The sequence below is a fragment of the Gracilibacillus marinus genome, assembly GCF_042651725.1.
In the GTDB taxonomy this organism is placed as follows: Bacteria; Bacillota; Bacilli; order Bacillales; family Amphibacillaceae; genus Gracilibacillus; species Gracilibacillus marinus.
This window is the reverse complement of the sequence record NZ_JBHSDV010000001.1, coordinates 985,156-1,446,528: the sequence shown is the minus strand read 5'-3', so window position 1 is coordinate 1,446,528 and position 461,373 is coordinate 985,156. Positions and strand designations below refer to the sequence as shown.

Below are 461,373 nucleotides of genomic sequence, written 5' to 3'. Positions count from 1 at the left end.
CCGTAAATGTCAAACTCTCCGCAACTACTTTTAATAGCAGATATAGAAAAGGACAACAATCTTTTTAAATTGTCATCCTCATCATGAGATAGATGCATACGATCTTTAAATTCTTGAATTAATTCTGGTGTGATGTTCAATCACATCACCTCCCATTACGCTCCAGTTGTAGTTGTTGTCGTTGAACTTGTTGTAGTGGTTGTTGTGCTAACATTCATGTCGATATTTAAATCGTACACTAACGCTGTTTTATTATCTTTTGGCTTACCATTCGCAAACTGCTTCATTGTATATAAACGCGCATCTTCAATTGCTAATGTTTCATCAAACTTATTGATTTTATATCCACCCGCAATAGCAGCCAAGTATGCACCTTTCACAAAAAATAGTGCTTTACCTTCCGGAATTTCTTCTGATTCCATTGGAGAAATGTTATAAGGTAGTGTTGTCACCCATTGTCCGTTTGGTGTTTGGATCGTGTTACCAATTTGAACTTTAATAGCATCAACTGGATTTACCAGCATAACAATTTTGTTAGCAACTTTACGCGCTTTATCTTTCGCATCTTTTGATAATGAAACTACAACTCCACCTAACTCTTTCGCAACCACTTCGCCTTTTTCAGATGGCGCAAAAGTTAATGAACCAGATGATACTTTATCTGTTACCGCACCTTCTTCACTAACATCTTTCATTAATCCAATTGGTTCACTTTGTACGGGTCCACGACCATTCACAAGGCCATATTCTAATCCTACAGAATAAGATTCAACTAAAACAGTACGTACATAGCGCTCCACATATTCTGGACCAAGTTCTAACATATCTTTAGGAATAACCGCGAATGCTGTGAGTTTTAACTGTTCAATTTTTTCTTCTCTAAATGCTGCAGAAATTTGACCTTTGATTTCTCCAAACAGCGCTCCCCAAGCATAAGCTTTATTCGCATCAGAATAGATATATCTAGTAATCGCACCAAGATCTTTTAATCCAATTGCTTCTAATAATGGATGCTCTGTTTTTAAATCTTCGAATACACGTTCTTGAGTTGTGACTGGTAGAATCGTATCTTCATCAAATCCACCACTCGCAATTACTTCATTGAAGAATTTACGTTCTTTAGTAGTTAACACGTTTTGACCACGCGCAGCTAAAACTTGAGCGTCATGCACTTCGTTACGAGCTTCATTTGTGATTTTTTCTGTCAAATCATTTTGCAATGCTGCAAACATTTCATTAAAAGCTGTTTCACGCTGTTCTGTTGTTGTATCTTCATTTTTGATTGCGCTCATATACTCTTCTTTCTTTACTTCAAAATTCGTCATATTGCCTTTTAATTTGATTGTCATTTGTATATTCCTCCTGTTTTTTGAATTAAAAAATGAACCCTTTTTGTTTCACCTGTATTTGTTCAGGTAAATTAGGTTCATTGTTTTGATTATTTGAATTTAGAATACTTTTTAATTCATTGATGATTTCAAGCTTTTGAGTTTCATTTAACATAGTAGATGTCATGTTACTTGCATTGCTTGGCTCGTTGTTTTCTTCTTTTGTAGTTTCATTTGCAAAACCAATCTCAACAGCTTTTTTCGCACTAAACCAAGTTTCCGCATTTACTTTTTCTCGAATTTCTTCTCGAGTAACATTTGCTTTAGTCATGTAAATGTCGATAATTCCTTCTTCTAATTCATCAAGCACATCTGCTTGTTTTCTCATATCGGTTTTTGTACCCCATACAATATTACTAGCTTCATGAATCATCAACATAGAACCAAGGCCCATATATAATTCATCTGCTGCCATTGCAATGACAGATGCTGCAGAACACGCCCAACCGTCAACATGAATAGTTACTTTTCCTTCATGTCGTTTTAAACGATTGAAAATGGATATACCATCAAATGCATCTCCACCTGGACTATTCAAATTGATAATAATGTCATTCGTACCTGCTTCCTTTATAGCTGCATCAATATCACTTGCTGAAAAACTATCATTCCACCATGATGTTCCTATTACACCGTAAATCGTAATTTCGGTAGTGCTACTTTCTTCATCATGTTCCACTTTGAAATTTTGTGGAATTTTCTTTAATTGTTCTACATAATTTTGATTCTTAAAAATTCTATAGAAGTCCATTTCATTCACTGATTCTCACCTCCTTCAAGTTCATCTAAAGTTTGATAATTTTTCGTAATAACATACTCATCCATTCGCGGATCATCAACGCGCTCATCTCCAAATTTTTCTCTAACATCATTCCTGCTCCACGCTCCACTGGCAACCATTTTGTCAGCATTGTTAGCATTATCAATTGCACTTTTTTCAGTAACACCTCTCACTTCTATTCTATCCCCTTTTAGATAATCATTTTTATCAATTAATTTTGCATTCAATTCATCAGTTATTTTCTTTATTAATGGAGCAATACAAAATTTTACGTAGGCTTTCATACTTGTTTCATATTCAGATAATTCACCGTGAATTAAGGCGTTAGGTATACCAAGAATATTAGCAACATCATCAATTAAGGATCTTTTTAATTTAGTTACCTCTTCAATTGACTGTCCTTTGTTGTCACCGTGTGCGACTTCGTTGTAATCAAAACCTTTTAACTTTGGCACAAGTGCAACTGTGTTTTTCCTAAAAGAATAGAATAGTTTATCGATGAAATTTTGTAATTTCGATTGTTGTTCAGGATCTAATTTCCCACTTGCTTCTATTCCTACAGTTCCTCTAATCTGATGATTTCTCATACTAATTTCTATCATCCTACTAAATAAATCACCATAATCCTTAAACATTCCATCCATAAACTTTGCTAGTTTTTTATTGTTATATGTGAGGTGTATTACTTCATCCATTCGAAAGCTACGTTTAAAAGTATAATCTTTCACCGTAACGTTTTGAAATACATCTGAATAAACAGCATATTCTATCCTGTCAAAATCATCCGCAATTAGTAAATCATTATTGTCAGTTAGAATAACCAGGACTTCATTTTCATCAATTAATTTATAAATAAAATCTTGCCAAAAGTCTGCAGCTGTTTGATCAGTATTTGGTCTGACATTCAAAAGATAGTGCCAATCATTTATTTGACGTTTCCCATCATTCATTATTCTGAAATCTGATTGACTTATTGTCCTACCAATAAAATTAATATTCGTTTCTAATGCCATTTGTTTTAAATAGGCTCTGTGATGTGTTTCATTGATGAGGTCTAAATCAAACAAAGATTCTAATTCACTGTTACGCTTTAATACATCATTCAACCATCCCACTTTTTATCCTCACCTCCTTAAAAATTTAACGCATCTAATGTATCGAGTGAATCATCTATGTCTACCTCATCTTCTAGATAATTGTCCGCTTGCCATAATGCATAAACAAAAGCTATAAAACCATCTGTTTTTCTTCTTACTTCATCTTTCTTTATGAAATCTTTATTTCCATCACTTTTCACTTTAACTGCAATATTGTTTGTATTCCATCTCATTAAGGGATTATCACCAAAAATAATCTTGTGTTGAGCGAATAGCATTTCTACTCTTGGTGCTAGCTTCGCGTATATAGCGCGTGGATTTCTGATATACAAAACTGTAAATCCCTCTGCCTCTAAAGCCGTTTTTACAATGTCTAGTCTAAATGTATCTCCTACAATAATGTTCAATCCATATTTCTCACGCATCTCGCAGAAATAGTTCACCATATGTTTAATATCTATTGCAGGTCCATCTAACAAAGTTAGTAGTCCTTGTTCTTCCCATTCTTCTATAGGTGGTTTTAGGTTAGCTTCCTTCACAAAATCTCGTCTTGCATATTGATGGCTATCCCAGATATAATTATCTCCATCTTTAAACAGTACCCCGCATGCCGTGAAATCTTTAATGAATGAAAAATCAATAGCTCCAATACATGTTTGATGTTGCAACTTATCATAAGGAATTGGTTTGTTTGTAGCCATGATGTCATCCCAAGATGCAATTCTTGTTGCACTATCTTCTTGTGGTAAGTTCATTCTTTTTGCCATTAACTCTGGACGCCCTGAAGGATCGTCTTCTAAATCTAAATATTCATCCATAACGGTATCGAACAATTCTTCAGCATAGGGGCTTCTTGGTTTACTGAACATAGGGTTTGCTTTTTCCCATAATTCAGGATTATCGACTTCATTTTTATCATCCATTTTACAAATAAAAACAAAGCGATTTTTACGTTTGCTTCCACCTTTTAAAACTTCTAAACATTGCTCTATGAATTTATCAAAAAAACCACCACGGACATGACCGTTGGTGGAAATAAAAATACGTCGTCTATGCTTTACCTTTCCTAGACCAGAACTTAACGTACTGATTAATTTCATGTCTTCATATATGTGCCATTCATCAACAATAATACAACCAGGACGACCACCATCTTTAGTATTTGCATTAGATGTTTTAAAAGCGAACTCAGATAGTGTCTTCTTTCCGGTAATCTTTGTTTTAGTCCATGAGAAGAAGTTCTTCATAAAGTTTTTATTTTTCTCCTTCATGTTGAACACTTCTTTAACAGATGTTTCAGCTTGGTCTTCACTGTTCGCTACAACATCTACATTGTACCCTTCAATTCCATGACCTGGACTGATAAAATAATCTGCAAGTCCCGATATTAAACCATTCTTACCATTACCACGTGCAATGACAATCACAATATCTTTAAAGAATAATTTGTCACGCTCGATATATTTTAAAAAGATAAATGCAATAATAAATTTTTGAAATAATTCTAATTTAAAATACCATTTCTCAATATAATTAATACATTTATTAATTTGGTCTTCATCAAAATATATATCATCACGAACTAAAACTTCTGCTTCAAGTTGTTTGACTAAATCAATTCTTTCTTGATTAAAAATAATCTTACCTGTTCTCCAAGCTTGAATATACTCATTAACATATCTTTGGTGAATCAATACAAATCACTGACTTCTGGTTGGTCATTATCCTTATCTTCCTCTTTTAGTTCAGGGGCGTTAATCATCTCAAATTTTATTGATTTTTCGAGAGAAATTAATGTTTTTGTGAGACTATTTAAATCTTTTATTGCTGGGTTTGCTTTCATAAATTCTTGACTACCATTTACTGTTTTGGTAAGTACACCATGCTTGTTTATCTCTGTTTGAAGTTTTCTAATTTGCTTTACAATAGCAACATACCGCTTTATTTTATCCACTTCAACCAAATCATTTGTATCTATACGTAGTAATAATTGCTTTTCTAAATCGTTAACTTTTACAACTCTACTCACAAAAAACACCCCCCTTACTTTTTATCCCCCCTAATGTGAGTGTGGATTTTTGAAATATTTTTGGACAGCAGACTCCCCCCTTACCGGTGCCCCCGATAGGAAAAATACCGAAACCTTTTAGGTGGGGGTATCTACCACCATTCATCATTCCACTTAGGTTTCCTTCTCCACAATGAATAATCAATGTATCTGCCATGCTTCTTGTTATGACAGTTAACGCATTTAGTTTCAAGATTATCTTCATCTAGTGCAAGTTCTGGATAGTCTTCTATTTCTTTAATATGATCGACAACCAACATGATTTTCTTACGCTTAGCAGACTCACTATATTCATTTGTATCAATAGTTAATCGTCCTTGTCGCTTACACTCTTGGCATTCGTGGTTGTCACGCTGCTTAATATTCTCACGTAATATCTTCCAGTGTTTGCTGTCATAGAACTTACGCTTTTGTTCTTTTGTTTTGTATTCAGCAATCAATATCACCTCACAATAAAAAGACACCTCGTCATGAGATGTCTAATTAAATAAATTCAAAACTCTTTCATATAATAATATTATAATAAATAAAACTATAGGATAAATTGCTATCAAGACGTTGACAATAATTTCTTTTATTCTGTAATTCAAAATTTCCTTTATATGTAATATTTTTCTTTTTTCGCTTGAATTGTAATAATCAATATTAAGATGGTTTTCTTTCCCTATAATCATTTTTTCATATTCTCTATGATATTGTTTTAACATATCTACATTTATTTTATTATTTATTTTGTCTCTATCCATCTTATTTAAGAGTACATCGAGTTGTTGAAAGTTACTTTCAAAATTTCCTGCTCTTTCTTTATAATTCTTTATGTTTAAAAACATAGTAAAGAATGTTAAAGATAAAGATAGTATCAACAACATTTTCGTAGAAGTTTCTTCTAATCCACCATCTTGATTTAAATACCACACTGACAATATCAATAGTATTAGCGAATAGAAATAACTAACTTTTTCAAGATAATTATGTTTTTTTCTTAGTCTTTTTGATGCCTCAATTCTTGACCCCCTTACCTTTTTAATTCTTTTAATCAGGAAAACAAATTGCTCATCTAACTCAGATTTTTTCTGTTCGTTATTGTTGTCGATTTTTTCTTGATGTTCTACTGACTCACTCACACAATCCTCTCCTTAATCATGAGATGTCTTATCTTATCTATTCAACTTGATATAATTCAACTGGCATTGCTACTTCCAGTTCATCGCCATTAATACTTTCAAACACATAGTCACTAGGATAACCATCGGAATCACTCAGTATGACATTAACGTAACTACTTCCATCACGTCTTACGAATACATTACCGCCTCTAGGGTGTTGAGATTTAATTAAGTATCTGCCTGGTTCAAGATCTTCACCAAAATAAAAATAACCTGCACCTACTTTAATAGGTTCATCTTTTAAAGTTATGATTTCTTTTTTTAATGAAGCTAAGGTTTCTTGCGCTTCTTTAACATCACTTTCTAACTGTTCACGATTGCTAGCAAGTTCTTCTAATTCTGCAAATTCTGCTTCCTCTTCTTCCATCTGCGCTATGACTCTACCAAGATCTGCCTTAGTATCAAATAATTCTTGTTTCTTAGTTTTTAATTCTGATTCTACACTTGCTAATTCTGTTTTGAATTCCTCATATTTTAAAGTCTCGCCTTCTATATCAATTGTTTCTTCATCTCCACAAGCAACTAAAAATAAAAGACTTACTAAAACAATTAGAAGTTTGTTCATTTGTCTTCCCCCTATGTACATTTACATAGGATTTTACCATATGTTGGTTGCGATTACTATATAAAAAGACACCTCTTTATGAGATGTCTTATCGCAGTTCTCGCAATGTCACATGTAAATGCTTTTCATTTGGTCGGTACATATTAAATTCACTTTTCTCAATCTTTGCAAACTTAACTGAGTTTGAACCACCAAAATCGACAGGATAACTAATTTCGTCTGATTGAAATAAAGCATAAACTTCAGCATCGGACAATTCAATTTCTTGATTGTTTATTGTAGACACAGTTTCATACTTATCCTTGAATTCGAATTTTACTAGCAATATTATTCCCTCCTTTCTGTCTACTTATTCGACAAAAAGAGAGAATTTCCTGCCTTAATTTTTAAAAACTACATATATCCATGAAATGGTACTCACTAATGAATTTTAAAGTGATAATTAAAGCTTTCTATAAAGAATAACCTAATTTAATTATATTTATTGTTTTAAATGCTAGACTTTTTTTCGATTGCTTCATCAATTAAGATCTTATACATTAATAGTTTTTTAGCTTTTCTGGTATTTCCATAATCTATATACCAAACTCCCAAAGTTATTAATACAAAACAAATTAATATTAAGACAGCAGCGATAGTCATAAATGAAGGTAAATCTAGCAAATTCATTAACTCACTTAATTTTTCTTGCGTAATCTTTTCTTCATTCAATTTTATAGTTTGATTAAAATAACTTGTCAATAAATTAGAAGTTACAGTCACTGTGCTTATAGCTAATGTTGATATTGCGGCAAAAAAAGCTAACATCATAGGAAGAAAAATAGTTGCAACATAATTTGTATCTTTGTTTATTTCAACGATTACTTTAACTCGATTGCTAATTAACTGAAGTTCTTCAGATGAATGATGATTACATATATCATTTACAATACTTAAATCGTCCTCGATAGTGTGTTTCTTGATTGGACCATATCTTTCCTCTAAATATCTTACAACATCTTTGGACTGTCTAAAATTTCTCAATATATCACCCTTTTTTAATATCGGATGAAATATTGAAATTATAAGGAAATTTGCTAATATTTTCTTTAATTATTTTCTGTAGCAAAATCCCTCTTTATGAATAAACTCGTTAAGTTGCGTAATATTAGACTACACTAAAAATTATCTGCTAATTAGAGTGCAGACAAATATTCATCCGTAAATTCATAACATAAACCGACCAAGCGATTGTTGGAACGGTTTATCAGTTTTCTATGTTATTACTATAATCCATTTTTTCAATAGATTCTATCGCACAAACTTAAGTTAAGTTAACATGAAGTGCAAAATCAATAGTTTTCATTATTTGAGCATGTTTGTTATAGATATGTCCTGGTGTATATCCTAACTCATATGCAATAAGTGTTAATGTCTTTCCTTCAACATATTTTAAATACAATATTTTATTGTCTAATCCTTTGAATCTACTAATTAATTTCTTTGCATCATATAAATCATTCATTTTATGTGCTAATTCATGTTCGACTATCTTAATCTTTTCTTCTAAATGAGCAGCCTTTGATTTTTCATTTATTTTTACATCTTGAAGATCTCCTTGAATCCATCTACTCAATTCTTTTTTGTATCTTTCTAGCTCGAATTCTAAGTAAATTATTTCTTCTTCAATTTTTTGATAATCCTTTAACCATTCATACATTATACACACCTGCCTTAGTTATGCTGTAAAAGAGCCCCACGTAAGGCAGGGCAATTAAAGTTAGTTCAATAATTCATTGTCATCAAAATTCACATCATCTGGTTCACCAGTAGGGATATCTTCTGTACTCAATTGACCTTCTACGGTTGCTGTACCATCAGGATTTACACTATATCCTACTCCTTCGTGAATCTCTTCAAATTCCTCAATGGTCATTTGTGATTGTTCTAGGAATAACACAACACTTCTTCCAGCGAATTCATAAAGCTTTAATACTTTGCCATCGCTATCGCCTTTGACATTAAATTTAAGTACTGTTTTCTTGCTATCACGTTGAATGGATTTGAATTCAGCAGGAAAGTTTTCCACTCCACTTTCTTTTACTCCTAAAGTAACAATATCGCCTGCCATGTTTACTAGTTCGTCTGAATGATCTAGCTCATCCCCTTGTACATGAAATTCTAATACTTCTTTTTTGTCGTCCTTTTGAATCTTCTTAAACAATACGTTTAATTCTACTTTTGACATAATAGTCAAACCTCCTCGAATTTATAGTTAAATTTAATCGTTGTGACGTTTTTATAACTAGGTTAGTGCTTTATAAGCACCAGTCTAAAAACCTCTCATAATGGCTTATTTTAAAGAATTTGATTATGCGATTTTTATTTTAGTTAATACTTCTAATTGATATGGATAGTTAGCTATATTTTGGTTAAGTGATCTAGCTATTTGAGCCATGATATATGCGTCTATCACGTTATCGCTTGGATGCGTAAATTCATAATGTTCTTGCACCGCATCCATAACTGCTCTTTTCTTAGCTGCACCTTTTAATCTTTTCTTATTACCTGGTTCACCTTCCCAACCAGTTACGTTTACGAATTTCTTTACAGCGTTTGGTGCGACTTCGTAATATTTAAAACCATATTTGAACAGTTCATTTCTAATCCCGTGATGAATTCCCCCAGCAAACATTGCCTTTTGAGTTGCAAATGGAAAACCTTCAATGCAAATAATGTCTTCTTTATTCATATGCAGCATAAGGTCATGTATCAAGCTAGTCATTCTTTTCGGGTCCTTATCACCAATTCCTGTAATTTCTTTCGCTTTTAACACTTGTCCATGTTCATCTAGTGCAACAAATCCTGTTTTTGTACTTGGGTCTATTCCTACATAACGCATTCTCTCACCTCAATACTTTTTATTGCCATGCTTGTACGATCTAGATTTATTCCGTTCCATCTTGGTTTCAATCGCATCTTCTAAATCAATGTTTCTACTTCCGCATAAATCGAAAATTCTAATGCAGACATCGGCTAATTCTTCTTCAAAATTTTCTTGATCACCTTTTCTATCTGCTTCGAGTGCTTCCGATACTTCACTATGAATCAATGCTAGTAATGTTCCTGTTTCTCTTGGTTCATCATGCCAACCACTTGTTTTGGCAGTTTCATATGCTTCTTTACATAGTTGATTAATAGATTTGCTCATTATGTTCACCTTCCGTTTTAATACATTTAATACGTGCTTATTTAGTCCAATTCCTCAAACTTCTGTTTCCACCCTCTGAATAAGAGTTTGAAATCATTAATACCGATGTCACGACCTTTAGCAATAAACTGTTGCACTACTTTTCCTTGTGGATGTGTGTCGTTTGGATCATGCCATAAAAATTCAACAACATCTGCATCCTGTTCAATGGACGAGGATTCTTTTAAATGCGCTAATGTCGGTTTTTTAAAGTTCTCACTATCTCGAGTCATTTGTGACAACATCATAAAACAACACTTCATTTCACGCGCAATTTGTTTTGCTGCTCCAGTAACGTTTCCGATTGCTTGCGCTCTTGTTTCGTTTTTCCCTTGTGGTATTCGCATAATCTGCAAATAATCGACAGCAATCATTGCTAAGTCACCATATTGACGTTTAAATCTTTTGGCTGTTGCTCTCACTTCATCAATCGTCACACCTGAACTATCCTGGATAAAGATAGGTAGTTCTTGCAACAAGTTATACGCTTCTTCTACTTCTGCGTATTGATTTGGATTTAGTTCCTTTTTCTTAATTCTGTTATATGGAATCCCTGTATAACCAGAAATCATACGATCTTTCACTTGATGCTCGTCCATTTCTTGTGAATAGATTAATACTGGACCTGTTAAAGCCACACCCATTGCTCGCTGTAATAACATGGCCGTTTTCCCTACACTTGGTCTACCTGCAGAAACAAATAACCAACCTCTCCAAACACCATTCGCCCATGCATCAAACTTTGGGAAATGAGTTGGAATGTACTCCACATTCTTAGTCACAAGGTGGTTAAAATATTGGTATCGTGTCTCTTTAAAACTTTTCATTTGGCCATTTTCTTTTGGACGAAGATTTGCAATCTTAGATTCTACTGCAGCATAATAATCCTCGTCCGTTTCAAAATCTTCTCTAGATATTTTTGAAATTTCTTGCCCAATATTATCTCCACGTCTACGAATAGCCTTAGAACGAACAATATTTGCATGATGTGTTACATTTTCAGTAGTTGGACACGCTTCTGATAACTGTAGTAAATATGAAACACTCAATTGATTCTGCTTTTTATGTTGCACATATAACTCTGTAACGGTCACAATGTCTATTGGCTTGTTATGTCTTTCTAGGTATCTCATCACTCTGTAAATTTCTTGATGTACAGGATTGACAAAATCTCTATCCTCTAAAAAAGAGATGTCATCTAGAACACTTGGATCTAGAAATACGGCTCCTAGCACAGATTGTTCTGCTGATGCATTTTCAATTACTCCAGTTGAAGTCATTCGGATCCCCACCATCTGTTATAAATTTCTGGAATGCTATTTCTTTATCTCTTGGGTCACTAGATTGATTCACTTTCTTGACAGGTTTTTCATTCAAATAATTTTCAAAGTTCTTTTGTGCAAATAATGTGGCTGGTCTGATATATGCTTGCATTTTATCGTCATTCAACCATTGCTCTACTTTAACGTCTATTACATTTTTGAAATCTTCTAGTGTTCTATCTTCTGCTAATCTGCCATTAATTAATTTTCTATTGGCTTGTGATTTAGGTGAAAATCGCTTACCAGTTTTTTTGTTGAGATAATCTATTATCTCGACATATATATTATTTATATCTTTTATATCCTTTATATCTTTATTAGATGTGCCATTTTTGGCACTTCTCTTGGACAAATGTGGCACTTCTCTTGACATATTTGGCACTTCTCCTTCTTTTTCAGATGTGCCATTTTTGGCACTTCTCTTTTTGGTGAATTTCTTTGAATTTCTTACTTTATAAACTTCACCATAAGGTGTTCTTGTAGTAAGGATGTATTCATACTCTTTCAATCTAGATACATTCCTTTTAACAGTGCGTTCACTTCTTCCTAGTTCATTCGCTACATCCTTTAATTTTACTGGCTTTCCACCGAGAACAATACCGATAGTTTCATTATTCTCGGTGACTTCTTTTGTTGTTTTGGATACCAACCAAAGGAATTCCCATAATGCAGGACCTATTCTTTCAATGTGGTATGGTGTTAATATCCCACTGAACACCGGAAAAAAGAAACTATCGGACATGTTTGACACCTACTTCTTTTGCAATTCTTTTTTTATAAAATCCACCATTTTTATTGAAAAAGCTTGCCGATCAATTTCTTCATTACCAACGATTTCTGTATCTAACCAATTTTTAAGCATATAATCCACTTTCTTTTCTAAAGAACAACATGCTAGTAAATTATTGATTTCGTCCTTTAAAAGCTGTACTTCTTCTTGTAATCTTTTATTTTCATGATTTAATTGAATGTTCACTTCTTTTTGTTTATTTAATTGAGCTTGCAAAGTTGTAATCGGCTGGTATGGTTGATGTCTATAACTATTTAGACTTTTCATGTAATCACCTCTAATGTGTAATGTTGACCTGACTTCCATCCTTTTTTAGCTAACATTCTCATAGTTGTCATTTCGGCTAATGCTGGCATATTATTCTTATGAGATAAGTGTGTTAGATAAATATGTTCGCCATTGCCTTTGATTAGTTTGCATAATGCATTAGCTGTTTGTTCGTTGCTAAGGTGACCAAGATCTGATAAAACTCTAGCTTTAACAATATTCGGATAATCAGACGCTTCAACCATTGCTGGAGCATGGTTACTTTCTATGATGTAAATGTTCGAATCTTGCATAGCATCCGATATTTTTTTAGTGAGTTTGCCTGTATCTAAACAAATAGAAACTTTAAAATCGCCATGTGTAACGGCATAACCTACAGGATTTTCACTGTCATGAAACGTATCAAAAGTTTGTAACTTGAAATTACCAATTCCGATTGCTCTTCCAGATTTGAAATGGAATCTATTTTCTATGTCCACATTTTTTATCAATTGCCATTCATTTTCTGCAGCAAAGACAGGTATTTTATATTTATTGGATAATGGTAAACCTTGTACATGGTCATTATGTGCATGCGTAATAAAAATAGCTTGTATGGTATTCGGTGTAATTCCGACATCCAGTAATCTTTTTTCAATCTTAGTTTTCGCAATACCTGCATCCACTAAAATGGTTTTATTACCTGCAGTAAGTGCTATGCAATTTCCTTTAGATCCCGATGCTAAAATATCCACTTTCATTTCTTCACCTTCAATTCACTGTGGCATTTCACACATATCCTCAAATGCCGATAATAATATTCTGTGTGAGGATTTAATTCATCCCCACACATTTTGCAATCTTCTAATCTTGTATAAACAATCACTTTTGGTAATTTATACGAGTAGTTCGTCATCATCTGACGTATCTTCCGTTTGCATATTAGCCATATCTAAACTCATATCTAACAAATCAATCAATCCGATTAATTGTGCTTCTGTTGCTGGATTGCTTAATTTCACATTGTTTTTCTGAATGTACTCATTAATTCCTTTATTATCCTTGATGCCTAATTCAACAAACTTTTGTTTCATTTGTTTTTTTAGCTCTGCTAATTTATCATCTTGGTTTTTGTTAGGTGATTCTTGTGATTCCGCTTTGTTTTCCACATCGTTAGGTGTGATGTCTTTACGCTCTTTTTTATAATCTGGAATTGACTCTTTTTGAGTTTCTTCTTCGGTATACATAGCACCTAGTGTATTTGGAAATGCTTCACGTAAAGCATTCACGATAGCGACTTTTCGTATCATATTCATAGGCATGTCTTTCCAAGTAGCTTGGTTTTTGCTAAATTCTTCGTAACTAACTTTAATCTCAATCGGTTTTTCTCGATCATTACGATAGACTTTGCACCAGCCACCTAATAATTGTGCTCTTTTCGGCATAATAGCACCTGTCACTTCTTTAATTTCATCATCTATTTCATACACAATACCTGCTTCAAATCCTCCGAAATCTTCATGGGATTCTGCTCGTTTCATAAATGCTTCTTTAGATACAATGATTTGAGCAGGTTGTTGACCGAATTTGATTAGATATGCTTCATTGACGAATGGATTAAGTTGTTGATATTGGCATAAATTCATAAACATAACTACTTCTTGATCTGTAACATTCCCATTACCTCTAACTAAGTAATTACGTACTGTTTCTGGTTGCAAATCAATGGATTGACCTGCAATTTCGTATGATACATTCATTAATTGATTGTTTGTCATTATTCGTTACCTCCTAGATTAATAGTTTTGGTATTACCAGTTTCCTTATGAACAACCTCTAATCGATCATCAAGATTTTTAACGATTAACCAGTTATTCGGTTTAAGGTTTTTAGCTGCTAAGATTTCTTTATGTCTGCGCGTTGGACGTTTACCATGTTTCATAATTCTTCACCCTTAAAAGTAACTAGTTTATCTATTTCAACATTAATTTCATCTAATGTTTCTTTCATTTCGGCTAAGATTAGATACTTAATTTTATTGAAGAAACGTTCTTTATTTATCCACTGGTCGTGGTAACCAAAAATCACATAATTATCACGGTACCTAGGGTCTGTTGCCTTTAAACTATAAATATCTTTTATAGTCCCATCTTCAATCCGTTTTATGTTTTCTTGTACCTTTTCTTTCGCTTCCAGTAATTTGCTAACTGTTCTTAACACCTTCTTTTGATCCATTACTTATCACCCTCAATCTTTAGTTCTTGTCCAGCAACCACCTTAGCCATAATCAATTGACCGCTTGGTTCTTTAAACTTGGTAATAGATTCACTATTATCAACAAATACTGGTGCAATAATCTTGCTTTGTTCTGACAACACTTCTCTTAATTCAAGACCTGCTCTAATAGATTCAGAGAGTGACAACTTGCTATAATCCTTGCCGTCCATTTGGATTTCAAATGTTGGTTTAATATCTCCATTCTTTTGTTCTTTAAATAATCGAACGGATAATGTTTCGAACAAAGATTGTACTTTGTCTGCTTGTAATTCTGCTTGTTTGGCATGATAATCTTTAATACTGTCCACAATAAAAATGGCTTCGTTCAATTCTTCTAATAACTCTTTCTCTTTCAATTCAGCTTCTTCAATACGTTTTTCTAGTTGTTCCACCTGCACATGTTTGTTTATTTCCATATCAATATCATTGATTTTATTTTGGATTTCCCGAACTTCCGCACGTAGATTATCATCTACTTCAACAAACGTTGTTTTTGCTAGTTTTTCTCGTAGTTCTTTGCGCTGTTGAATTAGTGGATTCACTTGCGTAGCTACTTCCTTTACTTCATCATCTAATGCGTTTTGTGCTTTATTTTTCGCTTCATCCGTTAGTTCTTGTCCACATGAGAAGCAAGTGGTTTCAATCTCACGCTCTTTCAATCTCTTATACGTCTCTTTTCCTCTATCGATTTGAGAAGTTAAGCTATCAATCTGCATGGTGATCTTTCTAATTTCATGGTTTTCATCTGCAGCATTATCTATTATTTTTTCTTTTTCATTTCGTTTCTTTTCTAATTGATTCTTTTCTGTTCGTAAAGAAGGTAGTGGAACTAACTGCTTGTATTGTTCCATTTCTTCTTTTAGAGTTTTCACTCGCTCTTGCATTCTTATATAGTCTTTATCCTTGGTGGTTTTACTATCACGATAAAGTTTATTTAGATCGTCTAAATTATGTTTTTTCATTAAGGCTGCTAACTTTTCAGATTGTGCACCTGGTAATGCTGCAAGAATCTGTTTACTACCTGGTTCAGGCACATAACTTAATAGCATTTCACGTTGTTTTTCCCAATGTTGAGTGAAAAAGTATTTTGGATTATATAGAGATAAGAAAAACTCTTTACTTTCAAATAAGTGTTTGACTACCTCATCATATTCTCCAGCCTTACCTGGCACTTCGTTAATAAAATATTTTGTTCGCCCTTTTTTCAGTTCACGGCTCAACAAAACTTCCTTTTCTGGTAACTCAATCAGTAAATCTACCTTCGTTCCATCTGATTCATATGTCACTGGTTCAGGATCTAACTTGCTTCCAAAGGTGTCTATGCCATATAATAGCCATGAAATAGCTTCGCCAATGGAGCTCTTTCCTTGATGATTGTCACCAACTATAACCGTGCGCTCGCCAAAGTTTACGGTTATCTCTTGGTGACTTTTAAAACTCTTTAGGTTCAGTTCTTTAAATTTAATTTGCAATGTAGTTCCTCCTTCAAAATTCCGATTTGGCAATTACTTTTGTTGCTCCGAAAAATTCTAGCAATTCTTTTTCGTCTGTAGAAAGTGTTTCTACAAGCCAAAATTCATCTTCATAAATGTAGATTTCATCATCGACAAATACTTCATTGCCTTTATGATCAGTACCATATAATTTAGACTCTTTAATCGGATTTCCGAATTTACGAGTATGATAAACTGCAGGATGTTCCATTTACTCCACTCTCCTTATTAACAATGGTTCAGGATAAACATAACCATCATAGTTATTCTCGTTATCTCGCCTTGTTGAGTATTTATATTGCTTGTCCAAATATCTAAACACTTCTTTACGATTATTACCTTTTGCATAAAGCTTCCCTGTGTCTTTACCAATTGCTATAATCAACCTTCTCACCTTCTTTCAAAGTGCATCTAAAAAGCTATAAATCAACCAAACTAGCAAAACAAAATACAATCCGCCATACCAAATTTTAAGCAGCATCAAAACCAATCCTTTCTTGCTAATACCTGCTTATTAGTCAAATCACGATTAGCGTTATCAACTGTCTCTTTCTCACGTTGCATACGATTTAACTCTCTTTTCAAATCAAGAAAATGTTCAAAATAAATCTCTGATTCTTTAAATTCTCCGTTTTCCAGGCAACCCATAAACAAGCGATAATATTTATGCATTTCTGCTTTATGGTGCAGTGCAATTTGTTTATCTTTTGCTGTGTAAGCATCAGTGAATGCCATTTAATCACCATCCTTAAGTACAAATCCAACGACACATTTATGAGGATTTTTCCTTGTCGCCAATCGTCTTTTAGCTGTTGGTGTATTTAACCATCTAATATAGCTGGGTAGTACATTTAACTGTTTCGCACATTCTTTTGATGTTCCAATTGCAAGCAACTCTTCACCTTTGTAGACGGCATATTCTCGCATATTACTCACGCTCCATTTCCTGCGCTTTAAATCGATAATGCAAACCAAGTGTTAAATTAAAACTAATTGCTAATACTGTAAGGACAAACCATATTTCAAATAGCATTTAGTGCTGTCTCTCTTTCTTCTAAAATAGATTGGTAATATTCGTACAAAAACGAGTTATTCTTTTGAAATTCCTTCATTGCATACGGATCACCAACAGGAATCTCACAGGCTTCTTCCACATCCGATACTAATCGGTTTAGAGATTCTAGCTTTTCTGCGTTGTTGTAACTGTAATGTTTGATGTTGTTAAATCGGTGAATAATGTCTACCATGTAGCCTATTCGCATTTTCTTCACCTCCTTAAGACGGAAATTCAATTTCCCAAATTCGATTTAAAGTTTCTTTCAAAAACTTTATTTCCAAAACTGTTTCGTTATAAATTTCAGGAACATATTCATCCCCGCTTCGAATATCATCAATATCTTCTTGCAGCATTCTTTGCCTTTCTCTTAATTCATCTTTAAGGATTGATAATTTACTTTTTGCCATTGCTTTCACCCCCAAGTCCCATTTGCATAGTACTTAAACCACTCGCCGTTTTGGTAATACACTTCTATACATCTTTCATCAGCATTAACTTTTAATTTTTTCACTTGATTTAACTGATAGTTCTTTCGTTCTTCTGTTCCGACAGCATTGATATGCTTCACATGTGTTTTTTCGAACACTCGTTGAGCTGTTGGATGTAACCTTTCATAGATATGCATTAAATTAACCCTCCAATCTTTCAAGATAACTAAGTAAAAATTGAGTTGTTTTTGCTGCAGGAAAGTACCATTTACCACCTAGCTTCACCTTAGGAAAATCAGACATGTAAAAGAATGTTCTTTGAATGTTAGACCAGCTCATACAAGTCCTTCGTACCAGTTCGTTTTTATCCCACATGACCATATCAAATTCGGCTCTATCTAACCGTTTTTGAATTTCTTCACGACATATCTCCTCTACTAGAGATTGATCGATTTTGACTTCAATCACCTAACTAACCTCCATTTCTAAATCCCTAAAATTTTACGAATATGCTTTACATGTTCCTGTGCTTTTGGACCAGTACGCTTACCATTCAAAATATCTGATAGGTACGGTTGAGATATTCCAAGCATTTCTGCTAATTCCGCATGTTTCATTTTCTTCTTGTATAGTTCATTACGAACCCTGATACTTAAATCTTGTGGCATTTTTCTCACTCCATTCTACTAAAATGTTTAATTTTGCTATTTAATTAGCTAAAACTATTGACAATAATTAAAGAAAATTATAGAATACAGACATAGCTAAATAAGACTTTAAAAAGCCTGTAATTATGCATTTATCCGTTCCCCAACGTCAAAATTCGCATTTAGATAGGTCGTATTTTTTATTGTCTTTTTCGCTAATTAAATAGCTTACCTAGAGTATATTAAAGATTTTTATAGATGTCAACATTAAATTAAAGAAATCTTTAAATAAACTGGTGTAAGTGGCTAGGATGGTTGATATGAGTGCATTTGATATAGTAAAAAAATTGTGTGAAGAACAGAAAATTTCCGTTGTAGAACTAGAAGAACGATTAAGCTTTAGTAGAAATTCATTGTATTCTTGGAAAAAGAATAAGCCTTCTTCTGATAAATTAGAAAAAGTAGCAGACTACTTCGATGTATCTACTGACTACCTACTTGGTCGTACAGATAAAAAGCGTTACTACGATTTAACAGAGAAAGACGAAAAAGATATTCAAAACGAATTGAAGAAAATTATTAATGGAGAAGAGGTGGATAGTGCATTTGCAGCATTTGACGGGAAAGTATTAGAAGAACTAAGCGAAGAAGATCGTGAGCTTTTAATAGCTTCATGGGAAAATACGTTACGCTTAACAAAAAGAATAGCTAAAGAGAAATTTACTCCGAAAAAATACAGAGATTAAAGCGCGGTGATTCCTTTATGTTTATCAGAAAAAAAGTGGAGCAATTAGTTAAGAAATACAATACCAATGACCCTTTTGAATTAGCAGATAAGTTACATATTAATATTGTCTTTGAACCATTAGGAAGCATACAGGGTTATTACAGCAGGTCTCACCGTACAAAAGTAATTCACATCAATGATACCTTGTCACCTAAGAAGCGACTATTTACTTGTTCACACGAAATGGGACATGCCATATTACATCCAAATGAGAATACATCTTTTTTAAAGTCACAAACTCTATTCTCTACAGATAAGTTAGAACAAGAAGCGAACTTATTTGCATTGGAACTCTTATTATCGAGAGAAGTTTTTCAGCCTATTACCGTTGCGGAAGCAAAAGAAGAATACGGAATACCTGAACAACTTCTCCATAAAAATTTTTACCCTTGAAGCAGAACGTATATTCTCATTTTAAGGAGGTGATGGACTTTTTTATTGCTATGTATCTACTAATTATTGAAGGGAGAAATTTAAATGGGAATCAGCTATAGAAAACGAAACGGTAAGTGGGAATATCGTATACGCTATTTAGATCCATTCACAAACGAAAAAAAAGAGAAATCCAAAATGGGATTTACAACAAAACCCGAAGCAAGATTCGAAGCACAGAAGATGGAAGAACAACTACTCAATAATTTTGATTTAGCAAGTAGCAATATATTATTAGAAGAGTATCTTTATAACTGGCTAGAAGAATATAAAAATGGTGTGGTAAGAAAAAATACTTACATATCACACAAAAGAAATATCGAGAAACAAATCTTACCCTATTTCAAAAATATTGAATTAAAAGCGATTAAACCCACGATGTATCAGAAGTTCTTAAACTCATTGTATAAGAAGAAATACAGTAAAAGAACGATTGAAATTATTCATAGCACTATGCACAATGCAATGGAAAAAGCAATACATTTAGATTTGATTAATCGCAATCCAACTATTGGTTCTGTAATCAAGGGTGTAGAAAAGGATCGTGAAGTAAAATTTATTGATTCTACAGAAATCCCTGCATTCTTAACAGCAGCCTATCGATATGGTTATATCTACTGGCTATTCTTTAGCTTTATGATTGATACGGGAATGCGTAAAGGAGAAGTGGCTGCACTTCAATGGTCTGATATCAACTTCAAAGAAAAGACTGTTCGAATAAACAAAACATTAGATTTCCAAGCTAAATCTGATGAAGAATTAATGGGAGATCCGAAAACTTTTCGCTCTAAGAGAACTATAACTTTAACAAATAATACTATCCAGCAATTAAAAGATCATTTAAAGTGGCAAAATATAAACAAACAAAATTTAAATGATATTTATCGTCATGATTTAAATTTAGTATTTTGTCGAGAGGACGGAGATATCATGCCAAAATCTAGTTTGTTTAATGCTTTTCGCCGCATATTAAAACAGGCTGATATATCAAATTTACCTATTCACTCTTTACGACATACTCACGCAGTATTACTTTTAGAATCAGGAAATGATATGAAGTTCATTCAGGAGAGATTAGGACATGGAAGTTATCAAATTACAGCTGATGTATATTCTCATATTTCTAAACGTTTAGACGAGAAATCAATGGCACGATATGAAGATTATTTTAATGAAATTAAAAAGGAAAATCCAAAAAAAGTGGGGCAAAAGTGGGGCACACAAAGAAATCATCCCTAAACTAAAAAAATAAAAAACCCTCAACACCAATAGTGTCAAGGGTTTTCGCTTATTAATACATTTGAATATATTGTTCTCTTTCCCATGGGTGGACTTGAGTACGGAACATATCCCACTCAATTTCTTTAGATTCAACAAAATGTTCAAATAAGTGTTCTCCAAGTGATTCAATGATCACTTCGTCTTTTTTCAATTCTTCTAACGCATCAGCTAAAGTAGCAGGTAAATCAACAATTCCATTTGCTTCTCTTTCTTCTTTGTCCATAATATAAATGTTGCGATCAATTGCTTTAGGTGCTTCTAATTTATTTTTAATGCCATCTAAACCTGCTGCCAATAATACAGATAATGCTAAATAAGGATTTGCTGCAGGGTCTACACTACGTACTTCTACACGTGTACTCAATCCACGAGAAGCAGGTACACGAATTAATGGACTACGATTCGAACCAGACCATGCCACATAACAAGGTGCTTCATATCCTGGTACAAGACGTTTATATGAGTTAACTGTTGGATTTGTCACAGCAGTAAATGATAATGCATGTTTGATAATACCTGCAATAAATTGATATGCTGTTTCACTTAATTGCATTGGTCCATTCTCATCTAAGAAAGTATTTGTTTTCTCTTTAAATAAAGACATATTACAGTGCATACCTGAACCGTTCACTCCAAATAGTGGCTTCGGCATAAATGTTGCATGTAAACCATGTTTACGCGCAATTGTTTTAACAACTAATTTAAATGTTTGAATATCATCCGCATGTTTAACAGCATCTGAATATTTGAAATCAATTTCATGTTGACCAGGTGCTACTTCGTGGTGTGAAGCTTCAATTTCAAAGCCCATTTCCTCTAGCTCTAAAACGATATCACGACGACAATTTTCACCTAAATCTGTTGGTGCAAGGTCAAAGTATCCACCTTTATCATTTAATTCTAAAGTCGGTTCACCTTGCTCATCTAATTTAAATAAGAAAAATTCTGGTTCTGTACCAATATTAAATGCAGTAAATCCTAGTTCTTCTGCTTTTTTCAAATTTCTTTTTAAGTTAAAACGTGGGCAACCTTCAAAAGGAGTACCATCTACATTATAAATATCACAGATAAATCGAGCTACTCTTCCTTTTTCAGATGTCCAAGGGAATACAACGAATGTGCTTAAATCAGGGTGTAATTTCATATCAGATTCTTCAATACGCACAAAACCTTCGATTGAAGAGCCATCAAATACCATTTGATTGTCTAATGCTTTATTAATTTGACTTACAGGTATTTCCACATTTTTAATTGTTCCTAATAAGTCTGTAAACTGTAATCGAATAAATTTAACATTTTCTTCAGCAATCTTCTTTTTGATTTCTTCTTTAGAAATTCCCATTTAATAAAACTCTCCTTTATTATTTAATGGAAGAATCGTGATAATTCTCCCTGTCTTAACGAAGTTTTCCCTAATCTTCCTGCATCAAACAATTCTTTTTGAAGCATTCGACGTAACTCTTTTTCAGTTAATTCTGGTGTTTCCTCTGATTCGACAGTTTTAGGCATCTCTTTCATTTGAAAGACTTGCTTAATTCCAGCTAGGTTAATTCCTTTTTCAATCAATTCCTTAACCTCTAATAATCTGTCCACATCATTAAATGAAAATAGGCGCTGATTCCCCTCAGTTCTGGAAGGATGTATCAATTGATGCTGTTCATAATAACGGATTTGTCTAGCTGTTAAACCTGTTAACTGCTTTACAATACCAATGGAAAATAAGGGCATCGAACGTCTATCCAATCCGCTCACATCTTCACCTCTTTCAAATAGAAATATGTATCAATACATACATTATAACGGCATCGCAACAAATGTGTCAAGATGTGTTAGGAAAACTAACATCATTTTTATCTTAACTTTTTATTCAACTTTTGGACTGCTTGTATAATGGCTATTTTTACATGAGCATAGGTTAATCCACCTTGAACAAATGCAGTATAAGGCGCTCGTATCGGACCATCAGCTGTTAATTCAAGACTTCCTCCCTGCATAAATGTCCCTGCGGCCATAATTACATCATCATCATAACCTGGCATTGGCGCAGGATATGGTGTTACATGTGCATTGATAGGTGAAGAAGCTTGAATCACTTGGCAAAATGCAATCATCTCCTCACGATTGTTAAATGTAACTGATTGTATTAAATCCGTACGAATCTCATTATAATTTGGTGTTGTTTGAAATCCGATGGAGTTTAAGTAATAAGATGTAAAAACAGCTCCTCTCACAGCTTCACTTACGACATGTGGAGCTAAAAATAGCCCTTGGTACATTTCTTGTAACATTCCTAAGCTTGCTCCGATTTCTTTCCCGACTCCGGGTGCTGTGAGTCGATTTGCAGCTTGTTTAATAAGTTGGGCTTTCCCTACAACATAGCCCCCTGTTCGCACAATACCACCACCAGGATTTTTTATTAGAGATCCTGCTATAATGTCTGCACCAATTTCGATTGGCTCTTTTCTTTCTACAAATTCTCCATAACAATTATCAACAAAAATAACGATATTAGGATATATTTGCTTTATTTCTGTAATTACCTGTTCCATATTATTTATTGTGATAGAAGGTCTATTATCATAACCTTTCGAACGTTGAATCGCAATCATCTTCGTCTTAGAAGTAATTTGTTCATAGACCTTTTTCATATCAATGGTGTTATTGTTCAATTCTACAAATTTAGACCGAATGCCAAAATCATGTAGTGAGCCATTATTATCATTGTTTGAAAAAATAACACTATGTAATGTATCATATGGTTTCCCAGTTATATAAAGTAGTTCATCACCTGGACGCAAAACCCCAAATAAGGCAAGGCTAATTGCATGTGTACCTGACGAAATTTGAGGGCGTACTAATGCATCTTCTGCTTTAAATATGGTTGCATAAACTGCTTCTAATTTATCTCTTCCAAAATCATCATATCCATAGCCTGTCGTAGGATTGAAATCACTATCACTTACTTGATGCTTTCTAAATGCCTCTAATACCTTATGTTGGTTGAATAATTCTATATTATCTATCGCTTTTATTTGATGCTTTATTTTACTTTCTACTTGCTCGACAATTTGTTCAAACTCCACGGTGTACTTACTCCTTTATTTCTTTCATTATTGGATGATTTTTGTTTACGAAACCTTGTACTTTGTAACTAAATGCTTCTTCCACATATTCTTCTTTTGTCACCAATGTGACGTTTTGTAATCTAGATAATAAATTTCCGTTATTTTCTTCCACGAAAATAGAATAAGGAAGCCAAATGTCTTGAATTCGTTCTTCAATACTTACTTTTATTTTATCTAAATCCTTTTCCTCAAATGCACTAACTAATAAACTTGGTTGGGAATTAGCAACAAAGTTTTCTTCGTTGATTAAATCTTTTTTGTTATAAATGGTAATTAACGGAATTTCATTAGCATCTAATTCTTCTAATAATTGTAGTACAGTCTTCTCATGATCTTCCTTATCCGGTGCATTTACATCTATTACATGTAGAATTAAATCTGCTTCTTTTACTTCTTCTAATGTAGATCGAAATGCTGCAATTAATGCTGTAGGTAAATCTTGAATAAATCCAACTGTATCTGTGATTGCAACATTTAACCCACTTTTTAGTCGCATCTTTCTAGTTAATGGATCTAGAGTTGCGAACAATTTATCTTCTTGTAAAGAATCACTACTTGTTAATTTGTTAAAAAGTGTGGACTTCCCTGCATTTGTATATCCGACAATTGCAATTTGGAATAGTTTATTTCTTTTTCGATTCAGCCGATATTGTTCTCTTTGATTCACCACAACATCTAGTCTTGCTTTTAATTCATCCATTCGTTTTTGAATATGTCGTCTATCTGTTTCTAATTTTGTTTCCCCAGGACCACGAGTACCTATCCCACCACCTAATCTAGACAAATTAGCACCTTGGCCATGTAATCTTGGTAACATATATGCATATTGAGCTAATTCTACTTGTAGCTTACCTTCTTTTGTTCTTGCTCTACTTGCAAATATATCAAGAATCAATTGACTACGATCAATAACTTTCACATCTAGAATTTCTGTTATATTTCTAATTTGACTACCTGAAAGTTCATCATTAATGATGACAACATCGATTTCATCTGTTTCACATAGTTCTTTAATTTCTTCTAATTTTCCTTCACCTACATATGTAGCACGATGTGGACTTTTTCGATTTTGGGTAATGAGATGCATTACTTCACCATCTGCTGTTTTAGTTAATGATTTTAATTCTTCTACTGAATAAACAAACCGTTCACTCATTGTTTGCTCTGTATTTACAGCAATGATTATTACTTTTTCGATATCAATCACCTTCTTTTTTTCTCATAGTATTTACTTAATCTGTTTACATATTTCATTTGTTTCCTAATAAAAATTAGCGCTATTAGATGATAATAGCGCTAACTTTCTATTCTTTATCTAAATTTACATTTTTAGCTGGAACAAATGTCGAAATGGCATGTTTGAATATTAATTGTTGTTTTCCTTCTACTTCTAGTAAAACAGTAAAATTATCAAACGCTTTTACAATTCCTCGTAATTGAAAACCATTCGTTAAAAAGATAGTTACTGGAACTCGTTCTTTTCGTAATTGATTTAAGTATTGATCTTGAATATTTACAGATTGTGACATCCTATTTCCTCCTCATTTTTTCTCTATGTTACTTATTCTATTTTTTTCTTAAGAATCCTTCTAAATCAAGTAAAATATTTTGAAAAACTTTGTCTTTTGTTTCTAAGGTAATAGCATACCATTCCACATTCATTTTATTTCTAAACCAAGTATACTGTCTTTTTGCAAAACGTCTGGAATTTCTTTTTAAAAGTTCTATCGATGTTTCTAACTTTTCTTCACCTTGTACATATGGAATCAATTCTTTGTAACCAATCCCTTTCATACTTTGACAATCTAAATAGTCTTTTTCTACCATATATTGTACTTCATTTAGTAAACCTTTAGCAATCATTTCATCTACTCTTTTGTTAATTCTATTATATAGTACAGATCTCTCCATGTCTAAACCAATTATTTTAGAGTCATATATCGAATTGGTTGACTGTATACTTTGCTCTGTCATCGTTACGCCGGTTCGGTCATATACTTCTAATGCTCTTATTACTCTTCTTTCATTATTTGGATGTATTTTTTTTGCTTGCTCTGGATCGATTTGTTGTAAGCGACCGTAAACATAATCGATTCCATGTGTATTAATATCATCAATAATTTTTTGTTCATATTGATTGTCTCTTGCTTCATTCGAAAATTGATAGTTGTATAGAACAGATTGTATATATAGACCGGTACCTCCAGCAATGATTACATTTTTGCCTCGACTATGAATATCTTCAATGCATTTTCTAACTCTACTTTGAAAATCTGCAACGGAAAAAGATTCATATGGTTCAAGGATATCTATCATATGATGCGTAATTCCATTCATCTCTTCTTTCGTTACTTTTGCAGTTCCAATATCTAATTTCTTGTATACTTGCATCGAATCTCCACTTATCACTTCACCATTAAACTTTTTCGCTATTTCAATACTTAAAGCTGTCTTTCCGACTGCTGTTGGCCCTACTATCACGATTATCTTTGGTTTCATTCTACATTCCTTTCAAGCAACATTGCGCTTTGTTGCTACATTACCCGTTTAAACATTTTTTCCATCTCGTATTTCGTAAACTTGATAATAATTGGTCTGCCGTGAGGACAAGTAAATGGTTCTTCACATGTACGTAAATCATCAAGTAAACGTTGCATGTCTTGTGTTGTTAAATAATGATTTGCTTTAATAGATTTTTTACATGACATTAAAATAGCTGTTTCTTCTCTCAACTTATGAATATTTATCTGCTGTTCTTTAATTAGTTGGTCTACAATATCTCTAATAACCTCAGATTCGCAACCTTTAGGAAACCATGTCGGATGTGCTCTGACGATATACGTATTCTGGCCAAAATTCTCAAAAAATAGACCTACAGCTTTTAAATCGCGCTGATGTTGTTCAATATATAATGATTCTTGATGAGTAAATTCAAATGTTAAAGGCACTAATAGGTTTTGTAATTCACTCTCTACGTCTCCTATTTTATCCTTATAAAATTCGTATTTAATACGTTCTTGAGCAGCATGCTGATCAACAATAAACAATCCTTCTTCATTCTGCGCAATAATATATGTGCCATGATGCTGACCAATTGGATACATTATCGGTACTCTTTCCTTAGTATCCACAATCGCATCTTCCATTGACGTTGTCTCATGTTGAAGGGCGTTTATGTTCTCTTCATTTTCAAGTGGATCATCGACTTTTTTATCATTCAAAATTTTTTCATTCTGTTCATAAGAATTTTTATCCATTTTCAACTCATTAAAAGAATTATTGGAATATTGTTCGTTTGGTTCTTCTCGGATTGGCACTTCTTCATCATTAATAATATTAAAATCCATTGTGTGTTGAACAGATTGTTCTTTTTCTTTAAAAGAAGGTTTACCAGATGGAATGAGTGTCAATTTGTGTAAACTATCTTTAATCATTTGCTCAATTGCTGTAAACAACTCTTTTTCTTTACTAAAGCGAACTTCTAATTTCGTTGGATGTACATTGACATCAATTAGAATGGGATCCATTTCAATATTTAAAATCACAATCGGTTGTTTACCAATCGGTAAGAAAGTATGGTAGCCATTTGTTATTGCCCTAGCTAATCCAACACTTCTAATTACTCTACCATTCACCACTGTTGTCATGTAATTTCTTGAAGACCGATACACTTCAGGTTTTGCAATGTATCCATGTATATTGTAATCCATCGTTTTTGTTTTTACTGAAATGAATTGTTTGGCAACAGACATACCATAGATATTCGCTGCTATTTGACGTAAATCCCCTTGTCCTGTTGTTCGAAAAATCATTTTTGAATTATGCATTAATTCAAATCGAATGTGTGGGTGAGACAATGCCATTCTATTTAATATATCTGTAATATGGCCTAATTCTGTATGAATGGTTTTTAAATATTTCAATCTAGCTGGTGTGTTAAAAAATAAATCAGATACGACAATCTCTGTTCCTTTTCTTGCATCACTTTTCTCTTCATTAATTACATTGCCGCCTTCAATGTGCAATACTGTACTTGCTTCATTCCCTGTGGATGTTTTTATTTTCAACCTACTGACAGCAGCAATACTCGCTAATGCTTCTCCTCTGAATCCTAATGTTCTCACATGGAATAAGTCATTTTCATTCTTTATTTTACTCGTAGCGTGTCGCAAAAATGCTCGCTTGATGTCATCTCGTTGTATTCCATTCCCATCATCTGTTACTTTTATCGTTTGTAAGCCCGCTTCCTCTACTTCTACTTTAATCCATGTACTATTTGCATCAACACAATTTTCTACTAATTCCTTCACAACAGATGCAGGTCTTTCTACAACCTCTCCTGCTGCAATTTTATTAGCTAAATAATCAGGTAATTGAATAATTTGCATTTAGGAACGCCCTTTCAGTCCTTTTGCTTTTTTTTGCAATGTGTAGAGATGATTCATCGCTTCCATTGGTGTCATATCTAACACATTCATGGAATATAATAACTCCACTAATTCATTTAACTGCTTTGGTGTCTGTTTGTTTTTCGGTTCTATTTCTTCACTAAAGAAGCTAATTTGTTCTTCTTTACAATTACTTGGTAATTCGTTTGTGTTGGATACTTCTTTTGATTTTAATTCAAATTCATCTAAAATGATTTTTGCTCTACTTATTAAATGACTAGGAAGTCCAGCTAATTGCGCTACATGAATACCATAACTTTCATCCGCAGCACCTTCACGTATTTGGTGTAAAAAGACGACTTTACCATCCACTTCTTCTGCTTTCACATGAATATTCTTCATGCCATGCAGTTCTTGATCTAATGTTGTTAATTCATGATAATGTGTAGAAAATAATGTTTTTGCATGAATCTGATGATGAATATATTCCATAATTGCTTGAGCTAATGCCATTCCATCATACGTACTTGTTCCACGTCCGATTTCATCTAATAAAATTAAACTATTAGAAGTAGCGTTTTGTAATGCATTATTTGCTTCTAACATTTCTACCATGAATGTACTTTGACCTGAAACAAGGTCATCAGCTGCACCAATTCGTGTAAATATTTGGTCAAATATCGCTAAAGTTGCTTCTTTTGCAGGTACAAAACACCCTACTTGTGCCATGACAATAGTTAATGCAAGCTGCCGCATATACGTACTCTTACCTGACATATTTGGTCCTGTAATTAGTAACATAAATTGTTGATTATCTAGAGCTACATCATTAGGCACAAATGTATCACCTGACATCACTTTTTCAATGACAGGGTGTCTACTTTCTTTCAGTACAGTCTGACCGTCACTAGAAAAATTTGGTCTCACATAATTATTTTCTTCACTTACAGTAGCAAAGCTTTGCAATACATCTATTTCACTTAAAATATCAGCTAAATTTTGTAACTGTGGAATGAAATTTTTGATTTCTTCTCTTAATGCGACAAAAAGTTCATATTCCAATCCAACACTCTTTTCTTCTGCTTCTAGGATTAATTCCTCTTTTTCTTTTAATTCGTTTGTAATATATCTTTCTGCATTTGCTAATGTTTGCTTTCTTTCGTATCTGTCTGTTGGAATAAGATGTAAGTTTGCTCGTGTCACTTCAATATAATATCCAAATACTTTATTAAATCCTATTTTTAATGATTTAATCCCAGTTTGTTCTTTTTCTTTTTGTTCGAGTTCTGCAATCCAACTCTTCCCATTCCTAGATATGTGCCTGTATTGATCTAAGCTTTGATTATATCCATCTTTTAGTAAGTTTCCCTCATTGATAGAGATTGGCGGATTTTCTGCAATACTACTTTCTAGTAGCTCTAATAAATCTGGTATGACGATTACTCTTTGTGCTAATTGATGAATTGCAGTATTGTCGAATATCTCAAGTCCTTCTTTAATTTGAGGAATTTGTTGTAATGATTTCTTTAATTGTAACAAATCTCTACCGTTCACATTTCCGAAAGACACTCGTCCACATAATCTCTCTAGATCATAAACTAATCTTAATGATTCTCGAATATTCTCTCTTTCCATAAACTGATTATAGAATCCTGTTACAATTTCTAATCTGTTCTCTATATGATCTCGTCTGAGTAGTGGCCTTTCTAACCATTTTTTCATTTTTCTTGCGCCCATTGCTGTAATGGTTTTATCCAATACCCACAATAAACTACCGAATTTCTCATTTCGCATCATAGAATGTGTAATTTCTAAGTTTCTTTTAGAATACATATCTAAATTCATGTATTGTTTTAATTGAATGACTTGTACTTTTTTCAAATGATTAAATGCACGTTTTTGTGTGTGGAATAAGTACATTAATAATTGTTGGCAAATAGGCAAAAGATGTGACTGATTTACATTGTCTAATAAATGATTCATATCTTCAGGGAACTTGGAATATTCCGCTGGAAGAGAAACAGTTAACTGCATGCGAATTTTTAAATCATTTATTTCAGAATCACTCAAGTTCTCATCAATAACAATTTCTCGTATTGGCCGGTTATAGACTTCACTTAATACAGCTTGCCAACTATTTTCAATCTCCATAGCGAAAATTTCACCCGTTGACATATCTGCGTATGAAAAACCATATAGACTATCTTCTAGAAGAGTAACTGCCGCAAGATAATTATTCTCTTGTTCTTTCAACATTGCACCTTCAATTACTGTGCCTGGAGTAATGACTTGTACAACTTCTCGTTTGACCACACCTTTAGCTGTTTTAGGATCTTCTACTTGCTCACATATCGCAACTTTGTATCCTTTTTCTATTAAAACTTTTATATAATTTTCAGCTGAATGATGAGGTACACCACACATTGGTATTTTCTCATCTTTTCCTGCATTCTTTTTCGTTAATGTAATTTCTAATTCTTGTGCTGCTTTTACTGCATCTTCAAAGAACATTTCATAAAAATCGCCTAAGCGAAAAAATAAAAAGCTATCTTTATATTCTGCTTTTATTTTTAAATATTGTTCAATCATTGGCGTATAACCCATTATTTATCCCCCAAAATCCTAAACTTGTCTCAAAATATTATAACATAGAACGAAATACGTGTGAAAAAGGAAAGATACATGTAATTCATTATTGATCACAAAAAAATACAGTGTGGAGATACCACACTGCTTGATTTATTCTTCATCATCATGACTGAAGAAATCAGGATCAATGGATTCTAATTCATCATCTGAAATCGAGTAGTCACAATCATCATCGTCACATACTCTACCTTTTGGATCTACTTTCACACAGATTTTTGTTTCACCAATTACTTCTACAACAAATTCTCTTTCGACATCTACTTTAATTTTGTTGCCTCTTGTCTCGATTGTGCATTCTAGGCAATTTGGCTGTTGAATCGCTTTTGCAATTACTTCACAAGCATCTCCTAAATGATGTTTGTCGCGAATGGACAATGGTATTTTGTCACAATATTCTACACGTTCTGAGACTACTTCTGTTTTTGTGTTGTCATTATAAGAATACCAAATGTTCACATCATAACTTCCATGGATTTCCACAACATCTTTCTTCACTAATTTTGCATGATAGTTATGATTAATGATCCAACAACCTAAAATACTTGTTGGACGATGAGTTGGTGTAATGATATCAGTATCTTGTGTGAATTTTCGTCCTTTTCCAATAACGGCTTTTGTAATAATTTCTCTGTATTGTTGGTCTAGAAAAGACATGGTATGTTTACCTCCCTTTCATTTCAATCCATCATATGCGAGATATTCACCTATAGTGCCTAATTCTTATATAAAAATTACTGACCATAGATTCTAATTTATCCTATGCAATCGCCTAACAATTCGTAACAATAATTATCAAAGTTACATAGATGAAAGAATCAATAGCAAGAAAACAATCATCGTTATAGAAATTAAAAAAAGGTTGATGCATACATATTGATTTTCACACAGAGACGAACTCTGTCATATGTATCGTTTCGCAACAAAAGAATGATAAGATACGAAACTACACTAATTAATAAGTATTATGTGCAAATAAGCCAGAGCGGTTGCAAAGCACATGTGAAATTTCAAAAATATATCTAGTTTCCTTCTAAATACGCAAAAAATCCAAACGATTCGAAAGTTATTGATCGAATCATTTGGATTTTTGAAATTAAAATATTCTATTATTCTTAACAAGTATGTCCTTTTACTGAACCTGTTGAACCAGACAGAATATCTCCACCTGTGGAACGAATGATTTCATTTGTAATCTCTCTAGCTAAAGTATTAGATACAAGCTGTAATAAATCATTAATTACAACTTGTGATTCTTTAAATTCTTGAACTACTGGAATTTCATCGATTTCTGCTTGCAATCGATCAATTTCTTTTTCCACTTTTCTCAAAGCTTCTTCTTTCCCGTACGCTTGGAAATTTACTGCTTGTTTCTGTAATGCTTTAATTTTTTTGATTGTAGCTTGTACTTTTGTATTTTCATTAATTTTTTCTTCTAGTTGTTTGAAACGTTCGATTTCATCGATTTCTGACATCATTTTTGCTAAATGATGTGCTTCTTCTATAATTTCAGTTCTAGTATATTTCGCCATTTACTTCACCTCAATAGCTTCCTCTATTAATTCTCCATCAAGTGTCCATGTTTTTGCATTAGTAACTTTGACTTCAACTATGTTTCCAATAATTGATTTTGGACCTTTGAAATTCACCAATTTATTTCTCTCTGTATAGCCTGACAATACATCAGGATCTTTTTTACTTTCACCTTCAACTAATACTTTTACAATTTTACCTTCATATTTTTTCATCGCTTCTCTTGATTGTTTATTAACTAACTCATTTAATCGTTGTAGTCTAGCTTTTTTTACTTCCATAGGAATATTATCTTCCCATTTTGCAGCAGGTGTGCCTTCTCTAGGTGAATAAATAAATGTGTACGCACTTTCAAATCCTACTTCTTCCATTAATGTCATCGTTTCTTCAAATTGTTCGTCCGTTTCATTAGGGAATCCAACAATAATATCTGTTGTTAATGTTGCATTTGGCATAGCTTGACGAATTTTCTTCACTAGATCTAAGTAGTCTTCTCTTGTATAACGTCTTGCCATAACTCTTAGAATGTCAGAACTACCAGATTGAACAGGTAAATGAATATGATCTAATAAATTGCCACCTTGTGCCAGCACTTCAATTAATCTATCATCGAAATCTCTAGGATGTGAAGTAGTAAAACGTATTCTAGGAATATCTATTTTACTTATTTCATTCATTAAATCACCTAAACCGTAATCTATATCTAGGTCTTTACCATATGCATTTACATTTTGACCTAGCAACGTAACTTCTTTGTAGCCTTGTGCAGCTAAATGACGAACTTCTTGAATAATATCTTCAGGTCGTCTACTTCTTTCTTTTCCTCTAGTATATGGTACGATACAGTACGTACAAAACTTATCGCAACCATACATAATATTTACCCATGCTTTAATCTTTCCATTTCTAACTTTAGGTAAATTTTCAATAATGTCTCCTTCTTTAGACCAAACTTCCACAACCATTTCTTTCCCAAACATTGCTTCATTTATCAACGTAGGTAAGCGATGAATATTATGAGTACCGAAAATTAAGTCGACAAAAGGATGCTTTTTTAAAATACGATTCACAACGGATTCTTCTTGTGACATACACCCACATACACCAATAATCAAATCAGGTTTTTCTAACTTCAATGGTTTTAAATGACCGATTTCTCCAAAAACTTTATTTTCAGCGTTTTCGCGAATGGCACATGTATTTAATAAAATGATATCCGCATCATTGGTATCTTCTGTCGATTGATAACCCATATTTGTTAGTATACCTGCCATTATTTCTGTATCATGTTCATTCATTTGACATCCATATGTACGGATTAAGAACTTCTTCCCTTTTCCAACTGCTTTCATTTCTAACGGAATATCAAAATCATAATGGATATCTACATCTTTCTTTCTTCTACTTCTTGCTTTTTTCAAATTTGGTGGTTCATATGTTGTTTGAAAATACTTTGATATTAATTCATCACTTGATAGTTTCTTTAAACGATCTAAGTTATCATTCGTATCGGATTTTACGTCCGTCGAATTTTCTCTGTTAATTTGTTGACTTTCTAATCTTTGCTTTTCATTCATTTATGAAACTCCTTTCTTACCCCTAATCAATAACAAACTACCCCATCTATTATATGGGATAATCCTACTAAATACAAAACTAAATCTTATGAACTTGGAAATTTCTCAAGAAAGTTTTGGCTGTATATTTTTTTTGTCATATTTTCTGGGTAATGTTGATTTAATTTTTTCTTTAAATTAGAAATATGATGAATCGAAGTAAGGTCTTGCACAAAGTAATCTGCCCCATCGAAATCTGAACCAATCACGATATTATTCATCGCACCTAAGTTGATGAGATGTTGTATATGCGCAATCAAATCATCTATTGTAGCTGTCTCTTTATCTATAACAAACTCTTTTACAAATGTAATACCAATTAAGCCTTTTTTGTATATAATTCGCTTGATTTGTTCGTTTGTTAGATTTCTTATGTTATTACAAATCTGTCGTGCGTTGGCGTGGGATACAATTGGATAGTCTACTAAATCAATTGCTTCTTCAAAACCATTAGTAGAACAGTGCGCTAAATCAATCCATATGTGATGCTTATTCGCAAGTTTGATCACTTCTTTTCCTAGATTTGTTAATCCTGCACCCCTATTTTCTTTGATGCCATCTACCATTAGATTTGCGTTATTCCAAGATAGTCCAATCATTCTTACTCCTAATTGAATAAGAATACGTAATTTAAAAAGGTCATTTCCAATACAATCTAACCCTTCAAGTGTTAACATTGCACCTTTTTCATTGTCTTTTAAATTCTCAATATCTGTTTTTGTTTGAATCCATTTTATATTCTGATATGGTTTGATAATTTGTTCAAAAAATATATCTACCATTTGTATTGCTACAGCAAATTTAGATTCTACTGGAACAGTAGCTGGAATAAATATTGCAAAACATTGTACATTCACATCACTTTTCATCCATTTGCAATAATTCACATCTAATAAAGGATGGTTATAAAAATCATATTGTTTTTCCCATATTTTCCATAGAGCATCACAATGGCAATCAATCATGATTTCCCCTACTTTCTATAAAATAAAAACCTGTTTGTCCAAAACAAACAGGAAGGAGTCACTATTTACTTTTATCTTGGTTCAACAATAAGCTTTATTGCTGTTCGTTCTTCATTATCAATCATAATATCCGTAAAAGCTGGAATACAAATGAGGTCATCTCCACTAGGTGCTACAAATCCACGTGCAATCGCCACTGCTTTTACAGCTTGGTTCAATGCTCCTGCACCAATTGCCTGAACTTCGGCGGAACCACGTTCACGTACTACATTTGCAAGTGCGCCTGCTACTTTATTAGGGTTTGATTTCGCTGAAACTTTTAATATATCCATCCCTGCTACCTCCTTCAATTCCTATTGTTATCCCACTTTTACTATATTCGATTCGATTGAAGATATTCCTTTTTATTCAGGTAGATTTAAATTTTAATTGATGAATAATTCGTATGAAACACCATCAGTTAAAGAAAGGGTGATCATCGTTGATTTGAATTCTTTCTATACTATTTGCTCTTCCAGTTGTTGCATCGATATCGATGATGACACCACTTAGTTGAGTCGGCCCTTCTTTAGGAACTTCAAACCTTACAGGGAGACCCGTTAAGAATTTTTTTATTACTGCTTCTCTTTCCATCCCTAAAATTCCATTGTAAGGTCCTGTCATACCAACATCGCTAATATACGCTGTCTTATTCGGAAGGATTCTTTCATCTGCTGTTTGAACATGTGTGTGTGTACCCACAACTGCACTTACTTTTCCATCAATATACCATCCAAATGCCTGTTTTTCGCTAGTAGCTTCCGCATGAAAATCTACAAAAATCATATTTGTTCTTTTTTTGGCTTGTTCAATTAACTCATCTATTTTGCGGAAAGGATCATCTACAGGTTGCATAAATGTTCTACCTAATATATTAATTACTGCTATTTCTTTTCCGTTTGATTTGATAAATACGATATCATTCCCTGGCGTACCAGGAGGTAAATTCCCTGGTCGTACTAGATACGTTGCGTTATCGATAAATTGAAATATGTCTTTTTTATCCCACGTATGGTTCCCCATCGTTACGGCATTCGTACCCCATTCTAAAAAGTTTTTGTAAATCTTCTCTGTTAATCCTTTACCACTTGCTGCATTTTCTCCGTTCACAATTGTAACATGTGGATTATATTTTCCTTTTAATTTTGGCAAATACTGTTGTACCATATCTCTTCCAGGTGAACCCACAATATCTCCGATGAATAATATTTTCATTGATTAATTCCTTTCTTCACTTCTGTAAAATTGTAAAGTTAATAAATAAAGTGACCATAATGGTCACTTTATTTAGCATATTCTACAGTTCTAGTTTCGCGAATAACCGTAACTTTAATATGTCCAGGATAATCTAGTTCACTCTCAATTCGTTTACGGATATCACGTGCAACTTTTGATGCTTCTAAATCGTCAATCTCGTCAGGTTTAACGATAATTCTAATCTCTCTACCTGCTTGAATTGCAAATGACTTTTCTACTCCATCATACGACTCAGAAATTTCTTCTAATTTTTCAAGTCTCTTAATGTAATTTTCCAATGTTTCACTTCGAGCTCCAGGTCGAGCAGCAGATAAAGCATCAGCTGCTGCAACAATAACAGAAATTACGGAAGTTGGTTCTTCATCCCCATGGTGTGAAGCTATTGCATTCACCACTACTTCATTCTCTTTATACTTGCTAGCAAGCTCTTTACCTATTTCCACATGACTTCCTTCTACTTCATGATCAATTGCTTTTCCAATATCATGAAGTAATCCAGCTCTTTTAGCCAATGTTTGATCTTCTCCGAGCTCAGCAGCTAGTAATCCAGATAAATAAGCTACTTCAGTAGAATGCTTTAATACATTTTGTCCATAACTTGTTCTGTATTTCAAACGCCCGAGAATTTTAACTAAATCTGGGTGAAGACCGTGTACTCCCACTTCAAAAGTGGTTTGCTCACCGTAATCGCGTATATATTCATCCACTTCTCGTCTTGATTTATCGACCATTTCCTCTATTCTAGCTGGGTGAATACGACCGTCTTGCACTAATTTTTCTAATGCAATTCTTGCAATTTCTCGACGGATTGGGTCGAATCCAGAAAGAATAACTGCTTCAGGTGTATCATCAATAATTAAATCAATTCCGGTTAATGTTTCAAGTGTTCGAATATTTCTACCCTCTCGACCGATAATGCGACCTTTCATCTCATCATTAGGAAGATTAACAACAGATACCGTTGTTTCAGCTACATGGTCAGCAGCACAACGTTGAAGCGCAAGTGAAAGAATATTTTTAGCCTTTTTATCTGCTTCTTCTTTTGCTCTGTTTTCAGCTTCTTTAATTATTAGTGCTGTTTCATGCGTAACTTCTTCTTCCACACGTTGTAAAATTACTTGTTTTGCTTGTTCTGTTGTATAACCAGAGATACGCTCTAGTTCTGTTTGTTGCTCGCTTAACATTTCTCCAACTTTGCTTTCCATTTCTTCAATTTGTTGTTGTTTTTCAGTTAGCGAACTTTCTTTTTTCTCTAACATTAACTCACGCTTGTCCAACGTTTGATCTTTACGATTCAAATTTTCTTCTTTCTGCATGAGACGACTTTCAAGCTTCTGAATTTCTACTCTACGTTCGCGAAGCTCTTGTTCAGCTTGTTGTCGAATTCTGTGATTTTCATCCCTTGCCTCTAGTAATGCTTCTTTTTTCGCTACTTCAGCATTTTTGTGGGCTTCTTCAACAATTTGTTTCGCCAAATCTTCTGCACTCGAAATCTTCTTCTCCGCAATTCTTTTTCGAATCGAATAACCAACAACAATACCGACAAATGCAAGCAAAATGGAGATGAGTACAACATAAATTAAGTCCATAATTTCACCTCCTCTTGCTATAAACTTGTACAAAATTTTTAAAGTCGGCATGTACAATGAATACTTTTTTTTAATGTAATGTATAACAATTTAAAAATTATACATTTTAATTTTAATCTTCCATTTACTTGATGTCAAGGATTGGAGAATCTTTCGATAGAAATCCTTAAAAAATCTGTATATATAACTAAAAAAACAGTCCAAATTTCTTTAAAATGGACTGTCTTTTTATTAAACTTATTCTTCGTCTAATTGTAATTGTTCTTCTGCTTGATTTTCTGCATTTACTTCATCTAGTCCATAATGATCTCGAATTGCTAGATGAATTTCTGAAGCGATTTCTGGATGTTCTTTCAAAAATTGTTTTGCATTCTCTCTACCTTGACCTAAGCGTTCTTCATTATATGAATACCATGCACCACTTTTTAGTACAATATCTAAATCGGCACCAATATCTAATATCTCACCTTCATGTGAAATACCTTCACCATACATAATATCAACTTCAGCTTGTTTGAAAGGTGGTGCAACTTTATTTTTTACTACTTTAATACGTGTTCTATTTCCGACCATATCATTTCCAATTTTTAATGTTTCTGCACGTCTTACCTCAAGTCGAACAGAAGAATAGAATTTAAGCGCACGACCACCTGGCGTTGTTTCAGGATTCCCAAACATAACCCCAACTTTTTCACGAATTTGGTTAATAAAGATTGCTGTTGTTTTTGATTTATTAATTGCACCAGATAATTTACGTAAGGCTTGAGACATTAATCGTGCTTGTAACCCGACATGAGAATCTCCCATTTCACCTTCAATTTCTGCTTTAGGTACTAATGCTGCTACAGAGTCAATGACAACCATATCAACAGCACCACTTCTAACAAGGGCTTCTGCGATTTCTAATGCTTGCTCCCCAGTATCTGGTTGAGATAATAGAAGTTCGTCTACATCTACGCCTAATTTTCTTGCATAAACTGGATCAAGTGCGTGTTCAGCATCAATAAATGCTGCTTGCCCACCTGCTTTTTGCGCTTCTGCAATTGCATGTAGTGATACTGTTGTTTTACCAGAAGATTCAGGACCATATATTTCAATAACACGTCCACGTGGGTATCCGCCAACTCCTAAAGCAATATCTAATGTAATAGAACCACTAGGTACAGTAGATACTCGTTGTTCTGCTTGCTCTCCTAGTTTCATTATAGAACCTTTACCGAATTGCTTTTCTATTTGTTTTAACGCCTGGTCTAAGGCTTGTTTACGATCACTCATTAATAATTCCTCCTTTAAATTCCCTAAGTAATATCTTATATTGTTTCAGAGAATTTATCAAGCAAAAAACGAATAAATGTTCCCTTTTTTTATTGCATTTATGAACAAAACTAGTAGATTATTATAAAATAAGCACATTTTCTTAAAAGATTCTAAAGAAAATGTGCTTGAAATGATTATTTTATTAATTGATATAACCTTTCCAATCCCTTTTTCACCGCTCTAGTACGAATTGTGAATCGATTTCCATTAAAAAGATGTTTAACAGTATGACAATTATCGTATTGATCACATATAGAAATAAAAACAGTTCCTACATCTTTTCCTTCAGACATCGTAGGACCTGCTACACCAGTAAAACTAATGCCGATATCTGATTGATACAATTTCTTCACTTGTTTCGCCATTAATTCAGCACATTCTGAGCTGACAGTACCATGCTTTGATATAATTAGTTCAGGAATATCCAGCACATGTTCTTTTGCCGTTGGACTATACACTGTTGCTGCACCATTTAATACATGAGATGCCTCAGGGATATCTACAATTGTACTTGAAAATAACCCCCCTGTTAAACTTTCTGCACTCGCTATTGTCAGTTGGTTTTCTTTTAATCGTTCTACAACTTTTTGAGCAATTGTTTCATCATCATATCCATATAAGTAATTCCCTACAATACTTAAAATTTCTTTTTCTGTCGTGTTAATTAATTGAGTAGCATCTTCTTTATTATCAGCAAATGCAGATAAACGAAGTGTTACTTCCCCTTCTTTTGCTAGTGGTGCTATGGTTGGATTAGTTTGATTGGAAATTAGAGTTTGAAGTTCATGCTCTAATTGCGATTCTCCAATCCCAATAAAACGTAATACTTTCGAATGAATGATGTGGTTCAAATGATATTTTTGCACAAGATGAGGAATTACAAATTCACTCATAATTGCTTTCATTTCACTTGGCACTCCTGGTGTAAATATGTATGTAGTATCATTATAATCAATCGCAATACCTGGTGCGATACCTACAGAATTTTCAAATACGATAGATCCTTCAAAAATATTTGCTTGTTTTCGATTGTTTGGTGTCATCTGTCGATTGGTTCTCTTAAAATATTCTTCAATAGATTGAATAGTCGGCTCATGCTCTATAATTGAAAGACCTGTTGTTTGTTGAAAAGCTTCTCTTGTTAAATCATCTTCAGTTGGACCTAATCCACCTGTAACAATAACAACATCTGAACGCTTTGAATTTTCGAATACTTGTGCAAGTCTCGCTAAATTGTCCCCAACTACTGTATGATAGTAAACAGAAATTCCACTATTAGCTAAATGTTTTGAAATCCATTGTGCATTTGTATTTGCAATCTGTCCTAATAATAATTCTGTTCCTACAGATATTAACTCTGCTCTAATTTGTTGACTCACTTGGAATCCTCCATCACGTGCCAATTTTTAGAAAAATACTCTATTCCAGATATTACAGTTAATAAGAGTGCTAAATACAGAAAGACTTCACCTAACGAAAATGGTAAAAATTGAAACGGGAAATCATTCAATAATAAAATAATAATAGCGAGAATTTGTAACACTGTTTTTAACTTTCCTGATTTACCTGCAGCAAGTACAATACCTTCCCCAGCTGCTACTAATCTTAATCCTGTCACAGCAAACTCTCGACTAATTATAATAATAACAATCCAAGCAGGAGCTAAATCCAAAGTAATTAATAAGATAAAAGCAGCTGATACTAGTAGTTTATCTGCCATTGGATCTAAAAATTTCCCCAAGTTGGTAACTAAGTTATACTTTCTCGCATAATAACCATCTAACCAATCTGTTGCAGACGCAATAGCAAATATAAGTACTGCAATAAATTGAGCTGTGTTTATCTCCACTTCAAGTAATGAAACAGTCCCCCAATCAAATGGATAACTTAACAATAAAATAAAGAATGGGATAAGCATAATACGTGATAATGTAATTTTATTAGGTATGTTCATTCTATTCACCTCTGTTTAATTGATAGAAACACCCCCTTTAAAGTACATGAAGGGGGCAAACATCTATTGTTTTTCTATGTTAATATACATATTTTGCGGGGTTGTTGTATTACCAATTTCTTCAGATAACTCTATTTTCTCACCATTTATAAAGAAAGTCACTGTACTTGGATTTCCAAAACGAATAAATAATTCTTCAGTTGAACTAATGTTGATTTCAGCAGGTGACTCCTCATTTGTAAATGTCTTGTACATAAATTGTTCTCCATTTACATCTTCCACTTGCATCCAATTCTGATCTGTTGTTTCAATTGTAAGAATAACTTCCGCTTCACTTGTACTTAACTGATAAGTGGATTCATTGTTTGCATATTGTTCTAATTGTATGGTTGTATTAGATTCATTTGTTGTATCTTCGTCTGACGTATCTTGTGTGTCATCTGATGCACTCTCTTGATTTTCCTCATCATTAGAAGGTTGGTCAGAATTCACTGGTGGTATTGTTACTTCGTCAGCAGAACCTTCACCACTTTCAATTGTGTTATCATTAGCGTTTGAATCATCTGGTTTATCATTATTTTGAAGGGCCCAGTAAATAACAAGAATACCAATGATTAATACAATGACAATAATAGTAGGTAAAAATGAAAAGAAACTAGGTGTTTTTGAAATTGGTTTATTCTTCTTGCTACTGCTAACTCTTGATAAAGCTACTTTCTCTTCTTTATCAAATGGTAAATCACGTTCATATTCACTCATCAAATCTTCTGCATTCAATTGCAATGCCGTTGCATATTCTTTAATAAATGCTCGAACATAAAAAGAACCTGGCATTATTTCAAATCTTTCTTCCTCAATTGCGTGTAAATAACGCGTTTGAATCTTCGTTTGTTTTTGAATATCTTGTAATGACAAATTTTTCGCTTCACGCTCTTGTTTTAATCTTTCTCCTATTCCCATATATAACACCATCCATCATCAATCTTTAAAAAATACATATATTACACGATTATATTGAAATAATTAGTAGTAATTGTAGAAATTATATTTAAAGATACTTTTTATTGCCTTAAATTAAATCACAAATGCTTGTTCTCGCGACTCTTCTACAAAATTTTAGTATAAATTATTATATATTTCAATCATATCTTAAAAATGTAGTGAAGAAAAGTGAAAACCTCTTTTCTCCATTCCTATTCCAAATGAAGAATGAAAAACGTGAACAAAAATAGTATAACATGTAAAAAACCTTAATCCACTATTAATTTAGTTGAATTAAGGTTTATTTTAAAGACAATTACAAAACAGAATTTACATCTGTCAAATGCAAAATCATACCCGCATTATTTTGATCCTTCATTTTGTACTAGTTTTACCATTATATTTGCAATCGCATGTTGCTCTTTTTCATCTGCTGCGTTCCATAAATCTCTAAGAATCTGTTCATGGTCATTCTTTGCTTGAACTTCTGTTGATAAATAATTTCCTATATCAAATGCAAGTTCAGATATCGCTTTGTTACTCATACCATTTCCTTGAGCTTCATGTAATCGGTCACCTAAGAAGTCTTTCCATGATTCGAAGTTATCTAATACAGACATAATTTAACCTCCTTTATAATAGATGCAAATATATTTTTCGTAATAAACAAAAAAATATACATCTAAATAAGGAAAATTAAATTATGACCAACCTCCATTCACACGAATAGATTCCCCTGTTATATATCGCGCTTTTTCACTTAACAAAAACATAACCGAATGAGCAATATCTTCTGTTAATCCGGGTCCTTGTAATGGTATCTCTTGTACTAATACTTCTTTTTCTTCTTGTGATAAATGATGGTTCATCTTTGTTTCAATATAACCTGGAGCAACTGCATTTACTCTAATACCACTAGGTCCAAGTTCTTTTGCTAAACTTTTTACAAATAACTCTTGGCTACCTTTTACAGACGAATATGCTACTTCACAACTTGCACCTACTTCTCCCCAAATAGATGTAACTAGAATAAGTTGGCCATTCTTCTTATGAATCATGTATGGTATCACATGCTTTGAAATTTTCCATACTGCATGCACATGTAAATGAATCATTGCATCCATTTGATGATGTGACATTTCCTGAAATAAACCGATAAATGATTTACCATTAGCAAAAATAACACGATCTATTTCTTTTGGCAATTGCTCTAATAATGTCTCGAGCCCATCATTATTACTTAAATCAGCTTTTAATAATACAATGGACTGTTCCCCATCTTTATCCATATCTAATTGGGGTTTATTTTGAAAATAATGAAGATAAAGATTATCTCCCTCTTTCATTAAGTGTTTCGTTATTTCTAGTCCTATATCTCCGCTAGCTCCAACAACTAATGTATTTCTCCTCAATGTATTCACCTTTACTATTACTTATTGTTTACATAACAAACAGATAGTTGTTTTTCATTAATCCAGTTAGACAGAAATTCTTGCATTTCTTGATATGTTAATTGTTCAAACCACTCGATACTTTCGAACAAATCAATACCAATTAATTGATAATGAGAGTATTGATTAGCTATAAATTCTAGAGAGTTAAGAGAACGTATCAAATGGCCAAGCTTTTTACGTTTTATTCTGTCAAATGTTTCTTCATCTAGTGATGCCTTATTAACAGATAGTAATATATGTTTAATCGCATTAGCTAATTCCACAGGTTTCTTTGAATTTCCACCAATAATGGAGAATCCAAATTCTTTTTCAAGATGCGTTTCACAACCGAAAGACTGATCAATTAATCCTTCCTCATACAACTGTTCGTATGCGTACCCACTTCGAGAAAAAATAGCATCCATTGCAATGTCCATTAAGTATTCCTTCTTCATGAATGCTTTAGGATCTGTTGGTATATCTACTTCCTTTACACCAACTAATGCTTTCGGCACATTTACAGGCATCATAATTTCCAATTCTTTTTCTGCTACTTCCGCTTGTTCCACCGGGAATTTTCTTGTGATTGGTTCTGGTGGTGCAAATTCTTTAGCTAATTGATTTGTTTCAATTAGTTTTATTGTTTCATCTACGTCAATATTTCCAGCAACAAACAATACCATATTACTCGGATGATAAAATGTATTGTAGCAAGTGTACAAGTCATCTTTTGTTATTTTATTAATAGAATCAACTGTACCTGCTATATCTATTTGAACTGGATGTGATTTGTACATACTTTTTATCGTTCCAAAAAAAGCTCTCCAGTCTGCTTGATCATCATACATTTTGATTTCTTGTGCGATAATTCCCTTTTCCTTCTCAACAGATTGCTCAGAAAAGTATGGCATTTGTACAAAATCGATTAAAACCTTTAAATTTTCCATTATTTTAGACGTGGCAGAAAACAAATAAGCTGTTTTTGTAAAAGATGTGAATGCATTGGCAGAAGCACCTAATTTCGAAAAATCATGAAACACGTCTCTGTCTTCTTTTTCGAATAATTTGTGTTCCAAAAAATGCGCGATCCCATCAGGAACTGTAATTAGTTTCTCTTCATTTAAAGGGACAAATGATTGATCAATTGAGCCATAATTAGTTGTAAAAATAGCATATGTTTTGGCCATTTCCTTTTTCGGTAACAAAAATACTCTTAATCCATTAGGTAATGTTTTGTTGTAGATTGTCTCATCAATTTGGTTGTAATATAGTTTCTCCATCTTATCCCTCCTCACTTGTAAGTAAATAAGTCATATTAAGGACTATCTTTTTACTTACATCTAACACATCTTGCTTCGTCACTCGCTTTACATCTGCAATTAAATCTTCTGGAGATTTGTCAGAATTAGCTAAAACACTCTGATAATGTAATTCAATCATTCCTTGTGGATTGTCCAACGTTTCTTTCAGTTGATTTATTGTCATTTCTTTCGTTTCTTCTACTTGCTCTTCTGTAAATTGTCCGCTTCTCATTTGCTCCATTTGTTCCAATATAATTTCTTTCGCTTTTTCGTATTGGTTAGGAGCAATACCGCTAAATACAAATAATAAACCTTTATGACTCTCTATTCTCGATGCAGCATAGTATGCTAAACTATGTTTTTCGCGTACATTCATAAATAACTTAGAACTTGGAAATCCTCCAAAAAGTCCGTTAAATACATGAAGTGCTGCATAATCTTGATCATTAAATGTTATATTTGTGCGAAATCCAAAATGCAATTTAGCTTGTTGTATTTGATCATGTTCAACTAAGACTTTATCTACGCTATGATGAGAGTTCGATTTTTTTGTAGCTATACTTGCTTGTTTTTTTCTGTTAATTGTCTCATCAATTAATTTTTCGATCGGCGTATTTTCAATATCACCAACAACATAGACATCTAATCGATCACTTGTAAGTAACTCTTCGTAATAATTGTATAAACTTTCTGATGTGATTGTATCTAAATCTTCCTCATAACCATGTACCCGTAGATGATACGGTTCGTCTGCACACATTTCTTCAATCATTCTTGTATTCGCCAAACTCATTTTATCTTCGTTTAACGATTCCATTTTGTTTTTAAGTGTTTGCTTTTCTCTCTCGAGTATTTTGTTATCAAATCCATTATTTTCTAACTTCGGGTTGTAAATTACATCTTTTAATAATTGAAGTGCTTCTTCAATTAAAGAACTTTTATCTTGTAAAAATTGATCATTAATGATTTCAAGGCGAAATGTTAATATGCTGTTTTCTCCTTTTTTGCTACTGTCAATATGTAAAATGGCACCATACAATTCATCTAATTTTTGACGTAGTTTTGTTGCTGTTGGATATGTAGCAGTTGCTTGTTGTAATAAATAAGGTAATAAAGCTCTATTCGTTACTACCTCTCGACATAATTCTGTCGTAAATTTAAGTGATAAATGAATGGTTTTGAACTTTTTAGTCTGTAATAAATGTAAATCATACCCATCTTTATTCATTATTTTCTCCATTTGATTACTCCTTTTTGTTTAGTGTTCGATATTAAATGAATCTTTCATCCTTTTCATACTTCATAGACTTATTTTCTATTGTATCAAATTATCATACTTATTATGCTTATAGAAAGTATTTTTAAAGATGAACTGTGCTACTTAGGTTTAAAGAAAAAAGACCCGGTTTATGCCAGATCTTCAAAAATTCAATATCCTATCATTTGTGTAATTTTTTACATTCTTTTTCTTAGTACATAAAAACTAAATACATCTGATCGAAAGAAATTAGCTGAATATAAAACAGGCTCATTATCTTTTGTATAATGCATTTGTCTTAATAAGAGTAATGCTTGATCTGGTTCACAATTAAGCATTGGTGAAATACGCTCATGATAACCAATTGGTTCAATATATGCAACTGCATAGTCTATTTCTTTTTTTGCATAAGATTTTAGTGCTTGAAAAATAGACTCTTGAGAATGTATTAATTCTAACGGCATTAATCGGTGATCAATCCGATCAATACAGTACACGACCGGATCTCCATCTGCTGTTCGAATTCTTTCCAATTGAGCAAAAGTGTCTATCTCCATAGGCTCAAATCGTTTTTTGTCTTCATCTGTCGGGGTGGTTAATTCAACAGAAATATATTGTACTCCAGGTTTTTTACCTGATTGTCTTATCATTTCTGTAACGCTACCTAACTGTTCGATCCCAGATGAAAAAATTGGTTTCACATGCACAAAAATCCCGACACCTGGACGTCTAATAATGTATCTCTCTTGTTCTAATATATAGATAGCTTCTTGAACTTCTCTTTTCGTGACACCAAACTGTTGCGCAAGCTCATATTCAGTTGGTAATTTTTCTTTTTCTTTATAATGACCGTCTTCTATTAATGACTTTATTTGTTTTAATACCGGAGTTGTTGATCCATTATTCATACCAGATAACATATTTTCCCCCAACCAATCTTATCCCATAAAAGATTATTATTAAAAATAAATATACCATTTTTAGTTATAATAATAAAGAAGTATTTATTAAATTCACTACTAATGTTCTATTTCTAATGTAGCATTTCATTTTATTCTATTGTGGATTCTTCATTCACCAAACTTTTTAGCACAGTACGTGGTTTTGATCCTTCATAAGGGCCTACTATACCTCTTTCTTCCATTGCATCAATTAATCGAGCAGCACGAGTATAACCGACTCTAAATTTCCGTTGCAACATGGAAACACTAGCACTTTGCATTTCTAACACTAATGCTACCGCATCATCGAAAAGTTCGTCATCCACTTCTTCTTTCACTTCACTCTCTTCTTCAGGTATCATTTCCTCTTGATATTGGGCCTTTTGTTGCTCGATACAGTGATCAACAACTCTTTCTACTTCTTCATCAGATAAAAAGGCACCTTGTATTCTAATTGGCTTTGACATGCCTACAGGGATAAATAACATATCCCCACGTCCAAGTAATTTTTCAGCTCCACCAGAATCTAGAATCGTGCGTGAATCTGTTTGAGACGAAACACTAAAGGCGATTCGAGAAGGAATATTAGCTTTAATCACACCTGTGATGACATCAACGGATGGTCTTTGCGTAGCGATAACTAAGTGAATACCTGCAGCACGGGCCATTTGCGCTAATCGTGTGATCGCGTCCTCCACATCATTCGATGCGACCATCATCAAATCTGCTAATTCATCTACAATCACAACAATGTATGGTAATAAAGGTTGTGGATTCTCCTTTTCTGCATTCATTTTTGTGACGTATTCATTATATCCTTCCATATTACGAGTACCAGTCTCAGAAAATAAATCATACCTACGTTCCATTTCCGCAACAATCTTTTTTAGTGCCCTTGATGCTTTTTTTGGATCTGTTACAACAGGTGATAGTAAATGAGGGATACCATTGTATACATTTAATTCTACCTTTTTCGGGTCAATCATCATCATTTTTACTTCATGCGGTTTTGCATACATAAGAATACTAGTAATAATTCCATTTATGCACACACTTTTCCCGCTACCTGTTGCTCCTGCTACTAACAAGTGAGGCATTTTGTTTAATTCTGCAACAACAGATTCTCCTGATATATCTTTACCTAATGCAAAGGATAGTTTGTTCTTCGATAATTGCTTTTTCGCCTCTAATACTTCACGTAGAGAAACCATCGCCGTTTCTTCATTTGGCACTTCAATTCCTACAGCTGATTTACCTGGAATTGGTGCTTCAATTCGAATATCCTTTGCAGCTAGTGCTAGAGCTAAATCATCATGCAAACTTACAATTTTACTAACTTTAACGCCTGCTTCAGGATAGACTTCATATTTTGTCACAGATGGTCCGACATGAACTTTCGTAACGCGTGCTTTCACTCCAAAACTATGAAATGTTTTTTCTAATTTTTTTACAACGTTTTGTATCGTCGATTTTTCTTGTTGCTTCCCTTTATGTAAAGGTGCTTCTAATATTTGAATTGGAGGTAATTGATAATCCTCATTTTCATAAGAGGTTACAGACAATTGTTGTACATCATTTTCTTGATCTTCCTCAATATCCACACTAGATAATTGGTTCTCAGATGAACTACTTGATACAATAGATGGTTCCATTGTTTTTTCCACAACATTTGGTGTACTATCAAGATGCCCTTTAACTTCGACCTCTGTTCCATATTCAATAGATGGTTCCATTGCTTCCTCTTCATTCGGAAGCTTGTCTTTCTTAGGAGATTTTTTCACTCTCTGTTTTGACTTCCCTTTTCTATTCGAAAGTAGTTGTTGAAAAATTTGCTTTGATTTAATCCCAAGTTTTTTTAATACATCACCAATTGAAATATTAAAAAATAACACAATACCAATTAAAATGATGAAAAATGCCACAATTTTTGCACCAATATCTGAGAAAAGAAAATACGATACGGCAAATAATATACTTCCAATTATTCCTCCGCCTAAATCATCTATCTTATTACTTCCTTTTATAAAATCTATATAATTAGAGAAGCTTTCTTTTACAATCGATGAGTCATTTTTTAATGCAATCGATGTTTCAAATAATTGAATATGTGACATTAATAAAACGCCTGCTAGAATAATATATGTACTTATCCATTTACGTGAGACCATATCAGGCTGTGTTCTCTTTATCATTAAATATATACCTAGGTACATTAGAATGACTGGTATAACAAAATACCAATTCCCTAGAAAGAAGCGAAAAATATTGGACAATAATAAGGAGACAGCTCCTGCCTGAATGATGGAGGCACCACTCCCAAAAATGGCTAAAAATATTAATAATAAACCTAGAAGTTCAAATCGTATATGTGTCGCTAAATTTCTCTTTTTCTTTTTTGTTTTTGTTTTTTTTCTAGCCATAATCTCACTCCTGTTACTAGCTTAATAGAATAATAATGCGTGAATCGAATTACCCCTGCCGTATTTTTGGCAAGGGTAATTATACACGTCAAATATGTTTATACTTCTATTATAACATACTTTTTTATGAGAAGAGAAGTTCGTACAGATAGTCAAAAACAACCAATCAGTTTACATAATATTATTATTGTTAATTATTGTCCCAGGATGAAAAGCGTGTTCTAAGTAATCATATGGATTTGTTGATAATAACTGGTACATTTGAAAAGAACCATCGTCTAAACGTTGCACATAGCATTGTCGATTTTTATATACAATCATTTGAAATTGTTGAAAGTCATTCGCGTTAATTGGATAAACATCGTTATAGCATAATGGCGTATATAACATGATTACATCAATTCCTTCGATTGTTTGTTCTTATCTATCATTTGATTCAATTTTTCTAAAGCACCACTGATACCGCCTACTTCATTTATTAGACCGTATTCAACTGCATCTTGGCCAATTACATTTGTTCCAATATCTCTTGTTAGATTTCCCTTTTCAAACATTAGTTCTTTAAACTTTTCTTCTTTTATATTGGAGTGACTTGTGACAAATTGAATCACTCGTTCTTGCATTTTATCAATATACTCAAATGTTTGTGGTACTCCAATAACAAGCCCTGTCAGCCTTACAGGATGTATTGTCATTGTTGCAGAAGGCGCTATAAAGGAATAATCTGTAGACACTGCAATTGGGACACCAATAGAATGACCTCCACCTAAAACAATAGACACAGTGGGCTTTGATAATGACGCAATCATTTCTGATAATGCTAACCCTGCTTCCACATCGCCACCAACAGTATTTAAAACAACTACTAATCCTTCAATTTTCGGATTTTGTTCAATTGCTACAATTTGAGGGATTAAATGTTCATACTTTGTTGTTTTATTCTGTGGTGGTAACTGAACATGCCCTTCAATTTGGCCAATTATTGACAAGACATGAATATTAGAATCCGGCGCCTGTGGTACATTTGTCTGCCCTAATTGCTGTATCTTTTCCATTAATGATGAACTTGGTGATTCTTTCTCTTCTTTATCTTGTTTATTATTTGTTTCCATTATAAAAACCCCTTTCACCTCACTATTACTAGTATGGTCAAGGGGATTTTTTTCATGCATGATTATTACAGACGGTCCATAATCTTAATTAAATATTCTTTTTCAAATGGAGTTAATGGAACCAATGGTAACCTAACATTACCAACAGCTACCCCTTTTTGGTTGAGTGCAGCTTTGACTGGGGCAGGAGAAGGTGCCATGAACAATGCTTTCATAACAGGGAGTAGCTTTCGGTGAATAGTAGCAGCTTTTTTCCATTCTCCTTGTTCAAATAAAAGCAACATCTCTTTCATTTCTTTTCCAATAATATGTGAAGAGACAGAAACAACACCATTACCACCAATTGCTTTAATAGGTAATGTTAAACTATCGTCTCCGCTATAAACAGTGAAATCTTTATCTGTCTGCTCAATAATAGAAGACACTGCATCTAAATCTCCTGAAGAGTCTTTTAATGAAACAATATTTTCTATTTGTGATAGCGCAATAATTGTATCTACACTCAAACTCACAACAGAACGAGACGGGATATTATATAGCATTATCGGTAACGATGTCTCACTAGCGATTGTTTGAAAGTGATTGAATAACCCTTCTTGATTTGGTTTATTGTAATATGGTGTCACAATAAGCACGCCATCTACACCAATTTGTTCCGCTTCCTTTGTTAGCTCAATGGAGGCTTTTGTGTTATTACTACCTGTGCCAGCAATAACTGGAATTCGTTTGTTAACCACTTTTACTACATGTTTGAATAAGTCTATTTTCTCTTTGTGAGATAGTGTTGCTGATTCACCTGTCGTTCCTGCAATTATAAGCCCATCCGAACCATTTTGAATTAAGTATTCTATTAATTCCGATGTCTTGTTTACATCTAATTGATTATTTTGATCAAATGGAGTGACCATAGCTGTTAGAATATGTCCAAAAAACATAGTATGCCAACTCCTTTCTCCATACAAGGTAATCTAAATAAGACTTTCGTTATGCATCACTATCTAATTGAAATGCAACATGTAAAGCATTAATTGCTGTTTGTAAATGCTCACTTTTCACTAATACCCAAATTGTTCGATGACTGTCTGCAGATTGAAAAATAGGTATATGTTGTTGTGATAATGTCTGCACTATTTTGGAAGTGACACCAGGTAATCCAGACATACCTGCACCTACAAGCGATATTTTAGCACAATGTTGATTTAAGATCGGTATAATATTCAAATCTTTCAGCACATGAACTGCTTTTTCTTCATATTTATTTAAAATGGTATATACGACGCTACTAGGTGAAATATTAATAAAATCAACAGAAATACCTGCTTCTGCCATTGCTTTAAATACTTCTACATGTAGATTGCTATTTTCTGATTGATCTTCTACTCTTATTTGTGTTAAATGATCCACATAAGCAATTCCTGTCACATATCTATCATTTACGCTTTCATTAGCATCTGCATGATCTTCTGTTGTAATCAATGTTCCTTCGTCAAGTTCCATTGTTGATCTAACACGTATTGGTATGTTCGCTTGCATTGCAATTTCCACTGCTCTTGGATGAATGACTTTCGCTCCTTGGTAAGCTAAATTGCATATTTCAGTATAACTAATTTTATCCAATTTTCGTGCTTTTGAAACTAAACGTGGATCTGCTGTCATAATTCCATGAACATCTGTGAAAATATCTACATATTCTGCATTCATCGCAACACCTAATGCAGTAGCAGAGGTGTCACTACCACCCCTGCCTATTGTTGTTACTTCATAGTCTTCATTTCTTCCTTGAAATCCTGTGACAACCACTACATCATGCTGATATAACAAAGACGTCATATGTTGGTTTTGTATTTGTTTAATTTGTGCATTACCAAATTCACTAGATGTAATAATTCCAGCTTGTGCTCCTGTAATAGCAATTGATTCAATATTTTGGCTCAATAGCTCATTAGAAAACACTACCGCGGATATCGTTTCACCACATGATAATAATAAATCTTTTTCTTTAGATGAGAGTCTTGTTGTATTTTCTCCGATTAATTGTAATAACGAATCAGTCGCATACGGATCAGGATATCTTCCCATTGCAGAGACAACTACAATCACTTTGTAACCATTATCAATCGCGTTTTTGACATGTTTGATTGCATGTTGACGGACATGTGTATCCCTAACAGACGTCCCACCAAATTTTTGAATCAATACTTTCATAAGGTCACCTCTATTTTTGTAACCAATTGTTCTTGATTAAAGATTCTGCAATTTGTACAGAGTTCCATGCTGCACCTTTTAGCAAATTATCTGATACAACCCATAAATGGAATCCTCTACTATTATCTAGATCTTTTCTCACTCTACCAACAAATACTTCACTTTTTCCAGATGCTGATTGTGGTGTTGGATATACTTGATTTGTAATGTCATCTTCTAAAACAATTCCGTCTGCATTACTTAATGCTTCATGAATTTGTTCAACAGATATATTATCTTCTGTTATTTCGATATACACACTTTCGGCATGTGATGTAAAGAATGGTAATCTAACACATGTTGCTGCTACATTAATATGCTCATCATGCATAATTTTTTTCGTTTCATTAATCATTTTCATTTCTTCAAATGTATAGCCATTATCTTGAAATACATCTATTTGAGGTAACGCATTAAATGCTATTGGATAATGATTTTTTTCGCCGCTTACTGGCAAAATATTTGCTTCCATTTCTTCCCCACGTAGATACGCTTCTGCTTGTGTTTGCAATTCATTTACAGCTTTTGCACCTGCACCTGATACTGCTTGATATGTTGAAACAATAACTCGAGATAATCCAAATTTAGCTTGAATTGGTTTTAATGCTGCGACCATTTGAATTGTTGAGCAGTTTGGATTTGCAATAATTCCATTATGTTTTGCAATATCCTCTTCATTCACTTCTGGTACAACTAGAGGAACATCTTTATCCATTCGGAATGCACTCGTATTATCTACTACTACAGCTCCTCTTTTTACTGCTTCATGAGCTAAAGCTTTTGAAACAGAACCTCCAGCAGAGAATAATGCAATATCAATACCCTCAAAGCTTTCAGGAGTAGCTTCTTTTACAATATGTGTTTCCCCATTAAATTCGATCTCTTTACCTGCTGATCGTTTGGATGATAAAAGATGTAATTCATTTATTGGAAAATTCTTTTTAGATAATGTTTCCAACATTTTTTCCCCTACAGCTCCAGTAGCACCAACTACTGCTACATTATAACCTTGTACTGTCATTATTTTTGTCCCCTTCCGCTATTCTATCCATTAGTGTATTTGATTATCTCTTCTATTTTATCATAGATTAATCATTACTTTAATTATTTCACCATATTTATCGTTATCTTGCAACAAGAACTGGTTGAATTTGTTTGTGTAATAGTGCATTTTCTAGTGTCTCTGGTATTAATGTCATATCAGCAACTAAAGAATTGGGTTTTTTTATTGGATCGTCTTGACCAAACGGAACAAAGTACATTAATTTTGTTGCCATTAACCGCATTAGATTCACGCCATTTAATCCAAGCCCATCATTTGTTGATACTGCAATAACTACTGGTTTCCCATTACGAATAGTTGCTTTAGAAGCCATTAGTACTGCTGAATCTGTAATGGCATTTGCTAGTCTACTCATCGAATTGCCTGTCAATGGCGCAAGTATCATACAATCTAATGGTTCTTTAGGCCCCAGTGGTTCTGCATCTACAATCGTTGCAATTGGCTCTCTTCCCGTTAGAACTCTTAAACGTTCCATATGATCATCTGCTTTTCCGAATTTTGTATCAGTATTCATAAACGTATAGGACACAACTGGAACAACTTCTGCTCCTAATTCAATTAATTTTTCGATCTGTGGAAAGACACTCGCATACGTACAATGAGAACCCGTTAAACCAAAACCTATCTTTTTTCCTTTAAAGTCCATTTTTAATAAACCTCCCATGTATTTCAGTCAATATTCTGTGCTAATGCCCAGTATATGTTTTTGAATAATGGATGTGACTGATAGGATGGGATGTTCCTAAAAATGAAAAAATGTTTTTTTAGTATGTGTAACAATATAGGAATGATATTTTTGTACCAATTAATCCATCTGAAGTCAAAAAAGATCATTTTATTCTGATGAAGAGATACAATGAACGATTGTTTTTGCTAAGATTTCCCCAGCTGTTTTTGGTGCAACAAGTCCTGGTAATCCTAAAGCATGAATTACTTCAATACCACGTTTTTTTGCATAATCAAAGTCTATTCCTCCAGGTTTTGAGGCTAAATCAATAATTAATCTGTTACTAGGTAGTTTTTCTAATACTGCTGCTGTTACCACAACTGCTGGAACTGTATTTATCAATATTTCACAATGACATATATGATCAGAAATTTTGTCTAAGTGAATCGTTTGAAAACCTTGTTCGAATGCCCTAGCAAGATCTGTTTCACTTTTAGATACGATTGTAACTTTTGCGCCTAACCCAGAAAATTTATTTGCAGTAGTTTGACCAACACGACCGAATCCGAATACAAATATGTTTGAATCATGTATCGTTATATCCGTATGTTGAATTGCTAACATTATTGCGCCTTCAGCTGTCGGAATGGAGTTATATATGGCAATATCATCTCTCTCCATTAACTCGATTAATGTTAAATCATTTTCCTTTATCCAATGATCTAACTGATCACTTGTAATACCAGTAAAAATCAAACATTTTTTTGATAAGCGCTTAAACCAATCACTTGTTAAAACCCACTCTTTATCAGAAAATACTGCTTCTACTTTCCCACCATTTTGTATTCCAGTAATAGGTAAAACGATTGCATCTAATTGCTCTGATTGCAATTCTTTTATCGAGCATTGCTTAACAGCAGTATAACTTTGTTCCACTTTATCAAATCCAACGATAACTACCTCGATCCATTCTTCATAATGAAGAGCGTGAATGAGACGTAAGTACCTTGCATCCCCACCTATAATGGCAATTTTCTTTTTAAGCATTCTTTCACCTCACATATAGCATTAAATATGTTATCTAAACTATCATATGATGTCGAATACGTTAAGTGATTGACTTATCATACTTTAGGCTTATGTTCCATAATACTTGAAATTGTTGAAAAGAGATTGAGACCAAAGAATTCATTCATTACAAAAATCCAAACGATTCGAAAGCTATTTTCCGAATCGTTTGGATTTTGTGCTTATTAGAAAGCTAACTTCTTTTGTTAATTTTTAAAATTCATTATCTGCTTTGCAACTGCACCGAGGTATTCGCACATAATTTATTTCTTAATTACAAATTAAATTGTGTCGTACCGTACTTTTATCTGAAATTATCTGTCTCAACAATAATCATATCATCACCAATTTTTTTTATTTGTCGCCAATCAATGCGTGAATATGTTTCTGTTTTTTTCAAACCAAACATTCGATATTGAGGAATAGTAAAACTTATAATCTGCCCTGTTTTTTCATCAATCTCTAAATCTGTTTGACCTAACAACCCAAGGCGTGTTCCTGTTGATAAATCTATTAATTCCTTGTTGCTTAAATCATGAAACCGCAATGGATACACCTCCATCTCATTAATTAGGTGAAGTAATAATTGCTGTTGCTATATCATCAATCGAAATTTGCTTCGTTACACCATTTAATTCTTGTAATGTAATCTGATCAATTTTTGCAATCGTATCTTCTAAAGTTGGATGATCATGTAAAATCATTTCATTTCTAGCATTACGACTCATTCGGCTATTTGTACTTTCTAAACCCAATAAATAAAACCCTTTTAACTGTTCTTTGCTTACGTGAAGTTGTGCCTCTTGAAATCCTTTTTTACTTACATCTTTTAATATCGTATAGATAGATTGAATCACATGATCTATTTCTTTAGGCGAAGTTGCTGCATATATTGTCCATAAACCTGTATCTATAAATGCATTATTATAAGAGAAAATGGTATACGCTAATCCTTTTTCTTCTCTTATTTTTTGAAAAAGCATGGAACTCATACTCCCGCCAATTAAGTTATTCATTAACATAAATGGATATTGTCGCTCATCTTTTATACCGACACCAGGTAAAGCAATACTTATGTGCGCCTGTTCAATTTCTTTATGTTTCACTAATTTATTTATAGAATAGTTAGGTTCTTTTCTAACAGAACTTGAGCATTCTCTAGATGGGATGACTTCCAATTTCTCATGAATCGAATAGAGTTGTTCTATTTCTATACTTCCAGCAATAGATACGACCATATTCGTTGCACTATAATGTTTACGATAGTAATCTAAAATGGATTCTCTAGTCAAATTTTTCACTGTCTGTTTTGTACCTAATATAGGATATGCTAAAGGGTTATCTTTATAGACTAATTCCATTAAATAATCATGAATAATATCATCTGGAGTGTCCTCCGTCATATTGATTTCTTCTAATACTACCTTTTTCTCTCTTTCGATTTCAACTGTATCAAAGCTTGATGCTACAATCATATCTATCATGATATCTAGAGCAAAATGAATATGTTGATCTAACACTTTCGCATATAAACAAGTATATTCTCTTGAAGTAAATGCATTAATTTCTCCACCAATTGAATCGAACGCTTCTGCGATGGCTTTTGGACTATATTTAGATGTACCCTTAAACAGCATATGTTCGATAAAATGAGATATTCCATTATTGGTTTTTGTTTCATCACGCGAACCTGTTTTAATCCAAATTCCTACAGTAACGGACTTTACCGTATCGATTGGTTCTACTACCACTGTTAGACCGTTCGCTAATTTTTCTTTGTGTATCAAGTAATTTCCTCCTAAAAATAAATAAAACTGATTCTATTCTTCATATTAAAGTATTTAAAAAAGAAACTGGATATCCAGCTTCTTTTTCTACTCATATTTACAATCACTCAATTTAAGCATGAAATCAATTATTGACACATTATGCTTTATCTTTTTGTTCTTGTAAGACAGCTTTTCTAGAAAGGTTGACACGTCCTTGACGATCTATTTCCTTAACTTTAACCATTATTTGATCACCAATAGATACAACATCTTCTACTTTGTTAATTCGTTCTTCTGCTAACTCAGAAATGTGTACAAGTCCTTCTTTACCTTTGAAAAGTTCTACAAATGCACCAAATTTCTCAACACGTTTGACTGTTCCTAAATACATTTGACCAACTTCTACTTCACGTACAATATCTTCAATTATTTTTTGTGCTTTTTTGTTCATTTCTGTATCTGTAGATGAAATAAAAACATTTCCATCTTGTTCAATATCTATTTTTACACCTGTTTCTTCAATAATTTTATTGATTTGTTTCCCACTTGGTCCAATTACATCACGAATCTTATCTGGATTAATTGTCATCGTAAGTATTTTAGGTGCATAATTAGATAATTCATGCTTAGGTTCATTAATTGTTTCTAGCATATGAGATAAAATATGCATACGTCCTTTTTTAGCATGTTGTAATGCTTCTTCTAAAATTTCGCGAGATAAACCATCAATTTTGATATCCATTTGTAATGCAGTTACCCCGTTTGCTGTTCCTGCAACTTTGAAATCCATATCTCCAAGAAAGTCTTCCATTCCTTGAATATCTGTTAAAATAGTATAATCTTCTCCTGATTTTACTAATCCCATTGCAATCCCTGCCACAGGAGCTTTAATTGGAACTCCCGCATCCATCATCGCTAAAGTACTTGCACAAATACTTGCTTGTGAAGTAGAACCATTTGATTCCAATACTTCAGATACTAAACGAATCGTATATGGAAATACTTTTTCATCAGGAATGACTACTTCTAATGCTCGCTCACCTAATGCACCATGTCCAATTTCGCGACGACCAGGTCCACGTATAGGTCCTGTTTCCCCAACACTAAATGAAGGAAAATTGTAATGATGCATAAAACGTTTGGACTCTTCTGCATCTAAACCATCTAAAATTTGAACGTCACCTAATGCGCCGAGTGTACAAATACTTAACGCTTGTGTCTGTCCTCTTGTAAACAAGCCAGAACCATGTGTTCTTGGTAAAACTCCAATTCTTGATGATAATGGTCGAACCTCATCAATTTGGCGTCCATCAGGTCTAATTTTTTCTTTTGTAATTAGTCGACGAACTTCTTCTTTCACAATTTTATCTAAAACATTTACTACTTGTTTCATAATGCTTGCATCTGCTTCTTGCTCTTCATACTCAGCAATAACTTTTTCTTTCACTTCATTAATTGCATCTTCACGAGCATGTTTTTCTTGTACTTGAATTGCTTCAATTAATTGCGCTTTTGCTTTACCTTCTACTTCATCAATTATGGTAGCATCTAATTCAAATAATTTAACATCCATTTTCTCTACTTCTAATGCATCTATAATTTCTTCTTGGAATGCTACTAATCGCTTGATTTCTTCATGACCGAACATAATTGCTTCTAACATTACTTCTTCAGGTACTTCGTCTGCTCCTGCTTCCACCATATTAATTGCATCTTTTGTACCAGCGACAGTTAAATCAATATCGCTTTTTTCACGCTCTTCCAGTGTCGGATTCACGATAAACTTACCATCTACTCTACCAATAACGACACCTGCTATCGGTCCACTAAATGGGATGTTGGATATACTTAGTGCAATAGAAGAGCCGATCATTGCAGCTATTTCAGATGGTAGATTTTGATCTACACTCATTACAGTACTGATTACTTGTACTTCATTTCTAAAACCATCTGGGAAAAGTGGACGGATAGGTCTATCAATTAAACGCGAAGTTAATATTGCTTTTTCACTTGGACGTCCTTCTCTTTTAATAAATCCACCTGGAATTTTACCAACAGCGTACAATCTTTCTTCGTAGTTAACTGTTAATGGGAAAAAGGGTAGGTCTTTAGGTTCTTTTGAGGCTGTTGCAGTTGCAAGTACAGCGGTATCACCATAATGTACCATACATGCTCCATTTGCTTGTTTTGCTAATTCACCAATTTCTACACGGAAAGGTTGTCCTGCAATTTCCGTAGTAAACACTTTTTTTTCAACTGTCATTCCATACTTACTCCTCTCAAAAAGCAATCATGCTTTTCTTAAACTATTCCTATTTTACCATGTCATACATGTATATGTAACTAATTCTATCATTTTATATTTAGTATAAACCAAATACAGGTTTTTATATGCATTTTTACATACAGAAAAAGCGGGAATATTCCCGCTTTTTAAGTAGTTTATCGACGTAAACCAAGTTTTTGAATTAATTCACGATAACGTTGTACGTCTTTATTACGTAGGTAGTTTAACAAGTTACGACGTTTACCTACCATTTTTAAAAGACCACGACGTGAATGATGATCTTTCTTGTGGATACGTAAGTGATTATTCAAATTGTTGATTTCCTCAGTAAGGACAGCGATTTGAACTTCTGGTGAACCCGTATCACTTTCGTGTGTTTTGAATTCATTAATAATTTCATTCTTACGTTCTTGTGTGATTGCCATCCTGCTCACCTCCTATTATACTAATTGAACACCGATCCCCTAGCAATCGTCGGAGTACTCGAATTGCCAAGCTGACGGTTCCATAGTATAGATTACATCTTTTTTTAATAAATTGCAAGTAGTTCCGTACTATAATTGAAAAAAGTTACGAATTTCTTTCTCATCTTGTTGAAGTTGTCCGACAAGCTCATCGATACCTTGAAATTTCTTCTCAGAACGAATGTATTTCTTCCAGGAAATCGTAATAAATTGACCATATATATCCTCATTAAAATCCAATATATGTACTTCAATTTTTGGTTCCAAGCGTTGATCAGAGAATGTTGGTTTATAGCCCAAATTTGCCATACCATAATATTTCTCACCATCTATTTCGACGTCCACAGCATATACACCTATCTTAGGTAAAAAATATGATTCGTGTAGTTCAATATTTGCAGTAGGATAACCAATTGTACGACCTCTTTTATCGCCATGAATCACTTCACCTTTAATTGATACATCACGAGACAATAGTCTTTCCGCTTCTTCTATGTCCCCATCTTTTAAAGCTTTTCTAATTCTAGTTGAACTGACTTTTTCTTCATGATCAGTAATTTCGCCAATCTTTGTTGTAAGTAATTTTTTGTCCGTATGTTGTAAAATATTATCCATATTACCCGAACCTTTATAACCAAATGTAAAATCAAATCCTGCAACAAGATGTGTAATATTTAGACCATGAATAAAATGATCAATAAAAGAACTTGGCGTTAATTGTGCTAACTTTGTATTAAACTTCACAACATATAACCGATCAACATCATAACCACTAATTAATTGAATTTTTTCATCTAACGGTGTCAGATATTGAATGTCCGTATTATTTTTGTTCAAAACAACGGACGGATGTGGATCAAATGTAATAACTGCAACTTGCTGATTGCTTGATTTTGCGATATCCACTGCTTCCTTAATTACTTTCTGATGTCCTTTATGTAAGCCATCAAAAAAACCAATTGCAGCAACAGTAGGAAGAATAGCTGAATCTGATAACTGATGTGGATATGACAATGAAAATACATCCATTGTGTGCACCTACTTTCTAGCGTGAATTAAGATTAAATACTCTTGCTGGTTTTATTTCTTTGTTATTATCATGAACATGATAAATTGCCAAAAGTTCCCCGTCACATTCGATACGAAAGTATTCCGTTTCAGGTAATGTTACTGGTAGAGGTAGCTTTTGGCCATTTAATACTTTAGTTCTTGTTGTTTCAGAGACATCTAACTTGTCTAAATGTGAAATACCTTTTTTAATTGGTAGTAAAAGTGTCTCTGTTGGTTGTGACATCATATCATCAAATCGTACACACTGATCAGCTATTATACCACCAGTTGCCGTGCGTTCTAAACCTGACATATGGGCAGGAAAATCTAACTTTTCGCCAAGATCTTTACACAATGTACGAATGTACGTTCCTTTAGAACACTTCACTTCAAACGTTACATGTTGTAACTTCTTATCATGATCGAAAGTTGTGTCAATAAACTCGATTCCATAAATTTCTATCATTCGTGAAGGTCTTTCTACTTCTATACCTTCTCGCGCATACTCATATAGTTTTTTTCCATCTACTTTAATTGCAGAATATAATGGTACTGTTTGAACAATTTTTCCATTAAACGTATTTAATATTTCCATTAAAGTTTTTTCTGGAATCGGAGTAGGTAGTGATTTTTGATATACAACTTCTCCAGTATGGTCTTCCGTATCTGTGCTATAACCTAAAGTCATTGTTGCAACATATGTCTTTTGCGTATCTGTAAGAAACGGGACAATTTTTGTTGCTTCTCCAATGCAAAGAGGCAAAACACCTTCTACTTCTGGATCCAATGTTCCAGTATGACCAATTTTTTTTGTTTTTAAAAGTTTACGAGCTTTCAACACACAATCGTGAGACGTCATGCCTTTTGGTTTCCATAATGGTAGTATTCCGTTCATTTTTACCTCCAAAATTTGTAGTATGTATAAGTATAAATCTTTTTAATCAAATAATCGACAGAAAACCCTTGTATGATATAACAAGGGTTTTCTGCCAAAGATCTATTACAATTCATCATCTTGATTGTTTATTTGTCGTAACAAATCTTCAATACGATTTCCACGTTCTATCGCATCATCTAAATCAAATGATAATTCTGGGGTTTTACGTAATCTTATTCTTTTTCCTATTTCGCTTCTAATAAAACCTTTTGCTTTAGCGAGTCCAATTAACGTGTCTTGACGTTTTTTATCGTCTCCTAACACAGAAATATAAATTTTCGCTTGTTGTAAATCACCAGTAACTTCTACATCTGTGATTGTCACAAACCCAACTCTTGGATCCTTTATTCTTCTTGAAATTATGTCGCCAAGCTCTTTTTTCATTTGTTCTGCTACTCTATTTGCTCTTAACTGATTCATCTACAATGTGCACCTCTTTCATCGATATAAAGGCAACAACTTTTATGATTTTTACAGAAAACTGCGATTACGATATACATTTCATCATTCAGATTGTCATCGTTCTTCTATGTGTGTAATGGTACGTTCTACTTCAACAAATGAATCGATTATAGATAAAGCTTGTTGAATGACTTTTTCATTTAATTGCTTATTATCAGAAATAGTAACGATTCCCAAACAAGTCAGTTGCCATTTATTTTGATATTCTAGCTCAGCAATAGCTATATTCAATTCTTTCTGAATACGACGTTTTAGCTTTAACAACACAGATCTTTTGTCTTTTAACGAAAAACAATCATGTATACGTAATTCTATTTCTGCATAAAGAATCATTACATTTCGACTTCTTCCATAATGAATGCCTCAATAACATCGCCTTCTTTAATGTCATTGTAATTTTTTATTGTAATACCACATTCATAATTTTGTGCTACTTCTTTTACATCATCTTTAAAACGCTTCAGTGCGTCAATTTCACCTTCATAAATGACTACACCATCTCGAATTAAGCGTACACCTGCATCTCTTGATATTTTACCATCCGTAACATAACAGCCAGCAATTGTACCAATTTTGGACACTTTAAACGTTTCACGTACTTCTACTTGTCCGATTACTTTTTCCTCAAATTCAGGATCAAGCATACCTTTCATTGCTGCCTCTACTTCTTCAATAGCTTTGTAAATAATACGGTGTAATCTTATTTCAACATTTTCAGATTCCGCAGCTTGTTTCGCATTATTGTCTGGACGTACATTAAACCCTATAACAATTGCATTAGATGCAGATGCAAGAATAATATCAGATTCTTTAATTGCACCAACTCCAGTGTGGATAATATTTACTTTTACACCTTCAACATCAATTTTCTGTAAGGAAGCTGCTAAAGCTTCTACAGACCCATGAACATCCGCTTTTAAGATTACATTGATATCCTTAATTTCGCCTTGTTTGATTCGTTCGAATAAATCCTCTAAACTAACTTTCGCTTTATCTCCACGTTTTACTTCAAGTTCTTTTTGTTGACGCATCTCACCAATTTGTCGAGCTGTTTTTTCGTCTTTAAATACAACAAATCGATCTCCAGCAAGTGGTACATCATTTAAACCTGTAATCTCTACAGGTGTGGATGGTCCAACTGATTTCACACGTTTTCCTAAATCATTTACCATTGCTCTTACACGACCAAAAGTGTTTCCAACAACAATAGGATCCCCTACTTTTAATGTTCCGTTCTGTACAAGTAAGGAAGCAACAGATCCACGACCTTTATCTAATTGCGCATCAATCACTGTACCGTTAGCTAAACGATTTGGATTTGCTTTCAATTCTTCCACTTCAGCAACTAGAAGGATCATTTCTAACAAATCATCAATACCTTCTCCTTTTAATGCAGACAATTGTACAAAGATTGTCTCTCCTCCCCAGTCCTCAGGAATCAACTCATGTTCAGTTAATTCTTGCATTACTCTGTCTGGGTTAGCTCCTTCTTTGTCAATTTTATTTACTGCAACAATGATAGGAACTTCTGCTGCTTTCGCGTGATTGATCGCTTCAATCGTTTGTGGCATTACTCCATCATCTGCTGCTACAACAAGAATAGCAATGTCTGTTACTTGAGCACCACGTGAACGCATGCTAGTAAAAGCAGCGTGTCCTGGCGTATCTAAGAAGGTAACTTTTTTACCATTTGCTTCTACTTGGTATGCACCGATATGTTGTGTAATTCCACCCGCTTCTCCTTCCGTAACTTTTGTGTTACGAATGGAATCAAGTAGAGTTGTTTTTCCGTGGTCAACGTGTCCCATTATTGTTACAACTGGTGGACGTTCTTTTAGTTTCTTTTGATCATCTTCCTCAATGTATGTGGCTAAATCTGTTTTATCTATCTCAATTTCCTGCTCTACTTCTACACCATATTCTCCACAAATTAATTCAATCGCATCTGTGTCAAGATCTTGATTCTTTGTAGCCATTACACCTAGAAACATCAATTTCTTGATTATTTCATTAGTTTCTTTGTTTAATTTTTCTGCAAGTTCACCAACATTAATTGAACCTGAATAAGTTATTTTAGTAACTTCTTTAGGCTCTTCTTTTTTTACGGGTTTATCCGCATTAAAGTTGTTAGTTTGTTTACTATTTTTATTACCTTTATTTGTTTGATTAGATGGTTTAGTATTTTGTTTTTTGGGTTCATTCTTTTTGTTGGTAGTCGTAAAAGTCGCATCTAATTTAGAAATAACATCATTAGATATTGTAGACATATGATTAGAAACAGGTTGATTTAATTCTTTCAATTTTTCAATGATGTCTTTACTTGATTTATTCACTTTTTTTGCATATTCGTACACACGTATTTTAGACATACGTTCACCCCCGATAATTGTTGGTTAGCAATTCCATTATTTTTTTTGCAAATCCACTATCATTAATGGAAACTGCCACCCTTCCGATCTTTCCTACTGCTTGTGATAATGTATCACGATCATCAATAAATATAAATGGTATATTGTAAAATGTGCATTTATCTGTTAGTTTCTTTTTCGTCTGTATACCTATATCTGAAGCAATTAATACCACTTTTGCTTTTCTAGATTGAATCTCTTTTATAATTTGTTCTTCACCAAATGTACATTTTCTTGCTCTTGTCGCAATACCTAATATATTTAAATAGTTATTAGTAGCTTTCATATCTCAGCCTTCAATTAATTGCTTTAATTCCTCATAAATTTCCTGTGGAATTTGCGTTTCTAAATGTTTATCAAGTGCATGTGTTTTTTCTGCTTTATGAATCGCGTCAATACTTTTTGAAATATATGCTCCGCGACCGTTTTTCTTACCTGTTGGATCAACGAAGATTTGACCTTCTTTCGTCTTCACAATTCTAATTAATGCTTGTTTAGGAAACATTTCTTGTGTTGCTACACATTTACGCAATGGTACTTTTCTTTGTTTAGACAAATGAATTCCTCCTTATTTAAATAAATCTTCATCCATTTCATCAAGGGAAACTTCATAGTCATTAGAATCATTATATTCTAGCGTGTCTAGTTCTTCTTCCTTGTCATCTGTCAACAAACCTTCTTCACGTGCTTCTGATTCACTTTTTATATCGATTTTCCAACCTGTTAGCTTCGCTGCAAGCCTTGCGTTTTGTCCACGTTTTCCAATAGCTAATGAAAGTTGATAATCAGGTACAATGACAGTTGTTGATTTATTCTCTTCATCAACAAGTACTTTTACAACTTTAGAAGGGCTTAATGCATTTGACACATACACAATTGGATCTTCTGACCACTCAACAATATCTATTTTTTCACCATGCAATTCATCTACAATTGTTTGAACACGTTGACCTTTTTGCCCTACACATGAGCCTACTGGATCAATTTCTTCGTCTTGTGCATATACAGAGATTTTAGATCTATCTCCAGCCTCACGAGCAACAGACTTCACTTCAACTGTACCATCATAAATCTCAGGTACTTCCATTTCAAATAATCTTTTTAATAAGCCAGGATGTGTTCTAGAAACAAATATATTAGGACCTTTACTTGAATTTTCTACTTTTGTTACATACACTTTAATACGATCATGTATATTATAATTTTCCTGTGCGATGCATTCAGATTCAGGTAATTTTGCTTCTATTTTTCCTAAATTTACATAAATGAATCTGCCATCCATACGCTGAATTGTTCCGTTCATAATATCATCTTCACGGTCAATATATTCGTTATAAATAATTCCTCTTTCTGCCTCTCTAACACGTTGCGTAACAACTTGTTTTGCAGCTTGAGCAGCGATTCTTCCAAAGTCTCTTGGTGTTACTTCAATTTCTACAATATCTCCGACATCATACATTGGACTAATTTGTTGTGCTTCATCAACAGAGATTTGTGTTTGTATATCTTCTACTTCTTCTACAATTTCTTTTTGTGCAAAAACGGCCATTTTGCCTGCTTCTTCATTTAAATCGACACGAACATTTGTTGCAGATTTAAAATTCTTCTTGTATGCGGAGATTAATGCAGCTTCTAATGCTTCAATAAGAATATCTTTATTAATTCCTTTTTCTTTTTCTAAAAAATTAATCGCATCGAACAATTCTTTGTTCACAATTCTTCCCCCTCGTATATTAAAACATTACAGCTAAATGTGCTTTAGCGATTTTCTCGTAAGGTATTTCAACTTTTTTTGTTTTTGTTTTATCTCGATATGCGATAGTAACGATTTGATTTTCTATTCCAATTAATTCGCCAGTAAATTCTTTATCACCAGCAATTGGCTCATACAATTTGACATATACATTCTTACCTACATTTTTCTCAAAATCCAATTCTTTTTTTAGCGGTCTCTCGACACCAGGTGAGGAGACTTCCAAGAAATAAGCTCCTTCAATTGGGTCTTTCTCATCTAACACCTCACTTAAGCGTTCAGAAACAATGCCACATTCTTCAATATCTACACCATTTTCTTTATCAATATATACTCGCAAAAACCAATTTGGACCTTCTTTTTCATATACGACATCGACTAATTCTAAAGAAAGTTCCTCTACAATTGGCTTGACAATTTCTTCTGTTTGTTTAGCGATATTTTGACTCATACATTCGACCTCCTTTAACAATCAAATAGTTTCATTTTTCATTTATTTATTATATTTCCCTTAAAAATTCATCCATACACATTTGTTATATACTTAGGGAATGATAAATCCCTTGCCTATATTGGCAAGGGATAGCAATAGCCCTATAAGTTAACAATGTGGCTATGAAGAAAGAGTGGGATAACCCACTCTTTTAGCACATCAAATAAAATCTTAATAAAATATAACACGTTTGGATAAAGTTTGCAAGGTTTTTGCTTTATACAATATTGGAATTTAAAATAATGATAGTTGATTTTTTTCTTCCATTCCTTCTAAACAACCATGTTGATCCAAATATTCTAATACTGTTTTAGATATTCTACTTCTTTCACGCAAATCTTCTTTAGATAAAAATTCTCCATCTTCGCGAACTTTTGCAATATTAATTGCAGCATTCGTACCAAGGCCATCTACTGCATTAAATGGTGGAATTAACGTGTCACCTTCTACCAAAAATTCAGTTGCTGAAGAACGATACAAATCTACTTTTTGAAAACGAAAACCACGTTCGTTCATTTCTAAAGACAGTTCTAGAACTGTTAGTAAATTTTTTTCTTTTGGTGTTGCATCATTTCCTTTAGCTATGATTTCTTTAATACGAGTCCTAATTGCTTCTGAACCTTTAATCATCGTATCAAGCTCAAAATCATCTGCTCTTACAGTGAAGTACGCAGCATAAAAGTATAGTGGATAATGCACTTTAAAATAAGCTATTCGTATAGCCATCAATACATATGCAGCAGCGTGTGCTTTTGGAAACATATATTTAATCTTTTTACATGAATCTATATACCATTCAGGTACATTGTTTTTAAGCATTTCTTCTATCCACTCATCTTGCAATCCTTTTCCTTTACGAACAGATTCCATAATTTTGAATGCTAATGATGCATCTAGTCCTTTGTGCATCAAATAAACCATAATATCATCACGACACCCTATTACATCGGGTAATCCACATATACCATCATTGATTAATTCTTGTGCATTTCCTAACCATACATCTGTACCATGACTTAATCCAGAAATAATAACTAATTCAGCAAACGTTTTTGGCTTCGTATCCTCTAACATTTGACGTACAAATCTTGTTCCAAATTCGGGAACTCCTAATGTTCCTGTTTTACACATGATTTGATCAGCGGTCACACCTAATACTTCAGGTCCAGAGAATATTTTCATCGTTTCTTGATCATCTGTCGGAATTGTTTGAGGGTCGATTCCACTAAGATCTTGTAACATACGGATAACGGTCGGATCATCGTGCCCTAATATATCTAATTTCAACAAATTATCATGTATGGAATGAAAATCAAAATGTGTTGTACGCCATTCCGAATTACGGTCATCTGCGGGATACTGGATTGGAGTAAAATCATATATTTCCATATAATCTGGTACTACAATAATACCACCTGGGTGTTGACCTGTTGTACGTTTGGCTCCAGTACACCCTTTAACTAATCGGTCCACCTCAGCATTTTTAATAATCATACCATTATCATTTGCATATCCTTTGACATAACCATATGCTGTCTTTTCAGCAACTGTTCCAATTGTTCCTGCACGAAAAACATTATCTTCACCAAATAATACTTTTGTATAATTATGTGCCCTTGGTTGATACTCTCCAGAGAAGTTCAAATCAATATCTGGTACTTTATCACCTTTAAAGCCTAAGAATGTTTCAAATGGTATATCTTGCCCATCTTTTTTATACATTGTTTGACAGTCTGGACATTCTTTGTCTGGTAAATCAAAACCACTCCCATATGAACCATCATTAAAGAATTCACTTTTTTTACAATTTGGACAAACATAATGTGGTGGTAATGGGTTCACTTCTGTAATCTCAGTAAATGTCGCAATAAGTGAAGATCCAACGGAACCCCTAGATCCTACTAAATAACCATCATTTAATGATTTTTTTACGAGTTTATGTGAAATTAAATAAATAACCGCAAATCCATGTCCAATTATACTTTTTAATTCTTTCTCGATACGTTGCTCAACTATTTCTGGTAATTGCTCACCGTAAATCGATTTAGCAAATGTATAGCTAAGTTCTCTAATTTCTTTATCTGCACCATCTATATTTGGTGTATACAAATCATCTTTAATTGGCTTCACTTCATCAATTTGATCTACTAGTTTATTAGGATTTGTAACAACAATTTCTTTTGCTTTTTCTGCACCAAGAAACTGAAATTCATCTATCATTTCATTAGTCGTTCTAAAATAGGTATTTGGGAGTTTCTGTCTATTCAATGGGTTCCCACTTTGAGACGCTATTAAAATTTTGCGGTATATCTGATCATTTTTCTCTAAATGATGCACATTCCCTGTTGCGACACATAATTTCCCCATTCTGTCTGCCATTTCTACTAATTTACGTAAAATATCATATAATTGTGCTTCATTCTGTACTAATTCTTTATCTAATAAATGAATATAGTTAGCAGGAGGTTGGACTTCAATATAATCATAAAATTGTGCGATTTTTTCTGCTTGCTCTTCAGATTTTTGCATCATTGTTTCAAAAACTTCACCTTTATCACATGCTGTACCAACCAATATACCCTCACGTAATTGGTGTAATTTTGATCTTGGAATACGAGGGACACGATAAAAATAATCAATATGTGCATGTGACACAAGTTTAAATAAATTTTTTAAACCAACCTCATTAACAGCGAGTAGTGTCGCGTGAAAAGGTCGTGCGCGTTGATAACTATTTCCTTCTCCCATATGTTGATTAAATTGATTGTGATTAATGATACCTTTTTCGTCAGCTAATTTAATTAATTTCCACAACAAATAACTCGTCGCTTCTGTATCATAAATCGCTCTATGATGTTGTGTTAATTCAATATCTAATTTCTTACACATTGTGTTTAGACGATGATTCTTCATATCTGGGAATAAGTATCTTGCTAGTTCCAACGTGTCAATTACTGGATTTGTCGCTTCTTCCATACCAAATTTTTTAAACCCTGTGTTAATAAACCCCATATCAAAATCAGCATTATGTGCAACAAGCGTATGGTCACCCATCCAGTCATGGAATTTTGCTAATACTTCTTCCACTTCTGGTGCGTCTTGTAACATATCATCCGTTATATGCGTCAAATTAATAATAGTTTCAGATAAAGGTTGGTGCGGGTTAGCAAATGATTCAAATTTATCTATAATTTCTCCATTTTTAATTTTTACTGCAGCTAGTTCAATTATCGTATCATAAACTGCAGATAATCCAGTTGTTTCCACATCAAATACGACATATGTTTCATCAAGTAATACTCGATCATCACTATTATAAGCAATAGGCACTCCGTCATCTACAACATTTGCTTCTACTCCATAGATAATTTTCACTCCATGCTTTTTGCCTGCTCCATATGCCTCAGGAAAAGCTTGTGCACCGGCATGGTCAGTAATTGCAATAGCTTTATGCCCCCATTTTGCCGCCTGTTCTATTAGTTTTGAAGCAGATACAACAGAATCAATTTGACTCATCAATGTATGTGCATGTAATTCTACACGTTTTTCACCATCGACACCATAATCTTCACGCATTTTTGCAGGAATTTCTTGGATATCTCTAGCCATCATCGTCAATTCATTAGAAAATGTGTCTGTTTGTATCATTCCTTTTGCTTTTAACCACATACCAGGTTTAAATTGTTTAAATTTATCTGCGTCTTGATCGCCCTTGGAGAACATTTTTATTTGAAACGAATCGGAATAATCTGTCATTTTTAATATTAATAATTGTCTTCCACTGCGGAGTTCTCTAATCTCAACATCAAACAAATACCCTTGAAAAATGACATTTTTTTCTTCTTCTATAATTTCCTTCATCTGAATTGGCTCTTCTTTAATCGGATAACCAATTTGAATAGGTCCTTCAGGTTTGTCTTGATTATTATCTTTTGCTCTCTGTTCTTGTTGCTTAAATGCTTCTAACACTTTAATCCTGTCTTCTTCTTGTTTTTGTTTCCTGAATTTAACAATTTCATCATGCTCTTCCACAACTTGTATTTCAATTTTCCGCTTATTGAAACCTATTTTGTTACAAAAATGATCAAATAATGATTGCATTTCTTGTAACAAAGCAGCTCGTTCTACTTCATTGCTTGTAGTTAACATAATCTTATTATTGTTTATTTGAGGAACTTGATTATTCAATGTACGATATTTAGGTGATTCCGCACATAATTCACTTACAAATATATGCCAATATGCAATCAACTCTTGATCTGAAATTGTCGTTTTATTTGAGTGAAATTTCCAACTCACTTTTGCAATTGATGAAAAAGCTTCAGTAAGTTTCAAAACAAATAATTGATATACTTCTGCTGGCATACATTCTTCAATTACAAAAGAAAAATGCCATGTTTGAGTTTTTCGATATACTTCTAACTTCTCTATTTTGGCATTTTGGAAGTACTTATTTTTCATGTCATCTGGTATTCCAATTTGTTGCGTTAATAAATTAAATCTTTCTTCACTCGTACTTTGCAATATGTTCACCCCTCAAGCTAAGACAAAGGATTTGTACTCAATTTAATATAAATGGTAAATCCCCTGTCGTTACATTTGGACAAGGGATTATCTTTCACATTTAATTTTCTGAAAAGAATTTCTTAATCGATGGAACAATTTCTGAAACATGTAAGTCAAATTGTTCTCCATCTTCTCTCACTTTGCATTCCACGTATCCTTCACTTGCGCGTTTTCCAACTGTTATTCGAATTGGTAGTCCAATTAAGTCACTATCAGCAAATTTTACTCCTGCTCTTTCTTTTCGATCATCAAATAACACGTCAAAATGGTTTTGTTGTAATTCTTTATAAATGCTTTCACTTAAATGCAATTGTTCTTCATCCTTCGTATTCACTGTAACTAAGTGAATATCGTATGGAGAAACTGATTTTGGCCAAATAATTCCTTTTTCATCATGAAATTGCTCTACAATAGCAGCAACTGTGCGAGATACGCCAATTCCATAGCATCCCATTGTCATTACTTCTTGCTTACCTTGCTCATTCAGATATTGTGCACCTAATTTTTCAGCATATCTTTTTCCTAATTTAAACACATGCCCTACTTCAATACCTTTAGCAAATTGTATCGTTCCTTTTCCATCTGGAGAAGGATCTCCTTCTTTAATAAATCTTAAATCTTCATATTTATCTACAGTAAAGTCCTTATTTGGATTCACATTAATGTAATGTTTACCTGTTTCATTTGCTCCACAATACCCATTCACAATACTTGTGATTGCGTTATCTGCAATGATAGGAATCTCTTTCACATTCACTGGACCTAATGAACCAATGTCAGCGCCTAATAAAGCTTTAGCTTCTTCTTCTGAGGCTAGTTCAACATGAGTAGCACCTAAACAATTTTTTAATTTAATATCGTTAATCTCATGGTCTCCGCGTGCTAAAACAAGAGCAAATTTATCTTCATCTATTTTAAATAATAATGATTTGATACCTTTATCAATGGATACATTTAAAAAGTTAGAAACTTCTTCCATCGTTTTAGCGGAAGGTGTATCCACAATTGTTCGTTCTTGTTCTTGCTCTGTGTTACGTGTGTACTCTACATTTACTGGAGCCATTTCGATATTTGCAGCAAAATCAGATGTATCAGAATATGCAATGGTATCTTCGCCGATCTCAGATAAAACCATAAATTCATGTGTATCCTTGCCGCCCATTGCACCTGAATCTGCAATGACCGCTCTAAAATTCAATCCACAACGCTTAAATATATTGGAATAAGCTAGATACATTTTATCGTATACGTCATCTAGGCTTTCATCAGTATCATGAAAAGAATACGCATCTTTCATGACAAATTCTCTACCACGCAACAAGCCAAATCTTGGTCTTTTTTCATCTCTATACTTTGTTTGAATTTGATACAATGTTAATGGTAATTTTTTATAACTTTTTACTTCGTCTCTAATGATACTTGTAATCACTTCTTCATGAGTTGCACCTAAAACAAACTCTCTGTCATGACGATCATGGAGTCTCATTAGCTCAGGACCAAAATTATACCATCTACCTGTTTCTTTCCATAAATCAGCAGGTTGTAATGCTGGCATTAACATCTCTACTGCTCCAGCTAATTCCATTTCTTCTCTGACAATTTGTTCCACCTTTTTTAATACTTTATTTCCTAACGGTAAGAAAGAATACACTCCAGACGCTGTTTGTCTAACATACCCAGCTCTCACTAATAATTTGTGGCTTGCTATTTCTGCATCTGTTGGCACTTCTTTTAATGTAGGAATTAGTGTTTGACTATGCTTCATTATTATTTCCACCTCGAAATTTCTAATTAAATATTGTATTTCATTTTATAGGAAAAGTCTCTGAATGTCATTCCATGTTACAACAATCATTAATAACATAAGTAATGCAAATCCAACAAAATGCACAATTCCTTCTTTTTGAGGATCTATTGGCTTTCCTCTTAATGCCTCAATACCAATGAACAACAACCTACCGCCATCTAATGCTGGCAATGGAACCAAGTTAACAATACCCAAATTCACACTTAATATTGCTGTCCACATCATAAAATTCAAAAATCCAGTTTGTACTACTTGATCTGTTGCGTCATATATACCTACAGGTCCTGATAGCATATCAATAGAGAATTGACCAGTTACTAACTTACCTAAATTAGTAATAATTAATGTTGACCATTTATATGTTTCTTCAAGACTATAAGGTATTGTTCGAATAAATGATTTTTCTAACGCTAACGTTACTCCAACTTGACCAAATGTTCCTTCTTCTGTTTCTACTGCTTGAGGTGTGACATCTAATTTCAGTTCTTCATTATCACGTAGAACTGTCATTTCAACAGTAGTATCTGGACTTTTCTCTACAATAGATCGAAAATCTTCCCAATCATCTATCTTACTTCCATCAATTGCAATTACTGTGTCATTAGGTTCAAAACCTGCTTCAGCAGCAGGACTATTATCTACTACTTGTCCTACTCTCACATCATCTGCTGGTACACCTTGAATAAAACCTAATATCATAAAAATAACAATAGATAATAAAAAGTTCATCATCGGTCCTGCGAATAATTGCATCGCTCTTTGTCTTTTTGTCTTTGATGCGAATTGTCTATTATATGGAGCAATCTGTGTAGCTTTTTCGTCCATGATAAAGTGCGCTTTTTCATCAACTTGAAAGGAGTGTAACATCTCTTGATCCACTTCGTATCCTTTTATTGACAAAGCATGATCTAAGTCAATATGTTCTACTTCCACTACTAAGCAATCTGGATGTTTATCTTTATTATTTACGATAATTTGATTGACTTTTCCATGTGAATCAAAAGTCAAACCAATTAGTTGTCCTGGTTTTATTTCTATAATCTCAGGATCTTCACCAGCAACTCTTACATATCCTCCCATTGGCAACAATCTTATCGTATATAATGTTTCATTTTTAATTGTCGAAAATATTTTTGGTCCGAATCCTATCGCAAATTCTCGAACTAACATTCCTGCTCTTTTAGCAAATATGTAATGACCAAATTCATGAATAAACACAAGTAAGCCAAACATCAAAATAAACGCAATGATTGTATTCAATTCAACACACCCCTTTCAAAAAACATAATTTATTATAGTACTTCAAGCACTTTCTTTCTTGTTTCTAAATCAACAGATTGAATTGTTTCTAAATCTGGGTTTGCAATGTTCTGATGATTGGATAGCATTTTCTCTACAATATCTTCTATTTGTAAAAAAGAAATTTTTTCATTTAAAAATAAATCGACTGCTATTTCATTTGCAGCGTTTAGTACTGTTGGTAATGTTCCACCAGCCTTGCCTGCTTCAAACGCTAACTTTAAACCTGGGAATCGATTATAATCCATTTGTTGAAAATGTAGTTTTCCGATTGAAACTAGATCTAACTTGTTTGCAGTAGGTAAAGATTCTCTGTTTGGATATGTTAGTGCATATTGAATTGGCACTCTCATATCAGGTGTGCCTAATTGAGCTATAATACTTGAATCAACAAATTCAACCATAGAATGTATAATACTTTCTTTATGTTGAACCACTTCAATTTGATCAAAAGAGATATTAAATAACCAATGCGCTTCAATAACTTCTAATCCTTTATTCATCATTGTTGCAGAATCAATTGTTATTTTTGCACCCATACTCCAATTGGGATGTTTAAGTGCGTCTTGTACTGTTACATTTTCTAATTCTTTTCTTGTTTTATCTCTAAAACTACCGCCAGAAGCTGTAAGAATAATCTTATTAACTTGCTTTTTTTCTTCCCCATTTAATGCTTGAAATATTGCAGAATGTTCACTATCAATTGGTAATAAGTCTACATTGTACTTTTTCGCTTCAGCCATTACTAAATGTCCTGCGGTTACTAATGTTTCTTTATTTGCTATTGCAATTTGTTTTTTATTTCTAATTGCATTCAACGTTGCGCTTAATCCAACACTACCCATTACCGCATTTACAACAATATCTACTCCATCATGCTCACAAATCGTATCTAAACTATCTGTACCATATAGAATTTGTCCATCTATTTTAGTTGCGGCATTAATTAATTTTTCTTTAGCTTCTTTGTTTTTAACAACGATCCATAATGGTTGGAATTCTTCTATTATTGGTAGTGCACGCTGTATATTCTCACCAAAAGAGATAGCAAACAATTTAAATTTGTCAGGATGTTGTTTGATCACATCAATCGTTTGTATCCCAATTGAACCTGTTGCACCTAGCAACGTTATATTTTTCATGAATCATCCGCTCCAGTTTATATAGTCTATGAAATAAAATGAATAAAATGTAATAATGGAAAGACAAATAACCAACTATCAAATCTGTCTAATATCCCGCCATGACCAGGTAATAATTTTCCTGAGTCCTTTACATTATAATGTCTTTTTATTGCAGATTCTACTAAATCGCCTATTTGTCCAAAAATAGAGGCAATGATTGTTACAACGATTACTAAAACTAATGAATCATGTACTGGAAAAAATTGATGATATATTGCAGTAACAACACATGCAATTAATATCCCACCAACAGCCCCTTCTATTGTCTTATTCGGACTAATCTGAGGCCATAATTTCTTTTTCCCAAATGCCCTACCAAAAAAGTATGCACCGGTATCAGTTGCAAGTACAACTAATATTGCATAAAACACAAATGTTAGACCATTAGTATGATCACGTGTTTCGATAAAATAATAAAATCCTAACCCTACATACATGGTTGATAAAATTAAAAATCCTGCATCTTCAAAAGTAAACTTATTTTTAACAAGAACAGTATATGCTAATAATAATATAACAAAGAACATAATTAGTTCTAATCGTTTGGCAAAAAACACACTTTCTCCTGGATATAACAATCCCCATAACAATATAACTGTTAAAATTGTTGGAATAGGATAAGATGTTGTTTTTCTCATATGTAATAGTTCTAACAAACCTATTGTTGCAATTATATACATGATAATATAAAAAGGCATATCACCTATAAAGACAAGTGGGAAAAACACTAATATTGCTACAATCGCTGTAATAATTCTAATCATCAATTTAAATCACACCTTAAATTCCGCCGTATCGACGTTTTCGTTTTTGATAGTCTTTAATTGCTGTAACAAGTTCTTCTTCATCAAAATCTGGCCAAAAAGTATCTGTAAACCATAATTCAGAATAAGCGGATTGCCATAACAAGAAGTTACTTAATCTTTGCTCTCCACTAGTGCGAATAACTAAATCAGGATCAGGTAACGTTGCAGTATATAAATGTCTTTTAAAAGAATTTTCGTCTATCTCTTCCATAGTATATACACCATCTATTACTTCTTTACAAATCCCTTTAACTGATTGAACAAGTTCATAACGACCACCATAGTTCATCGCTATATTTAATATAAGTCCACTATTAGTTGAAGTTTTGTCGATTGCATTATTAATCGCTACTTGCGTTCTTTTAGGTAAATCTTCAATCTCACCTATTGTTTGTACATTGACGTTTTGTTCGATTAATTCTGGTAAATAATATTGTAAAAAGTCAATAGGTAAATTCATCAAATAGTCTATCTCACTAGATGGTCTCTTCCAATTTTCTGTTGAGAATGCATACAATGTTAATATTTTAACATCAAAGGCATTTGCCGCTTTCACAATTCTTTTTACATTATCCATCCCTTGTTTATGTCCAGCAAATCGAGGTAATCCTTTTTTCTCAGCCCATCTTCCATTTCCGTCCATAATTATTGCAATATGCTTTGGAATATTATGATTACTTACAGTAAATCCTCTTTTTTCTTGCTTATTTTTAAAAGGAAGCTTAAACAAAGTCATTTCATATCCTCCATCACTTGTCGTACAGTCTATTTTAATCGACAAATAAGGTAAAATACCACTGCATAGCCTGCAGAATAAATATTTGCCATACAATCTTTGACAACAAAAGTGGAAAAACCCTCTTTTTAAAGAGGGTCTTATCATTTAATTACATTTTACCTTTAATTTAATCATACTTCCATTATTTCTTGTTCTTTTTCTTTAGTTAATTGATCAATTTTCTTTGTATATTCATCAGTAAGTGATTGCACATCATCTTGGTGACCTCTTAATTCATCTTCAGTAATCTCACCATTTTTTTCGTTTTTCTTTAATTGGTCATTTGCGTCACGACGAATATTTCTGATTTGTACCTTGGATTCTTCAGCATATTTGCCTACGACTTTCACTAAATCTTTTCTTCTTTCTTCAGTTAATGGCGGAATATTCAAACGAATCACATTTCCATCACTAGAAGGAGACAAACCTAAATCAGCTTTCTGAATCGCTTTTTCAATGTCACCTATTACTGTTTTGTCAAAAGGCGTAATCAAAAGTAATCTTGCTTCAGGCACTGTTATCGAAGATAGTTGATTTAATGGAGTTAATGCTCCATAGTACTCTACTTGGATACTATCCAATAAAGCTGGGTTTGCTCTACCTGCACGAACAGTAGCTAGATTTTTTGAGTATGCTTTCGTCGCTTGTAACATTTTTTCTTTCGTTTCATTTAATAATTCTTTAGACATAATTAATTCCCCCTTATAATTGTACCAATATTTTCACCAGAAACAGCTTTTTTAATATTACCTTCTTCACCTATTGAGAAAACTAATAATGGTATATTGTTATCCATACAAAGTGAGGAGGCAGTAGCGTCCATCACTCCTAATCCTTCATTTAGGATTTCTAAATACGATAATTGATCGTATTTCGTTGCATTCTTATCTAATTTAGGATCTGCAGTATACACACCGTCTACATTATTCTTTGCCATTAAAATAACATCTGCTTCTATCTCTGCGGCTCTAAGCGCAGCAGTTGTGTCTGTTGAAAAATACGGATTACCCGTACCTGCAGCAAAGATAACCACTCGCTTCTTCTCTAAATGTCTAATTGCTTTTCTACGTATATAAGGTTCTGCTACTTGTCTCATCTCAATTGATGTTTGTACTCGAGTTGGAATACCTAAATTCTCCAAACTGTCTTGAAGAGCTAGTGAGTTCATAACCGTTGCTAACATTCCCATGTAATCTGCATTGGCACGATCCATTCCCATTTCACTACCAACTTTACCACGCCAAATGTTACCACCACCAACAACAACTGCAACTTCCACACCTAATTCTACTACATCTTTCACTTGTTTTGCTACAGATTGTATAATTGCAGGCTCAATTCCAAAACCTTGCTCTCCACTTAATGCTTCACCACTTAGTTTTAAAACAATTCTTCTATAATTAGCAGTAGCCATAATAACCTCCATATATGTATATATTATAATAAAAATTAGCATTTCCTGTCTATCAAAAACTTATGGATATCTTTAATGAATGGATGTCCATATCTTCGAGCAAAGAAGTCCAATAATACGTATCTCAAACTTTCACATTTTTATTTTTGGATTTTTTCAAAGAAAAGGGACACAATGTGTCCCCTTTTCTTTGAAAATTCAATCAAAATGTTATTTTTTGTTTACTTGACTCATTACTTCTTCAGCGAAGTTATCTTCACGTTTTTCGATACCTTCTCCAACTTCATAACGAGCAAATGTTTTTACAGTTGCATTATGATTTTTCACGATTTGTTTTACTTTTTGATCTGGATCTTTTACAAAACTTTGCTCAAGTAAGCAAATTTCTTCAAAGAATTTGTTTAAACGACCTTCCACCATTTTTTCTACGATATTTGCTGGTTTTCCTTCATTTAATGCCTGAGTTTTTAATACTTCACGTTCTTTATCGATGTCTTCAGCAGAAACAGCATCACGTGATAAATATTTAGGATTAACTGCAGCGATGTGCATAGCAATATCTTTTGCGATTTGTTCTTCATTTGTACCTTCTAAAACAGTTACTACACCAATGCTTCCACCCATGTGAATGTATGCACCAAATACGTCTGCATCTGTTTTAGTGAATGTTTCAAAACGACGTAAAGATAATTTTTCGCCGATTTTTGCAATATTACTATTAATATACTCCTCTACACTTTCACCATTACCATTTAACGGTTGTTGCAGAGCTTCTTCAACTGTTGCTGGTTTTTGTGTAAGGATATGTTTTGCAAGTTGTTGCATTAGCGTTTTAAATTGATCATTTTTTGTTACGAAGTCTGTTTCACAGTTCACTTCAATTAAAACAGCAGTATTACCTTCTACTTCAACGAATGCAGATCCTTCGGCAGCAATACGATCAGCTTTTTTAGCTGCTTTCGCAATACCTTTTTCACGTAAATAATCAATTGCTTGATCGATATTCCCATCTGTTTCTTGAAGTGCTTTTTTACAATCCATCATTCCAGCACCAGTTTTTTCACGTAATTCTTTAACTAATTGAGCAGTAATAGCCATAATTATTTCCTCCTTATTATATATTGCTTAAAAAAAGGTGATAAAAGGTCCCCCTCTTATCACCAAAACCTTCTTACTCTTCTACCGTTTCCACTTCTGCAACTGTTTCTTCTGCTACTTCTGTTTCTTCCCCTTGTTTAACTTCAAGGATAGCATCTGCCATTTTAGCAGTAAGAAGTTTTACAGCACGAATCGCATCGTCATTCGCTGGAATAACATAATCGATTTCATCTGGATCACAGTTAGTATCAACAATTCCAACGATTGGAATGTGTAATTTATGAGCTTCTGCAACAGCAATACGCTCTTTTCTCGGATCGATAATAAATAAAGCATCTGGAATTTTATTCATTTCTTTAATTCCACCTAAGAATTTAACTAGTCTTTCCTTTTCTTTCAAAAGACCTACCACTTCTTTTTTAGGTAGAACTTCAAAAGTTCCATCTTCTTCCATTTTCTCGATAGCTTTCAAACGATTGATACGTTTACGGATCGTTTCAAAGTTTGTCAACGTACCTCCTAACCAACGTTGGTTAACGAAGTACATTCCTGAACGAATTGCCTCTTCTTTTACAGATTCTTGCGCTTGTTTTTTAGTACCTACAAATAAAACAGTTCCACCATTTTCAGCAACTCCTTTAATGAAGTTGTAAGCTTCTTCTACCTTTTTCACTGTTTTTTGAAGGTCGATAATGTAAATGCCGTTACGTTCTGTAAAGATGTATTTTTTCATCTTAGGGTTCCAACGACGTGTTTGGTGTCCGAAATGTACACCAGCTTCAAGTAATTGTTTCATTGAAATAACTGCCATGTTTGTTTCCTCCTAAATTGGTTTTTTTATCCTCCATTTACATCATTAGATAAAAGGACTTTATAAGCACCACTCTTATCTTTAGTAAACGTGTGTATTTAACACCATGAACAAATATATCATATTGCTAGTATCCAATCAAGCAATTTTAGTTATTTTTTTGTCGGAATTTCAATATTAGTTCGATTTCTGTCTTTCCTTTATTTAATTGTTTGGCAATTTCTTCACTTGTCAAACCTTTTTCGAATAAATATAACACTTTCGATTCTAGAGATGACTCTACTTTCTCACTATCTTTTATGTTAGACATCGGATTATACATAGTATAGCTGTCTTCTGTATTTAGTTTATTTGTTTCTACTTTTTTAGATGTAGAGGTTTCTTTAATAGTATGGTTTTGTACTTTCTCTAACTCTTCTGTGAAGCGCTCATTCTCTTCACGTAGTTCAACTAAGTATAATGCCAAAGAATTTTCCATTTGTTCAACTTGTGTGGTCATTTTCTCTTCTATATCAATTAAGTCTTTTTGCTTGTTTTTTAAATGTCGAATAAAAATAAATGTAATTATATGCAATAAAAAACTTAGTAAAAATAATATTTCAATCATTATACTTCCTTCTTCTATTTAGAATAATCAATCTGATTCCCTAAGTATGGATGATTGATTGTTTGATTTTTAGCTTTCTTTTTTTCTGTATCATTATTATTTGGGATTAAATTTTTACTATTTTCTCTGTTGTTCTTCAATTTTTCGCTTTCGCGTTGTTCATTCACTTTTTGACGTTTCTTTAATTCTTCAGCAATAGATTGTTGTGACAATTGTTCTTGTCCAACTCTTCCTTGTTGTTGCATTATATCTTGTAATTTTCCAGCATCTTGTGTTCTCGGTAAGGCCACTTGTAGTTCAATTAATTTTAAACTCATCTGTAGGTATCCTCCTATTTCAGAGATTCAATAACGATTTCTTTTTCTTTAAGAGACGCTTTAATATATTTGTATTCTCTGTTAAGAACTCTTGAGTATTTACCAAAATTTAATTCCACGTTATCATACATCGTACCATTTACAATTACATCAAGATCCTGATAGTTTCCAATGCTAATTTGTAATTCTTCTATAGCTTTTTCACATTTTTGTAAATTTTGTTCTGTTACTTCTAACATTTTTCGTTGTTTTAATAACATAATTCGCTCATTTGTCGTGAGATTATTTTTTTCTTGAAGTTGTTTTCCTAATACTAGTAGTTTATTCTTATTTATTTCATACGTAGTTAATTCTTTCTGGAACTGTTCTAGTTCTTCTCTTTTTCTTTTATTAATTCCAAGAGAAATTTCTGTTTTCGAATTAGATAAATTACCAATATGTTTGACTATTATTTTATGCCCTGCAGAACATGAACCACCTATTATACTACCATTTTCACACAAAATAGACTCTTCTGCAACGCATTGGCTATGTAGAATTGATTTGGTAACAATCAGGTTATTTCCTGCTTCTACACTGGCTTGGTTAATATAGTTAACAATTACATCCCCATCTGCTTGAATAATTGCTTTATCCATCCCAGAAATACCGTTACTAATAATGATATTTCCGCCAGCCTTAAGTTTTGCACCTTCCACAAGACCAATAATATGAATATCTCCATTTGCTTTAACAGTGTATCCTGTTGGTACATTTCCTTTAATATAAACAGAACCTATAAAATCAATATTTCCTGTTTCTAAACTTAAATCTTCGTTCCATTCATATGTATCAAACACTTGTATAAGCTTATCAGATATGGATAATTTCCCATCTATTTGTGATACAAATGTATTTTTCTTATCATCAAATCCGACATTTCGTCCTGCTTTCGTTATAACTTTCTTTCCAGGCTTTGATTTAATTTTATTACCATACACATCCAAACCAGATTTCCCTGCTGTTGGATGTATCAACATTCCAATTTCCATATCCTTATTTATTGTTGGTATCTTCTTTATATCTCTAAATGAGGTTTTTTCCTTTTCCTCCAATATTTCTTCTAGTTGAACAAACCACTCTATGTATCCATCTTTACCATTCTCATGTGGTATACCTTTTGAAACAGTTATCTTTCCAGTTTCAGTTAACTGTGTTTTCCATTGTTGCTCATCGAAACAAAATAGTCTTGTTTCTAATTTCTCTTCTTTTAAAAATGTGTGTAAATCACTACTATCCAATTCATTAATTAATGCTACATTTAAAATTTCTAGCCAAGCTTCCATCCGATCACTTGAAATCTTTAATCTTACTACCTCATTGATCATATTATCAAGCCCCGTTCAAATCTAATTTCGAAATAATTTGTTGTAACTTGTAGATCGCTTGCTTATGTATTTGAGAAATCCTCGATGTCGTTAATTGTAATACCTTTCCTATCTCAGTAAATGTCAATTCTTTGTCATAGAAAAGACTTAAAACCAATTGCTCATTTTCATTTAATTGAGTTATTGCTTTATAAATTTGATTAAATTCTTCATTATTCACAATTGTTTCTTCAGGTGTAAGTTGTTTATCATCTGGGATTGTGTAACCAACCCCTTCTTTAAACTCTCCCCCACTTCTATCTTCCATTGATAATAAATTGGAGAAGAAGCTATCTTTTATAACGTTCTCTACTTCCTCTTTCGTCAGATTTAAATGTGTTGCAATATCATCAGACGTGACTTCCCTTTGTAATGTCTGTTCTAAATACTCTTCTGCTGCATCTATTCTTTTGACTTTTTCTCTTGCTGAGCGAGGTAGCCAATCTTCTTTTCTTAGTCCATCTATTATGGCACCTTTAATTCGTATCGAAGCATATGTATCAAATTTTAAGTCTCTAGACTGGTCAAATTTTAATATAGCATCATATAAACCAACTAATGCTAAACTTCTTAAATCGTCTTTACTCACACTTTTAGGTAGATTGATAGCGATTCGTTGGACGTGGTATTGTACAAGATACATATAATTCTCTATTAATTGATTTGTTATATCTTCGCTTTTGTCATGCTGCCATTTTTCCCATAATTGCACTATTGAAACGGTATCTTTTGCCATCGAATCACCTCTATCTAAATTTGTTTCGTACCACTATTAACTGTTCTGATTTCTAACATGCTTGTATCTATATCAAATACGATTGTTCTACCTTTGTTTCCACCCACATCTTCAGATATAAGTGGGATATGATGGTGATGTAACAATACCCTAATTGCTTCAATGTTCCGCTCACCTATACGTAACATTTTATTATCTGATTTAAAACCAAACATATGTGCCCCTCCAGCCATTTTAGCTTTTAAATTAGCCTTCGACGCACCAGATGTCAATAAATTATGAAGTAATATCTCAAAAGCTGTATCAGCATATTTCATTCTGTTTTGATTATCTTTTTTTGCAACAGTAGAATCAGGTAACATAATGTGTGCTAATCCTGCTATTTTAGCCTTATTGTCATATAATACTAACCCCACACAAGATCCTAGACCCGAAGTTTTTAGTGTATTTGGATACACAGTTGTTTTCACATCTGCAATCCCAACTTTAATGATTTCAGAAGTCAGTGTCATCTGTCATATACTCCCAAAGCCTTGAATATTTTTGTAAATGATTCTGGATCTGGTAATAGAAAAAAATGTCCTTTAATCGTTTGTGTAGATTTTTCTGTATCCTCAATCATTGTATCAATTACGATAGCAAAATCGTTATCTTCAGAAATTTGCGCTAATCCTTCCATTAATATAGCAGCAGCCATATCCATTACTAATGTTGGCACTGTTGGTTGCATATTAATTGAAGTAAAATCAGATAATGCTGATAAATAGGAACCAGAAAGAATATTTCCAATCTCTGATATTGCTGAAAAAGCTAGAGGTGTATCTAATAATTCTTCATACGTGAATGATGTGTCATTTATTAATTGTTGTACAAGAGAACTTGTCTCGTCTGGTGATAGGACAAAAAACATCGTTCCTGGTGCCTCGCCTTGGATACGGAGAAACACAGTTACAATTAATGTATCTGGTCCTCCCACATATTCCATTAACTGATTGAAATCTAGAATTTTAATTGCAGGTATAGACATATCAATCTGTTTATTTAATAACGTTGATAGTGCTGTAGCGGCATTGCCTGCACCAATATTCCCTATTTCTTGTAACACATCTAAATGTGTTTGATTTAATTCACTCAAATTTGTCATTCTACTTTAAGCCTTTCTTTCATCACTTCGTAAGAATCAAATGACAGTACCTTGTCTAAATTTAATAACATAATTAATCTATCTTCTACTTTTGCCACACCTTCAATATAATCTACATCAATCGTACCAATGACTTTTGGAGCTGGTTCAATAATAGACTCATCAATATCTAACACATCATATGCTGCATCAACTATAAAGCCAATATCGTATTTTTCTAAATGTATAATAATAATTCTTGTACTCTCTGTTGGTTGAATGGCTTCCATACCAAATCGTTCGCGTAAATCTAAAATCGGCGTAACTATCCCACGTAAATTGATAACGCCTTTCACAAAAGTAGCTGTTTTAGGTACTCTTGTAATGTGTTGCATCCTTTCAATTCCACCAACCAAACTCACTGGAATTGCATATTCTTCTTTATCAAGTTCTATGATAATTGATTTCTGTGTTTTCACTTCTTCCATAATTGTACACCTCCCTAGTTTATCAATGTGTTCGTATCAATAATTAAAGCAACTTGTCCATCACCTAGAATAGTAGCACCAGAAATTCCAAACACATCTCCTAAGTAATCTCCTAATGACTTTAAGACAATTTCTTGTTGGCCTATAAATTTATTGACGATTAATCCTGCTAATTTATCACCTTTACGAATGATAACAACAGATGCGAATTCACTATCCTCTTCTGTCATTGGTACTTCGAATACATCTTTTAACGAAATTAATGGTACAACTTTCCCTCTAAAATCAATCACTTTTTTGTTATGTGCATTTAAGATTTCATTTTTATTGATGATTGCTGTTTCAATAATAGATGAAAGTGGAATGGCATATTTCTCTTTTTCTACTTCTACCAACAATACAGAAATAATGGATAAGGTTAAGGGAAGTTGAATAGAGAATAATGAACCTTCGCCTTCTTTTGATTGAATAGAGATAGATCCACCTAAAGATTCTATCGTATTTTTCACAACATCTAAGCCCACACCACGTCCAGACACATCTGAGATTTTGTCTGCGGTTGAAAATCCACTTGACATAATAAGTGCATACACTTGTTCATCTGTCATTTGGTTTGATTCTTCTGCAGTAATTACACCATTGGAAATTGCTTTGTCTATTACTTTGTGACGATTAATGCCTGCTCCATCATCACTAATTTCGATAAATACATGATTACCACTATGGTAAGCTTTTAATATAAGATCTCCTGTTTCCTCTTTTCCACCGGCTTTTCTCGTATCAGGTTTTTCAATTCCATGATCCAATGAATTTCTAATAAGGTGTACTAAAGGATCTCCTATTTCATCTATTACAGTTCGATCAAGCTCTGTCTCTGCTCCTATAATATTTAGATTCACTTTCTTCCCTAGATCTTTTGACAATTGTCTAACCATACGCGGAAATCGATTAAACACTTGTTCGACTGGAACCATACGCATATTTAAGATAATACTCTGTAAATCACCAGAAATTCTTGTCATTCTTTCTACCGTTTCTTGCAATTCTGCATTTTTTAAATTAGCAGATATTTGTTCAAGTCGTCCTCTATCAATAACTAATTCTTCAAACAAATTCATTAACCCATCTAATCGATCAATATTGACACGAATTGTTTTGTTCGAAATACTCTTACTTGCATTATTATTTGTATTATTCGTACCTTTATCTACATTATTGTTGGAATTGTCAATATCCTTTTGTATGTTCTCATTAACATCTGGTTCTTCCTCATTTATTTTACTAGTTTCTTTGTTATTTTTTTCAGAAGTAAATGCTTGTATATCAATTGATTGAATTTCTGAAATCCTCATTATACTCTCTTCAATTGTATTTTTATCCGCTTCTGTTACTAAGAGAACTGTAAACTCTAAATCGAACTTTTCATCTTCTAGTTCTTGTACGGTTGGATTTGATTTAATTACCTCACCAATTTGTTCTAAACTTTCAAAAACCATATATACTCTAGCAGCTTTAAGTAAACAATTTTCGTTTAAGCGAATCGTAATGGAAAAATTACTAAATCCTTTCTCTTGAGATTGGTCTAAAATAGCTAACTCAAATTCGTCTAAATTCACAAAATTATTATTTGCATTATTAGAAACATCTACATTTGACGTATCTTCAGTGATCTCGTTAGAATTAAACTCATTCTTCTCAATTTGTTGAAGTTTTTTTACTAGCTCTTGAACATCTCGCGCACCGTTTCCACCATTAGCTATATCTACAACCATATTTTCTAATTGATCTACAGCTTGAAATATGACATCAATAATATCTGAATTAATTTCTAGTTGGTTATTTCGGACAGCATCTAACACATTCTCCATTTTATGAGTCAGGTCAGCTAAGTCTTGAAATCCCATTGTTGCAGCCATACCTTTAAGTGTATGTGCAGAACGAAATATTTCTCCAACTGTTGCCATATTATTTGGTTCATTTTCTAGTAATAAAAGCTGATCATTTAATGATTGGATGTGTTCTTTACTTTCTTCAATAAATACTTCCAAATATTCGCTATTTTCCAAATCATTCACCCCTAGTATACTTTTTTCTTTAACACACTACTTATATCTTCCAAATTCAATACATAATCTACTAAACTAGTTTTTTCTGCAGCTTGAGGCATCCCGTATACAACACATGTTTCTTTTGATTGTGACATAATCACAGTACGTGGATGTTTTTTCTTCATTATTTCTATCCCTTTCGCACCGTCACTACCCATTCCTGTTAATACAATTGCAATGGGGTCATAGCTTTGGCTTAGATTGGCGATAGAGTTGAATAACACATCTACAGCAGGTTGATGACCATTCACTTGTCCTAATTCTTTTACACTAGCAACCAATTGGTTATTTCGTTCTATTACTTCAAACTGTTTGCCACCTTCAGCGATATACACATGGCCATTTTCTATTACATCAAAATCACTAACTTCTTTCACAACTAAATGTGAAAGTTTATTCAATCTTTCTGAAAGTGATTTTGTAAACCCTTTCGGCATATGTTGTACAATGACAATTGGTGCAGAAAAATCAGATGGTAAATGTGTAATAACTTCTTGCAAGGCTCTTGGGCCACCTGTTGAGGACCCAATTGCTACAATTCGACGAGAATTAGATTTTGCAAGACTAGGTACAGTTCTTTTCTTCATTGCGATTGGTTCTGCTGAATTTGAAACAATCATTTTCTTTTTTGGTAGTAATGTTGAAGTAGCTGCAGCTTCCACTTTACTAATAATTTCTCTTTCAATCTCTTTAATATTAAGTGAAATAGAACCAGACGGTTTTGCAATAAAATCAATTGCCCCAATCGAAATCGCCTCAATTGTTTTATCTGCACCAGCTTTCGTCAAACTAGATAGCATAACAACTGGAGTAGGGTACCGATTCATTATTTCTTTCAATGTTTCAATTCCATCCATTAATGGCATCTCAACATCTAATGTAACAACATCTGGATTCCATTCCTCAATTTTTTTCAAGGCATCTTGACCATTTCTTGCGGTCCCTATTACATCTAATACATCAGATTGATTTAATATGTCACCTATCATTTTTCTCATAAATGCTGAATCATCAACAATAAGCACAGAATATTTATTCATGGTGTTTACCCCTCTGCAAAATATTTCAATAAGTTTTTGAGGAAATTTGAACCTTTTTCTTTTCTTGGCACAATGCCTAAAAATTGATTTGTCATTTCCATTAATGCAACAGATGCATTTGATTTCGAATTAAAGGTAGTAAATGGAATTTGTTTAATTACAGCCTTACTTACTGATGAGTCATCAGGAATATATCCCAACGGTACAATCTGTGCATTTAGAAATTTTGATACTGCAACACTGAATCGATCTACAACTTGTTTTCCTTGTTTTTCATTCAAAACACGATTAACAACTAGATGCAAGGACATATTTTTATAAGACAAAATATGTTTCACCATTGCGTATCCATCTGTTAATGAGGTAGGCTCTGGAGTTGTCAGTACAATACACTCATCTGCAGCCAATATAAATTGAATAGACTCTTTCGTCACACCTGCACCCATATCGAAAATAATAAAATCAAACTGATTAAAAACTAGTTCTAATTGCTCAATGAAATAGTTAGAATTATCATTATTTACTGTGAATATTTCATTATGTGCACTACCTCCAGTAATGTAAGATAATCCTTTTGGCCCTGATTCTATAATATCATAAATTTGTATTTTTTTCTCTAACATCTGAATGATGGAATATGTAGATGTTTGACCTAGTAAAATATCGATATTTCCCATTCCTATATCCAAATCAATCAAAAGTACTTTTTTTCCCTTGTCTTGTAGTGAAATACTAAAGTTAAGTGCAAAATTCGACTTGCCCACTCCCCCTTTTCCACTTACAATAGCTATTGTTTTTGCTTCATAATTTCCATGGAGACTTTTGATACGTGATCTTAACTTCGCTGCTTGATCTTGTTCCATTTAATCACCAACTATTAACATTGCAATTTCTTCTAAAGATATTCGTTCTATATCATCAGGTACTTCCTGACCATTAGTAATATATGCAATACCCAAATTATATTTATCAGATAAATTTAAAAGCGGTCCATATATCGATGTTTCATCTTGTTTTGTAAAAATTAATTGCTTAATTGGTACATTTTTAAATTGTTGATAAATATTATCCATATCCACTGTTCTTGAAGTCAATGAGAGTACTAAATAAGAATCTACCTTTTCTTTCATATCTATAATAGTATTTAGTTCATGCACATACTTTTCATCGCGAAAATTTCTTCCTGCTGTATCCACAAAAATATAGTCATATTCTTTGAATTTATCTTTTGCTTTACGATAATCATCTAAGTTATAGGCAACTTCAATAGGTACATCTAGAATTTTTGCATATGTTTTCAATTGTTCAATTGCGGCAATTCTGAATGTGTCTGTTGTAATAAATGCTACACGTTTGTTTTGATTCAATACACAATCTGCTGCTAACTTTGCAATTGTTGTTGTTTTTCCAACACCTGTTGGACCGACAAGATGAATCACTTGGTTATCAAACGAGCCACCGAACGACCCTTTATTTGCAAGACGATGCTTGATTTCAAATTGAATTTCCTTCTTTAGTTTTTCTATGGATAGATCGCTTTCTTTCTCATTTTCATGCCGTTTCATTATTTGTTCAATTAACTCATCAGCTATTTCTTTATCTACTTCTTGATTAATCAAAACTGAAAGTAATTCTTGAAAAATAATAGGTAAATCATGTTCAGGTTTCGATGTTTGTTGTATCCAACGCTTCATTTCTCTGATTTCAGATAATACTTCGTCTTGTTTATACACATTTCTTGTATCTATATGATTTCTCGTATCTTTTTGTTTAGTCGGTTTAACAGGAGTGGGATCAATTGCTGCAACTACTTCTATTTTTTTCTTTTTAAATAGCCCTAAAAAACCGCCCTCGTACATTTCTTTAGAATTTAAAATGACCGCATCAGCACCTAATTCTTTTCGTACAAGTTGCATCACTTCTGGCATTGTATTTCCCTTATACTTTTTTACCTTCATGCTACTTTTACCACTCCGATACTTTGAATTTCTGCTGTTGGTTCAATCTCATTATAGGAAAGAACGATAACATGTGGAAAAAATCGATCTAATAATTGTTTCATATACATTCTGATTGTTGGAGAACAAAGTACAATTGGATTTTCCTCTTGTAATGACATATGTTCTACATTTTCTGATACAGATTGAATGACGCGTTGTTGTGTATCTGGGTCCATTGCTAGATAACTGCCATGTTCTGTTTGTTGAATATGTTCTGCTATTAGTTTTTCGACTTCACCAGATACTGTAATTACTTTTAATTGATTCCTTCCTTGAAGTACACTTGAAGTAATTTGTGGTGACAAAGATTGTCTTGTGTATTCTGTAAGCAAATCTGTATCTGTCGTCATTTTTGCAAAATCTGCAAGTGTTTCAAAGATTACTGGTAAATTTTTGATTGAAACATTTTCACGCAATAACTTTGCTAAAACCTTCTGTACATCTCCTACTGCTAATGGATCAGGTGTTACTTCCTCCACAAGAATCGGATAATTTTCTTTTAAATGATCAATTAATTGTTGTGTCTCTTGTCGTCCTAACAATTGATGTGCATGTCTTTTTATCATTTCAGTAATGTGTGTCGAGACAACTGATGGAGGATCTACTACTGTGTAACCATTTAATTCCGCATCATCTTTCACTTCTTCTGTTACCCACTTAGCAGGCAAACCGAATGCTGGTTCAATTGTATCGATTCCATCTAAGCCATCTTCTTCAATACCTGGGCTCATTGCTAAATAGTGATCAAGCAATAATTCACCTTTTGCTACTTCATTGCCTTTTATTTTCAGGCGATATTCATTTGGATTTAATTGAATATTGTCACGTATTCTGACAACTGGAATGACTAGTCCGAGTTCGATAGCAAGTTGTCTTCTTATCATTACAATTCGATCTAACAAATCTCCACCTTGACTTGAATCTGCTAATGGTATTAATCCATAACCAAACTCAAATTCAATCGGATCCATATTAATTAATCCTACTACATTTTCTGGTGCCTTCATTTCTTCAGATTGACTTTCATCCACTTCTTCTAATGATGGTAAATCTTCTACTTTTTGTTGTCTTGATAACATGTACCCACCAATTGCAAGTACAAGAGCAATTGGGATTGTTAACAGGTCATTAATTGGTGTGAACCCTAGCAAGAAGATCGTACCTGCTGCTACATACAGTAATGATGGGAAACGAAACAATTGTTTTGTTACATCTGAGCTTAAATTACCTTCTGAAGCGACACGTGTCACAACAATACCAGTAGCTGTCGATATTAGTAATGCAGGTATTTGACTAACTAATCCATCCCCTACAGTTAAACGCATATATGTATCGATTGCCTCATTAAATGGTAAGCCTAATTGAATCATACCAATAATTAAACCAAAAATAATATTGATTAAAACAATGATAATACCTGCAACGGCGTCACCTTTAACAAATTTACTTGCACCATCCATCGCACCATAAAAATCTGCTTCATGTTCAATCTTTTGTCTTCTATCTTTCGCTTGTTGTTCGTTAATCATTCCTGCATTTAAATCTGCATCAATACTCATTTGCTTACCTGGCATTGCATCGAGCGTAAATCTTGCAGCAACTTCTGATACACGCTCACTACCTTTAGTAATAACTAAAAATTGAATAATAACCAAAATAACAAAAACAACAAAACCTACTAATGGATTATCCCCTATTACGAATGTTCCAAAAGTTTCTACTACTCCACCTGCGTTTCCTTCAGACAAAATTGATCTCGTTGTAGATACATTTAATCCCAACCTGAAAAGAGTTAATAATAAGAGTAATGAAGGAAATACTGAAAATTGCAATGCATCAGTTGTATTCATTGAAACTAATATAACAATTAATGCTAGAGATATATTTAACAAAATCAATATACTTAAAAGCCACCCTGGTAATGGAATAACTAACATAACAATAATCAAAATAACACCAAGTAAAACGGTAAAATCTCTAGCTTTCATACTTTACAACTCCTTAAACACAACTTAAATACATTTATTTAATCTTTTTTTGAATTCGATATACATATGCAAGAATCTCTGCAACTGCTTGAAAAAACTCTTCATCTATTACATCACCAATTTCACACTTACCATACAATGCTCTTGCTAAAGGGCGATTTTCTACCATTTCAATATTGTGATGCTTTGCAATATCTTTAATTTTCAATGCGACAAAATCTACACCTTTTGCAACAACATAAGGAGCATCCGCTTTATTTTCATCATACTTTAAGGCAATGGCATAATGAGTTGGATTGGTTATAATCACATCAGCCTCAGGTACTTGACTCATCATTCGTTGCATCGCCATTTGTCTTTGTTTTTCTTTTATTTTTGATTTAATTAAAGGGTCCCCTTCTATGTTTTTATACTCGTCTTTAATATCATTTTTCGACATACGATTTTGTTTCTCAAAATCGAATTTTTGATAAGCATAATCAATCACTGAAATAATTAACAAAGCAATTGCTGCAGCTAATCCCATTTGGATCGTGATAGAACCAAAAAAAGCAAGAGAGCTATCCACACTTTTGTAGACTAACATCATAATTTGGTCAATATTTATCCATATCACTGTGAATGTAATGGCACCAACAACAATTATTTTTAATAAGGATTTGACCAATTCTACTAATGCTCTTACTGAAAATATTCTCTTCGCACCTTGGATCGGATCTATTCTGTTCAACTGCATTTTTAAAGGCTCTGCAGTGAACAAAAATCCAATTTGCATAAAATTAGATGCTAATCCTGCTACAATCGCAATGAGAAGTATCGGAGCAATTGCAATAAGTATTTCTACACCGAAATCCAGCATGACTTCAAATACTTGTTCTTCAGTCACTTCCATAAAAATATAATCTGTAAATGCCTTCTCATACATATCCATCATCGTTGTTTTCATTGTATTCCCGATGACAAGTAAGATAATAAAGACAAAAAATAACAAAATTGCTGTATTTACATCCTGGCTTTTTGCAACTTGTCCTTTTTTTCGTGCATCTTGTCTTTTTTTAGGAGTGGCTTTTTCCGTTTTTTCACCAGCAAAATACTGTAAATCTAAATGTAAGTACTTCATTAGGCACCACCTAACATTTGGATCAATAGTTGGATTGTTTCAAGCATATAATCAAATAACTTTTGAACAATACTTATATAAAAAGGAATAAACATAAATAATACTAAAAATGCAACTAATATTTTTAGTGGCAAACCTACCACAAATACATTTAATTGCGGTACTGTTCGTGCCATAACCCCTAAGGCGACATCGACTAGAAATAAACATCCTACAATGGGTATTGCTAATTGAAATGCAATCAAAAACATCTGACTAAATGTCTTTAATATAAAATCTAGATTTGTCAATTGTATAAATGAATCAATTGGTATAATCTCAAAACTATAAAACAATCCATTAATTAACAAATGGTGGCCATTAACCATTAATAAAAAAATTATTGCAATAACATAAAAGTACTGTCCAATAAGTGGACTTTGAGCACCTGTTTGAGGATCAACCACATTGGCAATTGCAAAGCCCATCTGAAAATCAATAAAACCGCCTGCAATTTGAATTGCAGATAAAATGATGTATGCAATAAGCCCAAGCATTAAACCTACTAGCGCTTCTTTCATTACTAATAAAATATAGTTTCCGTTAACGAGAACTTCTGGAGTTGGAATCGTATATAACATAATCCACGCTAAGAAAAAACCTATGCCAATCTTTAATTGATTAGGAATCGTACGATACGAAAAAATTGGTACAGTAACAAAAAAGGAAATAACCCTAACCAAAATCAAAATAAATGCTGGAAGAACATTAATATTTATAAAATCAAACATACTAGTTACCCTACGAATCGATTAATATTTTGGAATAAATTTGATGCAAATTCTACCATTACAGATAACATCCACGGACCAAAAATGACAATTCCTAATAATACTGCGACAATTTTAGGGATGAATGCGAGTGTCTGTTCTTGTATTTGAGTAGTTGCTTGAAAAATACTTACAAGAAGACCGACTACTAATGCTAAAATTAGTATTGGTCCTGTAACCATCAAAATCGTATAAATACCTTGTTCAGCTAATGATATGACAAATTCACCGCTCACAAATTCGAACTCCTTCCGTTATACATTACAATGGTAAGAAACCATCTAGTAAAGAATGTGTAATCAAATACCATCCATCAACTAATACAAATAATAATATCTTGAATGGTAATGAAATCATTACGGGAGGTAACATCATCATACCCATTGACATTAATACACTTGCAACAGCCATATCAATGACTAGAAAAGGAATAAAAATCATAAAACCCATTTGAAATGCTGTCTTAAGTTCACTTATTGCATATGCAGGAATTAATGTGGTTAATGGAATGTCATCTATTGTTTCTGGCTCTTCCATTGATGCAAAATTCATAAATAACGACAAGTCTTTTTGTCTAGTATGTTTTGCCATAAACTCTTTTAACGGACCACTTGCATTGTCATATGCTTCTTCTAATGTAATCTCTTCATTAAATAATGGTTGTAATGCTTGTTCATTCACCTCTTGAAATGTCGGTGCCATAATAAAGAAAGTCATAAATAATGCCAAACCAATCAAGATCTGATTTGGTGGCATTTGTTGTGTAGCGAGAGATGTACGAACAAAAGAGAGAACAATAATGATTCTAGTAAAACTGGTCATTAATATTAATATACTTGGAGCTAGAGAAAGAACAGTAAGTAACAATAACAGACGTACAGATGTGGACAGATTGCTCGGGTCTGTACTTGAGAATACATCAATTAAATTAATGATCATCTTTTTTACTTAATTCCTTGATTTTTGTTAGCATTTTCTGTCTACCTACTTTCATCTCTTTTAACTCTTTTTGAAACAATTGACCAAATTGTTTCTGCTCTTGACTATCTGTTTGTATGTCTTTCTTTTTTATTATATTGAATAATGAATGAAACTGATTCGTGTCCATTTCATTTTTATTCTTTAATTGTTCAATCGTTTCTTTATCTGTTATTTCAGTTAACATTTGAATAGAATCTGCAACACCTATGACAAAAAATTGATTACCAATTCGCACTGTTTGAAGAGATTTATTTGCTCCTAAATTGATACCACCATAGTTTTCTAAAATTTGATTTTGACCTACATACCTATTACGTTTTTTGACAAAATTCGCAATGATATAAATAAGAATAAGTACAATAATAAGTCCAACAGACAACTTGACTAAACTAAGAATAAATTCCAACGTACTATTAGATTTTTTCTCTTCGTTTACATCAGTATCTGTAGGTATATTTGTAGTCGGGGAATCCTCTACTTTATTCTCATTGAAAAAGTCTTCTACACTCTGTTCAGCAAAGATACTAGGACTAAAAGCTAGTCCCAGCACTATTAAAATAAATCCATTTATGACAACCTTTTTCATACCATTCATTTGTCAGTTATCCTATAACTTTAGAAATTGCCTCAATTACGCGATCTGCTTGAAATGGTTTAACAATAAAGTCTTTTGCTCCTGCTTGAATCGCATCAATAACCATCGCTTGTTGTCCCATCGCTGAACACATAATAATATTTGCATTACTATTTATTGCTTTAATATCCTTTAGTGCTGAAATGCCATCTTTTTCAGGCATTGTAATATCCATTGTTACTAAATCTGGTGTTAATTCTTTGTATTTTTCAACCGCTTCTGCACCATCTTGTGCTTCACCAACTACATCATATCCATTTTTTGTTAAAATATCTTTAATCATCATTCTCATAAATGCTGCATCATCAACTATTAATACTCTCTTTGACATTATTTATCATCCTCTCATTTATTTAAATTTTTTAGTCTCGTCTCTTTACTTACAATATCTGTTACTCTTACACCAAAATTTTCATCAATAACAACAACTTCACCTTTTGCAATTAACTTCTGATTAACTAATATATCTACTGGTTCACCTGCTAGTTTATCTAACTCTACAATCGAACCTGAAGACAATTCTAAAATTTCTTTAACAGTTCTTTTTGTTCGCCCTAACTCCACCGTAACTTTTAATGGTATATCCATCAACAAGTCTAAGTTACGTTTTTCTTCTTTTGGAAGTTGTATTTCTCCAAATGTTTCAAAATCAGCTACATGTACATCGCTATTTTGTGGTGATGATTGTCCTAGATTTCTAGGTTGTTTGGGACGTGTCACGACTGTTTCTTGACTTTCTTGAGAATACTGAGGACGTACCTCTTCTTCATTTGACAAGGATGAATCTTTGTCTGAAGGTTGACTTGTATCAGGTGACTTTGTTGGTATGTCTTCATCTACTGATGCATTTAATAATTGATCAACTAAATCTTTTGCAAAGGAGATAGGTAATAATTGCATAATCTTAGAATCTATTAATGTACCAATTTTCAATTGAAAGGATACTTTGATTAATGCATCTTCATTTGTATCAAGTGATCGATTTGTTTCCTCTTCTGTTACATCCATAATGGACGTGTATGGTGGTGATATATCCACTTTTTTATTAAATATTGTGGACATACTTGTAGCTGAAGTCCCCATCATTTGATTCATCGCTTCTTGAACTGCACTTAAATGAATCTCACTTAATTCCGTCGTAGAAACATCCCCGCTTCCACCTAACATCAAATCTGCTATAATTGCAGCGTCTTTTGACTCTAAAATAAATAAGTTCGCACCAGTAAATCCTTCTGTATATTTCACTTCGACACCTACATATGGGACAGGAAACTCTTCATGTAATTCCCCTTTTTCAATTACAGAAATTGTTGGTGTTGTGATTTCAACTTTTTGATTTAGTAAAGTAGAAAGCGTCGTAGCAGAGCTACCAAATGATATATTACCAATTTCTCCTAATGCATCTTCTTCTATTGATGTAAGATAACTTTCTGTAGATAAAGAAGTGGGTTCAACTGAATTGTCATCATCTCCACCATTTAATAATGCGTCAATTTCTTCTTGTGACAACATTCCATCATTCATCATCTACTTCCCCTCCTTGTATGTCATGGATTATTTGAACAGCAACTTGACTTTTTCTTTTTCCTGGTTGGACATGGAATTTTGGCACTCTATCAATTTCTAACACTAGTGGATCTGAAATATGTTTATTTAAAACAATTGTGTCATTCGAATCTAAGAACAGTAAATCCTCGACAGTTATGGTTGTCTCCCCTAAAATAACAGACAAATCTAATCGTGCCTTTTCAATATTTTTAGAAATAGATTCATATTCCTCTGGCTTACGTTCTTTCGTATTCTCATTCTGCATCCAATAATGTACAGATAATTTTGGAATGATTGGTTCCAGCACAACATGTGGTATACAAATGTTTATCATCCCACTACTTTCACCAATTGCGGTATCTAATGATACGACAACAACAGTCTCATTTGGTGAAACGAGTTGCAAAAATTGTGGATTCACTTCAAAATCTTCAAGAATTGGATCGATTTCTACAACAGTCCCCCATGCTTCTTGTAAATTATCTAGCGCTTTTTCAAATAATTGTGACATCAATGTTGTTTCAATATCTGTTAATGTATCTATTTTATTTACGCTCTGTCCTTTACCGCCAAGCATTCGATCTAACATAGCATAAGCAATATTAGGATTAAACTCAAAAATAATTCTACCATCTAGTGGCGCTACACTGTATACATTTAAAATTGTTTTTGTCGGTATAGAGCGAATAAATTCTTCATATGGAATTTGATCAACTGAAGCTACTGCAATATGCACATATGTACGTAACTGAGCAGAAAAATATGTTGACAACAATCTAGCAAAATTGTCATGAATTCTAGAAATACTTCTTATCTGATCCTTTGAAAAACGTAATGCACGTTTAAAATCGTACACTTTGACTTTCTTATCTTTTTCTTCTTCTTTTAATTGATTTGCATCCATTTCTCCTGATGAGATAGCTGATAGTAATGCATCTATTTCACTTTGGGATAGAACTTCATCTGGCATTTTGTCACCTCCTAATCGGAGAATTTCTTATTGAATTACCTTATTAATTATTAAGACTTCTACGATTTTACCTTCCGTCATTTTTTCATTCATCACTTCTTTAATTTGAGTTTCTAAACTTGATAAGTTATCACGGAAATCATTTACAGTTAAATTGACAGATTGTTTGATGAATTCATTCTTCACTTGGAATTCTCTTTTTGCAATTTCTTCTACTGCTTTATTACTATCTGTAATAAATTGAAATTGTACTAATGCAAAGCTTCCATCGCTTAAATCTGTTTTCATCTCTTCAGTGGTGTAAGAATATTTAACCATTTCATCAATGGTTAGTTCACCATTTGTTTCTTCCTTTGCATTCAGTAAATAATATAAAATAATTCCACCACCGATTGTTATAATAACAAGGGTGATAATTAAAATTTTAAGTAATTTAGGATTCATTCGTTTCACCTATTCCTCTTTGAAGATGGGTTAAACCGATTTGCTGATAATACTCAATCGTACGCTTAACGACTACTTCTTCATTCTCTTTCACAAAGTATTTCTTATTATTGATAAGAGTAATTGTCGTATCTGGTAATGATTCAATTTTTTCAATATATAGTGCGTTAAGTGTAAAGGAACTTCCAGTCAAATTAGTTAATGTAATCATAATTATGTAAAGAAGGCTAGGAAGTAAGTCCTAGCCTTCTCCCTCCTTTTATTAACGTTTTAAGTTTACTAGTTCTTGTAATATTTCATCAGAAGTAGTGATGATTCTCGTATTTGCCTGAAAACCACGTTGCGCTGTAATCATTTCTGTAAACTCTTCTGATAAATCTACGTTAGACATTTCTAATGCACCTGCAACTATTGATGCTGTTCCTTCTGATTCTGGTGCAAATATGAAATTCCCATTAACATCTTCCATTCGTCCAGCATTTGGAGAATCTTGAAACATATTTGCTCCTACTTTATTCAACCCACCAGGGTTAGAGAATTTAGCTACCGCGATTTGTCCAGCCACTTGCGTTTCTCCATTTTCAATATAATTCACAACGCCATTCCCTTGTATACTAAAGCTTTCTGCATTTTCAGGAATTTGAATTCTTTCTTGATCCATACCGATTAAATATTGCCCATTTGCGTTAACAATATATCCTTCGTTATCTAAGTATAGATTTCCTGCTCTGGAATATTGATAGTTGTCTTGATTTACACCTGTACCAAATACGAACATTCCATCACCTTCTAATTGAAGGTCTAATGGTCTTTGTGTAGATTGTCTGTTACCTTGTGTGTGAATATTATCGATTGTACCTAATTGAACACCTGTACCTACTTGAATCGGATTAATACCACCACGGATACCTGTTGGCGCACTAGCACCTGTAACTGGTTGACTCATCATATCTTGAAATGTTGCTCGTCCTTTTTTAAAGCCTACTGTGTTCACATTTGCAATATTATTACCAATCACATCTAGTTTTGTCTGAAATCCTCTTAAACCTGAAATACCTGCATACATTGAACGTAACATAAAACATTCATCCCTTCTTATTTGTTTAGCTATATCAATCAGTCAATAGCTTAGAGCCTCCCAAAAAGGGTCCAGCTCAATCCATTACAATCGTTCCGGTTAAATTTGTAAAAATCTTTGTTTTTGACTCTGCTCGATCCATTGCTGTTATGATTGTCCCATTATTCGCATTGACAATAAAAGCTGCGTTATCCAAAATAACTAATGATTCTTTTAATCCTTTTTGTTTTGCTTCTGTCAGTTTCGCTTCCATTTCAGCCCATCTTGACTCTGAAATATGGATGTTTCGTGATTCCATTCGTTGTTTTGCATGTTTACTTATTGTTAATGTATGTTGTTCCAAAACTTTTGAAAAATCTTGCGTAGGTGTTTGATTGTTCTTTTGAATTAGTTTTGGAATAACTGAATGATAATAAGCATGTATTTGATTATTCACTATAATCCTCCTTTCTTTAGGAAGATGTGTTATTCTTTTTCACTCGGTTGTTCAATTTTTTGAACTTCATCAGTATAAATTTCTGCATCATTTTCTAATTGTAACACTGCATATCCTTCTTTATGGGTAACAGATTGAACGATACTCGTCTCTAATTCTTTAGGTTCTGCAATTTGACCTGTTTCCTCATCAATCTTATAATAAGTTACTTGTTGTCCTATCAAATGGCTATATTGGATAACAGGTGAAATCAATTGATTGTTCACAAGGAGATTTATCGATTCTGTCATTTGCATCATTTGTTCAAGTGATGAAAAAGTCGCCATTTGGGAAATAAACTCTTTATCTTCCATTGGATTTAATGGATCTTGATTTTGTAATTGTGTCATAAGAATTTTTAAGAATTCATCCTTGCCTAATGAACTACTCGTTTCTTTTACCGTTGCTTGGTTTTTTAAATAGTAACTTGGATCAATTGTTGTCATAGTTATCACCTATACCTTCATATCCATCAATATTTCACTAAAATCTAATTCATCGTCATAATCTATTGCTTCATTTTCATAGAAATCATCATTGGATTGGTGTTCATTCTGGTTACTAGATTCTTTTTCATCATTTGAAAAGGAATCCGATTCATTTTGACTCATTACAACTTCCTGTTTTTCTATCACTACTTGTTGTGGAGAAAACATATGTCTTAATTGTTGTAAGTTACCTTCTAACATGTCTTTTGCCATTTGTGATTGTACAACCATTTTTACAACCATTTCCCCATTTACTTGTGTTAATTTAATAACAACATCACCTAAATGTTCTGGCTGCAATCTAATAAATAATTGGTTCGCTCCATTTGGACCCTTTAAAAAGTTACTTTTTTGAAATATTTGTTGAAATTGCTCAATTAATTGTTTTTGGGAAACTTGTTCTGTCGCATTCGTTTGTTGCGTATGAATAACAAATTGCTCAATTCTTGACATATTTGTCGTTGGCAACGCAGACGAAGAATTGTCAACTTTCACATCACTATATCCTTTAACTGCTGTTTCTACTTGCAACATTGCATCTTTTACCCATTTTGAAACAGTATCATATGTCAGTTGATTTTGATTTGTGTACATATTATCCTGTTTTATTTTTTGAGTATATTTATCAATTAATTCTCCCCAAAGTTTTTTTTGAGGTTCTTTTAGTGAATCAAGCAATTCTTGTGCTGATTTTTGGTCAATCTTTTGTAATTCTATCCATTCCTTCATGTTGTTCATCAACTGTTTGTAGTCATCAAAACTGAACGACCCCTTTGTAATGGATTGAAGTACATGATCAATTTTAACAAGCAGCTGTTTCATTTGTTCTTGATTAACTGACATCAATGTATTAGCTGTAAAAGAAAAATCAATGGAGGAGAAATTCACTTCTTTATTAGGGTCCTCACCCGATAATTCCAGTGTGTCTAGTATTGCATTCATATTATCTAAAGATAATTCTTCATCTAAATTGATTAATATCTCTAATAATTTACTATAACTATGGGATGTCTCTGTATCCTCATTAAGAATCTTTTGTAATTCATTCATAATTGTTAAATAATCATCAGGTAAATTTTTGTTAATCGCTGTATCTTCTAATTCTGTACTCTTATTCATAAGAGTATTTCTAATGTTATTACCTACTAAAATATCTTTAAATAACAAGTTAGTATTTGATGGATTATTTTTTGTAACTGAATTTCTAAAGGAAACATTGTTACTTGGTACTGCTAAAGCATTAAATCCGAGTTCCATTCTTTCCACCTCCTCTCTATTTTAGTTAATTTGCTAATAAACTAGTATATCGAGCAGCCACTTCTGCTTCCATTTGAGCTAATAGATTCCCTCTTGTTTCTGCATCTAATTCCTTTAATATTTCTATCGCTAACTCATCATTTAGCTCTTGCAAAATAGGTGCAGCAGATTTAGGCTTCATTGTGTCAAATGACTTTGCTAATTCTTTATAATCTGTACTATCTATTTGTTCTTCTTCTATAGCTTGATCTTCTATTTGTTTCGATAGTTGTTCCATTTCGCCTTCTAAATTTTGTATTTCTTTTTCCTTCGCTTGTAATTCTGCTTGAACTAATTCTAGTTCTTTATTCGCTGATAATAGAGCTTCGTCTTTTTCTTTTAACTCATTTGTATGTAATTCCTCTTGATCTGTCATTACCGTTTCAGAAATAAAAGGAATTTTATTTAATACGTCTTTTGTAGATTTAACTACATCTACTCCCATAAATTGCAAAATGATGAATGTGATGATTAACGCAAAAATAATTGGTACAACAATCACAATTAGCCATTGCAATATACTCGGCTTCTTCGTCTCTGATTTGGGATTGGTTTTCATTCCTTCACCTTCCCTTACTATCTGTATACTTTCGAATGGAAATTTCGTCCATAGTGCTTTGTTCCATTTTATTGATTAAGAGGTATTCTACTTGTTTTTTTCTATCAATGATCTTCTCGAATTTCTTTACTTCGATATATTTTTGAGTTAGCTCTTCTTGCAATTTATTCATACAATCTCTAGCATGATTTACTTTTTTTTGTACAGAGAGAATATTTGGTGTTAAATAATTCAAATAATTATAATAGCCTTTCATTTTATCAATACTTCCATCTATTAAACTATTTTGATAAGCTACTTCCATCGCTTCTTTCTTTTTTAACAGATGTAAGAGTTCCTCCGCGTATTTTTCGAATTCATCTACAGCCTGTCTGAACTGGATTTGTACTTCATTCTTGTCATTTTCTTTAATTTGCTTTATTTTTTCAAATTTAGTCCAATTATTCATGATGATGCACTTCCATTTAGTATGTTTTGAAGCTGTTGTATTGCTTGTTCGCGATTTGTTGACTCATCAATACCTTGTTTTAGAAAGTTCATGATCTTTGGCTGTAATTGAATAGCATTATCCACAACAGGATTGGTACCTCTTTTGTATGCCCCTATTTGGATTAATTCTTCGTTATCTTGATATGTTGCTAAAATGTTTTTTGCTTGTTGAACAATTTGTAAACTTGGTTCATCAACAATATTAACCATTACTCTACTTACAGATTGCAACACATTTATTGCTGGGAATTGTCCTTTTTCTGCTAGCTTTCTATCTAAAATAAAGTGTCCATCTAAGATACCTCTCGTTGTATCAGCAATTGGCTCATTCATATCATCACCATCTACAAGTACTGTATAAAATGCTGTAATGGTTCCATTGCTACTCGTACCTGTTCTTTCTAATAATGAAGGAAGTAATGCGAATACGGATGGTGTGTACCCTTTAGTTGTTGGTGGTTCGCCAACAGCCAATCCAATTTCTCGTTGTGCCATTGCAACACGTGTAACGGAATCCATCATTAAATTGACTTCATAACCTAAATCTCTAAAATACTCGCTAATCGCTGTAGCAGTATAAGCACCTTTTATACGCATTAATGCTGACTGATCAGATGTAGCTACAACTACAATCGATTTTTTTAATCCTTCAGACCCTAGTTCTTTTTCAATAAACTCCTTCACTTCACGTCCACGTTCGCCAATGAGTGCAATCACATTCAAATCTGCTTCACTATTACGAGCAATCATTCCCATTAAAGTACTTTTACCAACACCACTTCCAGCAAAAATACCAATCCTTTGTCCTCTTCCAACTGTTAACATCGTATCAATTGCTTTCACACCTACAGGAATAATTTCTTTAATTCTTGGTCTTGTTAGTGGGTTTGGTGGTGATTGCTCTGTTGGATAATCTTTTAACCCTTTAGGCAAATTAGATTTATCCAGTAATTCACCTGTTGAATCAATCACTTTGCCAATTAGAGACCTACCTACATTAATCGTTAATGATTTTTTGGTTGATTCCACCAAACATCCTGCAGCAATATTTTGTACAGAAGTATATGGCATAAGAAGTACTTTTTCTTCATAAAAGCCAATCACTTCTGCCATTATTTTATTATTATTTAAATTCGTGTGAATATAGCATACTTCTCCGATTCTTACTTCTGGTCCTCGTGCTTCAATTAACAGACCTACAACACGATCTACTTTTCCAAAACGTTTATATGTGTCGATTTCTTCTAATCGATTAGTCAGCATTGTTATGTCCACGATGTAGTTCCTCCACTATCTCAGTTAGACTTGTTCTTATTTCACCAAGTTGCGTATTGATTGAAGCATCTATTTTTCCAAATGGTGTGACAAAATAAACTTGTCCATTTGTTAGTGTCGTGTCAACATATAATAATAATCCTGCTTGATTGTTTGTGATTCTTGCAAGTTCATCTTTGTTTTCAAGTAATAAATCATATTGTTCATTTGAAACATATATTTTGATTGTTGGTTGTTCTTTGACTTGCTGAATAGCTTTTGAAACAAGTGATAAAAATACATCTGTTTCTTGTATCGAAGTATTTACTATTTTTTCTGCTATCGACAAAGCAAGATCTAAAATTTGTTTATCGCTGCTTTGTATTATATTGTAATAATCTTTTTGCGCGTTACTTACAATCGTATTCGCTTCATCAATAATCGCTACATATTGATTGTGACCATCTATCTTTCCCTGTTCAAATCCTTTTTCATATCCTTCTTGTTGCGCATCTTCCGTAATTTTAATCCGTTCTTCATCCCACTTTAGCCTTGCTTTTTCGATTTCTTCATTTGTTGTAAAAACTTTTTTTTCAAGCTCTTCTTCCATTTTCTTTAGTTCATTTTCTTTTGCATTCAACTGATACCACTTGTCTTCTAAAGTAGTTGTTTCTGCTTCTTTACGCTTGATTTGAAGTGGTTTAATCTGAATTTTTTTTGTAGGTAATGATTGTTTGCCTAAATTAGACAATAATATCATCTCCTCCGCCTCTAGCTATAACGATTTCACCTATTTCTTCTAACCTTCTAACTACAGAAACGATTCGTGATTGTGCTTCTTCCACATCTCTCAATCTAACTGGACCCATAAATTCCATTTCCTCTTTAAATGTTTCCGCCATTCTTGTAGACATATTACTAAATACAATATCTTTTACTTCATCACTAGCTACTTTTAGTGATAAGCGTAAATCATCATTTTCCACTTCACGAATAACACGTTGTATTGCTCTGTTATCCAATGTGACAATATCTTCAAAGACAAACATTCTTTTACGAATTTCTTCAGCTAATTCTGGGTCATCAATTTCTAAAGCATCTAAAATCGTCCGTTCTGTACTTCGGTCTACCCCATTTAAAACATCCACGACTGCCTGTATACCACCAGTTTGTGTATAATCTTGTGTAACAGTAGTAGAGAGCTTTCTTTCTAAAATTTGTTCTACCTCTGCAATAATCTCTGGTGAAGTAGAATCCATTACTGCAATACGTTTCGCTATGTCTGCTTGTAGTTCCTGCGGTAAATCTGACAATATTTGAGCAGATTGTTCTGAATCTAAATAGGACAATACCAATGCAATTGTTTGCGGATGTTCATTTTGGATAAAGTTAATGATTTGCGACGGTTCTGCTTTTCTAGCAAAGTCAAAGGGTTTAACTTGCAAAGAGGAAGTTAACCTACTTAATATATCATTCGCTTTATCTGTACCTAATGCTTTTTCTAATACAGTTTTTGCGTAGCCTATACCACCTTGAGAAATATAATCTTGCGCTAATGCAATTTCTTGAAATTCTTCTAGTATGGCCGCCTTTTGTTCATTATCTACCTTTTTCACTGAAGAAATTTCGAGTGTTAACTGCTCAATCTCTTCAGGTGTCAAAAACTTGTATACTTGTGCGGATACATCTGGACCAAGTGAGATTAATAGAATTGCTGCTTTTTGTTTACCAGTTAATGCACTTTTTTTTCTAACCAATTTCATTAACCTCCTTAGTCTTCAGAAATCCAACTTCTTAATAATTTTGCAAAATCTTCTGGTTTTTCTTGTGCATATTTCTCTAATTGTTTTCTACGTTTTGTATCATCTGAATCGTCATTCATTACCATCGCAGGTACTTCTTCAGAAATGACTGTTTCTTCCTCCACTTCTTCTTCCGTTACCTTTTTACGTTTGCGTAATAATAGTATTAATACAATGATTATCACGACTAATAATGCTAGAGCAATGTATACATATATTGGAATGGTAGTAGTAACTACATTTTCTGTCGTATTGTCTACACCATTAAACGGTTGGAACACAATAGATACGTTCTCACCTGGCACAACATTTCCATAGGACTTATCGATTGTTGTCTGAATAATGGAGTCCAAGATCGATGCGACACTTTCTTCTACTGCAACTTGTTCAGCTGGCGCCAATTGTTCAACTTCGCCATTTTCGCCAGTTCTTGTATTGTCAATAGCCACTTGAATTCCTAAATCTCTAATTTTATATGGACTTTCTACAATATCTCTCTGAATTCTATTAAATTCATTATTAACAGATTCTTTCACCATTTCATAATCGCCGACGTTACCATCTAATCCCGCTGGATAATTCGGAGTGTCGCCTTCCTCCGTACCAACAGCACCATTCTCGGGCTGTGCACCTGTAAAAGATTCTGTTATTGTTTCAATACTTACAGGTAATGTATCTGTTTCTTCATTTACAGGTTCGACTAATTGTTCGACTCGTTGTTCTTGTGTAAAGTCAATATCTGCAGTCGCGGATATTGCCACTTTATCCATTCCAATCATCATACCAAGCATTCGTTGCACTTGACGTTCAATATCTTGTTCAATATCTTGTTTTATTTGCTGTTGTGACGCATAACTTTCAGAACTTGCTAAAGTATTTTCATCATTTAAGTCAAAATACTCAAAATTTTGGTTCATAATGACGATATTATCTGTAGAAAGGTTTGGTACAGATTTAGACACTAAATGATATAGTGCATTAATTTGATTTGGTTCGAATTGGTACCCTGGCTGCGTTTGTATTACAATTGCCGCACTTGAATCCTGTTTTTGTTCACTAACAAACACAGGATCCTTTGGAATAGTCAAACTAACTTCAGCAGAATCGATTCCTTCAATTTGAGCAATTAGATTCGCTAACTCTGATTGCATTGCATCTAATTTCATTACATCAAATTCATTATCTGTCACACCCCAAGAACTATTTTCAGAGAAGAATGAGTAATCTATACTTCCACTTTTGGGAATTCCTTGTGAAGCTAAATCTACAAGTAATGATTGAGCTTGCGCTTCAGGCACTTGAATTGTTGTGCCTCCATTGATCAATTCATATTGGACACCTTTTGCATCCAATTCTGCTTTTATTTGTCCAACTTCTTGTATTGTTAAATCACTATATAATGGCACGAAATTTTTGTTGCTTGCAAATATACTTATACCAATGATTAAAATCAGAATAATACCTAGTGAACCAAATATTGTACCTTTTTGAAGTTTCGAAAGTGACTGGTACTTTTCTTTTGAAACACGTATGTACTTTTTTATTGTCTCATTCATTTTTTGCCCCCAAAACTAATTACTCAGACGTTATTAAACTTGCATTCGCATTACTTCATTGTAAGCATCTATTACTTTCTTTTGCACCTGTACACCTGTTTGTAAAAGTATACTTGCCTTTTGTGCAGTGATCATTACATCATGTAAATCATCAATTTGACCATTTGCTAATGCTGTCGTTTTTTTATCAGATTCTAACTGTGCATTATTTAATGACTCTATTGCATTTTGCAAATTAGATGCGAATTCTTTTTGTGCCTCTCCGACTGTAATATTGTTTTGAACAGTATGATTATTCATACCATTAATATGTTGGGAATTAAGGAAATGTATGTTCATTTTGTATCCTCCATAACTCTAAATTTATTTACCAATTTCTAAAGCTTTAAGCAACATCGATTTTGTTGCGTTAAGTGATGTTACATTTGCTTCATATGAACGAGTTGCACTCATTAAATCAACCATCTCTTTTAAAGGATCGACATTAGGCAATTCGACATAGCCATTTTCATTCGCATCTGGATGATTAGGGTTATATACTAATTTAAAAGGTTCGGTCTCATCCTCTACTATTTCAGACACGATTACTCCCTCACCACGAGAATTGCTATTGCGTGTTTGTCTATTAAGTACAGAAGAGAACCCTGTGTCTTTTGATTCAAATACTGTCATTTTTCTTCGGTACGGTTCGTATTCCCCATCCTCATTGATTGTCGCTCTCGTTGTATCGACATTAGCTATATTAGATGAAATGGTGTCCATTCTTAATCGTTGTGCAGTTAAGCCACTTGAACTTACATTTATTGCATTAAATATCGACATCTTTAATTACCTCCTCTAATAACAGTGTTCAAGCTATTAAATTTACCATTTATGCGATCAATTAATGCCTGGTAATAGATTTGGTTTTTTGCTAATTCTGTCATTTCTTTGTCAATATCTACATTATTTCCGTTATGGTTATATGTTGTTGTATCATTTGTCACAATACTGTATGAACTTGAATTGTTATTACCAAAAGAATTATGTTTCTCATTCGTTCTAGTTGCTTGGAATTGTCTATCTAGTTCCGTATGTAATGCATCTTTAAAAACAACCTCTTTACTTTTGTAGTTAGGTGTATCTACATTTGATATGTTATTTGCAATTGTTTGATTCTTAGTACTAGCATAGTTTAAAGAACTTTGTAATGTTTGAATGGTATTACCAAAAATCATAATTTTCTCCTCCATTTTCTAAAAACCGACAAAAAAGTAAACACTCTATCGAATATTGTAAGACAAATAATCCAAAGTGTCTATGACGAAAAGTCACTTATATGTGATTTTTGCAGTCACACGTAAAAAATGAGTCTTTTTTATCAGTTTAAAAAGTGGAAATTCGGATATATTTTAGTTATATTAACCTATTTATAACAATATAAAAAACACACTCAACTTATTTATCTATTTTCGATAAATCATGTTCGTGTGTTTTTTCTGTATTTATTAGTCTAATAATACTAATATTTCTAAATTGAAATCGACAATTTCATTTAGTTATAATTTTGTAATTCTTTTAAAAATTTATCATTTAAAATCTTAATATACGTACCTTTCATTCCAAGTGATCTCGACTCAATTACACCAGCACTTTCCAATTTACGTAACGCATTAACTATAACGGATCTAGTAATTCCTACACGATCAGCTATTTTACTGGCAACAAGTAATCCTTCTTTACCCCCAAGTTCTTTGAATATATGTGCAATTGCTTCTAATTCACTATAAGAAAGTGAACTTATTGCCATTTGTACCACAGCAGTTCGTCTAGCTTCTAGTTCAATTTCTTCTGATTTTTCATGTAATATTTCAATCCCTACAACTGTTGCACCATATTCCGCCAGAATTAAATCATCATCTTGAAAGCTTTCAGCTAAACGACTAAGAATTAAAGTACCTAATCGTTGGCCCCCTCCGATAATTGGTACGATCGTCGTTAGTCCTGATTGAAACAATTCCTTATTTTCAACAGGAAAAGCAGTATATTCACTATCAATTGTTAAATTGATTTCTGTTTCTTTAATATTAAACAGGTTTTCCGTATATTCTAATGGGAATCTTCTTTCTTCTAACATACCTTTCATTCGGTCATTCTCGATTTGTTGATTGATTGCAAATCCAAGTAACTTCCCTTTTCTACTTACAATAAAAACATTCGCTTCAATTACATCTCTTAATGTTTTGGACATTTCTGTAAAATTAACTGATTTTCCTTTTGACTTTTGTAACATCGCATTAATTGCTCTTGTTTTTTGTAATAAATTCATGTGTAACACCAGCCTTATAAAATAAATTGACTAAGATCTTTATTTTTTGCAATGGACCTTAGTTTCTCGTTCACATAGTTTTCTGTTATCGGGATACTAGCTACGCCAATCTCAGATGCTTCATAAGATAATTCCTCTAATAGTCTCTCAAGTATTGTATGAAGCCTTCTTGCTCCGATATTATCCGTTTCTTGGTTCACTTCATAAGCGATTTCTGCAATTCTCGTTATTGCATCATTATCAAAATGAATAGAGATACCTTCTGTTTCTAACAATGCTTGATATTGTTTAATTAACGCATTGGAAGGTTCCACTAATATTCGTTTAAAATCTTCTACAGTTAGTTTCTCTAATTCCACTCGAATAGGGAATCTCCCTTGTAATTCTGGAATCAAATCAGACGGTTTTGACATATGAAAGGCTCCTGCAGCAATAAATAAGATATGATCTGTTTTGACAGAACCATATTTCGTCACAATAGATGAACCTTCAATAATTGGTAAAATATCTCTTTGAACGCCTTCTCTTGAGACACCACCCGCATTGTCTTGTTTTACTGCAATTTTATCAATTTCATCTATAAAAATAATACCCATTTGTTCCGTTCGTTCTATCGCTTTTTGTGTAACCAAATCCATGTCAATTAGCTTTTGAGCCTCTTGTTGTGTTAATATCTTCCTTGCATCTCGTACTAGCATTTTTCTTTTTTTCTTTTTCTTAGGCATTAATGAACTAAATGCATCTTGCATATTCATACCCATCTGTTCCATACCTGATCCTTGCAACATATCAAACATAGAAGGTGTTTGTTCATCCACTTCTACAATTACCTCATTATCTTCTAACTCACCTAAATCTAATAATTTTTTCTTTTGAGCTCTCTTTAATCTTATTTCTTCTTTTTCTTCTGTCTCTTGATTATTTTCGTTTGCCTGTTGCTGATTATTCATAAAAAACTCAAATGGGTTTTTTGAATGATTCGACTTTTGTTTTGATGGCACGAGCAATTTTAGTATTTTATTGTTTGCTGCTTCAATTGCTTTCTCTTCAACATTTTTCATTTCCTCTTCTTTTACCATTCTAACAGATGTTTCCGTCAAATCTCGTACCATTGATTCGACATCTCTTCCAACATAACCAACTTCTGTATACTTCGTTGCTTCAATCTTTATAAATGGTGCGCCAACTAATTTGGCCATTCTTCTTGCAATTTCAGTCTTACCCACACCAGTAGGTCCAATCATCAGAATATTCTTAGGCATGATTTCATTCTTTAATTCATCAGGTAATTGCATTCTTCGGTATCTATTTCTTAAAGCAATAGCGACAGCTTTTTTTGCCTGTTGTTGTCCAACAATAAACGTATCTAGATTTGATACAATTTGTCTTGGTGTTAAATTCATTGACATTTTTGTACCTCCTATTGTTACAATTCTTCTAACACTAAATGGTTATTTGTAAATACACATATTTCCCCAGCTATTTCTAGAGAAGCTTTTGCTATTTCACTTGCTGTTAGAGAAGGTGCATTTCTTTTCAATGCTCTTCCAGCACTTAATGCGTAATTACCTCCAGAACCTATTGCTAAAATCCCGTCATCCGGTTCGATAACCTCTCCTGTCCCTGAAACTAGTAGTAATTCACTTTTATCCATAACGATTAGCATCGCTTCTAATTTACGTAAATACTTGTCATTTCGCCAATCTTTCGCTAGCTCCACTGCTGCTCTTGATAATTTACCATCATAACTCTCTAACTTTTGTTCAAAACTCTCAAATAGTTGAAACGCATCTGCAACAGATCCTGCAAATCCAGCTAATACTTGATTCTTGTAAATTCGTCTTACTTTTTTTGCCGAATGTTTCATTACAACTTGATTTCCAAATGTAACTTGGCCATCTCCACACATTGCGCTTTTACCGTTATGTTGTATCGCAAATATTGTCGTTGCATGAAATTGTTCCATCACTCAATCACTCCTTTAATTTTTGGCTCTTGGATGTGCATTTTGATACACTTTGCTCAATCTGTCTTTAGAAACGTGTGTATAGATTTGTGTTGTAGATAGTGTGGAATGCCCTAATAATTCTTGTACAACCCTTAAATCAGCACCATTATTGAGTAGATGCGTAGCAAAAGTATGTCTTAATTTATGTGGATGAAGTTTTACAGTAAGTCCAATATCTTTTGCAATTTTGTTTAAAATATATTGTACGCCTCTAGTTGTCAACGGTGCTCCTTCAGCATTTACAAAAATATAATTAGTTGATGTATTCTGTTTGTTTACCAAGTCTTTTCTTCCGTTTAATATGTATCTTGAAAGGGCATCTTTTGCAAATTCTCCAAAAGGAACATATCTCTCTTTATTCCCTTTCCCTAGCACAAGTATTGTTTGTAAATCAAAATCAATATCTTGTAATGTCAATTGTACACATTCACTTACACGAATTCCTGTTGCATACATCAATTCAATTATTGCAATATTTCTTTGTCCTAATGATGTATCCGAATCCATTGTAGATAAAATTAATTCCATCTCTTCATCATATAAAAAATGTGGAATTGGTTTATCTTGCTTAGGTAAGCTAATTTGTTTAAAAGGATTGGATTCCACCACATTTTCTCGCATTAATATTTTGTAGAATGTTCTTAGTGCCGATATATGTCTTGCTACAGATCGTTTGGACAAACCTTGTTTATATAATGTCGTCAAATAATTTCTAATAATTAAATGGTCTACTTCTTCCAACATACTAATATTTTCATTCTCCATAAAACGAATAAAATGTGTGATATCATGATAATAGATATCTATCGTATTTTTAGCTGCATTTCTTTCGATTTTTAAATAATCTAAAAATAACAACCATTCTTTGTGAAATACATTCATTATACCACTCCTAAATGCTATAAAATACTAACATAAGATAGGAATTACTTCAATTCATTTCGCAATTTTGTCAAAGTTTTCTGAATGGTCATATTATTTAAGTACTTCCCATTTATTGTCCGATATAAACAAATTTTGCACACATACAAAGAGCTTGTTACACAATTATCGTAAACAAGCTCTTTGTCTTTAACTCTCTTCTTTTTCTTTGTAATCACATGATGGGCATTGTACTTGGGCTGTTTTTTTAGATTTCTTCTCTACTAACATTGTATTACATTTTGGACACTCTCTTCCTACAGGTTTATCCCATGATAAAAAGTCACATTCCGGATAATTATCACACCCATAAAAAGTTCTTTTTTTCTTAGATTTTCTTTCCACAACATTGCCTTCTTTACATTCTGGACATTTCACACCAATTTCTTTCAAAATTGGTTTTGTATTTCTACAATCAGGAAAGTTAGAGCATGCTAAGAATTTCCCATATCTCCCCATCTTGTATACCATCTCGTGGCCACATTTTTCACAATCAATTCCTGCAGGCTCATCTTTAATTTCAACTTTCTCCATTTCTTTTTCTGCCACTTGAAGTCGTTTCTCAAAGCCTGTATAAAATTGATCAATAATCTCAATCCAATTAGTTTTCCCATCTTCTATTGCATCAAGATCTCCTTCCATCTTAACGGTGAAAGCAACATCGATAATTTCAGGGAAGAACTCTTCAATTAATGAAAGAACAATCTCTCCTAATTCTGTTGGAACAAATCTTCTATTATCAAGAGCTACATATCCTCTACGTTGAATGGTGTCTAATGTAGGAGCATATGTTGAAGGGCGTCCTATTCCTTGCTCTTCTAATGTCTTAACTAGCCTTGCTTCCGTGTATCTTGGTGGTGGCTGAGTAAAATGTTGATTCGGCTCAATTTTCTCTGATCGAATTTTTTCGCCTTCCGCAAGTTCTGGTAACCAATGATCTGCTTGCTTTTCTTGGTCATCACTACTTTCAATATACACTTTCATAAAACCTTTGAATTTAATCTTAGAACCAGTCGCTCTAAATTCAACTCCTTCATTTACTAAATGAACGGTCATTGTATCCATCACAGCCGGTGCCATTTGACTAGCCATAAAACGATCCCAAATCAACTTATATAAACGTAATTGATCTCTTGATAAGATTGCTTTTAATGACTGAGGATCACGCAATACATTCGTAGGTCTAATTGCTTCGTGTGCATCTTGTGCCCCATCATTCTTCTTCGCTTGTTTAACAGTGCCTAAATATTCTTTACCATAATTTTCTTCAATATAGTCTTTAGCTTGATTTTGTGCCGTAACAGAAATTCTCGTAGAATCTGTACGCATATACGTAATCAAACCTGTTATGCCACCTTCGCGTTTGCCTAAATCAATACCTTCATATAATTGTTGAGCAATCATCATTGTTTTACGCGCTCTAAAATTCAATTTCCGTGCAGCTTCTTACTGTAATGTGGACGTAGTAAATGGTAAAGATGGATTTCTTTTTCTTTCTTTTTTAGTCACTTTATCGATGGTAAAATCTTCACCTTTAATTTGTGACAAAATTTGGTCGACATCTTCTTTAGATTTTAATGCTTGTTTTTTTCCGTTCGTTCCATAGAAGTTGCCTTCAAATTGCTGTTTGTCTTTATTGAATGAAGAAGTAATACTCCAATATTCTTCAGGTTCAAAATTCTTAATTTCATTTTCTCTATCAATAATTAATTTTACAGCGACAGATTGTACACGTCCTGCACTTAATCCTTTTTTAACTTTTTGCCATAATAATGGGCTTATATTATATCCAACTAATCGATCAAGTACCCTTCTTGCTTGTTGCGCATCAACTAGATCCATATTAATTTTACGTGGGTGCTTAAACGATTCTTTTACTGCTTCTTTTGTTATCTCATTAAAAACAACTCGACAATCTGAATCAACATCTATGTTTAAACTATGCGCCAAGTGCCAAGCTATCGCTTCTCCTTCGCGATCCGGATCGGCCGCAAGATATACTTTATCCGCTTTTTTTGCTGCAGCTTTTAAATCTTTTAAAACAGGTCCTTTTCCTCTAATTGTAATATATTTCGGTTCAAATTGCTCTTTTACATCTACACCCATTTGACTTTTAGGTAGATCTCTTATATGTCCCATAGATGCTTTGACTTTAAATTTACGACCTAAATATCTCTCTATTGTTTTTGCTTTTGCAGGTGACTCCACAATTACTAAATATTGTGCCATAATTATACCCTCCCAAGAGGCCTACTCCCTATTTGTTCAATCTTTATATTCCATTGTGGTAAAACTGGAATTTCATACAATAAATCTTCCCTATTATGAAATACTTTCTTAGCTTTTGTCAAACATATCAAATAATATTTTACATTTCAAACCTCATTTTACATAATTTTCTCATCATTTGAGATTAGCATTTGCCATCTTTCTTTGCTACTTTCCCATTCATTTAAAATATCTACTGCACTGTAAACGAGTTTGGCACCATCTTGAATCAGTTGATGACAGCCTTCACTTGCAATGTTCATTAAGGAGCCTGGAACTGCTAATACTTCTCTACCTTGTTCTAATGCTTGTTCGACTGTTATTAATGATCCGCTTTTTTGTTTTGCTTCAATAACGAGTGTACCAAAGCTTAATCCACTTATAATACGATTTCTTTCAGGGAAATAGTATCTCTTAGGGGATTGATTTGGTGGATATTCTGAGACAATCAACCCGACTTCACTTATTCTATTGAATAGTTTTACATGTTCTTTAGGGTAGATATGATTTAAGCCACAACCTATGACAGCAATTGTTGGACTTTGTTCCATTATTGCGATCTCATGTGCTATTCCATCTATACCTAATGCTAATCCACTACAAATTAACCAATTCTCTCTTGCTAGTGGTATAAGTAATTTTTGCATGACATTTCTTGCATACTTAGATGGCTGTCTAGTACCGACTACACTTAATATTGGGTCATATTTTAGCAAAGAAGGGTTACCATGAAGATAGAGTACAAGAGGTGGATCGGGTATACATCTTAAAGAGGGTGGGTACTGTTGATGATATATTGTTATGATTGTATATGTTTGAGCATCACGATATATTTCTTTCTTAAGTGAGGTATTTTGTAGTTCATTTTTTATCCATGTCGCCTTATCTAAAGATATTTGATACTGTAAAACAAGTTCAGTAATGGACAGATGATATAACTCTTCTAAATATGGGTCTTTTTTTAACATTTTCCAAATCAACTTTCTACTTACACCTTTTATTCTATGAAGATGAATTAATCTCCAAGATGATTTATCCACAATATCACATCCTTTTGTAAATAAAAGAGATGGGGGGTTCCCATCTCTTTTACTAAAATAAAATTAATGAGTTTTACATTTATCATAAAGTTTGTTCTTTTTAAGCACTTCAATTAAAGTCTCACCCATCACTGATGGCGTTTCTGCAACTTCAATTCCACAGCTATTTAACACGTTAATTTTTTCTTCTGCAGTTCCTTTTCCACCAGAAATAATCGCACCTGCATGTCCCATTCTTTTACCTGGAGGCGCAGTACGACCACCGATAAATCCTACTACTGGTTTCGTCATATTTTGTTTTACCCATTCCGCTGCTTCTTCTTCCGCTGTCCCACCAATTTCTCCAATCATCATGACAGCTTCTGTCTCAGGGTCTTCATTAAATGCTTTTAATGTATCAATAAAGTCTGTGCCATTGACAGGGTCTCCACCAATTCCTACCGCTGTTGATTGACCAAATCCTGCTTGAGATAACTGATGAACAGCTTCATATGTTAATGTACCAGAACGTGAGACGACACCTATATGGCCTTTTTTATGAATGTAACCTGGCATGATACCTATTTTACATTCTTCAGGAGTGATAACACCAGGACAATTCGGACCTACTAATCTTGTATGTTTACCTTCCATATATCGCTTCACTTTTACCATATCCATTACAGGAATATGTTCTGTAATACAAATAACCAAATCCAATTCTGCATCTACAGCTTCAATAATTGCATCAGCCGCAAAAGGTGCTGGAACATAAATTACTGAAGCGTTTGCACCCGTCTGTAATACAGCTTCTTGAACCGTGTTAAATACAGGTACTCCTTCTACTTCCGTTCCACCCTTTTTCGGTGTTACACCCCCAACAATGTTTGTCCCATATTCTAACATTTGCTTTGTATGGAAAAGTGCCGTAGACCCTGTGATACCTTGGACTAGCACTTTCGTATTTTTATTAATAAATACACTCATCCAACTAATCCTCCTTTATCCTATTTAGCGAATTATTATGCGTTATTTACAAGTGTAACGATTTTTTGTGCACCATCTGCCATTGATTCAGCAGCAGTGATATTTAATCCGGATTTCGCTAATATTTCTTTACCTGCATCCACATTCGTACCTTCTAAACGAACCACAAGTGGAATCGTTAAACCAACTTCTTTAGTCGCTTGTACAACACCTTCTGCAATTACGTCACATTTCATAATTCCACCAAAAATGTTAACAAAAATACCTTTTACATTTTTATCAGAAAGAATGATTTTGAATGCTTCTGTAACTTTTTCAGCAGTTGCACCGCCACCAACGTCTAAAAAGTTTGCTGGATCTCCGCTATAATGTTTAATAATATCCATTGTTGCCATTGCAAGTCCTGCTCCATTGACCATACATCCTATATTTCCATCTAATGCAATATAACTTAAATCATATTTAGATGCTTCGATTTCTTTTTCATCTTCTTCATCTAAATCTCTATATGCAACAATATCTTTTTGTCTAAATAATGCATTATCATCGAAATTTAACTTCGCATCTAATGCTAAAACCTCACCATCACCTGTTGTCACAAGTGGATTGATTTCTGCTATTGAGCAATCTTTTTCGACAAAGACTTGATATAAGCCCATCATAAATTTAACCGCTTTCGATAAATATTCTGCTGGAATATTTATATGAAATGCAAGTCTTCTAGCTTGATATGGTAATAATCCAGTCACTGGATCAATCACTTCTTTAAATATCTTTTCAGGTGTACGTGCTGCTACTTCTTCGATTTCGGTACCGCCCTCTTCAGATGCCATCATCGTAACTTTGGAAGTCGCACGATCAAGTACTAATCCAATGTAATATTCTTTTTGAATATCGCAACCTTCTTCAATTAGTAAACGCTTAACTTCTTTCCCCTCTGGACCCGTTTGATGCGTTACTAATGTTTTTCCTAGAATCTCTTCTGCATATGTACGTACTTCATCAATATTTTTGGCTACTTTTACACCGCCAGCCTTCCCTCTTCCACCAGCATGAATTTGTGCCTTTACAACATTGACTTTCGTGCCTAATTCTTTCGCTATTTGAACAGCTTCATCTATAGTAAAAGCTACTTTACCGTTAGGTACACGAACGCCATATTGACGCAATATTTCTTTTCCTTGATACTCATGAATATTCATCTTTCATCCTCCCATCAATTATTCATTGCAATTTCATTGTATAAAAGAGTATAGCAATTGTCTACTTATTCATCTATTTAATCTATTGTTTTTTTAGATCACCTAACTCACAACTAGTTCGTTTAGTTGATTTTTTTGTCAATTTGATAGATATATGCAAATACTTCTGCGACAGCTTGATATAATTCCTCTGGTATCGTTTCATTAATATTTAGTTGTGATAACAACTCGACAAGTGTTGGATCTTCTTGAATGGGAACATTATTTTCCTTTGCTTTTTTTACTATATTGTCAGCAACTAAACCTTTCCCTAATGCTGTTAGTTTAGGTGCATCATCTTTATTCTGGTCAAATTTCAACGCAACTGCTTTTCTATTCGTTTTATTCTTTTCATATGTCATATTCTATAATCAATTCCTCCTATAGGATTCGTTGCATAGTTCTCGTTTATTGTATTGCTTGAAGTTTTTTGGTTAAAACTTTTCATATCTTTCCATGTTACATTACTTAGAAAATAATCGTATGCTTCAAGCTTCTCTTTTAAATCTTGTTTGTATAATGTAATATAATTTTTTACTTCTTCTGTATCATTATAAACAGTCAAGTGGACGACCCTTTTTTGAATAGACATAGCGATTATTGTCTCTTTCATTTTCGCAAGATTTAAATGAAATAATATTCTACAATAATCTGCATCAATTTGGTCTTTTCCTTCTTTCTTTTTTCCTTCAAATTGTAAACGTATGTCCTCAGTAAGTCCAAACTTATCCCCCGGAAATTGCAAATGTAGTTGAAGATTGCCTTGCTGTTGATCTAACATATTCATTTGCACACCATTTATAAGATTTACTAATCTTGTAATCTTATCGCCTAACATATCTGACTGCTGTTGTGCACCTACTAACATGGATTGCTTTAAACTGTGTTGCTCTAATTCATTTATTTTTGCTTCCATCATTGCTTCATCTTGTATTCCACTAGTTTGTATAAAATGTTGCATATACTGTAAAAACTGATTTTTAATCATTTTTGTATCATTGCCTAAGAATTGGTCATACTTCAAGAAAAACTCTCGTAAAGTGTTGATATCCCTATTACTAAGCTGTACTTGCTGTAGCTTTTGAAGTATGTCAACGATAGATTCCTTATTCGCATCAGTTGTTTGAAGTGCTTGCAATAAAAAATTATAATCCGCTTTACTTAAGACGTTTTGTAATTTTGGTAATAATTCTGTTCTTGTTAAAATCATTTGCATATCTGTTTTATTTAGTTGTAATCCATTTATTATACTATTTATCGCTTTCGTCTGAAGTGGCGTAAAGTCACCTTGCATTCCTAACACACTTAGTGCAGAATGGCTCATATTTGCAAGCACCAATTTTGTTTCTAATTGATGAATCATTGTGCTCGTATTAGAATTGTTCATAATAGAATGATTTGACTTTAATTTAGCTAACACTTCCATCAACAAATTATTCTCAATGTTAGAACCAGTGTATGTTTGTCGAATGGTTTGTAATTGCTCTACGATATTAGCATTGTTGTTCACAACATTTTTCAATAGATCCATCAATGTGGTTAAATCTTGAGTAATAGATAATCCATTTCTTGGTTTTATTAGTGTATTGGTGTCTATGTTCATTTGCTGAATTTGAGCTCTATTTAGTATCTCATTCACTGTCTTCCATTCTTCCATTATGGCATTGTTATGATTAAAATTACTTACACCTAAAAATGTCTGCAATTGATTTTGAATTTGAGTGAGCGAGGATGTTGGTAACTGCACGTGTTGAATAGATTGTAATAAACCTCGCATTTCCGCACCTAATTGCGTCTCTTTAAACAATGCTAATGCTTGATAGATTTTATCCGTCATTGGAAGTTTGTTTGCTAATATTTCTTCTATGACAGATTGCGTACTTGTATTGGAACCATATGTCTCTAGTAAATTTACAATTTGTCTTATCTGTTCGTGATTCAATGGAATGTTTTTATTAACTATCTGTGTCATAAACTCTATGTTCGACTTTGTGGAGTGCACACCTATGCGTTGTAGCATATCTTTAATGGAAGCGCCTGAATCGTCAGATATGTCAGCAATTTTTTTTAATTGGATGGTTCCTTTCGTCGATGTAACTTGAAACAGATAGTTTTTTTTCGCTTCTAGAGCTGTTTCTAATTGCGCAATTACTTGCTTGTTTCCAATTGAGATCGTAGCTGTTTGATTAAGATGTAATTCCGCAACTTTACCCTGTATCATTTGGCCAACTCTTAGAGAATCTTTACTGTTCGATGTCGCAATATGCTTATTTGATCCCACCCACACTTGTCGTGTATCCATTTCATTTTCACCTTCAATAATTTATTGATTTCAAAAAACTTTTTCGATGTATTTCTGTTATTCCATATTGTTCAATTGCATTTATGTGTTCTTTTGTTCCATACCCACTATTTTTCTTAAATTGATACATGGGATATTGATGATCTATTTCTTTCATTATTCTGTCTCTAGTTACTTTTGCTACAATACTTGCAGCAGCTATAGAAATACTTTTTTGATCTCCTTTAATAATCGATGTAGATTTATATGTTAACCCAGTTAACTCTACTGCATCAATTAATACATGATTAATTGGTAAGGATATGAGATGGATCGCTTCTCTCATTGCTTTTTTTGTTGCTTGTAATATATTTATCTCATCAATTTCTTGCGCTTCTACGATACCAACTTGAACATCTAGTGCATGGTTTACGATATAATTATAGAAAAGTTCATGTTTCGCTTTATGTATTTTTTTGGAGTCGTCTAATCCTAACAAGCAAAAGTCCTCTGGCAAAACTACAGCACATGCCACTACTGGGCCTGCTAAAGGACCGCGACCAACTTCATCTACACCTACTATAATTCTTTCATCTTTTTTCCAAAACTCCCGTTCAAATTGGCTCATTTCTATAAATTTCTCTTTCAATTGTCTTTGCTGTTCTTCTTTTTTTTCATATTCTTGAACTATTTTGTGTACACCTTTGCGTGTATCGTTTAATAATCTAAGTTTTAATTCATCTGTCATTTGATTCATTTCTAAAAATTCTTTTATTTTGCTTATTTTCCACTCATTCATAACAAAACCTCTTTTCATTAATATCGACATATATGTACAAAAATAAAGACATTCCAGTGATAGAATGTCTTTATTCTTCATTTGTAGGATGTTCAAGTGAAATTGGTCCTAATCTGCTATTCCTCAAATCTTGGACAATAATCTCTGCAGTTTTGTCAAAATTGACATGACCTCCTGCTTCTAAACAACCTCTTCTTTTTCCAATTTTTGTGAAAATACCAACTATATCTGTCAGCTCTTCTTCCACTTCATACCGTTCTTTCATAATGGATGGATAGTTAGATTGTATATATCGTAAAATAAACGTAGCTATTTCGTCCATTGGCAGCAATTGATCCTTTATTGTACCAATAGCAGCTAGTCGTAATCCAACAACTTCATCTTCAAATTTAGGCCATAATATACCTGGTGTATCTAACAATTCGAAATCTTTTTTCACTTTAATCCATTGCTGTTGTTTGGTAACCCCTGGTCTATCTCCTGTTTTAGCTATCTTCTTATTTGCTAAACGATTAATTAGAGTTGATTTACCAACATTCGGAATTCCAACAATCATCGCTCTAGCTGCTCTTGGTCGAATTCCTTTTCGCCGTAATCGTTCCATTTTTTCTTCTGCTAACATTTTAGCCGTTTGAATTACTGTTTGAATATCTTTTTTATTATTTACATCAATAGCAATGGATACAATACCCTTTGTCTCAAAGTAAGATAACCATTTAGTTGTAATCTTATTATCTGCCAAATCATTTTTCATTAATACAATCATTTTTGTTTTATTATTCAGTAATTGTTGCAATAAAGGATTTTGTGATGATAAAGGAACTCTTGCATCAACTAATTCAATCACAAAATCTACTAATTTTAACTTCTCTTGTACTTCTCTCTTCGCTTTGGCCATATGACCAGGGAACCATTGAATTGGCACAATCCATTCCTCCTTGTTAGTAGTAAATCTCTATATCATTAACTGGCCAATATGTTAAACGAGCGATACCTGTCACTTCATCTAAAGGTATAAAGCCCAAATGTCTACTATCAGTGGAGTTATTTCGATTATCCCCTAATACAAAAAGATGGTCTTCTGGTACGGTTAACTGGCCGTTTGGAATTTCTACAAGTGAAAAATCAGTTGTATATTTGTCATCTGGAGAGAGGCCACTCTTCACCTCATCTAAAAATGACTCTTCAATTGGCTTTCCATCCACATATAGTATATCATCCCTATACTCTATTGCTTCACCCGGTAGACCAATCACTCTTTTTATGTAATCTTTATTGGAAGTTGCGTGGAAAACAACAATATCAAATCGTTCTGGCTTTTCAAATGTTAATGTCAATTTATCTACAATTAGACGTTCGCCATTTTCTAATGTTGGCAACATAGATGGTCCCTCTACTATTATAGGTATAGCAATAAACATTCTTATTAGGATAAACATTAATATTGCGATAAGTAATGTTTTTATCCAATCTACCCAATCCGTCTTTCTTGTTGTCATTCCATTTCCCTCTTTCTACTCCAACAAAATACTCACTTTTTTCGCACATTCACTTATTGTTTAAAGTATTAGTCCAGATGACATACAATATGTATCTCTATATATAATAACTGTAACATATTTATTATAATATATTATAGCAAGAAGAAAAAGGAGCCTGACAATGCAAGCTCCTTTTTACATTCATTTGATTAACGAATTTCTTTAATACGAGCAGCTTTACCACGTAAGTTACGTAAGTAATATAGCTTAGCACGACGAACTTTACCACGACGAATAACTTCAATCTTATCGACACGTGGTGAATGCACAGGGAATGTACGTTCAACCCCTACACCGTAAGAAATTTTACGTACTGTAAATGTTTCACTAATTCCACCGTTTTGGCGCTTAATAACAACACCTTCAAACACCTGGATACGTTCACGGTTACCCTCGACAACCTTCACGTGTACTTTTAAAGTATCACCAGGACGGAAATCAGGTAAATCAGTGCGTAATTGTTCTTTTGTAATTTCTTCGATTAATTTTTGCATTCTTCATGCACTCCTTCCAAACCAATGCTCTTGTCTACTTTATAGAGATAGCGGAACATCGTTAATATACTCAAGCTTCTACTTAAGCACAACTATCAATATAACACATTTATATATATATATCAACTAGAACTTTCATCTTTCCAATGCTCAATCCATTTTTTTTCTTCTTCTGACAACTCATAATTTTCAAGTAAGTCTGGTCTTCTTAAAAAAGTTCGTTTTAATGATTCTTTTCTTCTCCATTGTTCAATATGTTGATGATTACCTGATACGAGAACATCTGGAACTTTCATTCCTCTATATTCAGCAGGACGTGTGTAATGGGGATGTTCTAATAATCCCGTAGAAAAAGAATCTTCTGTTGCCGAATGGTCATTTCCCAATACTCCTGGTAACAAGCGAATGACACTATCCATGATGACCATCGCACCTAATTCCCCACCTGTAAGAACATAATCTCCAATAGATATCTCATCTGTCACAAGTTCTGTACGGATTCTTTCATCATATCCTTCATAATGACCACAAATAAAGATTAAATGCTCTTCTTTTGCTAACTCTTCTGATTTTTTTTGCGTAAGTGTTTCTCCTTGTGGACACAATAAAATAATTCGAGGCTTCACATTTTCTTTTATTTCTATTGAATCTATTGCATCGAAGATTGGTTGTGGCTTTAAAACCATCCCCGCTCCCCCACCATATGGATAGTCATCCACTTTATTGTGTTTATCTTTTGTAAATTCACGGAAGTTAATGATGTTATAAGAAAATAGATGTTTATCTGCAGCTTTTTTTAAAATAGAAGAACCAAGAACACCTTCAAACATTTCCGGAAATAATGATAATATATCCACTCTCATTAATCTAATAGTCCTTCCATTGGATTGATAGTGATTGTTTTATCTTCTACACTTACTTTTTTCACCACTTGCTCAATATATGGAATAAGGTATTCTTTTCCTTCGTCTGATTTCGTTACCCAAACATCATTTGCTCCTGTTGACAATATCTCCTTAACCTTTCCTATACGTTCTCCACTTTCTGTAACAACCTCACACCCGATAATCTCATAATAGTAATATTCATGCTCAGTTAATGGTATGAGATTACTTTTTGAAACATACAAGAGTGATCCTTTATATTTTTCGACATCATTAATATTAGTCAAATTGTCAAATTGTACTAAGTCAAACTGTTTATGTAATCGATGTGATACCACTTTAACCTCTATATAATCATCTGTTCCATTTTGTTTAATATATAGGATAGATCCTATATCAAATCTTTCATCAAAATCCGTATTTCTAATAATCCTTACTTCTCCACGAATCCCATGTGTGTTTACAATTTTTCCAACTTTTAAGTATTCGTTCATGTTTACCACCTATATTATGTAATTTTTGTTACTATGCCATCTTTAACAATGATTGATTTTTTGTCGACTAGTTCATTCCAATCCATTCCAACTTCTACATCAATCATTGCTTCCACTTCGCCATCATTAATCTCACTACCGATTGGCAAAATGCTTAATTGCTCTAATTTATATTTGTACCATTTAATATGATCTTTACGATTAGACATTTCTTTTTGAAATTTTAATGCGATATCTGCTTTTTTCTTTGTAGATCGTTGTTCTAATTTCTTTTGCTCAAAAAGCAATTGCTGACACTCTTGCTCTAATTGAAATATCTTTAATTCATACTCTTCTTCAAGCTTTACTTTTGTTTGCTCTGTAACAATTTGCTTTACTGCTACTTTACGAATAATTTTCAAAGGGACCAGCCTCTCTAATTATTAGAAAAACTTTGCTTATGGACATAAAACTTTTTTTAGTCCTATTTTTCTAGTCTTATAACAAAGACAATTAAAGAATAGCAAAATACTAAAGAAAAATCCATCTTTTATCATATAAAAAAGAGAAGGTTTCCCTTCTCTTTTTACATAATGTCTAAATAAACTTTTTTATTTGACTTCATTCCCGCTGCGTAAACAACTGTTCGAATTGACTTAGCAATTCTTCCGTTTTTACCTATCACTTTACCGACATCATCAGGATGTACAGATAATTTATAAACAATTTTCGAATCTTCATTTATTTCCTTGATTTCAATTGCTTCTGGATGGTCTACTAACGGTTTAATAATTGTTTCGATTAAGGTATTCATGTCATCACACTACTTATTATTGATTTTTTGATTCGTGGAATTGTTTCATGATGCCTTCTTTTGAGAATAAATTACGTACAGTATCACTTGGTTTCGCACCTTTAGTCATCCAATCTAGTGCTTTATCTGTATCAATTTTCACTTCTACAGGATTTGCAACAGGATTATATGTTCCAACTTGCTCGATAATACGTCCGTCACGTGGAGAACGAGAATCTGCAACTACGATACGATAGAAAGGATTTCTTTTAGAACCCATACGTTTTAGGCGAATTTTTACTGCCATTATTGCCACCTCCAAATTAATGTTTCACACAAGATAGAATTGTATCAGATTTTTTTATGTCTGTAAAGTGTTTTTACATTACAACACAAAAATAATGATTAGAAAGGAAAAGGGAACTTTAAACCTTTACCTTTTTTGCCTTTTTTTCCTGATTGCATGTTTGTCATTTGTTTCATCATTTTCTTCATATCTTCAAATTGTTTTAACAATCGATTCACTTCAGATACAGACCTTCCTGCACCTTTTGCTATTCGTTTACGTCTTCCTGCATTAATAATACTAGGGTCTTGTCGCTCTTTTGCTGTCATTGATTGGATAATCGCTTCCACATGCGAAATCTGCTTTTCATCGATTTCCATGTTTTTTAAGCCCTTCATTTTGTTTGCTCCAGGAATCATACCGATTAAATCTTCCAATGGCCCCATATTTTTTACTTGACCCATTTGTTCTAAAAAGTCATCAAAAGTAAAGGATGCAGAACGCATTTTTTCTTCTAACTCTTTTGCACGCTTTTCATCAACATTCTCTTGTGCTTTTTCAATTAATGAAAGCACATCACCCATCCCTAAAATTCTGGAAGCCATTCGTTCTGGATGAAATACTTCTAATTGATCTAACTTTTCTCCCATACCCGCAAACTTAATCGGTTTATTTGTTACAGCCTTGATGGAGAGTGCTGCACCACCTCGAGTGTCCCCATCCAGTTTCGTTAATACCACACCAGATACATCGAGTTGATCATTAAAGCTTTCTGCCACATTGACAGCGTCTTGACCTGTCATCGCATCCACAACTAAAAAGATTTCATCAGGATTGACAGCTTCTTTTATTTGTACAAGTTCATCCATCAATTCGCCATCGATATGCAATCGACCAGCAGTATCAATTAAAACATAATCTAAATGTTCTTCTTTTGCTTTTTCAAGACCTTGCTTGGCTATCTCTACAGGACTAATATCCGTTCCTTGAGAATAAACAGGCATATTTAACTGTTTCCCTAATGTTTCTAATTGATCGATCGCAGCAGGACGATAAATATCAGCTGCTACTAATAATGGTTTACGGTTATACTTTTTACGTAATAAGTTCGCTAATTTACCAGTAGTTGTAGTCTTACCTGCACCCTGCAAACCTACCATCATGATAACAGTTGGGGGACGATCAGCAACTGCAATTTTACTTTCTTCTCCGCCCATTAATTGAGATAACTCATCTTTTACAATTTTGATTACTTGTTGGCCCGGCGTTAAACTCTCCATTACTTCTTGACCAACTGCACGTTCTTTCACATTTTTCACAAAATCTTTTACAACTTTAAAGTTAACATCTGCTTCTAATAATGCGAGACGAACTTCTCTCGTCATTTCTTTTACATCTTGTTCGGTAACTTTTCCTTTACCTTTTATTTTCTGTATCGTATTCTGTAGGCGGTCGGCTAAACCTTCAAATGCCATATAATACGCCTCCTATTCTATATCACTAATTTTATCCAAAATGGTTTTCAATTCACTATACTGTTCGCTATTCATCAAGCTAGTCGCTTTTTCTAGTAAGGTTTGCCTTTCTTGGAATTTCTTATATAGATTAAGCTTTTCCTCATAACCTTCCAGCATTTGTTCTGTACGTCTTATATTGTCATAAATTGCTTGTCTTGAAACATTGTACGTTTCTGAAATCTCTCCAAGAGATAAATCTTCCAAATAATACATTTCCATATAACTTCGTTGCTTTTCTGTTAACAAAGCTTGATAGAAATCATATAGAAAATTAATTCTTGTTGTTTTTTCTAGCATAAATTGTACACCTCGTTAAGTGAATTGCCTTTACAACAAGTCTAATAGCCATAATAGCATCATGTCAAGTTTGTCTATTCCTCTTCTAGCATATCAGCAAATAGTCCATAAACAAATGCTTGTGGATCAAATTTTTGCAAATCCGTTACTTTTTCTCCCAGACCTACTAATTTTACTGGAATACCAAGTTCGTTACGGATTGCTAAAACAATACCACCTTTAGCAGTACCGTCTAACTTAGTCAATACAATTCCGGTAACATCTGTTGCTTGTGCAAATGTCTTTGCTTGGCTTAGTGCATTTTGACCTGTCGTAGCATCAAGTACTAGTAATACTTCATGCGGTGCATTTGGCACTTCACGCTCAATTACTCTTTTCACCTTCTGTAATTCATTCATTAAGTTTACTTTATTCTGTAAACGACCCGCAGTATCACACAACAGAACATCTGCTTTTCTCGATTTCGCTGCTTGTATTCCATCAAAAATCACAGCAGCAGGGTCACTTCCTTCACTATGTTTAATGACATCTACATCAATTCGTTTACCCCATTCACTTAATTGTTCGATTGCTCCTGCTCTAAATGTATCACCTGCCGTTAACAAAACTTTTTTACCTTCTGATTTTAATTGATGTGCTAGTTTACCAATTGTTGTTGTTTTACCAACTCCATTTACACCAACAAAAAGCATAATTGTTAGTTCATTTTCTTTTATATTCAGCTCTTTATTTGTTTCATCATCATCTCCATTATAAATCTCAACAAGTTTTTCTGATATAACTGTTTTCACTTCACTTGTATCACTAATGTTCTGACGTTTCACTTCCATTTTTAACTCATCAATTAAATCAAGCACTGTAGATACACCTACATCTGCTGAAATTAATACTTCTTCTAAATCTTCAAAAAAATCTTCATCGACTTTTCGATACCTAGCAACTAAATCATTAATTTTCTCCGAAAAACTCTTTCTTGTTTTGGAAAGTCCTTCTTTATAATTATCTGCAACTTCTTCATTTGATTTGCTTGATTGAAATTTATCTTTTAATTTTTTTAGAAAACTCATTATATTCACTCCTACTTTTAAACTTCCAGTAATTCTTCCGTTTCTTCTAATTTCACGGATACTAAGCGGGAAACTCCAGATTCTTGCATCGTCACACCATACAAAACATCTGCTTCTTCCATTGTACCTTTACGATGTGTGATTACAATAAATTGCGTATCACTGCTATACTTTTTGAGATATGTGGCAAATCGAGTTACATTCGCCTCATCTAAAGCCGCTTCCACCTCATCCAATACACAAAACGGTACTGGTCGTATCCTTAGTATAGCAAACAATAAAGCAATCGCAGTCAATGCTCTTTCCCCACCTGATAAAAGTCCTAATTGCTGCAACTTCTTACCTGGTGGTTGTGCAATAATATCCACACCTGTTGTTAACATGTGATTCGGATCTGTTAAACATAATTCAGCTTTTCCTCCACCGAATAACTTTTGGAAGACAATACTGAACTCGTCTTTAATTTGATGGAACGTCTCACTAAATCGACTTGTCATTTCTTCATCCATTTCAGCTATAATTTCATACAACGTTCTTTTTGCTTGAACTAAATCCTCTTGTTGCTTTGTTAAAAAATCATATCGCTCTTTTATTCTTTCATATTCATCAATCGCACCTAAATTAACTGTTCCAAGCTCATCGATTGCTCGTTTGATCAATTTCACTTTTTCTTTTGCTTCTTCTAAGTCATCTGGTTGCTTAAAATCTCGTTTTGCTTTTTCAAAAGTCATCACATATTCATGTTGTAATAAATCTAGACGTTGATCTAAATCGATTTCTAGCCTATTTTTCTTAATTTCTACTTTTTGAAGTTCTTCCATTAGTACTTGTTCTTCATTATTACAGTTTTTTATTTGTATTTCTATTGTTTCAATCAATTGTTGAATGGAAAAACGCTGATCACGAGAAACTTGTAATTGTAACTTTGTTTCATCAACTTTTGATAGTACTTCTTGAATTTGACGATTCATTTCTTCAGGCGTTTGATTTGCTTTTTTTACATGTTCTAATTTAGATAACTGATCGTTTTTGTCTTCATGATTTAAGTAAAGTTCATTCAATTCATTCGTAACTTGCTCTACTTTTTCCTTTTGATTTGTCAACTTTGTATTTAACTCTGCAAATTTAATCTGCAATTCTTGATGGCTTTGTTTTAACAAAGCTTCTTTTAACTCAAATTCTTCTAGTTCTTTTGTTAGTTGCATAACCTTTTCATCAATTTGACTAATTTCCATTCCAATATGAGACAACTCTTTCTCTATTATTGTCGAACGTTGTACCAACTCATTTCTCTCTTCTTGTTGTTGTAATTTATCTTGGTCGTAAATAGATAAACGTTGATTTAAATGTTCAAGAGAGAGTTTAACTTCTTTATAGGTACTTTCTTCATTTTGATAATTTGTTAAGAGATTCGTTAAGTTTGTTTGTTTCTCATTCTGCTCTATTTTTAGCTCTTTTAATAATGTTTTTTGATTGTGTAATTGTTGTTCAAAATCCTCTATTCTTTTTTGATAAGCGATATATTTTTCATTTATATCAGACAGTTCTCTTTCACGTGTAAACAATGACTGATTTTTTCTTTGTTTTGCACCACCAGACATGGAACCACCTGGATTTACTATGTCTCCTTCTAATGTAACGATACGATAACGTCGATTTGTCATTGCCGCTAAGTTATTCGCATCTTTTAGTGTTTTTGCGATGATCACGTTACCTAATAATGCTTTCATTACTTGCTCATATTTTTTATCATATTGTGCTAAGTCCGAACCAATTCCTATAAATCCTTCTTCATTTTTAATCTGTTGAAAAAGATGTTGCGGAATGGATTTTGACTGCATTGTCGTTAAAGGTAAAAATGTAGCGCGTCCTTTATTCGTTCTTTTTAACCAGTTGATTGCTTCTCTCGCATTTTTTTCATTTTCCATCACAATGTGTTGTGCCTGTGCTCCAAGTGCCGTTTCCATTGCGTCAATATACAAATCATCGAATGTCACTAATTCAGGGATTGCACCATGAATTCCTTGTAACACATTGTTTTCTCGAGCTTTTAGAACCTCTTTTACACCAGCATAAAAACCTTGAAAGTCTTCTTTTAAGTCTTCTAACAATTCTTTCTTAGATTTTAAATTTTCAATCATTTGTAAGCCTTTATAATATTTCTGTTCCATATCTGTAACTAAATTTGTTTCAACACTTATCTTTTTTTCAATTGACGATACTTCACATTTCATTTCTTCAAGACTTACTTTCAGTTTCTCTAATTTTTCTTCGTAAGTATTCACACTTTGTTCTAATTCTTTTCGTTGTTTAAGAGAATCATCCCACTTTGTTGAGTGTAAGTCTTCTTTTCCTTTCATGCGATTCAATTGATTTTGAATAGATGTCTGTTCATTTCGTTTCGCTGCTTGTTGGTTAAGCAAATCAATGTAGTCACTCTTGTGTGACTCAATATCTTCTTCTAATGTTGATTTTTCTTTACTTAATTGCGATACAATCTTATCCAACGCTATTTTTGTATCTTTTCTTTCTGTTGTTAATTGTTTTAGTTTTTCAGATTCTACTTGCATCAGCTGTTTATACTCTTGAATTTTAGTGTCTAACTTTGATATCTCTAGCTCTAAATTATTTTTATTCTCTGAATAATGTTGAAGTCTTTCGTGGTAGATTTTTTTGTTACCTTCTAAGTGTTCGGCTGACTTTGTCCATTCCAAAAGTTTATCTTGTAATTGCTGAATCGTATCATCCGTTTGTTGTAATTTCTTTTTTTGTTCAAGTAGTTCGTTATTTTTTTCATTTGCTTGTATATTGATTCTTTCTTTTGCTTCTTTCCATTGCTCGATTTCCTTTATTGCATTTGTTAACTCCATATCAAAAAGCGTGATTTCTTTAACCAATAAACCAACTTCTACTTCTGTTAGTCTTTCTTTATGGCTTACATATTCTTTAGCAATTGACGCTTGCTCTTCTAATGGTGCAAGTTGGCCTGAAATCTCATAAATAATATCTTCTACTCTATTAAGGTTTTCTTGCGTCTCAGCAAGCTTATATTCAGCCTGTTTTTTTCTATTTTTGTATTTTAAAACACCAGCTGCTTCTTCAAAAATAATTCTTCGTTCTTCAGACTTAGAACTTAATATTTCTTCCACTTTCCCTTGGCTAATAATAGAGAACGCTTCTCTACCTAAACCAGAATCTAAGAACAAATCAGTAATATCTTTCAAGCGACAAGATTGCTTATTGATCAAAAATTCACTTTCACCTGATCTATATACCCTCCTAGTCACACTAACTTCTTTATAATCCACAGGAAGTCTTCCATCAGAATTGTTAAGAACCAGTGTAACTTCCGCCATATTTAGTGCTTTACGATTCTCACTCCCCTGAAAGATAATGTCTTCCATTTTGGAACCACGTAAAGATTTTGCTGATTGCTCACCTAAAACCCAACGAATAGCATCCGTAATATTACTCTTCCCACTACCGTTTGGTCCTACTACTGCTGTCACACCTTGTACAAAGTCTACTTTGATTCTTTCAGCAAAAGACTTGAATCCGATTGTATCAATTTGTTGTAAGTACATCTTTAAAACCCCTATATTCACATGCATTTATTTTAAATTCTCTAATAAATTCAATAATTTATGTAAAAATTGTTTCCATTTCAACTTATTTATTTTATCATAAAGAAAAGAGTGTGAGAAGAAAGAATACAAGCAATCAGAATTGGAGTTGTTAGGTTTGGATTTATCGATTAAAAATGAAGATAATTTTGAGTTTATGATTAATGAAATGGCGAAGATGTTAAACGTTGTAAATGCATCATTGTTAGACCCTAAACATTATAAACTAGAAAATTACGAAGAGATTAAGTCATTGTATGATTTATTAAAAATGAAAGGCGGCTTAACTGTTGCGGAAACAAACGCCTTTATTGAAGAGTTAAAAACACATCGCATTTCTTAACTACAAAATAATTTTGATTTGATTAAAACCCGTACATCTGGAATGTACGGGTTTCTCATCTCATGTTTATTTATGTAAATCATCTAATGCTTCTTTTGCAGCTCTTTGTTCTGCTTCTTTCTTTGTACGACCAAGTCCTTTTCCGGCAATTTTATTGTTGATAGTAACAATTGCATAGAATTCTCTATCATGGGCTGGTCCTCGTTCTTCAGCTATCTCATATTCTACTACTTTATTCTTAAATTGTTGCACCATTTCTTGTAGCTGACTTTTATAATCCATCGTATGCGAAAAAGCACCGGTAGTAATTTTTGGATACACATATTTCTTTAAAAATGCGATTACTTGCTCATATCCTTGATCTAAATATAATGCTCCAATAAAAGCTTCAAATACATCAGCAAGTAATGCAGGCCGGTTGCGACCACCCGTCATTTCTTCACCTTTCCCAAGTAATACATATTTGTTAAATTCAAGACTTCTCGCAAATTGTACCAAGGCAGGTTCACATACGATCGATGCGCGCAATTTTGTTAAGTCTCCTTCTTCCATCTCAGTAAATTCTCTATACAAATATTGAGATATTCCTAATTCTAAAACAGCATCACCTAGAAATTCTAATCTTTCATTATCAGAAAGTTTCTTTTTTCTATGCTCATTTACATAAGATGAATGTGTAAAAGCTTGTCTCAACATACTCTCATTATTAAAATGAATACCAAGCTTACTTTGTAATGCACTAAAATCAGACACTATTCTCACCTACCTACTGAATATAAAACGATTCCAATTACTTTTGTACAAGAAGCCTTACTATAGTAAGGCTTCTTGATTATTTCATTTCTAAACAGACGCTTTCGCTTTTGTATCATCCAGCTTAAGCGTCCAGAAACTAGGTGACTTCGCGAATCAACTTACAATAAGTCATCATCGATTCGCAAGCTCATCGTGATTCCTTTATCTCTGTTGTTTCACTCCAGTCACTACGTTTCTAATCGGACGCTTTCGCTTTTGTTTTAATTAACGATTGCTCTCTATGTAGTTAACAGCGTCTCCTACTGTGGCAATCTTCTCTGCATCCTCATCAGCGATTTCTAAATCGAACTCATCTTCTAATTCCATCACAAGTTCTACTACATCTAAAGAATCTGCTTCTAAATCATCTTTAAATGATGCTTCAAGAGTTACTTTTTCCTCTTCTACATCTAAATGATCAACTACGATTTGTTTTACTTTTTCGAATGTATCTGACATTGTATGTCACCCCCTTTCAAAGTATAGCAGTTTATCTTAAAACAACGCAACCAGATTTATTATATTTATGTGATGAAGAACGGATATAGTACGTAGTCTTATTAAACCTATTCTTCTCGTTACATGACCATTCCACCATCAACTTGGATGGTTTGCCCTGTAATATAATTTGATTGGTCAGATGCTAAAAATAGCGCTACATTCGCTACATCTTGAGCTTGACCTAACTTTTGAAGTGGTATCAATCCTAGCATTTGCATTTTTTGGTCTTCTGTTAATTGATCAGTCATGTCTGTCTCAATAAATCCAGGTGCAATTGCATTTACTAAGATATTACGTTGCGCTAATTCTTTAGCTGTCGTTTTTGTTAGTCCGATAACACCAGCTTTTGCTGAAACATAATTAGCTTGACCAGCATTCCCACTAATACCTACAACGGATGAAACATTTATAATTCTTCCACTTCGCTGTTTCATCATTTGACGTGTCACAGACTTCGTACAAACAAATACACCTTTTAGATTTGTGTTGATTACTGCATCAAAATCATCTTCACTCATTCGCATTAATAAATTATCACGAGTAATACCAGCATTATTCACTAAAATATCTAATTGGCCAAAAGTTCCAATTACTTCTTTTATCATGCCTTTCACTTCTGTTTCATCACTGACATTTGCTTTAATCTTTATTGCTTCTCCACCATTTGCAACAATCTCATCAACAACTGCTTGTGCCTTCTCATCATTTCCTGCATAATTAATTGCAACTTTTGCACCATTCTGTGCGTATAATTTAGCAATTGCACTACCAATTCCTCGTGATCCACCTGTTACAAGTGCTACTTTCCCTGCTAACATTCCTATTCCTCCTTTGCCCATTTTACAAATGATTGATATGATTCCACATCTCCAATTGAGAATGTCGTTGTTCTTCGATTTACTTTCTTAACCAAACCAGCTAATACTTTCCCATTACCTACTTCCACAATTGCATCCACGTCTTTTTCTAGAATCAAGTTAATCGTTTCTTCAAATCGAACTGGAGAATACAATTGTTTTACTAACAAATCTTTTATTGTTGTTTTATCTGTTACTTCACTAGCTGTAACATTTGCAATCACAGGAATTTCAGCGTCATTCCATTCTAGCTTGTCAATTTCTTCAGAAAATTCTTCTGCAGCTGGCTTCATTAAACTTGAGTGGAATGGCCCACTCACTTGTAATGGAATCACTCTTTTTGCACCTTTTTCTTTTAAGAAATCCACAGATTTTTCGATAGCTGATTTTGTTCCTGAAATAACAATTTGACCAGGACAATTTAAATTGGCAATATCAATAACTTCATCCGATTGTTGCTTGATTTCTTCTAAAGCATCCTTTAATCCTTGTAACTCCAAGCCTAAAACAGCTGCCATGCTTCCTTGTCCTTTAGGATACGCATTTTCCATTAATTGTCCACGTTTATGTACTAATTGAACACCATCTGTGTAAGAAATAGCATTTGAAGCAACTAACGCACTATACTCACCTAAACTATGACCAGCAGTTAAAAAAGGGGTAATCTGTTCTTTCTGTAATAGTGCTGTAATCGCAGCACTCATTAGCAATAAAGAAGGTTGTGCATTTTGTGTTTCCGTTAACTTCTCATTCGGTCCTTCAAACATCAATGAAGTTAAATCATATCCAACCATTTCATTTGCATGATCAAACATTTCTTTAACTAGACTGTATTTTTCGTAAAAATCTTTTCCCATTCCTACAGCTTGTGATCCCTGTCCTGGATATACAAAAGCGATTTTCTTCATAGATTACATCTCTCCTTGCTTTGGTAAATGTTGTACATCTGTTTCTATTTTTGTAATCACATCTTTGTTCACAATATGCATCGTTTGTTTGATTGCACTATATATAGCTTGTTCGTTGGAAGACCCGTGTGCTTTTACAACTGGTGCTTTTAAACCAAATAAAGCAGCACCACCATATTCAGAATAATCCAATTGACCTTTTAAATTACGTAATTCAGATTTTGCAAGCATTGCTGCAAATTTCGTTTTAGTAGAAGACATAAATTTATCTTTTAACATAGAGAATAAAGTTAAAGCTGTTCCTTCAATTGTTTTTAGAGCAACATTTCCACTAAATCCGTCTGTGACTACTACATCTGCAACACCATTCAATAAGTCTCTTGCTTCTACATTCCCAATAAAATGTATAGGAGCATTGCTCAATAATTCAAATGCTTTTTTTGTTAACTCTGTACCTTTTCCATTTTCTGTACCAACATTCAATAACCCGACTCTTGGATTTGTAATATTACGTACTTTTTCCATGTAAATAGATCCCATAATTCCATATTGCAACAAATGTTGTGGTTTTGCTTCGACATTTGCACCGACATCTAATAATAAGAATCCTTCCCCATTCGTTGTCGGTAATGTAGGACTTAATGCTGGTCGATCAATCCCTTTTATCCTGCCTACTACGAATAATCCTGCACTCATTAATGCGCCTGTATTACCTGCCGAAATACAGGCATCAGCACGACCATCTCTTACTTCATTCGCCATTAATACTAAAGAGGCATTTTTTTTTCGTCTAACCGCTTTGACTGGTTCATCTTCACTTGTTATTTGTTCATTTGTATGTAAGATAGAAATATTAGGTAAGGTTCCTTTTACATACTGTTTAATTTGTTGTTCGTCACCAATGAGGGTAATTTCTAAATCATCAAACTCTTTCACAGCCTTTATTGCACCTAAAACGATTTCTTTTGGAGCATTGTCACCGCCCATTGCGTCAATTGCTATTCTCATTTTTATTTCCCTCTTTCTCTTGGTTAGATCTAAACATTTCAAACTCACCTTTAAATACGGGTTCATTTTCAACTGTACTTGTCACTTCTACAATGGCACGATTTTTCTTTAGCACTTTCTTTAAATATGCCTTCGCAATCACTCTTTCGCCAACATTTACTTGTCTTGTAAATTTTATTGTTGCATTCGTTGTCAATGCAAGTTCATCATTAATCACTGCGACAGCTAAAGAATTTGCCTGTGCAAACAAATGATGTCCCCTCGCAATCTTATTCCGTGAAAAAACATGTTCTTCTTTAATATCTAATATAGAGATTGCACGTTTATCCAATTCTAAATCAATTATTTCTCCGATTACTTCATCGATTGGGAGTGCTTTTACTGTTTCATTCCAGTTAGATGTTGCAACAGATTTAATTCTTTCACGTAATTCAGGTATATTCAATTCCATTCGATCTAATCGTATTGTTTGAATACTGACATGAAATGATTTCGCCAATGTTTCATCTGTAATAAAGGGCTGGTCCTTAATTGTTTCTATTAATTCTTTTTGACGTTCTTTTTTTGATTTTTTCACATCTTCACCGCCTATCTAAAGCAGTAGCTTTATCCATTGATACTATATATTATTATATAAATGTATGAATTGAAGAAGTATCTAATCGACAATTTTATGACTAGGTACTAATAGTAATATATAATACCACGATGTAATTTGCAAGTGATTCTAGTTTAATATTTCTTTAGAATAATCGAAGTTTATTTTTAAATATTTCAACAGAGGTTGAAATTCTTCTTCTCGTAATCGGTGGTGAAAAATAATATCTATTGCATCATTTCTGGCAGTCTCTAGCGCTCGATAATCATGAGCTAAATCACCTAATTTAAAATCCGGAAGCCCACTTTGCTTTATACCAAAAATATCTCCAGGACCACGTAATTCTAAATCTTTTTCTGCTAATACAAAACCATCGGTAGTTTCTGTCATAATTCTCATTCGTTCTCTACCTGTGTCTCCTTTAGGATTAGCTACTAATATACAATAACTTTGTTTATCTCCTCTTCCAACCCTACCTCTTAATTGATGTAGTTGGGATAAGCCAAATCTATCTGCATCTTGTATCATCATGACAGTTGCATTAGGTACATTTACTCCAACTTCTACCACTGTTGTTGATACCAAAATTTGTGTTTCATTTTCTGTAAAAGAATGCATTACTCTTTCTTTTTCATCATTATTTAATCGGCCGTGCATCAAACCTACTTTCCATTTATCTTTATACACTTCTTGTAATTGAAAGTATAAATCTACAGCATTTTGAATATCTAACTTATCTGATTCTTCTATTAATGGACAAACTACATATGCTTGTGCACCATTCGCTAGTTCTTTATCAATGAATGAGAGTACTCTTTGCATCATATTTTCTTTAATCCAATATGTTTTTATCGCTTTACGTCCAACAGGCATTTCATCAATCTTTGAAACATCCATATCTCCAAATGCCGTAATGGACAGTGTTCTCGGAATAGGTGTTGCTGTCATAAACAAACAATCTGCAAGTATACCCTTCTCTTTCAACGTATTTCGTTGTTGTACACCAAATCGGTGTTGTTCATCAATCACAATATAGCCTAAATTTGCAAAATGCACGTCTTCTTGAATTAAAGCATGTGTACCAATTACAACATTTATGATACCTGCTTCTAAATTTTGTGCTACTTCTTTTCTCTTTTTTCCTTTCACAGACCCTGTTAATCGTTCAATAATGACATCTTCAGGTAATAATTGACGTAATGATTTTTCGTGTTGTTCTGCTAAAATTTCTGTAGGTACCATGAATGCTGTTTGTTTGCCTGCAGTGATAGCAGCATACAGACTAATAATTGCAATTGCAGTCTTACCTGAACCTACATCACCTTGAAGTAGACGATTCATTCGATACGGAGAATGTAAGTCTTCCAAAATCTCTTTCAAAGATCTTTGTTGGGCATTTGTAAGATGAAATGGCATTTTGTTTATCAACTGATTTACTTTTTCCACATTATAATTATGTTGGTTACCTTTAGTTACTTCTTTATTCTTTTTTCTTAGTAATTGCATTTTAAGTTGAAAGAGAAGAAATTCTTCATATATAAACCTTCTTTTAGCGTGCTTTAGATGTACAAAGTCAGGAGGAAAATGGATGGATTGAAAAGCTTCCTTGCGAATTGGTAATTTATAATCTTTTAAATAGTTAACTGGTAAAATCTCTTCAATTGAGTCAATCTGCTCACTCAAAACTTGTGTCATAACTTTAATTATTTGATTATTTTTGATATTCCCTTTTAATGGATATATAGGGCTAATAGGCGAATTCTCTTCCATTGTCCCTTTTTTAAACTGATCGACAGTAATTTGTAAACGGTGCTGATCCCATTTTCCACTGAATGTAAATACCTCTCCGACTTCAAAATGGTTTTTAGCAAAGGCACGATTAAATAGAACAGCTTTAACTACAGAATTCTCCACTTTAATTGAAACAGTTAGTTTCGATTTTTTCCGGTTATAAAATTGAATAACTGGTTGATGCATCACCTCTCCAACAATCGTAACTTTATCTTCATGAACTAGTTCATATAAAGGTTTTTGCTCATAGTGATCATATCGATTTGGAAAATACATCATTAAATCATGTAATGTGAAAATCCCTAATTCTTGCAACTTCTCTAGCATTTTAGGACCAATTCCTTTAATGTTACCTAAACTTTCTTGATTCACTTATTTACTCCCTCTCCTTTAAATGATGAAGACTTATCTCTATTTAGATTCCTTGGCGAAAAAACCGAACTTTATCTTTGATTTAGATAAAGTTCGGTTATCAAATACATACATGGAAACATCCAATTCTTTCAATTATTCTATAGAGAATATATATGAATAAATAGGTTGGTTCCCTTGATGTAACTCCACTTCCACTTCTGGATAGTTTTGCTCGATAAATTGTATAATTTCAGTTTCTTCGTCTTCTGTTGCTTCTTCTCCACTCAAAATAGTAATAATTTCATCATCTTCATCAATCATTTCTGAAAGTAAATCTTTTACCACTTGTAATCTTGACTGATTGGATGTTTTAATTTTTCCATCAGCTAACCCCATGAAATGACCATTTTGAATAGTAATACCATCGATTTGAGTATCTCTAACAGCATACGTAATTTGTCCAGATTTTACTGTAGTACTTGCTTCTAACATTTGTTTATGATTTTCTTCTAGACTAGCATCAGGTTCAAAAACTAGTAAAGATGCCATTCCTTGTGGAATCGTTTTTGTCGGTACTACTTTCACATTGACATCAGATAATTCAGCAGCTTGTTCTGCTGCCATCACTATATTCTTATTATTCGGTAAAATAATTACATGATCAGCATGTGCCTCTATAATAGCATTTGCTAAATCTTGCGTACTCGGATTCATTGTTTGTCCACCTTGAATCACAACAGATGCACCTAAACTCTTAAAAAGCTCTGTAATACCATCACCCATAGCTACAGTTACTATTCCGAATGGCTTTTTCTTCTTTTGACTATTTTGCTCTTTGTCCACAATTTTAGAATGCTGTTCACGCATGTTTTCCACTTTCAAATTAATAAAACTTCCAAATCTCTGACCTAAATTAAAAACATCTCCTGGATACTCTGCGTGGATGTGTACTTTTACAATTTCATCATCTGACACAACTAATAAGGAATCACCATGTGCACTTAATTCTTCTCTAAACTTCTCTTCATCATAAGGATGTTCTTTTAATTTTTCTTCTTCAAACCTAACCATGAATTCTGTACAATAACCAAATTCAATATCTTCTGTATTCATGAAATCTTGCGCTTGTTTATGATGTTCAGCATGTACAAGGTCTTCTAAATCCATTGTATCTTGTCCAGTATTTTGAGGTAATTCTTCCCCTTTTAACGCAGCTAGGAAGCCTTCATAAATTACAACTAACCCTTGTCCACCACTATCAACTACTCCAACTTCCTTTAATACTGGTAGTAAGTCAGGCGTTCTTTTCAATGATGCTTTAGAAGCTTGGACTACTTTTTCCATAAACACAATTAGATCTTCTTCACTTTTTGCAATTTCTTTTGCTTCTTTTGCAGTATCTTTTGCTACTGTAAGGATCGTACCTTCAACGGGTTTCATTACAGCCTTGTATGCGGTATTTACACCACTTTCTAAAGCTTGAACAAATCCAGCTATGTCTAAATATTCATTCCCTTCAATCCCTTTAGAAAAACCTCTAAAAAGCTGTGAAAGAATTACACCTGAATTACCACGTGCTCCCATTAATAAACCTTTGGCAAATGCATTAGCAACAACAGTTACTGATTCGTTGTTTAATTTCTTCACTTCATTTGCACCTGATGTAATGGATAAATTCATATTTGTTCCAGTATCACCATCAGGCACCGGAAACACATTCAATGCATCAATTTTATCAGCATTATTTGTTAAATGATGAGCCCCAGCAAGCACCATCTGAGCAAATGTAGCTCCATCAATTTTTGTTAGCGTCACTTCTGACTTCCTCCCTTTAATCTTGGCTTACACGCACACCCTGAATATATATATTAATTGATTTAATTTGTAAACCTAATGTTTTTTCAAGATTATATTTAACTTGCGATTGTACGTTATGTGCGACTTCTGATATTTTTGTTCCATAACTCACAATAATGTACATATCAATATGTAACTCTTCTTCTTGACGTACGACTATTCCTTTTGCAAAATTTTCTTTACGGAGAATTTCTGCAATACCATCTCGAAGCTGTTTTTTTGATGCCATTCCCACAATTCCGTAACATTCAATAGCAGCCCCACCTGCAACAGTTGCGATTACATCATTTGTAATTGTAATCATTCCATCATTTGTTTTTAGCTCAATTGACATATTGCTAACCTCCTATATGAAGATTGGACTTAATCTAAGTTTATAAGAAACATGTTATCCATTATAGAATGTATGAAAAAACTTTTCCTGTCAAGCATCATACCATAAATGAAGTATTTTTGAGAAGAAATTTAGCTATTACATATGTAGCATGAAACAGTTCAGAAAGGGAATTTTATTTACCGAATTATAGATACTTTACTGTTATACATACTCAAAAATCTACTTATAACTAATATCATATATGAATTTATTAATAATAAATTGCAAAGTAGTATATTTTATGATAAATTATATAAGTATGTAAACAGTTAGTGTAAGGTAGGAGGGATTTTTGATGAGTCGTAAATGTGTCGTTACTGGTCGTAAAACGACTGCAGGGAATAGTCGTTCTCACGCTATGAATGCAAACAAACGTAGTTGGAAAGCTAACGTACAAAAAGTTCGCATCATGGTTGATGGTAAACCTAAACGCGTGTATGTTTCAGCTCGTGCGTTAAAATCTGGAAAAGTAGAACGCGTATAATTTATGATATGTTTGTAGAAAAAGGCTCCAATCTTGGAGCCTTTTTTCTATTCTTTGAATGGATTCTTACTCATATTTAAGTCATTTTTATTTTGTGCCTTTGTTATAAATGATAAAAGTTATATAATCCGCAACATTCATTTTAACCCTTAAAACAACTAACGTTTATTACCTGAACCTAATAACGCCCGAATAAAACCACCTAAGAATTTCGGGAGTTTGATCGTGTAGAACCTCATTATATCCCTCCTCATCATATGAAAAAGCGACTTCTCAAACAAATGACTGTGGCGATAGTATTAGTTGTCTGTGTAATGGGATGTTTGCTAAATTTTCATTGATTGAAATATACTTACTCGACACTCTTTATCATTATTAATATGCCTTCAGTAAATGAAAAAGTACCAAACTTTCCAATAATTTTGTTTGAGATACATAATGTTGATCCCCACTCAATTGTTTGATTTATTAATGGATATTGGAACCCATCTAAAGTTAAACCTTTCACTTGATTTGAAAAAGGAATAAATGAGATATAATGATCACCCTTATCCACACGATAATCACCTTGCAAGTACATCGTTACTTCATTTTGTTCGTTTACAATTATTCCACTAATATTCATACATAGCAATCGATAAAGCAACTGAATATTTACCAATTCATGATCTAAACGCCCACCTGTTACACCAAAGAAATACAACTGTGATGGATTATTTTCAAGTGCTAGCTTTACCGCAAGATCAAGGTCTGTTTCATCTTTCTCTTTTGGAAATGTAAACATCTTTTTTGCTTTATGGGATATCTCTTCTCGTTCCGTTTCAGAAACAGAATCAAAATCTCCAACGGCATAGTCTAGCTCTATATTTGCTTCTAAGATAACAAATGCACCACGATCTGCACCAATCCACACATCGATTTGCCTATGATAGTTATGGAGTAAGTCTAATGAATGAATCGTTCCCCCTGCAACAATTGCAATGTTCATTGATTTAAATCCTTTCTAAACACTCTATATGTCTTCTTATCAAGCATTTCTGATTACATCTATTGCTTTTTTTCTATCTTTTTGATTAAAAACCGCACTACCTGCAACTAAAATGTCCACACCGCTTTCTTTGCACAATTTAGCTGTCACTTCATTAACTCCACCATCTACTTCTATTTCAAAATGCAAGTTGAACTCTGTTCGCCAAGTAACAGCTTGTTTTACTTTATCTAACACTTCAGGAATAAATTCCTGACCACCAAAACCCGGATTCACTGTCATGAATAAAACTAAGTCTACCTCATGTATAATTGGTTTAATCATTTCTACAGGAGTTGCAGGATTAATAACTACTCCTGCTTTTTTACCATTATCCTTAATTAGTTTTAGTGTTCTGTGTAAGTGTGGACACGTTTCATAATGAACTGTAATAATATCAGCTCCAGCTTCTGCAAATGCTTCAATATATTGATCCGGATTCTCAATCATTAAATGGACATCAAATATTGCATCAGTTGTTTTGCGAATCGCTGATACGATTAATGGACCAATTGTTATATTTGGAACAAAATGTCCATCCATCACATCAATATGAATATAGTCCGCTCCAGCCATCGCTACTTCTTGTACCTCTTCATTTAACTTTCCAAAATCAGCAGATAATATTGATGGTGCTATCTTTACTGTCATGTTAATACCTCGGCTTCCGTTGTTTAATTTCATCTACAAATTGTAAATAATTATCGTATCTTTCTGCAAGTATCTCGCCATTGTCCACTGCTTCTTTGACTGCACATTTTGGTTCTTTTATGTGCATACAACCTCTGAATTTACAATTCTTACTTAATTCAACAAATTCAGGATAGCATATTGGCAAATCTTCTAAGTCTAACTGTTGAAAGTCCAGGGCACTAAACCCTGGAGTATCTGCAATCCATCCATTGCGGTACGAGATTAATTCTACATGTCTTGTCGTGTGCTTACCACGACCTAAGCTTTCAGAGATTTCATTTGTTCCTAATTCTAATCCAGGTATTAAACTATTTAATAAGGAAGATTTTCCAACACCTGATTGGCCAGCAAAAACGGATACTTTGTTCGATAAATATGTAGCTAACTTAATATCCAAGTCCTCTTCTTTTGCTGATAAGAAATTGATGGAATATCCTATATTTTGATAATAGTTTAATTTATTCATCCAATTCACTAACTCATCCTCTGTGAGTAAATCTTTTTTCGTGAAAAACAATAATGGACGTATCTGTTTTGCTTCCACCATAACTAGAAATTTGTCTAATAAATTTAAACTTAAGACTGGCTCTATTAATGATGAAACAATAATTGTTTGATCTACATTCGCAATAGGTGGTCTCACAAGTTCATTTTTTCTATCTTCTATTACTTGAATGTATCCCTCTTCGTTACCACTAATTTCAAATTCCACAAAATCTCCTACAAGCGGTGTAACTTTGCGTTGCCTGAATACGCCACGACCTCTACACTGGTATAGATTACCGTCTGATTCTACATAATAAAAACCGCTTAATGCTTTCATTATTCTACCTTTAGGCATTTACTCACCCTTTACATCTTCATATTTGATTGTTTTCTCAATAAGTACTTGGTCATCTCTAATCACCTTATATGATGCTACATCATCTTTTGCAATCGTTAATTCTATTTCAAAAGTTGTATCTTCTGTAATTAAAGTTACTTCTTCATATAATTCTTGCATGCGATTATTTACATCTTCTACATAAATACTAACCGATTGAGGCTTTTCTTGTTCTTCCTCATCAGTTGGTTTATACGTATATGGTACTGTAAAAGATTCAGTATGTGTAACTTGAGCGGGTTCATCAGGTCCTTTGGATACAGTCAGTGTAATCATCTCACCATCTACCACTTCTGCATTTGCACTTGGTTTCTGCTCAATCACATGCCCTGCTTCGATTTCATCATGGTATACTTCATCAATTGTTAAAGACAAATTGTTATCATTTATATACTCTGTTGCTTCTTCTATCGATAGACCAATTAATCGATTTAAGCTAAATGTTTTTTCACCCATGCTAACTTCAAATATCACAGTTGTTTCATTTGGTACGACTTCTTCGTCAGGATTGGGTTGATGTTGTGAGACAATCATTCCAATTGGGTCCTCGCTAAATACATCATATTTAATTACTTGAAAGCCACTTTCTTCTAATAACTCTTTTGTTCTGTCAAAGTCTTTTCCAACATAGTCTTTCATCGTTACTTTTTTAGGACCTTCACTAACATATACCGTTATTTCTCTTCCTTCTTTAACGACTTGACCTTCAGACGGATTTGTTCTTGTGACATGATCTGCTTGAACTTCCTCACTTGTTTCTTTTTCTTTTGTGACTTCTAATCCAAGACTGATTAATTCGTCTTCTACCTCATCAATAGGTTTACCTACAAGTTCATTAGGGATAGTAACATCTTTCGGTTGAAATAATCCTGGAAGCAGAAACAGTGCTACTAGACTAGCACCTAGCAAAATCACAACAAGACTAATTATTGTAATCATTACTTTCTTCTTTTTCTTCGGTTTTTTACTTTTCTTCGTTTCTTTTGTAAGATTTTTTTCTTTTCCCGACTTGTTATTATTAATCACATGCTTCACTGTCTGCTCATCATCAATTATTTCTTCTTGTGCTTGATCCGCATTTGTAATAATAGGTATAGCCTTAGTCAATTCATCATCGTTTGGTGGAATCACATATTTTTCACTAAATAATTGACTTGGATCTAACGCTTGGTCTAATGCATGTTCCATATCCATCATATGTTGATACCTATGTAATGGATCTTTTGTTGTTGCGATAAGAATAATATTTTCCACAGATTGCGGTATATTAGGATTCCATTCTCGTACAGAAGGAATTTCTCTTTGTAAATGTTTAAGAGCAATCGACACAGGTGATTGTCCAGAAAAAGGCAATGTTCCTGTCAGCATTTCAAACATCACAATACCTAATGAGTAGATGTCTGATTTTTGATTCGCCTTTCCACCTCTTGCCTGTTCAGGTGATAAATAATGAATCGATCCTAACACTGAGTTCGTTTGAGTCAATGCTGTTGCACTTAATGCTGTTGCAATACCAAAATCTGTTACTTTGACGGTTCCGTATTGATCTATCAACATATTTTGAGGCTTTATATCTCGATGGATAATACCAAATTCATGCGCATGTCGAATCGCGGATGCTAATTGTTTCATGATATCAATGGTTTCTTCTACTTCCATTGGTGCATGCAACTGAATGTATTGCTTTAACGTCATTCCATCAATATATTCCATCACCATATAGTAGATTTGGTTTTCTTCACCGACATCATAGATGCTCACTACATTTGGATGGGACAGAGTTGTTGCAGATTGTGCTTCTCTATGAAAACGTGAAATAAATTCTTCATCATTTGCATATTCTAATCGTAAGACTTTGATTGCTACATCTCTTTTTAAGATAAGATCAGTTCCTAAATAGACATTAGCCATTCCGCCGCCGCCTATCATTTTTTTAATCTTATATCTTTCACTTAATATTTTTCCTTCTAACACGTGGTATCACCAGCACTCTCTAATTGATGGTCAATAACTGCAATAGTTATATTATCTTCACCACCACGCTCATTTGCGATATGAATTAATTCCTCAATCTTTTGCTGCGTACAATTTTTACTCAGTTTTTCATATAGTTCATTGTCTGTAATTTTATTTGTTAAACCATCTGTACACAATAAAAGTAGTTTCTTCTCGTTCCAATCACTTATATATATATCTGGTTCCACTTCTTCATCTGTTCCTAAAGCCTTTAATATCACATTTTTTTTAGGATGAAAAAGTGCATCCTCTTCACTTAAATGACCAGATCTAACCAATTCTCCAACTAACGAGTGATCTTTGGTTACTTGTGAAATCGAATGCTCATCTAATACATAAGCTCTACTATCACCAATATGTGCAACAATAAAATATTCTCTCGTACTAATTGCTGCGACTACAGTTGTACCCATCCCTTTTAAATGGACATTTTCTTTTACATAATTTAATATCGCTCGATTCGTTTGTTTTATTGCATCCATTAACCATATTTTCGTCTCATCTCTGTTGAGTAACTCTATCTCTTTTTCTTTCCATAACTGTTGCAATGAGTCTATGGTCAATTTACTAGCGACATCTCCTGCTTGATGCCCTCCCATACCATCTGCAACAATAGCAAATATGGATTCTGATGATTCAACGATCGTTGTCGCATCCTCATTCACCCGACGTACTTTACCAATATCGGACCGTTTATACCCTTTCACACCGCTCACCTCGAGACATTGGAATTATCTTGATACATGATTCTCGTAATAAAAAAGCCATCGCTATCTAAGTCTTGTGGAAAAATTTGAATACCAAATTGTGTTCTGCCTTTTGCAGACTTTAACACTTCTGGTAGTTCCTCAAAAAAACTAGAATCTATTTTATATTCAGGATTTTCATCTAAGAAAGACTGAATCATTTGTTCATTTTCTTCTTTATCCACAGTACATGTACTATAAACTAACTTTCCATCTTTTTTTAATAATGGTAGAACATGCGTCAAAATATCTTTTTGTATACGAGCTAATTGATGTATATCTTCTTCCTTTTTGTTGTACCTTATATCAGGTTTACTTCTTAACACACCTAAGCCTGAACATGGCGCATCCACTAGTATTCGATCAAATGTTTCTTTGCTATGTGTTTCTTGTAATTTTCTCGCATCTTTTTGACCAACTTGAATACATGTTAAATCGAGTTCTTTTGCTTTTTTAGCGACTAACTTTGCTTTTTTCTCATGTAAATCGTACGCATAAATTTCTCCATTATCTTGCATTTTTTCAGCAATATGTGTTGTTTTTCCTCCAGGCGCACTACAAGAATCTAAAATTGTCATACCTTGTTTGATATCCATTAGTTCTGCAACAAGCATGGAACTTTCGTCTTGTACTGTAAAGAAATGTTGTTGAAATGTCTCATGATTTAGAACATTTCCTTCTTCTATAATCATACCTTGATCACTTATTGGAGATGTTTTCGTATGAATGCCATCATTTTCCAATTGCTTCATTAATTCATCTCTTCTTATTTTTAATGGTTGAACTCGAATAGACATTTGCTTATGTGCCGTATTGGTTTCGCACATTTCTCTTGTAATTTCTTCGCCAAATTGTAAAAACCATCTTTTTACCAACCAATAAGGGTGACTTGTTTGAATACTTAATCGTTCAATCAGATCAGTAATGTTGTTTAAGTCAGGTAATCCATTTCTCTGTATTGTACGAAGAACACCATTCACTAAATTAGCTATCCCTTTATGGCCTCTATTTTTAGCAATTTCGACAGATTCATGGATAATTGCGTGATCAGGTATTTTCTCAAGATATTCCATTTGGTAAATGGATAAATAAAACAGCCATTTCACCCAATTTTTCATTTTCTCAGGTTTTTTCACAAAATAATTTGTATAATATTGCAATGTAAGCTTATGTTGCATTGTTCCATAAACTAATTCCGTCAATAATGCTTTGTCTCTTAGCTCTAATTGACTTTTTTTTAATTTTTGATCAATTACTAAATGACTAAACCCTCCACTTTCGCCGATTGTTAATAATATGTCTAATGCAATGTCTCGTAGTCTCTGATTTTCATTCTTCATTACCCTAGCTTCTCTCCTACTTGCATTTTACTACCAATACCTCTTACAAAATCGGCAACATGCATTTTCTTTTTACCTGCTGGTTGTAATTCCGTAATTTCTATTGCTTTTCCATCTCCTGTTGCTACTATTATAGCGTCTTCTGAAATCGATAGAACTTCACCAGGATCACCATTATCTGTATTGTTAGAAATACAAGCTTGCCAAATTTTCACTGTATGATTGTTCCACTTTGTATATGCAACCGGCCATGGACAAAGTCCTCGTATATGGTTAAATATGTCTCTTTGATTTCTACTCCAATCTATTACTTCTTGTTCTCTACTTATATTTGGTGCAAATGTTGCCTCTTGTTCATTTTGTTTGAATGGAGTTATATTACTAGTAAATAAAGATGGTAATGTCTGAATCAATAAATCTGCACCTATTTTTGATAATTTATTATGCAATGTTTCTACATTATCATTTTCTTCTATTACTACTTCTTTTTGGCTAATAATATCACCAGCATCTAATTTTTCTGCCATATACATAATTGTAATCCCAGTTTTTTCATGACCTTCTAATAAAGAATAATGGATAGGTGCTCCACCTCTAAGTTTTGGTAATAAAGAAGCATGGACATTAATACAACCATATTTAGGTATATCAAGTAAAGGTTTAGGTAGAAGTTGTCCAAATGCTGCTGTTACAATTAAATCTGGTTCAATCCTTTTAATTGGATCAAAGTCATTTTTAATTTTCTCTGGTTGAAAAACTGGGATGTTATGATTTTCTGCAATTACTTTTACTGGAGGTGGTGTTAGTATTCTCTTTCTTCCTTTTGGTCGATCTGGTTGTGTAACAACTAATTCAATATGATACTCTTCATTTCTTATTAAACTTTCTAATACAGGCACAGCAAAATCTGGTGTTCCCATAAATACGATTTTTTTCATTTAATTAACCCCACTTACATTAATTGATATGGTTCAAAATCAACCTGTATCATTAAATTATTTTTTTGTATGTCATCATGATAATATTGTAATATTTTTCGTATAATTTCTCTTTGATTAGGTTCATCTTTATATTTTATCATGCACTGATACCGATATCTATTATTTATTCGTACGATTGGTGAAGGTGTTGGTCCAAGGATTGTTGCATCACCAGATAAATGCTTTAATAATAAACGTGAAATCATTTTGGTTACTTCTTGCACTTTTAGTTCATCCTGATGAGATACATTAATTAATGTTAAATAATAATAAGGAGGGTAATGAAAAGATTTGCGCATCTGCATCTCATGTAAAAAATATTGTTCGTAGTTATATTGACTTGCAAGTTGAACAGCATAATGCTCTGTGGAATATGTTTGCATAATTACTTCACCAGGCAATTTATGTCTACCTGCACGTCCACTTACTTGTGTTAACAATTGAAAAGTTTTTTCAGATGCTCTGAAGTCAGGCAAATTTAACATTGAATCAACAGCCAATACACCAACTAATGTCACATCTTCAAAATCTAGCCCCTTTGCAATCATCTGTGTCCCCAATAAAATATTAGCTCTTTTTTCTTGAAATATAGTCAATAATTTCTCATGAGCACCTTTTCTACGAGTTGTGTCTACATCCATTCTAACAATTTTCGCTTCTGGTATGACTTCTAACAAGGATTCTTCTACTTTTTGTGTTCCTGTTCCAAAATATTGAATTTGTTTACTTTGACATTCTTTACATTCTTGAATCATAGGTATTTGATAATCACAATAATGGCACTTCAATTGATAAGAACTTTTATGATAAGTTAATGCGATATCACATGATGGACATTTGACAACATCTCCACATTCTCGGCACATCACAAAGGTAGAATGTCCCCTCCGATTAAGAAATAATACTACTTGCTCATTTCTCTCGATTCGATTCTTAATTGCTTGCACTAATTCTCTAGAGAACATTGTACGATTTCCGGCATGCAACTCTTCTCGCATATCTATAATTTTTACTGGTGGCATTTGTTGTTCGTTCATTCTACTTGTCATTTCTAGCAATGTATAGACACCTTTTTTTGCTCGGGCAAATGACTCTAACAATGGTGTTGCACTACCTAATACAACAGGACACTGATGATACTCCCCTCTATATTTGGCAATTTCTCTTGCATGATATCGAGGTTGTTCCTCTTGTTTGTAACTCGTCTCATGTTCTTCATCTATAATAATTATGCCTAATTTCTCAAAAGGTGCAAAAATAGCAGAGCGTGCCCCTACTACGACTTTCACTTCTTTTTTTTGTATTTTTGTCCATTCATCAAATCTTTCACCTGGTGACAATCCACTATGTAATACAGCTACATCGTCACCAAATCTCCCCTTAAAACGTTTCACCATCTGCGGTGTAAGTGCAATCTCTGGTACTAACACAATCGCTTCTTTCCCGAGTTTAATCACTTTTTCTATCGATTGTAAATAAACTTCTGTTTTCCCACTTCCTGTTACACCATGTAGCAAAAATGTCTCATTATAATTGTTATCAATCGATTTCCATATAGGTTCAATTGCTTTTCTTTGTTGCTCACTTAACTGTAACGCAGTAGTACTTTGAAAATTAGTGTTAGCAAAAGGATCACGATACACTTTTTTTAGAGTTTTCTTTAACAAGCCTTTCTCTATTAATAATTGTATTGTATGAGGTGTTGTTTTACATTTTTCAATAAGCTTTTTTTGTTCTATTTCAGTAGGATTGGAAATGAAATACTGTAATACTTCTTGTTGTTTTTTTGCATTTTTAGGTAAATCAATGAAAGCTTCTTCTAATAAATGCTGTTCTTTTGCCATATCGATAAATAGAGCTTTTTTGGATGTTTCTTTAGATTCTACAATATAATTAATTTGAATGTATCCTTCTTTTAATGCATGCAATAATTCCGCATAATTTCCTTTGTTCTCTTCAAACTCCTCAAATGTAATGAAATCTCGCCCTGCAAACATTTGCTTAAGAGATGCCGTTAATTCGATATCTGTTAATTTTTCGATTTCTTTTTTGTACTTAGCTTTTAATACTCTTGGGAGCATCGCTTGATACGCTTGAATATACAAACTAACTGTTTGGTCAGCCATCCACTTACCTAATTGCAATAATTCTTTCGTTAGAACAGGGGTTATATCCATAATTGCTTCAATTTCTTTAAGTCTTTTCACATCTGATGTCGGCACTATTTCTATAACAAATCCCATGATTTTTCGAGGACCAAATGGAATGGTGACTCTCATTCCAACTTTTAATAATGCTTCATATTTTTCAGGGATTTTATAATCAAATGTATGGTTAATTTGACTTGAAGGTACATCGACAACGACTTTTGCAACTGACATACTAATCCATCCTTAATTCTTCGCTAATACTTGTCAATAATTGATAAGCAACATCTGTTTTCCTTTGTCTATCTAATTTTATTTGTTTTCCTGATTTTGTTAAAATAATAACTTCATTATAATCAGATTGAAAGCCTATCTCTTTATTACTAATATCATTGATTACAATTGCATCAAGATTTTTGTTCACCAGTTTATTTTTTCCGTACTCTAGAACATGATCTGTCTCTGCAGCAAAACCAACTAAGTATTGGTTTAATTTATGCTCCCCTAAATATTTCAAGATGTCTTTTGTTCGTTCAAACTCAATAACTAAATTTTGATCATTTTTTTTGAGTTTGTTATTAAATGTTTCTTTCGGGCGATAATCTGCTACTGCAGCTGATTTTATAATAATATCCATATCATTATATAATTTAGTTATTTGTTCAAACATTTCGTCTGCTGACTTCACTTGATAGACATGAACACTCGTAGGTGGTGTGATAGAAGTCGGTCCAGAGACTAAATGAACCTCTGCTCCCATCTCCATTGCTACTTGTGCAATAGCATATCCCATTTTTCCTGATGATCTATTCGTAAAGTAACGCACTGGATCAATTGTTTCTTGTGTAGGTCCTGCAGATATTAGAACTTTCTTACCTTTTAATGGTAAAATCTTCGGTTCAAAATGCTTTTCAATTGCTTTGACAATATTTATCGGTTCTTCTAAACGACCTTTTCCAACATACCCACATGCTAAATATCCTTCACTTGGCTCTATAAATTTATAACCAAATGATGCTAATTTGCTCAGATTTTCCTGCACTGCTTTATTTTGATACATATTGACATTCATTGCTGGTGCAACCAATACTTCTCGTTGTGTTGCTGTCAAAATCGTTGTTAATAAATCATCACACAGGCCATTTGCAATTCTACCGATTAAATGCGCTGTTGCTGGTGCAAGGATAATAAGGTCTGCCCAATCAGCCAAATCAATATGACTAATCTTCTCAGGGTCTTTTTCATCAAAGGTATCTGTATAAACATCATTTCTAGAGATAGCTTGAAATGCTAATGGTGTTACAAATTTCGTTGCACCATTTGTCATGACTACTTTTACATCGGCACCTTTTTGTGTTAATTTACTTGTTAAATCAATTGCTTTATAAACAGCAATTCCTCCAGAAACACCTAAAAGTATTTTTTTCCCGTGTAACAAATCCATCATCCTTTCATGTATAGAAGAAACCCTCGCAAGCAACTGCACTGCGAGGGAACGTTCTTAATCTTCTAATCCTTCTGAACCTGGCTCAATTGATAACTTTTCCTCAAGGATTTCTTCAAGCGCTACTCCAACAAATGTAGCAGCTTTAGGATTTTCAATTTGATGTACTTTTGTATCTTGAATTTGTCTAGCTCTTCTTGCAGCTAATGTAACTAATGTATATTTTGAATTAATTTTTGATTGTAATTTGTCAATTGATGGTTCTAATATCATAATTAATTTCCCTCCAATAATGCTTTGTATTGTTTTGCTACTCTTTCCTTTTTACAATGTTCTCCTTGAACAATTGCTTGCACTTTTTTTACTGCATGATCTATTGTATCATTTACAACAACATAATCATACGACTCCATCATTTCAATTTCATTTCGTGCCTCTTGTAATCTACTTGCAATTAATTCTTCTGACTCTGTTCCTCTGTCTTGAATACGATTTTTTAATTCTTCCAAACTAGGTGGAATTAAAAAGATAAACACACCTTGAGGGAAGTTTTGTTTTACTTGCATTGCTCCTTGTACTTCAATTTCTAAAAAGACATCGTGTCCTTTTTCTATCATTTCTTCTACATATTGCTTCGGAGTTCCATAGTAATTACCTACATATTCCGCATGTTCAAGCAATTTATTTTGTTCAATCATTTCTTTAAATTGATCATGTGTACGAAAGAAATAATCTACACCATCTTTTTCTCCTTCACGTATATTACGTGTTGTCATTGAAATAGAGTATTTTAAATTCGTGTCCTGTTCAAATAAAGCTTTTCTAACGGTTCCTTTCCCTACTCCGGATGGTCCTGATAGTACAAACAAAATACCTTTTTCTTTAATCAAAATAGCTCCTCCTACTTATTCTTCACTAATTTCATCATGACTAAGTACACGTTGCCCAACAGTTTCAGGTTGAACTGCAGATAATACAACATGATCACTATCTGTAATAATTACAGCTCTAGTTCTTCGTCCATATGTTGCGTCAACAAGTTTATTATTTTCTCTAGCTACAGTAATAATACGTTTTATCGGCGCGGATTCAGGTGACACGATAGATATGATTCGATTAGCTGAAACAACATTACCAAAACCGATATTAATTAATTTTAAACTCACTTAGTGCTCCCCCTTGTGATATATAAAAAAAGATATTGTATTAAGCAAAAACTTCATCGTTGTTTCTACTATCTCTACAAAACATTTGATTACTATCTTTTTTGTTTGAACTTACATCAATTGATTAAAACCCAACTATAGGAAGTTCTCTCTTTAATAACGTACATACATTAAATGTCTATGCGTTTTAATTAATACGCAGGGATATATTCCATACACTTGGGAGCAATCAAAAGTTGCAGTATATTGAAGATTTTGGATGAATCTCTTATGTATATGTTCCTGATACTCTATTATAACAATATTTCTTCGTTCACCCAACCATTTTAATTTATTTTCTATCTATTTTTGAATATTTTATCATTATATGTGATCTCATGAGTGAACTGTTTTAATTTATTTAATGATGAACCAAAACAAAAATTGCTATTTCTTCATTATTATAAACAGGAATGATGGTACATAAACGTTAGATAAAAAACTCATGATAAGCGTAAAAAAAATTGGTGTTCGTTTCATTTGTGTATGTTCATGGTATAATAGATGGATGAGGTGATAATTATGGCGTTTGATGGAATTGTAACAAGAGCAATCGTACACGAATTGAATCAGGAAATAAGTTCTGGTCGAATTTTAAAAGTATATCAACCTACGATGCATGAAATTATATTAACAGTACGACAATTCGGAAAGAATAAACAATTGTTACTTTCTTCCCATTCTAGTTATGCACGAATCCATATAACAAATGACAAATATGAGAATCCACAAGAACCTAGCATGTTTTGTATGATGTTAAGAAAATATCTAAATGGTTCTTTTATTAAAGAATTCAAACAAATTGAAAATGAACGTATTATTCATATGGATATCGAAACAAAGAATGAGATTGGTGATATAAGTCAAAAAAGATTGATAATCGAATTAATGGGGAAACACAGTAATATTATTTTAGTTGATATAGAAAGAAATGTGATTATTGATAGCATTAAACATATTTCTACTGCATTCAATAGGCATCGTAGTATTATGCCTGGTAGTACGTATATTGCTCCTCCAAATCAGGGGAAAATAAATCCACTGTCAATAGATGGTGATACATTCATCAAAAAAATAGATTTTAATTCAGGAAAAAAAGACAAACAAATTGTTCAACAATATATGGGCATCTCCCCATTACTAGCGAATGAAATAATATTTCGTGCTGGTTTAAATCAAATTTCTGTATATAAACAAGTTTTTGAACAATTGATTGAAACAATTATTAACAATGAATTTTCTCCACAAATCATTGAAGCTAAAAAACGATATTTTTATGTTCTACCGTTACAATCTGTTACTGGACAAGTGAAACAGTATACAACTGTTAGTGAAATGCTTGATGATTTTTACTCAGGTAAAGCAGAGCGTGACAGAGTGAAGCAAAAAGCTGGTGATTTATTACGTTTTCTAGCGAACGAAATAAAGAAAAATGAACGAAAATTAGAGAAGCTTGATATGACATTAGAAGATGCAAAGAATGCGGAACATTATAAGCATAGCGGAGAATTACTCACTGCTCACATGCATCTAGTAAATTTTGGTGATACATCTATTGAAGTAGTTGATTATTATGATCCGAATCAGTCAACAAAATCGATTACACTAAATCCACATAAAACACCTAGCGAAAATGCACAGAACTTTTTTAAAAAGTATCATAAATTAAAAAAATCTAAAGAAATGGTAACAGAAGAAAAGAAAAAAGCAATAGAAGAGATTGCTTATTTAGATGAAATCATTTCACAAATTGAATCTGCACGCGAAGTGGATATCGAAGAAATAAGAGAAGAGTTACAAGAACAAGGCTATTTAAAAAAGCGCGTAGATAAGAACAAGAAGAAAAAAATGACAAACAAACCAACACCAGAATTGTACTTTTCTTCTGATGGTACGGAAATTCTTGTTGGTAGAAACAACAAGCAAAATGATTATTTGACAAATAAGTTAGCTAAAAAAAATAATATCTGGTTACACACAAAGGACATACCAGGATCACATGTCGTGATTAAACATGATCATCCTTCAGAGCAAACATTATTTGAAGCAGCACAATTAGCAGCAAATTACAGTAAATCTAAACACTCATCTACTGTGCCTGTGGACTATACACAAGTGAAGCACGTAAAAAAACCGAATGGCGCTAAACCAGGTTTTGTTATTTATGAACAGCAAAAAACACTTTATATTACTCCTGATGATACTTATTTATCTAAATTAAAACAAACCCCTTCAAAATAGTATTTTGTCGGGGTTTGTTTATTTATGACAAATATAAAAGATAGAAGTAATATTATGCGGTTGCCCGGGAAATTATTGCTTATTTCCTAAATCATTTCTCCACTCAATAAGACTATCTTTTTCCGTTGTAGTTATTTCACCTTGTTCCACTAATGCTTCTGCTAAAATATCAAAATTAGTTATTGTAGCAAAAGGTATTTTCACTTGATTAAATCTTTGCACTGCTTTATTCAATCCATAACTAAAGATAGCAAAAACACTTAAAACTGTTGCTCCTTCTTCTTGTAAAACTAATGCACTATCAATCGAAGAACCACCCGTGGAAATTAAGTCTTCAATAACTAGTACTTTATCGCCACGTTCAATTTTTCCTTCAATTTGATTTTGCTTGCCATGACCTTTTGGTTTTGACCTGACATACACCATAGGTAAATCCAAATATTCCGCTAACCATGCTGCATGTGGAATGCCTGCCGTTGCACATCCTGCAATCACATCTGGCTTCTCATCAAGCTCATCGATCATTTGGACAAATTGTTCCACTATCAATTTACGAATCTTTGGATAAGACATTGTTAAGCGATTGTCACAATATATTGGTGAATGAATACCAGAAGTCCAAACAAATGAACGATCTGGCTTTATTTGAATTGCACTAATTTCATATAATGCATTTGCCACTTCTTTTGACTTAAGCATTGTTCCACTCCTCTATTACACGTTGGTAATTGTGTGCTGGATTATCTGCTTTCGTAATACTACGTCCAATCACTAAATAATCCGCACCATTTTGTTTCGCAAAAGTTGGTGTCGCCACTCTTTTTTGATCATTTACATTGGAATCTGTTAAACGAATTCCTGGTGTGACTGTTAAAAAGTCTTTACCGCATGCATCTTTAATTATATTTGCTTCATGTGCAGAACACACGACACCATCCGCTCCACTATCTTTAGATAACTTTGCCAAACGAAGTACAGTTTCATTTAAGGATTCATGAATACATAATTCATTGTTTAATGTAGATGCATCCATTGATGTAAGAACAGTTACTGCTATAAGTTTAGGTAACTTGTCTTTTGCTCCATTTTCAAGCCCTTTTTTGGCTGAGCGAATCATTTCGCTACCACCTGATGCATGTACATTCACGATGTCTACACCTAAATCTGCCAAATTGAACATTGCCTTTTCAACTGTAGTCGGAATATCATGCAATTTTAGATCGAGAAATATAGGGTGATGGTGTTCTTTCAACCATTGAATAATTTGACGACCTTCTCTGTAAAATAATTCCATACCAACTTTTACTGGTACACCAAATAATTTGTTGTGTTCAATAAATTGTTTCACATCTTCTGCTGTACGAAAATCCAACGCTAAAAAAAATGGTTTATTCATGTACATGCCCCTTCCCTATTGCATCTGCAACACTCGAAAATCCATATTCCGACAAAACTTGCGGAAGTTGCTCAATAATTTCCGGACATGCGTATGGATTTTGGAAATTAGCTGTTCCTACAGCGACTGCATTAGCTCCAGCTAACAAAAATTCTACAACATCTTCTGCTGTTGTTATACCACCCATACCGATGATTGGTACATCCAACGCTTGTCTTACTTCATAAATCATTCGAATTGCTATTGGCTTAATGGCAGGACCAGATAAGCCACCTGTTTTATTTGCAATAATCGGCGCTCGCTTTTTTAAATTAATTTGCATTCCTGTTAATGTATTGATCATCGATAGACCATCAGCTCCCACATCTACAACTGCTTTAGCCATTGTGGTAATGTTTGAAACATTCGGTGATAATTTTACATATACAGGAAAGTTACTTGCTTCTTTTACTTTATACGTTACCTCTTTCGCTAACTCAGGATTTGTACCAAATTGTACGCCGCCTTCTTTCACATTTGGACATGATATATTCAACTCTAATGCAGCAATGTCCTGAGACTTATTTAGCGTTGTTGCTACATGAACATATTCATCCACTGTACTACCTGCTACATTTGCAATAACAGGTGTATCGAATGGACGTAAAAATGGTAACTCATCTGTAATGATTTTTTCCACGCCAGGATTTTGTAACCCAATTGCATTTAACATGCCACTTGAGGTTTCTGCTACTCTTGGTGTTGGATTACCATATCTTGCTTCACCTGTAGCAGCTTTCACAATAATTGCACCTAATGTATTCAAATCATAAAACTCACTATATTCTTTTCCAAACCCAAAACAACCTGAGGCAGGCATAACAGGATTTTTTAACGTAAGACCTGGTAATTGTACAGCTAAATTCATCCTAATAGCACCTCATTTGCATAAAATACTGGTCCATCTTTACAGATTTTCTTATTCTTTGTTGGATCGTTTTTTAATGGAACAACACATGCATAACATGTACCGACCCCACAACCCATTCTTTCTTCTAACGAAATGTACCCTTTTTCATTGGCTAATAAAGTAGTAACAGCTTGTAACATTGGTGTCGGACCACATGAAAAATAATAATCCATTGGTTGATCTAATTCTTTGATGATATCTGTTACAAAGCCTTTCTTACCATATGTGCCATCATTTGTAGCAATATATGTGTCACCTAACTGTTGAAATTTCTCTTCATAGAAGACATGTGATTTCCCTTGAAAACCTAGTACACTTGTTACTTTTACACCTTTTTCTTTTAACTGTTGACCGAGATAATAGAGAGGAGGGACTCCAATCCCTCCGCCAACAAGCAATGCATGTTCAAGTTCTAATTCTTCAATTGGATAATGGGAACCGCATGGTAAGATGATATCTAAATAATCACCTGAACGACATTCACTTAGTTTCTTTGTACCTTCACCAAATATTTTGAAAATCATCGTGAAAGTTTTTTGTTCACGATCCACATTAGCAATAGATATAGGTCGTCTTAACATATGGCCTGGCACTAGTATATGAACAAATTGACCTGGTTTTAATTCTACTGCGAGATCCGACTTTACCGTCACTTCGAATGTTGCTTCAGCTATTTGTAAATGGCTAATGATTTCAAGTCTTTTCTTTGTAATCAAAGTACCACTGCCTTCCCTTCCACAGCAGGTCTTGCAGTAAATGTTGTCGAATCAATTACATTTACAATTGCTTCTGCTGTGTCTAAACTAGTTAAACAAGGAACACCATGTTCTACTGCTTCTCTACGAATTCTAAATCCGTCGGAACGAGGTTTTTTACCTGATGTTAATGAATTGACAACAAGTTGAACTTCGCCTTTTTCAATAATCGACAATACATTTTTACCTTCAGCATCTACTTTTCCAACTGATGTAACAATTAATCCTAGTGATTCTAAATATTTTGCAGTTCCTTCAGTTGCATACAGATGAAAGCCTAATTCAAAGAATTTCTTAGCTATTTCGCTTGCTTCTTCTTTATCTTTGTCAGCTACAGTAATTAACACTGCACCTTCCATAGGAATCTTAAGACCTGATGCTGTTAATCCTTTGTATAATGCTTTTTCCAAGGTTCGATCACGACCAATCGCTTCACCCGTTGATTTCATTTCAGGCCCAAGCATTGTATCCACACTACGTAATTTCTCAAATGAGAAAACAGGAACTTTTACTGATACTGTCTTCGGTTCTGGGAGTAAGCCTCTCTCATAACCCATTGCAGCCAACGATTCGCCAATAATACAGCGTGTCGCAATATTAGCCATCGTTACACCAGTAATTTTACTTAAAAATGGTATCGTACGACTTGCTCTAGGATTTACTTCTAATACGTATACCTCATTTTTATGCACAACAAATTGAATATTAATAAGACCCTTTACACCCAATTTCTCTGCGATGTTAATCGTAATGTCTACACATTTTTGTTTGATTTCTTTTGATAAACGTTGTGTTGGATATACAGCAATAGAATCTCCAGAGTGTACACCTGCTCGTTCTATATGTTCCATTACTCCTGGAATAATCGTTGTTTCCCCATCACTTATCGCATCTACTTCTACTTCAATACCTGTTAAATACTTATCAATTAATACAGGGTGCTTATGCTTAATATGGTTCGTTTTTTGTAAATAACTTTCTAATTCTTCTTCATTGTAGACAATTTCCATTTGTGAACCACCGATAACATACGATGGACGTACTAATACAGGATATCCAATGGAATTTGCTGCTTCAATTGCTTGGTTCAACTGACGAACACTTTTACCTTTCGGCTGTGGAATTTTTAATTCTTGTAATAGTTGCTCGAATTTATCACGGTCTTCTGCTGTATCGATAGCAGTTAATGGAGTACCTAGAATGTTCACTCCTCTTCTTTCTAGACCCTCAGCTAAGTTAATGGCTGTTTGACCACCAAATTGAACAATAACACCTTCAGGTTTTTCTAACTCCACCACATGCATGACGTCTTCTAATGTTAATGGTTCGAAATATAACTTATCTGACACACTAAAATCTGTCGAAACCGTTTCAGGATTACTATTCATGATGATTGCTTCAAAACCTGCTTCTTTTAATGCAAGTACAGAGTGAACTGTTGCATAATCAAATTCAATCCCTTGTCCTATTCGAATTGGACCAGAACCAATAACAATTACTTTTTTACGATCTGAACAAATAGATTCATTTTCCTCTTCATAAGAGCTATAAAAATATGGTGTCGCAGATTCGAATTCAGCTGCACATGTATCTACCATTTTATAAACAGGGAAGAGATTTTGTTCTTTTCTTAAGTTATAAATCGTATCAATCTCCACATCCCATGTTCTCGCAATTTGCATATCAGATAATCCTAGCAATTTTGCTTCTTTCAATACATCTATATTGTTGATATTGTTAGCCAATTTCGTTTCAAAATCAATGATATTTTTAATTTTATTTAAGAAAAATAAATCTATTTTTGTTAGCGAATGAATTTCTTCAATAGTCATTCCTTTACGCAATACTTCTGCTAGTACATAAATACGTTCATCATCTGGTTTTACTAATCTTTCTGTTAACTCTTCTATTGAATGTTCTTCTAATTTCGCTAAGTAAAAATCTTCACCACTAATGTCTAATGAACGAATTCCTTTGAGTAATGCTTCTTCAAAATTACGTCCAATTGCCATTACTTCACCAGTTGCTTTCATTTGTGTACCTAATTGACGGTTACCTAACACAAATTTATCAAATGGAAAGCGAGGGAATTTTGTTACAACATAATCTAATGCTGGTTCATAACAAGCATATGTTGTTTCCGTGATTGGATTCATAATTTCATCCAATGTCATTCCAATTGCAATTTTCGCTGCAATTTTAGCAATTGGATATCCAGTTGCTTTTGAAGCAAGTGCAGACGATCTACTAACACGTGGATTTACTTCAATAATGTAATATTGGAAACTATCTGTATCTAATGCTAACTGAACGTTACATCCACCTTCGATTTTAAGTGCTCGAATGATTTTTAGTGATGCAGATCGAAGCATTTGGTACTCTCTATCACTTAAAGTTTGAGATGGTGCAACAACAATTGAATCACCTGTATGAATACCAACTGGATCAATATTCTCCATATTACATACAACAATTGCTTGGTCATTCTTGTCGCGCATTACTTCATATTCAATTTCTTTAAATCCTGCAATATTTCTTTCGATTAAACATTGACTTACTGGAGATAAAGCTAATCCATTTCTAGTAATCTCACGCAAATCTTTTTCGTTATAACACATACCTCCACCAGTTCCACCGAGTGTATATGCAGGACGGACGATTAATGGATAACCTATTTCATCAGCAAATTCTAATGCTTGGTCTACCGTATTCACGATACGACTTTCAGGCACAGGCTCATTAATCTCATTCATTAATGTTCTGAATTTTTCTCTATCTTCTGCTTGTTGGATTGCTTCTAACTTTGTACCAAGTAATTCTGTATTTGTTTCTTCTAATATACCTGATTCGTCTAATGCAACAGCTAAGTTTAGTCCTGTTTGTCCACCAAGTGTTGGCAAGATTGCATCAGGACGTTCCTTGCGAATGATTTTAGATAAGAATTCAACTGTTAATGGCTCCATATATACAGTATCTGCAATCGTATGATCTGTCATGATTGTCGCAGGATTAGAATTTGCCAAAATAACAGTGTATCCTTCTTCTTTAAGTGATTGACATGCTTGTGTTCCAGAATAATCAAATTCAGCTGCTTGTCCAATTACAATTGGACCAGAACCTATTACTAAGATTTTTTGAATGTCTGTACGTTTTGGCATTATGCTTCCTCCTTCAATGTTGCTTGGTATAATTCAATTGTATTCATAAATTTATCAAATAAATAATTCGTATCATCTGGACCTGGTGAAGCTTCAGGGTGATATTGAACAGAGAATGCTGGATAAGTGGCATGTTTCACACCTTCCACTGTTTTATCATTTAATGCAACTTGAGTTAACACTAAGTCTGTTGCTTTAATGGACTCTTCCGTTACAGCATATCCGTGGTTTTGTGATGTTAAGTAAGTTTTCTTTGTTTCATAGTCATAGACAGGGTGATTTGAGCCACGATGACCAAATTTCAATCTATCCGTATCCGCACCACATGCTAAAGCTAATAATTGATGACCTAAACAAATACCAAATGTCGGTACAGTTGGAATAACTTCTTTAATCATTTCAATTGCTTCAGGTACATTTTTTGGATTTCCTGGGCCATTCGTTAGCATAATCCCGTCTGGCTTCAATCGTAAAATGTTTTCTGCTCCGTAATTGTATGGTACTACAGTCACATGGCAATTACGTTTTGTTAATTCTCTTAAAATACCATGTTTCATACCAAAGTCTACTAATACGATACGATATCCTCTACCTGGTGACACATATGGTTTCATTGTAGAAACACGAGAAACTTGATCTGTTAATGACTCTTTATTTTCCATTTTCGCTAACGCTTGTTCAAGTGTCACTTCTTCATCAGTCGCTGTTAATATACCTCGCATTGTTCCATGTTTACGTAATATTTTTGTTAACTTACGTGTATCAATTCCTGCAATACCTGGAATATTATTTGCAATTAAAAATTCATTTAAACTCTCATCACTTCTAAAGTTTGACGGTGTTTCGCAAAATTCTTTTACAACAAAACCGAAAATTGCAGGATTAATTGTTTCAAAATCATCTTTGTTAATGCCATAGTTTCCTATTAACGGATATGTCATGGTTACTATCTGTCCACAATAAGAAGGGTCGGATAGTGTTTCTTGGTATCCAGTCATCCCTGTTGTAAATACTACTTCACCAATTTTTTCGTCTGTTGAGCCAAATGCCTGTCCTTCAAATATCGTTCCATCTTCTAGAATTAAGCGTCTTTTCATTTTGTCCCCTCCTGAAATACTATGTCTCCATGATAAATAGTAGTGATTGGCTTACCAATGACTTCCCATTGATCAAATGGTGTATTTTTTCCTTTGGATAAGAATGTAGTTTTATCAATAGATTCTTTACTATCTAGATCAATAATTGTTAGATCAGCACTATTTCCAACATTTATTCTGCCATAAGGTAACTGAAATACATCTGCTGGTTTTACTGTCATCCAATCAATTAATTGTTTCAAAGTAAATATTCCTTTTTTGACAAAGTGTGTATGCAACAAGCTAAATGCTGTTTCAAAACCTACAATTCCAAATGGTGCTTGATTCATCCCATTTGCTTTTTCTTGCTCCGTATGTGGTGCATGATCTGTTGCGATAAAATCAATTGTGCCATCTAATAATCCATCAATTAATGCTTGTTGATCTTCTTTTGCACGTAGAGGTGGATTCATTTTGAAATTTGCATCATCTTCTGTGATTGCTGTTTCATTTAATAATAAATGGTGTGGAGTTACTTCAGCGGTAACATGAATACCTGCTTTTTTAGCATCTCTTATGACTCTAACGGATTCCTTTGTGCTCACATGACACACATGATAATGACATCCTGTAGCTTCAGCTAGTAATACATCTCTAGCTATTTGTACTGATTCACATATAGAAGGAATACCTTTAAGACCCAATTGCTTACTTACTTCTCCTTCGTGCATCACACCATTATGAATAAGCGTATTTTCTTCACAATGTGCAACTATCGGCATATTAATCGAAGCAGCAATATTCATTGCTTGTAACATCATATCTGCAGATTGTACACCAACACCATCATCTGTAAATGCAAATGCACCCTTTTCTTTTAATGCTTCCATATCTGTTAACGTATCTCCTATCAATCTCTGTGTAATAGAAGCATAAGGTAACACTCTAATTTTTGCTGTTTCTTTAATTCTATTTAGAACTTGTTCTAATACTTCTACCGAATCAGGTGTCGGTTGCGTATTTGGCATTGCACATACTGTCGTGTATCCACCACGTGCTGCAGACGAAGTTCCAGTTAAAATGGTTTCCTTTGCTTCTCCACCTGGTTCTCTTAGATGCACATGAACATCTACAAAACCTGGTACTAACAAGTTACCATTCCCATTAATGATTTCTACATTATCTTTATCAAGTTCTAACCCAATTACTTCTATAAGACCATTATTAATCAATAGTTCGCGTTCGACCAGTTCCCCATTATCCGATAAAAGTTTGACGTTTGTGATTAGTTTTTTCATGATAATTTCCTCCCTCATTTAGCAAACTCTGAATAACAGCCATTCTTGCAAAAACTCCATTTTGCATTTGTTTAAAAATACGTGACCTCTCACACTCAACTAAGGAATCTTCAATTTCTACATTTCGATTTACTGGAGCAGGATGCATAATAATAGCATGTTTTTGCATTCTTTTTTCTCTATCTACAGTCAAACCAAATTGTTGTAGATAATCATTCGTATTGAGTATGGAATCAGCTTGATGTCTTTCATGTTGAATCCGTAATAACATTAAAATGTCCGCCGTCTCTACAGCTTCATCCATCGTAATATACGGATAGGATAACGAATCATCATGCCACTCTGCTATTCCCGTTAAATACACTTTACAACCTAGAGTACTTAGGGCATATGCATTTGATCTAGCCACCCTACTATGTTTAATATCACCAGCAATAACCACTTTCAAATCGCGAAATTGTTGGAACTCTTGATAGATAGTTACTAAATCTAATAATGATTGAGTTGGATGTTCACCTGTACCATCACCAGCATTAATGATCGGGGTTTTGATCATTTCACTTAATTTTTTTGCGATATTTGCTTCTTGATGCCTTAATACGATTAAGTTTGCACCAATCGATTCAAATGTACGAATTGTATCATATATACTTTCACCTTTTGTAACACTCGAAACTTCTGACATAAAGTCTAATACATTTAATCCTAGTCGCCTTTGTGCAACAACAAAACTCATTTTTGTACGTGTACTTGGTTCAAAAAAAAGGTTTGCGGCAAAAAGCTGTTTTTCTAATGGTTGTGCACCATGAATACTTATATTATCTGCTTGTTTTACTAATAAAAGTATTTCTTGTTCTGTTAAATCTTGCATTGAAACAAAATGTCGCATGATACATCTCCCCTTTTCCTATGTTAAACTCATTTGTTGTCTTCAGATGATTCAAATAACTGTCCATTTCCGTATCCAGAATCTTTACCAGGTAAAATTAAATTTAACAATAAACCTATGATTGCAGATAAAGCCATTCCCGCAATATGCAAATTCTCTGCATTTTTGATAGGAATTTCTATATATGCTCCACCTATACCGATGACTAAAATAACTGAAGAGATAATTAAATTTCGTTTATTACCTAAATCAATTTGATTGTCAATTAACATACGTAATCCACTTGAAGCAATAATTCCAAATAGTAGGATAGATACACCACCCATTACTGGCCTTGGTATGGATGCAATTAATTCTGTGATGATTCCAACAAATCCGAACATTATGGCAAGTACTGCTGCACCAGCAATAACGAACACACTAAAAACTCTTGTAATTGCAAGTACTCCGATGTTCTCACCATATGTAGTATTTGGAGGACCACCAACTAATGAAGCAATAATTGTAGCAACGCCATCTCCCAAAATGGATCGATGTAATCCTGGTTTTTCTAAGAAGTTACGTCCAGCTATTTTTGATAAGACCATTTGATCACCGATGTGTTCTGCAACTGTAACAATTGCGACAGGAACCATAATGAATAGGAAACTCCAATTAAAGAGTTCGATTGGATTATACGTGACAAATGGGATAACAAAGTCTGGCATAACAAAAATAGAGCTAAGTAATTCCGTCAATGATTCACTAGAAATAATTTCGGACCATGCAGCACTTACACCACTTGCATCTAAAACTTTCACTCCTGTAATCATTGTGATAATTAATCCATAAAGATAACCCCCGATTATTCCAATTAATATAGGAATAAGTCCAAAAAATCCTTTGAACATTAATGAACCAATTACAGTAATTAATAATGTGACAATCGCAGTACTAAAGTGAATTCCGCTATACTCGTTATTAACGTTCATTGCCATATCCACAGCAGTAGGTGCAAGTCCTAATCCGATAACGATGATGACTGGTCCCACTACAACAGGTGGCAATACTTTAATGATCCATTTCGTTCCAAACATTTTAATACATATTGCTAATATTCCGTAAACAATTCCTGCAAAAAAACTTCCAATCATGACACCACCAGTACCACCGATTAACATTGCACTCGTTATTGGTGTAATAAATGCAAAACTTGAACCTAAATATGCAGGAATTTGTCCTCTTGTAATGAGTAGATATGCCAATGTACCAAGACCGCTTGATATTAAAGCAACTGCTTGTGACAAGTCTGTTAAGTATGGAACTAATATGGTTGACCCAAACATTGCAAACAAATGTTGTAAACTAAAGAGCCACCATTTAGATAGTTTTGGTACTTCTTGCACGTCTAGTACAATATTTTCATTTTTCATTTTTGTATTCCCCTTTTGCATGCTAATATAATATAATTCTTTATCTATTATGTATTTTTTGATTCTACAAACTCACATCATTCTCAAAAACTCTGTTTGTATATAAAAAAACCTCTTTGCAAGGTCGCAAAGAGGTAGACGTGTCCAAAAATATGGCAACACATCACTTCAGCAACCTTGTAAGTATCTCTGTACTTATTTAAAGGTTTATTATTCTTTTTCAAATATACTAACACTATCGTTATGATCGATTTCTTCTAATTCAACAGTAATGATTTCACTTTGTGATGTCGGAATATTTTTTCCAATAAAATCTGCTCTTATTGGTAATTCTCGATGTCCTCTATCTACTAATACTGCTAATTGAATTTGAGATGGTCTTCCATGGTCCATTAATGCATCCATTGCAGCTCTTACTGTTCTACCTGTATATAATACATCGTCAACTAGAACAACATTCTTGCCAGTTACTTGTTCTTTCAAATTTGCGTCATTCAATTTCGGTTCTTTTTGATCGTCAATATGTGTTAGATCATCACGATATAAAGTGATATCTAATTCACCAATTGGAACATCTACTCCTTCAATTTCTCTAATCCGATCTCTTAGACGATTAGCAATAGGAACACCTCGTGTTTTAATTCCAACGATCATTAAGCCTTCTACACCTTTATTACGTTCTAATATTTCATGAGCTATTCGTGTCAATGCTCTCTTCATTGCATTCGCATCAAGTACATTCGCTTTTTTGTTCATCAAAATAACTCCTTTACGCCTTAAATAAGAAAACCCTTTTGCTCACATGAGGAACAAAAGGGTGGAAGATATTACTTAGCACGTTCAGTATTATCTTTTTCCTTTTCCAGCCTCACGGGACTGTATTAAAAGGCATATTATGTTGTATCAATTATGACAAAAGTATAGAAGAAAGTCAATGTTTATTTCTGATATTTTGTATGACTTGTTCGAATTTTGTCGGTAAAGTCGCTTGAAATTCCATTGGTTCATTGGAAATTGGATGATTAAAAGTTAATTTATATGCATGTAATGCTTGTCCATCTACATCAATCGATTTTCGTTGTCCGTACTTAGGATCGCCGACAATTGGAAATCCAATATATTTCATGTGTACTCTAATTTGGTGTGTTCTTCCAGTATCTAAAATACACTTCACCAATGTATACTCACCATAAAATCTCTCGACAACTTCAAAATGGGTAATGGCATTTTTTCCATTTTCAACAACATCCATCAACTGTCTATTTTTTGTACTTCTACCAATTGGCGCATCTATCGTCCCGTATTCATGAGGGATATCTCCATGTACTAAAGCATAATACTCTCGTTTTATTTTTTTCTCTTTCATTTGATTTGCAAGATTCTCGTGCGCTTTATCATGTTTTGCTACGACTAATAATCCACTTGTATCCTTGTCTATTCGGTGTACAATACCTGGTCTTTTGATACCATTAATACCTGATAAATCATCACAATGATACAATAAAGCATTTACTAATGTATCTGTATAATGACCAGCTGATGGATGTACGACCATACCACTTTTCTTATTCACAACTAATATATCGTTGTCTTCATAAGTAATATCAATAGGAATATTTTTAGCAGTTACTTCTAATGGCTCTGCTATCGGAATTTGCCATTCTACGTTATCGTCTTCTTGACATGTATAATTAGGTTTGACATGATTTCCATTTACTTTGACAAGTTTTTTATCAAACCATGTTTTAATTTGAGATCTAGAGTAGTCCTCCGTAACATCAACCAACAATTTGTCTATTCTCGTACCTTTTTCCTCTTGTTGCACAATATGTTCTGTTTTACACATTACTTTTTTGCTCCTTTATTTCTTCGCTCTTCAAGAATTGTTGCAATGAAAATCAACACAACTCCAACTACTAATGCTGAATCAGCAATATTGAAAATTGGATAATTATATGAGCCAATATAAATGTCAAAGAAATCTACCACTTCTTTTCTAAACAAACGATCAATAAAATTACCAATTGCTCCACCTAATACGAACGCTAATGCTACTCCTAACAGCTTGCTTTCTTTGGCATGTTTTTGTATATAATATACCACAAATCCTATAACAATAAGTGTAATAATATAAAAAAACATCATTTGTCCAGCTAATATCCCCCATGCTGCACCAGTGTTCCGATGTGATGTAAGATAAAAGATATCTCTAATAATGGTTATCTGTTCTCCAAGTTCCATATTCTTCACAACTAACCACTTGCTAAATTGATCTAATAAAATCACTACACTTGCTAATACGTAAATCCACATGACTTTCACCTCTATTATTCTAAATTCATCTACAAACTATTTTTCATTATAGCATGAATACGCAAGAAGTTTATATATGACCTTACGCAACTATTAAAAATAAAGAAGCTTCCATACTAACTGGAAGCTTCTTCACACAATTGATTAGTAATTCTCTTTTACAACTGTTGCACATCTAGTACAAAGTGAAGGATGTGCTTCGTCTGTTCCAACAGTATCCGAGATTACCCAGCAACGTTCACACGTTTCTCCTTCGTGCTTAGAAATGTCTACTGTTACATAGTCATATTCTTTACCATCTGTAATCTCATCAACCCATTCGACATTTGAAACGATTAATAGCTGATGTAAATGTGGTATTTCTCTCATCACATGAGCGACATGATCGTTATTCGCTTTTATTTTTACATTTGCTTCTAAAGATTTTCCGATAATTTTATTTGTTCTTGCTTCTTCAAGCCCTTTAAGAATATCATCTCTTATTTCCATGAAGAAGTCCCATTTTTCTTCAATTGCATTCGCATTTGCAATTTCTTTTGCATCAGGCATGTCACACAATTGCACATATTCTTCTTCCACATCAGGAATAAATGACCAAATTTCTTCCATTGTATGTGTTAAAATCGGTGACAATAATTTAGCTAACGTTGTAACTATTTCATAATAAACTGTTTGAATACTTCTTCTACGTGGATGATCATTTGCTTCAATATATAAAATATCTTTAGCGAAATCCAAGTAGAATGAACTTAAATCAATACTGCAGAAATGATGAATTGTTTGATAAACTGTTGAAAAGTCATAATTCTCATACGCATTTCTTACTTTGTCAATTACATTTTGTAATTTGATTAACATATATTTGTCGACTTCTTCTAAATTATCATCTTCCACACGATTGATTAATCTGAAATCATCTAAATTACCTAGCAAAAAGCGGAATGTATTTCTAATTTTGCGATACCCTTCAGATGTTTGTTTAATAATATCATCTGAAATACGAACATCTGCTTGATAATCAACTGATGCAACCCATAACCTTAAAATATCAGCACCATATTGCTTCATAATTTTTGAAGGAACAACGACATTTCCTACTGATTTACTCATTTTTCTTCCTTTACCATCTAAAACAAATCCATGTGAGATAACTGTTTCATATGGTGATTTTCCTGTTACCGCAACAGAAGTAGAAATAGATGAGTTAAACCATCCACGATATTGATCAGATCCTTCTAAATAGACATCGGCAGGTCTTCTAAGTTCCTCGCGATGATGCAGAACACCAGCATGAGAAGAACCGGAGTCAAACCAAACATCCATAATATCTGTTTCTTTGGTAAATGTTCCATTAGGACTATGTTCAGAAGCAAATCCTTCAGGTAACAAATCTTTTGTTTCCCACTCAAACCAAATATTAGATCCATGCTCACTAAACAATTGAGCAACATGAGAAATGGTTTCATCTGTAATGATTGGTGTTTTATCCTCACCGTAGAATACCGGAATTGGTACACCCCATGTACGTTGACGTGAAATACACCAATCTTCGCGATCACGGACCATATTATATAATCTTGTTTCACCCCATTTAGGTACCCAATTTACACGTTCAATTTCTGCTAAAATTTCTTCACGGAAATCTTTAATTGATGCAAACCATTGATTTGTCGCACGGAATATTGTTGGTTTTTTCGTACGCCAATCATGCGGATAGGAGTGTGTAATAAATTCCATTTTAAGTAATGCATGATTGTCATTTAATAATTCCGTTACTTTTTTGTTTGCTTCATCATAGAATAATCCTTCAAATCCAGGTGCTTCATCTGTGAAAACACCTTTTTCATCAACAGGGCATAATACGTCTAAACCATACTTTTTCCCAACAACAAAGTCATCTTCCCCGTGACCAGGTGCCGTGTGTACAAGACCTGTACCACTCTCCGTTGTCACATGATCACCTAGAATAATTAAAGAATCTCTATCATAAATTGGGTGTTTGGCAACGATATGTTCTGCTTCTTTCCCAGTAAATTGTTTGATAACCTCAGGATTATTCCATTCAAGTTTATCTTTTACTTTTTCTAACATCGCTTCTGCAATCACATACTTAGTTGCATCTTCTTTAACTACGATATAAGTTAAATCTGGATGTAGTGAAATAGCTAAGTTTGCAGGAATTGTCCATGGTGTAGTAGTCCAAATAATGAATTTTTCATCACCATCTAATAAACCTTTACCATCTAGTACATCAAATGCAACATAAATCGAAGCAGATCGCTTATCTTGATATTCGATTTCCGCTTCAGCTAATGCAGATTCAGAAGATGGAGACCAATAAACTGGTTTTAATCCTTTATAAATGTATCCTTTTTTCGCCATTTCACCAAATACTTTTATTTGCTCTGCCTCGTATTCTTTATTTAATGTAACGTAAGGATTATCCCAATCCCCTCTTACACCTAATTGTTTGAATTGTTCTCTTTGATTATCTACTTGCTTTAAAGCATATTCTGCACACTTTTGGCGGAATTCCGCTACTGACATCTTTTTTCGGTTTACTTTCTTTTTCGCTAATGCCGATTCAATTGGTAATCCGTGTGTGTCCCATCCTGGCACATATGGCGCTTGAAAGCCTGTCATTGATTTGTACTTAACTATAAAGTCTTTTAATACTTTATTAAGCGCATGCCCCATATGAATATCTCCATTTGCATATGGCGGTCCATCATGAAGAACGAATAACGGCCTATCTTGTGTTTTACTTTGAACTTTCTCATATAATTTCTCTGCTTCCCATTTTTCTTGAAGCCCTGGTTCCTTATTTGGCAAATTACCTCGCATAGGAAAAGCTGTTTGAGGCATATTTAATGTTTGTTTATAATCCATTATCTGTTTCCTCCTTTTAATCTTGTATCTTATTCATGTAGAAAATTATCGATTTAATTTAAAGCTTATTATTAAAATGAATTAAAAAAAGCCCTTCTATCCCCAAAAAGGGACGAGAAGAACTCGCGGTACCACCCTTATAGATAATTTCAAACAATTATCCACCTTAGTCTATTCGTATCGTGAACAAAACGAATATTCTTACTTACATTCAGAATATTAACTCATGGGTGATGTTCAATGAATATCTGCTATTAGGCTTACACCTTCCCTAATTCGCTTTAAACAGATTGTATTCACTTACTGTCCCAATCAACGTTATTATAATTGATTTAATTGTAATAAGATTATAGTGAAATATTGCATATTCGTCAAGATTAATATGAATTCGATTCTTCCTTATTTTTCATTTCTTCAATTTCTGTATCGAATACATTATCCCAATCATCATTTTCTAACAAATCTAATTGAGCTTCTACTAACATTTTTAATCTTGTTCGGAAAACTTTTGCTTGTTTTTTCAGTTCTTCCACTTCTAAAGCGATTTTTCTAGACTTATGTAATGCCTCATTAATAATTCTATCTGCATTTTTTTCTGCTTCCTTAATTATTAATTTCGATTCTTTCTTTGCATTTTCTTTCACTTCTTCTGCAGTCTCTTGGGCAACTAGTATGGACTTATTGAGCGTTGTCTCAATATTAGAAAAATGATTTAATTTTTCGTTTAATTGGTCTACTTGATCTTTCAATTCTTTTTTTTCTCTTATTATTGTCTCGTAATCTTTAATAATCTGATCTAGAAACTCATTAACATCATCTTCATCATACCCTCTAAACCCTCTAGCAAATTCCTTATTGTGAATATCAAGTGGTGTTAACGGCACACTGGCCACCTCCTATTTCTAATGAAAAGTTATATCTATCGTACCACAATTATCGAATAAGAAAACAAAAATTTTTTATTGTTATAACAATTTAGAATATGTAATCTTCAATTTATCTTTTTTTGATCTACCATCGAACGAATCTAAGCGGGTTCTTCCTTTACCTCTAACAGAAATCATATCATTTGCTTCAATTAGATATGCAGGTTGATCAATCAATTGGTGATTTACTTTCACATGTCCTTTTTTTATTGAATCAGAAGCAAGCTGTCTAGATATGTTATACATCTCTTTAATCAAGACATCTAAGCGTAACGACGAGCAAGTTGTGTGAAATGTCGACCAATCATTTTGACTAGTTAGTTTATGTTGTGCACTCACTTCAGTAAATTCAAGATTGGCACGTTTTATTGAGGTTACATTTGCCATTAAATATGTAGATATATCTTTACAAACTAAAATTTGAATGACTCCATTTTGAATAACCAAATCACCCAATTTATCTCGTTTTATTCCTGCTGACAAAAAAGCACCTAAAACATCTCGATGTTCCATTTTAATAAATTTTTCATTAAATTTAGCTTGTAATACTACCACTTCAAAATCTTTATCTTCAATTTGTTCATAATATTGGGCTAAAACTGCACGCTTTCTTTCTGCATTATCCCATAGGCCATAAAAATGTAATTGCAGTGTTTCATCATTCCCAATTACATTTTCAAATATGTGTTGTTCCCTTGGATGTAAAAAATCTGTCAGCTTTACTTCATACCGATTCGTCACTTGAGAACGCCAACTGATTACCTGATCAATAAAAGGTTCTTCTTCTTTACGAAAATGTTGATATATATCCATTTTTATTAAAAACCAAACACAATAATACGATAAAGATAATTTAATCCGCCTATTGCAAATTGCAACACAAAAATCGCCACAATTGGAGAAATATCAATAACCCCACCAATTGGCGGAATTATTTTTCTAAATGGTTCTAAATAAGGTTCCACGATTTTCGCTAAAAGTTGGCCAATGGAAGATTCTCTTGCTCCAGGAAACCACGACATCAAAATATAAATAATAATTGCATACATATATATTTGTATGCCATACCCAATAATTTGAAATAATACATCCATTCTTTATCTTACCACCTTTGTTCGATATCAATATCTTCCATTACCTCAGTAATATTACCGCTTATTTCAACTTGATCTGGTGTACACAAAAATGTCTGGCTACCCAGCTTTCTAATATTTCCTGAAAGGGCATATACAGTCCCGCTCATAAAATCCACAATTTTTCGAGCTTCCTGTGTGTCCACTCGCTGCAAATTAATCACAACAGATTTACGATTTACTACATGATCAGCAATTTCTTGTACTTCATTAAATGATCTAGGCTCACACAAAACAAACTTCGCTGATGATTGTACACTTTTTAAACTTACTACTTTTGAACGGTCTTTAACATCATTAACCGAGTTAGTCGCTATTTCCTGTTCATATTCTTCCTCATGAACGATTTCATACTCATCTTCTAAGCCAAACAAATGTTTAAACTTACCTTTCATCCCCATCTTCTGTACACCTCTATTCTTCGTATGGGCCTACAAGCTCTGAACCTATCCTAATATGAGTTGCTCCTTCTTCTATTGCAATCATATAATCATTACTCATCCCCATCGATAAGTATTGGCACGGGGCATGAGAGTACTGTTGTTCTTCTATTTCTTCTTTTAATAACTTTAGCTTTCTAAATGTCGTACGTAACACAGTCTCATCTGTAACATGTGGTGCCATTGTCATTAAACCAACTACATGAATAGAAGGGTATTCTTTTAATTGTTGAATAAAAGCATGCACTTCTTCTTCATTCAACCCATGCTTAGATTGTTCTCCACTCGTATTTACTTGAACAAAACAATTGATTTTTTTTTCTTGTCGCTTATTTATTTCTTTTGCAAGTGACATTCGATCTAATGAATGAATATAATCAACATGGTCAATGACATCTTTTACTTTTCTTGATTGAAGTGTTCCAATAAAATGCCATATTGCTTCATTGGCAATGGACTCTTTTTTACTTAATAATCCTTCAGGTCTATTCTCACCAATGTGCTTCACACCTGAATCAATAGCTTCTATTGTTCGTTCGATTGAAACATATTTCGTCACACCAATTATTGTAATATCTTCTATTTTACGATTTGCTTTTTCGCACGCTTTTCTTATATTGTTCTGAATATTTACTAAATTTTCTGCAACAGTCATTGAAATGAGCATACTCCTTTAAAAATTATTTTTTGTTATTTAAAGCCAATAAAACCTAACATTCTCCCAGTTTTTCCATTGTCTCTTCGATGAGAAAAAAACAAGTCTGACTCCACTGTACAATAATTTGATACGACTATTTGCGAACTATCAATTCCACTGTCCTTCAATTGTAAATAATTTAACTGTTTTAAATCTAAATGATATGCATTATCTATTATTTCATAACATTCCATATGCTTTTTCGGAATTTGATTAATGACTTCTTCGCTCACTTCATAACAGGTCTTACAAATAGCAGGTCCAATTACAATTTCTAGATTCTTCAAACTTACACCTAGCTCATCCAATTGCTTGATAGCTTGTTTCGCAATTTCTTTCACAGAACCTTTCCATCCTGCATGAAGTATTGCTGCAACCTTGTCTATTTTACTGTACATGAATATAGGTACACAATCAGCAAACATTAAAGCTGCTATCTTATTATTTTTCATTGTTATCAAACCATCTATATCTGCAATAACATCATGCAAACTTTTTGCATCACGTCCACCATCTTGCTCTGTCACAATATGGATATTACTATCATGTATTTGTTCTGCAAAAATCCATTGTTGTAAAGAGGTACCACAATTCTTTGCAAGCAATTCTCTATTTCTTACTACATCGTTTTTACTATCTCCGACATGTAGGCCTTGGTTATTTGAAGCATATGCACCTTTACTATAACCGCCATATTTAGTTGTGAATCCAGCAATGATTTCTTCCTCTTTTATCCAGCTATCAATAAATAATATTTCTTTATCTTTGTCATAAAAAAATGGGTTCATTCTCAATCGCTCCTACTTTAGAAATATTTTATCACAAAATCACGAAAGTTCCCAATTTTTAATGATTTTTGCTGATTTTAACCTATTTATTGATACACACTAGAAGCAGATTCTGCACAGGGAAAAACCTGAACGATTTATTTCAATTAGTTCAGGATTTACTAAAATTTTTTTAGTCACTAGTATCCACTAGTTATTTTGAGTTAATGATATCTTCCATTGAAAATAATAACGAAAACGGACAAATATACAATAATATTGTTCAATTGCTTTTGGCAGGTTCACTAATATAATAATTCGTCTTTTTAACTAAAATCACGTCCTGTCCAATCCTCATGACATTTTCCCACGGAATAATCACTTCTCTTTCCTCCCCAAAAAACCCTAGAACTTTAGATTGTGTTGCAACGATTAAGCTTACAATCCTACCATATTCTACATTTATTTCAATATCTGTTAAATGACCTATTTTTGTTCCGTCTTCTATATAAACAATATCTTTCATTTGCATTGACGATAATGTAATCATTTTAATCACCATCCTTATTTATATATATGTGTACAAAAGTAAATTATGGTGTGAATTTAAATGATTTTACAAATTCTAATTACCAAATATTTATCAATATCTATTGGAATGGCTGTGAATGACTTGGATAAACTAATATCGAGAGAGCAATGATCTCTCAAAACTAATCAAGAGGTGAATAGCGTGGGTAAAGACGAGCATAAATCAAAAAACAATAAGAATGGATTACCTCAAACGCCAAAAAATCAAAAGAACAATGGCATTGATGTAGAATTTTCAGGTGAGCTCGCAGATCAAGCCGATATGAAGGCAATAGAAAGAAGTAAAAAAGCAAAAAATAGAAATAATAGATAGGTAATTCAGTTAATAGAGATACGAACATTTTCCAAAAGAAAATAACAGCTGTGATTCTAATTTAAGAAAGTAAGAACTTAATTACACGAAATTCCCTACAATGTAATGAATATTCAAGTAGAGATGGAGATACAAGAATTCCTTCACTTTAAAAAATCCAAACGATTCGAAAGCTATTCATCGAATCGTTTGGATTTTGTGTGTGTTGAAAGAAAAACAAGATATAACTTCATTGGATAATTTAGAGATTCTATATGTGCTTGGCAACCAATACAGATTGTCCGCGCACAATCATTACTAATTTAAAGTAGTGTCGAATTATTTTTTATTGCAAACCAATACATATGGCATCGTTCGTGTTTTGTGTTAAAAATAATAGGTATGTCCATACTTTTTTCTTGTAATAAAGAAATTTATTTAAAGACTTCCCTTTTTTCGTTTATTACTCAAACATTTCTTTATTCATTTCTTTTATAGCTGCTTTTTCTAGTCTTGAAACTTGCGCTTGTGAAATGCCAATTTCCTCAGCTACTTCCATTTGGGTTTTCCCCTGAAAAAAACGCTTATTCAATATCATTTTTTCACGATTATTTAATCTTCTCATTCCTTCTTTAATCGATAAATGATTAATCCAATCATTGTCTTTGATACTATCATCACTCACTTGATCCATGACATAGATTGGATCGCCACCATCATTAAAAATCGGTTCAAATAAAGAGACAGGGTCTTGAATGGCATCTAGTGCGAATATTACATCTGTTACTGGAACTTCAAGTTCATTTGCGATTTCCGCTGGAGAAGGATCTTTTGATGTTTCACTCATTAATTTTTCACGCGCATGTAACGCTTTATATGCTATATCCCTTAACGACCTTGACACGCGAATTGGATTATTATCTCTTAAGTATCTTCTAATTTCTCCAATAATCATAGGTACTGCATACGTTGAAAATTTCACATTTTGACCTAAATCAAAATTGTCGATGGACTTAAGTAAGCCAATACACCCTACTTGAAATAAATCATCACCATACTCACCACGATTATGAAATCTTTGTATCACACTTAATACCAAACGAAGATTACCATTCACTAATTTTTCACGTGCTGTTTGATCTCCAGCTTGCATTTCTCTAAATAATTTTCGCATTTCTTCATTTTTTAGTACTGGTAATGTAGAAGTATCTACCCCACATATTTCTACTTTATGTCTTGTCATATTGTACCCTCCCGATTGGAGATCCTTCTCAAAGTTCAGTATCACCAATCGGGAAGTATTTATGCATTTTTAATCCAATTACAAATTAAACCATTTTATTAAATTCTTTTTGTAATCTTTTAATAATTTTCTTTTCTAATCTTGAAATATATGATTGTGATATACCTAACATATCAGCAACATCTTTCTGCGTCATTTCCTCATTATTAACAAGACCAAATCGTAGTTCCATGATTTGCTTTTCTCTACCATTTAGTTGTTCTAACGCATTCTTTAATAGCACTTTGTCTACATCTTGTTCCAAATCTTTAAATGTGACATCTTCATCCGTCCCTAACACATCAGAAAGTAATAACTCATTTCCATCCCAATCTACATTTAAAGGTTCATCAAAAGAAACTTCTGTTTTTATTTTATTATTCTTTCTTAAATACATGAGGATTTCATTTTCAATACATCTTGATGCATATGTTGCTAATTTTATCTTTTTTTCTGGATTAAATGTATTAATCGCTTTAATTAAACCAATTGTTCCAATACTGATTAAATCCTCTATATTAATTCCGGTATTCTCAAACTTCCTTGCAATATAGACAACTAATCGTAAATTTCGTTCAATTAACATCGCTCTTGCAGCCTTGTCTCCGTTTGGTAGTTTATTAATTAATTCAAATTCTTCCTCTTTTGATAGAGGTGGTGGCAATGCTTCACTACCACCAATATAAAAAATCTCTTCATCCACATAACCTAGTTTTTTTAATATTTTCATCCACATTTGTTTATATTTTGTTTTCATTTCAATCATACATACCACTCCTCATTATGTACTTAACTAACATCTAAAAAGAGTTTAGGATGGAGCAAACAGTGATAGCTATTATCTGAGACTAATGTGCCTAATTTAACTCCAATCAACACATCCTCACATTCATGTTGGTGATTTTTATCTAAGTATATGCTTACTTTATCTGGTGAAAATGCAATTAACCACTTCGTTTCGCCATTAATTCCTTTGTATGGCACTAAACGATATGGACAATCCTCCGGCATTGCACCTTCTTCTAATAAGCGATACCACTCCACCAATTCTTTCCACTCTTCACAATTAAATAATGGTTCAAGAAAGTTCTCATCACCAATAATCACAGGTTTATTTGTAAGAGGATCAATTAAATGATTGCCACTATCCACATAACCTGAGACATAAGCCTGCTTATTTCGCCATAGTACACTTACTTGATACAAGAAATCTTTTTTAAATTGAAAATACTTATGCTTGTCCATTCTTTTTTTTGTAAAAATACAAATAGCAGGAAATAAAATAGCGACAAATATTACATGAATTTCTGATGATGACAATCTAACTTCATTTTCAAACAAATTTGAGTTATCAAACATAAAGTGAATGCCTAGTAAGCCTCCACCTATAGTGAATGTCATGAAATAAAATGTGAATAATCGTTTCATCATCTCTGAAAACGAAATAAAACCAAATGCAACTAGTATCATGACAACAGAATGGAGAAATTTGATATACCATTGTTCAAAATAAAGATGAGGAAAGAATACTTGTAATAGTACAATCAAAGATCCAATCAATCCTGCGAAACAAACACGAGTCCATTTAACATGTATATATAAAACAGATTGTGTTAACAAGAGAATGGACCAATCAATTAACCAATTTATTATCCAAATCATTTCCACATAAACTATCACAGACATACGCTCCGTATAACAATTTAAAAGATATATTTAGTATAAAAGATGAATGATTAAAAATCTGTCAAATGAAGGATGAAAATACGCTCTATTTTTAAGATGTTTTCACTGATTTTGTTGAATCTTCTTTTCATACTGAAATTTTTTTAGATGAGTATTTTTTAATTTGCAGGAAAAAAGAAAAAGCATGCCACTTCTAATTGTGACATGCTTTTGTATCTATAGATATTAACTCAGAACTTAATTATCTTCTTCGGTTTCTATTTCGTAAGAATGTAGGAATATCTAGTGTATCTTCTTGTGGTTTAGTTCTACTTGCTGAAGAAGCAGTCTGTGCATGAGCTGTTTCTTGTTGCTTCTCATCTTTCTCACGATTAACTGGTTGTTTTTGTTGGAATGCTGGTTTTGGTTTATTTTGAGCATTTTTTAATTGTGCTTCATCAAAACCAGTAGCAATGACTGTTACAACAATTTCATCTTTTAAATCTTCATTAATTACTGAGCCGAAAATCACATTTACTTCTTGGTCAGCAGCTGATGTTACGATATCTGCAGCTTCTTGTACTTCATATAAACTAAGATTTGTACCACCAGTAATATTCATTAACACACCATGAGCACCATCAATAGATGTTTCTAATAATGGAGAAGATATAGCTTTCTTTGCAGCCTCTGCAGCTCTGTTCTCACCTGTAGCAATCCCAATACCCATTAGTGCAGAACCTTTGTCAGCCATAATTGTTTTCACATCTGCAAAGTCTACGTTAATTAACCCTGGAGTTGCAATTAAATCAGAAATACCTTGAACACCTTGACGTAATACATTATCCGCTTCACGGAATGCTTCTAACATTGGCGTATTTTTATCGATAATCTCTAATAAGCGATCATTCGGAATCACGATAAGTGTGTCTACATTGCTTTTTAAACCTTCAATTCCACTTACTGCTTGTGTAGCGCGTTTTCTACCTTCAAATGTAAATGGTCTTGTCACAACACCTACAGTTAGTGCTCCTAATTCTTTAGCAACTTGGGCGATGACTGGTGCAGCACCAGTTCCAGTACCTCCACCCATTCCTGCTGTAACAAACACCATATCCGCACCTTTTAGTACTTCTTCAAGTTGTTCCTTACTTTCTTCCGCAGCTTTGCGACCAACTTCAGGATTTGCTCCTGCACCTAACCCACGAGTTAACTTCGTACCTAATTGCATTTTCACTTCGGCTTTAGATAAATTTAATGCTTGTGCATCTGTATTTACAGCGATAAAATCAACGCCTTGTACTCCGTGCTCAATCATTCGATTTACAGCGTTGCTTCCGCCTCCACCAACACCAATTACTTTAATTGATGCTAGTTGATCCATATTCGTATCAAAATCTAACATTCTATTTTCCTCCCAATTTTGCTAGTTTTTATGTGTAGTTTAAATCTCTTTGTGTTTTTTGCTTACTAACTAGTCAAAGAAATACTTAAAGATATTTGCTAGTTTTGGATCCTTTTTCTCTTTTTTCTTTTGTTGCTTCGCTTGTTTCGGTTGTTTAACAGATTCCGTTCTGTAATGTTCTTCGTTTCTACTTTCTGTTTGATTAGAAGCAGAAATCGCTCCAGAAAACTCTTTCCCCTGTATTTTCGCATTCTTATAAGCAAATTTCAAGATACCTATACCTGCAGTGTACTGAGGTTCACGTACACCGATATAATCAGGAATTGCTATACGTACATTTGTCTGGTATATGTATTGCGCTAAATCACATGCACCGGGCATACTCATTGTACCACCTGTTAATACAATACCACCAGGCAAATCGTTGTATCCCATTTTTTGAATTTCTCTCGCACTATAAACTAATATTTCTTCTAATCTAGCTTCAATAATTTCTACTAAATCAAGTTGATTGAATTCTTCCCTTTTGTTGCTTCCAATAATATTTACTTCCATTGTTTCTTCTTCACTTGCATCATCATAAAAAGCATGTCCATGATTTAGCTTTATATTCTCAGCTTCTTCTGTTGTTGTGCGAAGACCAATAGATAGATCTTTAGTGATGTTATATCCGCCTAATGGTAAGACACTTGTACCGACTAACGTACCATGTTCAAATACGGATACTGTTGTGCTTCCACCACCAATATCTATTAAAGCTACACCTAAGTTTTTTTCGTCTTTTGATAAAGCAACTTCACCTGTTGCTAATGGATGCAAACATAAGTCCATTACAGTTAAACCAGCTTTTTCCACACATTTCAAAATATTATGTAACATTGTTTTCGAACATGTAATAATTGTTCCTTGCATTTCTAATCTTACACCAATCATCCCTCTTGGGTCACGAATTTCATCTAATCCGTCTACAATAAATTGTTTTGGTATAACGTCAACAATTTCTCTTTCAGGTGGAATGGACATAACTTGAGCGGCATCCATTACTCTGTGAATATCTTCCTCTTTAATTTCTTTATCATCACTAGATACAGCTACTACTCCGTGACATGGCTGCAATTGAATGTGGTTTCCGTTAATACCTACTACTACTCTATCAATATGTACATCTACCATTCGTTCTGCCTGCTCAACAGCTGATTTAATGGATTGAACTGTTTCATCAATATCTACAATAGCCCCTTTTTTCATACCTAATGATTTAGAGGATCCTACTCCGATAATATTTAACGAATCTCCAACTACTTCACCGATAATAACTTTAATTTTTGATGTACCTATATCCAGGCTGACTAAAATTTCGTTGTTGTCCATGAGGCACCTCCTATTTCTATACATGGAATATTTTTAAATTGTTATACATAAACTATGTTACAAACTATTATAATAAATATAAAGTAATTTTTACATGAATATCTGAAAAAAGTTCATATTAATTGTCTTTTTTATTAGACAAGTTCTCAATTCTTTCCTTTTTCTTGTTTTTTTGTAAGTTATCAAAAAATAATCTTCTAATTATAGCAAGATTTTGAAACAAGCGTACGCCAAATGCAAATATTGCTGCTAAGTATAAATCAATACCTAATTGTACGCCTAAAAAAGCAAGAAAAGCTGCTAAAGTTACATTAAAGAAAAAACCAGAAATAAAAATCGTATGAACAAATTTGCCTTCTAATTGTGCCCGTATGCCTCCAAACAAAGTATCTAACGCAGCTAAAACAGCTATTGATAGGTAATTAGTATATGCTGGTGGTATTGTAAAGTTTGTTAATAATCCTAAAGTTAATCCAATAATTAAAAACACTATAGGTACCCACATTTTAATTTACATCCTCTTCCGCTTGTTCTGATATTTCAATTCCTGACATATCGATCGTACCTTCATATGGTTGCAAATATAAATCACTTGCTTTTTCAAACGTCAATTTAATATTTTCCATAGCTAAGTAATCAATTACTTCACTTACTTCCATATGATTTATCAGACTGTCGACATTATTTGTGAGGACTTTAATTTCTAATGGTAAATCACTGATAGGACTATTATTTACATATACTTTATCATTTACATTTCTGATTGGAGATATATTGATTAATCGTTCTTGATCAATTACTATATCTGTTGCACCAAATTGATTTAACTGATTCACCACTATATGTAATAAATCTGCGTTGATTTTTGGATAAATCTGATATGGTTGATCTTCTAAAAAGATTGGTTGAAATGTAATAATAACGCCATTACCTTTCTTCTCTATCAAACCTGCTTGTTCTTCTAACAATTTGATTGAATCATTCAATGTCTCTATTTGAATATGTTCAGATTTCTCCTCATAATTAGATAGTAACTCCTCATGTATCGTAATTTCATCATATAAATGTTGTTGTTGTTGTTGCTGTTCCGCTATGGCAGATCTGATTTCCCATAAATCGCGTGAGTCTTGAGTCTTTTGAGAACTTTCAGCTTCAAACAAAACGGCAATCATAAAACCTATGAGAAAACAAATAAAACTGACAGAAAGCAGGGCTTTTCTTGATATCTTTTGCATACTATTCACAATTCCTTCGCTTGCATTTCAATTGTGCCCTTTTTTTCAATAGTCACTTGCACATGATCTTGGACTAAGTAATCCATCACACCATTTTTTAATTGCAAACTAACATTTAATATTTCACTATCACCAATTGCAGAAATAACAAAAGGCGCTGGATATGTTTGGCCATCTATTAAAATAACTGGCCCCACACATGTAATATGACTACTTCTAAATATTCTTTGTCCATTTATCGAGATAGCCTTTGCGCCGGCACTGTACAATTCGTTTATTACAGTATGTATATGTCGGTCATGAACAATGTAGTTATTTGCATGTTCTTCATTCGGAACATACGTAGCATCTTCTAATGTTATTTGAATTCCTTCCCCTTTAATTGGTAAAGCACCTGTTAATTTTTGCAATTTGTTCTTCATATCTACTAGATGATGAATGGAGTCTTTTTCGTCAGACAAAGACGCTTCTACTTTATTAATCTCTTGTTTCATTTGATTTAGCTCAGAACGCAATTGTTTATTTTTTTCTTCCAGTTCGATAAGTTGATTACGATAAAAAAATTCTTCTTCCCATTCTTCTCCACCTAATTGTACAATATCGCTTTCTGTCCTCGCATGTTCAAAACTTATCGTAATTAAAAAGCCTAATACAAAAAAGACAAGGGCGTACATAAGCCTTCTATTTCTCATTCTACCTTGTCAATCCTCTCTGATTTACCTGAATCAAAAGGTGTAAATACCGCACCTGCTTCATCAATTGTAATGACTCCAGGTACCCCATCCTCAAGTTGGTTGACTATAGAAGGATAAGAAGTCAATAAGTCAGCAAAACTTCTTGCTGTGATTTCTACTTGATAACCATCTGTCATAAACAATATTAATTTTTGTTGATTTGTATCTGTTGGTGCCCATTGTATTTCAGAAATTAATGCATGAATATATCTAGGTAATTTATTCAATTCTTTAGCTAGACGCTCTATGTTAGGATAATTGTCAAAGTTAACTAACAAAGGTACAGAGCGTACTATACTATTATTAGAAAACTCTGTTAAACTATTGCCATTTTCTAGTAACGGAACCAATCCATTTTCTGTTTGCATGTTACCTACATAATTCAATTCTTTTATATGTAGAATGATGCCATTTGTTAAGTATTTTTTCTCCATATTTACTTCACTAATTTGTGGATGCTTTTCGAGCTTTTCTTGAATATCTTTTTTCTGAATGCCCCAAAAATTTGTATAATGATCAATATCAGATAATGTAATTATCTCTTCTTCTGAAATCAACACTTCTCCTTCTACATCTATACTTTTAACATAACTTAACGGTGATTGTAAATAAATAACAACAAATAAAAGAAGAAAAAATACAATCACATACATCGTTATTTTACGGTTTGCTTTTTTTCTTCTTTCTTTTTTCAATTGTGGTATTCTATCTTCAATTGAAACAACTCTTTTTTGTTCCATACAAATTAACTTCCTTTTATCGAAAATTCTTAAGTCTAATTATAGCATACATCTATATACTAGCTACTATTTTATGCAAGAAAGTCACTTCCGATATTTACTAATATTCAATAATATACCCACAGAGCATAATGTTAAAGTCAATGATGAACCACCATAACTTAAAAAAGGTAACGTTATACCAGTTACAGGTATTAATCCGATAACAACACTAATGTTTATCATTACTTGTATTGCAATCATTCCTACAATGCCAATACTAAGGAAGCGCGCGAATAAATCTGGTGCATACAAGCTTACTAATATCCCTCTCCAAATGAATAATAAGAACAATAAAATGACAATGAATCCGCCAATAAACCCTAATTCTTCTGCAATAATTGCAAAAATAAAGTCATTGTGAGGTTCAGGTAAGTAAAAATACTTTTGTAGACTATTTCCATAACCCACACCAAATAATCCACCAGGTCCGATCGCATATAATGACTGAATAATTTGAAACCCTGTTCCTAATGGATCTTGCCAAGGATCAAGAAAAGATGTAATGCGATTAATTCGATATGGTGCAGACAATATTAACAAAACAAATCCAATGATTCCGAATCCAATTAATATGAAGAAGTGAGAAATTCGTGCACCTGCAATAAACAATAATAAAAAACTAGTTAAAATAAAAACCATACCAGTCCCTAAATCAGGTTGTAACATAATTAATAGAAACAAACTTACGATAAGTAGAAGAGGTGGTAAAAATCCTTTTTTAAAAATAGTAATCTTTGATTGATGCTTGACTAGATATCCACTTAAAAATAGAATCATGCCTAACTTCATGAACTCAGCAGGTTGAATACTAAAAGCACCTACACCAATCCAACTTCTTGCACCACCTCGTACCATTCCAACACCTGGTATTAATACAGCGATTAATAGTAAGATACAACTAATAAAAATCCATTTCCGATGTTTAATCCAATAAAAATATGGAATATGTGATACAAATAACATCGCTACAACGCCAGTACCCGCAAACAACAATTGACGTTTAATGAAATACAACGCATCATCAAACTTATATGTTGCCCATATAGATGAAGCACTATATACCATAAGTGTTCCTATTATTAATATAATGATAATTAAAGAGAATAATACGTAATCCATTTTTCCAGTGGTTAACTGTTTGTTCAATAAAAAAACCCCCTAATTAGATATAATCAGGGGCAAAACGATTTACTGAGCACATTATAATAGACAAGCCCCTACTATAATTTATGCACAGAATTCATAAACATGTTACCTCTCTCTTCAAATGTTGCGTATTGATCCCAACTCGCACATGCTGGAGACAATAAAACAACTTCATTCGGTGAGGATAATTGAAAAGCGCATTTCACTGCTTCTTCCATGTTATTTACTTTTTCTATATTCTCTAATCCAATTTCTTTACCTAAATCTATCAACTTACTAGCTGTTTCTCCAAAAACAACCATTCCTTTTACGTTGCTCATATAAGGTTTAAGTCCATCAAAACTATTTCCGCGATCTAATCCTCCAGCAAGTAAAATAATTGGTTTCTGAAAAGCCTGTAATGCTTTCGTTGTCGCTAAGATATTGGTTGCTTTTGAGTCATTATAAAACAATCGGTCTTCTTTATTTGCAACAAATTGTAAGCGATGCGCAACACCAACAAAAGTTTGTAACACATTTTTTATCGCTTCATTTGATACATTATACAATTTAGCTGTGGCTACTGCAGCAAGAATGTTCTCTAAATTATGCGAACCTACTAATGCAATATCATCAATTTTCATTACTTTTGTATTATTGTAGTAAATATACGTATCATCAGCATAAGCGCCATTAGGTAGCTTTGATTTACGGCTAAATGGCACAAGTTTTGCATTTGCTTTTTTTATCATTTCATTAACTTGTTCATCATCGGCATTATAGACCAGATATTCTTCTTCTGTCTGATTGCTAAATAAATTAGCTTTCGCATATTTATAGTTTTCTAATGTTTTGTGGTAATCTAAATGTGCCTCAAAGATATTCAGAAGAACCGCTACTTTTGGTTTAAAATATTCAATACCCATCAATTGGAATGAGGACAATTCAACTACCATTGTTTCATTCTCAGCTAAGTTCTCTGCTACTTCAGATGCTACATGTCCAATATTTCCAGCAATTCTTGATGGAATGGAACTTTCTTTCAACATTTCTGAAATCAATGTGGTTGTCGTTGTTTTTCCATTTGATCCTGTAATACCAATCAAATCATTGACATGCAAGTAATGTAATAGTTCAATTTCAGTCAAAATAGGTATCTTTTTAGATTGTGCCACTTCTAACAGAGGATTTTCATAAGGAATTCCAGGATTTTTAATAATAACATCAATATCGTCTAATAAATCTAATGGATGATCCCCTATGATGACTTTTATTTCGAGACTTCTCAATAAATGGACAGATGGATTATCATCTTGCGCTTTTAGATCATTTACAACAACATCTATCCCTTGACGATGAAGTAATTGACTTACAGCAGTACCGCTTTTTGCTAAACCTAACACGAGCACTTTCTTATAGGGAAAACCTTCTAATTTTCTCATTATGCTAACACCTCAATATAAATACCTAATATCGCAAAAAGTATTCCTACAAGCCAAAAAGTCGTTACAACTCGCCATTCACTCCATCCTTTTAATTCATAATGATGATGCAATGGACTCATAAGAAAAACTCTCTTTCTTGTTGTTTTAAAGGAAATAACTTGAATGATTACAGATAATGTTTCTATTACAAAAACACCACCAATAATGATTAATAAAATCTCCATTTTCAACAATATAGAGATGGCAGCAATGACTCCACCTAAAGCAAGCGATCCAGTATCGCCCATAAACACTTTAGCTGGATGTGCATTGAAGACAAGAAAGCCTAAAAGCGCTCCAACTACACTAAGCGCAAATAATGTGATAGACAAACTTTGCGTGCTATACCATGCCAAAATAGCAAAAGCACCAAATGCTACAGCTGCTGTTCCTGCCAATAATCCATCAAGTCCGTCTGTTAAATTCACAGCATTAGATGCACCAACTAGCATAACTATTATAAAAACTGCATAAAACCAGCCTAGTTCCAATGAAAAGTCTGTTCCTGGCACAGTAATACTTGTATCAAATTGTTGATTTTTCAATACAATGTAAAAAATGATGGATATAATAATCTGACCAAGCAACTTTTGCTTTGAATTCAATCCTAAGTTTCTTTTCATAACTACTTTAATAAAGTCATCTAAGAAGCCTAATAGTCCAAATCCAATTAAAACTAGCATTAACAACCAAAATTCATAATTCAAAACACCACCATTTACTTTTGCGATAACAATTGCACTCGTTATGACGATACTTACAATAATCATCAATCCGCCCATTGTTGGTGTGCCAGATTTTTTTTGATGAGATTTTGGTCCTTCTTCACGAATACTCTGTCCAAATTTCAATCGTTTTAGAAACGGTATAAAAATTGGGGATAGTAAGACTGTTATCAAAAATGCTATGGCTATAGTAATTAAAAAAGTATATTGACTCATTCATGTTCTCTCCTATCTGCTTACTTTCCCATTATTGAGAAACGATCTCTACTCACTTACAATAATCATTATTTATTTAATAGTTGACGAGCAACTTCAGCGTCATCAAAATCATGAACTGTATCACCGATAATTTGATATGTTTCATGTCCTTTACCTGCAATCAACACAATATCATTCGGTTTAGCTTGATTAATCGCCTGTTCAATTGCTTTATAACGATCAATAATTACTTGATAGTTTTCTTTTTTTATATCTTCAATCATATCTGTAATGATTGCTTGCGGGTCTTCTGATCTTGGATTATCAGAAGTGAATATTGCTGTATCGGCATACTCACAAGCTACATTTGCCATTAATGGTCTTTTGGTTTTGTCACGGTCGCCTCCGCATCCAACTATAGCAAATATCTTTCCATTACAAAATCCTTTAGCCGTTTTTAAAACATTTTCAAGTGAATCTGGTGTGTGTGCATAATCTACGATAACTCCAAATCCTTTGTCATTTAAAATCGGTTCAAACCTACCTCTTACACCACTAGTATGATTGAGAACGTGCTTTATTACATCTAATTCAATATTAGAACAGTACGCTGCTGCACTTGCCGCAAGCATATTATATATACTAAAATTCCCCATTAGTTTACTCGTTATTTCTATTTTTCCAATAGGTGTATGCATGATAAAGTCCGTTCCATCTGACTTCAACTGAATATTTGTAGCATAAAAGTCAGCTTTCTGATTAATGGCGTACGTAATAATGGGTTGAGCTGTTGCTCTACTTACAAATGCACTATTCTCATCATCGATATTGATAACCGCATATTTGTTTGTAGTGTAGTCATTGCCTAATTGTGCGAACAAAAGACTTTTAGCAAATAAATAATGGTCCATTGTTTTATGGTAGTCTAAATGATCTTGGGTTAAATTCGTAAATATAGCTATATCAAAATCCGCGCCGTTTACCCTACCTTGATCTAATGCATGTGAGGAAACTTCCATTATCCCGACATCAACTGCTTCTAAGCGCATTTTTTCAAAACTCTCCTGCAAAAATAAACTATCCGGAGTAGTATTTTTCACTTCTGTCACCTTATTATTAATTCGCATTTCTATTGTTCCAATAATACCAGTTTTTTTATTTGTTGCTTGGAACATTTCATCAATTAAATGTGTAACAGTTGTTTTACCGTTAGTACCTGTTACACCAATTAAAGGAAAATGACGTGAAGGATTCTGATAATATGTTGCCGCAATGAGTGGCAATAATTTAGATGTATTGCCTACAACAATTACAGGTACATTTAATTGTAATTGTCTCTCTGCAATCACTACAACCGCTCCGTTTTCAACAGCTAATTCTGCATAATCGTGTCCATCTACTGTATATCCTTTAATGCAAATAAATATGTGATTGTTTTTGACCTTTCGATGGTCCATCTCGATGCCATTCACTTCTATGTGGTCAATGGAATCTTTACATGTATAGGAAGGTACTTTTCTTAATATTTCTGTTAATTTTTGCATTCTATCACCTTTTCTCTGAAATACTCCATTTATAATTTTACAACTATACTATTATAGCAGATTGTATCCCAAATTTCGATAAATCTTTGTAACTATTTATCTCCTAATACAATCCTTATTTTACTACCTTCTTCAACTTTTTCACCTGCTTCTGGTGCCTGGTTAATAATGTACTTACCTTCTCCAACTGTATCAATCTGCAATGAAAGCATATATTGAGGTAGCTCACTTTTATTTAATCCAATTAAATCAGGAACTTCAACTGTTGGTACATCTGGCCAACGATACTCTTTTTCAATACCTCCTTGTTGTTTCTCTACACCAAGTGCCCTCAGACTATCTTCAATAATCGTACCAACAATTGGAGCTGCAACTACTCCACCAAATTGCACGGTACCTTTTGGATTATCTACAGCTACATATACAACAATCTCTGGATTATTAGCTGGCGCAAAACCGATAAATGATACAACATAATTGTTTTCCATATACTGACCGTTTTGTCCTACTTTTTGAGCGGTTCCGGTTTTACCACCAACGCGATATCCCTCTACATATGCACCTCTACCAGTACCTAATGACACGACATGTTCTAATGCTTCACGAACCTGTTTTGAAGTATCTTTTGAGATGACTCTTTTTTTCATCACTGGTTTTTTTTCTTTAATAATTTCTCCAGTAATTGGGTCTATAATCGATTTTGCTACAAATGGTTCATATAAATAACCACCATTTACTGCAGCAGAAACAGCCATTACTTGTTGAATCGGAGTGACTGATACACCTTGACCAAAAGATGTTGTAGCAAGCTCTACAGGCCCTACTCTATCAAGAGAGAACAAAATACCATTCGCTTCTCCTTGTAAATCTATGCCTGTTTTTTTACCGAATCCAAATGCGTCGATGTAAGAAAATAATTTTTCTTTTCCTAATTTTTGACCTAACACAATAAAACCAGGGTTACAAGAATTCTGTACGACTTCTAAAAAAGTTTGTTCTCCATGTCCACCACTATGCCAACAATGTAAATGCGTTCCGCCAACTTCTATGGAACCTTTATCATAATACGTATCTTCAGTTAAATTTACTTTATTCTCTTCTAAAGCTGCCGCAAGAGTTATAATTTTAAATGTTGATCCTGGTTCATATGTACTCCAAACAGGCAAATTGCGGTTATATATTTCCGAATCAATATTTTGATAATTAGCGGGATCGAAGTTAGGTCTCGATGACATTCCCAACACACTACCGTCATATGGATTTACAGCAATTGCAATGGCACCATCCGGATTATATTTCTCGAAGGCAATATCTAATTCTCGTTCAATAATAGTTTGTACTTTATCGTCAATAGTTAGCTGTAAATTTGCTCCATCTACTGGTGGAACATATTTGTCAGCTTTTTGAGCTAATTTCTTCCCTTTTGCATCACTATAAAATGATAAACTGCCTTTTTCTCCGCTCAATTCTTCATCATATGTTAGTTCAAGTCCTGTTAAACCTTGATTATCTATCCCACTAAATCCTAATACATGTGATAAATAAGTCCCTTTAGGATAATGACGAATTGAATCTTCAGCAATATACACTCCATCCAAATTTAGATTTTGTACTGCATTTGCTTTTTCTTCACTTATCTTCCTACCTTCAGGATGAAGTCGAACAATTCGTTCATTACGAGAAACAGCTTCAAGTGCATTATCATAAGGCATGCCTAATACTTCAGCTAACGATTTAGCTGTATCTTCTTTGTCTGTCACTTGCCTAGGTACAACCATTACAGTCGGAGCAGATACATTTTCTGCAAGCACCTCACCATTCCGATCTAAAATCTTTCCTCTCTCAGGTTCAAAAACAATATCTCTACTCCAAAGCGCTTCAGCCTGTCCGATGAGAAAGTCTTGTAACACAAATTGCACGTATCCCAATCGAATTAAAATAATACTTAATATAATAAAGACAATAAGAAACACAGTGACAATTCTTTTTTGAACAATCATATTGGTTATTTGTTTCATTCGATTACTCCTTTTAGAAAAAGTAACTTTTTGTCCCAATATATGATTCATTCAAATAGAATAGAACACTGTGCTCTAGGATTAACTCGTTGGTGATGCCAATTCGATAGTCAATATATCACCTGATTTTAATTCTGTACCTTCTTTAATATCCTGTTTCTTTACATAACCTTCACCAGACCATTTAACTTCAATACCGATCATTTCTTGTAATGTAATGACATCTCTTAATGCCCATCCTTTTACATTCGGCATTGTTGGTTGATCTGTTAAAACGATAATTTTTTCATTTGCAGTCACTTTTGCATTGGCATCTACATTGACACGAACAATATTTTTGCCATTTCCGATAATAATTGGCTGGATACCCACTTCTTCAAGTAAGGCTTTATATTCATCCACTGTAGCATTACGCCACTCCGGTATTGTTGCCAATTTTACTGGTTCTAACTTCTCTTGATCTGTATCAATATTTAAATAACGCATGCTATTTTCCATTACATTGTTAAATATAAATGAAACAGGAGCAGAATCTGGTTCATCATCTTTTAGATTTGGTTGTTTTACTGATACATACATAATTAACTCAGGGTCATTTGCAGGAGCCATTCCTAAAAATGAGAATACATAATTGTTACGACCAGTTAAATAACCTTTATTCGTCTCTGAGTTAGGGATTTGTGCAGTACCTGTCTTCCCAGCTAAAGAATAACCATCCAATTTGTAACGATTATATCCTGTACCAACTTTCGACGTAATAACTGTTTCTAATACTTTTAGCGTTTCTTGTGCGGTTTCACTGGAAATGGGTTCCCCTACTACTTCTGGTTCACTTTTTGTCAAAGTTTCTCCAGTATCCGCATCAATAATTTCTTTTATAATATATGGTTTTAACATTTTACCATTATTCGTTATAGCTGTAGCTGCTTTCACTAACTGCATAGGTGTAGTTGTTGTCCCTTGACCAAATGCAGTAGTTATTTGTTCAATTGGATAATTATACTGTATCTTCCCAATTACTTCATTGGATAAATCGATTCCTGTTTTTTTATCGAAATCAAATGCTTTTAGATAAGATAAAAATTTCTCTGGCCCTAACTTTTCATATGCTAACTTAGCTGCTGCCACATTAGATGAACGTTGAATGCCTTCTAGATAAGTAATTGTACCCCAATTACGACGCCAATCATTAATAGCAGTTATATTCGTTCCTGCTTTATACGTTCCTGATTGGAGTGTTTCATCAGGGTTCCAAACCCCTTCTTCAATTGCTGCAGCCAATGTGAAAATTTTCATTGTAGATCCAGGCTCAAACGGTGTCGAAATGACATCATTATACCAGTTTTCTACATTACCAAGATTATTTGGATTAAAGCTAGGTCTATTACTCATCGCTAGAACTTCTCCTGTTTTTGCATGAACTACAACAGCTGATATTCGTTCAGGTTCATATTCTTTCATCACTTCAGTAAGAGAATCTTCAAGTAATGTTTGAATTTTTTGATCTAATGTTAAAACAACATGGTCACCATTATCCGCTTCTGTTATAACTTCTTTCGGATTAAGTAACTTATAATTAAATTTATCTCTTTGATAAGAGATATAGCCGTCTTTACCAGTCAATACATCATCATAGAAACTTTCTACACCACTAATTCCTATAATTTCTTCATTTTCCTTTTTTGTTAAACCTAACGTATGTGAAGCGAACATACCATTTGGATAAAAACGAATTGGTTCCTCAGAAAAATAAATACCAGGTATATCTAAAGCTTCTATTTCATCTTTTTTTTGTTGACTTAATTCATTTCCATATTTACCAAATTCCACTTGAAATTTATCCGTTTCTTTTCCATTCTTTAGTACTTCTTTTATTTCACTTGCTTCTACTTCTAAAACAGGTGCAAGCTTAGTAGCTACGTCATCAATATTCTTAACGTGTTTTGGTTGTAGAGGGTTTGTCGTATGATTTTCATCTAAAATCGCATATATTCGATAGACGACATGGTCTTGTACTAGTGGAATATTATTCCGGTCATAAATCGTACCTCTATCTGCATTGATTGTGTACTGATTCGTGCGTTTTTCATCTGCTAATTTTTGCAAGTCCACACCTTGTACTTCTCCAGTAACTTGAATAAATAAAAATCGACCAACAAGTATTAGAAAAATGATAGAAAAAATTGTCATCCAAATGATAGACATTACATTTGTACTTTTTTGGTTCATTTGATTCACCTTAATTAATTACTTCGCTAGCTTGTTTTACTTTAGAATTCTTAAGCTCTAATCCATGTTCTTTTGCAAAGTTAATAATTCTCTCTGGTTGACTTAATTCTTTCTTTTCATATGTATAATTCTTGATTTTCGTTTCTTGTTGAGCAATTTGTGTATCTAATTTTTGTGTTTCTCTATTTATTTGATCAAGACTTGAGTTGAAATAAACTAAATATGCACAAACAACAATAAGCATTGTTGCAAAAATAGAATACATTAGTTTCTCGCCACGTGTAATCCAACTATTCCGTTTTACTACTTGTTTTTTTACAACTTTATTTCTTTTTTGTGGGGATTGATACATCTCTTCATTTGTGTATAAATTTCTAGCTTGATTTGCACTCATTATTTATTCCCACCTTTCTCCTCATTGAAATTGGCATTCCATTCTTTCACTTTTTCAATTACTCTTAATTTTGCTGATCTAGACCTTCTGTTTACTTCTAGTTCCTCTTCTGTTGCAACAATTGGCTTTTTCGTTATTAAACGAAAAGGTGGTTGAAACTCATCAGGAATAACAGGTAAATTTTTAGGAAGTGGTGGCGTTGTGCTCCACTTTTTAAATGCTTGTTTACATATACGGTCTTCTAAAGAGTGAAATGTTATTACTGAAATTCTGCCGCCGATTTTAACAACAGATGCTGCTTGGTATAATGCATCATGAAAAACTTTTAGTTCATCATTCACAGCAATTCGAACTGCTTGGAATATTCTTTTTCCAGGGTGTCCTCCTTTACGCCTTGCCGGCGCAGGTATTGCTTCCTTAATAATCTCCACAAGTTCAAAAGTTGTTTCAATTTTTTTTATTTGACGTTGCGCTTCAATTTTCCTAGCAATTTGCTTCGAAAACTTCTCTTCCCCATATTTGAAAAAAATACTAACTAACTGCTCGTAACTCCATTCATTAATCACATCATATGCACTTATGGAATTACTTCTATCCATTCGCATGTCTAGTGGAGCATCATGTTGATAACTAAAACCTCTCTCAGCTCGATCTAATTGTGGTGAGGATACACCAAGATCGAACACTATACCATCTACCTCATCAATTTCTAATTCAGTGAGTTTTTCTTTTAAATATTTAAAGTTGCTTTTCACATAGATGACATTAGCGCTGTATTTTTCTAGTCTTTCTTTCGCTGCATCTAGTGCATCTTGATCTTGATCAAAAGCAATTAGTCTACCATCAACATCCAATTGTTCTAATATGTATTCAGAATGGCCTCCACCACCTAATGTACAATCAACATATGTCCCTTTCGGATTTATTTTTAAATTGTCAACAGTCTCGTTTCTCAACACTGTATAATGTGAAAACATCTTTCCACCTCGCTTAGTTATACCTTTTTTAATATTCCATTTTCATTTTATAAGTCAAAGTCTAATAAATTTTCTGCTAAATCTGCAAAGGACTCCTCTGATTCCTCCACAAAACCATCCCATTTATCTGCCGCCCATAACTCTACTCGATTAGATACTCCAATAACGGCACATTCCTTCACTATATGAGCATACTGGCGAAGTGTCTGTGGTATATTTATTCTTCCCTGTTTATCTAATTCACATTCGATTGCGCCTGAAAAAAAGAATCGTGTAAATGCACGGGCATCTTTTTTAGTTAGGGGGAGTTGTTTTAACTTTTCTTCCAATATGCGCCATTCAGTCAATGGATAAGCAAATAAACATTGATCAAGACCACGCGTAACAACAAATTGTTTACCTAAATCTTCTCTAAATTTAGACGGAACAATTATACGGCCTTTTTCATCAATATTATGCCTATATTCACCCATGAACATATTGGTCACCCCACTCTCTACCATTATCCTACCACATCTCCCCACAAGTCACCACTAAAAATTAAATGTTTTTGATTTTTTTATCGCTAAAAAAGCACAAGCACGTTTTGTAACACAATTCTTGTATATAAATCATTATCATTTTTTGTTTCATTTGGATATTCTCGTAGTGCGCTAACTAACATAACCACTATTTTAAAGCACAAAAAAACAATACTTGTTAGGACCTAATATAGATAGGGACTAACAAGTATTGATTTATCACAAACTTATTGTATATGAAAAATATAATGCTGATCGTTGATTTCCATTTCTGCATCTAACAATACACGCAAACTATCTTCTCCGAATTTATTTAAATAATAAATAATATTCCAAACACGTTCTTGAAATCCATTATCAGGATGTAAATGCATTTCAACTAAATCAAAACTCCGTAATTCTTTTTCATGTATTGATTCTATTTCTTTTTGCAAACGTCTAACCATATCTTCTACATAATTCTCAATATATGTTAAATTTTTGTTTGCATAATTTAAAATATCGACACCTAACACTTCTGCTTCTTTACGCAGTGGAGAATGGACTTTTGCTATCAATTCTTTGATGTTTTTCTCCATTAATGATAATGGTTTGTTTGTTTTTGATTCAAGCCATGAAATTTTTTTATCCATCACGCCATTTCGTATCACATCGTTTAATTCCATAGACCTTTCTGTTAACTCTTTTTTTATTTTTTTCTCGATTATTGTAATCGATGCCCGTGGTAGTACTGGAGGCATACTGATTGAGAACGTTTCAAACAACGGTTTTAAAATGGACCAATATCCAACTTCGCTCGGACCACCTAAAAAAGCTAATGTAGGGAATAAAAGTTCTTGCATTAACGGCCTTGTCACTACATTATTACTAAGTAACTCTGGTTGATTTTGAGCTATTTCAAGTAATTCACTTTCACTATAGCTACATTCGTTATTTTTACCAACCCATATATCTTTACTTCTTTTTAACAGTATTCGTTCATTATTATGTTTAATAAACAAGTGTCCATCATCTTCTTTTACTTCAACACTGATATGATAACCTTGTAATCGAAGCTTTTGTAACTGTCGCTGTACGTTAGGTGCGATGACATGTTGATTTTTAATCATATGCTGAAAATATTCACTCTCTAACTTTCTAACTTGTTCATTTGCAGAATCAATCAAGACTAATCCAGTGCCTCGGAATAAATATTGAATAAAGATTGCAAAAAAATCGGTATAAGACGTAGAATCCTCTAATATACGTAACATCTTCTCATAAAGACCTTTTGTAAATGGAGATTCTTCTAAATGAAAGAAGACTTCACGTAACCATTCTCTTCCAATCTCTTTATCGAATTTTTTATGCGACACAGAGAGTTTATCATTCACTTGATCATACCAAGTTATTTTTTTAAATGTGGTTTCTTCAGGCAAATATACATGGTTAATTTCATCATAATCATGATCTTCACCAGCAACCCAAAAAACAGGTATAACAGGAACTTGGAGTTCTCTTTCTTGCTTTTTAGCTAATTGAATAATAGAAATAATTTTATGTATGGTATATAATGGCCCAGTTAGCAATCCTGCTTGCTGTCCTCCAATAACGACGACACTTTCTTTCTCTTTCAATTGTTGAATGCGTGTCAGTGTTGCCTTGTCAGCTTGCCAGTGTACATTTAATTGTTCTAATACAGTAACTAATGCATCTCTTTGAAATGTACGATGTTTTAAATCCGTCAACCTTTGATGAAATATACTCTCTTCATATGGATTATAATCAAAATTCTCCATTAATTTAGGAATTTGGTTGTAATAATCTTTTATAAATTTATTATCCGTTTCAAGCTTCAATGATTCGATATACATCGATTACAGGCTCCTTTTGTTATGATTATATATATATGAGTCCATATGTATTGTACAAAATTCAATCAAATGTTGCACATAATTTGTTTTAAGATAAACAAATATACTAACAAAACATAGTATTCTAACCCAAAACATGAACCATACCATATGTATTGTTACGCAATATAAGAATGATGTGTAAACTTAAGACAAAGTTGTAGTTGATAGGAAAAACCCACGGAAAAGGAACAGGATAACCTGCAGCAGTTGCACACCACATATAAAATCTCAAAGTAACCTGATAGTAATATCTAACAAGCATAAAACCCAAACGATTCGTAAATAGCTTTCAAATCGTTTGGATTTTTTAAGGTTAAAGAAATCTATTATCCTAATCTCTAATACATTGCTTTAATCCATAATATGATCAGCTTTTTTTAGTATCACAATACATTCTGATATGATTGATTTATATAATTGCAAGTGTTCTCTTAACTGCTTATTTTCTTCCTCTAAATCATTCATTCTTTTTGTTTGATCAATGGATTGATAGTAATTCGAAATTTTTTCTATGGATTTAATAATTTCCTGAAAATTAACATCCTGTTCACCTGCTACTACTTCTCGATTATACGTTATTTTCTTTCGGTTATTTTTCGCTACTTGTATTGCATCCTCATAATGTTTTCTAAGTGTTGCATTCCACCTAAATCCACATGCCGCTGAAGTCCTGGATAACTTATTACCTGCCTCCTTAAACGCTTCTAATTGCGTTTTACCTTCACGTATATGATGCAACACTGTCTCTGCTAATAGGATATCTTCTTCCTTTGTCCAAGCATCTTGGCGATTTCCTTGCATAAATCCACCTCCTCCATTCTTGCTATCAATGTATGCAATTACTAGAGGAGATAGACTGTAAATTTTCACGATATCACCTAACTATTATATACAAAGCATTTATTCTCATAAAAAAATGCGAGCAACGATATATCGCTACTCACATTTTTCACACAACACATTGTACTTTATTATTGTGCTACAACTTCTTTTCCGTCGTAGTGTCCACAAGATTTACATACATGGTGTGGTTTTGCTAATTCGCCACAATTTGAACATTCTACCATTCCTGGCACATGTAATTTTTTATGTGTACGTCTTTGTCTTTTTACTTTTTTTGAAGTTCTTTGCTTAGGTACTGCCATGCATTACACCTCCTTTAAAGAGAGTCATTATTGTTGTCATCTAATAAGGCTTTTAACTTCTCTAACCGAGGATCAATCTTAGTTGATCGTTCTTCCTCCGTTATCAGTGTCCAACCTTCACCTTGCTCAATTGTATTTGCTTCTAAAATCTCTTTTTCTGCAAATACACGATAAGGTATCTCTAAGATTACATTTTCCTTGATATACGGTACTAAGTCAAGTACCTCTACATTAACCGTATGAACATCTTCGTTTTCAGGATAATCTCTAGTTGTGAAACTTTCCTCCATACGAAAATCAAATGAATACGGAACGTCAACTAAAGTTCTAGCACAAGGTAAAATCATTTCTCCTTGGACAGTTAATTCACAGATAATTTCTGAACCATCCAATTTCGCACTTCCTTGTACATGTACAGGCTCGATACTACGAATATCATTATCCAAATCAGCCAAATCTGATACATCGACTAATTCATCAAATGAAATAGAGTTATCACGAGATTGTTTTAACTTTTGTAATGAAATTTTCATATTATTCACCTCAAGGCAACAAGAAATATTTTAAAAGGAAATCAATCATTTGTCAACATTTTTTCTTTACAGGCTTCTGATAAATTAGTCAAAGTATGCTATACTAATTGATTATAAGACAATTAGCAAAAATAATCGGTATAATAATTAATCATAACACAGATCGTTCAAAAAAAATAGTTAGGAGAATAGAATGATGCAAGCATGTGGTGTAATAGTGGAATACAATCCATTCCATAATGGACATAAATACCATCTTGAAAAAGCTAGAAGTCTTTCAAAAGCTTCCTGTATGATTGCAGTGATGAGTGGAAACTTCTTACAAAGAGGCGAACCTGCTATCATCGATAAATACCACCGCGCTAAACTCGCCACCGAACAAGGGTGTGACATCGTAATTGAACTCCCTTATTATTATGCTGTCCAACATAGTGAATTATTCGCAATGGGAGCAATTAAAATTTTAAAAGAACTCGGTGTACATTCCTTGTGCTTTGGTAGTGAAAGTGGTGAGATAGATGCTTTTCATCAAACGATTGATGCAATTGAAAAAAATCAATTCATTTATCAAGAATCACTAAAAAATGCAATAAAAAAAGGAAACTCTTATCCAAAATCGCATCAAATAGCTTTGAATCGTATATTTACATCTGATACTTCTATTGACATTGGACAACCTAATAATATGCTAGGTCTACAATACATCAAACAAATCCATAATTTAAATGCGAATATAAAACCTTTAACGATAAAACGGGCTCAAAGTAATTATCATGATGAAACCATTTCTTTACCATTTGCTAGTGCGACAAGTATTAGACGTTCGCTTTTACATACAGATAATCATTTTCTACAAGAAATACAAGACTCTATGCCTAAAATGACTTCAAAAACATTAGAAATGTATAAGAAGCAGTATGGATGTTTTCATACATGGGAGGCATATTTTAAGCTATTGCAATATAATGTATTAACTTCAAACGAAAGTGTATTACGAACGATTCATGGAGTAAATGAAGGTATCGAACATCGTATCATACGGACAGCAAAAGATGCTACTAGTTTTCAAACATGGATGCAACTATTAAAAACAAAACGATACACGTGGACAAGTTTACAACGTATATTTACACACATTTTAACGAAAACAACCAAAGAGGAAGTACAACAAAAACTGTTAGAGACTCCACCAATTCGGATATTATCCATGACAGGTGTTGGCAGACAATATCTCAACGACCATAAAAAGGGAACAAATCAATTATTTACAAGTAACAAGAATCCGTTTCCAGATAAGGAGCTGGATGAAAGAATCTCATCAGCATACTACTCTATTATTGATTCAAATATGATGATACATGCAAAAAAACAAGCATACTTGCCACCATATATGGCATAAATGCTTGTTTTTTTGCATGCAATTTATAATGATTGTAAGTATTCAAGTGCATCATTAAAATGATCCACGGGAATAATTTTCATATCTGTTCCGATTTCTTCTGCCGTTTTCTTCGCCACTTCATAATTGGAATCTTCTCTGCCATTCTCATATGGAGCAAAGAAAATGTCGTTTCCTTCATTGTCTGCTGCTATTACTTTTTTGTCTATGCCACCAATTCTACCAACATTTCCATCGTAATCAATTTCACCAGTACCAGCAATTTGCAAGCCATGTGTTAGATCTTCTTCTGTCAATTGATCATATATCTCCAATGCAAACATTAAACCAGCACTCGGCCCTCCAATATCACCACTACTAAATGATAATTCAGGTTGTACCTCAATATCTCGATTTGTGACTAACTGTATACCAATTCCTGGCTTATCATTTAACGACTCTAACTTAGCTAATTGTATGGACTCTGTTCTTTGTTGTTCGTCCCTAACAATCATTATATCTATTTTGTCCCCAACTTTCTTTGATTGGACATATTCAGTTAAATCGGTTGCTTCTTCTATCGTTTCTCCATCTATTCCCACAATTTTATCACCAACTTCCAAAACACCAAAAGCAGGTTTCCCTTCCAATACATCAACCACATATACCCCTTCAAAACGTATATCAATCTCTGCATTTGCTGCTTCATAAGCAACTACAGTGGAAGATTCTTGAGAATTTTCCATCATCATCAACTGTATTTTTCGATATTCTTCTTCGGTCATGTCATCATAAAATACTTCATCAATTGGTACAATTTGATGATAATCCTTTAACTTTGCTAGTAAGTAATAAAAAGGGGTTGCCTGCATTCCTTGAATCGTAACAAGGTGCATATCTCCATCACTCTCATAGCCACCTTCTACTTCTACAACAGGATTAAGCGGATCTGCACTTCCCGGTTTATAGATATAAAAAGGTAATTGATAGATAAAGAATAGTGTGACAATAACAAATATAACGCTAATAAGCACTAATTTAAGTGATTGTTTTTTCATAAAATCTTCCTTTCTAATCCGTCCAAATGAAATCCTTGTATATATTTATATGATACATCATATACCTTTTAGAGAAGACAAGCCATATTTAGTGTTCAATTCGTTCCATGCAAGGGGGCTCTTATTTGAATCAAAAATTTATCTCTTTACTGTACGCAATATGTATTTTTTTTATCGCTTTTTCAATCATTTATTTCCCACAATCCGTGTTGTCCGCAAGCAAGCGTGGGTTAGAAATGTGGGCAACTGTTGTGTTCCCATCATTATTACCATTTTTTATCATAGCAGAATTATTTATCGCCTTCGGAATCGTTCATTTTATTGGTGTATTATTTGAGCCAATTATGCGTCCATTATTTAACGTACCTGGTGTTGGCGGATTCGTATGGGCAATGGGTATGGCAAGTGGTTATCCAGCAGGTGCAAAATTTACAGCAAGATTAAGACAAGAAAATCAATTAACAAAAATTGAAGCAGAGCGATTAGTCTCATTTACAAATGCATCCAATCCATTATTTATAATTGGTGCTGTATCTATTGGTTTTTTCTATGATCAACAACTAGGTATCTTATTAGCGATAACACATTATCTTAGTAATTTTTTTGTAGGACTATGTATGAGATTCTACAAAAAAGAAAAAAAGATTTCTGTAAATAAAAGTAAATTGTCATTTAAAAAAGCTTTCACATTATTGCATGAAATAAGAATAAAAGACAACCGACCTCTAGGAAAGAAGCTTGGCGATGCTATCACTCAATCGATTCATACATTATTATTGATTGGAGGATTTATTGTATTATTCTCTGTACTAACAACGGTACTAAAAGAAATCCATCTAACTGAAATAGTATCTTCCTTATTTGCCAATACTCTTCCGCTTATTCATTTGCCTCAAGAATTCGCTGTACCATTATTTACTGGGTTATTTGAAATTACAATTGGTGCACAAGAATTATCGACGATTACATCTCAACATGTGCTCTTTTATGCTATTATTTTATCATTCATCTTAGGTTTTAATGGTCTTTCTGTACAAGCACAAGTGGCAAGTATTTTAGCAGAAACCGATATACAATTTTATCCATACTTCATTGCTAGAATATTACACGGGACGATCGCAGCTACATTAGTAACCATCTTGTACCCAATTCTTTATGTAAGTAAAGAGAGCCACACAACAATAGCAACTCAAGAGAATCATATAGAAAATACCTATTTTCAAATATTTGTACAATACGATCAACTAAATATAATGATTACGATTATTTGCTTGCTCCTTTATGTGATTTTAATACTTAACATGAAAGAATTAAAATTATAACATTATTTGTACTTTTTCTTTAATGCTTCTTCTACAATTGGTGGTACTAAATCTGAGACATTCGCGTGATATTTTGCAACTTCTTTCACCATGCTTGAGCTAAGAAATGAATATTGGTTGTTTGTCATCATAAAGAATGTCTCTATTTCTTCATTTAGCTTCCTATTCATTGACGTAATCTGCATTTCATATTCAAAATCCGTCACCGCTCTAAGACCTCGTAATACTACTTGCGCACCTTGATTACTTGCGTAGTCCATCAATAATCCATTACATGCATCCACTCTTACATTGTGAATATGTTCCGTTGCTTGTTCTAATAGGTATACTCTTTCTTCGACTGAAAATAAGGGCGATTTAGATTGATTATTAAATACAGCGACAATCACTTCATCAAATATTTTAGCACCTCGTTGAATAATATCTAAATGTCCATATGTTACTGGATCAAAGCTTCCTGGGCAAATCGCTAGACTTGTCATGACTATCAACCTCTCGTAAAAATTGTTAATCCTGTTGTACTACCTAATTTATCTTTACTCCACTTATTCCAATTAATTGAAGGAGCTTCTAATGTATCTTTCACATCATGCTCACATACAATAATGCCATTATTATTTAACAAATCTAACTCGTCAATCGAATGTAATAATTTTTCATACGAAGTTTGATAATATGGTGGATCAAGGATAATTAAATCAAAGTTGCGTTCCCTTTTATGCAATGCTTTTAATGCTCGAAAAGCATCATTCCTATATATTTCTGTTCTGTCTTCTAATCCTAATGTTTTGATATTTGCTTTAATGGTGGAAATTGCCTGTCCTTGTTTGTCAACTAAGATGGCACAATCCATTCCCCTACTTAGTGCTTCAATCGCCAAGCTACCACTACCAGCAAATAAATCTAAACAATTTCCCCCATCAAAAAAAGGACCAATCATATGAAAAAGGGACTCTTTTACTTTATCTGTTGTTGGTCTTGTTAATTTATTTGGTACACTCTGTAACTTTCTCCCTTTAAATTCTCCAGAAATCACTCGCATACTCTTGCCTACTTTCTCTTCCATAATTAAATCTATCTTACTATAGCATGAACATTCTTATTTCTTCAAATATCGTTTATCTGAAAAATAAAATTTTTCGTATAAATTACTACAAGGTTGTACACACTGTTATTAAAGCAACATTGTTTCGTTGCTTACTCGGAGAAGACTTACCATTCCCCATAAGTTCTTCCTCCGGTTTCTCCTCTCCCTTTATTCTTTTTATTTTCCATTGAAAATAAAAAGAAACCTGCAACTTTATTTAGTTGCAGGTTTTTTTTATTAAATTCCCATTTTGTAATCATATTCTTTTGCTCTATCTTTTGACGCATTTTCGTATTCCGTTTTAACAAATGGTCGATATGACTTCTCTACTTTCGTCACAAATGGCAACTTATTAAATGTTTGTAATGCTTCATCATACAAATCTTGATTCACATATATGATTGCGTACTTTAATTTTTTTGACACATGTATCAAATGTCCATGTTTCTTTAATTGTTTTATATTTTTCATATTATGAAACCATACAATGATAGATTGACGCTTAGTTAACATATTTGCTCCTCACTTTGTATTTATTATTTTCACTACGATGCTCTACAACCACATCCACCGCTACCAGATCCACAGCCACAACCACCATCTTTTAGTAATGCGCCATCTTTAGGTACTTTTATATTTTGACTTACACTAAATGCGATAATTTCACTAATTTCATCAAGAAATTGTTGGAATTGAGTTTCCACTTGCTTATAATTCGCTATAGACTCATGCATGTCCATATCTCGCTTTGCTTCACGAATCTCTTTCATTATTTTACTGTAATCCGGATGATAACGCCCAAACCTTTCCACATCGTCGTACAGTTCTTTTATTTTATTGAAACGGCTTATTAATTGTTGTGCTGTTTCATCTGTTTCTACAGTATGTTTCGCTTTATCATAAGCCAACTTGATATCGGATTGTAGTACCATTTGTCCAATTGCTTCAGATTTATCTAAAATATCAACAATCTCCATTGTTGCTATCATCTCAACACCTCCACCAATATCATACCAACATTTTGAATAAAATAAAAGTAGCAGGGCTATTTTAATCGCGATAGGCCCCTGCCATACTCATAATCATTCGTATTAATTGAATATTTTGTTGTGTCTTCTCTAATCTCTGTGGAAGTGTTTTACCATAATATTGTTTAGATTCTTTCTGTAATTCTGCGATACTTTCATCATTTCTAGAGAGTTGACGATACCACTCTGGATTTTTTCTAATAAAATGCCACAAATCATTCCTACGTTCTAAATAATAATATATTTCCGGTTCCATTCCAGTCACCTACTAATCTTTAATCTGAAAAGAAAAAGGATCTCGCACCGTTCTTTTCGGAGTATTACTTTCTGTGTTATTTGCTTGATATTGCTTTACTAAATTTAATATATGGTCAATTGCTCCATTCCATTCATAGATATGTTTTTCTAATTCATTAATATCAATAGATGCTATTTTATTTAACATTTTTGAATAGATTGGATGACTGTTTTCCTCCTTATTTGTATCGTTTGTCTCCATATAGTCTTTCCATACCACGTCGTCTTCACCTAGCAAAATAAATTGTTCATAACAAGATTGAAATGTTATTTTATTAGATCTAATAGCTTTAACTACTTGTGGATTTTTTTCTAGGAATGATTTAAAGCGACGAACATCAGGGTGTAATTTATTCACTATTTTCTCATCCCTTCCATACCTACATCTTATAAAATTATATGAACATCATGTACTGGTTGTGTCAGATTTACTAGTATCTTATTGTAGTAATCTCTTTTGCATTAGTTTTGTTTGAGAAAATTCTGAGTATAATACAATTTATTTACACCCACACCTAAATGTGTATACTCATCATTAAGTAGTGCTTGTCTATGTCCATTACTATTCAACCACCCATGTATCACTGCAGGTACATCTATATAATTTGCAGCAATATTTTCTCCTGCAGAAAGATAAAATGCTTCTACCTCTGTTAAACGCTCTTGTAATCCATTACCGTCTGGACTGTAATGTGAAAAATATTTATTTGTCACCATATCTGTGCTATGCATTTTGGCAGCTTCATAAGCTTTATCGTCCCATTTAAGTACAGACACATTGTAATATGTTCTAATTATATTCGTAATATCAAAGATTTGCTTCTCCATACTTTCCTCTAATTTAGTCCATTCTTCATCCGTAGGCTCATCATTTGTCATTAGCTCTCCATAATAGTACACTTCATATGGACGATGTAATTGAAAAACATCTTTGTTCATAAAACGAACACCTACTAACTTATCTGTATAACTGTCCATATATACTTGCCCGTAAATATTATCACTAATTTTAATAACAGGCCTCAACTTTAAATCTTGCTCAGACAATTTAAATTTAATATCATCAAATGCAATTTCATTTTGTAATGTGAACAACTCTGTTAACTGACTATATGTTAATCCTATTTCTAATGGTTGCACATTTACATTGCCTGATAATGTATACAATGTGACAATTGTGTCTTCTGCAACACCAACTTGAATATACTTCTCATCATTTGTATAAAATCTCCATTCATAACCATATAAACTATTTTCTATTCTAGTCGGTTCCCCGTATTTTTGTTCAAAATCTTTAATACTCTTATTTAAATAATGCCAAATAGCACCACTATGTTTTATCACTGGATGTTCTTTACTTATCGTCTCTTTGGCGTAAATGTGGTTATCTACTAATGGTAATTTCGTAATTACAAGTTCCTCTTTATTAAAAGGATAAAAAGAGAGGATAACAAAGGAAAGTACTACTAAAAAAAATATCAATTTTTTCATAAAAATAGACGCCACCCTTTCAGAAATAGGTTATACTAGAAATATATAACGTTAGGCACTTTTTTAATACTGATTGTTGAAATAAAATTGCATCTTTCAACAATTCATACTATTATAGTTTTAATGATAAATTTAAGATGGGGTGAAATGATGAAAATTTTAGACACAGGATTAGATGGATTACTAATCGATCTGAAGCCTTTAGATAAAGGTTTAGAAAACGCAAACTTTGTTAGAGCATCACAATGGGATTATGAAAGAGTAACGTATGATTACAAAATCGGTTCTCCAGAAAAGAATATTACGTATTATATCCGATTACAAGGTCATGCTGTAGAAGGCGATGTTGATAAAGGGGATGCAGTCATTAAATTATTAACACCAGTTGTCGGTAAACACTATTATCCACACGGCATAGAGTACGGAGAACAAGAAGAATTTCCACCGAATTTAATTAATCGTGCAAAAAGTGCCTTACAAACGGTAAAAGCAAATATAGAACCATTTACTAAATAATTTTCCAAAATGAATACATAACATGGCTGTATGTATGTACAGCCTCTTTTTTTACTATTACTTTTGAGCACACTTATAATCTCTTCAAGATTTGAAAGGAGTACAATGTATATTTAATGAAAAATTTTACGAAGCAATATTGGAAATTAATTATTACACTTCTAGTATTAGTAGTACTCGGGTATTTCATCTTACCTGTCTCCATTCCTTTAATATTAGCTTTTTTCACTGCGTTAATTCTCATTCCACTCGTTCGTATATTCATTGAGAAGTTAAAATTAAGCAGAAAAATGGCAGTAACTATTGTATTTTTATTATTTATCTTAATAATTAGTACAATAGGAACATATGCCATTGCAAAAACCGTCTCACAGGTAGTGAATTTCACACAGAACCTTCCTGATTATGTAATCCAAATAAACAAACAGATTTTAGAATGGGAGTCTGATTTAGATCATTTCGCAGCAGAAATTCCTGATGAATTAGTCAACCAAGTTAAAGACGAAATAGAGGATACTTTAGTTTCAGCAAGTAACGATTTACGCGAAATTGTTAAATTTGAACGAGTTGCCAAAGCTGTAAGTGCTGTCCCAGAATTGATTGTTAGTTTACTTGTGTATTTAATTGCATTGTTCTTATTTCTATTAGAAATACCGAAACTAAAAGCAATCGTATACAATCATTTTACAGTCAAAACAGCGGAAAAAGTTAAATTTATGAACGCTAGATTATCCTATGTCATACTAGGATTCTTTAAAGCACAATTTCTTGTAAGTATCATTATCTTTGTAGTCTCATTAATCGGATTGTTTATTATCGTGCCTGAATATGCATTAATTATGTCACTAATTATTTGGGCGATTGATTTTGTTCCAATTATAGGGTCTATCGTTATATTAGGACCATGGGCACTTTATATGTTTATTACAGGGGACACTGTTACAGGGATACAATTATCTGTGCTTGCTATTATTTTATTAGCAATAAGACGTACCGTTGAACCAAAAGTAATGGGTAAGCACATTGGACTTTCCCCTTTGGCCACATTGATTGCGATGTATGTTGGTTTAAAACTACTTGGTATTCTAGGATTTATAGTAGGTCCATTGTTAGTCATTGCATTTAATTCTGCAAAAGAAGCAGGTATTATTAAATTAGACTTTAAAATATGACCATAAATAAATTAAGTGAATGAGATTGAGACAAAAAATTCTTTAACCTAAAAAAATCCAAGCGATTCGAAAGTTCTTTACAGAATCGCTTGGATTTTTTGTTTATTAGATAATAACTCTATTTAGTAATATTGAGATTTTTTTGTGCTAGCAACCACTTCGGCTTGTCTGTTTCTCATTCCCTGTTTTTTCCCCTAAGTTATACTTTTTTTAGCAATGGGCGCTAAAAAGTTAACTAGGAGAAACTACGTACCAAGAATAGCTTTGATTAAACTTGTCGTTTCTCCACCATCATAGAGCACATACAACAATACATAGACTGCAACGCCTGTGATAGCCGTTCCAAACCAAATTACACTTGTTATCGGTCCTATCTTTCGGTGTTTTTTAATGTTACGTTTAAATGCAAGTACCAATGTCACTACTCCGAATATCGCCCCTGTTGTAGATAAAAAGATGTGAAAAATTAAAAATATTGTATAATAAATTTTTAACTCTTCAGGTCCACCAAAACTCGTATTTCCAATAAAAATAGTTCTGGAAATATAAATGATAAAAAAGGCTAAGGCACTGTAAGCAGCAGCAAGCATTGATTTTTTATGTGCTTTGAAACTCTTTTTACTTACTTGCACCCATCCAATAGCAACAAAGATTGCACTAAGAATGATAAAAAAAGTGCTTATCGTCGGTAATAATTCCATCTCATATCCCTTTCATTCGTAAATTCATATTTTTTATTATTTTTGAGCAGGTAATGGATCAATCTTGTCAGCACCATTTCTAAACCAAGGAAAGAATATTCTTGCTAACAAAATTCCGTAAATAATTTCTTGTGTAATCTTCATTAGAATGCCACCTAATTGTTGATCCTCTACTAACCCAAATGGAGAAAACATTTCAGGCCCAGTCAATGTCAAGCCACTTAATACATCTGTAGGTACACATAACGCAAGTGCGTCAATCCATCCTCCACTGGCTCCATATGTATCATAAAGACCAGTACTTGCAAAGATGATTAGTGCACATGCGGGTGTGATTAATACACCATTCGCAACCATATACCCGATTTTTAATAATGGGGATAATGTATTCATTTTTTGAATTGGTGTAAAAATTGGCCACCACATAATGAATGCAGCAATTAATATCGTACTTGTAATAACTGCATGCGCCATCTCATTTCCTTTCGCAAAATCAAATATTAATGGAATATGATAAAAAGAAAATAATCCATTAAATAAGATAATAGCAATAAGCGGTTTAGTGAGCAATGTCAACACTTGCTTCAAGATAGGTAATTCAAATACTTTAACCCACACCCATTTAGGTAAACCTTTAATTATCAAAATAGGAAAAACTAAATAGTATAATGCCATCTGCACCATATGTGAGGTAAACATAATGTGTGATAAAAGGTCAATAGGAGAACCTTTAATGAGATACAATAAAAGCAAACCAAGATAAAAATATGTACGTTGTTCTACCGTCGCTTGCTTATCATCTTTCCGATTTATAAAGAAAATAAAATAAACAAATGCTAAAACAGCAATAAATAACGCATAATATGGACTCCACAATGCTCTAAAACCAAAAATTTGTAAATCTTGCCACATCTGAATCACTCCATTATTGTTCAATACTATTTCTATTATACCTAATTAATAGTTATGAAAGTAGCATAAACACTTAAACATTTCAACAATTTAATGAACAATTCAAAACTCACAAAGAAAGCCTAAGAGTAATAAGTACTCTTAGGCTTAAATTATATTACCACCAAACTAAAACCCCTAAAGCGATAATACATAAAAATGCAGCAAACACACCACCATAGAACATAAACGCAGGCATTTCATGTCCTTTATGACTCATATGCATAAAATAATACAATTGGAAACCTACTTGAACTGCTGCCAACACTACGATAATCGGAATAACAAATAATTTATCAAGTCCTGAGGCAACCATTGAAAAAGCGATAATTGTGAAAATTATCATTAACGCAAATGTAATAACTTGTTGCTTCATTTCTTCTTTTCGTTTTTGTTTTTCATAATCTAATTGTGCTGGATGTACAGAATTCTTATCTGCCATTTTACAACACCCCCATTAGATAAACTACTGTAAAGATAAATACCCATACCACATCAATAAAGTGCCAATAAAGACTAGCAATGTAAAACTTAGGTGCATTGTATAAGTTCAAACCTCTTTTACTATTTCGAATCATTAATGCAACAATCCATGATAATCCAAATACTACGTGTCCCCCATGAAATCCTACTAGTGTATAAAAGGCAGATCCAAAGGCTGAAGAACGTAATGTGAATTCATAATGATGGATATAGTGATAGAATTCGTAAATTTCAAGTCCTAAAAAACCTAGTCCTAATGCAACTGTAATTCCAAGCCATAATTGCATTTTTTTGAATGCATTGTTCTTCATATGATACATTGCATATACACTTGTTAAAGAACTAGTAAGTAGTAGCATTGTCATAATAAACACTAATTCTAAAGTAAAAAGTTCTTCTGAAGATTTTCCACCATTTGTTGAATTATTTAATGCTAAATACGTACCAAATAAGCTTGCAAATAATACTGTTTCTCCTCCAAGGAAAAACCAGAAGCCAATAAATTTATTTTTTCCTTCTAAGGTGGCTTTTTCAGGATTTAGAGGCATCTGTTTTGGATTCAATACATCATGTTCACTCATTATTCCTTAGCCTCCTTCTCTAAATCTTCCTTATGAATGTGATAACCTAAATCGTCTTTAATAGAACGTGTTAACATCGCACCTAATGCAATCCCCATTCCAATAAAGATTAAACTCAACCAAATTGCATCATACTTTTGATAGATAAAACCAAATCCAGCGATAAAGAATCCTAAAGACATTACAAAAGGTAAGATAGAATTATTAGGCATGTGTATGTCACCAATAGGTTCTGCTGGTGTCATTCCACTTCTTCCTTCTGTTTTCTCAATCCATAGTGGATCAAGTCCTCTAACTAATGGTAATTGCTTAAAGTTGTAGAACGGTGGTGGTGATGGAATAGCCCACTCTAATGTACGAGCATCCCACGGATCTGGACCAACTTTTTCACCTTTAACGGACGTAATAACAACATTGTACAGTAATACAATCGTTCCTAATCCCATTAAGAATGCACCAACTGTACTAATCGCATTACCTAAATCTAAATTTTGATCTTCTAAATATACCCAGTATCTACGTGGCATTCCCATTAAACCTAAGAAGTGTTGAATAAAGAATGTCATATGGAAACCGATAAAGAATAACCAGAAAGTTATTTTACCTAATGTTTCATTCAGAATTTTCCCGAACATTTTCGGCCACCAGTAGTGTGTTGCTGCGAATAATGCAAATACAACACCACCAACGATTACATAGTGGAAGTGTGCAACTACGAAATAACTATCATGGAACTGATAATCTGCTGAAGCTGCTGCTACCATTACACCAGTCATACCACCCATTGTAAATGTAGGAATAAAACCAAGCGAATATAACATAGCAGTGTTTATCGTAATATTACCGCCCCATAATGTAAATAACCAGTTAAATATTTTGATACCTGTTGGGATCGCAATTGCCATTGTTGCCACAGCAAATATCGAGTTAGCTGCTGGCCCCATCCCTACAGTAAACATGTGGTGAGCCCAAACCATAAATCCTAAAAAGCCGATTAAAACTGTAGCAAAGACCATTGCAGAATATCCAAATAGTCTTTTTTTAGAAAATGTGGAAATGATTTCACTGAAAATACCGAATGCCGGCAATGCTAATATATATACTTCAGGGTGTCCAAAAATCCAAAATAAATGTTGCCAAATTACCGCATTCCCACCCATATTCGGATCAAAAAATCCTGATCCAAATAGACGGTCAAACATCATTAAAAATAGTCCGACTGTTAATGCAGGAAAAGCGAATAGAATAAGTGCACTTGCAACAAATGCTGTCCATGTGAACAATGGCATACGCATATATGTCATACCAGGAGCTCTCATATTAACGATTGTTACAAGGAAGTTAATACCACCTATTAATGTTCCAGCACCTGAGATTTGCAAACCTAAAACATAATAATCTACACCTTCTCCAGGTGAGATAATAGATAATGGTGCGTATGCTGTCCAACCAGCATCTGCTGCGCCTCCTGTAATCCAACCAACATTAAGTAAAATTCCTCCAAATAGGAATAGCCAAAAACCTAATGAATTTAAAAATGGAAAAGCAACATCACGTGCACCAATTTGCAGTGGTACCACTGCATTCATAAATGCAAATATTAAAGGCATTGCTGCCAAGAAAATCATAGTAGTGCCGTGCATTGTTATCAACTCATTGTATAACCCTGCACTGACAAAATCATTCATTGGTTTCACTAATTGCCATCTTATCGCTAACGCTTCTAGTCCTCCAACAATAAAGAAGAATCCACCAGCAATTAGATACATAATAGCAATTTTTTTATGGTCAACAGTTGTTAAGTAATCCCACAATGTTGAGCCAAAACTTCTCTTATTCGTAGCTACCATTGTACTCACGATGAGTTAACCTCCTTTTTTTCATATCTTAAATACAAATTATTGCGCACTATTTGGTGTAATCTCAGATGGCTTCAATTGCATCAAATACTCCGCAATCTTCTCTGCATCATCCTGTGTGATTTCACCTTTATTTTGTAAATATGGCGCACCTAACATACCATTGCCTGGTTTTTTAGAATTTGGGTCCATAATCCATTCAACTAATTCCTCTTCATTGTGTTCAAGTACACCAGCAATTGTTGTTCGATCCCCAAAGTTTGATAAATTCGGTCCTGCTGAAGGTGTATTATCAATCGCGTGACATCCAATACAACTTTGTTCAAATATTGCTTGACCTTCTTGTGCAGTAGTTGTTTCAGGTTGAACATCTTTGTTCACATTTTGTAAATCTTCAACCCATTGTGCATATTCTTCTTTGCTTACAGCAATAATTTTAAAATCCATTAATGAGTGCGAATCACCACAAAACTCTGCACATTTACCCCAATATACTCCTTCTTCGTGTGCTTGGATATACATCGTATTTTCATTATCTGGGTTTACATCCATTTTACCTGATAACGCAGGTACCCAGAATGAATGGACTACATCACTAGATAGCATTTTTAAATATACTTTTTCACCAACAGGAATGTATAAATCTTGACTTGTTTGAATTTCTTCATTTGCATATTCAAAATGCCACCAGAATTGCTTTCCTGTTACATTAATAGTAATGCTATCATCTATTTCTGATTGATCAGCTAAATCATATGTAACCAATATAGTCGGCACTGCAATAATAATCAGTAATAGAATTGGAATAACTGTCCACACAATTTCAAGTGTCTTGTTCCCTTCCACTTGCTTTGGAATGACATTTTCCTCGCCTTTCTTTTGACGGAATTTCCAAACTACATAAATGAAAATTACCATAACGACAATAAAAACTACTGCCATTACTATAGTACTAATTGTAATGACTTTTAAAGATTCTTCTGCCCCATAACCCTTGGGTATAAATGTTGTTAAATTTTCTTTACCACATGCGGAAAGAAGTAACACCATTAAGGAAAATAAGGACAATGTACGGATTTTTCCCATCCATTCTTTCATTCGTTATACCTCTCTTTCTATAGTTAAACTAATAAAATATTTAGAAAAACTTGAAATATCAAGTTCTACTTAACAATTAAAATAATGCAGTTGGAAAACTTATTGTAATCATAAGTATGAAAATAACGGTTAAATAAAGTAACGAATATAGAAACATCTGATTTGCCCATTTCTTATCATTATTCCCAACTTTGAACCCTTTTAATGCTAACATTAACCAAACTACATTCAATATAGATGCAATTACTACAAATACAGTTCCTAAATCATTCATAAAGAATGGAATTGGAAGTAAACATATTATGTATACAAGCATTTGTCTTTTCGTCATTTTAAATCCATACACTACAGGAAGCATTGGTATATTTGCTATTTTATATTCATTTACCTTTTTCATTGCAATCGCTAAGAAATGAGGCGTTTGCCAAATAAAAATAAGTAAGAACAATAGCAATGCGAATGGATGTAAGTTTGGATCAATACACGACCATCCAATTAAAGGTGGAATTGCTCCAGATAAGCTACCAACTGCAGTATTAATAGTGTATTTACGTTTTGTCCACATTGTATACAAAACGACATAACTGAACCACCCAACAAAACCAATAATCGCAGTTTGAGGGGATGCTAATAGTAAAATAGATAAACCAACAATCGTTAAAGAGATTCCAATAAGAAGTATATCACCTAACTTCATTGTACCTGTCACTGTTGGACGTTTTTTCGTTCGATTCATTACTTTGTCAATATCTCTATCATAATAATTATTGAGAACGCATCCACCAGCAATAATGAAGGCAGTTCCGAATACACACACTAATAACATATGCCAATTTGCATAGAAAGAAGTACTAGTAAAGTATAATGCTAACCAAAAACCAGCAAATGCGGTCATTGTATTTGAATTGATGATGCCAATTTTTAATAGTTGCTTCAGATCAGCCCAACTATATAAATAGCTCTTTTTTATATATGATATCATTTGTTCATTTGACTGTAACTCTACTTTACTCAACGTAGATACCCCCTTTCTATGTTTTGTAAACGGATAAGTTGTTTTAACTATTAGCAATGCTATTGTAACATGTATTTGATGTGTTCGCTATTTTACTTAAGGAATGTTTTATAATTGTGACATTTTTGTGAACAATTATTTTTTTTCAAAAAATGATCGATAATTGTCTACTTTTTTGTTATAATAAATTAGAATTAATTGAAACATTTGTACTATTTATTTCTAGCATAATATATGAAAGTTTGGCAAGACTTTTATATATATTTGTATACAGAATTTAATTTTATCTATATATTTAACTTAGATAGTAAAACTTAATATAGTAAAGCTTTTGATTTGTGTGAGGTTCTACTCCCCACTAATCAAAAGCTTGTATTCATGTCCGCCATTCCTGACCTTCTCTCAAATTTTAGGTGTGGCGGACAATTACATTTTGTTTAGAAACATGAATGAGGTGGAACAATGTTTAAAGCGTTAAAGATATTAGCAGTCGCTTCCACACTGTTAATGATTTTTGTATTAGTTGGTGGTGCTTTAGTTACAAAAACTGAATCTGGTATGGGGTGTGGAGCAAACTGGCCATTTTGTTATGGGGAATGGTCCATGGAGATGTTTATTGAGTTAAGTCATCGTATTGTCTCTGGACTAGCTGGAATTACCGTTCTTTTATTATCTATACTTTCCTGGAAATTAATCGGACATATTAGAGAAACCAAGTTCCTTGCATTTATTTCTATTTTTTTCTTAGTTTTGCAAGGGTTAATCGGAGCTGCCGCTGTTTTATGGTCACAATCAGATTTCATTCTTGCATTGCACTTCGGTATATCTTTAATCTCATTCGCAGCTGTACTATTACTTACTATCTTAATATTTGAAATTGATCAACGTTTTGATGCAGAATCATTAATTATTTCTAGATTCTATCGCAAACAATTTATCTATTTAACTATCTATATTATGGTAGTAGTTTATTCAGGAGCACTTGTCAGACATATTGATTCGAGTCTTGCTTGTCCAAATTGGCCATTTTGTGTGAATGCAGCACCTTTTACACTCGACAATAATCTTGGACAATGGGTACAAATGGGACACCGATTATTAGCAGGATTAGCTTTTATATGGACATGGATACTATTCTTTAAAATCCGAAAAGATTATCCATCTAAAAAAGTAATGATAACAGGTTGGGGCATCCAAACACTCTTTATTACAATACAAGTAATTTTAGGTGCACTCATCATTTTTACAAAACTCAATTTAATCATCGCACTACTTCATGCATTAGTCATTACATTATATTTCGGCTTATTATGTTACTTCTTATTATTATCCTACCGGAGTATAAAATGAGATTTTTCTAATAAGAGAAATACTACATAATCAAAAAAGGTTCTTTCTTACTTTTCTGTAAGAAAGAACCTTTTTAACTAAAATTTTTATTGATTCACTTTGTATATTCTTTTATTATTATATACTTTGAATTTTTTCTTATTCTGGTTTGTATCATCAGCTTCAGATGTAGTAGTTTCTAATTCACGGTATGTTCTTTGGTAATTTACATGTCTTGCAATATTATTTAATACACCAACAGAGAACAAAGAAACAAGTAAAGATGTTCCTCCATAACTAACAAATGGTAATGGTACACCTGTGATTGGCAACAATCCACTTATCGCACCTAAATTAATCGTAGTTTGAATACCGAACATTGCGGAGATACCTATCGCTAATAAACTACCGAACTTGTTCTCACATTTCATCGCGATAAAAAACCCTCTTAGTACAATAATTGCAATACAACCAATAACAAAGACAACACCTATTATACCTAATTCTTCTGCTACTACTGCCATAATAAAGTCACTTTCTGCTTGAGTAAGATAGCCTAGCTTTTGAATGCCTTGTCCAATACCCATACCACTTAATCCACCTGTAGCAATAGCAATATATGATTGAATCAAGTGATATCCACTCACATCTGGGTCTTGAAATGGCGAGTAAGCACCTGTAAAACGTGATATCTTCTCATCTGTTACCATATAAAAACTCAACATAATTAATACAGTTAAGCCGATTACAATTAAAAATGATAAATGTCTAAATTTGATACCAGAACTAAAAATTACTACACATGCAATAGAGAAAACAATCCCCGCTGTACCAATATCTGGTTGTTGAACAATTAAGCCTAGTAAAATTACAGTAACAACAAGTGGTGGTAATACTGCCTTAAAAAAATCATCAATATACTCTTGTTTATTCGTATAAACTGCTGCTAAATACATAACGAGACCGATTTTTACGAATTCAGAAGGCTGTACAGAGAAAGGTCCAATTATAATCCATGATTGAGAATTATTAATTGTTTTACCAAATAACATTACTCCAACAAGCGAAAGAATTAGAAAGAGTATGATAAATTTCGTTAGTTTTTGATAAAACTTATAATTAAAGAAACATGCAAAAAGAAAACCAACAAGTCCTAATCCTAACCATATTAATTGTTTGACCATCATATAATATGCCGGATTACCATCTAAATAGGAAGTAACCATACTTGCACTATAAATCATCACAACCCCAAACCCAGCTAAAATAAGTGGCGGGAACATTAATAAAAAATCAAATGTTTTTCGTTTTTGTTTCATATATGTATACCTCGTTATACACAATTTTAATCATTATAGTAAACAATAATACTTGTGCTTTATTTTAACATAGAATAGTCTTACATCCTATCAAACTACTGAATAATTATGTAAATGTTTGAGAAGAATATAAAAACCTTGCCAAATTAGGCAAAGTTTTATCTTAATTACTTATAATTTTTGAGAAGCTTCATGTAACACATTTAATTGTCTTTCTAAATCTTCTAATAATTTCTTACCGTCAGCTTCTTCTACTAAATTAAGTCTTACAGCAAAATCGATTTCTCTTGATAGTCCATACATTTGCGTATCTAACACTTCTTCATAAAGTGGACACTGCGGCATTGTTAAATTATCTATTTGAACTTTTATTAATTGTAAAATCTTGTCTGCATCTGCTTTTAGAAGGGCATATGCTTGCTCTTCTTTATTTACAGCCACATCAGGTATCAAAGAAATCCCCTCCGTCTAAAAACTTCTATTATTAATAATATCGTGAATATAGTAAAAATGCAAGATAATACAAAACTTACATTTGAAATAATTATATTCTTCTTATCTACTAATAATGCAATTTATTAGAACTTCTGCTATTCTAATATGGAGGTGATAGAAATGATTATACAAATTAAAGGAAATGTAAAATTCCCTATAACACTTGATCCTAGTGTATGGATTTTTGATGATCGTAAAATGGTATTAGAAGAAGCATTTGACAAAAAGAATACATTCACTGAAGTAATCGAAGAATTCTCTGGTCAAGATAGCAATCGAGTGAAACCACAAGTACATAATAGCATTAAGAAATTTAATAAAAATGAATTATTGACCAACTCATATGTGATGCCTATTTTCGATTTCTTACAAACAGCAGAAATACATTCAGATGCCCAGATTGCAATGATCAAATCAGAAAAAAACTATTTAGAAGTAACAATTGATGAGGTATTAAATAGTGTATTACTTTTTGCAATAGATGGTAAACAAATTAAAACAGATGGTCCTGCATATTTCATTTTTGGAGATGGAAGAAATAAAGACGAGCCATTTAAGAATGTAACAGAGATATACTTTCAATAGTATTCCATATGTATATTGCGAATTTAGAAAAATGAACCCTTCATAATTGTATATGTATATTTTCCATAAATAGACGAAAAATATACATATACAAAAGGAGGGTTTATTTATGTATAAACTTATTATATTTCTTCTACTATTAATGCTATCAGTAGGGTGTCAACAAGAAGAGGATCATGCTCAATCTGCAAAAGAGAAGGATAGTAAAGTTGTGCAAATTAGTAATTCCAATCAAGATCCCACAATCAAGCCATTGAATAATGAAGAAAAGGCACAATATTTAGCTAACTTAGCTAGCTCTATACCCAATGTAGATAATGCTACTGCATTAATAACGAATCGAGGCGTAATCGTTGGTATTGATGTTGATGATCAATTAGACCGTTCACATGTTGGATCGATTAAATATTCTGTACTAGAAGCAATGCAACATGACCCTCATGGAGCTGATGCAATTGTTGTGGCTGATCCTGATATTTATGAACGTTTGAAAGGAATGGGAGATAAAATTCAACAAGGACATCCAATTGATGCGATAACAGATGAACTTGCAAATATTACAGGACGATTAATTCCTGAATTTCCTCTCGACGAGAACAAAGAGAAAAATATCGATGAGAATAAACAAATATTAGATGATAAAGAAAAGAAAGAACTTGAAGAAATAACTGATGAACAATCAAATCACCAAAAGGATCGTTAAACTCGATCCTCTTGGTGATTAAGATTAATCTATTCTCTTACTTTATTGTAGTAATTTACTCCAAATTGTGAACCTTCAGAAACCATGTCCGCATTTTCGATTCCTGATTCTTCAGGATGTCCTGCTTCTCTAATTGGCATATTATTATTTTGTTTAAGAGAGTTGGTGAAGTGTTTTGCTTTCTGAATTAATCTATCTCTTCTACTTTTATCCATCAATAAATAAGAAACTGTCGCAACACCTGCTCCACCTAAAACTTTTAATAATTTATTCTTACGCATTCTATCCTTCCTTTCTACTATTTCTTATTCTTATAAGTAGTATACCCTTACTCAATAAGCTAAAACCTAAAAAGTATGGTACAATGATAATAAAGATACAGAATAATTTAAAAATTACTTATCAGAAAATATAGATGAAGTACTATAAATTGCTAAATCAAAATGAGGTGAATGTATGCGCGTTAAATGTGTAATATGTGACAATATAAATAAAATTAATTCGGATAGCCCAGAAGCAAAAAAATTAAGAAATCGATTAATTCACACGTATATGTGTCCCACTTGTCATGATCGCATTAAAGAAAAGACCATCCAAAGACACCAAACAGGCCGATTTAAATTATATAAAAAAGAAATTATAGAAGACGAATTTTTATCGTAAAAACAAAAACAACGGATCTTTATCCGTTGTTTTTTCGTTCGCTGTATAATCTTATTCGATAGATTCCCATTACAATTGCAATGATGAATAAACTCTCTGCTAAAGGTAAATTCAAGCCAAATATCAATGTTAAAAAGAACATTCCAATAAATAATAGTATGTAAATAATCAATGATTTTAATGGACTCAATTTTTTAGCAAATCCAAATTTATATGCCAATATTGCAAATAATACAATTGTTAAATATAAATAAAAAAATCCTTTAATCAACATCGCCATTTCATCACTATTATTCATATTTACTTCATTTCCAAGACCACGCATAAAGAAATCCGCTACAGGCCATAAATTGTCCGGTACTTTGATAATATTGTTTTGCATGACTCTCCCCCACTAGTAACTATTTCATAAATTCTATCATACTAAAATAGAATATGATATGCTAGTGTTAATATAAATACATGAGGTGAATATATGAGAAACATTCAATTTATTCCATTGTTATTAGCACTATTAGTTATCGCATCCTTTTCTGCAACAGGTATCGGGATCGCTATGAAAAATACCACAATGATTATCGCAACAATTATTTTAGGATTCGCGATTATGGGTATTGGTTTGAGAAGAAAAAGAAAAAGAATGCATTGATTAATAAGCGGAATCGATACTTCCGCTTATTTTAATTCAATATATTTATTTAATAGTTCGTCAACAACCATGTGATTACATGCAATAATTGTGTTATTTTCTAAGAAATTAACTCTATCTCCGTTTGCTTGGATTACTTTTCCACCTACTTCTTCTATTAATAAATATCCCGCTGCAAAATCCCACGGCGCTAAGTTCATTGTAATATATCCATCAATAATACCTTCTGCTACATAAGCAAGTTCTAATGCCGCTGATCCATACCCACGTGTACCACGACTATCAATGATTAATTGTTGAATTTTTTTCTCATTTACCTTCTTGTTTTCACATGCTAGAATACTGTTTAATGCAAAGATAGATGTAGCAAGTTGTACATCGTCTTTTAATTTCGACAGTTTCGTATCATTTCTATATGCTCCTTCACCTTTTAAGGCAGTATATAATACGTCATCCATCACATTATAAATTAAACTAATTTCGGCTATACCATTATGAATAATTCCGATAGATATTGCAAAATTCCGTTTCTGGTGTACAAAATTCATTGTTCCATCTATCGGATCAATAATCCAAACTGTACCATCTAATGATTCTACTTTATCGCCATATCCTTCTTCACCAATAATCAGGTGATCTTTATATGTACTTCTTATTTTGGAGGCAAAATACTTCTCTGTCTCTTTATCAACTTCTGTAACCAAATCATTCGGATTAGATTTTGTATCAACTTGAAATTCGCTTTTCATTCGTTCCCTAATGTTCTCCCCGGCTTCTAATACCCATTGCTTGGCATTTTCAAAAATGGTTTGTCTTGTCGATTTATTCATTCTCTTTCCTCCCAAATTATAAGATAAATATATTTTAGCAAAGATTTCAAAAAATATGAAATATAGCTATTCAGTTGCATTTTATTTATAATTAATATAATATAAAAATTATAATAATTAATAAAAGGGTGACATCTATGATATTTAGTGGCTTTAAATCAGATGACTTTGAAACATTTTACTTAGACGGTTTGGATGAAAGAATGCAGGCAATCCAGACAAGGATACAACCTAAATTCCAAGCAATTAGTGAAGAAATTCTTCCATTCCTAGAAAAAGAATTAGATAAAGACATGTATCTTCATATTGCTAAGCATGCACGCAGAACTGTCAATCCCCCAAATGACACTTGGTCAGCCTATTGTGATAATAAGAGAGGATACAAAAAGCATCCACATTTTCAAATAGGCTTGTGGCATGATCATGTGTTCGTTTGGCTTGCATATATTTATGAATTACCACACAAAAAAGAAATTGCGAGTAAATTTAAACATGATATAGAGGATATCAAGAAAGTTATTCCTGCTGATTACTATATTTCGCAAGATCACATGAAGAATGAAGCGACTATTTTTAAAGATGTAGATTTTGAGAGAGTATTAGATCGCTTCGAAACAGTGAAGAAAAGCGAGCTATTGATTGGTAGACGTTTTGATAAAGATGATGATGTGCTAAAAGATGGTAAGGCATTTGTAGATGAAGTAAAACAAACTTTTTCTCAATTAAGACAAGTGTACCTTTCTTCATTAAATATTTAATCTAAAGATGTAGCCTCTTGCTACATCTTTATTTTGTCTTTTCCATTTAACGTTTTTGCCTTTTGTATGACACGATAAGGTATATATGTTGTTTGCTTCTCGAAATCACGATCTAACTGTTTTTCTTCGCTTTTTGATGGGACAATCTGTTTAAAACGTTTGTATGCTATCAATATATCTTGTTGTAATACTCCATTAGTATATGCTTTCTCAATTAACGTATAATAATTCACAACATCAATTATTTCATTTGTTGACCAACTGTCATTTAACGGATAACTATAATTCATTCTATCGACTCCATTTCCTTACATATCTTTACGAATTAATAGTAACACAATTACTTATTTTAAAAAATTATATAGCTATTCTATCTTCAATTTGCTATAATACCTTTTGTTTTATATCACTTCAAATCAATTATCATGAACAAGAAGGAGCAGTACTTTTAATGTATACACAAAATGATACCCCACTATTTAGTGGATTATTACAACATATTCAAAAGAATCCAAAACAATTTCACATTCCTGGACATAAAAAAGGCAAAGGAATGCATCCTGAATTCAAGGAGTTTATCGGCGAAAATGCTCTTGCAATTGATTTAATTAATATCGAACCACTCGATGACTTACACCACCCTCAAAAAATGATTAAACATGCACAAGATTTAGCAGCAAAAGCCTTCCATGCTGATCACACTTATTTTTCTGTGCAAGGTACGAGTGGCGCGATTATGACAATGATTATGAGTGTATGTGGTCCCGGAGATAAAATTATTGTACCAAGAAATATACATAAATCAGTATCGTCTGCGATTATATTCTCAGGTGCTATCCCTATTTTTATACATCCAGAGGTAGATCATAAATTAGGATTTTCTCATGGCATCACTCCAAATGCTGTTGAAAAAGCTTTACATGCACATCCAGATGCAAAAGGGGTCTTTGTGATTAATCCTACCTATTTTGGTATTGCAGCAGATTTAGTAAAAATTGTAGAGATAGCCCATCAATATCATATTCCTGTTCTTGTAGATGAAGCACACGGTGTACACATTCATTTTCACGATGATTTGCCATTATCCGCAATGCAAGCAGGTGCAGATATGGCTGCAACAAGTGTACACAAATTAGGTGGCTCTTTAACTCAAAGCTCGATATTAAATATAAAAGAAGGATTAATTAACCCAGAACGTGTGCAAGCAGTAATGTCAATGCTAACAACGACATCTACCTCTTACATATTATTAGCATCATTAGATGTCGCACGTAAATATTTAGCAGAACAAGGTCATGCATTACTAACAAAAACGATTAAAGAAGCACATCGAGCACGTAATTATATAAATTCTATTACCAATCTTTACTGTCCTGGTGAAGATATGCTTGGAAGTGAAGCAACTTTTCATTATGATCCTACAAAGTTAATCATTTCAGTAAAGAATTTAAGTATAACTGGTCACGAAGCGGAAGTATGGTTAAGAGATAACTTCCAAATCGAAGTAGAATTATCAGATATGTATAATATTCTCTGTATCATCACACCAGCTGATAGTGAAGAAGATATAAATTATTTGTTACATGCATTAGAGGAATTATCTAATCATTATGATACGACTAATGAGGAACAATCCCTTCACGTACATGTTCCAGATATCCCAATTTTAGCTGTGAGTCCAAGAGATGCTTTTTACGCAGAGTATGAAGTAATACCATTAAGAGATTCAGCCGGAAGAATCAGTGCAGAGTCTATCATGGTATATCCACCTGGAATCCCAATTTTTATTCCTGGTGAGATTATTTCCATTGAGAATTTGGAGTATATCCAAGACAACATTGAATCAGATTTACCAGTACAAGGGCTACATGATACATCTCTTCAAACTATTAGAGTATTAAAAGAACACCATGCATTTAAATAAAAAAAGCACGACAGTTTTCAATACTATGGGATGTTTTGCCCTAAGAGCCACTTTTTAAGTAATCTTCGCTTAAATAGTTAGCTTAGGATAAAAAAACACGGACAGGGAAACGGACAAGCCGAAGAGGTTTTAAAAGCTCAAGATAACCAATAGAGTGATATCTCACTATCCTTCTAAAACGCATGTACGTATCAAATCCAAACGATTCGGTAAATAACTTTCGAATTGTTTGGATTTTTATTATGAAAGAATTGTTTTGTCCCAATCTCCATTTTTATAAAGTGCCTTCTATACATACTCATGGTATTTGAATAGTGCTCGGATCTAGAATTTCATATCCCTCTTCTCTTAATCCACTAACAATATCTGAAAGCGCATCTTTTGTCCATTCACGGTCATGCATTAATAAATTCGCACCAGGTTTAAGCAGTGAATAATCAATATCTATCTCTGGTGCTTCACCTGAAATCATCGCTTCTGTTAATTTTTCACTATTCATATATGGTTCAAAATAATCATAGCCATATGTCCAATTCATTAATAGCATGCCTTCACTTTTTACTAATTCTTTAGCGAAATCTGTATTATCCCCATGAGGCGCTCTAAAAAATACCGGTTTTTCGCCGATAATCTCTTCAATTAAGTCATTTAATTTCACAATTTCTTTTTGTTGTGTAGCTTCATCTACAACAGATAATTGTTGATGGTTGTATGTATGGTTTCCAATGTGAAATCCCATTTCATGAATTTTCCGTAAATTAGCTTTACCTTCTTCTGATTCTAAGAAATGACCATTCACAAAAAATATAGCATCTGCATCAAGTTTCTTTAAGATTTCTGCCATTTCGACTGCATATTTATCCGGTGCATCATCAATAGTTAATAACACTACATTTTTATTTGTTGTTTCATTTAGAGGGATAAAATCAGAGTTCTTAGTCATTTGATATTGTTGCTTGCTTTCTTCATTAATTACGTCTTCTGTGTCTTCTATCGCTTCATCTGAATCGACATCTGTTTCTTCTTCTACAGGAATAGATTCCGAATCATTTTTATAGTCATCTGATTCTATTTTTTCATTTGCTGTAGTGTTTTCCTCTTTCTGCTTACTTTTATCCTCTGTACTATCGTTATTACAGCCAACTAATAGTAAGAACATCACGCCTAATACAATAAGTGCATGCCATTTCATTTATTTTATCGCCTCCATAATATGTAGCAAAAGAGCCTGCAAATGCAGGCTCTAATGAATATTTATTTTACAATATGAATTGGAGTTCCAATAGCTACTTCTGCAGTTTCCATTGTAATCTCCCCTAATGTAGGGTGTGCGTGTATTGTTAATGCTAAATCTTCAGCTGTCATTCCAGCTTCAATTGCTAAGCCAATTTCTGATATCATGTCACTTGCGTTCGATCCAGCAATTTGGCCACCAATAATCAAGCCGTCTTCTTTACGAGTTACAAGCTTCATAAATCCTTCGCTTGCATTCATAGATAATGCACGACCATTAGCTGCAAATGGGAATTTAGATGCAACAACATCATATCCAGCTTCTTTCGCTTGCTGTTCCGTATATCCAACAGAAGCTAATTCTGGATCTGAGAATACAACTGCAGGAATTGCATTATAATCAATTTCCGCATTTTCTCCAGCAATTACTTCTGCAGCAATCTTACCTTCATAAGAAGCTTTATGAGCTAATGGAGGTCCAGCAACAATATCACCAATAGCGAAAATATTGTCTACACTTGTACGACATTGGTTGTCAATTTCGATTAGACCACGATCAGTCATTTTAATACCAACTTGCTCTAAGCCAATATCAGCAGTATTTGGACGACGACCAACAGTTACTAATACATAATCCGCCTCAACAGTTTCTTCTTTACCGTTTGCTTCATATGTTACTTTCACACCATTATCTGTTTCTTCTACACCTTTAGCCATTGCTTCTGTTACGATTGTAGTACCTTTTTTCTTCAATGATTTCTTAACAAGAGCACTCATTTGTTTTTCAAATCCACTTAAGATATCTTTCATACCTTCTAAAATGGTTACTTCTGTACCGAAGTTTGCATATGCTGTACCTAATTCAGTTCCAACATATCCCCCACCGATAACAACAAGTTTTTTAGGGATTTCTTTCAAATTCAAAGCACCTGTTGAGTCTAAGACACGCTCAGAATATTTAAATGTTGGTAATTCAATTGGTGTAGAACCTGTTGCAATAATACAGTTCTTAAAAGTATATGTTTGTGAACTTTTATCATCCATTACTTTAACTGTATTTTTGTCAACAAAGTATACTTCACCACGTACGATATCTACTTTGTTACCTTTTAGTAACCCTTCGACACCACCAGTTAATTTTTTAACTACTGATGCTTTCCATTCTTGAACTTTTGAGAAATCGACAGTTACTTTTTCTGATTTAATCCCTAAAGTTTCATCACCATATGCATATTCCATACGATGACCAGCTTGGATTAGTGCTTTTGATGGAATACATCCAACATTTAAACAAACACCACCAAGTTCACCTTTTTCAACAATCGTAACTTTTTGGCCTGTTTGTGCTGCTCTAATTGCTGCAACATATCCCCCAGGTCCAGCGCCTACAACAAGTGTATCTAGTTCAATTGGAAAATCTCCTACTACCATTTATTACCCCTCCATCATAATTAATTGTGGGTCTTCTAATAATCTCTTCACTTGATTTAAAGCCATTTGTGCAGTAGCCCCATCAACAATTCTGTGATCAAAACTCAATGATAATGCTAATACTGGTGCAATAACAATTTCACCATTTTTAACTACAGGTTTTTCAGCAATACGTCCAATACCTAAAATAGCAGCCTCAGGATAATTGATTACTGGAGTAAACCATTGACCACCAGCAGAACCGATGTTACTGATTGTACAAGAAGCACCTTTCATTTCGTTTGGAGCTAATTTACCATCACGAGCTTTTCCTGCTAATTCATTAATTTCTTGTGATACACCAAAAATTGATTTACGATCAGCATTTTTAACAACTGGTACTAATAAACCTTTATCTGTGTCTGCTGCGATACCAATGTTGTAATAATGTTTTTGAACAATTTCATCTGTTGCATCATCAATTGAAGCATTAAGAATTGGATATTTTCTAAGTGCAGAAACTAATGCTTTTACAACATATGGTAAATATGTTAATTTAATTTCTTGTTCTGCAGCAATCGGTTTGAATTTCTTACGATGCGCAACAAGCTCAGTAACATCAACTTCATCGTGTAGTGTTACGTGAGGAGCAGTGTGTTTAGAGTTAACCATCGCCTTAGCAATTGCTTTACGGATACCGCTCATTTTTTCGCGTGTTTCAGGGAATTCACCTTCTGGAATAGAAGCAGCTCCACTATTAGAAGCAGTCGCTTTATCTTCTGATTTTACATCTGTTTCTTCAGAAGATGATTTTTCTACTGAACCACCATTTAAGAATGCATCGATATCTTCTTTTAAGACACGATTATTTTTACCAGAACCAGAAACCTCAGTAATATCTACATTATTGTCACGTGCATATTTACGTACAGATGGCATTGCAATTACTCGGTTATTTGGATCTTTTTGTTCTTCTTTTGCTACTGTCTTTTCAGCTTTTTCTTCTTTTGCTTCTTCTTTAGGTTCTTCTTTTACTTCTTCTTTCGTATCATCCGAACCAGCATCTTCATATCCTTCTGCATCAATAGTAATGATTGTTTCACCTACTGTTGCAACAGAACCTTCTTCAAAATGTATTTCTTTTACAGTACCATCAACAGGTGAAGGAATCTCCACAACTGCTTTGTCATTTTGTACTTCACATAGTACATCATCTTCTTTTATTTCTTCGCCTGCTTTAACAAACCATTTTACAATTTCACCTTCGTGGATACCTTCTCCGATATCAGGCAATTTAAATTCAAAAGCCATTCTGATGACCTCCCGTCTTGTTTAGTATTAGAAATTGATGACTTTATTTACTTTTTCAATAATATCATTGTAGTTTGGCAACCAAACTTCTTCTGCTTGTGTGAATGCATATACAGTATCTGGTGCAGCTACAGTTAAAATTGGAGCTTCTAAATGTAAGATTGCACGTTCTTGAATATGTGAAACGATATATGAAGCCATTCCAGCTTGTCTTTGCGCTTCTTGAACCATTACAACACGGTTTGTTTTTTCAACAGATTTCAAAATTGTTTCGAAATCTACTGGCATAACTGTACGTAAGTCAATTACTTCCGCTTCGATACCGTCTTTTTCTAATTCTTCAGCTGCTTTTAATGCAGAGTGAACCATTGCACCATAAGCGATTAATGTCACATCTGTACCTTCACGTTTCACTTCCGCTTTACCTAATTCAATAGTGTATTCTTCCTCAGGTACTTCTTCACGGAATGAACGATATAATTTCATATGCTCCAAGAACACTACAGGGTCATTATCTCTAATAGAAGAAATTAAAAGACCTTTTGCATCGTATGGAGATGAAGGAATAACTACTTTTAGACCTGGTTGTTGCGCAACTAAGCCTTCTAATGAATCAGCGTGTAGCTCAGGTGTATGCACACCACCACCAAATGGAGAACGAATCGTAATTGGCGCATTCATTGTGTTACCTGAACGATAGCGCAAACGAGCCATTTGTCCACTAATTGCATCCATTGCTTCATAGACAAAGCCAAAGAATTGGATTTCTGGAACTGGACGGTATCCTTGTGTTGCTAAACCAACCGCAATTCCTGCAATACCAGATTCAGCTAAAGGCGTATCGAATACACGATCTTCACCGAATTCTTTTTGAAGTCCTTCAGTCGCACGGAAAACCCCACCATTTTGGCCGACATCTTCTCCAAAAACTAGTACATTTTCATCATTTTTTAGTTCTACACGTAAAGCATCAGTAATTGCTTGAATCATTGTCATTTGAGCCATGATTTACTTCGACTCCTTTGCTTGATATTCTTCCAATTGTTCCTCCAAGTGAGCTGGAAGTTTTTCATACATGTTATTAATCAGTTCAGTAACTGTTTGTTTCGGTTGTTCATCTGTTTTCTTGATTGCTGCTTTAATTTCTTCTTTTGCTTTTTCAATTACTTTGTTTTCTTCTTCTTCAGACCATAATCCTTTATCTTCTAAGAATTTACGGAAACGTACGATTGGATCTTTTTTCTCCCATTCAGAATCCATATCTTCTGTACGATAACGTGTTGGGTCATCTCCTGCCATTGTATGCGGACCATAACGGTAAGTAAGTGTCTCAATTAATGTAGGACCTTCACCGTTAATAGCACGTTCTCTAGCTTGTTTCGTAACAGCATATACTGCTAAAACATCCATACCGTCTACTTGCACGCCATCAATTCCCGCTGCAATAGCTTTTTGAGCTAGCGTTTTAGCTTTTGTTTGTTTTTCTACAGGAACTGAAATCGCGAATCTATTGTTTTGCACAACAAAAATTGCTGGCGCATCATAAGCACCCGCAAAGTTAATACCTTCGTAGAAATCACCTTGTGAAGTACCACCATCACCAGTATAAGTGATTGCAACTGCCTTTTTACCACGTTTTTTCATACCCATCGCAACACCAGCTGCTTGTGTATATTGTGCACCAATGATAATTTGTGGACTTAGTGCATTGACACCTTCAGGGAATTGATTTCCATGAAAATGACCGCGTGAGAATAAGAATGCTTGATATAAAGGAAGTCCGTGCCAAATTAATTGTGGAACATCACGATATCCTGGTAATATGAAGTCTTCTTTTTCTAACGCAAATTGCGTTCCTAATTGTGAAGCCTCTTGACCAGCTGTTGGTGCATAAAATCCTAAACGTCCTTGTCTGTTAAGAGCAATGGAACGTTGGTCTAATATTCTTGTATAAACCATGCGATACATTAATTCTTTTAATTCTTCATCTGAAAGATCAGGCATTGCATCTTCATTGACGATTTTACCTTCTTCATTCAGAATTTGAAACGTTTCAAATTGTTCTTCAATGTTTTCTAAAATACGTTTCAAAAAAAATCACCTCTTCCTTTCTCAATCCCAAATTTTAATTTATCAGAAATAGCTTTCCCAAAAGATTAAAAAATCTGTACCAAAAACATTATTATTGCTATACCCTAATGAAGCTTTTTTAATCAATTGTCACAATAAAAAAACTGTTACATAAAAAAAGCAATTAAATATTGGTACAATTTTTATTCATGTATAGTTTAGCTCATTCATGTCCTTAGGTCAAACACTTTGCAACATTTTATATATTTTTTTATCCTGTATTCTAAGAGGTCTTCTTTCCCTTTTTAATCCATAACTTTCCCATCTGTTTCAATTTCATTTAATAACTGTATTAATATTTTAAAGCAAAACAAAAATATCTGTGTAAAATAGATGTTCCACAAGTTTATTCTTTAATCGAAAAAATTAAATAATAGAAAAAACTCCCCATTAATTGGAGAGTTAATCTTCAAATACGACATTTAAATCTGCAGCTTTATAAAATTCTTCTTTTAGAATGTTGTATGAATCTGTTAATTCATTAAATTGATTATTTAAATCAAGAACTTCTTCATATAATTTGTTGACTGTATTAATTTGCTCTGTTAATTCTTCTTCTGTAAGCTCTTCTTTTACGAATAATTCATATAGCTTCACATCTTCATTCAAAGAATTTTGATATGCTTCGTTCAGTTTATAATACGTGGAGAACCTTTCTTCCATCACTTTTGCCATTTCTTCTGCTTTTGCAGCAACTTCTTCTTTCAATTCAGGCACATACTCACTTATATTGCCAAATTCTTTTTCAGCAGCTTCAATACTTTCTTTTTCTGTCGCTAACATTTCTCTTCTCTTATCTATATTTGTTAAAGCTTCTTCCTGCAATGTTTTGATTTGGTCCATTTCGTCAGATGATAATTCAATAAGTTCATTATAAATGGTTTGATCTTCTTCTTCTAATTTCATAAATGGTTCTTGTTGATCAGCAAAAGGTTGTTCCAATTCAACAGATTTTTCTAAATGCTCATACATTTTGTCTGCTGCATTTTCTCCGCTACAACCCGCAAGAATAATACTTAATGCAAAAAGTAATACTATTTTTTTCATCTACTATAATCCCCTTTATATAAATTGACATGATACTATTGTAGTATATCATAATTATAGTGCAAAATATTGTATCATTCCCATATTTCGTTATATGATAAACTATATACGTATAAAGTATATTATATTATTCCTAAATTATAACTCATCACACATGAGAAAAATAGATAAAATGAGGTGCTAACATTGATTACAATGAAAGATATAGTTAGAGAAGGAGAAACTGTATTAAGGGAAGTTGCTAAAGAAGTGCAATTACCACCTAGCGAGGAAGAAAAACAAATTTTAGCAGAAATGCTAACATATTTAAAAAACAGTCAAGATGAAGAAATAGCTAAGAAATATAACCTACGTGCTGGTGTTGGTTTAGCTGCTCCACAAATAGGTATAAGTAAAAGAATGATTGCAGTCCATTTTGAGGACTTTAATGATAAAAAATACAGTTACGGATTGTTTAATCCAAAAATTGTGAGTCATTCTGTTGCTAAAACATATTTAAGTGGTGGAGAAGGCTGTTTGTCTGTTGATAGAGAAGTGCCTGGTTATGTCCCTAGATATGAAAAGATTACAATTAAAGCATTTGATCAAGACTTAAATGAGATAAAATTGAAATTAAAGGGTTATGCTGCTATTGTTTTTCAACATGAGATTGATCATTTAAATGGTGTGATGTTCTATGACCATATCCATCAAGATAATCCTTTTACAATTCCAGAGAATGCTACTGCTTGTGATGCATAATGTGGCAATAATACAATAAAACACTAGACCTACGTAGTTTCTATTGTTACGTAGGTCTAGTGTTTTTAGATTAAGTTCAGTTTTTCTAGCCCTTTTTTTATGCCATCTTCTGCTACATCACTAGTAACATAATAAGCTTTCTCTTTTACGACATCTTCTCCATTACCCATTACAACACCATAATTTACTTTTTCAATCATTTCTATATCATTTAAACCATCACCGAAAGCATACGTATCTTCCCAATTTATATTCAGATGTTGAATAAATTGTTCGATGCCATGTGCTTTTGATCCATTTTGCGGTAACACATCACAAGAAAATTCATGCCATCTAACAAATCGTAAATAATCAAAAGCTTCTTCATATTTTTTTTGCTCATAATTTTGGTTAAAAAGTAAAACTTGATAAACAGGTTTCTTCTTATAAAATTCTTCGTCTACATTTGGTTGTTCTCGCTTAAGACTACTCATTCCTTCTAAAATATGTGGATGATCTAAAACGGTTGAACTCATTTCATCCGATGACTGAAAAACTAATGGGTGATTATGATCTTTACTGAATGTAACTAATTCACACATTTGTTGTTCAGAATATGGTTGTTCATGAATCACTTCGCCATTATATACAGCATACTGACCATTTAAGCTTACAAATGATTGTATATCAAGCTCTTCTAATATCTCACGAAACATAAACGGTGCTCTACCTGTTGCAATAGCGACAATAATCCCATTCTCTTTCAACTTTGCTATTGCTTCTTTCGTTGATACTGGAATTTTTTTATCATGATCTAATAATGTTCCATCAATATCAAAAAAAACGATTTTTTTACTCAAGTTCATTCTCCTTCTCTATTCACTTAAAAGATTGTGTCCCCATAAAATAGTATAACATCATAATCAAGGAAGGAAGTATTATTTGAACTAACCAAGTATATAATATATATATTATACAGCTAACTATTACTATAATTTCTAAGTAAGGTTACTTGGTATTCGTCTGATTGTATCACCTATTATTATAGCTTTTAAATAGCTTGAATAAATTGGAATTAAAAAATCTTTTCAAAACTTTTAGCTTATTTGTTTCAAAATAATCAAAATCATACTATACTAGAAAGTAATAGGGATTGGATCGGTTCATTGAGTACTTACTTTTCTTTCTATGTTAATTAGGAAGGAGTTGGAAGTAACTATGTTAAAACGTTTGAAGGAAAAACTTAAAAAACGATGGCGAGATGTATTAAGAAGACGTATTCCAACTACAGTTCAACGTTCAAGATTAAAAAACGATATATCCAAACATACCATAGGATCTAAAGAAAAATAATCGCAGAAATGAAGGAGAGATAGAATGATTTATAAAGTATTATATCAAGAAGATCCATTAGAAATTCCTGTACGTGAACATACCAAAAGCATGTATGTACGTGCAAATTCCATTCGTGAAGTCCGTGAAATTGTGAAACCAAAAAATATAAATATTGAATTTATCCAATTAGTTGAAGACAATCATTTAGATTTTGAAAAGGAAAATCCTGCATTTAAAGTGGAGAACGATGAATCATGAAATTTGTAAAAAATGATCAAACAGCAGTGTTTGCACTTGGTGGTCTAGGGGAAATTGGAAAAAATACGTATGCAGTTCAATTTCAAGATGAAATTATTTTAATTGATGCTGGTATCAAATTCCCTGAAGATGAATTGTTAGGTATTGACTATGTCATTCCAGACTATACCTATTTAGTGCAAAACCAAGATAAAATAAAAGGTTTATTTATTACTCACGGACATGAAGACCATATCGGTGGGATTCCATATTTATTACGTGAAATTAATATACCTATATATGCAGGCAAGTTAGCAATTGGACTAATTAAAAACAAATTGGATGAACATGGACTTTTACGAAAAGCAAAATTACACACATATCAAGAAGATGACATTATTAAATTTAGAAAAACAGCCGTTTCTTTCTTTAGAACAACACACAGTATTCCTGATTCCTATGGTATTGTTGTAAAAACACCTCCAGGTAATATTGTACACACAGGTGATTTCAAATTTGATTTTACACCTGTTGGAGAGCCAGCTAATTTAGCAAAAATGGCTGAAATCGGTAAAGAAGGCGTGTTATGTCTTCTTTCTGATAGTACGAATAGTGAAGTACCTGGATTTACTTTATCTGAACGTGTAGTTGGTGACAGTATTAATGATATATTCTCTAGAGTGGATGGGCGTTTAATTTTTGCTACATTCGCATCAAATATTCATCGTTTGCAACAAGTTGTGGAAGCAGCCGTTAAACATAACCGCAAAATTGCTGTTTTTGGAAGAAGTATGGAAAGTGCGATCAAAATTGGACAAGAATTAGGCTACATTAAAGCACCACAAAATACTTTTATTGAAGCTAGTCAAATAAACCAATTACCAGCAAATGAAGTGACGATTCTTTGTACAGGTTCCCAAGGTGAACCTATGGCTGCACTTTCTCGTATTGCTAATGGAACACATCGCCAAATTCAAATTATTCCTGGCGACACTGTGGTATTTTCTTCTTCACCAATCCCTGGAAATACTCTCAGTGTAAGTAGAATAATTGATCAATTATTCCGTGCAGGTGCTGATGTCATTCACGGTCCTTTAAATGATATTCATACGTCTGGACACGGTGGACAACAAGAACAAAAATTGATGTTACGTCTAATACAACCAAAATACTTCTTGCCGATTCATGGTGAATATCGCATGCTAAAAGAACACACTAAATTAGCTGAAAGCTGTGGTATTCCATTTAAAAATAGCTTCATTATGGATAATGGTGAAGTGCTGGCATTAGGTAAAGATCAAGCAAGTATTGCAGGTAAAATCCCTTCAGGATCTGTATATGTAGACGGTAGTGGTATTGGCGACATAGGAAATATCGTTTTACGTGACCGTCGCATTTTATCTCAAGAAGGTTTAGTTATTGTTGTTGTTAGTATTAATATGAAAGAGTTCAAAATTGCATCAGGCCCTGATATCATTTCTCGTGGCTTTGTATATATGAGAGAATCTGAAGACTTAATTAATGATGCTCAAAAAATAGTGGCTAAACACTTGAACAAAGTAATGGAGCGTAGAACAACTCAATGGTCTGAAATCAAAAATGAAATTACAGACACCATCGCACCATATTTATACGAAAAAACAAAACGTAGACCTATGATTTTACCTATTATAATGGAAGTTTGATTTATAGCAAAAGGGAGCTTTGTCAAAGCTCCCTTTTTTCAATCTTCTAATACTAAATTTTTCTCAAATCGTGAAATATCTTTATCTGCTCCAATAACAATCAGAATATCATCTTTTACTAATTGTTGATCTGCCATTGGCGATACATTAATTCCCTTTTCATTTGCTTCTTTTATTGCAACAACATTACAACCAAATTGCGCTCGAATATCCAACTCTAACAATGTTTTTCCATGCATTTTCTTTCCTGCTTTTACTTCGACAATACTATGATCATCTGACAATTCTAAATGATCCAATATATTCGTTGAAATGATACTATGTGCAATACGTCTACCCATATCTCTCTCTGGGTGTACGACATGATCAGCACCAATTTTGTTTAAGACTTTTTCATGGTAATCATTCTGTGCTTTTACTGTAATTTTATTAATACCTAATTCTTTTAACATTAGCGTTGTTAAGATACTTGCTTGGATATTATCCCCGATTGCTACGATAACATGGTCAATATTCCGAATACCTAATTCTTTTAAGACATTTTCATCCGTTGTATCTGCAATGACTGCATGTGCTGCAATATTTTTAAATTCATTCACTTTATCTTCATGAATATCTATTGCTAAGACATCCATTCCTTCTGCACTCAACTCTCTACAAATACTCCCACCAAATCGCCCTAATCCAATTACTGCAAATTCTCGTTTCATTACAATTCCTCCAATGTTCACAATTCCAATACATCTATTCTAACATATTAATCCATTTACTTAATAAGATTTACTATTCGTTATAAAAACAGGCATTTTCTAGACTCAGAAAATGCCTGTAACTTTTTATAGTGCATCTAACATATCAAATTGTGATTTTACAAGGTGGTAATATTCCCCTTTTCTCTTCATTAAATCAAGGTGACTTCCTTGTTCAAGAATCTTCCCATGTTCTAACACAATAATGTTATCTGCTTCCCTAATCGTAGAAAGTCTATGTGCAATCATAATTGCTGTACGTCCTTTAAGTAACTTTCTTAATGCTTGTTGAATTTTCACTTCTGCTTCTGTATCAATACTTGCCGTTGCTTCGTCTAAAATTAAAATCTTAGGATTTGCAAGTAACGCTCTTGCAAAAGATAATAATTGTCTTTCTCCTGCAGATAAGATATTCCCTCTCTCCTCTACTTCTGTTTCATACCCTTTAGATAGACGTTGAATAAATTCATCTGCACCAACTATTTTCGCAGCTTCTATCACTTCTTGATCTGTAGCACTTGGTCTACCAAACCGGATATTCTCTTTTATAGACCCAGAAAAAATGAAAGTATCTTGTAAAACAACAGAAATATTTTCTCGTAAACTTGATAATTTCATTTCCCTTAAATCATTTCCGTCAATCTTCACAGACCCTGCGGTCGGATCATAAAAACGACTGATTAAATTTGCAATTGTAGATTTACCAGAACCAGTATGACCTACTAATGCTACCGTTTGACCTTGTTTCATTTCAAGTGAAATTTCGTGTAATGCAATTCTATCTTCATTATAAGAAAATTGTACTTTATCAAATTCAATATGTCCTTTCATATCTTTAAATTCTTTTGCATTCTCTTTTTCGTGTACATTTGGTTGTTCATCTAAAAACTCAAAAATACGTTCAGATGATGCCATTGCCACTAACAATTGATTGTATATTTGACCTAATCTAGAAATCGGCTCCCAAAACATTCCTAAATAAAAAGCAAAAGATACAAATGTACCAACATCTATCGATCCAACTAAAATCAAATGTGCACCATATGTGATAAGGATAACTGTTCCAATGGCATTGCTCATTTCAACAAATGGACCAAAATAAGAACTTTTTCGCATCGCGATTCGTTCCATTTCGTAATTATCTCCATTCACACCATTAAAAAATTCTGTATTTTCTTTTTCTTGCGCAAAAGATTGTGTAATACGAATCCCTTGCATACTTTCATTTAAATGGGAATTTAAACGAGATTTTTGAATCCTAACATCTTGCCATGAGCGGCGTATATTTCTTCGCAATTTTGTTGAAATTATAAACATAATTGGCAAAATAACTAATACTGCTAAGGCAAGTGGTGGACTTAATACGAACAAAATAACGATAATACCAACTAACATAATGATGTCCATTAACAAATTGATAATTCCATTTGTAAATAATTCTTGTAATGAATTCACATCATTCAAAATTCGAACAAGGATCGATCCTGCTGAACGTTTATCAAAAAAGTTATGTGATAATCGTTGAACGTGTGAAAATAACTTTCTTCGTAAATCATATATAACACGTTGACCTAGTATATTTACCCATTTAATCCGAAACATATTAGCAAAATAACTGAAAATATATAAAATGGCTATTCCAATGATTAAATAGGCTAAAAGTGATGTATCTTTGTTTTCAATAGCCTGATCGATAGCCACTTTTCCTATCAAAATAGGTACTACCAATCTTACTATTGTTGATATTAACATCGCCAAAATCGATGCAGGCAATAAATTTTTAGCATATGGTTTTAAATATTCCAATAAACGTAACATTTGTTTCCAATTAAAAGGTTTCTCTACCGCTTGATCCAACGGATAATAGAAGCGTGTCAAATGTGGACTACCTTCTCTTTTTACTGATTGTGTCGCATTCTTATTCATTTTGTGTCCCTCCCTTTAAATAGATTCCATCACAATATCTTTGTCTTTATATTGAATATCATAAATTCTTCGATATGCTCCATCTTGATTAATGAGCTGTTCATGAGTTCCTCTTTCTACAATTTTCCCGCTATCTAATACTAATATTTCATCAGCATGTTTTAATGATGAAATTCGATGTGCAATAATAAACGTCGTTCGATCTTGCATCACTTCTTTTAATGCTTTTTGAATTTGATATTCTGTTTCCATATCAACTGCGGATGTTGCATCATCCAGTACCAATATTCTCGGATCAATTAATATGGCACGAGCGATGGCGATACGTTGTTTTTGGCCACCAGATAAACCCATTCCTCTCTCACCAAGCATCGTATCATATCCTTTTGGCATTTCCATGATAAATTCATGTGCTTGCGCCCTTTTAGCCGCTTGAATAATTTCTTCCATACTTGCATTCGGATTTCCGTATGCAATATTTTCTTTAATTGTAGTAGAAAATAAAAAGGACTCTTGTAGAACAAACCCAATATGCTTTCTAAGTTTTTTCAATTCATAAGAGCTAGTTGGTTTGCCGTCAATGTACACGACACCTTGATCCGGTTCATAAAATCGTGTGATTAATTGTGTAATACTCGTCTTACCTGCACCTGTTGGACCAATTAAACCAATTACTTTTCCAGGAGGTGCATCAAAGCTAATATGAGACAACGCCGCATCATCTTCTGCTACATATGTCAATGAAACATCTTTGAATGTGATGTGTCCTTGTATTGTATCTGTATTTAGTGGGTCTGTTTCTTCTATAATATCTTCTTTTGCTTCTAGTATTTCTAGCAATCTTTCTCCAGAAGCTTTCGCTTGTGAGAATTGATTCACGATAAATCCTAAATGCATAAGCGGTCCTAATATATAAGAAACTAAACTAAAAAAGGCAACCAGTTCACCTAGTGCGAGACTTCCATTAATGACTAAATACCCACCATATACAAGCAGCGCAATCATACTAAGGTTCCCGATTAATTCCATTAAGGGAAAGTATCTTGCCCAAATATTAGATGTTTTAATATTCTCATCACGATAATTAATGTTATTATGAGAAAAACGATCAATCTCAAAATCTTCTTTAGACAGCGATTTTACTGTATTCATTCCACTCACATTTTCTTGTATACGTGTATTTAAACTTCCTAAAGATTTTCTAATGCTTCGGAAAGCTGGATGCACTTTTTTGTCAAATCTTTGTACAACAACAATTAAAAAAGGCATAACAGCCATCGTTACTAATGCTAATGGTACAGAATAATAAAACATAACACTTAAACTAATAATGATTAATAATGCCACTCTAATTAATTCTTTAAAACCTGCTGATAGAAAAAATCGAAAGCCTTCCACATCCATCGTAAGCCTTGACATTAAATCACCTGTACGCGCATTATCGTAATACGTAAAAGAAAGCCTTTGCAACTTTTTATATAATGCATTACGAAGATCAAATACAGATTTAATCCCAAATAAATCTCCTAAGTATTGTTGATAAAAATTCGCAATTCCTTTAAGAATCATTAGGCCAATAAAAACAATTGCAATATACTTGATTAAATTGTATTGTTCCCCCAATACGACATCATCAATTGTTATCTGTAATATAATCGGATAAACAACTGTGATGACGGTTACAAATAGAACAGAAAAAACAGATAAATAAAAATACTTCATAAAAGGCCAATAAAATTGCTTTAGTTTCTTAAATGTTTCCACTATGTACACCCCCATTTTTTTACGTAAATATAAATATAACGGTTCCCGAAATAAAATGCTACCATTTCGACTTAATTTCTGAAATTTTTTTAATTATATTTTTACCATAATTTCTCTTCACAAAATAATTCTTTATCACTTAAATTTCAATCGTAATAAAGAACTGTTTTGCACTCCTTATTCGCTTCATTTGTTAAAAGAACTTCTCCTTAAATCAATTAAACCTTTTAATATTGATTAACTACTAAATATTTTTAAGTAAGCTATCATTCCTTATATTTCGACAATAATATAGTAATTGTTTGAATTATGTGTTGTTTTTCCATTATCATAGATAATGAATCAAAAAATTGGAGGCTAAATTATGATTGATATTAAATGGACTGAGCTAGTTAACACGTTACTAGTGTACTCTGCGAAAATCGGTATATTACTTATTGTTTTTTTAATCGTAGCACCACTAGGCAAAAAATTAATCTCTTCCTTATTAAGAAAATCTACATCAACCAAAAGAGTATCTGAAGCACGTGCACTAACATTAGAAAAATTATTAATCAATGTATTTTCATACACATTGATATTCATTTTTGTTGTTATGTTCTTTGGAATAATTGGTCTAGAAATCGGGCCACTTATTGCAGGTGCGGGTGTGATTGGTTTAGCGGTAGCTTTCGGAGCGCAAGGCTTAGTTAGTGACATCGTAACGGGTTTTTTCATTCTCTTAGAAAAACAAGTGGATGTAGGCGACTATGTTACGACTGCTGGATATAACGGTGTAGTTGAAGAAATCGGTTTAAGAACGACACAATTAAGAGGATTTGACGGAACACTTCATTATGTTCCCAATCGCGAGATAACAGGTGTCAGTAATCATTCTAGAGGAAATATGCGAGCACTTGTAGATATTGGGATTAGTTATGAAGACAGTATTGATCACGCAATTTCTGTATTAAAGAGTGTATGTGCAGAGTTCGAAGCAGATGTGCGGTTTGAAGAAGCACCTGACGTTATCGGTGTACAAGCTTTTGGATCAAGTGAAGTAGTTCTTCGTATTATCGGTCGCACAATAAATGGAGAGCAATGGAGTGCAGAAAGAGATATTCGCAAAAGAGTAAAAGAAGCATTTGATGAAAATAATATTGAAATTCCATATCCACACCAAGTGAATGTAGTAAAAAATTAATACACTTTATTTTATTAAGAGATTATAAACAAATCGGAGTTTCGCAAATAAATAATGCGAAACTCCGATTTTTATTTATAATTCTTTAGCATTTCTACTACTGCTTGCACACCGATTTGAATTGCTTCTTCATTCGGATTTAATTTACTATGATGTAAACCATATGTTGAACCTACACCTAACCAAAACATAAAACCATCTATCTCTTTAAGAAAATACCCAAAGTCTTCCCCTGTCATCGCTGCATTTGCTTCTTTATAGATGATATTACTACTATTCATTATTTTTTCAAATTGGGATACTACGTTACCGTTATTGTAAACTTGATGATACATTGCGCCATAATCTAATCTGATTTTACACTCATATAATAGTTCATATCCTTTAATATGTCTTTCTAATTCTGCTTTAATCACACGCATTGTTTCTTGATTTAATGTACGAATTGTACCCTCTAACTTTGCTTCTTCTGCAATCACATTCTGCACAGTACCTGAAGTCATTTTACCAATTGTAATAACTCCACTATCTAGTGGATCAATTTTTCTAGAGATAATCTGCTGAATTTGAGCGACAAACATACTAGCAGCAACCGTCATATCTTTCGTCAAATGTGGGTATGCCGCATGTCCACCTTTCCCCTTAAAATCAATGAATAGTTCACTAGTATTCGCAAATAAAATCCCCTCTCGTGAAGATACTGTTCCAACAGGCAATTCTGGTGCGATATGTAATGCAAAAATCATATCAATATTCCATTTTTTGAATTGTTCTGATTGTAACATTGGTTTTGCTCCACCCGGTCCCTCTTCAGCTGGTTGAAAAATAAAAAGCACATTATCATCTATTGGATGGCGTACGATTTCATTAATAACACCTATAGCAATGGTCATATGTAAATCATGCCCACATGCATGCATACATCCTTCGTGTTTAGAATGATAGGGAAGATTTGTTTCTTCTTTTATCGGCAATCCATCTATATCCGCTCTATATGCTAATGTCTTGTTAGGATTTTTGCCCTTTAAATATACAAATAGCCCTGTCTCCCATTTTTCTATAACCATATTCGGTGTTTTTATTTTTTCTAAAATTTGCAATATGTATGCTTGAGTCTTAAATTCCCGAAACCCTAATTCTGGTATTTGGTGTAAATCTCTACGTATTTTTATTAACTGATTATAGTTCATGTTATTCTCCCCTAATAAAAGAAGTGTATCGCCAAAGAAGGCAGGATATACTATTATCCTGCCTTCACTTGTTAATCATTTAATTTTCGAAGTGCTTCGATAATCTCTGTTTTTGACTTTGTTTGATCATCAATTTCTTTAATTACTTTTGCAGGTGTTCCTGCTACAACTGTGTTTGCAGGAACATCTTTTGTTACAATCGCACCCGCTGCAACAACTGCTCCTTTCCCAACTCTTACGCCTTCAAGAACAACTGCGTTTGCACCAATCACAACATTATCTTCAATGATTACTGGTTGTGCGGATGGGGGTTCAATAACACCTGCTAATACAGCTCCTGCACCAACATGACAGTTTTTACCTACAGTGGCACGTCCACCTAAACATGCATTCATATCAATCATCGTTCCGTCACCAATTACAGAACCGATATTAATCATTGCACCAAACATAATAACTGCACCATCGCCAATTTCCACGTGTTCACGAATAATTGCACCTGGCTCTATTCTTGCATTAATATTTTTCATATCCAATAAAGGAATTGCAGAGTTACGTCTGTCATTTTCGATGACATAATCCTCAATTTGACTTTTGTATGTATTTAGTAACTCATTCACTTCATTCCATTCTCCAAAAATAACACCATTGTTATCATTTAAAAATGTTTGAATCGAACCTTCTGTCTTGATTTCGTTTAATTTCTTACCTTTTACATACACTTTTACAGGTGTTGATTTTTTACTGTTTGAAATAAATGATATTATTTCATTTGCATCCATCATTTTCATAAAGTTAAATCCTCCAAGTATTTATTTTCGATATTTATAATGTACTAAAAATTATTTTATAGTACAAGTGTGCACTATGCATTCATATAAATTGATTTGTTCACTTCTTTTAAAATGGCACGTCTAGTTAATATCCCAACAAAGTAATTCTGTTCATCTACAACGCAAACAAATGCATTGTCAATTACTACTTTGATTGCTGTTAAAAAATCGGTGTCTGACGTTACGGATGGTTGTTCTTTATTCATAACATCTTCTACTTTTCGCTCACTTAATTTCTCCATTTCATATCTTTCCATACCCATAACATTTTTTAAGATAGGTGTTTTTGCGATTGTACCCTGATATTTAAAATCTAAATCTAATACTGGAACAGAAGAATAACCTGACTCCACTAATACAAGTAAAGCATGTTCTAATGGGTTCCCTAATTGAACATGCGCCACTTTCTCAGCAGGTATCATTATATCACTAACTTTTAACTCTTCTAATCTCTTTTTTAATGTGCTCAACATGACGACACTCCCTTACTATTTGGTGAAGGAGTAGACCTTTCACCTTACATATTCTAACACAAAACAAACAATAATGTGTATTTTGAATATGTTTGCAAGCTAATAAAACAAGAACATGTTATAATAAGCAAAAGCGTAAACGCCCGTTTAGAAACGTAGTGACTGGAGTGAACCAACTTGAGATAAAGGAATCACGGTGAGCTTGCGAATCGATGATGACTTATCGTAAGGTGGTTCGCGAAGTCACCTAGTTTCTGGGCGCTTACGCTAGACGAAGCAAAAGCGTAAACGCCCGTTTAGAAACGTAGTGACTGGAGTGAACCAACTTGAGATAAAGGAATCACGGTGAGCTTGCGAATCGATGATGACTTATCGTAAGGTGGTTCGCGAAGTCACCTAGTTTCTGGGCGCTTACGCTAGACGAAGCAAAAGCGTAAACGCCTGTTTAGAAATGTAACGACTGAAGCATTTCGTTACAATAGAATTCAAGATAAACTTATACAATTCATACAAATTAACATATGATTATTTGATGAGGTATATTTTACTCTCATACTTTTTTTAATTTTCTAACTAAGAAGAAAGGTTTTTTTATGAACAGACGAACATTTTTAAAAAGAATACTTGGTGGAGTCATTTCGTTAGCTGGTTTAACAGGTGGTTCTTATGTATATGCGAAAGATATCGAGCCAAAAATGCTTCATACACAAAAAGTACAAATAAAATCTAATCGCATACCAGCGGAGTTTAATGGGTACAAAATTGCTCAATTTAGTGATACACACATCGGCTTCCATTACACATTGGAACAATTAGAAGAACTTGTTTATGAAATAAATGCACACAATCCTGATTTGATTGTATTTACTGGTGATTTAATTGATCACCCAAATGAATATAATTGGACTAATACCTTAACTGAAACGTTGAAAAAACTAACTGCAAATGATGGGAAATTATGGATTTACGGAAATCATGACCATGGTGGTTATGGAACAGACATAGTAAATCAAACGTTCGAAAATGCCAACTTTACCCTATTAAAAAATACGCATACATACATAGAAAGAAACAATGAGAAAATTGTAATCATTGGCTTAGATGACATTATGCTAGGTCGACCCAATATAGATCAAGCATTGCCTAATGATTCGGATACCTTCTCCATTATTCTAGTTCATGAGCCTGATTATGCTGATAAAGTGAAAGATTACTCTGTTGATGTACAATTGTCTGGACATAGTCACGGCGGACAAGTACAACTACCTTTTATTGGGTATATTTATACACCCTATTTAGCAGAGAAATACGTAGAAGGCTCTTATAAAGTTGGCAATAGACCATTGCAATTATATGTAAGTAGAGGAATTGGAACAACTAGATTACCTTATCGCTTTTTCTGTAAACCAGAAATTACAATATATGAATTAAAGAAAGGTTGATTATTATGAACAAAAAATTATTTCTCGCTTCCTTATTATTTATTCTTTTATTGAGTGCATGTGGAAATAAATATGAAGGACAATTTTCCTTTGAAGTGAATGATTTCACCTACACAAATCAAGACGGAGAATCTGTATCTAAAAGTGACCTTGATGGAAAGTTTTGGGTTGCTAATATGATTTTCACTGAATGTCCTGACATTTGTCCTCCAATGACTGCTAATATGGCGCGCTTACAAAAAATGTTAAGTGAAGAAGGTTTGGACGTTGGACTAATTTCTTTTAGTGTAGATCCGACTAATGACACCCCAGAAGTACTCAAAGATTATGCAAATAATTATGGAATCAATTTTGATAATTGGAGTTTTCTAACTGGTTACACAGATGCAGAAATAAAAACATTTCTTAATGAATCGTTTAAAGCGTATGTAGATAAACCTGAAGGAAGCGATACAGTTATACATCAGTCCACATTTTATTTAGTTTCACCTGAAGGCAACGCAATTAATGGATATAATGGTTCAAAAGCGGAAGAAATGAATAAAATAGTTGAAGATATTAAATCAATGAATTAAAGTAAATGTAGAAGCATCTTTTGCTTCTACATTTTACGTTATAAGGTTAAATTTATTTAAAAGAATTATATACTATGATTAAAATGGATGTGACACTATATGGAAGAAACACCTAATAAAATTGGTCAAGCTCTTTTTATTGTCAATCGACATGCTAAGACAGCTCCAGATCCTTCATACCTCTATCAATTAAAAAATGCCACAATGGAAAAACTTCTGAAGGAGAAAAAAGCGTTAAAAGTTGGTTTACATTACTCGAACAATCCTAAAAGAAGCAGACAACATTCAGTCATTCTTGTACAAGTTGGAGAATATTATTTTCATATGCCACCATCAAAAGAAGATATGAAACAATTACAGCATTTAGGACAACTTGATTCATCTTACAGAAATCCTAAAACAACACTGTCACTTACTATTGCAAAAAAAATATTGATGAATTATTTAAATTGGAATGCAGATAAATTATCTAAACCAAGAACGCATTCAACTACATCCTATCCATTTCACTCCACCTACCCGACTACCCTCTCCCCCTTTTATCATAAAAGAAATAAATGAGGTCTCACACTTTTTGTTGAGTCCTCATTTTCCAAATGTCAAACATTCTTTTTGTACTGATAAATACAGAAAAGATAATAATCGCGTAAACAAAATAAACCCTTTCATTTTGTTCTGTAGCTGAATCCATAATTTGGTATGCAAAGATTGTGACAATTGCAAAAGTCAAAAATGATGTCCATTCTAGCGCAACAATTACCCGTATAAGAGGCAAGATAACAGAATAGCCAATGATAAGTAGGATTAAAATAAATAGGACAGTACTTACTTCATGTTGCATCGTAATAAGTAATGTATCGATGAAGGCAACAAATTGCTGCCACTCTTCTTTTAACATTTAACATCAACTTCCTTCCAATTATACTTTTATGATAAACTATTAATTATTGTTATCAGTATGGACAATTAAGTAGAATTTATAAGTGACGGAGGATCAAAAATGAGTTTATCAATTAATAGTACAGTAGAGGATATTGCGATATCTGGTATTCGAAGATTTTTCAACTTAGTACAGACCAAAGAAGATGTACTTTCATTAACAATTGGACAACCCGATTTCCCTACACCTACACATATTAAAGAGCAAGCAATTAGTGCAATTCATAACAATTACACATCCTATACCCACAATGCGGGTATTCTACCATTACGTGAAGCTATTGCTAATTTCGTTTCAGAAAAGTACCATATCACTTATCATCCAGAATCAGAAATAATTGTAACTGTTGGGGCTTCACAAGCAATTGATATAACATTACGTACGATATTAAACAATGGAGATGAAGTCATTCTTCCTGGCCCTGTCTATCCAGGTTATGAACCGTTAATTAAGCTTGCAGGTGCTGCGCCTATATATATTGATACGCGTAAAAATAATTTCAAATTAACAGCAGATATGATTGAACCATATATTACGGAGAAAACAAAAGCTATATTAATTCCATATCCTTCTAACCCTACAGGTGTCACATTAAATGAGAAAGAACTTACAGACATTGCTACCCTCATTAAAAAGCATGATATCTTTCTTATTGCTGACGAAATCTATAGTGAAATTGTTTACACTCAAGAACATATATCTATTGCCAAGTTTTCTGAAATACGCAACCAATTAATTGTAATTAATGGGGTAAGTAAGTCGCATTCCATGACAGGATTTAGAATTGGATATATCCTTGCACCTGAATGGTTAGCTGCACATATTTTAAAAGTTCATCAATATAATGTGTCTTGTGCAACCTCTATTAGTCAATATGCTGCTCTAAGCGCATTAACAACAGGAATCCATGATCCTATCCAAATGAAAGTTGCATACAAAGAGAGACGTGATTATGTCCTTTCAAGATTAAAAAGTATAGATTTATATACATACACACCTGATGGTGGCTTCTATATCTTTATTGATGTTTCACACTTAGAACAGAATTCATTCGATATTGCAATAGACATCGTGGATAAAGCAAAAGTGGCATTAGTACCTGGAAGTGCTTTTTCGACATATGGAGAAGGTTATGTAAGACTTTCCTATGCATATGATATGGCAACTTTAAAAGAAGGAATGAATCGATTAGCAGATTACTTTCAAAAAGTGAATAAATAAGTTTGTTTTACAGTTAATCTAGAATTGCTTTTCATACTCAAAACAAAAAGAGCTAGCATACATCTCCTAACTATGCTAGCTCTTTCATATTTATTTTTATACATTTGGATTTCTATTCAATCTCTTGTAATATTCATAGTCATTCAACAATCGATCAAGTTCTTGACTAATATTCAATGATTCTTCACTTGTCATCCCTTTTGAAAGAGCAACATCGGTCATCTCTTTACGAAGTCTTTCAATTTTATCTATTAATTCTAATTGATAATGTCCCATTCTACCGTGTTACCCTCCTTTAAATAAATTGAAATTTAACAATAAGCGTATTGATTATCCCAAAAATTGAATAGTTTGTAAAGCTTTACAGAAAATGAGACAAAAAAACTTCAAATGTAACATTTTATTCAAAAATTTTTCGACACTGTTCTCAATTTATCCATTTTATATGATATATTGGAAATAAATAAATCTGGGGATGATGGATATTGCATTACAAAAGAGATGAACCATTTCGATATCAATTTAAACAACCAATTCAAGCACAAATAGATACATCTACTGCTGGAGTAGGTTCTTGTAAAATAATAAATGTTAGCCCATCAGGCATGAAAATACGAACAGACCTTCAGTTGTCTTTATCTGAAAACACCTATATCCAATATAGTATATTAGATGAATTTTTTCAAGTTAATGGTAATGTTGTTTGGACGATGGATTATGGAGACTATAATGAGTATGGATTGTCATTACAGAGTTCGGATGATTACAAAAATTCACTTGTGGAGACATTAAAAAAACTAGCTCGAATTCAATTAAACAATTGAGTGTTTTTTTCAAAGTCTATATCATATTGTTTTTTAAATTTTATAACAAATGAAAACCGTATGACTTGATAGCCATACGGTTTTCATTTGTTTCTTACCTGTTCATACATTATGATACACGATCAAAAATACTAAACCCGATTAAAGTTACAAGAATAACCATAGAAATAATACCAAAGATTGCTTCCATCCAATCACCCCTTCTGATATTGTATATACTCATTATACTTAATATTTTACTTAACACAACTAACTCTTTAAAACATGTTATAATTATTACTAATTACTCCATGGAAAGCAGATGATACATATGCCTTTTTGTCCCCATTGTGGAAAACAAGTACAGATTGATGAGAAATTTTGTATTACGTGCGGAAAAGCTTTACCGAACAATCTTAAAGATAGATATACAATGAAAAAATCTTTTCTAAGACATAATTGGAAAATCCCAATAATTGTTTCCATGCTTTCTATACTAATACTTATTGCTGTCTATTATTACTTGAATTATAGAGATACTCAAGCATTACAATCATATGAAGAAGCTGAACAATTAGCAATGCTTGGTGACTATGAGCAAGCACTCTCAAAACTTAACACTGCAATAAATTATAAAAACAACTTTCCTTATGCAAAAGATGCTCGCCAACTAATGGAATATGTTCTATCTTTTCAACCTAAATTAGAAGCTGTTCAAATATCTACGTCAGAGAACAACTTTGAAAGTGCATTTTCAACAATATACACAATTGAGAAGAAATTAAATCTTTATATGGGAACTTTTGCAGAAACAATGCAAACAAAAATCAAGCAATTAAAGACAGACACCCAAATAGAACAATTACATTATCAATTTGAAAATAAACCAACAATGGATCAATTAAAAACATTGATATGGGAAGCTGAAGCAATAGATGACGAAAGAGCTGAATTATTAGCAAAAGAAGCAAGTGATAAATTCATTTCAGAAATTTATCAAGAAGCTACAAAACTATTAGAACGACACCAATTTAATTCTGCTATTTCTCTAATTGATGATGCATTTATTTATTTAGATTCATCTGACACATTATTAAATTTACAGTCTACGATACAGAAAGAAAAAGTAGCTTTTGAATCATATCAGCAACAATTAATTCAACATGCAACCGATATTAGTGAGAATGATACAAAATCGAATAAACAGAATGCACTTAAAGTGAAAGAAAGCAATATTGTTACAAAAGATAATCAAGTTATCGTAACAGGCAAACTTTTAAGTACTGCTACAGTGCCAATCCACTCTATTAAGATAAATTATGCGATTTACGATAACAAGAAAAAAATAGTTAGTAATCAAGTATATCTTGAACCAGATCAACTATATCCAAATGAAGAAGGTAAATTTGAATTTATTCATTTTGATATTGATCTGAAGAAAATAGAATCGAAAGCTCTCACTCTCTCAATTGAAGAAATCAAGTGGTATATTGACTAATATGGAGGTACATAAATGAAGTTAAAGAAGAAAATAAATCTTATTATTGCAATAATTATTTCTCTTGTGACAGGAATCATTGCTGTCACATTCATCATCAATTGGCAACAAACTTCATTAATTGTCAACAAACCATTTGTTCAAGCAAATTCGACTTCTTCTACACAATTAGATTTACAAACAATAATTCACAATGCCCAAAAAGGCGTTGTTCAAATAGAAGCAATTAACGGTATCCAACAAAAAGTAGGAGCTGGATTTCTCTATAATCACAGTGGAGATATCGTTACAAATGCACATGTTGTGGAAGACGCGGAACATATTATCGTCAAATTAGCAAATGGGCATAAGTATGTTGGTGCAATCGTAGAAATAGGCGAAACTACAGACATTGCGGTAATTAGAGTGCCTGAATTAAAATATACAGAGCCATTAGCAATTGAAGATAATTACCAACCAAAAATTGGCGATGAAATTATCGCTATCGGAAGTCCTACAGGTATTCAAAATGCTGTTTCTCTTGGCGTTATTGTTGGATATGACCGTACATTTTCCATTGCTCCATTTGATTATGAAAATGTCTACCAAATTTCAGCAAATATCACTTATGGCAATAGTGGCGGTCCTCTCATTCTAAAAGAAAATGGTAAAGTAATTGGCGTAAATGCAGCCGGTATTAGCGATACAGATATTGGTTTTAGTATTCCTTTAACGACTATTACAGAAAAGCTATCTAATTGGATTGCTGAAGTAGATGATGCAAGTTTAGTATATTCTTCACAACTTGATAAGAATTTAAATTTGGAAATTACTGAAGATGATGCAAAATATATTATTGAATATTTCTTCTCAAATATTACATTAAGGGATTATCTAAATGCATACACATTATTAAGTAGTGAATTACAATCAAGTTGGGAATATACAGAATTTCGTAATACATTTATCTCAACAATTGACGTGAATATAAAAGAAATGAGAGTGACTGAGCATTCGGACAAAGAAATCCACTGGAAGGTAGAAAGCGATATAGTTGTTCGAAACAACAATAAAGATAAAACAATTACTCAAATAAATCAATTCGTTTTAGGTTATGAGCATGACCAATTAAAAATTATTGACTATGTAAAAAATAAGTAATAAATAGAGGTGATCACCTTTGCGTATTAGAAGTATTAGAACATGGATAATCATTTTGCTATCGGCTATTATTATCATTACAATTGTAGCACCTAATAAAAAAGTAGAAGTTTTACAAAAAGAAGAAGCAGGCAATATACATGCTACTTCTACTCAAACAACTGCTTCTACTAGTATTGACCCTAATATTCATTTTTTAATCGAGGATGAAGTTGTGACAATTAATACAGAAAATATTCCTATTCTTTATTCACTTTTGAGTACTTCTCAAAATATTCATTTGACAAAAAACAAAATGTCTCTTCAAAAGGTGGAGCCACTGGATACGTATCTACTATCATTTAATTGTCAAAAATCATGTTCTTATATGATTATAAACATGACAAAAGACATGGAATCAATGTTATTAGCTGATTATGTTAAATTTAAGAAATATTATGTATCTCCAAATCGTGATAAAGTTCTCTTTGTATTTCATCAAAAAGGGTACGACAAGACAATCGTTTTTGGTTTAAACGAATGGAAACAAATAAAATATACGACACTTCAAGAAGTAACCGAGCCACTGAACATCCAAGATATACAATGGTTGGACAATAAATCCTATGAATTAAGTCTCAGTACTACGACGCAAACTGTTATATATGAAGAAATGAAGGAAGAATAAAGGTCATACTATTATCTATAGAAAAGGTGAAGTCTACTTACTCAAAATAGACTTCACCTTTTGTTTTTATATTTACGATTTCTTCTCCATCATCAAATTGAGTGTGGACGTATATAATATGCTTCCCTTCTGTCAGATTGTCATACACTAAAGGGTCTTGAGGGTGATAATGATATCCAGGCAATAACAACCTATTTCGGTGACTTCCAGTAAATACTGGATTATCTTTATCCATTGTAATTGCTGTAAGTGGCGTGCGGTGTTTTATTGATAATTTTTCTTGACCAATATATTCAAGAGATCTCAATACTTGAAACTGCTCTTTATTAACAGCTTCTATTCGTATATGTATAATATAATCATTATATTCTTCTTTAAAAATAACCGTTTTTTCTAATACTGGTTGATGATTGAATATTGAAAACAAATAAACACCTATACTTATAGTAATAATCACCAATGTGACAATTAGTACTTTTTTCCTCATTCGATACATCCCCTTATCCCTCTCTATATACTATATGACGAATTTAATTACCAAAAAGTTTCATTAATTATTGTTAGAATTTCATTTTGTCGAAAATTTTAGTAACATCTTCTATTCAAATTTTTGTATATTTTAATTTTTTCTAAACAAACTATTAGTATGATTATTCATGAATGCTAATGGAAAGGAACATGCAAATGAGATCTATTTATTTGTTACTATTCACCGTTACTGCAATGTTTTTGCTACACGGTTGTACGGAAAAAAATAACGATGCTCAATCGAATACAAATAACTCAATTCTTCCCTTGAGTAATGAAAGTACACCATTAACATATCCCATACCAAAGAAAGTACAACAAATTATAGAAAAAAAGGAAAATCATATTAAAGATTATAAAGTAATTATGACGAAAGAAGATCTATTTATTACGATCATCGTTCAATCAATAAACCAAGTGAATGAACAAGATATCGCTAAACAGATAGAAAAAGAACTAATTGATGCAATCTCCAATAAAGAAATTCACGTAACATCAGATGAGAAATTTTTGATGGAAATCAATAAGTTACAAGAAACAAATTCCATCAGTAAAAAAGAACTAGAGAAAACACTAACAGAATGGAAAAAACTTTTAAAAGATCAAACGTAATGAGGTGATTACATTGTCGAATAAAGAAACATCCTATCAAACTTATGAAAAAAAATTAGAACCAAAACGCCCTGTGATTAAAAATTGTATCAAAGCATTTCTAGTTGGTGGCTTTGTCTGTGTTATTGGCCAACTTATTTCCACTTTTTATATGTATTATTTCCATTTTACAGAACAAACAGTCGGTAACCCAACTGTCGCAACATTAATATTTATAACCATGATTCTAACAGGTATTGGAGTGTATGACAAAATCGCACAATTTGCAGGTGCGGGTACAGCTGTTCCTGTTACTGGCTTTGGTAATGCAGTCATTTCTGCTGCTATTGAACATAGAACGGAAGGATTTGTACAAGGGGTTGGAGGAAATATGTTCAAGCTTGCTGGTTCTGTCATTATGTTTGGTGTTGTTTCTGCTTTCGTTGTCGCATTAATTAAAACAATTATACTTAATTGGAGTGGTATGTAATGTTAAAAGGAACAGCTACTATCCTATTTGACCAACCACCAAGTATCCTATCAACAGGTATTGTTGGAGGACCCTTTGAACAAAAAGCTGCAATTAAAGATGATTTTGACACATTTTTCACAGATCAGTGGATGGAAGAAAAATCATTCGAACAAGCACATTGTCATTTAATTGAAGAAGCGTGTAGTATTGCAATGAGTAAAATAAACTTACAGAATGAAGATATTTCTTTTTTTATTCATGGTGACCTGATTAATCAGATTACTCCTTCTAATTTTGCAGCGAGTCAATTAAATATACCATATTTAGGGATATTTAATGCCTGTGCTACTTCTATGGAAGGATTAGCAATGGCAGCCTTATTGTTAAGTACAAACAATGCAGAATATGTTCTCACAGGAGCAGCAAGCCATAATTCTGCAGCTGAAAGACAATTTCGATATCCTACTGAATATGGAAGTCAAAAACCTGATACCGCCCAATGGACAGTTACAGGTTCAGGCATTGCATTACTTGCAAAAGAAGGTTCTGGACCGAAAGTTACTTCCGCAACTATTGGAAAAGTGATTGACGAAGGGATGACAGATCCATTCAATATGGGCGGTGCTATGGCTCCAGCAGCGTATGATACGATTTTACAACACCTACGAGATCGAAATATTGATGCAAATTACTATGATTATATAGTAACAGGAGATTTAGCTAAATATGGCAGAGAAATTTGTATCGACTTATTCCAAAGAAATAATCAACAAATTACTATCGAAAGGTTTCTTGATTGTGGATTAATGATTTATTCTAAAGAGCAATCCGTATTTGCAGGCGCAAGTGGACCTGCATGTTCAGCAATCGTCACATATGGACACTTGTTGAAACGGATGCAAAATGGAGAAATTAATCGTTTATTAATTGTAGCTACTGGTGCATTGCTATCACCATTATCTGTGCAACAAAAACAATCTATCCCTTGTATTGCACATGCTGTCTCCATTGAAAATATACCGACAGGAGGAGCGTCATAATGGTCTTTTTTTGGGCATTTCTTGTCGGAGGTATCATCTGTGTAATTGGTCAATTATTATTCGATGTGGCCAAATTAACTCCAGGCCACACCCTTAGTATTCTCGTTGTCGCTGGAGCTATATTAGACGGATTCGGTCTATATGAACCGTTAATCGATTTAGCAGGAGCTGGTGCTACTGTGCCAATAACTAGTTTTGGTAATTCCTTAGTCCATGGTGCATTAGAAGAAGCAGATAAACATGGCATTATCGGTGTCATCACAGGAATGTTTAAAATGACAAGTTCAGGCATCACAGCAGCAATTGTCTTCGGATTCATCGGCGCACTACTATTTAAACCAAAAGGATAATCAAAAGCAAAAACGCCCGTTCAGAAACGTAGCAACTGGAATGAATCAAACAAAATAAAGGAATCACGATGAGCTTGCGAATCGATGATGACTTATTGATGGTTGATTCATGAAGTTGTCTAGTTTCTGGGCGTTTGAGTTCGACGAATCAAAAGCGAAAATACCCGGTTAGAAACATAGCGAGTGGTGAGTATTAGACTTAAACAAGAAACGAAATATAAGACACAAACTTTAATGAGTCATGATGAAATGAATTGTGTGCATATAAACCGATGTGGCTTGCACACTCCCCCTTTCCATGGCCCATTCTCAGCAGCTAACTTTTTCATGTACATAACGCATATATAAAATCCCCACATTAACAAATAGAGTCAAATACACACTAAATCCAAATGATTCGGTGGTTACCAAATCGTTTGGATTTTTGTAATTAAAGAACTATTTTGCATCATTCTTTTTTATCTATGCTATTTTTCTTTCACAACTATTAATCGTTAAATCGAACAACAATTTTACCCACTTGATTTTGCTTCTCCAAATAGGTAAAAGCTCTGTCTAATTCATCAAAAGAAAAGCTTGTATCTATAAATGGTTTGATGTTGTGTTGCTTCACAAATGCAAGTAATTCTATAAATTCTTCCCTGCTCCCCATTGTTGATCCAATCATATGATATTGCCCATAAAAAAATTGTCTAAGATTAAATGAGAATATATCATCTGTAGAAGAACCATATGTAACGATCCTTCCACCTTTTTTCAAAACTTCTAAAGATCGATTGAACGTCTTCCCTCCAATACTTTCAATAACTAAATCAACTGTTTCATCATGCAGTTCTCTGACCCAATCATCCTCTGTCTCCAAACCTCTATCATATTTTAAGTCAATCGCCATATCTAATTTAGCTTGCGTTCTAGATGTAGTAATAACACGTAAACCAATTGCTTTTGCAAACTGGATTATAAAGGTGTTTACGCCACCACTCACTCCAGGAATGAACAATGTCTCCCCTTTTTTTGCTTGTCCTTGTGTGCACAACGCACGATAACCTGTTAATGCAGCTAAAGAAAATACTCCAGCTTCTTCCCAAGATAAATGGGATGGTTTTTCAGCTACAAAGTCTTCGTGTATTACTATCTTTTCTGCAAAAGTTCCATTGTATGGGACGCCAACGATTTCAAATTCTTCAGGTGGAGCTTCATTTTTATTGTACCAATTTAAGCCTGGATTAATAATTACTTCATCCCCTACATGAAATTTGGTAACATTTTCTCCAATTGCTTCAACGATTCCTGCTCCATCCGATCCTAGTATAAATGCTTCTTGAGATTGGACGCGTTCTTTTATCATTAAATCTCGATGATTCATTCCTGCTGTGATTAATTTAACCTTCACTTCATTTGGATGAACACTCGGTTCCTCCATCTCTTTCCAAGTATATAATCCATTCTCTACTACATATGCTTTCATAAATCACCCTTCTCTCCTCGATGTAATTGGATATCATTTTCTATGCTCTTTTTTAATAATTGTTGTATTTCACCAATACCTCTTGTTCCTAATAATGGGAATTCAATTGTTTGAACATCATCAAATATCATGTTTACAATTGGAATATATTTCTTTCCCATTAATGCAACAATATGAGAAAAATGATCCAATTTTTTCTCTTTCTTTTGTTTTAATAACTTATCTGTCGAGATAATCTTCTCTTTAAATTTAGGTTGAAAAGTTACATCATAATTAGATTTTATAACATCATTACTTATCAGCAATCCATGTTTTGCTGATAAAATCACATAATTAGTACTGTAGTTTTTCGCATAAACTTTAGTAAGTTTATGTAATGTACCGATATATGCTTCATCTGCAATGGCATGCCCATATTCAGGATATTTATCCCATATTTTTCTTTTCCCACACGGAATAACAAATAATATTTCTCCCATTATAACTCCTCTTCATCCATATTTTACTGTCATGTTAATTATATCATCCATGAAAATGTGTAGCAAAAATACATTTAATTATTATTTTTCCTCCCGTGTGAAAATGTTATTATAACAATATTGTAAACGATTTCTGTTTTCTTCCTTTTTTGAAATGTCAGAAAATTTCTTCAAAAACAGTTGACCAATTGCAAAAATGATTGTATTATTGTCGTCAATCAGATATTTTTATTTAACAAATTTCTCTTAACAAGCAGTAGACAGAATGGTTTGTTTCGTATAGTATATAATTATACTGACAATTCAGAAATATATAAAAACGTTGACGGGAACTAAAGATGAAGATTATGTATTTACAGAGAGCCAAGGTTGCTGGGAGCTTGGCAATACACCTTCATTCAACTACTCATCCCTGAGTGTTATACTGAACAGTTCTTAACTTATTAAGTATAACCAGGTGTAATTGCACCTGTTATCAAAAAGAAGCAGCTTATTAATTGTTGCTTCACAAGGCAATATTTGTAAAAATATTGTGAATCAGGGTGGTACCGTGAAAAGAAAGGCCTTTTCTCCCTTGTTGATCATTCCATTTCATATGGATTATGAACAAGATAGAATTGGCCTTTTTTGTATATACTTGAGACATTCACAATTATTAAACCGACATGATAATAGGGTAAATTAGTGAATTTGTAGGAGGGATTATAAATGGAAAGAGCGAATACGCAAGCAGAACAAACTTCAATGCAAAAGGAACCTAAAACTGGTGCTGACTTGCTAGTAGAGTCTTTGATCAATGAAGGTGTAGAAACAATCTTCGGTTATCCTGGTGGTGCTGCATTACCTATATTTGATGCATTATACAAAGCACAGAATTCTTTTACACAAATATTAGCTAGACATGAACAAGGATCTATTCACGCTGCAGAAGGTTATGCTAGAGTTTCTGGCAAACCAGGTGTAGTCATTGCTACTTCTGGTCCAGGTGCAACTAATTTAGTCACAGGGATTGCAGATGCCATGATTGATTCTTTACCATTAATCGTCATCACAGGGCAAGTTGCACAAGGTATTATTGGTACGGATGCATTTCAAGAAGTGGATGTAATGGGTGTGACTACTCCTATTACAAAGCATAATTACCAAGTACGAAATGTGAATGACTTACCTAGAATTGTTAAAGAAGCATTCCATATTGCTACAACTGGTCGTCCAGGACCTGTATTAATTGATATGCCTAAAGATATATCAGCAGAAGTAATCACAAATCATTTGCCAAAAGAAGTTATTTTAGATTTACCTGGGTATCAGCCAACGATTAAACCTAACCCACTTCAAATTAAGAAGTTAGCTGAAGCAATTGAGCAAGCAAAAAAACCAGTAATTTTATCTGGTGCAGGTATATTATTTGCAAAAGCTTCTGAAGAAATCAAAACATTTGCTGAAAAATATTCCATTCCTGTTGCATCAACACTTCTTGGTTTAGGTGCATTTCCGGGTGAACACCCATTATTTTTAGGAATGGCAGGTATGCACGGAACATACGCTGCAAATACAGCACTTTATGAATGCGATTTGTTAATTAATATCGGTGCAAGATTTGATGATCGATTAACAGGTAACTTAGCTTCTTTCGCACCAAATGCTACTGTTGCGCATATCGATATTGATCCAGCAGAAATCGGTAAAAATGTACCTACTGAAATACCAATCGTTAGTGATGCAAAAGAAGCTTTGACAAAACTTTTAGCACACAATATACAACAACCAACACACGAAGATTGGTTAGTTCGTCTACATGAGAACAGAAAAGAATATCCATTGTGGTATAACAATCCTGATAGTGAGATGATTGGTCAATGGGTAATTGAAAAAGTATATGAAGCAACAGAAGGAAAAGCAATCGTAACAACAGATGTTGGTCAACATCAAATGTGGACAGCACAATTTTACAAATTCAATAGTCCTGACCGTTGGGTTTCATCAGGTGGTCTTGGAACAATGGGATTTGGCTTCCCTGCTGCAATTGGAGCTCAACTAGCTAAACCAGAAGATACGGTTGTTTCTATCGTAGGTGACGGAGGATTCCAAATGACATTGCAAGAATTGTCTATTTTACAAGAAAGAGGCTTACCTGTAAAAGTAATTATTGTTAACAATCAAGCACTTGGAATGGTAAGACAATGGCAAGAAGCATTCTATTCAGAACGTTATTCTCAATCGATATTTAACATCCAACCAGACTTTGTTAAATTAGCTGAATCGTATAATGTTAAAGGATTGAAAGTCACAACACAACAAGAATTTATCGATGCATTACCTGAGATATTTGATTATGAAGGTCCTGTTCTAGTTGATGCAAGGGTAATCCAACAAGAAAATGTATTTCCTATGATAGCTCCAGGTAAAGGTCTTAATGAAATGATTGGGGTGAAACCATGAAACGTATTATTACAGCTACAGTAAGAAATCGTAGTGGTGTACTAAATCGTGTGACAAGTTTACTTCAACGTAGACAATTTAATATTGAAAGTATTTCTGTCGGTCGTACTGAGACAGAAGGCATGTCTAAAATGACATTCGTTGTCGATGTTGAAGATTATCAAAAATTAGAACAAGTAACAAAACAATTAAACAAACAAATAGACGTAATAAAAGTGTCTGATATTTCAGAAAAAGCAATTGTCGCAAGAGAACTTGCACTAATTAAAATTGTTAGTAATAGTCAATTGCGTGGTGAAATCCAAGGAATTATTGATCCTTTTAGAGCATCCATTATTGATATAAGCAAAGACAGTATTTCCATTCAAGTTACAGGAAAACCTGAAAAAATCGAAGCACTTATTGAATTGCTTAAACCATTTGGTATTAAAGAATTGGCCCGTACTGGTGTCACAGCATTAGTAAGGAGTCAACAACCAGCAAGTAATGATTCAACCCTCCCTTCTATCTTAGGGTAAAAACAGTATATATTAGAAAAGTGATCATCATGATCTCTTTTCTACTACTATAAAAATATAAAAATTAAAATTATTGAGAGGATGTAATTTAAAATGACGAAAGTACTTTATAACAACAATATTAACGAAGAGGTATTACAATCTAAAAAGGTAGCAATTATTGGATATGGTTCACAAGGTCATGCACATGCACTTAACTTAAAAGAAAGTGGATTCGATGTTGTAGTTGGTCTACGTAAAGGTGGTTCATGGGATAAAGCTGTAGAAGATGGAGTAGATGTAAAAACAGTTGCAGAAGCTGCAAAAGAAGCTGACGTAATCATGATTCTTCTTCCAGATGAGTATCAACCAGCAATCTATAAAGAAGCAATTGAACCAAATCTAGAAGCAGGCAATTCACTAGTATTCGCTCATGGTTTCAACATTCACTTTAATCAAATTGTACCACCAAGTAATGTAGATGTATTTTTAGTTGCACCGAAAGGTCCTGGTCATTTAGTGCGTAGAACGTATCAAGAAGGTGCTGGAGTACCTGCACTTTACGGTATTTATCAAGATGCAACTGGAAATGCTAAAGAAATTGCACTAGCATACGCTAAAGGAATTGGATCAGGTCGTGCTGGTATTCTTGAAACAACTTTCCAAGAAGAAACTGAAACAGATTTATTTGGAGAGCAAGCAGTATTATGTGGTGGTGCATCTGCATTAGTTAAAGCAGGTTTTGAAACACTTGTAGAAGCTGGATACCAACCAGAGGTAGCTTACTTCGAATGTCTACATGAGTTAAAATTAATTGTTGATTTAATGTATGAAGGTGGATTAGAAAACATGCGTCATTCTATCTCTGATACTGCAGAGTGGGGCGATTTCATGTCAGGACCACGTGTTGTTGATGAAAGCACAAAAGCTCGTATGAAAGATGTACTTACTGACATTCAAACAGGTAAATTTGCTCAAGGTTGGATTTTAGAAAATCAAGCAAATCGTCCACGTTACACTGCTATTAAACGTGCAGAAAATGAACATTTAATTGAGAAAGTAGGTAAAGAGCTGCGTGAATTAATGCCATTTGTAAAGCAAAAGGCAATTAATAAAAAGGAAGTGGTCTCTAATGACTCAAATTAAGATTTTTGATACAACACTTCGAGATGGTGAACAATCCCCAGGAGTGAATCTAAATCAATTAGAAAAACTTGAGTTAGCTAAACAATTAGAACGCTTTGGGGTTGATGTAATGGAGGCAGGTTTTCCTGCTTCCTCCCAAGGTGATTTCAATGCAGTTAAAAAAATTGCAGAAACAGTAAAAAATGTTTCTGTTGCAGGCTTAGCCAGAGCTGTAAAATCAGATATAGATGCATGTTGGGAAGCATTAAAAAATGCAGAGAACCCTCGCTTACATGTCTTTATTGCTACCTCCCCTATTCACATGAAATACAAATTAAAAAAATCACCTGAAGAAGTGATTGAAACAGCTGTCGAAATGGTGAAATACGGTAAACAATTTTTTGATCATGTAGAATGGTCAGCTGAAGATGCTTCACGTTCTGATTTAGATTTCTTAGCAAAAATAATCGAAAAAGTTATTGATGCTGGAGCAACAGTCATCAATTTACCAGATACTGTAGGATATACAATGCCAAGAGAATATGGCGCAATGTTCCGTTACATGAAAGAAAATGTTCCAAATATTGATAAAGTAGATTTATCTTGCCATTGCCATGATGATTTAGGAATGGCTCTTGCAAATTCATTTGCAGCAATTGAGAATGGTGCAACACAAGTCGAAGGTACGATTAATGGTATAGGAGAACGCGCTGGAAATGCATCATTAGAGGAATTTGGTGTTGCATTAACAATCCGTAATGATTATTATCCATACCAAACGAATTTAGTATTAAAAGAAATTAAACGTACGAGTGATATGGTAAGCAAATTCACTGGTATGACGGTTCCTGGAAACAAAGCGGTAGTTGGTCGAAATGCTTTTGCACACGAATCTGGTATCCATCAAGATGGTGTGTTAAAGAATGCTGAAACATATGAGATCATTACACCTGAATTAGTTGGTGTACAATCAAATAATTTAGTATTAGGTAAACACTCTGGCCGTCACGCTTTCACTGATAAAATTAAACAACTCGGTTTCACATTAACAGATGATAAAATTAAAGAAGCATTTGTTGCATTTAAATCTTTAACAGATAGAAAGAAAGAAGTAACAGATGATGATTTGTTTGCAATATTAACAGATATTCAAACAGATACATCTAATATCAAACGATACTCACTTCAAGAATTTAAAGTACAATACGGTTCTTCTGACAAGCCAAATGCAACTGTTACATTGCATACACCTGATGACGATATCATTGAAAAGACCGCAACAGGCCAAGGAAGTGTAGAAGCACTATACAATACTTTAGATCAAATTATTAAAGAAGAAACACATCTCACTGATTTCCAACTCAATTCAATAGGAAAAGGTAGAGATGCTCTCGCTGAAGTACATGTCTCATTAACTGTAGAAGATGTACATGTTACAGGTCGCGGTTCAGCACAGGATGTTTTAGAAGCTGCTGTCCAAGCATATTTAAATGGTGTAAACAGAGCAATTTACAAAACAACCACAGATAAAGTATAGATAATGGTTTTAGGAGGTCGTATTAGTGATTAACAAAATCGTCATGCTCCCTGGTGATGGAATTGGTGCAGAAGTAATTTATGCAGCAAAAGAAGTACTAGAAGCAATCGCAAAAAAGTTTGATAGACAGTTTGAGTTCTCCGTTCACGACATTGGAGGGATTGCAATTGATCGTCATGGTACTCCCCTCCCTACTGAAACAGTAGAAGCTTGTAAGAAAGCAGATGCTGTACTATTAGGTGCTGTTGGTGGACCGAAATGGGATAATAATCCGTCTGATTTAAGACCAGAAAGAGGATTACTTGGCATTCGTAAAGCATTAGATTTGTATGCGAACTTACGCCCAGTAAAAGGATTCGAAAAGTTATTACATGCCTCCCCTCTTCGCCAAGATATCATTCAAGGAAGTGACCTTCTAATTGTTAGAGAATTGACTGGTGGATTGTATTTTGGAACACCTAGTGAACGACGAAATAATGGGGAAGATGTTGTAGATACGCTGGCATACTCTCGCAAAGAAATTGAACGAATAGTAGACAAAGCATTCCAAAGTGCTCAATTACGTAAAAAACATCTAACTTCCGTCGATAAAGCAAATGTACTTGAATCTAGTAAACTATGGCGCGAAATTGTGGAAGAGAAAAAAGTTCAATATCCAGACGTAACTGTGGAGCACGTGCTTGTTGATGCCTGCGCAATGAAATTAATCACGAATCCAACCGACTTCGATGTCATTGTTACAGAAAACATGTTTGGTGATATTTTAAGTGACGAAGCATCAGTATTAACAGGATCACTTGGTATGTTACCTTCAGCAAGTCTTGCAGAAGATGGCGTGGGATTATATGAACCAGCACACGGATCTGCTCCTGACATTGCAGGCCAAGGAATTGCAAATCCAATTGCCATGATTCTATCTGCCGCTATGATGTTACGTTATTCTTTTGAGATGAACGAAGAAGCTCGTGCGATAGAAAAAGCTGTAGAAGATGTATTAAACGAAGGTTATCATACAAAAGACTTAAAAAGTCATGATGGTACATTAGTTAATACAAATGAAATGACTGCACTTATTACTAAAGCAATATTGTAATGTTTCACGGACCCTTTCGGCGTACACTATGTCTCATAGCAATACGCCGATATTTTTTCACAAGATTATAGCTAAACTATTTGTGAGTAAGGAGTTGAAAGAGATGAGAAAGCCTAAAACAGTAGTCGAAAAGATTTGGGAAAAGCATGTCGTCCATCACGAAGAAGGGAAACCAGATTTATTATATATTGATTTACATTTAGTGCATGAGGTTACATCACCTCAAGCATTTGAAGGTTTAAGAATCAATAATCGGAAAGTACGCCGACCTGATTTAACATTTGCAACAATGGATCATAATGTTCCGACAATTCATCGAAATGTGATAAAAGATGAAGTATCCAAAACCCAAATGGAAACATTGAAAACAAACTGCGAGGAATTTAATGTTCCATTAGCAGATATCCATCATCCTGATCAAGGTATTGTACACGTCATAGGTCCTGAATTAGGATTAACTCAACCAGGAAAAACAATTGTTTGTGGAGATAGCCATACTTCTACACATGGTGCATTTGGTGCTTTAGCTTTTGGAATTGGAACAAGTGAAGTAGAACATGTTTTAGCTACACAAACGATTTGGCAAGCAAAACCTAAAACACTTAATGTAAAAGTAAATGGCAAGTTAGGTACTGGTGTCACTGCAAAAGATTTAATTTTAGCAATTATCGGGAAATTCGGTGTGAAATTTGGTACTGGCTACGTAATTGAATATACTGGTGAAGCAATTCGTAATCTATCAATGGAAGGTCGTATGACAGTATGTAACATGTCTATTGAAGCTGGTGCAAGAGCTGGTTTGATCAGTCCTGATGACACGACTGTTGAATTTTTAAGAGGTCGACGTCATGTACCAACTGGAGAAGCTTTTGATCAATTAGCAGAAGAATGGAAAGCACTTGCTACAGATGAAGGCGCAATTTATGATGAAACAGTTGAAATCGATGCAGCAGATATCGAGCCACAAGTAACTTGGGGAACAAATCCTGGTATGTGTATTCCAGTAAGTGCAAATGTGCCAAGTGTAGAGGATGGTCAATCAGATAACGATAAAGAAGAAATTAAACGAGCATTGGAATATATGGGATTACAAGGTGGAGAACCAATCTCCTCTGTTGCAATTGAACATGTCTTTATCGGCTCTTGTACGAATTCACGTTTTGCTGACCTAAAGAAAGCAGCGGATATTGTTAAAGGACATCATGTGCATCCAAATGTGAGAGCAATTGTTGTACCTGGTTCACATAGCGTCAAAAAACAAGCAGAAGATGCCGGTATTGATATCATTTTTAAAGAAGCTGGATTTGAGTGGCGCGATGCAGGCTGTAGTATGTGTTTAGCAATGAACGATGATGTCGTACCTGAAGGAGAACGTTGTGCATCTACTTCTAACCGTAACTTCGAAGGACGTCAAGGTACTGGTGCAAGAACACACTTAGTTAGTCCAGAAATGGCTGCTGCTGCTGCTGTTAAAGGACACTTTGTCGATGTACGGACATTAGGAGTACCAGCACACAACTAAAGAATATATGTAATGAAGGGGGTAACACGTGATGGAACCAATCAGAAAACATACTGGTCTTGTCTATCCATTAAATCGTGCGAACGTGGATACAGATCAGATAATACCAAAACAATTTCTTAAGAGAATTTCTAGACAAGGATTTGGACAATTTGTCTTTTATAATTGGCGCTTCGACTCAAAAGGAACATTACGAGATGATTTCTCATTAAATCAACCGAAATATGAGGGCACATCTATTCTAGTAGCAGGAGAAAACTTTGGATGTGGCTCTTCACGTGAACATGCACCATGGGCTTTATTAGACTATGGATTTCGAGTGGTTATTGCTCCGAGTTATGCAGATATTTTCTATAATAATTGTACAAAAAATGGAATATTACCTGTTATTTTAAGTGATGACGACGTCCAAACATTAATTAAAAATGCAGAAGCAGAACAATACTATCTAACAGTTGATCTTGAAGCGAAAAAAGTATATGACAACAAAGGATTTGAGGCAACATTTGATTTAGATTCTTATAAACGCGAAATGTTATTAAACGGTTGGGATGATATTGCCGTGACCCTTACACATGTCGATAAAATAGATCAATTTGAAGCTAATCGTAAATAAATTTCAATCCTTTTGAACCCATATTCGTTTTTATAACGATATGGGTTTTTTAATTGTAGGAAGAAGCAATCAAAATGTATCGCATACTCGTCTACTAACCATTCTTATTATTGGCATCCTCCCCACCTTTATGTTTAAAAAGGATTTCCAATATCAAGTGAAAGTTGTTTCCACCAATGTGGTTATACTATGGTTACAGGAGGTGATTGATTTGTTGAATAAAGAACAACTAGACTCATGTAAAACGGAACTGTTAGCTAGAAAAAAACAATTATTACAACATTTAAAAGATGATTATGGTCTCTCTGCTGCTATGGCCGACCAATCTATTTCTGAGTTATCTAGTTATGATAATCATCCAGGTGATTTAGGTACTGAATTATTTGAACGAGAGAAAGATCTCGCGCTTGACATGCGTACAAAAGATGAATTATATGAAATTGAACACGCACTAAAGAAGTTGGAAGCTCACACATATGGGCTGTGTGAGATTTGTCATCAACCGATCGCATTGGAACGTCTACAAGTGATTCCAACAGCAACAACATGTGTGAATCATACAAAAACAATGAATGTTTCCAAAAGACCAACCGAAGAAACAACAATATCCCCAACATTAAATGAAAAAATATATAGAGAAGAAAATACGCTCTTTGATGAAGAAGATAGTTGGCAACAAGTTGAAATGTTTGGTTCTTCTAACACACCTTCTGATTATTTTCAATCAGAAAATGAGTATAATCATTTATATACAAACAGTGATGAATTAATCGGAAGTGTAGAAGCATTGGAAGGGTTTTTGCTAGCAGATATCCACGGTAAATATATTGGTGTGAACGAAAAACATGAAAGATATGAAAATTATCTCGATGAAAATCATGTCGAGTCGATTTTTTATACGAATGATTAAAATATTACCCGAACAGTTTAAGCTTAACTTGAACGTTCGGGTATATTTCATGCACTTAATTACGTAAAGTATTCTAATTTTGCATTCAGAAAAAACTCTTTCATATAAGCGTATAAATGATCTTTAATTTCCGTTTCTTCTTCCTTTGTATAGATATATTTTCCAATTCCGTATTTCCCCCATTTGTATCTTCTTTTTGCTTCATCTAATTCTAATTTGGTCATTGGATAGTTTTTTTCGATTACTCGCTTGGCAGGCTTTGTAAATCGATGTTGAATAAATTCAAAGGTAAGATTGTTTTGTGCGTCTTGTGGTAATTCCTCTGATAGTTTTTTAAACATCTGATAATACCCTTCTTCCCAACCTTCGTGTAAATAGATTGGCGCGACAATGAATCCTAATGGATATCCAGCTCTAGCAACTTTTTCTGCCGCTTCTATTCTTTTTATTAATGGAGACGTCCCTGGTTCAAAGTACTTTATGACGTAATCTGCATTGATACTAAAACGGAAACGGGTTTTCCCATTATGTTTAGCATCTAACAAATGATCGACATGATGAAATTTAGTAACAAATCGGAGTTTTCCATATTCACTTTTTCCGAAAAACTCAATTGCCTGTTTTAATGTGTGTGTTAAATGATCAATACCAACGATATCAGATGTACATGATGCTTCAAATCTGGTTATTTCAGGTGCACGTTCTTCCATATACTTTGTTGCAGCATCAAATATTTCATCTGTATTTACATATGTTCGAATATATGGTTTACTGCCCATCGTTGTCTGCAAATAACAGTAATGACAATGTCCCATACACCCTGTCGCAAAAGGAATGGCATACTCAGCAGATGGTTTAGAAGTATCAAATTTTAGCGTTTTTCTTATTCCTACTACAAGCGTTGATTTCGCGACACGATATTTTTGAAAATCATTATCTCCAGGTAAATTTCTCACTTGATTATGAGATGTAGTGTAACGAATCTCAATATCCATCTTCTCAAATTTTTGCTTAAGTTCCTCCCCAAGTGGATATTCCAATGCGTTTGGTTCAAAATAAACGAGTTGTGGAACAAATGGCTTAATCATCGAATAAGTCTCCGTCAAAGAATTGTTGATAAGCTGCTTCTGCTGATTGTTCATTCGGATAAACGGCTATTTCTTCTGTTAAAGGATAGTATGTTTCATAAAGAAATAATGCCAAGCCCTTTGGATTATCAGGATCATTCACAACAGCTGCCTCTTGAATATTCGCAACATCTTGCGTGTGTGGATTACGATAAAACACATACACAACATCTCCAACTCTGTATTGATTATAATCAGAAGAATCAATCATCTTTTATACCTCCCCTATTTCTTATAGAGATATGTTTCCAAAGGAAGTCGATTTTATGTATGGTTTCATTATTCCACATCAAACCCCATCATTTGGCATACTTGACATTCGTTTATTTTTGTAATAAATTTAACTATGTTAGCACTCATCATACGAGAGTGCTAATACAGAAATAAATGGGAGGCGCAATAATGGAGAAAAAACAATTTCAAGCAGAATCGAAACGCTTATTAGAAATGATGGTTCATTCTATTTATTCACAAAAAGAGATTTTCTTAAGAGAACTCATTTCCAATGCAAGTGATGCGATTGACAAAATTTATTACAAAGCATTAACAGATGAGTCCATCACATTCCATAAGGATGATTATTATATTAAGATCGTACCTAACCAAGATGATAGAACATTGACAATAAAAGATACAGGTATCGGTATGACAAAAGACGAACTCGAAGAAAATTTAGGTACAATTGCCAAAAGTGGTTCACTTGCATTCAAAAAGGAAGTCGATATGCAAGAAGGACAAGAAATCATAGGTCAATTTGGTGTTGGTTTTTATTCTTCTTTTATGGTTGCTGAAGAAGTTACCGTTTATACTCGTTCATTACATAATGAAGAAGGTTACAAATGGCATTCTAATGGCCAAGATGGCTATACTATTGAAGCTTATGATAAGGAAGATATTGGTACAGAAATAGTAATCAAATTAAAAGAAAATGAAGAAGAAGAGAATTATGATCAATTTTTAGAAACGTATCAATTACGTTCACTTATTAAAAAGTATTCAGATTTTATTCGATATCCAATCAAAATGGATATTACGGAAAAACAACCAAAAGAGGATAATGAAGAAGAATTTATTGATGTAATTGAAGAACAAACCATCAATAGCATGGTCCCTATTTGGAGAAAAAATAAACAAGAATTACAAGACGAGGATTACAACCAATTTTATCAAGAGAAACACTTCGGTTTTGACAAGCCTTTAAGTCATCTACATGTAAGTGTTGATGGTATGGTTAGATTCCAATCTATTCTTTACATTCCTGAACAATTACCATTTAATTATTATTCACAAGATTTTGAAAAAGGGTTAGAGCTTTATTCAAATGGCGTATTAATTATGGAAAAGTGTGCAGATCTCTTACCTGATTACTTTAGCTTTGTTCGAGGTATTGTTGATTCTGAAGATTTATCATTAAATATTTCTCGCGAGATATTACAACAAGACCGTCAAGTGAAATTAATTGCTAAGAATATCGAGAAAAAAATTAAAAATCATCTACAAAGTTTACTTAAAAATGATAGAGACAAGTATGAGACATTCTTTGATGCATTTGGTCGTCAATTAAAATATGGTGTATACAGTGAATTTGGGGCAAACAAAGATAAATTAAAAGATCTCATTCTATTCTATTCCTCTAAAGAGAAAAAATTGGTTACATTAAAGGAATATGTAGAACGCATGCCTGAAGACCAAGAACACATTTATTATGCAACAGGGGATTCACATGATCGAATTGAGAAACTTCCTCAAACTGAGCTTGTGAAAGACAAAGGATTTGAAATTTTATATTTCACAGATGAAATAGATGAATTTGCTATTAAAATGCTGATGAATTACGACGAAAAAGAATTCAAGTCTGTTTCTAGTGGTGACTTAAATCTAGAAGATGAAGAAACAAAAAAAGAAGCAGAAAAACAATTAGAAGAACACAAAGATTTATTTGCTGAGATGAAAGAATTATTAGGTGACAAAATTAAAGAAGTACGTCTGTCTACCCGTTTAAAATCACATCCAGTCTGCTTATCTGCTGAAGGCGATGTATCGATTGAAATGGAAAAGGTTTTGAGTCAAATGCCAGACAGTCAAAATGTACAAGCGAATAAAGTATTAGAAATCAATAATAAACATGAGGTATTTCAAGCATTAGTCAACGCACATGAATCTGACAAAGAGAAGTTAAAACTTTATACAAATATTTTGTATAACCAAGCATTATTAATTGAAGGGTTACCTATTGAAGATCCTGTAGCATTGACAAATGACATGTGCAAAGTGATGATTTAATCACGAACATAAGAAGACATGAAGCAAAATCGGCTTCATGTCTTTCTTTTTATCTTATTTAAGAAACTTTACACAAACAGGTTCTGGCGCATAAATGTCTTTTTCGATTAATGTCAGTTTACCAGTTCCTTTATCTCTTTCAAACAATGTTAAATTATTAGATTCTTGATTGGAAGCTACAAGGAAGTTTTCTGTCGGATCAAGTACAAAATCACGAGGCCACTGCCCTTCTGTATGTGTCCATTCCACAAACTCAAGTGTACATTTATCTGTCACTTTAAATATTGCAATGGAATCATGTCCTCTATTCCCTGCATAGACGAACTTTCCATCACTCGAAATGTGAATTGCACTGCCTTGGCTATTATCTGTGAAATCACCAGGTAATGTAGAAATGCTTTGAACTTCTTCAAATTGTCCATTTCCATCATATTTTAAAACAATTACTTCATTACTCAACTCTGTCATCACAAAAGCATATTGCCCATTTGGATGAAAAGTAATATGTCGTGGGCCGCTTCCTTCTTTTGTATGGAACACATATTTCTTCTCTAATGTGCCTGATTCATACGCATAACTAGTAATCGTATCTGTTCCTAAGTCTACAATCACTACATATTTTTCGTCAGGAGTAAATCCTGCATAATGCAAATGTGGCTTCTCTTGACGTTCGTGTGGTCCATTTCCTTCATGTTGTGCTGTATCTACAATCTTTACAGAGCCTTCACTATTGATCGTGTGTAGTACTCCTAATGTCGAATGATAATTTGCTGTTACTAAAACGGAATTGGCTTCATTTACTTCAATATGACATGGTGGTGAGCCTTGTAGAGACTGTTCGTTAATTTTTGCTAACTGTCCATTTTCGTCAATTGAAAAGGAAGCTACTCCACCTTCTTCACCCATTTTTGCAACTGCATATAAGTTTTTGTTATCTTTACTTACCGTAACATATGTAGGGTTACTAAGTTCTGCGGCTACAGTAACCTGTTCTAATTTTTTGTTATGTACGTCTAACTCAAAACGATACACACCTTTACTCTCTTTTTTTGTGTATGTACCAACATATCCAATAAATCGATCGTTCCCCATTATATCCCTCTTTTCAATATTTTATATGTAAAGTATATCAAAATACTGCTTATGTTGCTATTTTCTGAATTATCTAGATATTTCTATATTGATGCAACAAATGAAACAAAGATGAGTATGACAAAACAGGTTCATCATACTCATCATTCATTACATTCCAGGGTTTTTTTCTTTTTTCATTTGAAAATAAGCATATGCTCCAATTCCAATAGAAGCTAACATTGGTAAAATGGTGTTTCTTTTACGCATCATCATTCCTCCTCTTGTACTTACATTCGTAGTATTTGATGAGGCGTCTTAGTCTATGCGTATGAACATTTAACATTATTGAAATTTGCTTCCAACAAATAAAAAGAACAAAATAAACAAACCAATTGTAAAAGGCAATGCACCAATTAAACTTAAACTCATCCCATTATATCCACCAATTACTTCATTTCCCACAAGATAAATGATTACACCTACAGCACAACTAGCAAACCCCCACCAATAAGGAAGCTTTTTTACTAAGCTATACAGTCCTCCTAAAATAAATAAGCATAAAAAAATCCATGGAAGGACAACATAAATAACAAAACTCATTTGCTTCATCCTTATCTAAACTTTTACGTATTTTTAATTTCATTATACCCTTTTTTCTAACACAAAAAAACCAGAAGCAATTGTTCATGCTCCTGGCAGTATGCTGGCTTCGGTGTTTGAATATGTTTGTAGTAATTTTCTTGTTCGAAATACTCTTGTCTTGACAGCTTGTGGACTGATATTTAAAATTTTAGCGATCTCTGAATCACTGCACTCTTTAATAAATTTAAGATAAAATACTTTTTTTAGCTTTTCACTGCTATTAGAAATATGTTCCTGTAAATCCTCTAATGTGGAGAAATAATTCACATATTCTTCTACAGAAACGTGAGAACAGATTGCTAATTGTTCAAGCTCACATGATTCATCCATGAATACTAATCTCGATTGGTTCTTTTTCCTTAATAAGTCAATTGCCGTTCGTGATGCAATCGTTCTTAACCATGATTTTATCTTATCAATTTGATGATTATTCGCTAAAACTCTGTGAACTTTAATCCATGTCTCTTGCACGCAATCTTCTGCTAACTGATAATCCTTTAAAATACTTATTGCCGTTCCTAATAGCATATCTTGGTATTTCTCTACGATATCTGAAAAATTTTCTTCATCTATTATTTGAGTCGTCAACTATTTCACCACCCTCGTCTTTTTTTATTAGATTATTATTTCAGTTGGTTAATGATAGATGTCGGAAGATTCTCTTCAGAAATTAACATTGTACTTAATACATTGTCTTCATTACCATAAAAAATTATTTCGTATTGTCCATCATAATCAATCATTTCAATTAATTTTGTTAGATCTTTGATTTCTTCTTTATTTTTAGTTCTGTATATACTATCTAATTGGTTATTTTGTAAATATGGTATTTCGTCTTCATATATTTCATTATTTACATGCTTAATTGCAACCATTCCTACATTTTCTTCATTAAATTGAAATGCATAACCATTCTCTAATAAATAATCAAGTGTTCTAGTATAACTATAAGGAATATCAAAATACACATGTTCTTCATTATCTAACACCATTACTAAACTATAACCAGTATAATATGTGCTCTCTGTGCGCACGAATGAAGTATCTAGATAATCTAACTGAATCAATTCGATAAGTTTTTTCGTACTAGTCATATCCAATGATGTTGTCACATCTCTATTACTTAAGTTTACTTCATTTATTTTTAGTTTGTTAAAATCAACAAATAACCATGGTTTATTCATTTTTTTAAATTGATCTGATTCATAAATTGGTTTAAGTACGCTCATAAATTGTTCCTTTGATGGAATAAAATACTCTCTCGACATTTGTAATCCACTTTTGAGATTGTACGTAATTTTTATCACTGTTGTACCTTCATCCCAATTTTCTTCTGTAGATTTATCTACTTCTTGTAAAATTTGCTTGTGTAAGGTTATTGTTTGTTCAATTAATTGTGGATCATCCATTACAATATTCACTTCATCATTAAATTTGTATTGCTCACTTATTTGTCTATCCTCTATTTCCACTGATTCGACTTTGCTTATTTCAGGTACGTTTGTTTCATATCTAAATAGGTCAAAGACAATCACAAAAATAACAGAAAAAGCAATACCTAAGTAGATTAAAAATCCTTTCCATTGTCCAAATATTCGCCAAGTTTTTTGAATTAACATTTCTGCAAGAATGTACCCTATACATGCACCGAAGACGTAACCAAATGATATCCACCCAAGTGCTTCATTCTGGACAGCACCGAAATAAAGTCCGAATAGTAGCATAAAGCATATCGTCACACCAATTTTGAATATCGGCTTTAAATGAGTAAAAATAATCGTGTGTGAAGCACTTTCGACATTTCTAATTTTGAACAACCATAATCCAATAAAGTAAAATGCAACACTTATACATACATATACAATTAAGTATGTAGAATTGATAGCCGTATACATCATATCAATACTTTGTAATAATGGTGATAAAGACAAAAGCTGCGACTCTAAATAACTAGAAATGGAGAAGCCGTACAACAGCATATATAGATTATAGATGATTAAAAATACGATACCTGACGGAAAGAACAAGAAAATATATGTCAATCCACCTTGTACTGCGGTGATCCCAGTTATCCCGCCGACCATCACAGTAGATGTATAGATTAAACTAGGTATAATTAATAGAAATGCAAACCATTCTCCAAATGATTCATAATAAAAAATAGATTGTAAGTCTAGAAATAATGTCATAAGATACATGATTAAACCTGTAAGTAACACTGGTAGTACAATTAACACGTAACCAATAATAAAATGAATATTGAATAATTGTGTTCGTTTAATAGGCAAACTGTGCATAAAATCTGCAGACCCTTTTACATTCGCATAACGGAAAGAGAACATTCCAGCTAATACAGGTACTGTGATCATTAATATTGATTGAATTGGTCCTTGTATCTCTAATAATGAGAATGTATAATCATCAAAATAGTTATTTTGAAAACGATCCGAATATTTCATAAATATATCTAATGGTAAGATAAATAATAATATGACAAAATAAGCAATTCCAATCCAACCTGTTGTTCGAAAGTGTTGTTTGATGATTTCTTTTTTAAAGTAAGACATTTTCAATTGCATATCCAACACCCTCCATTTCATAAATAAAGATTTCTTCCAAGGTTAATGGCAAAATATCAAATACAACTGGATTAAATTGCTCCATATATGATTGAATCTCTTGCTCATTCCCACGTACAATACATATAAATACACTACCACGTTTTTCACTATGTAATATAGATAATTCAGGGAACTGTTCTAAAGCGACATCATGTTTAAAAGCAAATTGTAGTTTATGCACATCTGATTTTAAATCATCCAAGTCTTTTTCAAGTAGTAATTCTCCTCTATGAATAATCCCAACAGCATCACAAATATCTTCAATTTCTAAAAGATTGTGTGAAGATACAAGTACTGTCATTTCTCTGTCAGCAACTTCTTGTATCACCCATGATTTAATTTTCCTTCTAATGACAGCATCTAATCCATCAAATGGTTCGTCAAGAATCAAGTAATCTGGCATTGCACATAACGCCAACCAAAAGGCAACTTGTCTTTGCATCCCTTTTGAGAATTGCTGAACTTTTTTGTTAGGATCTAAATCTAGCATTTTTTGTAGTTGTTGAAATCGTTCTTGATTCCATTTTGGATACATATCCTGATAAAAATTAGCCATTTGATTTGGCGTATAGTGAGAAAAGAAAAATAAGGAATCAGGAATATACACTATTCTTTCTTTTAATGCTATGTTCTCAAAAACAGGTTTTCGTTCTATTTCCACAGCTCCACTATTTTGTTTCATTATACCTGCAATTGTCTTTAATAACGTAGTTTTACCAGCACCATTGGAACCTAACAATCCATAAATAGAACCTTTGTTTATTCGTAATGATAAGTCGTTTAATATCTTTTCTTTATCAAATTTTTTATTAAGATTCTGAACTTGTATCATTTACTTCACCCCCGATTAACTCATTCACTATTTCTTTAATTTCATTTACAGTTAACCCTAAAAATATCGCTTCTTGTAATTGTTTTTTCAATTGTTCTTTTACTTCGATTAATTGTTGCTGATTATTTACTAGTTCCATTTGATTCACAAAACTTCCCTTTCCTTTGACCGAATAAATATATCCTTGTGCTTCAAGTTCACGGTAAGCTTTTTGAATGGTATTTGGATTAATAGATAATTCTTGCGCCAATTGTCTTACTGAAGGCAGTTGTTCATCTTGTTTTACTATCTCATTTATGATTAATTGTTTAAACTTCTCTACAAGTTGTTCATATATCGGCTTTCTATTTCTCAAATCGAGTTCAAACACGTATCCTACCTCCAAACTGTATGGTCTGTATTAAGTGTATTAACTGTATTAATATATGTAATACAGTTATAAGTATACATCTAAAAATGTGAAATGCAATAGTTTTTTTATAAAATCAAAAAACTCACTAGCTATAAATACACTAGTGAGTTTTCTCATTATCGTTTATATAGTTATTATATAGACTCGTACCACTCTCTTGCTGCTTCGATTTCTGTTCTCGTAAGTTGATGACCGTTATTTTCCCAATGTACTTTTACACTACCACCATTATCAAGTAGAATTTGTTCTAATTCTCGAGTTTCTTCTTCTGTACACAATGGATCATTGTGGCCTGCAGAGATGAAGATATGCACACTCGATAAATCCGGTAATTCTATTCCTCTTCTTGGTACCATTGGGTGATGTAATATTGCCTTATTTAAAGCATCTTGATAATGGAATAATAAACTTCCTGCAATATTCGCACCATTTGAGTAACCTACTGCAGTCACATTATTTCGATCAAATTGATATTCTTCACTTGCTTCACCTAAGAATTCATACAATTCTTTTGTACGTTCAACTAAATCTTTCTCATCAAATACGCCTTCAGATAAACGTTTAAAGAAGCGCGGCATTCCGTTCTCCAACACATTCCCTCTTACACTTAAAACATTTGCATTTGGGTCTATCATTTCTGCTATACCTAATAAATCTTGTTCTGTACCTCCAGTACCGTGTAACAATAATAAAGTCGGTCCATTAAGGCTTTTCCCTTTTTTAAAAATGTGTTTCATACAATCACCCTTCATTTCATTTATTATCTCGAACTCAAAACATCTTCACACTTATTGTATCCATTTTGGTTAAATACTGTCAAACTGCTTGTTTTGTAGATAGTTAAATACTACAATATAATAAACTTCTTATACAAAAAGAGAGGAAAATATATATGGGAAAGATACCATTTATGATCGATCTCACAAATAAAAACATAGTAATTGTAGGTGGCGGAAAAGTTGCAGAACGAAGATTATTGCTATTAAAAGACCAATGTGCTTCTATTACTGTCATTAGTGAAACAATTACAGAAGAAATAGAAAATTATATAGATAATACATCCATCTATTGGTATAAGCGTCCGTTTAGAGACGAAGATATAATCGATACAGATTTTGTCATTATTGCTACAAATGATAAAAAAGTTAATGAGCATGTCATCAATGTAACACCAAAGCATGTTCTCTTAAACGCAGCACACAATGCAAATGAAGGTAATATTGAATTTATGAAAACAGTGAAGCGCGGGTTATTGCAAGTAGGCATCCATACAGGGGGAGCTAGCCCTACTTTAGCAAAGAAGCTCTATCATGATATAGAAGCATCCTTCCCTTCTGATTATAGTGACTATGTTGATTTCTTATATGAAGTAAGACAACTGATTAAACTATCACCATTAGAAAATATGGAGAAACATGCACTACTAAAAGAAATGGTAGATTGTCCGATTTATGACAAAGAAGAACAAGCATTATTTATTTTACAATTAAAAAAGAAAATAGAACATCCCCGCAGTACCAAATAATCAACTGCGAGGATGTATCAAAGTATTATTATTGATTTCTCCAATTATGTACATACTCCATCATCTTACCACTATGAAGTTGCTCTTTTGCATATTGTACCCCTTGTTCTATTGTAGGTTGAAAGCCAAATAAATAATAGCGTAGACCTGCATTTAAAAGAACTTGATTGTAATAATATTCGTATGCTTTTTTTTGCTCTCCGCTAAACAAACTTGTAATAATTGTTGCTTGTTCGGATGCAGACAACTTGATTGATTTATCAAACTGTTTACATTCTAGCCCATACTCTTTTGGTTTTACTGTGAAAGTGGTCAAATCGTCTTTTGTTATGTGATAGACAAAACTATTTCTATGTACTGGAACATCTTCAGACCCTTCCATACCTTGAACAATAAATACATCTTCATATACCAAGTGTTTAAAGACATCATTTAATTTGTGTATTGCGGTACGGTGAAATGCACCTAACATGATTCTTTTTGCATTCGCTAAATTTAATAATTTCTCTACTGTATTCAATAATGTACGTATGCCAATTTCTTCACGGATGGTTCTTAGTTGATGTAATGGAGGACAATACTCTTCAGGATCAACGAATACAAATGTATCAGTAAGCGATGGCTTATTTGCTTTCCAACCTAAATGTTCCATTATTGCTTTTAAGGATGTACCATATTTTGGTGGCAATGAATTAGGTGCGGCAATATATGCAGGGATCCCAGCTTCAGCAAGTAACATCGAGACAGGGATTGTTGCTGCAAAAGAATTTCTGCCATTGTATGGCCCAGTAAAATCAATGATGTTCTTTTGTACTTCTTGAGCTAAAGTGAGTGTAGTAGCATTTTGTTGTAGTACGTGAATCCATGCTAGTAACTCTTCAGGAGATTCCATTTTAATACGTTCTCCAACTAAATATGCTGCAATTTGTGCATCTGTAGCATGTTGATTCACAATTGTTTCAACTACTTCTACCGTTTGCTCATATGTTAAATCTTTTGCACCTTTTTGACCACGCGCCACTTCTTTAATCCACTTTTGCAAGTCGACTTCTCTCCCCTCTCGCTTCTTCTACCCTATCTGCTAATACTTGCACCACATTTTCATGATGACCTAAATATTCAGACATGATAATCTTTTGGTTTGGTTCTAGTGAAATAGATTCCATGTATTTTCTCATACCTTTTATTAACAATCCCGTAAATAACAAATACGGCACAATGAGTACAGATTTCTTTTGTTTCGTTACTTTCTCTACTAATAGTTCTTCAAATTTGGGTTTACTTGCCGCTAAAAAGCATGCTTCGATTGTATTGTTAGGAAATTTCTTCTGTAATAATGAAATAATGGTATTCGTATCTTCTAGTGCTTGCATATCACTACTACCTCTACCAACAAATAGAAAATCATATTGCTCGTAATCTTGTGTCAATTGATGAATATGATCTGTCACTGCATCGATCATCTTTGGCTCCACTTCGATTGGACGACCATAATGGAAAGCAATCGATGGATACTTATTCTGTTGTTGATAAATGATTTCAGGAATGTCTATTTTTGCATGCCCAGCTGTTAATAATAATATAGGCAAAAAGACAATTTTTGTTGCGCCTTTATGAATAACATGACCCACAGCTTCTTCGATTGAAGGTTGTTGTAGTTCTAAAAAACATGTTTCTTGAATTGGAACATCCACAAGTTTTTTCACACGATCAATTAATGCGAAAGATTCTTCTTTTGATTCTTTTACTCTACTTCCATGACAAATATATACGATAGCTTCCAATGTATTCACCTCTATTAAGCTTCTATAGCTCGTGATTCAATATACCTATTCATTGCTTTTAATTGTAAAAGTTGTTCATGTATTTTTACTACTTCACCTATAATGATGATTGCTGGATTTCTCACATGTTTTGATACTACTTGTTTTTCAATTGTTGCTAATGTTCCTACTATAACAACTTCATGTGTTGTTGTCCCATTTTGAATAATAGCAATAGGTGTAGTAGATTTTTTACCTGCTTTCAATAATTGACAGATAATAAAGGATAAATTACGCATCCCCATATATATTGCTAACGTGTCCACAGAACGTGCTAATCCTTTCCAATCTACTTCGGTAGGCTCTCCAGTTATAGAATGTCCAGTTACCATTGCAAAAGACCGACTAGTTTCACGGTATGTGACAGGTATGTCGACATTTAGTGGGACTGCTAATCCTGCAGTGACACCAGGTATGACTTCATACTCTATTCCATTAGATGCGAGTGCAATGGCTTCTTCTGCTCCACGACCAAATACATAAGGATCTCCACCTTTTAATCTTACCACATTTTTCCCTTGCTCTGCATATTTTACTAGCAATTGATGAATCGTTTCTTGTTTCATGAAATGTTTATTTGGGGACTTACCACAATATACTAGTTCTGTTTCTTTTTTTGCTAAAGTTAATAATTCTGAGTTAACTAATCGATCGTAAAAAATGACATCTGCATTTTGAATACATTTCGACGCTTTTATTGTGATTAAATCCGGATCGCCTGGTCCAGCACCTACGATATATACTTTCCCCATAATAAATTCCCCCTTATTTCTTTCCTGAATATTAATCTTGACGTTGAATAATGTAATTTCTCAAAAAGAGAAAAACCGAATTTTGTTAGGTATTTTTCTCACAAAATTCGGTTCAGAATCTCATAGGTAGCTACATTTATTTATTGTACTTATTCGACTGGGATTAGAATAAAAATACTCTCATTCTCTTTTATCACTTCAAATGTTTGTACACATCCATTATCAGGCTCTTGTACCATCCCGTCTGTCATGTTGATTTTCCAATCATGTAGCGGGCAATATACATATTCTCCACTTACCATTCCCTCCGCTAACACACCACCTTTATGTGGACAACGATTTTCTATCGCACGTAATTCTCCATTTGCTAATTTGAATAATGCAATCTCTTGATCATGAATACAAATTGTTTTGCCTAATTGATTCGGTAAATTATTATACTGGCCAACAAATACTTTCTTCACTGTTTGTTCCATCATTTCAGCTCCTTATTTAACAAATACTTTTTCATACAATTGTTTCAATGTTGTATCACTTTCCATTACTTCTTTCCAAGGTTCTTTATACACAGATAGTGCTTGATTCATTCTTTCATTTAATTGCTTTCTCAATTCACTATTCGAAACAATTTCTTGAATCATTTCTAAACCCACACGTTCCACAAAATGTGATGTTCTTTCTAAATATCTTGCATTTTCACGATAATACTGCAAAAATGCAGCTGTATATTCTAATACTTCTGCTTCTGTTTTTACTTTTACTAACAAATCCGCTTTTCTTAAATCTGTTCCTCCATTACCTCCAACATATACTTCCCAGATACCGTCTAATCCAATAATACCGACATCCTTAATACCACCTTCCGCACAGTTTCTCGGACATGCAGATACACCCATTTTTACTTTGTGTGGTGTATTTAACCCTTCAAATTTCTTTTCTAATTGGATACCCATTCCGGTTGAGTCTTGTGTACCAAAGCGACAGAATTGGGAACCTACGCATGTTTTAACTGTTCGTAATGTTTTACCATATGCATACCCTGATGGCATGCCTAAATCTTTCCATACATTTGGTAAATCTTCTTTTTTAATTCCTAATAAATCAATTCTTTGTCCACCTGTAAGTTTAATCATTCCGACATTGTACTTATCTGCAACATCTGCAATAGTTCTTAAATCATCCGCATTTGTTACACCGCCATACATACGAGGTACTACAGAATAAGTGCCGTCTTTTTGAATATTTGCATGCAATCGTTCATTTACAAAACGTGATTCTCTTTCGTCCTCGTGTTCTTCTGGATACAGCATACCTAGATAATAATTTAATGCTGGTTTACATTTAGAGCATCCTTCTTCCGATTTCCAGCCTAATACATGCATGACTTCTTTGGAATGTGTTAAATGTTTTGTTCTTATTTCTTCAATTACTTCATCTCTTGATAAATCTGTACAACTACAAATCGTTTCTTTTTCATTTGCTTCATACCCCTCACCCAATGTAGCTGTTAGCAAATCTTGAACCAATGACTTACATGTACCACACGATCTTGATGCATTCGTACATCCTTTCACTTCTTCTACTGTAGTTAATCCTTTTGTTTGAATTGCGCTCACAATCGTACCTTTGGATACACCATTACACCCACATATTATTTCATCATCAGCCATTGCTTGGACAGTACTTTCTTGGCTGTCTGTGGCAGATTGACTCTCAAAATAGTCTTCTATATTAGCACCTTGTTTAATTAAATGTAATAGTTTTGTACCTTCCTTTGTATCGCCGAATAATACTGCACCAACCAATCTATCTTTCTCGATTAGTAGTTTCTTATACGTATTTCTCCATTCATCAAATACTTTTATTGATTTGGTTTGATTTGTTTCATGAATCAAACCAGTCGAAAATACATGTACACCAGAAACTTTCAATTGTGTCGATAAGACAGATCCTTTATACCCGGTATGATTCATTCCACATATATGTTTGGCTAATGCTTTACCTTGATCATATAATGGTGCCACAAGTCCATACACCATTCCATTATGTTCCGCACATTCTCCTACTGCGTAAATGTTCGGGACAGATGTTTCCATATAATCATTTACAACAATCCCTCTATTAACTTCTATCCCTGCTTCTTGAGCCAATTGTACATTTGGCTTTATCCCTACAGCCATCACCACTAAATCAACTGGGATTTTCCCACCATCACTAAACCGTAACCCTGTTACCCGTTTTTTTCCGATGATTTCAGCTGTTTGTTTTTCTAACCAAAAGTTCATTCCTTGTGCTTCTAATTCTTTTTGTAACAATTTACCTGCAGCTATATCTAACTGTCTTTCCATTAAATAATCTGATATATGAATTACATCTACGTCCATTCCTAAATTTAATAAGCCTCTAGCTGCTTCTAATCCGAGTAACCCACCTCCAATTACGGCAGCCCTCTTGTAATGTTTGGATGCATCTAGCATTTTCTCACAGTCTTCTATATCTCGAAATGCTGTAACACCTTCTTTATCTACACCAGGCAATGGTAGCATGAATGGATTCGATCCTGTCGCGATGATTAGATAATCGTAAGCCATTTGTTTCCCTTTATCAGTAGAAACCATTTGATTATGTGTATCAATTTCGATAACTGTTTCACCTGGATACAATCGGATGGCATTCGCTTCATACCATTCCCATTCGTTTAATGTAATATCTTGTAATGTTGTATCTCCTTGAAGTACTTTGGATAATTGAATTCGATTATAATTCGGATAAGGTTCTTTACCAAACACGGTGATATCAAAATAATCAGGCATCAATGTAAGAATTTCTTCTATCGTACGTATACCTGCCATTCCATTACCTATAAGTATCAGTCGTTTTTTTTCCATTTCAAGTCCCCCAATTTGCTTTATCGATTCGTAACCTACTACTAGGGTACATGGAAAAACAATAGATTCCTAACCAATTGTTAAGTTATCTAACATACTTTTTTTAACAACTTTTTACATTAAAAGTATGTGATATGTTCTAACAATCTATAAGACTTTTCAATTCTGACGTGATAATCTTCTACTCAGAACTGTAATGTTAGTGTAATCAGGGGGATTTATTATGACTAAAGAAAAACTTGTGCTTATTGGAAATGGTATGGCAGGTATGCGTTGTATCGAATACATCCTTCAATTAGATGCAACTAAATATGACATTACCATTATTGGTGAAGAGCCTTATTCTAATTACAATCGCATCATGCTCTCTTCCGTCCTACAAGGAAAAACAACACTTAATGATATTATCATTCATCCATTTGAATGGTATGAGAAAAACAATATAACATTATATACAAACGAAAAAGTAACTCAAATTATGCCATCCGAAAAAATAGTCAAAACGACAGACAAAGATTTTGTCTACGATCGACTGATTCTAGCTACTGGTTCTCACCCATTCATGCTCCCTATACATGGGATTGATAAAAAAGGAGTATATACATTTAGAACAATAGATGATTGCAATGCACTACTACAAAAAACAAAAGAAATAAAGACAGCTACAGTTATTGGTGGCGGTATATTAGGGATTGAAGCGGCTAGAGGTTTATTAGATTTAGGTTTAGAAGTAAATATTGTCCACTTGGCAGATCGTGTAATGAATCATCAATTAGATAATCTGGCAGCCGAAATGCTACAACACACATTAGCAAAGAAAGGTATGCAGTTTTTTCTAAATAAAAAAACGAAAGAGATTATTGGAAATGATTATGTAGAAGGCATTTTATTTGATGATGGAACAAAGATTCTAACAGATTTAGTTTTGATGGCGGTAGGAGTCAGACCAAATATTGATCTAACTAAAGATACCAAGCTTCAAACGAATCGAGGAATTGTTGTAAATGATTACATGGAAACAAGTCTTCCTAATATTTATGCTATTGGCGAATGTGCAGAACATAACAATAAAGTTTACGGACTAGTCAAACCTGTCTATGAACAAGCAAAAGTATTAGCACATCATTTATGTAATCCGCGTTCACTAGCATACAGTGGCACACTATTAACAACACAATTAAAAATATCGGATGTAGAAGTTTTTTCTATTGGACAAATTGAAACAGATTTAGATACTAAAATAATTGCAACAATTGATCAAACATCCCATACGTATAAGAAAATAGTTTGTAAAGACGACAAAATAATAGGTGCCATCCTGATAGGAGAAATATCTCAAAGTAATCCATTAATTGATGCAATTAAAAAACAAAAATTTCTGTCAGATAAGGAGAAAAAAGATTTATTATTACCAGTGAATCTGCAAAATTCTTATGCAGCATGCCTTAAGAATGATGAGTATATTTGTACATGTAATAATGTTACAAAAGGTACAATCATTGATAACGTCGTCGAACATCAATTACGTACAGTTCAGGAAATAAAAAAATGTACGAAAGCATCTAGTGCATGTGGTGGTTGTAAACCTGTAGTAGAAGATTTACTTACGTATATTCATAGTGATTATTTTGTCAAACCTATTGTTACTAAGAACTTTTGTCCATGTACCACGTTATCAGAAGAAGAAATCGTTCGACAAATTCAAGATAAACAATTAACAACAATCCATCAAATACGAAAAGCACTCAGATTTAAGCAAGTAGATGGATGTGCAACATGCAAGAAAGCATTAAGCTATTATCTTGATATGATTTATCCAGACCAAATCAATACTAAAACAATTTTTTATATAAATGAAAAAATCAATGCATCTAAACAACAAAATGGAAAATATACCATCATTCCCAAAATATATGGCAATGTAGTGAGAAGTTCTAATTTACAGAACATATTATCCACATTACAAGCATTTCAGATTTCTGATGTAACCATTCAACACAATAAACTAATACTCCAGAATATTGAAGAGAATGACGTATTAGCAATTTGTGAGACGTTACAGATGCCACTCATACCATATGTAACAAATATGTTGCTAACTGTTCATATTGCTACAAATCCATTTCAATGTACGTGTGATAGCAATGAATTAATCACTTTTGTCACATTTATTGAAAAGCATCTGTCCACACTCCCCTTGCCGCATATCGTCGATTTACGTGTGCATTGTTGTGGAACTACATTCCAAGAAACACAGAAAAACGATGTGCATATTGTTCAACAGCAGGATGTGTTTGAGATGTATGTAGGAAAAGATACCCAACTATTATCTATTGCTAATAATCAAAAAGATGCACAAAAATTCATTCTGTCCCTTTTTCAATATTATCGACAAACAGCCAACTATGACGAAAACATACATGATTGGATCATACGAATGGGTATAGTCCATGTTCGAGAAATCCTTTTTAATACAGAAATGCAAAACTTATTGTTAGCTAGTTTAATCAGTGAAAGAAATAAAAGGAAGTGGTCTACATGTCTGATTTAATGTTAAAGTACTTTCGTGAGAAACAACAAAAAGTACAAACAGAAAATGTATACAATACACAATGTCCATTTTGTAGTATGCAATGTAAAATGCAACTAATCGAAGAAAAAGTAATCTCTCGAAAACACTACAAATCAATTGGAAAAGACAACCCTACATCTAATGGAAGACTTTGTGTAAAAGGAATGCATGCTCATCAACACGCCCTTCATCCAGAACGTATTAAGCAACCTTTAATGAAAGTAAATGGACAATTCCAAGAAGTTTCATGGAAAAAGGCACTTGAGGTCATTAAAGAAAAATTCACACATATAAAGAAAACATATGGCCCGAATGCTTTATCTGTATATGGTAGTGCTTCTATTACGAATGAAGAAGCATATGTATTAGGTAAATTCGCTCGTGTAGCACTCCAAACAAAATATATCGATTATAATGGTAGACTATGTATGGCATCAGCTGCGACTGGTGCAAATATGACATTCGGAATGGACAGAGGCTTTACGAATACAATCGAAGAAATCAAACACACACGTGTGATTATTTTAGCTGGAACAAATATCGCCGCATGTCAACCAACAATGATGCCTTATTTAGAACAAGCAAAAAACAACGGCGCATATATTATTGCAATAGATCCTCGAGAAACCAATACAACAAAGCTGGCGGACATACATGTAAAAATAAAGCCAGGTACGGATATTGATTTTGCAAATGGTATGTTAAAAGTATTGGTAGAAAATGATATGATAGATACTTCCTTCATCCATACAAAAACACATAATTATGACAATTTACAACGATATCTCTCTACACTTTCTTTAGAAGAAATTGCAACAAAAACTGGCGTTCCCCTTTCCGATATCATTCAAATAGCAAAAATATTTGGTTCAGAACCAACCGGAATGATATTTACAGCAAGAGGAATCGAACAACAAATTAACGGTACAGATACAGTAAGAACTTTTTTGAATCTCTTATTAATTACTGGTAAGATTGGCAAAAAATATTGCGGTTATGGAGCGATCACTGGCCAAGGAAATGGTCAAGGCGCTAGAGAACATGGTCAAAAAACAGATCAGCTTCCTGGTTATCGTTCGATTGAGAACAAATCTGATCGCCAATATATTAGTAAAGTATGGGGAATAGAAGAATCTGATTTACCAAGAAAAGGTGTATCTGCATATGAAATGTTTAAAAAAATCAATCAAAATGAAATAAAAAGTATGTTAATCATGTGTTCAAATCCCATCGTCTCCAATCCAAATGCGAATTTTGTAAAAAAAGCTCTTTCGAAACTTTCCTTTCTTGTTGTAGCTGATTTGTTTTTATCAGAAACAGCTCAGTTAGCCGACATTGTCTTACCATCTACATCTTATCTTGAAGATGAAGGCACAATGACAAATGTCGAGGGTCGTGTGATGTTACGTGAAGCAAACTTCCCGATACAAGGAAATGCTAAACATGATTGGCAAATTATTTGTGAAATCGCTCGTGTTTTAAAAAAAGAAAAGTATTTTCCTTACACATCTGCAGAGGAGATTTTTGAAGAATTACGCATCGCTAGTCGTGGGGGCAAAGCCGATTATAGTGGAATTACTTATGAGCGAATGAAAAAAGAAAAAGGAGTTCGTTGGCCATGTCCCTCTACACAATCCAATGAGACGACAATTCTCTTTAAAGAGAAGTTTGCACATGGAGATGGAAAAGCACGTATATTTGTGAACGAATTGCATCCAAATCTATCTAAACCTGCCCTATCAACAACCTATCCTTTGTATTTAACAACAGGTAGGGTGATGTCACATTACTTAACTGGTGAACAAACGAGAAGAAGCTCGTCACTTAGAGCAAGAGAAGTTGAAGCATACATGGAAATCCATCCAGAAACTGCAAAATTGTATCATATCAGACCAAATTCACTTGTACGTGTAGAGTCACGTTATGGCTCTATCATTGTAAGAAGTAGAATTGTCTCTACAATTCGAAAAGATACACTATTTATTCCGTTCCACTGGGATGAAAAACAAAACGTAAACAAATTGATTGATGATACTCTCGATCCATACTGTCAAATGCCTGGTTTTAAATTAACTGTTGTTACTATATCCTGTATGGATCGATAATATTTCGTTCACTTGTTGATATATTATTACAATGACAAAAAGGGCTTCATTATTGTTTGCCACCAAATAATCAAGCTAATTACAACAGCTACAAATACAATTAAGCTTTTTATACCATAAGGAATTTTATTAGGAATAAATCGTAATGCTAATGAGAAAATAAGACCTGCTACGAATATGTATATAAATGCATAAACTAATAATCCTAAAAAATTATCTACCGGTAATTGCATTGATTCTTTTAATAAGTCCATATTCACACCTCTTTAATACATCTTTCTAATATATTTACAAATACTATCATACATGATTATGCTCGTTTTGAAAGTGTTTTTTCACTACTAGCATAATCTTTTTTTACTTACTTACGTAATTCCGTGATAATGATTCCCACACAATAAATCGAAAAACACAAGAACAATGAATAGTTCTTGTGTCACATGCAATGAAGTTTTTTACCGTTCTGACTTAAAATTCATGATAATTCCTGCTGTTTCTTCAATTGATTTATCAGACACATTTATAACAGGACATTGTAACTTCTCCATCCACTCATTCGCAGTTCTCAATTCTTTCTTAATCTGATCCATAGAAGCATATTTTGATTGTGCTGGAAGTCCCAATGTTTTTAGACGTTCTGTTCTAATTTTCAGCAAATGACTAGGGTCAATGGTGAGTCCTACAACCAATCTATTCACATCATGAAATAATTGTTCTGGTGGTTCCATATCGGGTAATATTGGTAAATTGGCTGTCTTGATTCCTTTATGTGCCAAAAAAATACTAAGTGGCGTCTTCGAAGTACGTGATACACCTATTAACACAACATCTGCCAATACAAGTCCTTTTACATCTTTACCATCGTCATACTTCACAGCAAATTCAACTGCTTCAATTCTTTTAAAATATTCATCATCTAATACTTGTCTTTGTCCAGGATCTGGCTTTGGCGCATCATTAAATGTATCAATATATGCTTGCATCATTGGACCCATTACATCTACTGCACGAATACCTTCTTTAATCGCTTCTTGTTGCATTTTTGCTCGTAATTCTGGTTGTACAAGTGTGTATGCAATAAAGCTATGTTTTCTCTTTACTTCTTGAATTATTGTTTCGATTTCTTCTTCTGTTTGTATATGGCTATATCTTTTAATCTTTACTTCTTTACTCGTAAACTGGCGTATAGTCGCTCTCACTACTGCCTCTGCAGTCTCTCCAACTGCATCTGAACAAACATAAATATATGTATCATTCTGTACCATTCTAAAGCTCTCCTTTGTTTTTATGCATCAGATTCCACTTCAATTAATGATTTCACAATATTTGTCTTTGTAATTCTTCCTACCACTTTTAATGCTTGTGGATTATTCTCATTCACTGCTTTCACTACAGGTAAACTGTCAATTTGATAATAAATCAACTTTCTTGCAGCTTCGTACACGCTATCATCCGGAGAAACCGTATATATTTTAGGTCTTTTTGTCATCACTAGTTGAATTGGCATCGCTTGTGCTTGTGCATTACCTAGAGTTACCTTTAGTAAATCCTTCCGTGATACAATTCCAGCTAATATTTGATTCTCATCCACTACCACGAGTGTTCCTACATCTTCTAAAAATAATGAAATAACTGCATCATTTACAGTTGTTGTCGCCTGAATCGTTATTGCTACACTTTGAATATCCTTCACTGGAGTCGTGTGCCACCAATCTGAACGCTCCAACCTGTTTAAACTTCGCTTACCAAGAAAGTACCCCACTTTTGGTTTTGCTTCGATATTTCCTGTCATAACTAATACAGCTAAATCTGATCTTATTGTTCCTTTACTGACACCTAACATTTCCGCAATTTGTTCTGCGGTAATCGGTTCATGTTTCTTTAATATTTCAATTATTTCCTGTTGTCTCTTTGTAAAATCGATCATGTTTTTCCTCCTGATCTACCAATCAAGTTCCTATATATAATTAGTATAGTGTACTTTTCTGTATATGACTAGCATGATATGCTATATACTTCACTATCAAAATTGTGTAAAATCAAAGTATTGTGGAAAGGTTAACATTTTTATAAATGATATTATCTGATACATGAATACTACATAAGGAGAACAAAATTAATGCAAAGACATACGAATTGGAATTACATATTATTGTTATTTGTCATTTTCGGTGGGTATTTAATATTTGGAATCTCTGAAAATATTAAAGGCCCTGCTTTGCCTGAAATGCAAAGTGAACTCTCATTATCTGATGGTAAGCTTGGAATTTTACTTGCTATTAACTCATTTGGATTCTTACTTGCTTGTATGTACACGCCATGGTTAACTTCTAAATTGGGTGCAAAAACAACTAGTATCCTTACTTTTGCTTTGATGGGCTTATCAGGGATTGCTGTTTATTATTCTACCAATTTATCTTCGCTTATTGGTGCTTATTTTTTACTTTATTTAGGAAACGGGATGCTTGAAATCGGATTAGCGATTATTGCTGCTCGCTTATTTACCAAAAACACCGGTACAATGTTAAATCTTTCGCACTTCTTTTATGGACTTGGTTCAACTGTTGCACCAATTATCGCAGCGCAAATGATGGGATGGGAAATAGCTTCTACTGTACTAGGTTGGCGTGGCATGTATGTTATTATGCTCTCCCTTTCTTTATTACCAATTATCCCAGTAATAATTAGTCGTTTTCCTATACAACAGGGTGAAGATAGTGAAGAAAGTACATCATTTAAGAAATTAACCAAGGACCCAATTGCATGGCTAATTGTTTTTGCTCTTACGATGGGCGTAACAGCAGAATTAGGCATTGCTGCATGGTTAGTTAATTATTTAGTACGCGTGAACGATTGGACTATTACAGATGCATCTAATATGTTAGCACTATTCTTTTTCTCTTTTATGTTAGCGCGTTTTATACTTGGCCCAATAACAGATCGTATTGGTTTTGCGAAATCCATTATTATTTTTTCTTTCTTAGCAGGCACGTTGTGTATCATCCCAATTTTCACATCAGATAAATTATCGATTCTTTTTGCTCTGGCTGGTTTTGGAATTGGACCAATTTATCCTACCATGATGGCATTACTTGCAAAAAAATACCAAAAAGGAACAGATGCCGCTATTACTTTCACTGTTGTGTTAATTGGTATCGGTGGAGTAGGTACAAATCTCCTCATAGGATATATTATTGAATTTGTTTCGAAGTTGTCTCTCGGTCGAACGTTGGAAGCTAGCAATCAAATTGGCATGCAGACAGGGTTTTTCTTTATTGCAATGACAGCCATTCTTTGTGGTATCGCTACAGCCGAAATTCACAGACGACTCAAAAAAATAGGTCAAGTGATTTAGTATAAATAAAAGCTACAAACACTAGGTTTCCCCACGTGTTCGTAGCTTTTTTCTACTCTTCAAGTTGTTCTATTTTCATTTCTTCTACTGTTGCTGTGCCATTATCTAATAGGTTCACAGATACATTCACTGTATCTCCTTGTTGAAGGAAGATTGCTAGTGGGTGGTTACTTGCATTTACTGTATATATAGTTACATCATGTTCTAATAAAAATTGTACAACTTGACCTTTCTCTGTGGATGTTACCAATACACGTTCTACAGTACCACTTAATTCTTCTAGATTCGTTTGATCTGTTGCACCAACATTCCCTGGGTTTTGTAATAATGCCATTCGATATGCATCTAGCGTTTGATTAGCTGTTTCTCCAAATACAACAAAATCCGAATCGTCTGCTTTAATATACGCATATTGTTTATGCAATCCATTTGGATCTAATACATTTACTACCCATGTTGGATGTCCATCAATATTGTATAATACAGGCATATATCCTTCCCATCTCTTTTCAGGGAATTCTTTATTGACAATTTGTTTCGCGCCTTCACTGTCCATTATCGCGTTATCCTTAGATCCACGATAATAAGTTAATTCTCCTGTTCTCGCATGAATTAATGTATAGCCAAGTGCTGAGTCAATATTCTCTTTTGGCGAGGTTAAATCTGTAAAATAATACATCTGTCCCTGTTCATCAAATATTGGTGTGACGCTTGACTCTGAGCCAGATTCGTTCGGAATTTTTACATCCCTTTTGCCAAACACGCTATTTAACCAGCCATGAATGTATTTCCCGTAGTATTTATTCTCTAATGACGCTAATTCTGAACTTATCGAACCTTCAATAAAGTCTGGTGCTTCGTCTACCCCATACATCTTCATGTCACTCGTAACTGGGTCAATAACTACGACTTTTACTTTTTCTAAATCCGGCTTATTCGTAATATGCATTGGTTTATAAATTGTTTGAACATACCACGGTTTTCCTTCTTCATCCACTTCAATTTGTGCTTCTCCACTTTGGATATATTGAGGATACTTATTGTAAATGATTCGATCAACATACTTATGGAAATAACTAGAATTTGTATACTCCATTTCACTATCTACAAATTGTGGTTGTGCATTAATATTTGTAGCAGATATCGTAAAATATCCTGCTGTTACTTTTCCACGTAAAAATTTCCAAAAATCAGCAAATTCAACTGGTGCGACATATACAATTTCATCTTCTACCTTTTGAACTTGGAGCTTTCCTAAATCATAAAATTGTGGATTTGGAACAGCACTCATCGCTTTTTGAATTTTATTACGTGCAAACTCTGGTGCAACGACAATCGGTGTCTCATCTTTTGTTAATGGTTTTGCTTGTTCTTGTTCAGATACTGCGATGGATTGATGCGCTTCATCTAAACTAACTACACTCACAATAATAACGACAATCACAGAAAGAAGTGCTACGATTGTGATTGTACTAAACACAATAATAGACTGTTTTTCTACTTGTTTTTCCTTATTAAAATTATATATTAGTAAAGGTAATAGAATCAAACTAACAATAATATTTGCATATAACATATTAGGTACAGTAATTGTTGGCATTAAGAAATAAAATACAATACCTGTGAATACATACCCAAACACAAAGATAAGAATACCTTTTTTCATTAAGTTAGATGCTTTCTCTTTACTAATTGTTGTGATTGCAATAAATCCTATTAGATATAAAATCATCGCAAATGCTGTTGCTACTAATATACCAATCATATTCATCGTCCCCTCTCTACTTTCTTATTTACGATTTAGTCATGGCAAAAGTTTCATTTATACACATTTATTTTTTTTGATATACTTTTTGGAACCATTTTTGTACAGATTGCTCTTCTCTAATGACATCTACATTTTCTTGTGCAATCATACATCCTGCTTTCATAACAATTACTTCGTCCAATATTGTCTCTATTTCAAGTAGCTCATGTGTGGTGATTAATAATGTCTGTGTCTCCATATTTACAAATTGTAACAACCCTTTAATGATTTTATCTTTTACAAGCGGATCTAACCCAGCCAACGGTTCATCAAGAAGCAATAGCGGTGCATTTCTAGCAATTGTAGCGGCTATCTTTACTCTTCCTACTTGACCTTTTGATAAATAGTTTATTTTTTCATTACGTTTTAACTCAAAAAAATCTATTAATTGTTCTGCTTTTTTTCGATCAAAATCTCCGAATTGTGATTGATAATAATCCATTAATTGTTCAATTGTAAAGTAATTATAGAAATACTCCTGATCAGGACTATATGCAATGCTTTCACTTCGATCATTCGGTAAATTTATTGTACCTTTATCCTGTTTGAACACACCTGCTAGCACTTGTAAGAATGTTGTTTTTCCACTCCCATTCTCGCCAATAATACCAATTACTTTGCCTCTATCAATTGTACAAGTACAATCTTTTAATATCGATTTAAACATTCTGGTTTTTGTAATATTTCTAATTTCAATCATGATCCTCACCGCCCTTTAATGTTTGAACTATTTCTTCTTTACTAAATCCTAATGCATGCATATCTATGATAAATTTCTCAATATATTGTTGTTTTAGTTGCTCGCGTAATGCGATTACTTTCTCTGTATCATCCGTCACAAACGTTCCTTGTCCTCTTTTCGTAATCGTTATTTCTTTATGTTCTAATTCACGATACACACGTTGAATGGTATTTGGATTTACTTCTAATTGAAAGGCTAACTCTCTCACAGAAGGTAGTTTTTCTCCTTCTTTACGTATGCCACGTGCAATTTCTTGAATTAACATATCAACAACTTGCAAATAGATTGGTTTCTCACGATCAAATTGTGGAGGCATGATTACACCTCCACTTTTTTGATAAAGAGCTGTAAACTAAGCCAATAGAAGAAATATAAGATAGCTCCAGTGAAGATTATCATGCTCATAGATAAATAGCCGTCTGTTATAAATAATTGGAAGGGCATTTGTTCTGTTTGGATCTCGATAGTCCAAAAATTTAGAATGATAGGTATTTCGAATAGTCGTTGGAAAAATTCAAAAAATACTACAAATGTAATGACCATGACAATGACACTAAGTAAAAATCCTACTTTGTTTCGTATCCATTGATAAATCACCCAAGCTATAAATATAGCTACTGTTGCAATCATTTGTATAATAAGCATATAGAAAAATAGATACCAAATAATTTTCATCAGTGCTGCTAAGGTACTATCAGAGAAATCTAACATTATGGACACGATACTTAGTAGACTTAACCAAATAAAAAAGAGTAAATAAAGAAGAAATGCATGTAACCATTTCATTTGAATTTGTTTTTTTATATTACCTTTTTGAAACAAAAATAACGTCATTTGATGCTTCTCCATATTAAGACTGAATAACATTGTGCATGGGATAATCATTAACCCCATGATAGACTGACCTATCATATATTCCGTGCTTAAAAAAATGGTATGTTCATTACTCAATGTAATAATAGAAAGTACCCCATAAATAACTAATAAGAAAATATGAAAACCGCGCATCATCATTATCTCTTTTAGCCACAATCCTTTACTTCTACTCAATGGTGTTCCTCCTATTCCGCTATTTTTTTAGTATTTGTATGGAAAATATATAGAAAAGGCCTATAAGTATAATAAGCCCGATGATATAACTAATGGAAATCGTATCTGTTTGTATAATAACTCCTTCACTATCTCGATGAACTTGTAGAATGACTACCCATAATTCTCTAACATACTGCACAAAAGTTAAAAAAGTTTCCCGAAAAATAAATAGAATACATACGCTTAAAAGTATCACGATTGAACTGACGAACGAAGAAAATTTATCTTTTAATACTTGATAAATGCTCCAGCCAAACAATACGAGTACAGTGAAGAGAATTGCATATAACATCACTTTAATCATTATCGTAAAATCAGTCACAGAAATATCCAACAAAATGGTCAGAATAAGCAATAGAGTGGTATACATTACACTTACACTAATACTTAGCCATACTTTTATATGTACTTTCACTGGTATCGTTCGTTTGTGATAGGTAAATAAAGAATGTTCCAATGTTTCTTTATACAAGCTTAACAGTAAAACCACTGGCATTATTACAATATTTAAACTTAATAAATTATTGTACACATATTCCGTCATCGTTATCTCTCTAAAATAAAACACCAGTATCATGCTACACATCATACCGAAAATGAGTATGTAATTTTTCTTCATCATTAGCATTTCTCTCTTTAGTAAACCAAACATAATTCTCCCTCCTTTGTATTATTGTATTAATCAAATAGTACACTAATACAAATGAAAAATCAATCTAATTTTAATTCATTAAAAAAAGCCGCCATTCGGCAGCTTTCTTAATGATATCTCGTCACATCCACTTGATCTAATATCATATCATTTAGTCTATTTTGAACAGCTAGTTGAAATCTGTGTAACTGTTCCTTTTGTTGTGCATTTGCACTTTTCATTACTCTATCAATACTTTGAGATAATTTTTCCAATTCTAACTGAGCATTCCAATAATCTTCATTCATCATAAAACCACTTCTATTCGATTGTTCTAATTGTTCTTCTGCTTGTTGGACAATATGCTGTCCTTCGATCAATAAATTTTCAATGGAGTCTCTTGTTGTCATCATGATCACCTCATGTATAGTGTGGACTATCCATTGAAATTCATACACAAATAAAACATTCTTTGCTACAATACAATAGGTATGTTAACTATTTTAAATTATATTTTATCGCAACTTATATCATAGTATACGAATTCAAAATAAAGGGAGTGTATATTTTTTGCAATCGATTATACAATATTCGCATCAATTATTAGCAGAAATCATTCAACAAGGAGATATCGTCATTGATGCCACATGTGGTAATGGGCATGATACGGTTTTTCTTAGTAAAAAAGTCAAAGAATCAGGTAAAGTGTACGCTTTCGATATCCAAGAACAAGCAATCAAAAATACAAAAAAGAAGTTAGATGATGCTTCCATCACTAATGTTTCTTTAATACATGACGGCCACGAACATGTAAAAGCGTATATTTCTGAACACTCTATTGCTGGTGCAATATTTAATTTAGGTTATTTACCCAAAGGCGATCATCATATTATTACAACACCATCTAGTACATTAGCTGCTATCGAGTCGATTCTTCCTTTATTAAAAGTTCGCGGTCGTTTAGTTTTAGTGATTTATCATGGACATGAAGGTGGAAAAGATGAGAAGAACGCCGTTATCGATTATTGTGCACAACTAAATCAAAAATATTTTCAAGTGTTGCAATATCAATTCATTAACCAAGTCAATGAGCCACCATTTATTATAGCAATTGAAAAAGTCAACAAGCTCGAATAGACGCGCTTGTTGACTTTTAATTAGTATCTGCCTGATAGTCGATTATATAATTTAATATTCCAATGAAAGAACTGTGATTTTCTTCCACTAGCACGTAATAATCGCTTACTTATTTTTACCGCTTGTTCCATTTTTCCCACTTTAGGATCTGCTAAGTATAAACCGACCAAGCCATGTTGTACCATTTCGTGAAAAGGCCTATCAGGTAATTCTTGTATATGTTCATTTGTTTTATTCACAAAATAAGTCAATCGTTCTTCTAATTCTCGTTCATCTTTGTAATAATTACAAAAGTTCAAATCCCCTCCAAGCCTGTCTTCCTCTTGATCAATAAAATAATCAAGCATAATATGTAGTCCTTGCATATATGGGAAGTAACTTGTATGTATTTTTTTTGCTAAATTTTCTGTAATTTCATGCTGTAATCCATAAGAAATCAGATAAAATATCCCCAATGTGGAGCCAGTACATGCAGAAAATTCATACCAACTTAACATTGGCCACTTTTCTTTATATGTATAAAACCAATTCTCTAATCGCGGTATTCTTTCATCATGACAGACATGTTTATGTACTTGTAAATCACTATACAATTCTTCCAGTTCTAATAAAAACGGCTGAATTACATTGAAATGACGGACTTGCTTCACAATTTTTTGACATGTTCTTACTAAATCTTTTAAGTAATCATCATCATCTTGGTCTTCTCTTAATGCATAATAATTTGGAATAGGTGCATCTTCTATGAAGCAATCTCGCATCGATTGATGGAGTAAACGAAAATCATCTGGATCTAATGACGTACTTCTATCACATAAATTATCTAAATAGTCACTTATTGTTTGATATGCAACAATAAATGTGATTGCTTCTTTCCAATATGGACCTGCTAGTACACTATATACACTGCCACCTTGACAGTGAAATTTCTTATCTTGAATGCTTGCTAACGCTTGTGTTCGTAATTCTTTATTTGGTATCTTATTAGCACGGTTTGTCCAATACGCTAATTCTTTGTTTACTTGTGGAAATATTTTTTGATATACCTGTTTCATCAAAATAGGTGCTTTTGTTGGGACTCTTTTTACCAACATTATTCCCTCACTTTTATCATATTCTTTCCTTCCATATTATGATAACATATTATTAATCATTTCGCAGGAGGTAGCTTATGATTTTAGAGTATAATGAAAAAATACCATTTATTGATCAAACTGCATTTATTGCACCAGATGCTGTCATTACAGGGGATGTGACGATAGGTGCTTATACATCTGTATGGTTTAAAACGGTGATACGTGGCGATGTGGCTCCAGTTCGAATTGGAGCATACAGTAATATACAAGACCTTTCTTTGCTACACCAAAGTCCTGAACATCCATTAATTATTGAGGACTATGTAACGATTGGACATCAAGTTACATTGCATTCTTCTATTATTCGTCAACATGCGTTGATTGGAATGGGTTCCATCATTTTAGACGGCGCTGAAATTGGAGAAGGAGCTTTTATTGGAGCTGGTAGCCTTATACCAAAAGGAAAAGTAATTCCAGCCAATTCTCTTGCTTTCGGAAGACCGGCTAAAGTAATTCGAAAATTAACCGATATAGATACTAACGAGATGATGCGGATTCAAAAAGAATATGTAGAAAAAGGTATTCATTACAAAAAACAACTCGCTCGTCTTAATCAAAATAATATATAGCTTTTTTCAAAATAATTGCTTTGTATGGATTGACTAACTAGTGTTTCTGTCACCATATTTCAAAGCAATTCGCTTTATATATGTATGGAGGAAAATCATGTACATTTCTCTTTTTATTGCATCTACTATTATGTTTGCTTTTTTACTTTTTTATTATCACAAAGCAACCAAAAAAATATTACAATACATGTCGATTATTTATCTTTTTTTATTTGGTATGACAAGTGTTGGGCTAGGCAGTTATTTTATTTATTCCATCGATTTTACATGGGTATATGCTGCAGATACACATTCCTATACCTCCACCAGACAGTCAACCACATCAAGAATTGTAACTACAAAGGTGCCGAGAGCTATGCAACTTACTGCGCCAATTGTAAAACAATTCCCAGAATTGCCACGTGGTTGTGAGGTTACTTCTCTTTCCATGCTATTACAGTACCATGGAGTCGACACAAATAAAATGACCTTAGCAAACGAAATAAAAAAAAATTCCACACCATATGAACTGATTGATGGCAAAGTACACTTTGGGGATCCAAACAAGGGATTTGTTGGAAATATGTATACATTTGATGAGCCGGGATTAGGTGTATACCACAAACCTATTTTTGAATTAGCTTCAGACTATGTTGGAGATGCCGCAAAAGATTTAACTGGAGAATCGTTTGATACAATCATTCATTATGTTGCAAATAAACAACCTGTATTGCTTATCACGAACATTACGTATGAACCATTAAAAGAAAGTCAATTTCGTACTTGGTATACAGAAAGTGGCCCAATGAATATTACGATGAAACTTCATGCAGTACTTGTTACCGGATATGATCAAGCATCTATTTATTTTAATGATCCATATGATGGAAAACAAAAAAAAGCTCCCAAAGATGCCTTTATTAAAGCATGGGAGCAAATGGGAAAGCAGGCAGTCTCCATTCAATTATAGGGAGGCAAGCTTGCTTTCTGTTTTATCTTCATTTTTTAAATCTTCTATATTATATTTACCTTCCATATAAATTTGGTGCCAAATCATAAACATAAACACAGTCCAAAGCTTACGGCTATTGTCTGCTTTGTCTTGACAATGATCTTCAAGCAATTGACTAATTACTTGTTTGTTTAGTAAATGATCTGTAGCACTTTCCTTTATTAATTGTTTAGCCCAACCATTCAGTTCATTTTTTAGCCAGTGTCGAATTGGTACAGGGAAACCTAATTTTTTGCGATCAAGAATATGATCTGGGACAATTCCTCTTGAAGCAAGTCGTAAAATATGTTTCGTTGTTCCTTCAGCAATTTTCATATTTACTGGTATTTCACTTGCTACACGAAAAACTTCTTTATCTAAAAATGGTACTCTTAATTCTAAGGAATGTGCCATTGTCATTTTGTCTGCTTTTAGTAGAATATCTCCACGTAACCATGTATGAATATCTACATATTGCATTTGATTGACTAAATGGTCGTTCTTTACATTATTATAAATGTTCTTCGTAATATCTCTATAACTTAGTTGGTTATCATAATGTTTTAAAAGCCCTTGCTTGTCTATTTCTTCGAATATTTTTGCATTTCCAATATATCGTTCATGTAACGGGGTTGTCCCTCTTTCCAAGAAGCTCTTTCCTTTTACACCTTCAGGTAAAATCTGCGCTACTTTTGCTAACAAATCTTTTGCAGGTGTTGGGATAGATTGAAACATCTTAAGTGATTCTGGTTCACGATAAATATTGTATCCACCAAATAATTCATCAGATCCTTCACCTGATAATACAACTGTCACATGCTTCTTCGCTTCTCTTGCTACAAAGTATAAAGGTACACAAGCAGGATCTGCTAATGGATCATCTAGGTGATAAATAATTTTCGGTAGTTTTTGTACATATTCTTCTGGCGATATCATATAAGAATAATTAGCCACACCTAATTTATCCGCTGTTTCTTTTGCAACATCTACTTCTGAATAGCCTTCTTGTTCAAATCCTACAGAGAAAGTTTTAATTTCTGGATGGAAATCTTTTGCGATTGCTACAATTAAAGATGAATCGATTCCACCTGAAAGGAATGATCCTACAGGTACGTCACTACGCATATGAACATTCACAGAATCGTACATAACATCTTGAATTTTTTTAATTAATGACTGTTTTTCTTGATTCACTGGTGCAAAAGTTGCATGGAAGTAACGATGAAAAGTTAGTTCATTATTCGGCTTTTTGATGAAATAATGTCCTGGCTCTACTTTTTGAATCTGTTGATTCATTGTCATTGGTTCAGGCACATATTGAAAACTTAAATAATGTTGCAATGCTTGATAGTCTACCTGTTCTCCCATGTCAGATATAATACTTTTCTTCTCAGAACCAAAATAAATACCCTCTTCTGCTTCTTTATAAAAAAGTGGTTTAATACCAAATGGATCACGTGCACCGTATAATGTTTCATTTGATTTGTCCCAAATTAAGATAGAAAACATTCCTCTTAATTGACGAAATGCTTCGACACCATATTCTTGAAACATTGCAATAATTACTTCTGTATCAGAATCTGTTGTAAATAGGTAACCTTTCTCTACCAATTCTTTTTTTAGTTCTATATAATTATATACTTCACCATTAAATACCATCCAAAATTTTTCATCATTATATGTAAATGGTTGATGTCCACTCTCAATATCAATAATACTTAATCGTCTAAATCCAAATAATACTTGTTCATCTTCGTAATACCCTTCATCATCTGGACCTCTATGATAAATTGCATGATTACGTTGTTCAAATTGATGTCTTTCTTGTTGTTCCCACATTTTATTTTCGGACTTTAATATCCCGACAAATCCACACATAATTAAAAATCCTTTCTCCATCTATTTCTATATATAATATATGTTCGAATACCTGTGTTTTTTTAAGACGTATTCTCCACTTACTTAACGCACAAAAGTACGAGAAAAAGCCAAGTACACATCGGCACTTGACCTTAGTATCTCAATTATTTAATTTTATATGTTCTTTATCTTTTTGACAAGTAAGATACTAAATCTTCTACTTTATTTGTTTGTTCCCATGGGAATTCTATATCTGTACGTCCAAAGTGTCCATAAGCAGCTGTATTACGGTAAATTGGTCTTCTTAAATCTAGCATTTTGATAATCCCTGCAGGGCGTAAATCAAAATGATTACGTACAGCTTCTACTAGCTCTTCTTCTGTATACTTTCCAGTTCCAAACGTATTAATAGAAATAGACACTGGTTGTGCGACACCAATCGCATATGCTAATTGGACTTCACAAGCATCTGCTAATTTCGCTGCAACAATATTTTTTGCAACATAACGTGCTGCATATGCACCAGATCTATCTACTTTTGTTGCATCTTTCCCACTGAATGCTCCACCACCATGACGTGCATAGCCGCCATATGTATCTACAATAATCTTACGTCCTGTTAGCCCTGCATCCCCTTGAGGACCTCCAATAACAAATCGTCCTGTTGGATTAATGAAATATTTTGTATCCTCATCCAATAATGCTTCTGGAACTACTGGCTTAATTACAAATTCTTTAATGTCTCGTTGAATTTGTTCTAATGTGATATCTTGATGGTGTTGTGTGGAGATAACAATTGTATCTACACGAACAGGTTTGTCATTTTCATCATATTCAATCGTAACTTGTGTTTTACCATCAGGTCGTAAATAATCTAATGTTTTATCTTTTCTTACATCTGTTAATCTTTTTGCTAATTTATGTGCTAAGCTAATCGGTAATGGCATTAATTCCTTTGTTTCATTATTCGCATAACCAAACATTAACCCTTGATCCCCTGCACCAATTGCTTCAATCTGATCATCAGTCATTGTACCTTCTCTTGCTTCTAATGCCTGATTTACTCCTTCGGCAATATCTTGAGATTGTTCATCAATTGCTGTAAGCACACCACATGTCTCTGCATCAAAACCATATTTTGCTCGTGTATATCCGATTTCTTTAATTGTGTTTCGAACAATTTTAGGTATATCCACATAAGTATTTGTTGTAATCTCACCTGATACTAACACTAATCCCGTTGTTACAGTTGTTTCACATGCTACCCTTGCATTTGGGTCATTCTTTACAATTTCATCTAAAATCGCATCAGAAATTTGATCACATATTTTATCTGGATGTCCTTCTGTTACAGATTCAGATGTAAATAAACGTCTGTTTTTTACCATCTTTGTTACTTCCTCCTTAAAAACTATCCATGAAACTTTCAATTAGACATATAGCGTCATGAACTTACATTTTCCATCTATCTTCACTATACATTTTTTTGTTTAAAAATGCACGGATATCATTCAGGTTAATCCGATAATATTAGTTGGTTATTCAACCGCATCTATTTTTCATATTATTTCTACTAGCATTTGTAAACACTATACCCTAATTCTAGTCTATATCGTACCTTAAAGCGCCATATAAAGTCAATTACTATTTTTTGAAAAATGACATATTTCTCTTGCTTCTATGTATGATTAAAAAAGGATATTTATACAGCAAATAAAGAGTAGCTAATTTTTGTAGATAAAATTAGCTACTCAATCTTTCCTTAATATATGCTAGACTGTATGTTAAAACATCATCTTTCATAATAAAACTAAATGTTTCATTGTGCTTAATATTTGTTGGTATTTCTTCTAATAGGACTGGTCCTGCTGTTTCAAAATAACTTGTTTGTTCTGTGAGCTCTTTTATTGTTGCAAAATAGATATTTTTTACAATCGATTGGTACCTACTTTCTACACAATATTGCCCAATATAATATAATTGATCTACTTTTGCTCCTGTTTCTTCATTTACCTCACGTAGTGCAGCATCATCTGCTGTCTCATTCTTCTCTACTTTTCCTCCAGGAAACTCTAATCCTCTGCTTAGATGTTTCGTTAATAACCACTTTCCCTTATATCGACAAATTACCCACACATGCTTTGGTGAAGAATCAAATGGATGATCTTCAAACGACAAATTTACTTTATTGTTATAATAATCATTAAAAGTTTTCATAATAAATATTGTACCTTGCTTCTTTCTTTTTTGCTAATCATTCGTAGCTAATCTTCGCAATTTTCCATTCCTGGTTTACTTTTTCAAAATTCACTTTTATTGTGTACTCACCGTGTAAATCAGAAACATTTGCTTGTGTAATCATTACTTCTTGCTCACTTATATCTTCTCTTTCGTATTTGTTTGTTGATACAAACCATGCAGGCGTCTCTGTTGGTACTACATATAATTTATCCGCTTCTTCTATATAATAAAAATCAACAAATGGTTGTACTACATCCCTTTTTGCAATGGCATCAAATGCTTTTAATAATTCCTCTTTTGAATTGTAGTGCAATACTTGATTATTTTCATGAATATCTTGCACTAACGTATCCATGAAATCATCCATTAATGTCGCAATTTTCTTCTCTGTTAATGGTGTTTCTACTTGTTCTTTCGTATCATTATTTTCCTTTTCAAAACGTTTCGACGCATACTCATAATTCGTATACACCACTTTTTTTGTTCCATTGATTGTTTTTCCTTCTAGTATCATATCTGTATTCACTAATTGATTAAAAATAATGATTCCCATTCCCAAAAATACAGTTAGTGTGATTGTTGTTATGATTTTTTTCATTGTGTTTTCCCCCTCACCCTATCTCTTTCATTAATTATTTAACCTATCTTCAACTTTTTAAACATCTTTATATATATATATTGACGATATTTCATGCAAAAAAGTTTCTTGATATAGATAATGCAAGCTTTTTCTTAAGCATTTGTTTACTTCTCTTCTAAATAATCTTCTCCGATTTTTTCCCGCTTCATCCCTGCTTTTGTTTCTTCTGTACCTAGCTTATAAATCATTTGATAGGCACCGCTTAATCCTTCATCATATGCATCATTTTCTGGATCATTATGATATGGAACAAATGGTATATGTGCACGTATATATGTGCTAAACTCAGCACTTCTCACTTCATTGAACTTTTCGCGTAATAAAAACACTTCTTCATCTGTTGCTTCAATCGTAAATTGTGTATTTGTACCATATGGGATTTGTGAAATTTCTTGTGTGGCTATATTGACATAGTATGTTTTTTTCGTCATTTTTTTCACCTCTAGTATGTATGTTATGTAACTAATTAGAAAAACATACGAAAGAAGGTGTAAAATAAAAAAAGAGAAATGCATTGGATTTTTTTCAATGGATTTCTCTTTTTTTCTATATTTATACTGTTTGCATTTGTTGTTTTGCTTCTTCCACTGCTTGCTTGATGAGACAGCGTCCTCTTCCATGTGGAATACACATTGGTGTACCAAACATTGGATCATACATCACATCACACTTCATACGGAAGACTTCATGTACTAAACCACCACTTATTATTTCTTCTGGTTTTCCTTGGGCATATACTTTTTTATCTTTTATCGCAACAATATGGTGTGCATAGCGACATGCTAAGTTTAAGTCGTGTAACACCATGACAATAGTGCTTTTTCTTTTTTCATTTAATTCAAATAATAAATCTAATATTTCTATTTGATGTGTCATATCTAAATACGTTGTCGGTTCATCTAACAAAATAGTATCTGTACCTTGTGCTAATGTCATTGCAATCCATGCTCTTTGGCGTTGTCCACCAGATAAAGAATCCACTGCACGATCTTTAAGGAATAACATATTCGTAGCTTCTAATGCTTCTGTTACTGCTTGCTCATCTTCATTTGACCATCTTCTAAACATTGTCTTATATGGGTGTCTACCTTGTCTTACTAATTCTTCTACTGTCAATCCCTCTGGACTTGTTGGACTTTGTGGTAAAATAGCTAATTGTTTTGCTACATCTTTTGTAGGTACTTTTGCAATATCTTCTCCATTTAAGATGACATTTCCTTGCTTTGGTTTCAATAGACGCGCAAGTGATCGCAATAGTGTAGATTTCCCACAACCATTTCCACCAATAAATACCGTTATTTCACCTTTTGGAATTTTTATATCAAGTGCATCTATAATTACTTCTTCCCCATATCCGAGCGTCAAGTCTTTTGCTATCAATGTTTCCATTTAGACATCTCCCTTGCTGACATCATTCATAAACGTCTGTTGGTCTTCTGTCCTATCGAACGAATTCATGTCTTTAGTGTATTTGTTTTCATAGCAAAAGTCAATGATAATGTTTATCAATTAGTGATTGAGAGATGAACAATGTCTTGTACATTAATTCGGATGATGCCTTCCTGACAAATTAACTGTAATTCATGTGTAAACATGTCTATTTTTTTTATTTTCCCTATTTTCATGTCCTCTCTGTATGGATGGAACAGACGAACTGCTACTGGAAAGTCATATTCTAGAGCTTCTTGAATTACTAGTGAAAATTCTTCTAACTGCTGCTCATCTACAATTGGTTTCTTTTTTTTATTCAATTGTTGCTGATGTTTCACTAATACTTCTTTATGTTCTGGCAACATCATACGACTTGATTCCCATAATATATTTGATCCTAAAGTTAACTTGGAATGTTTCATCCTATTGACCTCCTATTTATAATGTCCTCCAATTTTCTCCGCTCTAGCAAATGCCTGCCCATCTTTCGTCAAAGAAGACGCTCGTAAAATAGATGTACGCCCATATTTCGCTCGGATTGTATCAATTACTTCATTTAATTTCTCATCTTTTATTGTATTATCAAATAGGTTTAATTGATGACTTGTAGATGATTGTAATCGAGATAATGCAATACTTGCACTTCTAATTGGTTCTTTATCCCAATACAAAACAAATAATCGATACGCAGCCTCAAAAATATCCATCCCATTATTTGTAGGAGAAGTCAATTTTATTTGACGATAAAACCCTGTCCGCACATTAAAATCGACTCCTCTCACTCCGACGGATACTGTCATACCACGATATCCCTTTCTTCTAGCGCGATAAGCTACTTCTTCACTTAATTCTAATAAAATCACTTTGATTGCTTCTTCTGTTTCGTAATTGTAGGGTAATGTCATTTGATGTCCAATTGCTTTTTGTTGATTATGTGTTTTGGGAGTTACTGGTGAGGTATCTATCCCATTAGCGATTTGCCATAATACGACGCCATTAATTCCCCAACGTTTTTTTAATGTATTTACAGCAGATGTCGCAATATCACCAATTGTCTGCATTCCCATTCTCTCCAAATGTTGTCGCATTTTGCTACCAACTCCAAACATTGACCCATGTGGGAGTGGCCACATCACTTGACGCATATTACTTTCATCTAATTGAAAAATACCTTCTTCGTTCTTTTTAGCAAAGTTATCACAAGCTATTTTAGCTAATACTTTATTTGGACCAATACCAACTCGACAATATACACCTGTAGCATCCATGATGGCTTCTTGAATATTTCGTGCTATTTGATGTGGTTCGCCAAATAAACGTTGACTATGTGTTACATCTAAAAATTGTTCATCAATCGAATATGGTTCGACTAAGTCAGTAAATTGTTCAAAAATTGTTGTAATGCGATACGAAATATCAATATATCGTTGCATTCTCGGTTGTACAACAATAAGATTCGGACATTTTGCTTGAGCGGACCATAATGGTTCTGCTGTTTTTACCCCCTTTTGTTTGGCTAATGGACATGCTGCTAAAATAATGCCACTTCTGCGCTCAGGGTCACCTGCAACAACAACAGGCTTCCCTTGCAATGAAGGTTGATCAGCCTTTTCTACAGATACATAAAATGATTGCATATCAACTAAAAAAATAACCCTCTTCATCATTACACTTCCTTATAAGAAAAACGTAAGCGTCCTCCCTGTGAAATCAAAAAGTATTTCCATATTAGATGTATTCTTATCTCGATAAAAAAGAACATACATTCGTACACTTATTGTATACGAATGTATGTTCTTTTATCAATGGTAATTACTACAATACGCTATTTTTTATGGTAAACGTTCCATTAATTTATGACGTTGCAATTTATTTGTTGCATTTCTCGGTAATGTATCTGTAAAAAAAATATGTTTAGGAATTTTGAATTTAGCCAAACGTTGATGACAAAATTGAAGCAGCTCTTCTTCTTTTACATGTGTGGAAGTGACAATAAAAGCGACCGGAACTTTTCCCCACTGTGCATCATCCACTCCAACAACACCCGCTTCTTCTACACCTGGAATGGCCAAAAGAATATTTTCAATTTCTGCAGGATAAATATTTTCACCACCTGAAATGATTAAATCACTTCGACGATCCACTACATAAAGAAAACCTTCCTCATCGATATAACCTAAATCTCCTGTTCGAAACCATCCATCCATCTGTGCGCGCTCTGTTGCTTCAGGTTGTTTATAATAACCTTTGGATACCATTGGCCCTTTTACCAAAATCTCTCCGACTTCTTTTGGCCTTTGTGCATTTACACGCACCTCAGCAGAAAATAATGCTTTCCCAGCTGAGCCTAATTTGCGTATAGCATCCGCATGATTTAGTGTGACAATTTGAGAGGATGTTTCTGTCATTCCATATGTTTGAATGATTGGTACATGATAATTTGCTGCTTTATCTAATAAAGCTTTTGGAGCAGGTCCACCACCTAACAACATACACCTGAATGTGGATGGATAGGTCTCATTAGTTATTTTATTTAACAACCGACTACAAGTAACGGCAACAACAGAAACAATCGATACATTTCTCTCCATAATAGCTTGATGAACGATTGTTTCATCAAATTTCTCTACAAGTAAAATAGGCATACCATAAATCATACTTTTTATTACTGTCGACAATCCACCAATATGAAAAATCGGCAAGCAAACTAACCATTTATCTGTTGAACTAATCCCCAAATTAAGCGCAGAAGCAATAGCACTTGCCCAATGATTATCATACGTATGCATCACAGCCTTTGCTTTTCCAGTTGTACCAGAAGTAAACATCATAGAACAAATATCATCTAATGCTATCGTTTCATCTAGTCGGATATTCGTTTCTTTTAATTGTTTAATTGTAGAAAAAGCATAACACGGAACAGGTAATGTCAATGTAAGTGCCTCACATGTATCCGAATATAGGACACTGTCTATATCTGCGCTCGCACATTGTATGGCTAATTCCTCTTGTGTAAGTCGTGCATTCAGAAAAACAACAGGCTTATGTAAATATGTACAAGCAAAAAATGCAACAATCATCTCAATAGAATTGGTGGACAGTATACCAATATGCTTGTTCGTTTTACTTGTAGTGTAAAGTTTCTTTGCAAAAACGATGGACGCATCATATAAATCAGCAAACGTCCATGTTCCATTGTCTATTGTTTCCACAGCTATAGCATTTGGTGACAAGGATGCGCGTTTTGTAAGCCAATGTTCCATTATAAATCTCCTCTCTGTCTAAAAATAAATCTGCCTCTATTATAGTTGATACTATATCTCAGATACTACAAATAGAGACTGAGACATAGAAAATTTTAGTGGAAACAGACAAGCCGGGAGCGGTTGTAAAGCACATAGCTAAGTTCAAAATTACATCTCACTTTCCTTCTAAATACGCACAAAATCCAAATGATTCGATAAATAGCTTTCGAATCATTTGGATTTTTGTAATGAAAGAATTCTTTCGTTCCAATCTCTATTTTACTCAAGCTAAATCTAGAGTATTAAGGAAAACGAGGGAACTTCTTGAAATCTGGTTTACGTTTTTCTTTAAATGCATCGCGGCCCTCTTTTGCTTCATCTGTTGTGTAGTATAGCAATGTAGCATCTCCACCCATTTGTTGCAATCCAGCAAGACCGTCTGTATCTGCATTAAAGGAAGCTTTTAAGAAACGTAAAGCAGTAGGTGATTTTTCTAACATTTCTTCACACCATTGTATTGTCTCTGCTTCTAATTGTTCTAATGGTACAACAGTGTTCACAAGTCCCATATCTAATGCTTCTTGTGCATTATACTGGCGGCATAAATACCAAATTTCACGAGCTTTCTTGTGACCAACGATACGTGCTAATAATCCTGCACCATATCCCGCATCAAAGCTGCCTACTTTTGGTCCTGTTTGGCCAAAAATAGCGTTGTCTGCAGCAATTGTCAAATCACATACTACGTGTAATACATGTCCGCCACCAATTGCATAACCTGAAACCATCGCTACTACTGGTTTTGGAATGACACGAATAAGTCGTTGTAAGTCTAATACGTTTAAGCGTGGAATCTCATCATCGCCAACATATCCGCCATGACCACGTACTTTTTGATCTCCACCTGAACAGAAAGCTTTGTCTCCAGCTCCAGCTAACACAATTACACCGATGCTCGAGTCATCTCTTGCATATGTAAATGCATCGATTAATTCATTTACTGTTTTTGGAGTAAAGGCATTATGCACCTCTGGTCGATTAATTGTAATTTTTGCGATTCCATTATATTTTTCGTAAAGTATTTCATCATAAGAACGTACTGTAGTCCATTCTACTGACATGTTACATCCTCCTTTGTTTTAAAAACTCATTAACTATTGTACCAAAAATTTCGGATTGTTCCACATGAATTGCATGCCCACTATTTTTTATAACATGAAATTCGTTATTTTGTATAAAAGAAATCATCTTTTCTCCAATTTGAATGAACTTCTTATCACTCTCACCAACAAGAATACAAACAGGGCACAAAATCGTTGATAAATGATTCCACAATGATGGCATCGTACCTGTTCCCATTGTTCTTAAAGATAATGCAAGTCCTTCTCTAGATTGGGCTAGTCTTTCTTCACGAATAGCTTTTTTAAGAGGTGTGGGCAAATGCTTTTGGGAAAAAAATAATGGAATTTCCTCCCAATAATCTACAAATGCTTCAATCGGATTTTCTAAAATAAAGGTAGCTAATTCCTCATCTGCCTTTATTCTTTTCTTCCGCTCCTCATCATTTTCTATACCTGGAGTTGCACTCTCTAGTATTAATGATTGCACAAATATAGGATATTTTTTTGCGAAAGATAGTGCCGTTCTACCACCCATGGAATAACCGAGTAAATGAAATTTCGTTAAACCTATTTTTTTACATACTATGGATACATCATCAATACATTTTTCCATCGAAGATATTGTTGCCTTAGTTCGACCGTGTCCAGGCAAATCTATACGAATAAGCTGATAATCAGGTAGATAGTGCTTTAAAAATCGAAACGTATGAGTGGAGCCTGTAAAACCATGCAAAATGACAAGAGGCTCTCCCTTTCCTTCACACTCTACCCAATACTTATGTTCGTCTACCTCAATAAACATGTGTTCCACCATCTAGTTCCTCGAGCATGATTTTTTCAATTTGATCCCATTTCGTTTGATGCCATTGTACATTATTCGCCCGTTCTGTCTCTACTTCGATGATGGTGACATCTTTTCTTTGATAAGAAGCAGTAAGTGCTTGTACATACTCCTTCCAATTACGTGGTTTTTCGTATGCAATATCAAATGCTTTAGCAAGATGGGAAAGTGTCATCTGTTGTGGCGTACCAAATAATAATTCATAATGGGGACTATCTTGTTTTGCTTGTGGCAAAAAGGAGAAAATCCCCCCACCATTATTATTCACAACAACAATAGTAAGTGGCAAATGATACTTATTCGCCATCAACAATCCATTCAAACTATGCAAGAAAGCGATATCTCCAACAACTAATGTAGTACGCTTATTCGTCGCACTCATTCCGCTCGCAGAGGATAAAATGCCATCAATCCCATTTGCACCACGGTTTGCATGTAATTCTATCTGTTTGTCTGAACATAACCAAAAACTATCTAAGTCACGTATAGGCATACTATTACTTGCAAATACAATATGGTCATCTGCCGATACTGACTGGATACCAGATATCACATGACCTTCTGTTAATTCATTCCTCGCGTTACTTTTCAATACTTCTTTTGCCATAGCATTCCACTTTTGCCATGACATTAAAAATGTTGGATGAAAGGAAATAGGTACTGTTGCTAATTGTCTGAGAATATGGGACACTTCTCCGAATAGAAAGTATGTGTCTACATTTACTGGTTCACTATATCCTCCGACTTGATCAATTACAATATGTTTCACATTCGATTGTTGTTGAATCCATAACAAATATGGTTTGGAGATTGGCATTGCTCCAACACGAATGATAAAATCTACAGACATGTTTGTGCGCACATGATTGGATTTCAAAATCGCATCATATGTTTCGATAATATGGGATTTACTGTGTGAACCATTTCTTAATCCAGAAATCGGATCAGCAAAAATTGGAAGTTGCCATTTTTCAGCTAAATGTACGATAGCATCTGGCAATTGGTCAAAATGATTTGGTCCACATACAATGATTCCATTCTTCTCCTTTTTCAACATCTCGTAAATTTCGTTGAGTACTGCCTCATCTAAACTAGTAGTCGAAGTCGTGTATGAAGCAACACCCACAAATGGTGTCCCCCAAATGCCTTCTAATGAGAAATCTGGAAGCAATGGTTCTCGTAATGGAAAATTTAAATGTACGACACCAGATATACCAGAAGTCGCAGTAATGACAGCTCTTTTCGCTTGGTTTCTTACATATCGAAGCATGTTTGGCTCACTACTAGGTAATGCCATTTCATGAAACCATTTCACATAATCCCCAAACATCTTTATTTGATCAATTGCTTGTGGTGCCCCAACATCTCGCAATTCATTCGGTCTATCTGCCGTAAGCACAATTAACGGTATTCTGCTGTAATGTGCTTCAATAATTGCTGGATAGTAATTCGCTGCCGCTGTTCCAGACGTACACAATAAACAAACAGGCTGTTTTAACCGTTTCGCTATCCCTAATGCATAAAATGCTGCAGACCTTTCGTCAATATCTACCCATAAGTTAAATTGTTGATATTCTGCCATTGTAAGTGCAAGTGGCGTAGAACGAGAGCCAGGAGAAACGACAACATGGTGGACACCACTATGGTATAATTGATCCGTAAATTGACCGATATAATATGTTAAATCATAGGTATAATTTGTCATACTTCTCCTCCTAATGCATCTAACATCGGTGTAAACTTCATTTTTGTTTCTTCATATTCCATCTCAGGATCAGAATCTCTCACTACACCACATCCAGCAAATAAGGAGGCGTGTGATTGACGAACTAAGGCAGAACGAATTGCCACAGCAAATTCTCCATTAAAATGAGCATCAAACCAACCAATTGGCGCACCATACCATCCTCGTTGCAATGATTCATGTTCCCTTAAAAATTGAATAGACTCTTGTTGTGGAAATCCACTAAGTGCTGGAGTCGGATGCAATTTCTTAACAATATCAAGCAACGTAAACCCCTTATTTAATGTAGCAACAACAGGTGTATATAAATGTTGCAAATGATGTAATGGATATAATACTGGTTCTGTAGGCACAACAACATCATGCGCACATGAAGAAACGGCATCATAAATCATATCTACAACAATTTGATGTTCCTTTATATTTTTTGGATCATGTAATAAAGCTTGTCCAATTGCTGCATCTTCTTTCTTTGTTCGTCCTCTTGAAGCAGTTCCTGCAAGACATGTAGAAAGTAATTGTTCATTTGTTACTTTTACTAGTCGCTCAGGAGTTGCTCCTACAAAACAAGCATCGTCTTTTTCCCATGCAAACACATAACTATTCTGTTGTGTATCAAGCAATCGTTGCAACACTTCAGTAATGTTACAACACTTAGCAAATTCCACCTGCAATTCCCTTGCTAATACTATTTTTTCAACAGAAGTTTTTTCAATATGATTTGTAACTTGTTTCACAAGGTCTTTCCATTCTATTGGATCTACTTCATGTTGAAGGATTACTTTATTAGTAATATCCAATTGAACTTTATTGGAAAGTAATTGTTCTTTTTCCTTTAGAATAGCTTCAGCAAGTGTAGAAATGTTGCAATTTTGGGTAAGTAATAAATTAATCGATAAGTAATACTCCGCACCATGTACAGTAAGTAAATATTTAGGAATCCTAAATTTACTTCCTTCATATCCTTGCCATAAGTCACTGTGGTGTGCACCTTCATCAAATGGAAACCCACCAATTGCGACAGGACCAATGGAAGATACTTCTATCGATTTGTTCACAATAGCATGTTCCATTAATTGTTGCCATTCTGTTTGAATCATTTCATACGTGTGCTCTTTTGCTTGCAACGTATATGTTTCTCCGATTCCAACTAAAAATTGTTGTTGGCTAGAATCAGACCAAAAAGTTCGATTCATGCCTAGCTCTTTCCCCATAGCAAAAAAAGATAACAGATCTACTTTAGATATGTGTTCTGTTATACTAACAAGGGTAGGTGTCGTTTTATTTAGTTGTTTCTGTGCTGTTTGCAACACACCTTCTATATCTCTTCCCTTTGTTTCAATCATCTATAACCCTCCAATGTAATAGGGCGTTTCTCATAAAACGTTATTCATTATAGTATTTGACAGTAAATATTGCAAAGGAAACATTCCTTTAAGATTCCCCTGTATTCTTCACTTGTCTTCTCTTATGTTCTTCATTCATCCAAGCACATATATATAGTATAACAAAAAAATAATGAAAAAGTATGTTAATTAACTTCCCCTAATATCGATTATTCAAACAGTTTACATTGACACCTTTTAAACATTTCACTAAACTTAAAATGTTGTACATCAAATTTACTATATAAAAGCAAGGAGATTAAGACATGGGAAACAATTCAGATGTAACAGGGAACCATTTAAATGAGAAGCCAGGATTCCATGTATGGTGGCGTTTGTTAAGACCACATACATTAACAGCCTCATTTATTCCTGTATTTGTTGGAACAATGTTAGCAGTACTTGATGATGCCTTTGATTTTATTTTATTCCTAGCAATGTTAATGGCATCCATATTAATACAAGCAGCAACAAATATGTTTAATGAGTATTATGATTTCAAACGTGGACTTGATAACGAAAATTCTGTTGGGATTGGCGGAACAATCGTCAGAGATGGTATTCAACCAATTGTCGTGAAGCGATTGGCTTTTGCCTTTTTCGGTGTAGCGATAGTGTTAGGTATCTATATTTGCATCGCTTCAAGTTGGTGGATTGCAGTTATTGGTGTTGTATGTATGTTAATTGGCTATTTATATACAGGCGGTCCTATCCCAATTGCTTACACTCCATTTGGTGAATTATTTTCAGGTATATTAATGGGAACAGTAATTATTGGAATTAGTTATTATATTCAAACATTATCTTTATCTATCGAAGTAATTATCGTTTCTATTCCTATCGCCATTTTTATCGGTTCGATTCTATTAGCAAATAATATCCGCGACTTAGATGGAGATAAAGAGAACGGACGAAAAACAATTGCTATATTAATTGGAAGAGACAAAGCCATTTCTCTATTAAAATGGTTAATGATTATTGCATTTTCTCTTACCGTTATTTATATCGCTTTCGGCATATTGCCAATTTACAGCTTAATTAGTTTACTAAGTATCAAAAAAGCATTGTATGTAATCCAAACATTTCGGGCCAATCATACGAATGTCGGTATGATTCCAGCAATGGCTGCAACAGCAAAAACAAATACTATTTATGGTGCACTCATAGGACTTTCCTTACTAATTCATATTCTATTTCCTTTTTCTTTTTAAAAATTAGATGATGGAAAGATTGTTTTAAATAAAGGAGACAATAATGACTAATTTAATGGACCTTTTAGATATGAAATATGTTCATGTAAATAAAGATTTAGTAACTATTGAAATGCCTGTAACGGAGAAAGTAACACAACCAATGGGATACTTACACGGTGGTGCGACGGTTGCTTTAGCTGAGACAGCTGCAAGTCTTGGGGGAATGCAACATGTCCATCCAAATGAAAAAGCTATTGTAGGTTTGGAGATTAATTGTAACCATATTAAAGCAAAAAAAGATGGAAAAATCATAGCAAAAGCTATACCCATTCATATCGGAAAACGAACGATGATTTGGGAAATAAAAGTTGTCGATGAAGTAGAACAATTAATCGCAATAGCCCGTTGTACTTTAGCAGTCATTTCCACAAAATAAAGAAAAAGCGCATTAATCGATGCGCTTTTTCTTTATATATTTGTTCAGTTTTAAAAAGATAAAATAGAATATGGTACCTACAAGAATGGCTTTAATTAAGTTAAATGGAATAATTGCTGTAATAATTAAAGTCCATTTTTGATTTTGTGTGAACGTATCCCAACCAATAAAGGAACTGTATATAGGTAAGATAACAAAATAGTTCATAACTGACATTCCAACGATTAAAAGAAATGCGCCAATTACTAAGCCAATCCAAACACTTTTATTCGTACGATACTTATAATACATAAAAGAAACTGGTACTACGAATAAGATACCCGCAATAAAGTTTGCTATTGCTCCAATTGGATCATATATTGCTGTTAATAATAAATACAACAAATTTTTTATTGCTAAAACGACAATTGCAGCTACCGGGTTAAATAGCAATCCACCTAATAGTGCAGGTAAATCACTAATATCAATTCGCAAATACGTCGGCAGAAACGGTAAAGGGAAATTAATAAACATAAGTACTGCAGAGATTGTACCTAATAACGCAATAGATATAAATCGATATAAAGATGAATTCGAAAATAATAAATTATTCAAGTATGCTCCTCCTTGCTCTCACACATTGTTCCAAATGCATACTTTAACATCTTATCCTTCCTTATATTTCATGTCAATCGTTAAAGATGGCTTTCTACAGGTTTAAGGCTTTCTTCCCCAGTAAGTGATGATAAAAATTCAACTAATAATGTAATTTCTGCCTCTATATCTCGTATCGATGCTGTTTCTACTGGTGAGTGCATATACCTAAGTGGTAAAGAAACAAGACTAATCGGAACACCATTTCCTGTCAATCTCATTTTATCTGCATCTGTGCCTGTATAACGAGGAGTTAATTCATATTGCAAAGGCATATTTAACTGTTTCGCAGTATTCTCTAACAACTGATTCAACTTTCTATTAATTGGTGCACCTTTAGCTAAGACAGGTCCACTTCCTAACTTAATATCCCCATGTTTTCGTTTATTAACAGATGGATAATCTGTTGCAAATGTAACATCACACGCAATCGCACAATCAGGCTTTAAACCCGCAGCAGCAAAGTATGCACCACCCATATTTGTTTCTTCATTGACTGTGCTTACAGCATATAAACCGATATTCAACTTTTTCTCTTTTAACCTTCTAACTACTTCCGCAACAATAAATGCACCTGTCCGATTATCAAGTCCACGCCCTGAAATATAGCGGTCCATTAACACTTCTGATTCTCTTCGATACACGACTAAATCACCGATTTGAACATGTTGCAAGACCTCTGCTTTACTCGTTGCCCCACAATCAATAAACAAATCTTCTACATCAAAGTCATCTTTTATCCCACCATGGTGTTGTGCATTGACACCAATCACCCCATCTAATGAAGAATGCTCTCCAATTAACTGTACTTTCATACCAATAGCTGCTTTGGCATTTATTCCGCCAAGCTTATCTATATAGACAAAACCATCTTCATCAATACGATTAATAATAAATCCAATTTCATCACAATGTCCTGCTAAGAGAATATGAAATGGTGCATCAGGATTGACGATAGCAATCGCATTTCCGGCATGATCTGTTTCTATTTTGTCCGCAAAAGGTCTTACATATTGCATCCATTTTCTTTGGATTTCCATTTCATAGCCAGATGGTGATGGTGTATGTAATAAGTCGAATAAAAATTCTAAATGTTTTTGATTCATATAATCATTCCTCCAATATAGTAAAACTTCAACTTGATTGCATAAATATACTAAAAATGACCAAAATAAGAAAATAATGAATTCTTAAAAAGTCGAACTAGGTGATGTCTATGCTTTGGAACAAATGCATGCAATTTTATTTTCATTTGCCCATCTTTGTTAGATTATTGTTAACGGTTATTATTACCATGCTATTATTTGGTTTCAGTATTCACTTAATCGAACCTGCTCATTTCCCATCCTTATTTGATGGTGTGTGGTGGGCATTTGTGACTGGATCCACTGTCGGATACGGAGATTATGTACCATTAAGTACAACAGGAAAATTAATCGGTATGTTGCTCATTCTAGCTGGGGGTGGCTTAGTAACTTTTTATATGGCTACTATTTCAGCTGCGACAATTACACATGAAAAAAACTTAACAGAGGGTAAGATATCCTATCACGGTCAAGAACATGTCATAATAGTTGGTTGGAATGAACGAACAAAAAGATTAGTGGATATGATTCAACATAATCAAATTAAAAAAGAGATTGTCTTGATTGATCAATCATTAAAAAAAGTGTCCTATCAAAAACATCGTATTCATTTTATTCATGGTGATCCTACTTCTGATCACATTCTAAAGAAAGCGAATATTGCTTGTGCCACACATATCATTATAACTGCAGATCCATCGTTAGAAGAAGAAGATGCTGACAGACAAACCATTCTAAATATTATTGCAACGAAGGGAAATCACCCATCTGTTCATATCATTGCTGAAATACTTACAGAAACACATGAAACCAATGCAATACGTGCAGGTTGCGACAACATTATTAGAGCAAATCAATTTATGAGTGCATTGTTCTTACAAACACTTTATCATTCATCAAGTCAAACTAATTCAATTATAACAAAACTGTTAACAGAGCAACAATTTTGCACAATTCCATTAAAAAAAGAATGGATTAATCAAGATTTCAACAAATTAGTAAATGATTTTTCCACGCAAAAATACTGGTTAGTTGGTTATATAAGAAGTGATGAACTATACATTTATCCAGATTCATTTACCAAGATGGAAGGTCATGATCAATTGATTTATTTAAAAAATAGCAGAACGAATAAAGATATTACATAATCCACTCATTCGTTCTGCAAACCAAATGATAACTCACTTGCTAGGTATATTATTTAGCAAAACTTCTAATTCTGATAGCACTTGCTTTCCTTTTGTCACATATTGGCTAGGAATGTCTGCATCTTTATCTGTTGGTGATTGAAACTGATTAAATGCAGCTTGCATCACACTACTCTCTGCATATGCATCCACATTATTTTGATATTGATGTGTCAACAAATAAGGTGTATCCATTTTAATTATTGCTTCATCACTGTCTATATCCCCATTTATTGCATGAAATGGTACTCTAAGAAAGTGATACCCATCTTCATTTGCTAATTTGTAATCAAAATATCCATGATCATATTCCCAAGCACCATTTAATGAGTATCCTGCTTTTTCTAACTCTATTTTAATTTGTTGAAATGGAAATACTTTATTCTCAATTGTTGATTGTAATTCATACATACATTCACCTACTTTTTGTCTATATGTTTTACTACTGAGTAAATTTTATGTATGCGCATATAACAAAAAACTCGACACAAGGCCGAGTTTTGTATTATTTCAGTAAATGAAAAGATTAGATGAATACTTATAGAAAAAGTTTAGTGAACTGAAATAGCGACACCCAGCTCAAGCGCCCAGAAACTAGGTGACTTCGATAATCAACTATCAATAAGTCATCATCGGTTCGCACGCTCTCCGTGATTCCTTTATTTCTGTTGATTCTCTCCAGTCACTACGTTTCTTAACGGGCGCTTTCGCTTTTGTTTCGTCTAGCTCAAGCGCCCAGAAACTAGGTGACTTCGATAATCAACTATCAATAAGTCATCATCGGTTCGCACGCTCTCCGTGATTCCTTTATTTCTGTTGATTCTCTCCAGTCACTACGTTTCTTAACGGGCGCTTTCGCTTTTGTTTTTAAAGTCGTTTTTCTAATTTGGCTTTTTCTTCTTCAAATCCTGGTTTACCAAGTAATGCAAACATATTCTTTTTGTATGCTTCTACACCTGGTTGATCAAATGGATTCACTCCTAATAAGTATCCACTAATCGCACATGCTTTTTCAAAGAAATATACAACATATCCAAATGTGTATGCGTCTAATTTAGGTAAATGTACTAATAAATTTGGTACTTGTCCATCTGTATGTGCAAGTAATGTTCCTTGGAATGCTTTCTCATTAACAAAATCTAATGTTTGACCAGCTAAATAATTTAAACCATCTAAATCTTGTGCTTCTTCTTCAATTGTAATATTTGATTTTGGTTCTTCTACATGTAGAACTGTTTCAAAAATATCACGACGTCCTTCTTGTACATATTGACCTAATGAATGTAAGTCTGTAGAGAAGTTTGCGCTTGATGGATAAATCCCTTTGAAGTCTTTTCCTTCACTTTCGCCAAATAACTGTTTCCACCATTCAGCGAAATATTGTAATGCTGGCTCATAGTTAATTAGCATTTCGATTGTATTTCCTTTGTTGTATAAAACATTTCGAACTGCTGCATATTGGTACGCAGGGTTTTGATCAAGGTCAGAATTGCTTAATTCTTCTTGTGCTTTTTGAGCACCTGACATCATTTCATCAATATCAATTCCACTAACAGCAATTGGAAGTAATCCTACTGCAGTAAGTACGGAATAACGTCCACCTACATCATCTGGAATAACAAAGCTTTCATAGCCTTCTTCATTCGCTAATGTTTTCAATGCACCTTTTGCTTTATCTGTAGTAGCATAAATACGTTTTTTCGCTTCCTCAACTCCATATTTCTCTTCTAAAAACTTGCGGAAAATACGGAAAGCAATTGCTGGTTCTGTTGTTGTACCACTTTTAGAGATAACATTTACAGATACGTCTTTATCTTTTAATACATCAAATAAATCATTGATATAAGGCGCACTAATATTGTTTCCTACAAAAAATACTTGTGGTGTTTTGCGCTGTTCTTTTGTTAGTTCATTATAGAAAGAATGATTTAACATTTCGATTGCAGCACGTGCACCTAAATAAGATCCACCAATACCTACAACAAGTAATACATCCGAATCTGATTTGATTTTTTCTGCTGATTTTTTAATGCGAGCAAATTCTTCTTTATCATAATTAGTCGGTAAGTCTACCCAACCTAAGAAGTCATTTCCTGCACCTGTTTTGTTATGTACCATTTCATGAGCAAGTTTCACTGGCTCTTTTAAATAATCTAATTCATGTTGACCAAAAAAACTTAATGCTTTTTCATAATCAAAGCGAACATGTGTCATTTTGAGACCCTCCATATATTTTAATCACTCTATAAATGTACCGAATAGTTTGCTTGAAATCAAGCATGTTACATTGTTTTTTATGTATTTTAAATGAAAATTTCAAAAAAATAAGATAATTTAAATTTTCTTTTCCAAAAAAATCACTTCTACTTTCTGTGCATCCACTTCATCTAAGTTATTGCATATTTTTCTTGAAAATCCACACAATAAGTAAAGTAACAGAGCAAAAAAGGAGGTTTATTCGATGAAGAAACTTGCATTAATATTAGTAATTGTCGGTGCAATAAATTGGGGACTAATTGGACTATTTCAATTTGACTTAGTTGCAACCATATTCGGCGGAGGTAGCCAAGACGGCGCATTCGCAAGAGTAATCTATACAATCGTTGGAATCGCCGGAATCATAAGCATTGCATTCCTATTCAAAAATGAAGAGTAGAATCAAAAGCACGGGGGAACGGTTAGAAACGTAGTGACTGGAGTAAACTGACTGAGATATAGAAATCACGGTGAGGTACGAACCGATGATGACTTATCATAAGGCGGTTTACGAAGTCACCTAGTTTCTGTCCCTAATTGCTAGACGTATCAAAAGCATAAGGAAATGGTTACAACGCACATATAAAATCTCAAAGTTATCAAGCAGAACCATCTAATACGCACAAAATCCAAACGATTCGTTAAACATTTTCGAATCGTTTGGATTTTTTTGGAGGAATTCATCTCTATTCAGATTGTTTAATCCATTCTTGAAGCTTGTCTTTTAATGTGTTAAAACCATGTTCGCCTGCTTTTTCCGCAATGGCTTTTTCTTTTGCTTTTTCAACTTTTGGTTGTTCTAATGCACGAATCGATAAAGCAAATTTATTATGGTCCTCATCAATTTCAAGTACTTTAACTTGAACCTTATCTCCTTCTTTAATATGGTCATGAATATTTTTAACGTAACCATTTGTTACTTCTGAAATGTGAACTAATCCTTGTACATCTTCACTTAAAGAAACAAATGCTCCATATGGTTGTACACCTGTAACAGTACCTTCCATTATATCTCCAACTTTAATTTCATTTGACATTCTTTCACTCCTCAACTTGTTCTCAAATACGATTTGCTTGTAGACAATTAATAATGTTAGCACAAAAGGAAGTGAAATAGCAAAAATTTTAAAAAAGGAATACCAAATCAAAAGGACCATGAAAAATTAACATACTACTTCGTAACTGCAACTTGCATTTTTGACTTTATCAGTGGTCTCATAATCTACTATCTTGTTACATTATTCATTTTAAAAAAAAATTGACCAAACATGTTTAAATATTTTTTAATATGGGAAGTATAGTACTATGTAAGACTTTCTCGTATTCCCCCTGGATAGCAAAGCGATTTTTTCGCTTTGCTTATTTTTTTATCCAAAATGATGCCTAGACAAAGGAGTAATGAAGATGGGAGCATTTGTTCATTATAAAAATCACGCAATATATTATGAAATACATTCTTGTCAAAAACCGTCTAAAGAATACATATTGTTAATTCATGGATTTTTAGCATCCCAATATTGCTTTCGCCACATGATTCCAAAACTCTCGGCTACATACAACATTATTTGTATGGATATTCCTCCATTTGGCAACAGCTCGAAGATAAAGGATAATCTCTATACATATGACAATATGGTAGATGCCATTTTTTTTCTTTTAGATCAATTAAACATACATAAAATCACTGTATTAGGTCATTCCATGGGTGGACAAATTGCAATTCGATGTGGCTATCGTTATGCAAATCGGATAAAGGAACTCTTTTTGTTATCACCATGTTGCTTTATGAAAAAATCTCCAATGTTCACAAGACTCGTTCGATATAATCCATTATCTACTTATTTCGCCAAATCCTTTTTAAGAAACAAAGGTGTAAGAGAAGTATTGCGACAATGTATCTATAATGACAGTATGATTACACCAACAATGATTGAAGCATATAAACATCCATTCGAACAAAAAGAAATATACCCGACATTATTAACATGGTTAAAAAATCATCAAGGGGACTTACATGAACAAGCACTAAAACAAATTACATTACCCATTACAATATTTTGGGGCAAAAGTGATTTACTATTGCCATATGAACTTGGCTATCATTTGCTATCTAATTTGCAAAATGCAAAATTAATTCTATATGAAAATGTTGGTCACCTATTACCAGAAGAAATTCCTCAATTACTAGTTCCGGCAATCATTAAAGCTAAGAATGAAACTGAGTTGCTATGAATATTTGTCTAAACATGATTAAATAGTATATAGATATAACAGAAAAAGGAGAGACGAATATGTCATCACTATTCGAAGCAGAAATTAATAGACAGAATACAAAATCAGCAAAGTGGGATTTGGTTAAACACTTATATGGGTCTGAGGATGTATTACCAATGTGGGTAGCAGATATGGATCTCAAAGTACCAGAAGTCGTAACAAAAGCACTTCAAGATAGAGTAGATCATGGAATATTCGGTTATACATTAATTGATACATCAGTGAAAGAGAGTGTCAGTAACTGGGTAAACACAATGCATCATTGGAAGATAAATAAATCATGGTTACAATTTAGTCCTGGAGTCATCACAACACTACATATGGCTGTACAGACATTTACAAATGAACAGGATAACATTTTAATTCAGACACCAGTGTATCCGCCATTTTATCAAATAATTGAAACACATAATCGTAAAGTAGTAAAAAATCCACTCTTATTTGTTAATGGCAAATATGAGATTGATTTTGATGATATGGAACAGAAAATGCAACAAGGCATTAAAGCATTTATTCTATGTAACCCGCATAATCCCGTAGGACGAGTATGGTCTAAAGAAGAGTTAATAAAGATTATCGAGTTATGTAAAAAATATCATGTGCTAATACTTTCTGATGAGATACATGCAGACTTAGTCTATCCTTCTTATCAACATATCCCTATTGCATCATTAGATGACGAAATTCGTGACAAAACGATTACGTGTATGTCACCAACCAAAACATTCAATTTAGCTGGTTTACAAGCGTCTTACGCAGTAGTTCCTAACAAAGAAATGCGTGAACAATTGGATCAAATGTTCCAAAAGCAAGGAATTCACGGTATTAATACAATGGGTATTGCCGCATTGGAAGCCGCTTATACTGATGGTGCAGAATGGTTAGCATCGTTAAAAGACCATCTCCTGAAAAATGCAACAATGATAAAAGACATGTTAAAAGATTGTGAGGAGATTACGATGATTGAGCCTGAAGGGACATACTTAATTTGGCTTGATTTTCGAAAGCTTGGATTCACACAAGAAGAGTTAAAAGAATTATTACAGAAAGAAGCAAAAGTAGGATTAAATGATGGCGTATCATTTGGTATAGAAGGTACTGGATTTATGCGTGTCAATATCGCAACAACAAGCGAACGAGTGAAAGAAGGCATGAGCCGAATCATACACGCTGTGAAAAATAGATAATACAAGCATTCACTAACACAATGAATAAAGAAGAAGAGATTACTCTTCTTCTTTATTTGTTTCTGTCGGGTCTGTTGGCTTTTGTTCTTGTTCACTTTCCGATAACGAAATCACACCACAAACCAGTCTTGCCCCTGCATTACCGCTAGGTTGACTGATTCCGTCATCTTCTTTTTCGTGAATAATAATGGAAGTACCTTCTTCTCTTAGTAAAGAATTCTTCCCATCTAGCAATGTTGCTCCAGGTAACTCAAATTCTACATCTGCCGTACCATCTGCTTTCACTTCGATATTCGGCATATCACCAAGATGAGGCCCATCTGGATGCATTAAACCATGTTCCATTCCTTCAGGATTAAAATGATTTCCGGCTGTTTGGAAATCAGGTAGATCGCATTTTGCATATTCATGAATATGTACACCATGGAAACCAGGTTCTAGCCCTTCTACTTTTATTTGAACCGTTACTTTATCTTGTTGGTTTTTAAATGTTGCTGTTCCAACAGCATCTAAATCTTGATTATACAACCTCACTTCAAGCGGTGATCGTTCATCTGTTTGACATGCGATAAGAATGACAAGTACACATAATAATACAAGACTTTTTACTAGACGCTTCATTAGTGTATACCTCCTATTTGTTCGTATACTCTAGTATGAACAAATAGGATACATAATAATCAATTATTTTTGCGATCTTCGTTAAAGTCTATCTGTTGTTCCCACTTCTTTTCTTCCTTTTTTGAATATTTTATAAAAAAATACATTGCCGCAATAGCTGCTACAACAAAAAAGAAAAGACTTATAGCAGCAGGTATATAATCCGCTTTATCTTCAGGGAAATAAAGAAATTCCATCATTTGTATCACAACCTTTTCTATCATTTGGTAAAAATCACATACACTTATCTGAATAAAGTAGAAAAAAGCTAGTGGATACCAGCTTTTTTTGTTTTCACTATTTTCTACTTAGTTTCCCAAATGTTCTTGAATTGTTTCTGCAATGCCTTCTAATGCTTGTTCTTCGTCGTTACCATCTACAGTAATGCGGATTTCTGCACCTTTAGGCACACCTAATGACATAACACCCATTATTGATTTTAAATTTACTGTTTTGCCATTATAATGTAACTCTACATGTGATTCATATTGACCTGCTTTGTTTACTAAAAGTGTTGCTGGTCTTGCATGAATACCTGTATCACTTTGAATTGTAAAAGTTTGTTCTTTCATTCCTAATTCCTCCTCAGCAATCCATTCTTATTTCATTTTATGAATGCATTTTCATTATATGAAGTTACTAGTTTTTATTATATACGATTATAGATAATTTATAAACTAAAAACATAAGAAATTTTACCAAAAAGCAATCGATACATATCGACAATACTATTTGTATTCTAGTATTGATTATGGTATTTTCAATACGTATAGATAAGATACTTAATAAGGAGGATACTTACATGAGTGTTCATATAGGAGCAAAGAAAGGTGAAATAGCTGATACGGTCTTATTACCAGGAGATCCCCTTCGTGCGAAATACATCGCAGAGAATTTTTTGGAGAATCCTACTTGTTACAATGAAGTAAGAGGAATGTATGGCTTTACTGGAACGTACAAAGGAAAGAAAATATCAGTACAAGGCACAGGTATGGGTGTTCCTTCTATCTCAATTTATGTGAATGAATTAATCCAAAGTTATGATGTGAAGAAATTAATACGCGTTGGTACATGTGGTGCCATAAATAAAGATGTAAAAGTTAGAGATGTCATCTTAGCAAGTACTTCATCTACTGACTCACAAGTAAATCGTATGATATTTAATGCAATTGATTATGCACCAACAGCTAACTTTGATTTACTACGTACAGCATATGATATCGGCAAAGAAAAAGGATTATCTTTAATTGTCGGAAATGTCTTTACAAGTGACAGTTTTTATCGTGACAATATGAAAGAGCTCCTCCCCTTACTAGATCAATATAATGTGTTAGCAATTGAAATGGAGACGACTGCATTATATACATTAGCAGCGAAATTTGATCGTAGTGCATTGTCTATATTGACTGTATCAGATCATATCATCACAGGTGAAGAAACGACTTCTGAAGAGCGCCAAACAACATTTAATGAGATGATTGAAGTATCTTTAGAAGCGGCTATCCAATAACCATTTATTGAAACTTGTAAATATGAAAAAGGGAAAGTGAACCTTCTTTTCCTTTTTTACTACATACATGCATATGATATAATAAGGAAAGATTGCTAACAAAAAAAACATACATAGCATCATTTGACAGTGTAGAAAGGATGGCACGAAGTTGGAGCTTTTCGATAATTTCCCGTTATGGGCATCGCTATTAGCAATTATCTTTGCACAAGTTGTAAAAGTACCATTACATTTAATTGCAACAAAGGAATTTAAACCAGGACTTGCATTTAGTACTGGTGGTATGCCGAGTAGTCATTCTGCAGCAGTAACAGCTGTTACTACAGGGATTGCAATTGAACATGGTCTATCCTCTGGATTATTCGCTATATCATGTGTAACAGCAATAATCATTATGTTTGATGCAACAGGAATAAGAAGACAAGCTGGTGAGCAAGCAATTCTTTTAAACATGCTAGTAAAAGATTTTCATTATTTTGTATCAGAAGCAAAAGGATGGTCAAAAAAGGGAGAGTATGAAAAGCAAAAAGAATTAAAAGAATTACTTGGTCATCAACCAATCGAAGTATTTTTCGGCGGACTAACCGGAATAATTATTGCATTTTTGCTTCATCCACTCTTTATATAAAGATGTTGAAAATCGTTTTCTACAGAAATAATTTTCTAAATAACAAAAGACTTTAATCTAATTTTAACAGATTAAAGTCTTTTTTCATTGATTTTCTAACCTATTTTAACTAGGTGATAAATATTGACTTCTAAAAACTTGTAATGCTTCTGTGTCGTTTAATGTTTGAAGTGTTTGTTCAGATAATTTACCTTCTCCATATTCTACTACATACACTTCTACTTCTTTCTTGCCCCACTCATCATATACTTCCTTCACTGTAGGATAGTAAAGATCTATTTTATTCCCTTTAATTGCACTGCCCGTGTCTGCTACAATTCCATATCCATAATCAGGAATAAATAATATTGTTCCAATCGGAAAGACAGATGTATCTGCTGCAATAGTAGAATATAAATCTCTTGTCACTTTCACACCAGAATACGTAATTCCATATGCAGGATGGTCTGGTGTTTTTCCTGTAGATTCTACGCCTGCTGTATATCCTGTTGCCACAACCGTTTTTGCTTCATATTGAGATAAATCAAGTGTTTCTTCTAATGTAGTAGGACCTGTTACTTGTTCATTCGAAATGTAAGTAGTAACTGCAGATTGATGTCTTACATATCGCTTTTTATCTAACAATTCTTTATGCACAGGTGTTTCCATCTCTCTATAAAACTCTTTTTGATCCGCTATTGCAGCATACACTTCTTGCGCTGACAAATTAGATACAAAAGTAAAGCTCGACATGACTGCAACCATAAACAATACAACAAAACTCAAATTCTTTATCCATTTTACTAACATAAAAAAAGATCACACCTTTCTCTAGATGTCATCTTTTCCATATTTCATGAAATTATACATTTAAAACATTTTATAGCCATTTTTTCTTAAAAATCGAATAACAACACCAGCTAGTATCGTACCAATCATCCCAGATGATAGCAAGATGATATCTTGGATACCAAGTGAAGCGAATTCATTTAGTAACATGGAAAATGCATTACCTGGTGAAGTGAAGTATTCGGTGAAAGATACATTATCAATAATAAAAATAACGATAAACGGATATACGATTACCATTAGCCATGTTTGTCTTAAGATCATATTTAGAATAAAACTAATCCCAAAAAATAAAACAAAAAATAATAAAACAGAAATAAATAATTGAATCATACCGTTTTCCTCTCTATTTGAATCTATCTAAATATGTATTTTAATCGTTAACTATCTTTATTGCAAGTCTGTATCTTACTCTTCTTAATATAGTGAAAGAAGTAGAGGAGTATCCCTCTACTTCTTCTGCAAATGGTTATTAACCAAAGATATTAAACTTACCTTTTTTCAATACAAGACCTACTCCGCCGATTTTGAATAGTGCACGGTTGTCAATCACTTTCTTCATGAAAGAAGCTGACCAACCGAATAATTTCTTACCACCAAAGATAGATCCCATTGCATCTTTATCACCTAGAGAACACACTGTTCCACGATTGATGAATTGGAAATCTTCCATCTCTCCGCCTTTAACTAATGCAATTAAATTGTGTGCACAAACTTCTGCTTCTTGCATTGCAATTTGCGCAGTTGGAGGATATGGTCTATCAATTTCTTTATTCCAAATTAACGCACAGTCACCTACGACAAATACATCTTCATGAGAAGGTGCACGTAAGTGTGATGTAACTTCTACTTTACCACGGTTATCTTCAAGAGTTGATTCTTCAACTAAATGATTCGCACGTACACCAGCAGCCCAAACAGTTGTCATTGTTGGGATATCTTCTCTTTCTCCATTTTGTTCAACTGTAATGCCGTCTTCACGCACTTCTTTTAAGAATGCACCTAATTTAAATTCAACACCACGAGCTTCTAAAGAATTCATTGCATATTCAATTAACTCAGGGTCAAAACCAGGCATAATTGTTTCCATTGCTTCTACGTTAATTAAACGTACTTTACTTCTGTCAATATCATATTCTTTACATAATTCTGGTATACGGTTCGCTAATTCACCTAAAAATTCAATACCTGTGAATCCACCACCACCAACAACGATATTCAAACGCTCTTGTTTTGCTTCTTTTTCGTTGTTGTATTTTGCAAATTGATATTCAATGTGTTGACGAATTAAACGAGATTGATTAATACTACCGATTGTAAATGCATTCTCTAATAGTCCAGGAATACCAAATGTTGCTGCTTCAAATCCTAATGCAACAACTAAGTAATCATATTCAATGACACCATTAGATAACTCTACTTTTTTCTCATCGGGCTTAATTGCAGTTACAGTGTCTTGAATAAAATTCACTTTTGCTGAATGAATCAGATCAGTTATTTTCACGCGACCTCTGTCATGGTGTAAAGTACCTGCAGCAACTTCATGTAACCAAGTAGATTCATAGTGATAGTCATGTTTGTTTACTAAAGTTATTTTTGCATCATTTACCCCTAATTTCTTTTGTAGCTTTGCAACAGTAGTTAACCCACCATATCCAGCTCCAAGAACTACGATTTTTGGTTGATTCATCTTTCTCACATCCATTTAAGTATTTGTTTGCAAATTCGTGATATTATTCACGTACTATGTTAGATTTGCACTTTTTATTAGTCCATAGTATATCTTAGACCTTTTTCCGACATATTTCAACCCTTGTGATTCAATTTGTTAAAAATATTAAGGATTTCCAACGAGAATCATTTTACATCTACTATAAAGTGATTAAGTACTGTTCATTTACTACTAATTTGTGATAAAATAATAGCCATTGATGTTACATTTAGGGGGAGACTATTTTGTCAGATCAAGTTTATGATATAACAATTATCGGTGCAGGTCCTGTAGGATTATTCACTGCTTTTTATGGCGGACTGCGTCAATCTTCTGTAAAAATTATTGAAAGTTTACCACAAATCGGTGGTCAATTAAGTGCATTATATCCAGAAAAATACATTTATGATGTAGCTGGTTTTCCTAAAGTTCGCGCACAAGAATTAGTCGATAATTTGAAAGCACAAGCAGATATGTTTGACCCAGAGATTGTCTTAAATCAATCTGTTGAGAATGTAGAGAAATTAGAAGATGAAACATTCAAAATTACAACAAACGAGGAAGTACATTATTCTAAAGTGATTATCATCACTGGCGGTAATGGTGCATTCCAACCACGCAAATTAACTTTGTCAAATGCAGAACAATTCGAATCAACTAATCTACATTACTTTGTTGATAAAATGGAAAAATTCCGTGACAAAAAAGTTGTTCTATTTGGTGGTGGAGACTCAGCTGTTGACTGGGCATTAATGCTAGAAAATATAGCTAAACAAGTGAGCATTGTCCACCGTCGTGATGAGTTTAGAGCACATGAAAGTAGTGTGGAAAACCTCAAGAATTCTAAAGTAAATATCGTTACACCATTTGTACCAGAAGCATTAATTGGTGACGAAAAAATTGAGCAAGTCGTTCTAAAAGAGGTAAAAGGTGATAAAGAAATTACTATAGATGTTGACAATGTATTAGTGAATTATGGATTTATTTCATCATTAGGACCAATAAAAAATTGGGGATTGGAAATAGATAAAAATAGTATTGTTGTCAATTCGAAAATGGAAACAAACATACCTGGTATCTACGCAGCTGGAGATATTTGCACATATCCTGGTAAAGTTAATCTAATTGCAGCAGGATTTGGCGAAGGGCCAACAGCAATCAACAACGCAAAAGCATATATGGATCCCAAAGCTAGAATTCAACCAAAGCACTCCACAAGCATGTTCGAATAAACGGAAGGCACTCACCTACTATAATTGGTGAGTGCCTTTTTTTATATTTATTCTTGATTATGACTTGGAATCGATTTTCACAAAAATTACGAAGAATATCGCAATGAACAACACAAAAATAGCTAAATAAAAATATAATGATTGAAATCCAAGTCCACTAACAATAAGACCCAATACAAATGAACCAATTGCCACACCTGCATCATACAATGTATAAAATGTCGCATTAGCATATCCACTTCTTGAAGCAGGAACTTTGTTCACAATCATGGACAATAGAAATGGCAATAAAGAGCCATAACCTACACCCATTATTGCGGATGCGATTAGAAATATGGTTCCTGTTGATGCAAATGCCAATCCAATAAAGCCAAGTGAAAATAATAGCATACATGGCAAGACAACAAAAATTGGACCTTTTAAATCAAACATTCTTCCCAAAAAAGGGCGAGAAAGAAGCATCGCACAAGCAAAAACTAAGAAGAAGTAACCTGATACATGCGATAGCCCAGCATCTTCTGCAAATACAGATATAAACGAAACAATACTAGCATATGCAAATGCCACAAGTAGACCAATAATAGAAAATAACAATGCTTTTGGTTCAAATAAATTTTTCATAGACCATGATACACGTACCTTATCTTCAATCTTTTCACTGTTTTGGACAATAAATGCACAAAACACACTAATAATAGCAAAAACATTCAATAATACAAGTAATACGGAATAGGAAAATAATTGTTGAATGGTTAATCCGATAAAGGGACCAATTACGATTGCAACATTCATCGACATCGTAAAATAACCAAGCCCTTCTCCTCTTCTATTTGGTGGAACGAGATCTGTGGCAATTGCTGAAGTGGCAGTAGTTAAAATAGCAAATGAAATTCCATGCAAAAAGCGCAATATTAAGAGAGTTATATACGAATGTACAAATACATAAAATATTGTTGTTACAGTAAATAAACAAACACCAATCACTAACATTTTTTTCTTTCCAAATAAACTTAATAAATTACCAGAGAATGGACGAACAAGAATAGCAGAGAGTAACATCATCGTCACAACTAATCCCGCTTTTGCTTCAGAAATGCCCCATTCCCCTATCACATATAGAGGCAATGTTGTTAACAATGCATAAAAAGTAATAAATACAAATAAATTAACTAATCCTATACTAATAAAGTTTTTTGTCCAAATTTTTTGACTTGCCAAATAAAATCATCTCTTTCTATCCTAGTTTGTTTAACAAATGATGTAATTGTTGTATCTCTTCTTCCTGAAATTGCTGAAGAAAGTTTTGTTCCATTCTTTTAATTTCCTTCATGATAGAAGAATAGCTTTCTTTTGCTTTTGGTGTTAACTCTACAATTCTTTCTCTTTTGTCATTGCCCATTTCTCTTACAATCCAACCACTGTCTTCCATCCTCTTCAATGTTCTTGTAGTCGTTGGAGCTTCCACTTCTAAATACTTCCATAAATCGGTTTGCGTCATCTTCCCATGTTGATAAATGGTATAAACAATGGTCCATTGGGAGGCAAATAGTCCAAATGGTTCTATACATGCATTCAGTTCTTTCATGAACAAACGCTGTTTTTGATTAAACAAATGAAATAAATCACTTGTATCCATAACGTCACACCCCGCACATCTCAAATAACTTTTACTCACTCTGTAAAAATATAGATAATTATTTACCTAGGTAAATAACGACAAATTATAGTGTATACCATACTCATTTTTATGTAAAGAAAAAACTAGCAGAACGTTAGCTCCACTAGTTTTCTCATTCATTATAGTTTAACAACTCTCTGGTGTTCCTTCTCTTTCTTTCGCTTTAAAAGACGAACCACATCCACATGATACAATCGCATTTGGATTATCAATAGTAAATCCGCCACCCATCATGTTTTGTTTAAAATCTATTGTCGTTCCTTTAATGACATCAATATCAAACTTTTTGATCAAAACTGGAATTCCATTTGTAACTTCCATTTGATCTAATTCATCGTTCATCTCTTGTTCAAATCCAAGGGAATAGGATAATCCACTACACCCTCCACCTTTTACACCAAAGCGTAACTTTACATCTTGTTCCTCTTCTTTCATCATTTCTTCAATTTGATGCCTTGCGTTATCTGTAATCGTAATAATCATAGAAAAAAACTCCTTTTTCTAATTGTATGTTAAGTATACAAAAAGACTTCCTCAACATTCAATTGTTTTGCTCCCAATAAAAAATTCCTTCAATAGTTGTTTCTGCTTTTCCTCGCATCCATACGATATCTTCTTCATCCCATGTAATGTATAAATCGCCACCAGCTAAATGTACAGTGATTTCTTGCCCTTTGGCTAGCTTTTCATTTAATACACTTGCAACAACCGACGCACATGCACCCGTACCACATGCTTGTGTTACACCTGAACCTCTTTCCCATACACGGAAATGAATTTCTTTGTCATTCACTTTTTCGATGAACTCCACATTGACACCTTCAGGAAATCTAGCATCTTTTTCAATTAATGGTCCTAAAGTCGTAAGTGGTGCTTCATTTATCTCATCAACGAAAAATACCGCGTGCGGATTCCCCATCGATACAGTGGTTACAGCTAAATGCTCTGTACCAATAGTAAAAGGTTCTGCAATTACGGTTTCCCCTTTCGCACCTTCCATTGGAATGGTTTCACGAAGCAAGTGTGGTTTTCCCATGTTCACTGTTACTTCATTTATCAAAGTTCGATCACCATGTACTTCTGCTACAACATTTCCCGCTTTTGTCTCAATCGTAAATTGTTTCTTCTTGACAAGATTATTTTCATAAGCAAACTTCGCGACACATCGTAAGCCATTTCCACAATTTTTCCCTTCTGAACCGTCATTATTAAAAATTCTCATACCTACATCTGCAATATCTGTAGGATGTATAAGAATTAATCCATCAGAGCCAATTCCGAAATCTTTATCCGCAACGGCAATTGCAAGATCATGGAGGTATTCTTCTTTTATTGCATAATCGAATACATTAATAAAAATATAACTATTTCCTAATCCATGCATTTTAGTAAAAGGTATTTTCATAAACAAACTCCTCATCTATCTTTAAAAATTACTTCATCTACATACGCATATACTTCATCAACCAGCTCATCTGGTGAATCAGCAGTGACCGGATTCCCATTCACAATCGCAACAAAATAATTGCGACAGATCCCACAAAAACTAGTACAGCCATATTCCGCCACTCTAAAATCCGGATCTTTTATTAACTCTTGTCTTACTTGTTCAGTTCCTTTTGCCAAGTTCTTTACACAAAAAGCAACATTTACTTGAACATCCATGTTATCACACCTTTAAAAGCTTCTACCTCTCAGTTTATCACAAACTTCCTTGTTCCTCATTATAAACTAGCACTCTTTTATTTACAAAACTGTAGTGACACGCTAAAATATAAGAGAGAGAATGATTATCAAATGTGACGAATTGCATAGCTCGAATTACTGCATGCATTTATAATAGATGTAGATTGGAAAGGGGTAGATGAGATGGAGCAACAAATGGAACAAGTACAAGAAGTTTTGAATAAATTACGTCCATTTTTATTAAGAGACGGTGGAGATGTAGAATTAGTAGATGTAGAAGATGGCATTGTTCGTTTGCGACTAATGGGCGCATGTGGGAACTGTCCAAGTTCTACCATCACTTTAAAAGCAGGAATTGAACGTGCTCTGATGGCAGAAGTTCCTGGTGTAAGAGAAATAGAACAAGTTTTTTAAAATTCTAATGCTAAATATAGCTATTAACAAAATATAAAAAGTAAATCCTATCAATTTCGATAGGATTTACTTTTTATTTATTATACTTCACTTTTAATTCGATCAACGAATACTCCAGCATTCTCCACTTGTAATGAAAGCCACTGGTATGATGGGTAATCACTTTTCCATTGCTTCAATGCACTAAACACATTTTTGTCATCTACAATTGCAATCATTGTCGGTCCAGCACCACTAAGGAATACACCATATGCTTGCGAACGCAAATATGTTGTCAGTTCATCATAATGTGGAATTAATGACTTACGAAATGGTTGGTGAAAATGATCTTTTTGCATCATTTCCCCTAACAAATACCATTTACCTTGGCAAATTGCAGCAACACTCACATTTGCCACACTACTTGCCTGTACACTCTCTTGATAACTAAATTGAGTTGGTAATACTGCACGAGCATCTTTTGTTTTTAATTCAAAATCAGGAATAACAGCAACAAACGTTACACCCTTTACAGGTATCTTCGTATATTGCACTTCTCCATCATAGTGCCCAATTATACAACCACCTAATAATGATGGTGCTACATTATCCGGATGTCCTTCAATATCTGTTGCAATTTGTAATTTCTCATCTTTGGTTAAGTCTAAATTTAATAAAAGATCTGCTAACTCGATTCCTGCAATAATGGCAGTAGCACTACTTCCCAAACCTCGAGCTAAAGGTATTTCACTTTTCATTTCTACATAACAAGGTTTTAATTCTTCTTTTTTTCCATACTTCTCCGCAACTTGTTCTACAATCTGATAGACTAAATTTTCTTTACCACTTGGTATTCCCTCTAAACAAGCAGAAGTAGGAACGAACTCCCACTCCTCGCTTATTGTTACATCTAATTCTAAATATAAATTGAGTGCTAACCCAATGGAATCAAATCCAGCACCTAAATTAGATGTACTTGAAGGAACTTTTATTTTCCAATTCATGCCTTCACACTACCTAAAATCTCGTTCATTACGACTTCCTCTTCATTTGGAAGCACTGTTGGTTTTACTTCACTATAATCAATTGCCGTATTCGGATCTTTTAGTCCATTTCCAGTAAGTACTGTTACAACAGTTGCACCTTTTTCTACTTTACCTTGTTCTAATTTTTTAAGTAATCCAGCAATAGACGCACATGAAGCAGGCTCTGCAAACACACCTTCATTTTGTGCTACCCATTTATATGCTGCAATCATTTCTTCATCTGTAATTTCATCGATTTCTCCATTAGATTCATCACGTGCATTCACAGCACCTTGCCAACTTGCAGGGTTACCGATACGAATTGCTGTACCTACTGTTTCTGGATTTTCAAAGACACGATCATGAACAATTGCTGCTGCACCACTCGCTTCAAATCCCATCATTTTCGGTAAACCAGATTGTTTTAATTCATTGTACTCCTTAAATCCTTTCCAATATGCTGTAATATTACCCGCATTGCCAACTGGAATAAATAAGTATTCAGGTGCTTTTCCTAATGCATCTACAACTTCAAATGCAGCAGTTTTTTGTCCTTCAATACGATATGGATTAACAGAGTTAACTAATGCCACTTCACCAGTTTCCCCAAGTTTACGAACGATTTTCAGTGCATCATCAAAGTTCCCTTGAATCGAATAAATTTCAGCCCCATACATAACTGCTTGCGCGAGCTTACCTTGTGCAATTTTCCCTTCTGGAATAACAACAATACAACGTACTCCTGCACGCGCAGCAAACGCAGCTGCAGATGCAGATGTGTTACCAGTAGAAGCACAGATAACAGCTTTTGCACCATCTTCTAGAGCCTTTGCCATTGCCATTACCATTCCACGGTCTTTGAATGAACCAGTGGGATTTAAACCTTCGTATTTTGCATATGCATGAATACCATATTTCTTTGATAATTTCTCAAGTTTGATTAAAGGTGTGTTCCCCTCATGCAAACTAATCATTGGTGTATTTTCATTAATCGGTAAATATTGTTTGTACTCGTGTAATAATCCTTGCCAAGCCATTTATTAGTCCTCCCCATCGACGCGATAATAACTGATAATACGATTTACTACGTCTAATCCTTTTAGATTTTCTTTACTATTCATTAATTGTTGCTTACTTATTTTATGCGTAATCATGACAATTTCAGCAGTATGTTCTTTTTCAGATGGTAATTGTAGAATTTTTGCAAAACTTATATTCTCATCTGTGAACACATTTGTGATTTTCTGGAATGTACCTGCAGTGTCATCTACTTCCATACGAATAAAGTATTGCATATATTTCTCGTCATTTTCTTTTAATTGCTTTTCGTATTGTGGTGTAATGTAATCATTACCTGTAATACCTAAGCGGATATTTTTCACAACTTCCATCAAGTCAGAAACTACAGCAGTCGCTGTTGGTAAACTACCAGCTCCTGGTCCATAGAACATTGTCTCCCCAACTGCTTCTCCATATACATATACTGCATTCATTTCATTCTTTACTAATGCTAATGGATGGTCTTTTGGTAACAATGTTGGTTCGACACTTACTTCGACTTTTCCGTGATGAATGGAAGCAATCCCTATTAATTTAATAGTATACCCTAAGCTTGTCGCAAAAGTAATATCTTCTTGAGAAATTGTACGAATTCCAGATACTTCAACATCTTCTAACCCAATTTCCATTTTAAATGCTAAGTTAGCTAAAAGCGTCATTTTTCTTGCAGCATCTAGTCCATCTACATCTGATGTTGGATCAGCTTCAGCAAAGCCTAAATCTTGCGCTTCTTTTAACACAGGCTCAAATGCTAAGTCTTCATCTGTCATCTTCGTTAAGATATAATTTGTTGTACCATTCACAATCCCCATAATTTTCTGAATTTTATCAGAAGCAAGACCCTCTGTTAATGAACGAATAATTGGGATTCCACCAGCAACACTTGCATCATAGAAAATATCACATTTATTTTCTTTCGCTAAACGCAATAGTGTTTGACCATGTATTGCCATTAAATCTTTATTAGCTGTGACAATATGCTTTTTATTACGAATGGCTTTCTCTAATAATATATTTGTATCTTCAATGCCGCCCATTACTTCAATAATGATATCAATTTCTGCATTGTTAACCAGTTCTTCTGGATCTGTTGTTAACCATTCTTTTTTAATAGAAATATCACGTTTCTTATTTATATCAGATACTAAGATTTTTTTTATATTAATTTCACTGCCAACCTTATATTTAATCTCTTCGGCATGATCCTTTAATATTTTTACCACACCTGTACCAACAGTGCCTAATCCACAAAGGCCTACATTCACTTGACTCATTCGATTGCCTCCCCCTATTTGTATGTTTTGCGAAAACAATTGTTTGTGTATAGTGGACATTATACATGTCTCTTTCCTGTTTATCAATACCCATTTGCCTATCTATAAAGAAAAAAATGCATGCATCCTGCTTCGGATGATGCATCCTTTGCACTTAATTCATTAACCAATCTAATTGTATAACACTTTCTTTAGATATATCAATGCCAATTTGATAAAAAAATGTTTGTAAATTTTTTTCATAATGAATTTGCATTTCTTCTATTTTGCCTAATGGAGTGTCACTATAATTTAACCTAACACATTCGTCCATCGCATCATACAAATGAATAGGAAAGAGCAGCCTTGCAAATACCATTTTCCAACTGAACGGTGATGGTTGGCAAATAGATAGATAATCTTTTAAAAATGCTTGTATAGTTGGATGATTAATCCCATCCTGTTCACACAACATTGGTCTTAAATATTCCGCTATATCTCTTGCAGGATGATCATAGATAAGACGATGCGTCCAAATATATGGTTCTTGTAATTGATTAGATAAACGAGCATAAGCAAGTACAGGTTGATCGAATTCGTTATAATTTCTTTCTTTCATCACAAGATTCATATATTGAATCGCATTTTCGGATATACCTATTATATATGGAAAATAATCGACTAGTTCACGCATGAATGGTGGTGTTGGTTTATGTTGGTAATATGTTTTGAAAAGTTGTTCATATTGATCGACCTTTTGAATCCACAATTCTTTCCAATTACCATAATTGTTAATGGACTCTACTTTATAAGGAAAAAGCTGACCAATTCTATGAAATATCGCAAGTTGTTTACCAATTGACATTTGATGTAATTCAGACTCTCTCGCATAATAGAGCATAAATGTTTCTTTACCAATCGATGTAATAAACTGATTATGTACATTTTGAATTGGACAAAGCACATTCGCTACATCATACTCATGAAAATGTTTTGCAATAAAGTATTTTTCCCAAGCCTCTTCTTCTGAAAAGGTAACAGGAATAATAAAGTAATGATATTCATTATCTGTATATGTCGGATAAGGGTGTTCCGCAACCTGTTTACTCGGCGTGTGAATAGGGTAATGTAAGAATAACGGATGCATACAAATTGCCTCCTTCACGTATAATCATTTTTTTCTGGTATAATAATATATGTCAACTGAGTTAGAATAATGAAAATATAGGATGTGAGCAAATGTCAAAATCAGAACTAGAAGTAAGGGCACGTCAATTGCTGAAAGAACGTGGTGTTGAGATTGAGGATATTGCTGAATTAGTATATTATTTACAAAACAAGTATCAAGAAAATCTAACGATGGAAGCATGTTATGAGAATGTAGATCGGGTTTTAATGAAGCGTGAAGTCCAAAATGCGATTCTAACAGGGATTGAATTAGATATTTTAGCAGAACAGAAAAAATTATCTTCCCCATTACAAGAAATTATCGCAACAGATGAAAGTCTATACGGGATTGATGAAGTCATTGCATTATCTATTGTGAATGTTTATGGCTCTATCGGCTTCACAAATTATGGGTATATAGACAAGGTAAAGCCAGGCATACTCAAAAAACTTAATGACAAATCAGACGGAGATTGTCACACATTTTTAGATGATATTGTCGGTGCAATCGCAGCTGCCGCATCGTCAAGACTTGCACACGGAGCAGTAAATGACCACAGTATAGACGATGAATGACAATACAAAAGCTTAAAGTACAAAAGCCCAAACGATTCAAAAGCTAATAATCGAATCGTTTGGGCTTTTATATATTTAGGATGAAAATGAAATGTGACTTAATTTTCCTTCTAAATATGTGCTTGCAACCGCTTCGGCTTGTCTGTTCTCCTTTCCGTGGGTTTTTATGCTTACCTTTCTCTACTTATATATCTTGTTTGTTTATTTCTTTTTCTTTTAATAATGGTGATGTAAGGATAAATATCGTGACACCACATGCTATAAGTATCATTGTTATCTTTACTAGAATAAGTGGGATAATCCATAACGTACTAAGTATCCCAATCCATACAATGCTAATAGCAAATAATTTAATATTAAGTGGCACACCATTTCCTTTTTGATATTCTTGAATGTACTTACCAAAATAGCGATTTGTTTCAATCCAATGATGCAATTTTGGAGAGGATTTACCAAAACAGAACCCTGCTAAAATGACTAATGGTGTTGTTGGTAACAGTGGAATAACAATACCGATAATTCCTAATAGAAGGCTAATACTTCCACCAATCACCCAAAATGTTCGTCTCACTCTATTCATGCATATGTCACTCCGTCTTGCTTATTGTGTGAAGCTCTTCAGTCGTATTAATATTCTTAAAAAACACTTCCTCTTTCTTTGTAAATGGGATATAGTGTACTTGTAACCTTTTTAATAATTGATACATTGCTCTATTGTCATTTGTGAGCATTTCATAAATATGCCTTTTTACCCTTCTGTTGTAAATAGCAACTAATGGTTGAATATCGTCACAAACTTTTGCAACGACTGCATCCATTTCAGGATTTATATGATCTGTAAGCTTATATAAAATCGATTCATGTAGTAATGGCATATCTATAGGTAATACGACATACCATTCTGCTTCTAACTGATCCATTGCAGTATACAATCCCGCCAACGGTCCCATTCCTTTAAATCTCTCATCATCCACAAGGACAGAGACAGGAGATGGATAACAATTTATCTGATCTTTTTTCGATAAAATATAAATATCTGTTGTGATTGATTGTAACACACGAATCATATGTTGATAAAAAAATTGATTTTTCCATGTTGCAAATGCCTTAGGAGTACCGAATCGACTAGATTCCCCTCCCGCTATAATAACACCCTTTATTTCCATTCGTATCACCTTTCACAAAATATTCACTATTATGTAACAAATCTGTTTATTTATTAATGATTAAAGATAAGGATAATATGATAAGATGAACATATAAAACATGTATTTAAAATACTTAATTCTCACTAATTTATATAAATATGCAATATAATGGAGGGTTCATTTATGCAACCTGTTAAGAAAATTGTGCACCAAAGACATGAAGATAAAATCTCAAGTGAATTAAGAGCATTATTAGAATCCATTAGTCACACGAAAAAAACGTATAAAAACACCTTCTTATTTCAAGAAGGTATGGATGCGAATGAAATATATATTCTGAAATCTGGTATCATTCAAATTGAAAAACTTACTGCGGACGGTAAAGAACTTACGTTACGTATATGTAAAATGAATGATTTAATTGGCGAGTTAACATTATTTAGTGATGAAGCAAAATACTTACTAAGTGCACGAGTATTGACATCAGGAGAAGTATTAGTAATTAATAGAGATTTACTCGAAAAAGCACTAATTAAAGATGGTGCATTAACATTTGAATTTATGAGATGGGTAAGTAACCATATGCGAATATTTCAATCAAAGATTCGCGACCTCTTATTAAACGGAAAGAAAGGTGCTCTTTATAGTACATTAATTCGTTTAACAAACAGTTACGGAATTCAAACAAATGACGGTATTTTAATCGAAATGCCTTTGACGAATCAACAATTAGCTAACTTCTGTGCCGCTACTCGTGAAAGTGTGAATCGAATGTTAAGTGAATTGCGTAAATTAGACATTGTTCATGTAAACAAAACTGGACACATTATTGTAAAAGATGTAGATTTCTTACGTCAGGAAATAGGCTGTGAGAATTGTCCAATTGAAATTTGTAATATTGACTAATGATTATAAAAAAATTGATTAATCGTATCTGATATAGACTCAATTAATTGTATTTCTGAATCAAATAGCAGATGGTTACCAAATTCTTGATTAGATGGATTATTGGTAATCACTGCTTTTATATTATTTAAATGCTTCAGCCTATTCCAATCATCATCATTTCTTATTCTCACTATTTTTCCAAATGCCTCTTGTTTAAATCCTTCTATAATTACTATTTCTACCCCTAATTCTTTGTATAAAACTAGTAGCTTTTTAACGTCCAATACATCGTTCGTCGCTTGGAGATGGACTGTATTCTCACCTAATACCGCACTTAATTCTGCGCCATTTTCAAATGTCTTACTAGAATCTGTACTGCTTGGATATTCCGGTTCTCCACCATGTCCATGATGTTTGATTGTTGCACACCGAAAACCTTTTTCCTTGAAATATTTCAAAAGATGAATACTTAGCGTTGTTTTTCCACTGTTCTTAAATCCTACTATTTGAATCACATACATGACATTCACTCACTTTTCGACAGTATCCCCTTATCCACCACTTACTGGTGGAATGATTGCTACAATATCTCCTGACTTTATCTCATCGTCTTCGAGTGCATATGCTTCATTTATTGCAACCATTGCTTCTGTTACACGAACTAATCCAAATTCTTCTTTTAAGTATTCTTTTAATTCGCGAACAGAGACCCTATCCATTTCTAATGGAAGCTTGTCTTTTTGTAATTGCTCTTGTAATTGGGCAAATAATAACACTGTAATCATTTTATTCATTCCTTCTCCATTTTTGGTAAGCCATTTTGATAAGATGTCTTTTCTAATTGGTCACCAATCCATTCTTGTCCATCTTCCCAAATCTCTTTTTTCCATATTGGTACAATTTGCTTAATTCGCTCAATAGCATATTCATTCGCTTCATACGCTGCTTTACGATGTGGCGATGACACTGCAATCACTACGGCAGCCTCTCCAATATCTAAACTACCAATTCTATGCGTAATCGCAACAATCGCATTCTCCCATTTAGATGTGATTTCTTCTCCAATCTGCGCCAACATTTTCTCTGCCATTGGGACATATGCTTGATATTCTAAGTACACCGTTCGTTTTCCATTTGTAAATTCTCGAACCGTACCGATAAAAGTAGTGATCGCCCCTGCTTCTCTTTTCTCTACTTTCTGTATCAGTTCATTCGTGTTAATTGGTTCAGTTACTATTTCGAATAACTTCATGACAATCCTTCTCCTTAATATAGCTCATCAATTAATCGTATATCTACTACTGCACCTTTTCTGTAATCATCTCTACCTGCTTGTAAATGAATCAGACAGTTTGCTTCTGCTAAAGAATGCACCATATTTGATTTATCTTTTCCAGATAATTTTACATGAAGTTGACCTTTCTCCATATATGCCTTCCCTCTAATAAATCGATCAAAGGAATTTTTCTTGTCAATCGATTCAGATAAAATCGCTTTTTCTATTTTTAAACCTATCGATTCTTTTGCTAAGTATGTATCAATCATTGGTTTTGCAAATAATTCAAAGCCAACATAGCATGCAGACGGATTCCCAGATAAACCAAACAAAATTTTCTCATTGATTGTAGAGACAGTTGTTACACTACCTGGTCGCATTGCTACCTTATTAAATAATACTTCTGCATCCATCTGTTGATAGATTGCTGGTAACAAGTCATAATCACCAACAGATACACCACCTGTTGTTATAAGAAAATCTACTTCATTCAATGCACGTTTCATCTGTTCCACACATTCTTCTAATACATCACTAACTTGTCCATAATACTTAGCAATCGCTCCAGCACGTTTTATTTGAGAAATAATCATATATGCATTGCTGTTACGAATTTTCCCTTCTTCTAATGGCTCACCAACTTCAATCAGCTCACTACCTGTTGCCATTACACCAATAACTGGTCTTTTATATACAGGTACGTCCTTATAACCAAATGTAGCTAATAATGCAACAATACCTGGATTAATTTTTGTCCCTTTTTTGACAATGACTGTCCCTTTTGCTACATCTTCTCCTTGAAAAGAGATATTTTGATTTTTTTTCATTTTCTTAATTAGTTTGATTTGACTAGGTGAGTCTTCGGTAATGTCTTCTAACATAATGACACAATCCGCATTTGTCGGTATTTTAGCACCTGTCATTATTCTAATTGCTTGGCTCGGTTGTAGTGGCTCCGTATAGACACTACCTGCACCAATTGCACCAACAACATCCAATACGATTGGGTTGTGTAATGAAGCATCTATTGTATCATTAGCAATTAACGCATACCCATCATATGGTGAACGATCAAATAATGGGACGTCATGATCTGCGATTAGATCCTCACTTAAAATGCGATTATCTGCATCCATTAAAGGAATCCGCTCTATATCTCCTTTTATCTGACAAGCTAACACTTTATTTATTGCATCTTCTACTGGAATTGGATTACGATGTAAGTTCATTTCATTCATCCTTTTAACCAACTATTTGATAATACAGTTTCTTTGCAGAAGCAATGGAATTCGTACCATGTACAAATACTCTGCCATCTTGGAAAAATACCATTTCATGTTCTTCTAATTTTAATCTAATAAGGAATGGATTCATTACCATTTCGCCAAATTTTTGGACATGTATAGCTAATTCATTTAATTCGAATTGTTTCCCTCTTATTTGAACAGTATCTCGGCCGCAAAGTACCGCAACCTTCTGTTGATTAGCGTAATCTAATGAAGGATATGTCTGATTATCGCCACAGCTTTTGCAGTTCGCATCTTTTGCTTTTGTCACATCAATCGATTGAAATTGATTTTGCCATAAATCAAACAAAATTAATGTTGTTCGAAGCTTGTCATTTGCTTCAACTAATAGCTTCAACGCTTCTGTTACTTGATAAGAAACAACCACCTGTACTGCTGGTCCAATCACACCGACAGCGTCACATGTCGCTCCAAACATTGGTGTTACCTTTAATAGACAATCCATACAAGGTGTTTTTTTTGGAAGGATCGTATACGACATACCAGCACTTCCTACACATGCACCAAATATCCACGGAATCTCATATTTTTGACAAAGGTCATTAATAACAAATCTTATATCAAAGTTATCTGTAGCATCCATTACAAGATCGATATTATTTAAATACGGTTCCAGTGAATTCGGATTTGCATCGAGTACAACCGCTTCAATGTTCACTTGGCTATTAATTTTATTCAATTGTTGTTTCGCTGCGATTACTTTCGGTGTATGATTCAAAACATCTTCTTCAGTGAAAAGGTGTTGTCTTTGTAAATTTGTCAAATCTACATAATCTCTATCTATAATCGTTAAATTACCAACACCTGCTCGCACTAACATCTCAGCAATGGAAGATCCTAGCGCTCCACAACCGACAATAAGTACATTTTTTTCTAACAACTTTTCTTGTCCACTATCACCAATATGTTGAAACATCATTTGACGATGATAACGTCTTAAATCTGTATGCATTCTCATCACCTACTATTTTTATCCACCAATGTATGACATTTCTATTTTTTTGCGATTTTTTGCTGTTTCCTCAGTGCGTTCATCAGAATATCGATCTTCACGTTGATTCCAACGTTGTATAATAATTTGTTCGAGTTGATCGTCGCTTACCCCTGAACGAATGATATCTTTCAAATTAAACCCAGTTCCTGCGAACAAACATGTATAAAAGTGTCCATCTGCAGCAATACGTGCACGGGTACAAGAAGAACAAAATGATTCAGAAACAGAAGTAATGAATCCAACTTCACTACTTGTCCCTTTATAACGATATCGTTTAGCGACTTCTCCAATATAATCAGGGTTTACAGGTTCTAATTCATAGATTTCACTTAGTTTGTCAAATATTTCTTTTTTCGTAATCACATGTTTAAAATCCCAACCATTTGATTGGCCCACATCCATAAATTCAATGAATCGTAATGTAACGCCAAGCTCTTTAAAATAGGTAGCCATTGGCACAATTTCATAATCATTCATACCTTTTTTTACGACCATATTTACTTTGACATGTAATCCTGCTTCTTTTGCTAATGTGATACTTTCTAATATCTTATTTGACTTCACATTACTATCATTAATCGCCATAAATGTTTCATCATCTAGTGCATCTAAACTGACATTGACACGTTTTAGACCTGCTTCTTTTAATTTTACCGCCATCTTACCTAACAAGACTCCATTTGTCGTTAAGCCTATATCTTCTAATCCTGTTAATTGACTTAATCTATTAATTAATGAAGCGATATCTTTACGTAATAATGGCTCTCCACCTGTTAAACGTATTTTTTTAACTCCTAAGTTTAAAAATACTTGAGCAATTCGCTCAATTTCTTCAAATGTTAATAAATGTTCTTTTGGTAGGAAAGCAAAGTCTTTTCCAAAGATTTCTCGAGGCATACAATACCTACATCTGAAATTACAACGATCTGTCACTGATATTCTTAAATCTTGAAGTACTCTACCAAATTTATCCGTTATGACTGATTGTTGCATAAAAAACCGCTCCCTATTTTAATATTTTCTACATCCATTAAAACACAATAAAACAAATCACAATGTGAATTAGGTCACAACGCCATTCTCTACTCACGAAAAGTGTTCGCTACACCCATTTCGTCAGCTAAATATGTTTTAATTTTTTGCTCAAATGACTTGTAGTAAGTATGATTGTCATTTAATGTCGATACAATCACTTCATGGTCAATTTTGTCATATTCTTGTATTAAGGATTTCCTTAGATGCACTAATGAGTGGTATGCATCCTCTTCTTCCTTTTCAAGAACATTCTCATCAACCAATATAGAAATAATATCTGCATAACTACCTGGGTCTCGCATCACAAATCCATCAATCATCATGTTCCCTATATCTAATAATGACTCGATTAATAAATGTGTCACACGCTCAAGTGCTAACTTATTTATTTCCGTATCAATAGAAATTCGCTTAGACATTGCTAATTGAGTAGAGAAAAATTCTAGTTTATTCATTAATTGATGAATATCAACAAAATACATGGTAAAAACACCTTTCTATTTATATATTAATGCTAAAACTTTACTGTATTTTCACTTTTTGCTACGATGTATCTGTACTGTAAGACACTTATTAATTTGAATTAGAGGTGAAGAAGTTGACACTATCTTATATTAAAGACGAGAAACAAAATAGTGAAACAAGACTGATTAGTTTCATAGGGAATACGATTCGTTTTGATCTAGCTATTATCCAATCTCCACTGTTTCATCCAGACTTGTTAGTAATAGATTTAAACACGAATAAATATTCTAAAATTCAACTAGATACATTATTAGAGCCCAATTATGTAGAACATACTTTTCAGTACAACGAAATGGAAGCAGACGACATTAAAAAATATCTTAGCCCAATTATAGCTGCATATAAATAAAGTTGTTCGTAAACCTTACAATAAACCGTAAAAATGTGGAAAGCGCCTTGACAATATGGTATCGAATGTATACATTTCATTGATTCCAATTCACCGGCGCTTTTTCTATTTCTTCATTTGCTTTACAATGAAATATCGACAACCAAAATTGCAATATTCATACAAATAATCTTCTAGTGTACTTATTTTTGTATCAAATGTTGCTTTTGCGTTTTGATCATCATAAAATCCTTTTAACCTTAATTGATCATATCCCCAATCCCCAACAATAAAATCATACTTACTTAATACATCACTATATCGCTCTTTAAATGCCTTCTCATCGAAACCATCTCTATAATTTTCTATCATTTCATACGTTCTTCCTTGTACTTCAAACATCTATTCCTACACACTCCTGTCTTTCTCAAAAATTACCTATTTTTGAATATGTTACTTGAATGAAATAGAAATGTTTGACTTAAACTAGTGCTAGTCAGTTCTATATCATTTCTCATTCGTACTATTTTGTGTTCTATCCTTTTGATTCATAATGAACATGTTGTATTACTATTTCAGATTAGTTATTTTTACATACAATGAAGGGAGCAATATTTTTGAAAATTAAGTCAATAATTATCGCTATTTTTTGCTTTTTCTTATTCTCTACTATAGCACATGCCGAAGAAAATGTGGATGATGACATAGAAAAAATTAACTTATTTAAGCAAATGGAATTCATCACATCTGTTCCATGGTATTATTTAGCAGCTATCAATCGTTACGAAAAAAATATTCGTAAACAAGAAGAAGATAGACTTATCCATATCGAAGTTCCACCCGAAAAATGGTTCGGGTTCGCTCCAAATAACGAAGACAGCCTTTCACTGAGTTTGGAATTGTTTAATGGTCTAGGTCGTGATGGAGATGGCAACAATAAAGCAGAATTAGATTCAGATCTCGATGTCTTATATTCTATATCCAACTATTTGCAACGATATGGGCACACAGAAGAAGATATGAAAGCAGCTTTATGGAATTATTATCATCGAGAATTATCTGTTTTGTCCATTGTTAACTATGCAACGATGATTAAAAAATACCATACGTTGACTTTTGATCAAACCGCATTTCCAATACCAAAAGGATATAATTACAGCTACAAAAATACTTGGGGAGATGCTCGTGGATTTGGCGGTCGAAGAATACATGAAGGGACAGATATTTTTGCTAGTTATGGGACCCCAGTAAGGGCAACAACATTTGGCGTAGTGGAATTAAAGGGTTGGAATAGATTTGGTGGTTGGCGTATTGGTATTCGAGATATGTACAATAGATATCATTACTATGCACATCTAAACGGATTTGCAGATGGCATAAAAGTAGGGGATATCGTAGAAGCTGGACAAGTTATTGGTTCTGTCGGTTCTAGTGGCTATGGTCCTCCAGGTACTGCTGGAAAGTTCCCACCACACTTGCATTACGGAATGTATAAAGACGATGGGAAGAATGAATGGTCATTCGATCCTTTTCCATATTTGAAGAAATGGGAAAGAGCACAATAGAATTTCTTTATCAAAAAAAGAACCGAACCTGTTGACTTATAAAGTAAACAAGTTCGGTTCTAACCATAGCATTTTTATTTTGATGAAAGCTTGGCATTAATAATACTTACAATTAAGCCGCCCCAAATAACTGTTATACCTATGACTGCCATAACAATAGAACTTGTCGACACGAAGCATAACCTCCCTTATGATTGGTTCTCTTTTGATGGCCATTTTTTTAATGTAATTAATGTACCTAAGAACATTACTGCAATTGCTACTACCCATCCATAACTAAATAGGAATTCAATTGGATAACCTTCATATGCTCTTGATAGATCTGTTTTTAAGTTCTGAAGCATCATATAACCAAGAACGACTGGTGTTACAACACTTAAGCAAAAACGCCACCATACACCTAATTTAATATCTGACACTGCATCTGCGTGGTTCTGCAAATCTTTTAATGAACGAGCAAACCAAGCAATTGCTACAACTTCAAATAATCCTGCTAACGCAACACCATAATTATTAATAAAATAATCTACAGTATCCAGTAAGTTTAAGCCACCTTGATTTGCATAAAATAGCGAGAAGATACATGCTAATCCTCCACCAAAAGCAACTGCCATCTTACGTGAAATAGAGAATTTCTCTTGCACTGCTGAAATGTATGTTTCAGAAATAGAAATCATCGATGAAATCCCTGCTAATACTAATGACGCAAAGAACAAGACTCCAAATAAGCTCGCTGCCGGCATTTGATTAATAATTTCAGGGAATGCCATAAACGCTAACCCTACTCCGCCTTTAACTACTTCATCAATTGGTTGAGATGTTTGCAGTGCCATAAATCCTAGCACAGCGAATACTCCGATACCTGCAAGCAATTCAAAAGAAGAGTTTGCAAATCCTGTAATAAATGCATTATTTGTAATATCTGATTTTTTCGGTAAATAAGAAGAATAAGTAATCATAATTGCAAATGCAATCGAAAGACTAAAGAAAATCTGACCATATGCGGCTACCCATACAGAGCCATCCATGATTTTACTCCAATCTGGTTTAAAAAATGCATCCACTCCATCAAGTGCACCTGGTAATGTTAATGCACGTATAACAATAAAGATAAAAACAATTAATAATGTTGGGATAAAAATTCGATTGGCAACTTCTATTCCTTTTTTAATTCCTTTTCCTAAGATAATAAATGCAACAAGCCAAACAATTAATAATGGAATCATGACATTTGGTACAATCGATCCAAAAACACCTGGATCAGACAATGATAAGAAATCTGTCACAAAGAAATTTGTTGTATCATCTCCCCACTTCGTACCAATAGAATAGTACGTATACATTATTGCCCAGGCAATAATAATTGGATAATATGTGGAAATAACAAAAGAAATCAGTACTTGCCACCAACCAATCCATTCCATCCCTTTACTTATTTTCGAAAAACTTCTTGGTGAAGAACTACGATATTTATGACCAATAGTGTATTCCATAATTAATAAAGGGATACCTGCTGTTAGTAATGCAAATAAATATGGAATAAAGAACGCCCCTCCACCATTTTCATATGCTGTTGCAGGAAAACGCCATATATTTCCTAACCCAACAGCTGATCCAATTGCTGCTAATAAAAAACCCATTCGTGATCCCCACTGTGATCGCTGTTCCATAAAATCCTTCTCCTTTCATTTTATTAAGAATAAGTGTTCCTACTAGGTTTACTCGACATTTTAAACAAACCTACTATTTATTCATTTCTCTTATTACGAATATTGTTAACTTTGAAATTATATCGAATTTTCAAACAATTTGTCAAAGGTAATATTTAGTCTGTTCTAACAATTGTTACATAAATGTGAGTATAACCATTCCATTTATTCAAATGGTTGAAGTGGGACAGAGAAATTGGACTTACTTTCTCCACTTTGATAATAATTAGGTACGTCACCTGGATCAAAAACTTTTGTTACAGGGATATTTTGTTCTATCCGAACTGGTCTTGATGCAAATGGAATGACTACTTTCATTTCTACTGCGACATGTACATCAATATTAATAAATGCACCATTCACACCCGTTTCTACGATTTCACTTTTAATTTGTGTTTCTACATGGCCAATCACTTCTATGTTAATAGGAATTTTTGGACCTAAATTCGCAAGTAATGGGATACCTAATGCTTGGCCTAAAGGTACTTCAATTAATAATCCTTTTTCACGAATATCATCTATTAGTTCTTTTTCTGAAGGATCTAATTCTAGTTCCACCTCTAATGGAACACCTGTTTCAGGACGATCCCCTTTCTCTAATAATTTCAGAAAGTTTTCTACACGATATTGAACATTTCTTTGTACACGGTTTTCCACTATCGAATTAAATATGTAATTCTCCACTTTTCCTTCATCATCTACTTTTGTTTGTACTAGTTGTGATGTATCCAAATCATCAGATATTTTTTTATTGACAGCAATGCCCATGGCTTGATTGGCAATTTGTTTTACTCTTACTTCGGCATAATCTAATAAAACAGGTTTTATTCCTTCGTTAACAAGCAGAATACTTCCAACCATACTAACGATAAACAATAATAAAGCTATATATATCATTTGTTTATTTGGCGTGTTAGAGAGCCGCTTTCTCTTTTTGAACATAAAAAACCCTCCTTTCCTATACATATATGAAGGAGGGGGTAGAAATAGATACTATTTTTTTAAATGAGTGGTTGATGTGCTTGTATAATAGTTATATTTGGATATGCAGATAAATCCAAATCATATGGTTGAACTGTCTCACCATTATCTTCAATGATTCGAATAAATGGATTCACATCATATCGATGATTTTGTTTAATTACAATTCCTTTTCTTCCATCACTCAGTCCAACTGTTACACCATTAGGATAGATTGCTACAGTCCTTTTAAAAATATCAATTAGCTTTTTATCAAATTTTGAGTCTGCACCTTGATATAAAATCTCTATCCCTTCATGTGGTAACATCGCTTTACGATACACACGATTACTAGTTACTGCATCAAATACATCAGCAATACCTAATATCTTCGCATATGGATGTATTTTATCCTCTTTCAGTCCTCTAGGATAACCAGATCCATCTAATCTCTCATGGTGTTGAAAAGCACAATGAGCAACAAGCAATGGTATACTGTGACTTTTTCTCAGTATTTCAAAACCATATTCCGTATGTGCCTTGACTATTTGGAATTCGGTATCTGTTAGTTTTCCTTCTTTATTCAATATTTCTTGTGGTATATAGACTTTTCCAATATCATGTAATAATGAACCTAAGCCGATTACTTGTAAATCTTTCTTGTTATAACGCAATTCTTTCGCTAATGCAAGTGTATAAATCGTTACATTTAATGAATGATTAAAAACATAATCGTCAATAATTAATAGATCAGATAAGTAATGCATGACTTCTTCTTGCTCATACAAGTTTCCAATTAAACCTTTTACGATGTCATTCATTTGTTCCGAAGCAGCATCCATCAAATGACTTGCATTTTTAATATCCTTTGATTCAATAGACTGAAAAGATGTCTTAATTTTATTGACAGCATCTAATCTTTCTTCAGCAGATATTGGTGGTGTAATCAAAATGTCTTCAGTAAATTTGTCTCGCATGTATACATACGTAATTCCACTACTTTTTAACCGATTAACCATTCGATTCGTTAACTTCACATTTCGCTGAACAAGCACTCGACCTTTGCCATCATATATTGGTTTTGCTAATTCAATACCTTCACGTAACATACTTGTCGATACTAATCTCATTTGAAACTCCCTATATGATTAACCAATTTTATTATCCACTAAATAAGATTAGCAGAAATGCTACGTTTTTACTAGTTATTTCACGCAAAATTAAACGGAAATTATCGAATTATGTCTAAATTATTTCATCTAATTATTCTTTCTTCTCACTAATTAAGAGAAGCGCTTCTCGTATTGGCATACCTTTTTTCCAACCATATTGCTTATTTGCTGTGTGTGTTACTTTTTCTAATTTCCCATTTAATAAATCATCAATTGTCTTGACACCAACTGCACGCCCAGCCACAACAGGGCGATCTCGCAATTTATCATTTAATACATCTACATCCAAAGCTCCGCACATCACATAACCAATTTCATTTGTAATAATGAGTAATGTTGTATATGGTAATTGCACAACAATCGATACATATGGATGTCCATCTATTGTTAACGGTTTTACTTCCATCATAAAAAACACCCCTTTCCCTAAATCATATGTATAGGCGAAAGAGGTGTGACAATATTATACAGTTTCTTTTAACATACTTGCTAACAAGTCTCTCATAAATTCAGGTAAATAGAATCTCTTCTGCTTTGCTCTTACAATTACAGGAAACATTCTACCAAAAGTAAACATATCAGCTGTCGCTAATTTATAGATTTTGTCTGAATGTAATGATTCATTCTGATAATAGATTTCTTTCACATGTTCTTTACCATTTTTGTCTTGAGACGTTTCCACAGTTATACCAGCAAAAATCATTTTACCAACAACTTTTCCCCTAAATCCAAAACCTTTTACTTCTAAATGGATTAGTTCTTCATCAAATGCGCCTCGGACTACTTCCATCAGTTCTTTACCTGTTAATTCGACAACACATGGGTTAATCGGATGTGGACAAATCGAATGAATATCTTTAAACGTAATCGCACCTTTACCTATAGAATCTAGTAAAATACCAGCATTTAACATCGATACATCTGCATCTGTCCATTTCAACAAGTAAGATGTAAATTGTTCAATAATAGGTGTAGACTCATACCAATTTACATCTAAAGGAGCTTCTACCGATGTGATTATTCTATTTAGTTGTTTATCTGCTTTGATAGCTAATTGATCTAATTTTGCTGTTGTTTGCTTATCATCCTTATAATGATTGATTGGTACAGCATATGCTTCTTTGTGTATTAACTCTCGATTTTCATGATCCCACTCTAAGTGTACTTCTCCGACATAATGTCCATACTTCCCAGCAGCAGTTAACAATGTACCGTTTATTACTTCTCCATTTTTGAATAAATGGTGAGTATGGCCTCCAATAATTATATCAATCTCATGGAACTGTTCTGCAATGATTTGATCTTCCGTTAAGCCTAAATGTGATAACAAAATAATGATATCTGCGTTTTTCTTCATCTCCGGTAATCGCCTAGCTAAATAGTTAATTGGTGATTCCACTTTCCAACCTAATGGATTGTAAAATGGAGTAAACGGTGCTGTCAAACCAATGAATGCAATTTTTACACCACTTTCAGAATGTACGATATGATATTCTTTTAACCATTTTGGTAATGGTCCTTTTTGCGGAAGCAAGTTTGCACAAGATACGTGAAAGTCTGCATCATCATATAAATGAAATAAATCTTGATAGTCTAACGTAATGCCTTCATTATTCCCTATTGTTGCTATATCATAAGAAGCATCATTTAATAACTCCACATTAGATTTTCCTAATGTCGCTTCTGTAATTGGGTGGAATCGATCTGCATGGTCTCCAATGTCTACAGTCCAATAATTTTCTTTATTATTATGATGTAGCTTTTCCTTTTCCTTTAAATAACTAACGATTTTTGTCCATTGTTCAAAATGACTATGTAAATCATTAGAATAATAAACATGCAAATGTTCAATCATTCCTCATCCCCCTCCCAGAAACTTCATTTACATAAATATTCCTTGATAAATTAAACGAAGTCCAATTAATAACAAGACAGCGCGAAGTAAATATTCAATTCCTTTACTTGATAATTGTTGACTTACTTTCGCACCTAACACACCACCAAACCATGCACCCGGTATAAATGCCCATACATAATTCCACTCAATATGTCCTAACATGATATGTGTAAAGGAACTAACTGTACTTAATGATAAAATCATAAACATAGATGTTGCTGAAGCGATATGTGGAGGAAAATGAAATAGTAAAATCATTGCAGGTACCATCAGTGAACCTCCACCGATACCAAAAAATCCTGATAACATTCCTACAACAAAAGCAATTCCAACAGCAATATATGGAGAAAAATGATACATATATGTACTATTTCCTATATGTATTTCACGTCTCACAAATCCCTTTCTCAGTGGTAGATCACTGAGTTGTGTTTCATTTGTTTTGTTTTGAAACATAAAGCTAATAAATATAAGAAACATAAATATTCCCAGAAACAACGAGAACATATCTGTTTCAACAAATTGATTTAACCAAGAACCTAATACACCGCCAGGTAAACTACCTAAAATAAAAAACAAACCGCTTCTATAATCGATTCTTTTTTGTTTAGCATAAGTAATCGTTGAGGACATTGCAGTAAATACCATTATCACTAATGATATGCCAACAATGGTGTTTGCAGTAGCCCAATGAAACATGTCTGTAGTTGCATGAAGGATAAGTAATATTGGTACAAGAATGACTCCTCCACCTAATCCTACAATACTTCCTAACATTGCAGATAATAACCCAATAATTAAACAAATTACGATAACCACACTATCACTTCCATATTATGTAATAAAATTCCGTTATGTTCTCTACTCCAATGTAAATACAATGAAATAAAAGAAGGGTTCTATAATGAACCCCTCTTTTATTATATAGCTTATTTAAAAAATAATCCAACTGAACCGTCTATTCTTTCTTTATTGTGAATCATGATTTTATGAAGTTTTTCTTTTTAAAAATAAATAAGTAGTACCACTCAAGAAGAGTAACAACCCAATCAACATGTATTGATACATTGTAGTTGCAGTGTCTGGAAGAGTTTGTCCAGCATCTATTACAACATCCTGTACTACTTCTTCCTCAGCTTCAAAAACAGTATATGTGCTGAAATGATTGGTTTCTGCTATTACCTTTCCATCTTGCCATTTCCCACCTACAACTTCCCATTTCTCAAGTTCTGGATTCCAGTAAAATACTTTCGCATTGTTTGTATTTTTTACTTTCTCACTGTCAACAGAAAAAGTTAGTTTGACTTTTTGATTGAACTTCTCTACTAGTTTGTTATCTTGTTTCATTTCGAAATCATAGACCACACTTAACGCTTGTTCTATATCTGCCATACGCTTTAACTGTATCGATACAGGTCCAGATTCCTCATCAAAATTAGATGCAGATAGGCTTAAACTGACATTTTTTAACTTAATGATGATAATTGCATTAGTCTTCATCAAATATCTTATTTGCTCTTGCGTAAAGATTACCTTTACAGTGTCACTTTTGTCATGTAAATCTATCCATAACTCTCCATTATTAGCTAAACGTTTTAACTCATCCATTTCCAATGTGGCTTCATTGTTATTAACAGTAGGAGCTAATGTAACGCGATTTTGTTTCTTTTCATTATTTGATTCTCCCGGCTTTTCAGGAGTCACAGGTTCTTTTGGGTTTTCAGGACTCTCAGGAGTTTCAGGTTTTTCTGGCTTTACTGGTTCTTCTGGTTTCGGAGTAACTGGTTCAGAAGATTCGATTGGTTTAATCGTTGCTACAACACTCTTATCATGATAAGTTACTGTTACATCATAGCCTTCAGCTGTCACGTTATCAAAGGTACCTTTCAACTTATCTGCAGTAAGTAAAGTGATTTCTTTTGATTGATTAATACTGTAATCAGACAAATCTAAATTTAAATTACCACCATCAATATATAACATTCCATCTACACTGACTTGAATGTCATCATTGTCCATATTAATATTTAGTAATCCACTTTCCATTGTTGCATTCCCATTTATGTGTAACGTTTCAGCTACATTCACTAAAATTTCACCATTTTCGATGTACAGATCACCTGTACCAAAAGAAGTTGCTGAAGTAGCTTCTAATGTTCCACCTTGTAACAATGTACCACCAGTGTAACTATTATTCCCCATTAACGTAAGCTTCCCTGTCCCTTGCTTTGTAAGCATGCCACTACCACTAATATCATTTCTCCAACGGTCATGCGCATGGAATCTACCTTTTGAAGCATCCATATTCACTGTAACGTTACTTAGAAAGGCACCATACCCATCTGATGCTGTAACTAAGTCTAGCCTTCCCCAACCGTTTGATTCATCAATTACTGGATAGCCCGAATCAATTTCAGTAGTATACAACACTTCTCTTCGCTGTTGATCAGTCAAATATGGTTGACGAGTTTCTAATAATACCTCTGCTCCTTTTGGTACGACAGGATCTAAACCTTTCGTTCCTGTTTGAGGTAAACCATAAGTGAGCTTCTCGCGATAAAATGCTTTATTTGCCTCATGATCTTCAAATTTTTCTTCATCATATGCGCTTTCGAACGTATAATCTTCCGTAACTGTATGTGCATAATCGTATAGACTTAATCCTTTTGATTCCGCCAGTTTACCAAATACTTCTCCAGCATTTGTATATGCCTTATCTAACACTTCTTTGTTTTCAGATAAATTAAATGCATATGCAGTCATTGCTGTTGCTTGAATTCTTGCTCCAATAACATCAAGAGGCGAGTGCATCCCAGCCACTATTCTGTTTTCTCCCATTACAGCGGCTCTAGTTAAAAATTCCGCATATCTTTCTGGTGTAGCATATGCAAATCCAAATGTGGATAAATAAGATGCACTAGTATGTCCACTCGGAAACGCGCCATCTTTTCCTCTTCCATCTTCTGCTTTTCTTTTTACATATTCTAACGCAGGAATTACTTCTACATTCGACTCATATTGTTGATAATGTCGTTCTCCAATTTCTTTTTTCCCACCTGAAGGTAAATCTTCTACTCGACTCTCTCCGCTACCAATTGTTGTCCAAATAGGCAAACCGTTCTCATCAACCATTTCTTTCACTTCTCCATTTGAATTCATTCTATAAGGTCTCGGAGATGAGAAAAAGTATTTAGAAGGATTGGATGAAGACGGATTTCTAAATCTGATTAAATGCACTAAATCCATCGCATTAGATAATTCAGACTCCTCCCATTGTCCCATTCCTTGCGCTTGATCTTCAACTGTTGCCTCTTCTAATACGATATTCATTTCCTCTTTTGTTCTGATTACATTCGTTACCGGTTTAACGATATCTACATAGGTATTAGCCAACGGTCCATAAGCTTCCATCATACTATATACCTTATCTCTTTGGTCATCATAATAGGCAGCCAATGCCTCTTCTTCTGTTCTATTTTTCGTAACCTCTTCTACATATTTTATATTAGCTACCCAAGTCTCTGAATCTCTTATTTCTTCATTAGCATATGTATTCTTATCTGCAACTACTTTTGTTTCATCATTTTTGTATCCATCAAAATAAACAGTTGGTCCGTCACCATATTTAGCAATCTCTCCTTTTACACCCGGTATAGTTAATGCTGTTCCGTCTCTCCACATAGGTTGATTCATCGACCAGACTTGGTCAAATCCATCTAGAATCTGGATAAAAGGATTGGTTAAAGCAATATTTTTTAAAACTGAATCATTCGCATTCCCACCATGATCTATTGCTGGTAAAGGGGCGCTAACCAAAGGTGCATCCGTATTTAATACATGCGTAGTTCCTTCTGGTTTAGACGGTTTAGTATAATCTGCCTGACTGATGGCTTGTACAGGAAGTATACATGATACCATAGTGAGTAAAGCAAGTATGATTATGGATACTTTTTTCAACATCTTCATTTATGTAATTCTCCTTTTATTCTACTAATTTATTTATTCCGACAAAATTAATAGTAAGGATTTAATATTAAAATACTGTAGTAAAACTGTTAAGAATATGTGAATTTACATGTATGGATAAATTACTTATGAAATTTTGTGGGTCATGTAAGGAGGATTGGAACCTTTTAATAATGAGGAATGTTAAACTTTTTTAAATACAAAAACCCTTGCCAAATTAATATGACAAGGGTTGTGATTTTATTAACCAATAGAACCTTCCATCTCGAATTTAATCAAGCGATTCATTTCTACCGCATATTCCATTGGAAGTTCTTTCGTGAATGGTTCAATGAAGCCCATTACGATCATTTCTGTTGCTTCTTCCTCAGAAATACCACGACTCATTAAATAAAATAATTGTTCTTCAGATACTTTTGATACTTTTGCTTCATGCTCTAATGAGATATTCTCATTTAAAATCTCATTGTAAGGAATCGTATCAGAAGTTGATTGATTATCCATAATTAATGTGTCACATTCGATGTTCGAACGTGCACCATCTGCTTTACGACCAAAATGAACAATTCCACGATATGATACTTTTCCACCTTGTTTAGAAATGGATTTAGATACGATTGTAGAAGATGTGTTTGGTGCAAGGTGATGCATTTTTGCACCTGCATCCTGGTGTTGACCTTTACCGGCTAAAGCAATCGATAATGTCATACCACGTGCGCCTTCACCTTTTAAGATGACAGCTGGATATTTCATTGTTAATTTAGAACCGATATTCCCATCAATCCATTCCATTGTTGCATTGGCATCACATGTTGCTCTTTTAGTTACTAAATTGTAAACATTATTCGCCCAGTTCTGGATTGTTGTGTAACGGCAATATGCATCTTTTTTAACAAAGATTTCAACAACAGCACTGTGTAATGAATTCGTTGTATATGTTGGTGCAGTACATCCTTCAACATAGTGTACAGATGCGCCTTCATCCACGATAATTAACGTACGCTCAAATTGACCCATATTCTCAGAGTTAATACGGAAATATGCTTGTAAAGGTGTGTCTGCTTTGACACCTTTTGGAACATAGATAAAGGAACCACCAGACCATACAGCAGAGTTTAATGCAGCAAATTTGTTATCAGAAGAAGGGATTACTTTACCAAAGTATTCTTTGAATAAATCTTCATTCTCTTTCAGTGCTGTATCTGTATCTTTAAATACGATACCCATTTTCTCTAAGTCTTCTTTTAAGTTGTGATACACTACTTCTGATTCATACTGTGCAGAAACACCTGCTAAATATTTTTGTTCTGCTTCAGGAATACCTAATTTATCGAATGTACGCTTAATTTCTTCAGGAACTTCATCCCAAGAACGTTCTGAACGCTCAGATGGTTTTACGTAGTACGTAATTTCATCAAAGTCAAGTTCAGATAGATCTCCACCCCATTGTGGCATTGGCTTTTTATAAAATTGTTCCAATGCTTTTAAGCGGTATTCTAACATCCACTCAGGTTCTTCTTTCATGTGTGAGATTTCTTCTACTATTTTACGTGTTAATCCTTTTTCTGTACGAAAAATGGAAATATCTCGATCGTGAAAACCATATTTATATTCGCCTATTTCAGGTGCTTTTTTAGCCATTTTCATACCTCCTAATAATGTAGGATTTTAGCTTACTGCTTTTCATCCTCTGCTACTGCTTTCTCCATTGCTTTCCAAGCTAACGTAGCACATTTAATACGTGCTGGGAACTTCGATACACCTTGAAGTGCTTCAATGTCACCTAAGTCCATTTCAACTTCATCTAGTTCTTCTCCTAGCATCATATTTGAAAAAATGGATGACATCTTCACTGCATCATCTACATTTTTACCTTTAATTGCTTGTGTCATCATCGATGCAGAAGACATGCTAATCGAGCAACCTTCTCCTTCGAACTTAGCATCTTTGACAATATCATTCTCTATTTGCAGATGCAACTCAATTCTGTCCCCACATGTTGGGTTGTTCATATCAATTGTAATCGTATCATCAGCTAAAGTACCCTTGTTACGAGGATTTTTATAATGATCCATAATTACTTGTCTATATAATGTATCCAAATTGTTAAAAGACATCACCAAAATACTCCTTCGCTCTTTGGATTCCCTCAACTAAACGATCAATATCATCATTCGTATTGTACAAGTAGAAACTAGCTCGTGCTGTTGCTGTTGCTTGCAACCATTTCATCAATGGTTGTGCACAATGATGACCTGCTCTTACTGCAATACCTTCTGCATCTAGTACTGTTGCAGTATCGTGAGGGTGTACTCCTTCGATGTTAAATGTAACTAAACCACTTCTTTGTTTAGGTCCATATATTGTAATGCCATCAATTGTGGATAACTTTCCTTGTGCATAGCTAACTAATTGCTTTTCATGTGCTTCTATTTCTTCCATTCCAATTTCGTTTAAAAAGTCAATCGCTGCGCCTAAACCAATTGCACCAGCTATAATTGGTGTCCCCCCCTCAAACTTCCAAGGGAGTTCTTTCCAAGTGGAGTCATATAAATCAACAAAGTCAATCATTTCTCCACCAAATTCTACTGGTTCCATTTTTTCTAGCAAAGCTTTCTTACCATATAACACACCAATACCAGTTGGTCCACACATTTTGTGTCCAGAGAATGCATAGAAATCACAATCTAATGCTTGCACATCTACTTTTAAGTGAGGGATTCCTTGTGCTCCATCAACTAGTAGGATTGCTCCATTTTCATGAGCTATATCTGCAATTTCTCTAATTGGATTTATTGTTCCTAATACGTTAGATACATGTGTAATTGCAACGATTTTTGTATTCGAAGTAATTGTTTCTCGAGCAGCATCTAATGTAATCGTGCCATCACTTTCCATCGGAATATACTTCAAAGTAGCTCCAGTACACTTACATGCTTGCTGCCATGGAATGATATTACTATGATGCTCCATCTGTGTAATAACGACCTCGTCACCTTCTTTTAGAAAGTGACGTGCATATCCATACCCAACCATGTTAATTGCTGTCGTTGCTCCTCTTGTAAAAATAATCTCTTCTGTTGAAGCAGCATGTATAAATTGTTTAACCTTATCACGTGCACCTTCATATTGATCTGTAGCACGAGTTCCTAATGTGTGTACACCACGGTGCACATTAGAATTATTTAAGTGATAATAACTATTTAATGCTTCGATTACCTTTATTGGTTTTTGCGATGTTGCTGCAGAATCCAAATATACTAATGGGTGGCCGTTTACCTCTTGATTTAGTATCGGAAATTGCTCACGAATCGCTTCGACGTTCATTAGTATACTTTCCTTTCAATTACCTCTGTTAATTGATTTCGTACTGCTTCAATTGGAATTTCCGTTACTACAGGCGCTAAGAAACCATGAATGATTAAGCGTTCTGCTTCTTGCTTAGAAATTCCTCTACTCATTAAATAATACAATTGAAGTGGATCTACACGGCCTACAGAAGCAGCATGACCTGCTGTAACATCATCTTCATCAATTAAAAGAATTGGATTTGCGTCCCCACGTGCATCTTTACTTAGCATTAATACACGAGATTCTTGTTCCGCATTCGATTTGGAAGCACCATGTTCGATTTTTCCAATACCGTTAAATATTGCTGAAGCAGCATCTTTCATTACACCATGTTGTAAAATGTATCCTTCTGATTGCTTACCAAAATGGACAATTTTCGCAGTGAAGTTCTGTGTTTGGTCACCACGACCTACAGAAACAGTCTTCGCATAAGAATAAGAATTATCACCAATTAAATGTGTAATATTCTCAGAAACTGTATTTCCATCATTCATCTGACCTAAGTTCCATTCTGTTTTGGCATCACGATAAGCTACACCACGACGGTTTACATATACTGTTGTGCCATGCGCAAAATTGTCTACAGTACCAAAGTTGATTTTTGCGTTATCATGTGCAATAACTTCTGTAACAATATTCGCAACTGCTTTCTCATCATGATTATGAGAGATATAGTTTTCTACATATGTTAAAGAACTGTTCGCCTCTGCAACGACAATCACATGGTTGAATGTAGCTGTTTCTGGGTCTTCTTGCCAGAAAATTGCTTGAAGCGGTTCTTCTACAACAACGTTTTTAGGAACATATACGAATACTCCACCATTCATTAATGCAGTATGAAGTGCAGTTAATTTGTGTTCATCAATTTGAACTGCATCTTTCATGTAATAACGTTGTACCAAATCGCTATGTTCATTTAGTGCTGTTTGGATATCTGTAAGAATAACACCTTGTGCTTGTAAATCTTCTGAAAGTGATTTGTAAGCAACTGTTTGATTTCGTTGAATAACCAAATTTTTATTTGTATTTTCCATATCAAGAAATACTTGAATATCTTCAGGCAATTCTTGTAAGGAATTTAATTCCACTGCTTTCGTATCATGTTTGAAATCAGTAAAGTTCCATCTTTTAATACTTGTTTTATCAGGTTTAGGCATTTCTAAACCTTCGACTAAATCTAATGCTTGCAAACGTAATTGTTGCATCCATTCCGGTTCATTTCTGTTTGCAGAAAAAGACCGAATATATTCTTGATCAAACGGTAATTTAGTTTCCACAGTCATACGATACCTCCTAACCTTTATGCATTTTGTCCTACAGTTTCGTCTTCGATTCCTAATTCTTGCTTAATCCAATCATAACCTTCCGCTTCAAGTCTATGAGCTAATTCAGGACCACCAGATTTAACGACACGTCCTTGCATCATAATATGAACATGGTCAGGAGTGATGTAATCAAGTAAACGTTGGTAGTGTGTAATAATTAAGCAACCAAAGTCTTCGCCACGCATTTTGTTGATACCTTTAGAAACAATTTTAAGTGCATCAATATCTAAACCAGAATCAATTTCATCAAGAATTGCAATTGCTGGTTGAATCATCATTAATTGTAAAATTTCGTTACGTTTCTTTTCTCCACCAGAGAAACCTTCATTTAAATAACGTTGTGCCATGTTTTTATCCATTTCTAGATAATCCATTGCACTATCCATTTCTTTAATAAACTTCATTAATGAAATTTCGTCGCCTTCTTCACGGTGTGCGTTCACAGAAGAACGTAGGAAGTCAGAAGTTGTTACACCACTAATTTCACTAGGATATTGCATTGCTAAGAACAAACCTGCTTTTGCACGCTCATCAACTTCCATTTCTAACACGTCTTCCCCATCTAATAAGATTTGACCTTTTGTCACTTCATATTTAGGGTGACCCATAATTGCTGATGCTAAAGTGGATTTCCCAGTACCATTTGGTCCCATTACAGCATGGAATTCTCCACCTTTAATTGTTAAGTTAACACCTTTTAGTATTTCTTGACCTTCGATTTCAACATGAAGATCTTTAATTTCAAGAGTAGAACTTGCCATAGAAACATACCTCCAAAACATTTAATGTATAGTTTTTTAAGTGATATTAAATTCATTCTCACTTTATTCTCATTACAATCTTATACTATTTCGAATCTAATATCAACCAATATTAATTCAAACATTTCCCTTCCAATTTGTCACAGTAAAAACAACATGCTCCTTTCTGTTTATTCTGAAAACGCATCGACCTAAGAACGCTCTAAATAAACGTATACTAACATCTGTTTTCATTTACTTGTAATCAGTTGGAATCTCCCTTATTATAACACACTTAAATTATAATTATCGATTATCGTAGTAATTCAACAAACGATATACAAAAAAAGCTGTATGAAATCATACAGCTTTTTTTGTAATATATTTAGCGATGGACTTGTCGATGAATATCTTGAACAATTGATTGACTTTTTACATAGCTTTTATAACGATCTTTTTCAACTTTTAAACGTGTGGAGAGATTTCTACTGTACTCTTCATATCCGACATCGTGATTTTGATGCATTGCTTTCTCCATTTCATGTGTGTAATGTAGATCGAGCTTATGGTCATTAATAATAAATCAATCCTTTCATTTGTTTGACAAAATCATTATACCATGTGCAAAAAGATTTCCAAAATGTCTCATTCCTTTATACACATCTGTTAGAACTGATTTTTATTTATATGGATGAATTACCTAACCATACTTAATAATTTCGGCTATTTACTATCATTTATTCAGATATAAGCTATTTCTGTTCCCATTTTTTTACAATTTGATATAAGTTTGTGACAGATTCCATCTTATAAATAGGTTCTGCTTGTAGCGTTCCGTTCCATAAAACTAATGCAGGTACACTTTCTAATTTGTTTTTCTTCATAAAATTAGGATGTAGGGATGCATTTAATTTATATATCACTCTGCTTGGATTTGTTTGTTCAATTATTTGAAGCATTTTCTCAGCTAATTGACATGTTGCACAGAATGGGGTGTGAATAAAAATTAGTATATTCTCATTTGCTTTACTAAGTGCTGCTTCTGTTTCTGAATTCCATTCTTTCATTTCTATCACCTTTTATTTCATTTAGAAAAAATCTTACTATACGAATATCGTTTATTTCTAACTAATTTTATCTTGATAAATAATCTGGATGTATCATAATATGAGATGAAATTAATGCCGTTGCTAGCGCAGCTTCTGGTGTTGCTGCTACTTCTCTAAATGCTTTATCAACATAAATATGTGAAGCATGTGGCAATTCTTTAGATAATTGCTTTCGTAACTTCTTACCCGCTTTATCTTCATCAACTAATATATATACGTCTCGATTTTCCATATCATATGTTTCAATTAGACCTTCTAATTTTTCTATACCAATCGTACCATTCGTACAAACAATTTCCACATGATCATTTATTAATTTTTCTACTTTATCTTTATCTGATTTACCTTCTACAATTATTAATTTCACATCTTCATTTGACATCCGTTCACCTACTTCACATACGAATAAGTTCACTCTCATTCTTATAACAAAAATAACTTAGTTTATTCTATGGGATAGTAATGTAAAGATATACCTTTTCATAAGATGTTTCCAATTTATTTACTAATAGATATAAAGGAAGCATTCGCAGCACATACTACGAATGCTTATTTTCTTTATTCTTCATTAATCATTTGATCATATTCGTCTGCACTCTTTAGTTCTTCAAGTTGATTGGAATCTGCAACCTCTACATCAATCATCCATGCTTCCTCATATGGTGATTCATTGACTAATTCAGGATTATCTAATAGGTGTTGATTCACGGCAACAACTTTTCCGCTAATTGGAGAATATAATTCAGAGACTGTTTTTACAGATTCTGCATTACCAAAAGGTTCTCCTTTTACTACCTCGTCACCAATTTCAGGTAGTTCAATAAACACAATATCGCCTAGTTCTGACTGTGCATGGTCAGTAATTCCAATTCGTACAGTTGTATCATTTTTTAATACCCATTCATGCTCATCTGAGTATAATCTTTCTTTAGGTAGATTCAATGTATACCCTCCTAGTTATGATAAAAGTTCTTCGCTTTTAAAAAAATATGTACCTTTACTTCTAATATACTATTAATATAACGTTTATTTCCAAGTTTGGTCAAATACTTCTTCTTTAAAACCAACTGTCACTTTCGTTTCACTTACAGTTAAAGGTCTTTTTAGCAACATACCATCAGAGGCAAGATAATCTAACTTCTCTTCTGTAGATGCTTCTTTCAGTTTATCTTTTAATCCAAGTTCTCGATACTTTTGTCCACTTGTGTTAAAGAATTTCTGAATTGGCAAATCGCTTTTCTCGATTATTTCTTTCAATTCTTCTTTTGTAGGGTTCTCTTCTATAATATGTACAGCTTGATACGTTACCCCATGATCATCTAGCCATTTCTTTGCTTTTCGACATGTACTACATTTCGGATACCAATAAAAAGTTACGCTCATCACTCTTACCTCCCATGTTTCTTTATTCCTATTATTATTTTAACGAAAAAATGAAATAGAAAGCAAACAATACAACATATCCTTTGAATGAATAATTCTTATCATGTTACACAAAATACTTGTGAGTTACTATTTATGGGATTGTCGGTGTCTACCATAAACTAATGTGTTATTTCATTCACACAACATGTAAGGAGGATCATCATGCAACAACAAATGAATCAAAACATTATGCAACAACCGCCACAAATGATTAGTACGAAGGATCATTTATATTTAACAGATATGTTGTCATGGAATTTAAATGCAGCCAAAAAAGCTCATTTTTTTGCACAACAATGCACCATTCCTGAAGTAAAAGAAGCGATTGAAAAAGCTTGTAAGATGCATGAAAAACATTACCAAATGATAATCGAGCATCTAAATGATAATAAGAGTAAAATGATGTAAATGGAGGTATGGACATGCAGCCAATGTCTAATAAAGTTCAAAACCCTGAAACACAAATCACCAAAACAACTGCAATGAATGATCGAGATTTTATTAATGACATACTTGCGACAGAAAAGTATTTGACACAGGCATATAGTACAGCATTAAATGAAGCAAGCAACCAAACCCTATACCAAGATATCTTACACATATTTGAAGACACTCAAAATTGTCAACGTGAACTATATAATATGATGTTTAAGCATGGCTGGTATAGTTTAGACAAAGCAACTATCCAGGCTTGTGAGCAGAGTTATCAACAATTTCAACAATACAAGAGCCAGTTACCAGTACACTAACTTAAGCGATTTAGATAAATAATCACAAATATGGAAATAAGACCTTTCTTTGAACTGAGGTCTTATTTCTTTTTTTAATTATCCCACACACTTACCTCCCTTTTACCAATGCATCTGTTCACACATATTTACAAAACGTAATCATTACGATATAATACGATTAGCTTTATTATCTTAAATCGAGTAATCGATATTACTTGAATTAACAATAGAAACAATGTATGAGTATTCCAACACTTTTTGAATACTCATTTTATCTTTTATATTTTATTTTTAATAAAGGAGAATGCTTATGACTAAGGCCATTGTAAATATGGAGCATGTTCATTTCCGTTATGGACATAGAAAAGCGCTTGATGATATTCAATTTCAAATTAAAGAAGGGGATTTCATTGGTTTGGTCGGACCAAATGGTGGCGGTAAAACAACATTAATTAAGTTAATTCTAGGTATCGAAAAACCAACTAGTGGATCAATTGAAATCTTTGGACAACCAATTGAAAAATTTAAGCAAAAAAATGTAATAGGATATGTATCCCAAAAAGCAAATAGTTTTAACAAAGGTTTCCCTGCGACAGTATATGAAGTTGTTGCAATGGGATTAACTGCTAAATTAGGTATTATGAAACGCCTAACAAGACAAGACAAAGTGAAAATAAAAGAAACAGTTGCCAAAGTCGGTATGTTGGATTATTTATATGATAATATCGGCGATTTGTCTGGTGGTCAACAACAGCGAATTTTCATTGCAAGAGCACTTGTTAGTGATCCTCAATTACTCATATTGGATGAGCCAACTGTTGGTGTGGATGCAGAAAATGTAGAGAAATTCTTTGACTTGTTACATGAACTAAATCAACAAGGCATTAGTTTGTTGTTAGTGACACATGATATCGGTACAATGACACATCACGCACAACAAGTCGTATGTTTAAACAAAACACTTCATTTTCACGGAAATCCAAATACTTTTTCTTCATTATCGAAGGAACAATTATCAGAGTATTATGGTCATCCACTAAATTTAGTTACACATCAACATTAATAAGTCGGAGGAAATTTCATGCTAGCTAACTTTTTTGAATACGAGTTTTTAAGGAATACTTTTTTAACTGGTATTATTATTGGAATCATTGCACCATTATTAGGTACGTTTATCGTTGTAAGAAGACTATCTTTAATTGCAGATGCCCTATCGCATGTGACATTGGCTGGAATTGCATTTGGATTATTGTTAGAAAAGAAAACAGGTGCAGTCTTACTCACACCATTCTATTCTGGACTTGGATTCTCGGTAATCGGATCATTGTTTATTGAACGATTACGTAGAGTATATGCTGCATTTCAAGAATTAGCCATCCCTATCATCATGTCTGCAGGCGTTGGATTAAGTGTTATATTTATTTCTATTGCAAATGGTTTTAATACAGATTTATATAGTTATTTGTTTGGTTCGGTTTCTGCTGTTAGTAGACAAGATTTAATGAGTATTGGTGTAATTGCACTTATTGTTTGTGTTGTTATTTTTGTATATTATAAGGAACTATTCTTACTATCATTTGATGAGGAACATGCAAGCGTCACAGGAATTAACGCAAAAACGATACACTTTATTTTTATTTTATTAACAGCGCTAGTAATCGCAGCCTCTATTCGCATTGTTGGTGTATTACTTGTTTCATCATTAATGACATTACCTGTTGCATCAAGTATACGAATAGCAAAAGGATTCAAACAAACGATTATTTATGCGATAATCTATGGAGAAGTTGCTGTCATTGCTGGCTTAATTAGTGGGTATTATTTAGAAATTCCACCAGGTGGAACTATTGTAATGATATTAATTCTATTATTGATAATCACAATTACAGTAAAAAAAATTGCCACAGCTTTCGTGATAAGAAAACATCGATTACATGATGAGGTGAGTGAATGAACACAAAAGAAGCACTTCAATTATTAAAAGAAAAAGGATATAAATACACGGAGAAAAGAGAACATATGATAGAATATTTCGTTTCCGAAAATCGTTATCGTTCTGCTAAAGATTTATTAGAAAATATGGAACCAAGTTATGATGGTATTAGTTTTGACACAATCTATCGCAATCTTCATTTATTTGTACAATTAGATATACTTGAAACAACGGAACTAAACGGAGAAAAACAGTTTCGATTGAAATGTGCTCATAGTCACCATCATCACTTTATTTGTAAAACTTGTGGTGTCACAAAAGAAATTCATCATTGTCCAATGGAGCAAATCAGTGAAGAATTACAACAATTTATGATTGAAGATCACAAATTTGAGATTTACGGATTTTGTCCAGCTTGTAAATAACGATATACGATTCAATAAGCTAAATGTGCAGATATTATCACATTTGGCTTTTTTCTTATTTTACACATTCTTAACATAAATCGGTTGTTCTTTACATCTATTCATCATATGCTTTTGATGATAGGACATAATGAGAAGGGTGTTGATTAAAATGAGAATTGCTATTTTCACAGATACATTTCTTCCGGATGTGAATGGTGTTGCAAAAACATTAGGTAGATTTACTGCTTACTTAGAGAAAACAAACAATGATTTTATTGTCATCTCACCAAAGCAACAGCGAGAAGAAAAAACCAATCATATTTATCCGCAAGCTAGCTTTCCATTCCCCTTATACTCTGATTGTAGATTTTCTGTTCCCAATAAAAATGAAATACGTCAATTATTGAAATCTTTTCAACCAGATATCATCCATGTCGCCACACCTTTTTCTATCGGGTTATGTGGTGTGCAATTAGCGAAAAAAATGCATATACCGTTAGTCGGTTCCTATCATACCGATTTTGACCATTACTTACAATATTATCATCTTACCTTATTAAAAAAACCATTGTGGCGTTATATGGAATGGTTTCATCAACCAATGCAACGGCTTTATGTTCCCTCCTCTTATACATTAAAACAACTATCCAAACGCAACTTTCATTATTTAGATATTTGGAAAAGAGGTGTAGATACACAAATTTTTCATCCTAATTATAAGACAACATTTATTCGAGAAAAATACAAAATAAAGGAAAAATATATCTTATCTTACGTTGGAAGACTTGCACCAGAGAAGAACGTTGACATACTTACATATTTATTTCATTCCCTCCCTTCTTACATCAGAGATGATATACATTGGCTTATCGTAGGTGATGGACCTTCTAAAGATGGTTTAATTGAACATTCCAGTTCACAAATTACATTCACAGGATTTTTACAACAAAGTGACATTGCACCAATCCTTGCAGCAAGTGACTTATTTGTCTTTCCATCTGCTAGCGAGACATTTGGGAATGTTGTATTAGAAGCGTTAGCATGTGGGACACCTGTCATTGGCGCAAATGCAGGTGGAGTAAAGACAATCATTCAAGAAGGTTTTACTGGTGTTTTATGTCACGAAGATGATAAAAAAGCATTCTCCAAAGCGATCTTATCTGTTTTAATGAATCAAGAATGGTATACTCAATTGCAGGAAAATGCCATCCGTTACGCACAAAAACAAAAATGGGACGATCAATTTGAGCATTTACTAAATGGGTATGAGAACGTAATACAAGAATCATTAAAACAATCAAAGCATGCATGATACACATTGTTTGAAAAAAGATAAGGACAATAGAATTTCTTAGTCTGTAAAAATACGAACAAAGTGAAAGATATTTACCGAATCGTTTGGATTTTACATGTACTTTGTAACCTTCTGGCTTGGGCAAGTCAGAAGGTTACATAATCAATCTTTAAAATGGTATCATATCATCCTTTTATTTTTAAAATAATGATACGCATTACACATTCCTTCCAAGGATAAGACCAACATGTTTATTTTTCTCCCAAATTTCCTCATAGAACTCTAACGGAACAGGTCTAGGTCCTACATATGGTGCGATTTCCATAGTGAAAGATGGACGTTTTAGCTTCATCAAAAACCAATCCGTAAATCCTCCTCCACTGGGATTTTCACCCGGATCGATTAATGTGTATCCTGTTGCTGTCACTAACTGATTCGCTAGCTTTAACGATTCCTCTATTAACTTACCATCTGCTTTATACTTCCAAAAAATCTCTTCTCCTGATGAGTGATAACAAGCAACTGCATGGAATTGATGCAATATAGTAAAGTCATATAAAGCTCTTGCTTCGGGTTCACTTAATGGTGAAGGACCTTTGTACATACTTTTTGATGGTTTTCTAATATAATCATCAATATGCTCCCAATCCACTGGATATTGACGATTTAAATCCACACCTCGAATATTTGCTTTCCAACTTGCAAAATCAATAGAATTCTCATTCAATTGCAATAAAAAATCTTTTTCAGCGAATTGTCCGACACCTTCTTGAACTAATGTGACACCATCTGGATTGACCATTGGCACAAACCAAATGGATAAATCATCCAATTGATTCTCTGTATATGTTTTACAATAATATTCCAACATATGCATTAATAATGCTGTGGTCATCCATTCCCTCGCATGATGCGCACCATTTAGCATAATCGGTCTGCTACCATTTCCAATTTTTACCGCAATAATCTTTCTCTTATCAACAGACATTCCTATCTCTTCAACTACAAGGAATGGATATGTCTGTTTCAACAATTCGATATCATTTAACATGATTTGATACGTATACACTTGTTTTGGTTCTACAATTGATTCCATTGTGATTCCTCCATAGTAACTTAGTTTTTCATATGTAATATTCTATGTATATCTTATTAAAAATCACACATATTATGAGTATCATCTATTCTTTAGAAAGGTATTTACCTATGAGACTATTTCCGAAAGGCAAAAAACAAAAAAATGCACAACATAGTATAAATACTTTTTATGACCTTACAACGATCATGTCAGATAGCGATGATTTCATTCAAGTTGATTTTGGTAATTATCAAGAAATCAAACTTTATTACTATAAATCTTTAATTAATACAGAAAAGTTGCAAACAAATATACTTCCATTTTGTCATGAATTAACCATTGATTCTATACATGACTTAGCAAACATTCTACCATTTGATGAAAAAGTGATAACAACAGATGTTGCTTTAATTCAGGAAAAGATACTGTCAAGTTACATCGCAATAACTTTCGAAAGTAATATGTCAGAAGTATTGTTAATTCCTGCTCGATTTGAAACAGAGAGAGCCATACAAGCACCAGAAATTGAATTTAGTGTAATCGGCCCCAAATTAGCATTCATTGAAGATATCGATACAAATATTAATCTGATACGCAAAAGGTTGCGATTACCCCAATTGAAGGTCAAACAGTTGCGTGTAGGTAAACTAACGAAAACATCGATTGCTGTTGTCTATATTGATGGCATTACAAACGAAGATAATATTCAAACAATAATCCAACGAATAGAAGATATTGAATATGATCAAATTATTGATAGTTCTTTTATTTTACAGATGATTGCAGACAACAATTCCTCTCCATTTCCACAAATGATGGATTCAGAGCGACCTGATCGTGTAACAAGTGCACTTGCAGAAGGAAAAGTTGCAATTATTTGTGATGGCTCCCCTCATGTATTATGTGGACCTACTAATTTAGTTGAGTTCTTTTCTTCATATGAAGATTATTTTTTGTCATGGCCGATTGCCACTGCTTTTCGTATTATTCGAATATTTGCTGTAATGTTCTCTGTTTTAATTACACCATTATATGTTGCGATACTGACATATCATTATCAGGTCATTCCGGTCGATTTGCTTGGAACACTCATATCATCTCGTAAAGATATTCCGTTTCCACCGATACTTGAAGTATTAATTCTCGAATTGACAATTGAATTACTTAGAGAAGCTGGTGCGAGATTACCTGTTAAAATTGGACAAACAATCGGTATCGTTGGAGGGATTGTAATAGGAACTGCAGCTGTTGAAGCAGGACTTACTAGTAATGTACTACTGATAATTGTAGCACTTGCTGCACTTGCATCTTTTACTACACCAATCTATCGTATTGGTAATACCATTCGTTTATTGCGTTTTCCTTTTATTTTACTCGCGCAACTCTGTGGTCTTATTGGTATTATCATTGGTCTAGTGTTTTTGATTGGACATCTGTTGAAATTGACGTCATTAGGCAGACCGTATTTAGAACCTATTTTTCCACCTAGATGGCAAGATTTGAAAGATGCATTTATTCGACTACCTTTCAATAAACAAACAACAAAACCTATATTTACTCAGACAAAAGACAGAAATCGCATGAATACATATCGTGCAAACCAAAAGATGGACAAGCGAAAGTAGGGATAGTATGTCTTCCATCTATTCAATCAAGCCTAATCAACAAGTATCTCCGTTTTTATTGTTATACATTATCCACGCAACTCAAATTGGTGAAGGAATATTAAACTTCGAAAGGTTAATTGCAGCAGAAGCTGGTTATGATAGTTGGATTGCCGTGTTATTAACTGGACTAATGATGACAATCATTTTGTGGATAATATGGAAACTACTTAATGAAGAAACCGTTGATTTGATTGGATTACATCAATCTATATTTACAAAATGGATAGGTAATGGGTTAACAATAATAGTGAGTATTTATTTTCTACTTGTTCCAATTTTGATATTACGTTCCTATTTAGAAGTGATTAAAGTATGGTTATTTGAAGATTTGTTCACATTAGGTTTTGCGATTATTCTATTTCTTTTGTTGTTGTATTTTATAGTAGGAGGTTTTCGAATCACTACAGGGCTTCTTTTTATTAGCGTACTTGTAACAATGTTCCTTGGAATATTTAAATATATTGCATTTACTAATGCCAATATCGAGAATCTACTTCCTATTATGAACCATTCAAGCAAGGAGATCCTTAGTGCAGTGAAGCCAATGTTTTATAGTTTTCTAGGAATCGAATTAATTCTTATTTATGCACCATTTATTCGACATTTCCAAACAAATATAAAATGGGCAATTGCTGCTAATTGGATTACGACATTTATTTATTTATTTTCAGCTATTGCCATATTTCTATATTTTAGTGAGCATCAATTATTAAAGATTCAATGGCCTACACTGCATTTATGGAAAGAGATTAACTTACCATTTGTAGAAAGATTCGAATATATAGGCATAAGCTTACATTTTATTGCAATTATTGCAACAGCATGTATATACTTTTGGGCTGGCATCCAATGCATACATCGTGTTACTTCGTTAAATATAAAAAAAATTAGTATTGTACTCGGAATTGTTAGTGTAATTGGTTTTGTCTCCTTAACTTCTTTTTTAGTTGTGGAAAAGTTAGAGAAAGTGGTAAACGAGTTTGGTTTCTATTTTTTAATAGGATATCTTCCACTTTTGTTTTTCTTATCATTAATAAAGAAAGGAGTTAAGAAACATGCCAAAACATAATTACTTTCTACTTCTATTGGTTATCTGCATTTTTTTGTTTAGCAGGCTGTAATAAAACAAGAGTAATTGATGATGTAGATTTGCTAATGCTTGTAGGTTTTGATTGGATAGATGAGTCTAAAGAATACTTAGGGACAGAATTGTTTCCTCGTTACGGTTTAAGTGAAGACAGTCACGACAGAAGAGTTGGCGTTTTTTCAGCTAAAGGGTATACCACTCAACAAATTCACTCCAATATCCAATCTAAAGTACCAAATAAAATAGAGTCAGGGAAGCTATTAGGCATTGTATTAGGTGAGGAATTAGCACGGGAAGGAGTAAATGAAGTTTTATACGGTATCAGTGAAGACCCTAATATCGGTAGAGGTTTATTTGTTGCTATTGCAAAAGGAACGGCGAGTGAGTTGCTTAGTACGAACTACAATACGGATCATATTTTACCTATCTTTTTGAAAGATCTAATGAAGACACAGAGCAATAATAGTTTACCTCCCGTTAACTTACATCAATACAATTATAGTTATTATGGGGAAGGAATGGATCCATATCTGCCAATACTTGCGAACAAAGATAACCAGATTCAACTAATCGGACTAGGTTTTTTTAAAGGAGATCAATTAACATACGAAATAGATTACAATCGATTGTTCTACTTTCGAATTCTTTTTGAAAATAGCACCAACACAGAATTCGATCTTCTGACAGAAAAAATAGGCCATTTGTCTATTGTTGCAATTGAATCGACATTAAAAAAGAAATGGGTTAGCAAAAACAAGTTAGAATTACATGTCACAATAGCTGGAACGTTAACAGAATCCTATAATCAAAAATTGACTTCTTTTTCAAATAAAGCGGAAATAGAAGGAACAATTAAAAAAAAGTTAGAAAAAGAAACCAAACAATTGATTGAAGATTTACAAAAACATGATGTCGATCCATTAAGAATTGGCGCCTCAGCAAAAGCAACATTTCGAGATTGGCAAGAAGAGAAATGGAAAGAAGAATACCCAACAGTGGAAATCACACCAGTAATCACCTTTAATTTAAAACAAACAAATATTGTACATTGACGAACCAAAAGCGAAAGTGCCTGTTTAGAAACGTAGCGATTGGAGCACATCAACTGAAATAAAGGAATCACAATGAGGTACGAATCGATGATGACTTATTGTAAGTTGATGTGCGAAATCGCCTAGTTTCTGGGCACTTACGCTAGACGAACCAAAAAAAGGAGCCAAACAAATGTATTTTGTTTGGCTCCTTTTCATTTCTCATCTCACTAACCTAACAATTTGTCTAACGTTTCTTTCACTCTGTCTTCTGTAAATGGTTTGACAATAAAGTCTTTTGCACCTGCTTTGATTGCATCTAATACCATTTGTTGTTGACCCATTGCAGAACACATAATTATCGTTGCATTACTGTCTTTTGTTTTAATAATTTTGGTTGCTTCCACGCCATTCATTTCAGGCATCGTAATATCCATTGAGACAATATCTGGCTTTAGTTCTTCGTATAGTTCAGTTGCTTGTTGTCCATTTTCTGCTTCTCCAACTACTTCATGTCCTAGCTTTGTGAAAATATTCTTTAACTGCATACGCATAAATGCAGCATCATCTACAATTAATACTTGCGCCATTACTACACAACCTCCAAAATTAATTAATCATTTACTACTTGCTTTACTTCTGATAACTCATCATTACTTAAGACATGATCTAGATTTAATAATAGAAGCATGCCTCTTCCTTCTATTTTTGCTACACCTTTCAAGTATCGATGATCCAAATCATTGATTAAATCTGGTGTTTCCTCAACAATTTCTGGTTCAATATCAATAACATCTGTCGCTTCATCTACAATTAATCCAACTTGTATGTCATTCACATTCGCAATTAAGATTCTAGTTAATTCCGTAACTTCTTTCATTTCAAATCCTAATCTTGCTCGTAAATCAATAATAGGTGTGACTGCTCCACGTAAATTAATAATTCCCTTAATAAAAGCAGATGTTTGCGGCACTGACACAATATCATGGTCTTGTAATTTTTCAATTGACAGTATTTGTGAAATGTTTGCCCCATATTCTTGATCATTTAATTTAAAAATAATAGTTTTTGTTAATAATTCTTCCATTTTCAATTCACCTACCAATGTATTCTTTAAATATTATTGATTTAATAATAGAGAAAGTTTCATGTTGCCTATTTGATTGAATTCCACTTCAGCTTCTAAAACACGTTTAAATCCTGTCAACTTTGCATTACCACTAATAATAGTCGGATGCGTAATATCTGTTTCAATCGCATTTGAAGCTAGATATGTAGAAATGCCACCTGCTACCATATTACCTAGTTCACCAGAAAAAGAGTCTAACATTTCCTCTGATAATTGCATTCCATATAATGCTTCGCCTACCGCTCCAAAAACACCATGATTAGCTTGTATCAATAAATCACCTTTAAATGAACCGCTAAAACCAATCAATACACCATATTCAACATGTAGTGGTTCCACTACTATTTTAGGTGGCTTAAAGTCATGAGGGATAGGTACTATGTTATTTATTGATTGCACAGAACCATTATACAGCTCTTTAATCATCTCATTTACATTCATATCTGTCGATAGTACCATATTCATATTTCTCCAATCTGAAATTTGATAATTAGTCATAAATAAGTATTATTCCTCCTTCATAATACCTAATTTTCATCTAATATACAACTTGTTTTTGCATACTTATACTTATTTTTAATTCATAAATCCTATTATTAAAAAGTTAAGAAACAAAAAAACCACCTTGTTCATCAGTTTACACTGACAATCAAGGTGGTTTTAATGCTTATTCACCTAATTTAGTAATTACTTCTTCAATCTTAGCTAATTCTGACTGAAGTCCTCCACCACTTAAGTACCATAAAGCACCATCTAAATAAACAATTTTATCATTTTTGTATGCTTCTGTTTTTTCAACAATCGCATTTTCCATATCTGTTTCGATATTAGATTCCCCATTAATTGCTGCAGTACGATCAATAACAAACAATACTTGTGGATCAAATTCTAAAATTGCTTCAAATCCGAAGTTAGAACCATGAGAAGATGCTTCAATATCTTCTGTTACTGGTGTAAATCCATATTCACTATAGATATAACCAAAACGTGAATTTGTAGCAAATCCTGATAAGCTTCCTTCATTGTACATTGTTACTAAACTTGTTTCGTAGTTTTCTGCTAATTCATTTACTTTTGTTAATGCTTCGTCAATTTTAGCTAAATGCTCTTCTGCTTCTGCTTCTTTATCGAACATTTTTGCCGCAATATCTACAGATGCTTTAAATGTATTCCAATAATCGTCTTGGTTTGTACCAACGAATACAACATTTGGTGTAATTTCTTTTAATTGATCATAGAAAGCCGATTGACGTCCAGAGATAAAAATAACATCTGGCTCAAGTGCTGCGATATCTTCAAGTAATGGTTCTTTTAATGAACCAACATTTGTATAATCATCAGAATTGTACTTTTCCAATTGTGCTGGTAGATTAGTTCCACTTGCTACACCTACAATACCCTCTACACCTAAAGCATCTAATGTGTCTAAGAATCCATAATCAAATACAACAATTCTCTCAGGCATTTTTTCAAATTCTACATCTGCAAAGCTATACGCATTTCCTTCACGGTCTTCAGAAGATGCAATCGTTGGTGATACTGTCATTGGATATGCAGAATCTTCCTCTACGTTAGCTTCTTCATTCGTATCTGTTCCTTGATCTTCTGCTGCAGCTGCTTCTCCATCATTATCTGATGAACTACTATCAGATGATCCACATGCTGCTAACATAAATGTTAACGATAATGCTAATAAAAATAAAATACTCCACTTCTTCATTATAAAATTCTCTCCTTCTATGTAATATTATTAGTAATGATAATCATTATCACTCACAAAATATACTATATCATCCAATTTTCATCTCGTCAATACTAATTGATAACTTTTTTCAATTAAAATTATTTTAATAAAAAGCCTAAAGAAACATATCGAATGCTTGTTTCTCTAGGCTATGTGGAAAAAATCAAGTGTGTGAATTGAAGTAAACACATATTCTACATCCATCTTGTACTTGAACTGGAATATCCATATCATAAATATCTCTTAGTGATTCCGAATTAATAATCTCGTGTGTTTTACCATTTTTCACCAATTTTCCGTCTTTCAGTGCGACGATACGATCGGAATAAACTGAAGCAAAATTGATATCATGTAATACGATAATAACCGTTCTACCTAATTCATCTACTAATTTACGCAAAATTTTCATAATCTGAACAGAGTGTTTCATATCCAAGTTATTTAATGGCTCATCTAGCAAAATATAATCCGTATCCTGGGCAATAACCATTGCAATGAAAGCTCGTTGTTTCTGACCACCTGATAATTCATCTAAAAATTGATCTTGTATATCTACTAGATTCATATATTCAATCGCTTGGTCTATATACTTCTCATCTTCTTCATTTAATCTTCCTTTAGAATAAGGGTATCTACCAAAGGATACTAGCTCACGAATAGTTAGACGCACATTTAAATAATTCGCCTGCCTTAGAATCGAAACACGTTTTGCAAATTCCGTGGATTTCCACTTTTTCACATTATTATTATCTAACAAAACTTCCCCAGTATCTGCATCTAATAACCTACTTACCATTGACAATAGTGTAGACTTACCCGCACCATTTGGGCCGATAAATGAAGTAATTGTGCCTTGTTCAATATTCACAGAAACATCTTCTACTACAGGTTTTTTGCCAAATTGTTTCGTTAACCCTTTAATTTCAATCATGATTAAGCCCTACTTTCTTTTAATAATAAGTAGATAAAGTAAATACCACCAACAAAGTTAATAATGACACTAATCGTCGTATTTAATTCAAAAATATGTTCAACTAGGAATTGTCCACCAACTAATGCAACGATACTAAATAAACTCGCACCGAGTATCAAAGTGGAATGTTTATATGTGACTAAAAACTGGTACGATAAATTTGCAACAATTAATCCAAAGAATGTAATTGGTCCAACTAACGCTGTGGATGTTGCAATTAATACTGCTGATAAGATTAATACATTCATCACCATTCGATCATAATGAATACCTAGATTGATGGCATTCTCTCGTCCTAATGACATCACATCTAGTTTTTTCATGATAAAAAATCCATATATAAATGCAATCAATAACACCGCTAATGCAATTAAAAGCAATTCTGCTTTCACTTTTGTGAAGGATGCAAAGAGCATACTTTGTAAACTTAAGTATTCTATTGGATCAATAAGTACTTGTAGGAAAGTGACGAAACTTCCTAACAATGTTCCTACAATCATACCTATTAATAATAACAAATAGATTGGATATTTATCTGCTCTAAATAAAAAGCGGTATAACAATAATGCAAAGACTACCATTGCAGTAATAGCTGCACCAAAGTTCAAATATTTGTTAATAACCCATATCGACATCGATCCTGAGAAGAAATAAATCAATGTTTGAACAACTTCATACATTGAACCAATTCCCATCATAGATGGTGTCAAAATTCGGTTATGAGTAATAGTTTGGAATACTACTGTCGAATAAGAAATTGCAATTCCTGTAATAACCATCGCACCAACTCTGATCATTCTTCTAGGAAAAGCATAATCAAATCCACCTTTAATGTCATAAAATCCATATAGTAATACAGATAAGATAGCTAATACAAATAAAATAATGATTTTTGTACTATTTCGCATATGCTCTCCCCCTAAATAACATAATTAAGAAGATTGCACTACCAATTACAGCTACTGTTACATTCACAGGGATTTCGTATGGGTGGATGATCACACGTCCAATAATGTCACAGATTAATAGAAATACAACACCTAATAACATGGTATGAGGAATCGTCTTCCGTAAATTGTCTCCTAAGTAAATGGATACGATATTAGGCACAATCAGTCCTAAAAATGGAATCATACCAACAGTCAATACAACTGTCGTTGAAATGATTGCTACTAATACCAATCCAATATTTAGTATAACTTTATAGCTTAAGCCTAAATTCTTGGCAAATTCTTCTCCCATTCCAGCAACAGTAAACTTATTTGCATACAAGTATGCGAGAATAACCGCTGGAATACTCACAAATAAAAGCTCATATCTTCCCGCGATAATTAATGTGAAACTTCCCATTAACCATGCAGAAATATTTTGAATTAAATCCGCTTCATAAGCGAAAAATGTCGTTATAGAAGATAAGATATTTCCATACATAATACCAATTAAAGGAACAAATATCACATCTTTAAATTTAATTCGATCTAATATTTGCATAAAAACAAATGTACCTATTAGTGCAAAAGCAAAGCTAAATAAAATTTGTTGCGTATATGTAACATTTGTAAGAAAAAGCATAGAAATTAAGATTCCTAGTTTCGCAGCATCTAACGTACCTGCTGTCGTAGGTGAAACAAATTTATTTCTACTTAACGCTTGCATAATTAACCCTGCAATACTCATTCCAGCTCCTGCCAAGATGATCGCTAATAAACGTGGGACACGACTGACTAAAAATATTTGGGTCTCATCAGAATTCCAATCAAAGAGATCACTAATATTAATATCAATTGCGCCGATAAATAACGATACGAATGACAAGACAATTGTAGCAATTATCAACATCCATAATCTCATATGTAATCCTCATCACTTTATATATTATTCTTAGTTCGATAAATGAAATTGATTATCATTACTAAGTACGAGATTCATTATAAAGAATGAAGGAAGAAATGTCAACATTCCCCATGTTCCCACAATGTTCAGTCTAAAGCCATTCTCAAGCTGTTATCATATTTCATGATAAACTAGATTTCGTACAATTTTGTGACAAATACTTTCCATCACACTTCAATTCAGATAATATTAGTTACATATTATATAGAAGGAATTAGAAAATCGAATCGAGGGAATACACATGATCGTCATTATAGATAACTATGATTCATTTACATACAATCTTGTTCAATATTATAAACAAATACATACAGATGTAATTGTATTTCGTAATGATGCTATTACAGTTGCACAATTAAAAGACCTACACCCTACATTAATTGTTCTATCACCAGGACCTGGCTCTCCTACGGATAGTGGTATTTGTAAAGAAATTTTACAGACATTCTATCAAGACACACCAATTTTCGGTGTCTGTTTAGGCATGCAAATTATTGTTGAATTTTTTGATGGGAAAATTGTTCCTTCAGCTAACCCTGTTCATGGAATGACCTCTATGATTACTCATACAAATCATGGAGTATTTAATGGTTTACCACAATCTTTTCATGTAACAAGATATCATTCTTTAATTGCGGATAAAAATTCACTATCCAAATTAGACATCAGTGCACATACAGAAGATGATTTGATTATGGCAGTAAAGCATCCTACCTATCCAATTGAAGGTGTACAATTTCATCCAGAGGCAATTTTAACTGAATATGGGTTTGAACTAATAAAAAATAGTTTGTCATTGCAACTTCACCCAATCATTAGAAAGGAGGAAAAGAATTGAGTATCTATTTACAATTTGATTTCCGTGAAATGAATCAAGTATTTGAAAATCCAATCAAGATATTAACAACAAATAAACTAAGTGAAGTGAAATCAATATTTGATCAAGTGGAAGATGCGCTAAATAAAGGGTACTATGTTGCTGGATACGTCTCATATGAAGCAGCACCAGCTTTTGATCATGCATATCAAGTTCATTCTAATCCAACAATGCCTTTAGTTTGGTTTGGAGTGTTTGAGGAAGCTACTAAAAAGAAAGAACAATTAGATAAAGCCTATCGCGTTTCCGATTGGAAAAATACTATAAAACTTGATGAATATAACGATTCAATTCAACATATAAAATCAAAAATTCAATATGGACATACCTATCAAGTTAATTATACGACAAGACTTACTTCTACATTTAATGGTGATAGCTACTCCTACTACAATCAACTTCGGCAAAATCAAGAAGCACCATATAATGCTTATTTAGATATAGGAAACTATCACATACTATCTATGTCACCAGAATTATTTTTTCAAGTGAAGAATGGTCTCATCAAAACAAAACCAATGAAGGGTACAATGAAACGAGGAAAAACAACGCAAGAAGACTTACTATTGAAAGAAGCACTCAAATCCTCCGAAAAAAATCGAGCGGAAAATGTGATGATTGTCGACTTACTTCGAAATGACTTAGGTAGAATCGCGCAACCTGGAAGTGTGCACGTACCAAAATTATTTGACATCGAACAATATCCAACTGTTCATCAAATGACTTCAACAATTGAAGCAAAATTAGACACATCACTCACTGTTTGGAATTGGTTTGAAGCACTGTTCCCTTGTGGATCGATAACTGGAGCACCTAAAGTAGAAACAATGAAAATCATATCAGAGGTCGAAAAGACTCCAAGAGAAGTATATTGTGGTGCAATTGGTTGGATTAGCCCATCAAGAGAAGCGATATTTAATGTACCAATACGAACATTATCCATTTATACACACACTTCTCATCTTTCTTTTGGTACAGGTAGTGGAATCACATGGCATTCTTCCAACAATGAAGAATATGAAGAATGGATACAGAAAACAGCTTTTTTGACAGAAAACAGAAATGAATTTGACTTACTTGAAACAATATTACTAAAAGATGGAAGTTATCCTTTACTTTCTTATCATCTTACAAGATTGAATGATTCAGCAAGCTACTTTAACTATCCATGCAGCTATAAACATGTAAAAGAAAACTTGTCGCATATCGTGAAAGATTATCCTGATGGAGATTACAAAATACGACTATTATTAAATAGAAATGGAGAACTCTCGATTACAACATCAAGGATAGATATACCACTTACTGAAATATATACAAGGATTGCTACAGAGCCAATCTCGAAAAATAATATCTTTTTATACCATAAAACAACGAATCGGGCAATTTATGAAAAGAATGATGCAAACGCGCCAGCATCTAATTTTTCTACATTATTATGGAATGAGGAAGGCTATATCACAGAATTCACATTTGGAAATGTCGTCTTTAAAAAAGGAGAATTATACTACACACCTCCTATTTCTGCTGGTTTACTTGGAGGGACAATGAGATCGAAACTATTAGATGATGGGGTATTGATAGAGAAAAATATCCATAAAGATACAATCGATACTTTTGACGAAATATGGTTTATTAATGGTGTACGTGGATGGGTAAAGGTCTGTATGATTTAAAACAAATCATTCGATTCCTTGTCATTGTTTTGCTATAGTAAAACTAATGCGTACAAATCATATTATTTCTTCTCATTTTATTAGAATTAGAAGATGAATCATTTGTATATTAATTTGAAGGAGGCTATTTATTATGAATGCTTATGAAGAATATATGCGTGAAGTTTCAAGACCAATGCGTGAGGAATTAACAAGTGCGGGTTTCGAAGAACTGACAACTATAGAAGAAGTAGATACATTTATGAATAATAACGACAAACCTGCACTTGTTGTGATTAATTCTGTGTGTGGTTGTGCAGCTGGATTAGCACGTCCTGCAGCAGTACGCTCGTTATCACATGACAAAAAACCAGTTCAACTAGTAACTGTATTTGCTGGTCAAGACCGTGAGGCAACAACACAAATGCGTTCATACTTTGAAGAAGTAGAACCGTCCTCACCATCAATGGCAATTGTTCAAAACGGAAAATTACAATATTTTATTCCACGTGAACAGATTGAAGGACATGATATGGAAGATATCATTCAACAGCTCCAAGAAGCATACAATAAATATTGCTAGACGAGACAAAAGTGGAAGCACCCTGTTAGAAAAGTAACAAGAGAATAAATCAAATCGAAAAGCGTCCGTTATTATACGGACGCTTTACTTATATTTATTGTGCAACACGACGAACGTGACCTGCAAACGTTTTACTCCAATAAGAACTATTCATATCTGCAATCGCTACACCTGTGCTATTTTGAGAACCAATGAATTTGTTATTTCCTAAGTAAATACCAACATGCCCATTTGTTTTGTACGTATTAAAGAATACTAAATCTCCTGGTTGCATTTCACTAGTTGATACTTTCACACCTACAGATTGCATGGATGCAGTACTTGCAGGTAAACTAATACCACCTTGTTTGAATGCCCAACTAACAAATCCTGAACAATCAAATCTACCATTTGCTATATCATATGCACTTCGCCCACCACCAAATACATAGACAGAGTTCCCAATATACTTATTACCAGCATTGATAATAGTTTGTAGGTTTCCTGAAGCAACAGTTGTTTCTGTACTTGTAGATGTGGATTTAGACGCATATTGTTTATACGCAGCACTATTTCCACTTTCACTTGAAGCAGAAGAACTCGTTTGTTGCGCATTTAATAGTTGTTCTTGAGCACGGGCTTCTCTCAAAGCTCTTTCTTTGTTAGCTAAAATCGCATCTTCTATTTGAAGATCATCTAGTATATCCTTATTTTCCTCTTGTTTCTTTTCTAACTCTTCTTTAACCTTTTCATTTTCTTCCTTTTGTGCAATGACTTGTTCTTGAATTTGCTCATATTCTAAAACTAAATCTTCTAATTCTAATAGTTTCTGATTTAAATTTGCTTTTTGTTCTTCTAATTTTAATTTATCTTCTTCTTGTGATTCTAATAAATCTTGATCTGCTTTCGTAATTTTAGTTACTAAAGAAAAACGATCAATAAAATCAATAAAATTAGTTGCACCTAGTAATACTTCTAAATAGTTTGTAGCCCCGCCATTTTCTTGCATGGAAGAAATACGTTCTTTTAGAATTTCATTCCGACGATCAATATCTTTTTGCACATCTGTAATGGATGCTTCTAATTCACTTACTTCTTCTTCTACTTTGGACATATCTTTCTTTGTTTGATTCATGACTTCTTCGTTATCTTTAATCGCTTCTTCTAATCGTTGTAATTTTTCAGTTAATGTAATTAATTCATCTTTTATCTTTTGAATTTCTGATTGTTTTAATTCTATGTTTGTTTGAACTGCAGAACGTTGTGATTGTATTTCCGCTTCTGTTTCTGCATGTAATGTGTGGTTATGTACAAAAAACAAGCTTGTTACAATTGTAGCTGTAATAGCTGACTGTTTGACAAAAATTTTAATGTTTCGCAATTCGTTCCCCTGCCTTTAATAATTAAAATAGCAGTGAATACAACTATGTAAGTGATTTCATCAATGTTATATTTATTCACTAGCCACAGTGTAACATAGAAATATGTCAGATTTATTTAAGTAATATTACAAATATATTTCAAAATAATAGATTACGTTTTATTTTTAATAGATTGGGTAAAAACTATTTTTTTAGGTAGAATGAAACAAAGCCGTACCGAAATTAGTACGACTTTGTGCCAACCTATTCTATTAAATTGAATCTAAAAAATCTTACTCACTGTATTTACTAGATTTTTACTGAACTTTTAAGATAATCTTTCCAATATTTTTATTACTCTCCATATGCTCATGTGCTTGTTGAATCTGTTCAAAAGAAAAGACACTGTCGATTATTGGACGAAGCTTATTATTTTTAAAAAGTTCTACAGTTTTCGAGAAAAATTCTGTCGTAAGATCTCTCTTATAAACATCGCTTCTTGGTGTAAGTAAAGTTCCAGTAAGTTGCACTCGTTTTAACATGAGATCCATTAAATTCATATTCTCTATTTTGGTACCACCTAAAACCCCAATGAGCACCCATCGACCATCTATCTTGATACTTGAAAGATTTCTACTCCAATAGGATGCACCAATGAAGTCAAGGATTAATTCGACACCTTGATTTTTTGTTATATTTAATACTTCTTCATCAAAATTCTTTTCTTTATAGTTGACACAAATATCTGCGCCTAACGATGCACAAATATCTAACTTTTCAGTAGTTCCTGCAGTTGTAATGACTTTCGCTTGCCCCAATTGTTTTGCTAGTTGAATTGCAGCTGTTCCAACTCCACTACCTCCAGCATGAATCAATACTGTTTCATCTTTACTTAATTGACCTAACCAAAATAATGTTTGGTAAGCTGTTAAGAACACTTCAGGAATCGCTGCAGCTTCTTCAAATGAGAGATTTTCTGGAATAATCATCGCTCTTTCAGCAGGCATCACAGCATATTCAGCATAACCACCACCATTGACAAGACCCATGACACGTGTACCGATTGGTATGTTTATGTTTGGCCCTGTGTTTTCTACAATTCCCGCAACCTCGATACCTAATATTGGGTTTTTCAAATATCCGGAACTGCTTTGTCTATTCACGATATCTGTTCTGTTAACCGCTGCAGCCTTTACTTTGATTAACAACTCTCCATCCTTGCATACTGGTTTTTCATAATCTACTATATTTAATTGTTCTGCACCACCTGGTTGTTTGACAATTACTGCTTTCATTTGTTGTCCTCCTTCAATTAAACTCGCACACTTTTACTATTGAAATAGGTTATCTAAATTTTACTTAATAAAACGAAAAAAAGCCCTCCTAAAATGGAAAAAGGCTTCAAAACTATTGAAATAATACCACCAAATCCAAAAGCTTGTTAAATCAAGCTTGGTTATGTATTGGTGGAGACGGTGGGAGTCGAACCCACGTCCAAAGGTATCGGCACTCAGGCGTCTACACGTGTAGTTGGTATATTTGCTCTTCGCTAACTATTATGCCTACCAACAGGCGTTCTAGTAGCTAGTCTGATTAATCTCTTCTATTACTCCACAGACGGAGGAGAATAGCGTAGCCCACTAATAAGTGAGACCCTTCAATCTACCACATGGGCGATGGTAGGAAGGATCCTTTAGTCAGTGCTTACGCAGCTGCTAAAGAGTAATTGTTTTCTTTGCCAGTTATTATTGGCGTTAACGTTTTACGAGTCGTAACCTCGACGCGCAACCTGAGCTCGACCTACCCCTGTCGAATCCGTAACGTCCCCTTTAAAATAAAGAGATACGGATATGAGTAAGCATGAGGCTAAATATTCAATTATCCTATCACAATAAATAGTATAACATATTCACACGAATTATCAACAGTATACACTTGCCAAATTCCGTTAATTACGGTCTTTTAACGCTCGATCCATATCACGTTTCGCTTGTTTTTGCTTCAAGTCTTCACGTTTGTCGAATTTTTTCTTTCCTTTCCCTAACCCAAGCAGAACTTTTGCAAAACCATTCTTAATATATACTTTTAATGGGACTAATGAATAACCAGCTTGTTTTGTTTCACCAATAAGCTTATCAATTTGCTTTCTGTGTAGCAATAACTTTCTCGCTCTTGTTGGTTCATGATTAAATCGATTGCCTTGTTCATATGGAGAAACATGCATATTATGTAAGAACACTTCTCCATTTCGAATTGTAGCAAAACTATCCTTTAAATTCACTTGCCTTTTACGAATAGATTTAATCTCCGTCCCTTGTAACACGATTCCTGCTTCAAATGTTTCTTCAATAAAAAAATCATGACTTGCTTTTTTATTTTGTGCAATTGCTTTACTTTCATGCTTTGCCATTTCTCGTTCCTCCTACTTGTTACGTATCACTATTTTAGCAAAAAACGGCAGCAGATGCTATGGCAAAAAGGAGGGGAACAAGGAAATAGAAGTGCTTGCTTCTATTTCCGCTTTTTCTTCTTTCCATTTTTTCTTTTACCATTGGCTTTTTGTGTTTTTTTTGCAACTTTCTTTAACCCTTTTTTCTCACGTTTTGCTTCAATGACTTTTGGTCCTTCTTTTGCTTGTCTATTCCTTCTTGGCTTCATACCGACAATTTCAAAATCAACGGCACGTTCTTCTAAGTTTACTTGTGCGACTTTAACTGTAATATGATCACCAACTTGAAATACATTCCCTGTTCTTTCACCAATCATTGCATATGCGCGCTCATCAAAATGGTAATAATCATCTGTTAAATAACTAACATGTACAAGTCCCTCAATTGTATTTGGAAGTTCTACAAATAGACCAAAATTTGTAACAGAACTAATAACACCTTCAAATTCTTCCCCAATTTTATCGAGCATAAATTCTGCTTTCTTAAGATCGTCCACTTCTCGTTCTGCATCAACAGCAGCCCGTTCTTTCATCGAAGTGTGTCTCGCAATGTCTGGCATTCTTTCTTTCCAATGTGCTCTTGTATGACTGTCTAATTTTCCATCAATTAAGTATGTGCGGATAAGTCGATGTACAATTAAATCAGGATATCGTCTGATTGGTGATGTAAAATGTGTATAATAATCTGTTGCTAAACCAAAGTGACCAATACTTTGTGGGTCATATTTCGCCTGCTTCATTGAACGAAGCATTAACTTAGAAATAATAATATCTTCATCTGTCCCTTTCACTTCATCCAACACTTGTTGTAATGCTTGTGGGTGAATTTCATTAGACGACCCCTTCACTACATATCCAAATCGAGCGATAAATTCAAAAAATGTTTGTAGTTTTGCTGGATCAGGATCTTCGTGGATACGATGAATAAATGGTACGTCCATCCAGTGAAAATGTTCAGCAATTGTTTCATTTGCGCATAACATAAATTCTTCGATTAATTTCTCACCAACAGAACGTTCTCTAATGACAACTTCTTCTGCTTTTCCTTTGTCGTCTACTAGTACTTGTGCTTCTTTAAAATCGAAATCAATTGCACCACGGCCAAATCGTTTCTCGCGCAATACTTGAGCTAAATCACGCATATCTTCAAATAATGGGACAAGAGGTTGATAACGAGCAATTACTTCCTCATCTTGATCCACTAAAATTTGATTCACAGCTTTATACGTCATTCGCTCTGTTGTATTAATGACAGCTTGGAAAATATCATGACTCACTACTTCCCCTTTTTGGTTGATTTCCATATCACAGCCAAGAACAAGTCGGTCCACTTGAGGGTTCAATGAACAAATTCCGTTTGATAAACGATGTGGAATCATTGGGATCACTCGATCAACCAAGTACACACTTGTACTACGTTCAAATGCTTCTTTGTCAATTGGTGAATTTTCCTTTACATAATGTGTCACATCAGCAATATAGACACCTAATTTATAATTGCCATTCTCTAATTTCTTAACAGTAACGGCATCGTCAAGGTCTTTTGCATCCGCACCATCAATTGTAACAATCGTTTCTTCTCGTAAATCTTTACGATTCACAAGGTCTGATTCATGAATTTGTTCAGGAATTTGCTCCGCTTGATCAAGTACTTCTTGTGGAAAATCAATTGCAATACCATTTTTGTAAATAATCGAAATAATATCCATTCCAGGATCATTTTTGTGCCCAAGAATCTGAATGACTTCTCCTTCCGCACTCATTCTACCTTCAGGATATTTCGTAATTTCAACAATTACTTTGTGTCCACTTACTGCACCTTTTGATTGACCTTTTGGTACGAAAATATCATTTGGAATTCTTTTATCATCTGCTATAACAAAACCGAACGCACCATTATCTTCGTACGTACCTACAATTTGTTTCAATTGACGTTCTATAATTCTGACAACAACACCTTCTGCTCGTTTGCCAGATTCATCACGACTATCTACGCGTACAAATACACGATCCCCATTCATAGCTGACTGTAAATCCGCTTGATTGATATACACATCATCCATTGTGTCATCATCAGGAATTAAAAAAGCAAACCCTTTTGCATGCATTTGAATCGTACCACGAATTAAATTCATTTTCTCTGGTAAGCCATATCGATTCTTCTTTGTTCGAATGAGCTCACCTTTTTCTTCTAATGCATTTAATGCTTTTACTAATTGTGTAAATTCCTCTGGATCATCTAGTTCTAACAATTCTTCAATCTCTTGCACAGAATATGGTTTTGTATTATTTTCTTCAAAAAAATTAAGAATCTTTTTTTGTAGTTCCAATCCATTCACCTCTTTCTCTATTTTTCACGCTTTCTTATTATGGCAATTTACCATTCAAGTGATTCTAGAAATGTGTAAATATCCTCATGCATTTCATCCTTTGCATTACTAAATGTAATTGCGTGTGTGCCATTGTCATAAAATTTAATTTTTTTCTTTTCTGATTCTACATTTTCATAAATATAATTCGCACTATCTGGGTTAATCATCTGATCATTTGTCGCCTGAATGACAAATGTCGGTGTATAAAGCATGTCGACATTTTCTTTCACTCTCTCAATAGATGCAGCAATTTGTTGAAATAAACCTTTAGAAGCTTCGAGGAGTTGATCTACCTCTTGCTTGATAATTTCTTCATTTTTTCTTTCTAATTGTTTGTATTCTTTGGCAAATTGTCTAAACCCAATCGTTAACTGCTCTTCATTATCAAAATACATTGGGGAACACATTGTTATAACACCTTGTAAAGGTTGATTACATGCAAGTCGTAGTCCTAACACACCACCTAAAGAAAGTCCTGCTACTGCAATTTTAGTGTATCCTTTATCTTTCAATGTTTGATATGCTTCCACTACATCTTCCCACCACTCTTCTGCAGTGACATCAATTAGTTCTTCTGGTGATTTACCATGACCACGATAGATTGGTGCATAACATGTATAGCCTTTACTATGTAAGAACCTACCAAGCATGCGTACATCTGCAGAGTGGCCTGTAAAGCCATGTAATAATAATACCGCACGATCACCTGCTTCAAACATAAATGGTTCTGGTTGTTTTACTTTCATGTAATCTCTCTCCTTCAAATATGTAAATAAGTCTGTTCTCTATCATTAGTATTCCTTTTTTAGTAATTGAAAAAACATCCTTTGCTCATATTTTGCAAAGGATGTTTTTGTGATTTGCGAAAATCAATTACATTATAACAAATAAGCAAGTGCAAAAGTTAAGATGAAGAACAATGTTCCTGTAATTACAGTACCTCTATGTAGAACTGCATCAATTCCTCTGGCTTTTTGCTTACCAAACAATTGCTCTGCCCCACCTGAAATCGCTCCAGATAGACCAGCACTCTTACCTGATTGTAATAAAACTAAAACAATTAATACGATTGCATCAATAATTAGCAATGTCATCATCGTCGCTAACATGAGCAAACACCCCCTAGACGTACAAATACATAATATCAATTTAGCATAATCTAACTAGATTAAGCAAGCCTTTTCTAAAAATATCTCCATATATAATAGTAAATATTTCTATCCTATTTCAAGTGAAACATATGAATGACCTAATTGAGGATGATTCCTCCTATTTTTACTGAAATATAGTATAGTTAACACTAGGATGTAAATAGGAGGTACGGGGAAATGTATGAGTATTGGGAAGAAATGTCTGATGGAAAAAAGATACACGTAAAGAAATGGGATGATGTACACGAAGCGATTGCAACAGTGCAGATTGCCCACGGGATGGCAGAACATATAACTAGATATCATGAGTTCGCACAATTTTTGAATGCCAAAAATATTATCGTATATGGCCATGACCATCGTGGACATGGACAAACAGGTGCGGCAAATGACTCCATAGGTTATTTTGGTGATCACGTCACATTTGATCGTGTGGCAATGGATATTGTAGAGCTATCCAATAAGATTGAAGAGGACTATCCTAGCATACCACACTTTTTAATCGGCCATAGTATGGGTTCTTTTTTAAGTAGACGTGCACTAGCACTTGTACCTATGATTCCGTTAAATGGTGCTGTTTTAATTGGTTCAGGTTATCAACCATCTGCTTTACTAGCTTTCGGAAAATTATTACTATCATCAATCATTTCGTTTAAAGGCAATACAACAAAAGGGCAATTCGCAAACAAACTTACATTTTTTCAATTCAATAAAAAGACAGCAAACAATACAGAATTCGATTGGGTTTGTAAAAATGAAGATACTGTTACAGATTATATAGAAGATCCTTATTGTGGATTTGTCCCAAGTAATCAATTTTTCTATGAATTGTATCAAGGCATTTCACTCATCCAAGATCAATCAGAGATAAAGAAAATAAATCCGCACATTCCACTATTATTTTTAACGGGTAAAGAGGATCCTGCGACGAATTATAGTAAAGGTACAGAAAAAGTAGTGAAATTATATAAAGATGCTGGTATAGAATTCATTAATATGAAAGTATATCCAGGTTTACGGCATGAAATATTAAATGAAAAAAATAATAGTGAAATATTTCATGATATTTTCCAATGGTTAAATGAGCAAATCACTTGTCGAAATTAGTCAAAATCATTATAATAACGTTGCTACTTACTATGAATTTTAAAATATTTTTTGACATTTTACGCGGACTGTTGAAATATGACTACAAAAAAGAGTAAAATTAAGAGGTAGCTATACAATTTTTTAATATACTTAGGAGGTTTTACATTATGGCAGTAGAAAAAACAGTAACAATCACAGATGAAACAGGAGTACATGCTCGCCCAGCAACTGTATTAGTAAACAAAGCAGGTAGCTTTGCATCTGAAATGACTTTAGAATATAACGGTAAGTCAATCAACTTGAAATCAATTATGGGTGTAATGTCTCTAGGAATCCCTCAAGGTGCAGAAATCAAAATCATCGCTGAAGGTTCTGATGAAGAAGAGGCAGTAAATGCAGTAGTAGATGTAATTAAATCAGAAGGACTAGGAGAGTAATCTCAACATGAGTAATTTAAAAGGAATTGCAGCATCAAGTGGAATCGCGATTGCAAAAGCATATAAATTAGCTGTTCCAGATCTTTCTTTCAAAAAAGAAAGCATTAAAGATGCTACAAAAGAAATTGAGCGACTAACAAATGCATTAGAAGTATCTAAATCAGAATTAGAGAAAATCAAAGAACATGCACGTGCTAGCTTAGGTGATGAGCATGCTGAAATTTTCTCTGCGCATTTATTAGTTTTAAGTGATCCTGAATTAATCAATCCAATTAAAGATAAGATTGAATCAGAACAAGTAAATGCTGAATTCGCATTAGATGAAACAGCACAAATGTTTATTCAAATGTTCGAGAATATGGACAATGAATACATGCGTGAGCGTGCAGCGGATATTAAAGATGTAACAAAACGTGTGATGGCACACTTATTGAATGTATCTTTTCCAAATCCTGCACTAATTAACGAAGAAGTTGTTGTTATCGCAGAAGATTTAACACCTTCTGATACAGCACAATTAAACAAGCAATTTGTAAAAGGTTTTACAACAAATATCGGTGGACGTACATCACACTCTGCTATTATGGCGCGTTCATTAGAAATTCCTGCAGTTGTTGGTACAAAAGAAGTAACTGCCAAAATTAATGATGGTGATTTTGTCATTGTTGATGGTATTGATGGAGAAGTAATCATTAATCCGTCTGATGATGTTATCGCATCATACAAAGAAAAGTTACAACAATTTGAACAACAAAAACAAGAATGGGCAAAATTAAAAGATGAGCCTACAGTATCTGCAGATGGTACACATGTAGAATTGGTTGCAAATATTGGAACACCTGAAGATGTGACTGGTGTACTAAATAATGGTGGTGAAGGTGTAGGCCTTTATCGTACAGAATTTCTTTATATGGGTAAAAAAGAATTACCAACAGAAGAAGAGCAATTTGAATCATATAAAGCAGTTTTAGAACAAATGGGTGACAAACCTGTTGTTGTTCGTACACTAGATATCGGTGGAGACAAAGAACTTCCATATTTAGAATTACCTGAAGAAATGAACCCATTCTTAGGGTATCGTGCCATTCGTTTATGTTTAGAGCGCGATGATATTTTCCGTACGCAATTACGTGCATTATTACGTGCAAGTGTATTTGGTAACTTGAAAATCATGTTCCCAATGATTGCAACATTAGATGAGTTCAGACAAGCAAAAGCACTTCTATTAGAAGAAAAAGAAAAATTAGTTGCTGAAGGTGTAGAAGTATCTGATGCTATTGAGATTGGTATCATGGTAGAAATTCCATCAACAGCAGTGATTGCACGTCAATTTGCAAAAGAAGTAGATTTCTTTAGTATTGGAACAAATGATTTAATCCAATATACGTTAGCAGCAGATCGTATGAATGAACGTGTAAGCTACTTATACCAACCATATCATCCAGCAATCTTGAATTTAGTTCATAATGTCATTGAAGCAGCACATGCTGAAGGTAAATGGGCTGGAATGTGTGGCGAAATGGCTGGTGATTCCATTGCAATTCCGATTTTACTCGGTTTAGGACTGGATGAATTCAGTATGAGTGCAACATCTATCTTACCTGCTCGTACACAAATTAAAGGATTATCTAAAGAAGAACTAGCATCTTATAAAGATACCCTATTAAGTATGAATACAGCAGATGAAGTTGAAGCATTTATTCGTGAAAAAACAAATCAATAAAAAGATAAATGATTGTTTATAATTCCTTTCAATAAATAAAAACGGCTTATCCAATTGGATAAGCCGTTTTTATTTATTCATTACTTTTTCGGTAATTCAATCTCATCTTCCCATGCAAGCATTCCACCAGCCATGTTCGTTGCTTCGATTCCGTTTGATTCAAGGAATTCTGTTGCACGCCCACTTCTAGCACCTGACCGACATACCATGTAATAATGTTTGGATGAGTCTAATTCACCAATACGTTCAGGAATATCACCTAAACGCACATGTTTCGCTCCAGGGATCATTCCTTCTTCTACTTCTTCATCTTCACGTACATCAATAATATTTAATGCTTCCCCTGCTTTTAATTTAGCAGCTAATTCACTCGGTTGAATTTCTTTCATCTTCTATTCCTCCATTATTTGTTTAATTAAATGAATAATGTAATATTACCATCTTCTGAGTCACCAATGTATGCTGCAACACCTGCATATTCAATATTATCTAACAACTCTTCTTTTTGTAAACCTAAAAGGTCCATTGTCATGGTACATGCAATTAATTTTACATCTTGTGCTTGGGCCATTTCAACTAATTCGTTTACTGGTACAGCATTATGTTTTTTCATAATATCTTTAATCATTTTTTTACCCATACCTAAATAATTCATTTTCGATAAGCCCATCTTCTCTGCTCCTCTTGGCATCATTTTGCCAAAGAGCTTCTCCATGAATGTCTTCTTCACCTGTAAATGCTCATCTTTTCTTAATGCATTTAATCCCCAAAATGTGTGAAAAATCGTTACTTCATGATCATATGCTGCAGCACCATTTGCGATAATGTATGCTGCCATCGCTTTATCATAATCTCCACTAAATAAAACAATCGTTGTCTTTTTCTTCTCTGTCAATTTTAATTCCTCCTAATACAAATACCTGTATAGGTATAAATTTATTGGTAAAAAAATAGAGTAACCATTACTCTATTTTTATCTACTTTTAACGAGTAAATTTACAGCTTCTTTAATTAAGTCTTCTGATGATTCACCAGTGTTTTTTTCTTCTCGAATGCAACGTTCTAAATTTGTACTAACAATTAATGCAGCCGTGCGATCCATTGCACTTCTTACTGCAGACATTTGTGTAACAACATCGCGACAATCTTTGCCTTCATCCATCATTTTAATCAGGCCACGAACTTGTCCTTCAATTCGTTTCATTCGATTTTTTATCTTTTGATCATATTCCATGATGAAGACTCCCTTCTATTTCATAAGCTAAACTATCTATAAAACTAACGACAACTTTATTATATACCCCTATCGGTATATTGTCAACAGTATTTACCTAACTTCTTTCTATTATATATCATACCGCTAAACATTTCATTCTACTCGATTGATTTTGAAAACTTTGTGAATAGTGTGATATTATGCACACATTTATCTTAAACTATAGTATATTATACGCATAGGGGTATGAGTATAATATTAAGGAGGAAAATAGTATGAAAAAAATTATTATTGTAGGCGGAGTTGCAGGTGGAGCTACTGCTGCTGCACGCTTAAGAAGATTAAACGAAGATGCAGAAATTATCTTGTTTGAACGTGGTGAACATATCTCTTTCGCCAATTGTGGATTACCATATTATATTGGTGAAACAATTAAGCAAAGAGAAAAGTTATTAGTGCAAACCGTCGAAGGAATGACGAACAGATTTCAATTAGATATTCGAACCCAAACAGAAGTAGTCAAGATTAACCCTATAGAAAAAGTAATCGAAGCAAAAAATTTAAAAACTGGCGTAAAATATGTTGAAAGCTATGATACAATCATTCTTTCACCAGGAGCAAGCCCAATAATCCCTTCATTCAATGGATTAGAGAAAGCGAATAATGTATTTACATTACGTAATATACCTGATACAGATCGAATTAAATCATTTGTAGATACAAATAAACCACAGAAAGCAACTGTTGTTGGTGGAGGATTTATCGGTTTAGAAATGGCTGAGAATCTAGTTGAAAGAGGTATAGAAGTCACATTAGTTGAAATGGCTGACCAAGTAATGGCACCACTTGATAAAGAAATGGCAGCAATTGTTCATGAACATTTGTTTGAGCATGGTATTCAATTATTACTAAAAGACGGGGTAAAAGCATTTCATGAAAACGGTCAAAAGATAGAACTAAATAGTGGCAAAATCATCGGACAAGACATTGTCATTCTTTCTATTGGTGTAAAACCTGAGAGTAAGCTTGCAAAAGAAGCAAATATTGCGGTCCATGAACGTGGTGGTATTCTTGTAAATGAATATTTTGAAACATCACAGAAGGACATATATGCGATTGGAGACGCAATTGTTATCAATGATTATATTGCTAAGGAAGAAACGTTTATCCCTCTTGCAGGGCCTGCAAATAGACAAGGAAGAATGGTTGCAAATAATATACTTGGTAAGAAAGAACCTTATCTAGGGACATTAGGTTCAGGAATTGCCAAAGTCTTTGAATTATCTGTTGCGACAACAGGACTAAATGAAAAAGTATTACAATCCAAAAACAAAGAATATGAAGTGATACACATTCATCCAGCATCACATGCAACCTATTATCCTGGAGCGACACCAATTTCTTTAAAAGTACTTTATGATAAGAATACTTTGAACATTCTTGGGGCACAAGCCGTCGGTAAAAATGGAGTAGACAAGCGAATGGATGTCATTGCAACTGCAATCAGAGGAAATTTGTCTATACTCGAGTTAGCAGAATTAGAATTGACATATGCACCTCCGTTCTCTTCTGCTAAAGATCCAGTAAACATGGTTGGTTATGTTGCATCTAATATTATTGATGATGAAATGGAAACAATTCAGTGGTATGAAGTAGATGAGCTCGTTAATAATGGGGCTACATTAATTGATGTCCGCGAAAAAGAAGAATTTGCAAATGGAGCAATTGAAGGTGCTGTAAACATTTCACTAACAGAATTAAGAAACAAACTACCTGAATTAGATTCGACAAGACCTGTATATGTACATTGTCAAGTAGGTCTAAGAGGTTATTTAGCTTGTCGCATATTAAAGAATCATGGTTATCAAGCTATAAATGTAGATGGTGGTTACAAAACATATGAACTAGCCAAGAGATGGAAATGAAATGAAAAGAGTTTGGGAAATGAATCAGTAATTATGAAATAAAATATGTGTGTATCACCCGCTCCGACTTGTCCAATTCCCTTTCCATAGACTTTTTCCTTCAGTTAACTTTTCTAAGCAAAAATCGCTTGGAAAAGTGGATCTTCAGGGAAAAGAACCCCATAGGAGTGGAATTGGGCACCTATTTTCTAAGAAGCTCTATAATGTTTACGAGTGCATATATTGTGGATTGTTACAGATAGTCGCTTATTTGGCTTATCATCGTAAATAAATTAAAGTTAAAATCACTATCAACATAGTATAAAGCTGACTTTTTTATGACTACATTAATTATAGAGTAACTAAAAGCTCATGGGAAAAATCCCCGTAAAGGACCGGAGCGGTTACAAGCATATACCGAATATCAGAATAAGCAAATAGACTTTTCTTTTAATACACAAAAAATCCAACCGATTCTTCAAATAGCTCTCGAATCGGTTGGATTTTCTTAACTAAAGAATTGTATTATCACAATTTCTTTTTGTTTATATTATTTATTTAAATTGTAGAATGCTGCTTTTCCAGCGTATTTTGCTGTTGCTGCAAGTTCGTCTTCGATACGTAATAATTGGTTGTATTTAGCAACACGGTCAGTACGTGAAGGCGCACCTGTTTTGATTTGTCCTGCATTTGTTGCTACAGCAATATCTGCAATTGTAGCATCTTCTGTTTCACCAGAACGGTGAGAGATTACTGCAGTGTACCCTGCACGTTTAGCCATTTCAATTGCTTCAAAAGTTTCTGTAAGTGTACCAATTTGATTTACTTTTACAAGGATAGAGTTACCAACACCTTGTTCGATACCTTGAGCAAGACGTTTTGTATTTGTTACAAATAAGTCATCCCCAACTAATTGAACACGATCACCAATACGTTCTGTTAATAATTTGTGACCTTCCCAATCATTTTCATCAAGACCATCTTCAATAGAGATGATTGGATACTTGTTAATCATTTCTTCATACCAAGCAACCATTTCTTCAGATGTACGAACAACACCTTCACCTTTAAGGTTGTATTTACCATCTTCGTAGAATTCAGAAGATGCAACGTCCATTGCAAGTTTTACTTCTTCACCTGGTTTATAACCAGCTGCTTCAATTGCTTCAATAATTGTTGATAATGCTTCTTCGTTTGATGCTAAGTTTGGAGCAAATCCACCTTCATCACCAACACCAGTATTTAAACCTTTTCCACTAAGTACTTTTTTCAAGCTATGGAAAATTTCAGCACCCATACGTAATGCTTCACGGAATGTTGGAGCACCAACAGGCATAATCATGAATTCTTGAATATCTACGTTGTTATCCGCATGCTCTCCACCATTTAAAATGTTCATCATTGGTGTAGGAAGAGTTGTTGCATTGAATCCACCTAAGTAAGTGTAAAGTGGTACACCTAAGTAATCAGCTGCTGCATGTGCTGCCGCCATAGATACACCAAGAATTGCGTTTGCACCTAATTTACCTTTATTTTCTGTACCATCTAATTCTAATAATAATTGATCAATAACTACTTGACGAGTTACATCAATACCGATTAATTCTGGTGCAATAATTTCATTTACATGTTCTACTGCTTTAAGAACACCTTTACCTAAATAACGGTCTTTATCTCCGTCACGTAATTCTACTGCTTCATATTCACCAGTAGAAGCACCACTTGGAACTAATGCTGTACCGAAAGCACCTGTTTCTGTGTAAATTTCAACCTCAACTGTTGGGTTACCGCGCGAGTCTAATACTTCGCGAGCATATACGTCTGTAATGTATGGCATAATTTATTCTCTCCTTTAAATAAAATATAATTATTTTTTAATTAATGAATCGCCTGTCATTTCTTTTGGCTTTTCTACATCTAATAAGTCTAACAATGTTGGCGCAAGATCGGCTAGAATTCCGCCATCACGTAATTGTACGTCATCTTTTGTTACAATAACAGGTACTGGATTCGTAGTATGTGCTGTCATTGGCTTACCTTCTATAGTGATAACTTCATCTGAATTACCATGGTCAGCAGTAATAATCGCATGACCACCTTTTTCTACAATTTTATCTACTATCTTACCTAGACATTCGTCTACTGTTTCAATAGCTTTAATTGTAGGTTCGAGCATACCTGAATGTCCTACCATATCAGGATTAGCAAAATTCAGGATAATGGCATTCTGTGCATCTGCATCTAATTCTTTAAGTAATGCATCTGTCACTTCATATGCGCTCATTTCTGGCTTCAAATCATATGTCGCAACTTTTGGTGAATCAATCAATATACGTTTTTCACCAGGAAATTCTTTTTCACGTCCACCACTCATAAAGAAGGTAACGTGAGGATATTTCTCTGTTTCGGCAATACGTAATTGTTTTAGATTATTTTGAGATAATACTTCACCTACAGTATTATCCAAATTAACTGGTTCATACGCAACATATCCATTCACCGTTTCACTAAAATTTGTTAAGCAAACAAAATGAATATTCTTTGGTGATTTTTCACCACGGTCAAAATCACGGAAATCTTCATTAGCAAATGTACGAGATATTTGAATCGCACGGTCTGGACGGAAATTATAGAAAATAACAGAATCGTCATCTTGAATCGTTGCTTTCGGTTTACCATTCTCATCTGTAATCACAGAAGGAATAACGAACTCATCGTAGATCTCATTCTTGTAAGAATCTTCAACAACTTCAATTGGATCTGTGTATTTTGGTCCTTCCCCATATACCATCGCATCATACGATTTTTTCACTCTATCCCATCGTTTGTCACGATCCATGGAATAATAGCGACCAGAAATCGTAGCGAATTCCCCTACACCGTATTCTTTCATTTTTTCTAATGCATCATTGATATAGATTTTTGCTGATTTTTGATCAACATCACGACCATCAAGAAATGCATGTACATATACTTTTTCTAACCCTTTTGATGCTGCAAGTTTTAAAACTGCATACATATGTTGTATATGGCTATGTACCCCACCATCTGATAATAAACCAAATACGTGTAGTGCTTTGTCATTATCTTTCGCATGTTGAATCGCATCTAACAAGACTTTGTTTTCAAAAAAGTCGCCTTCTTTAATCGAAAGATTCACACGAGTTAAACTTTGATAAACAATACGTCCTGCACCAATGTTCAAGTGACCAACTTCAGAGTTACCCATTTGCCCGTCAGGTAATCCTACCGCTTCTCCACTTGCTGTTAATTGATTGTGCGGATAATTGTTCCAATAACGATCAAAGTTCGGTGTATTGGCTTGTTTGACAGCATTTCCTTTTACTTCATCACGTAAAGCAAATCCGTCTAAAATTATTAATGCTGCTAACTTGTTTTGACTCATTTTGCACCAGCCTCCACTAATTGAAGGAAAGAGTCTGCTTCAAGGCTAGCTCCACCAACAAGTGCACCATCGATATCAGATTGTGATAATAATTCGTCAACATTAGATGGTTTTACACTTCCACCATATTGAATACGAACTGCTTCTGCAGCTGTTTCAGATACCGCATTAGCTACTACTTTACGAATGTGTGTACATACTTCGTTCGCTTGTTCAGATGTAGCTGTTTTTCCTGTACCGATTGCCCAGATTGGCTCATATGCAATAATAGACGCTTTTACTTGTTCTTCTGATAAACCATCTATTGCTTTTTTTACTTGATCTTCAACAACTTCCATTGTTGTGTTACTTTCACGTTGTTCTAATGTTTCACCAACACAAATAATTGGTACTAATTGATGCGCAAATGCTGCATGTGCTTTTTTGTTTACTGTCTCATCTGTTTCTGCAAATAATTCGCGACGTTCAGAGTGACCTAGCACGACATATGTTACACCGATGTCTTTTAACATTGCAGGACTTACTTCACCAGTAAATGCTCCACTCTCTTCGAAATGCATATTTTGTGCTGCAATTGCTAAATCTGTACCTTTTGCTTTTTCTACTAATGTAGGTAAATATGGAAATGGTGCACATACAACAGATTCCACTTTTTCAGTTGAAGGTACTTTTACTTTCGTATCTTCTACAAATTGAACTGCTTCACCTAATAGTTTGTTCATTTTCCAGTTACCTGCGATTACTTTCTTACGCATCCAATCACCTCTCCTTAACTTACTTATCAGTTAGTGCTGAAACTCCAGGTAGTTCTTTCCCCTCCATAAACTCAAGAGAAGCACCACCACCAGTAGAAATATGATCCATTTTATCTGCAAGATGGAATTTCTCTACTGCTGCTGCAGAATCGCCACCACCAATTACAGTATACCCTTCTGTTGTACTTAATGCATCTGCTACGGCTTTTGTACCTTTTGCGAATGCATCAATCTCGAATACACCCATTGGTCCATTCCAAATAACTAGTTTAGATTCTGCGACAATTTTAGCATATTTTTCACGAGTTTTTGGACCAATATCTAATGCTTCCCAATCTGCTGGAATGCTATCAATAGATACAACTTGTGTATTGGCATCATTTGAGAAATCGTCTGCTACGATTACATCTTCAGGCATTACGAAATTGACACCTTTGTCTTTTGCTTTTTGCATATATTCTTTTGCTAACTCAATTTTATCTTCTTCTAATAATGACTGACCTACTTCGTGTCCTAGTGCTTTAACAAATGTGTAAGCAAGCCCACCACCGATAATTAAGTTATCTACTTTATCTAATAAATTGTCAATGACACCAATTTTGTCTTTTACTTTCGCTCCACCAATAATAGCAGTGAAAGGACGATCTGGATTTGACAATGCTTTTCCTAAAACATCTAGTTCTTTCTCAAGTAAGAATCCTGCTGCTGAAGGAATATGTTCTGCAATACCAGCAGTAGATGCATGTGCACGGTGTGCTGCACCAAATGCATCATTCACAAAGTAATCTGCAATATCTGCAAATGCTTTCGCTAATTTAGGGTCATTCTTCGTCTCACCAGCTTCAAAGCGAACATTCTCAATAAGTAAAATATCTCCATCATTTAATTCATTTACAGCTTTGTTCACTTCTTCGCCGTATACTTCATCTGTCTTTACAACAGTTTTGTTAAGTAACTCGCTCAATCTTTTTGCAACAGCATCCATACGAAGTTCTTCTACTACTTCCCCACCGGGACGACCTAAGTGACTTGCTAGAATAACTTTCGCACCTTGCTCTTGTAAATATTGAATTGTAGGAATTGCTGCTTTAATACGTGTATCATCTGTTACTTGGCCGTCTTTCATTGGCACATTAAAATCTACACGACAAAATACTTTTTTACCTTTTACATCAATGTCTTTAATTGTCTGCTTGTTCATATGAATGAACCTCCCTACAGTAATGGTACTTACTTTTCTATTTTTAAAAAATCGATTAGAGATTACTAAACATGTATTATTTAAAAAAGCGGAGAAGCGCGTAGCTTCCCCGCTTTATAATGTACTATGTTTAGTTTTACTATCGCTTATTTAATTATAATTTAGCGAAGTATTCTAAAGTACGTACTAATTGTGCAGTGTAAGACATTTCGTTGTCATACCAAGCAACTGTTTTAACTAGTTGTTTGTCGCCAACTGTCATTACTTTTGTTTGTGTAGCATCAAATAATGAACCGTAAGTAATACCTACGATATCACTTGATACGATTTCGTCTTCTGTGTAACCATAAGACTCGTTAGAAGCTTGTTTCATTGCTTCGTTTACTTCTTCAACTGTTACTTTTTGATCTAAAACTGTTACTAACTCAGTTAAAGAACCTGTAGCAACTGGTACACGTTGAGCAGCACCATCTAATTTACCATTTAATTCAGGAATTACTAAACCAATTGCTTTTGCTGCACCAGTTGAGTTAGGAATGATGTTTTCAGCAGCTGCACGAGCACGACGGAAGTCACCTTTAGGGTGTGGACCATCAAGTGTCATTTGGTCACCTGTGTATGCGTGGATTGTTGTCATTAAACCTTCCACAACACCAAATTTATCATTTAAAGTTTTAGCCATTGGAGCTAAACAGTTTGTTGTACAAGAAGCACCAGAAATAACTGTTTCTTCACCAGTTAAGATTTCGTGGTTTGTGTTATATACAACTGTAGGTACGTCATTTCCACCTGGAGCAGAAATTACAACACGTTTTGCACCAGCTTTTAAGTGTAATTCAGCTTTTTCTTTTGAAGTAAAGAATCCTGTACATTCAAGAACGATATCTACACCTAATTCGCCCCAAGGTAATTCTTCAGGGTTACGATTAGCAATTACTTTTACTTCTTTACCATTTACAGTAAATGAACCTTCATTTACTTCTACAGATCCGTTGAAACGGCCTTGAGTTGTATCGTATTTTAATAAGTGTGCTAACATTTTAGAATCTGTTAAATCATTGATTGCTACAACTTCGATTCCTTCTACATCTTGAATACGACGGAACGCTAGACGTCCGATACGTCCAAAACCATTAATACCTACTTTTACTGTCATGCTAAATTCCTCCTTAGAATATGTTCTTAATTTATAAATTAAAGGGAATATCCCTCTAACAACTCTTTTGCGGCTGCTTCATCTGTAATCAACACATTACTTTTACCTAATTTAAAATATGATTGTATTGCATTTGCCTTCGATTTTCCACCAGCAACAGCAATTACATATTGCGCCTTATCTAAATCAGCTAATTGCAACCCGACTGTTCTTGCTTTGTATACTACTTCACCATGGCGATTTAAGTAAAAACCAAATGTCTCACTTACTGCATGTTGTGTTGTAAGACGATCAATTACTTCTTGAGAAGCTTTTCTACGTTTTGCCATTGTGATAGCATCACCAATACTGTGTAAAACAATCTTGGCATCTTGAACCATTTGTAATATTTCTTTTACTGTTGGTTCTTCAATAATGGTATGATAGGACTCTTCGCTAAGGGGATCTGGAACATACAACATTCGATAATTGCCATTAGCCTTTTTAGCCATTTGTGCGCATATCGTGTTCGCTTGATTCTCTACTTGTTCACCTAGTCCCCCACGAGCTGGAACAAAGGTACAATTTGTCGCTTGGTGTAGTGGCTTCATTTGATTTGCCACTTCTGCCATCGATGTACCTCCTGTTACTGCAATAGTTTGGTTGGAAGTTACTATAGTGTTTAGAAATTGAACACAAGCTTTACCAAGTTCTTCTTTTACTGTTTGTTGTTCATCACTATCACCTGAAACGATAATAACATGTTCCAATTGTAATTTATCCTTAATCTGTGATTCTAAAACACGAAATTCAGAAATTCCATTCATAAATGTTGCAAATTTCTCAACAATTGAATTTCCTTCTTCCGTTACTTGCATCCCCTTAGATGTTACCACAATAAACCCGTGTTTGTTTAAAAAATCTATTTCTGAACGCACAAGTCTTTCTTTCATCTGTATTTGTTCAGCAAGACTTCTTCGTCCAATTGGTTGCATTCGTTGGATATAGTGTAATATCTTATATCTTTTTTGCATGACATCTAAGATATCGGGGAATAATTTCTCTTGAATATCTAATAATTCCTTCAATCGGAAACGCTCCTTTTTCGATAGCGGGATTTATTTGTCCCTGCTAGTCGTAAATCGTCCCACGTGAGTCAAAAAAAATAACTTCCATAAGTAATTGTATCAAATTCTACAAAATGACTCAACTCTTTTCTCCATTATTTTTATTTTTCAGAAAACTATTTATACTATCGTAGTCAATTTTCCCTTTACCGACAATAGATTCATTTATTTCGATAACCGGAATTTCTAATTGATATTTTTCCAACAATATTTCGTCATCATAGATATTCACTTCTTCTATATGTAAATTGTATTCTTCTTCAAATAATGTAAGTATCCCTAATGCATCTTCACACAAACTACAATTAGGTTTTCCATATACGATTACATGCATGTTTACATCTCCTCTTTTCAGGCAACATCTATTAAGATAGCTACAGTCATTTCCAGACTGTAGCTATTATACATTTATATTAACGCCTTTCTTCCAACGTCGACCATTTCCTTTAATGTTTTAGCAGATGCATCTAGTTGTTGTTGTTCCACATCTGTTAATTTTAATTCCATAATTTCTCGCACACCATTTTCGTTTAGAACAGCAGGAACACCGATATATACATCATCTAGTCCATATTGTCCCTCAAGATATGCAGAAACTGTCACAATGGCATTTTCGTTATTAAGTATTGCTCTAGTTAAACGAACTAATCCAAGTCCAATACCATAGTATGTTGCACCTTTACGCTTTATAATATGATAAGCAGCGTCTCTGACATTTTCAAAAATTGCGGTCATTTGTTTATCTTCATATAAATTTGCAATATTCGCATACTTAGATAAAGGTACGCCACCTATTTGAACATGACTCCACACTGGCAGTTCAGAATCTCCATGCTCCCCTACAATATATGCATGAACATTACGTGCATCTACTTCAAAATACTCGCCTAATAAATAACGGAATCTTGCAGTATCTAAAATCGTCCCAGATCCAATTACACGTTCCTTAGGTAAGCCAGAAATCTCTCTTGTTAATTGTGTTAAGATGTCCACAGGGTTTGTCGCAACTAAGAAAATGCCTTGAAAATCCACTGCCATCACTTTTTCTACAATGCCTTTAAAGATTCTCGCATTTTTAGAAACTAAATCTAAACGTGTTTCACCTGGTTTTTGATTCGCACCTGCTGTAATTACAACAAGATCTGCATTATGACATTCTTCATAATCTCCTGCTTTTATTCTCATAGGGTTTCCGAATGCCATTCCGTGATTTAAATCGCGAGCTTCCCCTTCTGCTTTATCTTTATCTAAATCAATCAGAACTAACTCATTCACAACACCTTGATTTAATAAAGCATATGCATAACTCGTTCCAACAAATCCAGTACCAATTACAACCACTTTTCTTAATTTCGTTTTTTTACTAGCCATTCTAACCACCCCTTTGTCATTCTACGCCATTTTTAATTATCCTATGTAAATGAATCTGGATATATCGCACAATTATGTTGTGTTAGTATAAATCCAATCTGAGAGTTTTTATACTTTTTTGTTGTATAAATAGTAAAATAGGATATATTCTTACTATATCCTATTTTTTCATGTTATGGAAGCTAGAAATTTGACTATTATGTGAAATATTGAACAAAATGTTATTTGATTAAAATGATTTGTCTTGTGTTTCGTTGTTGAATATTCTTTTATTACAGCACAAGTAACAAAATGATTCCTGCAAAACTAGTAATGGCTAAAAAGCTTCTTATATCGATTAATGGTATTTTTTCATTCATGATTTTTTCGTCCTTTCCAATAAATGATGCACTAATAATGATTGAATTTAGCTATCTATTTTTAATCCCTTTAATTCCAAGTTGTTTACTTTGTTTTAATTTATCATGGTTTTATATTTCTGTCAATCATTTTCCTATAGAAAATACCGCTCTGTTTTTGTTAACATATTGTTCACGATTTTTAAGTTGTAGTAATAATATGACAAATGGTATAGTAGTATTAAATGATAACGCTTACAGAAAGGGGTTAGATGAAAGTGATAGAAAAAGATGTAATTATTGGTGTTCAACCTGGTTTACAAGCACGTCCTGCTGCTATTTTTGTACAGAAGGCAAATAATTATGCTTCAGAAATATTTATTGAAAAAGGTACAAAGCGAATCAATGCGAAGAGCATTATGGGATTAATGAGTTTAGCATTAGCAAATGGTACAGAAATTAAACTCATTGCAGACGGTCCAGATGACGAGGATGCATTGCGTGATTTAATCGAGTTTGTAGAAAATGATCAACAATGATTGATAAATCAAAAAAGAAGATTACAGCATATCTTGATGCTTGTAATCTTCTTTTTATTATATTAATTCAAATCTTCAGGTTTCTTCTCCATCACTTTATCGATTAATCCGTACTCTTTTGCACGTTCTGCTGTCATGAAATTATCTCTGTCTGTGTCTTTTTCGATAATTTCCATAGGTTGACCAGTACGTTCTGCAAGAATTTCATTTAATTTTTTGCGCATTTCAATGATTCGATTTGCATGAATTTGAATATCTGACGCTTGACCTTGTGTACCACCTAATGGTTGGTGAATCATTACTTCACTATTTGGTAATGCAAATCGTTTACCTGGTTCTCCAGCAGCAAGTAAAAATGCTCCCATTGATGCAGCCATACCTATACAAATTGTAGAAACGTTTGGTTTAATAAATTGCATTGTGTCATAAATAGCCATACCCGCTGTAATCGATCCACCAGGAGAGTTGATATACAGTGAAATATCTTTGTCAGGATCTTCAGCTGCTAAGAATAATAATTGTGCAACAATACTATTCGCTACATTGTCATCAATAGCACTACCTAACATGATAATACGGTCTTTTAATAGACGTGAATAAATATCGTATGCACGTTCACCACGGTTTGTTTGTTCAATAACTGTAGGGATTAAATTCATAAGAAAATTCCTCCTTAAAAATCTTTCTTTTATCATTAATTTTCTTTTCTATACACATCATAACTTATTGGTCAAAAAAGGTCAAACGATATGTTTTGTTCAAACTTCTTATTTTATGTAGTGCCTTTTAGTATACTCTACGTACATCCTACCCCTATTTTATCATATTTAAACGATTTACTCTTCATAATTTATGTGAAGGTGGTATAATAGATGATATTTTTATTGAAATAACACTCTCCTTTCGATATACTAATACATGTCTGTTTCATCCATCATGTTACATGCGCTCGTAGCTCAGGGGATAGAGCAATGGTTTCCGGTACCATGTGTCGGGGGTTCAAATCCCTCCGTGCGCGTTAAAATCAAAATTATAAAGAGATTGAAATAACAGATTTCTTTAGCCTAAAAAAATCCAAACGATTCGAAAGCTATTACCGAATCGTTTGGATTTTTTGTGTATTTAAAGGATAATTCTATTTATTTATTTTGAGCTTTTATATGTGCATGTATACGTTACGGCTTGTTCGTGTTCCTTTCCGTAGGTTTCTCTGAGCTACACTTATCTAAGTGGATTAGTCAAGGCATGTACGGAAATTACCATTTCAAAATTACGTATCATTTAGGCACATGCTCACTTCTTAATTGATCCGCAAATTGGTCAATTTTCTTTAATCGATGGTTAATACCTGATTTGCTAATTTTGCTTCCTGACACCATTTCTCCTAGTTCTTTCAAAGAGACATCTTGGTGCTCCATACGTAAAATAGCAATTTCCTTTAATTTATCAGGTAATGCATCTAATCCTACTGTACGTTTAATAAATCGAATATTTTCCACTTGTCTAAATGCAGCACCAATTGTTTTATTTAAATTCGCTGTCTCACAATTCACCAGGCGATTTACAGAATTACGCATATCTCGAACAATTCTTACATCTTCAAATTTGAATAATGCTTGATGTGCTCCAATATAGTTAAGAAATTCTGTTATTTTTTCTGCTTCTTTAATATATGCAATAAATCCTTTTTTTCTTTCCAAAATTCGCGCATGTAAGTGATAGTCATTCAATAAATCACATAATGCTTGATTATGTTCTTCGTAAAAATTATAAATTTCCAAATGATAAGAAGACGTCTCTGGATTATTCACAGATCCACCTGCTAAGAATGCTCCTCGCAAATACGCACGTCGACAGCATTCTTTCTTTTTATATTCATCGGATATTGTTCGAACAAATTGATATGGTTCAATTAACAATCCCATATCAACAAGCATTTCTTTCACACCTTCATTCATGCGAACAATATAGACATTATTTTTCTTTAATTTCATTTTCTTTCGTACAAGTAATTCTACAGGATGCGTATAAAGACTTTTGATTAATGTATAAATTCGTCTTGCTATTGCGGCATTTTCTGTCTGTACGTCTAGAGAGTAATGTAGACGCGAAAAAGATACTGCGCCGTTCATTCGAATCAAAGCAGCCAATTCTGACTTATTGCAACAGGCATTGTTTGCAATTGTCGTTAGTTCCTTTTTTATCTCTGAAGCAAAAGACAACTTTCTCCCCCCTTATTCACTTTTATAACAATGAAACAAGGAGATTTGCTATTTTCTCCGTATCATGTCTTAATGAGTTATTCTTCACTTTTACAATATCTTCTTCAATAATCTTCACACCTAAATTTCTTAATCGGTCGAAGTCGTATACTACTGGTGCTGCCAATTCTTCCGCATAGACCAGTTTCATGTCCGGATCAATTTCTTTATTGTGTACGACGACGGAATGAATACAACCAGCTCCAACATGATCCAAAATTGCTTGCACATGATCACTCGCTGTATATCCATTGGTTTCTCCAATTTGCGTCATCACATTACATACATAAATCACATTTGCATGTGTATCTTTTAATGCTTGCCCGATTTGGGGGACAATCAAATTAGGCAAAATACTTGTATAAAGACTACCTGGTGACACGACTACAATATCTGCAGACAAGATAGCATCCACTGCTTCAGGCAATGGCAAGACAGGATTTGGTTGAAGAAATACACGTTTGATTTTCTTCCCTACTTTAGGAATATTTGATTCACCTGACATAATCGTGCCATCTTCATACTCTGCATGCAAAAACATATTTTGATTTGCAATAGGATAAATGTTTCCTTTCACATTTAACACACGAGAGATTTCTTTAATTCCTGTATAAAAATCTCCAGTAACAGAAGTCATTGCAGCGAGCAGCAAATTACCCATAGAATGACCAGATAGCCCATTCCCTTTCGTAAAGCGATGCTGGAATAAATGCATTAGCATTGGCTCGACATCAGATAATGCTGCAATGACATTTCTAATATCACCAGGTGCAGGCATTTCCATTTCTGTACGCAATCGACCAGAACTACCGCCATCATCTGCGACTGTTACAATTGCGGATAAGTCAATATCGTGATGTTTGAGACCACGTAGTAATACAGGCATGCCAGTCCCGCCGCCTATTACTACTACTTTCTTCGTTGTATGTGTTGTCATATCTTATCCCTTTCGCTTGTCAATATCACGATGGCTTACATGTGTGACATAGTTCTTTTGGAAATGTTTCGCAATATGTTCTGCAATAGCAACAGATCTGTGTTGTCCACCTGTACATCCAATTGCAATGACAAGTTGGCTCTTACCTTCCCGTTTATATTGTGGCAACATAAATTGCAATAAATCTAATGTCTTTTCTAAAAATACTTTTGTGTCAGACCATTTAAATACATATGATGCCACATCTGGATTAATGCCAGTAAGTGGTCGCAATTGTTCTACATAATGAGGATTTGGTAAGAATCGAACATCAAATACTAAGTCAGCATCAATTGGTAGTCCATACTTAAAACCGAATGACAATGCATGGATGGAGAAAATTTCCTGTTCACTCTCTCCATATCTCTGCACAATTTTCTCTCTCAGTTCTTTTGGCTTCAAATTAGATGTATCGATAAAGTGTTGTGCACGTCCGCGCAGTTCATCTAATATAGTACGTTCCGCATGAATACCTTCTAATGGTAGTCCGTCATGTGCTAAAGGATGGGAACGGCGCGTTTCTTTATAGCGTGACACGAGTACTTGGTCACTCGCATCTAAAAACAAAATATGTTCTTCTAACCAATTCTCTTGACCTAATTTGTCTAAAGCTTCAAATAAAGATTCAAAGAATTCACGTCCACGTAAGTCCATTACAAGCGCAACTTTTTGAATATTGTTTGTAGCATCTTTCATCAATTCTAGAAATTTTGGTAATAACGCTGGAGGTAAATTATCCACACAATAATAACCTAAATCTTCAAAGCTCTGTACAGCGACCGTTTTACCAGCACCTGACATACCTGTAATAATGACTAATTTTGTTTCTTCTTTTACTGTCCCCATAATCGATACCTCCCCAAAATGTAAAAACAACTTCCATTATTATAAAATAGTTATTCATGCAAAAATTGCTTTATCCCTATTTGTGTTTGTCTGTTTGATTCACTATCCATGATTGAATTCTCACGTAACAGACTATAGTTACTTATATTATACACATTCCTATGAGTCTTCTCAAAGCAAAAAAAATTGGCATAGGTATGATAGCCTATGCCGTTCAATTCTATTTATAAAAAAGGGGGTCAATTAGTTAACTTCATTATAACCCTTTTATGTTTCATCCGTGTTACAGTGAGGTTAATTTCCTTTTACGTTAAATTTCAAATTGATGACAATTGGTAACTAAGCTTCTTCGCTCTCCAATAAATTTTCGACAAATGCTTGAGCAGATTGTGCAGCAATTGCACCATCACCTGTTGCTGTTACAATTTGACGTAATTCTTTCTCGCGTATATCACCTGCAGCGAAAACACCTGGTACACTTGTTTCCATATTCTCATTTGTTGGAATATATCCCTCTTCATTTGTAATTCCTAATGACTGGAATGGCTCACTTAATGGGACCATACCAATATAGATGAATGCACCATCTGTTTTATGCTCATATTCTTCGCCGGTTTTTTTATTAAGTAATGTCACACTTGCAACTTTACCATTCTCACCATTAATGGACTTCACAATCGTATCCCATAGGAAATCAATTTTTTCATTTTTGAATGCACGATCTTGTAGAATTTTTTGAGCACGTAATTGTTCACGACGGTGAATAATCGTTACTTTGCTAGCGAATCGAGTTAAGTATACCCCTTCTTCTACCGCAGAATCCCCACCACCAACAACAATTAATTCTTTCTCTTTGAAGAATGCACCATCACAGACTGCACAGTAAGATACACCTCGTCCGCCTAGTTCTTCTTCACCTGGTACACCTAGCTTTTTGTATTGCGCTCCTGTTGTAATAATCAGTGCACGTGTTTTAAATTCTTTCGTTCCCGCTTTTACAATTTTATATTCTTTTTTATCAATTACTTCTTTAATATCTCCATACGCGTATGCCGCACCGAATTTCTTCGCATGATCGAACATTTTGTTAGACAAATCCGGTCCCAAAATATGGTCATATCCTGGATAATTTTCTACATCTTCTGTATTTGCCATTTGTCCACCAGGAATACCGCGTTCAAGCATTAATGTATCCAAATTTGCTCGAGATGTGTACACAGCCGCTGTCATACCAGCAGGTCCCGCTCCAGCAATGATTACGTCGTAAATTTTGTCTTCTGACATACTTCTCATCCTTTCACTTTCTTTGTTTCATTATCTTATTGTTCATTCAAAAGGTCTACTAATCTGCTCAATCGCCAATTAGGTTACTGTTTTGCCATGGCTTCATTTGCTTCTTGAGGATGGAGTGTTCCTTACATCCTTCTTCCCAGATTTGTTCGGCCATTGTTTCATTTCCGATAAAATAACAACATGTACTGTACCATCTATAATAAGAAGGATGACCTTTTAACTTTGATTTATGCAAACAACGAAATCGGGAGAATGCTTCTTGATACATACCTACTTGTGTGAACATCGAAGCAAGCCTTAATTTTTGTTGTTCATGTACTGGATATATATTCTCAAGCATATGAACAAGATTATGAAATAAAGTTATTTCTTTTGTTTGATAATAGAATATTGCTAAATTCATAAAACTTGCAAGTGTATCTGGATGTTCTTGTAAATAATTCTCTTCAAGCTCAATTGCCTTCTCTTTTTCCCCTGCAAAGAAAAGTGCATAATGATACTCATGTCTTGCTTGTTGGAATTCTGGGAACATGATAATCATTTCTTCTAATAATGCAATGGCTTCTTGCCATTCTTCTCGCTCTAAATGATAAAAAACGGTCTCTTGATAGATTAATACATCATCTTCTTCTTCCAATACCCATTCATCATCTTCTTCATCATCTTCAAAATCTAACACTGTAAGTAACCCAATTGCTTCTTCAGCAAATTCACCATCAGGATCTTTTTCTAAATATAATTCTGCATACTTAATCGCATCTTGTAGGAGCCCAAGATGTGCATAATTATTTGCAATTAAATAGTAACAATCAATATATTCATCACCATATGCTGTCAATACTTTTGTTAGTAGTTGATTTGCTTTATGATAAGAACCGATTTCGGTATAAACAATGGACATTTGACATTGATATAAAGGATGATTTGGTTTTTCAGAGAGAGCCTTTTTAAACCACTTAATAGATAGTTCGAACTTACGCTTTTGAAAAGCCTCTACGCCTTTAGAAAAATAAAACTCCCCTTCTGGTATGAAAGGTATAATATTCTTCTTTGTTTTATATGGTTTTGGCACGCTGTAAATACCCATCCCTTCTTTTTAAAAACTTACTATTGACTAATGCATTATAACACAAAATGTCAAGATATATTAGATAGTTTTTAGGAAAAGTATTGAATATGATAAAATAGGAATAGGAGGGATGAAATAATGCATATTGCAATCATTGGCGCCGGTGCATTGGGTACATACTTTGGCGCGAGATGGCTCGATGCAGGTGCAGATGTCACCTTTATCGTCCGTGAAAATCGTTGGAAACAAATTCAAAAGAATGGTTTAGCTGTGCACAGTGTTTTAGGAGATACGAATGTAGATCATGCAACATATATGAAAGACCCATCAAAAGCAAAAGATGTGGATGTGATTGTCCTTGCAGTAAAGGGATACCATCTAGATGGTGTCATCCCAACAATCAAACAGATGATTTCTGATAAGACATTTATATTACCTATCTTAAACGGATTCGAACATTATGCCACATTACAAGAGACATTTGGTGAAGAGCGAGTTCTAGGTGGTCTTGCGAATATTATTGCAACATTAAATGAGAAAGGACATGTAGAACACACAAGCAACATACATGAATTGCGATTTGGTATTCTGCACAACAAACAAGCAGGTATTTGTGAGCGGCTCGCCAAGCTATCTGAAAAAAGTAACATGCACGCAATATATAGTGACACGATTCTAAAAGACATATGGTATAAATATATGTTCATTACAGCATTTTCCGGTATAACCACTGCAACAGATTGTGCAATCGGACAGATTAGACGTACACCTGAAACAATGGAGATTGTTACTAAGCTATTAAATGAGATGAAGCAAATCGCGAATCGAAACGAAGAACTTTTAAATGAGTTAGATGTGAAAAAAGCAATCAAAACATTGGAAACATTACATGAGGATGCTACGTCATCCATGCATCAAGATTACCGAAAAGGGCTCACAATTGAACTAGATCATTTACAAGGATACAGCTTACAATTAGCTAAAGATAATCATATTAATACACCATATTTAGAGACCATCTATAGTTTGATAAAAGCAAAAGTAGAGTAGCCGACATATGGTTACTCTACTTTTTGTTCATGAAAAAATGGATCTAGCTTCATTCTCTCGTCCATTTGTTCTTTTGTATAAATTACTCTCATCGGATTTCCACCAACAAAGGTACCTGCTTCTACATTTTTATGCACAACTGTACCTGCAGCAACAACCGCTCCATTTCCAATTTCCACACCAGGTAAGATTGTACTATTTGCACCAATCATCACTTCATCACCAATCACTACATCGCCTAATCGATATTCTTTGATTAAGTATTCATGCGCTAAAATAGTTGTGTTATAACCAATGACAGTGTTTTTACCTACTTTTATCTTCTCAGGAAACATAATATCAAGCATTACCATTAGTGCAAATGCCGTTTCCTTTCCTACTTCCATTTTTAAAAATGTACGATACAACCAATTTTTCACATTTAACAAAGGGGTATATCTAGCAAGCTGAATGACAATAAAATTCCGAATCACTTTAAAGAATGGAACAGTTTTGTAAATATGCCAAAGCGAATTTGCACCAGATACTTTATAACGGTGTGTATTGCGCATACTTATTCCACTCCAACTAATTGTAGTAAATCACTCATTTGCTCTAACATATATGTTGGATTGTGTGCTTCAAGTACTTCTCTCCCTTTGATTGTCCATGCAACGCCAGCTGTTTGTACGCCAGCATTATGTCCTGCTTCGATATCATGATAATTATCTCCGACCATTAATGTTGTCATCGGATTTGCTTGTAATTGATTGATTGCAGTTAGAATCGGCTCAGGATGGGGTTTTGCGTTTTCTACATCATCAAGCCCTATTAATACTTCAAATACATCTGCCATTCCCGTTATTTGTAAGCCTAATTTTGCTGTATCAGATAACTTTGTTGTAACAATGCCTAACGTAATACCTGCATCTTTCAGCTTTTTCACTGTTTCTACTACTGTCGGGTATGCTTCCACATATTTGTCATGGTTTGCTAAATTATGTTCTCGATATGTTGCTATCATTTCTTCCACTTTATCTGGATTCACCTGTTGCATACTATCCACTAATGGTGGACCAATAAAATTCAATATCTCTTCTCTCGTATATTGTCTGTCACTAAATTTCTCTAAAGTATGCGTAAATGATGCTACAATCAATTCATTCGTGTCAATTAATGTTCCATCTAAATCAAATAATATCGTTTCTATTTTCATCTTTCATCCTCCAACATTTATTTAACATGGAAATTGGCTTTTGCTAAAAACAGCAAAAGCCAATCTACACGCATTATTTTTGTACGATTTTTTTGCCTTGATACGTTTTATTTGCTAATCCTTTTTTTCTGCGGAAAACAATAAGGATAATTGCGCAAATAATCAGTACGATTGATATAAATTGTGCCGTTCTTAATATCGGCTCAATGATATATAAACTATCTGTACGCATGCCTTCAATAAAATATCTTCCAATTGAGTACCAAATTACGTAGGACAAAAATAGTTCCCCACGTCTAATTGGATATTTTCTTAATAGAAGTAATAAACCAAATCCAATGATATTCCAAACAGATTCATATAAAAAAGTTGGATGATACATCGTACCTTTAATACACATTTGGTTCATAATAAAATCAGGTAGATATTGGTGAAAACTTTCATATGTAGCTTGTGATATTGGACCACCATGTGCCTCTTGATTCATGAAATTTCCCCAGCGGCCGATTGCTTGTCCTAAAATGATACTAGGTGCAACAATATCTGCAATTTGCCAGAAAGATAATTTCCGAATTCTTGTATAAATAATTGCGGTGATAACAGATCCAATTAATGCACCATGAATGGCAATGCCACCTTCCCATACTGCAAATACTTTCCAAAATGGACCGTTCGAATATTGATCCCATTTAAAAATGACATAATAAATTCTTGCACTTAGAATCGCAATCGGAATTGCATATACAACCAAGTCAATTATATAATCTTTTTTTACACCTAAGCGATCCGCTTCTCTTGTCGCAAGCCAAAGCGCTAAAAATACACCTGATGCAATAATGACACCATACCAGTATATTGGTAATGAACCAATCTTAATAAATACTGGATCTAATGCCGGTGCTGCACATGACACTACACATCTCTCCCATTCTATTTCTTACTCCATATCTAGATCAAAGACTGACTCTTCCTCACGTTCACCGTGTTGAATCATTTTGGATAATCGTTGTGAAAATTCTTCTGCTGCATTCACACCCATACGTTTTAAGCGGAAGTTCATTGCTGCAACTTCAATAATAACAGCTAAGTTACGTCCTGGTCTAACAGGAAGCGTTATTTTTGGTATTTTCACATCAATCACTTTCATCGTTTCTTCTTCTAAGCCTAAACGATCATATTGTTTCTTTTGATCCCATGTTTCTAAATTGATTACAAGGGAAATTCGTTTATGTGATCGAACAGAACCTGCACCAAATAGTGTCATGACGTTAATGATGCCTAATCCTCTAATTTCTAGTAAATGTTCGATTAATGGAGGTGATGACCCAATTAATCTGTCATAGTCTTCTTGTCTAATCTCCACACTATCATCTGCGACTAGTCTATGTCCTCTTTTTACTAATTCTAGTGCTGTTTCACTTTTACCTACACCACTTTGTCCTGTAATAAGTACACCAATACCATATATATCTACTAAAACACCATGCACTGCGGTAAATGGTGCGAATTTAGCTTCAAGAAAATTTGTAATTCGACTAATTACACGTGTTGTTTTAAAAGGTGATCGCATTAACGGTACACCAGAGTTCTGACATGCCTCAACTAATTCTTCAGGAATATCCATTGCTCGAGTAACTAATATACCTGGCGTAATATCTGTACATAATTTGTACGCACGGTCTTTCTTTTCTTCTGTTGTTAGTTCAGCGAAATAGGATAGTTCTGTTTTTCCTAACAATTGCAAGCGATCTTTTGGATAATATTTGAAGTATCCTGTTAACTCAATTCCAGGTCTTGAGACTTCACTCATGAATATTTCACGATGTAAGCCTTCTTGTCCTGCAACAAGCTCAATTTTAAAGCGCTCTAATAAATCTTGTGTACGTACTTTTGCCAATGTAAGCCCCCCTAATCCAAAAAGCTTTATTCTTATCTCATTCTACCTAATTTCTAAGTATGTAAATAGTCTTCCTTCATTCCTTTTATTATTGTAGCATTTTTTTAATCATTTCGTATCCTTTTATTATAATTATTACGTAAAAAAAATGATTCATACCTGTTTTAATTATGGACAAATTTTTGACAATAAGAAAAGATTATAAGGCAAAAGATTGCTCTCATTAGAAAAATCCAAACAATTCGATAGCTATTTACCGAATGGCTTGGACTTTTTCTTGACAGACGTCTTTATACTGTTAACTTTGAGATTTGATATGTGCTTTGCAACCGCTTCGACTTGTCCGTTTCCCTTTCCGTGTTTTTTCCCTACAATTAATGTAACCATAAAAACATTGGCTTTATTCCAATTGATTATAATCCTGTTTTTAAATTACGTATCATGATGAAAAAATAAATGTTTATTTGTAACAAATCAACATATAAGCACTTCCAAACTTTGTGGAACTCCAATAAGCGAAGGCGCACACTCCCACTCCTATAGGATTTTTTTTTCTGAAAATCCACTTTACCAAGCGATTTGTGCTTGGAAAAGTTAGTTGAAGGAAAAAGCCCATGGAAAGGGGAGTGTGCAAGCCGGAGCGGGTTATACGCACATGAATTATTTTGTGTGAAGCACAATAGCTATGTCCAGCCTAATCTTTTACTATTTTATTGATAAAAATATTTAAAATAGAGAATAGAATTGCTGCAATAATTGCTGTACCAAAACCGTCTATTACAAATTGGTCACCTAATAGTGCTTGTGTCAACATTAGTGTAATTGCATTGATTACAAATAAAAATAATCCTAAAGTAACGATTGTAATTGGTAATGTGAGTACGACAAGGATTGGTTTCACAATTGCATTGAGCACAGCTAAAATGACACTTGCTAATAATGCAATCATAAATCCATTAATCGTAATCCCATCAAATAAGTAATCAATTAACATTAATGCAAGTGCATTTAATACTAATGATAAGATCCACCTCATAGATTATACCCCTTTTCAAGAATTGTATAGTGTACTATATTCTTGTACGCTTATCATTATTATTCCACAAGCATTATTTTTAAAACATTTCTATTTTGTTGAAAAATCCCATGTGTAAAAAGATTCTCTACCTAACCACTTCATTGCAGTTTCTTTCGGGTCTTCTTCTCCGTTATCCACTTTTGCTAACATACCAAATGCCTGAGATTCATGTGCTAAAATACTTGCAAATTTTTTATCAAAAACCTCTGTCACATCATGTTGAATATCAGGCGTACCTAATTTTTCAAGATGATCATTACTTATTGCTTGCGCCCATACATCTGGTCTGTCTTCTTCCGCAAACATCTCCACTGCTCTAATTGCAGCAGCACCAAATGCATCATGGTCAGGATGTACTGCATAGCCAGGGTAATGTGTAATGACTAATGTTGGCTTGATTTCTTGTAAATGTTGATGTAAATCTTTTGCAACTTCTTCTCTATCTTCGAATTCTAATGTTTTATCACGATATCCTAGCATTCTAAGCTCGATATCTAATATCTTACAAGCGTCAATTAATTCCTTTTTTCGAATTTGTGGCAATGTCTCTCTCGTTGCGAAAGTTGGTTTCCCCATATTTCGCCCCATTTCACCTAACGTTCCACATAAATAGGTTACAGGTATTCCTTTTTCTCTAAAGATAGAGATTGTTCCAGATGCACCAAATGCTTCATCATCTGGGTGCGGGTATATGACAACAACACGTTCTTGTTCTTTCATGCTATTTCTCCTTCCTTATTAATAATGAAATGGTTTTTCACCAATTTGTAGTGCAACCATCAGACGACCTTCATGATCATGACCTGCCATTAACAAATTACCATGCTCGTCTATTTCGTATTTATTTACACCTTCAGCATATATCCAACCAATATCAAGCTTTAGTCCAACTCGATATGCCGTATTCGCTCCAACTACTTTTCCATGTTCATATGTAACTTTCGCATTGCGGATAAATGCGCCGACATTGAATGAGTTTTGATCAAAATGGCTTGCATATGCACCATTCGTTGTTTCTAAATGCACATATACTTCTTTCTTTGCACGATTATCTATTTCCTTTTGTAATTTTTCTATTTGAATAGGTTCCATCAATCTAACCTCCTATCTAAAAGCTATTCCTTATTTTAGCATAGTCTTTTTTATTTATGTTGGATAATGTACTGGTGTACTTTTTCAAACATTCTCTTCCACTTCCATATAAAAAATACACTATGTTCTGTTTTATGCTAGAACATAGTGTATGGTAGTTTATTTTTGAACGGGTAAGCCCATTCGTTCTCGATCACGTTCTAAGATTGGTTTTAAATATCTACCTGTATGGGATGCTTCTACCTGTATGATTTCTTCTGGTGAACCTGTTGCAACGATGGTACCACCGCCATCTCCACCTTCTGGACCCAAATCAATAATATAATCTGCTGCTTTGATGACATCTAAGTTATGTTCAATAATCACAACCGTATCCCCATTTTCCACTAATCGTTGGATCACAACAAGTAAACGGGAAATATCATCAACATGTAATCCTGTTGTCGGTTCATCTAAAATATATAACGTTTTACCGTTTGAACGTTTATGAAGTTCACTCGCTAATTTTACGCGTTGAGCCTCTCCACCTGACAATGTTGTCGCAGGTTGACCTAAACGCACGTAGCCAAGTCCAACATCAAATACTGTTTCTAACTTTCGTTTTATTTTAGGAATATTCTCAAAGAATTTTAGTGCTTCTTCAATCGTCATATCTAACACGTCTGAGATATTTTTTCCTTTATATTTTACTTCTAATGTTTCACGATTATATCGTTTCCCATGACACACTTCACATGGTACATATACATCTGGTAAGAAATGCATTTCAATTTTGATAATTCCATCTCCACGACATGCTTCACAGCGACCGCCTTTCACATTAAAACTAAAGCGACCTTTTTTATAGCCTCTCACTTTAGATTCATTGGTTTGTGCAAAGACATCTCTTACGTCATCGAACACACCTGTATATGTAGCTGGATTGGACCTCGGTGTTCTTCCAATTGGTGATTGATCAATATCAATAACTTTTTCTAAATGTTTCATACCTTTGATTTCTTTGTGCGCACCAGGTTTTTGCTTTGCTCTTTGCAAATTAGCTGCAAGTGACTTGTGTAAGATTTCATTGATTAATGTACTTTTTCCTGAACCAGATACACCTGTTACAGCTGTATATAATCCAATCGGAATCTTCACATCTACATCCTTTAAATTGTTCTCACTTGCTCCAATAATCTCTATATGTCGCTTATCTGGTTGCTTTCTTTCTTTAGGTAATGGGATAAATTTTTCCCCAGATAAATATTGACCAGTGAGGGATGCTTTCTTTTTCATCACTTGCTTTGGTGTACCATGTGCGACAATTTCTCCACCATGCTCTCCTGCACCTGGGCCAATATCAATTAAGTAATCTGCGGCAAGCATGGTATCTTCATCATGTTCCACAACAATTAATGTATTTCCTAAATCACGCATTCTTTCTAATGTTGCGATTAATCGGTCATTATCACGTTGGTGCAAGCCAATGGATGGTTCATCTAAGACGTATAACACACCTGTTAATGCGGAACCAATTTGTGTAGCTAAACGAATACGCTGTGCCTCACCACCAGATAAGGAACCTGCTGTACGAGATAATGTTAAATAATCCAGTCCTACATTAGATAAGAAAGATAAGCGGTCATCCAATTCTCGAATAATCATTGCAGAGATTTTCTCTTCTTTTTCTGATAATGCTAATGTAGTAAAGAAAGTATGTGCCTCCGTAACGGACATTTCTGTCACTTGGCCAATATGATGGTCATTCACTTTCACTGCCATTGCTTCTTGACTAAGTCGATAGCCTGAACATGTTGGGCAGGGCTTGTTTGTCATATACTTTTCCATTTGTTCTCTAATAAAATCAGAGGATGTTTCTTTGTATCTTCTTGCAATATTTTGAAGTACCCCTTCAAAATAAATGTCATTTTCTCTTGTCATCCCAAAATCGTTTTCATAACGGAAATAAATTTTTTCTTTTCCTGATCCGAATAAGATTTTATTTAACTGTGATTTAGTTAATTTCTTCACAGGTGTATCCATATCAATTCCATAGTGTTCACAAACACTTTTAAGTAATTGAGGATAATACTGCGAACTAGTTGGTTCCCATGCAACAATAGCTCCCTCATTAAGCGTTAAGCTTTTATTCGGGATGACTAAGTCTACATCTACTTCTAATTGTGAACCAAGCCCATCACATGTCGAACATGCACCAAATGGACTATTAAATGAAAACATTCTTGGCTCTAATTCATTAATAGAGAATCCACAAATTGGGCATGCATGCTTTTCGCTAAATAATAATTCTTCCTTTTCAATAACGTCTACTATTACATTGCCATCACCGAGACGTAATGCTGCTTCTAAAGAGTCAGATAATCTTCCTTGTATCCCCTCTTTTACAACAATTCTATCAATAACCACTTCAATGGAGTGCTTTTTATTTTTATCCAATGTAATATCATCAGAGATTTCACGCATCTCGCCGTCTACTCGTAAACGGACATAACCCTCTTTTTGCAAATCTTCTAATACTTTTACATGCGTTCCTTTTCTACCGGAGACAACTGGAGCTAATATTTGTAATTTGGTTCTTTCTTCATATTCTAAAATGCGATCAACCATTTGTTCAACTGTCTGTGATGTGATTTCTATTCCATGATTTGGACAAATAGGGTGTCCAATACGCGCAAATAATAAGCGCATATAATCATAGATTTCTGTCACTGTACCAACAGTAGAACGCGGATTTCGACTTGTTGTTTTTTGGTCAATCGAAATCGCTGGTGACAATCCCTCTATTGCATCGACGTCTGGTTTATCCATTTGCCCTAAAAATTGACGTGCATATGCAGATAATGATTCTACGTAGCGTCTTTGCCCTTCCGCATAGATTGTATCAAATGCTAAAGATGATTTACCTGAACCAGATAAACCTGTCAACACTACTAATTTGTCTTTCGGAATATCAATCGAAATATTTTTTAAATTATGTGCACGTGCACCTTTAATTGAGATTGTTTTTCGTGCCATATTCTCACCCTTCTGCTTTCAATTCTAACACGAGATCGCGTAATTCTGCCGCTTTTTCGAAGTCTAGTTCTTTCGCAGCTTGTTTCATTTCTTGCTCCATTTTCTCTATTAACATGTCTTTTTCTTTTTTCGTCATCTTACTGAATTTCGGTGTTTCTTCATAACTTGTTGTAGATTCTGCAGCAACTGTTGCTCGGATGACATCTCGAACTTCTTTTTTGATTGTCATTGGCGTAATGCCATGCTTCTCATTATATGCTTGTTGTTTTTCACGACGACGATATGTTTCATCAATTGCTTTCTTCATCGAATCCGTCACTTTATCTGCATACATAATTACTCTTCCGTTCTCATTACGTGCTGCTCTTCCCATTGTTTGGATTAAAGAGCGCTCTGAACGTAAAAAGCCTTCTTTATCTGCATCTAAAATTGTCACTAACGAGACTTCTGGAATGTCTAAACCTTCTCGTAATAAATTGATTCCAATCAATACATCATACTTTCCTACACGTAAGTCTCTTATGATTTCAATACGTTCTAATGTTTTAATCTCAGAGTGCAAGTAAGCAACTTTCATACCTAATTCTTTCAGATAATCTGTAAGGTCCTCAGACATCTTTTTCGTTAAAGTCGTAACAAGTACGCGCTCATTTTTGGCAATACGTTTGTTAATTTCTCCAATCAAATCATCAATTTGCCCTTCTATCGGCCGTACTTCTACTTCCGGATCAAGTAAACCTGTTGGTCGAATAATTTGCTCTGTCATATATGGTGTATGTTCTAACTCATAAGGACCAGGTGTTGCGGAAACAAAAATTAACTGATTTGCTTTTTTATCAAACTCATCAAATGTTAATGGTCTATTATCGAGTGCTGATGGTAAACGGAAGCCATGGTCTACAAGTACTTGTTTTCTTGCTTGGTCACCATTATACATTCCCCTTATTTGTGGTAATGTAACATGTGATTCGTCAATCACGATTAGAGAATCGTCTGGAAAATAATCTAGTAATGTATATGGTGTGGAACCAGCCTCACGTAATGCTAAATGGCGAGAGTAGTTCTCAATTCCTGAACAAAATCCCATTTCTTCCATCATCTCTAAATCATAATTCGTTCTCTGTTCAATTCGTTGTGCTTCTAGTAATTTACCTTCTTCGCGGAATTTCTCTAATTGTTCATTTAATTCTATTTTAATATTTTCCATTGCTATTTTTAACTTTTCCTCACGTGTAACGAAGTGAGATGCAGGGAAGATTGCAATATGTTCTCTGTCTCCAACAATTTCACCTGTTAACGCATCGACTTCACGAATCCGGTCAATTTCATCACCAAAAAATTCCACACGAATACAGTGGGATTCACGTGATGCAGGAATAATTTCTACAGAATCGCCTCTCACGCGGAATGTCCCACGTTGGAAATCTATATCATTACGTGCATACTGAATATTGACTAACTGTCTTAACAAGTCATCACGTTCCTTTTCCATTCCAGTACGTAAAGAAACTACTTGACTTTTATATTCTTCAGGCGAACCTAAACCGTATATACACGACACACTCGCAACAATCAGTACATCATTACGTTCAAATAATGCAGAAGTCGCTGAGTGTCGTAACTTATCTATCTCATCATTAATGCTCGCATCTTTTTCGATAAAAGTGTCTGTTGATGGAACATATGCTTCTGGTTGATAGTAATCATAATAACTTACGAAATACTCCACCGCATTATTTGGAAAAAATTCCTTAAACTCACTATATAATTGTCCTGCTAATGTTTTATTATGTGCAATCACTAATGTTGGTTTGTTTATTTCCTTCACCACATTGGATATTGTAAATGTTTTACCCGTCCCTGTAGCACCAAGCAATGTCTGGTGGCGTTTCTTTTGATTGACGCCCTCGACTAATTCTTTAATTGCTTTCGGTTGATCACCCTGTGGTTGATATGGTGCTTCGATAGAAAACATGTTTTGCTCCATCATGTAACCTCCATTTCAATCTATTCTTTATTATACATGATTTATTTTAAAAAAGCGAACAAATATTCGTTGTTATGTTATTTTCTAGTAATAGTATAACCAAACAATGGAAAAGGATAAAGTGAGACTTCTCTTTACTACTCTTTCCACTTTTGCGGACACAAAAAACCGATTTTATTTTAAAATCAAATAAAATCGGTTTTTATAGCGAATCAAATTACTTCATTCATTAAATTAGTACCCAGCCTGATCATACTGATTCACTTCAAACAAATCAATTAATTCCACATCCGGATGCTTGTCAATAAACCAACGCAATGCAAAATCATTCTTAAATAGGACAAGGAACTCCTCTTCTCGATCTTTTACTAACAAATTTCGCTCATCAAATAACTTAGTATCCACTTGTTCCTTCTTCAACCAGCGCGGAATCCGTTCACCAACTGATTCTAACATCACTTCGACATTATACTCATTTTTCATACGATGTTGAAACACTTCATACTGTAATTGACCAACAGCACCAATGATAAACGAATCTGTCGGGTACGTTTTAAACAATTGAATCGCACCTTCTTGCACTAATTGCTCTAATCCTTTTCTGAATTGTTTTGCTTTCATCACATTTTTCGCTGTAACACGCTGGAACATTTCAGGTGGGAATGAAGGTAATTCATCATATTCAAATGTTTGCTTGCCATCTAACAATGTATCACCAATTCGGTAAGAGCCTGGATCATAAATACCGATAATATCGCCAGGATACGCTTCTTCCACTGTATCTCTAGAAGATGCAACGAACTGTTGAGTTTGACCTAAACGAATTGTTTTACCCGTTCTTGCTAATTGTACGTTCATTCCTCGTTCAAAACGACCTGAACACACTCTTAAAAATGCAATACGATCACGGTGTTGTGGATTCATATTTGCTTGTATTTTGAAAATAAAACCAGAAAAATCAGGGTAATCTGGTGAAATGACTCTCTCTTTTGTTCGTCTAGGTCCAGGAGCAGGTGCTAATTTTACAAATGTATCAAAAAATACTTCCACTCCGAATGGCGCTAATGCACTACCAAAAAATACAGGAGTTTGCTCACCTTCTAGCACACGTTCGATAGAGAATTGGTCCCCAGCTTCATTTAATAATTCCATTTCTTCTACTGTTTCTTGAAATGTTGGGTTCTCGGCAATATCTGCATATTGCTCGATTTCATCTAATGGAATGTATGTTTCTTCTTCATTCCCATTAAATTTAACAAATTGATGATTGTAACGATCAATGATGCCTAAAAATCTTTTTCCCATCCCTACAGGCCAATTCATTGGATATGTTTCGATATTCAAAACTTCTTCAATTTGATCTAATAAGTCTAATGGTTCACGACCTTCACGATCTAACTTATTGATAAAAGTAAAAATTGGAATTCCACGCATTTTACAAACTTTAAATAACTTGATTGTTTGTGCTTCAATCCCTTTCGTTGCATCAATAATCATGACAACACTATCCACTGCTGTTAATGTTCTATATGTGTCCTCACTGAAGTCCTCGTGTCCAGGTGTATCTAGAATATTCACTTTAAAGCCTTCATATTCAAAATTCATTACACTTGACGTGACAGAAATACCACGTTGTTTTTCAATTTCCATCCAGTCAGATGTAGCGAATTTACCTGATTTCTTTCCTTTTACTGTTCCTGCTGAGCGAATCAAATTTCCTTGTAATAATAACTTTTCTGTCATCGTTGTTTTCCCTGCATCAGGGTGAGAGATAATTGCAAAAGTCTTCCGTTTCTGTACTTCTTCTTGTAAACCCATTAATTCTGTCCCTACTTTCTATCGTAAGTCGTTCCATTCTATTTTACACGATTTAGACTTAGAAAATAGCAATTTATTTAGAAAATGTCAATCTTAATGGAATCTATTGTAGTTTCTGTTATAATATAATGATGGTTTAGTTTTTAAATAACCGAAGAATGAGAGAGAAAGGGATCAGTAATGAAACCAATTCCATTAGATGAACAATCGATTCGCAAATTAACTGGTGACAGATTTTACCGTCGAGGTTTTCAATATTATACAGCAGGCAAAGTATATGGATTATCATTCAATCCTAAAACAAATACATGGCGAGGTTTAGTCAAAGGTGCCAAAGTCTACACAATTCGCATATATCATGGAGAAGATGACACGATTGATACAACATGCACGTGTCCAGCCTACGACACACACGATACGTGTAAGCATATTGCTGCAGTACTACTCGCAATTACAAAAGATGCGAATTCCAATCGACGACGTTTCGCTGTGGACAGAGGAACAAACAAAGGTTTCATCGAACAACAAACAGATTTATTTGCAAAACAACTGTTACACACATTCCGTGAAGTGCCTCGTCCGACAACCGCTTTAACTGTAGAGTATATTTTACAATTAAAACGAACAAACAAAAATGCGTCCTATGCACTTACAATCGATATCAAAATTGGAGATAAACGACCATATGTAGTGCGTGATATTCGCTCTTTTCTAAAAGCATTTATTCAAGGTGAGGAATATAAAGTAAATACATCTTTTGTTTATCAACCTAAAGAACATTATTTCCGTAAACATGATCAACAATTTTTGGAATCACTTATTAATTGTTATGAACAAGAACAATTATTCGGCAATAGTTATTCAATTAAATTAGAGTTACCTAGAAGCTTGTATATTCCACCAAGTATTAGTGATCAGATTATTGAAGCAATTCCAACAGTTGATTACACATTTACAACTGTGAAACAACAAACGTATCAACAAATTTCTTTTGAGCAAATGACAGATCAATTAACATTTAATATTGATTATTCACAAGCAAACAACTATAGCTTGGAAATTTCAGATTTAGAATCGTATCACTTTTTATCCAGTTATCGTTACTTAATAACAGAAAATAATATTTATAAAGTGACTTATCAGCAAAAAATCATATTAGACAAATTGTTTAGAATATTACCACTTAGAGATAAAAAATCTCAACAAATTTCACCATCCGAGATGGATACATTCGTTCGTAATGTCATGCCACAATTTGAACAAGTTGGACAACTAAACATGACCGAACGAATGGAGAAACAACTCAATACGCATCCATTACAAACAACCATCTGGATTGATGAGACAGAAAGTGTTTTAAAAGTGTCGATGGAATTTCGATACGGCGATACAAAAATCAATCCATTTTTAATCGAACAATCATTAGATACAATCGTGAAACGCGATGTACAAAAAGAACAATATGCACTTGAATTACTTCGTTCATTTGGCTTTACTGAAGTAAATCAAGCAATGTATTTATTCAATGAAGATGCGATTTATCAATTTATACATGAGGATATATATAAATTGGAAGAGATTGCGACAGTTTACACGACACAACAAGTGAAGAACTTACTTTATGACAACGAGTATTATTTACAAACAAGTGTCGATTATCGACCATCTGAAGGCATGCTTGATATTTCTTTTGATATTGAAGGGATTTCCACAGAATATGTCGCAGAAATGATGCAAGCACTCATTGAAAAGAAAAGGTATTATCGCATTCCAAATGGAGCATTGCTTCAACTCGATGGAGAAGATTTTGACGCATTTCAACAATTAGCAGATACCTTTACTTTTAACAAAAAACAGTTAGAAGAAGGAAAAGTAAGTGTTAGTGCAGCAAGAGGTTTCCAAGTTGAAGAGATGATGAGAGACCGTCATCATTACTATAGTGATACATTCAAAAAGATGTTAGATAATATTAAAAATCCAGAAACCATTGCTTTTGATTTACCAACATCTTTACAAGCAGAAATGAGAGATTATCAGCATACTGGTTTCCAGTGGATGAAAACTTTATCTTACTATCATTTAGGTGGAATTTTAGCTGATGATATGGGGTTAGGGAAAACACTCCAAACAATCAGTTACTTACTGTCAGAAGTAGAAGCCACTGAGCAGCAATACCAAGCACTTGTCATTGCGCCTGCTTCTCTATTATATAATTGGAAGAAAGAAATCGAAAAGTTCGCACCAACATTGACTTCGACTGTTGTGATTGGTTCCAAGCAACAACGACAACAAATACTAGACACAGAAACATCAACAAATATTTTTATCACTTCTTACCCAACATTAAGGCAAGATGTGGATTTATATGCCCAACACCTATTTCAATGTATTGTTCTAGATGAAGCGCAAGCAATTAAGAACCATCTTACATTGACAGCAAAAGCAGTCCGTCAGTTACAATCGAAACAATTCTTTGCATTGAGCGGGACGCCGATTGAGAATTCTTTAGACGAATTATGGTCTATTTTTTATACCATCTCACCTGGATTATTTGGTTCCAAAAAGAAATTCCAACAACTAGACCCACAAGTCATTGCAAAGATGACACGACCATTTATTTTAAGACGTGTGAAGAAAGACGTTTTAGAAGAATTACCAGAAAAAATAGAGTCTGTTCAATATTCTGAATTAACGAAAGCACAAAAAGAAGTCTATTTAGCTTATCTAGAAAGAATCCAAAACAACTTGGATCAATCCATTCAATCAGGAACATTTGGAAAAGGAAAATTGGAAATTTTAGCAGGCATTACACGACTAAGACAAATCTGTTGTCATCCAAGTTTATTTTTAGAAAATTATCAAGGAAATTCAGGTAAGTTAGAACAATTACTAGAACTTGTCTCAGATTTAAAACAACAAGGAAAGCGCGCGTTGATTTTTTCTCAGTTCTCAGGCATGTTACAATTAATCAACCATTCATTACAAGAGCAGCAATATCAAACATTCTATTTAGATGGTTCCACACCATCAGATCAGAGGTTACAAATGACAGAAGCATTTAATGAAGGGGAAAAAGATTTCTTTTTAATCTCATTAAAAGCTGGTGGCACTGGACTTAACTTAACAGGTGCAGATACTGTTATCTTATTTGACCTATGGTGGAATCCAGCTGTGGAAGAACAAGCAGCAGGTAGAGCACATCGAATCGGTCAAAAAAATGTCGTCCAAGTCATTCGCTTTATTACTGAAGGAACTATTGAAGAAAAGATATTCCAATTACAACACAAGAAGCGAGAACTTGTTGACCAAATCATTCAACCTGGAGAAACGCTACTATCTAAATTATCTGAAGAAGAGTTACGCGAATTACTCCGAATATAAATATATTCACAAAAGAATGATTCAACCTAAAAAAACCCAAACGACTCGGTACCGAATCGTTTGGGTTTTTACACTATAATTAATATAATCATATTAACGTTGGCTTTATTTTTATAGATGATTATTACCTCTTTGAAATACGTATCATGATGAATAAATAAACGTTTATATGTAACAATCAAAATATAAGCACTTTCAAACATTGTAGAGCCTCACTAAGCGCAGGCGCCCACTCCCACTCCTATGGGATCCTTTTTCCTGAAAATCCACTTTTGCAAGCGGTCTATGCTTGGAAAAGTTAGTTGAAGGAAAAAGCCCATGGAAAGGGGAGTGGGCAAGCCGGAGCAGGTCATACGCACACAAATCATTTCAAACTCACCAATAAAAGTGATGTCATACATTATTTATAGCAAAACAACCGTTATATTTTAACTGTTTTATTAATTAATATACGGTCTGTTAAAATCCACTATACTGCACTTCCAAACATTGTAGAGCCCCACTAAGCGCAGGTGCCCACTCCCACTCCTATGGGATCCTTTTTCCTGAAAATCCACTTTTCCAAGCGGTCTGTGCTTGGAAAAGTTAGTTGAAGGAAAAAGCCCATGGAAAGGGGAGTGGGCAAGCCGGAGCAGGTCATACGCTCACAAAATCGTTTCAAACTCACCAATAAAAGTGATGTCATACATTATTTATAACAAAACAACCGTTATATTTTCATCCTTTTACATTAATTTCACTGGACACTGCCTTTTTCTTATATTTCTCTTTTACAAATAATATCCCTAATTCATGATGATCATCTTCAAATAATGCCGTTTGAGCAAATCTTGTTTCACCTTGATAATCTTGTATCGCTAATTTACAGAAAGCACGGTTGACTTGAACTGCATCATAAAATTCACGCTCTGTGTTTACTCCCATTCCATTCACTTTAAGAATTTTTTCTCCAGGTTCAATAGACAACTCTGCAGCTGTCGAGTGTGGTAACACACCTAAGACGAGCACTCCTTCATTCCCTAATTGGAATATCGGTGCTTGATTCTGATCATACAATCGGAATCCATACTGAATGAGAAAACGACCAACAATTGCGACAAGCACGCTTACCCATACAAAAGACGGATAAAAATACGTCATCACTGTTAGAAGTATCATCATCGTAGCTAATAGAAAAAGTTTCGTTGCAATCCATTTCGCACCCAATTTCGGAATGGCATTACGAACAGCATGCTCTGCACCGATAAACAACGGAATAACTACTAAGCCATATGTTTCATCACCTAACGCAATGACTGGCCACCAATCAAATGATTCAATTAAGCCTGATGGTAATAAGCCGATAAATGGAATAAACACCATTTTCTTAATTCGATGTCTACCTAAATATTTTCCTCTTAAGCTCATAGTGATTTCTGGAAATGTATCGATTGCTTTTACTCGAAATAACATGATTCCTTCAATCACTAACAAAATAGCAAGTAATAACGGTATATATGTAAAATTAATTTGTTGAAAAGAGGTTGTCCAATCTGTCTTTACGTATTCACTCATATACATACTTAATACGAAACAAATTAAATATGTAATGCCAATTGTATAGCTACCTGAAAGAAAGAGAAAACGTCTCATACATGTGACAATGGTGACACATATTGCTATCACATAAAGCATTGGCATTGTAAAAACAAATCCAAGTACGAGTGCAAAAGCGGATAGTACAACACTTCCTATGATGCTTAAATCAAGTGTTCCTTTCATTTCATGTAGGTATGGAAAAACTTTTCTACCAAAATAACGCCGGTCATTCTTAATTCGAAAATAACCACTTATTAAAAGTAGTAAAATCATTACGTATAAAAGTGGTTGTGCTAGCATTCTAAGAAGAGCGTAACCAATTTCTATCATCCAATCCATTAAAGATACCCCTTCCAATGTCCATTTCTCTATTTTGTTTACTGTTTCATGATGTGTCAGATTTCTATGTAACTTCTATTATCCTTAATAAATATAAATTTGGCTACCCTTTCGGACAAAATTAGTTTAAAAGATATTACTTTTTAATTCATGTAAGACATTCTCTTGAAAATTTCCAATAAAATGAAAAACCGAACTATCCTTTTCAAAGTTCGGTTGAGTTATAATTCAATCTATTTTGTTAAAATCTCAATTGCTTTATCTAACTGAAAGTCATCTTCTCCACTTCTAATATGTTCCATCAATTTCGCTTGGATCACTTCTGCTGTCGCTTGATCTACTGCACCGGTCACAGCAATATCATTATCTTGTTGGAAAGACTTGACTGCTTGTTCTGTGTTTTTGTCAAAATAACCATCTTTTCTTTCAGTCTTGTAACCTAGACCTTCTAACATTAATTGAATATTTTCAATTGCCGGATCACTATCATTATATTCAAATTGATTCCCTTCTTCTAATTGAACAGGGTTTGCATAATAATAATCAGGCATTTTCTGTTCCACTGTAGGGGCTACTCCGTCTTCGTGAATCCAATTACCTTCAGGTGATAACCACTTAAATCGTGTGATTTTAATTGTAGAGCCATCTCCCATCGAAACAGTTTGTTGAACCGTTCCTTTACCGAATGAAGTCGTTCCAACAACATCATAATCTAATGCTTCTTTTAAAGATACAGCAAGGATTTCCGATGCGGAAGCACTCCCTTCATTAATTAATGTAACAACAGGATAGTCCTTTGGTTCTTGTAAATCAGAAAAATATCGTGATTTTTTACCAGTTGGATCTTCAATTTGCAAATATGGCGTTTCTTTTGGAACAAATTCCTTAAGAATAGATTCTACCTCAGGTAACAGTCCTCCAGGATTCCCTCTCACATCTATAATGAGACTGTCCATCCCTTTCTTCTCTAATTTCGCTAATTCTTCCTTGAAATCATCAGCAGTACGCTCAGAGAAAGATGTGAGCTCAATAATACCAATTAATTGATCTCCTACTTCTTTTTCCTCAACATAAACGGTTTCTAACGGTATCGAATCACGAGTAATATCTAACTCGATAGGCTCTTCCACACCTGGTCTCATAATTTCAATTGTTACGGTTGAACCTTTTTCACCACGAATTTTATTGACTGCTTCATATAAATCTAATCCTTCTAAGCTTTCTCCATCTACAGAAATCACTTGGTCATTTGGCTTCAATCCTACTTTTTCAGCTGGAGAATCTTTAATTGGCGCAACTATCGTCACATTTCCATTTACCATCGATACTTCAGCACCAATTCCTTCAAATTCAGCTTCAATTTGTTCATTAAATTGTTCCATTGTTTCTTTATCCATGTAGACGCTATAAGGATCTTCTAATGATTGCAACATCCCTTGGACAGCACCTTCAATTAATTGATTATCATCTACATCTTCTACATAATTTTCTTTAATAATTGTAAAAGCATTGACTACTTTTGACATTTCACCCATATTGTCTTCTATCATTTCTTGTTGATCTGCTAATTGTAAAAGTAAATCTTTATCCGCACTAGCCATTCCATTATTTGTTGGTGATGTTAAGAAGAATTTAATAGCTACGAATGATATAGCTACACCGACAAATAATGATACAATCATTAACATGACTAGATTTCTCTTTTTTATGTTCATTGTTCCACCCCATATTGTTAATTTGTCCTATCTATCTAAATCATATGTAAACCCTACTTTATATATTATGAAGGTTTAAAAAAGACATCACAAGTATTTTGTGATGTCTTTTATGATTTTATTATGGTAAATATGAGATTGGATTTACTCCACCGTGATAACTCCATTGACCTATATGCACTTCAAAGTGTAAGTGACTTCCGTAAGAATCACCAGTGTTCCCCATTGCGCCAATATATTGTCCTTTTGATACAGTTTGTCCATAAGAAACAGAAAGACTATTTAAATGGGCATACACTGTAGTAATATCTAATTCTGGGTGATAAATGTAAATAACATTTCCATAACTTGGTGAATAATTAGCTCTTGATACCATACCACCTGCAGCTGCAGATACAGGTGTTCCAGTACTATTCGCAATATCAAGACCATAATGGAAACTTCCACCATTAAAATCTCTGTAACCATATCCTGATGACTGACGGCCAGTAGTTGGCCACATCAAGCTACCATTACCACCTGCAGTAAGGTTTCCACCAGGACTTCCTCCACCAGTAGAGCCTGATGAGCTAGATCCACCAGTTGCTTCTTGATTCTTTTCAGCTTCTTGTCTTTTTTGCTCTTCAGCCAGCTGGTTAATTTTTTGTTGTGCTTCACGTTTTGCTTTTTCTATGATTGCTGCTTGATTTTGTAATGTTTCTTGTTGCTCTGCTAATGACATTTGATGATTATGTAATTCATCTTCTTCATGCTCTAAGTTTTCCATTAGCTCTTGTTTTTGACCCATTTGTTGATCAAGCGTTGATTTAATCGACTCTAATTCTGACTTTTGTGAAACTAATGAAGCTTTCTTTGATTCTAATTCTTTTTTGCTCGCTTCTAATTCTGCTTGTTTTGATTCTAGTTCTTTTTTGCTTTCTTCTAATTCTACTTTATTCTCTTCTAACTTCTTTTTATCTGCTTCTTGCTCTTCCATTATTTTTTGATCTGAATCCATGATTTTCGATACAGCTGTCGCACGGTTAATGAAGTCACCGAAGTTTTGTGCACCTAGGATCACTTCTAAATAACTGATGCTCCCACCATTTTCTTGAATTGAACGTAAACGATTTTTTAATAATTCTTCACGCGCATCAATCTTCTCTTTTAATTCTTTAATTTCATCTTGTAATGCTGTAATTTCAGATTTTAAAGTATTGATTTCTTCCTCTGTCTTGTTAATTTCAGACTCTGTTTGATTGATTTCATTCGTCGTTGTAGATATAGCATTCTCTTTTTCTATTAACTGCGTTTGTGTTGTTGTTAATTTGCTATCAATTTCTTGTATTTCACTATTTGTCTCTGCTTGTTTCTCTTGATTTTCTGCAATTTTTTCTTTTGTTTCTTTTACTTCTCCATTAATACTACCTGCTTCACTTTCTACAGATTGCTTGTCTTTATCTAATTCATTTACTTTTTCCTTTAAATCACTAATGGATTCAGCTGATACGGAAATACTTACCATCGAAAAAGTAATAATAAATACGATTAAAATGCGGATATATTTTCTCATATTCTTCCCCTCTCTAGAACTATTTACATATGTATAATCCAAAATGAAGTGCGAAAGTGTTAAACTTTCAAAAACTTTCGCACACTCATTAAACTTCCCCAAATACCAATAGAAACACCTATACCTAAGATAATCCCTGCAATTTGAAATGCAAATGGATAAAACGGCAATATTTGAACAAAATTAAATTGTTGTAGTAGATATATATTTTGCGTCAAATAATAATAACTAATCAATATAATTGTAATTGGAATGATACTACCTAGCACACCAAGAATAGTACCTTCAATGAAAAATGGCCAACGAATAAAGCTATTTGTTGCACCAACCAATTTCATAATCCCAATCTCTTTCTTTCTCGCGAGAATCGTTATTTTAATCGTATTTGAAATTAAGAAGATCGCTGTAAATAACAACGCACCTATTAAGACAAGACCAACATTTCTCGCATATTTGTTAAATGTGAACAATCGATCTACGTAATCTTCTCCAAAATTCACACTGCTCACATTATCAATTTTTTCAATTTCTTGAGCGAGAGCTTTTGTTTCAACGGGATCAGCTGCTGTTACGACATATGCATCATTTAATGGGTTATCTTGTTCATACAATGTCCAAGCCTTTCCTTGTTCACCCATACTATCAATTAAGTTCTGTAATTCGTCTTCCTTTGTCACAAACTCTACTGTTCCTACTTTAGAAAGTGCATTAATTTCTTCTTCTATTTTTGCAACATCTGCTTCTTCTGCTGTTCTTTCAATTAGTGCTTTAATTTGAACATCTGCCTCTAATTCATTCGCAATATGATTCAAATTCAACATTAAGACTAAGAATACTCCAACCAAGATTAATGTCGTTGTAACAGCACCAATGGATGCAACAGTCATCCAACTATTACGCCATGTATTCCGTGCACCTTCTTTAAAATGACGTTTCAGTGTATTAAATTTCATACCCGTATTCTCCTCTATGTTCATCGCGGACAATCATTCCATCTTCCATTGCAATGACACGTTTTCGAACGGTATTCACAATTTCTTTACTATGTGTTGCCATTACAACTGTTGTCCCGCTAGCATTGATTTCTTCTAAGATGTGCATAATTTCCCAAGATGTATCTGGATCCAAATTTCCTGTAGGCTCGTCCGCTATTAATAAACTTGGACGATTCACAATCGCTCTAGCAATAGCAACCCTTTGTTGTTCCCCACCTGATAGTTCATCAGGAATAAATCTAGCTTTATTCTTTAAACCTACTTGATCTAATACTGTCATCACACGTTTTCTAATATTTTTTGGGCTTTCTTCAATTACTTCTAAAGCAAAAGCAATATTCTCGTATACTGTTAATCTTGGAAGTAGTCTAAAATCTTGATAAACCACACCAATGTTTCTTCTGAAGTATGGAACATCTTTCCACTTCAATTGAGTCACATCTTTATTGTTTACTACGATAGTACCCTTCATTGGTAACTCTTCACGAAACATCAATTTAGTGAAAGTAGATTTCCCTGCCCCACTATGTCCTACAATATAGACAAACTCGCCCTGGTTGATTGTCACGGAAATTCCATTTAATGCGACAACACCATTTTGATATGTCATATAAACATCTTTCATTTCTATCATAAAATTACTCACCTTTATATAAGATATTTGTCGATATATATTCTATTTTTAGTTAAAATGTGATTTCATCAAAATACGATTCACTCACAACTTACATTATAACAAAAAAAGCGATATTTTTCGGCTATTTTTTTGTTACATTTATATTTCGTAAATTAGAACTAATTACCTATTGAAAATTTGTACTTCCATGCCGATATAACCGTTATTAATCTTGATACTATTCATATTTATAACTTCCTTCATCATCTAGAGGAACTATTACAAAATTAGGGTACTCATCGAAAGAGCACTACCATTAATAATAAAGCACTATTTTTTTTCCAATAATTCCTTCAACACCCACTATTCTTTTCGACATCTGTAATAACTTGGTTTACTTTCTCAAGAACCATTATTTGCGCAAAAAAAAGCCAATGATTTCTTTTATAATCATTGGACTTTTTATAAAATATTATGATAATTTATCTATTTTTCAAATATAGTCTATTTATTACTAACAAACGAATCCTTCAGATGACAAAACTAGTGAATTAGTCGTAAGCTTTACATTACTGAACGAAGATATGCATCAATAAATGGATCTAATTCTCCGTCCATCACTGCTTGTGTATTACCCGTTTCGTGATCTGTACGATGATCTTTTACCATGGAATATGGGTGGAATACGTAAGAGCGAATTTGACTTCCCCATCCAATCTCTTTTTGTTCACCACGAATCTCATTTAATTCCTGTTGCTGTTTTTCAATTTCTAATTGATATAACTTGGCTTTTAACATTTTCATTGCTTGATCTCTATTTTTAATTTGTGAACGTTCTGACTGACATGTGACAACTGTGTTTGTTGGTAAGTGTGTAATACGTACAGCAGAGTCTGTAGTATTGACGTGTTGTCCACCAGCACCACTAGAACGATAAGTGTCAATTTTTAAATCTTCTGTTCTAACATCAATATCAATCTCGTCATTAAATTCTGGCATCACATCACAAGATACAAAAGAAGTGTGACGTCTACCTGATGAATCAAATGGTGAAATACGAACTAATCTATGCACACCTTTTTCTGCTTTTAAGTAGCCATATGCATTATGTCCTTTAATAAGTAATGTAACACTTTTTACACCAGCTTCATCTCCAGGTAGGTAGTCTAACGTATCGACTTTGAATCCTTTTGATTCTGCCCATCTCGTATACATACGTAAAAGCATACTTGCCCAGTCTTGTGACTCAGTTCCACCAGCACCTGGGTGAAGTTCCAGAATTGCATTGTTTTTATCATATGGTTCACTTAATAAAATAAATAATTCAAATTGATTGAGTGCTTCTGTTAATGCCTGTACCTCATCTTCTAAATCCTGTTGTAATTCTTCATCTGCTTCCTCTTTCACTAACTCATAAGAAACAGTAGCATTTTCTAAATTCTCTTCATTTTTATCAAATGCATGCACAAATTCCTTAATTCCATTCGCTTCATCAATAACCGTTTGAGCTTTTTGTTGGTCATCCCAAAACGAAGGGTCTGCCATCATTTCATCAAGTTCTGCTATACGGGCTCTCTTTGATTCTAAGTCAAAGAGACCCCCTAAAGTCCGCTAATCGCTTAGCCATTTTGTCTAATTCTTGTCTGATTTCTACTAATTCCATTATTTGCACCTCTACTAATTTTGCTTTTAATTACGCTCTTCCGTGACAATTTTTGAATTTCTTGCCACTACCACAAGGACATGGTTCATTTCTACCGACTGTCTGTGCTTTCACATATGGTTTTTTTACTTTTTTCTTTGCTTCACTATCTCCTGATACTTCTTGCGTGTCTTTTACAACTGCTTCTCTTTTTAAATTTTCACGAATTTGTGCTTTCATTACATATTTCGCTACTTCTTCATTAATGGATGCAATCATTTGTTCAAACATGGCAAAACTTTCGATTTGGTATTCACGTAACGGATCATTTTGTCCGTATGCACGCAGGTGAATCCCTTGTCGTAATTGGTCCATTTGATCAATATGGTCCATCCATTTTGTATCGACAGTACGCAATAAGATAACTTTTTCAAATTCGCGCATTTGTTCAGGAGTCAAATCTATTTCTTTCTGATTGTACTTCGCTTGAACTTTCTCTAAGATGATTGCTTTCACTTCATCTTTTTCTTTGTTAGAGATATCAGATTCAGTTAACCATTCTTCTTCTAATAAGTTTGCATATAGATATTCCATTAAACCCGATAGGTTCCAATTTTCACGATCTTCATCAGGTAAATACGTATCTAATGCTGTTGTAACAGTTGTATCAATCATTTGTTCGATAATTTCTCTTAAGTTATCGGAATCAATAACTTCAAAACGCTGTTTGTAAATGATTTCACGTTGTTGACGTAATACATCATCATAAGAAAGCACTTGTTTACGTGCATCGAAGTTATTTCCTTCAACACGTTTTTGGGCAGATTCTACTGCTCTTGAGACCATCTTACTTTCAATTGGTTGCGAGTCATCCATGCCTAGTCTTTCCATCATTGCTTTCATATTGTCAGATCCAAAGCGACGCATTAATTCATCTTCCATAGATAAATAAAATTGCGTAATACCAGGATCTCCTTGACGACCAGAACGACCACGTAACTGGTTATCAATACGGCGGGATTCGTGACGTTCTGTACCAATTACAGCTAAGCCGCCTAATTCTTTTACACCTTCGCCAAGCTTGATATCTGTACCACGTCCAGCCATGTTTGTCGCAATCGTTACAGCACCTTTTTGACCTGCTTGCTCGATAATTTCTGCCTCACGATAATGATTTTTCGCATTCAATACATTATGCTTTACACCAGCACGTGTCAGGTATTTCGAAATGAGCTCAGAAGTTTCTACAGCAACAGTACCAACTAACACAGGTTGGCCCTTCGCATTTCTTTCTTTAATCTCTTCTACGACTGCTTTAAACTTACCTTCCATCGATTTATAGATTAAATCAGCTTTGTCATCTCTGACAATTGGTTTGTTCGTTGGAATCGCTATAACATTCATATTATAAATGTTCCGGAATTCCTCTTCTTCCGTCTTCGCTGTCCCTGTCATCCCAGCCAATTTCTCATACATACGGAAAAAGTTTTGGAATGTGATGGAAGCAAGTGTCATACTTTCATTTTGAATCGTTAGACCCTCTTTTGCCTCAATCGCTTGGTGAAGCCCATCACTATAACGACGGCCTTTCATCAAACGACCAGTGAATTGATCGACAATGACTACTTGATCTTCTTCTACGACATAATCTGTATCTCTATGCATCGCAACATGTGCTTTTAATGCTTGATTAATGTGATGAGTGATTGTTACATTATTCAAGTCAAATAAATTCTCGACTTTAAAGAATCGCTCTGCTTTATTCATACCTTCTTCTGTTAATTGGACACCTTTTGTTTTTTCATCAAAAGAAAAGTCTTCTTCACTTTGTAATGTACGTACAAAAGCATTTGCTTGTTCATATAATGATGCAGACTTTTGCGCAGTACCTGAAATAATTAGTGGTGTTCTCGCTTCATCAATCAAAATCGAGTCAACCTCATCAATGATTGCAAAATGTAATGGTCTCTGTACCATTTGCTCTTTATATAAAACCATGTTATCTCGTAAATAATCAAAGCCATACTCATTATTTGTACCATATGTGATATCTTTTAAGTATGCTTCGCGCTTTTCTTCTTTAGACATTCCGTTTTGATTATGCCCAACAGTTAGTCCTAAAAATTCAAATAACTGGCCCATTTCTCTTGCATCACGGTCAGCTAAGTAATCATTCACTGTAATGACATGCACACCTTTGCCTGTGATTGCATTCAAATATGCAGGCATAGTAGAAGCTAGTGTTTTTCCTTCCCCTGTTTTCATCTCTGCAATATCACCGCGGTGCATCGCAATCGCACCAACTATTTGCACATGAAAAGGACGCATCTTCAATACTCTTTGAGATGCTTCACGAACAACTGCATATGCTTCCACAAGTAAATCATCCAATGATTCACCATTTTGATATCTTGTTTTAAATTCTTCTGTTTTATTTTGTAACTGTTCATCTGTCAATTGTTGGATCGTTGATTCTAATGTATCCACTTCTGTAGCAATTTTTTCTAATTCTTTTAATTGTCTTTGATTGCCATCACCAAAGACTTTTTTTAATAATCCCTTCATCAAAGCCGCTCCTCTTTTTTACATCTATCCAATTCAAACAAGTTGTTTCATCATGCTTGTTTATGTAATTTACAAATGTTTTGCTCTTTTTATATCATAACATTTGATGAAAGCTATTGACAACAATCGGCGTCAAAAATTGCTTGTATGCAACAGAAAGGAGACTGAGACATCACATATAGAGAAGGTAAGTGAATGAATGGAGGTAATAGTCAGTAGGCATTGGACTGTCCATCATTATGTTACGAAACGTTAGAAAGTGATGATATGTATGTCTCAGTCTAAGTAAAGAAGGTCTTCTGAGAGGTATTAGGGCCTTCTTTGAAAGGACAATTTAGTTATACCATGTATTTATGTGTTCGTTAAATAGACAAATCTATCGTTTCTTCACGTAAATACGATAAATAATTCTTTATTTCGATTATATTTTTCCTTTATTATCTTTATCCTAAGATATTTTGGCAATATTAAAAGCAAGTGAAAAATCTTCACTTGCTTTTGTTTAAGTATATTTAGCTTGGTTCAATTAATCCATAACGTCCATCACGACGTTTATAGACTACGTTTGTATTTCCAGTATCTGAATTCTCAAATACGAAGAATGCATGTCCTAGCATATCCATTTGTAATACTGCTTCTTCAGAATCCATTGGTTTTAAGTTGAAGCGTTTTGTTCTTACAATTTCAATCTCATCATCATCTAAGAACTCTTCTTCTCTTCTTTCCGCTGCTTCCTTTTCTAATTCAGCAAAGACATGTTTTGGTGCACCTTGCTGACGGAATTTACGGTTTACTTTTGTTTTGTGCTTACGAATTTGCCTTTCTAGTTTGTCAACAACAAGATCAATTGCAGCATATAAATCAACGTGTTGTTCTTCTGCTCGAAGTAATAGGTTCGTCATTGGAATTGTTACCTCGATTTGCTGCTCTTCGTTATAGACACTTATATTTACATTTACATCAGAAGTTGGAGCTGAATCAAAATATCTTTCCAATTTGCCGATTTTTCTTTCGACATATTCCTTAATTGCTCCAGTCACTTCTACATTTTCTCCTCGAATGTTGTATTTCATAAAAAGTGTCCTCCTTTCAAACTATAAAGCTTTGATAAGCTATATAACTATAATACCACACTTTACACTTTATAAACGAGTAATTTGTCAATATATTTGAAATATTTTTAACAATTTCTTTACATAGAGATTTTAGGTGTTTTTTTCGATTTACACATAGAAAAAAAGTGCATTACCATAGAGGTTCTGCACTTATAATCATCTATTTACTTCTTGGAATCCATAAACATGCCGTCATAATTTGCTAATTTTTGATATGGATTCAAATATTGCTTTGTAGATCTTGTTTGTTTTTTATTGTTTTTCATATCTGACTTGATTTTTAACAAAAGAACATCTAATTTAGGTTTTAGCTGTTCATCCAATTGAACAACTTCTTTCCCTAATTGGATTGTCGCCTCGTCATAAGGTGGTTTTATCTCACTAATGACAATTTCTCGTTCATTCAATAGTTGGTCGACTTTATTCACGACATCATCACGATCATCTAACTTAATGGGATTCTCCAATAATTGAAGAAGCTCTGTTGTCTTCTCTTTGTATATTTCTAATTGAATCATGATGATTGTACACCTTTACCATGTTGACGAATACGCTCTTGCTTAATTACTTCTTTCCAAGTATCTCGAAACTGTGTCATAATTTCTTCTGCTTGATTAAGTTGTTCTACATCATTGTGAACATTTGCCATTGTTAAGGCACGATATGCAAAATCATATAATGGCATCATTTGTTTTGTAATCGGCGCTTCTTGATCTAGTGTCACCATTAATTCACGAATGATATCTTGCGTTTTTTGAATCATTGTATTTTTTTGTTGATGATTTTTTTGTTCCATTGCTTTACGTGCTTGTTTGATAAATTTCAAACTACCATTATAAAGCATCAATGTTAATTCACCTGGAGTTGCTGTTGTTACTGAGTTGTTTTGGTATGTTTGATATGGTTGGTAAGCCATTACAAAAACGCTCCTCTTTAATCCTTAAATTTTCTCATCTACGATAAATCCCATCAATTCAGCCATTGATGCATAGACATCTAACAATTTCTTTGGTGGAATTTCTCTAATTACTTCATCTGTCTCTCGATTCACTAATGTCACGTAATATTTCTCTAATTTCTCATGATATTCATAACGAACACCTGTATTTGTTGGTTCTAAAAATGAATTTAATCCATCGACCATGCTTTTTGCTTGGTCTTTTGATAGCTCCATTGGTTGTTCGTTTTGTTCTTTATTAACATGGTTATTGGATCTATCTACTGCTGATATGGAAAACTCTTTGTTGTCTACTGTTTGCAGTAATGGAGATCCAGTGATCATTTTTCCAACTTCCATGCGAATGACATCTCCTCTTCACTATTTATGTATTATATCGGACATCATTTAAAAAACTTTAGCAGATGAAGAAAAGAATCTAGAGAATATCCCCTAGATTCTTCTACTTAGCCTTTCACATCTATTGCAGTACCTAAATGTGGTTGCATCGATTGTTCTAGCATTTTCATCATATCTGCCGATTGACCTTCTGCTTGTTCCATTGCTTGATCAAGCACTTTGATACTTGCCTCTTGTTTGACTTGTGCTTGACTCATTATTACTGACATTGCTGCGATGTCCATTGTTAGCCTCCTGATTTTCTATTGTGTTCCACCAAATTGTTGCATAAGATAACTTGCTTGATTATTGTATTGTGCAATCGCCTTTTCCATTGCGGTAAATTGGCGCCAATATCGATCTTCGATTTGTGTTAATCGATCTTGGAATCTAGTCATTTGTTTATCTAAATCATCTAAGTTTCGCCCTAATGTAAATTGGTGGTTCGAATACGACGCACGACCTGCACGCTCGTAAATCTTATCCATCGCACCATTTACCGTATCTGTGAGACGATGTGCAATTCCTTTTTCCCCGTGTGTCGTACCGTCACCTCGGAATAAGTTCTCCACAGCATCTGGGTCACTTTCAATTGCTTCTTTTAATTTGGCTTCATTGATTTCTAATTTCCCACCAGACATGTAATCTTTCGTTGTCGTAATACCAATTGCCGCCAATTGATTAAATACACCTGTAGATGCATCATTATTAACTGGTGAGTAAAAATCTGTACGCATACTTGATAAAATATCTCTTAAGATTGGATCATTTCGTAATAAACCACTTTTCGCTTTATCTTCCCAATCTTCTTGTTGCTTATCTGTAAGTTCTTCACGTTGATCGTCTGTAAGTGGTTCATAATCACGATAATATGTTTCTGTTGCTTTACTATTGATTGCGTCAATTAACGTATTGTAAGTTTCAACAAATTCTTTGATATTTTCGAATACCGCTTCTGAATCGTTAGAGATATTTACGGATACTGGTTGACCTTCTAGTGTCGTATCAAATGTTTGCTTTAACTCGAATGTTACTCCGTCTAGTTGGAACGTGTTGGAGTTTCTTTCTGTGTCTAATCCATTGATAGTGAACTTAGCGTTTTGACCGTCTGTATAATTTTGCGTTGCATCAAATTGTAGTGTGTCTGTAAGAAACCCTCCAGAAAGTTGGATGTCTGCACCTGCATCACCACTAAACTCGCCAGTCTCTGTACGTGTTAAAGAAATTCGTTCCGTAAATGAATCATATAACATCGACACACCAAGATTGGCACTGTTTACATTACTTACAATTTGATTTAATGATTCATTTTCTGTTGCAAAAAATTGTCTGTGTGTATCACCATTCGACGTGTTTGCACCAACTGAGAAACTAGTATAATTTTGTTGGAACGTTACACTAACGTCCGTCTTTTCTGTAAAAGCTTCGTCCATAACAATATTGCCCGTTTTCGTATCTAGCACACCGACTTTTGCACCACTCGAATCAGTCACTTCGTATTTTGTACCCTCCGTTTGATTACCAAGTGAGAATGTATCACCATCAATCGTCATAGAAAAAGTACCATCTGTTGCTATCCCACCTGCACCTAATGCAATCGTATTGGACCCTTCAGATAAACTTTTTGTTACAGTACCTGTGTCCGTAATATATTGCGCCTGTACCGTATCTCCTTTTTTAATTGCACCTTCAGCAAATGTTAACTTTCCAGTAGCTTGGTCAAAGTAAACTTCATTTGCTTCTAAGTTATCTGCTGAATCCGCTACTTTAAATCCTTTACCATTTACAACAACACTAATATCTGTACCAGCTTTTACATTTGTATCAAGCGTAATTGCATTCACATCATCTACATTGATATTCTGTTTGTTCACATATCCTTTTTCCCAAGTTAAACCACCTGCAAAAGTATTGGAGCTTAAACTTTTTGATGCATTAAAAGACTTATCTGAAGTTAAACTTCCTTTGTTCAGCCATGATGCAGATGTTGCTAACTGATCTACCTTTGAAATAGAGAAAGACGTTTGGCTTGCAGCACTTGACGCTGTCGCTGACACACGATCTTCATTTGTTGAAGATACTTGTCGTGCTCGATAGCTTGTTGTCATTCTCATTTCTAGTAGCTTGTCTTTAAAATCTAGCAATAATTTATTGATATTACGATAGTCATCGCGTTTCCACTGTAAAGTTTGCTTTTCTTTTTGCATCGACTGTAGTGGAATACTTTCTGCTTTCATTAAATCCTTGACCATTGTATCAATGTCCATTCCACTAGCAAATCCTGAAATACGCATTGTACTCATCACGTCCTTTTTGCATAATCTTACTAATTATATCGGTACAAGCACGTAAATGTTAAACACTACTTTAGTACTATTTATTGTCGTTTTGTATGTTTTCCCATAATTGAACCAACTCTTTTTCATTCTTTTTGTCGAGTTTTTTCTCTCCATAACGCACATCATCATATATGTTCTCCAGTTCATTCCATTCCTCGTTCGAAATCGATAATACTTCATGTGCTGTCATTGAGGCTTTCCATTCGCTCGCTTTTCTTCTATTTCTCACAATTTCTCGATACAAATAACGAGTCTTTTCTTCTGGTGTAAATTTTTCGAAATTAGGTTTTCTGTTAAATAATGTTGAAACTTTATTCTTTAATTGCTCTTGTTTTTCCTCACGCCATTTTTTGAAATCAAACATATTTTCTTTTTCGTCCGTATACATTGTATTTGTTTCTGTTTTATTGGACCTTGTAAACATTTGTTTTAATGCTTGCAAAAGTTGACGCACTATTTTGAGTAGAAAACGTCTTACTTTCTTGAAAAGTAACGCAATTGCTAGCATGCCAACAACGATGATTAAAAATATGCCAAAATACATTGTTAATTGCTCAAGAAATTCAGCAAATGCAGATGGTTCTTTCACCTCACCTGCTGGTAGTATAGGCTGTGACATCTCATCATTTTGCTGTGGTTCTTGTGTTTCTCTTTCTTGACCAGATAATAGTGAAATAATAAATTGTAGTACAGAACGCATACTATTAAACAATAGCGATTGAATAATCTGGAAATTCGTCAACACTACCGTAATCACAATTGTTAAAATAAGAAAAACCCGGTTCATTCTTTTCATATCTCGATTTGTCGAATGATTTTCTTTTTCTAATGAAGCCTTCTGTAGCTGATTTTTATTTGTAAGAAACAATACGATAATTAAAAACAACATGCCTACACTACTTATGATAGGACGATAGGCTTCTAGCTTATCCAAGAAAGTGTACGCAATATAACCGACAAAATAGACAGGAACTCCGACTGTCCAATATAATCTGTATGGAAATACATCTCTTATGTCTCGATCACTATATAAAAGTGCGCGAAACCCAATGACAATACAGATTAATAAAAAGATAATAGAAGAAATGACCGAATGATGAAGCAGCATCATGCCAGTCACACTACATAAAAGGCTGATTACAATCGTTATATTTCTATTTTTTACAACTATTTGAACAATTGTAGTTATACAAAAAAATAAGAACCAACTAATGATCCATAGATAAGTTTCTGTAGAAAAGTAGATTGCTAGAAAAAACAAAACCGGAAAAAATGTGAGCATTTCTACAAATCCATAACCGATGGAAGGTACTATTTTATTGTGATTAGCTTGCATGACTAACACCTTCTTCCCGCTCAGCATCTAACAACACTACTTCAACCGCATTCCCATTTTGTTCTAGAATCGCAATTTTTGTTTGCATCGTTTCGGTTAGTTTCGGTGTAAAAATAATATAATCTGTATCTGTACGTTCACTCTGAATATCTTCATCCAAAAATGCACGAAAATTACGACTACGGTCGATTTTTAATTTGGCTATCGTATCCAATATATAGTCCACTTGTTGCGTACTACTTGAAGGTTCAACTCTGACAGAAGATTTAATCCGTTCTAGTACATTTGTAAAAGGTTCGACAAAATACCCATTACAACCAAATCCTGTTGGAATCCCTTCTTTAATCGTATATGCTGCAAGTGATGCCGCATAGGACAAGCCTTTTTCAATTAATGATTCATCTTCAATCGGTAGACGAATGTCTTCATTTGTATCAAAATTCACGTAAATCATCAGATTATGATCAGCAGTATAATCCTTTTGGTTAATTTGTAACGTTTGTGATCGTGCGGTCGCTTTCCAATTGATTTGATTTAGTGGGTCACCATTCTGATACTCTCTGACACCTGCTGTGATAAATGGATCTTCTATTATCCATCGCTTTACAATCAAGTCACCTAACCAGCTATGCGAAGGCAGTGGAATGTCATCTAATGAAATGATTTTTGGATATACAGTAAGTGCTGTGCTTGCTTGAATCGAATCAAATACTTCTGTAAATCCTACTGTATCACCTGTTGTAACAGAAACAATCTCTAATGGATAGTATCCCCTTTTTGCTGCAAGTAATTGATGTGTACGAGTGATCTTTTGATATGGAAGCAAACTAAATAAACTTCTATGAAAGATTTCCCCTCCATTCTCATTTGCTTCTTCATTTAGTAAATGTGCACTCATTTTTGATTCGAGTCTAATCCACGGTATTGGTAACAATTTCTTGTTCTCAATTTGATCAACCATCTCAATTGTGTCACCTTCATAAACAGTTTTTTTCGTAAAGTCACGTGTATAGCTAATGCCCTTTAAGCCCCATTTACTATACATAATCCCTTGACCGAAAATAACTAGTAGTAAGATGACGATTAGCCATGCAAGATTCATCCTCTAATCAAATCCTTTTCTGATTCTGTAGGTACAGCAACATCATCGATAATTTCTGCAATGACATTCTTCGTATCTTGTCCTTTCACACCAATACGCTTAGCAAGTACAATTCTGTGACCTAGTACTGGATTCGCCATTTGTTTAATATCATCAGGAATCACATATGTTCTTCCTTGTAGTAATGCATAGACTTGGACTGCTTTAAGCAATGCTTGACTTCCACGCGGACTCACACCTAAAGCCACACCATCATGATTACGTGTCTTTTCGACAATGTTCACCAAATATTCTAATACATCATCACTCACTTCCACATCACTGTATACATTTTGCATTGCGATGATCGTATCGACATCAACAATCGATGTGAGTTGATCAAGTGGATTTTGTTGTTTGAATCGCTTTAATATTTGCAAGCCATCTTCTTTGGATGGATAACCCATATGTATTTTGAGTAAGAATCGGTCTAATTGTGCTTCTGGTAAGGGGAATGTTCCTTGACTTTCAATTGGATTCTGTGTCGCAATAACAAGAAACGGTCGTTCTAGCTGATGTGTATTACCATCGATAGTCACTTGACGTTCTTCCATACTTTCAAGTAGACTGGACTGCGTTCTCGGTGTAGCACGGTTAATTTCATCTGCTAATAGGATATTAGAAAAAATCGGTCCTTCGCGGAATTCGAATACACCTTTTTGTTGGCTATAAAAATGAATCCCTGTAATGTCTGATGGTAATAAATCTGGCGTAAACTGAATACGACGAAACTTCCCATCTAACGATTTTGCTAATGCTTTTGCCATTAATGTCTTTCCAGTTCCAGGTACATCTTCAAGTAAGACATGCCCTGATGAAACCATCGCAACTAATAATAAATCAATCGTTTCTTCTTGTCCTACCACTACTTTATTCACATTTTCTTTAATCTCTCTTGCAATTGTTTGTATTTGTTGTAATTCCACTTTTTCACTCTCCTCAATTGTTTGCGTTTACATACTATCTCACTTCTTTTATAACATGAACCAGACAACAATAGCAAAAATTTACCTTTTTTACAGATAACGAATTCTGATGTATATATTTTAATCTGAGATAAAAGCTAGAATAACACCTCATTAAAATAGTCAGAATAATGAAACATTTTTGTTAAAAGTCTTTTCATATAGTTTTCTTCTCTGTTTTTTGTTAGTCTAGTAATAGGGATGTATTGGGGTATAAAAGATATGGGATTAACCCGAAATATAGGATAGACAGGGGTTTTGAAAAATGAAGAATGTTGTCATTATTGGTGGTGGCTATGGTGGAATGAACGCATTGCACCAACTTATTGATCATGATTTACCAAAAGATGTTCAAATTACGGTTGTGGACAGAAATCCATACCATTCATTGAAAACAGAATTTTATGCGATTGCTGCTGGGACAAAATCTGACAAAGAAGTGCGAATTGATTTTCCCGTACATGAGCAAGTTCACTACGTATTTGGTGAAGTAACAGAAATTGATACAGAAAATGAGCAGATTCATATGGAAGAGAAAATCATACCTTATGATTATTTACTCATCGGCCTTGGTTGTGAAGATAATTATCATGGTATTCAAGGCGCGAAAGAATATACAGATAGTGTACAAACAATCCAACGTGCGAGACAAGCTAGCATAAAAGTAAATAATTTACCTGCATATAAACAAGTGTCTGTTGTTGGTGCTGGACTTAGTGGCATCGAAGTTGCTTCAGAAATAAGAGAAAGTAGACCTGATTTAAACATTCGATTACTTGACCGAGGCTCATCCGTATTATCTGCATTTGATGATAAAGTCCAGTCATATGTAGAAGATTGGTTTCACCGTAATGATGTACATATTTTGCACCATTCGAATGTCGAACTAGTCGCAGAAGGTATCTTCTACAATAACGGCGAAGGTATTGAAAGCGACGTGATTATTTGGACAGCTGGTGTACGTCCTCATTATTTAGTTCGTAACTTACCATTTGAAAAAGACCGTCACGAGAAAATTGTTGTAAATGATTTTTATCAAGTACCAACAAAACCAAACGTGTATATTGTTGGGGATTGTTGTGCCTCTCCTTTTTCTCCTAGTGCACAATTAGCAGGGGTTCAAGGTGAGCATGTTGGAGCAATACTTGCAACAGTACTAAAAGGTGAGATTCCACGTAAACCAAAAGAAATTAAACTTAAAGGACAACTAGGTTCATTAGGTAAATCAGATGGGTTTGGCAGTATGTATCATAAGCCTGTTACTGGCTTGTTACCGAGACTTGCTAAATCAGGGGTATTGTGGTTGAATAAGCGACATTAAATATTCTCAACTTACTAACATATGCACTACTTTTTAAAAATAGAACTCGTTTTTAAACAAAATAACGGGTTTTATTTATATTCTAACGTTCTTTATAGAGAACAAAATTTAATGGAATTTAAAGTAATTGAGAGATAAATAAAGATAATCTACCATTAGGTATTGAAAATGGCTATTTTTCAAACTTTTCAGTATAGTGCATACGTTATATAATCCACTTGTGTTCTTAATAACGAATGATAAGAGGAGGAATTACGCATGGCATTGAAAAAGAAGTTAGGTTTAGGTTTGGCGTCTGCTGCATTAGGTCTTAGTTTAGTAGCTGGAGGTACATACGCATATTTTAGTGATACAGAAGTAACTGCTAACACATTTGCTGCTGGAACATTAGATCTGTCTGTAGATCCAACAACAATTATTGATGTTCAGAATATTAAGCCTGGTGATTGGATGAACCGTTCATTTGAATTACAAAACAATGGTACGCTAGACATTGCAGAGGTGGTATTATCTACTAGCTATACTGTAACTGATGCAAATGGAGATAATGGTGCAGAAGACTTTGGTGATCACATTCGTGTCAACTTCTTCTGGAATGAAGATAAGGCATTACTTGGTCCTTTATCACCCGATCAAGTAGTATTCCAAACAACGCTATCTGACTTACAAACTATGACTCCTGATGCTGTTGCAAATGAACTGTTTATTCCTTGGCTTGAAGAACGTGGTGGACTAAATACAGGTGATTCCGACAAATTATACGTTCAATTTGAATTTGTTGATAATGGGGAAGACCAAAATATTTTCCAAGGTGATTCCTTAGAATTAGAATGGTCTTTCGAAGCAACACAAGAAGAGGGCGAAAGTAGATAAGTAGCTAGTAGAGGGAGGCTCCATCCTCCCTCTCTTTATCATATGATATGTTTGGAGGTCATAATGTGAAATACTTCGCACTTATACTCGATGTTTTATACAAAAAAAGACGTATGATTCGCAATTTTTCAATAATTTCTGGATTATTTTTATTATTTATGACAATATCCATTTCTACTACTTCCACTACTGCCCATTTCATCAAACAACAAGACACAACGATGCAATTGAACATAGGAACATGGTGGGATAAAAGTGATTTACATATTACAACAGATCCTGTTCCAAATCCATCTTCTTGCACTAATCTTACTATCGATTTCTATATACATAATACTGGATTTACGATGATTGATTCCACAACTTATACCCTTTACTATACTACAACTGGTGATCCACTACAGGAAGGTACTATTTATAAAGAAGGAACCATTCAACCAATTGAGACAAATGATTTATTCCATCTTTCCTTTGAAAATGTGGATGAAGGGTATTATTTATTACGCGTCAACCAACATCCTTTATATAACAATAATAGTACTCCTCATTATGCAGATAGTTCAGTATTAACCGTAAAATGTGAGGAAGAAACGATAGATGAAGAAATGCCATCAGAAGAAGACACGAATACGGAAAATACCACTGAACCAACAGAACCAATGAAAGATGATGAAACAACGATAGAAGAAACCATTCCTGAAATAGAAAAGGAAAAGGAACAAGATCAACCAAAACAAATAGAAGAAGAAATGACGGCAGATAAAGATGGCGTTGAAGAAGAAGTAGAGAATGATGAAACAGCGGAAATTCCTGAACCAATTACAGAAGAACCTGAAGTAACCAATGAACCATTAATAGAGGAGGATACAGACGTTGAGAATGAAGCGGAAGAAGAACAAGCCGATCCGTCAATTACTGAGTAATATTGTGACAACACTTCTATTTGGCCTTTTTATTACACTCGCCATCTTTATAATTGTAACTCGTATTCAAGGTGGTACACCACAACTGTTTGGGAATGAGCTTAAAGTTGTTTTATCAGGTTCTATGGAGCCAACATTTCAGACTGGTTCTATTATTGCTGTGAAGCCATATACAGACCAAGAACTAAAAAAAGACGATATCATTACGTTTGTGGATGAATCCGAACGTGTGATTACACATAGAATCATTGAGGTAGTCGAAAACAATGCACATACTATGTATCAAACGAAAGGTGACAATAATAATGGTGCTGATCGTGATTTAGTAAGACAAGAAAATGTTGTTGGTATATATAGCCATTTCACTATACCGTATGTTGGATATCTTGTGCATTATATGCAAAGTCCATTAGGAAGCGCGCTTCTTCTCATTATTCCCGGTGTTTTTCTACTTGGTTATGGTGTATATACGATGTGGAGTATTATTTTAGAAATGGACCGTCGTACAAAAGAACTGACCAAAGAAGTTACAGAAGAGTCTTAAGATGTATTCGGATTGTGTTGGAGGGAGTATATTGAAAAATAAATATATATTGGCTATTTGCGTCACTTCCCTATTGCTTTTGACTATTTTCACACAAACAATTTTGGCAGCATCAACTAATTCTAATTTGATTGATGTGCACTCTCAATCTAACGAGAGTAGCAAGCTTTTTGACATACAACAATTTAAACCTGGTGATTGGGCTAATAGAGAATTAATCCTATCTAATGCAAAAAATCATCCATTACAGTATTCCATCGATTTCTCATTCTTAGATGGTTCACGCAAATTTTATGATAATTTAGTTTTAGAAATAAAGAAAAAAGGCAATATCTTATATAGTGGTTCTCTAGCTTCATTTCAACTAATAGAGGATTTAGACTTAGAAGCGAATGAAACGATACCTTTACAAGTAGAGATTCGTTTTCCTAAAGAATCTGGTAATGAATATCAAGGCCTTACAGCAAATGCTTCCATCATCATCACAGCAGTCGATCATACCACAGAAGAAGAAGTGTCCTTTGGTATGACGACAGAAAGTGATTCACACTTACTACCAAATACAGCGACAACGATGTTTTCATGGATGATTGTTGGAATTATTATACTTTTTTCAGGAATCTTCCTATATTTGTTCTATCAAATACAAAAGCGCAGTAAGATATGAATGTTTTTTTGTCATTTCATGTAGAAAGCGCTTAATTTTTTTGTCATATCCCATTCCTTTTTGTGTCATATAATAGTAATATAGAATTATACATAGAAATATAGACACAACCTTTCGTAACATGATTAGTGGGAGGGATATCATTGTCAAGAGCAAAATTGAATGACCTTATTGATAACGAGAAATTCGAACATTATTACCAAGCACTGTATGATTTAGATACACTTGAACCAATCGGATACGAAGCTCTCTTAAGAACAAATCTATATAAAAATCCCGAGTTATTATTCGAGCAAGCAAGCACAACTGACCGATTTTACGAATTAGAATGTAAATCGATTAAAAATGCTTTAGCTTCGTTTAATGAATTGATAACGAAACAATATAATCGTATCAAAATATTAATTAATGTATTTCCAGCTAATTTGAAACACCCTGATTTTTTGGCTCATTTACTAGAATTTATGGAGAATAAAAAGTTTGAACCAAAGCAAGTAATTATTGAAATTAATGAATCTGACATATTAAATAAAGCGGATGATCTGACAGTATATGTACAAGAGTTAAAAGATGCAGGATTTCTTATTGCTATTGATGATGTTGGAAAAGGTGTCTCCTCCTTACAAGCAATTGTCGAATTGCAACCGGATTATGTGAAGATGGACCGTTATTTTGCAAATCAGTTAGCCACATCAAGTAGAAAGCAAGAAATGGTTCGTTCCATTGTTACATATTGTTTAAATACAGATACAAAATTTGTATTAGAAGGCGTCGAAATTCCTGAGGATTTAGAGATGGCTAAATCCATCGGGGTCTCTATCGTACAAGGATTTTTACTTGCTGTACCATTACCAATTGATAAAATTAAATTATATCAAAAAACATTAGAAGAAGCGGAAGAACAGTATGAGTAATCGACTGTTCTCCGCTTCTTTTCTTCTTATAATGTGACAAATACCTTATCCTCTTCGATTTTAACTGGATATGTTTTGACATTCCCACTATCTGGTGCTTGGACATTGCCATCCGTGAGATTAATCTTCCAATCATACAATGGATCGTACAAATACTCCCCGCTTACCATTCCTTCTGCAAGCACTCCACCTTTAAATGGTGATTTATTTTCAATGACTCTTATTTCGTCATTGCTTAAACGAAATACTGCTAGTTCCCTCTCATCAATACGGACAGTTTTCCCTAACAGACGAGGGAACTCATGATACTTACCAATGTAAGCTTCTTGTGCCATTATCATTTCCCTCCTATTACTGTGTTGTATAAATCTTTTAGAATTGTCTCACTTTCAATCGCTTCATTCCATGGCTCTTTATATGCTGCTAATGCTTCATCCATACGTGCACACAGTGCTGTTCTATTCTCTTCATCCAAAATCACTTCTTTCACATGATCTAGCCCAACTCGTTCGACAAATTTAGATGTACGTTCTAAATAATTTGCATGTTCTCTGTAATATTGTAAAAATGCTGCAGAATAATCTAATACTTCTTGTTCTGTCTTCACTCTTGCTAGTAATTCTGCTTGTTTTAATTCTGTACCACCATTTCCACCTACATAAATTTCCCATACACCATCAAGACCGACAATACCAACGTCTTTAATGCCACCTTCTGCACAGTTTCTTGGACATGCAGACACACCCATTTTCACTTTGTGTGGTGTATTCAGTCCTTCGAATTTCTTCTCTAACTGTATACCCATGCCTGTTGAATCTTGTGTACCGAAGCGGCAGAACTGTGCCCCAACACATGTTTTCACTGTACGAACAGATTTTCCGTATGCGTAACCTGAAGGCATGCCTAAGTCTTTCCATACATGCGGTAAATCATCTTTTTTGATACCTAATAAGTCAATCCGTTGCCCACCAGTTAATTTAATCATGCCAACATCATATTTATCTGCAACGTCTGCAATCTTTCGCAGATCATCTGCATTCGTTACCCCACCATACATTCTTGGTACGACAGAATACGTACCATCCTTTTGAATATTCGCATGTAATCGTTCATTCACAAAACGAGATTCTCGTTCATCTTCATATGTTTTTGGATAAACCATACCTAAATAATAATTTAGTGCTGGACGACATTTAGAACATCCTTCCTCTGTCTTCCATCCTAATACATTCATCACTTCTCTTGTGTGTGTTAATCCTTTTGCTTTGATTTCTGCAATGACTTCATCTCGGGATAAATCTGTACATCCACAAACTGTTTCTTTTATCTCGCCTTTTTCAAATTTGTCGCCTAATGTAAGTGCTAGAATATCAGATACCATGCCTTTACATTGCCCACAAGAACGAGAAGCATTTGTTGCATTCTTGACTTCCTCTAATGTTGTGAGTCCATCGTCTTGGATTGCTTTAACAATAGCACCTTTTGATACCCCATTACATCCACAAACAATTTCATCATCTGCCATTGTGGATACAATGCTTTCCCCTGTTTCTCTATTTTGCTGGCTATCTAAATATGCATTGACACATTCGCCTTTTTTAATATAACTGAATAATTTTGCACCTTCTGTTGTATCACCAAACAATACTGCACCAACTAATTTGTTATCTTTCACTACGATTTTCTTGTACGTATTTTGCCATTCATTAAATAATTTGATTGCTTTTGTTTCATTGGACTCATTAATCATCCCGGCAGAGAACACATCTACTCCAGATACTTTGAGTTGAGTTGATACTACAGATCCTTTATATCCTTGATGATTCATACCACAAATATGTTTCGCGAGTACTTGTGCTTGTTCATATAATGGTGCAACAAGGCCATATGCAATACCATTATGTTCAGCACATTCACCAACTGCATAAATATTCGGGATTTCTGTCTGCAAATAATCATTGACAACAATTCCGCGATTTGTCTTAATTCCAGTTTCTTTAGCTAATTGAATATTTGGTTTAATTCCGACAGCCATCACGACTAAATCTGCTTGAATGGAAGTACCATCAGCAAATTTCAATCCTGTGACCCTTTCGTTCCCTAAAATTTCTGTTGTTTGTTTCTTTAAATGGAATCGCATGCCTTGCTTTTCTAATTCATCTTGTAACAAATGCGCTGCTGTTTCATCTAATTGACGATCCATCAAAAATGGAGCAAGTTCAATGACATCTACTTCCATCCCGAGATTCAGTAATCCACGAGCTGCTTCTAATCCAAGAATTCCTCCACCAATAACTGCAGCGCGTTTGTAGATTCGAGAAGCACTGATCATTGTTTCGCAATCCGCAATATCTCGGAATCCTGTCACACCTTCTTTGTTCGCACCAGGTATAGGTAAAATAAACGGATGAGATCCTGTTGCAATAATGATATTGTCATATTGCACTGCCTTCCCTTTATCTGTGTACACCTTTTGTGTCTCTGTATCAATTTGTGTAACAGATTCACCCGGATATAAACGCACATCATTATCTTCATACCATTGCCATTCATTTAACGTGATATCCTTAATCTCCGTATCCCCTTGCAATACTTTAGATAACTGAATACGATTGTAATTTGGATACGGCTCCTTTCCAAATACAGTAATCTCAAAATAATCTGGCAAAAGCTTAAGAATTTCTTCTATAGCTCTTATACCTGCCATACCATTCCCTATTAATACTAACTTCTTCTTATCCATTGACTGTACCCCCAATACATTATCATGTTCACTATTTCACATGAAGTGTTGTGTTTTCTTATTAACTAGTTTATACAATGTTGTGGTGGTTTGATTGTGATATTTTTCACTTGTTGGGAGATTTTTTTAATTTAGTTGGCGGGTGGGGTGATTTATCTCCAGTTGTGCTCATGTATGGCAGGCGATATGTGCTGATTTCTCCTGTTATGCTCGTGAATGATGGGTGATTTATTTTGCTAATGGGTGGATATACTGTTTATCTTACCTGTGGTGGAATTTATCTCCTGTTGTGCTCCTGAATGATGGGCGATTTATTTTGCTAATGGGTGGATATACTGTTTATCTTACCTGTGGTGGAATTTATCTCCGGTTATACTCATGTATGGCGGGCGATATGTGCTGGTTTCTCCTGTTGTGCTCCTGAATGATGGGCGATTTATTTTACTAATGGGAGGATATACCGTTTATCTTACCTGTGGTGGAATTTATCTCCGATTATACTCATGTATGGCGGGCGATATGTGCTGGTTTCTCCTGTTGTACTCCTGAATGATGGGCGATTTCTCTTGCTAATGGGAGGATATACTGTTTATCTTACCAATGGTGGAATTTATCTCCGGTTATACTCATGTATGGCGGGCGATATGTGCTGGTTTCTCCTGTTGTACTCCTGAATGATGGGCGATTTCTTTTGCTAATGGGAGGATATACTGTTTATCTTACCAATGGTGGAATTTATCTCCGGTTATACTCATGTATGGCGGGCGATATGTGCTGGTTTCTCCTGTTG

The 461,373-nt window shown here is 33.7% G+C and carries 481 protein-coding genes, 1 tRNA gene, 1 other RNA gene, 2 pseudogenes and 1 other annotated feature (1 of these 486 only partly in view); of the genes and pseudogenes, 91 read left to right on the top strand and 394 right to left on the bottom strand.

What is annotated here, in order from left to right; translation table 11 throughout:
• From ACFOZ1_RS06775 to ACFOZ1_RS06620, 32 genes are all read right to left on the bottom strand, one after another.
• A protein-coding gene (locus ACFOZ1_RS06775) for a phage gp6-like head-tail connector protein (RefSeq protein ID WP_390198097.1) crosses the window boundary here: on the bottom strand, positions 1 to 98 show its 5' portion. Its footprint begins 184 nt before the window's first position; only the first 98 of its 282 coding nucleotides appear in the window; it begins with the start codon at positions 96 to 98; the stop codon falls past the left edge of the window.
• A 57-nt stretch (positions 99 to 155) separates the two neighbouring features.
• The gene (locus tag ACFOZ1_RS06770) at positions 156 to 1,349 is read right to left on the bottom strand and encodes a phage major capsid protein (RefSeq protein WP_390197461.1); all 1,194 of its coding nucleotides are present in this window, start codon (positions 1,347 to 1,349) and stop codon (positions 156 to 158) included.
• A gap of 25 nt (positions 1,350 to 1,374) precedes the next feature.
• Positions 1,375 to 2,139, bottom strand: a complete 765-nt coding sequence (locus tag ACFOZ1_RS06765) for a head maturation protease, ClpP-related (RefSeq protein ID WP_390198094.1) — start codon at positions 2,137 to 2,139, stop codon at positions 1,375 to 1,377.
• Positions 2,140 to 2,144: 5 nt separating this feature from the next.
• A complete protein-coding gene (locus tag ACFOZ1_RS06760) occupies positions 2,145 to 3,284 on the bottom strand; it encodes a phage portal protein (protein ID WP_390197458.1) in 1,140 nt (379 codons plus the stop codon).
• Between the two features lie 17 nt (positions 3,285 to 3,301).
• A complete protein-coding gene (locus ACFOZ1_RS06755; protein ID WP_390197456.1) occupies positions 3,302 to 4,960 on the bottom strand; it encodes a terminase TerL endonuclease subunit in 1,659 nt (552 codons plus the stop codon).
• Entirely contained in the window at positions 4,957 to 5,295 is a 339-nt protein-coding gene (locus ACFOZ1_RS06750) for a P27 family phage terminase small subunit (protein WP_390197453.1), read from the bottom strand. Before ACFOZ1_RS06750 ends, ACFOZ1_RS06755 begins: the two co-directional genes overlap by 4 nt.
• Before the next feature lie 131 nt (positions 5,296 to 5,426).
• Positions 5,427 to 5,771: an HNH endonuclease gene (locus ACFOZ1_RS06745; protein ID WP_390198091.1), complete on the bottom strand. Its 345-nt coding sequence runs from the start codon at positions 5,769 to 5,771 to the stop codon at positions 5,427 to 5,429.
• Positions 5,772 to 5,813: 42 nt separating this feature from the next.
• The gene (locus ACFOZ1_RS06740) at positions 5,814 to 6,458 is read right to left on the bottom strand and encodes an SLATT domain-containing protein (protein ID WP_390197451.1); all 645 of its coding nucleotides are present in this window, start codon (positions 6,456 to 6,458) and stop codon (positions 5,814 to 5,816) included.
• 37 nt (positions 6,459 to 6,495) lie between these two features.
• Positions 6,496 to 7,065, bottom strand: a complete 570-nt coding sequence (locus tag ACFOZ1_RS06735) for a hypothetical protein (RefSeq protein WP_390197449.1) — start codon at positions 7,063 to 7,065, stop codon at positions 6,496 to 6,498.
• An 88-nt stretch (positions 7,066 to 7,153) separates the two neighbouring features.
• The gene (locus ACFOZ1_RS06730) at positions 7,154 to 7,390 is read right to left on the bottom strand and encodes a hypothetical protein (RefSeq protein ID WP_390197447.1); all 237 of its coding nucleotides are present in this window, start codon (positions 7,388 to 7,390) and stop codon (positions 7,154 to 7,156) included.
• Positions 7,391 to 7,554: 164 nt separating this feature from the next.
• On the bottom strand, positions 7,555 to 8,088 hold the full coding sequence (locus tag ACFOZ1_RS06725; protein WP_390197445.1) for a hypothetical protein: 534 nt from the start codon (positions 8,086 to 8,088) through the stop codon (positions 7,555 to 7,557).
• 280 nt (positions 8,089 to 8,368) lie between these two features.
• Complete coding sequence (locus tag ACFOZ1_RS06720) at positions 8,369 to 8,764, bottom strand: hypothetical protein (protein WP_390197442.1); 396 nt, start codon at positions 8,762 to 8,764, stop codon at positions 8,369 to 8,371.
• Positions 8,765 to 8,824: 60 nt separating this feature from the next.
• Positions 8,825 to 9,292 carry a hypothetical protein gene (locus tag ACFOZ1_RS06715; protein WP_390197440.1) on the bottom strand — a complete coding sequence of 156 codons (468 nt, stop codon included), beginning with the start codon at positions 9,290 to 9,292 and terminating at the stop codon, positions 8,825 to 8,827.
• Positions 9,293 to 9,415: 123 nt separating this feature from the next.
• Positions 9,416 to 9,946 (bottom strand): hypothetical protein, encoded by a 531-nt coding sequence (locus tag ACFOZ1_RS06710; protein WP_390197437.1) that lies wholly within the window; start codon positions 9,944 to 9,946, stop codon positions 9,416 to 9,418.
• Positions 9,947 to 9,955: 9 nt separating this feature from the next.
• Positions 9,956 to 10,255 (bottom strand): MazG nucleotide pyrophosphohydrolase domain-containing protein, encoded by a 300-nt coding sequence (locus tag ACFOZ1_RS06705; RefSeq protein ID WP_390197434.1) that lies wholly within the window; start codon positions 10,253 to 10,255, stop codon positions 9,956 to 9,958.
• Between the two features lie 41 nt (positions 10,256 to 10,296).
• Positions 10,297 to 11,574, bottom strand: a complete 1,278-nt coding sequence (locus ACFOZ1_RS06700) for a replicative DNA helicase (RefSeq protein WP_390197432.1) — start codon at positions 11,572 to 11,574, stop codon at positions 10,297 to 10,299.
• On the bottom strand, positions 11,552 to 12,358 hold the full coding sequence (locus ACFOZ1_RS06695; RefSeq protein WP_390197429.1) for a conserved phage C-terminal domain-containing protein: 807 nt from the start codon (positions 12,356 to 12,358) through the stop codon (positions 11,552 to 11,554). The genes ACFOZ1_RS06700 and ACFOZ1_RS06695 overlap by 23 nt, the downstream gene beginning before the upstream one ends.
• A gap of 9 nt (positions 12,359 to 12,367) precedes the next feature.
• A complete protein-coding gene (locus ACFOZ1_RS06690) occupies positions 12,368 to 12,673 on the bottom strand; it encodes a hypothetical protein (RefSeq protein WP_390197428.1) in 306 nt (101 codons plus the stop codon).
• Positions 12,670 to 13,413: an MBL fold metallo-hydrolase gene (locus ACFOZ1_RS06685; protein ID WP_390197426.1), complete on the bottom strand. Its 744-nt coding sequence runs from the start codon at positions 13,411 to 13,413 to the stop codon at positions 12,670 to 12,672. The genes ACFOZ1_RS06690 and ACFOZ1_RS06685 overlap by 4 nt, the downstream gene beginning before the upstream one ends.
• A gap of 135 nt (positions 13,414 to 13,548) precedes the next feature.
• Positions 13,549 to 14,430 (bottom strand): phage recombination protein Bet, encoded by an 882-nt coding sequence (gene bet, locus ACFOZ1_RS06680; RefSeq protein WP_390197424.1) that lies wholly within the window; start codon positions 14,428 to 14,430, stop codon positions 13,549 to 13,551.
• Positions 14,430 to 14,594 (bottom strand): DUF6906 family protein, encoded by a 165-nt coding sequence (locus tag ACFOZ1_RS06675; RefSeq protein ID WP_390197421.1) that lies wholly within the window; start codon positions 14,592 to 14,594, stop codon positions 14,430 to 14,432. The genes bet and ACFOZ1_RS06675 overlap by 1 nt, the downstream gene beginning before the upstream one ends.
• Positions 14,591 to 14,887, bottom strand: coding sequence for a hypothetical protein (locus tag ACFOZ1_RS06670; RefSeq protein ID WP_390197419.1), 297 nt, complete (start codon positions 14,885 to 14,887; stop codon positions 14,591 to 14,593). Before ACFOZ1_RS06670 ends, ACFOZ1_RS06675 begins: the two co-directional genes overlap by 4 nt.
• Positions 14,887 to 16,401 carry an AAA family ATPase gene (locus ACFOZ1_RS06665; protein WP_390197417.1) on the bottom strand — a complete coding sequence of 505 codons (1,515 nt, stop codon included), beginning with the start codon at positions 16,399 to 16,401 and terminating at the stop codon, positions 14,887 to 14,889. Before ACFOZ1_RS06665 ends, ACFOZ1_RS06670 begins: the two co-directional genes overlap by 1 nt.
• A 13-nt stretch (positions 16,402 to 16,414) precedes the next feature.
• Complete coding sequence (locus ACFOZ1_RS06660; protein WP_390197414.1) at positions 16,415 to 16,633, bottom strand: hypothetical protein; 219 nt, start codon at positions 16,631 to 16,633, stop codon at positions 16,415 to 16,417.
• Positions 16,634 to 16,807: a hypothetical protein gene (locus ACFOZ1_RS06655; RefSeq protein WP_390197412.1), complete on the bottom strand. Its 174-nt coding sequence runs from the start codon at positions 16,805 to 16,807 to the stop codon at positions 16,634 to 16,636.
• A gap of 95 nt (positions 16,808 to 16,902) precedes the next feature.
• Positions 16,903 to 17,157 (bottom strand): hypothetical protein, encoded by a 255-nt coding sequence (locus ACFOZ1_RS06650; RefSeq protein ID WP_390197409.1) that lies wholly within the window; start codon positions 17,155 to 17,157, stop codon positions 16,903 to 16,905.
• Entirely contained in the window at positions 17,158 to 17,349 is a 192-nt protein-coding gene (locus tag ACFOZ1_RS06645) for a hypothetical protein (protein ID WP_390197406.1), read from the bottom strand.
• Between the two features lie 95 nt (positions 17,350 to 17,444).
• The gene (locus tag ACFOZ1_RS06640) at positions 17,445 to 17,684 is read right to left on the bottom strand and encodes a hypothetical protein (RefSeq protein ID WP_390197404.1); all 240 of its coding nucleotides are present in this window, start codon (positions 17,682 to 17,684) and stop codon (positions 17,445 to 17,447) included.
• A gap of 13 nt (positions 17,685 to 17,697) precedes the next feature.
• The gene (locus ACFOZ1_RS06635) at positions 17,698 to 17,886 is read right to left on the bottom strand and encodes a hypothetical protein (protein ID WP_390197402.1); all 189 of its coding nucleotides are present in this window, start codon (positions 17,884 to 17,886) and stop codon (positions 17,698 to 17,700) included.
• Positions 17,887 to 17,891: 5 nt separating this feature from the next.
• Positions 17,892 to 18,104 carry a hypothetical protein gene (locus tag ACFOZ1_RS06630; protein WP_390197399.1) on the bottom strand — a complete coding sequence of 71 codons (213 nt, stop codon included), beginning with the start codon at positions 18,102 to 18,104 and terminating at the stop codon, positions 17,892 to 17,894.
• 4 nt (positions 18,105 to 18,108) lie between these two features.
• Positions 18,109 to 18,375 carry a group-specific protein gene (locus ACFOZ1_RS06625; RefSeq protein ID WP_390197396.1) on the bottom strand — a complete coding sequence of 89 codons (267 nt, stop codon included), beginning with the start codon at positions 18,373 to 18,375 and terminating at the stop codon, positions 18,109 to 18,111.
• Between the two features lie 17 nt (positions 18,376 to 18,392).
• A complete protein-coding gene (locus ACFOZ1_RS06620; protein ID WP_390197393.1) occupies positions 18,393 to 18,575 on the bottom strand; it encodes a helix-turn-helix domain-containing protein in 183 nt (60 codons plus the stop codon).
• Positions 18,576 to 18,874: 299 nt separating this feature from the next.
• Between ACFOZ1_RS06620 and ACFOZ1_RS06615 the strand changes: the two genes are divergently transcribed.
• From ACFOZ1_RS06615 to ACFOZ1_RS06605, 3 genes are all read left to right on the top strand, one after another.
• Positions 18,875 to 19,300 (top strand): helix-turn-helix domain-containing protein, encoded by a 426-nt coding sequence (locus ACFOZ1_RS06615; RefSeq protein ID WP_390197390.1) that lies wholly within the window; start codon positions 18,875 to 18,877, stop codon positions 19,298 to 19,300.
• Between the two features lie 17 nt (positions 19,301 to 19,317).
• Positions 19,318 to 19,734, top strand: coding sequence for an ImmA/IrrE family metallo-endopeptidase (locus tag ACFOZ1_RS06610; protein ID WP_390197387.1), 417 nt, complete (start codon positions 19,318 to 19,320; stop codon positions 19,732 to 19,734).
• 84 nt (positions 19,735 to 19,818) lie between these two features.
• Entirely contained in the window at positions 19,819 to 21,012 is a 1,194-nt protein-coding gene (locus ACFOZ1_RS06605) for a tyrosine-type recombinase/integrase (RefSeq protein WP_390197384.1), read from the top strand.
• Positions 21,013 to 21,064: 52 nt separating this feature from the next.
• On the opposite strand, the gene glnA is transcribed toward ACFOZ1_RS06605, so the two are convergent.
• From glnA to smc, 113 genes and pseudogenes are all read right to left on the bottom strand, one after another.
• Entirely contained in the window at positions 21,065 to 22,396 is a 1,332-nt protein-coding gene (gene glnA, locus ACFOZ1_RS06600) for a type I glutamate--ammonia ligase (protein WP_390197381.1), read from the bottom strand.
• A gap of 23 nt (positions 22,397 to 22,419) precedes the next feature.
• Positions 22,420 to 22,806 (bottom strand): MerR family transcriptional regulator, encoded by a 387-nt coding sequence (locus ACFOZ1_RS06595; protein WP_390197379.1) that lies wholly within the window; start codon positions 22,804 to 22,806, stop codon positions 22,420 to 22,422.
• Between the two features lie 98 nt (positions 22,807 to 22,904).
• Positions 22,905 to 24,137: a methionine gamma-lyase family protein gene (locus tag ACFOZ1_RS06590; protein WP_390197377.1), complete on the bottom strand. Its 1,233-nt coding sequence runs from the start codon at positions 24,135 to 24,137 to the stop codon at positions 22,905 to 22,907.
• A 7-nt stretch (positions 24,138 to 24,144) separates the two neighbouring features.
• On the bottom strand, positions 24,145 to 25,383 hold the full coding sequence (gene hflX / locus ACFOZ1_RS06585; RefSeq protein WP_390198088.1) for a GTPase HflX: 1,239 nt from the start codon (positions 25,381 to 25,383) through the stop codon (positions 24,145 to 24,147).
• Between the two features lie 100 nt (positions 25,384 to 25,483).
• Entirely contained in the window at positions 25,484 to 25,708 is a 225-nt protein-coding gene (gene hfq, locus ACFOZ1_RS06580) for an RNA chaperone Hfq (RefSeq protein ID WP_390197375.1), read from the bottom strand.
• A gap of 37 nt (positions 25,709 to 25,745) precedes the next feature.
• The gene (miaA, locus tag ACFOZ1_RS06575; RefSeq protein WP_390197372.1) at positions 25,746 to 26,678 is read right to left on the bottom strand and encodes a tRNA (adenosine(37)-N6)-dimethylallyltransferase MiaA; all 933 of its coding nucleotides are present in this window, start codon (positions 26,676 to 26,678) and stop codon (positions 25,746 to 25,748) included.
• 35 nt (positions 26,679 to 26,713) lie between these two features.
• Complete coding sequence (gene mutL, locus ACFOZ1_RS06570) at positions 26,714 to 28,567, bottom strand: DNA mismatch repair endonuclease MutL (protein ID WP_390197369.1); 1,854 nt, start codon at positions 28,565 to 28,567, stop codon at positions 26,714 to 26,716.
• Complete coding sequence (gene mutS / locus ACFOZ1_RS06565; protein ID WP_390197366.1) at positions 28,568 to 31,171, bottom strand: DNA mismatch repair protein MutS; 2,604 nt, start codon at positions 31,169 to 31,171, stop codon at positions 28,568 to 28,570.
• Between the two features lie 135 nt (positions 31,172 to 31,306).
• Entirely contained in the window at positions 31,307 to 31,870 is a 564-nt protein-coding gene (locus tag ACFOZ1_RS06560) for an outer spore coat protein CotE (RefSeq protein ID WP_390197363.1), read from the bottom strand.
• A 458-nt stretch (positions 31,871 to 32,328) separates the two neighbouring features.
• On the bottom strand, positions 32,329 to 32,745 hold the full coding sequence (locus tag ACFOZ1_RS06555) for a YlbF/YmcA family competence regulator (RefSeq protein WP_390197360.1): 417 nt from the start codon (positions 32,743 to 32,745) through the stop codon (positions 32,329 to 32,331).
• Complete coding sequence (gene miaB, locus ACFOZ1_RS06550; RefSeq protein WP_390197358.1) at positions 32,746 to 34,323, bottom strand: tRNA (N6-isopentenyl adenosine(37)-C2)-methylthiotransferase MiaB; 1,578 nt, start codon at positions 34,321 to 34,323, stop codon at positions 32,746 to 32,748. It abuts the gene before it with no gap.
• Positions 34,324 to 34,409: 86 nt separating this feature from the next.
• Positions 34,410 to 35,327: a dipeptidase gene (locus ACFOZ1_RS06545; protein ID WP_390197356.1), complete on the bottom strand. Its 918-nt coding sequence runs from the start codon at positions 35,325 to 35,327 to the stop codon at positions 34,410 to 34,412.
• A gap of 71 nt (positions 35,328 to 35,398) precedes the next feature.
• Entirely contained in the window at positions 35,399 to 35,659 is a 261-nt protein-coding gene (locus ACFOZ1_RS06540) for a stage V sporulation protein S (protein ID WP_089738033.1), read from the bottom strand.
• A 124-nt stretch (positions 35,660 to 35,783) separates the two neighbouring features.
• Positions 35,784 to 36,581: a TIGR00282 family metallophosphoesterase gene (locus tag ACFOZ1_RS06535; protein WP_390197353.1), complete on the bottom strand. Its 798-nt coding sequence runs from the start codon at positions 36,579 to 36,581 to the stop codon at positions 35,784 to 35,786.
• Between the two features lie 68 nt (positions 36,582 to 36,649).
• Positions 36,650 to 38,212, bottom strand: a complete 1,563-nt coding sequence (gene rny / locus ACFOZ1_RS06530; RefSeq protein ID WP_390197351.1) for a ribonuclease Y — start codon at positions 38,210 to 38,212, stop codon at positions 36,650 to 36,652.
• A 237-nt stretch (positions 38,213 to 38,449) separates the two neighbouring features.
• Entirely contained in the window at positions 38,450 to 39,487 is a 1,038-nt protein-coding gene (recA, locus tag ACFOZ1_RS06525) for a recombinase RecA (protein WP_390197348.1), read from the bottom strand.
• 176 nt (positions 39,488 to 39,663) lie between these two features.
• Positions 39,664 to 40,908, bottom strand: coding sequence for a competence/damage-inducible protein A (locus tag ACFOZ1_RS06520; RefSeq protein WP_390197345.1), 1,245 nt, complete (start codon positions 40,906 to 40,908; stop codon positions 39,664 to 39,666).
• A complete protein-coding gene (pgsA, locus tag ACFOZ1_RS06515; RefSeq protein ID WP_390197342.1) occupies positions 40,905 to 41,483 on the bottom strand; it encodes a CDP-diacylglycerol--glycerol-3-phosphate 3-phosphatidyltransferase in 579 nt (192 codons plus the stop codon). Before pgsA ends, ACFOZ1_RS06520 begins: the two co-directional genes overlap by 4 nt.
• 63 nt (positions 41,484 to 41,546) lie before the next feature.
• Complete coding sequence (locus ACFOZ1_RS06510) at positions 41,547 to 42,443, bottom strand: helix-turn-helix domain-containing protein (RefSeq protein ID WP_390197339.1); 897 nt, start codon at positions 42,441 to 42,443, stop codon at positions 41,547 to 41,549.
• Between the two features lie 383 nt (positions 42,444 to 42,826).
• Positions 42,827 to 43,084, bottom strand: a complete 258-nt coding sequence (locus tag ACFOZ1_RS06505) for a DUF3243 domain-containing protein (protein ID WP_390197336.1) — start codon at positions 43,082 to 43,084, stop codon at positions 42,827 to 42,829.
• Positions 43,085 to 43,165: 81 nt separating this feature from the next.
• Complete coding sequence (gene ymfI / locus ACFOZ1_RS06500) at positions 43,166 to 43,885, bottom strand: elongation factor P 5-aminopentanone reductase (protein ID WP_390197334.1); 720 nt, start codon at positions 43,883 to 43,885, stop codon at positions 43,166 to 43,168.
• Positions 43,886 to 43,893: 8 nt separating this feature from the next.
• Positions 43,894 to 45,177, bottom strand: a complete 1,284-nt coding sequence (gene yfmH, locus ACFOZ1_RS06495) for an EF-P 5-aminopentanol modification-associated protein YfmH (RefSeq protein WP_390197331.1) — start codon at positions 45,175 to 45,177, stop codon at positions 43,894 to 43,896.
• A 1-nt stretch (position 45,178) separates the two neighbouring features.
• Positions 45,179 to 46,438 carry an EF-P 5-aminopentanol modification-associated protein YfmF gene (gene yfmF, locus ACFOZ1_RS06490; RefSeq protein WP_390197328.1) on the bottom strand — a complete coding sequence of 420 codons (1,260 nt, stop codon included), beginning with the start codon at positions 46,436 to 46,438 and terminating at the stop codon, positions 45,179 to 45,181.
• A 215-nt stretch (positions 46,439 to 46,653) separates the two neighbouring features.
• Entirely contained in the window at positions 46,654 to 47,376 is a 723-nt protein-coding gene (locus tag ACFOZ1_RS06485) for a GntR family transcriptional regulator (protein ID WP_390197326.1), read from the bottom strand.
• Between the two features lie 131 nt (positions 47,377 to 47,507).
• Positions 47,508 to 49,817 (bottom strand): FtsK/SpoIIIE family DNA translocase, encoded by a 2,310-nt coding sequence (locus ACFOZ1_RS06480; protein WP_390197325.1) that lies wholly within the window; start codon positions 49,815 to 49,817, stop codon positions 47,508 to 47,510.
• Between the two features lie 171 nt (positions 49,818 to 49,988).
• Entirely contained in the window at positions 49,989 to 50,207 is a 219-nt protein-coding gene (locus tag ACFOZ1_RS06475) for a YlzJ-like family protein (RefSeq protein ID WP_390197322.1), read from the bottom strand.
• A 2-nt stretch (positions 50,208 to 50,209) separates the two neighbouring features.
• Positions 50,210 to 50,929 carry a ClpP family protease gene (locus ACFOZ1_RS06470; RefSeq protein ID WP_390197320.1) on the bottom strand — a complete coding sequence of 240 codons (720 nt, stop codon included), beginning with the start codon at positions 50,927 to 50,929 and terminating at the stop codon, positions 50,210 to 50,212.
• Positions 50,930 to 50,994: 65 nt separating this feature from the next.
• The gene (dapA, locus tag ACFOZ1_RS06465) at positions 50,995 to 51,864 is read right to left on the bottom strand and encodes a 4-hydroxy-tetrahydrodipicolinate synthase (RefSeq protein ID WP_390197318.1); all 870 of its coding nucleotides are present in this window, start codon (positions 51,862 to 51,864) and stop codon (positions 50,995 to 50,997) included.
• 49 nt (positions 51,865 to 51,913) lie between these two features.
• Positions 51,914 to 53,134 (bottom strand): aspartate kinase, encoded by a 1,221-nt coding sequence (gene dapG, locus ACFOZ1_RS06460; RefSeq protein ID WP_390197316.1) that lies wholly within the window; start codon positions 53,132 to 53,134, stop codon positions 51,914 to 51,916.
• A gap of 10 nt (positions 53,135 to 53,144) precedes the next feature.
• Positions 53,145 to 54,194 carry an aspartate-semialdehyde dehydrogenase gene (locus tag ACFOZ1_RS06455; RefSeq protein WP_390197313.1) on the bottom strand — a complete coding sequence of 350 codons (1,050 nt, stop codon included), beginning with the start codon at positions 54,192 to 54,194 and terminating at the stop codon, positions 53,145 to 53,147.
• Between the two features lie 103 nt (positions 54,195 to 54,297).
• Positions 54,298 to 54,882: a dipicolinate synthase subunit B gene (locus tag ACFOZ1_RS06450; protein WP_390197310.1), complete on the bottom strand. Its 585-nt coding sequence runs from the start codon at positions 54,880 to 54,882 to the stop codon at positions 54,298 to 54,300.
• Between the two features lie 189 nt (positions 54,883 to 55,071).
• Positions 55,072 to 55,950: a dipicolinic acid synthetase subunit A gene (dpaA, locus tag ACFOZ1_RS06445; RefSeq protein WP_390197307.1), complete on the bottom strand. Its 879-nt coding sequence runs from the start codon at positions 55,948 to 55,950 to the stop codon at positions 55,072 to 55,074.
• Between the two features lie 325 nt (positions 55,951 to 56,275).
• Positions 56,276 to 56,518, bottom strand: coding sequence for a YlmC/YmxH family sporulation protein (locus ACFOZ1_RS06440; protein WP_390197305.1), 243 nt, complete (start codon positions 56,516 to 56,518; stop codon positions 56,276 to 56,278).
• A 19-nt stretch (positions 56,519 to 56,537) separates the two neighbouring features.
• Positions 56,538 to 57,758, bottom strand: coding sequence for a M16 family metallopeptidase (locus ACFOZ1_RS06435; RefSeq protein ID WP_390197302.1), 1,221 nt, complete (start codon positions 57,756 to 57,758; stop codon positions 56,538 to 56,540).
• Positions 57,759 to 57,897: 139 nt separating this feature from the next.
• Positions 57,898 to 60,003 carry a polyribonucleotide nucleotidyltransferase gene (gene pnp / locus ACFOZ1_RS06430; RefSeq protein ID WP_390197299.1) on the bottom strand — a complete coding sequence of 702 codons (2,106 nt, stop codon included), beginning with the start codon at positions 60,001 to 60,003 and terminating at the stop codon, positions 57,898 to 57,900.
• 179 nt (positions 60,004 to 60,182) lie between these two features.
• On the bottom strand, positions 60,183 to 60,452 hold the full coding sequence (rpsO, locus tag ACFOZ1_RS06425; RefSeq protein ID WP_390197296.1) for a 30S ribosomal protein S15: 270 nt from the start codon (positions 60,450 to 60,452) through the stop codon (positions 60,183 to 60,185).
• 129 nt (positions 60,453 to 60,581) lie between these two features.
• Entirely contained in the window at positions 60,582 to 61,520 is a 939-nt protein-coding gene (gene ribF, locus ACFOZ1_RS06420) for a riboflavin biosynthesis protein RibF (protein ID WP_390197293.1), read from the bottom strand.
• Positions 61,521 to 61,536: 16 nt separating this feature from the next.
• Positions 61,537 to 62,436 (bottom strand): tRNA pseudouridine(55) synthase TruB, encoded by a 900-nt coding sequence (truB, locus tag ACFOZ1_RS06415; RefSeq protein ID WP_390197290.1) that lies wholly within the window; start codon positions 62,434 to 62,436, stop codon positions 61,537 to 61,539.
• A 105-nt stretch (positions 62,437 to 62,541) separates the two neighbouring features.
• Positions 62,542 to 62,898 (bottom strand): 30S ribosome-binding factor RbfA, encoded by a 357-nt coding sequence (rbfA, locus tag ACFOZ1_RS06410; RefSeq protein WP_390197288.1) that lies wholly within the window; start codon positions 62,896 to 62,898, stop codon positions 62,542 to 62,544.
• A gap of 96 nt (positions 62,899 to 62,994) precedes the next feature.
• Positions 62,995 to 63,273, bottom strand: coding sequence for a DUF503 domain-containing protein (locus tag ACFOZ1_RS06405; RefSeq protein WP_390197285.1), 279 nt, complete (start codon positions 63,271 to 63,273; stop codon positions 62,995 to 62,997).
• Positions 63,273 to 65,309, bottom strand: a complete 2,037-nt coding sequence (gene infB / locus ACFOZ1_RS06400) for a translation initiation factor IF-2 (protein ID WP_390197282.1) — start codon at positions 65,307 to 65,309, stop codon at positions 63,273 to 63,275. The genes ACFOZ1_RS06405 and infB overlap by 1 nt, the downstream gene beginning before the upstream one ends.
• A gap of 4 nt (positions 65,310 to 65,313) precedes the next feature.
• Entirely contained in the window at positions 65,314 to 65,634 is a 321-nt protein-coding gene (locus tag ACFOZ1_RS06395; RefSeq protein ID WP_390197280.1) for a L7Ae/L30e/S12e/Gadd45 family ribosomal protein, read from the bottom strand.
• A gap of 3 nt (positions 65,635 to 65,637) precedes the next feature.
• Positions 65,638 to 65,904, bottom strand: a complete 267-nt coding sequence (rnpM, locus tag ACFOZ1_RS06390; protein WP_390197277.1) for an RNase P modulator RnpM — start codon at positions 65,902 to 65,904, stop codon at positions 65,638 to 65,640.
• Positions 65,905 to 65,916: 12 nt separating this feature from the next.
• The gene (gene nusA / locus ACFOZ1_RS06385) at positions 65,917 to 67,062 is read right to left on the bottom strand and encodes a transcription termination factor NusA (RefSeq protein ID WP_390197274.1); all 1,146 of its coding nucleotides are present in this window, start codon (positions 67,060 to 67,062) and stop codon (positions 65,917 to 65,919) included.
• 19 nt (positions 67,063 to 67,081) lie between these two features.
• Positions 67,082 to 67,552, bottom strand: coding sequence for a ribosome maturation factor RimP (gene rimP, locus ACFOZ1_RS06380; RefSeq protein ID WP_390197272.1), 471 nt, complete (start codon positions 67,550 to 67,552; stop codon positions 67,082 to 67,084).
• Positions 67,553 to 67,828: 276 nt separating this feature from the next.
• Positions 67,829 to 72,118 carry a PolC-type DNA polymerase III gene (locus ACFOZ1_RS06375; RefSeq protein WP_390197270.1) on the bottom strand — a complete coding sequence of 1,430 codons (4,290 nt, stop codon included), beginning with the start codon at positions 72,116 to 72,118 and terminating at the stop codon, positions 67,829 to 67,831.
• Between the two features lie 100 nt (positions 72,119 to 72,218).
• Positions 72,219 to 73,925, bottom strand: a complete 1,707-nt coding sequence (locus tag ACFOZ1_RS06370) for a proline--tRNA ligase (protein ID WP_390197268.1) — start codon at positions 73,923 to 73,925, stop codon at positions 72,219 to 72,221.
• A 45-nt stretch (positions 73,926 to 73,970) separates the two neighbouring features.
• Positions 73,971 to 75,227, bottom strand: a complete 1,257-nt coding sequence (gene rseP, locus ACFOZ1_RS06365; RefSeq protein WP_390197265.1) for an RIP metalloprotease RseP — start codon at positions 75,225 to 75,227, stop codon at positions 73,971 to 73,973.
• Between the two features lie 32 nt (positions 75,228 to 75,259).
• Positions 75,260 to 76,408: a 1-deoxy-D-xylulose-5-phosphate reductoisomerase gene (gene dxr, locus ACFOZ1_RS06360; RefSeq protein ID WP_390197262.1), complete on the bottom strand. Its 1,149-nt coding sequence runs from the start codon at positions 76,406 to 76,408 to the stop codon at positions 75,260 to 75,262.
• 26 nt (positions 76,409 to 76,434) lie between these two features.
• The gene (locus ACFOZ1_RS06355; RefSeq protein ID WP_390197259.1) at positions 76,435 to 77,217 is read right to left on the bottom strand and encodes a phosphatidate cytidylyltransferase; all 783 of its coding nucleotides are present in this window, start codon (positions 77,215 to 77,217) and stop codon (positions 76,435 to 76,437) included.
• A 13-nt stretch (positions 77,218 to 77,230) separates the two neighbouring features.
• Positions 77,231 to 77,992: an isoprenyl transferase gene (locus ACFOZ1_RS06350; RefSeq protein ID WP_390197257.1), complete on the bottom strand. Its 762-nt coding sequence runs from the start codon at positions 77,990 to 77,992 to the stop codon at positions 77,231 to 77,233.
• Positions 77,993 to 78,165: 173 nt separating this feature from the next.
• Positions 78,166 to 78,723, bottom strand: a complete 558-nt coding sequence (gene frr / locus ACFOZ1_RS06345; RefSeq protein WP_390197254.1) for a ribosome recycling factor — start codon at positions 78,721 to 78,723, stop codon at positions 78,166 to 78,168.
• 2 nt (positions 78,724 to 78,725) lie between these two features.
• Complete coding sequence (gene pyrH, locus ACFOZ1_RS06340) at positions 78,726 to 79,448, bottom strand: UMP kinase (RefSeq protein ID WP_390197252.1); 723 nt, start codon at positions 79,446 to 79,448, stop codon at positions 78,726 to 78,728.
• 210 nt (positions 79,449 to 79,658) lie between these two features.
• Positions 79,659 to 80,546, bottom strand: coding sequence for a translation elongation factor Ts (gene tsf / locus ACFOZ1_RS06335; protein ID WP_390197249.1), 888 nt, complete (start codon positions 80,544 to 80,546; stop codon positions 79,659 to 79,661).
• A gap of 73 nt (positions 80,547 to 80,619) precedes the next feature.
• Positions 80,620 to 81,357, bottom strand: coding sequence for a 30S ribosomal protein S2 (gene rpsB, locus ACFOZ1_RS06330; protein WP_390197246.1), 738 nt, complete (start codon positions 81,355 to 81,357; stop codon positions 80,620 to 80,622).
• Between the two features lie 148 nt (positions 81,358 to 81,505).
• Positions 81,506 to 81,964, bottom strand: coding sequence for a hypothetical protein (locus ACFOZ1_RS06325; protein WP_390197243.1), 459 nt, complete (start codon positions 81,962 to 81,964; stop codon positions 81,506 to 81,508).
• Positions 81,965 to 81,978: 14 nt separating this feature from the next.
• On the bottom strand, positions 81,979 to 82,281 hold the full coding sequence (locus ACFOZ1_RS06320; RefSeq protein WP_390197240.1) for a hypothetical protein: 303 nt from the start codon (positions 82,279 to 82,281) through the stop codon (positions 81,979 to 81,981).
• A gap of 14 nt (positions 82,282 to 82,295) precedes the next feature.
• Positions 82,296 to 83,648: a DUF342 domain-containing protein gene (locus ACFOZ1_RS06315; RefSeq protein ID WP_390197238.1), complete on the bottom strand. Its 1,353-nt coding sequence runs from the start codon at positions 83,646 to 83,648 to the stop codon at positions 82,296 to 82,298.
• Positions 83,649 to 83,652: 4 nt separating this feature from the next.
• On the bottom strand, positions 83,653 to 84,423 hold the full coding sequence (locus ACFOZ1_RS06310; protein WP_390197235.1) for a FliA/WhiG family RNA polymerase sigma factor: 771 nt from the start codon (positions 84,421 to 84,423) through the stop codon (positions 83,653 to 83,655).
• Between the two features lie 14 nt (positions 84,424 to 84,437).
• The gene (locus ACFOZ1_RS06305; RefSeq protein WP_390197233.1) at positions 84,438 to 84,935 is read right to left on the bottom strand and encodes a chemotaxis protein CheD; all 498 of its coding nucleotides are present in this window, start codon (positions 84,933 to 84,935) and stop codon (positions 84,438 to 84,440) included.
• A complete protein-coding gene (locus ACFOZ1_RS06300) occupies positions 84,932 to 85,567 on the bottom strand; it encodes a chemotaxis protein CheC (RefSeq protein ID WP_390197231.1) in 636 nt (211 codons plus the stop codon). Before ACFOZ1_RS06300 ends, ACFOZ1_RS06305 begins: the two co-directional genes overlap by 4 nt.
• Complete coding sequence (locus ACFOZ1_RS06295; protein WP_390197229.1) at positions 85,564 to 86,034, bottom strand: chemotaxis protein CheW; 471 nt, start codon at positions 86,032 to 86,034, stop codon at positions 85,564 to 85,566. The genes ACFOZ1_RS06300 and ACFOZ1_RS06295 overlap by 4 nt, the downstream gene beginning before the upstream one ends.
• A gap of 14 nt (positions 86,035 to 86,048) precedes the next feature.
• Positions 86,049 to 88,100, bottom strand: a complete 2,052-nt coding sequence (locus tag ACFOZ1_RS06290) for a chemotaxis protein CheW (protein WP_390197226.1) — start codon at positions 88,098 to 88,100, stop codon at positions 86,049 to 86,051.
• A gap of 11 nt (positions 88,101 to 88,111) precedes the next feature.
• Positions 88,112 to 89,182, bottom strand: a complete 1,071-nt coding sequence (locus ACFOZ1_RS06285; RefSeq protein WP_390197223.1) for a protein-glutamate methylesterase/protein-glutamine glutaminase — start codon at positions 89,180 to 89,182, stop codon at positions 88,112 to 88,114.
• 5 nt (positions 89,183 to 89,187) lie between these two features.
• On the bottom strand, positions 89,188 to 90,045 hold the full coding sequence (locus ACFOZ1_RS06280; protein ID WP_390197221.1) for a MinD/ParA family protein: 858 nt from the start codon (positions 90,043 to 90,045) through the stop codon (positions 89,188 to 89,190).
• Positions 90,046 to 91,140 carry a flagellar biosynthesis protein FlhF gene (gene flhF / locus ACFOZ1_RS06275; protein WP_390197218.1) on the bottom strand — a complete coding sequence of 365 codons (1,095 nt, stop codon included), beginning with the start codon at positions 91,138 to 91,140 and terminating at the stop codon, positions 90,046 to 90,048.
• A complete protein-coding gene (gene flhA, locus ACFOZ1_RS06270; RefSeq protein ID WP_390197217.1) occupies positions 91,137 to 93,170 on the bottom strand; it encodes a flagellar biosynthesis protein FlhA in 2,034 nt (677 codons plus the stop codon). Before flhA ends, flhF begins: the two co-directional genes overlap by 4 nt.
• Before the next feature lie 34 nt (positions 93,171 to 93,204).
• Positions 93,205 to 94,290 carry a flagellar biosynthesis protein FlhB gene (gene flhB / locus ACFOZ1_RS06265; protein ID WP_390197215.1) on the bottom strand — a complete coding sequence of 362 codons (1,086 nt, stop codon included), beginning with the start codon at positions 94,288 to 94,290 and terminating at the stop codon, positions 93,205 to 93,207.
• Positions 94,290 to 95,060: a flagellar biosynthetic protein FliR gene (gene fliR / locus ACFOZ1_RS06260; RefSeq protein ID WP_390197213.1), complete on the bottom strand. Its 771-nt coding sequence runs from the start codon at positions 95,058 to 95,060 to the stop codon at positions 94,290 to 94,292. The genes flhB and fliR overlap by 1 nt, the downstream gene beginning before the upstream one ends.
• A gap of 5 nt (positions 95,061 to 95,065) precedes the next feature.
• Entirely contained in the window at positions 95,066 to 95,335 is a 270-nt protein-coding gene (gene fliQ, locus ACFOZ1_RS06255) for a flagellar biosynthesis protein FliQ (protein ID WP_390197212.1), read from the bottom strand.
• 25 nt (positions 95,336 to 95,360) lie between these two features.
• The gene (fliP, locus tag ACFOZ1_RS06250; RefSeq protein WP_390197210.1) at positions 95,361 to 96,038 is read right to left on the bottom strand and encodes a flagellar type III secretion system pore protein FliP; all 678 of its coding nucleotides are present in this window, start codon (positions 96,036 to 96,038) and stop codon (positions 95,361 to 95,363) included.
• Entirely contained in the window at positions 96,028 to 96,675 is a 648-nt protein-coding gene (locus ACFOZ1_RS06245) for a flagellar biosynthetic protein FliO (protein ID WP_390197208.1), read from the bottom strand. Before ACFOZ1_RS06245 ends, fliP begins: the two co-directional genes overlap by 11 nt.
• 7 nt (positions 96,676 to 96,682) lie before the next feature.
• Complete coding sequence (locus ACFOZ1_RS06240; protein ID WP_390197205.1) at positions 96,683 to 97,045, bottom strand: response regulator; 363 nt, start codon at positions 97,043 to 97,045, stop codon at positions 96,683 to 96,685.
• A gap of 14 nt (positions 97,046 to 97,059) precedes the next feature.
• Positions 97,060 to 98,241: a flagellar motor switch phosphatase FliY gene (gene fliY / locus ACFOZ1_RS06235; protein WP_390197203.1), complete on the bottom strand. Its 1,182-nt coding sequence runs from the start codon at positions 98,239 to 98,241 to the stop codon at positions 97,060 to 97,062.
• Positions 98,231 to 99,232 (bottom strand): flagellar motor switch protein FliM, encoded by a 1,002-nt coding sequence (gene fliM / locus ACFOZ1_RS06230; RefSeq protein ID WP_390197200.1) that lies wholly within the window; start codon positions 99,230 to 99,232, stop codon positions 98,231 to 98,233. The genes fliY and fliM overlap by 11 nt, the downstream gene beginning before the upstream one ends.
• A gap of 27 nt (positions 99,233 to 99,259) precedes the next feature.
• Entirely contained in the window at positions 99,260 to 99,676 is a 417-nt protein-coding gene (locus ACFOZ1_RS06225) for a flagellar basal body-associated FliL family protein (protein ID WP_390198085.1), read from the bottom strand.
• Entirely contained in the window at positions 99,666 to 99,887 is a 222-nt protein-coding gene (locus tag ACFOZ1_RS06220) for a flagellar FlbD family protein (protein ID WP_390197198.1), read from the bottom strand. The genes ACFOZ1_RS06225 and ACFOZ1_RS06220 overlap by 11 nt, the downstream gene beginning before the upstream one ends.
• Before the next feature lie 51 nt (positions 99,888 to 99,938).
• Positions 99,939 to 100,754 carry a flagellar basal body rod protein FlgG gene (gene flgG / locus ACFOZ1_RS06215; protein ID WP_390197195.1) on the bottom strand — a complete coding sequence of 272 codons (816 nt, stop codon included), beginning with the start codon at positions 100,752 to 100,754 and terminating at the stop codon, positions 99,939 to 99,941.
• A 76-nt stretch (positions 100,755 to 100,830) separates the two neighbouring features.
• Complete coding sequence (locus ACFOZ1_RS06210; RefSeq protein WP_390197193.1) at positions 100,831 to 101,190, bottom strand: TIGR02530 family flagellar biosynthesis protein; 360 nt, start codon at positions 101,188 to 101,190, stop codon at positions 100,831 to 100,833.
• 29 nt (positions 101,191 to 101,219) lie between these two features.
• Positions 101,220 to 101,675, bottom strand: coding sequence for a flagellar hook assembly protein FlgD (flgD, locus tag ACFOZ1_RS06205; protein WP_390197191.1), 456 nt, complete (start codon positions 101,673 to 101,675; stop codon positions 101,220 to 101,222).
• A 9-nt stretch (positions 101,676 to 101,684) separates the two neighbouring features.
• Positions 101,685 to 102,974 (bottom strand): flagellar hook-length control protein FliK, encoded by a 1,290-nt coding sequence (locus tag ACFOZ1_RS06200; RefSeq protein ID WP_390197188.1) that lies wholly within the window; start codon positions 102,972 to 102,974, stop codon positions 101,685 to 101,687.
• A gap of 25 nt (positions 102,975 to 102,999) precedes the next feature.
• Positions 103,000 to 103,572: a MotE family protein gene (locus ACFOZ1_RS06195; protein ID WP_390197185.1), complete on the bottom strand. Its 573-nt coding sequence runs from the start codon at positions 103,570 to 103,572 to the stop codon at positions 103,000 to 103,002.
• Between the two features lie 4 nt (positions 103,573 to 103,576).
• Positions 103,577 to 104,020, bottom strand: a complete 444-nt coding sequence (gene fliJ, locus ACFOZ1_RS06190; RefSeq protein WP_390197183.1) for a flagellar export protein FliJ — start codon at positions 104,018 to 104,020, stop codon at positions 103,577 to 103,579.
• Positions 104,017 to 105,336, bottom strand: a complete 1,320-nt coding sequence (gene fliI / locus ACFOZ1_RS06185) for a flagellar protein export ATPase FliI (protein ID WP_390197180.1) — start codon at positions 105,334 to 105,336, stop codon at positions 104,017 to 104,019. The genes fliJ and fliI overlap by 4 nt, the downstream gene beginning before the upstream one ends.
• Positions 105,314 to 106,066: a flagellar assembly protein FliH gene (gene fliH / locus ACFOZ1_RS06180; protein ID WP_390197177.1), complete on the bottom strand. Its 753-nt coding sequence runs from the start codon at positions 106,064 to 106,066 to the stop codon at positions 105,314 to 105,316. Before fliH ends, fliI begins: the two co-directional genes overlap by 23 nt.
• On the bottom strand, positions 106,059 to 107,078 hold the full coding sequence (gene fliG, locus ACFOZ1_RS06175; RefSeq protein ID WP_390197174.1) for a flagellar motor switch protein FliG: 1,020 nt from the start codon (positions 107,076 to 107,078) through the stop codon (positions 106,059 to 106,061). Before fliG ends, fliH begins: the two co-directional genes overlap by 8 nt.
• A gap of 8 nt (positions 107,079 to 107,086) precedes the next feature.
• Complete coding sequence (gene fliF / locus ACFOZ1_RS06170) at positions 107,087 to 108,673, bottom strand: flagellar basal-body MS-ring/collar protein FliF (RefSeq protein WP_390197172.1); 1,587 nt, start codon at positions 108,671 to 108,673, stop codon at positions 107,087 to 107,089.
• A 33-nt stretch (positions 108,674 to 108,706) separates the two neighbouring features.
• Entirely contained in the window at positions 108,707 to 109,012 is a 306-nt protein-coding gene (gene fliE, locus ACFOZ1_RS06165; RefSeq protein ID WP_417398451.1) for a flagellar hook-basal body complex protein FliE, read from the bottom strand.
• A gap of 24 nt (positions 109,013 to 109,036) precedes the next feature.
• The gene (gene flgC / locus ACFOZ1_RS06160) at positions 109,037 to 109,495 is read right to left on the bottom strand and encodes a flagellar basal body rod protein FlgC (RefSeq protein ID WP_390197169.1); all 459 of its coding nucleotides are present in this window, start codon (positions 109,493 to 109,495) and stop codon (positions 109,037 to 109,039) included.
• A 2-nt stretch (positions 109,496 to 109,497) separates the two neighbouring features.
• On the bottom strand, positions 109,498 to 109,893 hold the full coding sequence (flgB, locus tag ACFOZ1_RS06155; RefSeq protein WP_390198080.1) for a flagellar basal body rod protein FlgB: 396 nt from the start codon (positions 109,891 to 109,893) through the stop codon (positions 109,498 to 109,500).
• Between the two features lie 314 nt (positions 109,894 to 110,207).
• Positions 110,208 to 110,981, bottom strand: coding sequence for a GTP-sensing pleiotropic transcriptional regulator CodY (gene codY, locus ACFOZ1_RS06150; RefSeq protein WP_390197167.1), 774 nt, complete (start codon positions 110,979 to 110,981; stop codon positions 110,208 to 110,210).
• 14 nt (positions 110,982 to 110,995) lie between these two features.
• The gene (gene hslU, locus ACFOZ1_RS06145; protein WP_390197165.1) at positions 110,996 to 112,390 is read right to left on the bottom strand and encodes an HslU--HslV peptidase ATPase subunit; all 1,395 of its coding nucleotides are present in this window, start codon (positions 112,388 to 112,390) and stop codon (positions 110,996 to 110,998) included.
• Between the two features lie 17 nt (positions 112,391 to 112,407).
• Positions 112,408 to 112,947: an ATP-dependent protease subunit HslV gene (gene hslV, locus ACFOZ1_RS06140; RefSeq protein WP_390197162.1), complete on the bottom strand. Its 540-nt coding sequence runs from the start codon at positions 112,945 to 112,947 to the stop codon at positions 112,408 to 112,410.
• A 15-nt stretch (positions 112,948 to 112,962) separates the two neighbouring features.
• Entirely contained in the window at positions 112,963 to 113,871 is a 909-nt protein-coding gene (gene xerC / locus ACFOZ1_RS06135) for a tyrosine recombinase XerC (RefSeq protein WP_390197158.1), read from the bottom strand.
• 189 nt (positions 113,872 to 114,060) lie between these two features.
• A pseudogene (topA, locus tag ACFOZ1_RS06130) lies at positions 114,061 to 116,139 on the bottom strand (type I DNA topoisomerase).
• Between the two features lie 158 nt (positions 116,140 to 116,297).
• Complete coding sequence (gene dprA / locus ACFOZ1_RS06125; protein WP_390197155.1) at positions 116,298 to 117,218, bottom strand: DNA-processing protein DprA; 921 nt, start codon at positions 117,216 to 117,218, stop codon at positions 116,298 to 116,300.
• A 63-nt stretch (positions 117,219 to 117,281) separates the two neighbouring features.
• Positions 117,282 to 118,184 (bottom strand): succinate--CoA ligase subunit alpha, encoded by a 903-nt coding sequence (sucD, locus tag ACFOZ1_RS06120; RefSeq protein WP_390197152.1) that lies wholly within the window; start codon positions 118,182 to 118,184, stop codon positions 117,282 to 117,284.
• A 35-nt stretch (positions 118,185 to 118,219) separates the two neighbouring features.
• Complete coding sequence (gene sucC / locus ACFOZ1_RS06115; protein WP_390197150.1) at positions 118,220 to 119,386, bottom strand: ADP-forming succinate--CoA ligase subunit beta; 1,167 nt, start codon at positions 119,384 to 119,386, stop codon at positions 118,220 to 118,222.
• Positions 119,387 to 119,508: 122 nt separating this feature from the next.
• The gene (locus ACFOZ1_RS06110) at positions 119,509 to 119,787 is read right to left on the bottom strand and encodes an EscU/YscU/HrcU family type III secretion system export apparatus switch protein (RefSeq protein WP_390197147.1); all 279 of its coding nucleotides are present in this window, start codon (positions 119,785 to 119,787) and stop codon (positions 119,509 to 119,511) included.
• Positions 119,784 to 121,727, bottom strand: a complete 1,944-nt coding sequence (locus tag ACFOZ1_RS06105; protein ID WP_390197145.1) for a hypothetical protein — start codon at positions 121,725 to 121,727, stop codon at positions 119,784 to 119,786. Before ACFOZ1_RS06105 ends, ACFOZ1_RS06110 begins: the two co-directional genes overlap by 4 nt.
• 13 nt (positions 121,728 to 121,740) lie before the next feature.
• Complete coding sequence (locus ACFOZ1_RS06100) at positions 121,741 to 122,505, bottom strand: ribonuclease HII (RefSeq protein WP_390197142.1); 765 nt, start codon at positions 122,503 to 122,505, stop codon at positions 121,741 to 121,743.
• 70 nt (positions 122,506 to 122,575) lie between these two features.
• Positions 122,576 to 123,430: a ribosome biogenesis GTPase YlqF gene (gene ylqF, locus ACFOZ1_RS06095; protein ID WP_390197139.1), complete on the bottom strand. Its 855-nt coding sequence runs from the start codon at positions 123,428 to 123,430 to the stop codon at positions 122,576 to 122,578.
• Positions 123,431 to 123,446: 16 nt separating this feature from the next.
• On the bottom strand, positions 123,447 to 124,004 hold the full coding sequence (gene lepB, locus ACFOZ1_RS06090; RefSeq protein ID WP_390197137.1) for a signal peptidase I: 558 nt from the start codon (positions 124,002 to 124,004) through the stop codon (positions 123,447 to 123,449).
• A gap of 191 nt (positions 124,005 to 124,195) precedes the next feature.
• Positions 124,196 to 124,540, bottom strand: a complete 345-nt coding sequence (rplS, locus tag ACFOZ1_RS06085; RefSeq protein WP_390197134.1) for a 50S ribosomal protein L19 — start codon at positions 124,538 to 124,540, stop codon at positions 124,196 to 124,198.
• 122 nt (positions 124,541 to 124,662) lie between these two features.
• On the bottom strand, positions 124,663 to 125,403 hold the full coding sequence (gene trmD, locus ACFOZ1_RS06080) for a tRNA (guanosine(37)-N1)-methyltransferase TrmD (RefSeq protein ID WP_390197132.1): 741 nt from the start codon (positions 125,401 to 125,403) through the stop codon (positions 124,663 to 124,665).
• Complete coding sequence (gene rimM / locus ACFOZ1_RS06075; protein WP_390197130.1) at positions 125,403 to 125,918, bottom strand: ribosome maturation factor RimM; 516 nt, start codon at positions 125,916 to 125,918, stop codon at positions 125,403 to 125,405. Before rimM ends, trmD begins: the two co-directional genes overlap by 1 nt.
• Positions 125,919 to 125,932: 14 nt before the next feature.
• Positions 125,933 to 126,319 carry a YlqD family protein gene (locus tag ACFOZ1_RS06070; RefSeq protein ID WP_390197127.1) on the bottom strand — a complete coding sequence of 129 codons (387 nt, stop codon included), beginning with the start codon at positions 126,317 to 126,319 and terminating at the stop codon, positions 125,933 to 125,935.
• Between the two features lie 164 nt (positions 126,320 to 126,483).
• The gene (locus ACFOZ1_RS06065) at positions 126,484 to 126,711 is read right to left on the bottom strand and encodes a KH domain-containing protein (protein ID WP_390197125.1); all 228 of its coding nucleotides are present in this window, start codon (positions 126,709 to 126,711) and stop codon (positions 126,484 to 126,486) included.
• A gap of 16 nt (positions 126,712 to 126,727) precedes the next feature.
• Positions 126,728 to 126,997, bottom strand: coding sequence for a 30S ribosomal protein S16 (gene rpsP, locus ACFOZ1_RS06060; protein ID WP_390197122.1), 270 nt, complete (start codon positions 126,995 to 126,997; stop codon positions 126,728 to 126,730).
• Between the two features lie 98 nt (positions 126,998 to 127,095).
• Positions 127,096 to 128,451: a signal recognition particle protein gene (gene ffh, locus ACFOZ1_RS06055; protein ID WP_390197120.1), complete on the bottom strand. Its 1,356-nt coding sequence runs from the start codon at positions 128,449 to 128,451 to the stop codon at positions 127,096 to 127,098.
• A 12-nt stretch (positions 128,452 to 128,463) separates the two neighbouring features.
• Entirely contained in the window at positions 128,464 to 128,790 is a 327-nt protein-coding gene (locus tag ACFOZ1_RS06050) for a putative DNA-binding protein (protein ID WP_390197118.1), read from the bottom strand.
• A 74-nt stretch (positions 128,791 to 128,864) separates the two neighbouring features.
• Positions 128,865 to 129,857 (bottom strand): signal recognition particle-docking protein FtsY, encoded by a 993-nt coding sequence (gene ftsY / locus ACFOZ1_RS06045; RefSeq protein ID WP_390197115.1) that lies wholly within the window; start codon positions 129,855 to 129,857, stop codon positions 128,865 to 128,867.
• Between the two features lie 17 nt (positions 129,858 to 129,874).
• Entirely contained in the window at positions 129,875 to 133,441 is a 3,567-nt protein-coding gene (smc, locus tag ACFOZ1_RS06040; protein WP_390197113.1) for a chromosome segregation protein SMC, read from the bottom strand.
• A gap of 157 nt (positions 133,442 to 133,598) precedes the next feature.
• On the opposite strand from smc, the gene ACFOZ1_RS06035 reads away from it, so the two are divergent.
• Positions 133,599 to 133,823 carry a DUF1128 family protein gene (locus ACFOZ1_RS06035; RefSeq protein WP_390197110.1) on the top strand — a complete coding sequence of 75 codons (225 nt, stop codon included), beginning with the start codon at positions 133,599 to 133,601 and terminating at the stop codon, positions 133,821 to 133,823.
• A 66-nt stretch (positions 133,824 to 133,889) separates the two neighbouring features.
• Here the strand turns inward: ACFOZ1_RS06035 and rnc are convergent, their stop codons facing one another.
• The 9 genes from rnc to ACFOZ1_RS05990 form a co-directional block, all read right to left on the bottom strand.
• Positions 133,890 to 134,576, bottom strand: coding sequence for a ribonuclease III (gene rnc / locus ACFOZ1_RS06030; RefSeq protein ID WP_390197107.1), 687 nt, complete (start codon positions 134,574 to 134,576; stop codon positions 133,890 to 133,892).
• Between the two features lie 267 nt (positions 134,577 to 134,843).
• Positions 134,844 to 135,077 carry an acyl carrier protein gene (locus ACFOZ1_RS06025; RefSeq protein ID WP_390197104.1) on the bottom strand — a complete coding sequence of 78 codons (234 nt, stop codon included), beginning with the start codon at positions 135,075 to 135,077 and terminating at the stop codon, positions 134,844 to 134,846.
• Between the two features lie 119 nt (positions 135,078 to 135,196).
• Complete coding sequence (gene fabG / locus ACFOZ1_RS06020; RefSeq protein WP_390197102.1) at positions 135,197 to 135,937, bottom strand: 3-oxoacyl-[acyl-carrier-protein] reductase; 741 nt, start codon at positions 135,935 to 135,937, stop codon at positions 135,197 to 135,199.
• 2 nt (positions 135,938 to 135,939) lie between these two features.
• Positions 135,940 to 136,884: an ACP S-malonyltransferase gene (fabD, locus tag ACFOZ1_RS06015; RefSeq protein WP_390197099.1), complete on the bottom strand. Its 945-nt coding sequence runs from the start codon at positions 136,882 to 136,884 to the stop codon at positions 135,940 to 135,942.
• Between the two features lie 3 nt (positions 136,885 to 136,887).
• Positions 136,888 to 137,892, bottom strand: coding sequence for a phosphate acyltransferase PlsX (gene plsX, locus ACFOZ1_RS06010; protein ID WP_390197097.1), 1,005 nt, complete (start codon positions 137,890 to 137,892; stop codon positions 136,888 to 136,890).
• Complete coding sequence (fapR, locus tag ACFOZ1_RS06005; RefSeq protein ID WP_390197095.1) at positions 137,876 to 138,469, bottom strand: transcription factor FapR; 594 nt, start codon at positions 138,467 to 138,469, stop codon at positions 137,876 to 137,878. The genes plsX and fapR overlap by 17 nt, the downstream gene beginning before the upstream one ends.
• A gap of 150 nt (positions 138,470 to 138,619) precedes the next feature.
• Positions 138,620 to 140,653 (bottom strand): ATP-dependent DNA helicase RecG, encoded by a 2,034-nt coding sequence (gene recG, locus ACFOZ1_RS06000; RefSeq protein WP_390197092.1) that lies wholly within the window; start codon positions 140,651 to 140,653, stop codon positions 138,620 to 138,622.
• A gap of 135 nt (positions 140,654 to 140,788) precedes the next feature.
• Entirely contained in the window at positions 140,789 to 142,450 is a 1,662-nt protein-coding gene (locus tag ACFOZ1_RS05995) for a DAK2 domain-containing protein (RefSeq protein ID WP_390197090.1), read from the bottom strand.
• Between the two features lie 16 nt (positions 142,451 to 142,466).
• Complete coding sequence (locus tag ACFOZ1_RS05990) at positions 142,467 to 142,826, bottom strand: Asp23/Gls24 family envelope stress response protein (protein WP_390197087.1); 360 nt, start codon at positions 142,824 to 142,826, stop codon at positions 142,467 to 142,469.
• A 337-nt stretch (positions 142,827 to 143,163) separates the two neighbouring features.
• On the opposite strand from ACFOZ1_RS05990, the gene rpmB reads away from it, so the two are divergent.
• A complete protein-coding gene (rpmB, locus tag ACFOZ1_RS05985; protein WP_390197085.1) occupies positions 143,164 to 143,352 on the top strand; it encodes a 50S ribosomal protein L28 in 189 nt (62 codons plus the stop codon).
• A 158-nt stretch (positions 143,353 to 143,510) separates the two neighbouring features.
• Here rpmB and spoVM read toward each other — a convergent pair whose 3' ends face one another.
• The 13 genes from spoVM to remA all read right to left on the bottom strand — a co-directional run bounded on the left by spoVM (position 143,511) and on the right by remA (position 155,794).
• Complete coding sequence (spoVM, locus tag ACFOZ1_RS05980; protein WP_390198077.1) at positions 143,511 to 143,591, bottom strand: stage V sporulation protein SpoVM; 81 nt, start codon at positions 143,589 to 143,591, stop codon at positions 143,511 to 143,513.
• A 113-nt stretch (positions 143,592 to 143,704) separates the two neighbouring features.
• Entirely contained in the window at positions 143,705 to 144,340 is a 636-nt protein-coding gene (locus ACFOZ1_RS05975; RefSeq protein ID WP_390197082.1) for a thiamine diphosphokinase, read from the bottom strand.
• Positions 144,341 to 144,379: 39 nt separating this feature from the next.
• Positions 144,380 to 145,030, bottom strand: coding sequence for a ribulose-phosphate 3-epimerase (gene rpe, locus ACFOZ1_RS05970; protein ID WP_390197080.1), 651 nt, complete (start codon positions 145,028 to 145,030; stop codon positions 144,380 to 144,382).
• Position 145,031: 1 nt separating this feature from the next.
• Complete coding sequence (rsgA, locus tag ACFOZ1_RS05965) at positions 145,032 to 145,913, bottom strand: ribosome small subunit-dependent GTPase A (RefSeq protein ID WP_390197078.1); 882 nt, start codon at positions 145,911 to 145,913, stop codon at positions 145,032 to 145,034.
• Positions 145,914 to 147,929 (bottom strand): Stk1 family PASTA domain-containing Ser/Thr kinase, encoded by a 2,016-nt coding sequence (pknB, locus tag ACFOZ1_RS05960; protein WP_390197075.1) that lies wholly within the window; start codon positions 147,927 to 147,929, stop codon positions 145,914 to 145,916.
• Positions 147,923 to 148,678, bottom strand: a complete 756-nt coding sequence (locus ACFOZ1_RS05955) for a Stp1/IreP family PP2C-type Ser/Thr phosphatase (protein WP_390197072.1) — start codon at positions 148,676 to 148,678, stop codon at positions 147,923 to 147,925. The genes pknB and ACFOZ1_RS05955 overlap by 7 nt, the downstream gene beginning before the upstream one ends.
• Positions 148,679 to 148,683: 5 nt before the next feature.
• Positions 148,684 to 150,057, bottom strand: coding sequence for a 16S rRNA (cytosine(967)-C(5))-methyltransferase RsmB (gene rsmB / locus ACFOZ1_RS05950; RefSeq protein ID WP_390197070.1), 1,374 nt, complete (start codon positions 150,055 to 150,057; stop codon positions 148,684 to 148,686).
• Positions 150,057 to 150,995, bottom strand: a complete 939-nt coding sequence (gene fmt, locus ACFOZ1_RS05945; protein WP_390197068.1) for a methionyl-tRNA formyltransferase — start codon at positions 150,993 to 150,995, stop codon at positions 150,057 to 150,059. The genes rsmB and fmt overlap by 1 nt, the downstream gene beginning before the upstream one ends.
• 14 nt (positions 150,996 to 151,009) lie before the next feature.
• Positions 151,010 to 153,418 carry a primosomal protein N' gene (priA, locus tag ACFOZ1_RS05940; RefSeq protein WP_390197065.1) on the bottom strand — a complete coding sequence of 803 codons (2,409 nt, stop codon included), beginning with the start codon at positions 153,416 to 153,418 and terminating at the stop codon, positions 151,010 to 151,012.
• Position 153,419: 1 nt separating this feature from the next.
• Positions 153,420 to 154,628 (bottom strand): bifunctional phosphopantothenoylcysteine decarboxylase/phosphopantothenate--cysteine ligase CoaBC, encoded by a 1,209-nt coding sequence (gene coaBC, locus ACFOZ1_RS05935; RefSeq protein WP_465253837.1) that lies wholly within the window; start codon positions 154,626 to 154,628, stop codon positions 153,420 to 153,422.
• A 57-nt stretch (positions 154,629 to 154,685) separates the two neighbouring features.
• Positions 154,686 to 154,901 (bottom strand): DNA-directed RNA polymerase subunit omega, encoded by a 216-nt coding sequence (rpoZ, locus tag ACFOZ1_RS05930; protein ID WP_390197059.1) that lies wholly within the window; start codon positions 154,899 to 154,901, stop codon positions 154,686 to 154,688.
• Between the two features lie 2 nt (positions 154,902 to 154,903).
• A complete protein-coding gene (gene gmk / locus ACFOZ1_RS05925) occupies positions 154,904 to 155,518 on the bottom strand; it encodes a guanylate kinase (protein WP_390197057.1) in 615 nt (204 codons plus the stop codon).
• A 15-nt stretch (positions 155,519 to 155,533) separates the two neighbouring features.
• Positions 155,534 to 155,794 (bottom strand): extracellular matrix/biofilm regulator RemA, encoded by a 261-nt coding sequence (remA, locus tag ACFOZ1_RS05920; protein ID WP_390197054.1) that lies wholly within the window; start codon positions 155,792 to 155,794, stop codon positions 155,534 to 155,536.
• A 561-nt stretch (positions 155,795 to 156,355) separates the two neighbouring features.
• On the opposite strand from remA, the gene ACFOZ1_RS05915 reads away from it, so the two are divergent.
• Positions 156,356 to 158,074 carry an Rqc2 family fibronectin-binding protein gene (locus tag ACFOZ1_RS05915; protein WP_390197052.1) on the top strand — a complete coding sequence of 573 codons (1,719 nt, stop codon included), beginning with the start codon at positions 156,356 to 156,358 and terminating at the stop codon, positions 158,072 to 158,074.
• Between the two features lie 72 nt (positions 158,075 to 158,146).
• Here ACFOZ1_RS05915 and pyrE read toward each other — a convergent pair whose 3' ends face one another.
• The 20 genes from pyrE to ACFOZ1_RS05815 all read right to left on the bottom strand — a co-directional run bounded on the left by pyrE (position 158,147) and on the right by ACFOZ1_RS05815 (position 178,722).
• Positions 158,147 to 158,773 carry an orotate phosphoribosyltransferase gene (pyrE, locus tag ACFOZ1_RS05910; RefSeq protein WP_390197049.1) on the bottom strand — a complete coding sequence of 209 codons (627 nt, stop codon included), beginning with the start codon at positions 158,771 to 158,773 and terminating at the stop codon, positions 158,147 to 158,149.
• Positions 158,766 to 159,470: an orotidine-5'-phosphate decarboxylase gene (gene pyrF, locus ACFOZ1_RS05905; RefSeq protein ID WP_390197046.1), complete on the bottom strand. Its 705-nt coding sequence runs from the start codon at positions 159,468 to 159,470 to the stop codon at positions 158,766 to 158,768. The genes pyrE and pyrF overlap by 8 nt, the downstream gene beginning before the upstream one ends.
• Positions 159,463 to 160,377 carry a dihydroorotate dehydrogenase gene (locus ACFOZ1_RS05900; RefSeq protein WP_390197043.1) on the bottom strand — a complete coding sequence of 305 codons (915 nt, stop codon included), beginning with the start codon at positions 160,375 to 160,377 and terminating at the stop codon, positions 159,463 to 159,465. The genes pyrF and ACFOZ1_RS05900 overlap by 8 nt, the downstream gene beginning before the upstream one ends.
• Positions 160,374 to 161,135, bottom strand: coding sequence for a dihydroorotate dehydrogenase electron transfer subunit (locus ACFOZ1_RS05895; protein WP_390197040.1), 762 nt, complete (start codon positions 161,133 to 161,135; stop codon positions 160,374 to 160,376). The genes ACFOZ1_RS05900 and ACFOZ1_RS05895 overlap by 4 nt, the downstream gene beginning before the upstream one ends.
• Complete coding sequence (carB, locus tag ACFOZ1_RS05890) at positions 161,132 to 164,332, bottom strand: carbamoyl-phosphate synthase large subunit (RefSeq protein WP_390197038.1); 3,201 nt, start codon at positions 164,330 to 164,332, stop codon at positions 161,132 to 161,134. Before carB ends, ACFOZ1_RS05895 begins: the two co-directional genes overlap by 4 nt.
• On the bottom strand, positions 164,332 to 165,429 hold the full coding sequence (locus ACFOZ1_RS05885) for a carbamoyl phosphate synthase small subunit (RefSeq protein ID WP_390197035.1): 1,098 nt from the start codon (positions 165,427 to 165,429) through the stop codon (positions 164,332 to 164,334). Before ACFOZ1_RS05885 ends, carB begins: the two co-directional genes overlap by 1 nt.
• Positions 165,426 to 166,706, bottom strand: coding sequence for a dihydroorotase (locus ACFOZ1_RS05880; protein ID WP_390197033.1), 1,281 nt, complete (start codon positions 166,704 to 166,706; stop codon positions 165,426 to 165,428). Before ACFOZ1_RS05880 ends, ACFOZ1_RS05885 begins: the two co-directional genes overlap by 4 nt.
• On the bottom strand, positions 166,666 to 167,595 hold the full coding sequence (locus ACFOZ1_RS05875; RefSeq protein WP_390197032.1) for an aspartate carbamoyltransferase catalytic subunit: 930 nt from the start codon (positions 167,593 to 167,595) through the stop codon (positions 166,666 to 166,668). The genes ACFOZ1_RS05880 and ACFOZ1_RS05875 overlap by 41 nt, the downstream gene beginning before the upstream one ends.
• 29 nt (positions 167,596 to 167,624) lie before the next feature.
• Complete coding sequence (locus ACFOZ1_RS05870; RefSeq protein ID WP_390197029.1) at positions 167,625 to 169,007, bottom strand: solute carrier family 23 protein; 1,383 nt, start codon at positions 169,005 to 169,007, stop codon at positions 167,625 to 167,627.
• Positions 169,008 to 169,217: 210 nt separating this feature from the next.
• Positions 169,218 to 169,763: a bifunctional pyr operon transcriptional regulator/uracil phosphoribosyltransferase PyrR gene (gene pyrR, locus ACFOZ1_RS05865; RefSeq protein ID WP_390197027.1), complete on the bottom strand. Its 546-nt coding sequence runs from the start codon at positions 169,761 to 169,763 to the stop codon at positions 169,218 to 169,220.
• Between the two features lie 175 nt (positions 169,764 to 169,938).
• The gene (locus tag ACFOZ1_RS05860) at positions 169,939 to 170,853 is read right to left on the bottom strand and encodes an RluA family pseudouridine synthase (protein WP_390197025.1); all 915 of its coding nucleotides are present in this window, start codon (positions 170,851 to 170,853) and stop codon (positions 169,939 to 169,941) included.
• Entirely contained in the window at positions 170,853 to 171,320 is a 468-nt protein-coding gene (lspA, locus tag ACFOZ1_RS05855) for a signal peptidase II (RefSeq protein WP_390197022.1), read from the bottom strand. Before lspA ends, ACFOZ1_RS05860 begins: the two co-directional genes overlap by 1 nt.
• 144 nt (positions 171,321 to 171,464) lie before the next feature.
• Positions 171,465 to 174,209, bottom strand: a complete 2,745-nt coding sequence (gene ileS / locus ACFOZ1_RS05850) for an isoleucine--tRNA ligase (protein ID WP_390197021.1) — start codon at positions 174,207 to 174,209, stop codon at positions 171,465 to 171,467.
• Positions 174,210 to 174,314: 105 nt separating this feature from the next.
• Positions 174,315 to 174,534 (bottom strand) — a binding site (T-box leader).
• 52 nt (positions 174,535 to 174,586) lie between these two features.
• Positions 174,587 to 175,093: a DivIVA domain-containing protein gene (locus ACFOZ1_RS05845; protein ID WP_390197018.1), complete on the bottom strand. Its 507-nt coding sequence runs from the start codon at positions 175,091 to 175,093 to the stop codon at positions 174,587 to 174,589.
• Between the two features lie 81 nt (positions 175,094 to 175,174).
• On the bottom strand, positions 175,175 to 175,948 hold the full coding sequence (locus tag ACFOZ1_RS05840) for a YlmH family RNA-binding protein (RefSeq protein ID WP_390197016.1): 774 nt from the start codon (positions 175,946 to 175,948) through the stop codon (positions 175,175 to 175,177).
• A gap of 5 nt (positions 175,949 to 175,953) precedes the next feature.
• Entirely contained in the window at positions 175,954 to 176,229 is a 276-nt protein-coding gene (locus tag ACFOZ1_RS05835) for a YggT family protein (RefSeq protein WP_390197014.1), read from the bottom strand.
• An 8-nt stretch (positions 176,230 to 176,237) separates the two neighbouring features.
• Positions 176,238 to 176,669: a cell division protein SepF gene (locus ACFOZ1_RS05830; protein ID WP_390197011.1), complete on the bottom strand. Its 432-nt coding sequence runs from the start codon at positions 176,667 to 176,669 to the stop codon at positions 176,238 to 176,240.
• 13 nt (positions 176,670 to 176,682) lie between these two features.
• Positions 176,683 to 177,363, bottom strand: a complete 681-nt coding sequence (locus ACFOZ1_RS05825) for a YggS family pyridoxal phosphate-dependent enzyme (protein WP_390197008.1) — start codon at positions 177,361 to 177,363, stop codon at positions 176,683 to 176,685.
• 35 nt (positions 177,364 to 177,398) lie between these two features.
• Positions 177,399 to 178,193: a peptidoglycan editing factor PgeF gene (pgeF, locus tag ACFOZ1_RS05820; protein ID WP_390197005.1), complete on the bottom strand. Its 795-nt coding sequence runs from the start codon at positions 178,191 to 178,193 to the stop codon at positions 177,399 to 177,401.
• Positions 178,194 to 178,455: 262 nt separating this feature from the next.
• Entirely contained in the window at positions 178,456 to 178,722 is a 267-nt protein-coding gene (locus ACFOZ1_RS05815) for a YlmC/YmxH family sporulation protein (RefSeq protein WP_390197002.1), read from the bottom strand.
• A 183-nt stretch (positions 178,723 to 178,905) separates the two neighbouring features.
• Here ACFOZ1_RS05815 and ACFOZ1_RS05810 point away from each other — a divergent pair, with 183 nt between their 5' ends.
• Positions 178,906 to 179,076 carry a YfhD family protein gene (locus tag ACFOZ1_RS05810; protein ID WP_390196999.1) on the top strand — a complete coding sequence of 57 codons (171 nt, stop codon included), beginning with the start codon at positions 178,906 to 178,908 and terminating at the stop codon, positions 179,074 to 179,076.
• Between the two features lie 442 nt (positions 179,077 to 179,518).
• On the opposite strand, the gene sigG is transcribed toward ACFOZ1_RS05810, so the two are convergent.
• From sigG to ACFOZ1_RS05700, 22 genes are all read right to left on the bottom strand, one after another.
• Complete coding sequence (gene sigG, locus ACFOZ1_RS05805) at positions 179,519 to 180,298, bottom strand: RNA polymerase sporulation sigma factor SigG (protein ID WP_390196996.1); 780 nt, start codon at positions 180,296 to 180,298, stop codon at positions 179,519 to 179,521.
• 85 nt (positions 180,299 to 180,383) lie between these two features.
• The gene (gene sigE, locus ACFOZ1_RS05800; protein ID WP_390196993.1) at positions 180,384 to 181,103 is read right to left on the bottom strand and encodes an RNA polymerase sporulation sigma factor SigE; all 720 of its coding nucleotides are present in this window, start codon (positions 181,101 to 181,103) and stop codon (positions 180,384 to 180,386) included.
• A gap of 23 nt (positions 181,104 to 181,126) precedes the next feature.
• The gene (spoIIGA, locus tag ACFOZ1_RS05795; RefSeq protein WP_390196990.1) at positions 181,127 to 182,017 is read right to left on the bottom strand and encodes a sigma-E processing peptidase SpoIIGA; all 891 of its coding nucleotides are present in this window, start codon (positions 182,015 to 182,017) and stop codon (positions 181,127 to 181,129) included.
• A 247-nt stretch (positions 182,018 to 182,264) separates the two neighbouring features.
• The gene (gene ftsZ, locus ACFOZ1_RS05790; protein WP_390196987.1) at positions 182,265 to 183,407 is read right to left on the bottom strand and encodes a cell division protein FtsZ; all 1,143 of its coding nucleotides are present in this window, start codon (positions 183,405 to 183,407) and stop codon (positions 182,265 to 182,267) included.
• 69 nt (positions 183,408 to 183,476) lie between these two features.
• Positions 183,477 to 184,778 carry a cell division protein FtsA gene (ftsA, locus tag ACFOZ1_RS05785; RefSeq protein WP_390196984.1) on the bottom strand — a complete coding sequence of 434 codons (1,302 nt, stop codon included), beginning with the start codon at positions 184,776 to 184,778 and terminating at the stop codon, positions 183,477 to 183,479.
• 118 nt (positions 184,779 to 184,896) lie between these two features.
• Entirely contained in the window at positions 184,897 to 185,283 is a 387-nt protein-coding gene (locus tag ACFOZ1_RS05780) for a small basic family protein (RefSeq protein WP_390196981.1), read from the bottom strand.
• Between the two features lies 1 nt (position 185,284).
• Entirely contained in the window at positions 185,285 to 186,013 is a 729-nt protein-coding gene (locus tag ACFOZ1_RS05775) for a DUF881 domain-containing protein (protein ID WP_390196979.1), read from the bottom strand.
• Between the two features lie 5 nt (positions 186,014 to 186,018).
• Positions 186,019 to 186,705: a DUF881 domain-containing protein gene (locus tag ACFOZ1_RS05770; RefSeq protein WP_390196976.1), complete on the bottom strand. Its 687-nt coding sequence runs from the start codon at positions 186,703 to 186,705 to the stop codon at positions 186,019 to 186,021.
• Positions 186,702 to 187,487 (bottom strand): cell division protein FtsQ/DivIB, encoded by a 786-nt coding sequence (locus tag ACFOZ1_RS05765; protein WP_390196973.1) that lies wholly within the window; start codon positions 187,485 to 187,487, stop codon positions 186,702 to 186,704. The genes ACFOZ1_RS05770 and ACFOZ1_RS05765 overlap by 4 nt, the downstream gene beginning before the upstream one ends.
• Positions 187,488 to 187,571: 84 nt before the next feature.
• Positions 187,572 to 188,648: a stage V sporulation protein E gene (spoVE, locus tag ACFOZ1_RS05760; RefSeq protein WP_390198074.1), complete on the bottom strand. Its 1,077-nt coding sequence runs from the start codon at positions 188,646 to 188,648 to the stop codon at positions 187,572 to 187,574.
• Between the two features lie 101 nt (positions 188,649 to 188,749).
• Positions 188,750 to 190,096 carry a UDP-N-acetylmuramoyl-L-alanine--D-glutamate ligase gene (murD, locus tag ACFOZ1_RS05755; RefSeq protein ID WP_390196970.1) on the bottom strand — a complete coding sequence of 449 codons (1,347 nt, stop codon included), beginning with the start codon at positions 190,094 to 190,096 and terminating at the stop codon, positions 188,750 to 188,752.
• Positions 190,096 to 191,079: a phospho-N-acetylmuramoyl-pentapeptide-transferase gene (mraY, locus tag ACFOZ1_RS05750; protein WP_390196967.1), complete on the bottom strand. Its 984-nt coding sequence runs from the start codon at positions 191,077 to 191,079 to the stop codon at positions 190,096 to 190,098. The genes murD and mraY overlap by 1 nt, the downstream gene beginning before the upstream one ends.
• 68 nt (positions 191,080 to 191,147) lie before the next feature.
• Positions 191,148 to 192,605 (bottom strand): UDP-N-acetylmuramoyl-L-alanyl-D-glutamate--2,6-diaminopimelate ligase, encoded by a 1,458-nt coding sequence (locus ACFOZ1_RS05745; protein ID WP_390196964.1) that lies wholly within the window; start codon positions 192,603 to 192,605, stop codon positions 191,148 to 191,150.
• A 92-nt stretch (positions 192,606 to 192,697) separates the two neighbouring features.
• Positions 192,698 to 194,623, bottom strand: coding sequence for a stage V sporulation protein D (locus ACFOZ1_RS05740; protein ID WP_390196962.1), 1,926 nt, complete (start codon positions 194,621 to 194,623; stop codon positions 192,698 to 192,700).
• 81 nt (positions 194,624 to 194,704) lie between these two features.
• Positions 194,705 to 196,852 carry a penicillin-binding protein gene (locus tag ACFOZ1_RS05735; RefSeq protein ID WP_390196960.1) on the bottom strand — a complete coding sequence of 716 codons (2,148 nt, stop codon included), beginning with the start codon at positions 196,850 to 196,852 and terminating at the stop codon, positions 194,705 to 194,707.
• 10 nt (positions 196,853 to 196,862) lie between these two features.
• Positions 196,863 to 197,246, bottom strand: a complete 384-nt coding sequence (gene ftsL, locus ACFOZ1_RS05730) for a cell division protein FtsL (protein WP_390196958.1) — start codon at positions 197,244 to 197,246, stop codon at positions 196,863 to 196,865.
• The gene (gene rsmH, locus ACFOZ1_RS05725) at positions 197,246 to 198,223 is read right to left on the bottom strand and encodes a 16S rRNA (cytosine(1402)-N(4))-methyltransferase RsmH (RefSeq protein ID WP_390196955.1); all 978 of its coding nucleotides are present in this window, start codon (positions 198,221 to 198,223) and stop codon (positions 197,246 to 197,248) included. The genes ftsL and rsmH overlap by 1 nt, the downstream gene beginning before the upstream one ends.
• Before the next feature lie 47 nt (positions 198,224 to 198,270).
• On the bottom strand, positions 198,271 to 198,702 hold the full coding sequence (gene mraZ, locus ACFOZ1_RS05720; protein WP_390196952.1) for a division/cell wall cluster transcriptional repressor MraZ: 432 nt from the start codon (positions 198,700 to 198,702) through the stop codon (positions 198,271 to 198,273).
• A gap of 269 nt (positions 198,703 to 198,971) precedes the next feature.
• Positions 198,972 to 200,597 (bottom strand): bacillithiol biosynthesis cysteine-adding enzyme BshC, encoded by a 1,626-nt coding sequence (gene bshC, locus ACFOZ1_RS05715; RefSeq protein WP_390196950.1) that lies wholly within the window; start codon positions 200,595 to 200,597, stop codon positions 198,972 to 198,974.
• Positions 200,598 to 200,990: 393 nt separating this feature from the next.
• Positions 200,991 to 201,440: an RsfA family transcriptional regulator gene (locus tag ACFOZ1_RS05710; protein WP_390196947.1), complete on the bottom strand. Its 450-nt coding sequence runs from the start codon at positions 201,438 to 201,440 to the stop codon at positions 200,991 to 200,993.
• Between the two features lie 170 nt (positions 201,441 to 201,610).
• Positions 201,611 to 201,784 carry a 50S ribosomal protein L32 gene (gene rpmF / locus ACFOZ1_RS05705; RefSeq protein WP_089741890.1) on the bottom strand — a complete coding sequence of 58 codons (174 nt, stop codon included), beginning with the start codon at positions 201,782 to 201,784 and terminating at the stop codon, positions 201,611 to 201,613.
• Between the two features lie 14 nt (positions 201,785 to 201,798).
• Positions 201,799 to 202,317 (bottom strand): YceD family protein, encoded by a 519-nt coding sequence (locus tag ACFOZ1_RS05700; RefSeq protein ID WP_390196944.1) that lies wholly within the window; start codon positions 202,315 to 202,317, stop codon positions 201,799 to 201,801.
• A gap of 196 nt (positions 202,318 to 202,513) precedes the next feature.
• Between ACFOZ1_RS05700 and ACFOZ1_RS05695 the strand changes: the two genes are divergently transcribed.
• The gene (locus ACFOZ1_RS05695) at positions 202,514 to 203,716 is read left to right on the top strand and encodes a nucleotidyltransferase (protein WP_390196942.1); all 1,203 of its coding nucleotides are present in this window, start codon (positions 202,514 to 202,516) and stop codon (positions 203,714 to 203,716) included.
• 23 nt (positions 203,717 to 203,739) lie between these two features.
• On the opposite strand, the gene ACFOZ1_RS05690 is transcribed toward ACFOZ1_RS05695, so the two are convergent.
• Positions 203,740 to 204,753 (bottom strand): SepM family pheromone-processing serine protease, encoded by a 1,014-nt coding sequence (locus ACFOZ1_RS05690; protein WP_390196940.1) that lies wholly within the window; start codon positions 204,751 to 204,753, stop codon positions 203,740 to 203,742.
• Positions 204,754 to 204,878: 125 nt separating this feature from the next.
• On the opposite strand from ACFOZ1_RS05690, the gene ylbJ reads away from it, so the two are divergent.
• Positions 204,879 to 206,075 (top strand): sporulation integral membrane protein YlbJ, encoded by a 1,197-nt coding sequence (gene ylbJ / locus ACFOZ1_RS05685; RefSeq protein ID WP_390196938.1) that lies wholly within the window; start codon positions 204,879 to 204,881, stop codon positions 206,073 to 206,075.
• Between the two features lie 2 nt (positions 206,076 to 206,077).
• Here the strand turns inward: ylbJ and coaD are convergent, their stop codons facing one another.
• From coaD to ACFOZ1_RS05645, 8 genes are all read right to left on the bottom strand, one after another.
• On the bottom strand, positions 206,078 to 206,557 hold the full coding sequence (gene coaD / locus ACFOZ1_RS05680; protein WP_390196935.1) for a pantetheine-phosphate adenylyltransferase: 480 nt from the start codon (positions 206,555 to 206,557) through the stop codon (positions 206,078 to 206,080).
• Positions 206,558 to 206,562: 5 nt separating this feature from the next.
• Positions 206,563 to 207,117, bottom strand: coding sequence for a 16S rRNA (guanine(966)-N(2))-methyltransferase RsmD (gene rsmD, locus ACFOZ1_RS05675; protein WP_390198071.1), 555 nt, complete (start codon positions 207,115 to 207,117; stop codon positions 206,563 to 206,565).
• A gap of 170 nt (positions 207,118 to 207,287) precedes the next feature.
• Complete coding sequence (locus ACFOZ1_RS05670) at positions 207,288 to 207,422, bottom strand: hypothetical protein (protein ID WP_390196932.1); 135 nt, start codon at positions 207,420 to 207,422, stop codon at positions 207,288 to 207,290.
• Positions 207,400 to 207,675, bottom strand: a complete 276-nt coding sequence (locus ACFOZ1_RS05665; protein ID WP_390196931.1) for a YlbG family protein — start codon at positions 207,673 to 207,675, stop codon at positions 207,400 to 207,402. The genes ACFOZ1_RS05670 and ACFOZ1_RS05665 overlap by 23 nt, the downstream gene beginning before the upstream one ends.
• A 32-nt stretch (positions 207,676 to 207,707) precedes the next feature.
• Complete coding sequence (locus ACFOZ1_RS05660) at positions 207,708 to 208,151, bottom strand: YlbF/YmcA family competence regulator (protein ID WP_390196928.1); 444 nt, start codon at positions 208,149 to 208,151, stop codon at positions 207,708 to 207,710.
• Between the two features lie 61 nt (positions 208,152 to 208,212).
• Positions 208,213 to 208,446: a YlbE-like family protein gene (locus ACFOZ1_RS05655; protein WP_390196927.1), complete on the bottom strand. Its 234-nt coding sequence runs from the start codon at positions 208,444 to 208,446 to the stop codon at positions 208,213 to 208,215.
• 12 nt (positions 208,447 to 208,458) lie between these two features.
• Positions 208,459 to 208,845: a spore coat protein YlbD gene (gene ylbD, locus ACFOZ1_RS05650; RefSeq protein ID WP_390196924.1), complete on the bottom strand. Its 387-nt coding sequence runs from the start codon at positions 208,843 to 208,845 to the stop codon at positions 208,459 to 208,461.
• A gap of 104 nt (positions 208,846 to 208,949) precedes the next feature.
• Positions 208,950 to 209,978 carry a CAP domain-containing protein gene (locus ACFOZ1_RS05645; RefSeq protein WP_390196922.1) on the bottom strand — a complete coding sequence of 343 codons (1,029 nt, stop codon included), beginning with the start codon at positions 209,976 to 209,978 and terminating at the stop codon, positions 208,950 to 208,952.
• Between the two features lie 150 nt (positions 209,979 to 210,128).
• On the opposite strand from ACFOZ1_RS05645, the gene ACFOZ1_RS05640 reads away from it, so the two are divergent.
• Both ACFOZ1_RS05640 and ytvI read left to right on the top strand, forming a co-directional pair.
• Entirely contained in the window at positions 210,129 to 210,494 is a 366-nt protein-coding gene (locus tag ACFOZ1_RS05640; RefSeq protein WP_390196919.1) for a YugN family protein, read from the top strand.
• A 116-nt stretch (positions 210,495 to 210,610) separates the two neighbouring features.
• Positions 210,611 to 211,666: a sporulation integral membrane protein YtvI gene (ytvI, locus tag ACFOZ1_RS05635; RefSeq protein ID WP_390196918.1), complete on the top strand. Its 1,056-nt coding sequence runs from the start codon at positions 210,611 to 210,613 to the stop codon at positions 211,664 to 211,666.
• 245 nt (positions 211,667 to 211,911) lie between these two features.
• On the opposite strand, the gene ACFOZ1_RS05630 is transcribed toward ytvI, so the two are convergent.
• From ACFOZ1_RS05630 to cyoE, 7 genes are all read right to left on the bottom strand, one after another.
• Positions 211,912 to 212,367, bottom strand: coding sequence for a DUF420 domain-containing protein (locus tag ACFOZ1_RS05630; RefSeq protein ID WP_390196915.1), 456 nt, complete (start codon positions 212,365 to 212,367; stop codon positions 211,912 to 211,914).
• Between the two features lie 36 nt (positions 212,368 to 212,403).
• Positions 212,404 to 213,279, bottom strand: coding sequence for a cytochrome c oxidase assembly factor CtaG (gene ctaG, locus ACFOZ1_RS05625; RefSeq protein ID WP_390196913.1), 876 nt, complete (start codon positions 213,277 to 213,279; stop codon positions 212,404 to 212,406).
• A 157-nt stretch (positions 213,280 to 213,436) separates the two neighbouring features.
• Positions 213,437 to 213,760: a cytochrome c oxidase subunit IVB gene (gene ctaF, locus ACFOZ1_RS05620; RefSeq protein WP_390196910.1), complete on the bottom strand. Its 324-nt coding sequence runs from the start codon at positions 213,758 to 213,760 to the stop codon at positions 213,437 to 213,439.
• A 1-nt stretch (position 213,761) separates the two neighbouring features.
• Positions 213,762 to 214,382, bottom strand: coding sequence for a cytochrome (ubi)quinol oxidase subunit III (locus tag ACFOZ1_RS05615; RefSeq protein WP_390196907.1), 621 nt, complete (start codon positions 214,380 to 214,382; stop codon positions 213,762 to 213,764).
• On the bottom strand, positions 214,382 to 216,232 hold the full coding sequence (gene ctaD, locus ACFOZ1_RS05610) for a cytochrome c oxidase subunit I (RefSeq protein WP_390198068.1): 1,851 nt from the start codon (positions 216,230 to 216,232) through the stop codon (positions 214,382 to 214,384). Before ctaD ends, ACFOZ1_RS05615 begins: the two co-directional genes overlap by 1 nt.
• A 48-nt stretch (positions 216,233 to 216,280) precedes the next feature.
• Positions 216,281 to 217,339: a cytochrome c oxidase subunit II gene (coxB, locus tag ACFOZ1_RS05605; protein WP_390196904.1), complete on the bottom strand. Its 1,059-nt coding sequence runs from the start codon at positions 217,337 to 217,339 to the stop codon at positions 216,281 to 216,283.
• Positions 217,340 to 217,415: 76 nt separating this feature from the next.
• Positions 217,416 to 218,354, bottom strand: coding sequence for a heme o synthase (cyoE, locus tag ACFOZ1_RS05600; protein ID WP_390196902.1), 939 nt, complete (start codon positions 218,352 to 218,354; stop codon positions 217,416 to 217,418).
• Between the two features lie 462 nt (positions 218,355 to 218,816).
• On the opposite strand from cyoE, the gene ACFOZ1_RS05595 reads away from it, so the two are divergent.
• On the top strand, positions 218,817 to 219,704 hold the full coding sequence (locus tag ACFOZ1_RS05595) for a COX15/CtaA family protein (RefSeq protein WP_390196899.1): 888 nt from the start codon (positions 218,817 to 218,819) through the stop codon (positions 219,702 to 219,704).
• A gap of 86 nt (positions 219,705 to 219,790) precedes the next feature.
• Here ACFOZ1_RS05595 and ACFOZ1_RS05590 read toward each other — a convergent pair whose 3' ends face one another.
• Positions 219,791 to 221,002, bottom strand: a complete 1,212-nt coding sequence (locus tag ACFOZ1_RS05590) for an FtsW/RodA/SpoVE family cell cycle protein (RefSeq protein ID WP_390196896.1) — start codon at positions 221,000 to 221,002, stop codon at positions 219,791 to 219,793.
• A gap of 171 nt (positions 221,003 to 221,173) precedes the next feature.
• Positions 221,174 to 221,455, bottom strand: a complete 282-nt coding sequence (locus tag ACFOZ1_RS05585; protein WP_390196893.1) for an Fpa/YlaN family protein — start codon at positions 221,453 to 221,455, stop codon at positions 221,174 to 221,176.
• 162 nt (positions 221,456 to 221,617) lie between these two features.
• On the opposite strand from ACFOZ1_RS05585, the gene ACFOZ1_RS05580 reads away from it, so the two are divergent.
• Positions 221,618 to 222,082: a hypothetical protein gene (locus ACFOZ1_RS05580; RefSeq protein ID WP_390196890.1), complete on the top strand. Its 465-nt coding sequence runs from the start codon at positions 221,618 to 221,620 to the stop codon at positions 222,080 to 222,082.
• A 109-nt stretch (positions 222,083 to 222,191) separates the two neighbouring features.
• Complete coding sequence (locus tag ACFOZ1_RS05575; protein WP_390196887.1) at positions 222,192 to 222,785, top strand: YhcN/YlaJ family sporulation lipoprotein; 594 nt, start codon at positions 222,192 to 222,194, stop codon at positions 222,783 to 222,785.
• A gap of 29 nt (positions 222,786 to 222,814) precedes the next feature.
• On the opposite strand, the gene ACFOZ1_RS05570 is transcribed toward ACFOZ1_RS05575, so the two are convergent.
• Positions 222,815 to 223,066, bottom strand: coding sequence for a hypothetical protein (locus tag ACFOZ1_RS05570; RefSeq protein WP_390196885.1), 252 nt, complete (start codon positions 223,064 to 223,066; stop codon positions 222,815 to 222,817).
• Between the two features lie 175 nt (positions 223,067 to 223,241).
• On the opposite strand from ACFOZ1_RS05570, the gene ACFOZ1_RS05565 reads away from it, so the two are divergent.
• Positions 223,242 to 223,448: a YlaI family protein gene (locus tag ACFOZ1_RS05565; protein ID WP_390196883.1), complete on the top strand. Its 207-nt coding sequence runs from the start codon at positions 223,242 to 223,244 to the stop codon at positions 223,446 to 223,448.
• A 19-nt stretch (positions 223,449 to 223,467) separates the two neighbouring features.
• On the opposite strand, the gene ACFOZ1_RS05560 is transcribed toward ACFOZ1_RS05565, so the two are convergent.
• Entirely contained in the window at positions 223,468 to 223,830 is a 363-nt protein-coding gene (locus ACFOZ1_RS05560) for a YlaH-like family protein (protein ID WP_390196880.1), read from the bottom strand.
• Positions 223,831 to 223,923: 93 nt separating this feature from the next.
• On the opposite strand from ACFOZ1_RS05560, the gene ACFOZ1_RS05555 reads away from it, so the two are divergent.
• Positions 223,924 to 224,097 (top strand): DUF5325 family protein, encoded by a 174-nt coding sequence (locus ACFOZ1_RS05555; protein WP_390196877.1) that lies wholly within the window; start codon positions 223,924 to 223,926, stop codon positions 224,095 to 224,097.
• A gap of 26 nt (positions 224,098 to 224,123) precedes the next feature.
• Here ACFOZ1_RS05555 and ACFOZ1_RS05550 read toward each other — a convergent pair whose 3' ends face one another.
• Complete coding sequence (locus tag ACFOZ1_RS05550; RefSeq protein ID WP_390196874.1) at positions 224,124 to 224,927, bottom strand: inositol monophosphatase family protein; 804 nt, start codon at positions 224,925 to 224,927, stop codon at positions 224,124 to 224,126.
• Between the two features lie 137 nt (positions 224,928 to 225,064).
• On the opposite strand from ACFOZ1_RS05550, the gene ACFOZ1_RS05545 reads away from it, so the two are divergent.
• The gene (locus ACFOZ1_RS05545; protein WP_390196871.1) at positions 225,065 to 225,685 is read left to right on the top strand and encodes a YktB family protein; all 621 of its coding nucleotides are present in this window, start codon (positions 225,065 to 225,067) and stop codon (positions 225,683 to 225,685) included.
• A 20-nt stretch (positions 225,686 to 225,705) separates the two neighbouring features.
• Here the strand turns inward: ACFOZ1_RS05545 and ACFOZ1_RS05540 are convergent, their stop codons facing one another.
• Complete coding sequence (locus tag ACFOZ1_RS05540; RefSeq protein ID WP_390196868.1) at positions 225,706 to 225,975, bottom strand: UPF0223 family protein; 270 nt, start codon at positions 225,973 to 225,975, stop codon at positions 225,706 to 225,708.
• 161 nt (positions 225,976 to 226,136) lie between these two features.
• On the opposite strand from ACFOZ1_RS05540, the gene ACFOZ1_RS05535 reads away from it, so the two are divergent.
• Positions 226,137 to 227,609, top strand: a complete 1,473-nt coding sequence (locus tag ACFOZ1_RS05535) for an aminotransferase class I/II-fold pyridoxal phosphate-dependent enzyme (RefSeq protein WP_390196865.1) — start codon at positions 226,137 to 226,139, stop codon at positions 227,607 to 227,609.
• A gap of 298 nt (positions 227,610 to 227,907) precedes the next feature.
• On the opposite strand, the gene ACFOZ1_RS05530 is transcribed toward ACFOZ1_RS05535, so the two are convergent.
• The 6 genes from ACFOZ1_RS05530 to ACFOZ1_RS05505 all read right to left on the bottom strand — a co-directional run bounded on the left by ACFOZ1_RS05530 (position 227,908) and on the right by ACFOZ1_RS05505 (position 234,740).
• Positions 227,908 to 228,801, bottom strand: a complete 894-nt coding sequence (locus ACFOZ1_RS05530) for a polysaccharide deacetylase family protein (RefSeq protein ID WP_390196863.1) — start codon at positions 228,799 to 228,801, stop codon at positions 227,908 to 227,910.
• Positions 228,802 to 228,863: 62 nt separating this feature from the next.
• Positions 228,864 to 230,273, bottom strand: coding sequence for a dihydrolipoyl dehydrogenase (gene lpdA / locus ACFOZ1_RS05525; protein ID WP_390196861.1), 1,410 nt, complete (start codon positions 230,271 to 230,273; stop codon positions 228,864 to 228,866).
• Between the two features lie 3 nt (positions 230,274 to 230,276).
• Complete coding sequence (locus tag ACFOZ1_RS05520) at positions 230,277 to 231,563, bottom strand: dihydrolipoamide acetyltransferase family protein (protein ID WP_390196859.1); 1,287 nt, start codon at positions 231,561 to 231,563, stop codon at positions 230,277 to 230,279.
• Positions 231,564 to 231,590: 27 nt separating this feature from the next.
• Positions 231,591 to 232,568, bottom strand: coding sequence for an alpha-ketoacid dehydrogenase subunit beta (locus ACFOZ1_RS05515; RefSeq protein ID WP_390196856.1), 978 nt, complete (start codon positions 232,566 to 232,568; stop codon positions 231,591 to 231,593).
• Positions 232,569 to 232,571: 3 nt separating this feature from the next.
• Complete coding sequence (gene pdhA / locus ACFOZ1_RS05510; protein WP_390196853.1) at positions 232,572 to 233,654, bottom strand: pyruvate dehydrogenase (acetyl-transferring) E1 component subunit alpha; 1,083 nt, start codon at positions 233,652 to 233,654, stop codon at positions 232,572 to 232,574.
• A gap of 441 nt (positions 233,655 to 234,095) precedes the next feature.
• Positions 234,096 to 234,740 carry a YkyA family protein gene (locus ACFOZ1_RS05505; protein ID WP_390196851.1) on the bottom strand — a complete coding sequence of 215 codons (645 nt, stop codon included), beginning with the start codon at positions 234,738 to 234,740 and terminating at the stop codon, positions 234,096 to 234,098.
• 186 nt (positions 234,741 to 234,926) lie between these two features.
• On the opposite strand from ACFOZ1_RS05505, the gene def reads away from it, so the two are divergent.
• Positions 234,927 to 235,481 (top strand): peptide deformylase, encoded by a 555-nt coding sequence (def, locus tag ACFOZ1_RS05500; RefSeq protein WP_390196849.1) that lies wholly within the window; start codon positions 234,927 to 234,929, stop codon positions 235,479 to 235,481.
• Between the two features lie 65 nt (positions 235,482 to 235,546).
• Here def and ACFOZ1_RS05495 read toward each other — a convergent pair whose 3' ends face one another.
• Positions 235,547 to 236,320 (bottom strand): Cof-type HAD-IIB family hydrolase, encoded by a 774-nt coding sequence (locus tag ACFOZ1_RS05495; RefSeq protein ID WP_390196847.1) that lies wholly within the window; start codon positions 236,318 to 236,320, stop codon positions 235,547 to 235,549.
• A gap of 517 nt (positions 236,321 to 236,837) precedes the next feature.
• Between ACFOZ1_RS05495 and ACFOZ1_RS05490 the strand changes: the two genes are divergently transcribed.
• Both ACFOZ1_RS05490 and rnjA read left to right on the top strand, forming a co-directional pair.
• The gene (locus tag ACFOZ1_RS05490) at positions 236,838 to 237,053 is read left to right on the top strand and encodes a DNA-dependent RNA polymerase subunit epsilon (RefSeq protein ID WP_390196844.1); all 216 of its coding nucleotides are present in this window, start codon (positions 236,838 to 236,840) and stop codon (positions 237,051 to 237,053) included.
• A complete protein-coding gene (gene rnjA, locus ACFOZ1_RS05485; RefSeq protein ID WP_390196841.1) occupies positions 237,050 to 238,717 on the top strand; it encodes a ribonuclease J1 in 1,668 nt (555 codons plus the stop codon). The genes ACFOZ1_RS05490 and rnjA overlap by 4 nt, the downstream gene beginning before the upstream one ends.
• A 38-nt stretch (positions 238,718 to 238,755) precedes the next feature.
• Here the strand turns inward: rnjA and ACFOZ1_RS05480 are convergent, their stop codons facing one another.
• The 3 genes from ACFOZ1_RS05480 to ACFOZ1_RS05470 all read right to left on the bottom strand — a co-directional run bounded on the left by ACFOZ1_RS05480 (position 238,756) and on the right by ACFOZ1_RS05470 (position 243,156).
• Positions 238,756 to 239,427 carry a potassium channel family protein gene (locus ACFOZ1_RS05480; protein WP_390196838.1) on the bottom strand — a complete coding sequence of 224 codons (672 nt, stop codon included), beginning with the start codon at positions 239,425 to 239,427 and terminating at the stop codon, positions 238,756 to 238,758.
• Between the two features lie 126 nt (positions 239,428 to 239,553).
• A complete protein-coding gene (locus tag ACFOZ1_RS05475) occupies positions 239,554 to 241,392 on the bottom strand; it encodes an ABC transporter ATP-binding protein (protein WP_390196836.1) in 1,839 nt (612 codons plus the stop codon).
• 15 nt (positions 241,393 to 241,407) lie between these two features.
• A complete protein-coding gene (locus ACFOZ1_RS05470) occupies positions 241,408 to 243,156 on the bottom strand; it encodes an ABC transporter ATP-binding protein (protein ID WP_390196833.1) in 1,749 nt (582 codons plus the stop codon).
• 364 nt (positions 243,157 to 243,520) lie between these two features.
• On the opposite strand from ACFOZ1_RS05470, the gene ACFOZ1_RS05465 reads away from it, so the two are divergent.
• Positions 243,521 to 244,339, top strand: coding sequence for a mechanosensitive ion channel family protein (locus tag ACFOZ1_RS05465; protein WP_390196831.1), 819 nt, complete (start codon positions 243,521 to 243,523; stop codon positions 244,337 to 244,339).
• A 71-nt stretch (positions 244,340 to 244,410) separates the two neighbouring features.
• On the opposite strand, the gene ACFOZ1_RS05460 is transcribed toward ACFOZ1_RS05465, so the two are convergent.
• The 3 genes from ACFOZ1_RS05460 to cbpB all read right to left on the bottom strand — a co-directional run bounded on the left by ACFOZ1_RS05460 (position 244,411) and on the right by cbpB (position 246,835).
• Positions 244,411 to 245,529, bottom strand: coding sequence for an N-acetyldiaminopimelate deacetylase (locus tag ACFOZ1_RS05460; protein WP_390196828.1), 1,119 nt, complete (start codon positions 245,527 to 245,529; stop codon positions 244,411 to 244,413).
• 71 nt (positions 245,530 to 245,600) lie between these two features.
• Positions 245,601 to 246,320: a 2,3,4,5-tetrahydropyridine-2,6-dicarboxylate N-acetyltransferase gene (gene dapD / locus ACFOZ1_RS05455; RefSeq protein WP_390196826.1), complete on the bottom strand. Its 720-nt coding sequence runs from the start codon at positions 246,318 to 246,320 to the stop codon at positions 245,601 to 245,603.
• A gap of 74 nt (positions 246,321 to 246,394) precedes the next feature.
• Entirely contained in the window at positions 246,395 to 246,835 is a 441-nt protein-coding gene (gene cbpB / locus ACFOZ1_RS05450) for a cyclic-di-AMP-binding protein CbpB (protein WP_390196823.1), read from the bottom strand.
• 593 nt (positions 246,836 to 247,428) lie between these two features.
• Here cbpB and ACFOZ1_RS05445 point away from each other — a divergent pair.
• The 3 genes from ACFOZ1_RS05445 to ACFOZ1_RS05435 all read left to right on the top strand — a co-directional run bounded on the left by ACFOZ1_RS05445 (position 247,429) and on the right by ACFOZ1_RS05435 (position 249,413).
• Positions 247,429 to 248,277 carry a metallophosphoesterase gene (locus ACFOZ1_RS05445; protein WP_390196820.1) on the top strand — a complete coding sequence of 283 codons (849 nt, stop codon included), beginning with the start codon at positions 247,429 to 247,431 and terminating at the stop codon, positions 248,275 to 248,277.
• 5 nt (positions 248,278 to 248,282) lie between these two features.
• Positions 248,283 to 248,852: an SCO family protein gene (locus tag ACFOZ1_RS05440; RefSeq protein ID WP_390196817.1), complete on the top strand. Its 570-nt coding sequence runs from the start codon at positions 248,283 to 248,285 to the stop codon at positions 248,850 to 248,852.
• 99 nt (positions 248,853 to 248,951) lie between these two features.
• Entirely contained in the window at positions 248,952 to 249,413 is a 462-nt protein-coding gene (locus ACFOZ1_RS05435) for a YkyB family protein (protein ID WP_390196815.1), read from the top strand.
• A gap of 4 nt (positions 249,414 to 249,417) precedes the next feature.
• Here the strand turns inward: ACFOZ1_RS05435 and ACFOZ1_RS05430 are convergent, their stop codons facing one another.
• Positions 249,418 to 249,750: a hypothetical protein gene (locus ACFOZ1_RS05430; RefSeq protein WP_390196812.1), complete on the bottom strand. Its 333-nt coding sequence runs from the start codon at positions 249,748 to 249,750 to the stop codon at positions 249,418 to 249,420.
• Positions 249,751 to 249,852: 102 nt separating this feature from the next.
• Here ACFOZ1_RS05430 and ACFOZ1_RS05425 point away from each other — a divergent pair, with 102 nt between their 5' ends.
• Positions 249,853 to 251,013 carry an aminotransferase A gene (locus tag ACFOZ1_RS05425; protein ID WP_390196810.1) on the top strand — a complete coding sequence of 387 codons (1,161 nt, stop codon included), beginning with the start codon at positions 249,853 to 249,855 and terminating at the stop codon, positions 251,011 to 251,013.
• A gap of 96 nt (positions 251,014 to 251,109) precedes the next feature.
• Here the strand turns inward: ACFOZ1_RS05425 and ACFOZ1_RS05420 are convergent, their stop codons facing one another.
• Entirely contained in the window at positions 251,110 to 251,289 is a 180-nt protein-coding gene (locus ACFOZ1_RS05420) for a Spo0E family sporulation regulatory protein-aspartic acid phosphatase (protein ID WP_390196807.1), read from the bottom strand.
• Between the two features lie 209 nt (positions 251,290 to 251,498).
• Here ACFOZ1_RS05420 and ACFOZ1_RS05415 point away from each other — a divergent pair, with 209 nt between their 5' ends.
• The 5 genes and pseudogenes from ACFOZ1_RS05415 (at position 251,499) to ACFOZ1_RS05395 (ending at position 255,121) form a co-directional block, all read left to right on the top strand.
• A complete protein-coding gene (locus ACFOZ1_RS05415) occupies positions 251,499 to 251,837 on the top strand; it encodes a PilZ domain-containing protein (RefSeq protein ID WP_390196804.1) in 339 nt (112 codons plus the stop codon).
• A gap of 301 nt (positions 251,838 to 252,138) precedes the next feature.
• A pseudogene (locus ACFOZ1_RS05410) lies at positions 252,139 to 252,216 on the top strand (zinc-ribbon domain-containing protein); the annotation flags it as partial.
• Between the two features lie 33 nt (positions 252,217 to 252,249).
• A complete protein-coding gene (locus ACFOZ1_RS05405) occupies positions 252,250 to 253,314 on the top strand; it encodes a hypothetical protein (RefSeq protein WP_390198127.1) in 1,065 nt (354 codons plus the stop codon).
• Positions 253,315 to 253,329: 15 nt separating this feature from the next.
• Positions 253,330 to 254,454 carry a S1C family serine protease gene (locus ACFOZ1_RS05400; protein WP_390196801.1) on the top strand — a complete coding sequence of 375 codons (1,125 nt, stop codon included), beginning with the start codon at positions 253,330 to 253,332 and terminating at the stop codon, positions 254,452 to 254,454.
• A 19-nt stretch (positions 254,455 to 254,473) separates the two neighbouring features.
• The gene (locus ACFOZ1_RS05395; protein ID WP_390196798.1) at positions 254,474 to 255,121 is read left to right on the top strand and encodes a hypothetical protein; all 648 of its coding nucleotides are present in this window, start codon (positions 254,474 to 254,476) and stop codon (positions 255,119 to 255,121) included.
• A gap of 37 nt (positions 255,122 to 255,158) precedes the next feature.
• On the opposite strand, the gene ACFOZ1_RS05390 is transcribed toward ACFOZ1_RS05395, so the two are convergent.
• The gene (locus tag ACFOZ1_RS05390) at positions 255,159 to 255,608 is read right to left on the bottom strand and encodes a hypothetical protein (RefSeq protein WP_390196796.1); all 450 of its coding nucleotides are present in this window, start codon (positions 255,606 to 255,608) and stop codon (positions 255,159 to 255,161) included.
• Positions 255,609 to 255,805: 197 nt separating this feature from the next.
• Between ACFOZ1_RS05390 and ACFOZ1_RS05385 the strand changes: the two genes are divergently transcribed.
• From ACFOZ1_RS05385 to spoVAE, 4 genes are read left to right on the top strand one after another with little or no spacing between them, the layout of a single operon-like run.
• Positions 255,806 to 256,261, top strand: coding sequence for a hypothetical protein (locus tag ACFOZ1_RS05385; protein ID WP_390196793.1), 456 nt, complete (start codon positions 255,806 to 255,808; stop codon positions 256,259 to 256,261).
• Positions 256,262 to 256,274: 13 nt separating this feature from the next.
• The gene (gene spoVAC, locus ACFOZ1_RS05380) at positions 256,275 to 256,730 is read left to right on the top strand and encodes a stage V sporulation protein AC (RefSeq protein WP_390196790.1); all 456 of its coding nucleotides are present in this window, start codon (positions 256,275 to 256,277) and stop codon (positions 256,728 to 256,730) included.
• Positions 256,730 to 257,752 carry a stage V sporulation protein AD gene (gene spoVAD, locus ACFOZ1_RS05375; RefSeq protein WP_390196787.1) on the top strand — a complete coding sequence of 341 codons (1,023 nt, stop codon included), beginning with the start codon at positions 256,730 to 256,732 and terminating at the stop codon, positions 257,750 to 257,752. Before spoVAC ends, spoVAD begins: the two co-directional genes overlap by 1 nt.
• A complete protein-coding gene (spoVAE, locus tag ACFOZ1_RS05370; RefSeq protein ID WP_390196784.1) occupies positions 257,752 to 258,102 on the top strand; it encodes a stage V sporulation protein AE in 351 nt (116 codons plus the stop codon). Before spoVAD ends, spoVAE begins: the two co-directional genes overlap by 1 nt.
• 487 nt (positions 258,103 to 258,589) lie before the next feature.
• On the opposite strand, the gene ACFOZ1_RS05365 is transcribed toward spoVAE, so the two are convergent.
• A complete protein-coding gene (locus ACFOZ1_RS05365) occupies positions 258,590 to 259,570 on the bottom strand; it encodes a zinc-binding dehydrogenase (RefSeq protein WP_390196781.1) in 981 nt (326 codons plus the stop codon).
• Positions 259,567 to 260,049 (bottom strand): DUF6884 domain-containing protein, encoded by a 483-nt coding sequence (locus tag ACFOZ1_RS05360; protein WP_390196778.1) that lies wholly within the window; start codon positions 260,047 to 260,049, stop codon positions 259,567 to 259,569. The genes ACFOZ1_RS05365 and ACFOZ1_RS05360 overlap by 4 nt, the downstream gene beginning before the upstream one ends.
• 708 nt (positions 260,050 to 260,757) lie before the next feature.
• On the opposite strand from ACFOZ1_RS05360, the gene ilvB reads away from it, so the two are divergent.
• The 8 genes from ilvB (at position 260,758) to ACFOZ1_RS05320 (ending at position 269,791) form a co-directional block, all read left to right on the top strand.
• Positions 260,758 to 262,491 carry a biosynthetic-type acetolactate synthase large subunit gene (gene ilvB / locus ACFOZ1_RS05355; RefSeq protein ID WP_390196774.1) on the top strand — a complete coding sequence of 578 codons (1,734 nt, stop codon included), beginning with the start codon at positions 260,758 to 260,760 and terminating at the stop codon, positions 262,489 to 262,491.
• On the top strand, positions 262,488 to 263,009 hold the full coding sequence (gene ilvN, locus ACFOZ1_RS05350; protein ID WP_390196771.1) for an acetolactate synthase small subunit: 522 nt from the start codon (positions 262,488 to 262,490) through the stop codon (positions 263,007 to 263,009). Before ilvB ends, ilvN begins: the two co-directional genes overlap by 4 nt.
• Before the next feature lie 93 nt (positions 263,010 to 263,102).
• Entirely contained in the window at positions 263,103 to 264,134 is a 1,032-nt protein-coding gene (gene ilvC, locus ACFOZ1_RS05345) for a ketol-acid reductoisomerase (protein ID WP_390196768.1), read from the top strand.
• Complete coding sequence (locus tag ACFOZ1_RS05340) at positions 264,121 to 265,650, top strand: 2-isopropylmalate synthase (protein ID WP_390196765.1); 1,530 nt, start codon at positions 264,121 to 264,123, stop codon at positions 265,648 to 265,650. The genes ilvC and ACFOZ1_RS05340 overlap by 14 nt, the downstream gene beginning before the upstream one ends.
• Positions 265,651 to 265,675: 25 nt before the next feature.
• Positions 265,676 to 266,743, top strand: a complete 1,068-nt coding sequence (gene leuB / locus ACFOZ1_RS05335; RefSeq protein WP_390196762.1) for a 3-isopropylmalate dehydrogenase — start codon at positions 265,676 to 265,678, stop codon at positions 266,741 to 266,743.
• Positions 266,744 to 266,846: 103 nt separating this feature from the next.
• Positions 266,847 to 268,265 carry a 3-isopropylmalate dehydratase large subunit gene (gene leuC / locus ACFOZ1_RS05330; RefSeq protein ID WP_390196759.1) on the top strand — a complete coding sequence of 473 codons (1,419 nt, stop codon included), beginning with the start codon at positions 266,847 to 266,849 and terminating at the stop codon, positions 268,263 to 268,265.
• A 31-nt stretch (positions 268,266 to 268,296) separates the two neighbouring features.
• The gene (leuD, locus tag ACFOZ1_RS05325) at positions 268,297 to 268,881 is read left to right on the top strand and encodes a 3-isopropylmalate dehydratase small subunit (RefSeq protein WP_390196756.1); all 585 of its coding nucleotides are present in this window, start codon (positions 268,297 to 268,299) and stop codon (positions 268,879 to 268,881) included.
• Positions 268,882 to 269,092: 211 nt separating this feature from the next.
• Complete coding sequence (locus tag ACFOZ1_RS05320) at positions 269,093 to 269,791, top strand: TraR/DksA C4-type zinc finger protein (RefSeq protein WP_390196753.1); 699 nt, start codon at positions 269,093 to 269,095, stop codon at positions 269,789 to 269,791.
• Positions 269,792 to 269,850: 59 nt separating this feature from the next.
• Here the strand turns inward: ACFOZ1_RS05320 and splB are convergent, their stop codons facing one another.
• Positions 269,851 to 270,879, bottom strand: coding sequence for a spore photoproduct lyase (gene splB / locus ACFOZ1_RS05315; RefSeq protein ID WP_390196750.1), 1,029 nt, complete (start codon positions 270,877 to 270,879; stop codon positions 269,851 to 269,853).
• The gene (locus ACFOZ1_RS05310) at positions 270,872 to 271,129 is read right to left on the bottom strand and encodes a transcriptional regulator SplA domain-containing protein (RefSeq protein ID WP_390196748.1); all 258 of its coding nucleotides are present in this window, start codon (positions 271,127 to 271,129) and stop codon (positions 270,872 to 270,874) included. The genes splB and ACFOZ1_RS05310 overlap by 8 nt, the downstream gene beginning before the upstream one ends.
• A 191-nt stretch (positions 271,130 to 271,320) precedes the next feature.
• Here ACFOZ1_RS05310 and htpG point away from each other — a divergent pair, with 191 nt between their 5' ends.
• Positions 271,321 to 273,201: a molecular chaperone HtpG gene (gene htpG / locus ACFOZ1_RS05305; protein WP_390196745.1), complete on the top strand. Its 1,881-nt coding sequence runs from the start codon at positions 271,321 to 271,323 to the stop codon at positions 273,199 to 273,201.
• A 54-nt stretch (positions 273,202 to 273,255) separates the two neighbouring features.
• Here htpG and ACFOZ1_RS05300 read toward each other — a convergent pair whose 3' ends face one another.
• The 7 genes from ACFOZ1_RS05300 to ACFOZ1_RS05270 form a co-directional block, all read right to left on the bottom strand.
• Positions 273,256 to 274,296, bottom strand: coding sequence for a lactonase family protein (locus ACFOZ1_RS05300; RefSeq protein ID WP_465253840.1), 1,041 nt, complete (start codon positions 274,294 to 274,296; stop codon positions 273,256 to 273,258).
• Between the two features lie 321 nt (positions 274,297 to 274,617).
• Positions 274,618 to 274,875, bottom strand: coding sequence for a hypothetical protein (locus ACFOZ1_RS05295; protein ID WP_390196740.1), 258 nt, complete (start codon positions 274,873 to 274,875; stop codon positions 274,618 to 274,620).
• An 84-nt stretch (positions 274,876 to 274,959) separates the two neighbouring features.
• Positions 274,960 to 275,505, bottom strand: a complete 546-nt coding sequence (locus ACFOZ1_RS05290; RefSeq protein ID WP_390196738.1) for an RNA polymerase sigma factor — start codon at positions 275,503 to 275,505, stop codon at positions 274,960 to 274,962.
• A gap of 35 nt (positions 275,506 to 275,540) precedes the next feature.
• Positions 275,541 to 277,496: a hypothetical protein gene (locus ACFOZ1_RS05285; protein ID WP_390196735.1), complete on the bottom strand. Its 1,956-nt coding sequence runs from the start codon at positions 277,494 to 277,496 to the stop codon at positions 275,541 to 275,543.
• Positions 277,471 to 278,370, bottom strand: coding sequence for an ABC transporter ATP-binding protein (locus ACFOZ1_RS05280; protein ID WP_390196732.1), 900 nt, complete (start codon positions 278,368 to 278,370; stop codon positions 277,471 to 277,473). Before ACFOZ1_RS05280 ends, ACFOZ1_RS05285 begins: the two co-directional genes overlap by 26 nt.
• The gene (locus ACFOZ1_RS05275) at positions 278,348 to 278,740 is read right to left on the bottom strand and encodes a GntR family transcriptional regulator (RefSeq protein ID WP_390196729.1); all 393 of its coding nucleotides are present in this window, start codon (positions 278,738 to 278,740) and stop codon (positions 278,348 to 278,350) included. The genes ACFOZ1_RS05280 and ACFOZ1_RS05275 overlap by 23 nt, the downstream gene beginning before the upstream one ends.
• 176 nt (positions 278,741 to 278,916) lie before the next feature.
• Positions 278,917 to 279,519: an alpha/beta hydrolase gene (locus tag ACFOZ1_RS05270; protein WP_390196726.1), complete on the bottom strand. Its 603-nt coding sequence runs from the start codon at positions 279,517 to 279,519 to the stop codon at positions 278,917 to 278,919.
• Positions 279,520 to 279,674: 155 nt separating this feature from the next.
• Here ACFOZ1_RS05270 and ACFOZ1_RS05265 point away from each other — a divergent pair, with 155 nt between their 5' ends.
• Positions 279,675 to 280,307: an NAD(P)-binding protein gene (locus tag ACFOZ1_RS05265; RefSeq protein ID WP_390196723.1), complete on the top strand. Its 633-nt coding sequence runs from the start codon at positions 279,675 to 279,677 to the stop codon at positions 280,305 to 280,307.
• A 28-nt stretch (positions 280,308 to 280,335) separates the two neighbouring features.
• Here the strand turns inward: ACFOZ1_RS05265 and ACFOZ1_RS05260 are convergent, their stop codons facing one another.
• From ACFOZ1_RS05260 to nirB (ACFOZ1_RS05240), 5 genes are all read right to left on the bottom strand, one after another.
• Positions 280,336 to 281,349 (bottom strand): anthranilate phosphoribosyltransferase, encoded by a 1,014-nt coding sequence (locus ACFOZ1_RS05260; RefSeq protein ID WP_390196720.1) that lies wholly within the window; start codon positions 281,347 to 281,349, stop codon positions 280,336 to 280,338.
• Positions 281,333 to 282,091 (bottom strand): sirohydrochlorin chelatase, encoded by a 759-nt coding sequence (locus ACFOZ1_RS05255; RefSeq protein WP_390196717.1) that lies wholly within the window; start codon positions 282,089 to 282,091, stop codon positions 281,333 to 281,335. Before ACFOZ1_RS05255 ends, ACFOZ1_RS05260 begins: the two co-directional genes overlap by 17 nt.
• A 14-nt stretch (positions 282,092 to 282,105) precedes the next feature.
• A complete protein-coding gene (cobA, locus tag ACFOZ1_RS05250; RefSeq protein WP_390196715.1) occupies positions 282,106 to 282,882 on the bottom strand; it encodes a uroporphyrinogen-III C-methyltransferase in 777 nt (258 codons plus the stop codon).
• 149 nt (positions 282,883 to 283,031) lie between these two features.
• Positions 283,032 to 283,361, bottom strand: a complete 330-nt coding sequence (gene nirD / locus ACFOZ1_RS05245; RefSeq protein ID WP_390196712.1) for a nitrite reductase small subunit NirD — start codon at positions 283,359 to 283,361, stop codon at positions 283,032 to 283,034.
• Positions 283,362 to 283,370: 9 nt separating this feature from the next.
• Complete coding sequence (gene nirB, locus ACFOZ1_RS05240) at positions 283,371 to 285,770, bottom strand: nitrite reductase large subunit NirB (RefSeq protein ID WP_390196709.1); 2,400 nt, start codon at positions 285,768 to 285,770, stop codon at positions 283,371 to 283,373.
• Between the two features lie 223 nt (positions 285,771 to 285,993).
• Between nirB (ACFOZ1_RS05240) and nirB (ACFOZ1_RS05235) the strand changes: the two genes are divergently transcribed.
• The gene (nirB, locus tag ACFOZ1_RS05235) at positions 285,994 to 288,321 is read left to right on the top strand and encodes a nitrite reductase large subunit NirB (protein WP_390196706.1); all 2,328 of its coding nucleotides are present in this window, start codon (positions 285,994 to 285,996) and stop codon (positions 288,319 to 288,321) included.
• Positions 288,309 to 290,447, top strand: coding sequence for an assimilatory nitrate reductase catalytic subunit NasC (gene nasC / locus ACFOZ1_RS05230; RefSeq protein ID WP_390196703.1), 2,139 nt, complete (start codon positions 288,309 to 288,311; stop codon positions 290,445 to 290,447). The genes nirB (ACFOZ1_RS05235) and nasC overlap by 13 nt, the downstream gene beginning before the upstream one ends.
• Positions 290,448 to 290,473: 26 nt before the next feature.
• Here nasC and ACFOZ1_RS05225 read toward each other — a convergent pair whose 3' ends face one another.
• From ACFOZ1_RS05225 to ACFOZ1_RS05215, 3 genes are all read right to left on the bottom strand, one after another.
• Positions 290,474 to 290,701, bottom strand: coding sequence for a hypothetical protein (locus ACFOZ1_RS05225; RefSeq protein WP_390196701.1), 228 nt, complete (start codon positions 290,699 to 290,701; stop codon positions 290,474 to 290,476).
• Between the two features lie 201 nt (positions 290,702 to 290,902).
• A complete protein-coding gene (locus ACFOZ1_RS05220) occupies positions 290,903 to 291,712 on the bottom strand; it encodes a pyruvate, water dikinase regulatory protein (RefSeq protein WP_390196699.1) in 810 nt (269 codons plus the stop codon).
• A 20-nt stretch (positions 291,713 to 291,732) separates the two neighbouring features.
• Positions 291,733 to 292,374, bottom strand: a complete 642-nt coding sequence (locus ACFOZ1_RS05215; protein ID WP_390196696.1) for a helix-turn-helix transcriptional regulator — start codon at positions 292,372 to 292,374, stop codon at positions 291,733 to 291,735.
• Between the two features lie 192 nt (positions 292,375 to 292,566).
• Between ACFOZ1_RS05215 and ACFOZ1_RS05210 the strand changes: the two genes are divergently transcribed.
• Positions 292,567 to 293,802, top strand: a complete 1,236-nt coding sequence (locus ACFOZ1_RS05210) for an MFS transporter (protein ID WP_390196694.1) — start codon at positions 292,567 to 292,569, stop codon at positions 293,800 to 293,802.
• Positions 293,803 to 293,854: 52 nt separating this feature from the next.
• On the opposite strand, the gene ACFOZ1_RS05205 is transcribed toward ACFOZ1_RS05210, so the two are convergent.
• From ACFOZ1_RS05205 to ACFOZ1_RS05180, 6 genes are all read right to left on the bottom strand, one after another.
• Positions 293,855 to 295,567, bottom strand: a complete 1,713-nt coding sequence (locus ACFOZ1_RS05205; RefSeq protein WP_390196691.1) for a DNA-binding protein — start codon at positions 295,565 to 295,567, stop codon at positions 293,855 to 293,857.
• Positions 295,568 to 295,634: 67 nt separating this feature from the next.
• Positions 295,635 to 296,309, bottom strand: coding sequence for an ATP-binding cassette domain-containing protein (locus ACFOZ1_RS05200; RefSeq protein ID WP_390196689.1), 675 nt, complete (start codon positions 296,307 to 296,309; stop codon positions 295,635 to 295,637).
• Complete coding sequence (locus ACFOZ1_RS05195) at positions 296,302 to 296,667, bottom strand: GntR family transcriptional regulator (RefSeq protein WP_390196686.1); 366 nt, start codon at positions 296,665 to 296,667, stop codon at positions 296,302 to 296,304. The genes ACFOZ1_RS05200 and ACFOZ1_RS05195 overlap by 8 nt, the downstream gene beginning before the upstream one ends.
• 2 nt (positions 296,668 to 296,669) lie before the next feature.
• Positions 296,670 to 297,401 carry an LTA synthase family protein gene (locus tag ACFOZ1_RS05190; RefSeq protein WP_390196684.1) on the bottom strand — a complete coding sequence of 244 codons (732 nt, stop codon included), beginning with the start codon at positions 297,399 to 297,401 and terminating at the stop codon, positions 296,670 to 296,672.
• A 19-nt stretch (positions 297,402 to 297,420) separates the two neighbouring features.
• Complete coding sequence (locus ACFOZ1_RS05185) at positions 297,421 to 298,095, bottom strand: hypothetical protein (RefSeq protein WP_390196681.1); 675 nt, start codon at positions 298,093 to 298,095, stop codon at positions 297,421 to 297,423.
• Positions 298,096 to 298,202: 107 nt separating this feature from the next.
• Complete coding sequence (locus ACFOZ1_RS05180; protein ID WP_390196678.1) at positions 298,203 to 298,484, bottom strand: DUF2524 family protein; 282 nt, start codon at positions 298,482 to 298,484, stop codon at positions 298,203 to 298,205.
• Positions 298,485 to 298,644: 160 nt separating this feature from the next.
• Here ACFOZ1_RS05180 and mnmM point away from each other — a divergent pair, with 160 nt between their 5' ends.
• Positions 298,645 to 299,211, top strand: coding sequence for a tRNA 5-(aminomethyl)-2-thiouridylate-methyltransferase MnmM (mnmM, locus tag ACFOZ1_RS05175; RefSeq protein ID WP_465253836.1), 567 nt, complete (start codon positions 298,645 to 298,647; stop codon positions 299,209 to 299,211).
• A gap of 20 nt (positions 299,212 to 299,231) precedes the next feature.
• On the opposite strand, the gene ACFOZ1_RS05170 is transcribed toward mnmM, so the two are convergent.
• Positions 299,232 to 300,305, bottom strand: coding sequence for a tetraprenyl-beta-curcumene synthase family protein (locus ACFOZ1_RS05170; RefSeq protein WP_390196675.1), 1,074 nt, complete (start codon positions 300,303 to 300,305; stop codon positions 299,232 to 299,234).
• Positions 300,306 to 300,382: 77 nt separating this feature from the next.
• Between ACFOZ1_RS05170 and ACFOZ1_RS05165 the strand changes: the two genes are divergently transcribed.
• Together ACFOZ1_RS05165 and ACFOZ1_RS05160 are read left to right on the top strand one after the other, a co-directional pair.
• Complete coding sequence (locus tag ACFOZ1_RS05165; RefSeq protein WP_390196673.1) at positions 300,383 to 300,916, top strand: gamma carbonic anhydrase; 534 nt, start codon at positions 300,383 to 300,385, stop codon at positions 300,914 to 300,916.
• A gap of 97 nt (positions 300,917 to 301,013) precedes the next feature.
• On the top strand, positions 301,014 to 301,865 hold the full coding sequence (locus tag ACFOZ1_RS05160) for a C39 family peptidase (RefSeq protein ID WP_390196670.1): 852 nt from the start codon (positions 301,014 to 301,016) through the stop codon (positions 301,863 to 301,865).
• On the opposite strand, the gene asnB is transcribed toward ACFOZ1_RS05160, so the two are convergent.
• The 13 genes from asnB to ACFOZ1_RS05095 form a co-directional block, all read right to left on the bottom strand.
• A complete protein-coding gene (gene asnB / locus ACFOZ1_RS05155) occupies positions 301,860 to 303,764 on the bottom strand; it encodes an asparagine synthase (glutamine-hydrolyzing) (RefSeq protein ID WP_390198064.1) in 1,905 nt (634 codons plus the stop codon). The two genes, ACFOZ1_RS05160 and asnB, sit on opposite strands and share 6 nt — an antisense overlap.
• Positions 303,765 to 303,931: 167 nt before the next feature.
• The gene (gene metK / locus ACFOZ1_RS05150) at positions 303,932 to 305,134 is read right to left on the bottom strand and encodes a methionine adenosyltransferase (RefSeq protein WP_390196668.1); all 1,203 of its coding nucleotides are present in this window, start codon (positions 305,132 to 305,134) and stop codon (positions 303,932 to 303,934) included.
• 355 nt (positions 305,135 to 305,489) lie between these two features.
• Positions 305,490 to 305,963, bottom strand: a complete 474-nt coding sequence (gene ytkD, locus ACFOZ1_RS05145) for an RNA deprotection pyrophosphohydrolase (protein ID WP_390196665.1) — start codon at positions 305,961 to 305,963, stop codon at positions 305,490 to 305,492.
• 37 nt (positions 305,964 to 306,000) lie between these two features.
• Positions 306,001 to 306,585: a hypothetical protein gene (locus ACFOZ1_RS05140; RefSeq protein ID WP_390196662.1), complete on the bottom strand. Its 585-nt coding sequence runs from the start codon at positions 306,583 to 306,585 to the stop codon at positions 306,001 to 306,003.
• Between the two features lie 146 nt (positions 306,586 to 306,731).
• Positions 306,732 to 307,058, bottom strand: coding sequence for a hydrolase (locus ACFOZ1_RS05135; RefSeq protein WP_390196660.1), 327 nt, complete (start codon positions 307,056 to 307,058; stop codon positions 306,732 to 306,734).
• A 121-nt stretch (positions 307,059 to 307,179) separates the two neighbouring features.
• A complete protein-coding gene (locus tag ACFOZ1_RS05130; protein ID WP_390196657.1) occupies positions 307,180 to 308,016 on the bottom strand; it encodes an ABC transporter ATP-binding protein in 837 nt (278 codons plus the stop codon).
• A gap of 116 nt (positions 308,017 to 308,132) precedes the next feature.
• Positions 308,133 to 308,480 carry a YolD-like family protein gene (locus ACFOZ1_RS05125; protein WP_390196655.1) on the bottom strand — a complete coding sequence of 116 codons (348 nt, stop codon included), beginning with the start codon at positions 308,478 to 308,480 and terminating at the stop codon, positions 308,133 to 308,135.
• Positions 308,481 to 308,492: 12 nt separating this feature from the next.
• Positions 308,493 to 309,725 (bottom strand): DNA polymerase IV, encoded by a 1,233-nt coding sequence (locus ACFOZ1_RS05120; protein WP_390196653.1) that lies wholly within the window; start codon positions 309,723 to 309,725, stop codon positions 308,493 to 308,495.
• Positions 309,726 to 309,890: 165 nt separating this feature from the next.
• Positions 309,891 to 311,321, bottom strand: a complete 1,431-nt coding sequence (locus tag ACFOZ1_RS05115) for an o-succinylbenzoate--CoA ligase (RefSeq protein ID WP_390196650.1) — start codon at positions 311,319 to 311,321, stop codon at positions 309,891 to 309,893.
• Between the two features lie 284 nt (positions 311,322 to 311,605).
• Complete coding sequence (menB, locus tag ACFOZ1_RS05110) at positions 311,606 to 312,424, bottom strand: 1,4-dihydroxy-2-naphthoyl-CoA synthase (protein ID WP_390196648.1); 819 nt, start codon at positions 312,422 to 312,424, stop codon at positions 311,606 to 311,608.
• A gap of 1 nt (position 312,425) precedes the next feature.
• Entirely contained in the window at positions 312,426 to 313,226 is an 801-nt protein-coding gene (gene menH / locus ACFOZ1_RS05105) for a 2-succinyl-6-hydroxy-2,4-cyclohexadiene-1-carboxylate synthase (RefSeq protein ID WP_390196645.1), read from the bottom strand.
• The gene (menD, locus tag ACFOZ1_RS05100; RefSeq protein WP_390196643.1) at positions 313,216 to 314,970 is read right to left on the bottom strand and encodes a 2-succinyl-5-enolpyruvyl-6-hydroxy-3-cyclohexene-1-carboxylic-acid synthase; all 1,755 of its coding nucleotides are present in this window, start codon (positions 314,968 to 314,970) and stop codon (positions 313,216 to 313,218) included. Before menD ends, menH begins: the two co-directional genes overlap by 11 nt.
• Complete coding sequence (locus tag ACFOZ1_RS05095; protein WP_390196641.1) at positions 314,967 to 316,355, bottom strand: isochorismate synthase; 1,389 nt, start codon at positions 316,353 to 316,355, stop codon at positions 314,967 to 314,969. The genes menD and ACFOZ1_RS05095 overlap by 4 nt, the downstream gene beginning before the upstream one ends.
• A gap of 305 nt (positions 316,356 to 316,660) precedes the next feature.
• On the opposite strand from ACFOZ1_RS05095, the gene ACFOZ1_RS05090 reads away from it, so the two are divergent.
• Together ACFOZ1_RS05090 and ACFOZ1_RS05085 are read left to right on the top strand one after the other, a co-directional pair.
• The gene (locus ACFOZ1_RS05090; protein WP_390196639.1) at positions 316,661 to 317,605 is read left to right on the top strand and encodes a 1,4-dihydroxy-2-naphthoate polyprenyltransferase; all 945 of its coding nucleotides are present in this window, start codon (positions 316,661 to 316,663) and stop codon (positions 317,603 to 317,605) included.
• Positions 317,606 to 317,648: 43 nt separating this feature from the next.
• Positions 317,649 to 318,023, top strand: coding sequence for a PaaI family thioesterase (locus ACFOZ1_RS05085; RefSeq protein ID WP_390196636.1), 375 nt, complete (start codon positions 317,649 to 317,651; stop codon positions 318,021 to 318,023).
• Between the two features lie 12 nt (positions 318,024 to 318,035).
• On the opposite strand, the gene ACFOZ1_RS05080 is transcribed toward ACFOZ1_RS05085, so the two are convergent.
• Both ACFOZ1_RS05080 and ACFOZ1_RS05075 read right to left on the bottom strand, forming a co-directional pair.
• Positions 318,036 to 318,617 carry an ECF transporter S component gene (locus ACFOZ1_RS05080; RefSeq protein ID WP_390196633.1) on the bottom strand — a complete coding sequence of 194 codons (582 nt, stop codon included), beginning with the start codon at positions 318,615 to 318,617 and terminating at the stop codon, positions 318,036 to 318,038.
• An 80-nt stretch (positions 318,618 to 318,697) separates the two neighbouring features.
• On the bottom strand, positions 318,698 to 319,762 hold the full coding sequence (locus ACFOZ1_RS05075; RefSeq protein ID WP_390196631.1) for a M20/M25/M40 family metallo-hydrolase: 1,065 nt from the start codon (positions 319,760 to 319,762) through the stop codon (positions 318,698 to 318,700).
• 128 nt (positions 319,763 to 319,890) lie between these two features.
• On the opposite strand from ACFOZ1_RS05075, the gene ACFOZ1_RS05070 reads away from it, so the two are divergent.
• Positions 319,891 to 320,889 (top strand): potassium channel family protein, encoded by a 999-nt coding sequence (locus tag ACFOZ1_RS05070; protein WP_390196629.1) that lies wholly within the window; start codon positions 319,891 to 319,893, stop codon positions 320,887 to 320,889.
• A 33-nt stretch (positions 320,890 to 320,922) separates the two neighbouring features.
• On the opposite strand, the gene ACFOZ1_RS05065 is transcribed toward ACFOZ1_RS05070, so the two are convergent.
• Both ACFOZ1_RS05065 and ACFOZ1_RS05060 read right to left on the bottom strand, forming a co-directional pair.
• Complete coding sequence (locus ACFOZ1_RS05065) at positions 320,923 to 321,339, bottom strand: YugN family protein (RefSeq protein ID WP_390196626.1); 417 nt, start codon at positions 321,337 to 321,339, stop codon at positions 320,923 to 320,925.
• A gap of 456 nt (positions 321,340 to 321,795) precedes the next feature.
• Positions 321,796 to 323,142, bottom strand: coding sequence for a glucose-6-phosphate isomerase (locus ACFOZ1_RS05060; protein WP_390196623.1), 1,347 nt, complete (start codon positions 323,140 to 323,142; stop codon positions 321,796 to 321,798).
• Positions 323,143 to 323,389: 247 nt separating this feature from the next.
• Here ACFOZ1_RS05060 and ACFOZ1_RS05055 point away from each other — a divergent pair, with 247 nt between their 5' ends.
• Complete coding sequence (locus tag ACFOZ1_RS05055) at positions 323,390 to 323,584, top strand: DUF378 domain-containing protein (RefSeq protein ID WP_390196620.1); 195 nt, start codon at positions 323,390 to 323,392, stop codon at positions 323,582 to 323,584.
• Between the two features lie 286 nt (positions 323,585 to 323,870).
• Here ACFOZ1_RS05055 and yugI read toward each other — a convergent pair whose 3' ends face one another.
• A complete protein-coding gene (gene yugI, locus ACFOZ1_RS05050; RefSeq protein WP_390196618.1) occupies positions 323,871 to 324,221 on the bottom strand; it encodes a S1 domain-containing post-transcriptional regulator GSP13 in 351 nt (116 codons plus the stop codon).
• 367 nt (positions 324,222 to 324,588) lie between these two features.
• Between yugI and ACFOZ1_RS05045 the strand changes: the two genes are divergently transcribed.
• Together ACFOZ1_RS05045 and ACFOZ1_RS05040 are read left to right on the top strand one after the other, a co-directional pair.
• A complete protein-coding gene (locus ACFOZ1_RS05045) occupies positions 324,589 to 325,416 on the top strand; it encodes an alpha/beta fold hydrolase (protein WP_390196615.1) in 828 nt (275 codons plus the stop codon).
• Positions 325,417 to 325,475: 59 nt separating this feature from the next.
• Positions 325,476 to 326,645: a MalY/PatB family protein gene (locus ACFOZ1_RS05040; protein WP_390196613.1), complete on the top strand. Its 1,170-nt coding sequence runs from the start codon at positions 325,476 to 325,478 to the stop codon at positions 326,643 to 326,645.
• A gap of 39 nt (positions 326,646 to 326,684) precedes the next feature.
• Here ACFOZ1_RS05040 and ACFOZ1_RS05035 read toward each other — a convergent pair whose 3' ends face one another.
• From ACFOZ1_RS05035 to ACFOZ1_RS05025, 3 genes are all read right to left on the bottom strand, one after another.
• Entirely contained in the window at positions 326,685 to 327,266 is a 582-nt protein-coding gene (locus ACFOZ1_RS05035) for a superoxide dismutase family protein (RefSeq protein WP_390196611.1), read from the bottom strand.
• A 59-nt stretch (positions 327,267 to 327,325) separates the two neighbouring features.
• Positions 327,326 to 327,529, bottom strand: coding sequence for a hypothetical protein (locus ACFOZ1_RS05030; protein WP_390196609.1), 204 nt, complete (start codon positions 327,527 to 327,529; stop codon positions 327,326 to 327,328).
• A gap of 84 nt (positions 327,530 to 327,613) precedes the next feature.
• Complete coding sequence (locus ACFOZ1_RS05025) at positions 327,614 to 327,877, bottom strand: phosphocarrier protein HPr (RefSeq protein ID WP_390196607.1); 264 nt, start codon at positions 327,875 to 327,877, stop codon at positions 327,614 to 327,616.
• Positions 327,878 to 328,107: 230 nt separating this feature from the next.
• Here ACFOZ1_RS05025 and deoD point away from each other — a divergent pair, with 230 nt between their 5' ends.
• Together deoD and ACFOZ1_RS05015 are read left to right on the top strand one after the other, a co-directional pair.
• Positions 328,108 to 328,815, top strand: coding sequence for a purine-nucleoside phosphorylase (gene deoD / locus ACFOZ1_RS05020; RefSeq protein WP_390196604.1), 708 nt, complete (start codon positions 328,108 to 328,110; stop codon positions 328,813 to 328,815).
• A gap of 151 nt (positions 328,816 to 328,966) precedes the next feature.
• Positions 328,967 to 329,443, top strand: coding sequence for a divergent PAP2 family protein (locus tag ACFOZ1_RS05015; RefSeq protein WP_390196601.1), 477 nt, complete (start codon positions 328,967 to 328,969; stop codon positions 329,441 to 329,443).
• A 105-nt stretch (positions 329,444 to 329,548) separates the two neighbouring features.
• Here the strand turns inward: ACFOZ1_RS05015 and ACFOZ1_RS05010 are convergent, their stop codons facing one another.
• The 3 genes from ACFOZ1_RS05010 to ACFOZ1_RS05000 form a co-directional block, all read right to left on the bottom strand.
• Complete coding sequence (locus tag ACFOZ1_RS05010) at positions 329,549 to 330,232, bottom strand: 3D domain-containing protein (protein ID WP_390196599.1); 684 nt, start codon at positions 330,230 to 330,232, stop codon at positions 329,549 to 329,551.
• Positions 330,233 to 330,292: 60 nt separating this feature from the next.
• Positions 330,293 to 330,604 (bottom strand): YuiB family protein, encoded by a 312-nt coding sequence (locus ACFOZ1_RS05005; RefSeq protein ID WP_390196598.1) that lies wholly within the window; start codon positions 330,602 to 330,604, stop codon positions 330,293 to 330,295.
• A 139-nt stretch (positions 330,605 to 330,743) separates the two neighbouring features.
• Complete coding sequence (locus ACFOZ1_RS05000; protein ID WP_390196597.1) at positions 330,744 to 331,961, bottom strand: NAD(P)/FAD-dependent oxidoreductase; 1,218 nt, start codon at positions 331,959 to 331,961, stop codon at positions 330,744 to 330,746.
• Between the two features lie 266 nt (positions 331,962 to 332,227).
• Here ACFOZ1_RS05000 and ACFOZ1_RS04995 point away from each other — a divergent pair, with 266 nt between their 5' ends.
• Complete coding sequence (locus ACFOZ1_RS04995; protein ID WP_390196595.1) at positions 332,228 to 333,214, top strand: NAD(P)/FAD-dependent oxidoreductase; 987 nt, start codon at positions 332,228 to 332,230, stop codon at positions 333,212 to 333,214.
• Between the two features lie 57 nt (positions 333,215 to 333,271).
• Here the strand turns inward: ACFOZ1_RS04995 and ACFOZ1_RS04990 are convergent, their stop codons facing one another.
• The 5 genes from ACFOZ1_RS04990 to ACFOZ1_RS04970 form a co-directional block, all read right to left on the bottom strand.
• The gene (locus ACFOZ1_RS04990; protein ID WP_390196593.1) at positions 333,272 to 334,432 is read right to left on the bottom strand and encodes an MFS transporter; all 1,161 of its coding nucleotides are present in this window, start codon (positions 334,430 to 334,432) and stop codon (positions 333,272 to 333,274) included.
• Positions 334,433 to 334,448: 16 nt separating this feature from the next.
• A complete protein-coding gene (locus tag ACFOZ1_RS04985) occupies positions 334,449 to 334,850 on the bottom strand; it encodes a MarR family winged helix-turn-helix transcriptional regulator (RefSeq protein WP_390196590.1) in 402 nt (133 codons plus the stop codon).
• A 168-nt stretch (positions 334,851 to 335,018) separates the two neighbouring features.
• On the bottom strand, positions 335,019 to 335,375 hold the full coding sequence (locus ACFOZ1_RS04980; RefSeq protein WP_390196587.1) for a HesB/IscA family protein: 357 nt from the start codon (positions 335,373 to 335,375) through the stop codon (positions 335,019 to 335,021).
• A gap of 58 nt (positions 335,376 to 335,433) precedes the next feature.
• On the bottom strand, positions 335,434 to 336,297 hold the full coding sequence (gene dapF, locus ACFOZ1_RS04975) for a diaminopimelate epimerase (RefSeq protein WP_390196586.1): 864 nt from the start codon (positions 336,295 to 336,297) through the stop codon (positions 335,434 to 335,436).
• An 11-nt stretch (positions 336,298 to 336,308) separates the two neighbouring features.
• Positions 336,309 to 336,557, bottom strand: coding sequence for a DUF1450 domain-containing protein (locus tag ACFOZ1_RS04970; protein WP_390196584.1), 249 nt, complete (start codon positions 336,555 to 336,557; stop codon positions 336,309 to 336,311).
• A gap of 204 nt (positions 336,558 to 336,761) precedes the next feature.
• On the opposite strand from ACFOZ1_RS04970, the gene ACFOZ1_RS04965 reads away from it, so the two are divergent.
• Positions 336,762 to 336,992: a NifU family protein gene (locus ACFOZ1_RS04965; RefSeq protein ID WP_390196583.1), complete on the top strand. Its 231-nt coding sequence runs from the start codon at positions 336,762 to 336,764 to the stop codon at positions 336,990 to 336,992.
• 80 nt (positions 336,993 to 337,072) lie between these two features.
• Here ACFOZ1_RS04965 and thrB read toward each other — a convergent pair whose 3' ends face one another.
• The 4 genes from thrB to ACFOZ1_RS04945 all read right to left on the bottom strand — a co-directional run bounded on the left by thrB (position 337,073) and on the right by ACFOZ1_RS04945 (position 341,455).
• Positions 337,073 to 337,975 carry a homoserine kinase gene (thrB, locus tag ACFOZ1_RS04960; RefSeq protein ID WP_390196582.1) on the bottom strand — a complete coding sequence of 301 codons (903 nt, stop codon included), beginning with the start codon at positions 337,973 to 337,975 and terminating at the stop codon, positions 337,073 to 337,075.
• A complete protein-coding gene (gene thrC / locus ACFOZ1_RS04955; protein ID WP_390196580.1) occupies positions 337,972 to 339,033 on the bottom strand; it encodes a threonine synthase in 1,062 nt (353 codons plus the stop codon). Before thrC ends, thrB begins: the two co-directional genes overlap by 4 nt.
• Positions 339,034 to 339,036: 3 nt before the next feature.
• Positions 339,037 to 340,329, bottom strand: coding sequence for a homoserine dehydrogenase (locus tag ACFOZ1_RS04950; RefSeq protein WP_390196577.1), 1,293 nt, complete (start codon positions 340,327 to 340,329; stop codon positions 339,037 to 339,039).
• A 154-nt stretch (positions 340,330 to 340,483) separates the two neighbouring features.
• Positions 340,484 to 341,455, bottom strand: a complete 972-nt coding sequence (locus tag ACFOZ1_RS04945; RefSeq protein ID WP_390196574.1) for a protein kinase family protein — start codon at positions 341,453 to 341,455, stop codon at positions 340,484 to 340,486.
• A gap of 92 nt (positions 341,456 to 341,547) precedes the next feature.
• Here ACFOZ1_RS04945 and ACFOZ1_RS04940 point away from each other — a divergent pair, with 92 nt between their 5' ends.
• Positions 341,548 to 342,051, top strand: a complete 504-nt coding sequence (locus tag ACFOZ1_RS04940) for a phosphatidylglycerophosphatase A family protein (RefSeq protein WP_390196571.1) — start codon at positions 341,548 to 341,550, stop codon at positions 342,049 to 342,051.
• 184 nt (positions 342,052 to 342,235) lie between these two features.
• On the opposite strand, the gene ACFOZ1_RS04935 is transcribed toward ACFOZ1_RS04940, so the two are convergent.
• Complete coding sequence (locus ACFOZ1_RS04935; RefSeq protein WP_390196569.1) at positions 342,236 to 342,631, bottom strand: YbaN family protein; 396 nt, start codon at positions 342,629 to 342,631, stop codon at positions 342,236 to 342,238.
• A gap of 7 nt (positions 342,632 to 342,638) precedes the next feature.
• Positions 342,639 to 343,217, bottom strand: a complete 579-nt coding sequence (mobA, locus tag ACFOZ1_RS04930) for a molybdenum cofactor guanylyltransferase (protein ID WP_390196566.1) — start codon at positions 343,215 to 343,217, stop codon at positions 342,639 to 342,641.
• Between the two features lie 165 nt (positions 343,218 to 343,382).
• On the opposite strand from mobA, the gene ACFOZ1_RS04925 reads away from it, so the two are divergent.
• Positions 343,383 to 344,105 (top strand): Crp/Fnr family transcriptional regulator, encoded by a 723-nt coding sequence (locus ACFOZ1_RS04925; protein ID WP_390196563.1) that lies wholly within the window; start codon positions 343,383 to 343,385, stop codon positions 344,103 to 344,105.
• Here the strand turns inward: ACFOZ1_RS04925 and mobB are convergent.
• From mobB to ACFOZ1_RS04890, 7 genes are all read right to left on the bottom strand, one after another.
• Positions 344,102 to 344,608 (bottom strand): molybdopterin-guanine dinucleotide biosynthesis protein B, encoded by a 507-nt coding sequence (gene mobB / locus ACFOZ1_RS04920; protein WP_390196561.1) that lies wholly within the window; start codon positions 344,606 to 344,608, stop codon positions 344,102 to 344,104. The genes ACFOZ1_RS04925 and mobB overlap by 4 nt on opposite strands.
• A 30-nt stretch (positions 344,609 to 344,638) precedes the next feature.
• Positions 344,639 to 344,872 carry a molybdopterin converting factor subunit 1 gene (moaD, locus tag ACFOZ1_RS04915; protein ID WP_390196559.1) on the bottom strand — a complete coding sequence of 78 codons (234 nt, stop codon included), beginning with the start codon at positions 344,870 to 344,872 and terminating at the stop codon, positions 344,639 to 344,641.
• Between the two features lie 5 nt (positions 344,873 to 344,877).
• Entirely contained in the window at positions 344,878 to 345,339 is a 462-nt protein-coding gene (locus tag ACFOZ1_RS04910) for a molybdenum cofactor biosynthesis protein MoaE (protein WP_390196556.1), read from the bottom strand.
• Between the two features lie 14 nt (positions 345,340 to 345,353).
• The gene (locus ACFOZ1_RS04905; protein ID WP_390196553.1) at positions 345,354 to 346,592 is read right to left on the bottom strand and encodes a molybdopterin molybdotransferase MoeA; all 1,239 of its coding nucleotides are present in this window, start codon (positions 346,590 to 346,592) and stop codon (positions 345,354 to 345,356) included.
• Between the two features lie 13 nt (positions 346,593 to 346,605).
• Positions 346,606 to 347,622 carry a ThiF family adenylyltransferase gene (locus ACFOZ1_RS04900; RefSeq protein ID WP_390196550.1) on the bottom strand — a complete coding sequence of 339 codons (1,017 nt, stop codon included), beginning with the start codon at positions 347,620 to 347,622 and terminating at the stop codon, positions 346,606 to 346,608.
• Between the two features lie 18 nt (positions 347,623 to 347,640).
• Positions 347,641 to 348,657, bottom strand: coding sequence for a GTP 3',8-cyclase MoaA (gene moaA, locus ACFOZ1_RS04895; protein ID WP_390196547.1), 1,017 nt, complete (start codon positions 348,655 to 348,657; stop codon positions 347,641 to 347,643).
• Positions 348,658 to 348,746: 89 nt separating this feature from the next.
• The gene (locus ACFOZ1_RS04890; RefSeq protein ID WP_390196544.1) at positions 348,747 to 349,181 is read right to left on the bottom strand and encodes a DUF86 domain-containing protein; all 435 of its coding nucleotides are present in this window, start codon (positions 349,179 to 349,181) and stop codon (positions 348,747 to 348,749) included.
• A 107-nt stretch (positions 349,182 to 349,288) separates the two neighbouring features.
• On the opposite strand from ACFOZ1_RS04890, the gene ACFOZ1_RS04885 reads away from it, so the two are divergent.
• Positions 349,289 to 349,573, top strand: coding sequence for an SAV0927 family protein (locus tag ACFOZ1_RS04885; protein ID WP_390196543.1), 285 nt, complete (start codon positions 349,289 to 349,291; stop codon positions 349,571 to 349,573).
• Between the two features lie 105 nt (positions 349,574 to 349,678).
• Here the strand turns inward: ACFOZ1_RS04885 and ACFOZ1_RS04880 are convergent, their stop codons facing one another.
• A complete protein-coding gene (locus ACFOZ1_RS04880; RefSeq protein ID WP_390196541.1) occupies positions 349,679 to 349,954 on the bottom strand; it encodes a YutD family protein in 276 nt (91 codons plus the stop codon).
• Positions 349,955 to 350,175: 221 nt separating this feature from the next.
• Here ACFOZ1_RS04880 and ACFOZ1_RS04875 point away from each other — a divergent pair, with 221 nt between their 5' ends.
• Positions 350,176 to 351,117, top strand: a complete 942-nt coding sequence (locus tag ACFOZ1_RS04875; RefSeq protein ID WP_390198061.1) for a M23 family metallopeptidase — start codon at positions 350,176 to 350,178, stop codon at positions 351,115 to 351,117.
• 74 nt (positions 351,118 to 351,191) lie between these two features.
• Here the strand turns inward: ACFOZ1_RS04875 and ACFOZ1_RS04870 are convergent, their stop codons facing one another.
• From ACFOZ1_RS04870 to ACFOZ1_RS04785, 18 genes are all read right to left on the bottom strand, one after another.
• Complete coding sequence (locus tag ACFOZ1_RS04870) at positions 351,192 to 351,290, bottom strand: methionine/alanine import family NSS transporter small subunit (RefSeq protein WP_390196538.1); 99 nt, start codon at positions 351,288 to 351,290, stop codon at positions 351,192 to 351,194.
• 15 nt (positions 351,291 to 351,305) lie between these two features.
• The gene (locus tag ACFOZ1_RS04865) at positions 351,306 to 352,787 is read right to left on the bottom strand and encodes a sodium-dependent transporter (RefSeq protein WP_390196536.1); all 1,482 of its coding nucleotides are present in this window, start codon (positions 352,785 to 352,787) and stop codon (positions 351,306 to 351,308) included.
• A 204-nt stretch (positions 352,788 to 352,991) separates the two neighbouring features.
• On the bottom strand, positions 352,992 to 353,768 hold the full coding sequence (gene yunB, locus ACFOZ1_RS04860) for a sporulation protein YunB (protein WP_390196533.1): 777 nt from the start codon (positions 353,766 to 353,768) through the stop codon (positions 352,992 to 352,994).
• A gap of 59 nt (positions 353,769 to 353,827) precedes the next feature.
• Positions 353,828 to 354,916, bottom strand: coding sequence for an HD-GYP domain-containing protein (locus tag ACFOZ1_RS04855; protein ID WP_390196530.1), 1,089 nt, complete (start codon positions 354,914 to 354,916; stop codon positions 353,828 to 353,830).
• 133 nt (positions 354,917 to 355,049) lie between these two features.
• A complete protein-coding gene (locus ACFOZ1_RS04850) occupies positions 355,050 to 355,367 on the bottom strand; it encodes a YunC family protein (protein ID WP_390196528.1) in 318 nt (105 codons plus the stop codon).
• Between the two features lie 54 nt (positions 355,368 to 355,421).
• Complete coding sequence (locus ACFOZ1_RS04845) at positions 355,422 to 356,813, bottom strand: bifunctional metallophosphatase/5'-nucleotidase (RefSeq protein WP_390196526.1); 1,392 nt, start codon at positions 356,811 to 356,813, stop codon at positions 355,422 to 355,424.
• Between the two features lie 27 nt (positions 356,814 to 356,840).
• A complete protein-coding gene (locus ACFOZ1_RS04840) occupies positions 356,841 to 357,674 on the bottom strand; it encodes a sulfite exporter TauE/SafE family protein (RefSeq protein WP_390196524.1) in 834 nt (277 codons plus the stop codon).
• A 168-nt stretch (positions 357,675 to 357,842) separates the two neighbouring features.
• Positions 357,843 to 360,821, bottom strand: a complete 2,979-nt coding sequence (locus ACFOZ1_RS04835) for a phosphatase PAP2 family protein (protein WP_390196522.1) — start codon at positions 360,819 to 360,821, stop codon at positions 357,843 to 357,845.
• Between the two features lie 243 nt (positions 360,822 to 361,064).
• Entirely contained in the window at positions 361,065 to 362,462 is a 1,398-nt protein-coding gene (gene sufB / locus ACFOZ1_RS04830; RefSeq protein WP_390196520.1) for a Fe-S cluster assembly protein SufB, read from the bottom strand.
• 32 nt (positions 362,463 to 362,494) lie between these two features.
• The gene (gene sufU, locus ACFOZ1_RS04825; RefSeq protein ID WP_390196519.1) at positions 362,495 to 362,938 is read right to left on the bottom strand and encodes a Fe-S cluster assembly sulfur transfer protein SufU; all 444 of its coding nucleotides are present in this window, start codon (positions 362,936 to 362,938) and stop codon (positions 362,495 to 362,497) included.
• A complete protein-coding gene (locus tag ACFOZ1_RS04820) occupies positions 362,928 to 364,148 on the bottom strand; it encodes a cysteine desulfurase (RefSeq protein ID WP_390196517.1) in 1,221 nt (406 codons plus the stop codon). The genes sufU and ACFOZ1_RS04820 overlap by 11 nt, the downstream gene beginning before the upstream one ends.
• The gene (gene sufD / locus ACFOZ1_RS04815) at positions 364,148 to 365,455 is read right to left on the bottom strand and encodes a Fe-S cluster assembly protein SufD (RefSeq protein WP_390196515.1); all 1,308 of its coding nucleotides are present in this window, start codon (positions 365,453 to 365,455) and stop codon (positions 364,148 to 364,150) included. Before sufD ends, ACFOZ1_RS04820 begins: the two co-directional genes overlap by 1 nt.
• Positions 365,456 to 365,472: 17 nt before the next feature.
• Entirely contained in the window at positions 365,473 to 366,258 is a 786-nt protein-coding gene (gene sufC, locus ACFOZ1_RS04810; RefSeq protein WP_390196513.1) for a Fe-S cluster assembly ATPase SufC, read from the bottom strand.
• A 364-nt stretch (positions 366,259 to 366,622) separates the two neighbouring features.
• Entirely contained in the window at positions 366,623 to 366,763 is a 141-nt protein-coding gene (locus ACFOZ1_RS04805) for a hypothetical protein (RefSeq protein WP_390196512.1), read from the bottom strand.
• Between the two features lie 226 nt (positions 366,764 to 366,989).
• Positions 366,990 to 367,304, bottom strand: a complete 315-nt coding sequence (locus ACFOZ1_RS04800; RefSeq protein ID WP_390196511.1) for a thioredoxin family protein — start codon at positions 367,302 to 367,304, stop codon at positions 366,990 to 366,992.
• A gap of 67 nt (positions 367,305 to 367,371) precedes the next feature.
• The gene (locus ACFOZ1_RS04795; RefSeq protein ID WP_390196509.1) at positions 367,372 to 367,728 is read right to left on the bottom strand and encodes a toprim domain-containing protein; all 357 of its coding nucleotides are present in this window, start codon (positions 367,726 to 367,728) and stop codon (positions 367,372 to 367,374) included.
• A gap of 176 nt (positions 367,729 to 367,904) precedes the next feature.
• Positions 367,905 to 368,288 (bottom strand): glycine cleavage system protein GcvH, encoded by a 384-nt coding sequence (gcvH, locus tag ACFOZ1_RS04790; protein ID WP_390196507.1) that lies wholly within the window; start codon positions 368,286 to 368,288, stop codon positions 367,905 to 367,907.
• An 84-nt stretch (positions 368,289 to 368,372) separates the two neighbouring features.
• Positions 368,373 to 368,729, bottom strand: a complete 357-nt coding sequence (locus ACFOZ1_RS04785) for an arsenate reductase family protein (protein ID WP_390196505.1) — start codon at positions 368,727 to 368,729, stop codon at positions 368,373 to 368,375.
• A 204-nt stretch (positions 368,730 to 368,933) separates the two neighbouring features.
• Between ACFOZ1_RS04785 and ACFOZ1_RS04780 the strand changes: the two genes are divergently transcribed.
• The 6 genes from ACFOZ1_RS04780 to ACFOZ1_RS04755 all read left to right on the top strand — a co-directional run bounded on the left by ACFOZ1_RS04780 (position 368,934) and on the right by ACFOZ1_RS04755 (position 373,154).
• Positions 368,934 to 369,179 carry a hypothetical protein gene (locus ACFOZ1_RS04780; protein WP_390196503.1) on the top strand — a complete coding sequence of 82 codons (246 nt, stop codon included), beginning with the start codon at positions 368,934 to 368,936 and terminating at the stop codon, positions 369,177 to 369,179.
• A gap of 14 nt (positions 369,180 to 369,193) precedes the next feature.
• Positions 369,194 to 369,520: a spore coat protein gene (locus tag ACFOZ1_RS04775; RefSeq protein ID WP_390196502.1), complete on the top strand. Its 327-nt coding sequence runs from the start codon at positions 369,194 to 369,196 to the stop codon at positions 369,518 to 369,520.
• Positions 369,521 to 369,812: 292 nt separating this feature from the next.
• Positions 369,813 to 370,565, top strand: coding sequence for a metal ABC transporter ATP-binding protein (locus tag ACFOZ1_RS04770; RefSeq protein ID WP_390196500.1), 753 nt, complete (start codon positions 369,813 to 369,815; stop codon positions 370,563 to 370,565).
• An 18-nt stretch (positions 370,566 to 370,583) separates the two neighbouring features.
• Positions 370,584 to 371,456, top strand: a complete 873-nt coding sequence (locus ACFOZ1_RS04765; RefSeq protein WP_390196498.1) for a metal ABC transporter permease — start codon at positions 370,584 to 370,586, stop codon at positions 371,454 to 371,456.
• Positions 371,453 to 371,860 carry a Fur family transcriptional regulator gene (locus ACFOZ1_RS04760; protein ID WP_390196497.1) on the top strand — a complete coding sequence of 136 codons (408 nt, stop codon included), beginning with the start codon at positions 371,453 to 371,455 and terminating at the stop codon, positions 371,858 to 371,860. Before ACFOZ1_RS04765 ends, ACFOZ1_RS04760 begins: the two co-directional genes overlap by 4 nt.
• A gap of 151 nt (positions 371,861 to 372,011) precedes the next feature.
• Positions 372,012 to 373,154, top strand: coding sequence for a glycosyltransferase family 4 protein (locus tag ACFOZ1_RS04755; RefSeq protein WP_390196496.1), 1,143 nt, complete (start codon positions 372,012 to 372,014; stop codon positions 373,152 to 373,154).
• A gap of 199 nt (positions 373,155 to 373,353) precedes the next feature.
• Here ACFOZ1_RS04755 and ACFOZ1_RS04750 read toward each other — a convergent pair whose 3' ends face one another.
• Complete coding sequence (locus tag ACFOZ1_RS04750; RefSeq protein WP_390196494.1) at positions 373,354 to 374,232, bottom strand: M14 family metallopeptidase; 879 nt, start codon at positions 374,230 to 374,232, stop codon at positions 373,354 to 373,356.
• 110 nt (positions 374,233 to 374,342) lie between these two features.
• On the opposite strand from ACFOZ1_RS04750, the gene ACFOZ1_RS04745 reads away from it, so the two are divergent.
• The 3 genes from ACFOZ1_RS04745 to ACFOZ1_RS04735 are packed head-to-tail and all read left to right on the top strand — an operon-like array spanning position 374,343 to position 378,020.
• Positions 374,343 to 375,839, top strand: a complete 1,497-nt coding sequence (locus ACFOZ1_RS04745; protein WP_390196492.1) for a spore germination protein — start codon at positions 374,343 to 374,345, stop codon at positions 375,837 to 375,839.
• 7 nt (positions 375,840 to 375,846) lie between these two features.
• Positions 375,847 to 376,950: a GerAB/ArcD/ProY family transporter gene (locus ACFOZ1_RS04740; protein ID WP_390196491.1), complete on the top strand. Its 1,104-nt coding sequence runs from the start codon at positions 375,847 to 375,849 to the stop codon at positions 376,948 to 376,950.
• Positions 376,947 to 378,020, top strand: a complete 1,074-nt coding sequence (locus tag ACFOZ1_RS04735) for a Ger(x)C family spore germination protein (RefSeq protein WP_390198059.1) — start codon at positions 376,947 to 376,949, stop codon at positions 378,018 to 378,020. The genes ACFOZ1_RS04740 and ACFOZ1_RS04735 overlap by 4 nt, the downstream gene beginning before the upstream one ends.
• A gap of 209 nt (positions 378,021 to 378,229) precedes the next feature.
• Here the strand turns inward: ACFOZ1_RS04735 and ACFOZ1_RS04730 are convergent, their stop codons facing one another.
• The 7 genes from ACFOZ1_RS04730 to ACFOZ1_RS04700 form a co-directional block, all read right to left on the bottom strand.
• On the bottom strand, positions 378,230 to 378,589 hold the full coding sequence (locus ACFOZ1_RS04730; protein ID WP_390196490.1) for a response regulator: 360 nt from the start codon (positions 378,587 to 378,589) through the stop codon (positions 378,230 to 378,232).
• A 23-nt stretch (positions 378,590 to 378,612) separates the two neighbouring features.
• Entirely contained in the window at positions 378,613 to 379,086 is a 474-nt protein-coding gene (locus ACFOZ1_RS04725) for a chemotaxis protein CheW (RefSeq protein ID WP_390196489.1), read from the bottom strand.
• 33 nt (positions 379,087 to 379,119) lie between these two features.
• Positions 379,120 to 379,626, bottom strand: coding sequence for a chemotaxis protein CheX (locus ACFOZ1_RS04720; protein WP_390196487.1), 507 nt, complete (start codon positions 379,624 to 379,626; stop codon positions 379,120 to 379,122).
• Between the two features lie 169 nt (positions 379,627 to 379,795).
• The gene (locus ACFOZ1_RS04715; RefSeq protein ID WP_390196486.1) at positions 379,796 to 380,848 is read right to left on the bottom strand and encodes a siderophore ABC transporter substrate-binding protein; all 1,053 of its coding nucleotides are present in this window, start codon (positions 380,846 to 380,848) and stop codon (positions 379,796 to 379,798) included.
• A gap of 187 nt (positions 380,849 to 381,035) precedes the next feature.
• Complete coding sequence (locus ACFOZ1_RS04710) at positions 381,036 to 381,803, bottom strand: iron ABC transporter ATP-binding protein (RefSeq protein WP_390196485.1); 768 nt, start codon at positions 381,801 to 381,803, stop codon at positions 381,036 to 381,038.
• A gap of 2 nt (positions 381,804 to 381,805) precedes the next feature.
• Positions 381,806 to 382,753, bottom strand: coding sequence for an iron chelate uptake ABC transporter family permease subunit (locus ACFOZ1_RS04705; protein ID WP_390196483.1), 948 nt, complete (start codon positions 382,751 to 382,753; stop codon positions 381,806 to 381,808).
• Complete coding sequence (locus tag ACFOZ1_RS04700; protein WP_390196481.1) at positions 382,743 to 383,696, bottom strand: ABC transporter permease; 954 nt, start codon at positions 383,694 to 383,696, stop codon at positions 382,743 to 382,745. The genes ACFOZ1_RS04705 and ACFOZ1_RS04700 overlap by 11 nt, the downstream gene beginning before the upstream one ends.
• Before the next feature lie 283 nt (positions 383,697 to 383,979).
• Here ACFOZ1_RS04700 and ACFOZ1_RS04695 point away from each other — a divergent pair, with 283 nt between their 5' ends.
• The 3 genes from ACFOZ1_RS04695 to ACFOZ1_RS04685 all read left to right on the top strand — a co-directional run bounded on the left by ACFOZ1_RS04695 (position 383,980) and on the right by ACFOZ1_RS04685 (position 386,853).
• Positions 383,980 to 384,576 carry an anthranilate synthase component II gene (locus ACFOZ1_RS04695; RefSeq protein WP_390196479.1) on the top strand — a complete coding sequence of 199 codons (597 nt, stop codon included), beginning with the start codon at positions 383,980 to 383,982 and terminating at the stop codon, positions 384,574 to 384,576.
• Positions 384,573 to 386,291 carry an aminodeoxychorismate synthase component I gene (pabB, locus tag ACFOZ1_RS04690; protein WP_390196477.1) on the top strand — a complete coding sequence of 573 codons (1,719 nt, stop codon included), beginning with the start codon at positions 384,573 to 384,575 and terminating at the stop codon, positions 386,289 to 386,291. Before ACFOZ1_RS04695 ends, pabB begins: the two co-directional genes overlap by 4 nt.
• Before the next feature lie 130 nt (positions 386,292 to 386,421).
• Positions 386,422 to 386,853 carry a BrxA/BrxB family bacilliredoxin gene (locus ACFOZ1_RS04685; RefSeq protein WP_390198057.1) on the top strand — a complete coding sequence of 144 codons (432 nt, stop codon included), beginning with the start codon at positions 386,422 to 386,424 and terminating at the stop codon, positions 386,851 to 386,853.
• A 94-nt stretch (positions 386,854 to 386,947) separates the two neighbouring features.
• On the opposite strand, the gene ACFOZ1_RS04680 is transcribed toward ACFOZ1_RS04685, so the two are convergent.
• The 7 genes from ACFOZ1_RS04680 to secG form a co-directional block, all read right to left on the bottom strand.
• Positions 386,948 to 388,213 (bottom strand): C40 family peptidase, encoded by a 1,266-nt coding sequence (locus ACFOZ1_RS04680; protein ID WP_390196475.1) that lies wholly within the window; start codon positions 388,211 to 388,213, stop codon positions 386,948 to 386,950.
• A 297-nt stretch (positions 388,214 to 388,510) separates the two neighbouring features.
• Positions 388,511 to 389,488 (bottom strand): NAD(P)H-quinone oxidoreductase, encoded by a 978-nt coding sequence (locus tag ACFOZ1_RS04675; protein WP_390196472.1) that lies wholly within the window; start codon positions 389,486 to 389,488, stop codon positions 388,511 to 388,513.
• A gap of 169 nt (positions 389,489 to 389,657) precedes the next feature.
• Positions 389,658 to 390,021, bottom strand: a transfer-messenger RNA (tmRNA) gene (ssrA, locus tag ACFOZ1_RS04670).
• Positions 390,022 to 390,141: 120 nt separating this feature from the next.
• Positions 390,142 to 390,603 (bottom strand): SsrA-binding protein SmpB, encoded by a 462-nt coding sequence (smpB, locus tag ACFOZ1_RS04665; RefSeq protein WP_390196469.1) that lies wholly within the window; start codon positions 390,601 to 390,603, stop codon positions 390,142 to 390,144.
• Between the two features lie 101 nt (positions 390,604 to 390,704).
• Complete coding sequence (gene rnr, locus ACFOZ1_RS04660; RefSeq protein ID WP_390196466.1) at positions 390,705 to 392,972, bottom strand: ribonuclease R; 2,268 nt, start codon at positions 392,970 to 392,972, stop codon at positions 390,705 to 390,707.
• Between the two features lie 47 nt (positions 392,973 to 393,019).
• Entirely contained in the window at positions 393,020 to 393,760 is a 741-nt protein-coding gene (locus ACFOZ1_RS04655; RefSeq protein ID WP_390196464.1) for an alpha/beta hydrolase, read from the bottom strand.
• Positions 393,761 to 393,892: 132 nt separating this feature from the next.
• Complete coding sequence (secG, locus tag ACFOZ1_RS04650) at positions 393,893 to 394,123, bottom strand: preprotein translocase subunit SecG (protein WP_390196462.1); 231 nt, start codon at positions 394,121 to 394,123, stop codon at positions 393,893 to 393,895.
• A 219-nt stretch (positions 394,124 to 394,342) separates the two neighbouring features.
• Between secG and ACFOZ1_RS04645 the strand changes: the two genes are divergently transcribed.
• The 3 genes from ACFOZ1_RS04645 to ptsP all read left to right on the top strand — a co-directional run bounded on the left by ACFOZ1_RS04645 (position 394,343) and on the right by ptsP (position 397,414).
• Positions 394,343 to 395,272, top strand: a complete 930-nt coding sequence (locus ACFOZ1_RS04645) for an alpha/beta hydrolase (protein WP_390196459.1) — start codon at positions 394,343 to 394,345, stop codon at positions 395,270 to 395,272.
• A gap of 149 nt (positions 395,273 to 395,421) precedes the next feature.
• Positions 395,422 to 395,691, top strand: a complete 270-nt coding sequence (locus tag ACFOZ1_RS04640; protein ID WP_390196457.1) for a phosphocarrier protein HPr — start codon at positions 395,422 to 395,424, stop codon at positions 395,689 to 395,691.
• A 7-nt stretch (positions 395,692 to 395,698) separates the two neighbouring features.
• Positions 395,699 to 397,414: a phosphoenolpyruvate--protein phosphotransferase gene (ptsP, locus tag ACFOZ1_RS04635; RefSeq protein WP_390196455.1), complete on the top strand. Its 1,716-nt coding sequence runs from the start codon at positions 395,699 to 395,701 to the stop codon at positions 397,412 to 397,414.
• 80 nt (positions 397,415 to 397,494) lie between these two features.
• Here the strand turns inward: ptsP and ACFOZ1_RS04630 are convergent, their stop codons facing one another.
• The 3 genes from ACFOZ1_RS04630 to ACFOZ1_RS04620 form a co-directional block, all read right to left on the bottom strand.
• A complete protein-coding gene (locus ACFOZ1_RS04630) occupies positions 397,495 to 397,803 on the bottom strand; it encodes a rhodanese-like domain-containing protein (RefSeq protein WP_390196452.1) in 309 nt (102 codons plus the stop codon).
• Between the two features lie 26 nt (positions 397,804 to 397,829).
• A complete protein-coding gene (locus tag ACFOZ1_RS04625) occupies positions 397,830 to 398,309 on the bottom strand; it encodes a DsrE/DsrF/DrsH-like family protein (RefSeq protein WP_390196449.1) in 480 nt (159 codons plus the stop codon).
• Positions 398,310 to 398,387: 78 nt separating this feature from the next.
• Positions 398,388 to 398,648 carry a metal-sensitive transcriptional regulator gene (locus ACFOZ1_RS04620; protein WP_390196446.1) on the bottom strand — a complete coding sequence of 87 codons (261 nt, stop codon included), beginning with the start codon at positions 398,646 to 398,648 and terminating at the stop codon, positions 398,388 to 398,390.
• A 257-nt stretch (positions 398,649 to 398,905) separates the two neighbouring features.
• On the opposite strand from ACFOZ1_RS04620, the gene ACFOZ1_RS04615 reads away from it, so the two are divergent.
• Positions 398,906 to 400,555 (top strand): CoA-disulfide reductase, encoded by a 1,650-nt coding sequence (locus ACFOZ1_RS04615; RefSeq protein WP_390196444.1) that lies wholly within the window; start codon positions 398,906 to 398,908, stop codon positions 400,553 to 400,555.
• Positions 400,556 to 401,084: 529 nt separating this feature from the next.
• Here ACFOZ1_RS04615 and eno read toward each other — a convergent pair.
• The 8 genes from eno to ACFOZ1_RS04575 all read right to left on the bottom strand — a co-directional run bounded on the left by eno (position 401,085) and on the right by ACFOZ1_RS04575 (position 409,529).
• A complete protein-coding gene (gene eno / locus ACFOZ1_RS04610) occupies positions 401,085 to 402,371 on the bottom strand; it encodes a phosphopyruvate hydratase (RefSeq protein ID WP_390196442.1) in 1,287 nt (428 codons plus the stop codon).
• Positions 402,372 to 402,401: 30 nt separating this feature from the next.
• Complete coding sequence (gpmI, locus tag ACFOZ1_RS04605) at positions 402,402 to 403,940, bottom strand: 2,3-bisphosphoglycerate-independent phosphoglycerate mutase (RefSeq protein ID WP_390196440.1); 1,539 nt, start codon at positions 403,938 to 403,940, stop codon at positions 402,402 to 402,404.
• Complete coding sequence (gene tpiA / locus ACFOZ1_RS04600; RefSeq protein WP_390196439.1) at positions 403,937 to 404,695, bottom strand: triose-phosphate isomerase; 759 nt, start codon at positions 404,693 to 404,695, stop codon at positions 403,937 to 403,939. The genes gpmI and tpiA overlap by 4 nt, the downstream gene beginning before the upstream one ends.
• Positions 404,696 to 404,714: 19 nt before the next feature.
• A complete protein-coding gene (locus tag ACFOZ1_RS04595) occupies positions 404,715 to 405,896 on the bottom strand; it encodes a phosphoglycerate kinase (RefSeq protein ID WP_390196438.1) in 1,182 nt (393 codons plus the stop codon).
• A gap of 154 nt (positions 405,897 to 406,050) precedes the next feature.
• Positions 406,051 to 407,052 (bottom strand): type I glyceraldehyde-3-phosphate dehydrogenase, encoded by a 1,002-nt coding sequence (gene gap, locus ACFOZ1_RS04590; protein ID WP_390196436.1) that lies wholly within the window; start codon positions 407,050 to 407,052, stop codon positions 406,051 to 406,053.
• A gap of 38 nt (positions 407,053 to 407,090) precedes the next feature.
• Positions 407,091 to 408,119, bottom strand: coding sequence for a sugar-binding transcriptional regulator (locus tag ACFOZ1_RS04585; RefSeq protein ID WP_390196434.1), 1,029 nt, complete (start codon positions 408,117 to 408,119; stop codon positions 407,091 to 407,093).
• Positions 408,120 to 408,237: 118 nt separating this feature from the next.
• Positions 408,238 to 408,492 (bottom strand): glutaredoxin family protein, encoded by a 255-nt coding sequence (locus ACFOZ1_RS04580; RefSeq protein ID WP_390196433.1) that lies wholly within the window; start codon positions 408,490 to 408,492, stop codon positions 408,238 to 408,240.
• 74 nt (positions 408,493 to 408,566) lie between these two features.
• Entirely contained in the window at positions 408,567 to 409,529 is a 963-nt protein-coding gene (locus ACFOZ1_RS04575) for an L-lactate dehydrogenase (protein WP_390196432.1), read from the bottom strand.
• Positions 409,530 to 410,145: 616 nt separating this feature from the next.
• Here ACFOZ1_RS04575 and ACFOZ1_RS04570 point away from each other — a divergent pair.
• Entirely contained in the window at positions 410,146 to 410,406 is a 261-nt protein-coding gene (locus ACFOZ1_RS04570) for an HPr family phosphocarrier protein (RefSeq protein ID WP_390198054.1), read from the top strand.
• A 62-nt stretch (positions 410,407 to 410,468) separates the two neighbouring features.
• Here the strand turns inward: ACFOZ1_RS04570 and clpP are convergent, their stop codons facing one another.
• Positions 410,469 to 411,065: an ATP-dependent Clp endopeptidase proteolytic subunit ClpP gene (gene clpP, locus ACFOZ1_RS04565; protein WP_390196430.1), complete on the bottom strand. Its 597-nt coding sequence runs from the start codon at positions 411,063 to 411,065 to the stop codon at positions 410,469 to 410,471.
• 286 nt (positions 411,066 to 411,351) lie between these two features.
• Here clpP and ACFOZ1_RS04560 point away from each other — a divergent pair.
• A tRNA-Arg gene (locus ACFOZ1_RS04560) sits at positions 411,352 to 411,424 on the top strand.
• A 259-nt stretch (positions 411,425 to 411,683) separates the two neighbouring features.
• On the opposite strand, the gene whiA is transcribed toward ACFOZ1_RS04560, so the two are convergent.
• From whiA to ACFOZ1_RS04535, 5 genes are all read right to left on the bottom strand, one after another.
• Entirely contained in the window at positions 411,684 to 412,628 is a 945-nt protein-coding gene (whiA, locus tag ACFOZ1_RS04555) for a DNA-binding protein WhiA (protein ID WP_390196428.1), read from the bottom strand.
• Positions 412,629 to 412,650: 22 nt separating this feature from the next.
• A complete protein-coding gene (locus ACFOZ1_RS04550) occupies positions 412,651 to 413,604 on the bottom strand; it encodes a gluconeogenesis factor YvcK family protein (RefSeq protein ID WP_390196427.1) in 954 nt (317 codons plus the stop codon).
• 3 nt (positions 413,605 to 413,607) lie between these two features.
• Positions 413,608 to 414,489 carry an RNase adapter RapZ gene (gene rapZ, locus ACFOZ1_RS04545; RefSeq protein ID WP_390196425.1) on the bottom strand — a complete coding sequence of 294 codons (882 nt, stop codon included), beginning with the start codon at positions 414,487 to 414,489 and terminating at the stop codon, positions 413,608 to 413,610.
• Between the two features lie 339 nt (positions 414,490 to 414,828).
• Positions 414,829 to 415,773 carry a thioredoxin-disulfide reductase gene (gene trxB, locus ACFOZ1_RS04540; protein WP_390196423.1) on the bottom strand — a complete coding sequence of 315 codons (945 nt, stop codon included), beginning with the start codon at positions 415,771 to 415,773 and terminating at the stop codon, positions 414,829 to 414,831.
• A 67-nt stretch (positions 415,774 to 415,840) separates the two neighbouring features.
• Positions 415,841 to 416,854: a tetratricopeptide repeat protein gene (locus ACFOZ1_RS04535; RefSeq protein WP_390196422.1), complete on the bottom strand. Its 1,014-nt coding sequence runs from the start codon at positions 416,852 to 416,854 to the stop codon at positions 415,841 to 415,843.
• A gap of 135 nt (positions 416,855 to 416,989) precedes the next feature.
• Here ACFOZ1_RS04535 and ACFOZ1_RS04530 point away from each other — a divergent pair, with 135 nt between their 5' ends.
• Positions 416,990 to 417,901 (top strand): ketopantoate reductase family protein, encoded by a 912-nt coding sequence (locus tag ACFOZ1_RS04530; RefSeq protein ID WP_390196420.1) that lies wholly within the window; start codon positions 416,990 to 416,992, stop codon positions 417,899 to 417,901.
• A gap of 11 nt (positions 417,902 to 417,912) precedes the next feature.
• On the opposite strand, the gene ACFOZ1_RS04525 is transcribed toward ACFOZ1_RS04530, so the two are convergent.
• The 10 genes from ACFOZ1_RS04525 to ACFOZ1_RS04480 form a co-directional block, all read right to left on the bottom strand.
• Positions 417,913 to 418,452, bottom strand: coding sequence for an acyltransferase (locus ACFOZ1_RS04525; RefSeq protein WP_390196419.1), 540 nt, complete (start codon positions 418,450 to 418,452; stop codon positions 417,913 to 417,915).
• A 2-nt stretch (positions 418,453 to 418,454) separates the two neighbouring features.
• Positions 418,455 to 419,096, bottom strand: a complete 642-nt coding sequence (gene ppaX, locus ACFOZ1_RS04520; protein WP_390196417.1) for a pyrophosphatase PpaX — start codon at positions 419,094 to 419,096, stop codon at positions 418,455 to 418,457.
• A gap of 73 nt (positions 419,097 to 419,169) precedes the next feature.
• Positions 419,170 to 420,009, bottom strand: a complete 840-nt coding sequence (gene lgt / locus ACFOZ1_RS04515; RefSeq protein ID WP_390196416.1) for a prolipoprotein diacylglyceryl transferase — start codon at positions 420,007 to 420,009, stop codon at positions 419,170 to 419,172.
• Between the two features lie 24 nt (positions 420,010 to 420,033).
• Complete coding sequence (gene hprK / locus ACFOZ1_RS04510) at positions 420,034 to 420,993, bottom strand: HPr(Ser) kinase/phosphatase (protein ID WP_390196415.1); 960 nt, start codon at positions 420,991 to 420,993, stop codon at positions 420,034 to 420,036.
• 694 nt (positions 420,994 to 421,687) lie between these two features.
• On the bottom strand, positions 421,688 to 422,029 hold the full coding sequence (locus tag ACFOZ1_RS04505; protein ID WP_390196414.1) for a phage holin family protein: 342 nt from the start codon (positions 422,027 to 422,029) through the stop codon (positions 421,688 to 421,690).
• Positions 422,030 to 422,119: 90 nt separating this feature from the next.
• Positions 422,120 to 422,791, bottom strand: coding sequence for a bacillithiol biosynthesis deacetylase BshB2 (gene bshB2, locus ACFOZ1_RS04500; protein WP_390196412.1), 672 nt, complete (start codon positions 422,789 to 422,791; stop codon positions 422,120 to 422,122).
• A gap of 18 nt (positions 422,792 to 422,809) precedes the next feature.
• Complete coding sequence (locus ACFOZ1_RS04495; RefSeq protein ID WP_390196410.1) at positions 422,810 to 423,163, bottom strand: YojF family protein; 354 nt, start codon at positions 423,161 to 423,163, stop codon at positions 422,810 to 422,812.
• A gap of 159 nt (positions 423,164 to 423,322) precedes the next feature.
• The gene (gene uvrA / locus ACFOZ1_RS04490; RefSeq protein WP_390196408.1) at positions 423,323 to 426,178 is read right to left on the bottom strand and encodes an excinuclease ABC subunit UvrA; all 2,856 of its coding nucleotides are present in this window, start codon (positions 426,176 to 426,178) and stop codon (positions 423,323 to 423,325) included.
• Between the two features lie 4 nt (positions 426,179 to 426,182).
• Entirely contained in the window at positions 426,183 to 428,165 is a 1,983-nt protein-coding gene (gene uvrB, locus ACFOZ1_RS04485; protein WP_390196407.1) for an excinuclease ABC subunit UvrB, read from the bottom strand.
• A gap of 234 nt (positions 428,166 to 428,399) precedes the next feature.
• The gene (locus ACFOZ1_RS04480) at positions 428,400 to 429,983 is read right to left on the bottom strand and encodes a peptide chain release factor 3 (RefSeq protein WP_390196405.1); all 1,584 of its coding nucleotides are present in this window, start codon (positions 429,981 to 429,983) and stop codon (positions 428,400 to 428,402) included.
• A 180-nt stretch (positions 429,984 to 430,163) separates the two neighbouring features.
• Here ACFOZ1_RS04480 and ACFOZ1_RS04475 point away from each other — a divergent pair, with 180 nt between their 5' ends.
• Complete coding sequence (locus ACFOZ1_RS04475) at positions 430,164 to 433,364, top strand: SNF2 helicase associated domain-containing protein (RefSeq protein ID WP_390196403.1); 3,201 nt, start codon at positions 430,164 to 430,166, stop codon at positions 433,362 to 433,364.
• A 717-nt stretch (positions 433,365 to 434,081) separates the two neighbouring features.
• Here the strand turns inward: ACFOZ1_RS04475 and ACFOZ1_RS04470 are convergent.
• The 16 genes from ACFOZ1_RS04470 to ACFOZ1_RS04395 form a co-directional block, all read right to left on the bottom strand.
• Positions 434,082 to 435,281, bottom strand: coding sequence for a hypothetical protein (locus tag ACFOZ1_RS04470; protein WP_390196401.1), 1,200 nt, complete (start codon positions 435,279 to 435,281; stop codon positions 434,082 to 434,084).
• A 233-nt stretch (positions 435,282 to 435,514) separates the two neighbouring features.
• On the bottom strand, positions 435,515 to 436,996 hold the full coding sequence (locus ACFOZ1_RS04465; RefSeq protein ID WP_390196399.1) for a S41 family peptidase: 1,482 nt from the start codon (positions 436,994 to 436,996) through the stop codon (positions 435,515 to 435,517).
• Positions 436,997 to 437,117: 121 nt separating this feature from the next.
• Positions 437,118 to 438,548, bottom strand: a complete 1,431-nt coding sequence (locus ACFOZ1_RS04460) for a murein hydrolase activator EnvC family protein (RefSeq protein ID WP_390196397.1) — start codon at positions 438,546 to 438,548, stop codon at positions 437,118 to 437,120.
• Positions 438,549 to 438,607: 59 nt separating this feature from the next.
• The gene (gene ftsX, locus ACFOZ1_RS04455) at positions 438,608 to 439,501 is read right to left on the bottom strand and encodes a permease-like cell division protein FtsX (protein WP_390196395.1); all 894 of its coding nucleotides are present in this window, start codon (positions 439,499 to 439,501) and stop codon (positions 438,608 to 438,610) included.
• On the bottom strand, positions 439,491 to 440,177 hold the full coding sequence (gene ftsE, locus ACFOZ1_RS04450; RefSeq protein ID WP_390196392.1) for a cell division ATP-binding protein FtsE: 687 nt from the start codon (positions 440,175 to 440,177) through the stop codon (positions 439,491 to 439,493). Before ftsE ends, ftsX begins: the two co-directional genes overlap by 11 nt.
• A gap of 546 nt (positions 440,178 to 440,723) precedes the next feature.
• A protein-coding gene (gene prfB, locus ACFOZ1_RS04445) for a peptide chain release factor 2 (RefSeq protein WP_390196390.1) occupies positions 440,724 to 441,822 on the bottom strand; the annotation gives its coding sequence in 2 pieces (ribosomal slippage) (positions 440,724 to 441,749 and positions 441,751 to 441,822; 1,098 coding nt in all).
• Between the two features lie 30 nt (positions 441,823 to 441,852).
• A complete protein-coding gene (gene secA, locus ACFOZ1_RS04440) occupies positions 441,853 to 444,366 on the bottom strand; it encodes a preprotein translocase subunit SecA (RefSeq protein ID WP_390196388.1) in 2,514 nt (837 codons plus the stop codon).
• 512 nt (positions 444,367 to 444,878) lie between these two features.
• Positions 444,879 to 445,439, bottom strand: a complete 561-nt coding sequence (hpf, locus tag ACFOZ1_RS04435) for a ribosome hibernation-promoting factor, HPF/YfiA family (RefSeq protein WP_390196386.1) — start codon at positions 445,437 to 445,439, stop codon at positions 444,879 to 444,881.
• Positions 445,440 to 445,645: 206 nt separating this feature from the next.
• Entirely contained in the window at positions 445,646 to 445,999 is a 354-nt protein-coding gene (fliT, locus tag ACFOZ1_RS04430; protein WP_390196384.1) for a flagellar protein FliT, read from the bottom strand.
• Positions 445,996 to 446,397 (bottom strand): flagellar export chaperone FliS, encoded by a 402-nt coding sequence (fliS, locus tag ACFOZ1_RS04425; protein WP_390196382.1) that lies wholly within the window; start codon positions 446,395 to 446,397, stop codon positions 445,996 to 445,998. The genes fliT and fliS overlap by 4 nt, the downstream gene beginning before the upstream one ends.
• A gap of 24 nt (positions 446,398 to 446,421) precedes the next feature.
• Positions 446,422 to 446,778 carry a flagellar protein FlaG gene (flaG, locus tag ACFOZ1_RS04420; protein ID WP_390196380.1) on the bottom strand — a complete coding sequence of 119 codons (357 nt, stop codon included), beginning with the start codon at positions 446,776 to 446,778 and terminating at the stop codon, positions 446,422 to 446,424.
• A 107-nt stretch (positions 446,779 to 446,885) separates the two neighbouring features.
• On the bottom strand, positions 446,886 to 447,062 hold the full coding sequence (locus ACFOZ1_RS04415; RefSeq protein ID WP_390196378.1) for a YjfB family protein: 177 nt from the start codon (positions 447,060 to 447,062) through the stop codon (positions 446,886 to 446,888).
• Between the two features lie 18 nt (positions 447,063 to 447,080).
• Positions 447,081 to 449,120, bottom strand: a complete 2,040-nt coding sequence (fliD, locus tag ACFOZ1_RS04410) for a flagellar filament capping protein FliD (RefSeq protein WP_390196375.1) — start codon at positions 449,118 to 449,120, stop codon at positions 447,081 to 447,083.
• Positions 449,121 to 449,190: 70 nt separating this feature from the next.
• Positions 449,191 to 450,492: an SLC5/6 family protein gene (locus ACFOZ1_RS04405; protein ID WP_390196373.1), complete on the bottom strand. Its 1,302-nt coding sequence runs from the start codon at positions 450,490 to 450,492 to the stop codon at positions 449,191 to 449,193.
• Positions 450,482 to 451,594: a DUF58 domain-containing protein gene (locus tag ACFOZ1_RS04400; protein WP_390196371.1), complete on the bottom strand. Its 1,113-nt coding sequence runs from the start codon at positions 451,592 to 451,594 to the stop codon at positions 450,482 to 450,484. The genes ACFOZ1_RS04405 and ACFOZ1_RS04400 overlap by 11 nt, the downstream gene beginning before the upstream one ends.
• Positions 451,591 to 452,559 (bottom strand): AAA family ATPase, encoded by a 969-nt coding sequence (locus tag ACFOZ1_RS04395; protein ID WP_390196369.1) that lies wholly within the window; start codon positions 452,557 to 452,559, stop codon positions 451,591 to 451,593. Before ACFOZ1_RS04395 ends, ACFOZ1_RS04400 begins: the two co-directional genes overlap by 4 nt.
• Positions 452,560 to 452,863: 304 nt before the next feature.
• Here ACFOZ1_RS04395 and ACFOZ1_RS04390 point away from each other — a divergent pair, with 304 nt between their 5' ends.
• From ACFOZ1_RS04390 to ACFOZ1_RS04365, 6 genes are all read left to right on the top strand, one after another.
• Positions 452,864 to 453,919 carry an NAD(P)/FAD-dependent oxidoreductase gene (locus ACFOZ1_RS04390; protein WP_390196366.1) on the top strand — a complete coding sequence of 352 codons (1,056 nt, stop codon included), beginning with the start codon at positions 452,864 to 452,866 and terminating at the stop codon, positions 453,917 to 453,919.
• A 258-nt stretch (positions 453,920 to 454,177) separates the two neighbouring features.
• Positions 454,178 to 454,792 (top strand): TasA family protein, encoded by a 615-nt coding sequence (locus ACFOZ1_RS04385; protein WP_390196363.1) that lies wholly within the window; start codon positions 454,178 to 454,180, stop codon positions 454,790 to 454,792.
• A gap of 65 nt (positions 454,793 to 454,857) precedes the next feature.
• Positions 454,858 to 455,715 carry an amyloid fiber anchoring/assembly protein TapA gene (gene tapA, locus ACFOZ1_RS04380; RefSeq protein WP_390196361.1) on the top strand — a complete coding sequence of 286 codons (858 nt, stop codon included), beginning with the start codon at positions 454,858 to 454,860 and terminating at the stop codon, positions 455,713 to 455,715.
• Positions 455,672 to 456,259, top strand: coding sequence for a signal peptidase I SipW (gene sipW / locus ACFOZ1_RS04375; protein ID WP_390198051.1), 588 nt, complete (start codon positions 455,672 to 455,674; stop codon positions 456,257 to 456,259). Before tapA ends, sipW begins: the two co-directional genes overlap by 44 nt.
• Positions 456,260 to 456,290: 31 nt before the next feature.
• Complete coding sequence (locus ACFOZ1_RS04370) at positions 456,291 to 456,926, top strand: hypothetical protein (protein WP_390196359.1); 636 nt, start codon at positions 456,291 to 456,293, stop codon at positions 456,924 to 456,926.
• Positions 456,927 to 457,069: 143 nt separating this feature from the next.
• Positions 457,070 to 457,840 carry an EAL domain-containing protein gene (locus tag ACFOZ1_RS04365; protein WP_390196358.1) on the top strand — a complete coding sequence of 257 codons (771 nt, stop codon included), beginning with the start codon at positions 457,070 to 457,072 and terminating at the stop codon, positions 457,838 to 457,840.
• Between the two features lie 26 nt (positions 457,841 to 457,866).
• Here the strand turns inward: ACFOZ1_RS04365 and nirD (ACFOZ1_RS04360) are convergent, their stop codons facing one another.
• Together nirD (ACFOZ1_RS04360) and nirB (ACFOZ1_RS04355) are read right to left on the bottom strand one after the other, a co-directional pair.
• On the bottom strand, positions 457,867 to 458,175 hold the full coding sequence (gene nirD, locus ACFOZ1_RS04360) for a nitrite reductase small subunit NirD (RefSeq protein ID WP_390196357.1): 309 nt from the start codon (positions 458,173 to 458,175) through the stop codon (positions 457,867 to 457,869).
• 2 nt (positions 458,176 to 458,177) lie between these two features.
• On the bottom strand, positions 458,178 to 460,583 hold the full coding sequence (nirB, locus tag ACFOZ1_RS04355; RefSeq protein ID WP_390196356.1) for a nitrite reductase large subunit NirB: 2,406 nt from the start codon (positions 460,581 to 460,583) through the stop codon (positions 458,178 to 458,180).
• Positions 460,584 to 461,373: the final 790 nt, after the last annotated feature.

Bases quoted from the DNA above. Each gene is read 5' to 3' on its own strand.
- ACFOZ1_RS05530 (WP_390196863.1), bottom strand. From the start codon at position 228,801: ATGAAATGGCATGCACTTATTGTATTAGGCGTGATGTTCTTACTATTA.
- ACFOZ1_RS04835 (WP_390196522.1), bottom strand. From the start codon at position 360,821: ATGAAGATGTTGAAAAAAGTATCCATAATCATACTTGCTTTACTCACT.
- ACFOZ1_RS04945 (WP_390196574.1), bottom strand. From the start codon at position 341,455: ATGCATCCGTTATTCTTACATTACCCTATTCACACGCCGAGTAAACAG.
- ACFOZ1_RS04845 (WP_390196526.1), bottom strand. From the start codon at position 356,813: ATGATTGAACATTTGCATGTTTATTATTCTAATGATTTACATAGTCAT.
- rny (WP_390197351.1), bottom strand. From the start codon at position 38,212: ATGGACTTAATTTATGTTGTACTCATCTCCATTTTGCTTGCATTTGTC.
- ACFOZ1_RS04705 (WP_390196483.1), bottom strand. From the start codon at position 382,753: ATGCGAAATAGTACAAAAATCATTATTTTATTTGTATTAGCTATCTTA.
- fliP (WP_390197210.1), bottom strand. From the start codon at position 96,038: ATGATCATTAATTTAATTGATGTATTCTCAAGTACAGACCCGAGCAAT.
- ACFOZ1_RS05435 (WP_390196815.1), top strand. From the start codon at position 248,952: ATGGAAGAAACACCTAATAAAATTGGTCAAGCTCTTTTTATTGTCAAT.
- secG (WP_390196462.1), bottom strand. From the start codon at position 394,123: ATGTTAGCGACGATGATGACATTGCTAATTATTGATGCAATCGTATTA.
- ACFOZ1_RS06560 (WP_390197363.1), bottom strand. From the start codon at position 31,870: ATGTCTTTTCTAGACCAACAATACAGAGAAATTATTACAAAAGCCGTT.
- gap (WP_390196436.1), bottom strand. From the start codon at position 407,052: ATGACAGTAAAAGTAGGTATTAATGGTTTTGGACGTATCGGACGTCTA.
- yfmH (WP_390197331.1), bottom strand. From the start codon at position 45,177: ATGGAGAAACTATATTACAACCAAATTGATGAGACAATCTACAACAAA.
- ilvB (WP_390196774.1), top strand. From the start codon at position 260,758: ATGGAAAGAGCGAATACGCAAGCAGAACAAACTTCAATGCAAAAGGAA.
- ACFOZ1_RS06705 (WP_390197434.1), bottom strand. From the start codon at position 10,255: ATGAGCAAATCTATTAATCAACTATGTAAAGAAGCATATGAAACTGCC.
- ACFOZ1_RS06100 (WP_390197142.1), bottom strand. From the start codon at position 122,505: ATGAATGAGTGGAAAATAAGCAAAATAAAAGAATTTTTAGAAATGAAT.
- ACFOZ1_RS06535 (WP_390197353.1), bottom strand. From the start codon at position 36,581: ATGAAAATATTATTCATCGGAGATATTGTGGGTTCACCTGGAAGAGAT.
- ACFOZ1_RS04980 (WP_390196587.1), bottom strand. From the start codon at position 335,375: ATGATTATTACGATTACAGATAACGCAAGGCATCAAATTGAAGAAATG.
- ACFOZ1_RS04780 (WP_390196503.1), top strand. From the start codon at position 368,934: ATGCAACAACAAATGAATCAAAACATTATGCAACAACCGCCACAAATG.
- ppaX (WP_390196417.1), bottom strand. From the start codon at position 419,096: ATGAAAATAGAAACGATATTATTTGATTTAGATGGAACATTAATTGAC.
- ACFOZ1_RS05640 (WP_390196919.1), top strand. From the start codon at position 210,129: ATGAAAATTTTAGACACAGGATTAGATGGATTACTAATCGATCTGAAG.
- ACFOZ1_RS04755 (WP_390196496.1), top strand. From the start codon at position 372,012: ATGAGAATTGCTATTTTCACAGATACATTTCTTCCGGATGTGAATGGT.
- ACFOZ1_RS05990 (WP_390197087.1), bottom strand. From the start codon at position 142,826: ATGTCAATTGAGCTAAAAACAAATGATGGAATGATTACAATTACAAAT.
- yugI (WP_390196618.1), bottom strand. From the start codon at position 324,221: ATGTCAAATGAAATTAAAGTTGGAGATATAATGGAAGGTACTGTTACA.
- ACFOZ1_RS05870 (WP_390197029.1), bottom strand. From the start codon at position 169,007: ATGAAAAATGAAAATATTGTACTAGACGTGCAAGAAGTACCAAAACTA.
- ACFOZ1_RS05120 (WP_390196653.1), bottom strand. From the start codon at position 309,725: ATGATGAAGAGGGTTATTTTTTTAGTTGATATGCAATCATTTTATGTA.
- ACFOZ1_RS05975 (WP_390197082.1), bottom strand. From the start codon at position 144,340: ATGAACATTGCAATTGTTGCAGGGGGAACGATTCATTCATTAGACTTA.
- sucD (WP_390197152.1), bottom strand. From the start codon at position 118,184: ATGAGTGTATTTATTAATAAAAATACGAAAGTGCTAGTCCAAGGTATC.
- flhF (WP_390197218.1), bottom strand. From the start codon at position 91,140: ATGAAGGTAAAAAAGTATAAGGGAAATACAATGCCAGAAGTGATGCAA.
- plsX (WP_390197097.1), bottom strand. From the start codon at position 137,892: ATGAGAATAGCAATTGACGCAATGGGCGGTGACAATGCTCCAAAAGAA.
- ACFOZ1_RS06555 (WP_390197360.1), bottom strand. From the start codon at position 32,745: ATGGCGAAATATACTAGAACTGAAATTATAGAAGAAGCACATCATTTA.
- ACFOZ1_RS06670 (WP_390197419.1), bottom strand. From the start codon at position 14,887: ATGGATCAAAAGAAGGTGTTAAGAACAGTTAGCAAATTACTGGAAGCG.
- ACFOZ1_RS05085 (WP_390196636.1), top strand. From the start codon at position 317,649: ATGACTAATTTAATGGACCTTTTAGATATGAAATATGTTCATGTAAAT.
- ACFOZ1_RS05900 (WP_390197043.1), bottom strand. From the start codon at position 160,377: ATGAATTTAGCTGTACAATTACCAGGTCTTACGTTAAAAAATCCTGTT.
- ACFOZ1_RS04970 (WP_390196584.1), bottom strand. From the start codon at position 336,557: ATGGATGTTCAAGTAAATGTTGCTTTTTGTGTAAAGAACTTGGCAAAA.
- ACFOZ1_RS05445 (WP_390196820.1), top strand. From the start codon at position 247,429: ATGAACAGACGAACATTTTTAAAAAGAATACTTGGTGGAGTCATTTCG.
- uvrB (WP_390196407.1), bottom strand. From the start codon at position 428,165: ATGGAGCAAAACATGTTTTCTATCGAAGCACCATATCAACCACAGGGT.
- ACFOZ1_RS05615 (WP_390196907.1), bottom strand. From the start codon at position 214,382: ATGAGTGAACATGATGTATTGAATCCAAAACAGATGCCTCTAAATCCT.
- ACFOZ1_RS04630 (WP_390196452.1), bottom strand. From the start codon at position 397,803: ATGAAAGAAATTCAACCGAGTGAATTAGCTGCTAAATTAAAAGCAGGG.
- murD (WP_390196970.1), bottom strand. From the start codon at position 190,096: ATGAGAAAATTAGAAGGTTTTCCCTATAAGAAAGTGCTCGTGTTAGGT.
- rpsO (WP_390197296.1), bottom strand. From the start codon at position 60,452: ATGGCAATCACACAAGAACGTAAGAATGAAATTATTAATGAATTCAAA.
- ACFOZ1_RS05830 (WP_390197011.1), bottom strand. From the start codon at position 176,669: ATGGGGATGAAAGGTAAGTTTAAACATTTGTTTGGCTTAGAAGATGAG.
- ACFOZ1_RS05270 (WP_390196726.1), bottom strand. From the start codon at position 279,519: ATGAAACACATTTTTAAAAAAGGGAAAAGCCTTAATGGACCGACTTTA.
- ACFOZ1_RS05540 (WP_390196868.1), bottom strand. From the start codon at position 225,975: ATGAATTATAGTTATCCGTTAAATGACAGTTGGTCAACAAATGAAATA.
- deoD (WP_390196604.1), top strand. From the start codon at position 328,108: ATGAGTGTTCATATAGGAGCAAAGAAAGGTGAAATAGCTGATACGGTC.
- ACFOZ1_RS05875 (WP_390197032.1), bottom strand. From the start codon at position 167,595: ATGCGACATTTTGTTTCAATGCAAGATTTAACAGAACAAGAAATACTT.
- ACFOZ1_RS06315 (WP_390197238.1), bottom strand. From the start codon at position 83,648: ATGATCAATGAGGTAGTAAGATTAAAGATTTCAAGTGATCGGATGGAA.
- yunB (WP_390196533.1), bottom strand. From the start codon at position 353,768: ATGTTCAAAAAGAGAAAGCGGCTCTCTAACACGCCAAATAAACAAATG.
- ACFOZ1_RS04940 (WP_390196571.1), top strand. From the start codon at position 341,548: ATGTCAAAATCAGAACTAGAAGTAAGGGCACGTCAATTGCTGAAAGAA.
- ribF (WP_390197293.1), bottom strand. From the start codon at position 61,520: ATGGATGTATTTTCATTGTCATATCCACATCAGTTATCAGATTCAGCT.
- ACFOZ1_RS06710 (WP_390197437.1), bottom strand. From the start codon at position 9,946: ATGCGTTATGTAGGAATAGACCCAAGTACAAAAACAGGATTTGTTGCA.
- ACFOZ1_RS05690 (WP_390196940.1), bottom strand. From the start codon at position 204,753: ATGAAAAAACAATCACTTAAATTAGTGCTTATTAGCGTTATATTTGTT.
- ACFOZ1_RS06200 (WP_390197188.1), bottom strand. From the start codon at position 102,974: ATGGAACTCGGATTTAATGCTTTAGCAGTACCAAGTAACAATGTTTCC.
- ACFOZ1_RS06195 (WP_390197185.1), bottom strand. From the start codon at position 103,572: ATGAAAACCAATCCCAAATCAGAGACGAAGAAGCCGAGTATATTGCAA.
- ctaD (WP_390198068.1), bottom strand. From the start codon at position 216,232: ATGGTAGCTACGAATAAGAGAAGTTTTGGCTCAACATTGTGGGATTAC.
- ACFOZ1_RS05575 (WP_390196887.1), top strand. From the start codon at position 222,192: ATGTATAAACTTATTATATTTCTTCTACTATTAATGCTATCAGTAGGG.
- rplS (WP_390197134.1), bottom strand. From the start codon at position 124,540: ATGCAAAAATTAATCGAAGAAATTACAAAAGAACAATTACGCACTGAT.
- ACFOZ1_RS05915 (WP_390197052.1), top strand. From the start codon at position 156,356: ATGGCGTTTGATGGAATTGTAACAAGAGCAATCGTACACGAATTGAAT.
- ACFOZ1_RS04855 (WP_390196530.1), bottom strand. From the start codon at position 354,916: ATGAGATTAGTATCGACAAGTATGTTACGTGAAGGTATTGAATTAGCA.
- codY (WP_390197167.1), bottom strand. From the start codon at position 110,981: ATGAATTTATTACAAAAAACAAGAGCAATTAATGCGATGTTACAAAAG.
- ACFOZ1_RS05010 (WP_390196599.1), bottom strand. From the start codon at position 330,232: ATGTTAGTAAAATGGATAAAGAATTTGAGTTTTGTTGTATTGTTTATG.
- pyrF (WP_390197046.1), bottom strand. From the start codon at position 159,470: ATGAATAAACCATTTTTTTTAGCGTTGGATTTTCGTACAGCAGAAGAT.
- cbpB (WP_390196823.1), bottom strand. From the start codon at position 246,835: ATGTTGAGCACATTAAAAAAGAGATTAGAAGAGTTAAAAGTTAGTGAT.
- thrC (WP_390196580.1), bottom strand. From the start codon at position 339,033: ATGGCTTGGCAAGGATTATTACACGAGTACAAACAATATTTACCGATT.
- pgeF (WP_390197005.1), bottom strand. From the start codon at position 178,193: ATGAACCCATTTTTTTATGACAAAGATAAAGAAATATTATTTATTGAT.
- spoVE (WP_390198074.1), bottom strand. From the start codon at position 188,648: ATGGATTACGTATTATTCTCTTTAATTATCATTATATTAATAATAGGA.
- spoVAE (WP_390196784.1), top strand. From the start codon at position 257,752: ATGGTCTTTTTTTGGGCATTTCTTGTCGGAGGTATCATCTGTGTAATT.
- ACFOZ1_RS06245 (WP_390197208.1), bottom strand. From the start codon at position 96,675: ATGAATGGTATGAAAAAGGTTGTCATAAATGGATTTATTTTAATAGTG.
- ACFOZ1_RS05815 (WP_390197002.1), bottom strand. From the start codon at position 178,722: ATGATTACATTATCGTCAATGCAAATGAAAGATATTGTTTATATAGAA.
- ACFOZ1_RS05745 (WP_390196964.1), bottom strand. From the start codon at position 192,605: ATGCAAAAATTAACAGAAATATTAAGAAAAGTACCTTCCTATACATGT.
- ACFOZ1_RS04900 (WP_390196550.1), bottom strand. From the start codon at position 347,622: ATGCATACAGATTTAAGACGTTATCATCGTCAAATGATGTTTCAACAT.
- ACFOZ1_RS06065 (WP_390197125.1), bottom strand. From the start codon at position 126,711: ATGAATACCTTAATCGAAACAATTATTAAACCGTTAGTAGACCATCCA.
- coaBC (WP_465253837.1), bottom strand. From the start codon at position 154,628: ATGGATTTGTTACACGGGAAAAAAATACTTTTAGGTGTTTCTGGAGGA.
- ACFOZ1_RS05535 (WP_390196865.1), top strand. From the start codon at position 226,137: ATGTATACACAAAATGATACCCCACTATTTAGTGGATTATTACAACAT.
- cobA (WP_390196715.1), bottom strand. From the start codon at position 282,882: ATGGGGAAAGTATATATCGTAGGTGCTGGACCAGGCGATCCGGATTTA.
- ACFOZ1_RS06675 (WP_390197421.1), bottom strand. From the start codon at position 14,594: ATGAAACATGGTAAACGTCCAACGCGCAGACATAAAGAAATCTTAGCA.
- ACFOZ1_RS04620 (WP_390196446.1), bottom strand. From the start codon at position 398,648: ATGGAATATGATCAAAAGATAAAAAATCGAATGAAACGAATTGAAGGA.
- menH (WP_390196645.1), bottom strand. From the start codon at position 313,226: ATGTTTATTGAGGTAGACGAACATAAGTATTGGGTAGAGTGTGAAGGA.
- hslV (WP_390197162.1), bottom strand. From the start codon at position 112,947: ATGGAACAATTTCATGCAACGACAATATTTGCGATACAACATAACGGT.
- rsmB (WP_390197070.1), bottom strand. From the start codon at position 150,057: ATGAAGAATGAAAATCAGAGACTACGAGACATTGCATTAGACATATTA.
- ACFOZ1_RS05195 (WP_390196686.1), bottom strand. From the start codon at position 296,667: ATGCCTCCACAATTTGATCGTGAGAAACCAATCTATTTGCAAGTTGTT.
- ACFOZ1_RS06395 (WP_390197280.1), bottom strand. From the start codon at position 65,634: ATGAAAGCTACTAATAACTATTTAAATATATTAGGTATTGCGACAAGA.
- ACFOZ1_RS05560 (WP_390196880.1), bottom strand. From the start codon at position 223,830: ATGCAAAACAATATTATCAAAGTACCGGACAATTTATGGCCTGTAGCG.
- ACFOZ1_RS04745 (WP_390196492.1), top strand. From the start codon at position 374,343: ATGAGACTATTTCCGAAAGGCAAAAAACAAAAAAATGCACAACATAGT.
- ACFOZ1_RS05770 (WP_390196976.1), bottom strand. From the start codon at position 186,705: ATGAGAAATAGAAGGCTTATGTACGCCCTTGTCTTTTTTGTATTAGGC.
- ACFOZ1_RS05735 (WP_390196960.1), bottom strand. From the start codon at position 196,852: ATGAACCAAAAAAGTACAAATGTAATGTCTATCATTTGGATGACAATT.
- glnA (WP_390197381.1), bottom strand. From the start codon at position 22,396: ATGGGAATTTCTAAAGAAGAAATCAAAAAGAAGATTGCTGAAGAAAAT.
- ACFOZ1_RS06370 (WP_390197268.1), bottom strand. From the start codon at position 73,925: ATGAAGCATAGTCAAACACTAATTCCTACATTAAAAGAAGTGCCAACA.
- ACFOZ1_RS05295 (WP_390196740.1), bottom strand. From the start codon at position 274,875: ATGAGTTTTGTTATTTATGTTGTCCTTCCATGGATTTTTTTATGCTTA.
- rsgA (WP_390197078.1), bottom strand. From the start codon at position 145,913: ATGCCTAAAGGTAGAATAATGAAAGCATTAAGCGGTTTTTATTATGTA.
- ACFOZ1_RS05265 (WP_390196723.1), top strand. From the start codon at position 279,675: ATGGGAAAGATACCATTTATGATCGATCTCACAAATAAAAACATAGTA.
- sigG (WP_390196996.1), bottom strand. From the start codon at position 180,298: ATGACAAGACATAAAGTAGAAATATGTGGGGTAGATACTTCTACATTA.
- dapD (WP_390196826.1), bottom strand. From the start codon at position 246,320: ATGAAAATGATGGATGCAAATGAAATAATATCATTTATTTCAAACAGT.
- ACFOZ1_RS05060 (WP_390196623.1), bottom strand. From the start codon at position 323,142: ATGACACATGTTCGCTTTGATTATGAAAAAGCATTAAGTTTTTTTGGT.
- ACFOZ1_RS04640 (WP_390196457.1), top strand. From the start codon at position 395,422: ATGGCAGTAGAAAAAACAGTAACAATCACAGATGAAACAGGAGTACAT.
- rapZ (WP_390196425.1), bottom strand. From the start codon at position 414,489: ATGGGGACAGTAAAAGAAGAAACAAAATTAGTCATTATTACAGGTATG.
- spoVAD (WP_390196787.1), top strand. From the start codon at position 256,730: ATGTTAAAAGGAACAGCTACTATCCTATTTGACCAACCACCAAGTATC.
- ACFOZ1_RS04390 (WP_390196366.1), top strand. From the start codon at position 452,864: ATGAAGAATGTTGTCATTATTGGTGGTGGCTATGGTGGAATGAACGCA.
- sufU (WP_390196519.1), bottom strand. From the start codon at position 362,938: ATGTCTTTTAACAATTTGGATACATTATATAGACAAGTAATTATGGAT.
- fliD (WP_390196375.1), bottom strand. From the start codon at position 449,120: ATGAGTACAATGCGTATTTCAGGATTTGCTAGTGGAATGGACATTGAT.
- ACFOZ1_RS05165 (WP_390196673.1), top strand. From the start codon at position 300,383: ATGATTTTAGAGTATAATGAAAAAATACCATTTATTGATCAAACTGCA.
- rnjA (WP_390196841.1), top strand. From the start codon at position 237,050: ATGAAATTTGTAAAAAATGATCAAACAGCAGTGTTTGCACTTGGTGGT.
- smpB (WP_390196469.1), bottom strand. From the start codon at position 390,603: ATGGCAAAGCATGAAAGTAAAGCAATTGCACAAAATAAAAAAGCAAGT.
- ACFOZ1_RS04725 (WP_390196489.1), bottom strand. From the start codon at position 379,086: ATGGAAGAATTATTAACAAAAACTATTATTTTTAAATTAAATGATCAA.
- ACFOZ1_RS05880 (WP_390197033.1), bottom strand. From the start codon at position 166,706: ATGAAAAAACTAATCACAAACGTCAAACTTTTATCGGATAATGGGGAA.
- ctaG (WP_390196913.1), bottom strand. From the start codon at position 213,279: ATGTGGCAAGATTTACAAATTTTTGGTTTTAGAGCATTGTGGAGTCCA.
- ACFOZ1_RS06505 (WP_390197336.1), bottom strand. From the start codon at position 43,084: ATGTCTGTATTAGATAACTTCGAATCATGGAAAGACTTCTTAGGTGAC.
- ftsY (WP_390197115.1), bottom strand. From the start codon at position 129,857: ATGAGTTTTCTAAAAAAATTAAAAGATAAATTTCAATCAAGCAAATCA.
- ACFOZ1_RS06700 (WP_390197432.1), bottom strand. From the start codon at position 11,574: ATGACTTCAACTGGAGTAATTGAAAATGCATCAGCAGAACAATCTGTG.
- dapF (WP_390196586.1), bottom strand. From the start codon at position 336,297: ATGAAAATACCTTTTACTAAAATGCATGGATTAGGAAATAGTTATATT.
- infB (WP_390197282.1), bottom strand. From the start codon at position 65,309: ATGTCTAAAATACGTGTGTACGAATATGCAAAAAAAGTGAATAAATCA.
- ACFOZ1_RS05595 (WP_390196899.1), top strand. From the start codon at position 218,817: ATGTTTAAAGCGTTAAAGATATTAGCAGTCGCTTCCACACTGTTAATG.
- dpaA (WP_390197307.1), bottom strand. From the start codon at position 55,950: ATGCTTAAAAAGAAAATTGCCATTATAGGTGGGGATGCAAGGTACTTA.
- frr (WP_390197254.1), bottom strand. From the start codon at position 78,723: ATGTCTAAAGAATTATTAAATGAAACGAAAGAAAAAATGTTACAAGCG.
- dapG (WP_390197316.1), bottom strand. From the start codon at position 53,134: ATGAAAGTATTGATTCAAAAATTTGGTGGGACGTCTGTTAGGGATACA.
- ACFOZ1_RS05570 (WP_390196885.1), bottom strand. From the start codon at position 223,066: ATGCGTAAGAATAAATTATTAAAAGTTTTAGGTGGAGCAGGTGTTGCG.
- ACFOZ1_RS05505 (WP_390196851.1), bottom strand. From the start codon at position 234,740: ATGAAAAAAATAGTATTACTTTTTGCATTAAGTATTATTCTTGCGGGT.
- ftsX (WP_390196395.1), bottom strand. From the start codon at position 439,501: ATGAAATTTAATACACTGAAACGTCATTTTAAAGAAGGTGCACGGAAT.
- ACFOZ1_RS05130 (WP_390196657.1), bottom strand. From the start codon at position 308,016: ATGGAAACATTGATAGCAAAAGACTTGACGCTCGGATATGGGGAAGAA.
- ACFOZ1_RS06310 (WP_390197235.1), bottom strand. From the start codon at position 84,423: ATGGCAAAAGATACCGTTTCAATAGTGCAATTATGGGAAAAATGGCAG.
- ACFOZ1_RS05765 (WP_390196973.1), bottom strand. From the start codon at position 187,487: ATGGAACAAAAAAGAGTTGTTTCAATTGAAGATAGAATACCACAATTG.
- ACFOZ1_RS06455 (WP_390197313.1), bottom strand. From the start codon at position 54,194: ATGACAGTACAAGGTTATAATGTAGCAGTAGTTGGTGCTACTGGAGCT.
- carB (WP_390197038.1), bottom strand. From the start codon at position 164,332: ATGCCAAAACGTACAGACATTCAAAAAATCTTAGTAATAGGTTCTGGT.
- moaD (WP_390196559.1), bottom strand. From the start codon at position 344,872: ATGATTACAGTGTTATTATTTGCCCAATTACAAGAGCAATTACAAAAA.
- ACFOZ1_RS04720 (WP_390196487.1), bottom strand. From the start codon at position 379,626: ATGACTAATTATCAAATTTCAGATTGGAGAAATATGAATATGGTACTA.
- flgC (WP_390197169.1), bottom strand. From the start codon at position 109,495: ATGTCGATATTTAATGCAATAAATGTAAGTTCAAGTGGCTTAACTGCA.
- ACFOZ1_RS06715 (WP_390197440.1), bottom strand. From the start codon at position 9,292: ATGTCAAAAGTAGAATTAAACGTATTGTTTAAGAAGATTCAAAAGGAC.
- ACFOZ1_RS06485 (WP_390197326.1), bottom strand. From the start codon at position 47,376: ATGTTATCTGGTATGAATAATGGATCAACAACTCCGGTATTAAAACAA.
- ACFOZ1_RS06510 (WP_390197339.1), bottom strand. From the start codon at position 42,443: ATGGGAATAGGAGAAAGATTAAAACAAGAGCGTGAAGCGAAAAATTTG.
- ACFOZ1_RS06765 (WP_390198094.1), bottom strand. From the start codon at position 2,139: ATGGACTTCTATAGAATTTTTAAGAATCAAAATTATGTAGAACAATTA.
- pgsA (WP_390197342.1), bottom strand. From the start codon at position 41,483: ATGAACATACCTAATAAAATTACATTATCACGTATTATGCTTATCCCA.
- ACFOZ1_RS06610 (WP_390197387.1), top strand. From the start codon at position 19,318: ATGTTTATCAGAAAAAAAGTGGAGCAATTAGTTAAGAAATACAATACC.
- ACFOZ1_RS05365 (WP_390196781.1), bottom strand. From the start codon at position 259,570: ATGAAAGCATATGTAGTAGAGAATGGATTATATACTTGGAAAGAGATG.
- moaA (WP_390196547.1), bottom strand. From the start codon at position 348,657: ATGCAACAATCAGTCATAACGGATAAATTTGGTAGAGTACTTCAAGAT.
- ACFOZ1_RS05140 (WP_390196662.1), bottom strand. From the start codon at position 306,585: ATGAAAAAAATCATAACAACAATCACACTAACTGTATTTTTGGGAATG.
- ACFOZ1_RS05700 (WP_390196944.1), bottom strand. From the start codon at position 202,317: ATGAAAATTTCATTACAAAAGTTAAAACAATCTCGTGATAACTCTATT.
- ACFOZ1_RS05180 (WP_390196678.1), bottom strand. From the start codon at position 298,484: ATGACAACAAGAGACTCCATTGAAAATTTATTGATCGAAGGACAGCAT.
- rpmB (WP_390197085.1), top strand. From the start codon at position 143,164: ATGAGTCGTAAATGTGTCGTTACTGGTCGTAAAACGACTGCAGGGAAT.
- recA (WP_390197348.1), bottom strand. From the start codon at position 39,487: ATGAGTGATCGTAAACAAGCCTTAGACCAGGCGTTAAAACAAATAGAA.
- ACFOZ1_RS05590 (WP_390196896.1), bottom strand. From the start codon at position 221,002: ATGAAACAAAAACGAAAAACATTTGATTTTTTATTAATGTTCCCGCCA.
- ACFOZ1_RS04465 (WP_390196399.1), bottom strand. From the start codon at position 436,996: ATGAACATAAAAAAGAGAAATCTAGTCATGTTAATGATTGTATCATTA.
- ACFOZ1_RS05005 (WP_390196598.1), bottom strand. From the start codon at position 330,604: ATGATTCAATTATTTATTTCTGTTTTATTATTTTTTGTTTTATTTTTT.
- ACFOZ1_RS05465 (WP_390196831.1), top strand. From the start codon at position 243,521: ATGATTGATATTAAATGGACTGAGCTAGTTAACACGTTACTAGTGTAC.
- tsf (WP_390197249.1), bottom strand. From the start codon at position 80,546: ATGGCTATTACTGCTCAATTAGTTAAAGAATTACGTGAAAAAACTGGT.
- bshC (WP_390196950.1), bottom strand. From the start codon at position 200,597: ATGTATATCGAATCATTGAAGCTTGAAACGGATAATAAATTTATAAAA.
- fliT (WP_390196384.1), bottom strand. From the start codon at position 445,999: ATGATTCAATTAGAAATATACAAAGAGAAGACAACAGAGCTTCTTCAA.
- nirB (WP_390196709.1), bottom strand. From the start codon at position 285,770: ATGGAAAAAAAACGACTGATACTTATAGGTAATGGAATGGCAGGTATA.
- ACFOZ1_RS05835 (WP_390197014.1), bottom strand. From the start codon at position 176,229: ATGGATGTATTATTTCAAATTATTGGGTATGGCATACAAATATATATG.
- clpP (WP_390196430.1), bottom strand. From the start codon at position 411,065: ATGAATTTAATCCCTACAGTTATTGAACAAACAAACCGTGGTGAACGT.
- ACFOZ1_RS06630 (WP_390197399.1), bottom strand. From the start codon at position 18,104: ATGCATATCTATGAAAGGTTACATCCAACAGCTCAACGAGTGTTCGAA.
- ACFOZ1_RS05205 (WP_390196691.1), bottom strand. From the start codon at position 295,567: ATGATTGGTATATTAGTAGCAACAGCATTTGCGATGATTTTATATCTA.
- ACFOZ1_RS05520 (WP_390196859.1), bottom strand. From the start codon at position 231,563: ATGGCTTTTGAATTTAAATTGCCTGATATCGGAGAAGGTATCCACGAA.
- ACFOZ1_RS06620 (WP_390197393.1), bottom strand. From the start codon at position 18,575: ATGCCACAAGATTTAAGTATCAGGGTTCGTAATGAACTATACAAGAAG.
- ACFOZ1_RS05490 (WP_390196844.1), top strand. From the start codon at position 236,838: ATGATTTATAAAGTATTATATCAAGAAGATCCATTAGAAATTCCTGTA.
- rpmF (WP_089741890.1), bottom strand. From the start codon at position 201,784: ATGGCAGTACCTAAGCAAAGAACTTCAAAAAAAGTAAAAAGACAAAGA.
- uvrA (WP_390196408.1), bottom strand. From the start codon at position 426,178: ATGGCACGAAAAACAATCTCAATTAAAGGTGCACGTGCACATAATTTA.
- leuD (WP_390196756.1), top strand. From the start codon at position 268,297: ATGGAACCAATCAGAAAACATACTGGTCTTGTCTATCCATTAAATCGT.
- ACFOZ1_RS04820 (WP_390196517.1), bottom strand. From the start codon at position 364,148: ATGAACGTCGAAGCGATTCGTGAGCAATTTCCGATACTAAATCAAGAG.
- sufC (WP_390196513.1), bottom strand. From the start codon at position 366,258: ATGGCAAGTTCTACTCTTGAAATTAAAGATCTTCATGTTGAAATCGAA.
- rpe (WP_390197080.1), bottom strand. From the start codon at position 145,030: ATGACAGTAAAGATAGCACCATCAATATTATCTGCTGATTTTGGAAAG.
- ACFOZ1_RS06050 (WP_390197118.1), bottom strand. From the start codon at position 128,790: ATGCTAGAAAAAACAACAAGAATTAATTTTCTATATGATTTCTATCAA.
- ACFOZ1_RS05580 (WP_390196890.1), top strand. From the start codon at position 221,618: ATGATTATACAAATTAAAGGAAATGTAAAATTCCCTATAACACTTGAT.
- ACFOZ1_RS05840 (WP_390197016.1), bottom strand. From the start codon at position 175,948: ATGGATATATATCAACATTTTCGTAAAGAAGAAGAACCTTTTATTGAT.
- trmD (WP_390197132.1), bottom strand. From the start codon at position 125,403: ATGAGAGTGGATATATTATCATTATTTCCGGAAATGTTTGAAGGTGTT.
- thrB (WP_390196582.1), bottom strand. From the start codon at position 337,975: ATGAATTGGAAAATAAAAGTTCCTTCAAGTACATCTAATTTAGGTGCT.
- ACFOZ1_RS04750 (WP_390196494.1), bottom strand. From the start codon at position 374,232: ATGGAATCAATTGTAGAACCAAAACAAGTGTATACGTATCAAATCATG.
- ACFOZ1_RS06325 (WP_390197243.1), bottom strand. From the start codon at position 81,964: ATGATTGAAATATTATTTTTACTAAGTTTTTTATTGCATATAATTACA.
- ACFOZ1_RS04550 (WP_390196427.1), bottom strand. From the start codon at position 413,604: ATGACAACACATACAACGAAGAAAGTAGTAGTAATAGGCGGCGGGACT.
- ACFOZ1_RS05390 (WP_390196796.1), bottom strand. From the start codon at position 255,608: ATGAGGAAAAAAGTACTAATTGTCACATTGGTGATTATTACTATAAGT.
- ACFOZ1_RS05550 (WP_390196874.1), bottom strand. From the start codon at position 224,927: ATGAATAAATCGACAAGACAAACCATTTTTGAAAATGCCAAGCAATGG.
- mutL (WP_390197369.1), bottom strand. From the start codon at position 28,567: ATGCAAATTATTCAATTACCTGATTATTTAGCTAATAAAATTGCAGCA.
- ACFOZ1_RS04925 (WP_390196563.1), top strand. From the start codon at position 343,383: ATGCAACCTGTTAAGAAAATTGTGCACCAAAGACATGAAGATAAAATC.
- ftsE (WP_390196392.1), bottom strand. From the start codon at position 440,177: ATGATAGAAATGAAAGATGTTTATATGACATATCAAAATGGTGTTGTC.
- ACFOZ1_RS04480 (WP_390196405.1), bottom strand. From the start codon at position 429,983: ATGGGTTTACAAGAAGAAGTACAGAAACGGAAGACTTTTGCAATTATC.
- fabG (WP_390197102.1), bottom strand. From the start codon at position 135,937: ATGTTAGCAGGGAAAGTAGCACTTGTAACAGGTGGATCACGAGGAATT.
- miaB (WP_390197358.1), bottom strand. From the start codon at position 34,323: ATGAATGAAAAGCAAAGATTAGAAAGTCAACAAATTAACAGAGAAAAT.
- pnp (WP_390197299.1), bottom strand. From the start codon at position 60,003: ATGACAGTTGAAAAAAAAGTGTTTACTACGGAAATTGCAGGACAACCT.
- ACFOZ1_RS05420 (WP_390196807.1), bottom strand. From the start codon at position 251,289: ATGGGACATTATCAATTAGAATTAATAGATAAAATTGAAAGACTTCGT.
- sufD (WP_390196515.1), bottom strand. From the start codon at position 365,455: ATGACTGTGGAAACTAAATTACCGTTTGATCAAGAATATATTCGGTCT.
- fliF (WP_390197172.1), bottom strand. From the start codon at position 108,673: ATGAATGAGACAATAAAAAAGTACATACGTGTTTCAAAAGAAAAGTAC.
- metK (WP_390196668.1), bottom strand. From the start codon at position 305,134: ATGGTAAAAAACAGACGTTTATTTACATCTGAATCTGTAACAGAAGGA.
- ACFOZ1_RS05740 (WP_390196962.1), bottom strand. From the start codon at position 194,623: ATGAAACAAATAACCAATATGATTGTTCAAAAAAGAATTGTCACTGTG.
- ACFOZ1_RS06735 (WP_390197449.1), bottom strand. From the start codon at position 7,065: ATGAACAAACTTCTAATTGTTTTAGTAAGTCTTTTATTTTTAGTTGCT.
- ACFOZ1_RS05115 (WP_390196650.1), bottom strand. From the start codon at position 311,321: ATGGAACATTGGCTTACAAAACGCGCATCCTTGTCACCAAATGCTATA.
- ACFOZ1_RS06480 (WP_390197325.1), bottom strand. From the start codon at position 49,817: ATGGCTAGAAAAAAAACAAAAACAAAAAAGAAAAAGAGAAATTTAGCG.
- tpiA (WP_390196439.1), bottom strand. From the start codon at position 404,695: ATGCGTAAGAAAGTAATCGCAGGTAACTGGAAAATGAACAAACTATTA.
- rpoZ (WP_390197059.1), bottom strand. From the start codon at position 154,901: ATGATATTAGAACCATCAATTGACAAATTACAATCAAAAATTAATTCA.
- ACFOZ1_RS06545 (WP_390197356.1), bottom strand. From the start codon at position 35,327: ATGATTGATTGCCATTGTGATGCTCTATGGAAAATATGGGAAAAACAA.
- ACFOZ1_RS06685 (WP_390197426.1), bottom strand. From the start codon at position 13,413: ATGAAAGTGGATATTTTAGCATCGGGATCTAAAGGAAATTGCATAGCA.
- fabD (WP_390197099.1), bottom strand. From the start codon at position 136,884: ATGAAGAAAATCGCTTTTGTATATCCAGGACAGGGATCACAAGCTGTA.
- ACFOZ1_RS05070 (WP_390196629.1), top strand. From the start codon at position 319,891: ATGCAATTTTATTTTCATTTGCCCATCTTTGTTAGATTATTGTTAACG.
- ACFOZ1_RS05285 (WP_390196735.1), bottom strand. From the start codon at position 277,496: ATGCAATTGAAAATGTCTTACTTTAAAAAAGAAATCATCAAACAACAC.
- leuC (WP_390196759.1), top strand. From the start codon at position 266,847: ATGAGAAAGCCTAAAACAGTAGTCGAAAAGATTTGGGAAAAGCATGTC.
- ACFOZ1_RS06690 (WP_390197428.1), bottom strand. From the start codon at position 12,673: ATGAAAAGTCTAAATAGTTATAGACATCAACCATACCAGCCGATTACA.
- flhA (WP_390197217.1), bottom strand. From the start codon at position 93,170: ATGAAAGCTAGAGATTTTACCGTTTTACTTGGTGTTATTTTGATTATT.
- ACFOZ1_RS06645 (WP_390197406.1), bottom strand. From the start codon at position 17,349: ATGCGAGAATATGCCGTCTACAAAGGTGAAGAGTTGCTTGCAATTGGA.
- ACFOZ1_RS04985 (WP_390196590.1), bottom strand. From the start codon at position 334,850: ATGGATACAAGTGATTTATTTCATTTGTTTAATCAAAAACAGCGTTTG.
- rimM (WP_390197130.1), bottom strand. From the start codon at position 125,918: ATGAACGAATACTTAAAAGTTGGAAAAATTGTAAACACACATGGGATT.
- ftsA (WP_390196984.1), bottom strand. From the start codon at position 184,778: ATGGACAACAACGAAATTTTAGTCAGCCTGGATATAGGTACATCAAAA.
- nirB (WP_390196356.1), bottom strand. From the start codon at position 460,583: ATGGATAAGAAGAAGTTAGTATTAATAGGGAATGGTATGGCAGGTATA.
- mraZ (WP_390196952.1), bottom strand. From the start codon at position 198,702: ATGTTCATGGGTGAATATAGGCATAATATTGATGAAAAAGGCCGTATA.
- ACFOZ1_RS06105 (WP_390197145.1), bottom strand. From the start codon at position 121,727: ATGGATACACGACAAGTGTGGGTGGGATCAAATAAGCATATTGCGACA.
- ACFOZ1_RS04415 (WP_390196378.1), bottom strand. From the start codon at position 447,062: ATGGACATCGCAGCAATGTCAGTAATAATGAGTCAAGCACAAGTCAAA.
- ACFOZ1_RS05660 (WP_390196928.1), bottom strand. From the start codon at position 208,151: ATGATAGCAACAATGGAGATTGTTGATATTTTAGATAAATCTGAAGCA.
- ACFOZ1_RS05035 (WP_390196611.1), bottom strand. From the start codon at position 327,266: ATGAAGCGTCTAGTAAAAAGTCTTGTATTATTATGTGTACTTGTCATT.
- mraY (WP_390196967.1), bottom strand. From the start codon at position 191,079: ATGAGTCAATATACTTTTTTAATTACTATAGCCATAGCATTTTTGATA.
- fmt (WP_390197068.1), bottom strand. From the start codon at position 150,995: ATGAAAAAAATCGTATTTATGGGAACACCAGATTTTGCTGTGCCTGTA.
- ACFOZ1_RS04890 (WP_390196544.1), bottom strand. From the start codon at position 349,181: ATGTATTTTGTTGATATTCATCAATTAATGAATAAACTAGAATTTTTC.
- pyrR (WP_390197027.1), bottom strand. From the start codon at position 169,763: ATGAACAAAAAAGCGAATGTACTTGATGCGAATGCAATGAAGAGAGCA.
- ACFOZ1_RS04475 (WP_390196403.1), top strand. From the start codon at position 430,164: ATGAAACCAATTCCATTAGATGAACAATCGATTCGCAAATTAACTGGT.
- ACFOZ1_RS05565 (WP_390196883.1), top strand. From the start codon at position 223,242: ATGCGCGTTAAATGTGTAATATGTGACAATATAAATAAAATTAATTCG.
- ACFOZ1_RS04760 (WP_390196497.1), top strand. From the start codon at position 371,453: ATGAACACAAAAGAAGCACTTCAATTATTAAAAGAAAAAGGATATAAA.
- ftsL (WP_390196958.1), bottom strand. From the start codon at position 197,246: ATGAGTGCAAATCAAGCTAGAAATTTATACACAAATGAAGAGATGTAT.
- ACFOZ1_RS06695 (WP_390197429.1), bottom strand. From the start codon at position 12,358: ATGTCCGATAGTTTCTTTTTTCCGGTGTTCAGTGGGATATTAACACCA.
- ACFOZ1_RS05555 (WP_390196877.1), top strand. From the start codon at position 223,924: ATGAGAAACATTCAATTTATTCCATTGTTATTAGCACTATTAGTTATC.
- mobA (WP_390196566.1), bottom strand. From the start codon at position 343,217: ATGGAAATAAAGGGTGTTATTATAGCGGGAGGGGAATCTAGTCGATTC.
- ACFOZ1_RS04785 (WP_390196505.1), bottom strand. From the start codon at position 368,729: ATGAGCGTAACTTTTTATTGGTATCCGAAATGTAGTACATGTCGAAAA.
- ACFOZ1_RS05440 (WP_390196817.1), top strand. From the start codon at position 248,283: ATGAACAAAAAATTATTTCTCGCTTCCTTATTATTTATTCTTTTATTG.
- ACFOZ1_RS05040 (WP_390196613.1), top strand. From the start codon at position 325,476: ATGTCATCACTATTCGAAGCAGAAATTAATAGACAGAATACAAAATCA.
- ACFOZ1_RS05220 (WP_390196699.1), bottom strand. From the start codon at position 291,712: ATGGTACAGAATGATACATATATTTATGTTTGTTCAGATGCAGTTGGA.
- ACFOZ1_RS04655 (WP_390196464.1), bottom strand. From the start codon at position 393,760: ATGAAAGTAAAACAACCAGAACCATTTATGTTTGAAGCAGGTGATCGT.
- ptsP (WP_390196455.1), top strand. From the start codon at position 395,699: ATGAGTAATTTAAAAGGAATTGCAGCATCAAGTGGAATCGCGATTGCA.
- fliG (WP_390197174.1), bottom strand. From the start codon at position 107,078: ATGAAATTGGTTAGAAAAAAAAGTGCATTAACTGGTAAACAAAAAGCA.
- ACFOZ1_RS06605 (WP_390197384.1), top strand. From the start codon at position 19,819: ATGGGAATCAGCTATAGAAAACGAAACGGTAAGTGGGAATATCGTATA.
- lpdA (WP_390196861.1), bottom strand. From the start codon at position 230,273: ATGGTAGTAGGAGATTTTCCAATTGAACTAGATACACTTGTTGTAGGC.
- ACFOZ1_RS06450 (WP_390197310.1), bottom strand. From the start codon at position 54,882: ATGGACTTTAAAGGAAAAAAGATAGGTTTTGGTTTAACGGGTTCTCAT.
- ytvI (WP_390196918.1), top strand. From the start codon at position 210,611: ATGAAAAATTTTACGAAGCAATATTGGAAATTAATTATTACACTTCTA.
- sipW (WP_390198051.1), top strand. From the start codon at position 455,672: ATGAAGCGGAAGAAGAACAAGCCGATCCGTCAATTACTGAGTAATATT.
- ACFOZ1_RS05215 (WP_390196696.1), bottom strand. From the start codon at position 292,374: ATGATCGATTTTACAAAGAGACAACAGGAAATAATTGAAATATTAAAG.
- ACFOZ1_RS05280 (WP_390196732.1), bottom strand. From the start codon at position 278,370: ATGATACAAGTTCAGAATCTTAATAAAAAATTTGATAAAGAAAAGATA.
- ACFOZ1_RS05170 (WP_390196675.1), bottom strand. From the start codon at position 300,305: ATGTTGGTAAAAAGAGTCCCAACAAAAGCACCTATTTTGATGAAACAG.
- splB (WP_390196750.1), bottom strand. From the start codon at position 270,879: ATGATTAAGCCATTTGTTCCACAACTCGTTTATTTTGAACCAAACGCA.
- fliY (WP_390197203.1), bottom strand. From the start codon at position 98,241: ATGATGAATGATGGAATGTTGTCACAAGAAGAAATTGACGCATTATTA.
- ACFOZ1_RS06650 (WP_390197409.1), bottom strand. From the start codon at position 17,157: ATGGCATTCACTGATGCTTACACAGCAAAAGATAAACAAATTGCACTG.
- ACFOZ1_RS05200 (WP_390196689.1), bottom strand. From the start codon at position 296,309: ATGATTGAAATTAGAAATATTACAAAAACCAGAATGTTTAAATCGATA.
- sigE (WP_390196993.1), bottom strand. From the start codon at position 181,103: ATGATTGAAATGAAAACAAAATATAAACAAATGTGGATGAAAATATTA.
- rpsP (WP_390197122.1), bottom strand. From the start codon at position 126,997: ATGGCAGTAAAAATTCGCCTAAAACGTATGGGTTCTAAAAGAAATCCT.
- ACFOZ1_RS04865 (WP_390196536.1), bottom strand. From the start codon at position 352,787: ATGGAACAGCGATCACAGTGGGGATCACGAATGGGTTTTTTATTAGCA.
- ACFOZ1_RS06720 (WP_390197442.1), bottom strand. From the start codon at position 8,764: ATGTATGAATGGTTAAAGGATTATCAAAAAATTGAAGAAGAAATAATT.
- bet (WP_390197424.1), bottom strand. From the start codon at position 14,430: ATGACAAACAATCAATTAATGAATGTATCATACGAAATTGCAGGTCAA.
- sufB (WP_390196520.1), bottom strand. From the start codon at position 362,462: ATGGCTAAAAAAGCACCTGAAATAGGCGAATATAAATATGGTTTTCAC.
- ACFOZ1_RS04525 (WP_390196419.1), bottom strand. From the start codon at position 418,452: ATGCGCAATACACACCGTTATAAAGTATCTGGTGCAAATTCGCTTTGG.
- ACFOZ1_RS05430 (WP_390196812.1), bottom strand. From the start codon at position 249,750: ATGTTAAAAGAAGAGTGGCAGCAATTTGTTGCCTTCATCGATACATTA.
- ACFOZ1_RS06110 (WP_390197147.1), bottom strand. From the start codon at position 119,787: ATGACATATGAAAAGAATAAAACGAATAGAAAAGCAGTTGCGTTGAAA.
- ACFOZ1_RS05710 (WP_390196947.1), bottom strand. From the start codon at position 201,440: ATGCAAGGAAATCGCCAAGATGCTTGGACAAAGGAAGAAGATATCCTA.
- xerC (WP_390197158.1), bottom strand. From the start codon at position 113,871: ATGAATGTATTTCACAAAGAATGGTTGTTATTTTTAGATTATTTAAAA.
- ACFOZ1_RS05075 (WP_390196631.1), bottom strand. From the start codon at position 319,762: ATGAATCAAAAACATTTAGAATTTTTATTCGACTTATTACATACACCA.
- smc (WP_390197113.1), bottom strand. From the start codon at position 133,441: ATGTACTTACAACAAATTGATACAATCGGATTCAAGTCTTTTGCTGAA.
- ACFOZ1_RS05185 (WP_390196681.1), bottom strand. From the start codon at position 298,095: ATGTTTGGTTTACTAAAGAGAGAAATGCTAATGATGAAGAAAAATTAC.
- ACFOZ1_RS05695 (WP_390196942.1), top strand. From the start codon at position 202,514: ATGCAAGCATGTGGTGTAATAGTGGAATACAATCCATTCCATAATGGA.
- ACFOZ1_RS05055 (WP_390196620.1), top strand. From the start codon at position 323,390: ATGAAGAAACTTGCATTAATATTAGTAATTGTCGGTGCAATAAATTGG.
- ACFOZ1_RS05460 (WP_390196828.1), bottom strand. From the start codon at position 245,529: ATGAACTATAATCAGTTAATAAAAATACGTAGAGATTTACACCAAATA.
- ACFOZ1_RS04770 (WP_390196500.1), top strand. From the start codon at position 369,813: ATGACTAAGGCCATTGTAAATATGGAGCATGTTCATTTCCGTTATGGA.
- ACFOZ1_RS04595 (WP_390196438.1), bottom strand. From the start codon at position 405,896: ATGAACAAGCAGACAATTAAAGACATTGATGTAAAAGGTAAAAAAGTA.
- ACFOZ1_RS04910 (WP_390196556.1), bottom strand. From the start codon at position 345,339: ATGAAGTTATTCGAAATAGTAACTGAACCAATTAACACGAATGAACTG.
- ACFOZ1_RS06225 (WP_390198085.1), bottom strand. From the start codon at position 99,676: ATGAATCCTAAATTACTTAAAATTTTAATTATCACCCTTGTTATTATA.
- ACFOZ1_RS04795 (WP_390196509.1), bottom strand. From the start codon at position 367,728: ATGTCAAATGAAGATGTGAAATTAATAATTGTAGAAGGTAAATCAGAT.
- hpf (WP_390196386.1), bottom strand. From the start codon at position 445,439: ATGAAATACAACATTCGAGGAGAAAATGTAGAAGTGACTGGAGCAATT.
- nasC (WP_390196703.1), top strand. From the start codon at position 288,309: ATGTCTGATTTAATGTTAAAGTACTTTCGTGAGAAACAACAAAAAGTA.
- ACFOZ1_RS04460 (WP_390196397.1), bottom strand. From the start codon at position 438,548: ATGAGAAAATATATCCGCATTTTAATCGTATTTATTATTACTTTTTCG.
- ACFOZ1_RS05065 (WP_390196626.1), bottom strand. From the start codon at position 321,339: ATGTATGAATTACAATCAACAATTGAGAATAAAGTATTTCCATTTCAA.
- secA (WP_390196388.1), bottom strand. From the start codon at position 444,366: ATGAAGGGATTATTAAAAAAAGTCTTTGGTGATGGCAATCAAAGACAA.
- rsmH (WP_390196955.1), bottom strand. From the start codon at position 198,223: ATGTTTTCACATTATACAGTGTTGAGAAACGAGACTGTTGACAATTTA.
- ACFOZ1_RS04495 (WP_390196410.1), bottom strand. From the start codon at position 423,163: ATGGAACCTATTCAAATAGAAAAATTACAAAAGGAAATAGATAATCGT.
- ACFOZ1_RS05360 (WP_390196778.1), bottom strand. From the start codon at position 260,049: ATGGGAGAAATATTATTTGTTATTCCGTGTGGGAAAAGAAAAATATGG.
- ACFOZ1_RS04740 (WP_390196491.1), top strand. From the start codon at position 375,847: ATGTCTTCCATCTATTCAATCAAGCCTAATCAACAAGTATCTCCGTTT.
- nirD (WP_390196357.1), bottom strand. From the start codon at position 458,175: ATGGCACAAGAAGCTTACATTGGTAAGTATCATGAGTTCCCTCGTCTG.
- dxr (WP_390197262.1), bottom strand. From the start codon at position 76,408: ATGAAAAATATAACGTTGCTAGGTGCAACAGGTTCAATTGGGATACAA.
- ACFOZ1_RS06240 (WP_390197205.1), bottom strand. From the start codon at position 97,045: ATGTCAAAGAGAGTATTAATAGTTGATGATGCAGCATTTATGAGAATG.
- ACFOZ1_RS05860 (WP_390197025.1), bottom strand. From the start codon at position 170,853: ATGTGTAAAACAGAACATATTGTGCAACAAGAGGAAAAAGGTACGAGA.
- ACFOZ1_RS05475 (WP_390196836.1), bottom strand. From the start codon at position 241,392: ATGAATAAGAATGCGACACAATCAGTAAAAAGAGAAGGTAGTCCACAT.
- ACFOZ1_RS05670 (WP_390196932.1), bottom strand. From the start codon at position 207,422: ATGATTACAAAATGGGAATTTAATAAAAAAAACCTGCAACTAAATAAA.
- ACFOZ1_RS04645 (WP_390196459.1), top strand. From the start codon at position 394,343: ATGTATGAGTATTGGGAAGAAATGTCTGATGGAAAAAAGATACACGTA.
- ACFOZ1_RS06405 (WP_390197285.1), bottom strand. From the start codon at position 63,273: ATGATTCTTTATGCAGAAATAGAATTACGTATACATGATTGTTTTTCG.
- trxB (WP_390196423.1), bottom strand. From the start codon at position 415,773: ATGTCAGAAGACAAAATTTACGACGTAATCATTGCTGGAGCGGGACCT.
- mutS (WP_390197366.1), bottom strand. From the start codon at position 31,171: ATGGGTTATACGCCAATGATTGAACAATATTTAAAAATAAAAGCAGAA.
- ACFOZ1_RS04580 (WP_390196433.1), bottom strand. From the start codon at position 408,492: ATGCATGTAATCGTATATGGAAAACCTAATTGTAGTTTGTGTGAAGAT.
- spoVM (WP_390198077.1), bottom strand. From the start codon at position 143,591: ATGAGGTTCTACACGATCAAACTCCCGAAATTCTTAGGTGGTTTTATT.
- ACFOZ1_RS05310 (WP_390196748.1), bottom strand. From the start codon at position 271,129: ATGATTGATTCTTCTGATTATAATCAATACAGAGTTGGAGATGTTGTG.
- bshB2 (WP_390196412.1), bottom strand. From the start codon at position 422,791: ATGAAAGAACAAGAACGTGTTGTTGTCATATACCCGCACCCAGATGAT.
- gpmI (WP_390196440.1), bottom strand. From the start codon at position 403,940: ATGAGTCAAAACAAGTTAGCAGCATTAATAATTTTAGACGGATTTGCT.
- ACFOZ1_RS05225 (WP_390196701.1), bottom strand. From the start codon at position 290,701: ATGGACTTATTAAAAGAATCAATGCAATTACCGGTAGATAATTTTTTA.
- ACFOZ1_RS05630 (WP_390196915.1), bottom strand. From the start codon at position 212,367: ATGGAATTATTACCGACGATAAGCACTTTTTTTATCATTCTTAGTGCA.
- ACFOZ1_RS04695 (WP_390196479.1), top strand. From the start codon at position 383,980: ATGATCGTCATTATAGATAACTATGATTCATTTACATACAATCTTGTT.
- ACFOZ1_RS05480 (WP_390196838.1), bottom strand. From the start codon at position 239,427: ATGAAACGAGAATTTGCAGTAATTGGATTAGGGCGATTTGGTGGGAGT.
- ACFOZ1_RS05665 (WP_390196931.1), bottom strand. From the start codon at position 207,675: ATGTTAACTAAGCGTCAATCTATCATTGTATGGTTTCATAATATGAAA.
- fliM (WP_390197200.1), bottom strand. From the start codon at position 99,232: ATGCCAGATGAAGTTCTATCCCAAAGTGAAATAGATGCATTACTATCA.
- rsmD (WP_390198071.1), bottom strand. From the start codon at position 207,117: ATGCGAGTGATTTCTGGAGAATTTAAAGGGAGAAAGTTACAGAGTGTA.
- flaG (WP_390196380.1), bottom strand. From the start codon at position 446,778: ATGGAAGTTGGAAAAATGATCACTGGATCTCCATTACTGCAAACAGTA.
- ilvN (WP_390196771.1), top strand. From the start codon at position 262,488: ATGAAACGTATTATTACAGCTACAGTAAGAAATCGTAGTGGTGTACTA.
- flgG (WP_390197195.1), bottom strand. From the start codon at position 100,754: ATGTTACGTTCAATGTATGCAGGTATTTCAGGTTTAAGAGGATTTCAG.
- ACFOZ1_RS05090 (WP_390196639.1), top strand. From the start codon at position 316,661: ATGGGAAACAATTCAGATGTAACAGGGAACCATTTAAATGAGAAGCCA.
- ACFOZ1_RS06295 (WP_390197229.1), bottom strand. From the start codon at position 86,034: ATGGAAGAAGTGAAAACACAGAAATCAATTATCATAGAACTTGATAAA.
- ACFOZ1_RS05210 (WP_390196694.1), top strand. From the start codon at position 292,567: ATGCAAAGACATACGAATTGGAATTACATATTATTGTTATTTGTCATT.
- ACFOZ1_RS04385 (WP_390196363.1), top strand. From the start codon at position 454,178: ATGGCATTGAAAAAGAAGTTAGGTTTAGGTTTGGCGTCTGCTGCATTA.
- flgD (WP_390197191.1), bottom strand. From the start codon at position 101,675: ATGACAACAATTGATCCAAGTTACTATTTAAAAAACCAAGCAACGGTA.
- miaA (WP_390197372.1), bottom strand. From the start codon at position 26,678: ATGAAACCAAAGATAATCGTGATAGTAGGGCCAACAGCAGTCGGAAAG.
- rbfA (WP_390197288.1), bottom strand. From the start codon at position 62,898: ATGAATCAGTTAAGAGCAAATAGAGTAGCAGAACAAATGAAAAAAGAG.
- ACFOZ1_RS04615 (WP_390196444.1), top strand. From the start codon at position 398,906: ATGAAAAAAATTATTATTGTAGGCGGAGTTGCAGGTGGAGCTACTGCT.
- ACFOZ1_RS05030 (WP_390196609.1), bottom strand. From the start codon at position 327,529: ATGATAGAAAAGGTTGTGATACAAATGATGGAATTTCTTTATTTCCCT.
- ACFOZ1_RS05545 (WP_390196871.1), top strand. From the start codon at position 225,065: ATGATATTTAGTGGCTTTAAATCAGATGACTTTGAAACATTTTACTTA.
- ACFOZ1_RS04950 (WP_390196577.1), bottom strand. From the start codon at position 340,329: ATGAGTCAAGTGAATGTAGGCCTTTGTGGATTAGGCACTGTTGGTACA.
- ACFOZ1_RS05775 (WP_390196979.1), bottom strand. From the start codon at position 186,013: ATGCAAAAGATATCAAGAAAAGCCCTGCTTTCTGTCAGTTTTATTTGT.
- ACFOZ1_RS05045 (WP_390196615.1), top strand. From the start codon at position 324,589: ATGGGAGCATTTGTTCATTATAAAAATCACGCAATATATTATGAAATA.
- ACFOZ1_RS06770 (WP_390197461.1), bottom strand. From the start codon at position 1,349: ATGACAATCAAATTAAAAGGCAATATGACGAATTTTGAAGTAAAGAAA.
- ACFOZ1_RS05385 (WP_390196793.1), top strand. From the start codon at position 255,806: ATGAGATCTATTTATTTGTTACTATTCACCGTTACTGCAATGTTTTTG.
- ACFOZ1_RS06220 (WP_390197198.1), bottom strand. From the start codon at position 99,887: ATGATTACATTAACTAATTTGACTGGAAGTTCCTTTACACTTAACGCA.
- ACFOZ1_RS04850 (WP_390196528.1), bottom strand. From the start codon at position 355,367: ATGATGGAAGTAAAACCGTTAACAATAGATGGACATCCATATGTATCG.
- ACFOZ1_RS06475 (WP_390197322.1), bottom strand. From the start codon at position 50,207: ATGTTATATACGCCATTATGCTATAACGATGTTTATCCAATTAACGCG.
- ACFOZ1_RS05425 (WP_390196810.1), top strand. From the start codon at position 249,853: ATGAGTTTATCAATTAATAGTACAGTAGAGGATATTGCGATATCTGGT.
- hfq (WP_390197375.1), bottom strand. From the start codon at position 25,708: ATGTCACAATCTGTAAATATTCAAGATCAATACTTAAATCAATTACGA.
- pyrE (WP_390197049.1), bottom strand. From the start codon at position 158,773: ATGCTTAAGTCAAAAGAAGTGGCAAATGCATTATATGAAATTAGTGCA.
- ACFOZ1_RS05025 (WP_390196607.1), bottom strand. From the start codon at position 327,877: ATGAAAGAACAAACTTTTACAATTCAAAGTGATACAGGTATTCATGCA.
- ffh (WP_390197120.1), bottom strand. From the start codon at position 128,451: ATGGCATTTGAAGGTTTAGCCGACCGCCTACAGAATACGATACAGAAA.
- ACFOZ1_RS05000 (WP_390196597.1), bottom strand. From the start codon at position 331,961: ATGAATCAACCAAAAATCGTAGTTCTTGGAGCTGGATATGGTGGGTTA.
- lspA (WP_390197022.1), bottom strand. From the start codon at position 171,320: ATGTGGATTTACGTATTAGCAAGTGTAGTGATTTTATTAGATCAATTT.
- rpsB (WP_390197246.1), bottom strand. From the start codon at position 81,357: ATGGCAGTTATTTCAATGAAACAATTACTTGAAGCTGGTGTACATTTC.
- ACFOZ1_RS04800 (WP_390196511.1), bottom strand. From the start codon at position 367,304: ATGAAAGAATGGAATTCAGAAACAGAAGCAGCACTTAGTAAAGCAAAT.
- ilvC (WP_390196768.1), top strand. From the start codon at position 263,103: ATGACGAAAGTACTTTATAACAACAATATTAACGAAGAGGTATTACAA.
- ACFOZ1_RS06615 (WP_390197390.1), top strand. From the start codon at position 18,875: ATGAGTGCATTTGATATAGTAAAAAAATTGTGTGAAGAACAGAAAATT.
- ACFOZ1_RS06660 (WP_390197414.1), bottom strand. From the start codon at position 16,633: ATGGAACATCCTGCAGTTTATCATACTCGTAAATTCGGAAATCCGATT.
- ACFOZ1_RS04765 (WP_390196498.1), top strand. From the start codon at position 370,584: ATGCTAGCTAACTTTTTTGAATACGAGTTTTTAAGGAATACTTTTTTA.
- ACFOZ1_RS05160 (WP_390196670.1), top strand. From the start codon at position 301,014: ATGTACATTTCTCTTTTTATTGCATCTACTATTATGTTTGCTTTTTTA.
- ACFOZ1_RS04730 (WP_390196490.1), bottom strand. From the start codon at position 378,589: ATGGCGCAAGTATTAATTGTAGATGATGCTGCATTTATGCGTATGCAG.
- ACFOZ1_RS04715 (WP_390196486.1), bottom strand. From the start codon at position 380,848: ATGAAGAAGTGGAGTATTTTATTTTTATTAGCATTATCGTTAACATTT.
- coxB (WP_390196904.1), bottom strand. From the start codon at position 217,339: ATGAAAGAATGGATGGGAAAAATCCGTACATTGTCCTTATTTTCCTTA.
- ACFOZ1_RS04530 (WP_390196420.1), top strand. From the start codon at position 416,990: ATGCATATTGCAATCATTGGCGCCGGTGCATTGGGTACATACTTTGGC.
- ACFOZ1_RS04935 (WP_390196569.1), bottom strand. From the start codon at position 342,631: ATGAATAGAGTGAGACGAACATTTTGGGTGATTGGTGGAAGTATTAGC.
- fliJ (WP_390197183.1), bottom strand. From the start codon at position 104,020: ATGAATAATTGGACTAAATTTGAAAAAATAAAGCAAATTAAAGAAAAT.
- ACFOZ1_RS05405 (WP_390198127.1), top strand. From the start codon at position 252,250: ATGAAAAAATCTTTTCTAAGACATAATTGGAAAATCCCAATAATTGTT.
- ACFOZ1_RS06320 (WP_390197240.1), bottom strand. From the start codon at position 82,281: ATGAGTTTAAAATTAATTGAACTACAAGTGGCCTTACCGAGAACACAA.
- fliR (WP_390197213.1), bottom strand. From the start codon at position 95,060: ATGTTTGATTTTATAAATATTAATGTTCTTCCAGCATTTATTTTGATT.
- lepB (WP_390197137.1), bottom strand. From the start codon at position 124,004: ATGACAACAAGAAAGACGGATTGGGTAGATTGGATAAAAACATTACTT.
- ACFOZ1_RS06285 (WP_390197223.1), bottom strand. From the start codon at position 89,182: ATGAATAAATATTCTGTGCTTATTGTTGATGATTCAGCATTTATGAGA.
- ACFOZ1_RS05645 (WP_390196922.1), bottom strand. From the start codon at position 209,978: ATGAAAAAATTGATATTTTTTTTAGTAGTACTTTCCTTTGTTATCCTC.
- eno (WP_390196442.1), bottom strand. From the start codon at position 402,371: ATGCCATACATTACAGACGTATATGCTCGCGAAGTATTAGACTCGCGC.
- ACFOZ1_RS04905 (WP_390196553.1), bottom strand. From the start codon at position 346,592: ATGAACTTACATCGTAATCCAATTCCAGTAGAAGATGCAATAAATAAA.
- ACFOZ1_RS05515 (WP_390196856.1), bottom strand. From the start codon at position 232,568: ATGGCTCAAATGACAATGATTCAAGCAATTACTGATGCTTTACGTGTA.
- ytkD (WP_390196665.1), bottom strand. From the start codon at position 305,963: ATGAAAACTTTTAATGATTATTATAACAATAAAGTAAATTTGTCGTTT.
- fliS (WP_390196382.1), bottom strand. From the start codon at position 446,397: ATGGCTTACCAACCATATCAAACATACCAAAACAACTCAGTAACAACA.
- dapA (WP_390197318.1), bottom strand. From the start codon at position 51,864: ATGTTTTTTGGACATATTCTAACAGCTATGGTCACTCCATTTGATCAA.
- fliE (WP_417398451.1), bottom strand. From the start codon at position 109,012: ATGAACATACATTTCCTTAATTCCCAACATATTAATGGTATGAATAAT.
- ACFOZ1_RS04700 (WP_390196481.1), bottom strand. From the start codon at position 383,696: ATGAGATTATGGATGTTGATAATTGCTACAATTGTCTTGTCATTCGTA.
- ACFOZ1_RS05135 (WP_390196660.1), bottom strand. From the start codon at position 307,058: ATGACGAAAAAAACATACTATGTCAATATAGCCACACAAGAAATTTCA.
- sucC (WP_390197150.1), bottom strand. From the start codon at position 119,386: ATGAATATTCATGAGTATCAAGGAAAAGAAATATTGCGTCAATATGGC.
- htpG (WP_390196745.1), top strand. From the start codon at position 271,321: ATGGAGAAAAAACAATTTCAAGCAGAATCGAAACGCTTATTAGAAATG.
- ACFOZ1_RS05340 (WP_390196765.1), top strand. From the start codon at position 264,121: ATGACTCAAATTAAGATTTTTGATACAACACTTCGAGATGGTGAACAA.
- ACFOZ1_RS05825 (WP_390197008.1), bottom strand. From the start codon at position 177,363: ATGACTGTTGCAGAAAATTTAGTAAATATTCAGAACAATATAAGAAAA.
- ACFOZ1_RS06300 (WP_390197231.1), bottom strand. From the start codon at position 85,567: ATGACAAATTTGAGTGAATTAAATCAAACACATTTAGATGTGTTACAA.
- flhB (WP_390197215.1), bottom strand. From the start codon at position 94,290: ATGAAGTACTTACATTTAGATTTACAGTATTTTGCTGGTGAAAAAACG.
- ACFOZ1_RS06350 (WP_390197257.1), bottom strand. From the start codon at position 77,992: ATGACTTTGTTTAAGCTTCCTTTTAAAAATAAGCAAGAAAAAAGAGGA.
- menB (WP_390196648.1), bottom strand. From the start codon at position 312,424: ATGTCAGTAGAATGGACTACAGTACGTTCTTATGATGAAATACTTTAC.
- ACFOZ1_RS04965 (WP_390196583.1), top strand. From the start codon at position 336,762: ATGGAGCAACAAATGGAACAAGTACAAGAAGTTTTGAATAAATTACGT.
- yfmF (WP_390197328.1), bottom strand. From the start codon at position 46,438: ATGGAGAAAATAATGAATAAAGATGGGTATGATTTACATTTATTACAG.
- coaD (WP_390196935.1), bottom strand. From the start codon at position 206,557: ATGACAAGTCTAGCGATTTGCCCAGGAAGCTTTGATCCAGTAACATAT.
- ACFOZ1_RS06635 (WP_390197402.1), bottom strand. From the start codon at position 17,886: ATGGCAAAAAGTAAATTATCAATCCTTAAAGATGAATTAAGAGAAAGG.
- ACFOZ1_RS04805 (WP_390196512.1), bottom strand. From the start codon at position 366,763: ATGCATCAAAATCACGATGTCGGATATGAAGAGTACAGTAGAAATCTC.
- ACFOZ1_RS06280 (WP_390197221.1), bottom strand. From the start codon at position 90,045: ATGGAACAAGATCAAGCAGCGAAGTTAAGATCACGTATCAAAAGTCTC.
- ACFOZ1_RS04575 (WP_390196432.1), bottom strand. From the start codon at position 409,529: ATGGCTAGTAAAAAAACGAAATTAAGAAAAGTGGTTGTAATTGGTACT.
- nirB (WP_390196706.1), top strand. From the start codon at position 285,994: ATGACTAAAGAAAAACTTGTGCTTATTGGAAATGGTATGGCAGGTATG.
- hslU (WP_390197165.1), bottom strand. From the start codon at position 112,390: ATGTCAATGAATTTAACACCAAGACAAATTGTATCAAATCTAGATACG.
- ACFOZ1_RS05780 (WP_390196981.1), bottom strand. From the start codon at position 185,283: ATGTGGGTACCTATAGTGTTTTTAATTATTGGATTAACTTTAGGATTA.
- ACFOZ1_RS06640 (WP_390197404.1), bottom strand. From the start codon at position 17,684: ATGCGAATAGGCTACATGGTAGACATTATTCACCGATTTAACAACATC.
- ileS (WP_390197021.1), bottom strand. From the start codon at position 174,209: ATGGATTATAAACAAACATTAAATATGCCTCAAACAGCTTTTCCTATG.
- ACFOZ1_RS05095 (WP_390196641.1), bottom strand. From the start codon at position 316,355: ATGATTGAAACAAAGGGAAGAGATATAGAAGGTGTGTTGCAAACAGCA.
- ACFOZ1_RS05125 (WP_390196655.1), bottom strand. From the start codon at position 308,480: ATGAAACATTCCAAGTTAACTTTAGGATCAAATATATTATGGGAATCA.
- rimP (WP_390197272.1), bottom strand. From the start codon at position 67,552: ATGAGTCAAAATATCGCTAAACAAACAGAAGAAATTGTCAAGCCAATT.
- ACFOZ1_RS04505 (WP_390196414.1), bottom strand. From the start codon at position 422,029: ATGAGGTGGATCTTATCATTAGTATTAAATGCACTTGCATTAATGTTA.
- pyrH (WP_390197252.1), bottom strand. From the start codon at position 79,448: ATGGCTACTGCTAATTATAGAAGAATTGTTTTAAAACTAAGTGGTGAA.
- ACFOZ1_RS04405 (WP_390196373.1), bottom strand. From the start codon at position 450,492: ATGCAAGCTAATCACAATAAAATAGTACCTTCCATCGGTTATGGATTT.
- mobB (WP_390196561.1), bottom strand. From the start codon at position 344,608: ATGTATGTGATTCAAATAGTAGGATTTAAGAACAGTGGAAAAACAACG.
- truB (WP_390197290.1), bottom strand. From the start codon at position 62,436: ATGAACGGAATACTACCATTATGGAAACCAAAAGGCATGACGTCTCAC.
- ctaF (WP_390196910.1), bottom strand. From the start codon at position 213,760: ATGGCAGATAAGAATTCTGTACATCCAGCACAATTAGATTATGAAAAA.
- nirD (WP_390196712.1), bottom strand. From the start codon at position 283,361: ATGATGGAACAAACAGTGAAGAAAGTATTTGTTGGCCAGTATAATAAT.
- ACFOZ1_RS04400 (WP_390196371.1), bottom strand. From the start codon at position 451,594: ATGAATCTTGCATGGCTAATCGTCATCTTACTACTAGTTATTTTCGGT.
- ACFOZ1_RS04775 (WP_390196502.1), top strand. From the start codon at position 369,194: ATGCAGCCAATGTCTAATAAAGTTCAAAACCCTGAAACACAAATCACC.
- ACFOZ1_RS05885 (WP_390197035.1), bottom strand. From the start codon at position 165,429: ATGAAAAGACGCTTAATTCTAGAAGATGGAACGATATTTGAAGGACAG.
- ACFOZ1_RS04880 (WP_390196541.1), bottom strand. From the start codon at position 349,954: ATGTTTGAAGTACAAGGAAGAACGTATGAAATGATAGAAAATTATAGA.
- ACFOZ1_RS04710 (WP_390196485.1), bottom strand. From the start codon at position 381,803: ATGATTGAAATTAAAGGGTTAACGAAACAATTTGGCAAAAAACCTGTA.
- ACFOZ1_RS06305 (WP_390197233.1), bottom strand. From the start codon at position 84,935: ATGACACTGACTTCTGAAATCATTAAAGTTGGGATTGCAGATGTGAAA.
- ACFOZ1_RS05655 (WP_390196927.1), bottom strand. From the start codon at position 208,446: ATGGAACCGGAAATATATTATTATTTAGAACGTAGGAATGATTTGTGG.
- priA (WP_390197065.1), bottom strand. From the start codon at position 153,418: ATGTCAGTTGCAAAAGTCGTTGTCGATGTACCTTCAAGTCAAATTAAC.
- ACFOZ1_RS06470 (WP_390197320.1), bottom strand. From the start codon at position 50,929: ATGGAAACAAATAATAAACAAGATAAAGAAGAGAAAGAATCACCAAGT.
- asnB (WP_390198064.1), bottom strand. From the start codon at position 303,764: ATGTGTGGATTTGTCGGGATATTAAAGTCCGAAAATAAAATGTGGGAA.
- ACFOZ1_RS06540 (WP_089738033.1), bottom strand. From the start codon at position 35,659: ATGGATATATTAAAAGTTTCAGCGAAATCAAACCCTAATAAAGTAGCA.
- ACFOZ1_RS05400 (WP_390196801.1), top strand. From the start codon at position 253,330: ATGAAGTTAAAGAAGAAAATAAATCTTATTATTGCAATAATTATTTCT.
- menD (WP_390196643.1), bottom strand. From the start codon at position 314,970: ATGACAAATTATACCTATGATTTAACATATTATATCGGTCAATTTACG.
- ACFOZ1_RS04470 (WP_390196401.1), bottom strand. From the start codon at position 435,281: ATGGATTGGATGATAGAAATTGGTTACGCTCTTCTTAGAATGCTAGCA.
- ftsZ (WP_390196987.1), bottom strand. From the start codon at position 183,407: ATGTTAGATTTTGATACGAATATGGATCAACTAGCATCAATTAAAGTA.
- ACFOZ1_RS04675 (WP_390196472.1), bottom strand. From the start codon at position 389,488: ATGAAAGCAGTAATTGTCAAACAACCAGGTGGTGCAGAACAATTAAAT.
- ACFOZ1_RS06025 (WP_390197104.1), bottom strand. From the start codon at position 135,077: ATGTCAGATACATTCGAAAAAGTAAAACAAATCGTAGTTGATCATTTA.